At 51.7% G+C, this 461,373-nt stretch carries 408 protein-coding genes, 4 tRNA genes, 6 pseudogenes and 2 riboswitches (2 of these 420 running past the window's edge); of the genes and pseudogenes, 222 read left to right on the forward strand and 196 right to left on the reverse strand.

Translation table 11 applies throughout. The annotated features are described in order from the left end of the window. A protein-coding gene (locus HJG54_RS18310; protein ID WP_316430489.1) for an amylo-alpha-1,6-glucosidase crosses the window boundary here: on the reverse strand, positions 1 to 1,066 show its 5' portion. Its footprint begins 953 nt before the window's first position; the window shows 1,066 of its 2,019 coding nt (coding positions 1-1,066); it begins with the start codon at positions 1,064 to 1,066; the stop codon falls past the left edge of the window. A 118-nt stretch (positions 1,067 to 1,184) separates the two neighbouring features. On the opposite strand from HJG54_RS18310, the gene HJG54_RS18315 reads away from it, so the two are divergent. Next, complete coding sequence (locus tag HJG54_RS18315) at positions 1,185 to 1,991, forward strand: pantothenate kinase (RefSeq protein ID WP_316430491.1); 807 nt, start codon at positions 1,185 to 1,187, stop codon at positions 1,989 to 1,991. Positions 1,992 to 2,330: 339 nt separating this feature from the next. On the opposite strand, the gene HJG54_RS18320 is transcribed toward HJG54_RS18315, so the two are convergent. Beyond that, positions 2,331 to 2,528 (reverse strand): hypothetical protein, encoded by a 198-nt coding sequence (locus tag HJG54_RS18320; protein ID WP_316430492.1) that lies wholly within the window; start codon positions 2,526 to 2,528, stop codon positions 2,331 to 2,333. 422 nt (positions 2,529 to 2,950) lie between these two features. Here HJG54_RS18320 and HJG54_RS18325 point away from each other — a divergent pair, with 422 nt between their 5' ends. The 3 genes from HJG54_RS18325 to HJG54_RS18335 are packed head-to-tail and all read left to right on the forward strand — an operon-like array spanning position 2,951 to position 4,447. After that, positions 2,951 to 3,535, forward strand: a complete 585-nt coding sequence (locus HJG54_RS18325) for a hypothetical protein (protein WP_316430494.1) — start codon at positions 2,951 to 2,953, stop codon at positions 3,533 to 3,535. Between the two features lie 18 nt (positions 3,536 to 3,553). After that, on the forward strand, positions 3,554 to 3,961 hold the full coding sequence (locus HJG54_RS18330; RefSeq protein WP_316430496.1) for a hypothetical protein: 408 nt from the start codon (positions 3,554 to 3,556) through the stop codon (positions 3,959 to 3,961). A 36-nt stretch (positions 3,962 to 3,997) separates the two neighbouring features. Next, complete coding sequence (locus HJG54_RS18335; protein WP_316430498.1) at positions 3,998 to 4,447, forward strand: HNH endonuclease; 450 nt, start codon at positions 3,998 to 4,000, stop codon at positions 4,445 to 4,447. Between the two features lie 32 nt (positions 4,448 to 4,479). Here the strand turns inward: HJG54_RS18335 and HJG54_RS18340 are convergent, their stop codons facing one another. The 3 genes from HJG54_RS18340 to HJG54_RS18350 form a co-directional block, all read right to left on the reverse strand. Further along, positions 4,480 to 5,508: a long-chain acyl-[acyl-carrier-protein] reductase gene (locus HJG54_RS18340; RefSeq protein WP_316430499.1), complete on the reverse strand. Its 1,029-nt coding sequence runs from the start codon at positions 5,506 to 5,508 to the stop codon at positions 4,480 to 4,482. A gap of 225 nt (positions 5,509 to 5,733) precedes the next feature. After that, on the reverse strand, positions 5,734 to 7,521 hold the full coding sequence (locus HJG54_RS18345) for an ABC transporter ATP-binding protein (protein WP_316430500.1): 1,788 nt from the start codon (positions 7,519 to 7,521) through the stop codon (positions 5,734 to 5,736). Positions 7,522 to 7,548: 27 nt separating this feature from the next. Then, positions 7,549 to 7,938 carry a hypothetical protein gene (locus tag HJG54_RS18350; protein WP_316430502.1) on the reverse strand — a complete coding sequence of 130 codons (390 nt, stop codon included), beginning with the start codon at positions 7,936 to 7,938 and terminating at the stop codon, positions 7,549 to 7,551. A gap of 191 nt (positions 7,939 to 8,129) precedes the next feature. On the opposite strand from HJG54_RS18350, the gene radC reads away from it, so the two are divergent. The 5 genes from radC to HJG54_RS18375 all read left to right on the forward strand — a co-directional run bounded on the left by radC (position 8,130) and on the right by HJG54_RS18375 (position 11,828). Next, positions 8,130 to 8,861, forward strand: a complete 732-nt coding sequence (gene radC, locus HJG54_RS18355; RefSeq protein ID WP_316430504.1) for a RadC family protein — start codon at positions 8,130 to 8,132, stop codon at positions 8,859 to 8,861. A 166-nt stretch (positions 8,862 to 9,027) separates the two neighbouring features. Further along, positions 9,028 to 9,366: an STAS domain-containing protein gene (locus HJG54_RS18360; protein ID WP_316430506.1), complete on the forward strand. Its 339-nt coding sequence runs from the start codon at positions 9,028 to 9,030 to the stop codon at positions 9,364 to 9,366. 183 nt (positions 9,367 to 9,549) lie between these two features. Beyond that, entirely contained in the window at positions 9,550 to 10,053 is a 504-nt protein-coding gene (locus tag HJG54_RS18365) for a ribonuclease III domain-containing protein (protein WP_316430507.1), read from the forward strand. 214 nt (positions 10,054 to 10,267) lie between these two features. Further along, a complete protein-coding gene (rlmB, locus tag HJG54_RS18370; protein WP_316430508.1) occupies positions 10,268 to 11,428 on the forward strand; it encodes a 23S rRNA (guanosine(2251)-2'-O)-methyltransferase RlmB in 1,161 nt (386 codons plus the stop codon). A gap of 115 nt (positions 11,429 to 11,543) precedes the next feature. After that, the gene (locus tag HJG54_RS18375) at positions 11,544 to 11,828 is read left to right on the forward strand and encodes a DUF1816 domain-containing protein (protein ID WP_316430509.1); all 285 of its coding nucleotides are present in this window, start codon (positions 11,544 to 11,546) and stop codon (positions 11,826 to 11,828) included. On the opposite strand, the gene HJG54_RS18380 is transcribed toward HJG54_RS18375, so the two are convergent. Beyond that, a complete protein-coding gene (locus HJG54_RS18380; protein WP_316430510.1) occupies positions 11,812 to 12,660 on the reverse strand; it encodes an alpha/beta fold hydrolase in 849 nt (282 codons plus the stop codon). The genes HJG54_RS18375 and HJG54_RS18380 overlap by 17 nt on opposite strands. 233 nt (positions 12,661 to 12,893) lie before the next feature. On the opposite strand from HJG54_RS18380, the pseudogene HJG54_RS35495 reads away from it, so the two are divergent. Continuing rightward, a pseudogene (locus HJG54_RS35495) lies at positions 12,894 to 13,085 on the forward strand (IS3 family transposase); the annotation flags it as partial. Between the two features lie 330 nt (positions 13,086 to 13,415). On the opposite strand, the gene HJG54_RS18390 reads toward HJG54_RS35495, so the two are convergent. The 6 genes from HJG54_RS18390 to cobS all read right to left on the reverse strand — a co-directional run bounded on the left by HJG54_RS18390 (position 13,416) and on the right by cobS (position 19,165). Beyond that, positions 13,416 to 13,664, reverse strand: a complete 249-nt coding sequence (locus tag HJG54_RS18390; RefSeq protein ID WP_316430511.1) for a DUF433 domain-containing protein — start codon at positions 13,662 to 13,664, stop codon at positions 13,416 to 13,418. A 368-nt stretch (positions 13,665 to 14,032) separates the two neighbouring features. After that, positions 14,033 to 14,275 carry a hypothetical protein gene (locus HJG54_RS18395; protein ID WP_316430513.1) on the reverse strand — a complete coding sequence of 81 codons (243 nt, stop codon included), beginning with the start codon at positions 14,273 to 14,275 and terminating at the stop codon, positions 14,033 to 14,035. Between the two features lie 69 nt (positions 14,276 to 14,344). Continuing rightward, on the reverse strand, positions 14,345 to 16,372 hold the full coding sequence (locus HJG54_RS18400) for a pentapeptide repeat-containing protein (protein WP_316430514.1): 2,028 nt from the start codon (positions 16,370 to 16,372) through the stop codon (positions 14,345 to 14,347). A 10-nt stretch (positions 16,373 to 16,382) separates the two neighbouring features. Further along, positions 16,383 to 17,132, reverse strand: coding sequence for a CHAT domain-containing protein (locus HJG54_RS18405; protein WP_316430516.1), 750 nt, complete (start codon positions 17,130 to 17,132; stop codon positions 16,383 to 16,385). Positions 17,133 to 17,225: 93 nt separating this feature from the next. Further along, positions 17,226 to 18,098 (reverse strand): 6-carboxytetrahydropterin synthase, encoded by an 873-nt coding sequence (locus HJG54_RS18410; RefSeq protein ID WP_316430517.1) that lies wholly within the window; start codon positions 18,096 to 18,098, stop codon positions 17,226 to 17,228. A gap of 299 nt (positions 18,099 to 18,397) precedes the next feature. Next, the gene (gene cobS, locus HJG54_RS18415) at positions 18,398 to 19,165 is read right to left on the reverse strand and encodes an adenosylcobinamide-GDP ribazoletransferase (protein WP_316430518.1); all 768 of its coding nucleotides are present in this window, start codon (positions 19,163 to 19,165) and stop codon (positions 18,398 to 18,400) included. 467 nt (positions 19,166 to 19,632) lie between these two features. Between cobS and HJG54_RS18420 the strand changes: the two genes are divergently transcribed. The 8 genes from HJG54_RS18420 (at position 19,633) to HJG54_RS35500 (ending at position 26,024) form a co-directional block, all read left to right on the forward strand. Next, positions 19,633 to 20,091, forward strand: a complete 459-nt coding sequence (locus tag HJG54_RS18420; protein WP_035997326.1) for a hypothetical protein — start codon at positions 19,633 to 19,635, stop codon at positions 20,089 to 20,091. A gap of 103 nt (positions 20,092 to 20,194) precedes the next feature. After that, positions 20,195 to 21,331, forward strand: a complete 1,137-nt coding sequence (gene tgt / locus HJG54_RS18425) for a tRNA guanosine(34) transglycosylase Tgt (protein ID WP_316430521.1) — start codon at positions 20,195 to 20,197, stop codon at positions 21,329 to 21,331. A gap of 38 nt (positions 21,332 to 21,369) precedes the next feature. Next, positions 21,370 to 21,792, forward strand: coding sequence for a (2Fe-2S) ferredoxin domain-containing protein (locus tag HJG54_RS18430; RefSeq protein WP_316430522.1), 423 nt, complete (start codon positions 21,370 to 21,372; stop codon positions 21,790 to 21,792). A gap of 396 nt (positions 21,793 to 22,188) precedes the next feature. Next, positions 22,189 to 22,839: a response regulator transcription factor gene (locus HJG54_RS18435; protein WP_035997335.1), complete on the forward strand. Its 651-nt coding sequence runs from the start codon at positions 22,189 to 22,191 to the stop codon at positions 22,837 to 22,839. Between the two features lie 65 nt (positions 22,840 to 22,904). Beyond that, entirely contained in the window at positions 22,905 to 23,492 is a 588-nt protein-coding gene (locus HJG54_RS18440) for a DUF4129 domain-containing protein (RefSeq protein ID WP_316430524.1), read from the forward strand. Continuing rightward, positions 23,489 to 24,694, forward strand: coding sequence for a DUF4350 domain-containing protein (locus tag HJG54_RS18445; protein WP_316430525.1), 1,206 nt, complete (start codon positions 23,489 to 23,491; stop codon positions 24,692 to 24,694). The genes HJG54_RS18440 and HJG54_RS18445 overlap by 4 nt, the downstream gene beginning before the upstream one ends. Before the next feature lie 132 nt (positions 24,695 to 24,826). Then, on the forward strand, positions 24,827 to 25,777 hold the full coding sequence (locus HJG54_RS18450; protein WP_316430526.1) for an AAA family ATPase: 951 nt from the start codon (positions 24,827 to 24,829) through the stop codon (positions 25,775 to 25,777). 61 nt (positions 25,778 to 25,838) lie between these two features. Continuing rightward, the gene (locus tag HJG54_RS35500; protein WP_420717263.1) at positions 25,839 to 26,024 is read left to right on the forward strand and encodes a DUF29 family protein; all 186 of its coding nucleotides are present in this window, start codon (positions 25,839 to 25,841) and stop codon (positions 26,022 to 26,024) included. A 12-nt stretch (positions 26,025 to 26,036) separates the two neighbouring features. On the opposite strand, the gene pckA is transcribed toward HJG54_RS35500, so the two are convergent. The 5 genes from pckA to HJG54_RS18475 all read right to left on the reverse strand — a co-directional run bounded on the left by pckA (position 26,037) and on the right by HJG54_RS18475 (position 33,774). Beyond that, complete coding sequence (pckA, locus tag HJG54_RS18455) at positions 26,037 to 27,746, reverse strand: phosphoenolpyruvate carboxykinase (ATP) (protein ID WP_316430528.1); 1,710 nt, start codon at positions 27,744 to 27,746, stop codon at positions 26,037 to 26,039. Between the two features lie 684 nt (positions 27,747 to 28,430). Further along, positions 28,431 to 30,098, reverse strand: a complete 1,668-nt coding sequence (locus HJG54_RS18460) for an LCP family protein (RefSeq protein ID WP_316430529.1) — start codon at positions 30,096 to 30,098, stop codon at positions 28,431 to 28,433. A gap of 126 nt (positions 30,099 to 30,224) precedes the next feature. Further along, the gene (locus tag HJG54_RS18465; protein WP_316430530.1) at positions 30,225 to 30,596 is read right to left on the reverse strand and encodes a hypothetical protein; all 372 of its coding nucleotides are present in this window, start codon (positions 30,594 to 30,596) and stop codon (positions 30,225 to 30,227) included. Positions 30,597 to 30,650: 54 nt separating this feature from the next. Next, positions 30,651 to 31,937: a serpin family protein gene (locus tag HJG54_RS18470; protein ID WP_316430531.1), complete on the reverse strand. Its 1,287-nt coding sequence runs from the start codon at positions 31,935 to 31,937 to the stop codon at positions 30,651 to 30,653. A gap of 97 nt (positions 31,938 to 32,034) precedes the next feature. Beyond that, positions 32,035 to 33,774: a S8 family serine peptidase gene (locus HJG54_RS18475; protein WP_316430532.1), complete on the reverse strand. Its 1,740-nt coding sequence runs from the start codon at positions 33,772 to 33,774 to the stop codon at positions 32,035 to 32,037. A gap of 163 nt (positions 33,775 to 33,937) precedes the next feature. Between HJG54_RS18475 and rpe the strand changes: the two genes are divergently transcribed. After that, on the forward strand, positions 33,938 to 34,645 hold the full coding sequence (gene rpe / locus HJG54_RS18480; RefSeq protein ID WP_035997347.1) for a ribulose-phosphate 3-epimerase: 708 nt from the start codon (positions 33,938 to 33,940) through the stop codon (positions 34,643 to 34,645). A 190-nt stretch (positions 34,646 to 34,835) separates the two neighbouring features. On the opposite strand, the gene HJG54_RS18485 is transcribed toward rpe, so the two are convergent. Continuing rightward, on the reverse strand, positions 34,836 to 35,111 hold the full coding sequence (locus HJG54_RS18485; protein WP_316430534.1) for a helix-turn-helix domain-containing protein: 276 nt from the start codon (positions 35,109 to 35,111) through the stop codon (positions 34,836 to 34,838). 339 nt (positions 35,112 to 35,450) lie between these two features. On the opposite strand from HJG54_RS18485, the gene HJG54_RS18490 reads away from it, so the two are divergent. Together HJG54_RS18490 and HJG54_RS18495 are read left to right on the forward strand one after the other, a co-directional pair. Further along, complete coding sequence (locus HJG54_RS18490; protein ID WP_316430536.1) at positions 35,451 to 35,705, forward strand: hypothetical protein; 255 nt, start codon at positions 35,451 to 35,453, stop codon at positions 35,703 to 35,705. A gap of 163 nt (positions 35,706 to 35,868) precedes the next feature. After that, the gene (locus HJG54_RS18495; RefSeq protein WP_316430538.1) at positions 35,869 to 36,492 is read left to right on the forward strand and encodes a hypothetical protein; all 624 of its coding nucleotides are present in this window, start codon (positions 35,869 to 35,871) and stop codon (positions 36,490 to 36,492) included. Positions 36,493 to 36,586: 94 nt separating this feature from the next. Here HJG54_RS18495 and ppk1 read toward each other — a convergent pair whose 3' ends face one another. From ppk1 to HJG54_RS18510, 3 genes are all read right to left on the reverse strand, one after another. Next, complete coding sequence (gene ppk1, locus HJG54_RS18500; RefSeq protein ID WP_316430540.1) at positions 36,587 to 38,740, reverse strand: polyphosphate kinase 1; 2,154 nt, start codon at positions 38,738 to 38,740, stop codon at positions 36,587 to 36,589. Positions 38,741 to 38,933: 193 nt separating this feature from the next. Then, the gene (locus HJG54_RS18505) at positions 38,934 to 39,140 is read right to left on the reverse strand and encodes a hypothetical protein (protein ID WP_316430542.1); all 207 of its coding nucleotides are present in this window, start codon (positions 39,138 to 39,140) and stop codon (positions 38,934 to 38,936) included. Positions 39,141 to 39,482: 342 nt separating this feature from the next. Further along, complete coding sequence (locus HJG54_RS18510) at positions 39,483 to 40,082, reverse strand: superoxide dismutase (protein WP_035997358.1); 600 nt, start codon at positions 40,080 to 40,082, stop codon at positions 39,483 to 39,485. A 449-nt stretch (positions 40,083 to 40,531) separates the two neighbouring features. On the opposite strand from HJG54_RS18510, the gene secD reads away from it, so the two are divergent. From secD to HJG54_RS18525, 3 genes are all read left to right on the forward strand, one after another. Further along, the gene (secD, locus tag HJG54_RS18515; protein WP_316430544.1) at positions 40,532 to 41,938 is read left to right on the forward strand and encodes a protein translocase subunit SecD; all 1,407 of its coding nucleotides are present in this window, start codon (positions 40,532 to 40,534) and stop codon (positions 41,936 to 41,938) included. Next, the gene (gene secF / locus HJG54_RS18520) at positions 41,935 to 42,915 is read left to right on the forward strand and encodes a protein translocase subunit SecF (protein WP_316430545.1); all 981 of its coding nucleotides are present in this window, start codon (positions 41,935 to 41,937) and stop codon (positions 42,913 to 42,915) included. Before secD ends, secF begins: the two co-directional genes overlap by 4 nt. A 98-nt stretch (positions 42,916 to 43,013) precedes the next feature. Next, positions 43,014 to 43,658, forward strand: coding sequence for a Uma2 family endonuclease (locus tag HJG54_RS18525; RefSeq protein WP_316430546.1), 645 nt, complete (start codon positions 43,014 to 43,016; stop codon positions 43,656 to 43,658). A gap of 12 nt (positions 43,659 to 43,670) precedes the next feature. Here HJG54_RS18525 and HJG54_RS18530 read toward each other — a convergent pair whose 3' ends face one another. Together HJG54_RS18530 and HJG54_RS18535 are read right to left on the reverse strand one after the other, a co-directional pair. After that, on the reverse strand, positions 43,671 to 45,956 hold the full coding sequence (locus HJG54_RS18530) for a hypothetical protein (RefSeq protein WP_316430547.1): 2,286 nt from the start codon (positions 45,954 to 45,956) through the stop codon (positions 43,671 to 43,673). A gap of 29 nt (positions 45,957 to 45,985) precedes the next feature. After that, entirely contained in the window at positions 45,986 to 48,109 is a 2,124-nt protein-coding gene (locus HJG54_RS18535; protein WP_316430548.1) for a hypothetical protein, read from the reverse strand. Positions 48,110 to 48,418: 309 nt separating this feature from the next. Between HJG54_RS18535 and aroB the strand changes: the two genes are divergently transcribed. The 3 genes from aroB (at position 48,419) to HJG54_RS18550 (ending at position 51,640) form a co-directional block, all read left to right on the forward strand. Continuing rightward, positions 48,419 to 49,531: a 3-dehydroquinate synthase gene (gene aroB / locus HJG54_RS18540; protein ID WP_316430549.1), complete on the forward strand. Its 1,113-nt coding sequence runs from the start codon at positions 48,419 to 48,421 to the stop codon at positions 49,529 to 49,531. Positions 49,532 to 49,631: 100 nt separating this feature from the next. Beyond that, positions 49,632 to 50,687, forward strand: coding sequence for an AI-2E family transporter (locus HJG54_RS18545; RefSeq protein ID WP_035997374.1), 1,056 nt, complete (start codon positions 49,632 to 49,634; stop codon positions 50,685 to 50,687). Positions 50,688 to 50,914: 227 nt separating this feature from the next. After that, positions 50,915 to 51,640, forward strand: a complete 726-nt coding sequence (locus tag HJG54_RS18550) for a GDSL-type esterase/lipase family protein (protein WP_316430550.1) — start codon at positions 50,915 to 50,917, stop codon at positions 51,638 to 51,640. Here the strand turns inward: HJG54_RS18550 and HJG54_RS18555 are convergent. Then, positions 51,637 to 52,233: a pentapeptide repeat-containing protein gene (locus HJG54_RS18555; RefSeq protein ID WP_316430552.1), complete on the reverse strand. Its 597-nt coding sequence runs from the start codon at positions 52,231 to 52,233 to the stop codon at positions 51,637 to 51,639. The genes HJG54_RS18550 and HJG54_RS18555 overlap by 4 nt on opposite strands. Before the next feature lie 69 nt (positions 52,234 to 52,302). Beyond that, positions 52,303 to 53,736 carry an LCP family protein gene (locus HJG54_RS18560; protein WP_316430554.1) on the reverse strand — a complete coding sequence of 478 codons (1,434 nt, stop codon included), beginning with the start codon at positions 53,734 to 53,736 and terminating at the stop codon, positions 52,303 to 52,305. A 379-nt stretch (positions 53,737 to 54,115) separates the two neighbouring features. Here HJG54_RS18560 and HJG54_RS18565 point away from each other — a divergent pair, with 379 nt between their 5' ends. The 4 genes from HJG54_RS18565 (at position 54,116) to HJG54_RS18580 (ending at position 58,411) form a co-directional block, all read left to right on the forward strand. After that, complete coding sequence (locus HJG54_RS18565) at positions 54,116 to 55,165, forward strand: mannose-1-phosphate guanylyltransferase (protein WP_035997376.1); 1,050 nt, start codon at positions 54,116 to 54,118, stop codon at positions 55,163 to 55,165. 92 nt (positions 55,166 to 55,257) lie between these two features. After that, positions 55,258 to 56,892, forward strand: coding sequence for a glycosyltransferase family 39 protein (locus HJG54_RS18570; protein ID WP_316430556.1), 1,635 nt, complete (start codon positions 55,258 to 55,260; stop codon positions 56,890 to 56,892). A 247-nt stretch (positions 56,893 to 57,139) separates the two neighbouring features. Beyond that, entirely contained in the window at positions 57,140 to 57,535 is a 396-nt protein-coding gene (locus HJG54_RS18575) for a response regulator (RefSeq protein WP_316430558.1), read from the forward strand. 99 nt (positions 57,536 to 57,634) lie between these two features. Further along, complete coding sequence (locus HJG54_RS18580) at positions 57,635 to 58,411, forward strand: polysaccharide deacetylase family protein (protein WP_316430560.1); 777 nt, start codon at positions 57,635 to 57,637, stop codon at positions 58,409 to 58,411. Here the strand turns inward: HJG54_RS18580 and HJG54_RS18585 are convergent. From HJG54_RS18585 to HJG54_RS18605, 5 genes are all read right to left on the reverse strand, one after another. Then, positions 58,362 to 58,946, reverse strand: a complete 585-nt coding sequence (locus tag HJG54_RS18585; protein WP_316430561.1) for a CPBP family intramembrane glutamic endopeptidase — start codon at positions 58,944 to 58,946, stop codon at positions 58,362 to 58,364. The two genes, HJG54_RS18580 and HJG54_RS18585, sit on opposite strands and share 50 nt — an antisense overlap. Before the next feature lie 168 nt (positions 58,947 to 59,114). Further along, the gene (locus tag HJG54_RS18590) at positions 59,115 to 60,203 is read right to left on the reverse strand and encodes a DUF3326 domain-containing protein (RefSeq protein ID WP_316430562.1); all 1,089 of its coding nucleotides are present in this window, start codon (positions 60,201 to 60,203) and stop codon (positions 59,115 to 59,117) included. 34 nt (positions 60,204 to 60,237) lie between these two features. Continuing rightward, complete coding sequence (locus HJG54_RS18595) at positions 60,238 to 60,447, reverse strand: hypothetical protein (RefSeq protein WP_316430564.1); 210 nt, start codon at positions 60,445 to 60,447, stop codon at positions 60,238 to 60,240. Positions 60,448 to 60,493: 46 nt separating this feature from the next. Beyond that, complete coding sequence (locus HJG54_RS18600) at positions 60,494 to 60,826, reverse strand: 2Fe-2S iron-sulfur cluster-binding protein (protein WP_316430565.1); 333 nt, start codon at positions 60,824 to 60,826, stop codon at positions 60,494 to 60,496. 227 nt (positions 60,827 to 61,053) lie between these two features. Continuing rightward, on the reverse strand, positions 61,054 to 61,242 hold the full coding sequence (locus HJG54_RS18605) for a hypothetical protein (protein ID WP_035997393.1): 189 nt from the start codon (positions 61,240 to 61,242) through the stop codon (positions 61,054 to 61,056). Between the two features lie 137 nt (positions 61,243 to 61,379). Between HJG54_RS18605 and HJG54_RS18610 the strand changes: the two genes are divergently transcribed. Next, positions 61,380 to 61,943: a DUF2854 domain-containing protein gene (locus HJG54_RS18610; protein ID WP_316430567.1), complete on the forward strand. Its 564-nt coding sequence runs from the start codon at positions 61,380 to 61,382 to the stop codon at positions 61,941 to 61,943. Between the two features lie 8 nt (positions 61,944 to 61,951). Here HJG54_RS18610 and HJG54_RS18615 read toward each other — a convergent pair whose 3' ends face one another. The 3 genes from HJG54_RS18615 to HJG54_RS18625 form a co-directional block, all read right to left on the reverse strand. Beyond that, positions 61,952 to 62,542 carry a DUF924 family protein gene (locus tag HJG54_RS18615; RefSeq protein ID WP_316430569.1) on the reverse strand — a complete coding sequence of 197 codons (591 nt, stop codon included), beginning with the start codon at positions 62,540 to 62,542 and terminating at the stop codon, positions 61,952 to 61,954. A 37-nt stretch (positions 62,543 to 62,579) separates the two neighbouring features. Next, positions 62,580 to 62,957, reverse strand: coding sequence for a hypothetical protein (locus tag HJG54_RS18620; protein WP_316430571.1), 378 nt, complete (start codon positions 62,955 to 62,957; stop codon positions 62,580 to 62,582). 184 nt (positions 62,958 to 63,141) lie between these two features. Beyond that, on the reverse strand, positions 63,142 to 64,041 hold the full coding sequence (locus HJG54_RS18625; RefSeq protein WP_316430572.1) for an ABC transporter permease: 900 nt from the start codon (positions 64,039 to 64,041) through the stop codon (positions 63,142 to 63,144). A gap of 198 nt (positions 64,042 to 64,239) precedes the next feature. Between HJG54_RS18625 and cobJ the strand changes: the two genes are divergently transcribed. Both cobJ and HJG54_RS18635 read left to right on the forward strand, forming a co-directional pair. Further along, positions 64,240 to 66,201 carry a precorrin-3B C(17)-methyltransferase gene (gene cobJ, locus HJG54_RS18630; protein WP_316430573.1) on the forward strand — a complete coding sequence of 654 codons (1,962 nt, stop codon included), beginning with the start codon at positions 64,240 to 64,242 and terminating at the stop codon, positions 66,199 to 66,201. Positions 66,202 to 66,268: 67 nt separating this feature from the next. Next, positions 66,269 to 66,364, forward strand: coding sequence for a cytochrome b6-f complex subunit PetL (locus tag HJG54_RS18635; RefSeq protein ID WP_063834671.1), 96 nt, complete (start codon positions 66,269 to 66,271; stop codon positions 66,362 to 66,364). A gap of 138 nt (positions 66,365 to 66,502) precedes the next feature. Here HJG54_RS18635 and HJG54_RS18640 read toward each other — a convergent pair whose 3' ends face one another. Then, positions 66,503 to 68,089, reverse strand: a complete 1,587-nt coding sequence (locus tag HJG54_RS18640; RefSeq protein ID WP_316430576.1) for a B12-binding domain-containing radical SAM protein — start codon at positions 68,087 to 68,089, stop codon at positions 66,503 to 66,505. Positions 68,090 to 68,636: 547 nt separating this feature from the next. Then, a tRNA-Leu gene (locus HJG54_RS18645) sits at positions 68,637 to 68,721 on the reverse strand. Positions 68,722 to 69,075: 354 nt separating this feature from the next. Between HJG54_RS18645 and murA the strand changes: the two genes are divergently transcribed. The 3 genes from murA (at position 69,076) to mutY (ending at position 72,424) form a co-directional block, all read left to right on the forward strand. Further along, a complete protein-coding gene (gene murA / locus HJG54_RS18650) occupies positions 69,076 to 70,389 on the forward strand; it encodes a UDP-N-acetylglucosamine 1-carboxyvinyltransferase (protein ID WP_316430577.1) in 1,314 nt (437 codons plus the stop codon). Between the two features lie 318 nt (positions 70,390 to 70,707). Beyond that, complete coding sequence (locus HJG54_RS18655; protein ID WP_035997406.1) at positions 70,708 to 71,046, forward strand: DUF760 domain-containing protein; 339 nt, start codon at positions 70,708 to 70,710, stop codon at positions 71,044 to 71,046. A 142-nt stretch (positions 71,047 to 71,188) separates the two neighbouring features. Next, a complete protein-coding gene (mutY, locus tag HJG54_RS18660) occupies positions 71,189 to 72,424 on the forward strand; it encodes an A/G-specific adenine glycosylase (protein ID WP_316430580.1) in 1,236 nt (411 codons plus the stop codon). A gap of 128 nt (positions 72,425 to 72,552) precedes the next feature. Here the strand turns inward: mutY and lipB are convergent, their stop codons facing one another. Next, a complete protein-coding gene (gene lipB, locus HJG54_RS18665; protein WP_316430581.1) occupies positions 72,553 to 73,227 on the reverse strand; it encodes a lipoyl(octanoyl) transferase LipB in 675 nt (224 codons plus the stop codon). Positions 73,228 to 73,427: 200 nt separating this feature from the next. On the opposite strand from lipB, the gene hpf reads away from it, so the two are divergent. Both hpf and HJG54_RS18675 read left to right on the forward strand, forming a co-directional pair. Continuing rightward, positions 73,428 to 74,075, forward strand: a complete 648-nt coding sequence (hpf, locus tag HJG54_RS18670; RefSeq protein WP_035997412.1) for a ribosome hibernation-promoting factor, HPF/YfiA family — start codon at positions 73,428 to 73,430, stop codon at positions 74,073 to 74,075. Positions 74,076 to 74,310: 235 nt separating this feature from the next. Further along, positions 74,311 to 74,982: a GvpL/GvpF family gas vesicle protein gene (locus HJG54_RS18675; RefSeq protein ID WP_316430582.1), complete on the forward strand. Its 672-nt coding sequence runs from the start codon at positions 74,311 to 74,313 to the stop codon at positions 74,980 to 74,982. 41 nt (positions 74,983 to 75,023) lie between these two features. Here HJG54_RS18675 and HJG54_RS18680 read toward each other — a convergent pair whose 3' ends face one another. From HJG54_RS18680 to HJG54_RS18700, 5 genes are all read right to left on the reverse strand, one after another. Further along, complete coding sequence (locus HJG54_RS18680) at positions 75,024 to 75,890, reverse strand: tetratricopeptide repeat protein (protein ID WP_035997416.1); 867 nt, start codon at positions 75,888 to 75,890, stop codon at positions 75,024 to 75,026. Between the two features lie 142 nt (positions 75,891 to 76,032). Next, positions 76,033 to 76,818 carry an HAD family hydrolase gene (locus tag HJG54_RS18685; RefSeq protein WP_316430584.1) on the reverse strand — a complete coding sequence of 262 codons (786 nt, stop codon included), beginning with the start codon at positions 76,816 to 76,818 and terminating at the stop codon, positions 76,033 to 76,035. A gap of 339 nt (positions 76,819 to 77,157) precedes the next feature. Beyond that, positions 77,158 to 77,829, reverse strand: coding sequence for a peptidoglycan-binding protein (locus tag HJG54_RS18690; RefSeq protein WP_316430585.1), 672 nt, complete (start codon positions 77,827 to 77,829; stop codon positions 77,158 to 77,160). A gap of 633 nt (positions 77,830 to 78,462) precedes the next feature. Then, positions 78,463 to 79,215: a hypothetical protein gene (locus HJG54_RS18695; RefSeq protein WP_316430586.1), complete on the reverse strand. Its 753-nt coding sequence runs from the start codon at positions 79,213 to 79,215 to the stop codon at positions 78,463 to 78,465. A 675-nt stretch (positions 79,216 to 79,890) separates the two neighbouring features. After that, positions 79,891 to 80,637, reverse strand: coding sequence for a peptidoglycan-binding domain-containing protein (locus HJG54_RS18700; protein WP_316430587.1), 747 nt, complete (start codon positions 80,635 to 80,637; stop codon positions 79,891 to 79,893). Positions 80,638 to 82,190: 1,553 nt separating this feature from the next. Between HJG54_RS18700 and hisG the strand changes: the two genes are divergently transcribed. The 3 genes from hisG to HJG54_RS18715 all read left to right on the forward strand — a co-directional run bounded on the left by hisG (position 82,191) and on the right by HJG54_RS18715 (position 83,682). Then, positions 82,191 to 82,841: an ATP phosphoribosyltransferase gene (gene hisG / locus HJG54_RS18705; protein ID WP_316430589.1), complete on the forward strand. Its 651-nt coding sequence runs from the start codon at positions 82,191 to 82,193 to the stop codon at positions 82,839 to 82,841. Positions 82,842 to 83,198: 357 nt separating this feature from the next. Further along, complete coding sequence (locus HJG54_RS18710; RefSeq protein ID WP_316430590.1) at positions 83,199 to 83,438, forward strand: hypothetical protein; 240 nt, start codon at positions 83,199 to 83,201, stop codon at positions 83,436 to 83,438. Positions 83,439 to 83,472: 34 nt separating this feature from the next. After that, positions 83,473 to 83,682 carry a hypothetical protein gene (locus HJG54_RS18715; protein WP_316430592.1) on the forward strand — a complete coding sequence of 70 codons (210 nt, stop codon included), beginning with the start codon at positions 83,473 to 83,475 and terminating at the stop codon, positions 83,680 to 83,682. Between the two features lie 20 nt (positions 83,683 to 83,702). Here HJG54_RS18715 and HJG54_RS18720 read toward each other — a convergent pair whose 3' ends face one another. Together HJG54_RS18720 and HJG54_RS18725 are read right to left on the reverse strand one after the other, a co-directional pair. Next, entirely contained in the window at positions 83,703 to 84,605 is a 903-nt protein-coding gene (locus HJG54_RS18720; protein WP_316430594.1) for a succinate--CoA ligase subunit alpha, read from the reverse strand. Positions 84,606 to 84,627: 22 nt separating this feature from the next. Then, complete coding sequence (locus HJG54_RS18725; protein WP_316430596.1) at positions 84,628 to 85,809, reverse strand: succinate--CoA ligase subunit beta; 1,182 nt, start codon at positions 85,807 to 85,809, stop codon at positions 84,628 to 84,630. A gap of 1,048 nt (positions 85,810 to 86,857) precedes the next feature. On the opposite strand from HJG54_RS18725, the gene ald reads away from it, so the two are divergent. The 3 genes from ald (at position 86,858) to HJG54_RS18740 (ending at position 89,185) form a co-directional block, all read left to right on the forward strand. Then, positions 86,858 to 87,946 (forward strand): alanine dehydrogenase, encoded by a 1,089-nt coding sequence (gene ald / locus HJG54_RS18730; RefSeq protein ID WP_316430597.1) that lies wholly within the window; start codon positions 86,858 to 86,860, stop codon positions 87,944 to 87,946. Positions 87,947 to 88,088: 142 nt separating this feature from the next. Continuing rightward, a complete protein-coding gene (locus tag HJG54_RS18735) occupies positions 88,089 to 88,280 on the forward strand; it encodes a hypothetical protein (protein WP_316430599.1) in 192 nt (63 codons plus the stop codon). 188 nt (positions 88,281 to 88,468) lie between these two features. After that, a complete protein-coding gene (locus HJG54_RS18740; protein ID WP_316430600.1) occupies positions 88,469 to 89,185 on the forward strand; it encodes a PspA/IM30 family protein in 717 nt (238 codons plus the stop codon). 205 nt (positions 89,186 to 89,390) lie between these two features. Here HJG54_RS18740 and holA read toward each other — a convergent pair whose 3' ends face one another. Next, entirely contained in the window at positions 89,391 to 90,380 is a 990-nt protein-coding gene (holA, locus tag HJG54_RS18745) for a DNA polymerase III subunit delta (RefSeq protein WP_316430602.1), read from the reverse strand. Between the two features lie 304 nt (positions 90,381 to 90,684). Between holA and HJG54_RS18750 the strand changes: the two genes are divergently transcribed. Further along, positions 90,685 to 91,473 carry a DUF1868 domain-containing protein gene (locus HJG54_RS18750; protein WP_316430604.1) on the forward strand — a complete coding sequence of 263 codons (789 nt, stop codon included), beginning with the start codon at positions 90,685 to 90,687 and terminating at the stop codon, positions 91,471 to 91,473. Between the two features lie 12 nt (positions 91,474 to 91,485). After that, the gene (locus HJG54_RS18755) at positions 91,486 to 92,151 is read left to right on the forward strand and encodes a cobalt-precorrin-8X methylmutase (protein ID WP_316430605.1); all 666 of its coding nucleotides are present in this window, start codon (positions 91,486 to 91,488) and stop codon (positions 92,149 to 92,151) included. Positions 92,152 to 92,170: 19 nt separating this feature from the next. On the opposite strand, the gene HJG54_RS18760 is transcribed toward HJG54_RS18755, so the two are convergent. The 6 genes from HJG54_RS18760 to HJG54_RS18785 form a co-directional block, all read right to left on the reverse strand. Continuing rightward, positions 92,171 to 92,704, reverse strand: coding sequence for a tetratricopeptide repeat protein (locus tag HJG54_RS18760; protein WP_316430606.1), 534 nt, complete (start codon positions 92,702 to 92,704; stop codon positions 92,171 to 92,173). A 137-nt stretch (positions 92,705 to 92,841) separates the two neighbouring features. Then, complete coding sequence (locus HJG54_RS18765; protein ID WP_316430608.1) at positions 92,842 to 93,357, reverse strand: NAD(P)H-quinone oxidoreductase subunit J; 516 nt, start codon at positions 93,355 to 93,357, stop codon at positions 92,842 to 92,844. Beyond that, the gene (locus HJG54_RS18770) at positions 93,350 to 94,090 is read right to left on the reverse strand and encodes an NADH dehydrogenase subunit K (RefSeq protein WP_035997458.1); all 741 of its coding nucleotides are present in this window, start codon (positions 94,088 to 94,090) and stop codon (positions 93,350 to 93,352) included. Before HJG54_RS18770 ends, HJG54_RS18765 begins: the two co-directional genes overlap by 8 nt. After that, positions 94,081 to 94,443, reverse strand: coding sequence for an NAD(P)H-quinone oxidoreductase subunit 3 (locus HJG54_RS18775; RefSeq protein WP_316430609.1), 363 nt, complete (start codon positions 94,441 to 94,443; stop codon positions 94,081 to 94,083). Before HJG54_RS18775 ends, HJG54_RS18770 begins: the two co-directional genes overlap by 10 nt. A 318-nt stretch (positions 94,444 to 94,761) precedes the next feature. Next, positions 94,762 to 95,475: a tRNA (guanosine(37)-N1)-methyltransferase TrmD gene (trmD, locus tag HJG54_RS18780; RefSeq protein ID WP_316430611.1), complete on the reverse strand. Its 714-nt coding sequence runs from the start codon at positions 95,473 to 95,475 to the stop codon at positions 94,762 to 94,764. Between the two features lie 97 nt (positions 95,476 to 95,572). Continuing rightward, positions 95,573 to 96,520 (reverse strand): phosphoribulokinase, encoded by a 948-nt coding sequence (locus tag HJG54_RS18785; protein WP_316430613.1) that lies wholly within the window; start codon positions 96,518 to 96,520, stop codon positions 95,573 to 95,575. A 574-nt stretch (positions 96,521 to 97,094) separates the two neighbouring features. Here HJG54_RS18785 and HJG54_RS18790 point away from each other — a divergent pair. The 4 genes from HJG54_RS18790 to HJG54_RS18805 all read left to right on the forward strand — a co-directional run bounded on the left by HJG54_RS18790 (position 97,095) and on the right by HJG54_RS18805 (position 101,983). Next, positions 97,095 to 97,856 carry a peptidylprolyl isomerase gene (locus HJG54_RS18790; protein WP_035997465.1) on the forward strand — a complete coding sequence of 254 codons (762 nt, stop codon included), beginning with the start codon at positions 97,095 to 97,097 and terminating at the stop codon, positions 97,854 to 97,856. Positions 97,857 to 97,894: 38 nt separating this feature from the next. Continuing rightward, positions 97,895 to 100,423 carry a type I secretion system permease/ATPase gene (locus tag HJG54_RS18795; protein ID WP_316430615.1) on the forward strand — a complete coding sequence of 843 codons (2,529 nt, stop codon included), beginning with the start codon at positions 97,895 to 97,897 and terminating at the stop codon, positions 100,421 to 100,423. A gap of 171 nt (positions 100,424 to 100,594) precedes the next feature. Next, positions 100,595 to 101,242 (forward strand): DUF3386 domain-containing protein, encoded by a 648-nt coding sequence (locus HJG54_RS18800; protein WP_316430617.1) that lies wholly within the window; start codon positions 100,595 to 100,597, stop codon positions 101,240 to 101,242. Between the two features lie 159 nt (positions 101,243 to 101,401). Next, positions 101,402 to 101,983, forward strand: coding sequence for a Uma2 family endonuclease (locus tag HJG54_RS18805; RefSeq protein WP_316430618.1), 582 nt, complete (start codon positions 101,402 to 101,404; stop codon positions 101,981 to 101,983). A 9-nt stretch (positions 101,984 to 101,992) separates the two neighbouring features. On the opposite strand, the gene HJG54_RS18810 is transcribed toward HJG54_RS18805, so the two are convergent. Both HJG54_RS18810 and HJG54_RS18815 read right to left on the reverse strand, forming a co-directional pair. After that, positions 101,993 to 102,334 (reverse strand): hypothetical protein, encoded by a 342-nt coding sequence (locus HJG54_RS18810; protein WP_316430619.1) that lies wholly within the window; start codon positions 102,332 to 102,334, stop codon positions 101,993 to 101,995. A 15-nt stretch (positions 102,335 to 102,349) separates the two neighbouring features. Beyond that, on the reverse strand, positions 102,350 to 102,703 hold the full coding sequence (locus HJG54_RS18815) for a papain fold toxin domain-containing protein (protein ID WP_316430621.1): 354 nt from the start codon (positions 102,701 to 102,703) through the stop codon (positions 102,350 to 102,352). Between the two features lie 193 nt (positions 102,704 to 102,896). On the opposite strand from HJG54_RS18815, the gene HJG54_RS18820 reads away from it, so the two are divergent. Both HJG54_RS18820 and HJG54_RS18825 read left to right on the forward strand, forming a co-directional pair. Continuing rightward, complete coding sequence (locus HJG54_RS18820; RefSeq protein ID WP_035997475.1) at positions 102,897 to 103,127, forward strand: NifU family protein; 231 nt, start codon at positions 102,897 to 102,899, stop codon at positions 103,125 to 103,127. A gap of 230 nt (positions 103,128 to 103,357) precedes the next feature. Then, entirely contained in the window at positions 103,358 to 105,595 is a 2,238-nt protein-coding gene (locus HJG54_RS18825) for a glycoside hydrolase (RefSeq protein WP_316430622.1), read from the forward strand. Between the two features lie 429 nt (positions 105,596 to 106,024). Here the strand turns inward: HJG54_RS18825 and HJG54_RS18830 are convergent, their stop codons facing one another. Next, the gene (locus HJG54_RS18830; protein ID WP_316430625.1) at positions 106,025 to 106,822 is read right to left on the reverse strand and encodes an amino acid ABC transporter ATP-binding protein; all 798 of its coding nucleotides are present in this window, start codon (positions 106,820 to 106,822) and stop codon (positions 106,025 to 106,027) included. A 269-nt stretch (positions 106,823 to 107,091) separates the two neighbouring features. Between HJG54_RS18830 and HJG54_RS18835 the strand changes: the two genes are divergently transcribed. Together HJG54_RS18835 and HJG54_RS18840 are read left to right on the forward strand one after the other, a co-directional pair. Beyond that, entirely contained in the window at positions 107,092 to 108,633 is a 1,542-nt protein-coding gene (locus HJG54_RS18835; RefSeq protein ID WP_316430626.1) for an ABC transporter permease subunit, read from the forward strand. 156 nt (positions 108,634 to 108,789) lie between these two features. Beyond that, the gene (locus tag HJG54_RS18840) at positions 108,790 to 108,969 is read left to right on the forward strand and encodes a hypothetical protein (RefSeq protein WP_316430627.1); all 180 of its coding nucleotides are present in this window, start codon (positions 108,790 to 108,792) and stop codon (positions 108,967 to 108,969) included. 19 nt (positions 108,970 to 108,988) lie between these two features. On the opposite strand, the gene HJG54_RS18845 is transcribed toward HJG54_RS18840, so the two are convergent. After that, positions 108,989 to 109,201, reverse strand: coding sequence for a hypothetical protein (locus tag HJG54_RS18845; RefSeq protein WP_316430628.1), 213 nt, complete (start codon positions 109,199 to 109,201; stop codon positions 108,989 to 108,991). Positions 109,202 to 109,601: 400 nt separating this feature from the next. Next, positions 109,602 to 110,504: an integron integrase gene (locus HJG54_RS18850; protein WP_316430630.1), complete on the reverse strand. Its 903-nt coding sequence runs from the start codon at positions 110,502 to 110,504 to the stop codon at positions 109,602 to 109,604. 618 nt (positions 110,505 to 111,122) lie between these two features. Beyond that, positions 111,123 to 111,206: riboswitch (Fluoride riboswitch) on the forward strand. Between the two features lie 98 nt (positions 111,207 to 111,304). Between HJG54_RS18850 and HJG54_RS18855 the strand changes: the two genes are divergently transcribed. From HJG54_RS18855 to HJG54_RS18875, 5 genes and pseudogenes are all read left to right on the forward strand, one after another. Beyond that, positions 111,305 to 112,945: a cation:proton antiporter gene (locus HJG54_RS18855; RefSeq protein ID WP_316430632.1), complete on the forward strand. Its 1,641-nt coding sequence runs from the start codon at positions 111,305 to 111,307 to the stop codon at positions 112,943 to 112,945. Positions 112,946 to 112,978: 33 nt separating this feature from the next. After that, positions 112,979 to 113,293, forward strand: coding sequence for a fluoride efflux transporter FluC (locus HJG54_RS18860; RefSeq protein ID WP_316430633.1), 315 nt, complete (start codon positions 112,979 to 112,981; stop codon positions 113,291 to 113,293). Continuing rightward, positions 113,286 to 113,663, forward strand: a pseudogene (gene crcB, locus HJG54_RS35505) (fluoride efflux transporter CrcB). Before HJG54_RS18860 ends, crcB begins: the two are co-directional and overlap by 8 nt. An 18-nt stretch (positions 113,664 to 113,681) precedes the next feature. Continuing rightward, positions 113,682 to 114,410 (forward strand): DUF190 domain-containing protein, encoded by a 729-nt coding sequence (locus HJG54_RS18870; RefSeq protein ID WP_316430636.1) that lies wholly within the window; start codon positions 113,682 to 113,684, stop codon positions 114,408 to 114,410. A gap of 16 nt (positions 114,411 to 114,426) precedes the next feature. Then, positions 114,427 to 115,593, forward strand: coding sequence for an MFS transporter (locus tag HJG54_RS18875; protein ID WP_316430637.1), 1,167 nt, complete (start codon positions 114,427 to 114,429; stop codon positions 115,591 to 115,593). Positions 115,594 to 115,847: 254 nt separating this feature from the next. On the opposite strand, the gene ltrA is transcribed toward HJG54_RS18875, so the two are convergent. Further along, on the reverse strand, positions 115,848 to 117,071 hold the full coding sequence (gene ltrA, locus HJG54_RS18880) for a group II intron reverse transcriptase/maturase (RefSeq protein WP_316430638.1): 1,224 nt from the start codon (positions 117,069 to 117,071) through the stop codon (positions 115,848 to 115,850). A 622-nt stretch (positions 117,072 to 117,693) separates the two neighbouring features. Here ltrA and HJG54_RS18885 point away from each other — a divergent pair. From HJG54_RS18885 to HJG54_RS18905, 5 genes and pseudogenes are all read left to right on the forward strand, one after another. Beyond that, the gene (locus HJG54_RS18885; RefSeq protein ID WP_316430639.1) at positions 117,694 to 118,329 is read left to right on the forward strand and encodes a DUF2268 domain-containing putative Zn-dependent protease; all 636 of its coding nucleotides are present in this window, start codon (positions 117,694 to 117,696) and stop codon (positions 118,327 to 118,329) included. 76 nt (positions 118,330 to 118,405) lie between these two features. Then, complete coding sequence (locus tag HJG54_RS18890) at positions 118,406 to 118,744, forward strand: DUF433 domain-containing protein (protein ID WP_316430640.1); 339 nt, start codon at positions 118,406 to 118,408, stop codon at positions 118,742 to 118,744. Next, positions 118,738 to 118,899: pseudogene (locus tag HJG54_RS18895) on the forward strand (DUF5615 family PIN-like protein); the annotation flags it as partial. The gene HJG54_RS18890 and the pseudogene HJG54_RS18895, both read left to right, overlap by 7 nt. 14 nt (positions 118,900 to 118,913) lie before the next feature. Then, positions 118,914 to 119,026: pseudogene (locus tag HJG54_RS18900) on the forward strand (IS5/IS1182 family transposase); the annotation flags it as partial. Between the two features lie 203 nt (positions 119,027 to 119,229). Then, positions 119,230 to 119,388, forward strand: coding sequence for a hypothetical protein (locus HJG54_RS18905; RefSeq protein ID WP_316430641.1), 159 nt, complete (start codon positions 119,230 to 119,232; stop codon positions 119,386 to 119,388). Positions 119,389 to 119,512: 124 nt separating this feature from the next. Here HJG54_RS18905 and HJG54_RS18910 read toward each other — a convergent pair whose 3' ends face one another. The 5 genes from HJG54_RS18910 to HJG54_RS18930 all read right to left on the reverse strand — a co-directional run bounded on the left by HJG54_RS18910 (position 119,513) and on the right by HJG54_RS18930 (position 127,207). Further along, positions 119,513 to 120,910: an alkaline phosphatase family protein gene (locus tag HJG54_RS18910; RefSeq protein WP_316430642.1), complete on the reverse strand. Its 1,398-nt coding sequence runs from the start codon at positions 120,908 to 120,910 to the stop codon at positions 119,513 to 119,515. 14 nt (positions 120,911 to 120,924) lie between these two features. Continuing rightward, the gene (lgt, locus tag HJG54_RS18915; RefSeq protein ID WP_316430644.1) at positions 120,925 to 121,803 is read right to left on the reverse strand and encodes a prolipoprotein diacylglyceryl transferase; all 879 of its coding nucleotides are present in this window, start codon (positions 121,801 to 121,803) and stop codon (positions 120,925 to 120,927) included. Positions 121,804 to 121,829: 26 nt separating this feature from the next. Next, positions 121,830 to 123,392: a sulfatase gene (locus HJG54_RS18920; RefSeq protein ID WP_316430646.1), complete on the reverse strand. Its 1,563-nt coding sequence runs from the start codon at positions 123,390 to 123,392 to the stop codon at positions 121,830 to 121,832. 258 nt (positions 123,393 to 123,650) lie between these two features. Then, positions 123,651 to 126,452, reverse strand: coding sequence for a preprotein translocase subunit SecA (gene secA / locus HJG54_RS18925; RefSeq protein WP_316430647.1), 2,802 nt, complete (start codon positions 126,450 to 126,452; stop codon positions 123,651 to 123,653). A gap of 260 nt (positions 126,453 to 126,712) precedes the next feature. Continuing rightward, complete coding sequence (locus HJG54_RS18930) at positions 126,713 to 127,207, reverse strand: diheme cytochrome C (RefSeq protein WP_316430648.1); 495 nt, start codon at positions 127,205 to 127,207, stop codon at positions 126,713 to 126,715. Between the two features lie 512 nt (positions 127,208 to 127,719). On the opposite strand from HJG54_RS18930, the gene HJG54_RS18935 reads away from it, so the two are divergent. The 3 genes from HJG54_RS18935 to HJG54_RS18945 all read left to right on the forward strand — a co-directional run bounded on the left by HJG54_RS18935 (position 127,720) and on the right by HJG54_RS18945 (position 130,153). Next, the gene (locus HJG54_RS18935) at positions 127,720 to 128,202 is read left to right on the forward strand and encodes a GNAT family N-acetyltransferase (RefSeq protein ID WP_316430649.1); all 483 of its coding nucleotides are present in this window, start codon (positions 127,720 to 127,722) and stop codon (positions 128,200 to 128,202) included. Positions 128,203 to 128,303: 101 nt separating this feature from the next. Beyond that, complete coding sequence (locus HJG54_RS18940; RefSeq protein WP_316430650.1) at positions 128,304 to 128,948, forward strand: AAA family ATPase; 645 nt, start codon at positions 128,304 to 128,306, stop codon at positions 128,946 to 128,948. A gap of 56 nt (positions 128,949 to 129,004) precedes the next feature. Further along, a complete protein-coding gene (locus HJG54_RS18945; RefSeq protein WP_316430651.1) occupies positions 129,005 to 130,153 on the forward strand; it encodes a pentapeptide repeat-containing protein in 1,149 nt (382 codons plus the stop codon). A 618-nt stretch (positions 130,154 to 130,771) separates the two neighbouring features. On the opposite strand, the gene HJG54_RS18950 is transcribed toward HJG54_RS18945, so the two are convergent. From HJG54_RS18950 to HJG54_RS18965, 4 genes are all read right to left on the reverse strand, one after another. Then, positions 130,772 to 130,844: transfer RNA gene (locus HJG54_RS18950), tRNA-Phe, on the reverse strand. 150 nt (positions 130,845 to 130,994) lie between these two features. Next, positions 130,995 to 131,594, reverse strand: coding sequence for a hypothetical protein (locus HJG54_RS18955; protein WP_316430652.1), 600 nt, complete (start codon positions 131,592 to 131,594; stop codon positions 130,995 to 130,997). A gap of 149 nt (positions 131,595 to 131,743) precedes the next feature. Continuing rightward, a complete protein-coding gene (locus HJG54_RS18960) occupies positions 131,744 to 132,097 on the reverse strand; it encodes a hypothetical protein (RefSeq protein ID WP_316430654.1) in 354 nt (117 codons plus the stop codon). 161 nt (positions 132,098 to 132,258) lie between these two features. Then, entirely contained in the window at positions 132,259 to 132,573 is a 315-nt protein-coding gene (locus HJG54_RS18965) for a hypothetical protein (RefSeq protein ID WP_316430656.1), read from the reverse strand. A 312-nt stretch (positions 132,574 to 132,885) separates the two neighbouring features. Between HJG54_RS18965 and HJG54_RS18970 the strand changes: the two genes are divergently transcribed. Continuing rightward, entirely contained in the window at positions 132,886 to 133,101 is a 216-nt protein-coding gene (locus HJG54_RS18970) for a helix-turn-helix transcriptional regulator (protein ID WP_316430657.1), read from the forward strand. Between the two features lie 30 nt (positions 133,102 to 133,131). Next, positions 133,132 to 134,676 carry an alpha/beta hydrolase gene (locus HJG54_RS18975; protein WP_316430659.1) on the forward strand — a complete coding sequence of 515 codons (1,545 nt, stop codon included), beginning with the start codon at positions 133,132 to 133,134 and terminating at the stop codon, positions 134,674 to 134,676. Here HJG54_RS18975 and HJG54_RS18980 read toward each other — a convergent pair. Further along, entirely contained in the window at positions 134,654 to 135,013 is a 360-nt protein-coding gene (locus HJG54_RS18980; protein WP_316430661.1) for a zinc ribbon domain-containing protein, read from the reverse strand. The genes HJG54_RS18975 and HJG54_RS18980 overlap by 23 nt on opposite strands. A 67-nt stretch (positions 135,014 to 135,080) precedes the next feature. Beyond that, positions 135,081 to 135,473 carry a TIGR03792 family protein gene (locus tag HJG54_RS18985; protein ID WP_316430662.1) on the reverse strand — a complete coding sequence of 131 codons (393 nt, stop codon included), beginning with the start codon at positions 135,471 to 135,473 and terminating at the stop codon, positions 135,081 to 135,083. Positions 135,474 to 135,661: 188 nt separating this feature from the next. Here HJG54_RS18985 and HJG54_RS18990 point away from each other — a divergent pair, with 188 nt between their 5' ends. Then, positions 135,662 to 135,985 carry a phasin family protein gene (locus HJG54_RS18990; RefSeq protein WP_036003382.1) on the forward strand — a complete coding sequence of 108 codons (324 nt, stop codon included), beginning with the start codon at positions 135,662 to 135,664 and terminating at the stop codon, positions 135,983 to 135,985. Between the two features lie 133 nt (positions 135,986 to 136,118). Further along, positions 136,119 to 136,718 (forward strand): FKBP-type peptidyl-prolyl cis-trans isomerase, encoded by a 600-nt coding sequence (locus tag HJG54_RS18995; RefSeq protein ID WP_316430665.1) that lies wholly within the window; start codon positions 136,119 to 136,121, stop codon positions 136,716 to 136,718. 135 nt (positions 136,719 to 136,853) lie between these two features. On the opposite strand, the gene dnaB is transcribed toward HJG54_RS18995, so the two are convergent. The 3 genes from dnaB to HJG54_RS19010 all read right to left on the reverse strand — a co-directional run bounded on the left by dnaB (position 136,854) and on the right by HJG54_RS19010 (position 140,030). After that, the gene (gene dnaB, locus HJG54_RS19000; RefSeq protein ID WP_316430666.1) at positions 136,854 to 138,209 is read right to left on the reverse strand and encodes a replicative DNA helicase; all 1,356 of its coding nucleotides are present in this window, start codon (positions 138,207 to 138,209) and stop codon (positions 136,854 to 136,856) included. Between the two features lie 204 nt (positions 138,210 to 138,413). Then, on the reverse strand, positions 138,414 to 138,875 hold the full coding sequence (gene rplI / locus HJG54_RS19005) for a 50S ribosomal protein L9 (RefSeq protein WP_316430668.1): 462 nt from the start codon (positions 138,873 to 138,875) through the stop codon (positions 138,414 to 138,416). A 219-nt stretch (positions 138,876 to 139,094) separates the two neighbouring features. Beyond that, the gene (locus HJG54_RS19010; protein WP_316430669.1) at positions 139,095 to 140,030 is read right to left on the reverse strand and encodes an NAD-dependent epimerase/dehydratase family protein; all 936 of its coding nucleotides are present in this window, start codon (positions 140,028 to 140,030) and stop codon (positions 139,095 to 139,097) included. A 26-nt stretch (positions 140,031 to 140,056) separates the two neighbouring features. Here HJG54_RS19010 and HJG54_RS19015 point away from each other — a divergent pair, with 26 nt between their 5' ends. From HJG54_RS19015 to HJG54_RS19030, 4 genes are all read left to right on the forward strand, one after another. Beyond that, a complete protein-coding gene (locus tag HJG54_RS19015) occupies positions 140,057 to 140,215 on the forward strand; it encodes a hypothetical protein (protein ID WP_316430670.1) in 159 nt (52 codons plus the stop codon). Between the two features lie 96 nt (positions 140,216 to 140,311). Further along, positions 140,312 to 141,361: a hypothetical protein gene (locus HJG54_RS19020; protein WP_316430672.1), complete on the forward strand. Its 1,050-nt coding sequence runs from the start codon at positions 140,312 to 140,314 to the stop codon at positions 141,359 to 141,361. Between the two features lie 112 nt (positions 141,362 to 141,473). After that, entirely contained in the window at positions 141,474 to 142,628 is a 1,155-nt protein-coding gene (gene carA, locus HJG54_RS19025) for a glutamine-hydrolyzing carbamoyl-phosphate synthase small subunit (protein WP_316430674.1), read from the forward strand. Between the two features lie 156 nt (positions 142,629 to 142,784). Beyond that, positions 142,785 to 143,741 (forward strand): bestrophin family protein, encoded by a 957-nt coding sequence (locus HJG54_RS19030; RefSeq protein ID WP_316430676.1) that lies wholly within the window; start codon positions 142,785 to 142,787, stop codon positions 143,739 to 143,741. 13 nt (positions 143,742 to 143,754) lie between these two features. On the opposite strand, the gene HJG54_RS19035 is transcribed toward HJG54_RS19030, so the two are convergent. After that, the gene (locus HJG54_RS19035; protein ID WP_316430678.1) at positions 143,755 to 144,270 is read right to left on the reverse strand and encodes a GNAT family N-acetyltransferase; all 516 of its coding nucleotides are present in this window, start codon (positions 144,268 to 144,270) and stop codon (positions 143,755 to 143,757) included. Between the two features lie 268 nt (positions 144,271 to 144,538). Here HJG54_RS19035 and HJG54_RS19040 point away from each other — a divergent pair, with 268 nt between their 5' ends. Beyond that, a complete protein-coding gene (locus tag HJG54_RS19040) occupies positions 144,539 to 145,264 on the forward strand; it encodes a hypothetical protein (RefSeq protein ID WP_036003359.1) in 726 nt (241 codons plus the stop codon). A 54-nt stretch (positions 145,265 to 145,318) separates the two neighbouring features. Here the strand turns inward: HJG54_RS19040 and HJG54_RS19045 are convergent, their stop codons facing one another. Next, a complete protein-coding gene (locus tag HJG54_RS19045) occupies positions 145,319 to 145,996 on the reverse strand; it encodes a universal stress protein (RefSeq protein WP_316430681.1) in 678 nt (225 codons plus the stop codon). A 612-nt stretch (positions 145,997 to 146,608) separates the two neighbouring features. Beyond that, positions 146,609 to 146,763: riboswitch (cyclic di-AMP (ydaO/yuaA leader) on the reverse strand. A 456-nt stretch (positions 146,764 to 147,219) separates the two neighbouring features. Here HJG54_RS19045 and HJG54_RS19050 point away from each other — a divergent pair. Next, on the forward strand, positions 147,220 to 147,597 hold the full coding sequence (locus HJG54_RS19050) for a hypothetical protein (RefSeq protein ID WP_316430683.1): 378 nt from the start codon (positions 147,220 to 147,222) through the stop codon (positions 147,595 to 147,597). A 46-nt stretch (positions 147,598 to 147,643) separates the two neighbouring features. Here the strand turns inward: HJG54_RS19050 and HJG54_RS19055 are convergent, their stop codons facing one another. Together HJG54_RS19055 and HJG54_RS19060 are read right to left on the reverse strand one after the other, a co-directional pair. Further along, positions 147,644 to 148,252 (reverse strand): DUF3318 domain-containing protein, encoded by a 609-nt coding sequence (locus tag HJG54_RS19055; protein ID WP_316430685.1) that lies wholly within the window; start codon positions 148,250 to 148,252, stop codon positions 147,644 to 147,646. Between the two features lie 9 nt (positions 148,253 to 148,261). Beyond that, entirely contained in the window at positions 148,262 to 149,491 is a 1,230-nt protein-coding gene (locus HJG54_RS19060) for a M20 metallopeptidase family protein (RefSeq protein WP_316430686.1), read from the reverse strand. A 159-nt stretch (positions 149,492 to 149,650) separates the two neighbouring features. Here HJG54_RS19060 and HJG54_RS19065 point away from each other — a divergent pair, with 159 nt between their 5' ends. Continuing rightward, positions 149,651 to 150,319, forward strand: coding sequence for a GNAT family N-acetyltransferase (locus HJG54_RS19065; protein WP_316430688.1), 669 nt, complete (start codon positions 149,651 to 149,653; stop codon positions 150,317 to 150,319). A 570-nt stretch (positions 150,320 to 150,889) separates the two neighbouring features. Here the strand turns inward: HJG54_RS19065 and bioD are convergent. Beyond that, positions 150,890 to 151,642 (reverse strand): dethiobiotin synthase, encoded by a 753-nt coding sequence (bioD, locus tag HJG54_RS19070; RefSeq protein ID WP_316430691.1) that lies wholly within the window; start codon positions 151,640 to 151,642, stop codon positions 150,890 to 150,892. Between the two features lie 88 nt (positions 151,643 to 151,730). Between bioD and HJG54_RS19075 the strand changes: the two genes are divergently transcribed. Next, positions 151,731 to 151,804, forward strand: a tRNA-Pro gene (locus HJG54_RS19075). Between the two features lie 27 nt (positions 151,805 to 151,831). Here HJG54_RS19075 and HJG54_RS19080 read toward each other — a convergent pair. Beyond that, the gene (locus tag HJG54_RS19080) at positions 151,832 to 153,196 is read right to left on the reverse strand and encodes an ABC transporter substrate-binding protein (protein ID WP_316430692.1); all 1,365 of its coding nucleotides are present in this window, start codon (positions 153,194 to 153,196) and stop codon (positions 151,832 to 151,834) included. An 848-nt stretch (positions 153,197 to 154,044) separates the two neighbouring features. On the opposite strand from HJG54_RS19080, the gene HJG54_RS19085 reads away from it, so the two are divergent. After that, complete coding sequence (locus tag HJG54_RS19085) at positions 154,045 to 154,836, forward strand: Tic22 family protein (RefSeq protein WP_316430693.1); 792 nt, start codon at positions 154,045 to 154,047, stop codon at positions 154,834 to 154,836. A 135-nt stretch (positions 154,837 to 154,971) separates the two neighbouring features. On the opposite strand, the gene HJG54_RS19090 is transcribed toward HJG54_RS19085, so the two are convergent. Both HJG54_RS19090 and HJG54_RS19095 read right to left on the reverse strand, forming a co-directional pair. Beyond that, positions 154,972 to 156,714: an ABC transporter ATP-binding protein gene (locus HJG54_RS19090; protein WP_316430694.1), complete on the reverse strand. Its 1,743-nt coding sequence runs from the start codon at positions 156,712 to 156,714 to the stop codon at positions 154,972 to 154,974. 3 nt (positions 156,715 to 156,717) lie between these two features. Then, the gene (locus HJG54_RS19095) at positions 156,718 to 161,784 is read right to left on the reverse strand and encodes a translocation/assembly module TamB domain-containing protein (RefSeq protein WP_316430696.1); all 5,067 of its coding nucleotides are present in this window, start codon (positions 161,782 to 161,784) and stop codon (positions 156,718 to 156,720) included. Positions 161,785 to 162,727: 943 nt separating this feature from the next. Between HJG54_RS19095 and HJG54_RS19100 the strand changes: the two genes are divergently transcribed. From HJG54_RS19100 to HJG54_RS19115, 4 genes are all read left to right on the forward strand, one after another. Next, positions 162,728 to 163,114 carry a DUF3110 domain-containing protein gene (locus HJG54_RS19100; protein ID WP_316430698.1) on the forward strand — a complete coding sequence of 129 codons (387 nt, stop codon included), beginning with the start codon at positions 162,728 to 162,730 and terminating at the stop codon, positions 163,112 to 163,114. 25 nt (positions 163,115 to 163,139) lie between these two features. Beyond that, a complete protein-coding gene (locus HJG54_RS19105) occupies positions 163,140 to 164,654 on the forward strand; it encodes a site-2 protease family protein (protein WP_316430700.1) in 1,515 nt (504 codons plus the stop codon). A 25-nt stretch (positions 164,655 to 164,679) separates the two neighbouring features. Beyond that, entirely contained in the window at positions 164,680 to 165,525 is an 846-nt protein-coding gene (locus tag HJG54_RS19110; protein ID WP_316430702.1) for a PIN domain-containing protein, read from the forward strand. A 27-nt stretch (positions 165,526 to 165,552) separates the two neighbouring features. After that, a tRNA-Glu gene (locus HJG54_RS19115) sits at positions 165,553 to 165,625 on the forward strand. A 119-nt stretch (positions 165,626 to 165,744) separates the two neighbouring features. Here HJG54_RS19115 and HJG54_RS19120 read toward each other — a convergent pair. Both HJG54_RS19120 and HJG54_RS19125 read right to left on the reverse strand, forming a co-directional pair. Then, positions 165,745 to 166,041: a hypothetical protein gene (locus tag HJG54_RS19120; protein ID WP_316430704.1), complete on the reverse strand. Its 297-nt coding sequence runs from the start codon at positions 166,039 to 166,041 to the stop codon at positions 165,745 to 165,747. Positions 166,042 to 166,070: 29 nt separating this feature from the next. Beyond that, complete coding sequence (locus tag HJG54_RS19125; RefSeq protein WP_316430706.1) at positions 166,071 to 166,226, reverse strand: KOW motif-containing protein; 156 nt, start codon at positions 166,224 to 166,226, stop codon at positions 166,071 to 166,073. Positions 166,227 to 166,707: 481 nt separating this feature from the next. Here HJG54_RS19125 and HJG54_RS19130 point away from each other — a divergent pair, with 481 nt between their 5' ends. From HJG54_RS19130 to HJG54_RS19180, 11 genes are all read left to right on the forward strand, one after another. Continuing rightward, a complete protein-coding gene (locus HJG54_RS19130; RefSeq protein WP_316430707.1) occupies positions 166,708 to 166,989 on the forward strand; it encodes a helix-turn-helix transcriptional regulator in 282 nt (93 codons plus the stop codon). A 72-nt stretch (positions 166,990 to 167,061) separates the two neighbouring features. Then, the gene (locus HJG54_RS19135) at positions 167,062 to 167,292 is read left to right on the forward strand and encodes a hypothetical protein (RefSeq protein ID WP_316430709.1); all 231 of its coding nucleotides are present in this window, start codon (positions 167,062 to 167,064) and stop codon (positions 167,290 to 167,292) included. Beyond that, positions 167,283 to 167,474: a hypothetical protein gene (locus tag HJG54_RS19140; RefSeq protein ID WP_316430711.1), complete on the forward strand. Its 192-nt coding sequence runs from the start codon at positions 167,283 to 167,285 to the stop codon at positions 167,472 to 167,474. Before HJG54_RS19135 ends, HJG54_RS19140 begins: the two co-directional genes overlap by 10 nt. A 10-nt stretch (positions 167,475 to 167,484) precedes the next feature. Continuing rightward, positions 167,485 to 167,643, forward strand: coding sequence for a hypothetical protein (locus tag HJG54_RS19145; RefSeq protein WP_316430712.1), 159 nt, complete (start codon positions 167,485 to 167,487; stop codon positions 167,641 to 167,643). A 73-nt stretch (positions 167,644 to 167,716) separates the two neighbouring features. After that, entirely contained in the window at positions 167,717 to 167,980 is a 264-nt protein-coding gene (locus HJG54_RS19150) for a hypothetical protein (RefSeq protein ID WP_316430714.1), read from the forward strand. A gap of 86 nt (positions 167,981 to 168,066) precedes the next feature. Continuing rightward, on the forward strand, positions 168,067 to 168,525 hold the full coding sequence (locus HJG54_RS19155) for a hypothetical protein (RefSeq protein ID WP_316430715.1): 459 nt from the start codon (positions 168,067 to 168,069) through the stop codon (positions 168,523 to 168,525). A gap of 701 nt (positions 168,526 to 169,226) precedes the next feature. Continuing rightward, on the forward strand, positions 169,227 to 170,057 hold the full coding sequence (locus tag HJG54_RS19160; protein ID WP_316430717.1) for an enoyl-CoA hydratase/isomerase family protein: 831 nt from the start codon (positions 169,227 to 169,229) through the stop codon (positions 170,055 to 170,057). A 151-nt stretch (positions 170,058 to 170,208) separates the two neighbouring features. Continuing rightward, the gene (locus HJG54_RS19165) at positions 170,209 to 171,795 is read left to right on the forward strand and encodes a hypothetical protein (RefSeq protein ID WP_316430718.1); all 1,587 of its coding nucleotides are present in this window, start codon (positions 170,209 to 170,211) and stop codon (positions 171,793 to 171,795) included. Between the two features lie 67 nt (positions 171,796 to 171,862). Then, a complete protein-coding gene (locus HJG54_RS19170) occupies positions 171,863 to 173,260 on the forward strand; it encodes a DUF1822 family protein (protein ID WP_316430720.1) in 1,398 nt (465 codons plus the stop codon). A 2-nt stretch (positions 173,261 to 173,262) separates the two neighbouring features. Continuing rightward, complete coding sequence (locus HJG54_RS19175; protein WP_316430722.1) at positions 173,263 to 175,827, forward strand: CHASE2 domain-containing protein; 2,565 nt, start codon at positions 173,263 to 173,265, stop codon at positions 175,825 to 175,827. 1 nt (position 175,828) lies between these two features. Continuing rightward, positions 175,829 to 176,494, forward strand: a complete 666-nt coding sequence (locus HJG54_RS19180; protein ID WP_316430723.1) for a hypothetical protein — start codon at positions 175,829 to 175,831, stop codon at positions 176,492 to 176,494. On the opposite strand, the gene HJG54_RS19185 is transcribed toward HJG54_RS19180, so the two are convergent. From HJG54_RS19185 to HJG54_RS19195, 3 genes are all read right to left on the reverse strand, one after another. Further along, the gene (locus HJG54_RS19185) at positions 176,478 to 177,041 is read right to left on the reverse strand and encodes a Uma2 family endonuclease (protein WP_316435648.1); all 564 of its coding nucleotides are present in this window, start codon (positions 177,039 to 177,041) and stop codon (positions 176,478 to 176,480) included. The two genes, HJG54_RS19180 and HJG54_RS19185, sit on opposite strands and share 17 nt — an antisense overlap. Positions 177,042 to 177,125: 84 nt before the next feature. After that, entirely contained in the window at positions 177,126 to 180,422 is a 3,297-nt protein-coding gene (locus tag HJG54_RS19190; protein WP_316430725.1) for an AAA-like domain-containing protein, read from the reverse strand. 78 nt (positions 180,423 to 180,500) lie between these two features. Beyond that, positions 180,501 to 181,769: an AAA-like domain-containing protein gene (locus tag HJG54_RS19195; protein ID WP_316430726.1), complete on the reverse strand. Its 1,269-nt coding sequence runs from the start codon at positions 181,767 to 181,769 to the stop codon at positions 180,501 to 180,503. A gap of 425 nt (positions 181,770 to 182,194) precedes the next feature. Here HJG54_RS19195 and HJG54_RS19200 point away from each other — a divergent pair, with 425 nt between their 5' ends. The 10 genes from HJG54_RS19200 (at position 182,195) to HJG54_RS19245 (ending at position 198,047) form a co-directional block, all read left to right on the forward strand. Continuing rightward, positions 182,195 to 182,362 carry a hypothetical protein gene (locus HJG54_RS19200; RefSeq protein ID WP_316430728.1) on the forward strand — a complete coding sequence of 56 codons (168 nt, stop codon included), beginning with the start codon at positions 182,195 to 182,197 and terminating at the stop codon, positions 182,360 to 182,362. 196 nt (positions 182,363 to 182,558) lie between these two features. Then, entirely contained in the window at positions 182,559 to 182,807 is a 249-nt protein-coding gene (locus HJG54_RS19205; RefSeq protein ID WP_316430729.1) for a hypothetical protein, read from the forward strand. Between the two features lie 80 nt (positions 182,808 to 182,887). Continuing rightward, entirely contained in the window at positions 182,888 to 183,727 is an 840-nt protein-coding gene (locus HJG54_RS19210) for a peptidylprolyl isomerase (RefSeq protein WP_316430730.1), read from the forward strand. Next, entirely contained in the window at positions 183,697 to 186,234 is a 2,538-nt protein-coding gene (locus HJG54_RS19215) for a type I secretion system permease/ATPase (protein ID WP_316430731.1), read from the forward strand. Before HJG54_RS19210 ends, HJG54_RS19215 begins: the two co-directional genes overlap by 31 nt. A 471-nt stretch (positions 186,235 to 186,705) precedes the next feature. Then, positions 186,706 to 188,577 (forward strand): S8 family serine peptidase, encoded by a 1,872-nt coding sequence (locus tag HJG54_RS19220; RefSeq protein WP_316430733.1) that lies wholly within the window; start codon positions 186,706 to 186,708, stop codon positions 188,575 to 188,577. Between the two features lie 518 nt (positions 188,578 to 189,095). Then, positions 189,096 to 190,487, forward strand: a complete 1,392-nt coding sequence (locus HJG54_RS19225; RefSeq protein WP_316430734.1) for a S8 family peptidase — start codon at positions 189,096 to 189,098, stop codon at positions 190,485 to 190,487. Between the two features lie 351 nt (positions 190,488 to 190,838). After that, positions 190,839 to 193,157, forward strand: coding sequence for a hypothetical protein (locus HJG54_RS19230; RefSeq protein WP_316430735.1), 2,319 nt, complete (start codon positions 190,839 to 190,841; stop codon positions 193,155 to 193,157). Between the two features lie 108 nt (positions 193,158 to 193,265). Then, on the forward strand, positions 193,266 to 195,416 hold the full coding sequence (locus HJG54_RS19235; RefSeq protein ID WP_316430736.1) for an alpha/beta fold hydrolase: 2,151 nt from the start codon (positions 193,266 to 193,268) through the stop codon (positions 195,414 to 195,416). Between the two features lie 47 nt (positions 195,417 to 195,463). Beyond that, positions 195,464 to 197,374, forward strand: a complete 1,911-nt coding sequence (locus HJG54_RS19240) for a hypothetical protein (protein ID WP_316430737.1) — start codon at positions 195,464 to 195,466, stop codon at positions 197,372 to 197,374. 223 nt (positions 197,375 to 197,597) lie between these two features. Then, entirely contained in the window at positions 197,598 to 198,047 is a 450-nt protein-coding gene (locus tag HJG54_RS19245) for a hypothetical protein (protein ID WP_316430738.1), read from the forward strand. A 203-nt stretch (positions 198,048 to 198,250) separates the two neighbouring features. Here the strand turns inward: HJG54_RS19245 and HJG54_RS19250 are convergent, their stop codons facing one another. Next, positions 198,251 to 198,892 (reverse strand): Uma2 family endonuclease, encoded by a 642-nt coding sequence (locus tag HJG54_RS19250; RefSeq protein ID WP_316430739.1) that lies wholly within the window; start codon positions 198,890 to 198,892, stop codon positions 198,251 to 198,253. A 232-nt stretch (positions 198,893 to 199,124) separates the two neighbouring features. Between HJG54_RS19250 and HJG54_RS19255 the strand changes: the two genes are divergently transcribed. The 6 genes from HJG54_RS19255 (at position 199,125) to HJG54_RS19280 (ending at position 208,571) form a co-directional block, all read left to right on the forward strand. Beyond that, positions 199,125 to 200,411: an HlyD family type I secretion periplasmic adaptor subunit gene (locus HJG54_RS19255; protein WP_316430740.1), complete on the forward strand. Its 1,287-nt coding sequence runs from the start codon at positions 199,125 to 199,127 to the stop codon at positions 200,409 to 200,411. A gap of 171 nt (positions 200,412 to 200,582) precedes the next feature. Further along, on the forward strand, positions 200,583 to 201,896 hold the full coding sequence (locus HJG54_RS19260) for a tetratricopeptide repeat protein (protein ID WP_316430741.1): 1,314 nt from the start codon (positions 200,583 to 200,585) through the stop codon (positions 201,894 to 201,896). A 156-nt stretch (positions 201,897 to 202,052) separates the two neighbouring features. Continuing rightward, positions 202,053 to 204,230 (forward strand): caspase family protein, encoded by a 2,178-nt coding sequence (locus HJG54_RS19265; protein ID WP_316430742.1) that lies wholly within the window; start codon positions 202,053 to 202,055, stop codon positions 204,228 to 204,230. A gap of 140 nt (positions 204,231 to 204,370) precedes the next feature. Beyond that, positions 204,371 to 206,449, forward strand: coding sequence for a serine/threonine-protein kinase (locus HJG54_RS19270; protein ID WP_316430743.1), 2,079 nt, complete (start codon positions 204,371 to 204,373; stop codon positions 206,447 to 206,449). A gap of 114 nt (positions 206,450 to 206,563) precedes the next feature. Further along, entirely contained in the window at positions 206,564 to 207,619 is a 1,056-nt protein-coding gene (locus HJG54_RS19275) for a WD40 repeat domain-containing protein (RefSeq protein ID WP_316430744.1), read from the forward strand. Between the two features lie 271 nt (positions 207,620 to 207,890). Further along, on the forward strand, positions 207,891 to 208,571 hold the full coding sequence (locus HJG54_RS19280) for a cysteine hydrolase family protein (RefSeq protein ID WP_316430745.1): 681 nt from the start codon (positions 207,891 to 207,893) through the stop codon (positions 208,569 to 208,571). 128 nt (positions 208,572 to 208,699) lie between these two features. Here HJG54_RS19280 and HJG54_RS19285 read toward each other — a convergent pair whose 3' ends face one another. Next, on the reverse strand, positions 208,700 to 209,560 hold the full coding sequence (locus tag HJG54_RS19285) for an alpha/beta hydrolase (RefSeq protein WP_316430746.1): 861 nt from the start codon (positions 209,558 to 209,560) through the stop codon (positions 208,700 to 208,702). 433 nt (positions 209,561 to 209,993) lie between these two features. Between HJG54_RS19285 and HJG54_RS19290 the strand changes: the two genes are divergently transcribed. Both HJG54_RS19290 and cobO read left to right on the forward strand, forming a co-directional pair. Next, positions 209,994 to 210,521 carry an HNH endonuclease gene (locus HJG54_RS19290; protein ID WP_316430747.1) on the forward strand — a complete coding sequence of 176 codons (528 nt, stop codon included), beginning with the start codon at positions 209,994 to 209,996 and terminating at the stop codon, positions 210,519 to 210,521. Between the two features lie 29 nt (positions 210,522 to 210,550). Next, the gene (gene cobO, locus HJG54_RS19295) at positions 210,551 to 211,246 is read left to right on the forward strand and encodes a cob(I)yrinic acid a,c-diamide adenosyltransferase (protein ID WP_316430748.1); all 696 of its coding nucleotides are present in this window, start codon (positions 210,551 to 210,553) and stop codon (positions 211,244 to 211,246) included. A 38-nt stretch (positions 211,247 to 211,284) separates the two neighbouring features. On the opposite strand, the gene HJG54_RS19300 is transcribed toward cobO, so the two are convergent. Then, the gene (locus HJG54_RS19300; RefSeq protein ID WP_316430749.1) at positions 211,285 to 212,076 is read right to left on the reverse strand and encodes a DUF3891 family protein; all 792 of its coding nucleotides are present in this window, start codon (positions 212,074 to 212,076) and stop codon (positions 211,285 to 211,287) included. 216 nt (positions 212,077 to 212,292) lie between these two features. Here HJG54_RS19300 and HJG54_RS19305 point away from each other — a divergent pair, with 216 nt between their 5' ends. The 3 genes and pseudogenes from HJG54_RS19305 to HJG54_RS19315 all read left to right on the forward strand — a co-directional run. Next, complete coding sequence (locus tag HJG54_RS19305; protein ID WP_316430750.1) at positions 212,293 to 212,571, forward strand: Precorrin-3B methylase; 279 nt, start codon at positions 212,293 to 212,295, stop codon at positions 212,569 to 212,571. A 387-nt stretch (positions 212,572 to 212,958) separates the two neighbouring features. Beyond that, a complete protein-coding gene (locus HJG54_RS19310) occupies positions 212,959 to 213,207 on the forward strand; it encodes a hypothetical protein (protein WP_316430751.1) in 249 nt (82 codons plus the stop codon). A 243-nt stretch (positions 213,208 to 213,450) separates the two neighbouring features. After that, positions 213,451 to 213,610: pseudogene (locus HJG54_RS19315) on the forward strand (Uma2 family endonuclease); the annotation flags it as partial. 21 nt (positions 213,611 to 213,631) lie between these two features. Here the strand turns inward: HJG54_RS19315 and HJG54_RS19320 are convergent. Further along, on the reverse strand, positions 213,632 to 214,603 hold the full coding sequence (locus HJG54_RS19320; protein ID WP_316430752.1) for an AraC family transcriptional regulator: 972 nt from the start codon (positions 214,601 to 214,603) through the stop codon (positions 213,632 to 213,634). Positions 214,604 to 214,999: 396 nt separating this feature from the next. Here HJG54_RS19320 and HJG54_RS19325 point away from each other — a divergent pair, with 396 nt between their 5' ends. The 3 genes from HJG54_RS19325 (at position 215,000) to HJG54_RS19335 (ending at position 216,997) form a co-directional block, all read left to right on the forward strand. Further along, positions 215,000 to 215,416: a DsrE family protein gene (locus tag HJG54_RS19325; RefSeq protein WP_316430753.1), complete on the forward strand. Its 417-nt coding sequence runs from the start codon at positions 215,000 to 215,002 to the stop codon at positions 215,414 to 215,416. A 251-nt stretch (positions 215,417 to 215,667) separates the two neighbouring features. Continuing rightward, the gene (locus HJG54_RS19330; protein ID WP_036003224.1) at positions 215,668 to 216,036 is read left to right on the forward strand and encodes a DsrE family protein; all 369 of its coding nucleotides are present in this window, start codon (positions 215,668 to 215,670) and stop codon (positions 216,034 to 216,036) included. Between the two features lie 385 nt (positions 216,037 to 216,421). Next, positions 216,422 to 216,997, forward strand: a complete 576-nt coding sequence (locus tag HJG54_RS19335) for a hypothetical protein (RefSeq protein WP_316430754.1) — start codon at positions 216,422 to 216,424, stop codon at positions 216,995 to 216,997. A 30-nt stretch (positions 216,998 to 217,027) separates the two neighbouring features. On the opposite strand, the gene HJG54_RS19340 is transcribed toward HJG54_RS19335, so the two are convergent. The 3 genes from HJG54_RS19340 to HJG54_RS19350 form a co-directional block, all read right to left on the reverse strand. Next, on the reverse strand, positions 217,028 to 217,903 hold the full coding sequence (locus tag HJG54_RS19340) for a DMT family transporter (protein ID WP_316430755.1): 876 nt from the start codon (positions 217,901 to 217,903) through the stop codon (positions 217,028 to 217,030). Between the two features lie 445 nt (positions 217,904 to 218,348). After that, the gene (locus HJG54_RS19345; protein WP_316430756.1) at positions 218,349 to 218,882 is read right to left on the reverse strand and encodes a methylated-DNA--[protein]-cysteine S-methyltransferase; all 534 of its coding nucleotides are present in this window, start codon (positions 218,880 to 218,882) and stop codon (positions 218,349 to 218,351) included. Further along, positions 218,821 to 220,470: a DNA-3-methyladenine glycosylase 2 family protein gene (locus tag HJG54_RS19350; RefSeq protein ID WP_316430757.1), complete on the reverse strand. Its 1,650-nt coding sequence runs from the start codon at positions 220,468 to 220,470 to the stop codon at positions 218,821 to 218,823. Before HJG54_RS19350 ends, HJG54_RS19345 begins: the two co-directional genes overlap by 62 nt. A gap of 124 nt (positions 220,471 to 220,594) precedes the next feature. Here HJG54_RS19350 and HJG54_RS19355 point away from each other — a divergent pair, with 124 nt between their 5' ends. The 3 genes from HJG54_RS19355 (at position 220,595) to HJG54_RS19365 (ending at position 222,520) form a co-directional block, all read left to right on the forward strand. Then, on the forward strand, positions 220,595 to 221,365 hold the full coding sequence (locus HJG54_RS19355) for an SDR family NAD(P)-dependent oxidoreductase (protein ID WP_316430758.1): 771 nt from the start codon (positions 220,595 to 220,597) through the stop codon (positions 221,363 to 221,365). Between the two features lie 114 nt (positions 221,366 to 221,479). Next, positions 221,480 to 222,004: a hypothetical protein gene (locus HJG54_RS19360; protein ID WP_316430759.1), complete on the forward strand. Its 525-nt coding sequence runs from the start codon at positions 221,480 to 221,482 to the stop codon at positions 222,002 to 222,004. A gap of 153 nt (positions 222,005 to 222,157) precedes the next feature. Then, on the forward strand, positions 222,158 to 222,520 hold the full coding sequence (locus HJG54_RS19365) for a phage holin family protein (RefSeq protein WP_316430760.1): 363 nt from the start codon (positions 222,158 to 222,160) through the stop codon (positions 222,518 to 222,520). Positions 222,521 to 222,668: 148 nt separating this feature from the next. Here HJG54_RS19365 and HJG54_RS19370 read toward each other — a convergent pair whose 3' ends face one another. After that, positions 222,669 to 222,809 carry a hypothetical protein gene (locus tag HJG54_RS19370; RefSeq protein WP_316430761.1) on the reverse strand — a complete coding sequence of 47 codons (141 nt, stop codon included), beginning with the start codon at positions 222,807 to 222,809 and terminating at the stop codon, positions 222,669 to 222,671. 27 nt (positions 222,810 to 222,836) lie between these two features. Here HJG54_RS19370 and HJG54_RS19375 point away from each other — a divergent pair, with 27 nt between their 5' ends. Next, entirely contained in the window at positions 222,837 to 223,421 is a 585-nt protein-coding gene (locus tag HJG54_RS19375; RefSeq protein WP_316430762.1) for a hypothetical protein, read from the forward strand. Between the two features lie 52 nt (positions 223,422 to 223,473). Here HJG54_RS19375 and HJG54_RS19380 read toward each other — a convergent pair whose 3' ends face one another. After that, positions 223,474 to 224,373: a polyphosphate kinase 2 family protein gene (locus tag HJG54_RS19380; RefSeq protein ID WP_316430763.1), complete on the reverse strand. Its 900-nt coding sequence runs from the start codon at positions 224,371 to 224,373 to the stop codon at positions 223,474 to 223,476. A gap of 1,490 nt (positions 224,374 to 225,863) precedes the next feature. Between HJG54_RS19380 and HJG54_RS19385 the strand changes: the two genes are divergently transcribed. Then, entirely contained in the window at positions 225,864 to 229,091 is a 3,228-nt protein-coding gene (locus HJG54_RS19385; protein ID WP_316430764.1) for a peptidase domain-containing ABC transporter, read from the forward strand. Positions 229,092 to 229,668: 577 nt separating this feature from the next. Here HJG54_RS19385 and istB read toward each other — a convergent pair. Together istB and istA are read right to left on the reverse strand one after the other, a co-directional pair. Continuing rightward, the gene (gene istB / locus HJG54_RS19390; protein ID WP_316430765.1) at positions 229,669 to 230,433 is read right to left on the reverse strand and encodes an IS21-like element helper ATPase IstB; all 765 of its coding nucleotides are present in this window, start codon (positions 230,431 to 230,433) and stop codon (positions 229,669 to 229,671) included. A 439-nt stretch (positions 230,434 to 230,872) separates the two neighbouring features. Then, a pseudogene (gene istA, locus HJG54_RS19395) lies at positions 230,873 to 231,958 on the reverse strand (IS21 family transposase); the annotation flags it as partial. 601 nt (positions 231,959 to 232,559) lie between these two features. On the opposite strand from istA, the gene HJG54_RS19400 reads away from it, so the two are divergent. The 6 genes from HJG54_RS19400 to HJG54_RS19425 all read left to right on the forward strand — a co-directional run bounded on the left by HJG54_RS19400 (position 232,560) and on the right by HJG54_RS19425 (position 238,976). After that, positions 232,560 to 234,053: an HlyD family type I secretion periplasmic adaptor subunit gene (locus HJG54_RS19400; protein ID WP_316430766.1), complete on the forward strand. Its 1,494-nt coding sequence runs from the start codon at positions 232,560 to 232,562 to the stop codon at positions 234,051 to 234,053. Between the two features lie 87 nt (positions 234,054 to 234,140). After that, the gene (locus tag HJG54_RS19405) at positions 234,141 to 234,527 is read left to right on the forward strand and encodes a HetP family heterocyst commitment protein (RefSeq protein ID WP_316430767.1); all 387 of its coding nucleotides are present in this window, start codon (positions 234,141 to 234,143) and stop codon (positions 234,525 to 234,527) included. A 132-nt stretch (positions 234,528 to 234,659) separates the two neighbouring features. Continuing rightward, positions 234,660 to 234,992, forward strand: coding sequence for a hypothetical protein (locus HJG54_RS19410; RefSeq protein WP_316430768.1), 333 nt, complete (start codon positions 234,660 to 234,662; stop codon positions 234,990 to 234,992). Positions 234,993 to 235,720: 728 nt separating this feature from the next. Then, the gene (locus HJG54_RS19415; protein WP_316430769.1) at positions 235,721 to 236,026 is read left to right on the forward strand and encodes a hypothetical protein; all 306 of its coding nucleotides are present in this window, start codon (positions 235,721 to 235,723) and stop codon (positions 236,024 to 236,026) included. A 151-nt stretch (positions 236,027 to 236,177) separates the two neighbouring features. Next, positions 236,178 to 236,498: a hypothetical protein gene (locus HJG54_RS19420; protein WP_316430770.1), complete on the forward strand. Its 321-nt coding sequence runs from the start codon at positions 236,178 to 236,180 to the stop codon at positions 236,496 to 236,498. Between the two features lie 117 nt (positions 236,499 to 236,615). Then, positions 236,616 to 238,976, forward strand: coding sequence for a GNAT family N-acetyltransferase (locus HJG54_RS19425; RefSeq protein ID WP_316430771.1), 2,361 nt, complete (start codon positions 236,616 to 236,618; stop codon positions 238,974 to 238,976). Positions 238,977 to 239,012: 36 nt separating this feature from the next. Here the strand turns inward: HJG54_RS19425 and HJG54_RS19430 are convergent, their stop codons facing one another. Further along, positions 239,013 to 240,290 carry a hypothetical protein gene (locus tag HJG54_RS19430; protein ID WP_316430772.1) on the reverse strand — a complete coding sequence of 426 codons (1,278 nt, stop codon included), beginning with the start codon at positions 240,288 to 240,290 and terminating at the stop codon, positions 239,013 to 239,015. Positions 240,291 to 240,371: 81 nt separating this feature from the next. Further along, positions 240,372 to 241,628, reverse strand: coding sequence for an efflux RND transporter periplasmic adaptor subunit (locus tag HJG54_RS19435; RefSeq protein ID WP_316430773.1), 1,257 nt, complete (start codon positions 241,626 to 241,628; stop codon positions 240,372 to 240,374). Positions 241,629 to 242,856: 1,228 nt separating this feature from the next. Between HJG54_RS19435 and HJG54_RS19440 the strand changes: the two genes are divergently transcribed. Next, positions 242,857 to 243,402, forward strand: a complete 546-nt coding sequence (locus HJG54_RS19440) for a universal stress protein (RefSeq protein ID WP_316430775.1) — start codon at positions 242,857 to 242,859, stop codon at positions 243,400 to 243,402. A gap of 54 nt (positions 243,403 to 243,456) precedes the next feature. On the opposite strand, the gene HJG54_RS19445 is transcribed toward HJG54_RS19440, so the two are convergent. Next, complete coding sequence (locus HJG54_RS19445; RefSeq protein ID WP_316430777.1) at positions 243,457 to 244,176, reverse strand: lecithin retinol acyltransferase family protein; 720 nt, start codon at positions 244,174 to 244,176, stop codon at positions 243,457 to 243,459. A 269-nt stretch (positions 244,177 to 244,445) separates the two neighbouring features. Beyond that, positions 244,446 to 246,863 (reverse strand): GH116 family glycosyl hydrolase, encoded by a 2,418-nt coding sequence (locus tag HJG54_RS19450; protein WP_316430778.1) that lies wholly within the window; start codon positions 246,861 to 246,863, stop codon positions 244,446 to 244,448. Between the two features lie 336 nt (positions 246,864 to 247,199). Here HJG54_RS19450 and HJG54_RS19455 point away from each other — a divergent pair, with 336 nt between their 5' ends. The 4 genes from HJG54_RS19455 (at position 247,200) to HJG54_RS19470 (ending at position 248,927) form a co-directional block, all read left to right on the forward strand. Beyond that, complete coding sequence (locus HJG54_RS19455; RefSeq protein WP_316430779.1) at positions 247,200 to 247,778, forward strand: gamma-glutamylcyclotransferase; 579 nt, start codon at positions 247,200 to 247,202, stop codon at positions 247,776 to 247,778. A gap of 418 nt (positions 247,779 to 248,196) precedes the next feature. Then, entirely contained in the window at positions 248,197 to 248,448 is a 252-nt protein-coding gene (locus HJG54_RS19460; protein WP_316430782.1) for a hypothetical protein, read from the forward strand. 15 nt (positions 248,449 to 248,463) lie between these two features. Beyond that, on the forward strand, positions 248,464 to 248,724 hold the full coding sequence (locus tag HJG54_RS19465) for a hypothetical protein (RefSeq protein ID WP_316430784.1): 261 nt from the start codon (positions 248,464 to 248,466) through the stop codon (positions 248,722 to 248,724). Then, positions 248,721 to 248,927, forward strand: a complete 207-nt coding sequence (locus tag HJG54_RS19470; protein WP_316430786.1) for a DUF2283 domain-containing protein — start codon at positions 248,721 to 248,723, stop codon at positions 248,925 to 248,927. The genes HJG54_RS19465 and HJG54_RS19470 overlap by 4 nt, the downstream gene beginning before the upstream one ends. 360 nt (positions 248,928 to 249,287) lie before the next feature. Here HJG54_RS19470 and HJG54_RS19475 read toward each other — a convergent pair whose 3' ends face one another. After that, positions 249,288 to 250,853: a tetratricopeptide repeat protein gene (locus HJG54_RS19475; protein ID WP_316430788.1), complete on the reverse strand. Its 1,566-nt coding sequence runs from the start codon at positions 250,851 to 250,853 to the stop codon at positions 249,288 to 249,290. Further along, entirely contained in the window at positions 250,835 to 251,110 is a 276-nt protein-coding gene (locus tag HJG54_RS19480; protein WP_316430789.1) for a hypothetical protein, read from the reverse strand. The genes HJG54_RS19475 and HJG54_RS19480 overlap by 19 nt, the downstream gene beginning before the upstream one ends. A 557-nt stretch (positions 251,111 to 251,667) precedes the next feature. On the opposite strand from HJG54_RS19480, the gene HJG54_RS19485 reads away from it, so the two are divergent. The 4 genes from HJG54_RS19485 (at position 251,668) to HJG54_RS19500 (ending at position 255,716) form a co-directional block, all read left to right on the forward strand. After that, complete coding sequence (locus HJG54_RS19485) at positions 251,668 to 252,987, forward strand: GAF domain-containing sensor histidine kinase (RefSeq protein WP_316430790.1); 1,320 nt, start codon at positions 251,668 to 251,670, stop codon at positions 252,985 to 252,987. 258 nt (positions 252,988 to 253,245) lie between these two features. Then, the gene (locus tag HJG54_RS19490; RefSeq protein ID WP_316430791.1) at positions 253,246 to 253,767 is read left to right on the forward strand and encodes a photosystem I assembly protein Ycf3; all 522 of its coding nucleotides are present in this window, start codon (positions 253,246 to 253,248) and stop codon (positions 253,765 to 253,767) included. Between the two features lie 235 nt (positions 253,768 to 254,002). After that, positions 254,003 to 254,308 (forward strand): Asp-tRNA(Asn)/Glu-tRNA(Gln) amidotransferase subunit GatC, encoded by a 306-nt coding sequence (gene gatC, locus HJG54_RS19495; protein WP_316430793.1) that lies wholly within the window; start codon positions 254,003 to 254,005, stop codon positions 254,306 to 254,308. A gap of 790 nt (positions 254,309 to 255,098) precedes the next feature. Further along, positions 255,099 to 255,716, forward strand: coding sequence for a hypothetical protein (locus HJG54_RS19500; RefSeq protein WP_316430794.1), 618 nt, complete (start codon positions 255,099 to 255,101; stop codon positions 255,714 to 255,716). A 93-nt stretch (positions 255,717 to 255,809) separates the two neighbouring features. Here HJG54_RS19500 and HJG54_RS19505 read toward each other — a convergent pair whose 3' ends face one another. From HJG54_RS19505 to HJG54_RS19515, 3 genes are all read right to left on the reverse strand, one after another. Then, complete coding sequence (locus tag HJG54_RS19505; protein WP_316430795.1) at positions 255,810 to 256,163, reverse strand: DUF1257 domain-containing protein; 354 nt, start codon at positions 256,161 to 256,163, stop codon at positions 255,810 to 255,812. Between the two features lie 205 nt (positions 256,164 to 256,368). Then, positions 256,369 to 256,584 (reverse strand): chlorophyll a/b-binding protein, encoded by a 216-nt coding sequence (locus HJG54_RS19510; RefSeq protein ID WP_036000192.1) that lies wholly within the window; start codon positions 256,582 to 256,584, stop codon positions 256,369 to 256,371. A 472-nt stretch (positions 256,585 to 257,056) separates the two neighbouring features. Next, the gene (locus tag HJG54_RS19515) at positions 257,057 to 258,967 is read right to left on the reverse strand and encodes a GTPase family protein (RefSeq protein ID WP_316430797.1); all 1,911 of its coding nucleotides are present in this window, start codon (positions 258,965 to 258,967) and stop codon (positions 257,057 to 257,059) included. A 540-nt stretch (positions 258,968 to 259,507) separates the two neighbouring features. On the opposite strand from HJG54_RS19515, the gene HJG54_RS19520 reads away from it, so the two are divergent. After that, positions 259,508 to 260,725: a 1-acyl-sn-glycerol-3-phosphate acyltransferase gene (locus HJG54_RS19520; protein ID WP_316430798.1), complete on the forward strand. Its 1,218-nt coding sequence runs from the start codon at positions 259,508 to 259,510 to the stop codon at positions 260,723 to 260,725. Here HJG54_RS19520 and HJG54_RS19525 read toward each other — a convergent pair. The 4 genes from HJG54_RS19525 to HJG54_RS19540 all read right to left on the reverse strand — a co-directional run bounded on the left by HJG54_RS19525 (position 260,700) and on the right by HJG54_RS19540 (position 264,650). Then, positions 260,700 to 261,125 (reverse strand): DUF2141 domain-containing protein, encoded by a 426-nt coding sequence (locus HJG54_RS19525; RefSeq protein ID WP_316430799.1) that lies wholly within the window; start codon positions 261,123 to 261,125, stop codon positions 260,700 to 260,702. The genes HJG54_RS19520 and HJG54_RS19525 overlap by 26 nt on opposite strands. Before the next feature lie 30 nt (positions 261,126 to 261,155). After that, entirely contained in the window at positions 261,156 to 262,511 is a 1,356-nt protein-coding gene (locus HJG54_RS19530) for an NAD(P)/FAD-dependent oxidoreductase (protein WP_316430801.1), read from the reverse strand. A 150-nt stretch (positions 262,512 to 262,661) separates the two neighbouring features. Next, the gene (locus HJG54_RS19535; RefSeq protein ID WP_316430802.1) at positions 262,662 to 263,855 is read right to left on the reverse strand and encodes an aminotransferase class V-fold PLP-dependent enzyme; all 1,194 of its coding nucleotides are present in this window, start codon (positions 263,853 to 263,855) and stop codon (positions 262,662 to 262,664) included. Positions 263,856 to 263,954: 99 nt separating this feature from the next. Beyond that, positions 263,955 to 264,650 carry a DJ-1/PfpI family protein gene (locus HJG54_RS19540; protein ID WP_316430804.1) on the reverse strand — a complete coding sequence of 232 codons (696 nt, stop codon included), beginning with the start codon at positions 264,648 to 264,650 and terminating at the stop codon, positions 263,955 to 263,957. Between the two features lie 114 nt (positions 264,651 to 264,764). Here HJG54_RS19540 and HJG54_RS19545 point away from each other — a divergent pair, with 114 nt between their 5' ends. Then, the gene (locus HJG54_RS19545; protein WP_316430806.1) at positions 264,765 to 265,541 is read left to right on the forward strand and encodes a helix-turn-helix transcriptional regulator; all 777 of its coding nucleotides are present in this window, start codon (positions 264,765 to 264,767) and stop codon (positions 265,539 to 265,541) included. A gap of 75 nt (positions 265,542 to 265,616) precedes the next feature. Here the strand turns inward: HJG54_RS19545 and HJG54_RS19550 are convergent, their stop codons facing one another. The 4 genes from HJG54_RS19550 to HJG54_RS19565 form a co-directional block, all read right to left on the reverse strand. Further along, positions 265,617 to 266,207: a TetR/AcrR family transcriptional regulator gene (locus tag HJG54_RS19550; RefSeq protein WP_316430808.1), complete on the reverse strand. Its 591-nt coding sequence runs from the start codon at positions 266,205 to 266,207 to the stop codon at positions 265,617 to 265,619. Positions 266,208 to 266,512: 305 nt separating this feature from the next. Continuing rightward, complete coding sequence (locus HJG54_RS19555; RefSeq protein ID WP_316430810.1) at positions 266,513 to 266,701, reverse strand: hypothetical protein; 189 nt, start codon at positions 266,699 to 266,701, stop codon at positions 266,513 to 266,515. Between the two features lie 412 nt (positions 266,702 to 267,113). Then, positions 267,114 to 267,563, reverse strand: coding sequence for a DUF29 domain-containing protein (locus HJG54_RS19560; protein ID WP_316430811.1), 450 nt, complete (start codon positions 267,561 to 267,563; stop codon positions 267,114 to 267,116). Between the two features lie 157 nt (positions 267,564 to 267,720). Further along, complete coding sequence (locus tag HJG54_RS19565; protein ID WP_316430812.1) at positions 267,721 to 268,551, reverse strand: class I SAM-dependent methyltransferase; 831 nt, start codon at positions 268,549 to 268,551, stop codon at positions 267,721 to 267,723. Between the two features lie 195 nt (positions 268,552 to 268,746). On the opposite strand from HJG54_RS19565, the gene HJG54_RS19570 reads away from it, so the two are divergent. Together HJG54_RS19570 and HJG54_RS19575 are read left to right on the forward strand one after the other, a co-directional pair. Continuing rightward, positions 268,747 to 270,225: an amidase gene (locus HJG54_RS19570; RefSeq protein ID WP_316430814.1), complete on the forward strand. Its 1,479-nt coding sequence runs from the start codon at positions 268,747 to 268,749 to the stop codon at positions 270,223 to 270,225. Positions 270,226 to 270,487: 262 nt separating this feature from the next. Continuing rightward, complete coding sequence (locus tag HJG54_RS19575) at positions 270,488 to 271,360, forward strand: Uma2 family endonuclease (RefSeq protein ID WP_316430816.1); 873 nt, start codon at positions 270,488 to 270,490, stop codon at positions 271,358 to 271,360. A 152-nt stretch (positions 271,361 to 271,512) separates the two neighbouring features. On the opposite strand, the gene HJG54_RS19580 is transcribed toward HJG54_RS19575, so the two are convergent. The 6 genes from HJG54_RS19580 to HJG54_RS19605 form a co-directional block, all read right to left on the reverse strand. Further along, the gene (locus HJG54_RS19580; protein WP_316430818.1) at positions 271,513 to 272,889 is read right to left on the reverse strand and encodes a hypothetical protein; all 1,377 of its coding nucleotides are present in this window, start codon (positions 272,887 to 272,889) and stop codon (positions 271,513 to 271,515) included. A gap of 304 nt (positions 272,890 to 273,193) precedes the next feature. Next, a complete protein-coding gene (locus tag HJG54_RS19585) occupies positions 273,194 to 273,430 on the reverse strand; it encodes a hypothetical protein (RefSeq protein ID WP_316430820.1) in 237 nt (78 codons plus the stop codon). After that, positions 273,420 to 273,587 (reverse strand): hypothetical protein, encoded by a 168-nt coding sequence (locus tag HJG54_RS19590; RefSeq protein WP_316430821.1) that lies wholly within the window; start codon positions 273,585 to 273,587, stop codon positions 273,420 to 273,422. The genes HJG54_RS19585 and HJG54_RS19590 overlap by 11 nt, the downstream gene beginning before the upstream one ends. Before the next feature lie 98 nt (positions 273,588 to 273,685). Next, positions 273,686 to 273,823, reverse strand: coding sequence for a hypothetical protein (locus tag HJG54_RS19595; protein ID WP_316430823.1), 138 nt, complete (start codon positions 273,821 to 273,823; stop codon positions 273,686 to 273,688). A 112-nt stretch (positions 273,824 to 273,935) separates the two neighbouring features. Continuing rightward, the gene (locus HJG54_RS19600; protein ID WP_316430824.1) at positions 273,936 to 275,519 is read right to left on the reverse strand and encodes a hypothetical protein; all 1,584 of its coding nucleotides are present in this window, start codon (positions 275,517 to 275,519) and stop codon (positions 273,936 to 273,938) included. 100 nt (positions 275,520 to 275,619) lie between these two features. Next, positions 275,620 to 275,808 carry a hypothetical protein gene (locus HJG54_RS19605; protein ID WP_316430825.1) on the reverse strand — a complete coding sequence of 63 codons (189 nt, stop codon included), beginning with the start codon at positions 275,806 to 275,808 and terminating at the stop codon, positions 275,620 to 275,622. A gap of 197 nt (positions 275,809 to 276,005) precedes the next feature. On the opposite strand from HJG54_RS19605, the gene HJG54_RS19610 reads away from it, so the two are divergent. Then, positions 276,006 to 276,371, forward strand: a complete 366-nt coding sequence (locus HJG54_RS19610; protein WP_316430826.1) for a hypothetical protein — start codon at positions 276,006 to 276,008, stop codon at positions 276,369 to 276,371. Between the two features lie 84 nt (positions 276,372 to 276,455). Continuing rightward, positions 276,456 to 276,989: a hypothetical protein gene (locus tag HJG54_RS19615; RefSeq protein ID WP_316430828.1), complete on the forward strand. Its 534-nt coding sequence runs from the start codon at positions 276,456 to 276,458 to the stop codon at positions 276,987 to 276,989. A gap of 154 nt (positions 276,990 to 277,143) precedes the next feature. Here the strand turns inward: HJG54_RS19615 and HJG54_RS19620 are convergent, their stop codons facing one another. The 6 genes from HJG54_RS19620 to HJG54_RS19645 form a co-directional block, all read right to left on the reverse strand. Then, on the reverse strand, positions 277,144 to 277,326 hold the full coding sequence (locus HJG54_RS19620) for a hypothetical protein (RefSeq protein WP_316430830.1): 183 nt from the start codon (positions 277,324 to 277,326) through the stop codon (positions 277,144 to 277,146). Between the two features lie 25 nt (positions 277,327 to 277,351). Then, positions 277,352 to 277,900, reverse strand: a complete 549-nt coding sequence (locus tag HJG54_RS19625) for a phage tail protein (RefSeq protein WP_316430831.1) — start codon at positions 277,898 to 277,900, stop codon at positions 277,352 to 277,354. A gap of 101 nt (positions 277,901 to 278,001) precedes the next feature. Then, entirely contained in the window at positions 278,002 to 279,483 is a 1,482-nt protein-coding gene (locus HJG54_RS19630) for a hypothetical protein (RefSeq protein ID WP_316430834.1), read from the reverse strand. Between the two features lie 12 nt (positions 279,484 to 279,495). Next, positions 279,496 to 280,677 (reverse strand): hypothetical protein, encoded by a 1,182-nt coding sequence (locus HJG54_RS19635; protein WP_316430836.1) that lies wholly within the window; start codon positions 280,675 to 280,677, stop codon positions 279,496 to 279,498. Positions 280,678 to 281,204: 527 nt separating this feature from the next. After that, positions 281,205 to 281,402, reverse strand: coding sequence for a hypothetical protein (locus tag HJG54_RS19640; RefSeq protein ID WP_316430837.1), 198 nt, complete (start codon positions 281,400 to 281,402; stop codon positions 281,205 to 281,207). Then, the gene (locus HJG54_RS19645; RefSeq protein ID WP_316430839.1) at positions 281,402 to 282,208 is read right to left on the reverse strand and encodes a hypothetical protein; all 807 of its coding nucleotides are present in this window, start codon (positions 282,206 to 282,208) and stop codon (positions 281,402 to 281,404) included. The genes HJG54_RS19640 and HJG54_RS19645 overlap by 1 nt, the downstream gene beginning before the upstream one ends. Before the next feature lie 61 nt (positions 282,209 to 282,269). On the opposite strand from HJG54_RS19645, the gene HJG54_RS19650 reads away from it, so the two are divergent. The 14 genes from HJG54_RS19650 (at position 282,270) to HJG54_RS19715 (ending at position 291,443) form a co-directional block, all read left to right on the forward strand. Further along, positions 282,270 to 282,632: a hypothetical protein gene (locus HJG54_RS19650; RefSeq protein ID WP_316430840.1), complete on the forward strand. Its 363-nt coding sequence runs from the start codon at positions 282,270 to 282,272 to the stop codon at positions 282,630 to 282,632. A gap of 53 nt (positions 282,633 to 282,685) precedes the next feature. Further along, on the forward strand, positions 282,686 to 282,898 hold the full coding sequence (locus HJG54_RS19655; RefSeq protein WP_316430842.1) for a hypothetical protein: 213 nt from the start codon (positions 282,686 to 282,688) through the stop codon (positions 282,896 to 282,898). 150 nt (positions 282,899 to 283,048) lie between these two features. Beyond that, a complete protein-coding gene (locus HJG54_RS19660) occupies positions 283,049 to 283,651 on the forward strand; it encodes a hypothetical protein (RefSeq protein ID WP_316430843.1) in 603 nt (200 codons plus the stop codon). Next, on the forward strand, positions 283,651 to 283,896 hold the full coding sequence (locus HJG54_RS19665) for a hypothetical protein (protein ID WP_316430844.1): 246 nt from the start codon (positions 283,651 to 283,653) through the stop codon (positions 283,894 to 283,896). Before HJG54_RS19660 ends, HJG54_RS19665 begins: the two co-directional genes overlap by 1 nt. Beyond that, the gene (locus HJG54_RS19670) at positions 283,874 to 284,800 is read left to right on the forward strand and encodes a phage tail protein (RefSeq protein WP_316430846.1); all 927 of its coding nucleotides are present in this window, start codon (positions 283,874 to 283,876) and stop codon (positions 284,798 to 284,800) included. Before HJG54_RS19665 ends, HJG54_RS19670 begins: the two co-directional genes overlap by 23 nt. Further along, the gene (locus tag HJG54_RS19675) at positions 284,797 to 285,114 is read left to right on the forward strand and encodes a hypothetical protein (protein WP_316430847.1); all 318 of its coding nucleotides are present in this window, start codon (positions 284,797 to 284,799) and stop codon (positions 285,112 to 285,114) included. Before HJG54_RS19670 ends, HJG54_RS19675 begins: the two co-directional genes overlap by 4 nt. A gap of 146 nt (positions 285,115 to 285,260) precedes the next feature. After that, entirely contained in the window at positions 285,261 to 285,722 is a 462-nt protein-coding gene (locus HJG54_RS19680; protein WP_316430849.1) for an ATP synthase subunit I, read from the forward strand. Between the two features lie 75 nt (positions 285,723 to 285,797). After that, entirely contained in the window at positions 285,798 to 286,553 is a 756-nt protein-coding gene (atpB, locus tag HJG54_RS19685; protein WP_211628780.1) for a F0F1 ATP synthase subunit A, read from the forward strand. A 150-nt stretch (positions 286,554 to 286,703) separates the two neighbouring features. After that, positions 286,704 to 286,949, forward strand: coding sequence for an ATP synthase F0 subunit C (atpE, locus tag HJG54_RS19690; RefSeq protein WP_035997495.1), 246 nt, complete (start codon positions 286,704 to 286,706; stop codon positions 286,947 to 286,949). A gap of 205 nt (positions 286,950 to 287,154) precedes the next feature. After that, on the forward strand, positions 287,155 to 287,583 hold the full coding sequence (locus tag HJG54_RS19695) for a F0F1 ATP synthase subunit B' (protein WP_211623847.1): 429 nt from the start codon (positions 287,155 to 287,157) through the stop codon (positions 287,581 to 287,583). Between the two features lie 118 nt (positions 287,584 to 287,701). Then, positions 287,702 to 288,232: a F0F1 ATP synthase subunit B gene (locus HJG54_RS19700; RefSeq protein WP_316430851.1), complete on the forward strand. Its 531-nt coding sequence runs from the start codon at positions 287,702 to 287,704 to the stop codon at positions 288,230 to 288,232. Beyond that, a complete protein-coding gene (gene atpH, locus HJG54_RS19705) occupies positions 288,232 to 288,789 on the forward strand; it encodes an ATP synthase F1 subunit delta (protein ID WP_316430852.1) in 558 nt (185 codons plus the stop codon). The genes HJG54_RS19700 and atpH overlap by 1 nt, the downstream gene beginning before the upstream one ends. Before the next feature lie 61 nt (positions 288,790 to 288,850). Next, complete coding sequence (gene atpA / locus HJG54_RS19710; RefSeq protein ID WP_316430854.1) at positions 288,851 to 290,356, forward strand: F0F1 ATP synthase subunit alpha; 1,506 nt, start codon at positions 288,851 to 288,853, stop codon at positions 290,354 to 290,356. A 136-nt stretch (positions 290,357 to 290,492) separates the two neighbouring features. Next, positions 290,493 to 291,443, forward strand: coding sequence for a F0F1 ATP synthase subunit gamma (locus tag HJG54_RS19715; RefSeq protein WP_316430856.1), 951 nt, complete (start codon positions 290,493 to 290,495; stop codon positions 291,441 to 291,443). Between the two features lie 419 nt (positions 291,444 to 291,862). Here the strand turns inward: HJG54_RS19715 and HJG54_RS19720 are convergent, their stop codons facing one another. Next, on the reverse strand, positions 291,863 to 292,351 hold the full coding sequence (locus tag HJG54_RS19720; RefSeq protein WP_316430857.1) for a hypothetical protein: 489 nt from the start codon (positions 292,349 to 292,351) through the stop codon (positions 291,863 to 291,865). Positions 292,352 to 292,421: 70 nt separating this feature from the next. Between HJG54_RS19720 and aroA the strand changes: the two genes are divergently transcribed. Together aroA and HJG54_RS19730 are read left to right on the forward strand one after the other, a co-directional pair. Further along, a complete protein-coding gene (gene aroA, locus HJG54_RS19725) occupies positions 292,422 to 293,765 on the forward strand; it encodes a 3-phosphoshikimate 1-carboxyvinyltransferase (RefSeq protein ID WP_316430858.1) in 1,344 nt (447 codons plus the stop codon). A gap of 133 nt (positions 293,766 to 293,898) precedes the next feature. Further along, on the forward strand, positions 293,899 to 294,333 hold the full coding sequence (locus HJG54_RS19730; RefSeq protein ID WP_316430860.1) for a hypothetical protein: 435 nt from the start codon (positions 293,899 to 293,901) through the stop codon (positions 294,331 to 294,333). A gap of 187 nt (positions 294,334 to 294,520) precedes the next feature. Here HJG54_RS19730 and HJG54_RS19735 read toward each other — a convergent pair whose 3' ends face one another. Then, complete coding sequence (locus HJG54_RS19735) at positions 294,521 to 294,823, reverse strand: RNA recognition motif domain-containing protein (RefSeq protein ID WP_316430861.1); 303 nt, start codon at positions 294,821 to 294,823, stop codon at positions 294,521 to 294,523. Between the two features lie 534 nt (positions 294,824 to 295,357). Here HJG54_RS19735 and HJG54_RS19740 point away from each other — a divergent pair. Further along, positions 295,358 to 296,884, forward strand: a complete 1,527-nt coding sequence (locus tag HJG54_RS19740; protein WP_316430862.1) for a YifB family Mg chelatase-like AAA ATPase — start codon at positions 295,358 to 295,360, stop codon at positions 296,882 to 296,884. Positions 296,885 to 296,968: 84 nt separating this feature from the next. On the opposite strand, the gene HJG54_RS19745 is transcribed toward HJG54_RS19740, so the two are convergent. Beyond that, positions 296,969 to 297,463, reverse strand: a complete 495-nt coding sequence (locus HJG54_RS19745) for a hypothetical protein (RefSeq protein ID WP_316430863.1) — start codon at positions 297,461 to 297,463, stop codon at positions 296,969 to 296,971. A gap of 95 nt (positions 297,464 to 297,558) precedes the next feature. Continuing rightward, entirely contained in the window at positions 297,559 to 298,554 is a 996-nt protein-coding gene (locus tag HJG54_RS19750) for a TonB family protein (RefSeq protein WP_316430864.1), read from the reverse strand. A 246-nt stretch (positions 298,555 to 298,800) separates the two neighbouring features. Between HJG54_RS19750 and petN the strand changes: the two genes are divergently transcribed. Together petN and HJG54_RS19760 are read left to right on the forward strand one after the other, a co-directional pair. Then, positions 298,801 to 298,890: a cytochrome b6-f complex subunit PetN gene (gene petN / locus HJG54_RS19755; RefSeq protein ID WP_072009703.1), complete on the forward strand. Its 90-nt coding sequence runs from the start codon at positions 298,801 to 298,803 to the stop codon at positions 298,888 to 298,890. Between the two features lie 13 nt (positions 298,891 to 298,903). Then, positions 298,904 to 299,056 (forward strand): hypothetical protein, encoded by a 153-nt coding sequence (locus HJG54_RS19760; protein WP_316430865.1) that lies wholly within the window; start codon positions 298,904 to 298,906, stop codon positions 299,054 to 299,056. A gap of 114 nt (positions 299,057 to 299,170) precedes the next feature. On the opposite strand, the gene HJG54_RS19765 is transcribed toward HJG54_RS19760, so the two are convergent. The 5 genes from HJG54_RS19765 to HJG54_RS19785 form a co-directional block, all read right to left on the reverse strand. Further along, entirely contained in the window at positions 299,171 to 299,770 is a 600-nt protein-coding gene (locus HJG54_RS19765) for a thylakoid membrane photosystem I accumulation factor (RefSeq protein WP_316430866.1), read from the reverse strand. A 185-nt stretch (positions 299,771 to 299,955) separates the two neighbouring features. Then, positions 299,956 to 301,851 carry a DUF3685 domain-containing protein gene (locus HJG54_RS19770; protein WP_316430867.1) on the reverse strand — a complete coding sequence of 632 codons (1,896 nt, stop codon included), beginning with the start codon at positions 301,849 to 301,851 and terminating at the stop codon, positions 299,956 to 299,958. A gap of 101 nt (positions 301,852 to 301,952) precedes the next feature. Continuing rightward, positions 301,953 to 304,265 carry a hypothetical protein gene (locus tag HJG54_RS19775; protein ID WP_316430868.1) on the reverse strand — a complete coding sequence of 771 codons (2,313 nt, stop codon included), beginning with the start codon at positions 304,263 to 304,265 and terminating at the stop codon, positions 301,953 to 301,955. Positions 304,266 to 304,797: 532 nt separating this feature from the next. Further along, entirely contained in the window at positions 304,798 to 306,969 is a 2,172-nt protein-coding gene (locus HJG54_RS19780; RefSeq protein ID WP_316430869.1) for a hypothetical protein, read from the reverse strand. A gap of 299 nt (positions 306,970 to 307,268) precedes the next feature. Then, a complete protein-coding gene (locus HJG54_RS19785) occupies positions 307,269 to 307,718 on the reverse strand; it encodes a Fur family transcriptional regulator (RefSeq protein WP_316430870.1) in 450 nt (149 codons plus the stop codon). A gap of 1,056 nt (positions 307,719 to 308,774) precedes the next feature. On the opposite strand from HJG54_RS19785, the gene bchL reads away from it, so the two are divergent. The 6 genes from bchL to HJG54_RS19815 all read left to right on the forward strand — a co-directional run bounded on the left by bchL (position 308,775) and on the right by HJG54_RS19815 (position 315,041). Next, entirely contained in the window at positions 308,775 to 309,638 is an 864-nt protein-coding gene (gene bchL / locus HJG54_RS19790) for a ferredoxin:protochlorophyllide reductase (ATP-dependent) iron-sulfur ATP-binding protein (protein ID WP_035997547.1), read from the forward strand. 164 nt (positions 309,639 to 309,802) lie between these two features. Then, positions 309,803 to 310,606, forward strand: coding sequence for a DUF5331 domain-containing protein (locus HJG54_RS19795; RefSeq protein ID WP_316430871.1), 804 nt, complete (start codon positions 309,803 to 309,805; stop codon positions 310,604 to 310,606). 71 nt (positions 310,607 to 310,677) lie between these two features. Further along, positions 310,678 to 312,084: a ferredoxin:protochlorophyllide reductase (ATP-dependent) subunit N gene (locus tag HJG54_RS19800; protein WP_316430872.1), complete on the forward strand. Its 1,407-nt coding sequence runs from the start codon at positions 310,678 to 310,680 to the stop codon at positions 312,082 to 312,084. A 460-nt stretch (positions 312,085 to 312,544) separates the two neighbouring features. Beyond that, complete coding sequence (locus HJG54_RS19805; RefSeq protein WP_316430873.1) at positions 312,545 to 313,123, forward strand: DedA family protein; 579 nt, start codon at positions 312,545 to 312,547, stop codon at positions 313,121 to 313,123. 290 nt (positions 313,124 to 313,413) lie between these two features. Beyond that, on the forward strand, positions 313,414 to 313,611 hold the full coding sequence (locus HJG54_RS19810; RefSeq protein WP_316430875.1) for a hypothetical protein: 198 nt from the start codon (positions 313,414 to 313,416) through the stop codon (positions 313,609 to 313,611). Between the two features lie 188 nt (positions 313,612 to 313,799). Then, complete coding sequence (locus HJG54_RS19815) at positions 313,800 to 315,041, forward strand: esterase-like activity of phytase family protein (protein WP_316430877.1); 1,242 nt, start codon at positions 313,800 to 313,802, stop codon at positions 315,039 to 315,041. A 35-nt stretch (positions 315,042 to 315,076) separates the two neighbouring features. Here the strand turns inward: HJG54_RS19815 and HJG54_RS19820 are convergent, their stop codons facing one another. After that, positions 315,077 to 315,922, reverse strand: a complete 846-nt coding sequence (locus HJG54_RS19820) for a calcium-binding protein (RefSeq protein WP_316430878.1) — start codon at positions 315,920 to 315,922, stop codon at positions 315,077 to 315,079. 761 nt (positions 315,923 to 316,683) lie between these two features. Between HJG54_RS19820 and HJG54_RS19825 the strand changes: the two genes are divergently transcribed. Further along, the gene (locus HJG54_RS19825; protein WP_316430879.1) at positions 316,684 to 318,690 is read left to right on the forward strand and encodes a protein kinase domain-containing protein; all 2,007 of its coding nucleotides are present in this window, start codon (positions 316,684 to 316,686) and stop codon (positions 318,688 to 318,690) included. Between the two features lie 71 nt (positions 318,691 to 318,761). Here HJG54_RS19825 and HJG54_RS19830 read toward each other — a convergent pair whose 3' ends face one another. From HJG54_RS19830 to HJG54_RS19840, 3 genes are read right to left on the reverse strand one after another with little or no spacing between them, the layout of a single operon-like run. Then, a complete protein-coding gene (locus tag HJG54_RS19830) occupies positions 318,762 to 320,168 on the reverse strand; it encodes an amidohydrolase (protein WP_316430880.1) in 1,407 nt (468 codons plus the stop codon). Between the two features lie 57 nt (positions 320,169 to 320,225). Beyond that, complete coding sequence (locus HJG54_RS19835) at positions 320,226 to 321,248, reverse strand: Rieske 2Fe-2S domain-containing protein (protein ID WP_316430881.1); 1,023 nt, start codon at positions 321,246 to 321,248, stop codon at positions 320,226 to 320,228. Between the two features lie 2 nt (positions 321,249 to 321,250). Further along, a complete protein-coding gene (locus HJG54_RS19840) occupies positions 321,251 to 322,306 on the reverse strand; it encodes an aromatic ring-hydroxylating dioxygenase subunit alpha (RefSeq protein ID WP_316430882.1) in 1,056 nt (351 codons plus the stop codon). 497 nt (positions 322,307 to 322,803) lie between these two features. On the opposite strand from HJG54_RS19840, the gene HJG54_RS19845 reads away from it, so the two are divergent. Continuing rightward, positions 322,804 to 323,484, forward strand: coding sequence for a GntR family transcriptional regulator (locus tag HJG54_RS19845; protein WP_316430883.1), 681 nt, complete (start codon positions 322,804 to 322,806; stop codon positions 323,482 to 323,484). A gap of 10 nt (positions 323,485 to 323,494) precedes the next feature. Here HJG54_RS19845 and ubiE read toward each other — a convergent pair whose 3' ends face one another. Next, positions 323,495 to 324,217: a bifunctional demethylmenaquinone methyltransferase/2-methoxy-6-polyprenyl-1,4-benzoquinol methylase UbiE gene (gene ubiE, locus HJG54_RS19850; protein WP_316430884.1), complete on the reverse strand. Its 723-nt coding sequence runs from the start codon at positions 324,215 to 324,217 to the stop codon at positions 323,495 to 323,497. A 282-nt stretch (positions 324,218 to 324,499) separates the two neighbouring features. Next, the gene (locus tag HJG54_RS19855; protein WP_316430885.1) at positions 324,500 to 325,441 is read right to left on the reverse strand and encodes a response regulator; all 942 of its coding nucleotides are present in this window, start codon (positions 325,439 to 325,441) and stop codon (positions 324,500 to 324,502) included. Positions 325,442 to 325,609: 168 nt separating this feature from the next. On the opposite strand from HJG54_RS19855, the gene HJG54_RS19860 reads away from it, so the two are divergent. After that, positions 325,610 to 326,368, forward strand: coding sequence for a M15 family metallopeptidase (locus tag HJG54_RS19860; protein ID WP_316430886.1), 759 nt, complete (start codon positions 325,610 to 325,612; stop codon positions 326,366 to 326,368). Between the two features lie 9 nt (positions 326,369 to 326,377). Here HJG54_RS19860 and HJG54_RS19865 read toward each other — a convergent pair whose 3' ends face one another. Next, on the reverse strand, positions 326,378 to 326,896 hold the full coding sequence (locus HJG54_RS19865) for a hypothetical protein (RefSeq protein ID WP_316430887.1): 519 nt from the start codon (positions 326,894 to 326,896) through the stop codon (positions 326,378 to 326,380). Positions 326,897 to 327,097: 201 nt separating this feature from the next. Then, the gene (locus HJG54_RS19870) at positions 327,098 to 327,574 is read right to left on the reverse strand and encodes a TspO/MBR family protein (protein WP_316430888.1); all 477 of its coding nucleotides are present in this window, start codon (positions 327,572 to 327,574) and stop codon (positions 327,098 to 327,100) included. 152 nt (positions 327,575 to 327,726) lie between these two features. On the opposite strand from HJG54_RS19870, the gene HJG54_RS19875 reads away from it, so the two are divergent. Further along, positions 327,727 to 328,773: a glutathione S-transferase family protein gene (locus HJG54_RS19875; protein WP_316430889.1), complete on the forward strand. Its 1,047-nt coding sequence runs from the start codon at positions 327,727 to 327,729 to the stop codon at positions 328,771 to 328,773. 115 nt (positions 328,774 to 328,888) lie between these two features. Next, the gene (locus tag HJG54_RS19880) at positions 328,889 to 329,344 is read left to right on the forward strand and encodes a hypothetical protein (RefSeq protein ID WP_316430890.1); all 456 of its coding nucleotides are present in this window, start codon (positions 328,889 to 328,891) and stop codon (positions 329,342 to 329,344) included. Between the two features lie 14 nt (positions 329,345 to 329,358). Here HJG54_RS19880 and HJG54_RS19885 read toward each other — a convergent pair whose 3' ends face one another. From HJG54_RS19885 to HJG54_RS19895, 3 genes are all read right to left on the reverse strand, one after another. Further along, positions 329,359 to 330,573 carry an aspartate aminotransferase gene (locus tag HJG54_RS19885; protein ID WP_316430891.1) on the reverse strand — a complete coding sequence of 405 codons (1,215 nt, stop codon included), beginning with the start codon at positions 330,571 to 330,573 and terminating at the stop codon, positions 329,359 to 329,361. A gap of 42 nt (positions 330,574 to 330,615) precedes the next feature. After that, positions 330,616 to 331,806, reverse strand: a complete 1,191-nt coding sequence (locus HJG54_RS19890; protein ID WP_316430892.1) for an iron-containing alcohol dehydrogenase family protein — start codon at positions 331,804 to 331,806, stop codon at positions 330,616 to 330,618. Between the two features lie 69 nt (positions 331,807 to 331,875). Then, positions 331,876 to 332,421 carry a Ycf51 family protein gene (locus HJG54_RS19895; protein ID WP_316430893.1) on the reverse strand — a complete coding sequence of 182 codons (546 nt, stop codon included), beginning with the start codon at positions 332,419 to 332,421 and terminating at the stop codon, positions 331,876 to 331,878. A gap of 260 nt (positions 332,422 to 332,681) precedes the next feature. On the opposite strand from HJG54_RS19895, the gene upp reads away from it, so the two are divergent. The 3 genes from upp (at position 332,682) to HJG54_RS19910 (ending at position 334,764) form a co-directional block, all read left to right on the forward strand. After that, the gene (gene upp / locus HJG54_RS19900) at positions 332,682 to 333,332 is read left to right on the forward strand and encodes a uracil phosphoribosyltransferase (RefSeq protein WP_035997598.1); all 651 of its coding nucleotides are present in this window, start codon (positions 332,682 to 332,684) and stop codon (positions 333,330 to 333,332) included. A gap of 39 nt (positions 333,333 to 333,371) precedes the next feature. Then, positions 333,372 to 334,208, forward strand: coding sequence for a PhzF family phenazine biosynthesis protein (locus HJG54_RS19905; protein ID WP_316430894.1), 837 nt, complete (start codon positions 333,372 to 333,374; stop codon positions 334,206 to 334,208). Between the two features lie 238 nt (positions 334,209 to 334,446). Further along, positions 334,447 to 334,764, forward strand: coding sequence for a hypothetical protein (locus tag HJG54_RS19910; protein WP_316430895.1), 318 nt, complete (start codon positions 334,447 to 334,449; stop codon positions 334,762 to 334,764). Positions 334,765 to 334,846: 82 nt separating this feature from the next. Here the strand turns inward: HJG54_RS19910 and HJG54_RS19915 are convergent, their stop codons facing one another. Next, positions 334,847 to 335,476 carry a DUF6962 family protein gene (locus tag HJG54_RS19915; protein ID WP_316430896.1) on the reverse strand — a complete coding sequence of 210 codons (630 nt, stop codon included), beginning with the start codon at positions 335,474 to 335,476 and terminating at the stop codon, positions 334,847 to 334,849. On the opposite strand from HJG54_RS19915, the gene HJG54_RS19920 reads away from it, so the two are divergent. After that, complete coding sequence (locus HJG54_RS19920; protein WP_316430898.1) at positions 335,475 to 335,990, forward strand: CYTH domain-containing protein; 516 nt, start codon at positions 335,475 to 335,477, stop codon at positions 335,988 to 335,990. The genes HJG54_RS19915 and HJG54_RS19920 overlap by 2 nt on opposite strands. Before the next feature lie 51 nt (positions 335,991 to 336,041). On the opposite strand, the gene HJG54_RS19925 is transcribed toward HJG54_RS19920, so the two are convergent. The 3 genes from HJG54_RS19925 to tmk form a co-directional block, all read right to left on the reverse strand. Continuing rightward, on the reverse strand, positions 336,042 to 336,221 hold the full coding sequence (locus HJG54_RS19925) for a hypothetical protein (protein WP_316430899.1): 180 nt from the start codon (positions 336,219 to 336,221) through the stop codon (positions 336,042 to 336,044). Between the two features lie 397 nt (positions 336,222 to 336,618). Beyond that, positions 336,619 to 337,575 carry a DNA polymerase III subunit delta' gene (gene holB / locus HJG54_RS19930; protein WP_316430901.1) on the reverse strand — a complete coding sequence of 319 codons (957 nt, stop codon included), beginning with the start codon at positions 337,573 to 337,575 and terminating at the stop codon, positions 336,619 to 336,621. 36 nt (positions 337,576 to 337,611) lie between these two features. Further along, on the reverse strand, positions 337,612 to 338,289 hold the full coding sequence (gene tmk, locus HJG54_RS19935; protein WP_316430903.1) for a dTMP kinase: 678 nt from the start codon (positions 338,287 to 338,289) through the stop codon (positions 337,612 to 337,614). 226 nt (positions 338,290 to 338,515) lie between these two features. Between tmk and HJG54_RS19940 the strand changes: the two genes are divergently transcribed. From HJG54_RS19940 to HJG54_RS19955, 4 genes are all read left to right on the forward strand, one after another. After that, a complete protein-coding gene (locus HJG54_RS19940) occupies positions 338,516 to 338,863 on the forward strand; it encodes a hypothetical protein (RefSeq protein ID WP_035997616.1) in 348 nt (115 codons plus the stop codon). Beyond that, positions 338,833 to 341,043: a GAF domain-containing sensor histidine kinase gene (locus tag HJG54_RS19945; RefSeq protein ID WP_316430904.1), complete on the forward strand. Its 2,211-nt coding sequence runs from the start codon at positions 338,833 to 338,835 to the stop codon at positions 341,041 to 341,043. The genes HJG54_RS19940 and HJG54_RS19945 overlap by 31 nt, the downstream gene beginning before the upstream one ends. Before the next feature lie 4 nt (positions 341,044 to 341,047). Continuing rightward, positions 341,048 to 342,073 carry a YihY/virulence factor BrkB family protein gene (locus HJG54_RS19950; RefSeq protein ID WP_316430905.1) on the forward strand — a complete coding sequence of 342 codons (1,026 nt, stop codon included), beginning with the start codon at positions 341,048 to 341,050 and terminating at the stop codon, positions 342,071 to 342,073. 215 nt (positions 342,074 to 342,288) lie between these two features. Further along, the gene (locus HJG54_RS19955) at positions 342,289 to 344,256 is read left to right on the forward strand and encodes an AMIN domain-containing protein (protein WP_316430907.1); all 1,968 of its coding nucleotides are present in this window, start codon (positions 342,289 to 342,291) and stop codon (positions 344,254 to 344,256) included. A 111-nt stretch (positions 344,257 to 344,367) separates the two neighbouring features. Here the strand turns inward: HJG54_RS19955 and HJG54_RS19960 are convergent, their stop codons facing one another. Further along, positions 344,368 to 344,595, reverse strand: coding sequence for an indolepyruvate ferredoxin oxidoreductase subunit alpha (locus tag HJG54_RS19960; protein ID WP_035997622.1), 228 nt, complete (start codon positions 344,593 to 344,595; stop codon positions 344,368 to 344,370). Between the two features lie 223 nt (positions 344,596 to 344,818). Between HJG54_RS19960 and HJG54_RS19965 the strand changes: the two genes are divergently transcribed. The 3 genes from HJG54_RS19965 to HJG54_RS19975 all read left to right on the forward strand — a co-directional run bounded on the left by HJG54_RS19965 (position 344,819) and on the right by HJG54_RS19975 (position 346,963). Beyond that, positions 344,819 to 345,745, forward strand: coding sequence for an alpha/beta fold hydrolase (locus HJG54_RS19965; RefSeq protein ID WP_316430910.1), 927 nt, complete (start codon positions 344,819 to 344,821; stop codon positions 345,743 to 345,745). Further along, positions 345,742 to 346,443, forward strand: a complete 702-nt coding sequence (locus HJG54_RS19970; protein WP_316430912.1) for an esterase/lipase family protein — start codon at positions 345,742 to 345,744, stop codon at positions 346,441 to 346,443. The genes HJG54_RS19965 and HJG54_RS19970 overlap by 4 nt, the downstream gene beginning before the upstream one ends. A gap of 133 nt (positions 346,444 to 346,576) precedes the next feature. Further along, positions 346,577 to 346,963 (forward strand): hypothetical protein, encoded by a 387-nt coding sequence (locus tag HJG54_RS19975; protein ID WP_316430914.1) that lies wholly within the window; start codon positions 346,577 to 346,579, stop codon positions 346,961 to 346,963. 25 nt (positions 346,964 to 346,988) lie between these two features. Here the strand turns inward: HJG54_RS19975 and HJG54_RS19980 are convergent, their stop codons facing one another. Together HJG54_RS19980 and HJG54_RS19985 are read right to left on the reverse strand one after the other, a co-directional pair. Then, entirely contained in the window at positions 346,989 to 348,578 is a 1,590-nt protein-coding gene (locus tag HJG54_RS19980; protein ID WP_316430916.1) for a hypothetical protein, read from the reverse strand. A gap of 77 nt (positions 348,579 to 348,655) precedes the next feature. Then, positions 348,656 to 349,456 (reverse strand): Uma2 family endonuclease, encoded by an 801-nt coding sequence (locus HJG54_RS19985; protein ID WP_316430919.1) that lies wholly within the window; start codon positions 349,454 to 349,456, stop codon positions 348,656 to 348,658. Between the two features lie 205 nt (positions 349,457 to 349,661). Here HJG54_RS19985 and hemF point away from each other — a divergent pair, with 205 nt between their 5' ends. Both hemF and HJG54_RS19995 read left to right on the forward strand, forming a co-directional pair. Beyond that, on the forward strand, positions 349,662 to 350,696 hold the full coding sequence (gene hemF, locus HJG54_RS19990) for an oxygen-dependent coproporphyrinogen oxidase (protein WP_316430920.1): 1,035 nt from the start codon (positions 349,662 to 349,664) through the stop codon (positions 350,694 to 350,696). A gap of 189 nt (positions 350,697 to 350,885) precedes the next feature. Next, positions 350,886 to 351,245, forward strand: a complete 360-nt coding sequence (locus HJG54_RS19995) for an STAS domain-containing protein (protein ID WP_316430921.1) — start codon at positions 350,886 to 350,888, stop codon at positions 351,243 to 351,245. 165 nt (positions 351,246 to 351,410) lie between these two features. Here the strand turns inward: HJG54_RS19995 and psbN are convergent, their stop codons facing one another. Next, positions 351,411 to 351,575, reverse strand: a complete 165-nt coding sequence (psbN, locus tag HJG54_RS20000) for a photosystem II reaction center protein PsbN (RefSeq protein WP_420717268.1) — start codon at positions 351,573 to 351,575, stop codon at positions 351,411 to 351,413. 80 nt (positions 351,576 to 351,655) lie between these two features. Between psbN and psbH the strand changes: the two genes are divergently transcribed. The 3 genes from psbH to pth all read left to right on the forward strand — a co-directional run bounded on the left by psbH (position 351,656) and on the right by pth (position 353,129). After that, on the forward strand, positions 351,656 to 351,859 hold the full coding sequence (gene psbH / locus HJG54_RS20005) for a photosystem II reaction center phosphoprotein PsbH (protein WP_035997639.1): 204 nt from the start codon (positions 351,656 to 351,658) through the stop codon (positions 351,857 to 351,859). A gap of 276 nt (positions 351,860 to 352,135) precedes the next feature. Then, entirely contained in the window at positions 352,136 to 352,450 is a 315-nt protein-coding gene (locus tag HJG54_RS20010; protein ID WP_316430922.1) for a TatA/E family twin arginine-targeting protein translocase, read from the forward strand. A 40-nt stretch (positions 352,451 to 352,490) separates the two neighbouring features. After that, entirely contained in the window at positions 352,491 to 353,129 is a 639-nt protein-coding gene (gene pth, locus HJG54_RS20015; protein WP_035997642.1) for an aminoacyl-tRNA hydrolase, read from the forward strand. 59 nt (positions 353,130 to 353,188) lie between these two features. On the opposite strand, the gene HJG54_RS20020 is transcribed toward pth, so the two are convergent. Together HJG54_RS20020 and HJG54_RS20025 are read right to left on the reverse strand one after the other, a co-directional pair. Beyond that, positions 353,189 to 354,541, reverse strand: coding sequence for an SGNH/GDSL hydrolase family protein (locus HJG54_RS20020; RefSeq protein WP_316430924.1), 1,353 nt, complete (start codon positions 354,539 to 354,541; stop codon positions 353,189 to 353,191). Between the two features lie 174 nt (positions 354,542 to 354,715). Further along, entirely contained in the window at positions 354,716 to 356,521 is a 1,806-nt protein-coding gene (locus HJG54_RS20025) for a DUF4912 domain-containing protein (RefSeq protein WP_316430926.1), read from the reverse strand. 584 nt (positions 356,522 to 357,105) lie between these two features. Here HJG54_RS20025 and HJG54_RS20030 point away from each other — a divergent pair. Then, positions 357,106 to 357,909, forward strand: a complete 804-nt coding sequence (locus HJG54_RS20030; RefSeq protein ID WP_316430928.1) for a DUF2993 domain-containing protein — start codon at positions 357,106 to 357,108, stop codon at positions 357,907 to 357,909. A 185-nt stretch (positions 357,910 to 358,094) separates the two neighbouring features. On the opposite strand, the gene HJG54_RS20035 is transcribed toward HJG54_RS20030, so the two are convergent. Beyond that, on the reverse strand, positions 358,095 to 358,442 hold the full coding sequence (locus tag HJG54_RS20035) for a hypothetical protein (RefSeq protein WP_316430930.1): 348 nt from the start codon (positions 358,440 to 358,442) through the stop codon (positions 358,095 to 358,097). A 286-nt stretch (positions 358,443 to 358,728) separates the two neighbouring features. Here HJG54_RS20035 and HJG54_RS20040 point away from each other — a divergent pair, with 286 nt between their 5' ends. Then, a complete protein-coding gene (locus HJG54_RS20040) occupies positions 358,729 to 359,994 on the forward strand; it encodes a PrsW family intramembrane metalloprotease (protein ID WP_316430931.1) in 1,266 nt (421 codons plus the stop codon). Between the two features lie 42 nt (positions 359,995 to 360,036). Here HJG54_RS20040 and HJG54_RS20045 read toward each other — a convergent pair whose 3' ends face one another. Beyond that, positions 360,037 to 360,858 (reverse strand): undecaprenyl-diphosphate phosphatase, encoded by an 822-nt coding sequence (locus HJG54_RS20045; RefSeq protein WP_316430933.1) that lies wholly within the window; start codon positions 360,856 to 360,858, stop codon positions 360,037 to 360,039. 485 nt (positions 360,859 to 361,343) lie between these two features. Here HJG54_RS20045 and HJG54_RS20050 point away from each other — a divergent pair, with 485 nt between their 5' ends. Then, positions 361,344 to 362,108 carry a DUF3120 domain-containing protein gene (locus HJG54_RS20050; protein WP_316430934.1) on the forward strand — a complete coding sequence of 255 codons (765 nt, stop codon included), beginning with the start codon at positions 361,344 to 361,346 and terminating at the stop codon, positions 362,106 to 362,108. Positions 362,109 to 362,373: 265 nt separating this feature from the next. Further along, a complete protein-coding gene (locus HJG54_RS20055) occupies positions 362,374 to 363,390 on the forward strand; it encodes an adenylate/guanylate cyclase domain-containing protein (RefSeq protein WP_316430936.1) in 1,017 nt (338 codons plus the stop codon). 527 nt (positions 363,391 to 363,917) lie between these two features. On the opposite strand, the gene rpmA is transcribed toward HJG54_RS20055, so the two are convergent. The 3 genes from rpmA to HJG54_RS20070 all read right to left on the reverse strand — a co-directional run bounded on the left by rpmA (position 363,918) and on the right by HJG54_RS20070 (position 365,318). Next, positions 363,918 to 364,184 carry a 50S ribosomal protein L27 gene (gene rpmA, locus HJG54_RS20060; protein WP_316430938.1) on the reverse strand — a complete coding sequence of 89 codons (267 nt, stop codon included), beginning with the start codon at positions 364,182 to 364,184 and terminating at the stop codon, positions 363,918 to 363,920. A gap of 100 nt (positions 364,185 to 364,284) precedes the next feature. Then, positions 364,285 to 364,692, reverse strand: a complete 408-nt coding sequence (rplU, locus tag HJG54_RS20065; protein ID WP_035997660.1) for a 50S ribosomal protein L21 — start codon at positions 364,690 to 364,692, stop codon at positions 364,285 to 364,287. Between the two features lie 185 nt (positions 364,693 to 364,877). Further along, on the reverse strand, positions 364,878 to 365,318 hold the full coding sequence (locus tag HJG54_RS20070; RefSeq protein ID WP_035997662.1) for an Rrf2 family transcriptional regulator: 441 nt from the start codon (positions 365,316 to 365,318) through the stop codon (positions 364,878 to 364,880). A gap of 453 nt (positions 365,319 to 365,771) precedes the next feature. Between HJG54_RS20070 and HJG54_RS20075 the strand changes: the two genes are divergently transcribed. From HJG54_RS20075 to HJG54_RS20085, 3 genes are all read left to right on the forward strand, one after another. Beyond that, entirely contained in the window at positions 365,772 to 366,161 is a 390-nt protein-coding gene (locus HJG54_RS20075; protein WP_035997664.1) for an AbrB family transcriptional regulator, read from the forward strand. Between the two features lie 999 nt (positions 366,162 to 367,160). Continuing rightward, on the forward strand, positions 367,161 to 368,564 hold the full coding sequence (gene mgtE / locus HJG54_RS20080; protein WP_316430942.1) for a magnesium transporter: 1,404 nt from the start codon (positions 367,161 to 367,163) through the stop codon (positions 368,562 to 368,564). Between the two features lie 667 nt (positions 368,565 to 369,231). Beyond that, complete coding sequence (locus HJG54_RS20085) at positions 369,232 to 372,576, forward strand: DUF4347 domain-containing protein (protein WP_316430944.1); 3,345 nt, start codon at positions 369,232 to 369,234, stop codon at positions 372,574 to 372,576. Positions 372,577 to 372,722: 146 nt separating this feature from the next. Here HJG54_RS20085 and HJG54_RS20090 read toward each other — a convergent pair whose 3' ends face one another. Together HJG54_RS20090 and HJG54_RS20095 are read right to left on the reverse strand one after the other, a co-directional pair. After that, a complete protein-coding gene (locus HJG54_RS20090) occupies positions 372,723 to 373,229 on the reverse strand; it encodes a TrmH family RNA methyltransferase (RefSeq protein ID WP_316430946.1) in 507 nt (168 codons plus the stop codon). 233 nt (positions 373,230 to 373,462) lie between these two features. After that, entirely contained in the window at positions 373,463 to 374,899 is a 1,437-nt protein-coding gene (locus tag HJG54_RS20095; RefSeq protein WP_316430948.1) for a uracil-xanthine permease family protein, read from the reverse strand. 1,226 nt (positions 374,900 to 376,125) lie between these two features. Here HJG54_RS20095 and HJG54_RS20100 point away from each other — a divergent pair. The 3 genes from HJG54_RS20100 to HJG54_RS20110 all read left to right on the forward strand — a co-directional run bounded on the left by HJG54_RS20100 (position 376,126) and on the right by HJG54_RS20110 (position 378,693). Beyond that, positions 376,126 to 376,977 carry an antibiotic biosynthesis monooxygenase gene (locus HJG54_RS20100; protein ID WP_316430950.1) on the forward strand — a complete coding sequence of 284 codons (852 nt, stop codon included), beginning with the start codon at positions 376,126 to 376,128 and terminating at the stop codon, positions 376,975 to 376,977. A gap of 150 nt (positions 376,978 to 377,127) precedes the next feature. Further along, on the forward strand, positions 377,128 to 378,009 hold the full coding sequence (locus HJG54_RS20105) for a YoaK family protein (RefSeq protein ID WP_316430951.1): 882 nt from the start codon (positions 377,128 to 377,130) through the stop codon (positions 378,007 to 378,009). Positions 378,010 to 378,087: 78 nt separating this feature from the next. Further along, positions 378,088 to 378,693, forward strand: coding sequence for a hypothetical protein (locus tag HJG54_RS20110; protein ID WP_316430952.1), 606 nt, complete (start codon positions 378,088 to 378,090; stop codon positions 378,691 to 378,693). Between the two features lie 147 nt (positions 378,694 to 378,840). Here the strand turns inward: HJG54_RS20110 and HJG54_RS20115 are convergent, their stop codons facing one another. After that, positions 378,841 to 379,515, reverse strand: coding sequence for a hypothetical protein (locus HJG54_RS20115; protein WP_316430953.1), 675 nt, complete (start codon positions 379,513 to 379,515; stop codon positions 378,841 to 378,843). A 457-nt stretch (positions 379,516 to 379,972) separates the two neighbouring features. Between HJG54_RS20115 and HJG54_RS20120 the strand changes: the two genes are divergently transcribed. From HJG54_RS20120 to HJG54_RS20135, 4 genes are all read left to right on the forward strand, one after another. Continuing rightward, positions 379,973 to 380,350 carry a hypothetical protein gene (locus HJG54_RS20120; RefSeq protein ID WP_316430954.1) on the forward strand — a complete coding sequence of 126 codons (378 nt, stop codon included), beginning with the start codon at positions 379,973 to 379,975 and terminating at the stop codon, positions 380,348 to 380,350. A gap of 249 nt (positions 380,351 to 380,599) precedes the next feature. Next, entirely contained in the window at positions 380,600 to 380,872 is a 273-nt protein-coding gene (locus HJG54_RS20125; RefSeq protein WP_316430955.1) for a hypothetical protein, read from the forward strand. Between the two features lie 105 nt (positions 380,873 to 380,977). After that, on the forward strand, positions 380,978 to 381,475 hold the full coding sequence (locus HJG54_RS20130; RefSeq protein WP_316430956.1) for a hypothetical protein: 498 nt from the start codon (positions 380,978 to 380,980) through the stop codon (positions 381,473 to 381,475). Positions 381,476 to 381,574: 99 nt separating this feature from the next. Then, positions 381,575 to 384,058 (forward strand): M48 family metalloprotease, encoded by a 2,484-nt coding sequence (locus HJG54_RS20135; RefSeq protein WP_316430957.1) that lies wholly within the window; start codon positions 381,575 to 381,577, stop codon positions 384,056 to 384,058. A gap of 18 nt (positions 384,059 to 384,076) precedes the next feature. Here HJG54_RS20135 and HJG54_RS20140 read toward each other — a convergent pair whose 3' ends face one another. The 4 genes from HJG54_RS20140 to malQ all read right to left on the reverse strand — a co-directional run bounded on the left by HJG54_RS20140 (position 384,077) and on the right by malQ (position 390,119). Then, entirely contained in the window at positions 384,077 to 384,517 is a 441-nt protein-coding gene (locus tag HJG54_RS20140) for a DUF29 domain-containing protein (protein WP_316430958.1), read from the reverse strand. A 309-nt stretch (positions 384,518 to 384,826) separates the two neighbouring features. Then, positions 384,827 to 387,325 carry an ATP-dependent Clp protease ATP-binding subunit gene (locus HJG54_RS20145; protein WP_316435650.1) on the reverse strand — a complete coding sequence of 833 codons (2,499 nt, stop codon included), beginning with the start codon at positions 387,323 to 387,325 and terminating at the stop codon, positions 384,827 to 384,829. A gap of 207 nt (positions 387,326 to 387,532) precedes the next feature. After that, positions 387,533 to 387,670 carry a hypothetical protein gene (locus tag HJG54_RS20150; protein WP_316430960.1) on the reverse strand — a complete coding sequence of 46 codons (138 nt, stop codon included), beginning with the start codon at positions 387,668 to 387,670 and terminating at the stop codon, positions 387,533 to 387,535. 949 nt (positions 387,671 to 388,619) lie between these two features. Then, positions 388,620 to 390,119: a 4-alpha-glucanotransferase gene (malQ, locus tag HJG54_RS20155; protein ID WP_316430963.1), complete on the reverse strand. Its 1,500-nt coding sequence runs from the start codon at positions 390,117 to 390,119 to the stop codon at positions 388,620 to 388,622. Between the two features lie 882 nt (positions 390,120 to 391,001). On the opposite strand from malQ, the gene treS reads away from it, so the two are divergent. Further along, complete coding sequence (gene treS, locus HJG54_RS20160; protein WP_316430966.1) at positions 391,002 to 394,454, forward strand: maltose alpha-D-glucosyltransferase; 3,453 nt, start codon at positions 391,002 to 391,004, stop codon at positions 394,452 to 394,454. On the opposite strand, the gene HJG54_RS20165 is transcribed toward treS, so the two are convergent. From HJG54_RS20165 to HJG54_RS20175, 3 genes are read right to left on the reverse strand one after another with little or no spacing between them, the layout of a single operon-like run. Beyond that, positions 394,407 to 394,667, reverse strand: a complete 261-nt coding sequence (locus tag HJG54_RS20165) for a hypothetical protein (RefSeq protein WP_316430969.1) — start codon at positions 394,665 to 394,667, stop codon at positions 394,407 to 394,409. The two genes, treS and HJG54_RS20165, sit on opposite strands and share 48 nt — an antisense overlap. Positions 394,668 to 394,715: 48 nt before the next feature. Next, complete coding sequence (locus HJG54_RS20170; protein ID WP_316430971.1) at positions 394,716 to 399,536, reverse strand: PAS domain S-box protein; 4,821 nt, start codon at positions 399,534 to 399,536, stop codon at positions 394,716 to 394,718. A gap of 48 nt (positions 399,537 to 399,584) precedes the next feature. Continuing rightward, a complete protein-coding gene (locus tag HJG54_RS20175; protein WP_316430972.1) occupies positions 399,585 to 401,375 on the reverse strand; it encodes an ATP-dependent DNA ligase in 1,791 nt (596 codons plus the stop codon). Between the two features lie 701 nt (positions 401,376 to 402,076). Here HJG54_RS20175 and HJG54_RS20180 point away from each other — a divergent pair. After that, on the forward strand, positions 402,077 to 402,577 hold the full coding sequence (locus tag HJG54_RS20180; RefSeq protein ID WP_316430973.1) for a pentapeptide repeat-containing protein: 501 nt from the start codon (positions 402,077 to 402,079) through the stop codon (positions 402,575 to 402,577). Between the two features lie 93 nt (positions 402,578 to 402,670). Here the strand turns inward: HJG54_RS20180 and HJG54_RS20185 are convergent, their stop codons facing one another. Both HJG54_RS20185 and HJG54_RS20190 read right to left on the reverse strand, forming a co-directional pair. Further along, entirely contained in the window at positions 402,671 to 403,075 is a 405-nt protein-coding gene (locus HJG54_RS20185; protein WP_316430976.1) for a TIGR02588 family protein, read from the reverse strand. Positions 403,076 to 403,119: 44 nt separating this feature from the next. Further along, positions 403,120 to 404,049, reverse strand: a complete 930-nt coding sequence (locus tag HJG54_RS20190; RefSeq protein WP_316430979.1) for a TIGR02587 family membrane protein — start codon at positions 404,047 to 404,049, stop codon at positions 403,120 to 403,122. A gap of 361 nt (positions 404,050 to 404,410) precedes the next feature. On the opposite strand from HJG54_RS20190, the gene HJG54_RS20195 reads away from it, so the two are divergent. Then, positions 404,411 to 407,179, forward strand: coding sequence for a CHAT domain-containing protein (locus HJG54_RS20195; RefSeq protein ID WP_316430981.1), 2,769 nt, complete (start codon positions 404,411 to 404,413; stop codon positions 407,177 to 407,179). 124 nt (positions 407,180 to 407,303) lie between these two features. Here the strand turns inward: HJG54_RS20195 and HJG54_RS20200 are convergent, their stop codons facing one another. Both HJG54_RS20200 and HJG54_RS20205 read right to left on the reverse strand, forming a co-directional pair. Beyond that, the gene (locus HJG54_RS20200) at positions 407,304 to 407,675 is read right to left on the reverse strand and encodes a hypothetical protein (protein ID WP_316430982.1); all 372 of its coding nucleotides are present in this window, start codon (positions 407,673 to 407,675) and stop codon (positions 407,304 to 407,306) included. A gap of 33 nt (positions 407,676 to 407,708) precedes the next feature. Continuing rightward, complete coding sequence (locus tag HJG54_RS20205; RefSeq protein ID WP_316430983.1) at positions 407,709 to 408,905, reverse strand: MFS transporter; 1,197 nt, start codon at positions 408,903 to 408,905, stop codon at positions 407,709 to 407,711. A gap of 332 nt (positions 408,906 to 409,237) precedes the next feature. On the opposite strand from HJG54_RS20205, the gene cysH reads away from it, so the two are divergent. Beyond that, positions 409,238 to 409,996, forward strand: coding sequence for a phosphoadenosine phosphosulfate reductase (cysH, locus tag HJG54_RS20210; protein ID WP_316430984.1), 759 nt, complete (start codon positions 409,238 to 409,240; stop codon positions 409,994 to 409,996). Between the two features lie 73 nt (positions 409,997 to 410,069). On the opposite strand, the gene HJG54_RS20215 is transcribed toward cysH, so the two are convergent. After that, on the reverse strand, positions 410,070 to 410,435 hold the full coding sequence (locus HJG54_RS20215; protein ID WP_316430985.1) for an ArsR/SmtB family transcription factor: 366 nt from the start codon (positions 410,433 to 410,435) through the stop codon (positions 410,070 to 410,072). Positions 410,436 to 410,627: 192 nt separating this feature from the next. On the opposite strand from HJG54_RS20215, the gene trxA reads away from it, so the two are divergent. Together trxA and HJG54_RS20225 are read left to right on the forward strand one after the other, a co-directional pair. Then, a complete protein-coding gene (trxA, locus tag HJG54_RS20220; protein ID WP_035997709.1) occupies positions 410,628 to 410,951 on the forward strand; it encodes a thioredoxin in 324 nt (107 codons plus the stop codon). Between the two features lie 263 nt (positions 410,952 to 411,214). Next, entirely contained in the window at positions 411,215 to 411,892 is a 678-nt protein-coding gene (locus HJG54_RS20225) for a nitroreductase family protein (protein WP_035997715.1), read from the forward strand. Positions 411,893 to 412,229: 337 nt separating this feature from the next. Here the strand turns inward: HJG54_RS20225 and HJG54_RS20230 are convergent, their stop codons facing one another. The 4 genes from HJG54_RS20230 to HJG54_RS20245 all read right to left on the reverse strand — a co-directional run bounded on the left by HJG54_RS20230 (position 412,230) and on the right by HJG54_RS20245 (position 419,754). After that, positions 412,230 to 414,089, reverse strand: a complete 1,860-nt coding sequence (locus HJG54_RS20230) for a DUF4347 domain-containing protein (protein ID WP_316430986.1) — start codon at positions 414,087 to 414,089, stop codon at positions 412,230 to 412,232. Positions 414,090 to 414,180: 91 nt separating this feature from the next. Further along, complete coding sequence (locus HJG54_RS20235) at positions 414,181 to 415,722, reverse strand: DUF4347 domain-containing protein (protein WP_316430987.1); 1,542 nt, start codon at positions 415,720 to 415,722, stop codon at positions 414,181 to 414,183. Between the two features lie 132 nt (positions 415,723 to 415,854). Next, entirely contained in the window at positions 415,855 to 419,358 is a 3,504-nt protein-coding gene (locus HJG54_RS20240; RefSeq protein ID WP_316430988.1) for a DUF4347 domain-containing protein, read from the reverse strand. 105 nt (positions 419,359 to 419,463) lie between these two features. Continuing rightward, on the reverse strand, positions 419,464 to 419,754 hold the full coding sequence (locus HJG54_RS20245) for a hypothetical protein (protein WP_316430990.1): 291 nt from the start codon (positions 419,752 to 419,754) through the stop codon (positions 419,464 to 419,466). 660 nt (positions 419,755 to 420,414) lie between these two features. On the opposite strand from HJG54_RS20245, the gene HJG54_RS20250 reads away from it, so the two are divergent. Continuing rightward, positions 420,415 to 420,687 (forward strand): hypothetical protein, encoded by a 273-nt coding sequence (locus HJG54_RS20250; protein ID WP_316430991.1) that lies wholly within the window; start codon positions 420,415 to 420,417, stop codon positions 420,685 to 420,687. A gap of 210 nt (positions 420,688 to 420,897) precedes the next feature. Further along, positions 420,898 to 421,785, forward strand: coding sequence for an Rpn family recombination-promoting nuclease/putative transposase (locus HJG54_RS20255; RefSeq protein ID WP_316430993.1), 888 nt, complete (start codon positions 420,898 to 420,900; stop codon positions 421,783 to 421,785). 140 nt (positions 421,786 to 421,925) lie between these two features. Here HJG54_RS20255 and HJG54_RS20260 read toward each other — a convergent pair whose 3' ends face one another. The 8 genes from HJG54_RS20260 to HJG54_RS20295 form a co-directional block, all read right to left on the reverse strand. Next, on the reverse strand, positions 421,926 to 422,732 hold the full coding sequence (locus HJG54_RS20260) for a calcium-binding protein (RefSeq protein WP_316430995.1): 807 nt from the start codon (positions 422,730 to 422,732) through the stop codon (positions 421,926 to 421,928). A gap of 145 nt (positions 422,733 to 422,877) precedes the next feature. Next, on the reverse strand, positions 422,878 to 424,773 hold the full coding sequence (locus HJG54_RS20265) for a DUF4347 domain-containing protein (protein ID WP_316430996.1): 1,896 nt from the start codon (positions 424,771 to 424,773) through the stop codon (positions 422,878 to 422,880). Between the two features lie 777 nt (positions 424,774 to 425,550). Then, on the reverse strand, positions 425,551 to 429,153 hold the full coding sequence (locus HJG54_RS20270; protein ID WP_316430998.1) for an AAA-like domain-containing protein: 3,603 nt from the start codon (positions 429,151 to 429,153) through the stop codon (positions 425,551 to 425,553). A gap of 126 nt (positions 429,154 to 429,279) precedes the next feature. After that, positions 429,280 to 430,629: an AAA-like domain-containing protein gene (locus HJG54_RS20275; protein WP_316430999.1), complete on the reverse strand. Its 1,350-nt coding sequence runs from the start codon at positions 430,627 to 430,629 to the stop codon at positions 429,280 to 429,282. 330 nt (positions 430,630 to 430,959) lie between these two features. Continuing rightward, positions 430,960 to 431,157: a hypothetical protein gene (locus tag HJG54_RS20280; protein ID WP_316431000.1), complete on the reverse strand. Its 198-nt coding sequence runs from the start codon at positions 431,155 to 431,157 to the stop codon at positions 430,960 to 430,962. A 77-nt stretch (positions 431,158 to 431,234) separates the two neighbouring features. Next, entirely contained in the window at positions 431,235 to 431,834 is a 600-nt protein-coding gene (locus HJG54_RS20285) for a calcium-binding protein (protein WP_316431001.1), read from the reverse strand. Positions 431,835 to 431,978: 144 nt separating this feature from the next. After that, a complete protein-coding gene (locus HJG54_RS20290; RefSeq protein ID WP_316431004.1) occupies positions 431,979 to 433,511 on the reverse strand; it encodes a DUF4347 domain-containing protein in 1,533 nt (510 codons plus the stop codon). A gap of 103 nt (positions 433,512 to 433,614) precedes the next feature. Further along, a complete protein-coding gene (locus HJG54_RS20295) occupies positions 433,615 to 433,866 on the reverse strand; it encodes a hypothetical protein (RefSeq protein WP_316431006.1) in 252 nt (83 codons plus the stop codon). 828 nt (positions 433,867 to 434,694) lie between these two features. Here HJG54_RS20295 and HJG54_RS20300 point away from each other — a divergent pair. The 4 genes from HJG54_RS20300 to HJG54_RS20315 all read left to right on the forward strand — a co-directional run bounded on the left by HJG54_RS20300 (position 434,695) and on the right by HJG54_RS20315 (position 440,932). After that, positions 434,695 to 435,351: a potassium channel family protein gene (locus tag HJG54_RS20300; protein ID WP_316431007.1), complete on the forward strand. Its 657-nt coding sequence runs from the start codon at positions 434,695 to 434,697 to the stop codon at positions 435,349 to 435,351. 668 nt (positions 435,352 to 436,019) lie between these two features. Continuing rightward, positions 436,020 to 437,267 carry an efflux RND transporter periplasmic adaptor subunit gene (locus HJG54_RS20305; protein WP_316431010.1) on the forward strand — a complete coding sequence of 416 codons (1,248 nt, stop codon included), beginning with the start codon at positions 436,020 to 436,022 and terminating at the stop codon, positions 437,265 to 437,267. 12 nt (positions 437,268 to 437,279) lie between these two features. Then, complete coding sequence (locus HJG54_RS20310; RefSeq protein ID WP_316431013.1) at positions 437,280 to 440,534, forward strand: efflux RND transporter permease subunit; 3,255 nt, start codon at positions 437,280 to 437,282, stop codon at positions 440,532 to 440,534. A gap of 173 nt (positions 440,535 to 440,707) precedes the next feature. After that, positions 440,708 to 440,932 (forward strand): hypothetical protein, encoded by a 225-nt coding sequence (locus tag HJG54_RS20315; protein WP_316431015.1) that lies wholly within the window; start codon positions 440,708 to 440,710, stop codon positions 440,930 to 440,932. Between the two features lie 86 nt (positions 440,933 to 441,018). Here the strand turns inward: HJG54_RS20315 and HJG54_RS20320 are convergent, their stop codons facing one another. The 4 genes from HJG54_RS20320 to HJG54_RS20335 form a co-directional block, all read right to left on the reverse strand. Next, the gene (locus HJG54_RS20320) at positions 441,019 to 441,354 is read right to left on the reverse strand and encodes a calcium-binding protein (protein ID WP_316431017.1); all 336 of its coding nucleotides are present in this window, start codon (positions 441,352 to 441,354) and stop codon (positions 441,019 to 441,021) included. A 146-nt stretch (positions 441,355 to 441,500) separates the two neighbouring features. Beyond that, entirely contained in the window at positions 441,501 to 443,042 is a 1,542-nt protein-coding gene (locus HJG54_RS20325; RefSeq protein WP_316431019.1) for a DUF4347 domain-containing protein, read from the reverse strand. A gap of 186 nt (positions 443,043 to 443,228) precedes the next feature. Further along, positions 443,229 to 444,113: a calcium-binding protein gene (locus HJG54_RS20330; protein WP_316431020.1), complete on the reverse strand. Its 885-nt coding sequence runs from the start codon at positions 444,111 to 444,113 to the stop codon at positions 443,229 to 443,231. Positions 444,114 to 444,259: 146 nt separating this feature from the next. Further along, entirely contained in the window at positions 444,260 to 445,834 is a 1,575-nt protein-coding gene (locus tag HJG54_RS20335) for a DUF4347 domain-containing protein (protein WP_316431021.1), read from the reverse strand. A gap of 99 nt (positions 445,835 to 445,933) precedes the next feature. Here HJG54_RS20335 and HJG54_RS20340 point away from each other — a divergent pair, with 99 nt between their 5' ends. After that, positions 445,934 to 446,869 carry an Rpn family recombination-promoting nuclease/putative transposase gene (locus HJG54_RS20340; RefSeq protein WP_316431022.1) on the forward strand — a complete coding sequence of 312 codons (936 nt, stop codon included), beginning with the start codon at positions 445,934 to 445,936 and terminating at the stop codon, positions 446,867 to 446,869. A gap of 86 nt (positions 446,870 to 446,955) precedes the next feature. On the opposite strand, the gene HJG54_RS20345 is transcribed toward HJG54_RS20340, so the two are convergent. The 3 genes from HJG54_RS20345 to HJG54_RS20355 all read right to left on the reverse strand — a co-directional run bounded on the left by HJG54_RS20345 (position 446,956) and on the right by HJG54_RS20355 (position 452,404). Next, entirely contained in the window at positions 446,956 to 448,710 is a 1,755-nt protein-coding gene (locus tag HJG54_RS20345; protein WP_316431025.1) for a DUF4347 domain-containing protein, read from the reverse strand. 132 nt (positions 448,711 to 448,842) lie between these two features. Beyond that, positions 448,843 to 452,037, reverse strand: coding sequence for a DUF4347 domain-containing protein (locus HJG54_RS20350; RefSeq protein ID WP_316431026.1), 3,195 nt, complete (start codon positions 452,035 to 452,037; stop codon positions 448,843 to 448,845). 112 nt (positions 452,038 to 452,149) lie between these two features. Next, positions 452,150 to 452,404 (reverse strand): hypothetical protein, encoded by a 255-nt coding sequence (locus HJG54_RS20355; protein ID WP_316431028.1) that lies wholly within the window; start codon positions 452,402 to 452,404, stop codon positions 452,150 to 452,152. Between the two features lie 708 nt (positions 452,405 to 453,112). On the opposite strand from HJG54_RS20355, the gene HJG54_RS20360 reads away from it, so the two are divergent. Together HJG54_RS20360 and HJG54_RS20365 are read left to right on the forward strand one after the other, a co-directional pair. Further along, a complete protein-coding gene (locus HJG54_RS20360) occupies positions 453,113 to 453,361 on the forward strand; it encodes a hypothetical protein (RefSeq protein ID WP_316431030.1) in 249 nt (82 codons plus the stop codon). A 193-nt stretch (positions 453,362 to 453,554) separates the two neighbouring features. After that, complete coding sequence (locus HJG54_RS20365; RefSeq protein WP_316435652.1) at positions 453,555 to 453,803, forward strand: DUF4351 domain-containing protein; 249 nt, start codon at positions 453,555 to 453,557, stop codon at positions 453,801 to 453,803. Here the strand turns inward: HJG54_RS20365 and HJG54_RS20370 are convergent. The 4 genes from HJG54_RS20370 to HJG54_RS20385 form a co-directional block, all read right to left on the reverse strand. Beyond that, positions 453,800 to 455,563 carry an FG-GAP-like repeat-containing protein gene (locus tag HJG54_RS20370; RefSeq protein ID WP_316431031.1) on the reverse strand — a complete coding sequence of 588 codons (1,764 nt, stop codon included), beginning with the start codon at positions 455,561 to 455,563 and terminating at the stop codon, positions 453,800 to 453,802. The genes HJG54_RS20365 and HJG54_RS20370 overlap by 4 nt on opposite strands. Positions 455,564 to 455,872: 309 nt before the next feature. After that, the gene (locus HJG54_RS20375; protein WP_316431033.1) at positions 455,873 to 457,630 is read right to left on the reverse strand and encodes an ABC transporter ATP-binding protein; all 1,758 of its coding nucleotides are present in this window, start codon (positions 457,628 to 457,630) and stop codon (positions 455,873 to 455,875) included. Positions 457,631 to 457,838: 208 nt separating this feature from the next. After that, the gene (locus HJG54_RS20380) at positions 457,839 to 458,936 is read right to left on the reverse strand and encodes a YdcF family protein (protein ID WP_316431034.1); all 1,098 of its coding nucleotides are present in this window, start codon (positions 458,934 to 458,936) and stop codon (positions 457,839 to 457,841) included. Between the two features lie 226 nt (positions 458,937 to 459,162). Further along, entirely contained in the window at positions 459,163 to 459,849 is a 687-nt protein-coding gene (locus HJG54_RS20385) for a sugar transferase (protein WP_316431036.1), read from the reverse strand. Between the two features lie 669 nt (positions 459,850 to 460,518). Between HJG54_RS20385 and cobN the strand changes: the two genes are divergently transcribed. Beyond that, positions 460,519 to 461,373, forward strand: partial view of a cobaltochelatase subunit CobN gene (cobN, locus tag HJG54_RS20390; protein ID WP_316431037.1) — the beginning only. Its footprint extends 2,901 nt past the window's final position; 855 of the gene's 3,756 nt are visible here — the first part of the coding sequence; the start codon lies at positions 460,519 to 460,521; the stop codon falls past the right edge of the window.

The raw sequence follows: 461,373 nt of genomic DNA on the forward strand, positions 1-461,373 counted from the left end.
AAATCAGGCGAGCAATTTCCGAGCGTCCGGTGGTCAAGGTTAAACCAGGCAGACTGATCATCGTGTCGCGTCCCCAGTCGCTAAACCAGGGATAGCCGGCCAGGATAGTTTTACCGTTTAATCCTTCGGTTTCTGACTCACTTACCGCTCCACTCACCGATGCGGGCACCGTGCGGTCTACAATGAACTGATCCGCCGCCAACACCAACTGATGCAGCCAGCTAGACGGCTCTTTGGCCCCAATTGGACGGCTGGTGCGCCACAGGTTGAGCAATTTCTGTTCTCGGCTTTGCTGCTGCTTCAGGGCTTGGATGCCGTTGAGTTCTGGCTCAGGTGCGGTGCTGGCAACAATGGTGAGCGATTCGCCCGGATTCAGCGCCAGGTGAAAGGTAGCGGCATGCAGGTGGTCTTCGCGGTCGTTTAACCCCCGGTAGCGTTCGGTGGCCAAATCAAAGTTGTAGTACCAATCGTGCAGAGTCAAAACTTCCGCCTGACTACTAAGCAAATACAGCGGCACGGCTTCCGCAAAGGCCGTGACCTGCACTCCCTGACTGACGCGCTCGACGGCCATCTGCCAACCCCAACTGCGAATGCACCCATGATGATCGCGGTAGTTAACCAGGGATTTGACAAACAGCGCCATTGGCTGACTGGCCCGCAGCAACTCGTACTGTATATAAGTGGTGTTGGCTCCCGGCTGCATCCAGATTCGTTTTTGCAGCAGCGCATCGGCACAGGCATACCGCCAGGTAGGGACAGTTCCTTCGAGGGCAAAATGCTCGATATAGCGATAGCCTTGGGGGTCTACGCTGCCATCAGCCCAGCGATCCGTACTAAGGCTATAAACCTGCTGGTCATAGTGGACAATTTCTTCTAGCTTGGTCAGCATCAGGGTTCGCCCCAGAGGAGGCTGGAGGGCCGCAACCAGCAGTCCGTGATACCGCCGGGTTAAAACGCCCGCTACAGTACCGCAAGCATAGCCACCCATTCCATTTGTCACCAGCCATTCTCGCGATGCCGCAATGTCGAGATTGCCGCAAATTTCCCGTCCAAATCCAATGCCCATGAAAAAAGGAGACGCCTTTATGAATAAGCAGCGACTTGCTATTTATAGAGTATGGAGGGTGAACTGGCTAGAAATTCTGAGACTATGCTTAAGAATTTGATCGCAATACCTGAGCGTCATGGCTAATTCTGGCTGGCTGGCGCTGATGATTGGCAACTCAAGGTTGCACTGGGCTTGGTTCAGGGGCATAACGTTGCAGCAAGCCTGGGATACGCCTCATTTTTCATCTGAGCTAATCGCTGATTTAACCCAGCATCAGTTTGATTTTGCCGCCTGTGCGGAACGCCTAACGGCAGAATTGCCGACTGTACCGAACGTCTTGCCCTACATCCCAGCCTCACAACCGCTCTGGCTAGCTTCGGCGATTCCAGCTCAAGTGCCCCTCTGGCAGGCGTATCCTCAGACTCAAGTCATCACGCTAGCTGCAATTCCCATCACAGGACTATATGCCACATTGGGGATTGACCGTGCTCTAGCGCTACTGGGAGCGGCAACGGTTCATGGTCTGCCCAGTTTGGTGATCGATGCGGGAACAGGACTGACGTTTACAGGAGCCAATGCAGAAGCACGGCTAGTCGGCGGCGCGATCTTGCCCGGACTGCGGCTACAATTGCGTTCCTTGGCTGAACATACTGCCGCGTTGCCCCATCTCTCGAATCGTCAAGTTTCCTTACCTCAGCGTTGGTCTACCAATACTGATGATGCCATCTGGAGTGGGGTGCTCTATTCGCTGCTAGCAGGGATTCGCGATTTTGTCACCGCATGGCAACAGCAGTTTTCTAGGGGAGCAATTCTGCTCACAGGTGGCGATGCTTCGTTGCTAATCGATCTGCTGCGGCAGCAGGCTCCTGATTTGGCGGCTCAAATTAAGGTTGATCCGAATTTAATTTTTTGGGGCATCAGACAGGTAGCGACTCAGCTTTAGGAGATTGCAAATCAAGATCATTCATTGCATCATTAGCCCACTCGCACGTGAACGGTGGGCTAACGGCGGAAGTCCGCTAACAACACAGCCCAGGGATGAATTTCTAATCTATTGAGCTTTAATCTGAGATTTGTGCCAAACAGATATGATCAGCGCAGAGGCTCTGCAACTGAAGGCTATGACAAACTCGCCATGAAGCTGAATTCAGCGCTGCTGCACGCTGGGCCATTCGTACAAATTTTGAGTTTGTGATTGGGTGAGTATATGCAATCGAATTGCAACTCGATGCAACAGCTATGTAAGCCAGTGCAACCGAATTGCAATCCAACCCAGGCAACGCTAGCAGACCAGCACCGTCATCACCTTACCCGGAACCGGAGCCGGAATCAGCGGCGTAAAGCGAGCGCGATCGGGCACCAACCGCCTGACATGAAATTCGTTCATTTTGTGAATCACCTGGTCGCGGCTGCCAATAATCCAAATCTGAACTGCATCCTCAGGCGAAGAAGGCAGCAGTTCGTTGAACTCTGTCGTCATAGAATTTGCCTCGTGATAGAAGAAAAGCCCAAGGCGAGGTGGTCCCTAACCACTTGTTTTGCATCAGCGAGGCGATTGATAATCAATACAGCCTGGCCTCCTGCCTATTTCAGGAAGTTAGGTTAGCTGGTTAGGCAGTGTGGCTGCACTCCTAATCAGCGCTCCGTGCCTTGAGCCTGTTTGGAACTACCGGAAATCTCCGGCAAAAATCAGCATAAAGGAAACATCCAGCTAGCACAAGCGTAGGCGGGGATTTGTCAATAATTGTTGATTTGGCGGTGTTTGTTCAGGAGCCAGGAGTCAGGAGTCAGAAGAATGTTACTGGCCGCATCGCTGGGCTTGAAGCAATTTTGTTAGTTTGCAGTGGGAAACATAGCAACTGAAAGGCAACTTTCTACAGATGAATTGTTGGAGATGACTGAATGGTGTCCAAGAATGAATTGCAAGATATTCTGAGGAAAAGATATGGCATCAATAAAAATGTTAGCCGACCATTAAGTGAGGCAGAATGCGAACGATTATTAGATTTGCTTGAGCGTGAGCCAAGCGCACTTAAGTTAGTCGAATCTTTTTCTCGCAAAAATGCTGAATTAGGGCGCAATAATGCTGCTCTGGGTAGAAGACGCAGCCAGGCAGAAAGGAAATTGGAAACTCTTAGTTCTGAATATGCAGAATTAGAAGCATCAATCCAGGCTTTAGAAGCCTCGAAAGTCAGTTTGGAAAAGCACAAGAAACAGTTAGAACAAGAAAAGCAGCAATTAGAAACTGAAGTCAAAGTTTTATCTTCTCAAACCATCGAATTGAGCGATAAGGTGGAATCTCTAACCACGGAGAATACAACTCTTGTGGAAGCGAATGACCAGCTTAAGCGAGATAACAAGGCGCTCAAGAATATAGTAGACGCCATCAAGCTGAAGCTGGCTAGAGACACAAATGAATTGCTGAAGTACGAAGATAGCGAAATTCGGAAAGCCCTGATTCGTCTATTTAAATGGACACTCGGTTGAAAATAGGAAGAGAGTTGCATGGGCAGCAAGCAAAGAACTTATAACGGCATGAGTTACCGTGATGTACAGCGGGCAAACTCAGAAAATCGGCTTCAGCTTAAACTAGCCGATCAGCAGTGGTTGAAACAGAACAACTACCGCAATGTAGGTTGGGACAATGTGATTCGGCTATATGAAACAATTAATGATTTTCTAGAAAAATATCGATTTGAAGAGTTACCTCTAGAAGAACTATTCTTAGAAGCGGATCGGATTGGCAATAAATATCTGTCGCCTGAAGAAATAGAAGATTCCCACCAGAAACTCGCCAAGGAAGTCAATCAGATCTGCGAGCAAATCGATCAACAGTTTCCTGATACAGAAGTTGAAATCATTGACTTCAGTAAACCGGCTAAACCTTCATCTCGAAAGCCACGCAAACGATGAAGATTAAATCCTTTAGATTATATTCCCCAGTCACGTATGAACTTAGATGATAAGAGCCTGCAAGAGTTATTTCACCTTGCCAATCGATTTGGCAATAGACATTACCATCGCCTCACGCCTCAAGATTTTGAAGACTACCGCAAGTTTGATTACTGGCGCTATGTCAATGGCGATAGCGAATGTGAAACGACTCAAGAGAGCAAGAATTGGGTCAGGGACCATTCAGATTGGCATTGCCCGATTTGTGGCGAACGCTTCTCTAACCAGGGCGGTCGCACTATCGATCACAAATTGCCTCGTGCCCAGTATCCTTGGTTGTCACTGGACTTCAGAAACCTGTGGGTGATTTGCCGACCCTGTAACCAAGAAAAGGCCGACATGCACTGGTATGAGTACGAGCACTACATGCTGACCCACCATCCAGACCGCTATCCAGCTGTGAAAAACGCTCGCCCCGCGCAACTTTTGAAGATGCTGCGACAGTAGATTTAGCTGGCGTCAGATTTTTTCCGCGCCGCTCAACTGCTTGGGATCAGCAGTGGCCGAAACCCATGCTTCACCGACACCTGACCGATCAAATCCATTTTCTCTAGGGTGATCTGGTTGCGGCCCCAGGAGAAGTTGGTGTAGAGCTTCTCAAACTCTAGCAGCATCGATTCGGCAAAGCAGGCAAACAACTGACGCGCCGGGACATCCATATTAACGATGCTCATAATCCGCCAGTCGATGTCGAGCGAATGCTCCACGATGCCACCGTTCAGCACATGCACACCCGGATGCTTGATCGTGTTGCCCAGGTTTTTGGGATAGCCGCCGTCGATTAGCAAGCAGGGCTGCTTCAGGGTAGTGGGATCGATCTCGACGCCCTTGGGCATACTGGCAACCCAAACAATAATGTCAGCTTGGGGCAGCGCTTCTTCCAGACTCATAATTTTGCCACGGCCCAATTCCTCTTGCAGAGCCTGGAGGCGCTCTTGGTTACGGGCGATCAGCAGCAGCTCGGCTACATCGGTGCGGGCATCCAGCCAGCGGCAGACGGCACTACCAATATCTCCAGTTGCGCCACAGACGGCTACCGTTGCCTGCGACAGATCAATCCCAACCTGCTTCGATGCCTGCTCGACCTGACGGCAAATAATGTAGGCGGTATGGGTGTTCCCGGTTGTAAACCGCTCAAACTCCAGTTTGACGTTGCGCACCTGCCGGATTTGCTGGAGGTTAAAATTCTCGAAAATAATCGAAGAAAAACCGCCGAGGGCGGTGATGTTAATGCCGTGCTTCTGGGCATGGGCCATGGCGTTGATGATTTTGCGGGTTGCGGCCTTGATGCGTCGCGTCGCCAACATTTCTGGCAAAAAGCAAGACTCGACATAGCGCCCTTCGATTTTCTGCCCCGTTACGCTTGTAACCGTGATGGTGTCCACAATTTGGGGCGGGGCACTACACCAAAAATCTAATCCTTGATCGGCGTATTCGGGATAACCCAGCTCTCGCGCCACCGATTGGGCATGTTCCAAACTCGTAAGATGACCGATTAAACCAAACATGGAACGCTCTGTACCAGCCTGCTAATTCAAGTGAAAACTATGCAATTGATTCTGAGCCTGTGCAACCGTCCAGATGTATAGCCTCCAATAGGTATACCGATGGACAGAACGCACCCTCACCCACAGCATCCGACTGCTGTATGGCTGAAATCGGGCCGAGGCAGGGCAAGCATCAAATCCTCTTAAGAATACTACACATAGTTCATGGTTCAAAATCAAACCGGATCAATTTGAAATCGGGGTTTTTAACCGGGATAGCAGCGGAGCCGCCTCCAGCAGCGTTTTTGTATAAGGATGCTGCGGATTACTAAACACGCTTGCCATGGTGCCCAGCTCCACAATTTTGCCGGCATTCATTACCGCAATCCGGTCGCACAAAAAGCGGGCCACCCAGAGGTCATGGGTAATAAACAGGTAGGTGAGGTCAAACTCGCGCTTCAGCTCTAGCATTAACTCCAGTACCTGGGCCTGCACGCTGGCATCGAGCATACTCACCGGCTCATCACAGATTAGCAGTTTGGGGCGCGTAATCAGGGCGCGGGCAATCGCCACTCGCTGCTGCTGGCCACCGGATAGATCCTTGGGATAGCGGTCGTAGTAGTCGGAGGCGGGAGTGAGGCCGACCCGTTCTAGCATTTGGATCACCTGTTGTCTGGCGGTTGGAGCATCCGCGAGGCGATGGATCAACAGCGGATCGGCGATGCTTTCACCTACGGTCATCAGGGGATTCAAACAGGCGTGGGGATCTTGAAACACCATCTGCATTTGGCGACGCTGTTGTCGCAATTCCTGACCAGAGGCTTGGGTGAGATTCTGACCCAGAAATTCAACCCTGCCTGCGGTCGGACGAATCAGATGCAGGATCGTCCGCGACAGGGTGCTTTTGCCACAGCCGGACTCGCCCACTAGCCCCAAGATTTCACCCGGATATAGCTCCAGCGTCACGCCATCCACAGCCCGAATCGTGCGGTCTTCCGAGGCGGACAGCAGACGAGCCACAAAGTTTTGTTCGAGGGTATAGTGCTGCTGGAGGTTTTCTAGGCGGAGGAGGGGGGAAGAGTTTTGAGTGCTGAGTTTTGAGTGCTGAGTTTTGAGTGCTGAGTTTGGGTCGCGTCGCGTCTCCGAAGGAGAAATTTCGTAGTTTGCTTCTTCGAAGCGGGGTTCTGAGTCTTCTGTTCGTTCAGCTTGGAGACTGGTTAAGCCTTGGCTGCCGGATTGAATGTGGAGGGCGGCTTTGAGCAGGGATTGGGTGTAGGGGTGCTGGGGGTGGGTGAGGACTGAGAGGGCGGGGCCGGTTTCGACGACTTTGCCTTGATACATGACGGCAATGCGGTCGCAGTATTCGCCGACCATGGCTAGGTCGTGGGAGATCAGCATCAGGGCCATTTGGCGTTCTTCGCAGAGGCGGGTCAGTTCGCGCAGGATTTGGGCCGAGACGGTGACATCTAAGCTGGTGGTGGGTTCGTCGGCCACGATTAGTTTGGGATTAAGCATTAGGGCCAGCGCAATTGCCACCCGTTGCCGCATACCGCCGCTAAATTCATGGGGGTACTGGTTCCAGCGATTGGCTGGGATTTTGACCGCCTCCAGGGTGGCCAGCGCCTTTTCTTTGGCCGCCTGCTTTGAGAGGTTGGACTGGTGATATCGCAGGGTTTCCACACAATGCTCACCAATCGTCATCAGCGGATTTAGGCGGGTCATCGGGTCTTGGAAGATCAGGGCAATCGCCTCGCCGCGAAACTGGCGTAATCGCTCTGGCGCAAAGTCAAACACCGACTCACCGTTGAATCGCACCTGTCCTTCGATCCGCGTCTCCGACGGCAATAACCGCATCGCTGCTCGCCCTAGGGTAGACTTGCCACAGCCCGACTCGCCCACTAACCCCAACCGCTCTCCCGGCTGAAGCATCAACGAAACATCATCAACAGCCCAAGCAACTTCAGTTCCGTTGGCTTGACGGGCATTGGGATAGGCGACTCGCAGGTTTTCGATTTGAAACAAGGCTGGGGTCATAGAGGGAGCAGGAAGGAGCGGCAGGGATCAGTTCAGAGGCAGATCTAACCAATCAGAGAGGTGGGCACGCAGGGCTTGGCTGAATTCGCCCCGCTGTTCAAACCGTTCGGTGCGGACGGGCTTGCGTTCGGCGTCGAGGGTCCAGCCGTAGTCGCTGCTGAGGCGGAGTTTGTCTTGCCAATCGGCCACTGAAACCACCAACTGGGGCGCAGGGCTGTTGTCATAATCCTGCACCAGAAAGACATAGTTGAATGTATTTTGCTTAGCGGCGGCCACCGTGGACGGCTGACCAAATTTTTCTTGCAGCCGGGAGCGCACCTGCTCGACTAGTTCTGGGCTGCCGAATTCTTCAAGCGTCCTGACAGCCAAGGTGAGGGCAAAATAAAACTCTTCAACTGGGACAAACTCTAATTGCATAAATACGGCATCAACTCTGTGGCCTGTACCGGAACAGATTTGGTTGTAATGATTGGTCTAGATGAGTGTATCACTGACCGAGAGCTGAGAGATGAACCGAGAGCTGTTCAGCCGTTTTTGATGTTGTTATTTGCCAGCCCTTCTGGGATTACTGAAAACAGTTGACTGCGCCTGATCTAGGCAGCCCTGCTATGACCTACAGCCTGCGAATTGCCGATCTACCCAGTACCGAACGACCGCGTGAACGCCTAATGGCGCATGGAGCCAAAAGTTTAACCACCGCAGAACTGCTGGCGATTCTGTTGGGGACAGGACAGGGCGCGGGCAAACTGTCTGCCGTGGGGCTGGGGCAGTACATTCTGCAAAAGCTGGGCGAACATAAGCGAGACCCATTAGCAGCACTGCGGGAAGTCAGTGTGCATGAGTTGACCCAGATTCCCGGCGTTGGTCCGGCTAAGGCGACGACGATTTTAGCAGCGATTGAGTTGGGCAAGCGGGTGTTGGCCGCAGCTCCGACTGAGAAGACGGTGATTGATGACCCCGCAGTGGCCGCAGCCGTATTGAGTGCCGATCTAATGTGGCAGGCGCAGGAACGATTCGCCATCCTGCTGCTAGATGTGAAGCATCGCCTGTTGGGCACCCGAATTATCAGCATTGGCACCGCCACCGAAACATTGGCCCATCCACGCGAGATTTTTCGGGAGATTATTCGCCAAGGCGGCGTGCGGGCGGTGGTAGCTCACAATCATCCCTCTGGCAATGTAGACCCCAGTCCCGAAGATATTGCTTTGACACGCCAACTGCTTCAGGGCGGGCAGCTATTGGGCATTCCGCTGCTGGATCACCTGATTTTGGGCAATGGCAACTATACCAGCCTGCGGCAGACGACAACCCTCTGGCAGGACTACCCGCAAGGAGATTGATTCTCGCTATACTGAATTGAATTATCAACCTTGAGGTAAAGTTGAGGGTTAGCTTGCATATGGCAAGATCCTGACTTATACTTAAACCTCGAATTATTTGTTTTCCTGTGACTGCTTTGGTAGCGAGGAGGGTCCTATTCCAGACACACTTACCCTGACCGTCAGTTTGAGAGGCACTCGCGAAGTTAGGGACAATTGCCAACTGTTTCGCCTTGCTGGGTTGCTAGACGCATTTTCTGAGCCAACCTTCCGCAAGGTGCTAGATAAGTTTGTCGAAGAAGGTCCCAAGAATTTTGTTCTAGACCTCTCTCAGATCGATTTTGTTGACAGCTCTGGTCTCGGTGCCCTCGTTCAGCTTGCCAAAAAAGTGCAGAATGCGGGTGGCACGCTGCAAATCGTAACCAATCCTAGAGTCACACAAACTGTGAAGCTAGTCAGGCTAGAGCAGTTTTTGTCTCTTCAGCCCTCTGTAGAGATTGCCCTAGAGAATATCAAGGCAAAGTAGAGACGTTTTGCGAAACGTCTGTACGATAGAGGTTTAAATTAGGCAGCAGTAGAGACGTTTTGCGAAACGTCTGTACAGTCGCAAAACGTCTGTACGATATCGGAGGTTTAAGGCAGGCGTATTTAGTCGAATTTTTGATGAATTTGAAACAGCCCTATTTCGTCGGGATCAGCCAGAGGCAAGGTGACTTCAAATGAACATTCTGGCTCGAAAACACTGGCAGACAGGCAGTTGATCGGCCTGTCTGCTGCTTTGTTGTCTAGCGAGGCTTCTCCCCTCAATCGGTTGGTCCAGATTCAGCAGCTCTCTCCAGCAGCCCTAGCCTATATTGGAGATGCGGTGTATGAACTATATGTACGCACCCATTACCTTCTGCCGCCGAAAAAGCTGCATACCTATCACGAACAGGTGGTGGCGCAGGTACGGGCCGAAAGCCAAGCCCGTCACTTGCAATCGCTTCAGCCTCACCTGACCGAAGCCGAGTCCGACCTGATTCGTCGCGGTAGAAACGCCGCCTCCAAGCGCCAAAAGCGAGTTGATGCCGAAATCTATCAGCAAGCCACTGGTCTAGAAACCCTGCTCGGCTATCTGTATCTTTGCGATCCCGAACGATTGGTAGAGCTTTTGGGTCAGCTCCAACTGATGAGCGAAGAGACGACCGAAGCAATGCCTGCCTCGCCTGTGTAACCTGTTGTAGGGTTGCCTGTAACCGGTGAGAGATCATCTGGTGCAGGCGAGATTACTCATCCAGTGATGCAGGAGGCCAGATTTTAGTTTGCCTGAGTGTGGCCGGAGGAGATAGCCGAGCATGGCTAAATTTCAAGCCTTGATTGCACCAAATCATCAATATCAAAACAGACTTTCAGAATAAACCTTCAGAACAGACAAGGAACTGAACCTCATGGAAAAACAGCGCCGCACCCCCAAGACCTCCAAGCCATTTCGCAAGTCAGGCAAAGCCGATAAGTCGGGAGCAAAACCCAACGCCAAACCCAGTGCAAAAACGAATGGCAAACCAGACGCACCTAAATTAGCCAAACCTGGCCCCAAAGGTCGCAGCACAGCTCGGCGATCCCGTCCGGCAGAATTCGAGGATCGGTTCGATAAACCCCGTCGTCCCCGCTCTCAATCCGGTGCTGCAGAGGCCAAACCGCAACGGCGGCATCAGCGATCCCACGAAACGAGATCGCCCGAATCAAGAGACCATACACCAAACCTCAATGATGCCAGGGAAACGTCATCTCCTTCCTCTGTGACTCTAGCCAGCGAAACCGACAATGATCTGATCTATGGTCGTCACAGCGTTCTGGCTGCCCTGGATGGCGAGCGCTCCCTGAACCGGATCTGGGTAACCTCAAAGCTGCGCTATGATCCCCGCTTTCATGGCTTGCTGACCCAGGCCAAAGCAGATGGTGCCGTGATCGACGAAGTAGATTACCGCCGCTTAGACCAAATCACCCACGGAGCCACCCATCAAGGTATTGCAGCTCAGGTGGCATCCTATGCCTATTTAGAATTGAGTGAGCTGATTCAGCAGGCAAAGGCAGTTACCGATCAGCCGATTCTAGTCGTCGCCGATGGCATTACCGATCCCCACAATCTGGGCGCTATTATTCGCACCGCAGAAGCATTGGGTGCCCAAGGCCTAGTGATCCCGCAACGTCGCGCCGCTGCTGTTACTTCTACTGTGGCCAAGGTGGCTGCCGGAGCTTTAGAAACTTTTCCAGTTGCAAGGGTTGTCAACTTAGGGCGAGCCTTGGAAGAATTAAAAAGTGCTGGTTTTTGGATTTACGGCACCGTTGCTGAAGCTGATCAGCCCGTTGATGCTGTAACGTTCAGCGGAGCGATCGCGCTGGTGATTGGTTCGGAAGGTGAAGGGCTGGGTCTGCTCACGCAAAAAGCTTGTGATGCGCTGGTTTCAATTCCATTACAGGGTCATGTTCCAAGCTTGAACGCCTCTGTTGCCGCTGGTATGGTGCTCTATGAAGTTTTTCGGCAGCGACGATCCCAGCGATTTCATCTCAAAACCGTATCAAAAGAGGCTTTGCAAAAGCATGTGTAACACAGTATAAACAGAGTGTAAAAAAGATTGATGGTGCGGGCGGCCCTATTAGGGTGGCGGCAGGTCTTCGGCATGTAGCTCTATGTCATCGCATCCGGCAAACTGGTGAGAGCATATGAATGAACTTTGGTTGAGCACGCTGGAATTTCTTGGTCTGGCTTGGTGGATTGAAATCACCACGGAATCGCCGAATTGTACATATTACTTTGGCCCCTATGCCAGTGCGAGTGAAGCAGAGTCTGACCAGTCAGGCTTTGTCGAAGATTTGGAGCAGGAAGGCGCAAAAGCCATCCGGGTGACAATCAAGCGCTGCAAACCCAACCAGCTCACCATTTTTGATGAAACCACCGATGCCCAAGCCACCCGTGGCGTTTCACCGGCCTTTAGCGGTCAAATGTGATCATCTCTGGATGCTGAGCTATCCAAGCGTCGATATCCCTCAACACCTGATCGGGAATCTCCCACGGAAACAGGTGGGCCACTCCCTCATAGCAGTGAGTTTGGCAGTCGGGCAGCGCTTTGGCGGTTTCTAGGCTCGCTGCAGCGGTGATGTGCCGATCTTCGGTACCCGCCAGCATCAGCACTGGGCAGGTAATTTGGTCAAGATGGGCAAGGCGATTGTAGCCATTACGAATGGCCCGATTCAGGGCGCGACTAGCGGCAGCAGAGGTTTGCAAATAGGCCGAGGTGCCTTCTGCGGCCAAATACTGATAGGCCGCTGCCGTGTGCTGCTGAATCAGATAGCGGTAGAGTGAGCGTTTGCCAAAGGTATCAATGTTCCACTGCCAGCCCGGTTTGACTAGGTTGATCAGCGAAGCGATCCCGGTCAGCAAATTGTCTTCCCACGAAACCGGCGGATGACTGCTCCAAGGACGCGCTGCCGTTGCCACCAGAATCAAGCCGCTGATCCGCTCGGGAAACTTCAAGGCCAGCTCGATCGCAAAAATTCCCCCCAGTGACCAGCCCAACAGCAAACAGCGATCAATCTGCTGCTGGTCTAACAAAGCTTCTAAATCAATGAGGTGATCTTCTAATTCAAAATCATCCGTCGGGCGGCTGCCGCCATAGCCCCGCAGATCGGGAGCCAGGGTTTTGAAGCGTTTTGATAAATGCCGGGTGAACACCGACATGCTTTTTCCCGTACCCGGATGACCATGCAGGCACAAAATGGGATAGCCGCTGCCTTGAATGTAGGTATTGAGCGGAAAAGCGGAATTGGGTCTTAACTGCATATCCTGGAAATTCACTAACCTGAGGCTGTAAGCTAGAGCTGAAGCGCTGCTCTCCTTAGGTTAGCGGATATCGTTCAACTACGCTGCTTGTCCTGATTCGACCCATCACTCTAAGCTGCGGGAATCTCCTGTAGTGGGAGCAGCAGAGGCAATTGCTAGGACAATGCAGTAGCTGAGAGCTTTTTTAGAACACTCAAGAAGAGTTTGTTTATGCTTAAAGCTTTGCGACTAAGGAACTTGCTAAAACTGCAATCGTGACATGGATTGAGGTTTTCTATAATCGTCAACGCATCCATTCAACGTTGAATTATCTTTCCCCTATTCAGTTCCACGGCGTAAGCCTCAATCCGGCAAATCTTCGGTTAATGCCAGCACAGCCAAATTTTGGCTGTATTCATTTTGACCTCCGCTCTTTGAGTACGTAGCAAATGACTTGAGCAGGAGCAAGGAAATCTGCTTCAGTTAGGCCCACAGAACCAAAGCTAAAAGCGGTAAGCGCATCCATCCATCGTCTGGCGTTGCTCGGTTCCATATTTTGCAGCTCTTAACTTATCAACTTTACTAGCTTAGCAGTCTTCAGTTATGGCTATTTACTGACTGCCTGTTTTGCTGCTAAAACTCTCTGTACGCAATCCATCCAATCTTGCCAAGCAGCCGGATCAGCCGTTGTGCCATTCTGCTTGCTTTAGAGCAGCAACAGTGATTGGAGAAATGTGTATATCAGCCAGTAATCGGATGCTAAACACCCAAAATCCTCAAGCAGTGGGAACCAGCTGATCTGAAACTGCCCAAGCTGCATATTGCAAAGCCTGCTGGATATCTTCCGCCTCTAGTTCTGGGTAAGACTCCAACACTGCCTCTACAGACTGCATAGTTGCCAGCAGTTTGAGAATGAAGCTGACGGTGATCCGCATGTTGCGAATGGTGGGTTGTCCCAGACAAACGTTGGGATTAGTTGTAATGCGATCGAGCTTTTCCATACTTTGCAGCTTTTGACTTCTCATCTTCACTTTACTGGTTGAGCAGATAGAACGATCAACCTCACCGCCTCATCTACTCCCCCGCCTGCTTCGTCTTGCTTGCCTCATTCCCTTAATAAACCTAATCATGAGAGCCTAAATTTAGCAGGAGAATTGCCTCTTCTTTAGTTTCTGAATTCTCCACGAACTCAAACAAAATACGAAGTTTTAATCTATTGAACAGGACCAAACATCGGACAAGTCCCCGGACAATTTGTGAGTCCGCAAGCTGGAATGAAACGGATCTTCAGCAAGTTGATTTAATGTCTGCTCAATAGCAGAACGCAGTTGGAGATTTTGACGAACCAAACGTTTGAAAGCCCGTAGCGATTTGGGTGTCCAACCGATCGTTCTCAATCGTCCAACTCCGCTAGAAAATCAGAGACAGAACCAAAGCGGACCTTTCCTTCCGCATATTCTTGCCGCACTTCTGCAATTTCTTGACTTAAGGCTTGGCGTTGCTGATCTGCCAGTCGTCGCTGTATCAGTTGGAGAAGGGCTCGCTGATCTTCGAGTGACAATGCCTCAACTGCTTCGATCGCTTGTTGAAACGCGGAACTGCTGTAAGTCGTAGTGAGTGAGTCAGGCTGGGACATAGAAAGGATCTTATTCTTGTGACTCTATCGTATCTGATTGGGTTTGACGAGCACTCCTCACTGCCTCATCTACTTCTCCACCACCTGCTTCGTCTTGCAGTCCTTCAACCCCACCTGCTGACAAAACGCTGAATCATAGACTGCCTGCTCCCAATTCTTGGCAGATTTCACTTGTTCAGGAGTTAAACCTTCAGCACCTCTGAAGTCAGTGCACTGTTGAATAAGGCAACTGAGGGTGGCACCGCTGAGGGTGGTACCGTAGAGGTCGGCACCGAGGAGGTCAGCGAATTTGAGGTCGGCACCGAGGAGATAGGCACCGCTGAGGTCGGCGAATTTGAGGTCGGCACGGCTGAGGTCGGTACTGTCGAAGTTGACATAGCTGAGGTCGGCATCGAAAAGGTCGGTACCGCTGAGGTCGGTACTGCTGAGATCGGCACAGTCACCGAACAAAACTGTTCCAAGGATTATCTCTTTCTCTTGGCATCCTTCTGTCAGTATTTCCAATGCTTCTCGTGTACCCGCATCTTTTGCTTTTACAGTTTCCCAAGCGCGGATGTATTTCTGTTGTCTCAATTGAGGTACTACAGCCGCGTATACAATCATGATCGGAATCAGCAAGAGACTCGCTAACTTAAGCTGGTTTGTTCGAGTATTGCGGCGGCTTTTCTGAATGAATTCTTGCGCTTGATTCGAGAGCTTTAGATGATCCGCCTGCTCTTTCTGAAAAACTCGTGCCTCCTGTAACCGTTTCCCCTGAAGCAGATAATCTTTCGATTTCTTTTCTGCCCAGCGTTTTGCCTGTGCTTCAATTTCGTTTTTCTGGAGCAGTTCTTTCCGGTCGGTATCAATCCACTGGCGTAAGGTTCGCCACTCACGAATCAGGGCTTCATGGACGACTTCAACGGTTTCTTCGTTTGTCTGATCATTTCGTCCTGTCACCACCAACCGACAGTCGGCTAAGCCACCTTTACCGGTGATCAGTTGCCAACAGTCATCGCTAATTTCGGCACGAGTTACTAACCGGCGCGTATCTGCGGTGCCTTCTCCAAGCTGGACGAGTTGAACGAAAATTTGCTGGGCTTGCTTCTGCTCAGGTTCGGTCAGTTTGCTGTAAATGGCTTCTGCGTGATCGGCTAGGGCTTGTTTGACGCCGCCAATTTCGCTGTAGGATTCATGGGTCAGTTCGCGGTTTTGCTGCTTGTCCCACAGGCGAGTCAGGGCAAACTCCAGCAGCGGCAGATTTCCTGGTTCCTTGCCGACATCTTCCAGAATCCGCTCGGTCAGTCCAGCCTCTAGTTTTACACCCATTTTCTCAGCTGGTTTTTCGATCGCCGCTTGCAGTTCCGCCTGATTCATCGAACCCAGTTTCAAGTCCGCATCCTGAAGCGCATCCACCAGCGGACGATAGGCATACGCCTGTCCACAAAAATCGGCTCGCAAAGTCAACACAACCTTACAAGGCGCATCTTTTACACCTGCCAGCAACAGATCCACGAAACGTTCTCGGTCGTCCTGGTTAGAAAGCGTGTACAGTTCCTCAAACTGATCGACTACCAGCAATACACGTTCTGTGCCTTTAGGAGCCTGTCGCAAAATTTCGGCAACCACATCTCGCAAGGACAGCGTTCCTTCTTGTAAATCCTTGGCGCGTTGGTTCAGCAAAATTAGCGGATCGAGATTGGGCACAGCCGATAGGGGCAACAATGCAGAAGTCAGGTTATGAAACGGGCGCGAATCTGGAAAACCGGGACGCAGCTTGAAAATGCACCAGCCGCCTTGCTCTAATAAATTCGGCAACAGTCCGGCAAACACCAGCGACGACTTACCGCTACCCGACGCTCCGACAACGGCAACCAGAGATTTCGTTTGTACCGCTTGCACTAAGCCTTGAGTGAAGACATCACGGCCAAAGAAAAACTCGACATGTTCTTCGTGGAAGGCAAACAAACCGCGATAGGGACAATCCGGCAGTTCTGCAGGTTTCGGTTCGGGTAATGGCGTCGCCTCAGCCTGACCCAGGTTCACGGTGTGGATCGTCACCTGACCACCCTGCACCACAATGCCAATCTTCTCAGCCAGCTTGTCTGATTCGTCCATAGAGCGCTGCCTACAGATTCAAGTTTTCGATCGAAACCATGCCGCCCTGAATCACGACTCCAACCGTGTCCGCCAGTTTTCCAGAATTTTGGGTCGGTGGTTGATCGCTCGACGGCATGGCTAGAGCCGGATTGTGTTTGAGGACTGGCGTATGTTGCTCTGGAATTCCGGCCAGTTGGATGGCAACTCGCGCTAACTCAAAGGCAAACTCGTAGCTCTCTCCGGCTGCCAATGCATCGTAAAAAGCCACCGCAAACGTAATCGCAGCCTTGTCGCCAATTGCTTGATTCATGCCGATTACATAGCGAATATGCTGCTGGATGGCCTCTGCCTGCACCTCTGAGTAGCAAGCGTTTAACAGTACACATTCCAAACCCTTACTGGCAAACAGCTTAAACAGACTCGCCAACGATGCTGAGTCAACTGACTTCGCCTGACCCGCTTCATTTTCAAAGACCAGTCCTGCCTCGGTTGAAGTTTGACCCACGGGTGCCAGTTTGCGCTCGCTTGCGCTTTCCGTCTGTACCACAGTTGATGGACCTTCTCCATGTCCCGAAAAATGCACGATCTGCGGCTGAAGATCCAGCATGGAGCGATAAAAATCTCGTACCCGAACAGCCCATCTCGCCTTCAGTTCAAACTGCTCTCGATACCGGGAACGGCGCAATCCTTCTTCGATTTCTCGGACTTCTTCACCCAAACGCAGTTCCGAAGAGTTTTCGGGATTGGCAGCAAGCACCAGAATTTTGCAAATAGACATAACAAAACCAGGAGTAGAAGCTGTGTCAACACTATAGCCTCAGACTCCTGGCTGCTAATTGCTACGCTTCACATTACTAAACCAATCCAGCCGTTAGGCTTGCGCTAAAACAGGTTCCCGCACTTCACTGGCGCTGGTCGATTCTGGCTCATAGGTGCAATACACCTCACAGGAATTGTTTGGGCTTTCGATCAGCTTGACTTTGTGGAGCTGTGCTCCAATTTCACGAATTGGCTGCTTCAGAATATCCCGAATATAAACCGCAATATTCTCAGCCGTTGGGACCACTTCCGCAAAATAGGGAATATCTTTGTTCAAAAAGGTGTGATCCAACGGCTCCACGATTAAATCATCTACAGCGTTCTGAAATGCTACCAAATCGGCAATCATACCTGTATGCGGATTGATTTCGCCCTTGATCGTGACTTCGAGATGGTAGTTGTGCCCATGTCCGTTAACACGAGCGCACTTGCCGTAGATTTCCGAGTTTTGCTCCAGCGTCAGAGATGGTAGCGCCAACCGGTGAGCAGCGCTAAAGTGCGTACTGATCGTCAAATAAGCTTCCATGCCGTTTCCCTCGTATTCTGCCCAAAGTTCAGGATGTTCAAATAGCTGAATGCGTACTAATGGCAGGTGGGGAGCCAAGCGCTGCCAGATCACCCGCGCCATATTTTCGGTCGTGGGCAAGGTTTGCCGGAACTCCTCCCAGGTATCGTTCAGGTAAGCAAAATCGAGCTGGCTCGTGACTTCTTTTTTGATCACCTGCTTCACATCCGACAGGTTCAGCACCATGCCATACTCGTCCAACTCACCCTCCATCGACACATACAGCACATAGTTGTGTCCATGTCCAGGAGCACGGGTGCACAGGCCAAACCGTTCCACATTTTCTGCTTCTGTCAGTTCAGGTAGCCAGTAGCGGTGACTTGCTGAAAACTGCGCCCGCCGATTAATGATGCACTTCATAGAGGAGCAAATTTGTTAAGTTCCGTAAACCTTTCTTTTAGAATAGCAGGTGACGAAAGGAGTTTTGAGTTTTGAGTTTTGAGTTTTGAGTTTTGAGTTTTGAGTTTTGAGTTTTGAGTTTTGAGTTTTGAGTTTTGAGTTTTGAGTTTTGAGTTTTGAGTTTTGAATTGGGTTGGCGGGTTGTGCAAAGTCATTCAATCCAACCAATGGGAGCTGAAGCAGTGAGGATATCTGGCTTCTCGCAAGCGAGTTATTTGCGCCGTGCATAGACTACAAACTCAACACCTAACACTCAACACTCAAAACTGCCCTCCCTCTGCCTGCACTATCACAAGAAGCACGAGTATGAAGGCTTCGGTCCACTCCACCACTGCTCCATAGGTATCGCCCGTGTGGCCGCCAAACTGACGAGCAAACCAAGCTGCAATCAGAAAGGCAATGCTGCTACCGAGACATAAACCCAGGCTCAACGGCCATAGCTGCACCGACATCGTTAGAGGTAAGGCACTCAGCCCCAGCAACAGCAGCAACGAGGGCACCGTATCCCAGAACGAGCGGATAGCTAGCTTGTGAAAGACTCCTTTTCCAGTTGGTTTGAGATAGGGATAGCGAAAAATGGCGACTTGCTGGCTCCAACGGCCCCAGCCTGCTGCAACGGGTAGAATCAGCCAGCGATAGCTCTGTAAATCAGATAAAGCCGCTGTTTTCAGTAACAGCAAGATGCCTGCCGCCATCACCCCAAAGGCTCCAGTCGTGCTCTCTGTCATTACTTCTAGGCGTCGCTTAGCATCGGGAACCGCCAAGCCATCAGCCGCGTCAATAGCTCCATCGAGATGCAGGCCACCGGTCACCCCAATCCAGACGACAACAATTACAGCACTGCGAGAGACAGGCGGCAGATGCAGCCAAGCCAAACCCCAATCAAGTAGCGCCAACAACCCACCAATCAGCACACCCACCGTTGGTGCGAAGCAAGCTACCCGTTCGAATTGAAGCGCCCAGGAAACCGGGACGGGCAGGCGGGTATAGAAAGCAATTGCTGCAAGGAAGGAAGGCAAGCCCAGCATAGTTGGATAATCCTAGCGGATGGATTCCAGGCAGTGAGTAGAACCGCTCAGCAAACCACCGCCAGCATTCAGATAATCCATCCCAGATTTACCCAAGGGCGACAGAGCGAGGCGTAAGACCCAAATAGGTGACCTGACTGGCTGAAAAGCATACCACCTGGACGCTCTAAAAGGTTCAGCACTCTGGCTGAATTTACAGAATCAAGTTGCGGCAATAATTGGAGATAAGCCAATGAATTGCCTATCCTTGAAGAACCGCTGGGATAGCTATTCAGGCCAACCCCTTACAGCAGGCTACTTACAGCAAGCAACCTAAATAGCCAACTAGAGCATAAATAAAGTTCCGTGAATTCTATCAAGAGGTTCAGGGGATTTCTAGGATAAGCTGGTTTTGTGAGTTTAAGTTATGAACCTCTCGTTGGCTGATAGGTCAACCTAGTGTCTGCGTTTCGACCAAGGCATTTTCTATGAGCTACGATCACCTTTCTGGAAATACGAAGCTGCCAGCCCCCTGCATTGTTGACACGGGCATCATTGTGAACAAGCAGGATATGCAGCGGCTTTTAGTCGATCTCAATCGGGTTCGCTACTGCTACAGCCAAGATGGACAGCTTTTGGTCGAAGACGAGGGCTATGTGCTGGAAGTGTTCTCAGACCCGCAGCGCTCTACCCTAGTGGCCAACCACACGCTCTACATCAATGTGTGCAGTTTCGACTATTTAGAGCTAAAGCGGTCGCCTGACCAGCAGCCCTGGTTTGACCTGATTCAAGAAAATCAGCACTTGCGGTTGATGCCGCTGTCTAACCCACTGCAAGAACAGAAAAACCGTAGCCTCAACGCGGCTGCTCTAGAAGCTGTCGTAGCTGAGGTGCTATCTGCTAGTTGGGATGTCCGCATTGATGATGACGATAGCTTTTCGTTTTGAGCGAGGGCTGAAGACTTTACAGGTTGTATCGCCTAACCTAGTCCAAGACGGGCCGTAGCTTGCTACGCTAGGTCAGTACTGTACTCGGATGCGATAGTCCAGCGTGAATTTTTCGTTTCAATCTCAGGCAAACTGCCAGCAAACTCAAGCCCGTGCCGGAATATTTTCAACGCCTCACGGTGTGGTCGAAACCCCCCGCTTCATGCCGGTGGGCACCTTAGCTAATGTAAAAACCCTGACGCCCGATCAGTTGCAAGCTACTGGGGCACAGATGATTTTGGCAAATACCTATCACCTGCATCTGCAGCCAGGAGAAAGCATTGTGCAGCAGGCGGGTGGATTGCATCGGTTCATGCATTGGCAGGGGCCAATTTTGACCGATTCGGGCGGTTTCCAAGTCTTTAGCCTGAGCGAGTTGCGTTCGATTACTGATGAGGGCGTCACCTTCCGTTCCCCCAAGGACGGTCAGTTTATTCATCTGACGCCAGAGAAATCGATTCAGATCCAAAATGCACTGGGAGCGGATGTGATTATGGCATTTGACGAATGCCCGCCCTATCCGGCTAGTCGGGATGCAGTCATAGAAGCGACCCATCGGACCTATCGCTGGCTAGAGCGTTGCATCGCGGCTCACCAACGGTCCGATCAGGCCCTGTTTGGGATTGTGCAGGGGGGCGTTTACCTGGATCTACGCCAGCAGGCCGCTAAGGATCTGATTGGCTTTGACTTACCTGGCTATGCCATCGGAGGCGTGAGCGTGGGCGAACCGGCAGAATTGATCGAGCAGATTGTCCGGGTGACAACGCCACTCCTACCGGCTAACAAACCGCGCTACCTGATGGGAGTCGGAACATATCGAGAGATGGTGCAGGCCATTGCCGCCGGAATTGATTTATTTGATTGCGTAATTCCGACTCGTTTGGCCCGCCACGGCAGTGCGTTAGTACGAGGAGAGCGCTGGAATCTCAAAAACGCTCGCTTCAAGGAAGATTTTACGCCCCTCGATGCAGATTGCCCCTGCTACACCTGCCGCCACTTCAGTCGGGCTTACCTCAGCCATTTGCTCAGATCTCAGGAAATTCTGGGCTACACCCTACTTTCAATTCACAATATCACCGAGCTGGTGCGGTTCACGGAACGAATTCGAGCCGCGATTCTAGCTAATCAGTTTGTAGAAGAGTTTGGCGATTGGCTCCAACCGAGTGAATCTCCAGCGGTTGCTCATTTCCGTTCGATATAATTGCTTCACTAATCCACTAGAGTTCTACAGGATCGTCCATGCCTCCCGACTGCGATCTGCTCGCGTCTGACTCTCTTCATACCTGTGTGAAAGCGCTGGGATTGCCCCAGATTCAGCGCCATGTTTTTATTTGTGCCGATCAAACCAATCCCAAATGCTGTAGCAAAACAGATAGTCTAGTCGCCTGGGACTACCTGAAGCAGCGGCTCAAGCAGCTCAAACTGGATCAGCCCACGGCAGAGCGGCCTTCTTGTGTGTTTCGCACCAAAGCCAACTGTTTACGAGTTTGCCAGCAGGGGCCGATTTTGGTCGTCTACCCGGATGGAGTTTGGTACCATAGCGCCACTCCGAAAGTGATCGAACGGATCATTCAAGAACATTTGCTAAGCAATCAGATCGTGCAGGACTATGCGTTTTTGGTTCACCCCTTGCCCCAACCCGCCGAGGTAGAGCCGAGCTGAAGCAGCAGGAAAGCGCCAATCGAGCCATGCCCGAACGCTGATTTTGTATGACTGAGGAAAAATTTTGCTGAGTCACGCTAACAACACTACCCGATTGGAGGAAAAGCAATATACAATATCGCGGTAGATAGACTCGTAGTTTCTACCTCTGACTTCGGAGCGTCGAGTGGTTCTCTGAGTTCAGTGAATTCACGGTTTGTCTTGACCGCCTCGGCTTGTGATTGAGTAGTTTCTCTCTTCAGATTTGTGAAATCTAGCTTCCAAAATTGAAATAGTGTGCCATCCACCCGTGCAATCAACCAAAGTCGTTTCAGCGATTTCGGCGTTGTGTAGAATTACTGGATATCATAATTGGCAGGTTTTGCTATTGACTCTGAACATAGCGAGTAGTTAAGCATGAGCAAGGAAACTAGCGTAGGAGAGCACAAGCGGCTGTTGCTGATTGATGACGATCCGAACTTAATTCTATTAGTCAAAGATTATTTGGAGTTTCGAGGGTACGAAGTCATTACCGCAGAAAATGGTCAAGATGCACTGGAGTTGCTGGATAACGAGACTCCAGACATGATCATTTGCGATGTGATGATGCCGCAAATGGATGGCTACTCACTGGTTGAGAATGTCCGCAAAAATCCTCGCACAAGCTGGATTCCAGTTCTATTCCTATCCGCTAAAGGGCAGAGTCAAGATCGGGTGAAGGGATTAAATACAGGGGCTGATGTCTACATGGTGAAGCCCTTTGAACCCGAAGAATTGGTAGCTCAGGTCGAGTCCTCACTCAAGCAGGCATCGCGCCTGATTCAGCGGCAAGACAAATCTACAGAAACCACACCCAAGATTCAGGTGCCCTTTGATGTAGAGCTGACTCCCACCGAGCTGCGGGTCGTTCAGTTTGTCGCACGAGGCATGGCAAATCGGGAAATTGCTGAGGAGCTGAACGTGAGCCAACGGACAATTGAAAGCCACGTCAGCAACATGTTGGGCAAAACTGGGCTGCATAACCGCACTGAACTAGCGCGTTGGGCGATCGAAAACAGCATGGCTTAAGATGATGGCTTAAGATGATGGCTTAGGTCATGATCTAGGCGCATCGCGTAGAGGACTTGTTCAACTTGGCTTCTGGCACTTTTGAAAAAACCAGCCTCAGCTGGCAGCTTCAGCAGCTCTCTCAACAAGTGGGCGAGTGGTTAGAGGGTCTGCTGCCGCGTAACGCCAGTGCCCCTACTGCCGGCATCCCTCAACTGCCAGAATGGTTGCTCGAGGGGCTATTTTGGCTGATGGTGATTGCCGCAATTGTGTGGGCCGGCTGGCAGCTCTACAGGCTGCTGGGTCCCTATTTAGCTGAGTTTTGGCAAGTTGAGCAGGTGGATGATCGAACGGGTGTGACTCCATCTCCGCAGCACACAGTTGCCGAATGGTTGCAGCAGGCCCGCCTAGCCCAGCAGCAGGGCGATTATCAAACTGCCTGTCGGGCACTCTATATGGCCAGCCTCCAGCAATTGAACGACCGCGGCATTTTGGCTCAACAGCTTAGTCGCACCGATGGGGAGTATCTCGATTTTCTGCAACTGCAAAACCTACCTCGGCCCTACCAGGTGTTAATCCAGACCCACGAGCGCCTCTGGTTTGATCAGGTCACTGCCTCCGCCGACACCTACGAACGCTGTTGGCAAGCCTATCAGGAGATTGAGCGGTCATGAACTGGAAAAACCGCTGGCTCTGGGTTGGCCTTCTGGTGCTACTGGCGATGATCTTGCTGAGCATCTTGGCCGCACCCCGTTCCTCATCGCTGCAGCAAGGTTCTACCTATAGTCGTGCTCCCAGTGGCTATGGAGCCTGGTATGCCTACATGGAACAGCAAAACCTGCCTGTTCAGCGCTGGCAGCGTCCGCTGGAGGAGTTGCTTCAAGCTCAACCTCCATCTGTAAAGCAAATCAGCACTTGGCATTTATCTGAGGGTAAAGCGGAGAGTGGCTTAATGGCCCAAGCTCCACTCTCACCCATCACCTTGGTTCGCATTAGCAGTGACCACAGGATGCTGGGAGGGTTTGACGAAGATTGGATTCGCCAGGGCAATCAGCTGGTTTTGCTTGGGGTGAGAACGGGTGTCACAAAGGCTCCTTTTCGTTCGGCTATCGCCAGTCCGGTCGGTGCAGTCAAAGTTGAAACTACCCGCCGATACAATCAGGCGGACAATGGCCGGGAGCGTCCAACCATTCGACCCCAATCAGTTCAACCTCGATTAAGCGATGCCTACGGCGCAGTTGTTTGGGAGCGGCAAATTGGTGAGGGGCGTGTGCTCTACAGCTCTACTCCCTATCTAGCCGCCAACGCCTATCAAGACGAACCCGGCAACTTTAAATTTCTAGCCGAGCTGGTTTCTAACCCCAGCTATCCGATCTATATCGATGAATATCTCCACGGCTATAAAGATCAAGAAGTAATTGCCGAAGCAGGGACAGAGAGTTTGGCTAGCTACCTCGCCAAAACCCCACTAGCGCTGCTGGCAATCCAGGCGGCGGTCTTGCTTCTGGTGCTGATTTGGGGCCATCGACGTCTGGGACCAGCGAAGCGGCTTGTAGAGCCAACGCTCGATAACAGCGAGGCTTATGTTCAAGCCCTGAGCCGTGTTCTACAAAAGGCAAATTGCAGCGATTTTGTAGTTCAAACCATCGGTAAGGCCGAACAATTCAGGCTACAGCGGGCACTTGGACTCGGCAGCGAACCAGTTGAGCCACAAACTTTAGTTGAGGCTTGGGTGCAGCAGACCGGACAGCCCGCAACTGAACTAGAGGCTGTTTTGGCTCCCCTAAACCAATCGCGCCGCTTAAGCAATCGAGAGCTGCTGCTATGGCTGGAGAACTTGCAAACTCTCCATCGTCAGTTAAACAGCATCAGTTAAACAGCGTCAGTTAAAGTAGTGCTGATATCACATGCTGATCTGGGACCTCTTCTGACTCCTGACTCCTGACTCCTGACTCCTGACTCCTGACTCCTAATTCAGCAGTACCAACTCATCGTATTCCATACCACCGTGAGCGAAATCCAACCCGTTTTTACCCAACTTGCTAAAGCATTGAGCCAAGTCGTCGTGGGTCAACCTGCCCTTGTGCAAAACTTAATCGTGGCCTTGCTTTCTGGCGGGCATGTGATTTTAGAAGGAGTGCCGGGTACTGGAAAAACCCTGACAGTCAAGGCGCTATCGCGGCTGGTGCAGGCCGAGTTTCGCCGGATTCAGCTAACGCCAGATGTGTTGCCATCAGACATCTTGGGCACCAATATTTTCGATTTCAATACCCGCACATTCATGCTCAAAAAAGGGCCCGTGTTTACGCAAATTCTGCTGGCCGATGAGATCAACCGCACGCCGCCCAAAACCCAGGCTGCTCTCCTCGAAGCCATGGAAGAACAGCAGGTGACGCTGGACGGAGAAAGCCTGCTGCTGCCCGATTTATTCTGGGTAATCGCCACACAAAATTCTCTGGAGTTTGAAGGCACCTACCCACTGCCGGAAGCCCAGCTCGATCGGTTCCTCTTCAAGCTGATTGTGGACTACCCAGACACCCAATCCGAACGGCAGATGCTGCTGAATGCCCAGGCCGGTTTGCAAACCAAACGCCTCGATCTAGAGAAACTGCAGCCCATTGCTACGGTAGAGCAGGTACTGCTAGCGCGTCAGGCAGTGCGGTCGGTGCGAGTGACAGAGGCATTGCTGGATTATTTGCTGGCTCTGGTGCAGCGGACTCGTCAACATCCAGATTTGGCATTGGGAGCTTCACCTCGCTCAGCTGTGGCTTGGCTCCAGGCGAGTAAGGCCAACGCTTGGCTATCAGAGCGGGACTATGTCACCCCCGATGATATTAAAGCCACTGCCTTTCCTCTATTGCGGCATCGTTTGATTTTGCGTCCAGAAGCCCAATTGGATGGGCTAAAAATGGATGGCGTGATCAGCGCTTTGTTAGGACAGGTTGCAGTACCGCGATAGGCCGGCCCTAGTTATAGCTTTTTCCACTCTGGTTTTTCCACCCTGGTAAGGTACGAGGGGTGTGGGGGCTTCGCCCCCACACAGGGGCACGGCCCCTCTTAAAAACTATCTCGCTGCCAATTTTGCGTCTGAATATCAGAATGGCAGACAGCTTTTTCTAAAGCAGACTGGGTTAGATGACAAACGGATTCCCGAAGCACCTTGGTTCACTCTAGAACAGGCTTTAGATGAAGACTGGCTCCCTTAAAATCTCGAACTGTTAAGCATCACTGTTGGGTGCAGCCGCAGCAATTTCAGGGCTAACGGTGGTGAATTGGGCAAAGTTTTTGGTAAAACTGCGGGCTAGGGCAATCGCCTGCTGGTCATAGGCAGCTGGATCGCTCCAGGTTTGTTTAGGATCTAGGACATGGGAGGGGACACCTGGCACAGATGTAGGTACCAGCACTTTGAAAATCGGATGGGGCTGATAGCTGACCTGCTCCAGTTCACCATTGAGCGCCGCTGCCACCATCGCTCGCGTATAGTCAATCGCAATTCGGTTTCCCACGCCGTAGCCGCCGCCCGACCAGCCGGTATTGATCAGAAACACCCGTGTTTGAGGATGCTGTTGCAGCCGTTGCCCCAACATTTCGGCATACACTACCGGCGACAAGGGGAAAAAGCACTGGCCGAAGCAGGCCGAAAATGTTGCTTGCGGGGTAGTGATGCCGCGTTCGGTTCCGGCTAGTTTGCTGGTGTAGCCCGATAAAAAGTGGTACATGGCTTGGGCTGTGGTGAGGCGGGCAATTGGAGGCAACACGCCAAAAGCATCAGCAGTCAGGAAAATAATCGTTTGGGGATGGGCACCCACTCCAGATCGCTCACAGTTGGGAATATGTTCTAGCGGATAGGCGGCTCTGGTATTCTCGGTGAGTTGCCCATTGTCATAATCGGGTACGCGCGTCACCGGATCGAGAATGACGTTCTCCAGCAAGGCCCCAAACGTAAGGGCCGACCAGATTTGCGGCTCGTGCTGCTGGGAAAGGTGAATTGTTTTGGCATAGCAGCCGCCCTCGAAATTAAAAATACCGTCATCAGACCAACCATGTTCGTCATCCCCGATCAGCCGTCGCTCTCCATCAACTGACAAGCTGGTTTTGCCAGTGCCTGACAGCCCAAAGAAGAGAGCCGTATCGCCCTTGTCACCTACATTGGCTGCACTGTGCATCGGCAGGACACCCCGCTTGGTCATGTGGTAGTTGAGCAACGAGAACACCGATTTTTTGATTTCTCCAGCATAGCGAGAGCCGCCAATCAGCACGATTCTTTTTGAGAGATGCAGAATGATAAACGCTTCGCTGTGTAAACCATCGAGTTCAGGATTTCCCTGTAAGCCGGGTAGGGCAATTACCGTAAAGTCAGGTCGGTGCTGCTGCAATTCTGGAGCAGAAGGGCGCAGAAAGAGTTGATGAGCAAACAGATTTTGGAACGCAAATTCATTGATCACCCGCACACCAAAGCGGTAGTTGGGATCGGCTCCGGCGTAACCATCGAAGACATAGAGATCCCGTCCTGCCACATAGGTTAGTGCTCGCTGGTAGAGCCGCTCAAACGTAGCTTCTGAGATGGGCACGTTGTGTTGATTCCAATCCACTTCGGCGCTGACAGTGGGATCATTGACAATAAACCGATCCTTAGGTGAACGTCCTGTATATTTACCAGTTTCTACACAGAGGGCACCGCTATTGCTGAGTTGGCCTTCGCCGCGTCGCAACGCATGCTCTACCAAGGCAGGCACCGCCAGATTACGATACACCTGCCCCAGATTTTTCATCCCCAGCGCTAGCAAACTGGCAGAGACGGACGGAGCTACCCCCAAGTTGGTAGGATTGCTAACGGAATCGCTACCAGCCAGTTCATCCTTCAGCCGAGATGACACCGATGCGGCACGAGACTGGGAATGATTCACTCGCGGATTGAGAGCTGTCATGCTTAAAACCTCCAATGGCTACAATCTCCCACGGTTGGGCAATAGACCTCTTGCAGGTGTCCTCTGGGGCAATAGGACGTTCAGATCAGTTCAGATCAAATGATGCGCATTTCAGAAAAGCAGAAGTCTGGTGGAGGGAGTTAAATTGAATGACACAAGCAGAAGCGCAAATTGAGGTAATTGCGAGTGATAGGCTAAACAACAGCTTGATTACAATCTATGTGTATAATCTAGAGAACCTTCTAGGAATTCTCGATAACTCTCAAGTAAAGAAACGAAACAAACCAATCGAATCACCTAAGATCATCGATAGACTATCGAGAATAATCAAGTTGAGAATAATCAAGCAGCAACTATAGAGACAATCACGCAAGCTACCTAGACGCCAATGCTGGCTATGTTGCTGGCCTAGCTAAGCCGAACAGCCTGTAAAAAACCATTCCAATTAACCATTCCAATTAACCAGTCGAATCAAATTGTTTGAGTAAAACAATCCGAATTCAAGCCAGCCTAAGCTAATTCAACTGCGCTAATCACCTCAGCCCATCAATCTAAAAACACCTCTCCGTACATTCTAGAGCGTTCAAATTTGCGCTAGGGCAATTGACATAAAATGCAATCTATGTTCTAGGGTGCCCTGGGCGATGCAATAGGAATGCTTCATTCTTCTTCACGTTCACCACTTCACTGAGCCATCGGTAATGGTTCAGATTCAGCAGATTGAAGTTCGGGGGATGCAGTCGGAATGGGTGCTGGACTATCCGCAGCGGGGGATTCTGGCACAGCAGGCTGAGGCGGGGGAAGAGTTGATTCTACGGCGTCAATGGGCACTGGACCGGCAGACGCGGGCGATGGAGCAATAGTAGCCTCATCGAATGCGGCCGGAGTTTCAGGAGAACTTGCAGGCAGCCGTGTGGGTTCAGGCTCAGGTATCCCTAATTCATTGGCAGGGGCGGGCATGGGTGCAGTCGGTGGTTCAGTGGCAGCAAGGGCATCGTTCCCCAAGCGAATCGTAATATCTGAATCAAGGCTGCCGGTGCTTTCAACTAGCACCTCACCGTATCCCAGGGATTGTTGAATCGCATGTGCCTTGTCAGCATCCCCTTGTTGGGCAATGATGCGAGTCACGGCTAACGGTTCAGCCCAGGGTTGATCTACAAAAATATCGCCATATCCCTGACTGCCCAGAGAGTTGATCAGCTTCTCAACAACTCCAGCCTCGTTAGTGCTGTCCTGAATCGCAATTGTCAGGTGATCGGAAGCCTCGGGGGGAGCAAAATTAGCTACTGCCACACCAAAGTATTGCCGCACCATAGACTCAATTTGGGCCTGATTGGGCAACCAGTAGCTCGCAGCAAATTCACTGCCAGAAAAACTGCCAGGTAGCATCAGCATTTGCATGTTAGAGCGATCGATCTGGGAGGCAAAGCCGGCCAACGCAATTAGCTCTTCCACACTCAGGTTGGTATCTAAATTGGACTGCACCACTGAGAGAATCTGGGGCAGACGAGCTAGGGTAGATGGTTTCAGGGCCTGTTCTCGCATGGCTCGCAGAAACATTTGCTGCCGCTGCACCCGGCCAATATCGCCATAGGCGTCATAGCGAAACCGCAAAAACTGAACTGCCTGAGCGCCATTCAGATGCTGTTCTCCCTGCTTCAGGTTGATATAGAGGTGCTGACTGTCATCCTGGTATTTCATGTCCTGCGGCACATAGACCGTGATGCCACCCAGCGCGTCGATCAGTTTTTCCACACCTAACACATTGATGCGTACATAGCGATCGATGCCCACACCGCCCAGCAAATCACTCGTAGAGCGAGCGGCCAACGCCGGACCGCCCAGCACATTTGCTTCATTGATTTTCGTCACACCAGCGCCGTCGATGTAGGTCCGGGTATCTCGCGGTACCGACAGAACTACAAGCTGTTGATTGGCTGGATTAAACCGCAGCAGCAGCATACTGTCGGTCAAGCCTTTAAGGGAGTTGATCGTCGCGTGATAGCCCAAGCCCTGGGCTTCCGGTGGCGGATCATCCACATCTGTAGCCAACACCTTGACGCCCAAAACCAGGATGTTTACCGGACGGGTTAGCTGCGGCAAGCGGAAATTCATGCCGGTCGAAATGTCCTTCTTGTTGAACACCTCGGATTCTTCTGCCGTTAGCTCGGTCTGCATCAGAGGGGTACCGGCAATAGCAACGGCTAGAAGTGCGCCTGCTGAAGCAGATAGGGCGGCCACACCGCAGAGTCCCAGTCCTAACCCCAACCAGCGCCACGTTCTAGAGCGACTAGAACGTGGCGGCGAAGCTGAAGGACTGGAGAAGGAGCTACGACTATTAGTAGTGGACACTAACTTCCTCACACGCTAGATATAGAGGTGGAACCTGAGTCAATTTAATATAGTCGCTTTAACAGCAAAATTCACTAGTTTTCCCACCTTGACAGAAAATTATTTAGTAGCACCCTCAATCAAACTTCAGGGCAGCCGATCACCCAACTGGCTCACCCCCGGTAATCTAAGGGATTTTCGCTGCCACAGACGCACCATCAGCCAGAGATTAACAAGAAAATAGCCAGAAGTCAGTAGGCTCGACAGAATTAGTAACGAAACAGTCGAAGCCATCGATGTACCCTCAGCCAACTGTGCCCCGGCCCCCAACAGCAAATAGCCCAGCACCCAAGCCGTCGTTAAGCTGACCACCAAGCGGCTGGCATTGCGCTGCTCTAAACTGCCTTGCTGACGATACAGCGTCCAGAGGGCAGGCAAAAAGCCAATCACCGGGATCAGGTAGACAAAAATTTGCAGCCGTTCCAGGTCGCGTTCTTTGTAGGGGTCGGGTGTGGGCATGGCCGAGGACAGAAAAGTAGACAGAAAAGCAGATGGACAAACAAGATTGTTACCCTATTCTGGCTCTACTACGGCTCCCATGAACAGCATCGTTCCAGTTTGGTTGTCGCGAATCGCATAGAAGAAGGGCCGATCCACCACCATCTGGAAGGGTTCATCCAGGCCAATTGAAGTCACTCGCACGCCAACGGAGGTCACAGCCGCTGCTTCGGTGCCTTCTTCGTTCACTTCGATAAAGGTTTTGTGCTTCACCTCGTCTACGGCAGTCGGTTCGCTGCTGAGCTGAGAGAAATCGGCCTGATCTGTAAAGATCACCCCCATGCCCAAGGCTGTTAGCGCCTCATTCAGCGTCTCTTCGTACTCGGATTTGAACTTGGGCAGTTGCAGCAGACCTTCCCGGCGGCGGAATTGCGGCATCCAGGTGTCCCAGTTTTCAGGTGTAAGGCCGCTATAGAACGCAGTCAGGCTAGAATTCGGGCGCGGCAGAAACACATACATGCTGAGGCGACGGTTGCCGTAGGGCAAACTCACGGCTTGAAACTGGTCGGTTTCGTAGTAAGCAAAATTGCCCTGTTGCGACATCATGGGATGCTGCTTTTGGTTGCCGTCGAGTAACTGAAAAGGCTGCTCGCTGGTGTTGCTGGGGTCGAATTGGGTGGTCCAGTTGCCCTTGAAGTAAACCGCATTGATCAGAAACAGCACCTGCTGGGGATCGATCTGGTCAATGATTTTAGTAATTTTGCCTTCGGTATTTTGGGCAACCCAGGCATTGATCCGATCAGGCGCGGCAGGGTCATTGAAATCTAGCTCGGTGATTTCGGCTCCGTAGAAGGTCTGATTCTGCTGCAAAAAATCTGGCTGGAACGAGAATCCAGACCGGCCCCAGAGGGAATTGGCTAGCTTTAGTTGCACTTGCGGATCGGCATTTTCTAACGTGGCTTCCAGCGCAGCACTGGCTTGGTTGAGATCCTGGACCGTCAGCCCCTTTAGTTCTAGGGCATTTGCCATCGCCTGCTGGGTATTGCCCGCAGCCCCGTTGTAGAGCATCGAGAGGGCGATCGCCACACTAGTGGGAGAGATCATGATATTGTCCGGCTGCTGCTGGACGAGCTGCGAAAACAGCTTGAAGCCAAAGCGGGTATGGGCCGCCGTCAGTTGGGGGTTAATATTCGCGTCAACATTCGGAGCAGGCATAGCATCTGGAGCAGGGGAGGGAGTAGGAGTGACAGTCGGGGTGGGCACTTGGGCAATCCCTTTGGGCATTAGCGGAACGCTGGCATGGGTGCAGCCCAGCACAGCCAATCCCAACAGTAAGGCCAGCCATCGGATTCGCGGTTTCATAGTCATCCTCACACGGTACTTCTTTTACTTCTCCAGGATGACAGTGCTGGCTCCAAAGTTCGCTGCGGTTACGGTTTTAGCAACTGGTTTACCGGATTCAGCGGGCAGGGACTGTCCACCAAGCTAGGGCATAGGGCTGCACGGATTGATTCACCTGTTTACGAAACACCACCCGAATTTTGTAGCGTCCGGTTGTCGGAATCGGATGGAAAATATGCTCGACGCTATCAACCTGGCTCACCGATGACCAGACGCTGTCTGACGTATCAGTCGCCTCGGCCGGCATGAGATAGATATCCAGGTTGTTCAAGCCCTGGTCCTGAAACGATTCTCCTTCATCAAAGGCGTCGTTTTGGTTGCTGTCTTGCAATTCCACCAGGCGGTTCCAGGCTAGGGTAACTGCAACATGGCTCCCCTCCTGCAAGGGTTGCTCCAATTCGTAGTCTCGATAGCTAGGAGCCTCTGCTTCTGAAACATCTACCGTTTGGTAATCCCAGCCAATCGGGGGCACCGGCGCTGTCGGACTCCATTGTCCTGATTTGAACTGCTCAAAGGCACGGTAGGCATTCAGATGCCCCGTACCCATCTCGGCATCCAGCGGTAGTTTGGGGTCGCGGTAGGCATCCGATTCTAGCCAGGTGCGGTTGGCAATGTTGCGTAAGGTGCGGCTCATTCTCAGTAACAGCCCGTCACCGGTGTCTTTGAGTTTATCTGCCGAATTCATCAGCACTACCTTCATCACTTCCTGCTGCCGCGCCATCAGGGTCCACTGGGGGGAAGGGCTGTTAGCGTCCATGCCTTGACGGATCATCCGGTCGCCGTATTCTTGCAGCAGTGCCACCGTAGCCGTGACATGGGGAGAGGCAAAGCTGGTGCCGCCTGTATCGGGAGGAGCGACAGACCCATCGGGCTTGAAGGTGGCGATGGCTCGTCCGGGAGCAACGAGAGTCACCGAGCGTCTGGGTCCCACATTCCGTTCGGTAGCGGGATCGCGGCCAATCACGAAGGTCGGCTCACTGCCCAAACTGAAAAAATCGACTTTATCGAAAACGCCCGTATTCGGAATCAGCGTCATCGAGTTGGCAATCGTCATGCCATTGAAGGTGTCCGTGGGAATCGGAAAGCCGCCCCGGCCCTGGTTGCCGGAAATCACGTAAAGGGCATTGTGTACGCGCGAAGACCAGTCTACGCATTGGGTCAGCAGAGCGTTGCCGTCGAGTACAGGTTTGGGACGCGGATCGCGCCTGAGCGATTCACCAAAGCTGAAGTTAATTGCCCGCACATCGCCACCGTTTTGGTTGGCCACGGTTTGCGTCGCCACACATTCCTGCGGCTGCCCGCCATTTGGATCGTTACCAATCGCCGAGGAGTAGAGCATCGCACCCGGCGCAACACCCCGCAGCCGCTTGTCTTGGCTGACCATGATGCTGGCAACTCGGGCCGCGTGATTGTCCACATAATCATTGGGCTGGGCCGAATTGTTGCGAACAAACAAGCGCTGCACCCGCACCACCGAGTTGGTATTGGCGGCCTTGTCCAACCCTAGCTGAGCCGGACGCCCCACTTCCACCTGCCCGATGGCAATTTTGCGCCCCGTCAAATTGTAGGGAGCTTCGTGCAAGCGATAGGCATCGATGCCCGTTTCTCCCACCGAATTACTTAAGGCCAACACCGGAGCACTCAGAAAACCCAGAACCGCACTCCCCAGCAGCACTAGGTGGGTCCGATGTCGGGGTGCAGCGCAGCGCCAAAGCAGTCGCAGATACAATCGCTGGTTTGAGGTTTGAGAGGAACGGGGGCTGGCTGGGACTGAAGACTGCCGCTGCATTTGGGTCATGGGTAATCCTGGTATCCGAAAAAGCAAGACGATTATGGTAAACTTCTGATGAAATTTGCCAGCCATCCGCACATCCAAATAAGGGGCTGGGGTTGCGCTTTGTTACACTGATTACAAAAGCAGGACGCTTACAAAACAGGACGCAGGAGATCTGAGGAGAGCTATGACCCAAACTTTATCGCCGAAACCAATCGTCGTTGCCCCATCGATTCTATCAGCAGACTTTAGCCGCTTGGGAGAGGAAATTAAGGCCATCGACGAGGCTGGAGCTGACTGGGTGCATGTAGATGTGATGGATGGTCGCTTCGTTCCCAATATTACGATCGGTCCGCTGATTGTGGATGCCATCCGCCCCTACACCCAAAAGCCACTGGACGTGCATCTGATGATCGTCGAGCCAGAGAGATATGTGGCCGATTTTGCCAAAGCCGGAGCCGATCACATTCTGGTGCATGCCGAATCCAGCTCTACGATTCATGTACATCGGGTTTTAGGACAGATCAAAGAATTGGGTAAAAAAGCAGGCGTGGTGCTGAATCCGGGCAGCCCGCTCGATTTGATCGACTATGTGCTGGATCTGTGCGACATCGTCCTGATCATGAGCGTCAACCCTGGTTTTGGCGGCCAGAGCTTCATTCCATCTGCGGTTGGCAAAATTCGTAAACTGCGCCAAATCTGCGACGAGCGCGGCCTCGATCCCTGGATTGAAGTGGATGGCGGCCTAAAAGCGAACAACACCTGGCAAGTGCTGGAAGTGGGCGCTAACGCGATTGTGTCGGGTTCAGGCGTGTTTGGTCAAAAGGATTACGCGACAGCGATCGAAGGTATCCGCACCAGCAAGCGTCCAGCACCGGAGTTGGTTACGGCCTAGTCGCTGGTTCTAGATTTTGAATCATCTGGGGGGTAGAGGAGTCTACCCCTTTTTGCTTGCCTCTACTTCTCCTGCCACCACAGCATCAGCACTCTCGGAAAATTGGATTTCAACCGCCGTCTGCTGCCCAAAATGCAATTGAGCGTGCATCGCAGCGATGCAACAGGAAACACGTTACCGACTTCAATAATTAATCTGTCCTGCCCTCCTGCTTGTCGTTGTCTGGGTCTAGTTTCCCCCTCGCCACATCGCCTAGATAGAGTTGCACAAACGCTTCAGCGGCAGATGGATTGATATCTCTAAGAGCTGTGACGATTTCAACCACCGTTTCGGCATTGGGGTCACGAACTTCATGCACCCAGCGGTAGACACTGCCTCGTTCAACACCTAAAGCAACTGCCAAGCTGTTTTGGCTAATGCCATATTTCTCCAAAATTCGCTTGAGGGCTTGTCCTGCTCTTCCCATGCTCGGCATTGCTGAATAGAGATATGAATCGTGGAGTTGCTGTAACGTGGGTAGCCCCCTAAATCCCCCAATATTGGGGGACTTTGAAAGTCCGATTCCCCTCAGACTTGGGGAGCTAGGGCTTCGACGTAAGCCCTTCGGCTTGAGCTCAGGTCGAAAGCTCAGCCGAACGGGGCAATTCATACGCCAATTCAGCAACACCCTGTTCACGAAGGTGTCGCCAATAATCGTGTCAGAGGTTGATGACCAGGTAAATGTAGACCAGATGGATCACGTTCTGTATGATGTAAATGTGATCCAGTTGGATTACGTTCACTTATTCAGGCTCAGCAAAATCCTATGCAGAACTATTTTTTAGAGGATTCAACCCATACTCCTGCGGTGCGTTTTTCTTTTGACACTACAGTCACCTCGGACCCAACCCGCGAGTCTGTTCGACTATTGGCGATTGGTTCTCGCAGAGGCGTGCTGCATGTGATTCATCGACTGCATCGCCTGAACTTTGCCGAGGCTGAAGCTTGGAGTCCGCTGTTGCCCGGTCCCAATCCTGGGGAAGTGATGAGTATTTTGACGCTGAGCTTTTGGATCGATTGAGCTGAACGCCTTACCTGCACCCACAACCCTCTGGCATCCTCAAACATGCTCTGCCAAACTAGAGACACCACAAACAGAGGCAGGGCATGACTCGCGAGCAGCAATCTGAACCAAAGAGTAAAATCAGAGTACTTCTGTTGAGTAGAATCCGTGGGAAAAGATAATGTCTTACAGAGACTTTACCCTGGAGCAAATTGAGCAAGCCTTTGGTCTAGTGATTCACGGAAATGTGAATTTATTTGGTGAACGGCATCCTGCTTTTGTGCTTAATCCAGCGTTCGTATCCTATTTAGATTACAGTACAAAGCTGGCGCTTTCGATCAATACGGAAAAAGCGCGATCAGAAATGATCATTGCTCCGATTTTGATTGAACTGAAACGTTTAACACAGGACCAAATTAGTCTATTTTCTGGAGTTGAGTTTAATGTTGATCCAACCCAAGGTTTAAATGGATATTGCGATTTTATTATCAGCCGCTCCACTCAACAGTTCTACATCCAAGCTCCTGTTGCCATTCTAGTTGAAGCCAAAAATGAGAATATCAAAGGTGGTTTGGCTCAATGTTTTGCAGCAATGATTGCCGCCAATATATTCAACCAAGCAAAAGGGAACCTGATTGACACAGTCTATGGTGCAGTAACGACAGGCAATCAATGGAAGTTTTTGAAAATTACAAACAATGCTGCTTATATCGATACAGAAGATTACTACATTGATAAGCTAGAAAAAATTGTTGATATTCTACTGAGTATGGTCAACGTACAGCCTCTAGCTTTAAGTGTTTAGTCAAAAGAGTATTTAGTGAAAACGGTAGAATCTCTCAATTGCAAAATTGAGCTAGTGAACGGAGGATCAAGCATGCGGTTGACCTATTCAATCGTCACTGCTCTGCCAGCTCCATAAACACCTTTTGGGCATTGATCTCCGCAGCAAGCGAGCGTGGGCGACGTTGCACATAGCGTCCGGTAGATTTTAGCTCCCAAGCATAGCGGTTATCGGCTAGTAATGTACCCAGAATTTCCTGCAAATCTTTAGCCAGCGAGGGATCGTCAACCGGAGCAATCACCTCGATACGACGGTCAAGGTTGCGCGTCATCCAGTCGGCACTGCCAATGTAGGTTTCGCCTGCGCCTCGATTGTGAAAATAGAAGATGCGAGAATGTTCCAGATAGCGGCCCACAATACTAATCACGTTAATATTTTCACTCACACCAGCGATACCCGGAGATAAACAGCAGGTTCCCTGGACAATTAAGTCAATTTTCACGCCCGCTTGCGAGGCTTCGTAGAGAGTTTTGATCATCTGAGGATCCACCAGGGCGCAAAGTTTGGCAACAATCCGCGCCGGGTATCCCTGCTGGCAGTGCTCGCTTTCCCGATGAATCAACCGAATCAACTGATCGCGTAAGTTCACTGGGGCGACAAGCAGCTTGCGATAGCGCCGTTGACGAGAATAACCAGTCAGATAGTTAAACAGTTCAGACAAATCCGTGCCCAAATCCTCACGGCAGGTCAGTAAGCCCACGTCCGTATACAGGCGAGCCGTGCGGGGGTTGTAATCACCGGTGCTGATATGGGCATAGCGCTGAATTTCGCTGCCTTCCTGCCGCACGACCAGAGCAACTTTAGCGTGGGTTTTGAGGCCCATCAGACCATACACCACATGTACACCTGCTTGTTCCAGTCGTCGTGCCCATTGAATATTCACCGCTTCATCAAAGCGGGCTTTGAGTTCCACTAACACCGTCACCTGTTTGCCGTTCTCAGCCGCCGCAATTAGCGTTTCTAGTAGTGCAGAATCGGTTGAGGTGCGGTAGAGAGTCATCTTGATCGCCAACACCGCCGGATCATGAGCTGCCTGATCAATAAACACCTGCACCGACGCTGCAAACGAATGATAGGGATGATGCAGCAGAATATCACTGCGGCGAATTGCTGCAAAAATATCTTCAAGCGTTTCTCGATTAAACCGCTGATTCGTCTGCCGTAATTGGAGTGGAATTGCCGCCGTCCAAGCCGGATACTTCAGTTCAGGTAGCGGTAGATCGGAAAGGAGTTGCAGATCGCGCAGACAGATTAACCCGTCTGATTCATAAATATCCTGCTCGGTCAATTCCAACTCTCGTATCAGAGTGGAGCGGATCGGGGCTGGCATCGAGGATTGAATTTCTAACCGGATGGCGGTTGCCCCAACCCGTCGCTTGCGCAGTTCCTGCTCCACCGCTTGCAGCAAGTCTTCCGCGTCTTCTTCTAGCGTCAGATCGGCATTGCGGGTGAGACGGAAAAAGTAAAACTCGGTAACCGTCATGCCTGGAAACAAAAAATGCAGATGCTGGGCGATAATTTGCTCGATCGGCACCCCAGCCCAAACCGTTTTCCGGCTCCGATGCACCGGCCACAGCGTGTCTGGCAGTGCGATAAATCGAGGCAACAGGTTGGGTACCTTGACTCGAGCAAACCGTTTGACGCCAGTTGCACTATCCTGCACCACCACTGCTAGATTCAGGCTCAGGTTAGAAATGTAGGGAAACGGATGGCTGGGATCGAGCGCGAGCGGTGTCAGTACCGGAAAAATCTGCTCTTCAAAATAGTGCTGAAGATACTGCTGCTGCTGTGGTTTCAAATCAGCATAGTCAAGCAGATAAATACCTTTGGCTGCGAGTTGGGGACGCAGGGCTTGCTCAAAGTGACGGTGATGCTGAGCCACCATTGGCCGCAATCGCTCTGCAATCGCAAGCAACTGTTCTGCTGGCGTGCGATTGTCTGGTGTAGGTTTGCTGATTCCTGCCTCTAGGCGCTGTTTCAGCGTCGCCACCCGCACCATAAAGAATTCATCCAAATTAGAACAAAAGATAGCCAGAAATCTGAGGCGCTCTAGTAACGGGTTGCGGGGATCAAACGCCTCGTGCAACACCCGATTGTTAAATTCCAGCCAGCTCAGTTCTCGGTTGAAGTAATACCGTGAGTCGTTAAGGTCCGGGCGGGGAGGCACTTTAGTGGCCTTTGGTTTAGTGGCCTTTTTAGATCTGGGCATATCCAGACAAGCAACAGGAGAACGAAACCTACCTTCTTAGTTTCGCAGTAAAGCCGTGCAATTGCGGGGGAGATAGGAGACAGGAGGCAGGAGGCAGAATTATTAAAATTAGGGAGGCTACGCCCACACGAACTACCCTGACCGAAATAATGGCTCATCCCTGAATTGAACGGCTCCTGCTGTCCCCTCTCCCCTAAAACACCTCATCTTCACGCCCAACCCACCACTCACCTAAATTCATCAAATCCTGGTGAATATCCCTCAGTTCGGCCTCGTATTCTTCAGGGGTGAGGTTGGTGCGTCGTTCTTGCAGTTTTTTTAGGCGCAGCTGGGTCAACAACCAGGGCTTAGAGATGCCGTCTGTGGCTTCGATGTACTGGGCGAGTTCTTCACTGTCCATAGGTTCGGTAATGCTTCGATAGGGCTTTGATAGGCTGCAATGCCTTTAGTTACCTTAATCTATTCTGTTTCACTGCGCCCAAATCCTGAGCCTGGAATCAGGTTAAACCGATCTTTAGGAATAGAAGATACAGCCTTTTTCGGGCTAGTGAAGTACGAAAAACGGGGTGCAGGGGCACTGCCCCTGTGGGGAGGCGAAGTCCGCACACCCCCATACCTCACATGAGTGAAAAATGCTGTAGGAATAGAAGATAGAAATAGAAGAATCGAAAGAAAAGCAGCCACGATTGCTCATGACTGCCCCGATCCTGTCGTCAGTTGCAAGGATTAGCCAAGGCCAACACTAGGCTGCGGCCAGATTTTGATTGGCGAAGTTCCAGTTCACCAAACTATCTAGGTAATTCTGGATAAAGTCTGGGCGCTTGTTTTGGAAGTCAAGGTAGTAAGCGTGCTCCCATACATCCAGCGTCAGCAGCGGCACCTGGCCGTGCACTAGCGGGTTCTCGGCATTCGGGGTTTTGGTGACTTTGAGAGTGCCGTTTTCCAGCACAAGCCAAGCCCAACCGCTGCCAAATTGCGTGGCTGCCGCATTTTTGAACTCCTCTTTGAACTTGTCATAGCCGCCCAAGTCGCTATCAATTTTGGCTGCAATCGCCCCAGAAGGAGCACCGCCGCCGCTTGGCGACAGGCTATTCCAGAAGAAAGTATGGTTCCAGGCTTGAGCTGCGTTATTAAAAATCCCAGTTTTGCCATCCTTGAAGCTGCTAGTAATCACTTCGGTAAGGGGCTTATCAGCAAGCTCAGTTCCATCCACCAATTTGTTGAGATTATCCACATAGGCTTTGTGATGCTTGCCATAGTGGAACTCAAAGGTTTTAGCCGACATCCCATGCGACTCTAGAGCACCAAAATCATAAGGTAAAGGATCTTGTGTGAATGCCATGTGTTCTGTCCTCTCCAATAGATGGATACATCAATAGATGGATACGTCCAATCGTGCACCTGCAATCCAGGGGTAAACCCAACCCCTCAGAATCTAAACGGATTGCTCAAGGCAAGACTATCGATAGAATTTTATATCAAAAATTGACTTGGTAAGCGTTAGGCAGCCAACAACGGCAAAACTTGGGAATTTGCGATTTGAGCTATCCGGTTCAATCATTCAACTCAATCATTCAGCCCAACGGGTGCAGCGAGCCTGCTGTCAGTGAGCCAGTGGCACTACAAAATCTGGCAATCTCACCGACGGTGCAATCTGCCCAATCAGGCAATGGCCTGGGCCTCAAACGATTGTCCAACTCAAAACCCAGAACTTAGATCTCAAAACTTCTAACCTTCCCCCCTCCGTCCCAAAATCCAGCTATCATAGCGGTTGTTGTGGCGGCTACATTTATGGGCAGACAACGTTCTCTTTTAGCTTTAATTTTGATTCTGGCGATTGCCGCTGTAGTGGTGTTGACCCAAGTACCGCTGCGGCTTGGTCTCGATTTGCGGGGTGGTTCCCAACTGACGCTTCAAGTGAAAACCACCGAGGCCGTTCCTCAAATTACACCAGAAAAACTGGAAGCCGTTCAGCAGGTGGTGGAAAACCGGATCAACCCCAATGGCGTGCAGGAAATTGTGGTGCAGGCAGTTGGTGAAGACCAATTGCTGGTACAGCTTCCGGGGGTAAGCGATCCGAGTGAAGCGGAACGGATCTTGCAAGATGTGGCCAAGCTCGATTTTCGGCAGCAGCGGGCAGGTAGCGAAGCCCAGTTCGGGATTGAATTGCAGGTACGCGAGCAGAAGCGGTTAGAGCTAGAAGCCCTGAAGCAGGCCAACGATGCTGAAGCTATCGCCAAAAAGCAGGAAGAACTCAACGGCAGCGAGCAGGCAATCGCCGCCCTGTTCGACAAAACGGAATTGACGGGCGAGAAACTGAGAAATGCCTACGCCCAACCGCTGCAAGGTACGAGCTGGGAAGTGGTGCTCGTCTTTAACGACCAGGGAGCCAATGAATTTGCTGAATTAACCAAGGCCGTAGCCGGAACCGGACGCAGTTTAGGAATTTTTCTGGATGATCGCCTCCTTAGTGCCCCTCGCGTAGATGCCCGATATGCCGAAGCGGGAATCACGGGCGGCACGGCTAGCATTACCGGTGGCTTTGATGCCCAAGGCGCAGCCCGGTTAGCTCAACAGTTGCAGGGCGGTGCCTTGCCAGTGCCGGTCGAAGTGGTGGAAAACCGGACGGTCGGAGCCACCCTCGGTCAGGACAGTATTCAACGCAGTATCTATGCTGGCCTTTTTGGTTTAGCGCTGGTGCTGATCTTTATGGTGGTTTATTACCGTCTGCCGGGACTAATCGCCGATATTGCGCTGTTGCTGTACGCTCTGTTCACCTTGGCGATTTTTGACATTGTGCCCGTGACGCTGACCCTGCCGGGCATTGCCGGATTTATCCTCAGTATCGGCATGGCGGTAGACGCGAATGTGCTGATCTTTGAGCGGACGCGCGAAGAGCTACAGGCAGGCAACACGCTCTACAAATCCGTCACCGCTGGGTTCTACCGCGCCTTTTCCAGCATTCTCGACAGTAACGTCACGACGCTGATTGCCTGCGCTGCCCTCTGGTTCCTGGGAGCGGGGTTGGTCAAAGGTTTTGCCCTCACACTGGCAATTGGCATTGTCGTGAGTATGTTCACGGCCCTTACCTGTAGCCGTACCCTGCTGCTGTTCAGCCTCACGTTCCCCGGCTTGCGCAAACCCCAGCTGTTTTGCCCCAATCCTCCCGCAACGAAACTACAGGCAGAGAAATCATGAAATTGCAGGTTATTCGCCAACGTACCCTTTGGTGGGCCATCTCTTCGCTGATCATCCTCAGCGGTATCGTGGCAATGGCGCTTTTGTGGAATCAGGAGAATGTGCGAGCGCCGCTCCGCCCCGGCCTTGACTTTGTGGGCGGTACCCGGCTGCAACTAGAGCTGGACTGCACTAAACCGGGCAACTGTGACCAGCCGATCGACCCCGCTGCGGTTCGGTCTGTTCTAACCGATCAGGGTCTAGGCAGTAGCAGTATCCAGGTGCTGGGCGACGAGAAGCATGCCCTCTCGATCCGGACTTCGACCCTGAATGTGGAGCAGCGCAGCAATTTGGTGGCGGCTCTAAGCGAGAAAATTGGCACCTTTGATCCCAATAGCACCCAGATCGATACGGTCGGTCCCACAATTGGGCGGCAGCTTTTCACATCGGGGATGCTGGCCCTGCTGGTATCGTTTGCGGGCATCATGATCTACCTCAGCCTGCGGTTTCAGTTAGATTACGCTGTGTTTGCGATTATTGCTCTATTGCATGATGTGCTGGTGACTGCCGGAATCTTCGCGATCTTGGGTCTGGTTCTGGGAGTCGAAGTAGACAGTCTGTTCATTGTGGCGCTGTTAACAATTGTGGGCTTCTCGGTCAACGATACCGTGGTGATCTACGACCGGATTCGCGAAACGATTCAAATTGACGGCAATCGCTCAATCAACGAGATCGTGGATGACGCGGTGAACCAAACCCTAGGCCGCTCGATCAACACCACTTTCACCACCCTGCTGCCGCTAATTGCCATCTTCTTTTTAGGCGGCGAAACCCTCAAGTACTTTGCCCTTGCTTTGATTATCGGGTTTGTGGCCGGAGCCTATTCCAGTATTTTTATTGCCAGCACTCTGTTGGCTTGGTGGCGGGTTCGCACAGGACGAGAAATTCCAGGCACCTCTCCAAGCAAATCACTGGACATAGCATCCGAAGAAGGATAGCAGAACGGCATCACCGATCAGAGGGCCAGGAATGAAGTATGGGGTACAGCCGCAAGGTATGATGATGGTCTCTTCGCTCCTGCAGTCTCTGCGTCTCTATGGCTAGAAAACCGCTTCCAACCGAACAGCGTATTGTTCTATCTGACGTTAGCTGGCAGCAGTTTGAAAAATTGCTGGTGGAGCTAGGCCCAGAACGCCAGGCGCGGCTGACCTATCTACGCGGCAAGCTGGAGATGATGACGCCAATTGATGTGCATGAGCGCTGCAGCAAACTGATCGATTCGTTGATTCTGGTGCTAGTTGATGAGATGGCCGTTCCGCTTACCTCTCTGATGCCGGTCACGCTCAAACAGGTTGAAATTGGCTGCGCCACTGAACCGGATGCCTGCTATTACCTGGAAGAACGCCCGCGTCGAACCGAGCTGGATTTGACCCAGGACCTGCCGCCCGATCTACTGGTAGAAGTCGCCCTCACCCGCAGCCAGATCGAAAAGTTGCCCATCTATGCCAGTATGGGCATCCCAGAAGTTTGGCGCTACGTCACCACCGCCGGAGATGACATGCTGAAGGGCAAACTCTCGATCTACCAGCTCCAGGATGACGATTATGTAGAACAAAGTCGCAGTATGGCGTTCCCATTTCTCCCCGCTGCCCGGATTCTAGAATTTATGGAACAAAGCGACTCAATGAGTCTGGCCGCCGCCTTGCGGTTATTACGAGCCTGGGTGCAGGAACGACAGTAAACTCAGCACAATCTACTCAGACCTCGCGCTTTCCAGCAAGATAGATGCCAATGGTTGGCGCAGAGTTTGCTCACTGTCGGCTAGAAGGGTGGCTAGATACTGCTGAAGATAGTCCCATTGGTGCCGGTTAGGTTCGTAGGTCCGGTCGGCAGATTTGTGGAAGAGGGGGGCTAAACGGATAGCCTGATAGTCTGGATTAGCAGCTGAGGCAGGTGTGAGGAGAGCAGCATCTGCCTCAGCAGGGATGAGGCCGAGCGGTAAGTGGCCGTCCAACAGGGCCAGGATGCGGAAACGACAGGCTTGGGTATCAATGCCGCGCTCATCCAGAATCTGCATGATAGCCTCGATTCGCATTGCTTGCTGAGGTAAGGACCGCAATAGCTCTAGCAGTAAAAAGTAGTCGCTATAGCGATGCCGCGCTAAGTCGAGCACTTGAGGATGCAGCGGCAGGGTCGCCAATCCATAGGCAACGCGGCTACAGCTAGGAATGCAGTTGTCTACTCCCGTGCGGGGATAGCTGTCTTGGATAATCGTGGCGTTAGGCAGCTTTTGGCGCAACCAGCGGGCGATAGCGGTGAGCGAAGCCGTGCCTCCGGTACAAATCACCTGATTGATGGCGGCAGCGGTGGTGTTGGTTTGGGTGAGCAGGCTGTTCAGTTCCCGGTTTAACCGTTGGATGTAGGGCAAGAGAATTTGGCTGGTGAAGTCTTGCCGCTCTACAGTGAGCCGCTGGGTGCCATACTTGAGCGTGAAGCGGGTCTGGTGTTGCAGGGTCACTTTCAGGGAGCGGGCGGCGGCCAAAAGCTGGTGGCCCTCAGGAAAACTGGTCAAGTGCTGCTGTAGCTGATGCCGTTTGGCTAGATCCAGGTCAGCGGCAGGCAAGGCTAGGTCGGCGAGTTGGAGGTGGCTGAAGTCAAACGGTTCTAGAGCAAAGTCGTAGCTGGTTCCACCTCCGCTCGGTTCAGGTTGGTGCTGAGCTTGCTGCAGGGCCGGATAGAGTAGCTGGAGGAGAATATCTTGATCGAGACTCTGTCCGGCATGGGGCAGACTGCGCACATAAAAGTCGGTGTGGCTCAGGTTCTGCAACTGTTGGGGCAAATTCACCAACACCAATTCGGTGAGGCTAGCTCCAGCAGTCAAAATCAGGGACATGCCGTTCCAGTTGGCGTTATGGAGATGGCCCTGCGTCGAGGTTGGCTGCTTGTTCTGTCCGTGAGACAGTTGAGCCAGCCGTAGGGAACGGCCATCAGTAGCCGGTAGCGCCGATAGCAGGGTAGCAATGGCCTCTTCCACAAAGATGATTTGCTCGGGTTGAGACACCAGATCGGCTTGAAGAATGGCTTCCCGCAGATTGAAACTATAGGTGTCGGACCAGTTGCTGGGGTAGCCCACAATGATGCCCGCTAAGTTTCGCAAAACCGTCTGAAATTCTGGTGTTTCTAGACCCAGCGCCCCGCTGACTAAAGCTGGCATGAACGCAGCTCGCTCTGGGTTCAGAGTGGCGAGGAGCTGCTGAAGCGCTTCTTGCAACGTCCGGAGAGCAACAGTCTGCTGCTCAGTCCACTGCAAAACGGGTTCCCACTGCGAGGTTTGGGGCGAGTAATGGGGCACTGCAACGCGTAGGTAAGGCTTCCACTCACTCAGGCTCAGTCTGGATGCTGGCGCGGCTGCCTCTAACCGAATCGTAGGCAGCGGCGAGGCCGAGGCGTCACTGGTACTCAAGCTGACGGCAGTGGGCAAGCGGAATTTCTTCTTAACGGCGAAACTACTTTCTGAGTCGATGGGCTGCCAGTAGAGGGGATAAAGTTGACACTCTGACCGGTTGAGCAGCACCGCTGAAATTCCCGTCGTGCCAATATCAATGCCCAGAAACCAATCAGAACGTCCTGATAGAGCACTGACAGTTGGAGGCTCGGCCAAAAGCTGATCGAGTTGCTCCAAGACACCTGGGTCAATGGTCAGTTCAGCCGCAGAGTCGGGACGAATCTCTGGCCCCCGCTCTAGGCTAGCTGCGGCTAGTGGTTCGATTGAGCTGACAGGCAGAGTTTCAGGCGGAGTTTCAACCAAAGTTTCGCTCAGGGTTGCGCTTGTGGTTTCGTTGGGAATTTCAACTGAAGGTTCAATTGGGGTTTCAGCAGAGGTCTCGACTGAAGCCACATCTATGGTTGGCTGCGGTGGTAGTGGCGGAGCACTCAGGCCCTCGGTGAGATCCTGAATCAGTTCAGCTAGTGTGCCTGCTTCTGGGGCCGGGGCAGTCCAGCTTGTGTCGGGCGTCCATTCACCATTGGGTGTGGGCAAGTGACCAATCGGCGCCAGCCGTATCGGCGTCAGGTCTTTTTTTTTTCAGATGAGTCAGTATCTTCTGGCGGAACAGGTGGGCGAGTGGCCTGCATGTCGCCAAAACGGAACGTCGCATCCCCTACCGATGAAGTTGGCTCAGCAGCAGCCGTATTGGGTAAATCTTCGAATAGCTCTTCTAACCCTTCAATCGTCAGCGAGGTTGACTCGGCTGGCGGCTGCGGCGTTTCTACAGGTGGGATATTGGCAAACAAATCCCCATCTTGGCTGGGTTCAGTCGATTGAGTCGTAGATTGAACCAGATCTTCCCCCAAGTGCTCTAGCGTATCCACACCCAAGTTAACGTTGAGTGTTTCCGTGGCCGCTTCTGTGATCGGCAACATTGCTTCCTGAGTTGGCTGCTGCGGTTCTGAGGAGGCTGGACTGCTGGAAGCAGAGGTTTCACTGGCCGGGTCAGGCACCAGTTCGGTGAGGCTAACAATCGTCTCTACCGGTTCCGACACGGCATCCTGAGCTGACGCAGAGGAGAAGTTAGCAAACAGGTCTGCCGATTTTTCTGGTAGGCCAGAGGCTGCCGTTGGGTTAGTCAACAAAAAGGTCTCCAGCGACTGACTGACCGGACTCGTCGGAGCTTCGGGTTGGGTTGGCTGAATCTCAGCCTGGACCGCCGGATCGGCTAACCCGCCAAACCACTCTCGCTCTAACGTTAGTGCGTTGATGCTGGTTTCTCCTGCAGTGGGGGCAGGCTTGGCCTCTGGCTCTTCAAACAGGTTGTTGTAGAAATCGTCGTTGTAGAGCGAGTCGGGTGTGGTAATCAGCTCAGGTTCGTGGGAAAGTTCGACTTCGCTGGCAGATGGCTGCACCGGCGCATCGTCAAGCAGACCAGCCTGCATCTCGGCACTCAACTGGTTCAGCAGGTCCAGAGCCGAATCTAGATCGGATGTAACAGATGGATTGGCCCCACTGTCTACAGGAGCTGGGTTTGCAGCATCTGACGTGGATAAGGGCTGGTCACCAGCAAACAGGTCAAACGGCTCGGTGGCTTCGGTTTCACTGGGCACAGCGCTCAAATCAAGCTGGTTCAGCTCCAAATCCAAGCCGTCTAAGCTGCTAGATTCAACCATCTCATCGGTTTGATCCAGCTCGGCCACATCTAGCACTTCTTCAGACAAATTAAACGGAACAGCAGGGGCAAAGGATGGGGAAGCCTGAGGCGGTTCAGAAACTTGGCTCAAGAAATCAGCTACTGTGAAGCTGGCATCGCTAGATTGGTCTTGCCCCGGCAAAGCGGTCTGCGAGGATGGCCAGTCAGGGGTGGAGGACTGCAAAAAGGACGAGGCTTCTCGGCCAAGCTGCTGAGCAAGGCGATTCACCAGAAAGGCAAACATGGCTTCTCCCTGCTGACCCAGGTTGTGCATTCGGTTCAAGCCCTGCTCTAGCGATTCCTGATAGGTTTGAACATTACGGTTGAGCGACTCAAAAATGACCTGCAAGGTGGAATCTAGCTTGAGCATCAGCTGATCGGATTGAGCCTGCATCTGCTGCATTTGGGCCAACCGCTCTGCTGGACTCAAGCCAGCCGTCGAGGAGTTGGCGTCCGTTTGGGCCGGAAGCTGGGCCGGAGATTGGGCTGACAGGCCAGCCACCATTTGCGTCACCTGACCCGATAAGTTAGCCTGCATTTGCGCCATCGCCGACTGGAGAAACTCCATCAGCACTTGTTGATTCTGAGCCTGGGCTTGCTGAGATAGACCGTATTGATAGCGCTGGGCTTCGAGCTGACGGATCTCCTGAGTTAGCATCTCGCGCTGTCGCTGCAGTGAGTCAACCTCAGTCCGCAGGGGTTGCAGCATGTTGACCCGCCAATAGTTCATCTCTTGCAGCACTGCTTGGAGCACCTGCTGGGCCGACTCAGAAGGAGACTGCGTCCCGGACGCCATTCCTGGAGCCATCGCCGCTTCGGATAGCATAGAGGGTGGTTCGGCATCAAGCTGCTGCTGAAGCGAAACTAAATACTGACGAGTTTGCTCCAAAATCTGCCGCTGCTGCATCGCATCACTCGACATCACCCACGGCAGGCGGGGGCTGGTTTTGCTCAATGCCTCGTCGATACCGTTCAGGAGTGCTTGAATTTGCGCTTTTTGAGAAGTCACCGTTGGATCCCTGACTAGAATGTGGCGGGTAGACAGCATGGCCCAAACCAATGCTGCTTATTGCTAGATACTAAGGTTACCTGCTCCAATCCGAGAAGGAACGCAATTTTGTCAAGATTGTCAAGTCTGTCAAGATTGATTGCACCCAAATTACACCCGAATTGAATTGGCCTCGGCATTATTATGACCAGCTTTTGCCATCTGCGGCACAAAACCTAAAAATTGATCAAAAGCCAGAAGGGACATAAGGTAGAGCGCGCAAGATAAAATCAGCCAATAGCCATCAAGAGTCAGCTAAACAATCAGCCCATGAAATCCAAGATTACGGTTGCATTACCCGAACAGTCCTACGATATTCTGATCGCCTCAGGCGGACTGGCCCAATTAGGCCATTGGATGCAGCCGCTCAACCTGGGCCAGAAAGTATTGTTGATCTCCAACCCGATGATTTTCCGTCGCTATGGAGAGCAAGCCCTGACCGCGCTAACATCAGCCGGATTCGAGGTCGCCCACTGTCTGTTGCCAGCCGGAGAGCGCTACAAAACCCTGGCCTCGGTACAAAAAATCTACGACGCGGCCATCGCCCATCGCCTGGAGCGGTCGTCAACTATCGTGGCCTTGGGAGGTGGCGTGATTGGAGATATGGCTGGTTTCGCGGCTGCTACTTGGCTGCGAGGGATTCGCTTTGTGCAGGTTCCTACGTCCCTTTTAGCAATGGTGGATGCGGCGATTGGAGGCAAAACTGGCGTTAACCATCCTCAGGGTAAAAACCTGATCGGTGCCTTTCACCAGCCCAAGTTGGTCTTGATCGATCCGCAGGCATTGGCAACGCTGCCGCCGCGTGAGTTCCGAGCTGGCATGGCCGAGGTGATTAAATACGGCGTGATTATAGATGCGGAACTGTTCAGTCAACTCGAAGCTGCCAAGCGGCTTGATCAGCAGCGTTATATTCCAGAACCTCTGCTGCAAGAGATTCTCACCCGTTCCTGTCAGGCAAAAGCCGATGTGGTGGGCAACGACGAAAAAGAAGCGGGACGGCGGGCAATCCTGAACTATGGGCACACAATTGGACATGCAATTGAAAGTTTGACCGGCTATCGCGTAGTGAATCACGGTGAGGCGGTTGCGATCGGTATGGTGGCGGCTGGGCAAATTGCAGTGGAACTGGGCTTGTGGGAGCAAGATGCTGCCAATCGTCAAAAGCAGCTGATTCAAACAGCCGGATTGCCAACCAAATTACCTGCCACTAACCCCGCAATTGACATCGACGAAATCGTGGCCGCTCTGCAGACTGATAAAAAGGTGACGGCTGGCAAAGTGCGGTTTATCCTGCCTACCCGCATCGGCGATGTGACCATCCGGGATGATGTCGAGAACGACTTGATTCGCAGTGTTTTGCAGACGATGCAGGCGCGTGAGTGATGGTTGACAAAACTGCAACCGCTGACGGCTGAAGTACTGTTTCAGGCTCTAGGATTGAGGCAGGGGATGGGTGTCATGTTCACTTTCTTAGCTTTTGCGGATGCAGCTTTCTGAACTGATTCGACGCTATCTGCTGTACGGACTCAGCGGACCAATTATTGTCTTAAACCTGTGGGTACTGAGTCAGGTTTTTCAGTACTTTGAAGGTTTAATTACCTTCCTGATTCTCAGCATCATCCTGGCGCTAATTTTGGATTACTTGGTACGGCTGTTCGAGCGCTTTCGCCTCAACCGGACCCAGGCTGTCCTGCTGGTTCTGTTCTTGTTTCTGGTGACGCTGGTCATCTTGGGATTTACCCTGCTCCCGATTGTGATTGGGCAGGCCACCCAGCTTTTGCAAGGGCTGCCAGCTCTACTCGAAGCCGGAAACCGCAACATCAACTGGCTGCAAAGCTTTATCAACCAACACAAACTGCCGTTCGACCTCGACCAGATCACGAATCAGGTCAACAATCAGGTTCAGGCTGGCATTGCCGAGCTGCCCGAATTGGCCATTAATACGGTCGGTCAGATCTTCGCGACGATTCTGCTGATCGTACTGGCGTTTTATATGCTGCTCTATGGCGAACGCTGTTGGAAAGGCTTAACCAATCTGCTGCCGAGCAAACTGGGCAATGCCCTCAGCACCTCTCTGAAACAGCAGTTTCACCAGTTTTTTTTGAGCCAACTATTGCTGGCGCTGGTGATGGTGCTGTTTCTGATTCCGACGTTTTTGATTTTGCAGATCAAGTTTGCGCTGCTATTTGTGCTGATCATTGGCCTGCTGGAAGTGGTACCGCTGTTTGGAGCCACGGTTGGCATCGGCTTGGTGACGCTGCTGGTGTTTGGCCTACAGGGATTTCTGCCTGCTGTGCAGGTGGTGGTTGCTAGCGTAGTTTTTCAGCAAATTACCGACAACATTATTGCGCCTCGCTTGCGGGGAGATTTTACCGGCCTCAATCCGATTTGGATTATCATTGCGCTGCTGATTGGCGGACGGGTAGCTGGCTTTATCGGTGTAGTTTTAGCCATGCCGATCGCGGCCACCATCAAAAGCACGATCGAAACAATGCGAATGTCTGAAGATTACCCCAGGGTTTCCAACAGCGACGCTTAACCTGACTTGACCAGAATTTTATTTAGCGGTCGGGTAGTTGACACAATTTTCATCAGCTCAATGTTAAGCTGGCGGCGTCTAGCATGAACCTGAGCTGAAGCCAAGCGCATTTCCTGGGCACTTATACTAAGAATTGCTAAGTTGACGCCAGGAATGGTAAAGTCCCATACAAAGCGCAATTAAATCAAACTTAACTTTACTCGTCATTTTGTTCTGATTGCTGTAGCATGCAAACTCTTGCCCATACCTCCGATCAGCGAACGCAAGCTCAGTCTTCTCATTCCCTATCTACCCTGCCTTCCCAGCCCACATCGTTACGAATTGTGGCACTAGGAGATAGCCTGATTTACGGATTTGGCGATCCAGAGGGTGGCGGTTGGGTCGAGCGACTGCGGCGGCAGTGGATGACCCCTGAAAGTCCTGGTCACGCCCTGTATAGCCTGGGGGTGCGGGGAGACCGGATGCGGCAGGTAGCACGGCGGCTAGAGAGCGAGTTTCGCCATCGCGGCGAATTGCGACACCGGGTGCCCGATATGATTATTCTCTCAGTTGGGCTGAACGATTCAGCGCGTCTGGGTCGTTTGGATGGCAAGAATTTCACCGACTTTGCCGACTTTGAGATCGATGTGGCTGACCTGCTGGATCAGGCGCAACAGCTCTGTCCGGTAGTGTTTGTGGGTATGACGCCGGTAAATGAGCGCAAAATGCCCTTCTCAAAGTGTCTGTACTATAACCACGCCGACCAGTATCGCTACAAACAAGCAACTCGGCTGGCCTGCGAAGCTCGACAAATTCCTTATCTTGATATTTTCGATTGCTGGCTATCGCGGGGTGAAGCCTGGTGGATGAGTCGTCTCACTCAAGATGGCCTGCATCCCAACAGTGCGGGCTACCAATCCATTTTGCAGGAATTTCTGGATTGGGACGCCGTTAAACCCTGGATTGAGAGCTAGCGGCAGCCTAAACTATCGCGCGTGGTCACGCCCGTGACCGGATTGACACCATCAGCTCGTTCGCAAAGTTGAATCAGCTCGTAGCGGTCAATGATGGCATCGGTAAAATCGGCTCCTGTGATTGTCACATCCTGAAAGCTGGTGCGGGCCAGAGTAGCCCCTTCTAGAATCGCGTTTGTCATATCTGAGCCAACCAGAAACACCCGATCCACCAAAGCGCCAGTCAAGTTGGCATTGCGCAAATTGGCGTTGAGCATGACGCCCTTGGTCAGCATGGCATTGCTCAGATCGGCCCCTTCTAAATTGATGTTGCGCATCTCAGCCGCCACAAAGTTTTTGCCATGCAGATCGGCGTGAGAGAAGTCCTGGTTGTTTAGGTTAGCGTTGTTGTAGTTGACCGTATCGGGCTGGGCTGCCACCGGCAGAGCCAACATCAGCACCCAGAAACCGGCCAGCACCAGGACAAGAATTCCATACAGGATGCCCTTCCACCAGCGCTGCAATCGGGAATGCAACGCCCCCCTGCCAACCTCTGGCTGAGCTGCTGGCCTATTACCTGACCTATCGCCTTGTAGGGACGGAATCTGATTCACGGTTTCGCCTCCTGTCCATCATGCTCGATAACCTCAGCCCAACTCGCTCAAGCTAGTAACTATCTCAAGCTAGTAACTATTCTGAATCCGCGGCTGCTGCGTCCAGTCATTGCCGACACGAATTGTTAGATCAGACTGCAAATCTCCAGTGGAGGCGGGCACAATTTCACCCACACCCAACACTGCCTCCATGAGTTCAGCGCTATGCAAGTCGCCCCGTTGGGCAATGATCTGGGTCTGGCTTTGGGCCTCAGGCCAATCTTCGATCACATAGACATTTCCATAGCCTTGAGCTTCTAAATAAGCAGCCATCTGGGTGCCAATCTGGGGATTGCTAGAGGCATTCTGTACCGCAATCTGCAATTCCTTGCGGTCATGCTGCTGCGTCACAGCGGCAATCGAGCTGACGTCAAAATGCTCTTGCATCACCTGATCTTTGGCGACCGGATCCAGAATCCAGTAGCTGGCCACCGATTCGTCGGGAGTGCTAAAGCGACCGGGCAACATCACCATCTGGAAGTTGTCTCGCTCCAGATCTAGGCCAAAGTTCGCCAAGGCCAGCATCTCTTCCATCGACAAATTGGTGTCGATGTACTTTTGAAACAGCTCAATTGCGGCAGGCAGCTTCGTGAGCATGGCCGGACTGCTCAATTTTTCCCGCAGTGCCCGAATTACCTGCTGCTGGCGCTGCACTCGCCCAATATCGCCATCGGCATCGTTGCGGTAGCGAGCAAATTGTTCTGCCTGTTCGCCGCTTAGGGTTTGGTGGCCGGGCTGAAGATCGATTTTGAGCTTCTGGGTGTTGTCGGTGTATTCCATGCGTTCGGGCACATAGACCTCAATGCCGCCCATCAAGTCCACCAACTCCCGAAAGGCACCAGTGCTGACGCGGACATAGCGATCAATCGTGACGCCATTCAACGTGCTGCTAACAACCTTGGCTGCTAGTTCCGGCCCTCCTGCCGCATTAGCGTAGTTGATTTTTTCGATTCCTAGCTCTGGAATATCAACTCTGGTATCGCGGGGAATCGACAGAACACTGACTGTCTGGGTAGCCGGGTCCAGATGCACCAACAGCATTGTGTCACTGCGGCCCGCAAACATATCGTTAGGGTCACTGCCCTCAGGCAGGTTCAGCGGTAAATCAACTCCCATCACCAAAATATTCACCGGACGGGTAATTTGATAGCGAAAGCCTTGACGCCACAGATCGTTTAGCGAAAACGGCTCACGGGCGCCAGTAGGCGCTATGGCTGTCGGCAGTGGCATCATCAACACCAGAGCAGCCCCTACCACGGCAGAAACCGTCGCGCTTAAGCCTAAGACAAACCCTCGAAACAGCCATTTGCCCATGCCAGGGCGAGCAATAGCAGGATTTACAGAAGCAGGACTTACAGAACGGTCAGGCTCTAATGCAGGCGGGGATGTCATCCCATTGGTTACCTCATTCGGAGGTTCCTGGGTCGGACGCTGCAATTGAGAGTCATATCCCTTCTGTTTCACGCTTTCACCTCTTGATGGCTTATGTAACCCGCATCCAGCTATAGGTCGATGGCCTTGGCAAAACGCCGCCGCAATAGAATACCTAGGGGAGCTATCGAATGGAATCGCTTAGCTGCATGACTTCTTAAGTAGAAGAATTTCGCTAAATGTTTAGTTTTGTTTAATTGCCCCCGAATTATAACCTGAACCGTGGATAGACTGTCTTCCCTCCTCTGGTTCAACTTGAACGAGTGAGCAGAGAGATTTTGCTTCCGTGAAAATCGGGGGGAATTGACCTATTGCTGATGAAATTGCGATAAAGCGAGTATTTCAGCGGATCTGAGACGCGCGCAAGACTTGTTAGGATAAGGCGAAATTGTAGAACAATCACCCAAATGTCATGATCCCCGTAATTTTAGCTGGTGGTAAAGGAGAGCGGTTTTGGCCTCTAAGTCGGAAACATCGTCCCAAACAGTTTCTCAGCTTAGATGGCAGCGGTAGGAGTTTGCTGCAAGCAACAGCAGACCGTTTATTGAACCTGGCTGGTGGCTGGTCAGGATTGTGGGTGATTACAGCGGCCCATCTCGAAGAAGGGGTGAGGCAGCAGCTCCCGAATCTGCCGCTGGAAAACCTGCTGGTAGAAATGGAAGGACGGGATACTGCCCCCGCCGTTGCCTGGGCCACGCTGGAAATTGCCCAGCGCTATGGAGAAGACGCCATTATCGGCTTTTTCCCTGCTGACCATTGGATCGGGGAGCAAGATGTCTTTGAGCAAACCCTGAAGGCCGCTGAAGAGCTGGCCCAGCAAAATGCTGCTATTGCCACGCTTGGCATTAAACCCACCTATGCCTCTACCGGCTATGGCTATATCGAACAGGGGGAAGCCATCGGTACATTTAACCAACTGCCGGGTTATAAGGTGAGCCGCTTTACCGAAAAGCCCGATCTCGCGACAGCAGAACAATTTTTGGCGACGGGTCGGTTTAGCTGGAATGGCGGCATGTTTGTGTTTCCAGCGGGCATCGTGCTCAAGGAGCTGCAAATTCACGCGCCAGAGATTCTGCAACCTTTGCAGCAGCAGGGACCCTCGGCCTATCTGAATCTGCCCAAACTCAGCATCGACTATGCGCTGATGGAAAAAACCGACCGAGCCTATGTGCTGCCGGTTAGCTTTAGCTGGGATGACTTGGGGGATTGGAACGCCATCGAACGTCTGCTCAAGGATGAGAACCCCAATGTGGAGCTGGCCAAACATGTCGGACTCGATACCCAGGGCACGCTGCTCTACGCCACCGATGATGATGACCTGATCGTCACGATTGGCTTAGACGATACGGTGATTGTGCGGGATGGCAAGGTGACGCTAATCGTCAAAAAAGACCGGACACAGGACATTAAGAAGATATTGAAGCAGCTCCAGGAAAACCCCCAATGGGCAAACTTGCTTTAAGCAGGATTGGCTACCCAGGTGCGGTCATTGCCTAGAACGGGAACTCTACAGCAGAAGGCTTAACCTTTCTTTGATTTTCTTTATATCAAGTCATGCGGTTTCTGCTGGTAGTTTTGCTGAGCCTAGGGCTGCTGTTTCGCTTTGCCCATCTCGACCGGAAAGTTTATTGGTACGACGAAGCCTTTACGTCCCTGCGGGCCGCTGGCTATACCGAAGCGGACGTGGTACAACACTTTGCTGCCTCAGAGGTGGTCAGTGTGCAGGAACTCCAGCAGTTTCAGCAGCCTACTTCTGACCGAGGTTTAAGTGCGACTATCCAGAGTTTGGCGGTCGAAGATACGCAGCACCCACCGCTGTACTACGCGATTGCCCATGTTTGGATCCACTGGGTTGGCAGTTCGGTGGCGGCCTATCGCTTGCTGCCTGCCCTCTTTAGCCTGTTGAGTCTACCCGCCGTATATTGGCTCAGTCAGGAGCTATTCGTCAAAACTGGTGCGTTTGCCTCGGCCTTGCCGGGTTGGGTTGCGGTTGGGCTGTGGGCCATTTCGCCGTTTCAGGTGATCTACGCCCAAGAATCGCGGCAGTACAGCCTTTGGGGAACCGTTACCTTAGTGATGACAGCGGTCTTTCTGCGAGCACTGCGGACCCAGACTTACCTGAGTTGGCTGCTCTATGCCTTCAGCGTTACCCTCAGCCTCTACACCTTCTTGCTCAGCGGTTTGGTTGTAATGGCCCACGGAATTTATCTGCTGTTGGAATCAGGATTTCCTCTGCTCAAATCTCGCATAACTCGACGCTGGATGGCCTATCTAATTGCCAGCTGCACCGGCCTGATGCTGTTTTTGCCCTGGCTGTGGCTGTTGGTGACAAACCTGTCGCAGGCGCAGTCAGTGACGGATTGGACCAACAATCAGCAATCCTGGCCGCGGTTGGTGCTGACCTGGGCCAGTATCGTAGGGCGCGTGTTTTATGACCGGGGTGAGCTACTGATCGATCGCCTGGTTCAGATAGGAGTACTGCTGCTGGTGGCCTATGCTTTCTATTCTCTGTGGCGCTCAACCGCGCGGCAGGTTTGGCTAATGGTTTTGGTCCTGACTCTGACGCCGATTTTGCCCTTGATGCTGGCGGATTTGGCCTTGGGCGGGTTGCGCTCAACCTTTCCCCGCTACTTTATTCCTTCGCTATTAGGAATCCAGCTTGCCGTAGTTTACCTTGTCAGCCAAATGATTCAAGCTCGACGAGGCTGGGGCAATGGCCGATTGCTAATGGCGGCGGTATGCTGCGCTGGTTTGGTTTCCTGCCTTGCCAGTTTCTCGGCTCCGACTTGGTGGCAAAAAACGCTGAATCAAGAAAATTGGGCTGTAGCTCAGGTGATCAACTCAGCCGCTCGTCCGTTGCTGATCAGCGATGCCGAAACGGGCGATTTGCTAGCCCTCAGCCATGCACTCAAACCAGGGGTACAGCTACTGCTGCGCCCGACCTGCTACACCTGCTCCACTCAAACTGTCGATGATCCTGGTACTCTGCTGGCAGAAGTAAACCAGCTTAGTCAAGGCTTAGACAGCGATTTCTTCAGCGATATGTATTTCTTCCATCCCAGAAGCAGCAAACAATGGCGGCAGGCGTTTAAACAGTTTCTAAAGAATAATCCTGATCTTAAATTGGCATCTATACCTGTGAAAGATCAGAAAAACAATGAACTTCTCTGGAGAATTGTTAACAAATAGAGCGACAAATTAAGTTGTTGTCTTGTTTCGAGAAAGTAAAACTTTTAACTTCAAAAATTTACATACTTTCCCAATAATTCAATAAAAAGGTTTGTTTTGTACCTGACAGGAAAAGCTAAGAAAAATGGAAAGTTTCAAATTAGAAATGATCGCTGGAAGCTATTAAATTCAAAGTTTCTACCGTTTATACCACGAACTAGCAATAAATCTAGAGAGCTATATTAGCCCATAGCGTGCTAATGCTCTCATGGAACAGTTGCAGAACTATATTTTGATATTAGATCAAGGCTCTGATGACCTTCAGTTGATTGAATCGCTGCTGGGTCATCTGCGTTGTCCATTGGTCGTTGCGAGTTCTCCGGAGCAGGCGATGGCGAGAGCCAGTCAGGCTCCTCCCTATCTGTTGATTCTGACGGGGAATCAAAACCAATGGCCCAAATCTTTGGTGCATCAGTTCCGCATTCTGGCGGATACCTCTGGCATTACGATTGTGGCGTTGACCGATGTCCATGCACCAAGCTGGCTGCGGCAAGAAGATAATCCTGGCTTGGATGGTTTCTTGGTGAAGCCGTTGAATCGGGACATTCTCTCGTCTCTCGTCCAGTCGGCTTGGGTGCGGCAAACCTATTGCTCCAGCCATTGACCATTCATCCATCATTAACCAATCATTGACCAGCCATTCATGCCAATTTTTCAGTAGGGTAGGATAGTCCCTGTCAGCGCTTTTGCCTTTAATTGATTCATGCAATTTGCTCCCCTCTATCCGCTAATTCACAAATTACTCAAACCGGCGTTTCCCCAATGCCTCTGGGCCGGTGCTGCCGCCACGAAAACGATTGCTCTGACGTTTGATGACGGTCCGCATCCGCTGCATACGCCCTATCTGCTAGAGGTATTGGATCACTATCAGATTCAAGCCAGCTTTTTTTGGTTGGGAGTTTGCGTGGATCGATCGCCCGAAGTGGCGCAAGCAATTTGGCAGCGCGGTCACTGGATTGGCCTGCATGGCTATCACCATCGTTCGTTTACGTTGCTATCGCCTCAAGAACTACAGCAAAGTCTACTTCAGACCCAAACCGCCATTGCCAATGCTTGCCAGCTCGACTTGGCCGCAGTGCAGCAGCAGATTCGCGATGTCCGCCCGCCTAACGGCTTTTTTACACCGCAAATTCTGCGTTGGTTAGAGCAGTGGCAATACCGTCCAGTCATGTGGAGCGTGGTGCCGGAAGACTGGGTCAGGCCAGGAGTAGCCGTGGCAGCGGAGCGGGTTCTAAATCAGACTCAAGCCGGCTCAATTATCGTCCTGCATGATGGCTACTGCGGCGGTGAAGACGTGGCCCAGATTGCGGCTGAAATCATTCCACGCCTCTTAGACGAGGGCTATCAGTTTGTCACGGTTGATGAGCTTTGGCAATGTCGCTGTACTGCACCTACTGTTGGACCTACTGCTGGACCACCTACTGAGGCAACTATTCATTCCGCAGCTTCCACACGCAGCTCGAAATCAGATTGGTCGTGATGTGGGCCACAATTGGCACGAGCAAATTGCCCGACAGCAGGGCACTCAACCCCAGCACAACTCCGATCACCGTTGCCCACACCACATAGGGCCACTGTTGGCTGCCGCTAAAGTGCAGAATGCCAAAACACAGGCTGGAGAGAATTAAGCCAAACCAGGTCAAGCCTAACGCCGGCAACATCACACCGCGAAACAGCAGCTCTTCGCTCATACCAGGCAGCAACCCCAGCCAAATCAAATCCGGCAATGCTAAAGGTCGAATGACCAGCTCCAGATAATAGTCGGCGCTTTTGCGGTAAGCCTCCCAAATCCGGTACATCAAGGCGCTAGCTGCCGTAATTCCCAGGCCGGTACCAATGCCCACCAGCAAAGCTAAGCCAGACCATTGGAGGGGCAATAGCACCGCAGACGTATCAAAAAATAGCCACAGACGCGCAAACAGCAGCAGCACCACTGCCGTTACCCCCATTGCAATCAAGACTTGAACGCGGCTCAGGGGTTCTACATTCGGTTTCGGAGAACTGGGGTCAGACACAGCGCAGGAAATAAAGTTAAGACGCTTGAACTGGCAATCGAATTCGCCCTAAATTCCAGGCAATTTCGTGTCAAGCTGGATTGGTTTAAGGCTAGCATTTGCCGAGATCCGAATCAAACCAACCAACCCTGCCAAAAGTTAGTGACCATTCCGCAACTCGACCAGAATTTAACTCGATTGCTGCCTCGATTGCCCCAATGGTTGAATTGCAGGCAAATTGGCTGACAAAGCGGCAGGATGCACACCAGCTCGATGGGCCGCCACAACTCCAACCGCTTCTAGATAGGACTGGACCGTCAGTGACTGAATCCCTAGTGCCTCGGCAGTCACCTTGAGGCGAGTCGAATTGTCTTTTACCGTGATAATTTTCGTAGCCGATTGACTGAAACTGAGCACAGCACTACCGCCACAGGCCGTTTCCGGCACGATCAAGGCATCTACCTGATCAGCCCAGATATCCTGCGCCTGCGGTGACGTTCGCTGGTCGATCAACTGCGGTGCCCGACTCAATCCCACCAACACACAGGGGAGAAAGGTGTAGCCCAATTCTTCCGCCGCTGATCGAGGCGACAAGGACGGATCAAGGGGCAGGGGCGACAGGGCAGGCGCGTGGGCACAGGGTAATTGGAAGGTGCGGACCACCAAATGGCTAATCACAGCTTCGGCTCCAGCGAGTGGATCAACGCCCTTGCCATGTCGGTAGAGTTGCAGCGCTTCGGTACCTGAATCATCAGGAAAGCGAGCCACCACCGCAATTGCTTCCGCTCTGGCATCTTTCAGCTTTTCCACTGCTCGCAGTAGACTGGCTGGCTGGTGAATCGTTCCCCAGGTGGCTCCAGAGGCGGCTGTTCTCAATTCCACCCCCAGCGGAGCATCCGTCACCACGTAGTCGGTTAAGCTGAGGCCCAGCGTAGCCTGTGCCGCATCCGCGACCTGCAGATGACGCACCCGCAGTTCCGGTTCAATTGCCTGATCGAGCACTAATCCGATCCGGTTTTGATGCACCGGACGCAGCCCCCATTCCCCTGCCGCAAACTGATCGAGGCCGTAGCCTTCCACATAAAGGGCGTTGGGTAACGGCCAGTAGAGCTGTGCTCCGTTTAGGACATTGGGATGGGTAATCAGCCGATCCACCACCTGAGCCAGTGCCCGCGCCACCGGCAACGCATCCCCCGCATAGCCACCAATGGCGGCTCCAACGCCAGTAGGGACAAGCAGCACCGCTGTGTAGGGACGATGATTCAAGGAAGCAGGCACATTCAACCTCGGCAGATTTAACAGCAGAAATCCCTTAAACCAGGGTTACGGCATCGGTTGGTAGTAAAAACGTGGATTCACACGTCACCACGGCTTCGATGTGAGCTTTGGCTCGCTCGCCATCCACGGCCACGATCGCCCACCGCAGCGGTTCTCCATAGCGACGCAACTCGGCCAGAATCGACCGCTGCAGTTCAGCCGGTGCAATCAAATCCAGCTCCAGCGATAGAAAACGAGTCACCATAGTTGCGTCCTAATCGCCCACTGTTAGCTCATTTACCAGTTGCCACCTATTTGCCGCTTTTCTGAAACTGACCAAATTGCAGCTGATAGACCGTATCTTCTTTCTCGGTTTCAATTTTCAGATCGGAGCGGGGATAGGCCACACACAGCAGCACATAGCCTTGGGCTTGTAGTTCGGGGCTGACTCCCATACCATCGCTTTGGTCCACGCTGCCGGATAGAATTTGGGCGGCGCAAGTGGTACAGACTCCGGCACTGCAAGAAAAGGGCAAGTCCAAGCCAACAGCCTGAGCCGCAGACAGAATGGTTTCATTTTCAGGAACAGTCAGAGTGTGAACATCACCTCGATGGTGAATTTCAACGGTATAGGTGTTTGCCATAAATCGGTTTTGTCAACTAGTGTTCTGCCAAAAATAGACGGGGCTGGGGTCCCCGACAGTCAAACGATGAAGGTCAAAGAATCGACAGCCTACTTCTCTACCAATAGCAGATTGCTGCCGGTCTAATACAGCCTCACAGATTACTTTACCGACTGATTGTCATTCGTCTTGTCATTCGTTACAGGTCCTTGGTAGCCCCACAAATCCTGGCTCCTGGCTCCTGACTTCTAACCATCCGGAAAGGTGCGTTTAAACTCTTCGATTAACTCATCAATTTCTTCCAATGCTTGATTGACATCAATCCGGAGGGTACCGAGGTTGGGCTGTTCCAGTAGGCGAATCAAGGACTCGCGTTTGCTTTCAATCAACTGGAACCGGGTACGCAAAGACTCAATATCGGGCTGAGTATCTGTCATAACAACTCCTGAACAGGTGGATTATCTACCAATCCTGACGACTACAATCGCTGTTCTGGCTGTTCTGTCAAAGCAGGCCAACCAGAGCAGACCAAGATGGTTAATAATTGTTAACTAGACGATTCAATCCATGAACCATGTTACGTCAAATTTCCTTAGGATCGGTGGGCTTAGTGATCGGAGCCATTCTGTCGGTGATTGGGGTAGCAGCCTATGTGGCTGATAACGCAACCCTGAACCTAGTGGGTTTCTTCTATGGAATTCCGCTGTTGCTGGGTGGCTTGGCCCTCAAGTCGGCTGAGCTAAAGCCCGTACCCTATTCCCAACCCCCTACCGCTGAAGTCATCGCCCTACGCGAACAACAGGCCACGCCCATCCAAACTCAGATTCGCAAAGACGTAACCCGCTATCGCTACGGACAGGCAGCCCATCTCGACAGCTCTTTAGAATATCTCGGTCTCAGCCCTACAGACGAGGAGCGGCCTGTGCTGGTTGGTATCCGGGAAGAAGCCATCGATGGGGCCTATGCCCTGATCCTGGAGTTTGACTCGCCGCTGATTCTGCTGGAAACCTGGCAGAAAAAGCAAGAAAAACTGAATCAGTTCTTTGGAGCCGGTTTGCAGGTGAAGCTATCCCAGCCTGCGGAAGAGCAGATCGAACTAGCGCTGATTACCCAACCCGAAGCCAACAGCAACCTCTAGCTCGGCCTCTAGAACGAAGAACCGGGCTGCTTGAGAAATTCGATTTCTTCTGGAGTGCTCTCCCGGCCCAAAATCCGATTGCGATGGGGAAACCGCCCAAACCGTTCAATCACATCCTGATGCCGCACGGCGTAATCAAACACATCGGCCAGTTCAGGAACCTCGGCACTGAGTTGGCGGGTCAGCTCAACCGACTGATGCTGATCGGCTAGATTTTCGCTGTGCTCAAACGGCAAATACAGAAAAATCCGCTGAATCGGAGCAAGCTGCTGATCGAACCCCTGAGCGACTGCCTGCTGGGCAATTTGCAGCGCTTTGGCATCAGTAGCAAAGGCTTGGGGGGTATCGCGAAACATATTGCGGGAGAACTGATCCAGCACAATTACCAAAGCCAGACAGCCAGCCGGAAGCTGTTGCCAAGCATCCAATGCTCCAGCGGCTGCCTGCTCATAGATCGCCGCAAACTTCTGCCGAATCTCGGCATCCAACTCCGGCTGTTTGCCAAACCAAAACTTACGGCGCTGCGCGTAGGAAGCGGCCTCTGGCGGATCCCCAAACCAAAAGCTTAAGACGGCTTGAATTTGCGAGTCATGGTCCATAAAGCAGTGTCCATAGAGCAGCCCGAATCAGATTAAGCTACGGGTTCACGACGGGCGGTTCAGTGGGTACAGCACTGGGTTCCACAGGGGTCGGTGATTGCTGGTTCTGCTGCATCAACTCGCGCTGCCGAGTACGGAAATCATCCGCCTCAGTACCAAGATTTTCCTGCTGGTCTTTACTAAACTCGGAAATGCTGCGGACATTGCCAAGCTGGATGCGGTGCATCATGTTGAAGAAGGGAGAATAGCCATTGTCCCGGTTCGAGAAGGGGTCAGAATCTCGGGCTTGATTAGCATCGAGCGGATCCACACCCTGAGCCGAAGCAACGCCAATCCCGGCGCTCAACCCTGCTCCTGCCACAACCAGTCCAATTGTGAATTGAGAAATTTGTTTAAGTAGAAAATTCTTGCTCATTAGCCTGAAACTCCTCACAGAGCGATTTTCAACAACTCAATGCTGTTCAGCTAGGACGCAACTCAAGTGGGAATTGCTCCCAATTTCTCTCAAAGTTTAACGACAAATTCGGTTTTTGAACGCGGCCTGTTCGGTTTTTCTTTGAGTAAACCAAATTCCTGCAACCTGTTGCCTCTAGCTAGAATCAGGCAAACGACCGCCGCAGCAATGGTCGAATACTCAGCAAAGCAACGAGGCTGAATCCCGCCAAAACCAGTAGCGCCGTTCCCAAACTAATCGTGGCAAACGGAGCCTGCATCACCACACTGTGCCAATCCCAGCTGCTATGGGTGTAGATATAGCGAATCGGCTCGATCGCGTAGCTGAGGGGGTTCAAGCTAGCTACCACCTGCAACCACTTGGGCATAAAGGACAACGGTGCCAGAGCTGTGCTGGCAAACAACAACGGCAAGTTGGTGACAAAAATCACAGCAATTAGCTCGATATGCCCCGGCAGGGCAAAGGCCAATCCTAAGCTAAGGGCCGTCACACCCAGTACCAGCATCAGCACAATCAGCACCACCAAGCCCAAACCGCCTAATCCTGGTAACCCAGCGCCCAGAAACGCGCTCATGCCCAAAATCACTGCCGTCTGCACCAGGCTCATGGTGGCGATAAAAATGGCCGAGGCCAGCACGATCGAAAAGCGCGAGGCCAGTGGTGCTACCAGCAACCGATTCAGGAAGCCAAACTCGCGATCAAACATCACCGGCAGCCCAGCATTCAGGGCACCTCCAAAGGCGGTGAAGACAATCACGCCCGCCGCCAAAAACTGACCGTAGTTCTGACTGCCGCCAAATAAACCTTGCGGCACATTCTGAAACAGCGCTCCAAACAGCACCAGCCACATTACCGGCTGAATAATTCCGGCAATCAACGTAGAGGGACGGCGCTGCAGCTGAATGAATAGGCGACGAGTTAGGGCCAGCGTTTCTTGGACAAAGTCGTTAAAACTAGTAGTCTCGGCTGAAATCGCGGCTGGCTGGGTTGCTGGAGGCCGACTAGCGGCAGGGGGATTGGTAGGAGGGGTAACAGTCTGACTCATCTTACGTCCTCGTGTTCACACATCGTGATTCAGCACATCAGGATTCAGCCTTGATTCTGCACAGGTTTACCTGTTCAAAATGCATGTCGAAAGTACAGAATTCCGTGCATTGGGCTTGTCTTTAGCCTAGCGTATGTCGGACCGATACGGAAAAGGCGGCACCCAGCCAAAATGCTATAAGCTCAATAAGTCGCTTGAATGGATCGTTTCACCTTGCTATTCCACGATTTTCAGCCGCTGCTAGCCCTTACCACCACCTTCACCGGCGTGCAGCGCCTCCAGCCGCTCTGGGAAACTGCTGCCGTTTCGCTCTGGGTCCCAGCCCCGATTGGTGAGCAAATTCAGCAGGCGAAACTGCCCATTCCTTCGCTTCAGGTAGGTTCAGATTTGTTGCGAGAACATCTGACCCAGCAGTGGCCAGCTCATCGAGGTTTGATTTTTTGTCTGGCAACCGGCGCGGTAGTGCGGTTAATTTCGCCGTTGTTGCAGCATAAGGCCACCGATCCAGCCGTGGTGGTTGTAGATACCAACGGTCAGTTTGTGATCAGCCTCTGTGGGGGACACCAAGCTGGAGCCGATGCCCTAGCACAAGCGGTAGCCCGCCAGCTCCACGCCACGCCGGTTTTGACCGGAGCCGCTAACGGGCTGGCTCTACCCGCTATCGATCGTTTGGGTAAACCGTTTGGTTGGCAGCCGGGTTCCGGCGATTGGACAGCCGTGAGCAGCGCCATTGCTCGCCAAGAACCGGTACAGGTAATCCAAGAAGCTGGCTCCACGCTCTGGCAAAACCATTTACCCGCTGAGCATTCCTTTCAGTTCGGCTTTCCAGAAGTGCCTGCTCCAGCCGGCTCACCACCTACTCCCTCTCCCAGAGCACGCATCTGGATCAGCCCGATGCAGCGCAGCTTTTCGCTTGAGGCCGATTTTCCTAAAGTGCAGTGGCATCCCAGAGTGCTGTGGGTTGGGATTGGCTGCGAACGAGGCACCTCCAGAGCCTTGATCGAAACGGCGGTTCAATCGGTGTGTCGCGCTCATCATTTGGCCGAGGCGGCGATTGCTGGCGTTGCCACCATTGACCTGAAAGCAAATGAAATTGGGTTAGTGGAACTCTGTCAGGGCCGCCAGTGGCCGCTCCGCTGTTTCTCGGCTGAGCAACTGCGGCAAGTTTCTGTACCGACGCCCTCTGCTGTCGTGGAAGCCGAAGTTGGCACACCCAGCGTAGCCGAAGCTGCCGCAATCTTAGCGGCCAGTCCCTCCTCGGATGCTTCCTTACTCCGTGTCCGCAAACAAATTATTCGCCAGCCCGATCAGCCGGGAGCCGTGACAATTGCGATCGCCCAAGCCGACCAGGAATATACCGGACGCCGAGGCCAGCTCTGGTTAGTCGGAATAGGCCCTGGCCAGCTCAATCAGATCACGCCCGCGGCTCAAACCGCCATTACTCATGCCGATGCCGTGATTGGGTACAGGCTGTATGTGGATTTGATTCAGGCTTTGCTGCGACCCGGCCAGATCGTCGAAGCCCTGCCTATTACTCAAGAACGCCAGCGGGCCGAACGCGCCATCGAACTGGCGAACTGGGGACTGACGGTCGCGGTGATTTCCTCTGGTGACTGCGGCATTTACGGCATGGCTGGACTGGTGATGGAGCAGCTTCAGCATTCCGGCTGGGATGGCAAAACGCCAGCAGTAGAGGTATTTCCCGGCATCACCGCTCTGCAGGCCGCCGCGGCCCAAGTTGGTGCACCCCTGATGCATGATTTTTGCGCCATCAGCCTCAGCGATTTACTTACGCCTTGGACTGTGATCGAAACACGACTCTCCGCCGCGGCCCAAGCTGATTTTGTTACGGCGCTCTACAATCCCAAATCCCAAACCCGGACGCAGCAGATTGAAACCGCACAGCAGATTTTTCTTGCCCACCGCGCTGCCCAGACGCCGGTGGCGATTGTCCGCTCAGTCTATCGTCCCGATCAGCAGGTGACGCTCACGACCTTAGACCAGATGCTAGCGCACCCGATTGACATGCTGACGGTTGTGTTAATTGGCAACCAAAGCACGCGCACCTTTGCCGATTGGATGATCACGCCGCGGGGCTACCTGGCCTCTTTAGTGAACTGTGAGACGGATCGAGAGTCAAATCGAGAGTCCAACAGTTGAGCAGTGCGCCACCTGAATGGTTCAATGATCGGTGTAGACAACTTGGAGCAAACGGAGAGCAACCGGAATGGGTGGAGTGATTACTTACTTTATTCTGCTGGGTACCGCATTTGGTCTGGCAATGGGCCTATACTTCGGCCTACGAACCGCCAAAATCATCTAGTCCACATCAGTGAGATTTTAGTGAGATTGATGTAATTCGATCGGCGGGTATTGAGACTGAAATCAAACCCGCCTTTTTGCTTTTTTGGTACAAGAGCAGTTCTGGAACTGCCTCTACCAACCGATGCCGAACCGACCTCTAACTGGCGACAACTTCCACCGACTTCACCTGGGCTGCTTCTCGTTGTGCCTGTTCAGCCTGATACTCGGCAAGCTGCGCTTCGATCTGGTCGCGGACGATCTGGCGATACTCGATAAAGTGCTCCGCATGGGCACAGACAATCAGATAGTGGTCCGCGATGCCGGGATTCTGCCGCAGAATGCTAAAAAGTTGCCACCAAAACTGCCAGCGGGTGTTGCGCTTGATGCCCTGCCGCCAAATAATCGTGAGCAGCGCTCTTACCTCGACTAAACTTGGCATCCGGAATGGCGCCTTACAGGGCGACGGCTTCATGTGCAAAAAGTGCCGATAGACCCGATCTAGAAACTTGGATGGTTCGTACAGGGTGCAGAAAGCATGGACATACTCGCGGGCAATTTCTTCCACTGGACGAGTCGGGACAAAGTTCATCAGCGCGAACTGGTTGCCGTCACTCTTGTGGTTATAGAGCCGTCCTTCTTTTTCTAACCGATGCCACAAGGCTGTATTCGGCAAGGCTTGTAGTAGGCCAAACACCGCTGTCGGAATCGCCGTTTGCTCAACAAACTCAATAATTCGATCGCCCGCGCCTTTTTTCTCACCATCGAAGCCGATAATGAAGCCCGCCATGATGCGTAGGCCCGCTCGGTTGATAGTTTGGACTGCCTCGACTAACGAACTGCGTGTGTTTTGAAATTTCTTGGTCAGCTCCAGGCTGTCGGCATCAGGGGTTTCAATTCCCAAGAAAACGGCGTTGAAGTTGCACTCTACCATCAGTTGGATCAGCTCTGGATCTTGAGCTAAATCTACTGAGGCTTCGGTATTAAAGGCAAACGGATACTGATGCTCGGCCATCCAACCTTTTAGCTGTTTCAGCAGCAGCTTCACATTGCGTTTATTGCCGATAAAGTTGTCGTCCACCATAAACACGGCCCGTCGCCAGCCCAGTTCATAGAGAAAATCAAGTTCGGCCAGAAGCTGTTCGGGTGTTTTGGTGCGAGGTTTGCGGCCATAGAGCACAATAATGTCGCAGAATTCACACTGAAATGGGCAGCCGCGCGAAAACTGGACCGACATCGAATCGTAGGCATCCAGTTCTAGCAGGTCATAGCGCGGAATCGGCGTTGTGGTCACATCCGGCCTTTCGCCATTCGGAGCGCGGAAAACTCCCTGCGTCTCACCTCGTTGCACTGCCTCCACAAACAGCGGAATCGTAATTTCGCCTTCATCTAGAATCAAATAATCTGCTCCGGCGGCGAGGGCATCTTCTGGCACAGAGGTGGGATAGGGTCCACCCACAGCCACTCGCTTACCTCGTCGTTTCGCGATCTGGATCTGCTCTAGAAAATCTTGCTTCTGCACGATCATGGCCGACAAAACTACCAGATCGGCCCATTCCCACTCGGCTTCCGTGACTTCGCGCACATTGTGATCGACGAGCTTGTATTCCCATTCCGCCGGGAAAATGGCCGCCGCCGTAATCAACCCCAGGGGAGGCAGCAGTACTTTGCGATCAATTAGCTCCAGAATCTTCTCAAACGACCAAAAAGTCTTAGGAAATAAGGGATAGAGCAGCAGAACTCGCATGAAACGCTCAACCTCACACTAAAGGACACCCATTATCTGAACCAGTCCGCTTGCGTCAATCTTTTGCGGCAGCCAACTGAAGTGTCAGCCAAGGTCAGGACAGCAAACGTCAGAACAGCAAATATCAAGACAATAGGTTTCTAGTTCAGCCTACCTTACTCTGGTTGTTTCTGCCCTGGAGCAACTCAGTTACCATTTGCCCTGAACTGCTCATTTGGCCGCAGCTTGAGTTGATTCTGTTGAGAGTTATTGATTGGTTTCATAACGAATTCCAATCCTCATGCCGCAAATCGTTTGAGCAAATGATTAAATCTTTGTTACAGAAAATCATCGACCTATAAGAAATTTTAAGCTGGCTTTACATGTTGGCTAGAGCAATTAGGTTTCAATTAGGTTTAACCAACTATGACAACCTATAACCAACAGATAGCCCGGCCTAGGAGCGATTCACTCAGGAACGCCCGCAAAACCGAAAATTTCGATACACCATACACTGTGCCTATCTTGTCTGGCTAAATCTCTGGCTAAACCTGTTTCGTCTGGCTAATGCGGAACCCGGGACTTGAACCCGGAAGTCTTTAACAGACACTAGAACCTGAATCTAGCGCGTCTACCAATTCCGCCAGTTCCGCTCATAAATTCAATCTTGGCAACCTTAAAGCACTCGGCGCGCATTTCAGACTGCGATTTACCATCATGCCGTAAACAAAGGATTTCGTCAACTGTTCCAGCGGCAAAAATTTCTTCGCCTGTTTGAATTTTTTGACAGCAAAATCGCCAGAAGGCGATACACTCCACTGAGGAGACTTCTGGACATTCTTGACGTTTCCGGTAGAATCAGTACCAAATTTGTTTGCTTTGCAGCTTTGAGGCCATAGTTTGCAGGAAAGGTTGCAAACAAAATTGATTAAGTTCTGGAGGACAGAGCCATTACTTCTCATCTCAGCATTTCAAGTTCCTACGCTCCGACCGAGGAAGACAAAACAGTGCTTCGTATCTGGGGTAGGCAGCCACTACGAGGACAGGTCAAAATTAGCGGAGCCAAGAATTCTGCTCTGGTGATTATGGCTGGGGCGCTACTCTGTGCGGATGATTGCCACATCCGTAATGTGCCTTCTTTGGTGGATGTCTCCCGCATGGGCGAGATTTTGTCGGCCCTAGGCGTCAAGCTTCAGCGGCAGGGAGACACGCTTGAGATCAATGCTAGCCACATCGGGCAGTCGAAAGCACCTTATGAGTTGGTCAGTCAGCTCCGGGCCAGCTTTTTTATCATCGGTCCGCTGCTGGCTCGGTTGGGAATGGCTCGCGTTCCTCTACCCGGCGGTTGTGCGATTGGGGCGAGGCCAGTGGATCTGCATGTGCGGGGCCTACAGGCAATGGGAGCCGATGTGCAGATCGAGCATGGCACGGTGCATGCCTACCTGAAGGGTGGTAAGAAACGCTTGCAGGGAGCCAGGATTTACCTAGACTGCCCCAGCGTTGGCGCTACCGAAACCCTGATGATGGCTGCCACTCTAGCCGAAGGGGAAACAATTATCGAAAATGCCGCTCAGGAACCGGAAGTGGTGGATCTGGCTAACTTCTGTCGGGCGATGGGTGCTCGGATTCGTGGGGCCGGCACCAACACCATTGTGATTTCTGGCGTACCGCGGCTGCACTCTACCGACTACAGCATTATCCCCGATCGGATCGAGGCTGGTACTTTCTTAGTGGCAGGAGCGATTACTCGCTCCGAGATTAGCTTGGCTCCTGTAGTTCCCGATCACCTCACAGCCGTGATTGCCAAGCTGCGCAGTATTGGAGCTGATGTAGTGGCCGATGCGCCCAACCGCCTGCGGCTAATTCCCGGCCAGCGACATGTTGCTACAGATATCAAAACCATGCCCTTCCCAGGGTTTCCCACTGATATGCAGGCCCAGTTTATGGCGCTATTGACCCTGAGCGAAGGCAATAGCGTAATTAGCGAAACCGTATTCGAGAACCGCCTGCGTCATGTGGCCGAACTGAACCGCATGGGAGCCGATATCACCGTCAAAAACAACATTGCGATTGTGCGGGGTGTACCGATGCTATCCGGTGCCCCAGTAGTTGCCACAGACCTACGAGCCTCAGCAGCGCTAGTTTTGGCCGGATTAGCCGCCGATGGTGTCACAACCATTCAAAGCTTGCAGCATCTCGATCGCGGCTATGAAAACCTGGAAGGTAAACTGCAAGGACTGGGCGCAAAACTCTGCCGAGTCGAAGCAGACACCGAACCCAACCCGGTTGATGCACCGAATTTACCGACGGTTCTCTCCTGAAGTCAATCGTTCAGATCAGGTCCACTCAATATCAGCTACTAGAATGGGAAGTTCAATGCTTCCCATTTCTGTTTTAAATCTTTGAACTCAATCAAACCCACAAACAGAGTGCAACCTGCCCATCACCAACTCTCTTCTGACTTCTAACTCCTGACTCCCGTCGGCTGACGCTCTGGGAAGCCTGATTCCTCTCCCCTACCTCCTCCCATTACGTAGATCCGTCTTTCTAGGTTCGGTTCTGCCCATCTGTACTCGGTTTTGTCCTTTGTTACATTAAGTTCATAAACCAAAGGCCACAGTCCGAGTGAGGTTCCTACCGTGAACAACGCAACGAATAAAATTTCTGAATACTTTGGTGGTGAGTCAAGCAACTTACTCTGGCAGTATATTCAGTCCATGAGTCCAGAAACCGTGGCTCAACTGTCGAAACCCGGATCGGGCGAAGTAATGCAAGTGATGGAACGCAATATTATTGGACTTCTGGGTGGGCTACCCTCTGAGCATTTTGACATCACGATTACCACGAGCCGCGAGCATATGGGACGACTGCTGGCTTCGGCAATGATGAGCGGCTACTTCCTGCGCAACGCAGAGCAACGCATGCAGTTCGAGCGTGCCCTCCAAACCACCGAGGCAAGCGCCCCAGAAGCTGAATAGAGCCGCTAGCGGATTCCGAAGAACAGGCATTTAAAAATGGATTCACAAAATGGATTCACAAAATAGGTTCTGAGTAGCATTTGTATTGCTAGCAACTTGAGGACTTGGCAGATTTTCGCGATAATGGCCAGGTCCTTTTTTAATGACTGCAAATCCAATTCACAGCAACTCCAGAGCATTGAGTCCCAAGAGTCCCAAGAGTACAAAAGTAAGTACCAGAGCAAAGGACAGTTCTGGTGTTTGGTTGCTTCATCCTGACCAAGCTGGAGTGCAGGCAGCCCGCTACCAGGTGCTGCTGAATTCACCAGTCGTGGTGGAATTGCGCCAGTTGTTGCTGTGCTGGTATGCCGTTCATGGCCGCAGCTTGCCCTGGCGTCAAACCAGAGACCCCTACGCCATCTGGGTTTCGGAAATTATGCTCCAGCAGACCCAGGTAAAAACCGTGATTCCCTACTACGAACGCTGGTTGGCTCAGTTTCCTACGATTGCAGCTCTGGCCGCAGCGAACCAGCAGCAGGTCTTGAAGGCATGGCAGGGCTTGGGCTACTATGCTCGTGCTCGCAATTTGCATCAGGCAGCACAGCAGCTAATGCAGCAGGGTGGCCAGTTTCCCACCAGTCTAGAGGCCGTCCTCACCTTGCCCGGAATCGGGCGAACCACCGCAGGCGGCATTCTTAGCGCTGCGTTTAACCAACCTACGCCGATCCTAGACGGCAACGTAAAGCGAGTATTAGCGCGACTGCTGGCCCTGGAAATACCCCCCAACCGAGCCACTTCCCTGCTTTGGCAAGCCTCGGAGCTACTGCTCGATCTGGACAATCCCCGCGACTTTAACCAAGCGCTGATGGACTTGGGAGCCACCCTCTGTACACCCAAACAGCCTGCCTGCTTACTTTGTCCTTGGAATCAATACTGTCACGCCTATCGCACCAATATGCAAAACGAACTGCCTGTAAACGAAACCCGGACTGCCATTCCCCACAAGCAGATTGGCGTAGCCGTAATCTGGAACGACCAGGGACAAATCTTGATCGACCGCCGCCGTCAGGATGGGTTGCTAGGCGGTCTGTGGGAATTTCCAGGTGGTAAGCTTGAAGCAAATGAGACTATACAAGCATGTATTCGTCGAGAAATTCTAGAGGAACTTGGGATTGAAATTGAAGTTGGCGATCATTTGATTACCATTGACCACGCTTACAGTCACTTCCATGTAACGCTGAATGTATACCACTGTCGGCATATATCCGGTGAGCCGCAACCACTTGAATGCGACGAAGCACGCTGGGTTGATCTTGATGAGTTGGACCAATTTCCCTTTCCTAAGGCAAATGTGACAATCATCGAAGCGTTGCAGCAGTTTAAGCAGGTTGGCAGTTAGAAACCGCGTCTACCCAGACAAAACTCACCTTCGCGGGTTACTCAACCAAATTCCCGATCACCTTATATCAACAATAAGGCCAGTCGCAGGCTGACCTTATGGGTAATTCAACCAAATTAAACAATAAATTAGAGTGCGAGCGTTCCGCTCGCGAAAGATTCTTCAACCAACTCCACCTGAAACACTTCAGCAAAACAGCTTGCCACCTGCTGGCGTACTTGATCGATGTCAACATCCGGCACAAACTGCGCTAGGCTACCCACTGGTTTATCGGCAATGCCACAGGGCACAATTTGCTCGAAGCCGCTCAGATCAGGGCAAACGTTGAGCGCAAAGCCATGCATCGTGATCCAACGGCTGACCTTGATGCCAATCGCCGCCACCTTGCATCCTTTCACCCAAACGCCAGTCAGACCCGGAATTCGCTCACCGGTTAGCCCATAGAGGGCCAAAACCCGAATTAGCACTTCTTCGAGCTGCCGCAAGTACCAGTGCAAATCTTGCCGGTAGTGACGCAAATTCAGAATTGGATAGCCGACTAGCTGCCCCGGACAATGGTAGGTGACTTCTCCGCCGCGCTCGGTGCGGTAGAGCAAATGTAACGTTTTGTCTAGATCAAATTTTAAGAAATCTAAACTCGCACCCTGCCCTAGCGTGTAAACAGGTGGATGTTCTAATAGCAGCAGTACATCATCCAAGTCAGCAGTCTGGCGACGTTCGGCTACAAAGGATTGCTGCCAGTTCCAGGCCGTTTCATAGGGCACTAATCCGCAGTGATAAAACAAACAGCGACGAGTAGACATAGCAAACTGTACCTAACCTAGAAGACAGGACTGACGCTGGATTGCCGGGATCAAGCGTGGGATAACCTAACTTTTTCATCGACATTAGAGTTCTAATCAAGAAATATCAACGGATGCAAAAGATCTTTAACGAGTCTGTTGTCCAGAATACAAGGTGCTAGGGTGTAGATATGACCCAACTCTACAAGGGAGGAAGCTTTATGAAGCTTGTTATCCAGGGCAAAAACATTGAGATCACCGATGCGATTCATGAGTATGTACATCAAAAGATTGAAAAGGCGGTCAGTCACTATCAAACCCTAACCACGGAAGTTGATGTACACCTGTCGGTTGCTCGTAATCCCCGGATTAATCCCAAACAAACGGCTGAGGTCACGATTTATGCCAACGGTACCGTTGTGCGAGCTGAAGAAAGCAGTGAAAACCTCTATGCCAGCATTGATTTAGTTGCCAATAAAATTGCCCGTCAACTGCGCAAATACAAGGAGAAACGCCACGAGAAGAAACATGCTCCGGTAAAAACCGTCGAAGCCCTGAGTCAACAGCCCGTTGCACCATCCCTGATCAACGATCAACGCTCGCCTAGCCTGCCCGAACAAGTGGTGCGGATGAAGTATTTTGCTATGCCTCCCATGACGGTTGAGCAAGCGCTAGAGCAGCTAGAACTGGTTGATCACGATTTCTATATGTTCCGCAATGCGGAAACCGGCGAAATTAACGTGATTTACGAGCGCAATCATGGCGGCTATGGGGTAATTCAGCCCCGCAATGGCAATGGCCACACCAACGGCAAGTTCGCTGAAATTGCCCATGCGGCTAAAGCCACTGAAGCAGCCCGCCAGCGCTAGGTTGCCAGTCCGAGCCAACTGAAACTCATATTAAGCCAAAATTCGGTGCTTAATGTTTGGTGCTCCTGAATACTCGCCTTGCTCAGCCTTTTGCCAGTCAAGCTCAGGCTGGGCTTTTTATTCTTTTTGTTCTTTTTGACTGTGATTTTGTCTCCAGCTTGCTAGTTGTACTAGCGAAGTATGTAACAATTTCTAACGAGGGTCACAGGTCTTCCTATACGGACTTTAGCGGTCGATGTATACCTATGCCTTTCTGTTGAATGGGGATCGCCCCTTAGAGCTGCCCGAAGGAATTTGGGGGCCGCTGGAGCTTGTTAGCCTTGCCGAATTGGCCGCTCTAGTAGAACCGGATCTAGCGTTTGAGACATTACAACAGAGCGACCGGCAGTTGATGCAGGCAGTGTTATCTCATGACCGGGTAATTCAAGAAGTGTTTCAGCAAACGGCGGTTTTGCCGCTCCGCTTCGGCACTTGCTTCATCTCTCGCCAAGGGTTGCTCGACCATTTACGTGCCCACCAGCAAACCTATCTCGACAAACTGCGCCAGCTTCAAGACAAAGCCGAATACACCCTCAAGGCTGTACCCTTGTCATTGCCAGAACAACCCATCGCCAGTTCTATTAGCGGCAAAGATTACTTTTTGGCCAAACGGCAACTCTATCAAGATCAAGCCCAATGGCAGCAGCAGCAGCAGCAAGAATTAGAATCGCTCAACCGCTTGATTCGCGATCGCTATCCTGGCGCAGTGCGGGGCAACCAGACTAATGACGGCATCGAACGGTTCTACGTGCTGCGTTCCCGTCAGGCAGAATCCGATTTGCAAGCTGACCTAAGCCTCTGGCAAACCCAACTGCTCCACTGGGAACTAAGTCTGGGAGAGCCTTTGCCGCCCTACCATTTTGTCTAGATCTTGTCTAGATCTTGTTTAGAGCCTCGATCCAGCGTGCTTCATTGCGTCACCGACTCATGATTAATCTGCACCAGCGTTTCACGAATTCTGGGCAGGGCAAAAAACTGCTTGGCGTCGGTTAGCAGCCGTTCTCCCCAGAGGTTTTCCTCTAAGAACTCAATTTCAGCGTAGCGGCTATCAAGCCGGAGAGCGGCCTCACCCATTTCCAGAGCTTCAGATTCCATGCCTTCTGCGTAAAGAGCAATTGCTAGGGCCAGTTTGGGTTCTGGCTGATTGCCATCGATGGCAATCGCCTGCCGCCACTGTTCTACCGCATCGTCCGTATTGCCCTGCTCGTAGCGAATCAAGCCAATGTTGTTGACAGCAGGCCAGAACTTTTCGTCGATTTTAACCGCCTTTCTGTACTGCTCGATCGCATCATCAAACCGATTCAGCTTATAGTAAGCATTGCCCAGATCAAATAGAGCACCTGGTGTATCTGGCTTAATTTTCAACCCAGACTTGAGATACTGCACCGCTGCGTTGTAGTCTTCTTCACGGAAGTAGGCCGAACCTAAGGCAAACAGCACCGCCGCATTTTCCTGATCTAGTGAGCGGGCCTTCAGCAAGGCTTGAATCGCCGGACGAAACTGCTCGGTCTGCAAATACAAACTGCCAAGCAACCCCCAAACCTGAGGATTGTCGGGAATGAGTTGGGAAGCCAACTGCGCCCGTGTCAAAGCAAGCTGATATTGCTGAAACTGCGCAAGCTGACTGGCCTCTTGAGCCAGAATTAGCCCCTGCTGCTCCAGTTGTTCGCTGTCTAACTGCAAAACATGGGGAATCAACGCCTGCCCCTGCACAGGCAGCGCAGCACTCCACAATCCCAAAACGGCAAGTGAAATCAGGGAAAAATGCTTTAGCACGGTTTAATCGCTTGAATAATTTAAGGCTGTCAGATAGCTTAGACGATTTACACCCGAAGATGGCAAAAATCTTTTTTAATCCTGTTTTATTTCAGCACAGTCATATTTCAGCCCAGATCTCTAGCAACAGCAGTTATTCTACCTAAACTCGATGAGACGCTTTCAGCAAAGCATCCGCTAACGAAACCTGGAAATAGGTTGCGCCTTCAGCATCACCTTGCAGCACCTGAAAAGGCATATCCGGTTCACCCAAATGATCTAGCACAATAGCAGCCCCGGAGAAATCTTGAGAACGGGTATAGTCGTTGACGGTGACAACCGTTGTTAGGCCCGCCTGACGCGCCGACTCTAACCCCGCCTGGGAATCTTCAAAAGCCAAGCAGTAGGCTGGATCGAGCTGCATTTCGTTCAGGGCATAGTGGTAGATATCGGGAGCAGGCTTTTTGGCAGGCACAATATCACCCGCTGCAATCAGTTCAAACCAACTTAGACTCTCTGGTCCCAGGGCTGCTTCCAGTAAAGCCGTGACATTATCGGGGGTAGTGGTTGTCGCAATTGCTAGCCGCAGACCTGCTGCTCGAGCTTCCGTTAACAAGCGCCGCACACCTGGACGTAGAGAAATACCGCCGGTCTGTAGCAGCTGCACATAATAGTTGGTTTTAGCCTTGTGTAGCCCCGCGATCCACTCCTGCTCACTCATGCCAGCAGACAAAGGAGGCACAAATTCTGGCAAATACTGCTGCCAAAAATGTCGAATCCGCTCTTTGCCACCTGTAACAGCTAACAGCTCGCCATAGCGTTCCGGCGTCCAGTTCCAATCGAGGCCAGCAGCGGCAAATGCCTGGTTAAAGGCAACTCGATGACCATCTCGCTCGGTCTCTGCCAAGGTGCCATCCACATCAAAAATCAGAGCTTGCAGTTGAAACATAAAATTGCTTATGGTACAATTGTACTGGTTAACAACTCCTCAACTCCTCCAGGGTACCCTGATTTATTCACCTGACAGATCGATCGTTTTCTTAAGGCTTTGATTAGATTTGTTAATAACGAAAAATAGTTGCCGTTTCCGCTGTCGTTTTCAGCGAATTGGTTTATAAAATAAGGCGGCGTTGCATTAAAGCGACGGATGAGATCGGGATGGCCGTCCCTCTCTCCAGCGCTAGTCTTTTGATTTGACTACCGCTGATACCGTAACTTAACAACGCCGCCCTTCACCAAGAGCCTTTAGTTGTCTCCGCTATTGGCTCATTGCACAAGCCTGGGATGATTAGGCACCTGCGCCAGCCAGTCCCAGGCTATCTAATGTTTGACCACCCGCAATTCCATCAACCAATAGACCGTTCGCCTCTTGATAGGCCTTCACGGCTGATTTGGTTTGATAGCCAAACAGACCATCCACCGGCCCCGGATCAAAGCCGTTATCTAGGAGCGCCTGTTGCAGCAGAGCCACAATTTCACCCGAAGAGCCTAGCTTCAACAGGTTAGGGTCAGTCACTGGATGAAATGCAATCTCGTGGTAATCATTGTCTTTGTGGTAGCCATTGTCAGCGTGCTTGTCGTAATGCTTGTCGTAATGCTTGTCGTAGGAATAGTCGTGGGAATAGTCCTGGCTGTAGTAGTGGGGGTAATGGTGGCTAGGCTTGGAATGATACTGCGGATAGTAACAGCAGCTTGGACGATAGTAGACCGGACGATAAACGACCGGCTGATAATAAACCGGACGACAGCAGCCGTGATAGCCATAGGAGCCATAGGAGCCATAGGCAGAAGCTGGAGAAGTCGCCAGCACACCACCGGCTAGAACCGTACCTGTAATTCCAAGCACACTAGCCGCTGTTTTCCCAGATAACTTCAGGTTTTCACTAGGGTTCAGTTCCAAGTCTGATAATTCAGAAGTTTCGTAATTTTGAGCCAGTTGAAAATAAGCAACTGTTTCCATAAAATTCTGCTCCTCAAACTGTGAGAGAGGTTGATTTAATCGACTGAATCGATTGAGTTAGAGCCAACTCTTGAAATCAAAAATTGACCCTTAGCCCTCATTTTTACATCGATACAGAGAAAATAATAACCCCCTCACATCAAGCGCGAGGTGTTTTTCAGCTCTTCAACACTGATCTGAAGCTGTTTGATAAGTTACAGGATCACTAAAAGTAGAGTTTTTAGAATATTCTCTCACTAGAGAACTCTAGATATGGAATTTCAAAAATTAATAATTTAGCAACAATTGAATTTTGTATATCAACGTTCTTACATAACTATTTTGAGTAATCTATGCAAGAAAACTTCAAGTATTGAAAATTACTTAAGGCTCGAAGATTTCCACAGCAAAAGGAGAGAACACTCTCTATACAGAGCGTTCTCACCACTACGCATTTCCCAATTCGAAGCTTCAATCCAACTTACATAGGGAGGCTGTTCTTGCTTGCTAACTCCTCGAACAATCTCTGATCATGTTTGCTGTTTTTTTCACGTCAACCTGCAATAGTTAGCTGCTTAGTCAGCAAATCTCAGGTTATTTAACTGAATTCCATTACTGCTTCATCAGTGAACTATTGGGGTTTTAACTGATGTTTCAATAAGCCATTGCAGCTGCTTCAGCTTGGTAGCTGTAGAGGCCACTGCCCGCACTGGGTGCAATACCTGCATTAAAGTGCGCCTGTTGCGGCAACACTACTTCACCCATAGTCCCTAAATGGTTTGCGTTGTTAGTCGGATAGTAGGAAACTTGACCAACACCAGCATGATCAGAGCCAGCAGAGCAGTTGCACGGATTCTGAGAATAGTCTTGCCCATAGCTGTAGCTGTAGTAGTTGGAGTAATCGTTGCCGTAGTGGTTCGAGTAACCCTGACTGTAGTGATCGGAGTAGTCTTGGCTGTAGTAGTCGGAATCGGAGCTGCCGGCAGAATCGGATTGCGAACCAGAACAGGATGGGTGGCAGTTTGAAGGAGGATGAATCGGGCGGGAGATCGGGCGACAGCAGATTGAGGACGACACTACTGGTTTCACGACGACCGGACGCACCACAATCGGCCGCACTACGACTGGACGCACCACAATCGGGCGAGAAACAGCCGGTTGACAGCAAACGGAGGACACAGGGCGCACTACAACTGGAATACAGCAGTTAGAGGAAACTGAGGAAGAGCCAGTAGCGGAGGCCGGGTCGGCAGCTAATACTCCACCCACTAAAACCGCGCCTGTAATTCCAACGACGCTAGCCGCTGCTTTTCCAGAGAGTTTTACATCCTTCACCTCAAAGTTTGAGCTTGATGACTCGAAATCTTCGTAATTCTGAGCTAACTGAAGATAGGCCAACGTCTCCATATCGGTTTCTCTCCTCAAAATGCGAGCAAGGGTAAGTTGAATTGATGCAATCTATTCCAATAATTGAGCTAGAGAGTCAAAGTTTTTGTTTAAAAAACAGTTCTCAGATTCATTATTGCACCGTTACAGAAAAAATAGTAACCCTCCAGGTCAGACAAAGAGAGCTTTCCAACTCCTCAACTGTGTTTCTAGGAATTACAGCCTGGAACGAACCCCACAGGTAGAGCCTTACTGAAGTTTATTTTTCGGGAAGCTGCTAGATATAGAATTTTCAAATCGTGATTCTGATCAATTAAATTTAGTAAATTGCAGTTTTTATCCAGATGATTCTGAATAGTTGATGCCAGAAAACTTTGAAATAGCAGAAATTGCTTAAACCTCAGAAATTGAGTTCAGAAAATAAGTACAGGAAAGTGAGGTAAAGCCATCAACTCACCTCTAACCAAAACTAATTGATTAGAGCTAAACTTTACCTCACTATTGAACCAGGTAGATGCGAAGATCAAAGCTTCAATCAAAGCAATTGAAATAACTAGTCCAATAAACTCGCTCTATTTCCTGGATCGGATAAAGCTGTGAGAGCAATGCCACCCTCACAGCCAGTTTTTCAGTTTAGACTTGACAAATTGAGAACAATCTGTTGAAATACCAGCCTAGATGACTCGATTACTACCCCTAGTAGAGTCCTAAAGCGCTGGCAGTGGCTGGGCCTACAATGCCATCAGGTACCAGCCCTACGGCGTGTTGGAAGGCAACAACGGCACCTTGAGTTTCCGGACCGAAGACACCATCAACCGCCACGTGGAAACCAGCGTAGTTCAGCGCAACCTGAATGTCGTAGGTGCTGTAGCCGTAGGAAACGCCGCAGTAGTCATGGCAGCCGCCGCCATAGCCACCACCATAGCCATAGTCATAGCCGTAGCCACCGCCATAGCCGTAACTAACTGGATAACCGCCGCCGCAGTAGTCGCCACAACCGCCGCCATAGCCATAGTCGTAGCTAACTGGATAATAGTCATCCTTGCAGTAGTCGTAGCAAGAGTCGTGCTTGGGATAGCTAACGCCGCAGTAGTCGTAGCAGCCGTGGCTGACAGGATAGCCGCCGCCGCAGTAGTGGTCGTAGCAATCGTCCTTGTAGGACTTGAAGGAGACGTTGTAGGTCTGGTAGGACGTCACTAGGTAGCCGCCACCGACGAAGGTAGGTCCACAGTAGTCACCGCAGCCATAGTCATGGCTATAGCCATAAGCCTGAGCTGGAGCATCGGTTGCCACGCCTACAGCAATGGCAGCCCCTGCAACTCCCAAAAGCGTCCCTGTCACCTTGCCCGACATTCTAATTGCATTCAAAGCCTCAAGCGTTAGCTCCTTATCCTCAAGATTTTCGTGCTCTTGAGTCACTTGGAGATAAGCAAGTGATTCCATAGGTTTCTTCTCCTCAAATAGTGGGTAACGTTTCCATACTGAAACTGCTCATCGATCGCCGATCAAACTATGCAGTTTAGATAGTTCACACTCCGCTCTTGAAAATCCAAGTGTTTTATACCCGACAGACCAATTCAGTTAGAAAATCAGAGCAGTTGTGAGTAGTTTTATGGAAAAACAGAGAATAGAAGATTGATTTTTCTCTGCTGCTTCAAATTTAGCATGATTAAATCTGAAGTAGATCAAAAAATTCAACATTTGTGGTCTAGTTCGCTTCAAATTTTGCTAATTACGCTAAATCTAGGAGCTAAAAATCTAGCGAGAGAAATAGTTTCAATCATTGAAGCGACACAATTGCTGTGAAGTAAAACTAGCGATCACGCCCTGGGCAATTCTTCAGAGAATTAGCTAGTAGCTAACAGGAAATTCTCAATCCCTAAACTCAGCTAACTCTACTTTAGATTGCCGTATAGATACCTGAATGCGAACAAAACTGCTGCGCTAATTCACTGCGCCTTATCAGTTCGTTTATTCAAAGTAAATCAATAGAGCAACTTAGCTAAAGCCAGTAATTGAGGTAGGCAAAATGCAACTTCAGTGCCAGCTAGCCATTCAAGAATTTTTCGTAGCTTTACCACAGCCCGACCATTCTGAAACCTTAAGCAGTGAATCAATAGCAGCGTCAGCAATTTCACACAATGCTTGAATATGCGCAATGGCATAGCCCTTTTGACAAACCCAGAAGAAGCTTTGGACAAGCACTCAGCCAATCCTAGATTGGCATCACTGAGGCTCAACCGAATTTTCTATCTCAGGCGGGATTTCTGACTTAACGCATAATCTTGCATTTGGGCAGCTAACGGTCTATTTGCTTGAGCATTTAGATTCTTGATGCTAGAACCTAAACTCACTGACATACCTGAGAAGCAGTCGGCAATCCCAAAAACCTAGATTGAATAAGAAACGGCTTCCAAATGACTTTCCAACACGTCCTGAAAGAGCAATTCGTTATTGATCTAGGTTTATTCTACGAATATCACAATTTAATTTAAGGCGCAACTTTTTGACGGTAGAAAAATCATTTCTAGTGTGGACAACGGCCTTAGCCCCTCCCTAGCTCTGCAATTAGGTAAGCTTTGGAAGCCGCTCTACATGCAGCGTTTTGTTTAAGTCTGCCATGATTAAAACTCACGATATGGTGTTACTCTTAATCCACACCAAGCAGCAGAAAATAAGGCTGTTAAGTAATAGAAATTCCTATATATAGAGGTAGATATTTTTATATCAGCAAGCAAACGCTATATGTAGCGTAGGTAAATAGAATTTTTGTCAGAGCAATCTAAAATAATCCGCAAAACGCTAAATCTGTGGTGGTGGGTCATACGACCCAATTAAACAATCAGCTAAACGAACACCTTTCCAGGATGGGTGCGGCGCACAAGCATCTTGTCCACCTCTAGCCAGAATTGACGACCAGAATTGACGCCGAACACCCTCTACAGGGATGGTTATTTTAGTGCTGTTACGCTGCTATGTAGGAACTGACTAAAACTATGATTACCGTTGCCTTGCCCAAGGGCGGATTATTAGCCGACAGTATTCGTTTGCTCAAATCAATCGGTCTAGACTTTAGCGCCTTTTTAGATTCGTCTAACCGCCAGTTGGAAATCTGGGACACTGATCATCAAGCCAAAGCATTACTCGTGCGCAATACCGATGTACCGGTATATGTTGAGTATGGGCAGGCCCAGCTCGGCATTGTCGGCTATGACATTTTGCGAGAGAAACGGTCTCAGGTGGCTCATTTAATCGATCTAGGGTATGGCCATTGCCGTATGTCCGTGGCAGTCAAGGCTAGTAGTCCTTATCGGTCTGCAGTGGAACTGCCGCCCCACAGTCGCGTCGCTAGCAAATTTGTTCAGTGCGCCCATGAATACTTTCAAAGTTTGGAGCTGCCTGTGGAAATTGTGCCTCTCTATGGCTCAGTCGAGCTGGGGCCAATTACCGGCATGTCAGAAGCAATTGTGGATTTAGTTGCCACAGGTCGCACTTTGAAGGAAAACAATCTAATTGAAATTGAGCAAATTTTTGACAGCACGGCTCGCCTGATTGCCCATCCCCTCAGCTATCGGCTCAACCGCGATGGCCTTCAGGAACAGATTCAGCGGATTCAAGCCGCCGTTGAAGCATCGATTGCAGGCTGAAGCATTGCAAGGGCGTTGCCCAGTAATTGTGTTTTTGTTCGTTTGAGTCATATCAAATCCGGTTGATCAGCCAGAGTTCGCGTAGAGGCGTTTCGGCGAAACGCCCGTACAACGCGGCATTTAAATTTAGGGCGTTTAGTCGGATTTGGTATAATACCATTTCCCTTTAATCGGGCTACAGATTACAGCATTCGATGGGTTGCGGTATGCAGCTTCCGTAATTCAAAACTCGGTTCGGCTGACTCACCGGAAGCCAAAACTTAAAACTAAGAATTGGTATAAGTCCGTCCGGAAGCGGGCTACTTCTTGCTGTGGAATCTTCCATAGGCTCATTGCAGGAAGCAGCAGGAAATTCCTATGGACTCTTCAACGACCGAACGGATTTTGGTGATCTTGCTAGGGCTAGTGTTTATCAGCTCGATTGCGGCTTTGGTCTATCAGCTGCTCACTATTTCCGCTAGAGACAATACCGTGCCGTACAGTTTTGCCATTGAGCCAATTGTTGCGGCGACCGATAGTTTGGAGTCAACTGATTTTGCCCTTCCATCCCACCTTCCATCCCAATCACTGCATAATTTTGCAGCGTCGGGCCTATAAGTCTTCAGAAGATGAGCTGATTGAGGCAACGGTCATGCAAGTCAAGTGGGGCAAGATGGTGATCAAGCTAACGGTCTGGCTAACGGCTGAAATTTTGCTCGGTTTAGTCGGATTAGATAATTTGGCCGACTATGGTGAATTTACTGCAGGCGACTACACCGTCTCGTCTCACTATCGCCCCGCTCAAACTCTGCTGCATACCCCACTGCCCAATCCGCTGTTCGCAGCGCCTGTGTTCTCCTGAACTGCGAAGCTGAAGCTGAATCATTCGGTGCGGCTCTTAGCCAACGCTTGCTCAACTAATTTAGGAATTTTGGAGGGGCGATCGGCGACAGGAACTTTTGCTTGCTTAAAGGCGGCTAGCTTGCTGGTAGCAGTACCAATTTCTGCCCCCAACCCAGCAATTTGAGATGCAATAATGGCCCCGGCATGGCTGCTGATCTGTTCCTTCGGAGCAGTTGTACCAGCAATGTAAGCAACCACAGGTTTATCGATAGTTTCAGCGATGTAAAGGGCGGCCTGCTCTTCGCTATCGCCACCAATTTCACCGATTAGCACAATCGCTTCAGTGCAGTCATCTTCTTCTAGGATTTGTAGCCATTGCTGAAACGAAGAGCCATGAATCCGATCGCCGCCGATTCCAACCGCAATCGATTGACCTAGCCCAGCCCGTGTCAGCTCTAATGCCACTTCGTAGGTAAGGGTACCACTGCGGCTAATCAGACCTACAGGGCCAGACATGTAGCAGTAGGGAGGATGGGTGCCTAGCAAAATTTGGTCGGGCACGATCACCCCAGGGCTGCTAGAGCCAACCACCAGCGTTTCTGTGGCTTCCGCCTCCCGCAAAAGCCGCACCATGTCCAAGGGCGGCACTCCTTCTGTAATCAGAATTAGCTGTCGAATTCCAGCGGCCATCGCTTCTAACGCCGCATCTAACACTTCATAGGGAGGGGCGAAAATTACAGTTGTATCAATGTGGTCAGTGATATCCAAAGCCTGTTCCACCAAATCGAAGACGGGGATGTCTTCAACCGTTGTACCGCCATAGCCCGCGCTGACGCCTGCCACAATTGACGTTCCATAGGCCCGCATAATCGGCACATGTAAAGAGCCAAGTGCTTCAGCAATTCCTTGAACCAGCACTTTACTATCGGCAGTGAAATTCATGGTAAACAGACAACTTTACACCTCAGGCAGATGCGAGCAGCAAGGAAGGCGGCTTCCCCGGCTTGGCAGCAGTGGCAGCAGTGAGGCCAACCGTTTCAGCAATAGCATCATCCATTGACTCGTACACTGGTATATCCATTGCTGCCAATAGCCCACGACCCGCAGGAAACTGATCTCCCACCAGCCGCACGACCAAAGTCGGCAATTGCCGATTAGCTGGCTGCCATTTTAACCAAGAGGCAATCGTTTCAGCAATTTGCAGGCAGGAAACTACCCCACCCACCAGGTTTATACAAATGACCTTAACGCCCTTCTCCTGAATCAACAGGTCGAGTCCCTGCTTCAGCCGGTCTTGTAGATCGCTGGTAGAGGCACACTGGCGATAATCTGCGCCCAGATCAACGAAACTGGCTGGTTTGCCTTTGGCTTTGTGCAGCAGGTCGAGGGTTGCCATTGTTAGCCCCGCTCCGTTGCACAGCACACCAATATTGCCTTCACGGGCCACCCAATTCAGATCAGAAACTGGTAGACCGGCTTGGGTGGGGATGGTCGCTAACAAGGCTGCCAAGTCAGGCTGGCGTCCTAGGGCGGCATCGTTGACAGTGATTTTGCCATCAAGCGCCATTAACTCACCGCTGCTGCTGACAGCTAATGGATTGATTTCAACTAGATCCAGGTCTCGCTCAGCAAACAGATGATACATTTTTTCAACTAGAGCACTGACCGAGCGCATCAGATTTCCTTGTAGGCCCATTTTCAGCGCTAGACGACGGGCATAGAAGGGCGAGAATTCTTGATCAACCACTACCTGCCGCATATGCTTGAGGGACGATTCGACATCAATCCCACCAAATTGAGACCCCAACAGCAGAGGCCGACGGCTAGAAGGATCCAGAGTAACAGCTAAATAAAATTCTCGTTCGGGATTGTACTTTGCCTCTGCCAGCAACACCTTTGGATACTTGCCCATAATCGGCAGATGGAAAATTGCTTGAGCTGCCGCAATCGCGTCGATTGTATTTTCAACGAAGCGAATTCCGCCCAGTTTGCCCCGCGCTCCCGTATACACCTGCGACTTGAGAACAACCGGGAAAGGAATTCTCAATCCCTTCAAGTCGGTGGGATGATCAATGCGCTGGGAGGGCAAAACTGGAATGCCCATCTGACGGAATAATTCCTTGGCTTGATACTCTAGCAAATCCATTTTTCTAATCCAAACTGATGCTAACTAAATCCCTGGAAAGCTATCAGCGTAAGTAATTTGGGTTAAGGGAAAGTAAAGATAGCTTTCTTGAGCGTACCCACTAACTGAAATTGCGTATGCAACAAAAGCTGCACTTTTGAAAAAATGTTTTGCGGACTTTGATTACAGACTTTTCCAGATGGGTTAGCAATGAGGCTGAACAAAGACAATATTGTTGACTAGCTTCAGCGTAATCAGCCCGTGCATCTACGCATCCTATCTACGGATAGAGTGTCTAGACAGAGGCTAGAAGAGGTGAAATCAAATTACGCAAATTGTGCTTGCTGAGTACTACCATCGCTGCTCCCCCATCTACTTGCTCTAGCGTTTACTAACCTAAAATACGCACAGCTGTATTGAACCCAAAGGATGGCCAAAGGAACCAGACCAAAACTGCTGCTACTGCTGGTCCAATGTCTTTAGGTTCTGCTAGAAGCAATCAAAGGTCAGAAGGGCTGCAACTGCCGTCACTGCACACTTAGGTACATTTGGGGTCAATTTGAGAGGGGCACTCAACAAGGATCAGCAACAGTGTAACGAATATCAGCCCCCAACTCCCCCTCACACCTTGTACCGGATAGCATGACGCTACACTACCTTACTACCTACCCAGACCTTATTACCTACCCAGACCCCCAAAGGATTTTGCAATTAAAAACTCGGATGATTCAGATAGGTTCTGACTGTACAGCTATACCTCCCACCAAACCCACCTGACTGGGCCGGTCAACCAAATTTGGTAAACCAAAGCCTGGCCAAAGCTGGCGTGCGTTTTCTCAATAAGATGCAGCCTACCACTGCTGCTAGGGTTCGTCAACACCAAGGTATCTTAACGACGCAGCTCTGAATCTGACTACAGTTGGAGGCTATCCCCCTCGGTGGGAATTGTTGCTCTTTACGAACCGAATTGATCGGGCGATTTAAGCTAGAGATGGAGGGGAAGCAGCTAAAGTGCTTTAACTTGCATAGCTTAACCCCATTGGTAACAGAAGAGTGATGAGGTATCGGTATGGAAATTGGTGTGCCCAAAGAAACTAAAGATCAAGAGTTTCGGGTTGGGTTGAGTCCTAGCAGCGTCAGGAGTTTGTCGGATCACGGCCATACGGTTTTTGTTGAAACAAAAGCAGGGCTGGGGGCAGGGTTCACCGATGCCGACTACATTCAAGCAGGTGCCAAAATTGTCACAACGGCTGAAGCAGCCTGGAATCGAGACCTAGTAATTAAGGTGAAAGAACCGCTCGCGCCGGAGTATGAGTTTTTGCAAAAGGGCAAGCTTTTATTCACCTATTTGCACCTGGCAGCAGATCGACCTTTGACCGAGCATTTGATTGATTCTGGCGTCACGGCTATTGCCTACGAAACGGTAGAGCTGGAAAACCGCAGCTTGCCACTTTTAACTCCAATGAGCATTATTGCCGGACGGCTTTCGGTGCAATTTGGGGCACGGTTTTTGGAACGGCAGCAGGGAGGGCGCGGCGTTTTGCTGGGCGGTGTACCAGGTGTGCGGCCAGGAAAGGTGGTGATTTTGGGCGGCGGCGTAGTTGGCACCGAGGCAGCAAAAATGGCTGTGGGTTTAGGGGCACAGGTGCAGATTTTAGATATCAATCTGGAGCGGCTGGCCTATTTGGAGACCCTGTTCGGCTCACGGGTGGAGTTACTCTACAGCAATGCCTCACAAATAGAAACCGTGGTGCCAGAAGCCGATTTGCTGATTGGAGCGGTGCTGGTTCCGGGACGGCGAGCGCCGATCTTAGTGTCGCGTCAGCTAGTAGAACAAATGCGTCCAGGTTCAGTGATTGTAGATGTGGCAGTTGATCAGGGTGGATGCATCGAGACGCTGCATCCAACTTCTCATACTCATCCCACTTATGTAGAAGCGGGCGTCGTCCACTATGGTGTGCCCAATATGCCCGGTTCTGTTCCCTGGACCGCTACCCAAGCGCTCAACAACAGCACCTTTCCTTATGTTTTGAAACTGGCCAATGAAGGAATTCAGGCATTAGAACGCGATCTGGCCTTAGCCAAAGGCGTAAATGTCCAGGATCACCGGCTGGTTCATCCGGCTGTCAAGGAGGTATTTGCGGACCTAGCTGCCTGAACTTCAGATAAACTTCAACATAAAAAACTGTATCTTTAACTACATTTACTCTTGATCGGGACGAGAATAGGAGATATTCGGATGGCGAAGAGGCGCTGAGGCGTCCACCGTCAGTCCAGTTACCTAGTGAGGGTCAATCGTGATGCAACACATTGGTACCGTTCCCGTTCCCAAAACCCCACAAGAGTTAGAGCGAGCGATTCAGCGCTATCGCACGAGTGACCTGCGCGGACGAGAACTCTTCTGTCATTGGCAAGCAATTCGTCTCGCTGCTCTAGCCCAAGCTGCCACCGACATCAGTGGCGACCAAGTTCCGGGTGAGGACAGTTATTAACAGTTATTAACAGTTATTAAACTTGGCTGGTCATCGACCGATTCGGCTTGGTTCTCTGCTGCTGACTCCACTTGGCTCTAGTAAGTGCGATACCATAGGCTTGAGGGTGCTTAAATTAGGGCATCCTGTTTCCTGTGTTGCGGCACTGAACGTTTTGCACCTAACGTAATTGCTGAGCGGAGTCTGCTATGGGATTGTTCGATCGACTTGGGCGAGTGGTTCGTGCGAACCTCAACAGTCTGATCAGCCAAGCCGAAGATCCAGAGAAAATTCTGGAGCAGACGGTGCTGGATATGCAGGACGATTTGATTAAACTGCGGCAAGCCGTCGCCCAAGCAATTGCGACCCAAAAACGCACTGAGCGGCAGTGTGCTCAAGCTCAAACCAACGCAGAAGAATGGTATCGCCGTGCTCAATTAGCGCTGCAAAAAGGCGATGAACTGCTGGCGCGGGATGCCCTTAGCCGTCGCAAAGCTTTACAAGAAACGGCCCAAGCCCTGCAAGCTCAAGTCACACAGCAGACGGGCATTGTTACTCAACTCAAGCAAAACATGCGGACGCTAGAGAGCAAGCTAGCCGAAGCCAAAACTAAAAAAGATATGTATATCGCTCGCGCCCGTTCGGCTCAAGCTTCGCAGCGACTCAACGAAATGATGGGCCGGGTAGGCACACGAGACGCGATGGCCGCCTTTGACCGGATGGAGCAAAAAGTACTGCAACTAGAAGCCCAAGCCGAAGTAGCAGCAGAGCTGAATTCCGGCGGCGAGCTAGAGAAAAAATTTCGAGCGATCGAAAGCGGCAGCGTTGATGCAGAATTGGCCGCGATGAAAGCCCAGCTTAACGGTGGTTCAGTAGGAAGGAATCAGGAGTCAGAAGTTAGGAGTCAGGAGTCGGAATTTTTCTGAATTCTGAAGCAAGCTTTGCGGTAATCAGTAGACCAGAGTCTAAGTAGGTGGGCGCAATGATTGAGAAGACGCATTTCGACTCCGCTCAATGCGCAACGTTTCGGGAAGCAGAGGGTTGAGCGGAGTCGAGACCCGGCATTGTGGAGCGAAGATTAATTTAGCCTACCTACTTATATAGGATTCATAGGATTCTGTGTCAGTCCGATTATCTAGCTTTGTCATAGAGCTGACAAAGCTCAATCACCTTAACTTGCAATGTTTCTAACGTATCGGCTCCCGATTTGAGGCGAAACTCCAACTCCAATAGCATCGGCAGTGCTTGCAGCAGGGCAGCAAGGGGAATCGGTTTTACTTCCTGTTGCAGAAAATAGATTTGTTTGGGGTTATTCACCTCAGCCAGACGAGCAATTTCTCGGTCGTTGCGTTCGCCGGCTTCGAGCATCAGCTTTACCCAGAGGCGGGTGCGGAAATAGCCGACTAGAGTTTGGACAATGCGCAGCGCTGGTTCGTTGCGGTTGAGTAAGTCCCTGACTAGGCTAAGGGCTTTTGCTGTATCGCCTAAGCGAATTGCCGTCGCTAACTGAAGGCTGCTCTGGGTCGAAGTTGTGATCAGATCTGCAACGGCTGTCTCATCGAGGGGGCGCTGACTATTTCCAGCATAGAGCCGCAGTTTTTCCAGCTCGCTGTAGAGCTGGCGGGAATGGTTGCCGACTGATTCGGTTAAGAGAGAAACAGCTCCAGGGGTCAGCTTCACGTTTAGATCAGCAGCAGCTTGACGAACCTGACGGGCAATCTGATCGGTACTCCAGGGCGGAATCGTGCTAAATTCGCGGATTTCGGCATGATTTTGCAGCAGCTTGGTAGATTTCAGCCGTCCATCGGGCTTACTGCTGGTGGTGAATAGTAGCACCGTTTCCTCTGGCAAGACCGGGATGGTGCGCTCTAGCTCGATCAGCAAACTTTCTGGACAGCGCTGGCACAGGGTCGTCTCGGCTAACCAGACAAATCGACAGCCTGCTCCAAATGGAGGGGTCACCGCTAGGTTTAGCCCCTGAATCACTGCATCGATTTGATCGGCAGTGATTTTGCTGTAGTTAAAGTCGGCCCAAGCCGGGTCGAGATATTGCTGACGCAGGGTGGCTACCGCTCGCTCCATCGCAAAATCATCATCACCCCAGTAGAGATAAATGGACATAGCAGGATCCTGACAGGATTGGAAAAATTAGCGAAATTGGTGCAGAGCTGACCCCAAGGCTCAAGTATAGAAGCTGTAGGCTGAAACCCAACCGTCTTTATCTTTGCGTCCCCTCTTCACTCATCTCGATCCTGCCTGAAATTCTCCGTTGGGGACCGATTGCCGCTACATTAAGGGATGGTTGCTCAATAGACTTTTGCAGTTGCCTATATCTGGATTCAACGGTGCCTAGCTATCCATTTGCCCACGGCATTTCTGCAAAAATCTAGTGAGGTTCATTGATTGGAACACGAGGCGAACAAGGTTGGACGACACATATCAGGCTTACATTAATCGAGTGGCAAGGATGACGCTGCCTGACGCTTTTCAGACGCAGGTGCAGTACATTCAGCCGTCTCCCAAATACTACCGAAGTGAAACTGGAGAGATTCGGCCCTCGGCCTTTCCAGGCTATACCATCATTTCGCCGCCTTGGGTAGATGATGATAAAAATGCCAGATTTTATGAACACCTGGAAGCGTATCAGCAGCAGGTTCTACAGCGGCTTGAACCGGGTCTAGTAATTTCTGTACCGGCCAAAAGCTTTCACTTCACGCTGGCAGATCTGATTTGGGCCGGTGCCTATCGCCATGCGGTTGAAAATCCAGACTTTGAGCCACAGCTCTATGCCCAAGTCGCCGAGAGTTTTCGCCAGAGTCAGCCGCTGGTGCGGGCCGAAAAACCAATCTACTGGCAGGTGCTTGGCTTGTTTCTGCGAACACGAGCGATCGGAGTTTGCTTAGTTCCGAAAGACGAAGACTCCTACAATCGCATCGTCGAGCTACGGCGGATGATCTATCAAAATTCGCAGCTAATCGGTCTGGGCATCGAGCAGCAATACAACTTTACCGCTCACATTACCTTAGGCTATTTTGGCGAGGTAGCTGCAACGGTGGACCGGGAGCAGCTCACTCAGCAGTTGATTCAGCTAAACGAATGGTGGTTAGAATCCGGATCGCAAGATCTCTGGGTGCATCGAGCTGACCTACGCAAATTTGATGATATGACCTGCTACTACCGTGAACCCAACTGGCCAACGATGGAGTTTCAGTAAGTTGAATTTATAGTGTCTTCTTTACATCATCCGATTCTGGAGCAAAGCTTTGCGGTGATTGACCGCGAAATTGGCGACCATACTTTTACGTCTCAAGAGTACGCAATTGTGCGGCGGGTAATTCACAGTACAGCAGATTTTGAGTTTAGGGAACTGCTGCGGTTTAGTCCGGATGCAATTGAGCGGGCGATTACTGCATTGGCGAAAGGGGTACCGATTGTCACCGATGTGACAATGGTGAAACAGGGGATTCTAACGCTAGTAGGCAAAACCTTTCAGAACCCCGTGATTGCTGCCGTCGAGCAGGCTAGCGTAGTCGAACCGGGGCGAACCCGGACGGAAACTGGATTACTCACCTGTTGGCAGCAGTTTCCGGAGGCAATCTATGTGATTGGTAATGCGCCGACGGCTCTGTTAGCCTTGTGTGAGCAAATTAATCAGTGTCAGCCAATTCATCAGCCAATTCATCAACCCATCCGTCAGCAATCCCCAGATAACGCAAAAACACCGACGATTGTGATCGGTGCTCCAGTTGGGTTTATTGCGGTGGTGGAATCGAAACAAGCACTGGCCCAGACGGCAGTTCCGCAAATTCGTGTCGAAGGACGGAAAGGCGGCTCTCCGGTAGCGGCAGCCATTCTCAACGCCCTGCTGGTTCTAGCCTGGGAACAGTCCTAGGGACAGTTAGGCATATCGCCTAGGATGACGGCACTAGGCGTTTGCGCAAGGAGTCGGCTCGGCGCTTGGCGGTGGAGTTTTTCGGGTCAATCCGTAGGGCTGCTTCGTAGGCTTCCAAGGCTTGGGTCGTGAGTTGCTTTTTTTCGTAGGCAAAGCCCAAATTGTTCAATGCCGTCGGATAGTCGGGAAAAAGCTGTAGAGCTTCTTTGTATTGCCGAATTGCCAGGTCAAACTGCTCCTGAGCAGCATAGGAAAACCCCAGGGCATTGTAGACCAGCGCCTGATTTTCTTCCCCTTCTAGATCTTTGGCTTTTAGTGCCTTCTGAAACTGCGCGATGGCTTGACTGTAGAGGCGCTTATCTAGCAAAATGCTGCCCAGTTGATAGTATTCCTTTGCAGTGCCTTTTTCCTGATTCAGCTTATTTTGTAATCGGGATAAGGTGGATTCCGTGCGGCGGGTTTTGAGAATTTGGCGGAACAGAAACCAGGCCGCGAACGCCAATAAACCCACGAAAATACTTAGGTATATGATTGGCAACAAACTGTCGTCCATACGATCTAAATCAACGTTTCAATAAAAAAGCCTCTCTCTTCAGCCTACACCAGAAGCAGCCTTGCTAACGGCAGAGGGAAGGAGAGGAGAAAAAATAAGCAGCAGGGCAAATTGGGTTGAACGTCTACCCGGGCTGCTTAATAGGCATCCTGCAATTCGTAGAAGTCGGGCGAGATGTAGTCCTTGCGGAGCGGATAGCCGACCCAATCTTCAGGCATCAAAATCCGCTTCAGGTTGGGATGGCCTTCGTAGACAATGCCGTACATGTCGTAGCTTTCCCGTTCCTGCCAGTCAGCAGTTTTCCAGATCCAGTAGACCGACGGCACTTTGGCATCGTCACGCGGCACGAACACCTTGACTCGCAGTTCCTCGGGCCGATCGGCACTGTCGGAAACCTTGATCAGGTGGTAGACGCTGACCAAATCACCACCCGGACCCGTATCGTAAGCACACTGGCACTGCAAGTAGTTGAAGCCATAGCCGTACAGCGCGGTGCAAAAGGGCAGCAGAAACTCCCGATCCACCCGCACCACTTCAACGCCGAGGTGGTCGGGTTGCATCGCCTCATGCTCAAAGCCATTTTCGGTCAGCCAACGAGAGACTGGCCCAGCTTCGACAATCTGACTCTCACTTGCCTGAATCTCATCAGCCACGGTCTACTTCCTCCTTCTGCGTTTGTTGCTCTAGAGCCGCAGGAATTGGCATACCCATTGCTTCCATCAGTTCCTTCGGCGGAGCCTGACGCTCGCTGCGCTGTAAATACTTACCATCGTGGATCAGCGGTACGGAAAGCATATTGTGGCTGGTGGTGTAGTAGCGGTGGGTTTGGGCCACTTCACCCCGTTCAGCCAGTGACTCATTCGAGATCTTCTTGCGCAGCTTGATGATGGCATCAATGATGGCTTCTGGGCGGGGAGGGCAGCCAGGAATGTAAACATCCACCGGAATCAGCTTATCGACGCCGCGTACTGCCGAAGGCGAATCCATGCTGAACATGCCGCCGGTGATCGTGCAGGCACCCATAGCAATGACGTATTTCGGCTCAGGCATTTGCTCATAGAGTCGCACTAAGGCCGGAGCCATTTTCATCGTGATCGTGCCAGCAGTGATGATCAGATCTGCCTGACGAGGACTGCATCGCGGCAACAAGCCAAAGCGGTCAAAGTCGAAGCGGGAGCCGATCAGCGCCGCAAATTCAATAAAACAGCAGGCCGTACCATAGAGCAACGGCCAGAGGCTGGACAGGCGTGCCCAGTTGTAGAGGTCGTCAACCGTGGTCAAAATAACGTTTTCCGACAGGTCTGTGGTGACTTCCGGTCGCCCAATCGGGTTCAGCAACTGCTGCAACGTATTATCTGAAGTGGAAGGGGAAGGATTCATGACCATTCAAGTGCTCCTTTTCGCCAGGCATAAACGAGGGCAACCACCAGGATCGCAATGAAGATTAACGCTTCTACAAAGGCCAACAGCCCCAGTTGGTGGAAGGCAACGGCCCAAGGGTAAAGGAAGACGGTTTCAACATCAAAGACTACAAACACCAAGGCAAACATGTAGTAGCGGATGTTGAACTGAATCCAGGCTCCACCAATCGGCTCCATTCCGGATTCATAGGTGAGGCGACGCTCCACCCCTTTTCGTTTTGGAGCCAAAATCGAAGATAGAATAATGGCTGCCGCAGCCACTAGACTGCAAACAATGATAAAGACCAGAAAATAGTCGTACCCGGTAAGAACAAACACAATAGCCGCCGCTTAGTAGGGTTATCTCAGACAATGTTACCTGTTTTTTACATTATAGAAAATTGCCTAATCCTACCGTTTTGATAGAAAGGCGTTATAAACCAAATCAAAATCGCTAAAGGCAATGGCAATTCAACTAGCAGTTTTGAGGTTTGAGTTTTAAGTTTTGAGTTTTAGGGGCACAGCCTGGGCGTGGCAGTAGTTGTTGTCTGTGATAGGGCAGTCTGCCGAGAGTGCGTAGTTTTGTAACTTTGTCGGCACAAGTCCTGGACTTTAGTTTTTTGAGCCGCTGCACCAACCCAACTCAAAACTTAAAACTCAAAACTCAAAACTCTCAGAGTTTTCTTTCCAGGTTTGCCACAGATCCGGTCGGCGTTCGCGGGTGCGTTGGATTTGCTGTTGTTTTCGCCACTCGGCGATCGCTTGATGATTCCCTGACAGCAGCACATCGGGTACTTTCCAGCCGCGAAACTCGGCGGGGCGGGTGTATTGGGGATAGTCCAGCAGCCCGGCTTCAAAGCTTTCCAGCTTGAGGGATTCTTCCTTTCCGACCGTGCCGGGTAGGAGGCGAATCACGCCATTCAGCAGCGCCAGAGCCGGAATTTCGCCGCAGGTGAGGACAAAATCGCCCAGGGACACTTCCTGCGTCACTAAATGCAGCACCCGCTCATCGACACCTTCGTAGTGGCCACAAATGATCACCACCTGCTGGACATCTGTTGCTAGGGATTGGAACATGCGCTGATTCATGGGTTGCCCCTGGGGCGACATCAGCAGCACCTCGCGAGGAGCTAGCACTGGCAATGATTCGACTGCGGCAAAGATTGGTTCGGGTTTTAGCAGCATTCCCACCCCACCGCCGTAGGGTTCATCGTCTACTTTGTGGTGTTTGTCGGTGGTAAAATCGCGCGGGTTGACCAGATTAACCGTGGCAATCTGCTTCGCCAAGGCTTTGCCGAGCAAGCCAGAATTGAGCGGAGACGTAAAGAAATCGGGAAATAGGGTAACAATGTCAAAACGCAAAGTCGTCACAAATGTCGTCACAGAGCTAGAGTGACCAGCCAAAAGTTCTTATGCCATTATGGCGCTTATCATGGCGCGACCCGTGCCTCTAATTCTGCTGCTGCCCTTAGCTAGTCTCACCTACATTCATCGCCTTCAAGATGTGATAAGTAATCAGAAGCTGGGTCAGCGCTAGCGGATAACTTTGCAAAGTTTCGCCCGTAGTACCCACCACCTTACCAACATCTTGATTTCCTTCTAAGCTGCAAAACCTGCCGAGGTAGGGCACTTCGTTACAGAGAACACGCTCTAGTTCTCTCACCTGCTCAGCGGTAGCATGGCCGTCGATTTGTAATACATCAACTGGCTTACCCATATCCCGATCCAGTTCTAACCGAATTGCATTGCCCAGATGGTTGCCGTTTGCGCCCAAAATGTGGGTCAAATCCGGATGTGGAATCGTAGGACGCAGCACCAGACTTGCATTCAGCAGCAGGTCATCCTTGCCACCGCCGCCGTTAGGTGGGTAGAAGGTGACCACGACATCCGCCCATTGCCGTTGCGGACGAATGTAGGCTTCCGAGTCGGGTTCCCGTTTGCGGATTTGCTCGATCACTTCGGCTTCGGTGTAGCCACGTTTGCGGGTATCGCGTTTGATTTTCCAGGTGGCCCGCAGATCTTCTGGAGGTGCCAAATAAACTTTGATATCATAACTGTCCCGCATACCGCGAGTTGAATAGCCGAGTAGCCCCTCCACGATCACAAACCGATTGGGCTTGATATACTCTGGCGGATCAAAGCTGCCGGTACTGTGGTTGTAAATCGGCTTCAGGATAGGTTGGCCGGTGCGCAACAAACCCAGATGCTGCTGGATGATGTCGAGGTAGTTGCAGTCTGGATGCAGGGCTGAAATTCCCATCTCTGCCCGTTGCTTGCGGTCGTAGCGATGATAATCGTCAGTACAGATCACCGTTACATCGTCTTCGCCCAATACCTGAGCAATGCCCCTGGTCAAGGTGGTTTTACCAGCCGCGCTATCGCCAACGATGCCGAGGATAATTGGGCGCTGAGTCATAATTCCTCCGGGGCAGATGGTGGGGAGCAGTGAAAATTAGTTTCATCATTTTAAGGGGAATTGGGATCGCACAAGGTCAAGTTTTTTGAGGATTTGCTGAGAATGGGGATCGGCTGATTGACTAACAAACTCTGGATGCTGGCGGCTGAAGCCGCGCCTACACAGACCAAACCCGCCTCCGCGGATGACTCAACCAATCAGAATCAGCGTAGGCCAGCTTAATGGACCAACTTAATAGGCCAACTTAATTTGTATAGCAGCGGTTACTCTGCAAGAAGCCACTGGGCCTGATAGCAGGCAATCGCCAATGCGTCTAGAACCGCCATGGCTATAAAGATTTATCAATCAGGGAGATTGGACCAGGCTCTGCACCGCGTAACTTTATCGTAATAGTTTGAGAAAGTTCAAAATTTTCACGCTCATCCGTTTGAAGGGTCACTGCCCTAAGACTGCCCTAACTGTTTCATCCGTTGCCATACTTAACCCATTCGTAAAGTTTGGATGAAGCCTCGGTAAGTTTGGGCATAATGAGGTTGCTGAACTCGATGCATAGTCCATCAATCCTAGTGAACTCGTGACCTCTGAACCCTTTCTGTTTATTGATGACCAGCCCATTTCCACTGGGCAAATTCTCAACTACCTTCAGGCGACCCGCAAGCTCGATGCCTTCATCGGTGATATTGTGCGACAGTTTGTGATTGAGCGAGAGTTGCAAGCCCAGGAAAATGCTGGTGTGAATCCGGCAGTTGTGGAACAGGCCGTGGTTGATTTTCGCTTGAATAATCAGCTCACTGATCCGAATCAGTTTCAGCAATGGCTGGCCGAAAATGGTCTTACCTACGAGGCGTTCCACAATCAAATTGCCGGCAGCTTTCGGCTGAAAAAGCTCAAAGAAGACGTGACGGCGGCCAAATTACCGGAATACTTTATCGAGCGCAAGGTGTTTCTCGACCGGGTGGTGCTGTCGCGGATCATTGTGGACGACAAAGAGTTAGCCGAAGAGCTAAAAACCCAGCTTCAAGAAGGCGCAGCGTTTGAGCAGCTTGCCAGAGAGTACTCCTTGACCGACGATCGGATCATGAATGGCATGGTGGGTCCGGTCAGTCGTGGGACCATGCCCGATCTGCTGCGGGCCGAAATGGACCTGGCCAAACCCGGCGATGTGGTGGGTCCAATTGGGATGGAAGGCCGTTGGGGGCTGTTTCGTGTGGAAGCGATTTTGTCCGCGTCGCTGGATGATCCGCAGATCAAACAAAGCCTAGAAGATGAAATCTTCGAGCAGTGGTTGGCTGACAGGATGCAAACCATCCCGATTCGACTACAGGTGCCCGATTAGACTGCCGATTAGACGATAGGTGCATATAGGTTGCATACATGATTACCAACGATCTCCTCGCCAGCATTGATTGGGATAGCCCGCCCTTAAGCTGGTTGAGTGCGGCTCAGCAAATTCAGCTCAAAGACCAGGCCAAGCCTCACAACCATCGATTAGGCGAGGTGATCTGGTCCACCGAAACCGGCGGCAGTCAGTTTTTGATTGTTTCCGGCAATGTGCGGCTCGTGCCTGCCGAAGGTAAGCCAATTGTGCTGAAGCCGGGAGATTGGTTTGGCGATTTATTGGGATTGACCGATCTGTGGAAAGCCCGCACCGCCAGTAAGGAAGCCGTAGTGTTGGAGTGGGATGCCGCCGTTTGGGACGCCTTCGCCACGCCGGAAATTACCCAGTTCTGGGCCTCGCTGCGCGCGCGCTATCAGCCAGATTTTTCTGATGCACCGCTGCCGGTGACTGGCTATCCGTTTGTGTCGGGGCTGAACACGGCAGCCGCCTGTCTGACGATGCTGGCCCAATATCTGGAAACGCCCGTTCAGCAAGAGTGGGTGCAGCGACAGTTGCGCGGTCAGCGGCCCAAAAACGTGATCGATGCCGGCGAGAAGGTGGGCTTGCAGATGCGGCGGTTGCTAGTGAGCAACTGGCCTGATTTGCGGCAAATTACCTTTCCGGCCTTGCTGCAATGGCAACAGCCTGGACATTGGGTGGTGGCTTACGGCGTGCGGGGCGACCGGCTGATCATCGCCGATCCGATGCACCCCAACCAAACCTGTGAAAGCGTACCCCGGCCCCTAGTCGAGGAATCCTGGGATGGGCAGCTTTGGCAAGCCGAACTGATCCACAAACAAGAGCAGTTCAACCTGAGCTGGTTTTTGCCCGCCGTCTGGAAATTCCGCAATCTGCTCGGAGAGGTGCTGCTAGCCTCGCTCACCTTGCAGATTCTCGGTTTAGCCAGTCCGATTATCACTCAGGTGATCATCGATAAGGTGATGGTGCAGGAGAGCCTACCTACCCTGGATGTAATGGCGATTGCCTTGATTGCCGTTGCCGTCTTCGAGGCGTTCCTAGGCATCCTGCGCATGTTCATCTTCACCCACACCACTAATCGGTTGGATATGGCGCTATCGGCCCAGTTGTTTCGCCATTTGCTGCGGCTGCCGCTGTCCTACTTCGAGGCACGGCGGGTGGGAGACACGGTGGCACGGGTACAGGAGCTAGAGGAAATCCGTCAGTTTCTCACGGGTACAGCCCTGACCGTAGTGCTGGATAGCATCTTCTCGGTGGTCTATCTGGCGATGATGTTCTACTACAGTCCCAAACTCACGGCAGTAGCCCTAGCGGTGATTCCGTTGTTTGCCGTGCTGACGCTGCTGGCCACGCCAATTTTGCGCTACTGGCTGAACGAAACCTTTAACCGCAGTGCCGATAGTCAATCTTTTTTGGTGGAAACCGTCACCGGCATTCATTCGGTCAAAGCTCATGCCGCCGAAAAAGCTTCACGTGACCGTTGGGAAGGACTCTATGCCCGCTTTGTCCGCACCGGCTTCAAGGCCAGCACCACCGCCAATGTCAGCAACCATCTAGGGGATTTTCTCACCAGTTTGTCGGCCCTGCTGATTTTGTGGTTTGGGGCACAGTTGGTAATCAAGCAGCAAATGACGATCGGTCAGTTAGTCGCGTTTCAGATGCTGTCCGGGCATGTAACCGGGCCGCTGCTGCGCCTGATCCAGCTTTGGCAAACCCTCCAGGAAGTACTGCTAGCCGTTGACCGAATTGGCGACATCCTCAACGTGGCTCCCGAAGCCGAACCCGGTACCGGCCTCACCCTGCCTAATCTACGCGGCCAGGTTCAGTTTGATCAGGTATTCTTTCGCTACAAGGAAAGCCAGGAGCCAATTTTGCGCGGGGTTTCCTTCGATGCCGAACCGGGCATGTTTGTTGGGATTGTCGGACGCAGCGGTTCCGGTAAAAGCACGCTGTCGAAATTAATTCAGCGCCTCTACTCAGCCGAGTCGGGCCGGATCTTGATCGATGGCTTCGATATCAAAAGCGCCGATCTCGCCTCACTGCGGCCTCAGATCGCCGTGGTTCTGCAAGAAGACTTTCTGTTTAACGGCAGCATTCTGGAAAATATTACCCTGGGTAATCCAGACGTGTCCGCAGAACAAGTCGTAGAAGCCGCCCGCTTAGCCGTCGCCCATGACTTTATCTGTGACCTGCCCGATGGCTACGAAACCAACGTTGGTGAACGCGGCACAGCCCTTTCTGGCGGTCAGCGACAGCGGATTACCTTGGCGCGGCTGTTTCTCTCAGAAGCGCCAATTCTGATTCTGGACGAAGCCACCAGCCACCTCGATGCCGAAACCGAACAGCAGGTGCTAGAAAACCTGAAGCGGATTTCTAAAGGCCGCACAATGTTTTTGATCGCCCATCGCTTTGCCCCCCTGAAGCAGGCCGATTTGATTCTAACCATGGAAAAAGGCGTAATCGTCGAACGCGGGACTCATGAGCAGTTGATTAATCAAAAGGGACTGTATTGGTCGCTGTATCAACGGCAGCAGGCGTCGGTCTAGGAGAATAGTTAGGTGAACCACAGAGGCACAGAGGACACAAAGGAGGAGAGAGGGTCTGGCTTTTTGGATAGTTTCTGAATAAGAGGCTGTAGGTGGCTTCTGGCTCTCTATGCTTGCCCGCTCTTTCCTTCTCGCCGCTAAACTAGAAAAGGCGTTTGGGAGAAAATTTGCATGATGGAACAAGACGCACGGCAATTGATGCAGTCTGCTTACGAAAATCGCTATACCTGGGACAAGAATTTTCCTGGCTATACCGCCGATGTGCAGCTCAAGGTAGGCGATCAGGTGTATAGGGGCAAAGTCAAGGTCAACTCAAACTTGAGTGCCGAAGTCATCGATGTGGCAGACGAGCAAGCTAAGCAAGCGATTCAGGGGCAGCTTCAGGAAGTGGCAATTCACCGGATTCGGCGCAGCTTTGAAGACACCCATGGCAAAAATACCTTTGCTTTTGGCGAAACCGATGCCACAGGTGCGGCAGAAATTCTGGTTGGCGGTAAGTCCGAGGGCGACCGCTACAAGGTGCGCAACAATGAAGTTTGTATGGTGCATCGCCATATTCACGGCATTGTCGTGACGATTGACACCCACAGCAGCCACCAAACCGGCGAAGGTTATCTATCTCATCGATATCATTCGGTCTATCGTGATCCCAAAACCGGCGAACTAAAAGGCGAACAAGATTACGAAGATAATTACGAAAAAGTTGGCGATTACCAAATTCTGTCGAGCCGCACGATTCGTTCGATTGAAGACGGCCAGCCAGTCGTTTCAGAGTTTAGCTTCTCGAATATTAAACTGTTGCAGCCTGCCTTGGTGTAGGGTCTGCTTCTGGCCATAGCACCCTAGGGAGCCGAAGCGAGCCAATATTGTTCTCCAGCTTGCCGACAGCTCCCTGCATTACAGCACTCGGTCAAATGCTGAGTACGTTAAGCTGAAGCCATCTGCATCGACTCGTCAAGGTAAGGATAATGCTGCGCCATGACCCAAGCGCTTAAGCTCACATTTGAAGAGTATCTCCGCTTAGAACCAGGCAGCCTGCCAGACGGACAGTTTGAATATGTGGATGGAGCGTTAAAAGAGTTGCCGCCTGAAGCCCAACCCAATATTGCAATTGCCAACTATTTGTTTTTGCTGTTGGTCAATGCTGGCATTCCCTTTAATCTAATTTATCCCCATAGTGGCGAGGTCGAAGTGCCTGTGTTGCAGGAGGGAGATCCACGCACCCGCTTCCCCGATTTGGTGATTTTGCGTCAGGAACACTTAGCGCTCACCCAAAAGCGTCTCACCATTACCTGCGAAATGCCACCGCCTGTTTTAATTGCTGAAGTGGTGAGTCCGGGTAACGCGAACGAGCGGCGTGACTACAAGCGCAAACGCGAACAGTATCAGGAACTGGGCGTGCCGGAATATTGGTTGATCAATCCGGTTCAGCAAACGATTATGGTTCTGGCCGCGCAAACTGGCGTTTCTAGATTTGGTACGTTTCGAGGGAGTGAGCAGATTGTTTCGCTGCAATTTCCTGACCTGACGGCTGAGCAGGTATTGAATGCCGGAGCATAGCTGAAATACCTATGCAATCGGGGTTGATGATTTAGGGCGAGGGGGGGCGGAGTGCTGCCAGAACTCATCAAAGAGTTGGAAAAAGTACTCAAATCCTGTTTTCTCATCTGGGCAAGACAGCATGATCAGCTTAGCCCACGATGCCATTGAGCGAATGCCTAGTTTCTGCTGTAGCCAAGGCTGAAACTCATCATAAAAGCGTTGTTCTTGTTCGGTCAGTTCTAGCCCCATTTCGCTGCGGGCAAACTCATAGCCAACTAAAAACATGAATAAATCGCTAACGGCTGCTCTGCCCAGATATATGGCAGGCTTCGCTCGAATTTTCTCTAACGTGTTCAGCAATCCGCCCATAGTCAATGCTTAGCTTTACAGAGAATCTAACTCAGTCAAAATGAATTGCTGGCTAGGACAGTGAAAATCCTGTAACCACTCTTCTCTAGTCAGCCCTTCTGCTGATAGGTTATCAAATACTCGCCCGAACACTTCGACTCCATAATGAGTTCCATTCTCTGTAATTGACTCACTGGGGCTATAGCGGTCGCTAGCGATAAACAATTCACTTCGTCGCTTGGTTTTGAGTTGCAGAATTTTGAACTCGATTCCTTGACTAGCGAGCCATTGTGTAGCTGCAAGCACACATTTGTCGCATTCAAGCACTGAAAAGCCTGCCATAATTGCGCCAAGCTCATGCCAAACTTCTGCTTCGGATCGCTGGCTCACACTGGCAACATCCTACACCGCTGATGAATCTTGCCCTACTCTACTATGGCAACCGACACTTACAGCAAACCCAGTACTGCTGCGCTTCCTAACTGCGGTTCTGTTGCCTGAATAAGAGGAATGCTGCTAGAGAAGAAACTTCATCTTTTAGAATAGAAATACGCGATTTTCCGCAAGGTGAACTATGCAAACAATGGAATTGACGACCGATAACGTCGAAAAAGTGCTGGACGAACTGCGTCCTTATCTGATGTCAGATGGCGGCAATGTCGAGCTTGTGGAAATTGATGGCCCCATCGTCAAGCTGCGGCTGCAAGGGGCTTGCGGTTCCTGCCCCAGTTCCACCATGACTCTGAAGATGGGCATCGAGCGCCGCCTGCGGGAATTCATTCCCGAAATCGTAGAAGTAGAGCAAGTCGCCTAATCTAGCATCCAGGTCTAGCATCCAGGCTCGATTAATTGCGGGCCTACTTTTGTTTTGGATAAACCATAATTAATTTGCTCGAAACAGTCTAGGGAAAGCCACTTGGTTTTCCCTGTTTGCTTTTATAGCTGACTAAATATCCAGATACAACCACCCTCCCCAACCAGATCTACCCCAATTTCTCCCTACCCCCTACCCCCTACCCCCCACCCCCTACCCCTCACCCCCCTATGCCCTACCCGCTCTACGTCGCGTTCATCTGGCACCAGCATCAGCCACTCTACAAAAGCCGTCTGGACAATCAATACCACCTACCCTGGGTGCGGCTACATGGCACCAAAGATTACCTCGACTTGGTGCTGCTGCTCGAACGCTACCCGAAGCTGCATCAAACCGTGAATTTGGTACCTTCGCTGATTTTGCAGTTGGAAGACTATGTAGCCGGGACAGCCTTTGACCCCTACTTGTCTGTCGCACTGCTGCCTACCGAGAGCCTGAGTTGGGAACAGCGGCAGTTTGTGCTAGAGCATTTTTTTGACGCCCACCACCGCACCTTGATTGATCCCCATCCCCGCTATGCCGAACTGTATAGCCAACGTCAGGAAAAAGGAGAAGCCTGGTGTCTGAACCATTGGCAACCGCAAGATTACAGCGACCTGATGGCGTGGCACAACTTGGCCTGGATCGATCCGCTGTTCTGGGACGAGGCTGAGATTGCGGAGTGGTTAGAGCGGGGACGCGGCTTTACCCTCAGCGATCGGCAGCGCATCTACTCGAAACAGCGGGAAATTATCAGCCGAATCATCCCCCAACACCGGCAGATGCAGGAGACTGGGCAAATCGAAGTCACTACCACGCCCTACACCCATCCAATTTTGCCGCTGCTGGCGGATACCAATACTGGGCGCATTGCCGTACCGCAGATGAAACTGCCCGAACTGCGCTTTCAATGGCCTGAAGATATTCCTCGCCACCTCAGTAAAGCCAAGCAGGTGTATCGCGAACGGTTTGGCTGCGAACCGCGAGGACTGTGGCCCTCGGAACAGTCAGTCAGTCCGGCGATTTTACCGGATGTAGCGGCTGCCGGATTTGAGTGGCTCTGTTCGGACGAAGCGGTGCTGGGCTGGACAATCGATCAGTTTTTCCACCGCGATGCCACCGGAACCGTGCAGGAACCAGAGTTGCTCTATCGGCCCTATCGTTTAGAGACTGCCCAGGGTAATCTGTCGATCGTGTTTCGCGATCACCGCCTCTCAGATCTGATTGGCTTTAGCTACAGCGCCATGGAGCCACGCCGCGCCGCCACCGATCTAGTCGGCCAGCTAGAAGCGATTGCCCGCACGCTCAAATCTCGTCAGTCAGTACCAAGCGGTACGGCTCTGGAGCATCCCTGGCTGGTGACGATTGCCCTGGATGGCGAAAACTGCTGGGAGTTCTACGAGCAAGACGGCAAACCGTTTCTGGAGAACTTGTACCAGATTTTAAGCGAGCATCCGATGCTCCAACTAGTCACCGTCAGCGAGTTTCTGGATCGTTTTCCACCCACCGAAACGTTACGAGCAAACGATCTGCACAGCGGCTCGTGGGTGGATGGCAGCTTTACCACCTGGATCGGCGATCCGGCCAAAAATCGCGCCTGGGATTTGCTGACTCAGGCCCGTCAGGTTCTAGCCCGCCATCCGGAAGCCACCGAAGAAACCAACCCAGACGCCTGGGAAGCCCTCTACGCTGCCGAAGGCTCCGACTGGTTCTGGTGGTTTGGCGAAGGCCATTCCTCGAATCAGGATGCCATGTTTGATCAGCTGTTTCGAGAGCATCTCGCCAGTTTGTATCAGGCCCTGAACGAACCGATTCCGCCGGAACTGCGGCAAGCCGTAGAACCCCATTTCGGCGATGGCGATCGTTCGCCCCAGAACTTTATCCATCCGGTAATAGACGGGCAGGGCGACGAGCAAGACTGGAACCAAGCCGGACGCATCGAAATAGGAGGAGCCAAAGGCACGATGCATCGCAGCAGCCCGATTCAGCGACTCTGGTATGGCGTAGACCATCTGAATTTCTATCTGCGGCTCGACTTCAAAACCGGAGCCAAACCGGGCGTCGATTTTCCCTCAGAACTGCACCTGCTCTGGTTCTATCCAGACCACCCGATGCCGCTCAGCCCTGCCCCAATTGCCGAACTACCCGAAGAATCGCCGCTTGATTACCTGTTTCACCATCATTTAGGAATTAATTTGCTTACCCAGTCTCACTGGTTTCAGGAGGCAACCGAAATGTACCAGTGGCATTCTCGCCTCAGTCGGGCGCAGGTGGCGCTGGATTCCTGCCTGGAGTTGGCCGTTCCGTGGGCAGATTTGCAGCTCGTTGAGCCAGACTGGTCGCTACGGCTGGTGCTCATTTTGGCCGACGAGGGTCGTTATATTGATTACCTGCCCGAAAAAGCACTGATTCCGGTGAATGTACCGTAGATATATTCGTAGATGTATTGTCCAGGTCAAGAAATCTCTATCAGGGCAACCACCAACTTGATAATGGTGCAGTATCACTTAAAGTCACTTCAGAAACGCTGCAAGCATTTGTAGTTGGATTCGGGTTTTGTCTTGCCGACAAACGCCGTGGCTAGTTCAACCAAATTCACGGTTTTGACCCGAAACAGGTGGTAATTCTCATAAAACCCTCTTCCTGCACTATTTCTCAAGCTTTTGTCCTGTACTTAGACTTAGTAGATCGCAAATCCTGTTGAGATCCCCCCTAGCCCCCCTTACAAAAGGGGGAACCGTAGGCGAAGCCTGGGCGCAGCACCTACCAACCAGGATTGAAGTCCCCCTTGATAAGGGGGATTTAGGGGGATCAAACCCTTACATTGAGTCGCGATCGAGATCGGTGTACACGGTAGCTTATGGGTTGCTGTTGAAAGACACTGACAATTGCGGTTGGTTGGCTTGGCCTTGTCTGATTCGATTGAGAAATAGCCCCAGTCGCTCACTTTGAGGATTCGCCAGCACCTCCCGAGCTGGTCCTGCCTCCACCACATAACCCTGATCCAGAAACATGACGCGATTGGCAACTTCGCGAGCAAACTGAATTTCATGGGTAACGACAACCATTGTCATCCCATTTTCAGCTAGCTGCTGCATCACTTCAAGCACTTCACCGACCAGTTCTGGGTCAAGGGCGCTCGTTGGCTCGTCAAACAACATGACTTTGGGCTGCATACAGAGGGCACGAGCAATGGCAACCCGTTGTTTTTGGCCGCCCGAAAGCTGATCGGGATAAGCTTTGGCCTTTTCAATTAATCCGACTTGTTCCAAATAGTAGTATGCTCGATCCCTGCTTTCGGTTGGTGAGAGTGCTAATACTTTCTTAGGCGCTAGCATTAAGTTGTCCAATACAGTCAGGTGTGGAAACAGATTGAACTGTTGGAATACCATACCCACATTAGAGCGAAGCTGGCGTAACTGGCGCTGGCTCAAATCTAGACGAGATAGATCCATACCGTCAATCACAATTTGGCCGCGATCAATCGCTTCTAAGCGATTCAGGCATCGTAGCAATGTGCTTTTGCCACAGCCCGACGAGCCAATTACCGCTAATACCTCTCCCTGATTGACTTGACCTGTGATACCTTTGAGCACTTTTAGCGGACCAAAGCGTTTCTCGACCTGCTCAAAGCGGACGATAGGTTGACTCGCCATAATTTACTAGCCATTTCAGCAGATTATTTGCTTATTTATACAAAACATTATGCCTTATGTATCTCTACTTCTGTATAGAGAACTAGACCAGCCTGGAGGTAGATTTCTTTCACTGATAGATCAATCAAATTAGATCAATCAAAATCAAATCAGTGTCTGGTAGTGACTGGCAGTATCTAGCAATCTGACAATGATTGCGGCCTAAAGTGTAGTCCCAATGCGGACTAGAACTTTGCATCAAGTTTATTTTTAAAGTCCATATGAATAATATGAGTAAACTGCTGAGAAAAGCCGGTTTTTTGCGAGCGTTCCTGCTGAGCGTTAGCTGCCTATTGCTGATTTTTTGCAGTGTAGCGAGAGCGCAGCCAAGAACATTGACGGTAGCGGTTGAGCCAGTTTACGCTCCGTTTGAATTCAAAGCCCCGAATGGGGATCTCCAGGGATTTGATATTGATATTATTCGGGCGATTGGCGAAGCCGCAGATTTTCAGGTCGAATTTCAGAGCATTGCGTTCGACGGCATGATTCCGGCTCTGCAAGCGGGCACAGTTGATGCAGCAGTGGGGGCAATGACGATTACGCCAGAGCGGGCTAAAGCCGTTTCGTTCTCAAGGCCCTATTTCAAGGCAGGTTTGGCAATTGCAACGCCTGAAAATGCTTCGGATATAGATTCGCTAGACGACCTGCGAGGCAAACGAGTTGCAGTCCAAATTGGCACGACTGGCGCTAAAGCTGTTGCAGCAATTCCGGATGCCGAAGTGCGCACCTTTAATGCCGCGGTTTTAACTTTGCAGGAGCTACAGAATGGTAACGTCGATGCTGCTGTGAACGATGCGCCCGTGATGCTATACGCCATCAAAACCGGCAATTTAGCAGGAATTCGAGTGAATAGTCAATTGCTGACCGAGGAGTTTTACGGGATTCCTACACCGCTAAATTCACCGAACCTAGAGCTAATTAATCGCGGATTCACGACCATCCTGGAGAACGGTACCTACAGGCAGCTATACCAGAAATGGTTTAATGCGGAACCACCCGAGCTTCCGGCTACTGCACCGGGAATTGAGCAGACTACGGCCAATCGAGTTGAGTCACTGAGCGTCATTCAAAGTGCGCTACCGCTATTAATGTGGGGTGCGTTGATTACATTGCAATTAACAGCATTGTCGGCAGTTTTGGGGCTGATTGGCGGTTCGCTATTGGGCATTGCTCGGTTGTCAAAAGTACCTCTGCTGCGCTGGGCGGCGAGGGCTTATATTGAGTTCTTTCGCGGCACGCCGTTACTGGTGCAGATCTTTATGGTTTACTTCGGCATTCCTGCCATCATGCAGCAGCTTGGGGTCGAATTTTCGCTGAATCGCTTTGTGGCAGCTGTCGCCGCCTTAAGTCTCAACTGTGCCGCCTATGTAGCTGAGATCGTTCGCGGTGGAATTCAATCTATTGATATTGGACAAACCGAAGCCGCACATTCGTTGGGATTGGGTGAAACTCAAACAATGCGCTATGTCATTTTTCCGCAAGCAATTCGTCGCATGCTGCCACCGCTTGGAAATGTGTTTATCTCGCTTCTGAAAGACACAAGTCTCGTAGCTGTAATTGGGTTTGAAGAATTGTTCCGACAAGGACAGCTCATCGTGGCGGCCAACTATCGTCCGTTTGAACTCTATGCCTTAGTCGCTTTGATTTACCTGGCTCTGACACTACTTTCTTCGCAGGTTTTCAGCTATTTAGAACGACAGATGAATCCAACCAAGCGGCGTCAATCTGTGGCCCCAACAGAACCAGGTGGAGTCTATTCGGGGGCAGCTTAGGGGATGGATCGATTCAGTACTCAATCTGAGTATGCATTAGAGAACACCGCAAGCAGCCCGTTTATTCAGTTCGCAACTGTCGCTGAACCAGTCGGCAGGACAACGAGGTGATTGGAAAAGGCTGCCATTCCAGGGAATTATTTTGCGAATCTTAGAGTGAATAACACCGATCCAGCGTTGCTCAAAACCGAATTGGTGAAGCTGGGTAATCTGGGTGATGTGGCTGTTGAAGTGCTATCTATTCAGGCATCGCACCAAGCTACACCTGTGCTGATCTTAGCTGATTTGGCTGCCGCCCTCGATAGAGTAGGAGCAGAGACGGCTCCCCGCTCCTAATTTCTATCACCCGCAGCGATTAGCGTTCCAGCACGGTCATGTATTTGCCCTTGGCAAAGGGAGCCGGAATAATCGGGGTGAACCTGGCTCGGTCCGGCACCAGGTTGCGGACATAGAACTCGTTCATCTGATGAATCACCTGGTCGCGAGTACCGATAATCCAGATCTGTGCTCTATCGTCTCCGTAAGTGTGATCGATCACGGTCAACGATTCGTTGCATTCAGTATTCATTGGGTTTAGCCTCGTTTGTTTGATTTCGCTCAAGAAATCGCTCAAGGCCCATGCCTGACTACAGGACGCATCAAACGAGGCTGCCTAGACGGTACCGCTGCACAGTACAATCAACACAGCCTTGCTTCCTGCGGACTCAGGAAGTCAGGTGAGCTGATCCTTGCGTGTTGGTAGCACCTTGGATCAGCGCCCGAATCGCCTGCCTTGAGCGGCCCACTAGCCCTCTTCGGGTCCGAGAAAAACTAGTATCGCAAAGCATAAACTAAAGCGTAGTAAAACACAAGTGTGTGGCCGTAATTGTTCACAATGCGTGAACGTTGCTTGCAGTAAAACCACTCGCTCAGCTCAACCCACCGCTGCACAGATGCCATCTACCAACTCAACACTCAACACTCAAAACTCAAAACTCAAAATTACATGCTCTGTGCCCCAGCAATTCCTGCACCGTGCGGATATCGTAGCCATCTTCCAGCAAATGGGTCGCAAAACTGTGACGGAAGGTGTGGCAACTAACTCGCTTTTCAACTTGTGCAGCAGGAACAGCCCGTTTGAACGCCTTTTGCAGTCCGCTCTCGTCCAGATGATGCCGACGCACCGCGCCGCGCCGAGGATCAATTGAGCGCCGCTCTGCTGGAAAGACAGACTGCCAGATCCATTGCCGATCGGCGTGAGGATATTTACGCTCCAGCGCAAAGGGAAGATAAACTGAGCCATAGCCTGCCTCCAGGTCTTGCGGATGCAATCTTCTGGCGTGCTCTAGCTGATGGCGCAAGGGTTCGACCAGGCAAAGCGGCAGCATGGTGACTCGGCTTTCCTGCCCCTTGGTGTCCCGAATCCCAATCTGCCGTTGAGCAAAGTCCAAGTCTTTAACCCGCAGCGTCAGTCCCTCGCGCAGCCGCAAACCGCTGCCATAGAGCAATTGCAATACCAGTCGATGCACTCCCGTCATCTGCTCCAAGATAGCCATCACTTCTGCAACCGTCAGCACTGTGGGCAGGTAGCGCGAAGGCTTAGCTCGGATTGCGTCCACCGCAGCCAATGCTTGGTGCAAGACATGGCGGTAGAGGAAGAGCAACGCACTAAGTGCCTGGTTTTGGGTGGAGGCAGCAACCTGCTCATGGACGGCCAGATGGGTCAGGAAGGCTTCGATTTCAGGGACTGCCATGTCCCGAGGATGACGTTTATTGTGAAACAATAGGAAACGGCGAATCCAGTGAACGTAGGTTTGCTCAGTGCGGTAAGAGTAGTGTTTGAGCCGAATGGCACCCCGGACTTGGTCGAGGAGTTTTCGAGGCGGCTGCATGGTAGAGGTGGGATTGTTAGTATCTTTTAATACAGCCACTAAGGGGAAAAGGGAGGCATCTGAAGCATTGCTGAAGTTTATCGACCCAAATAGATACTAGGGTTAATATGCGGACAAGCATCCGCCCAAATACTGAATTGAGGTGGATAGGTGGATAGCTGTCCGCCTATATTGCTCCAGGGGAAATATGGTTGGACGAAGTCCGTCTATTTCGCTTCCACAGGATAATAGGTGGATGTTGTCCGCCTACATAATAGTTAGCTGGCCCCGCAAACAGTCATTCCACTCGTTCACAAAGTCACATCGTCAAGAAGCAAAGCGCCGTGCAGTGGGCAGGTTGAGACCGTAGTATGAGGGAGTCTGTGGTGTCGCAAAGCACCCAGAGTCCGGTAGGTGAGGACGGTAGTTTTGGGATAGGTTGGGAGTGGCAAAGTCAGAGTTAGCCAAGCCCGTTGGTGCGTGCTCCAGCTAACAACGCTGTTGCAACGGATTGCTGGTTCTGGTTCGTGGAGTGGCAAAGTCAGTTTGCAACCGCTGAACAGCACCGTTAGACCTCTCCATACCCAGCAGAATAGATATTAGCTTCTTCCCTTCATTGGCACAGGGATGGTATAAGAAATAAAAGATGGCGATGGGGCTCGCCGAAACCGCCTAGCGTTTGAGCATAATCGCAACGTATTGGCTGATGGCTCCTACTGTTCCGACTTGTAGCGGAAAGGTAGGGCCGTATCTGTATGGACTGAAGCAAATCTTGCGCTACAAGTCACGTTGATTAACCGACTCAACTACAACGTGACGCTATGTTAGAGAGCATTATCTGGATTTTATTGATGGGCTTTTTCATGGGGCAAATTGCTCGACGAACGCGAGTTCCTGCGTTGGTAGGGATGGTGTTGGTCGGCATTGTGCTTGGCCCCTATATGGGCAGTATGATTGCGCCAGAGGTTTTGGAAGCGGCAGATTCGCTACGAGTCATCGCCGTCATGGTCATCTTAATGAAGGCTGGGTTAGGGCTTGATCGGGAGAAACTGGCTCAGCAAGGGACTGTAGCATTGCGATTGGGCTTTTTGCCGGCAGCCTGTGAAGCGATCGCCATTGCATTTGCCTCAATGTGGCTGCTTCAGTTTGACTTTGCTACGGGGCTTTTATTGGGCTGCATCATTGGTGCGGAATCTCCCGCTGTCATTGTGCCTGGGATGTTGCGCCTAAAAAGTCTAGGATGGGGGGTGAAGAAGGGGATTCCCGATGCCATCTTAACCGGCAGTGCGCTGTCGGATGTGTTGCTGCTGCTGGTCTTTAGTTTGCTGCTGGCGTTTTTGTCCCAAAGTGCGGCAGCGGGAATAACCCTACCCGGAGGGTTAACGCTAAGTCCGGTGCAGTTATTGCCGTTTCAAATCATTCTGCAAATTGGGTTAGGAGTTGTGCTGGGCTGGTTTGCGGCTCGTCTTTTGGTCTCATTGCTGGCAAAGCAAAACTGGACGCAGAATGCCATTCAGGATGCTCTGGTTGCCGCTGGCTTTGCTCTTTTGCTGGTGGTTCTGGCGGAAGATTTTCCCGTGTTCTCGGGCTATCTGGCTGTGATGACGACGGGCTTTTTTTTGATTGAGATGGATGCTCCGTTAGCGCGACGGCTGCGGGGTGGCTTTGATAGTTTGTGGGTGATTGCTGAAATTATCCTCTTTGTGCTCCTGGGTGCGAGTATTCAGCTTAATGTGCTGGGGAATACATTGCTGATTGGTTTAGTCGTATTGGCCATTGGCACGTTGATTGGGCGATCGCTCGGCTGGTATCTTTCAACCCTGGGTAGTAACTGGACCTGGCAAGAGCGGTTATTCCTGCTACCAGGAAATTCGGCCAAGGCAACGGTGCAGGCGGCGATCGGCGCCATTCCTTTAGCCCAAGGTATAGCAGGGGGCGAAACTATTCTTGCCTTAGCAGCCCTCTCAATTCTGGTAACAGCACCCTTGGGAGCGTGGGCAATTCCTACCTTTGCGCCAAAGCTGCTACAGCGGGGCGAGGTTGACCCGACGAAGGTTTCGGTGTCTCGACGGATTGTCTTGCTGGCGGCTGTTGATACCTCTCCTCTGGCGGCTCAAGTGTTGACCAAAGCGGCGGAGTTAGCCCGTCGTAGCGATGCCGAGGTGGTTGTGCTTCATGTGATTCGGATGGATGACCCGGTGGGGGTTGAGCGGCTGCGCCACCAGGCTAGACGCATTCTGGCAGATATTCGGTATCGGTTTGTCACCGCCAGTGGCCCAGTGCCAGAAGAGATTGTTCGCACGGCTCAGGATTATGGCGTGGCGGAAATTGTGATCGGCAAACGCGGTCATCGTCCCCTGGATGAGGTATTGGTGGGTTCAGTGTCTCAAGCCGTGCTGGAAAGCAGTGCCATGCCCGTTGTGGTTGTGGAAGCGGAGTTAGCATCGTCCCCAATTCATTAGCCAACCATTTGCAAAAAACTGGAGTTTTTCATCGTGCTTAAACAACCTGTCGTGCGAACGGTGGTGGCAATTTCATTAGGTGCGATCGCAGGTGCTCTCTGGCGTTACTACCTGGGACTGGGGATCGGACATCTGCTGGGTACCGCCATGCCCTACGGCACTTTAGTTATAAACTTTTCAAGTTATGAACTCGATAGCGCCAAACTTTTATCTCAAAGGGATTTACAAGCAGACCTGATTTACTGGACAGGCAGTGTCTTGCCGGGGATCATCAGTCTGCAACTGGGCATTACTCTTGCAGAGTGGGTGCTCAAGAGACTTGATCAGGATTGGTCAAGCGATGGATAGTTTTCTCCCGGTATGGATTGCATTAGGTGCAATTCCTGGAGCATTGAACCGTTATTATCTGACCCTTATCTGTGCTCAAAAGTTGGATGGGGATTTTCCCTTTGGCACGTTATTGATTAATCTTTCTGGTGCTTTTGGCATAGGGTTCTTGGCAACGGTCTTGCAAGAAATGACTGCTGATCAATAGCTAAACGGATTTGCCACAGTCGGTTTTTTGGGTGCTTACACCACCTTTTCAACCTATGCGCTGGATTTCTCAAACCTTGTGAAGCTTGGTAACTATAAACGGGCGCTGCTATATGGGTTGGGCAGCCCGATCGGGGGTTTTTTAGCCGTTGAAATCGGTATTGCCCTGGCCCAGCACCTCTAGCGTTTGTAGGAGAACCAAATGAGCAATACAGAACAGTTGACAATTTACGTGACTGAGGGCGATCGCGCCAACGGCAAACTGTTATATCGTGCCCTGATGGAGGCGGCACAGCAGTCCAATATCGTTGGTATGACCGTCGCTCGGGCGGCAGTGGGCTATAGTCAGCGCCATCGCTATATCGGCGTGGACTGGATGCCAGAACTGGCGAAGCAAATGATTGTGGTGCTGACAGCAATTGACCGACCAGAGGCGATCACCCGGTATATTCCCCACATTCAAAACCTGGTGCAGGATGGGCTGGCCTTTACGGAGCGAGTAACGGTGGTACACCACACCCCAGTCGTTAATGACCAGCCTGATTTTCCGCTGCATGATGCTGACCCTTTATCCGATTTGGAGGACCCCATGACGGACTACGAACGGTTAACCATTTATGTTGGCGAGTCAGACCAATGGCGAGGTAAACCTGTGCATCTGGCCCTGGTCGAAGAAGCACGTCGCCAGGGAATGATTGGCGCAACGGTGCTACGGGGTATGACCGGATACGGCAAACACAACCAGGAGCGGATTAAGTTTCTCGGCATTATCGAGCTGTCTTCAGACTTGCCGATGATGGTGAGCATGATCGATCGCACCGAAAAAATTGAGCAGTTTCTTCCCCTGGTTCAAGAGATGGTGGTGGGTGGCATTGTAGTGCGCGACCCGGTGCGAGTGGTTCACCATGCGCCTGTGAATTCGTCCAATTAATCTAGTAAAAAATACGATGAGTAATAAAAAATCGGCGCTATGGTTTGTTATTTTTCTTGGAGTTGTCAGCCTTTGCGCGGATGCCACCTATGAGGGAGCCCGCAGCATCACCGGAGCCTATCTCGGCAGCTTGGGCGCAAGTGGCGCGGTTGTTGGTCTGGTGGCCGGATTTGGGGAATTGATCGGTTATGGGTTGCGGATTGCGATTGGTTTTTTGAGCGATCGCACCCGCCAATATTGGCGCATCACTACATTGGGCTATGCTATCAACACCGCTGTCGTGCCTTTACTGGCACTTACGGGCACCTGGCAGGCGGCAGCAGGGCTGATGATTGCTGAGCGCACAGGTAAAGCCATTCGCACCCCACCCCGCGATGTTTTGCTGTCTCACGGGGCGATGCAAGTGGGTCGCGGTTTTGGCTTTGGTCTGCATGAAGCGATGGATCAAATTGGGGCGGTAGCGGGACCATTGATGGTCGCAACGATGCTGTCGTGGCAGTTAGGCTACCGAGGGGGCTTTGCCATCCTGGTCATCCCTGCCATTCTTGGATTGGTAGTACTTTTAGTCGTTCAGCGTATCTACCCAAATCCCAGAGACTTTGAACCTGTGACCGCTGACCTGGATACAACAGGGCTACCTCGCCTATTCTGGTTCTATTTAGGGGCGATCGCTCTGATTGCGGCTGGATTTGCCGACTTTCCGCTGATTGCCTTTCACCTCCAGCAAACGGGAGTTGAGTCTACTAGTCAGATTGCACTGCTTTATGCGCTGGCAATGGGCGTGGATGCGATCGCGGCCCTAGTCTTCGGCCGCTGGTTTGACCGAGTTGGCCTCTGGAGCCTGATAGTTGCTGTAGCGCTGTCCCTGGGTTTTGCTCCCCTGGTCTTTAGCGGCAGTTTTTCGTGGGCGATTGTTGGGATGGTACTGTGGGGCATCGGTATGGGTGCCCAGGAGTCCATCATGAAAGCCGTTGTGGCTGGCATTGTCCCGGCTCAGCGGCGGGGCTCTGCCTTCGGGATTTTCAACACGGGCTATGGTCTGGCCTGGTTTATCGGTAGTGCCTTGATGGGTATGCTGTACGACTACTCTAGGGGCGCACTAATTCTTGTTTCTATGGCGCTCCAGTTAGCTGCCATTCCTGCGCTCATTTGGGTGAGTCGTCAGGTGCGCAGAGAACCATAGTTCCCGTCTCAAAGGCTAATCGGGTCGAGAAGGGCGTTTAACCCTTCCCTCCCACACCACCTGCCATGCGGGTCCGCAACAGGCGGTTCATGAAGATGCGCAGACAACACTGAAGGTCTTAACCATATCCTTGAACGTTCATCCAAAGAGTCCGAATTGATAGCAATCCCTGTTGCTAAACCACTCATTTTTCATTCCCGTATGCGTTACTAACGTCTTTGACAAGCGCCAATAGCCTTTACGACTGATACCTGTCAAAATCGCCTGACGCTTTGTTGTCCCCAGTTTGAGCAAGTTGGTGATGCGGGTTCTGGGTCTACGCCACGGCTCGACTGAGCGCTCGCCGAAGTCTGCTTCCAGTAACACATCTGAGTCCGCCGTCTCAACCAACCGTCTAACTCCTCAATGGGGCTGTAATGTCGGGAAATGCCAAAGTAGTTCATCCAGCCTCGCAAGTATCGGTTCAACCGTTCGATTCGTTCTGCCATCGAGACTCCCCAACTGCGGGAAGTTAACCCCTTGAGCCGGTGTTTGAAGTCTTGCAGGGCTTGGTGGGATGCAAAAATCCGAATGCCCCGGAAGGTAAACCCCAGGTATTCGAGGTCTTCGATCTTGCCCCCCCGACTCTTCTCACGATTGACCTTGAGCTTCAGCTTTTGGGTCAGGTAATGGCTAATCTTCGCCATCACCCGTCGTCCTGCCCGCCGACTTTTGACCAGGATCACCAGGTCATCCATGTAGCGGACAAAGCGATGCCCTCTTGCTTCAAGCTCTTTGTCGAGGTCATCCAACAGGAGATTGGACAATAACGGAGATAAGGGTGACCCTTGCGGGGTCCCCCATTCGGTCGGTTCTACTGTGCTTGCGACCAAAACCCCGGCTCGCAGGTAACGACCGATTAACCGCAACAGCACTCTATCAGTCACTTTGCGGGCAATGCGAGACATCAAGACATCCTGGTTGACCGTATCAAAGAATTTCTCCAGATCCAGATCCACCGCATACCGATACCCCGCCTTCACAAAGGTTTTCACCTGCCGGATCGCTCCATGAGCAGACCGTTTGGGTCGGCACCCATAGCTTGACTCGGAAAATCCAGGGTCAAAGAGGGGCGTCAGCACTTGCAGAATGGCTTGCTGGATCACCCGGTCTACGACACAAGGCACACCCAACTTGCGCTCTCCCTTGCCTTTCGGCTTGGGGATCACCACTCGCCGCACCGGACAAGGTTGATAGCTGCCCTCCATCAGGGATTGGCGAATCTCATGCCCATGTTCGCGCCCATAGGATGGGAATTCCTCTAGGCTCATCCCGTCACTGCCAGGAGCACCCTGGTTGGACTTCACCCTTACCCATGCCCGTTGCCCATTGTCGCGCTCTAAGATTCGCGCCATCAGGTTGTCTAAGGCTGGCGCTCTGTCAGCACGCCAAACCCCATCTCCCCCCTCCGGGTTCATCCATGGGCTTGAGTTGTTCATGGCTCCTCCTTAGTTCGTTCATGTTTGTCCCTTCATCCCAGAGGGACTACTATGGCGTCTGCTGACTTCTGCCTAACTTGCCATCAAGCATTGCTACTCGCTGTGCCGTTTGAGTTGCCGTAGGGTTCGGTGGGTGCTCTATCCGTTTCCGGATAGCCCTCAGTCCGACTCCCCTAGCTTCTCAAACTGCTGTTAGGCAGACCTCCCCAGATAAGAACGTGATCTGTCCCGCCGCTGCCGCGTCATTTACTATGCCCCTTGAACCGAGGGTTTCGTTGTATTGTGCCAACTCACCCAGGGGTCTTAGCCTTCTATGACGTTTCTGTAGGTCGGCTCGTCGGTTTGCCGCTGGCTTCCTCCAGACACTTCTTCCCGGGAATGCCCTTGCCTTAAGCTAGTGGGTATCGTCACTCGGAACTTTGGGGTTCATTTGGACGCTGGTTCCACCACAGGGGACTTTCACCCCGTTAGATCACGCCCATGCTGGGCGTACACAAAACGATGAAGCAGCGAGTAAAGCTTTTGTACTTCGTCTCTAGCTTTCTTGTCGCCGCTTATCTTTGCCGTTAGACCGCATCAAATTCAGCTGATTCACGTTGGTGCAATTCAAATATCACTAGCTATGATTGAGTTACATATTCTCAACGCTCACGGAAAGTTCACGCCTTATCAAAAGCAAATTAAATCTGCCTTTGCTTCGTCAGCGCAACGTATCTTTGAAGTCTTGCCTGTTTCAGAGGTCGATGTTGTTTTTCAGCTCAGTCCTGAGGCTGTTATTTCAGAATTCGGTATAGGTGGTTATTCGCCTTCTGGACATCTGATTGTGATAAGTGCTGACCCAGATAACCCCAACTTTGCTAATAGTTTAGAAAATGAGTTCTTTACCACTTTAGGGCATGAGTTGCACCACAGTAAGCGGTGGCAGACTGTTGGATATGGCAGTACTCTGCTTGAAGCACTGGTTACTGAAGGATTGGCTTGTCACTTTGAGGCCGAACTGCGACCCGGCACCATTCCTTTCTATGCCTCTGCGCTTGAAGAGACAGCAATCTCTGATTTACTTGCCAAAGCAATTCCAAGTTTTTCGGATGTGAACTACGGTCATGCTGAGTGGTTTTTGGGTCAGAGTGATGAGATACCCCTTTATGCAGGTTACACATTGGGTTTTGAGCTAGTGAGCAGATATATCAGTAAGCAGGGTAGAAAAGCATCGAGACTATATGATGAACCTGCTGAACATTTCCGAAGTCTGGCTTAATTGCAGCGTGCAATCAAGCTCGCTCAGATTTTGAGGTAAACCTGCTACCATCGAAGCAATGAGCTTACTGGTGCTTATGACTTTAGAAGTTGTGGCTGAACCCGCTCCTCTTAAGGCAAATGCGGATGGGGTAATTCTCGTCGGACAAACCCGTGTGACTCTGGATACGGTGGTTGCCGCTTTTCACCAAGGGGCAACGGCTGAAGAAATTGTCTACCGCTATCCATCGCTGAAGTTAGCTGACGTTTATGCCACAATTGCCTTTTATCTCAAACACCAGACGGAAGTAGAAACTTACTTGCAACAACGACGGCAGCAATCGCAAGAGATTCGAGAAATGAATCAAGCGCGATTTGACCCGCAGGGGTTGCGTGATCGCCTCCTTGCGCGCAAAGCTGAGCAGGGAGAATGTTGAAGTTTCTTGCTGACGAGAACTTTGATAATACAATCGTTCGGGGCTTGTTCCGCCGTAACCCGACACGTGACATAGTTCGAGTGCAGGATGTTGGACTAATAGGTAAAGATGATCCAACCATCCTAAAGTGGGCAGCACAAGAAGGGCGTATTCTCCTTACCCATGATGTGGTGATTTCCCAGCCTGGCAGACGGTGTACACCTACTTCCGCAACTGGCGATTGGACGGAACCTGGATTCCATTCATAACCAGTTGCACGAGTGGGTCCGCATCGAAGCTGACTGCCATTTGAGCGAATGGCACGCCTAGAAGTATCTGGATTCGTAAAGGCAATCGAGGTCAAATTAATGCCAGAATCAAGCAGAAAACCGAACAAATTCGTGCATCCGATGCACAGGGCTTGCCAGTGTATATCATTGTAGTAGAGTTCAGCCGACCGATCTCCATTATCAGTGCAAAGCAAAATCCTGAAGAAGCGTATTCCAATGAGCCAGATTCAATCGCTCCATCAACAAGCAATGGATTTAGTCGAAGCAGCGGTTGCAAGGTTAAGAGGTGCGTTGGAACAGGCTACACAACTCACGCGCCAAGCTTTTGAGCAGGAAACTCAAGCCGCATCCTTAATTGCTAGCGCCTTTGACTAGGATACACCTGCCATCATTGATTCATACCCCTAACGTTGTTAAACAGCGCAACAAGCCTGCTGTACCGGGGAAAAGTCAAGCGAATGGTGCTTCTAAGCGATGCGTTTGCTTTTCGGATTTGAAGTCAGATTGGCAATACCTTCCCGCGTAGGTGGGCTGGTGGCACGAGTTGATAGCGATGCAGCAACGTTGGCAGAATGTCGTAAATTTGCGCATTTTCGATCCACTTGCCCTGACTGGGATGGCAAGGGTCATAGAAAATCATCAGCCCATATTGGGCATGATTTGCATCGTCGGGACCGGTGTCATTCTCAGTCGTATACAAAGCATTGCTGCCGACCGTTCCCACCGATCGCCAAGCCAGTTCGCCAAAGTAGACAATCAGGTCAGGGGCAATTCCCCGCACTTTTTGATAGATCTGTTGAGGCTTAAACACGCGAGTATCGAGAGGCTGCCCGTCAGGTGCAGAAATAGCAGCCAGGTTTTCAGCTAAACGCGAACGCTCCTGCTCATACTCCCTTAAAGGAATCACACCCTGGGGTTCTCGTCCCTGCACATTCAGGAAGACACGACCGTAGTATCCCCCAGCTCCCCAGGCTTTGGTCCGGCTCCAATCGATTTCGACCTCATCTAAGGGAGTGGCGGCATCGGGTGTTGCTTTCAAGACGAGATAGCCTTCGGCTATTAGCCATTCGTTCAGACAAATGCCTCCCATCAATGGACGTGCTCCGTGATCCGAGACAACTAGAACTGCCGTTTCGTCCCCACAGTAGCTCAACAGTTCGCCCACCCGTTGATCAACATAAACATAATAATCGCGAATGGCGTTTTTGTAAGGCGAATCAGGCTCATATTGAGGATGGCGTGGGTCCATTGGCTTCCAAAAGGCATGGTGAATGCGATCAACACCCATATCCACCAGCATCAGAAAATCTGGAGCTGCCTGTTCTAACAATTTGATTGCCAGAGTGAATCGCTGATCGCACAGAGCGTAGATATTTTTTAGAATAGAATCTTTATCATTGGAGCGAAAGTGAGGAACATCCAGCATAAAATCGGGCAGCCACTGACTGATCTGATCGGCCAATTCCGGGGGGTGAGTGTGGGGCAGATCACGATTGGGTGTGAGAAAGCAGGATACGAGTTGCCCCGGTACAGGATAGGGCGGTGAAGTTCCCGGCACGCTAATCACTGCGACCTGCCAACCGGCATCACCCAGCAAATCCCACAATCGAGGAAACTTGACGGCACGGCCATCGGCAACCGCCATCTTCTGATAGCCCCGATTTGAACGGTTGCGAAAGCCATAGATACCCAACTCGCCGGGGTCGCGTCCACTCATCATGCAACTCCAAGCGGGCACTGTAATCGCAGGGATACTGCTCTCTAAGCGTCCGTAGCTGCCCTGAGCCATCAGACGAGATAGATTGGGCAGCTGGTCCCGCCATTGCTCGAAGACCAGCGATGGCTCCATGCAATCCAGGCCAATAATCAGCAGACGAGGAGAAGTGAGGAATGGCATGATTTGGAGACTAATTATGATGCATCTGATGTGTCAGATGACGTATCAGAGGATGGGGCAGAGTAGGAATTTTGTCCAGAGCGATGACGGCGATAGAGAATGATTACAGAACCAATCACAGCGATCAAACAGAGAACATGCACCAGATTGAATGGTGTACCGGCAAAGAACCAGGAGTCAGTTCGTAAGAACTCGATAAAGAATCGCCCACTGGGATACCAGATCAGATATAGCAATGTGAGATCCCCATCGCGCAACTGCCGGTTAAAGCGACGAGAAATCCAAAAAAGTAGGCCAAACCCAATCAAATTCCACAGCGACTCGTAGAGAAATAGGGGGTGAAAGCGAGTTGTTTCGGAATATGCGGTTAGGTCTCGGTAAGGACCAATCCGATGCTCAGGATCGATGCGTAACCCCCAGGGTAAGGTCGTGGGTGGTCCGTATAATTCTTGATTGATGAAATTGCCCCACCGTCCAATTGCTTGCGCTAGGGGCAGCCCTAAGGCAATCGCATCCATAAAGATGAGCATGGGCAATCCTTTGATGCGGCTGTATAGCCAGAGGGCAATGGTTCCCACAATGAATGCCCCAAAAATGTGAATACCACCGCGCCAAATTTGCAGGATCGTCAGGGGATTCTCTAAAAAGCTGCCCAACCCATCTTCTCCCCGTGGCGACTGGATGAAGACGTAATACAACCGCGCACCAATAAAGGCAGGAATCAACACCCAGACCAGCATGTCCCAAAAGTCGTCGCTCTTTTGTCCACGCCGCTCGACTTCACGGTTGGCGATGGTTGCACCTGCGACGATTGCACCCGCCATTAGCAGGCCATACCAGCGGAGGGCGAAGGGTCCGATTTGGAAAATTATGGGATCAACGGGAGGATACATAGGAAGGAACTAGGAAAGCTAGGGGATCAATCTTCTAGGTAGCCTAGATCGCGTAAACGTCGCTGCAAGTCTGGATCATCGTAGCCGGGAGCACGTTCACAGGCAGTAATCACGGCTCGGTCAGCCGCAAAGAGTTGCAAACATTCCTGCAAGAATTCAGCGTTTTCAGGAAAGATGTCGGTGAGGTTCAAACTCTCCTGGGGGTCGTTGTGAACATCATAAAGCTCCAGGCGATCGCGGCCTGTTTCGATCAACTTGTGATTGCCGATCCATATTGCCCGTCTGGGCTGATCGCAAGCATGGGATAGCACTAACTCAGGTTGACGTTTGAAGAGTAGATTCACCACATTCTGCGGCGGAATGGCTTCGGCAAAAACTTGGCGATTCGTGCTCTGCCCAACTTCAAAGCCGTTAGGCGCAGCCGAGTAGGCCAGCGATAGAGTTTCTTCAACTTCACTCGCCAAACCGGCGGCGGACAATACTGTATGGAACAAGCAGCGAGTCGAAACCACATCTTCTCGTATTTCTCCAGCAGCAAAAGTTCCAGTCGGATCGTGGATGATCAGGGGTACCTGCACCAGTTCGTTATAAAGCGAGATGGAATGCCCAATCAGATGTTTCTCGCCCAAGTGTTCGCCATGATCGGAGCAAATGATTACTAGCGTATTTTCCAGTGCCCCATTCTCTCGCAAATTCTGCAAAAACAGACCAAGTTGGTCATCTTGATGGGCAACTTCGGCGTCATACATGCCATCCAGGGTCATTTTTTGCCGCTCATCCAATCCGCTTGCTAGGGGGGCCAGCCAACCGTAGATATCTCCATTAAACTGCTGCAAGTAATGTTGAGCAGCTTTGTCTCGCAGCACATGGGGGGCAAACCGCTCTACATATGGACGAGGGGGACGGTAGGGCATGTGCGTGCCCATGAGGTTGATAAAGCTAAAGATCGGCTGATTGTCACTCAAGCCTCGACGCTGAATCAGCAACCGGGCTGCATCATCCAGCGACTTGCAGGTGTTGCCTTTGAAGCTAAGGGCTGTTTGCCAGAGAGGCACCATCAGAGGTGTAAACGAGAAAGCAAGCAGCAGTTCAGATCGAGCAAACGAATCTTGGACCCGTTCTAGTGCTCCAGCCAGCAGCCGCTTAAAGGACTGGCGATAGCGGTCCAGCAATTGGGGAGACCTGCCCGCTTGATTGGGGTGCGAGGTGAGCAAACCACTATAGTTCAAAAAGCTGTGGAATCCTCGTCGCAGGCCGTTATTGATCACACCAACTAGCGGATTATTGCAAAACCCGGCTGTGTAATAGCCATTGGCACTCAACCTTTCTGCCAGAGTCGGGATGTGATTGGGTAACACCGAATAGGATTGCAGCACCTGATGGTCCGAGGGATACAACCCGGTAAACATAGACGCATGAGAGGGCACCGTCCACTGGGCTGCCGAAACGGCATGTTTGAACAGGGTTGCATTGGCGGCAAATGCATCTAGGTGTGGAGAGGTTTCTCTGGCATACCCATAGCAAGAAAGGCGATCGCTGCGTTGGGTATCGAGCACCAGAAAAACGATATCGGGTTGTCGAATAGACATGAGCTCACTCTTGTGTCTTCCTTCTGCCTTATCTCTAACACTCCTGGCTGCGCTTGAGATTAACAGACGGACAAGAATAGCTTATGGACAAGCAAAGATTGCTGCGATTGACTGCGAAGAATCGCGATCATATCCCTGCTACAGCCTACACGTAGTAAAGCATAGCCCCGTCCTTGAATAGGGCAGGGACTGGGGATGCATGGGCAGTGACGCCAAGGCATTTATCACTGCCCGCTGCAATGACTCTTGACAGCGTTTTTAGACCTCAGTAGATTGAGCTACCGGCTGAGGCTGGGGCTGAAACTGGAACAGCGAGTAGACCACATTCCGACGAATATTGGTCATCATCTCTAGAAACAGTTCGTAGCCTTCACTCTTGTACTCGATTAACGGATCTTTCTGCCCGTAGCCGCGCAGACCCACTGATTCTCGCAGGGCATCCATCTGCTGCAGGTGCTCCCGCCAGAGCGTGTCGATCTGTTGCAGCGTGAAGAACCGCTCAGCTTGACGCATCAAACCCGGTTTAACCTGATCCACTTGTGCTTCTTTGATGTCATAGGCAATTCGAGCCTGCTCGTGCAGGAAGGTTTTGATTTCGCCAGTAGAGAGGTCCGCGAGCTGTTCGGGTTCTAGGTCTTGCAGCAGGTAGATAAATTCCTTCACCTTGCCGACAACCTTATCCAGCTCCCACTCTTCCGGCGGCAGTTCTGGGTTGATGTAGGCGTCCACGATATCGTTCATCGTGCGTTCGATGTATTCGATCACCTTTTCCTTCAGGTCTACCCCTTCCAGCACCCGGCGTCGCTCGGCATAGATGGCTCGCCGCTGGTTGTTCATTACCTCGTCATACTCGAACACCTGTTTGCGGATGTCGTAGTAGTAGGTTTCGACTTTCTTCTGGGCACCTTCGAGCGAGCGTGTCAGCATCCCCGATTCGATCGGCATGTCTTCTTCGACATGGAACATTTCCATCAACCGCGCCACTCGGTCGCCGCCAAAAATTCGCAGCAGGTTGTCTTCGAGGCTGAGGAAGAAGCGAGTCGAACCAGGGTCGCCCTGCCGTCCGGCTCGGCCCCGCAATTGGTTGTCAATCCGGCGCGATTCGTGGCGTTCTGTACCGATTACATGCAGTCCGCCCAGGGCCACCACTTCCTCATGCTCGGCTTTGGTATACTGCTCGTACTCCTGACGAATCAGGTTGTACACTTCCCGCAGCTTCAGGATCACTGGATCATTGGTGGGTGCTTTCTCTGACGCCGTGGCAATCCGATCTTCTGCTTCCAGTTCGGCCAACGACTGCATACCATACTGCTGCACCGCAAAGTCTACCGCTTCCCGCAGCTTCTGCTGAGTCGATTTGCTTAGCTCTACCGGGAAGATCTGGGGCGAAGCTTTCCAGGTTTTCACCTTTTGACCGGGGGCAAACCCCTGAGCACGGCTACCGCCATCTCCTCGCATCACATTGGTGACAGCAAAGCTGTCGTCCTCTGGCTGCACAATGCGCGGCATAAAGTATTCCCGCAGCTTCAGGCGGGCCATGTAGTCGGCGTTACCCCCCAAGATAATGTCGGTGCCGCGTCCCGCCATGTTGGTGGCGATCGTGACCGCTCCCTTGCGGCCAGCCTGGGCGATGATTTCCGACTCCCGCTCCACGTTTTCTGGCTTCGCGTTCAGCAGGTTATGGGGAATTTTGCGTTCTGCCAACAGCCGCGACAGCAACTCCGACTTCTCAACGCTGGTGGTTCCGACCAACACCGGACGCCCAGAGCCGTGCATCTCCGCACATTCTTCCGCTACCGACTTCCACTTGCCTGCCTCAGTTTTGTAGACCACATCCGACAGGTCCTTGCGTCCGGTCGGACGGTTGGTGGGAACGATCGTGACTTCCAGGTTATAGATCTTCTCGAATTCGGCTTCTTCGGTTTTGGCCGTACCCGTCATACCCGACAGCTTGGGATAGATCAGGAAGAAGTTCTGGTAGGTGATTGTGGCGAGGGTTTGGGTTTCCGGCTGAATCTCGACATGCTCTTTGGCTTCGATCGCCTGGTGCAGCCCATCACTCCAGCGCCGTCCCGGCATCACCCGTCCGGTAAACTCATCCACGATCACCACTTCGCCATTGCGAACGATGTAGTTCACATCTTTGATGAACAGTTCCTTGGCCTTGATAGCGTTGAACACATAGTGCGCCCAGGGATCTTTGGGATCAAACAAATCCTGCACTTCCAGCAGCTTCTCTGCCTCAATAAAGCCCTCATCCGACAGCAGCACGTTGCGCTGTTTCTCGTCTACCTCGTAGTGGCCTTCTGGATCGTCCTCATCTTGCTTGCGTCGCAGGGCCGTCGCTACAGCTGCCGCTTTGGTGTACTTCTCGCTGGGACGCTCCACCTGACCGGAGATGATTAGCGGCGTGCGGGCTTCGTCGATCAGCACCGAATCGACTTCGTCAATGATGCAGTAGTTGAAAGGACGCTGCACCACCTCTTCGATTGAAGTGGCCATGTTGTCGCGCAGGTAGTCGAAGCCTAGCTCGCTGTTGGTGCCATAGGTGATGTCACAGGCGTAGTTTTTGCGGCGCTCTACCGGGTTCATGCCCTGCTGGATCAGCCCCACACTCAAGCCCAAAAAGCGATGAATTTGCCCCATCCATTCAGCGTCACGGCGCGCCAAATAGTCGTTTACCGTAACGATATGCACACCTTTGCCGGTGAGGGCGTTCAGGTAGGCGGGTAGGGTTGCCACCAGGGTTTTGCCTTCACCCGTCTTCATCTCAGCAATTTGCCCATTGTGCAGCACCATGCCACCAATTAACTGCACATCAAAATGGCGCATGCCTAGCACCCGCTTGCCCGCTTCTCGCACCACCGCAAAGGCTTCCGGCAGTAAGTCATCGAGCGTTTCGCCCTTTTCTAGGCGCTGCTTAAACTCCGCCGTTTTTCGGGTCAAATCTTCATCCGACAATGCCTGGATCTCTTCTTCCAGCAAGTTAATTTCGACAATGTCGTTCTTATACTTCCTTAGCTTCCGTGCGTTGGGGTCACCCAGCAGAGTTTTTAACATGGTAAACGAGAGACAGATATAAATCGGAGACGTTAGATCAGATCGGGCTACAAGCTGATTCCTACAGCTTATTCAGTTTAAGCGGCAACTCCCCAGAATATTCAACTAAAAAATCGAACTACTTATTAGAGCCGCAAGATTCGGATGAAAAGTGAAACAACTTTTAATCTGAATCATTCAAACTGTTAACTTCTGTACCTAATATCCTATCATTTGGGCTGGGAGGCAGAAGGGAGGGGAGGTTGTGAGTTTTGTCGCCTTTATGGTGCGTTTTCCCACTCTGGCGTTAGGCGGCGATAGTCGAACTGGGCGGCAGCGGGATGACAGGTGATGCAGGAGTTGACGGTGGCAGGTTCGGTAAATTCGACCTTGGGATGGAGCGCTTTGAAGTAGCGCGACTGCTGCAGCCGATAGGGGGTACGTTCCCTGGGCAAAACAGGGCGGGAGTAGTTAGAGACATAGCCCCAGACAATTTGGAGTGGCGGCTGAACTAGGGGTGTGATTTCGACCCCATAGTGCTGGGAGTCTTGCAGCAAGTCGGCCCAGGTTTGGGATGGCATGACGGCAGGCGGTAGCCCCACATGACAGCTGGCACAGTTCTCTAGATAAAGCTGTTGTCCAAGCTGGTAGCGCTCTGGAACTGGATCTACAGTACCGCTAGGGGCTGCCGCCTGCGCCAAGCCCCAGCCCAAAATGGCGCTCCACACCAACAGCAGGCAGAATCTCAGCCAGTGGAATCTCTGCTTAGTACGCATGGGCCTGGAATTGGCGGAATGGTCGTTTCTCTGAGGCCGCTGCCCAGAAGACCAAATCAAAGCGCGGAGCAACCGTGGCATAGCTCTTTCAAGAATTAATTGACGCTTCCAATACAGAACATTTGGTCCGATCAAGAGTAAGAAAATAGTTGGGCTGTGGAAGTCAGGTATCTCGCCTGGGGCAGAACGCCTGCACCACAACATCCCAATTAATCAGTCCAATTAATCAGTTTGCAACCTGGATTGGCTGAACCGGAGTCATCCACCTGGAGGAAGCTGGTCAGACCAATGCCGCTTAACGTATGTACATGGATCATTACTTAACTTCACAGTATTCTGGTTTGGGTGATGCTGTTCTGGTTTGGTTGGGCCAACTCATTTAACTTACGGGTTGACTGCGTGCCCTGACAACCTATTGGTGAACTGAGATGAACGACCTAGCATAACGAACTGGCATTGACCCAGCATTTCACAGGTTAGCGTCTTACAACGAGGGAAGGAGATCGCTTGGCATGGACTATCGGCATATTCAATTTTGTGTGCAGGATGGAATAGCCCCAAATGGGTGTCCACACGAAATTGACCTCTACCAACTCCAGGACTTGTTTCAGGTTACTGCCTTTTGGGCACAGAATCGCCGTCCCGAAGATTGGCAGATTGCCCTAGCCAACAGTAAACCAATTGTCACCGCCTGGGATGGGGATCGGCTGATTGGTTTTGCCCGCGCCACCTCCGACGGCATCTACCGCGCCACGATCTGGGATGTGGTGATCCATCCCAACTATCAGGGAATCGGTTTGGGACGCAAATTGGTCGAAACGGTGCTGATGCATCCCCATGTCAACCGGGTGGAACGAGTGTATCTAATGACAACCAACCAACAGCAGTTCTACGAGCGCATCGGCTTTGAAGTCAACTCCACTACCACGATGGTGCTGTTTAACCAACCCGTTTGCCAGACTGGATTGCCAACCACCATCGAAGTTTCCCAGTAGATTTCTGCCAATCTAAATTTTTCAAATTCTGCAAAAAACTACTGAATTGCGTCCCTCTGGCGTTAAAGTTCTGATATTAAGTTCTTTAACGCGATGCCCCTATGTCAGTGATTGCCTTGGTGAACCAGAAAGGAGGTTGTGCCAAATCTACAACAGCCGTGCATTTGGCATATTGGCTTTTGCATAAGCAACGGAATGTATTGCTAGTAGATGCAGACGCGCAGCGGTCGAGTTCAATCTGGCTAGAGTCGCTAGAGGACACTATTGCCTGTGAGGTGATCCAATCACCAGACCTTTTGCTAGAACGAATTCCGCAGCTAGCCCAGCAGTATGATGAGCTAATTGTGGATGGACCGGCGGGTCTTTCCGATGCCACGCAGTCGATTGTGCTGTGTGCCGATCTGGCCGTGATCCCCTGTCAGCCGAGCGGGGTGGATTTGCGGTCTGCCGCAGATGCGGTCCAATTGATTCGCCAAGCGCAAGCTAACCGCAACGGTGCCCCTCTAGCTGCTGTCTTCCTCTCCCGAGCGGTGAAAGGCACACGCTTGAAGGAGGAGGCCATGGGGCATTTAGAAAGTCTGGGCGTTCCGATTCTCAAAACCGTGATTCACCAGCGGCAGGCGATTGCCGATACGTTTGGCCAAACCGCTACCGTTTGGGAACTGTTGGGCAAAGCCTCGGTAGAAGCCGCAGAAGAGTTTGAGCAATTATTTCAAGAAATTATGGCGCTGCTGGAGCCAGCCTGAGGTATCCTGACAGCGATTGCATTCGCCCCGCCCGACCCCTCGTTTCCTCTATTGCTATGGCAGACTTCGAGCAGAAAGCGTTATTTCTTACGCTGATCAGTGTCCACAAAAATGCCAATCTAGCCGGGAGAGATCTATCTGGACTAGATCTGCATGACATGGAATTACCGCTAGCTCGATTAATGAAAGCAAATTGCTCTCAGACGAATCTGCAGGGAGCCAATTTGGAGCAAGCTATGCTGTCTGCCTCAAAGTTAGAGGAAGCCAACTTACGAGAAGCAAATTTGAAACAGGCCGACCTAGAAAAGGCCAATTTGACTGCTGCTAAGCTGAACCGAGCGCAACTAGCCTACGCCATCCTGGATGATGCGATTTTAAAAGACGCCGATCTAACAGGGGCTGATTTGTCTGAAGCCAGCTGCCAGCGGACCAATTTCAGTGGTGCAAATTTGGAGCAAACCAACCTGAACCAAGCAGACCTCACTGGAGCCATCTTTAAAGACGTAAAGTTAACCGGGGCCGATTTGAGCGGCGTTGAACTGCAGCGAGCTGACTTTAGCAACACCGATCTCAGTAACGTCAACTTGAACGAGGCGAAGTTACAGAACGCTAACTTTGTAGGGGCGAATTTAACCAAGGCCACCCTCACCAAGGCTGATTTAACCGGGGCCGATTTGAGCAATGCCACGCTAATTGGAGCTGATCTCACCAATGCCATCCTCATCGACGCCAAGCTGGATGGAGTGAATCTCACTAAAGCCACCTTCAAGGATGCTAAGTTCGGCAACAATGTGATTGAAACGATTACGCTAGGTGGAGTCACCATCAGAAGCAAAAGTCCCGGCAAAATTGACCTCAACCAGATTCACCTCATCGTCGCCAATCTCAACATCCAGGAAGAAGCACCCAGCGGCTCATCTCCAGCCTCGCCAACTTCCGCAACTACAGCATCAACTGAGGTGCAAAGCAAAACTGCTCAAGATCCAGCTGCCCCTTCCCCATCTCCCTCGTTCGGCGAGGCTCACGAGCCGCCATCTCCCCCACCTGCCGATGCTTCACCCACGGTGATGCCCGACTCAAAGCAGCCTCCTCCAGACGCAAGCAGCCCAACTTCTACAGATTCGCCCGACTCGAATGGACAAAAAACGCCACCCAAAACCGAGCAGTCGGATGAGGAAGAACCAGGCTCTCCTTCACCGCCATAATCAATCCTCAAAAATGCTCAAGAAGGCGAGCAGCTTCACGGACCAGTTCAGTCAGAGCATCGTTAAAGGGTGTGGATAATTCTGGAGGCTGGAATGCAATAAGATTGTCGTTACTCATGATGTATCCTCGCCTGATCTTTTCAGCTTATTCAGCAGGATATACCTCTTCTTCTCCTTCTCATACACCACAATTAAACATAGCCCTATCGGTGAAGCTTCTCCTAAATATTTCACTTAAGGCTCTGCTCCACCAATAGCATTATGCGCTTGCAAGCGCTCCTTATATTGCCTATCTGCCTTTTGAGTCATTCACCGCAAGCGATTCACTATCGATGATAGTAAGTGGACAACTTCTTGTGGATGGAACAACTCAGGTTCAACGAACAGGGGCTGATTCCAGCAATCATCCAGGACTACCGAGATAATGCTGTCCTGATGATGGCATGGATGAATTATGAATCAATCCAGCAAACCCTAGAGACTGGAGAAGCTCATTACCCCCAAACCTGCTTCAAATTCCCCCAAGTTCCCCCAACAATAGAACAGGGGTATAGATTCCCAAAATTAAAAAAGCTCCAAGCCACTTGCGTTTAGAGCCTTTCACTTGATCTACTTAAATGCCAGGAGGCGGACTTGAACCGCCGACACGAGGATTTTCAGTCCTCTGCTCTACCAACTGAGCTATCCCGGCAAGGTGCTTGCGAGCGCTTAACTAAGTTAGCAAATTTTTTGAAATCTTGGCAAGCATTTGTGACAAATTTGCTCAAAGAATGGACATCCACCCCTAGCCTGAACCGACAAAGGACAAATGACCATTCTGAGTGACTTGCCTAGTTGAGGCCTAGTTGAGGCTACCAACCAGTTTCGATGCGGGTGACTCCTGAGGCGAATCGGTTTTCATCAAACGAGCTGTGTTAGCCGCTTCCACATTGGTGATGGCTCGTTTGGCAACTACCTTCCAGCTCGTACTGTCATCCCAGGGGGCGAAAACCAGTTCCCCGTTCACATAGACTCGGCAAAACAGCACTTCATCCGACTCTGCTGCCTGGACTTCAATCGTAATCGGCTGCTGAAGTTGGGCGGGCGTCAGAACCGAAAGTGCCGACAGCAGCGACTTGGAGAAATTAGAGTCGTAGCCGGCTTCCAGAATATAGCGTCGGTCGGCCTTAACATGCAGGTGGATCTTCCAGGTATCCCTGCCGCGTCGTTCCACTTGTTTGAATTCCAACTTCTCTACCATGCAGGTCAGGGCCGTTTGTGAAATCGGCACCACTTCTCTAGCGTCGTTGAGCCAATACCAAAGACAATTCTGGCTGCGGTTGCAGTAGATATAGCGAGGGCGCGGTGCTTCACTGAACCCAAGAGGCTGTTTTTGTTGCAGCAAATCAATCAATTGTTGCAAAAGGGCATTTTGTTGGGCGAGCAGAGATTCAGTCGTCATGGCAGTCATGGCAGGGTAGAGGGAAAGGGGTTAGGGGTTGAGTCTTATGGTGTCAACTGGATAGCAGCTCAAGACACTGCTACAGCCTGCGGCAACGCCTGTCGCAAGACATTCAGCAGAAGCAAGCCATAAGACTCAAAACAATTGGTTTAGGCCGCGTCTACCATTTGTAGTTCGCGGGTGGCAATTGATTCGCGTAGCTCTAGCTTCAGGACAGAAAACTGGTTACGCAGTAGGTTCAGGTCGATCTCGATCTCAGCTCGCTGGTCTTGGACCATTTGCAAATTGGTCGCAGCCCGGCGGTAATCTGGAGCTTTCATCAGCTCTAGCCGCTTAGCTTTGCGCTGGGCGTCGTTGCGCAGGTCAGTATCAAAGGCAATGGTGGTGTCGATTTCAGCCGTGAGGCGATTCACGACATCCTGAAGCCGACGAATATGCTGCTCGGATTGGAGAAGCTCGCGCTGCTTTTGGGCAATGGCAATCGGGTAATCAATCAATCGCATAGGAGATACCTCAGAAGAAGAAAGGAGAGGTTGCGTCGTTGGTAGGGTGTAGTAATAGCTGTTAATCAAGGTAGGTAGAGATTAAAGTCACTACAGGACAAATGATCGGTGCATCTAATGCAGAGCTAGTTAGATCTAGTAGATCTAGTTCAGAACAAGCTCTACGCTGCTTTGATGGCGCACTTAGAGCTAGTGGATTGTAGTTTGCGCATCTGCATTTCAAAGGCGCGGCGGTTAAACGCATAGGCCCGATCGCCTTCAACCGTGTGGAACAAAACATCATCTAAAAGGGCTTCAACTGACAGCTCCAACCACCGATTCAAAGCCGCTTGCAGGTCTTCCACGCGATAGGATTCACCGCACTCCTGCATAAACCGGGCCTGTAGCTCCGCAGCTGCAGCCTTCAAAACCACTTGAGTTGCCTCTGAATCAATCGAGATTGTTGCTGGCGTAGGGGCAAGGGAAGTTGCAATCATGGGCTTAACGGGGGTAGGGAGGGTGCTTATAGAACATCTGTACTATACTTCTATTGTAGTGGCTGCTCTGAATTACGTCAGCTAGTTTGGTGAAAAAATTCAAGGTTTTTAATTTGCTAAGCGTAGGAAAATCAACCATTTCGGGCGATATGGAGTTGCTCGTCTGGAGTCAAAACAGAGTCAAAACAGAGCCAGAGCAAATCCAGACCAGAAACCGAAAGTAGTACAAAAATTGGGACCACAGTAGTACAACAGAAGTAGTACAAATGAATAGTACACAGACAAATCTGCTGAAGTGAGGAAAAAGAAGCCGTGGGGATCGAGTGGCGCTTAGCCCAACTAATGGCACAACAAGGGCTGAACTATAAAACCCTGGGAACTGCAACTGCCATGCATCCCAATACGATTAGCAAACTGAAACACAATCCACCTGCTCGCCTAGAAATGGACACCTTGATCCGGCTGTGCCAAGCGCTCAATTGCCAACCGGGTGACTTGCTAGTCTATACTCCAGAAGAACAGCCCTAAGGATAGCAAGTCACTCAGTCTCGAGTTAGCATGGCAGCGATTCAACCCTTGCCTAATCCAGTTCAGTTGTTCCAAAAGCTTCTGCAAAAGCAGCGGAGAAGGCCATACCTGCTGTTAAGTGGGCTGTGCGCTATGAGCGCCTATGTCTACTGTAGCAAGCCTGCCAACGCGGCGCAGACCGTCATTGTGCAATATGCCGACCGACGGGCTACGGTTTCCCTCACTGAGCTGCAAACTTTTGTTGAGGGTGGAGAAGCAACGCCTGAGCTGCAAGCGCTAATTCAGCAAATCCCAAGCCGTGAGTCATTTGGCCGTCAGATCTTTGCCAGGGTGTTACCCTTACGATTTGCCCCTAGCGGCGATCAAGAAATTTCCCGCAATGCCCAGTTCATCCTGTACCAAATCAACAAGCTGGTCGGAGAACCATCCGGCGAAGCCAACTATCCGGTTCTGCGTCAAGCGTTAATCGAGGCCAGCATCAACAGACCCGGTCTCACGATCATGCGGCTGCTAGAAGTTTACCCAGAGGCAACCGTGCGGGTTGATCTGCTCAACCTGGAGCAAATTTTTAACGACATTAGTCTTTATCTAGAGCGACTCCAGCCCTTATTGCAATCACGCCAACTGATCCACGATTGGTTCTGCGAATGTCCCGCTCCAGCAGCGTCAATCCTAACCGCCGCCTCATCACCCTCATCTCCCCAATCGTCCAATTGCAGCCCCAATACCCAGCTTCTACACGCCCAAGCTGACCTTCAAGACTGGGGTGAAAATGGACAGGCGCTGCTTTCTGTCTTACTAGCTTTGGAATGGTTGACTCAGTCATCTGGTGCAAGTAATGGTGAAGCGAATGGACTGGATTCAGAGCATTCAATTTCGGGTTATTCAATACTGTTGCAGAACAGGTGGTTGAATTATGGCAATAGCGTTGCTGAGTACAGATTAAGGAATACTCCTGGAGATATATATAATCACAAAACTGCCCATGACAAACGCTTAGTGTTTCGGTTCGGTCCGTTTGGGCGTTCCATTTCTGTAGCCGAGCTGTCTCAGTTTGCCGAAACAGGTGAAGCCTCCAAAACACTCCAGGGGTATTTAGATCTTGCCGACCTCGATCCAGTGAATGTGCGGTCGATCTTGAATCAGCAGGTGACGGTCGATTTTCGTTTGGTCGATCGGGCCTTGAGCAGTTTGTTAGGAGAATATGTTCTGTTTCGGATCAGCGATGTGCTGCATACGTCTTCTCAGCAAGCCGATATTCCAGCTCTGCGTTCGGCCCTGCTGCTCTCGGCGGCGGATGACAATCGTATTTCTCCGATCGAATTTTTGCAACGATTTCCAACGCAGCAGATCCATGTGGATGGGGTGGTGCTCCTGCGGGCCGTACAGTTTACGCGCCGAACGCTACAGCAGGATCTGGGTCAAGTCACCGATCGGATTGCGGATTGGTTAGAGAACGTGCAGCGGACGATTGCGGCTGCAATTTGCGACTGTCAACCTCCAGACAATGAAGGGCCGAATCAGCCAGACCCCAGCGAAATTTCAAGAGTTCTCAAGAGTTTGATAAGGCAATAAGCAAACTAACAGCTACTAGACCCAGCAGCATCCACCAGCCTTCGTTTCCTCGCCAGGATGGGGGGAACTTGTGAGTCCGATAGGAACCTCGATGCGGTGCAGTTACCGTGGGCTGAAGCCGGTTGTGGTAAAGCATACACTCTTTGGCATAAGGGCGCTGCGGATAGTTGCAGGTATCGTCTTCGTGGTAGGTGCAGGTGTCGCAGAGATAGGTTTCGCCCTCCGCTCGGTATAGGGGAATCCCGGGATGCCCATAGGCTTTTAAGGCAGTGCGACAATAGGGGCAGGTGACGGCCTGCGAGTCAATCGATTGGTGGCAGCGCGGGCAGGTGGGCATGGTCGGGAATTCTGGTCATGGAGTTGTAATTGCTTCGATCCTAGCCTAAGCCCTGATCAGGCGTGGTTCAATCCTGGGCTTGGAACTGTTTGCGCACCTGATAGCGAGCCGATTCCACAATCGTATAGGTATTGCCCATCGCCTGCTTAAACTGGGCTTCTACCCGCTCTAGCTCAACAGCCGGAATCGTTTTCCACGCGTCTAAGCTGGCCCAGTGAATCACTAAAATCACCTCGGCCAAATTGTCAGGACTGATCCAAACTTCTTTATTCAGAAATCCCGGATACTTAGAGAGAAAGGTCGTCCAAATTTCGGCATCTTTCTGCACGTATTGTTCTCGCAACTCTGGAGCGACTCGCACTTTCAGCCATTCAATTTCCATACGCTGCCCTCGCAAATTACCATCTTGTAAACTACAGCCCTGTAAAGGCGGCCTATCTTGATTAAACCGAATTTGCACCAGAAATCAGGCGGAGATTACGCTGGGTAGAGTGCGGCAGTCCGAATCAAAATCACGCTGCAATAGTAAGCAAATTTGCCAGAATAAAGCTGTAGGTTGGAGACAGCCGGACTTTATCCCAGCATCGATCATGGATAGGGTGGGTTGGGCTTGGCTACTCTCCTCAGGCAGATGATTAGGAATTAAACATGGATAGCAACAATCTGCTCAAGCAATTGCTGATGATTGGAATTGGGACAACCTCACTGGTGGCAGACCGATTGCGCGAAGTGAGTGACCAGTGGGTGAGGGAAGGGAAACTCGATCCAGAGCAGGCCAGTTCCTTCATCAACGACTTGATGCAGCAGCTTAAATCGGAACAAAGCAACTGGGAAATCCAGTTTCAGCGGCAGTTGCGCAATGTTTTGCAGGATCTGGGTGTGCCGCGGCAAAACGAAATGGATGAACTGCGCGGGCGGCTGGATCGGCTAGAGCGCCAGGTGCGCGATCTGGAAAATAAGCTGTGGCGCTAACGTTTTTTCATCTTGCTGAGACCACGCAGGCAGTACACTGGGGATTGGGTTAAGACCCGCCATTTAGCAAACTGTTTGGCAAAATTTGGCAAAAAATCTAGCAGGAAAAACAGAAGGCAACAGGAGGATTGTTTTGCGGGAAATTCTTATCAGCTTTGGCGTCATGCTGGTCTGCGTTGTGGTGCTTGTCGTGGCTCAGTTCACGGGACGGGGGCAAGAAGCCGTTGCAGCACCGCAGGCAACCATTCAGCCGATGGCCGATCAAACCTCGGCAGTTGCACCGTCAGCAAACGACCCATCCCAACTGCTGGCTCAAGCCACCAATCCCTCTAGTACAGATGCAACCGATCTAATGACTGAAGAAAATCAAAACGCCGATCAAGCCGATCAATCTATTGTCACCACGCCATCCGGCCTCCAGTACATTGATGTGGTGGAAGGAACGGGACCGATGCCGGAAACGGGACAGACCGTGCAGGTGCATTACACTGGCACGCTAGAAGATGGACGCAAGTTTGACAGCTCACGGGATAGAGGCCAGCCGTTTGAATTTCCGATTGGCCGAGGTCGAGTGATCAAGGGCTGGGATGAAGGTCTCAGCAGCATGAAGGTAGGCGGTCAACGGCGGCTGATCATTCCGCCTGAACTGGGCTACGGTGCTCGCGGAGCCGGTGGCGTGATTCCGCCCAATGCGACGCTCATTTTTGATGTAGAGCTGCTCGGTGTTCGTTAAGGGCGGCCAGCGAGACGCCTTATTCAACAAGTCCAATCAAACAAATCTGATCAAATCTGTGAAATTGTCAGGTCTTGCACTTCCTCAGGGGGTGCATTTTTTTCGATCCAGTTTTTCGATCCAGGTTGTTGCGGTTTAGCTTCGATTAGGCGCAGCCAGATTGCGAAAGCGGGTAAACTGCGGTTCAAATAACAGCTTGACGGTGCCGACCGGACCGTTGCGATGCTTAGTAATAATCACTTCGGCAATGCCGCGATCGGGGGTGTCGGGGTTATAGTACTCGTCTCGATAAAGCATCATGATCAGGTCAGCATCCTGCTCGATACTGCCACTTTCACGTAAATCTGACATCATTGGGCGCTTATTCGTCCGCGACTCCACCCCCCGGCTCAACTGAGATAGGGCAATAATCGGCACCTGCAATTCCCGCGCCAATCCTTTCAAGGAACGAGTGACCTTCGACAATTCCTGCACCCGGTTATCGCTGCCGCTGCCTTCCATCAGCTGGAGGTAATCGACCAAAATTAACCCCAAAGCTCCGGCCTGTTCGGCTTGCAGGCGGCGTGACTTGGAGCGCATCTCGGCCACGGAAATATTGGGTGTATCGTCAATGAAAATTGGCAACTGCGACAAAACGCTAATCGCATGTCCCAGCGGCTCCCATTCGGTTTGGCTGATCCGCCCTGAGCGCAACCGTCCGCTTTCTACCTGCGCCTCGCTCGACAATAGCCGGTAGACGAGCTGCTCTTTCGACATTTCTAAGCTAAAGACAGCAATCGGCAGCTTGTGATAGGCGGCAATGTTGCGAGCAATGTTGAGCACAAAGCTGGTTTTGCCCATCGAGGGACGGCCTGCCGCAATAATCAAGTCCGAGCGCTGAAACCCCTGGGTCATCGCATCCAGATCGTAAAAGCCACAGGAAATACCCGGTAGGACCAGACCCAGCGAGCGGCTTTCGATATCCGAGAAAGTGGTGGTCAAAATATCGGCGGTGGCCATCAGGCTTTGCTGCGGGCGGGCTTGCGTGACGTTAAAAATTTTCTGCTCCGACTGGTCGAGCACCTGCTCCAAGGGTAGATTGGTTTCGTATCCCAATTGGGCCACCTCGGTTCCCACCTGGATCAGTTTGCGGCGCAGGTATTTCTCCATCACCAACTGGGCGTACTGGTCGATATTCACCGCGCTAATCGTGCGATCGACCAATTCAGCTAATCGGACCTGACCGCCAATTTTTTCCAGTACGTTATGGTCCCGCAGCCAGCTCGTCAGGCTCATCAAATCGGTGGGTCGGCCCTGGGCATGCAGAGCGATGGCAGCTCGGTAGATCTCCTGGTGAGCGCTGATGTAGAAAGCTTCGGGTCGCAGAGTTTCCAGCACGCGGCTGAGCGCCTCTGGATCGAGCAAAATCCCGCCCAAAATGGCTTCCTCAGCATCGATGTTTTGCGGGGGAAGCCGATCGCTATAACCGTGAAAGCTAAGTTCTTGAACCATAAAACCCAGTGCCCAGGCAGGCCAATAGAATGAATTCCGGCGCAGTAATGCCAGATCAAAGCCTGAACGATGCCATTCCACCAGTACCTATCTGGTACTAATGTACCGGGTGTCGCTCAGTGCTGTGTATTGTAACCTGCCTTTTGGCTAAGTCAGCCGGGGAGCAAAGATTTTTTGCCTTCAGTGGTTCAAGGGAAGGCAGGCTTACTTCAGCGGCACCACCTGGATATCAACCGTGGCTGTCACTTCTGGATGCAGCTTGATTTCAACTTTGTAGGCTCCCAGCTTGTGGATCTCAGGTACGGCAATGGTGCGGCGATCGAGTTCGATTCCCACCGCAGACTGGATAGCGTCGGCCACATCCTGGTTGGTTACGGTACCAAAAATTGCTTCGTTTTCGCCCACCTGTTTAGAAATTGCCAAACGGCTGGCCTTTTCCAGTGCGGCTTTCTGGGCTTCTGCTTCTTTCTTCAGTTCCAACAAGCGCTGACGCTCGGCTTCCCGACGGCGCTCTACCTGTTTAAGGATGCCTGGTGTAGTGTGAACCGCCAACCCACGCGGCAGCAAATAATTGCGTGCGTAGCCCGGTGCGACTTCTACTAAGTCACCAGCCCGACCGAGCTTGCTGATATCTTGATTTAAAACTAACTGAACCCGCTTAGCCATGTTTCCCTAATCCTAGAACTTAAACTGCACAGTTCAAAGCCGGTCTCACCGGGTGGATCTCCTGTTGCAGGCCAATCCAAACCCAGATCAGGCTTTAACCCATCCGGCTGCTCAACTTTACTCCTGCAATATTCCCTGAATAAAGTTAAATTGGCAGCGATAGCCAGACACACTATCCTAGCGAACTGGGATATCTGAGCGCAAGCGCCCAACCGTTTGTCAAACCGTTTGCAAAATCTCGTCGTCCGTCGAAAAATCCACCTCGGCCTGAGCGCGGCCAGACGTTAGATAGTCGTTCTGAAACGAATCTTGCAGCCCAGTCACCAAATCATATTCGGGTCGCCAGTACAGGTCTTTTTGCGCCTTGTGAACATCGGCAAAGAAATGCTGTACCCGCAGCGGAAAAGCTTTGCGCTTACCGAAGTCGAACTGCTTGGGGTCGTAATGCACGATCTGGATCTGGTCGGGGGATTTCCCGGCTGCAACCGCACAGGCCCGCGCCAATCCGTCAAACGTGATATAGCGCGTATCCGACACGTTGTAGATTTGGCCCACGGCTCTAGGATTACCCAACACCGCCACCATTGCTGCTGCTAGATCCTTGACATGGCCGAGCTGGGTCAGGTGCAGGCCGTTACCGGGAATGGGAAGCGGACGGTCGCGCACAATTCGGTCAAAGAACCAGGCTTCTAGATCGTTGTAGTTTTGCGGGCCATAGATGTAGACCGGCCGAATCGCGGTGAAGGGGATGCCCTGTTCGGCCAAATACTGCTCGGTGGCAAACTTGCCCTTATGCCGACTGTTGGGATCGACTGGGTCGCTTTCGACATGAGGCATCTGGTCAGATTTTTGGTAAACGCCCGCTGAGCTGACATAGACAAAGTGTTTCACCCGATCTTTGAAGATTTCGACCAGGGGCTGGGTATCGCTGAGTTCGCGGCCATTGTTGTCGAAGATGGCGTCAAACTCTTCGTCGGCTAGGTTGGTTTTCAAAGCCTCTGGATCGGTGCGGTCTCCCTGGATCTGTTTTTCAATTCCTAGAGAAGCAGGCCGATTACCCCGATTAAACAGCACCACATCATGCTCTTGAGCGGTCAACAGGCGAGTCAGATAGACGCCAATGAAGCGGGTGCCGCCCATGATCAAAATTCGCATTAACTTCTGTCCCCCTACAGTTAGCAATGGAAGCGCTGTTCTCATCCTATGCTGGATTGTCGCCTTTTCTTGCGGCGGAAGGGGTGGGTGGGGGAGATGGGGGAGATGGGGGAGATGGGGGAGATGGGGGAGATGCGGCTCGTGAGCCTCGCCGAACGAGGGGAGAGTTGGTGAAGTTTGTCTGAAGTTGGTTGCATTCGTTGGAACAACTGGGGTTGGGGAGTTATCACAAGAGGCAGTTCAATCAAATCTCTGTCCCCGATCACCTCAGCAGCTAAACCATGCGTGGAACTGTACTCTTCCTGCTGCGGACGGCAATTGGCATCTTAATCGCCTTGCTAGCTGCGGTTTTCTTTCTGCTTGCCGATAATGCGCCAAGTCTGCCGAATGTCCCGTTCGCGGGTATTGCAATTAGGGCTGGGTCGCAGACGGTTCATTTGCCCAACCGCATCTTTCGCTGCGATCAGGTGGCTCAGCAGGTTCAATGCAACACGACGCTCCAGAATCAGACGTTGAGTTTGATTTGGCAGCAGAGTAGCAATGCCCCACCCACCCTCAGCCGCTGTCAGGCCCTGTTTGCGGGTAAACCGCTGCAATGTAGTGATGCGGGCATGGACTACATCGGACGGAAAGGGCTGCTGTCGTATTATCAGCTTGAGGGGCTGGGGTTGAGCCAGTCCCAACTGCGAGATCTGCGACGCCAATATCGTTGGAGCAATGCGCTCAGCCAAATCGGTGAAGCTCGCTTGCTGCAACTTTCAACCGCCGTGGCGTTGCTGACTGGCGTGCTGGTGGCTATCATCAACTGGTTTTATCCCGGTCGGCTGGCAGAGGTGTTTATTAGTTTTGCGGCCGCAGCAGGAACCTTCGTGCTGGTTTGGCAGTGGTTTGGCTCAGTGCCTTACGATCGGCTGACAGGCTTCGGAATTTCGCCCGAAATTTGGACTGGGTTGGCTCCTAGTTTGGCCCTGCTAGCCGCCCTGCTGACTGGAATCGTAACGGCTAGACTGCTTGAGGGACGGTTTCGGCGTCGCGATCGAATTGGACCTATCCTAATCACAGGTGCAGGCATGTTTAGCTTGACCTTCGTCTCGCTGCCAGGGTTGTTTCAAACTTTTGCACCGCTCAACTCCCCAAGTCTGATGAATTTTGCACCACTCTTGGCCGCAGGCATCTCTACTGGGGTAGGAGTAGCAACGATCGGCTTACTCTGGGTTTACAGCGATCGTTCGATCCGCACATTTCTGAGTATGGGCAGTGGGCTGGGCGCGTTTGGTCTGCTGTCGCTGCTGTTTTTAATCAGTCTGCTAGAGTTGGGCTATGCCGACTAGGATGGGTCAGTAGGTTACAAAGTAGATGGCAAATCGTCTTTCTAGAGACTATTCTTCTGGCCAATCCAGTCGTAGGATAGTAGACGCTTAAAATCGATCCGTGAGGGATTCTATGCTGTTTTCAGGAGCGAAACCGGCCTTGTTAGTGCTGGCAGACGGAACTGCCTATCGTGGTTGGTCCTTTGGGGCAGCGGGTACGACAATCGGGGAAGTGGTGTTCAATACGGGCATGACTGGGTATCAAGAAGTGTTGACCGATCCCAGCTATCGCGGCCAAATTATCACGTTCACCTATCCGGAGTTGGGGAACACGGGCGTCAATCCAGAGGATGAGGAATCGGATCGGCCCCATGTTCGCGGTGTGGTGGCCCGCAATATCTGCGCTCGCCCCAGCAACTGGCGGTCTACTGAGTCGCTGCCGGATTACCTGAAACGCCACGGAATTCCCGGCATCTATGGCATCGACACCCGCGCCCTGACGCGCAAAATTCGTTCGGTTGGGGCCATGAACGGGGCCATCTCCACCGAAATTCTCGACCCAGGCGACCTGCTGCTGAAGGTGCAGGAAGCTCCCAGCATGGCTGGCTTGAATCTGGTCAGGGAAGTCACCACCCAGTCAATTTACGAATGGACCGTCCCCACCGACTCGGTTTGGGAGTTTAGCGGTAAACCCAGGGAAGGCGAACCGCTCTTTACCGTAGTGGCGATTGACTTTGGCATTAAACGCAACATTCTGCGACGGTTGGCGAGCTACAGTTGCCGCGTGATTGTGGTTCCGGCTAACACCCCAGCGGAGGAGATTCTCAAGTACAACCCAGACGGCATTTTTCTCTCCAACGGTCCGGGCGACCCGGCAGTGGTAACCGAAGGCATCGAAACCACTAAAGCCTTATTGAAGGCATACCAGAAGCCAATGTTTGGTATCTGTATGGGCCACCAGATTTTGGGCCTGTCGCTGGGAGCAGAAACCTTTAAGCTCAAATTTGGGCACCGCGGCTTGAACCAGCCCTGCGGCTTGAGTCAGCAGGTGGAAATTACCAGCCAAAATCACGGCTTTGCCATCGCGGCTGAAACCCTGCCCAATACTGATGTGGAGATCACTCACCTCAACTTGAACGACAAAACCGTTGCCGGTCTGCGGCACAAGTCCCTACCGCTGTTCTCGGTGCAATATCACCCAGAGGCCAGCCCCGGTCCCCACGATGCCGACTACCTGTTTGAGCAGTTTGTCGAGGCGATGCAGCAGCATCGGCAGCAGAGGGTATAGGCAGTCAATAACCTGAAGCCCAGTGAAGAGCCTGTGATCCAAATCCTGACTTCCTTCTATGGTTTGTATAGAATTGTAACGGAGGGAATGGAAAAATCTGGATACAGGCTTTTCATGCTCCAGAGGGCGTTCTGAATTTCGCATAGTTGAGGTGGCATGGTTCAGCGGACATTATTGGGTCAGGGAACCTGGTTTCGGTTTGCTTTGCAAATTCGCGGCTCGGTCATCCCGGCGATTTTGGGGCGGACTGTCTTCTGTGGTGCGCTTGGAGGTGTGGTTTCCGGTTTGCACTTTCTCGGTGTGCCTGTGTCGCTGCCGGTTTTGGCGGGTGTGATTCCCAACATCGTGCTGGGTTTAATGCTGGTGTTCCGAACCAACACGGCCTACGAGCGCTTTTGGGAAGGACGAAAGCTTTGGGGCAACCTGATTAACACTACCCGCAATCTAGCGCGACAGATCTGGGTGGTGGTGCTGGAGAAGGAACCTCAGGATCGGCAGGATAAAATTACAGCCCTCTACTCACTGGTGGCGTTTGCCGTGGCTACGAAGCTACATCTGCGGCAGGAGCCGGTCAATCATGAGCTAGAAGCGTTGCTGCCCGCACCGCGGTACAATCGGCTCAAGGGCATGAATAACCCGCCCCTCGAAATTGCCTTCTGGATCCAGGACTATTTGCAGCAACAGCATTATCGCCATTGTGTAGGCGACTACCAGCTCCTCACCCTCCAGCAACTCTTGAATAGCCTGGTGGATACCTTGGGCGGCTGTGAGCGCATCTTAAAAACGCCGATTCCGCTGGCCTATGCGATTCATTTAAAGCAGCTGCTGTTGATCTACTGCCTGACGCTGCCGTTTCAGTTTGTTAGCCAGCTCGGCTGGTGGACAGCTCCGATGGTGGCCCTGATGAGTTTTACACTATTCGGCATCGAAGAAATCGGCGTCGAGATCGAGAACCCGTTTGGACGCGACCCCAACGATCTGCCGCTGGATCAAATCTGTGAGACAATGCAGCGAAATATCGAGGATTTGATATCACTCACCCCGGCCAGTTCTGAGGTGATGGTGCAGCAAGAGTCTTACGCTGATCCAGATAAACAGCTTCTAGGCAAATGAGTTTCCCAGCGGTCTAGTCGGGATACCAGAACATGCCTTTGATGCCTTCTGGGTCGGGCATGAAGCCCAAGCCACGGTAGAAATCGATCACATGGGGGTCAGCAAATAGGGTGATGTTGCTAATATCTTCGCTGCGTAGACGCTTGATCATTTGACGCATCAGGGCTTTGCCGAGGCCCTTGCCCTGAAAATCGGGATGCACCACCACATCCCAAATCGTGGCATTAAAGGCATGGTCCGACGTGGCTCGAGAGAAGCCAACTAACCGACGCTGGGTGCCTCGCTGCTCCCACATTGAAACCACCAGAAAACTGTGCTGAATGGCCTTCTTGACTTTGCGCAACGGACGACGAGACCAACCAACCGCATCGCAGAGTTCCTCTAGTTCGTAGAGGTCGATGTCTCGATCGGTGCTGAATAAGATGCGTGAATTCCCGACCGTCACTGTGGGCACGGTCTGGCGATCGGTTTCTGCTGACTTCGGGGCGGCAGCATCAGTAGTACTAAATAAGCTCTTCCAAAAACCCATGCAGGCGCGGTTCAGGTAATACAGAGGTTAGTAGACAGTGTTAGCAGACAGTAATAGTTAGTATAGAGCGGATCTCTCGTATGATTCTTACATCGCTAATTTACTCTGAGTAAGGCGACTGTGAACCAACAAGAAATCTTCATTTTTGTGAGGAGGTGCGTCAAGTTATGAAAGATTCTTCATAAGACAGGGTTCTATAGATCATACTGAACCACCCAAGCGTCCCTGAATTCTCTTTCTGTCCGTTGACCGGGTTATCTACCAGCTTATGGCTCCAGGGCTGAAATCGTCTACGCTAGATTTGCTCAAGCGCTTCAACCGAGCGTTTCCTCAGTTCTATGAGCAATTTGTCAGCAGCGAGATCCAGTTACAGAATCTAAGACTTGCCTACCAACTCTATAAGTCTCGCCAAGCGGTGATTGAGCTCAGCCCAGAGGGCAACAAAAGCGCGCTGCATTTCGCCTATCGCAACCAATCGTTTCTATTAAGCGACATTTTTGGGGTGCTGGCCGCCTACGGCCTGACGATTCATAGCCTCAGCCTATACGGACAGATTTATCCTCCGATGCTGGTGTTTATTAAGCTAGTGGTTTCTCGCGGTGGTAAGGCCCTAGCGGACAAAACTGCTGAGAACGTTTGCCGTGCGATTCGAGAAGCCCTGGCCGGTCGGTTTGAGGTCGAAGAAATGCTGGCGGTTGAGTTTAACCTGGATGCGGGGCTGGAACAGGTAGAAACTGAGTTTTATGTAGATCCGGTATTCCATCTGCCTGCCCTTTTGATCGAGGCCGACAACCAGCCGGGACTATTCTACAAAGTCATGTACGCGATTTGGCAGGAGGATTTGCTGATTGTGAATGCCAACTTGCTGGTTTGGCGCGGCAGGACCCGGCTGATTCTCTATCTGCTAGGTCCCAACGAAAATTTGATTCCGGAATACCTGGGGCAGAAAATTGCGGAAGGCGTGCGCCAACGCTTGTTAGGACGACAGCTTTAGAAAAATGGCTCCAGGTTGAGTTAAAGCATCGCCGTCGTCCAGAATTGAACTAACCTAAACGGCTTCTAGCTCCGTTGGGATGCCTAAGATAGGGCAGGGCGAGCAGGGGACTAGCTGTTGCACCAAGGGATGGGTAATATCACTACAGCCGACAAACAACAGATCGGCAGCTTGGGCTTCGACCACTTGCTGTAGCTCGGTGGCAACTGCACCAAACCGGAGATGGGCTTCGAGAGAGCCGCGCCATTCATCCGATAAGCAGCGGGCCTGCCAAAGAATCCGATCTACCTGCTCTAGCGTATTGGCCAAAGATACGGTGGAGGACTGCCGTTCTGCAACTTGCGTTCCACTTGGCCGCGAGAGGGTGCCTGTATCGCACTGAAAACCAAACCGTTCAGCACTAGGCAGGTGACAATTGGCCGCTTCTTGTAAATCCAAGCGATCTAGGGGTGCCTTTGGAATAGTGCTCTCTAGCGAGTTATAGCAATCAATCACGTAAACGACATGGACAGTAACCTGCTTTTGCGTAGCGAGCCGAGTCTGGTATGCCATCCATAAAATGAAATCCAGCGCCGTCTGGCTATTGGGAGAACCGTTGTAGCCAATCACAAAATTGCCGTTAATTTCGGACGACTTGTCTAAGTTTAAGCCAGGATAGAGCAGCATTTGCTCACTCAGATTATCCTGACCGAGCGCGTTTTGCAGACGCAACAGCATGGGTTTGATGTTCATAACACTTACGAAGGTGAGGAATCAAGCAAAGGTAGATTGCAGATGGTTCGCGAACGGAATTGTTCAGCCACAGACTCGCATAACACGGCTTGGAAGATAGGCTACTGCAAATTGAAAAGACGGAGGAGGTCACTTGTTTAGGAAGATTTAGGGGTAAAACAGCGGGTTGAATGTTTCTGCTAAAACCACTCAAATTCCTGAAGCCAGCATTGTTTAGAGCTAGCTGCTTTACCAGCGCCATCCTAACTGACCATCCTTGACCATTAGCGGAATCCTAGAGGGATCCTGTTTACAGGTGTTGCTGAAACGATTTGGCATGAGCAAATGGCGGTTCATCTCTAGTATGGCTCAGAATCCCAAATTGAACCTGCTGCCCCAGCAACCATAAATTAAGGTTATCCAGCCGCTTCTTTAAGTCTTATTCGGCTATCTAATTCTGATCTGACCGAGACATGAACGATATCTTAAGCATTTTGAGCGGCGTTCCCGACGATGCCACCGGCCCAACAATCTCATGACAAAATCTCCCCAAAGTTAACAACAAGTGCAATAAACACTACACTCAACCAATTGGAGATACTGACGAGAGCAGGCAATTAAAATTCTGTCTCTTCAGTCTCCCCTCACCGCCGACGGAGTTAGCTGACGGGCTAGGGCTGAGAGGTACCCCTTTAACAAAGTGAGTCAAAACGGACTCACAATTGCAAAATGCGCCCCTTATAAAGTGGTTCCTCCGCTCTGGTCACTGCATTAGATGACACCACTAAACTCTTGTGACCAGATTAGGCTGACTCTACAAACTAGCACTGCAAACCAACTTAATGAACAAATCTGGAAGTAAAAGGTTGGCTTGTCACGCTGGCATCCTCATGCTTTTGCAATGTAACACTGTCATCGGTTAGCGTCAATCTGCCATTGGGGCGATTAAAATTGACCCAGTTTAGCGCCTTGGCTCGGTTTATCAACCTTTTTCTATCCATGGATAGCTGAAAAGGCTGCTACAAAAGTTAAGACTTGTAGACATAAACCCAACGTCCCCCTGCTGACTCCGTAAAATCTCGGTATGATTCTATGCATGTCCTCGCATGTTTTCACTAATTGTTGGATCACCATGTTGAGTCACTGTTAGTCACGATTAGTCACTGTTAGTCACTACAGCCCAAGTCACAAGCATGGCTGTAGTAATACCTGTTGTAACCATTTCGTTTTGAGAGCTTAGGGCAATGGTCGATCTGGTCATACTGCTAATTATTTCAGTTGCGGTTATGGCAGCGTTTGGGTTGGTGGTGGCTGGTTTCGTCTGGGCACCTTGGTTGATTGGACTAGTGCTTGTCGTATTGCTGGTGGCCCTGATGCGGATAGCTGGCTCTAGCGAACAACAGCTGCTAGCAGAATTAGACCAAACGGGTGAAGTCGTTTCTCCAGAAGTGCCCACTACTTCACAAGAGGCTCAGGAGGAAGCTACCGAGCCAGTCATGTACTACCGGGGAGTCAAGTATAAGCGCAGCGAACCCCAGCCCACTCAGCAATCCGCTCCGTCTGAACAGGCTATTGATGTTGAGTGTAAGTATCGCGGTCACCCCTGGAAGCCTTCAGCCTGATTCTTCGGGCAGGCAGTCGCACGTCAAATTTAGTCGCACTGCAATTCTATTCAGCCTGCCCTAGATTAGTCACACCCACAGGTGCAGGAGCTGCCATCGCCTGTAGGCTTTGGCAACGAATTAATTCAGTCACAGTCGGATTGGGTCGTCCTTCTAGGCGAGTCACGGCAGTAATGGCTTCGGCGAGGGCTTGAGCCGCTTCAGTCTTGCTATAGCCGCGTCGTTGGGCAATTTGTATCGCCTTCTCATCGGCAGCAATTTCCAAGTCGTCGCTACAGTTTTGTCGCCAAATTTGCGCCACCGCCAGGGCTGTTAAGGTACCAAACGTTACCGCACCAGCCGCATTGACTTGTAGCAGTTCCAGCAGCGTTAAACCCGCCCCCGCAGCAGCTAAGCCTTGAAAGAGCGTGGGCTTAAACCACTGAACCGAAAGCAGCCAGCTCACCGTGTGAAGCAAGAGCAAATCCTGCTGCGCCTGAGGTAGCTGATTCCACAGGTCAAAATTGATTTGGATCGGGCGAGTCTCCTGACCAGGGCGAGGCAATTTGGCCGCAATCACCTGTGGCTGCTGATTATTCTCCACAATTTTGCAGTACATGCGCCCAGAGGCTGGCATCAAATCAAGGAGACGGCTAATTTCTGATCTGGCAACCATCGCTTTACCCTAACTGGCAGTTGTTTGAGGGGCACAAAACTTTTCTACGCAGCGCACAAACAGTTCAACCCCAATCCCTAAAGCAGTTTCGTCAAAATCAAACCGGGGATGGTGATGCGGATAGCTCAAGCCTTTGTTTAGATTGGCTGACCCCAGAAAGAAGTAGCATCCCGGCACGGCTTGCAGAAAATAGGACATATCTTCACCGCCCATGGTTTGGCAGTCGGGCACAATTCCTGCTGGGGTTTCAATCACGGTTTCAGCCACCGATTGGACCAAGTTCACAATAGCCCGATTGTTGATCACCGGTGGATAAAACTCTTGGTAGTCGAGCTGGTAGCTAGCGCCATGACTCTGGCAGATGCCTGCTACAATTTGCTCGATCCGCTGCTGAAAAAATCCCTTCAGGGCTGGGTCAAAGTAGCGCACAGTGCCGCTAAGGCGAGCCGCATCGGCAATCACATTATTGGCATGACCGGCATGGAACTCACCTATGGTAACAACACCGGCCTGTAGGGGATTCACATTGCGGGCCACAATTGTTTGCAGGGCGTTAACCACCTGTGCACCGATGACAATCGCATCCATGGTCTGGTGCGGCATCGCTCCGTGGCCGCCTCTGCCCTGTATTACCAGATCAAAAACTTCGACTGCCGCCATCAGCGCCCCGTCTCGGATACCAACCGTACCCAACGGCAAGTTGTTCCACAGATGCAGGCCAATAATCGCGTCTACCTCTGGATGGTGCAGCACCCCCGCCTCGATCATTGGTTTAGCGCCGCCCGGCCCTTCCTCTGCGGGTTGAAAGATAATTTTCACCGTGCCGCTAAAACAGTCGGGATGGTGAGCCAGGTAGCAAGCGGTCCCCAGCGCAATCGTGGTGTGTCCATCGTGACCACAGGCATGCATCCGCCCCTCGTGCAGGGAACGGTAAGGAACGGGGTTCGCTTCCTGGATCGGCAGCGCATCCATATCGGCTCGAATAGCCAAAACCGGACCGGGTTGCTTACCTGCAATTACAGCAACAACGCCTGTGCCGGCAATGCCGGTTTGATGTTTGATGCCCCACGCTTGCAGTTTGTGCGTTACGAATTCAGCCGTCAGATGCTCCTGAAATCCCAATTCTGGACGTTGATGCAGATAGCGCCGCCACTCCACTAACTGCGATTGCAGCGCCTGGATCTCTGCTCGAATGCGGGAATGGTCAATTGAGAACGGAGCTAGAGACGTTGAAACCATGATGATCAGTCGCTATAGAAAGGGTAAGGACCGGTGTTTGAAACATCGAACTCAGTCGAGTCAAACAGTCCTATAACTTAAAGTGCTTCTTTACCTAAGGTAGCGGATTGTCTGCCCGAATCGCTCCTGATCGAATGATGTGATACACGATTCAACTCCATGCCCAATCACCCTGTCCCACGGTTAGAAGAATCAGAGGCGTTTTGGCAGCACCATTTTCGTCCGGCATTCCCCCAAGATCGACGACAAATCCGCGTGTTGCTGCGTAGCTACGACGACCAAGCGGCCAACTTAGCTCGCGGCTGGCGATTGGGGCACTATTTGGGTTTGGGTTTGGTACTGGCCTTGATACTGCACGGGCTAATAGCGGTGGGCGGGATCCAGCTTCTGCTGTATGGGACGCTGGGTTTGGGCACGGTGCTGCTGGTCGGCTGGCTGAATTCCTGGCTGTTTGCAGATTGGCAAAATTATTGGGTGATCGAACAGAACCAGCAGTTGATTGCCTGCGCTAGACGGACTGGCTACAACTCCTACGCGGTGCTGTGTGATGTGGTTGTAGCACCAAAATATCGCCATCACGGTGTGGGAACCCTGCTGATTGCCGCAATGACGCGCATGGAAACTCAACCACTCTACTTAGCTTGCTGCCCCAAGCTGATTCCGTTCTACCGGCGCTTTCAGTTTGTGGTGATCAATCCGCATTCGCTGACGGCTTACCTAAGACGAGAACTAGGGCTAGAGCAAAATCCAGCCTTGGTGGTACTGTGCTACAGCCCCTCCAATGTGAAGGATCAACCGATTGGGTGCCACCCACCAGACAACACTTAAAACCTTGTAGAAAACAAATCGTTTGCTTCTATTGGCTGTTAGTGATTGAACTAGAAATAATATTTTTAACCAAATTATTTTTAACCAAATGGAGATTTTTAGAATATGTTGCTTTTAATTTTGATTGATAAATAAGCTAAATATTTTCAGAACAGCTGAGAAATAATCAAAAACGGCTGACCGCAAGAAATACCAATTCTTTGGGATAAAAAACCAGGCATAACTATTCTGGGGAGAAACCCAAATCAGCGAAAAGAAAATGAAGGATCTTTTCAGTTGCAGCCAGCGAAGCTTAATCCATCACCAACCTGAACTAACAAGCTGAACGAATAGAAACCAGGCACCCCAACAACCAGTCAGCAAAATCAAAAAACGAAAAAGCTCTCGGGCGTCTTTCCATGTTTCGACTCCAAGAGCTTCTTCTTGCTTTACTCCTCACACTGCGTCAAGCATATCATGCTTTTTTGGGAATGGCACCCCCTCTTGAAAAAATTGTTTTACTGGGTTGTTTTACTGGGGCTGGAGTTCTATCAGAGCGGCCTGTTGCACAGGTTGTCTCTAGCTGGGTCTCTAGCTGGGCTGCAAAAGCAGTTCCTCTAGGCCGGGCAGCAACCGTTCTAGCTCCCATTCAGCGGCTACCTGAGCGAGTTTGTTGAGATCCGCCAGATCGGCCAAGTGCGGCATACAGCCCAAAACCGGCTTTCGAGTCAAAGATTGGATGAGGTCAATCGGTGCCCAGTTCTCCCAATCTTGAGCACAGCAAGGCTGGACGGCATTCAGAATGATTCCTTTGAGGTGGATTTTGGATTGATTAGCTAGAGCCACATTGGCTACGGCATGAGCTACAGCTCCGGGCTGGACAGGCACAACGAGCACAGTGGGCAAATGCCAGTCCCAAGCAAGATCGGCCATTGTAGTTTCGTAGGTGAGTGGGGACCCCAGACCACCCCAGGCTTCTAGTAAAACAAAATCGCGCTGCTGAAGCTGCTGGATCTGCTGCCAAACTAGCTCTAGTTCGATTTGCCTGCCGTCTTTAGCGGTAGCAATTGCTGGCAAAGTGCTCAACATTAGCGGCGTAATCTCTGTGGCAGACTGGTCAAGCTTAAACTGGCGTACCAGTAACTCCCTGTCTCGCCCAATAGAAGCCCCGTCAGTAGAAGGACTATCACCAGAAGCGCTGTAGCCGTCCCTAGGGCAGTCGATTGGCTTCATAACACCCAAGCGGCGAGAAGAGCAATACCGCTGCCAATAGGCGATTAGCGCCATGATCACGACAGTTTTCCCAACCTTGGTATCTGTTCCAGCAATGAGTAGCGTGTTCAAGCATCCTCCTAATTTCAACAAGTGGTTTCAGGTGGCGAAGCAACCCCGCTTCCAGTTAGTATGAGAAAGCGGCTATAATTTAGCCTAACGGGATGTAGCGCAGCTTGGTAGCGCGCCTGCTTTGGGAGCAGGATGTCGCAGGTTCAAATCCTGTCATCCCGACTTTTAGACGGTTTGAACTTGTTTGAACTATTTACCGGCAGGATCTTTGCCAGCCTGAATGGTGGAATCGATTTTGATTTTGCCCGTATAGTCAATAGTCCAGACCTCATAGCTACCGATGACATCGCCACTTTTGGTGAAATCAACTGGGCCACTCACGCCCTGATAGTTGATCTCTTTGCCTTCACGCACTAGCGCCAATGCTCGGCAGATATCGCTAACCTCCAAACCGGGCGGGTTAGCAACTTCCAGAATTTTGCCCTTAATAGCGGTGCCGCTGGTGGCCTTAGCTGCTTCAGCAGCGAGGATAGTGACGGCGGCAGCATCCCACGTATTGGGATCATAGAGATTGGGAGCGCGGTTAAAGCGTTTTTTGTAGTTATCGCGAAATGCCTCCATCACAGGACTAGATGTAGCAGGAGCAATGCCCACAACCCCGGAAGCAATATAGCGGCCATCAATAGATTGCCCGACCCGACTCGCCAGGTTTTCGGTTTTCATGCTGGCGGTGAGCAAAACCTTGGTGTTGCCACTCCATAGCCCTGACTCAAACGCGGTTTTGAGAATTTCGCTGCCCAGGTAAGGTTCAGCCACAATCAATACCGCATCAGGTTGTCCACTAAACGCGGTATAAAAATCGACGCCATAGAGAGCAGCGTAGGGACTGTAGCGATTGGAACTGCCGCTGACGGTACCTCCCAATTGCTTGAAAGTGGCTTCAAAGGAGCGGGCAATGCTGTTGCCGTAGTCGTTGTCGATTGCCAGGACGGATACAGTTTTGAAGCCGCGTTTTTGGGCTAACCTCGCCAGCGCTTCACCCTGCACCGGATCCGGTGGCATGGTCCGAAACCAAAACCCCTGCAATGCGCCTTTTTGGGCACGCTCGGTCAGAACTGAACTAGCGCTCGCTGGAGAAATTTGCACGACCTGATTTTTAACAGCAATATCAACTGCGGCATTGGATACCTCGCTGCCGATTGCTCCAATCACAGCCCCAACTCGTTCAACCTCGGCCAGCCGCCTCATAGCGGTTCTTCCAACCGTCGCACTGCTTTGATCATCTTCAGATAAAAGCTGCACTGCCTGCCCTAAAACACCATTGCAACCGTTGACGGTTTCGACCAGCATTTGGGTGGTGTCTTGCATCGTGCTGCCGTACCTGGCCAAACTGCCCGATAGAGAAAACAGCAGCCCTAACTTGAGTGGTTCGGCGTTTGCAGGGGTTAGGGTGGACGTGGACCGCCGATTCGCCGGTTGAGTGAAGGAAATGGGAACGGTTGTGCAGCCTGTTAGTGCGACTAAAAGCAGCACGATGCTTCGGTGCATCTTGAAGCCTGACCCAATGCGTCGGCAGGAGGCTGCTTTGTCATGCCATTTGGTTGATCGAACCATCGATCGTTTACCTCATCGGAAATCCAAATTCTTTCGCTGATCCAGATGAATCTAGATGAATCTAACTGTGTAAGCTTGTCGCTTTGGCAGATTTGTTTGACTTGTTTTGACTTGTTTTGCTTTGCTTGGCTTAATTCGAACATGGTCTACAACCTGTTCTTACAGCCAGGGGAACCCCCAACCCGGATTGGCTGTCATGCACAACTACTTCAGGTAGAAAGCAATCTCCGTATGTTCCTTGCTATTCAGCCAGTTTCATCGCTCAGTCTCCCAGCCCAAGCTATAAACTTTGGTTTTATCCGGTGCGCCATCAGATTCTGCCCACAAGATAGGACGTATAAAACAGGACAGGCTGATCCAACTACTGTAGGGCTGAGGCTGTCAAGACGGCTGAAACACCTCTTTAGAATAGCTTCAAGCTATCTTTGGGTTAGAGTTGGTCGAATTGACCAGAATTTACTAGAAGTTTGCTTCAGTATTTGCTCCAGTCAGGTTGATGGCGCTGAGGATGTGTCATGGGAAACTCTGTCCCAACGGTTGCCGATGGCGTGAAAGTATGTAACTCTATTCAGCGAGTTCTTGCCGTTCTCCGACTAGTCTGCACTAACTTTTGGCCGTAGGGAAATCAACCGCAGACTGGTCCGAAAACTGAGAGGAAACGTAAATGCAGCTACGTAATTGCAGCTATGGTGGCAAATCAAGATGGGTCATGATGCTCTGAGAAATTTCGATAGTCTGAGTTCAGAGATTTGATGATTGGCTACCGCTCAAATACGTTCAAATCAGCGATGATCAGGCGATGATATGCCTTTTTGTTAAACATGCTAGTGACGCGACTAGGAGCAGTTATGAAATCATTCATTCGTTGGAGTAAAAAGCTTGGTTTGGTGAGCGGCCTTGTCTTAGGCTCGCTGCTTGCCAACAGCCTACAGGTGCTGGCATTGACCACTGAACAAGTGGTAGAGCGTCTACGTTCGGTGCCGGTATTTGCGCTGGCAAATAATGAAGGCAAGCCATTGGTTGCAGTGCCCACGGAAGGTGCTGATCCAAGCCAGACCCCCAATATCTTTGTGTTTATGAATCAACAGGATGCCCAAACTTCGCTCAACAACTTGAGAACGCGGGATCCCCAAACTGCTGAAGGCATCCAGGTAATGCCAATCTCGCTGGCCAAGATTTATGAATACGAAGTGAATCAGCAAGAGGAGGATGACCGGGTCCGGTTCACATTTATTCCAGATCGGCAGCAGGTAGAAGCTGCCCGAACAGTTTTACAACAAGCAGGCGAAAATGCCCAACAGTTTGAAGGTGTACCTCTGTTTGTGGCGCGATCTGGCGGTGAAGATGGTGGCTATCTGGTAATTGAACAGGGCGACCAGCAGGTGGTACCCATGTATTTTGACCGGGCCGGCTTGCAGTCCCTACTCGATCGGTTGCAGCAGGTGCAGCCTGACCTTGCTTCGAGCGTGACGGTGCAGGTGGTGAACCTGGAAAGCGTGCTGCAAACGCTGCATACCAGCGACAACGAAGAGCTGACTCGGATCGTTTTGGTGCCCTCTCAGTCCAGCATTGACTTTATTCGTTCGCAGCAAGGACAGGGGCAGGGGCAGCCGCAACAGCCGCAACAGCCGCAACAATAGGTGGTGAGTGAAAATCGCCTGGTTTAGATGAGTGGATGGGTGGATGAGGGATGAACCACCCATTCGCTGCCTAGCACTTGTCCAATGCGCACCTTCAAATTGAACTGGACTATTGAACTGGACTATTGAACTGGACTATTGAAACTGTTGGGCGTAGAACCGGGCATAGCGATTACCTTGTGCCAAGAGGTCGGTGTGGGTTCCCGATTCAACGATTTGCCCTTGCTCGATGACTAGAATCCGGTCGGCCCGGCGGACGGTAGCGAGGCGATGGGCAATCATGAACACCGTGCGGTTTTGCATCAGGCGTTCCAAAGCTTCCTGCACCAAGGCTTCTGACTCAGCATCCAGGGCGGAAGTGGCTTCGTCCAAAATTAAAATGCGGGGGTCGAGCAGCACCGCTCGGGCAATCGCAAGCCGCTGGCGCTGACCGCCCGATAGGTTGACGCCCCGCTCACCCACCCAGGTGTGATAGCCCTGAGAGAACTGGCTGATGAACTGGTGGGCATTGGCGACTTTGGCAGCGGCCTGCACTGCATCTAGATCAAAGTCTTTTTGACCAAAGGCAATATTTTGGGCAATGGTGCCGGAAAATAGCACGGTTTCCTGGGGGACAATGCCAATCTGACGGCGCAGGCTGCGGAGACTGACCGCTCGAATGTCGATGCCGTCGATCAAAATAGTGCCATCTTGAGGGTCATAGAAGCGGGGCAGCAGGTTGACCAGGGTGGTTTTTCCAGCGCCGGAGCTGCCCACCAGCGCCACGGCTTCGCCTGGATCCACCCGTAAATTCAACTGCCGCAGCACGGGCTGGTCAGGCTGGTAGCTAAAGCTGACATTGCGGTATTCCACCTTGCCTGTCACGGGAGGCAGCAGGACAGCGTTGGGTTTTTCGATCACGGCAGGCTGAATTTCAAACAGCTCGAAGACGCGGTCGATCGAGGCTTGGCCCTGCTTGAATTCGTTGTAATTATCAGTGAGGTGGGCAATCGGGTCGATCAGCATCAGGGCGGCAATGACATAGCTGCCAAACTGCTCGCCAGTGAGGTTGCCGGAGGCGATTTGCCAGCCTCCTAGCAGCAGCAGCAGCAGCACGCTCAGAAGCTGCAGGAACCCAACTACGGGAAACTGGACAGCCTTTAACCAGGCTGCCGCGTATTTGGCTTGACGGTTGCGCTCGGCCTCTTGCTGGAAGCGCTCAATTTCGTAATCTTCTGCGGCAAAGGCTTGCACCAACCGAATGCCGCTAAACACTTCGGTTAACAGGGCCGACAGGTCCGATACTAGATTTTGGCTGCGGCGAGAAAATACCAGCATGCGGTCGCCAAACCAGCTAATCAGAACGCCCATTAGCGGCGCTACGACCAGACTGGCTAGGGTCAACTGCCAGTTGAGATAAACCATGTAGCCGAATACGACGATTAGCTGCAAAACACAGGGAGTGGCGTCGTGGAACAGTTTATTGATCACCTCGCCAATCCGGTCGATGTCTTCGGTGAGGCGATAGGTGAGGTCGCCGGTTTTGGCGGTTTCAAAATAGCTGAGGCTGAGGCTTTGCAAATGGGCATAAACACGATTCCGCAGGTCTAGGGCAATAGCAAAAGCGGCTTTGGCCATCTGGGAATCTTGCCCGTACTGAGCCGCTTTGTGCACCAAGAATACAGCAGCTAACACGGCCGACCCACGCACCAGTGCGCCTAAATCTCCCTGTACCAGCAACGCCAGCAGCCGTCCTGCCAGATGGGCCATCAGCGGCCAAGCGGCGGTAAACACCAGCGTACAGGACAGAGCTGTTGCAATCGAGCGCCAGTGGGGTTGCCAATAGGGCAGGAGCTGCCAATAGTGCGACCGCTGGGTTGGGTCTTCCTTTGCTTTCATTGGCTAAAACCTGGTTTCGAACTCAAGCACGGCCCGATTCTCATCTTTAAAGTTGGTGGAACCCCGCAGCAGCAATTCGTCCGTGAGGCGATAGCGGAGGCTGAATAGAGGCGGTGCGGGTACGGTCAAAAGCTGAAGTAGCGAAACCGACAAATCATTGGTGATGTCAACCCCAAGTTCGGCAGCCAGGGCCAGACTGGTGGTCCGGTTATCTTCAGAAATGATTGTGGTGGGGAAGAGTCGGAAGTCGCTCAGACCCAAGGTGTCATTAATCAAGTTTTGCAATCCAGTTAACAACGGCGAACCGGCGATGCTAGCCAGTGCGGTGGTGGGGTCTCCCTGCACATTGCCAAGAAAGCCGCCGCCCAAAAGTGCCAGGATTTCAGTTTCTGATCGGCTGGGGCTACTCGTCAACTCCAGGTTATTGAACAGCTGACTGGCGGGTCCGGTAGCGGTGGCCTGAACCCGCACGGTTTGGATGGCGCCAAAGTCCCCAGCCGACGGGGTGTCAACAATTTCCGAGACTGGAAAGGGCGAGTCGGTGCGGGTGGGATAGCGCGTCACTTCCGGGATCGAGGTGGCTAATCGCACATCCAGGATTGGATCTAGCCCAAACCGGGAATCAAACACCGCCGTATTGCGATAGCCGCGCACTAGGTTGAATTGGGTCGTAAACAGGTTCACCTGCCCACTGCGCAGCCGCACGGTGCCATCCAGCAGCGGATCGGCTTGGGTACCATTGACCAAGAGCGTACCCTGTACCAAGAAATTCAGAACCGGATTGTAAACCACGCGCAGCCGGTCGCCCAGCGTCACTTGCAGATTGTCAAATTGGGGCGGACTAAAGGTATTGCCGTTGCCGTTTCTGGCAAACGCTGGAGCCGTGTCGTCAGCAACCGGCGTCACGGCTGTAGGTTGCTCGCCAGGAATGATAATGCGTCCATCACTGAGCAGAATCTCTCCCCCGATTTGGGGCGCAAGGGCGGCTCCGGTAATCAACACCCGGCCTTGGACATCGCCCCGGTACAGGTCTTCCAGATCAATCGTGATCCGATCCAAACTCACCAGTAGGGGATTGACGATGTCTTGATCATTGGTGCTGAGGGGAAACAGCAGCGGCAGCACTCCGTTTGCAGCCACTAAGCCGTTGCCAAATTCACCCGTGACATTGTTGACCCGAATCCGGTCCTGGTCAAACAAAATCGTGCCGTTGACGTTAGTAATATCTTGGGGCAGGGCGCTGGAGCCGATCTGGGCATTGGTCAAGGTGGCGGTTCCACTGGCAGTTAGATCTCGGAAGTTAGTGGCTCCTGGTAGCAGTTCGCCCGACACTTGCAGTGCCACATTGCCTTCACCGCCTCGCCAGATCACCTGATCGGTGAATAGATTGATCAAGCTGAGGCTATCGTTGGCAACGAGCAGGCTGAGATTGAGCTGGTCGTTATCTGGTTCAACTTCGGCAAAAGGCAGCTGATAGGGAATACTGCCATCGAACTTAAACTCAGCATCTGGGTCAGGTGCGGCGGTAGCAGTTTCCGGCGTTTCTGCATCTGGCTCGGCCACCCGGCGGGTGAAGAAGGTGAGGCGGGCATCGTTGTAGCCAAAGATCGTGCGCAGCGGCGGAATTGTTTTGGTTTGGTCAATCCGGCCTTCGGTCAGGTTAATCGCACCCTCAAACTGGGGGTTCTCGATACTGCCACCCAGGGTCGCTGAAGCTTGCAGCTTGCCTTCGATGTCAATGGGCACATCAAACAGATCCCGCACCGCCGCTACCGGCAAGTTTTCGATCTCCAACTGGCCGGACTGATTGGGGCCACCGATCCGGCCCCGGAAGGAAAACAGCGAATCGTTGGTTTGGAAACTCAAGGGCAGCAGCTCTAGTACGCCATCTCGGAAGCTGCCTTCAGCAACGACCTGGTTGATTTCGTACTGCTGGCAGCGATCGGTCAGCACGGTTTGGGTGAGGTGATTCACCTGGGTCGAACATTCGCCCCACTGCCAGTCTGCACCCGCCAGATTGAAGTCAACCGCTGGGCCGGTTTGGTTAGAATAGGCCAGATCCACCGTGCCGGTAAAGCTACCTTCTAAAGTAGATAGCTCTGGGAATAGGGTCCCCTCTTCTCGAGCCAGCACTTGCTGACGATAAAGCGCCTCGATTTCGGAATAGCGCCGCAGTTGGTTTTCGAGGGTGGCGTTGGGCATCCCCACGGCCACGGTTCTCACATCCGCTTCGCTGCCCAAGTCAGGAGGCCCAACTCGACCCAGATCGGCTAGCTCAAACCAGCGCAGTAGGGTGAGCAAATCCTCGACTCGACCTTCATCTGCAACCAGCCTGCCCACTAACACTTGCTCCGCCGTAGGGTTGTAGCTACCGCTCAGGAAGTAGCGACTGTTGCCAAACCGGAACTGAGCGCCTTCCTCCAGCACTGCCACCCCATTGATGTAGCGAAAGCGTCCGGTAAACAAACTCTGGGGACAGGTAGGCGCTTGACTCGGATCTTCCGGCAGACCCAGGATCGGACATCCGGCTTCTCCAGGTGCAACTGCTGGAAACAGATCGGCATTGATGTAGCCCAGGGCTGGATTGACAATCGCTACTTCACCAATAACGGCGGGATTGCTGAGATCTGCCAAATTTAGATCAAAATTACCGCTGAGTTGCCCGCTGACCTGACCCAAATTGCCTGCTGCCACATTCAGAGCGGTAAGGGGAAAGTTTCTCAGGGTTGCCAACAGCCGGTCGCCGTTGCCTCGACCTTGGGCGATGGTTTCTCCTTGCTGCACATAGAACGACCGCGGTCGATTACGGTCATCCAGCACTAAAGCAATCCGGTCTTGCTGACCAGCCACATCTAGGTTCAACCCCTGATCGAGGGCATAGCGCAAATCTCCTGAAAGGCGCGATTCAAACACCAGGGTATTGACCGCCAAATCGTTTAAACCCAAGCGACCGGCCACTACAACGGCATCGAGGGGACCCGTAATCCGACCGCTAAAATCCGCCGTGCCTGCGACCTGGAATTGCTCTGGGATGGGAACCGGAAAATCGGTGAGCCGATAGTCCTGCAAATTGACATTAAAGTCGAGATTTTCGATTGCTGGTGCCCCTTCGCCGCTCAGCCGCACTAGCACCACACCATCGCCTTGAAAGCCGGGAGCCGAGGCGTCTAACACCTGGAGCCGGTCCCCCAGCCAGCGCACCGATGCCGTCAATGGCTCGTTGATAATCGCCAACCCTTCTGAGAGGCGCACTTCTCCCTCAGCCTGGATCGCTGCCAAGTCGAAATTATCCAAACGGCCTGCTAGTCGAAAATTGCCGCTGAATAAGCCCCGCAACTCTGGGCTGAACTGACTCAACTCAATGCCAGAGGTGTCGAGCAACGCCTGCCAGCGCCCCTGCCGAATCAAGCCACTGCCGCGCACAATGCCGCCTGCCACCAGCAGGGCTGTATCCTCAAACTGGACATCGCCACCCCCGATCACCACTCGCCCCCGGCCTGGATAGGTGGCCTGAGGAGCCTGCCACTGCACCACGGTTTGGATATTATCCAGCGGACCAATCACCTGAGCGGTGGCATCGACTCGTCCGAGCGTGAAGTTGGGGCTAGCGGCCCCATAGGCTTGGGCGATCGCATCACCAGCTAGATTATTGGCCCGCACATCCACCACCACGCCGCCCCGCTCACCCAGTTTGACCGTGCCATTAGCGGTAATCACCCCCCCGCCCACTGGCACAGCCCGCAAGTCCTCGAGCACAATCGCCTGGGGAGTGGCTGCAAACGCCAGTTGGGTCTCCCGGAACTGCAGTTGGTCGATCTGCACCGGCTGGAGATTTTCCACGGTGCCAGCAACCAAGGGCTGGTCGATCGCACCGCTCACTCTGGCTTCAGCCTTAAAAGTACCGCTTGCAGAGACAGGTAGGTCAGAAGCTTGGAGGTCTAGCGTTTCCAGAATTTCGGCTACCGTGGCTTGCGGAATCTGGATGCGCAGGTCGTAGCCTTTTTGAGTGTCTAGGCTGCCCCCCACCTTGGCTAAAATCTCGCCATAGCGCCCCTGGAAGTTTTGCAAAGCCACGCGCTGGCCCTCAAATGCCAAGGTTCCACTCACCTGCTCAAACGGTTTGGGCGCACCCTCCAGCACACCCGCCACATTTTGCAGCTGCACGGTGCCGTCGAATTGTAGCGGCTGATTATTGGGGGGAAATAACACCTCTAAATTGGTGCCAACCCGTCCGGTGCGGAGCTGCAGCGGCAGCGGTACCAGCAAACTGACATCGGGGGCAAGAATATCTCGACTGTCTACGGCGAGCCTGGTTTCTCCGACTTCTAAATTGGTGGTGCCCCGCAGCCGCAAATTGCCACCCGTTTCTGGTCGTGTGGTGAAATCGTAGCCAATCAACTGGTTGTTGTTGCGAAAGGTGACGCTGCCGTTGATCTCCTGTAGTCCGACAACCGTATTCACCGCTTGCCGGGGCGACAAGGTTTCGGGAGCGTCTTCCGAGGGGTCAGGAGGCTGCGATTCATCTAGCTCGACCGGCTGGGAGGCTTCCACTCCTCCATAGGCAGCCAACTGAGCTGTACCATCCTGAATCCGCAGCGTATCCAGCTCGATCTTGATCGGGCTTTCTTCCTCGTCACCTTCCTGGATTTTGGTGGTAATCCAGGCTCCGTCTGCATCTTGAGCAATGTAGGCATCCGGGCGCACCAAGGTGACATCCAAGCTGAGGGTCCGGTCCCACAGCAGCTCCAACAAATTGAACTGGACCTCGACCCTTTCTACCGTCAAACGGTCAGGATCAGTCGCGGTGGGCGGCACGCTCGATTCGCCAAATGTGAGCTGGTTCAGCGAAATTCCTGCAACTGGCCCGACCTCCACCGGGCGATCAAAGGTTTTGCTCAGGTTCTCTGCCACCAGAGGCGCTAACTGCTCGTTAATGAAGCGCCAAGCCAACCAGCCCGCGGCAGCCGCTCCGACTAAAACAACTCCACTCCCCAACAGGATCAGGCGCAATCTCCGTCGAGGTCTGGGATTTTGCTCAGGTTCTGGACTCGAATTTGAAGCTTGGGTCATCTCTGTCTCACCGCTGCACCCAACCCTGGCCTGGGAGGATCGTTACCATTGCTGAACCGATGCTTAATCAACCAAAGGATCGAACCAATTGATCAATTCATTCATTAACTAATAAGTCGTGACCTGATGACATCAATCTATGAGCCGATGGCAATTGGCATAGCAACTGCACCTCCAACAGACCGCAACAGGGTTAGCTCCTAAGAAGAATAAACTTGGGCGGCAGGGGAATCAAGAGGAAAGCGACAGGAATCACAATATTTAGTTGGGGGGTGGGGAGTGGGGAGTGGGGGGTGGGGAGTGGGGAGTGGGGAGTGGGGAGTGGGGAGTGGGGAGTTTAAGCGACTCACACTCCTGATACCAATTCACGATTGGGTTGCTGCTCGTTTAATTCCTCCCATCTTTGCTCTAAGAGCTTGTTTGTAAACAAAGATTGAGATCCCCCTAAATCCCCCTTAAAAAGGGGGACTTCAGAGATTTAACTCGGTTCCCTCCTTATTTAAGGAGGGTTAGGGAGGATCAGATGTGAAGTCGATTCTAGCCTCTTAAAATTCATTTACAAACAGTCTCTAAGTAGATCAACACCAAGTAGATCAACATCATTAATTTTCCGTAGTGCAAGCGTCTCGCTGGCGCGGTCAAGATGCCTGCCCGCACTATATCTATCGTTTAATCAGGTTGACCTCCTTAATAGCCGTCGCCATGACAGTTAGGACAGAGATATGGTGAGAGCTTGATTCAGCAGCGTTCCTCCAGAGAATTGGCACAACTCCCCACTCCCCACTCCCCACTCCAACTGGCCAAACCTAACTAAATGGTGCAATCAAAATTGTCAAATCAATTTGTCAAATCAATTGGCGAAGCGATCGCTTACAATGCTGGAACAATCAGGCGATAGCCACTCGTTATAGTCAATGATGGCGATTTAGTGGGGAAGTTGGGAATGCGTGTGTTTGTGTTGCTATTCAATGCCCGGACCGAAAATGAAGGGATTCATACGCTAAAAGTCAACGGTGACAACGTGGTGCTGATGTTTGAATCCGAAGATGATGCCTTGCGCTATGGCCTCATGCTCGAAGCCCAGGACTTCGCTAGTCCGACGGCAGAGGCATTTGACCAGAAAGAAATCGAGGAATTTTGCCAAGGGGCAGGTTATGAATGCAAACTCGTCCCGGCGGGCACGCTGGCAATTCCGCCCGAAACAAACGTAGATCAAACCGATTGGCAACCAGAAGCCAAACCCGGCCAAGCAGCTCAGGCATCCCAACCTAAAGAACTATCGGAAGCAGAATTAGACCAAATCCGCCGCAAGCTGGAGGGGCTACTGTAAAGGGAGGAAGCAGGAGGAAGCAGGCATGATCACGGCTCTTATTTTGATAGTGGCTTTAGCGGTGCTGGGATGGGGTTTTTATCGAGCCAGACCGTTTGGCAAGCTGGGCATTTTGGCGTGGCTCCAGTCGGTGGTGCTGATGTTTCCTTGGCTAGCGTTTTTCGGTTTGTTTGCCTTTGGCATTTATCTGAATCTGGCTGGGGTGCTGTTTCTGCTGCTCACCTCGATTGCTTTGTATATCGTTTTGGGTCGGCAGGTACGGGCCGTGGCCGAACAGGAAGGCAAGAAGCTAGCTCCACTGACTCGTGCGGCAGTCGCTCCATCTGAACCAACAGAAGCGTCTGCGACAGAATCGCCTCAAATCAGTGAAACTCAATCTAAGGAAACGCCGGCAGAAACCAGCCCCAACCGCCTGACATTAGAGTTGCCCCAAATGCCAGCCGAAGACCTACAGGCGGTGAAGGGCATTTTTGGCATCGACACCTTTTTTGCCACTGAAACGATTCCTTATCAGAACGGTGTCATCTTTAAGGGCAATCTGCGTGGCGATCCAGAGCAGTCCCACGCCCAGCTGACAACCCTGCTGCAAGAGCGGCTTGGCGATCGCTATCGGCTATTTTTGGTGGAGGGGGTAGAGGACAAACCAGTAGTCGTGGTATTACCGACTGCCAATGACCCTAAACCCACGACGCTGGCCCAAAAGATCTTGGCGCTGATTCTGGCCTTGGCAACGGTTGCCACCTGTTTGGAAGTGGGTGGATTGATGCAGGGCTTCGATTTCTTTAGCGAACCCAACCGTTTCGCAGAAGTTTGGCCGATCGGGGTTGGAATCATCGCGGTGTTAGCAGCCCACGAAATGGGCCATCGCCTCTTGGCTCGTCGCTATGGCATTCAACTCAGCCCGCCTTTCTTTATTCCCACCTGGCAAATTGGCTCCTTTGGTAGCTTGATGCGGTTTGAGTCGGTTTTGCCGAATCGCTCAGTCTTGTTCGATATCGCCTTTGCTGGTCCTGCGGCGGGAGGCTTGATTGCCTTTGGCATGCTGATTGTCGGCTTGCTGCTGTCCAAACCTGGCAGTTTCTTTCAGGTGCCGACCGAGTTCTTTCAGGGGTCAATTCTGGTGGGAACGCTAGCGCGAGTCGTCCTGGGAGATGCGGTGCAGGCAGCAATTGTAGATGTCCATCCATTGGTAATTCTGGGCTGGCTGGGGCTAGTGATCACGGCAATTAACCTGATGCCGGCTGGCCAACTCGACGGCGGACGGATCGTGCAAGCTATCTACGGACGCAAAACCGCCGGACGGACTACGGTGGCGACGCTGATTGTTTTGGGCTTAGCAGCGCTAGTCAATCCCCTATCCCTATACTGGGCGATTGTAATTTTGTTTCTGCAGCGGGACTTGGAACGGCCTGCGCTCAACGAACTTTCAGAGCCGGATGATGCCCGTGCAGCGCTAGGAATCTTAATTTTGTTCCTGATGGCCGCAACTCTGCTACCCTTAACCCCAAGTCTAGCTGGACGATTAGGCATCGGTGGTTAACTCTTTGAGGCGAACGAGGTGAACAATGGTCGCTGTTCCTCCTGTGATGTTGGTGTTTGATATCAGTGCCTTATCTGCCGCTACCCCAAGCGAATGGCGCGAGTTCTCCAGGGTCGGAAGCTGCTACGTGCCGCAGGTAGTTTATGAGGAAATGAAGCTCAAGTTCGATCGTTCACCCGATCCAGACCTGGAACGAATTGCCAAAGCGTTTAATCGCTTCTATGCCACCAGCGGCTGGCGAATTACTGATGTCAGCGGCCACCATGCCGCCCTCAAGGTTGGTTCTGGGCAGGCCCTGACTCGCCGCAGTCGGGTTTCGCTAGCGGTGGGACGCTGTGCCTATGGCTTGGCCGAAAATACACCGGGTAGCCTAGTGGTTTTGGTGACGAAAGATCGGCCTCTGCTGCAACGCCTCTACGAGATTCCAGCCGTCAACCTCTGCGGCATCACGGTCGATAATCTGCTGCAATGGAGCCGTACCGGACAGCGCCCCATCGCCGTCAGCCAAAAGCTGCAGCAATTTAGAGCTGCGCATGGCATCCAACCTGTCGGTACCACTGGCACCAGCCAAACCTACCAACGCACCTCACCCACCCGCCTTACGGCTAAACCCACTAGCTCTAAAACGAAAACAAGCAACATCTCTACCCCAGACTGGCTGCCTGATGTGGTGTCCCTGCTGCTGGCTACTGCTGGCTTGGCAGTTGCTGGCTACTTGATCTGGTTAGTTTTCCGGAATGGCACCATCCAGCAGTTTTTCGAAAATCCCACGGGTCAATCCTCAAACCCGGCTCCCAATCAAGTGTCTGCCCAAGCTGCTAGTCAATCACCAACAAATATTGACAGAACTAAAAAGATTACGCTAACTTAAATAAGGCAAGCGAAGGCGAGCGTACTAGCCCCCATCGTCTAGAGGCCTAGGACACCTCCCTTTCACGGAGGCGACGGGGATTCGAATTCCCCTGGGGGTATGCTGAAAGTCTTACAGAGAGCGGGTTTGAGTACTCGCTCTCTCGCTTTCTTTACGTTTCTAAACTGGGTGGCTGCGGGCGATCGCTCTTTGAGCGGTGCGGGGCACCGTCGCTACGGCTCAGCAGACGTTCGTAGGCGCGTTGGTGAATATGGAGTTGCCCTGGTAGGGGGTGGGGTCATACTTGACCCGTGCGAACTTAGCGATTTGTTTTGTGACCATACAGGCTCGTCTGCGGGATTTGGTATTGGGTGAAGTGGATACAACAATTTGATGCAGCAGGGCTGCGGTGAGCGGTTCTTCTGGCGGCAGAAGCTTCAAAACTTTCCAATAGTCAGTYGTCCAAGKTGTTTGGGACCGACCACGCTGATAGAAATCCTCTTGAAACCGCTCAATCCAGTAGCGGCAGGTCCTCACCGTTAACTAGAACCTCCACGCTCGATGAATCAAAGCTGGTCAGGCTGGTATTTCTGCACTACCACCCAGCGAGGCACTTTGACAAACACGCCTTGAGGCGTCACCGTTTGCACAATAGCCCTGGAACCATAGAACCGCCCCTCGATAATTTCCACCCGATCACCGGGCTGCAAGTTGATCGTCAAAATCGTTGAAATTTAGATCTAGATGCGGTGATCAGAGCGCAGCCAGCAATCTTCAAAGACTTGAAAACTTGCACAGTTGAAGAGTTTATTCAGAGGCTCAAGCAATCGTTAGGAGAATTGCCCTTATTAGACCAAGGTGCTCCATGTTGGGTGCTTGAACTTGGAAAACCTTGCCCTGTTGCCAAGGTTCGGATAGTGATCGAGTTTCAGTTAGACGAACCTCAGACATAGTTGTCAGATTGCCTCTTTTAGATCTAGTAAGCAGCCTCGCGATCGGGGCTGCTTTTTGTTTTTCAGCCATTCAGTCACCTCAATAAGACATATGAACCTCGCACCTGTTGACAGGTAACGCGAAGATGTTGGAACAGAGCAGGGCTATCCCTAGCCCGGAGACGAACCCTGCCCTGTTAGTCCAACTGAACAGTAGTTCATGCAGAGAATTCTAACTGAACTACTGTTCATGAACAGTAGTTCAGTTAGAATGAGCAAAAAACGAGGTGAATCTGAGTTCATGAACCTCTTGAGAGCAAAAAACAAAACCCCTGAACAGGTAGCTGACACTCTTGGTATTTCTCCGAGAGCTGTCTACTACTGGTTTGCAGGCAAGCGGGAACCGCGCTTCACTGTGAGCCAGATTCAAGCGTTGTGTTCTCTATTGGAGTGTTCAGTACACGAGCTGCCTACCAATTTCAGCCGTGTAGAAATTGAGAGCGATGAAGACGGTATTGACTCCATCGCTCATCAAGATGATGACTTGAACTAGTTTCAGAGGCAGGAGCCACTAACTCCTGCCCCTTTTGCCCCCAAGTAACGTACCTACTCAGGAGCTATATCTATGGATAACTCAAATCTGTTCAATCTGATTAGCACTCGCTTAAATGCGATGGGCTATGTGGTGCGGCAATCTCCCAGCTCGCCTAATTGTTGGTATGCCAGTAAGTCTGAGTTTGAATATCTGTTTGCTTTAATTCGAGAGGGAGATCGGTGGCGCGTCAATGACATCTCAGGACGCGGCGCGCTGGAGCAACCCAGAATCGAACGGGAGTTGAACGACTCATGCAACTAGATAAGAACCCGTGGAAGATTTACCGCAACGGTAAGCTAACGGCTGAGGTAGCAGATTATGCAACAGCAAAACGAGTATTAAAGGCACTCTCGCGTGCATTTCCTAGAGACTCGTTTGTGACCAGATATCAAGGCAAGTCGATTAGCCATTGTACAGACGGTGGTAGAGCAATTGATGGGTAGGGGAGAGGCAATGACAAATCATGACGTGCATACCATCGTTGTCGATCAGGGCAAGCGGCAGATCGAGATTAAGATTCCTGTGCCCTTGCCCAAAGCAGACAAAGAGCGATTGAAAGCGTTGTTGATCACGCTGGTGGATCTTGCTCTAGAGCCACCAGAGGAGACTTAGGATAAAGGCAGAGGCCGTTCACCTCTGCCCAATTACCCCCAAGTAAACTGACTACTTAGGAGCTAATCAAATTATGAATTCAAACGAAAATAGACTCGATCGCATTGAGAGACTTGTTGAGCAAAATGCTGAACAGATTGCTAGAACCCAGAGACAAGTAGACGCCAACTCTCAAGCCATTGCCACCTTACTGCAAACCTCACAGCAAATGCTCACGCTGCAACAGCAAGAATCACAGCGGTTTAATCAATCTATCAACAGCATTAGTGCAGCACTGGAACGCATTGATCGCGTGATGGATTATCTGTTGCGACAACAGGGTGACAACCCACAATAATTAACCTGTAACGCTGGGAACGCTAAAGAAGCCCCTACTCACCTCTCAGAGCAGGGGCTTTTGTCTACCTAGAGCAGAGTATTCCCATGATTAAATTCATTACCATCGGCCTGCTAGGTCTGATCGTCTTGCTGTCAGTCCTGCTAATTGGCGAAGCGCATAAACAGAATCAGCAGCAGCGGAGAAAACGCTATCAGCGAATCCCCGTTATTGTCTCCAAACGTGAGAAGAACCATCAACCCCGCTATCAGCGAATTCCCGTTGTTCCCCCCAAGCGTCATGCCCCTCCGTCCCCGCCCCCAGTTGGTCCTTCACGCCCACTGCCGCCGCCATCATCCTCATCAGTAATGTCATTTTTGCTATCTCCTGTGTTTTCCAGGCAGAAAGCAATCAACCCACTTCAGCCTAAGTTATTAGCCCTCTTGAATGGAGATAGAGCCGCGGCAGAACGGCTATTGAAGCACGCCAAGCAAAACAATCCAGGGCGCGATGAAACCTGGTACTTTGACAAAGTGATTTATGACCTGACCCGCGATCGGCATTAGTCCGACGAGTGCCTGCCAAAAAGAGCAGACAGGCAACCCTGAAACCCTGATTCTTTCGTTGGCGTTGATGGGGTCGCTTCCTTCGCAAAACTTCCTAACTCTTAATTCTATGGGCTAGATAAGCGGGGCGGTCTGGGCGGCGCTGGATGGCACAGCAACGGGTGGGCGATTCCACAAACGAACACAAAAAATGGTGAAATGGTCGAAAATGTACCCGGAGTGATGGTCAATTCACCCGATTGGGTGATACAAACAATCGTAATTTTATTCTAGCTGCGCTTCCGTAGGTTCTATTTTTGGTTTCCGCGTCATTTCAAAGTTATTGTCCCAATATAGTTCCGACATTATCTAACCTTTTCTGACTGACAGCAGCATTACCGTCGTTTAGAGTAGTTCCAGAATCCATTCCAGAATCCATTCCAGAATTGATTGTAGGGACAGGTTTTGCTGAGAGCTGGACTGCAAGCGAATCGTTTGCCAGATCTGCTCTGATTGGAGAGTTATAGTGTTTGCCAGAAGAAATATTGTTGTGGCGACAGCTATATCAATCAGGAAACTAAGCCTTGACTGGCAAAATCTGGCATTAGGTCTACAAGTATTAAGTAAGGAGAACCTCTGTGCACTCTCTGTTTAGTTCTGCACCATCAACCACTCATTTTGCGAAACAAGATAACTCCCAAAATCAAACTATTACTCAAAAAATGTCCTACTCTACTCCGGCAACTGATGAAGTCTCTAGTTCAGATTCAGTTACCGCTGCGCTGCTATTTTATGTTCATAATCATATTCTCTATCTGACATTGAATCGGCCAAGCGTTCTGAATGCCATCGATTTAGCTATGGCGATAGCCCTACACCACCTGTTAGCCCAAGCTAGGGCAAATCAAACCATCCGAGCTATTGTAATTACCGGCAGCGGACGCGCTTTCTGTGCCGGAGGTGATCTAAAGTTTGCTATGGCTGCCAACCCAGACACTCCAGGCGATTCCTTTTTAGTTCTGACAGAGGTGTTGCATCGCTGTATTGAAGAAATTTGCACCATGCCCAAGCCAGTGATAGCCGCGATTAATGGCGCTGCAGCTGGAGCTGGGCTGTTTCTGGCCTTGGCCTGCGATCTGCGCGTTATGGCTAATACAGCCTATTTAAAACAATCAAATACCTCCTATGGTTTATCACTGCCCGCAGGCGGCACGTTTACCTTACCGCGATTAGTAGGCATGGGACGCGCCTTGGAAATCGTGATGCTAGATGACCCAATTCCGGCGGCAAGGGCTTACGAGTTAGGGTTGGTGAATCGTGTAGTAGAGGCCAGTTCTCTGATCGAACAGGCCCAGTCCCTAGCCGAAAGAGTGGCGCAAATGCCGGTTGGTGTCCTGGGACGAGTGAAGCAACTCATGAACCAATCCTGTTACAACACGCTGAATCAGCAGCTGCATCTTGAACAACAGGCGATTGCCATCAGCGCCAATTCTAGCGAAGGCCGAGAAGGAATCAGCGCATTTATCCAGAAGCGGCGTCCCGCATATATCTAAGCTGACTTTAAATTTTCTGGCTTTTGCCTCCTTAGGATTGCCATAATCAGGATTGCCATAAACAAGTGCATAAAGTTGACAGCCGGCAAAACTAAGTACGATCAGACGAGGATCGTATAGGTGATCAGCGGTTGAAACTGAGGAAGCCAGTATGTTCAGGGCATCACGATATTGGAAATTTGTCAGGATTGATGCGGCAAGCCGGTGCATCATTCAAGATCTCGATCCTGTCAAATCCTTCTATTGTCAACTGTTTGGTGAATTGCCCGATCAGATCACGATTCAACGGATGCAGGATATTGTGCTGCCACAGGTTCTGTGGTTGAAGTGGTATCGGGGGCTGAATCAGACGCAACACACTGAAGAACGAACAGTCAATTTATGGTTGATCACTTTGGCGTACCGAGTGACGTATCTGTTGATTGTCAGCAAGATCGATCAATGGATTCAACGGCACTTGCTCGCCTTACAACAGGACGAATCACTGGCTTTTGCCGATCGATTTAACGCTGAGCTGAGTTTGCGCTGCTACATTTCTGAGCAGATTCGCTCGGTTTGTATCGCGCTAGGCGCTCAGTTCGGCGAACGGCACGGCTTTGCCTGGTATGACCTGCTGCGGTTTGTTATGGATGACACGGACCCAACCCGCTCGATCTGTCTACCGCCGCAACCCAAAGCGCAGACTGGCGCAATTCGCAATCGTTCCGATCCGGCTGAACCATATGAGCATCTGGCCGCGAAGATTTTGCGCACCTTTGAGCCTGACCGCAGCAGTTTAGCCACCTGGACGAACATGCTGACGCGGCAGTGCGGACCACTAAAAGCCTTTTTGCTAGAGCATGGGGTGTATTTGATTAGCGATTGGGCCTTGCTGAACGACACGGAACCAGACGTGCTGCGGCGAATTTTAGCGCAAACCTATGGTTTTCCACCGGATCAGGTTGAGCAAGCCTGCAGGCAGCTATCTGGCTATCACGAGGTTTATCGGACGCAATATCGGCGCAGCAGAACGCGAGGAGGATGCCAGCCCCCGACCGCAGAGCAGCTGCATCAAATGATCCAGCAAGCGAACTTGGCCATGGCTCCAAAAGAGTTGATGCAGAACCTAATCGACTTAGCCAGTCGGCTAAGACAGTACCGGATTTCTCGTCGAGGGGGTCCACTGCCAGCAGACTCGATTGATGCGTTAGATGCAAGCGACAAACTACTCCCTAATTTGGCGGTACCCGCTGCAGACAGCGAGGACGATGACCAAACGACCTTCCTGGGCCGCTATCGGCAACAGCTGATCGTCGGTTTGGATCAGGCCATCACCGCCGAAATTCAGCAGCGCTATCAGCAGTTACAGCGCCGAACATCCACGGCAGGCAAAGCGAGCGTGTTTCTGCAAATCCTACAGCGCTACTACTGCGACCGAGTCCCCATGACGACCATTGCAACTGAAATGGGGCTGAAGGGACAGTATGAGGTGACGCGACTGTTGAAGATCGACGAATTTCGCAGTCATGTCCGCCAACGCACGCTCAACCACCTGCGAGATTGCATTCTAGAATTAGCGAAAGAGTACGCCCATCCAGACCGCTTACAGACTCTAGATCAACAGGTTGAAGCCGCGCTGAATGAATATCTGGATCAAGTTATTCTAGAATCCTCTGTCCGCGCAAATTCTGACCAGGGATGCTTGCGTCAAAACCTCTTTATACAACGACTCTGCTCCGTGATCCAACGATTTCCTTGAACCTATGTTGCCATTCTGACTGTTAAAAGGCAGAGAGAACTAATTTCATGATTTGGAGGAAAAAGCAATGACAGATGATTCAATCCACACAGCCGAGTTTGACCTGTTTCAAGCCTTGCCCATGCAAACCGTGCCGATTGAGCCGGAGCAAATTGAGCAGGCGATTGTGGCTAGCGACCGAGTTGTCACCGAATCGCGACAATGGAAAACCTACTTAAATGCATTAGCGCTGTACGGGTTTCAGCAGTGGCTAAATCAGCAAGCAAATGAACTATCTATTGATCATCAACAGAGTTCGATTTGGCAGCCTGTTTATGCCAATGTGATTGAAGCGGTTTGCAACGTTAGGGTAGGTCACTTCAAACTCTGTTTAGTTACCACCAGAGAACTGGAAGCAACGATTCAGTTACCGAGAGCTGTAATGGATCTGCCAGAATTTACTGCCCATTTTTATGTAGCAGTGAGAATTTTAGAAGAGCAAGAGCAGGCCCAGATCTGGGGATATCTACGATACGATCAGTGGATACAATACCAGCGAACTCAACCCCTGATGGCGTCACCCTCCTGGACTTATGCGATCCCTCTGGATTGGTTTGATCGTGACCTGACGCGCCTGCTGCTGCACCTGCGTTGCCTGGAACCAACCGCCGTACCCCTGTCAGAGCCGCCACCTCGGCTGGAGCAGATCACTGATGAAAAAGATACAATTATGCGCCAATTAGCTCAGCATCCCACAGAGACCCTGTGGCAGCGGTTAACCTGGGAGCAAGGGGTGGTGGTGTTGACGAATCCTGCCCTGCTGGAATGGTATTACCAGTTGCAAACTAATTCACTCGCTTCATCTGCTGATACGCTGGTCCATTCGCCTGCATCACAGCCCAACCTGCCGCAGTCGCTAATTCAATCCACCGTAGATATGGCTGTAAATACAGCAGTGAACGTTGGCTCCTGGTTACAAAACGAGCTAGATGACATAGCGCAACAGCTACATTGGGTGCTGCTACCGCCGTTTGCAGCCGTGCGTTCCAACGAATATGCGGCTGTTTTGTTTCCAATGGTGGATGCCTCAACCATGCAGGAAATTGATCTGATCTGCAAGCAGTTAGCCAGAGATGGCGTCAAGATTCCTGCGGGTGCGCGTTGCGCTTATAATAATTTCAATCTGGCAGAGATTCCGCTGCGGCTCTATGCGGTGACTTGGTCCGAGGCCGAGGAATGGACTTTGCTATTGATTCTCAAATTACAATCAGCCCATCAGCCCGAACGTGCGATCAAACTTTGCGTGAATGATCAAAATGAAGTATTGGTAGAGGCTATACTCGATCCCAAGTCAGGCAATAATTCACTCTATACTCGCGTAGTTGGCGAAAAAGACGAACAGTTTCAGGTGATACTGGCGCTAGAAAATGCCATGTTGACCCTACCGCCGTTTAGGTTTCATTTAAGTGAATCTGCCGGGAACTGACCATGACACTCCGCTTAGATATCCGCCAACATCAACAGCTTTGTGTCGTATTTAACCTCTCCTGGGGAAAGGGACAGTGGTGTTCGGCAGAATTGCCCTATCCAGAGCTGCTGATGCAGCAGTACAACACTTGGCAAACGAGCTATCTCAATTTCTATCGCCACCTTTCCATCCCGCCTGCACTGCCTGTTGTTAAACCAGTTGCAGAGTCAGATCTGAAGTTACGCGGACGAGTCGATGCCATTGGCAGTTTTGCTGCGACCGAAGATTGGCGTTCTAACCTAGTGCAAGCAGAGGCACAGCTATTAGCAGAATTTCACCGCTGGCTCAACAGCAGTCAACTCGCCGAAATCCGCAAGCAGATTGCTCAAATTGTGCAGCAGAGTAGTGAACAGGAATCTCACCATGTGGATGTTTTTTTAACCTGCAATGCTCCCGAACTAGAGCGCTTACCTTGGGAGACCTGGGAAATTATCACCGAATTTGCCTCCTCTGTGGCGACGCGGATTGTTCGTGCACCCAAAACGATTCGCAGTCCTGCCAATTCTCGACCACGGCAGGGGCGGCCCCGCATTTTAGCAATTTTAGGTGATGAGACGGGATTGAACTTTCAGGTGGATCGAGTCGCTGTCACATCCCTGTCCCGGATTGCCGAAATTCAGTTTGTTGGCTGGCAGCCCGGACGCGATCCGCAAACCCTGCTGACCGATATCGCCACGGCCATCACCGATCCCCGCGGGTGGGATGTCCTGTTTTTTGCCGGTCATAGCAACGAAGCCCCGATCACCGGCGGTAAATTAGCGATTGCCCCCGGGATCACCCTATCGATTAAGGAAATTGCGCCGCAGCTAGTCTTTGCCAGAGAGCATGGACTGCAATTTGCCTTGTTTAACTCCTGCAATGGTCTGAATTTGGCCGAATCGTTGATCGATTTGGGATTCAGTCAGGTGGCCGTGATGCGAGAGCCAATTCACAATCAGGTGGCACAAGCCTTTCTGTTGCAGTTTCTCCGCAGCCTGAGTGCCCATCAAGACGTGCATGAATCGTTGCTGTCTGCCTGTCAGTGCCTTAAGCTAGAACGCAATCTCACCTATCCGTCAGCCTATTTGATTCCCTCGCTGTTTCGCCATCCCGAAGCAGCGCTGTTTCGCATCCAGCCCGTGGGGTTCAAACAATGGCTGCGGCAGTGGTTGCCCTCTCGGCAACAGGCTATCGCGTTGACGACTCTCAGCCTCTTGAGTTTACTTCAGCCGATCCAAGGGCACTTACTCGAACAGCGTGTTTGGGTTCAGGCCCTTTACCGACGAGCCACCGGGCAAGTTGTATCCACCGTGGCTCCAGTCTGGCTGGTGCAGATTGATGATCAGTCGATTCGGCGAGCTGGGATTGCCGAGCCAAACCCGATGGACCGCAGTTATTTAGCTACTCTAGTGAATCGAGCCGCAGATCTCAATGCCAAAGTCATCGGAGTGGATTACCTGCTGGATCGGCCGGCCGCCCAACCCAAACAAGACCAACAGTTAGCAGCAGCTATACAATCTGCAATTCGCTCTCCCCAACCGCCCTGGTTTGTTTTTGCAACCATGCGGGATCTCAACGGGGAATGGCCTGAGCTGATTCCAGAAGTAGCAAGCCCCAATTGGAGTTTAGCTGGAGATATGACGCTGTTATCCCTGGGGCGATTACCGACCTATGTACCGTTAGCAGATCCTAGTCTTGTGGATTCTGCAGCTATTAATATTCAATCTTATACTCAGTCTCATGCACAAACCTATACTCAGACTAACGCTCAGCAGGAGCTTCAAAGTTTTCCATTTACCTATCTGCTAGCCCTTAGTTATCAGCTCAACCGCGATCGGCTTTACCCACTCCAGCCGAATTTGGAGAATCTCACTCCGTTTGCCGCGCAGCTTGCAAAAACGCTCAGGCAGTCAGGACAGGATACGCCTATCTTCTCGGCCCAATCGCAGGTGCAGCCGTTGACCGCTTTTTCCTACGGGTTCAAACAACTGTGGCTGCACCCCATTATTGATTTCTCAATCCCACCCGAACAGGTCTATCGCACCATTCCAGCTTGGCAATTTCTCCAGCAAGAATCGCTGAATCAGCCTCAGTCTGCGCAATCATTCACCCAGCCGCTGCCAATCGTGATGATTGTGCCCGGTGGTTATAGCGAGGCTGGAGTCGTATGGGGACAGGATAATCTAGAGCTACCCGCCGCCGTGCGACATTGGCGCTACTGGCAGCCCAACCGCACTGCATCGTTGGACTCGATTACTGGCGGTGAAGTACATGCCTACTTGCTGCAAGAATTCTTGGCTCAGCGTCTGGTCGTACCGATTCCCGATCTGTGGCTGATTGGCCTCGCTGCCGGTTTGAGTCAGGCATTGGTTCTAAGGTTATCCTCGCGCTCATCTCGTCGCCACAAGCTAATTTTATTGAGCATACCAATCGTCTATGGCTTGATCAGTCTACAGCTCTATCTTTCTGCAACTATCTTGTTACCCTGGCTTCTGCCCTTCAGCGTATTTGCAATTTACATGTTCCCTGTATTCAGGAAGAAGTAAGATGCGTAGACTCAACTGGGCTGCCTTGATTGGCACAATTTTAGCAGCTTTATCGCTAAATTCTTCACCATCACGTCCTCCGCTTGATTCTACTCCAGCGCCAGAAATCACCTGGACTGCCATATTTGGCAAAGCCCCGCCTCCTGCGTCCCGACCTCCAGGTGGCTCACGCGGCAATGACGAGCAGGTCTATGCAATTGCCCCAGGTCAAATAGGCCGCGCCGAAGTTTGGCATGATCAACCGTTGTTTGTTTGGCAGGGTAGCATTCGGCAGATTGAACTAGTTACCGCCACTGGAACTGTTTGGAGTCAGGTCGTCACTGCGACCACTCACTCAATCGCCTATCCGGGACCCACTTTGCAGCCAGGACGAACCTACGAATGGATTATTTACAACCTTGCCAAAGTCCCGATTGCCAGAGTGGCCTTCCGGATCATGGCCGCCCCAGAACGCGAACAAATTGCTGCCGATCTAGCAGAACTAACAGCCCAATTCACAGCCCAATTCAGCGACGCAACGCCTGAGCAAATTGCCCTTCAGCGAGCCAACTATTTTGCCGATCGCCAACTCTGGGCTGATGTAGTGCAGGAAGCGTTTGCGGTGACAAAGCCTTCTAGTGAGCTAGTCAGGATACAGAACGAGATCACGGCTACAGTTGCAGCGTGAAGCCGGGAAGTACATTTTCTCCAGAAAGCAGGGCAGGCAGCTCAACGATTTCAACCGCTTGCCCCGAACGATAAATTTCAACCTGATGATCTTGTGGATTAATCAACCAACCCAAGCGTAAACCACTTCTGAGATACTCCTGCATCTTTTCTTGTAGGGGAGGCAATTTGTCAGTTCGAGATCGCAGTTCAATCACAAAGTCAGGACAAAGGGGTGGAAAAACGGCTCGTTGCTCTGGAGTTAAGGCATTCCAGCGATCAAGCGCCACCCAGGCAACATCAGGCGAACGATCTCCGCCCTTGGGCAAATTGAAAATCGTGGAGGAGCTGAATACTACCCCTAGTCCGGTTTGCTCGTTCCAGTTTCCGACTTGCCGAATCAAGTCAGCTTCTTGCTGGCCACCTAACCCATCTACAGGCGACACAATAATCAGTTCTCCTTTAGGATTTCGTTCAAATTTTAGATCAGGGTTAGCCTGACAGAGCTGAACAAACTGCGCGTCCGTCAGATGCAGAATTGGATCAAGATTGAGGATAAAACTGGTCATCATGGTAGGCGCAGGATGATGAAGATTGTTCCATTGCTCCTCCCCATTTTATCTACTTTTATCTACTATTACTTGCTAAATCATTCAGCGACATAACCGTCTCCTCGCATCGAGTTCGGCCTGTTCAGCAATCGCTAACACCGGCTGTTGATTGCAGGTATATACCGGCAACATTGGAAAAATTACGTCGAAGTCGGCTGCCAAATCATCGCGGTTGAAGGAATCAGGCTGACAAGACTCTGGATTGGGGTTGCTGGTATTGGTTTGGGACACTGCTTTCTGAGTAAATTGTGACAAGTAATCTGCAATACGCGGATTTTTGAAGGAGATATTCAGGGCTGAATTGTTTTGTTTCAGCAATTCAGTAAACTGCCTGCAGGCAGTTTGTGCTTCAGATTCTCCGAGCAGCAGATAGACAAATCCCATACTTCGCAAGGCATGTGTGCGGTATTCCGGATGGCGTTGAATTACCCGCTCAAATACGTTGATTGCCTCTCGATAATTGCCAGCTCTAGCATAGAGAGAACCGTGATTATAGAGGCGGCTAGCAGAATTAGCGTCAATCTGTTGCGCTCGCTCGAACAGGGCATCAGCGTCATTGAAATCTGCCTGGGAATAGTCTGCTTTTTCAATCAGGAATGTCGCCAATTTCATCAAAATGACAAAATCTTCTGGGGATGCATTGGATTTAGCGTTAGACAAATAAGCTGTAATTGCATCTTGATAAGAAACAGCATAGTCTTCATCGCGTAAATACTGGACAAGACCCAAATAGAAATGCGATTGTGGATCATCCCGATCGAGTCTGATTGCCTCTGCCAAGGAATTCTTGGCGTTCACTAAGCTAGCAGTGGCATCATCTTGTTCGCCTTTCTCCTGATGATGTTGCCAGAGGATGAGCGAGGCGCGTCCTTGCTCCTTCAAGGCAGGTGGATTGTTGGGTCGAATAAACAGAATGCGATCGCAAGCAGCTTTGACCTGAATGGCTCGCTGCACCAGGTCATCGCCTGTTTCAAGCCGCTCTAAATTAGTCAGCGCATGACAGCGATTCACTTGGGTAAACCAGGAGGCGGTGAGGGCAGCACTGACACAGAAACCCAGGCAGCTTGCCAGCAGGAATCGTTTATCGGTGAGCCAGCGCCATTGCTGTTTATTGGTGAGCCGCTTCCAGCGAGTAGGAGACTGGGTTCGCCTCAGATCATATAAATCTTTCAGGATCTCGGAGGCAGAAGTATAGCGATCGGCATTATCATGGCGAACCATTTTGGTTAGGATTGCCGCTAACTGGTCACTCACCTGGGCCATTGGTTGGTCTGCCAGCGTGTAAAGCCAGATCACTTCTTTCGTGCGCGGATGCAGAGGAAAATCTTTGGGGTGGGTATCGGTCAGTGCCTGAATTCCAATCATGCCAACCGCATAGAGGTCGCGATAGAACTTGGTTTGGCTTTTTACATTTTGCGGTGGAACATAGCCTGGAGAGCCAACCTGAGCCGCTTCTGCTCCTGAATCCAGCACGCTGGGAATGATTTGCTTAAACATGCCAAAGTCGATCAGCACAAGCTTGCCATCTTGGCGGCGCATTAAGTTAGCAGGCTTGAGATTAAGGTGAGCCAAATTCTGCTGATGTACATACTTCAAGATTTCGAGAACCTCGATCAGCAGATCGATTACCTGATGTTCTGGCCAACACTGCCCTGGTATAAACTCCTCGTCTAAATTAGTGCCTTTGATATATTCTTGAACAACATAAAATTCTTCATCCTCTTCAAACGAAGCCAGCAGAGTAGGAATCTGATCGTGACCATTCAGTTTTTCTAGTTCCTTGAAGCTGCTGTTAATCAGATTGCGAATTTTACCAAAGCTATCAATATCGGTGGCGGGTGGTGTAATTTGCTTGAGAACACCCCATTTCTGACGCGGTTGATGGATATCTTTGACTAAGTAAGTTTGAGTAAATTTGTCATATCCTAATCGTTTGATTTCTTCATAGCGTTTGCAGATGACACGACGCTCAATTGCTTTAGCTAATTCCTGCTCTACCCATTCTTGATTAAATACACTGGCATAAATTCGATTCGCGACTCTGAGATGTCCTTGCTGTTCTTCGACTAGCCCCAACCAGAGCAAGTATCTTGCATCCGTATCATCATCGGCTGCAACTGACTCTTGTTGAAGGATGCGTTGGTAGAGTTGTAGTAAACTGACGCAATTCTCGTTGTTATACAAAATTGCATCTCGAATGGCTCCCAACCGTTCAGCAATCGCCTCTTCGTAAGGTCGCAGTTCGGTCAGCGCATCCTGGACCCATTGCTCGTTAAACACCTCTTTGTAGATGGGATTGTAGACCCGCAAAGCGCTCTCTTGCTTCACTACCAGACCCGATAGCCGCAGTTCTACCTGCTCTAAGCTGTCATCCGCCGGAATCTGCCCCTCCTTCAAAATTTGCTGATATAAATTCAGTAAACGTGTGGCTCCCTCGCGCTCCTTGATGCGATTACTAATCGTGCGCAAATGTTCAGGATTATCTTGTGATTCCCAGTTGGTAATAATCTTGGCCTGCACCAACTGTTCGACTTGTGCTTGTTCGGTTTGGGCCGGAATTGACAATTGAGTTTCGAGAATCAGGCGGCAGAGCTTTTGCGTCAAGAAGGGTTGCCCTCCCGTCCATTCCAGGATGGCTTGCAGCACCGCTTGGGGATTCGCTGCGCGTCCGTCTAACCCTTTGGCTAAAGGCTGCACTTCTTCGAGGCGAAATCCATTTAATTCAATCGCTAGACCCAAATTAAACGGAGTGCGGTTGCGATCAGCAATCAGATCCGAAGGAGTTGCCGTACCAATCAACACAAACGTTAACCGCTGATAGACCGATTTGACATTGCGCTGATTGTAGCAAGCGCGAATAAAGGCAAAGAAATCGTCGGTTGGAAATTCTAAACTGAGCACGGTGTCAATTTCATCGATCACCACGACCACGTTGCTGGAAATCTGAGCTAGCAGCACTTCTTCGATAAAGTCGCTCAGTCGATCCAACGGGGTGAACATTTGCCGCTGTTGCCACCAACCCGTCAGGTCAAACTTTAAACCAAAGCTGCCTGCCAAACTCTTGGCTAAGGTGGCATACCAGTTGTCGGCGGTTACTTCTTTCGTGCCAATTTTTGATAAATCCACCAAAGCGCAGGCAAACCCTTCGGCTTCTAGCTGTTTCCTTACCCGCACTTCTAAACTCGACTTTCCCATCTGTCGAGAATTCAGCACATAGCAAAATTTTCCGGCCTTTAAACCTTCATAAAGGTCTTTATCAGCTTGTCGCATCACATAGCTGGGAGCATCCGGCGGTAAGGTGACGCCGACTTGATATTCAAACGACTGCTGGGGGGTCATGGTGAGGGGTGGGGGGTAGGGGGTGGGGGGTAGGGGGTGGGGGTGATGTTTGTGTGAATGTTTTGGTTGGTGCGTATTTCAGGTGCGGAAGTAGTTGCGAAAATATTCGCGATAGAGATAACAGCGTGGTTTCACTTTATTGCCTTCAATTGTTACCAAACCCATGCCGTGAAGTTTGAATGCTGAAGCTGATTTTAGGTAAATATTGTGCTCGGCCATCACTACCTGTTTAAACATCTCCATCAATTCCGGTGATTGCTCTAGTATATTTGCCAGATAGCGCAAATGATTTCGGTAGATTCCAGCTTCTGTAGCGGCTTCATGGGTGACTTGAGTAACCGACAGATCCCGATAGCGAATTGCTTCAAAGGCTTGCTGAAGTAGAAAGCAATGTCCCCCAACGATGTCCATCAACTTGGCGATCTCAGCCGTAGTCCAATTCAATCCATGTTGGCGGGCTAGGGTCAGAGCTTGTCCAGAATCAAATTCTGGCAAATCGATCACCATCCCGACTCCAGCCAGCGGTGAAGCGTTGATATCAAGTGGCCCATATACCTCAGTCGCGTGAACAATGACTAAGCGGAGTTTCTGCCAGATGCGGCTATTCGGATCTCCCCGCCTCGCCTGATCATGCCAGGTTCGCAGCAGTCTGCAAAAATCGTTAGCAATTGCAGCATGCTCAAATACTAAATCGGTGTTGTCGAGTGCTAAGACGAGGGGAGTGGTAACTTTGCTGAGTAAATATTTTTGAAAGTAGTTGGTTGTATTGAAATTGCAAGCCAAAATATCTTCCCAATAATGCTCAAGTTGGTTATCCATCGCTAATACGGCGCTGACTGCGGCACAGAACCATCTGGAAAAGTTCTTTAGGTTGGTGAATGCGGCTTGGTCTGCCAGTTCAAAACTGAGAATAGCTGTTTGGTAGGGCTGAGGTTGCTTTCTCATCTGCGACAGAATTCTCACCATTAAGGAGGTTTTACCCATTTTCTGAGGCGCTCTGATCCGGAGTAGGGCACCGGGTTTGGTCAAGGCCACTCGACATTGGGCCTCCAGTGAAGCTCGCTCCACGTAAAACGGGTCCTCTAGACTTGCTCCTGCCTGTTCAACTACGGGAGTCTCATCATCGACAATATCCGCCAAAGAGAGATTCAAGGCTTTGGCAATGGCAATGGCTGAGGTGCGATCTACCGGATCTTGTTTGAGCAGTCGCCGGATTGTGGTGACTTCTAGCTCAGCCGCCATCGCGACATCTTTTTCGTGTAGGTTGGCTCGGTTCATCTGGTCTTCGATCACCCGAATTCCGGCAGAGGTCAGTTGAACACTGCGTCGTTTGCGATTTTGGCTCATGGTCTTATCCCGCTTCAACTCTAGATCATCAGGGGGAAATGGCTTCCCTTACATGTGGGTAGTTCTAAGCGAATTTAAACTATGCAGTTTCTGCCGCGATTTGTTGAATTACTGCTGCGAACCGTCGGCAAACCGTCGGCAAATAGTCAGCTTTCTGCCGCGAACTATTTCTGCAATTAAATGCAGCGACTAGCCTGCAAACTGCGGCGAACTCTATTTATATTGATTCGACTCCTGGTAAAAGCGTTGAGTATTCTGAGTCTAGAAAGCTGATCGACTGACAAAAGAACCGCCCGAAGGCAAAAGCAAAGTGTCAGCCAATTAGGTCATCCTTCCAGCAAATCAAGTTTTCTCTCATCTGATTCCTACCTGCGGGGACAAGTTGCCCCTAGTTTCGGCGCGATTTTTTCTAGGAGAAGCCCCCCATGCGTCAATCCATAAATGTACTTCTAGCAACGTTGACCACGGCAGTTCTGACTGCAACTATCCTGCCTATCGGCCAGACGACTCCCTTGCTGATGCAGCCAGCGTTTGATGAGCAAGTCTATGCTGATTGCCCGCCAGTCAATTGCAGCGGGGGTGGTTCCCGCTAATGCTCAAAATTCGTGCTCAAAAATCATCGCCAAACTGCATAGTGCAATTGGAGCCAGAACTACCTCAGGATAGAACGATGCAGAGCAGGAGTAAGGTAGTTCATCACCTGAGAGCAACGATGGATAGCGTTGTCCTACCCGCTAGTTACAGTTTCTATGCTGTGTAATTTATTCTGCCAATTCTGAGGAGAGGAAGATGCGAATAACTCTTCGATATCGCGGCGTCAAGTATGAGCGTGATTTCTACAGGCCAGAAACTGGTTCAGAAGCAATGCCTACTGTATTACAGCTTGTATCACAGCCAATACAAGCAGATTTGCTAACTCATACCTTTGTGATTCTTCGCTATCGCGGTGTTTTGTACATTCGTGGCATTTTTAAGTCAGAGCAGACCCCTGAAATTCGATTTATGCAGATTCCAGCTGTGATTTCAAAATCGGCCTGAGCTGAGTTTTTCTTCAATGTCACTCTGTTTAGCCTTCTCTGTTTAGCCTTCTCTGTTTAGCCTTCTCTATTCAGCCTTCTATGTCACCGAACTTTCTAGTGATCAACGATGAACCTGTTTCCCTCGAACAGGCGTTAAGCTATCTGCAAAGCGACGGCACCTTCCAAAATTTTCTCGCCTCTATCTTGCGGCAGCATGTGATTACCCAGATGCTAAAACAAGAGCCTGATTTACAGCCAACCGTTGCAGCAATTGAACAATATCTAGAACAGTGTTTCGAAAATAATCAGATTTATGAATCACAACCATTTCAGTATCTAGAGCAATTTCTCAAAGACAATCAGATTTACACAGTAGAACAGCTTCAGCAATGGCTAGAGGATAATCATTTGGCCTACGAACAGTTTTTAGAGCGAATTATCCGCACCCAGACCTGGCAAAACCTGGTTGATCACATCAGCCGGCCCAGGTTACACGAGTATTTTATTAAACATAAGCAAAAGCTGGATAAAGTGCTGCTCTCCTGCATTGTGGTGGATCAAGAAACACTAGCAGAAGAATTGCGGGATCAGATCAAAGCCGGTGAATCCTTTGAGCAGCTAGCTCAAGACTATTCGATTGCCGAGAACCGCATGCACGGCGGCCAGATGGAGCCGGTTAGTCCCAGCGACTTGCCCGACGAGATTCGGATTGCAATCGATAAAAATCCCCAGTCCGGCAGCTTAATTGGCCCTATTGATTTACAAAACCGCTGGTATTTGTTGCGCCTAGAAGCAATCTTGCCATCTGCACTCGAAGGGGAAATAGAAGCGCAACTCAAAGCCGAAATTTACCAGGAATGGTTGAGTCAAGAAATGGCAACAATGAACGTGAAAATGCAGGTGACACAATGGTTATCTCTCAAGACATCTACACCCTAAATCTGCCGTGGGACGAACCACCGCTGAGTCTGCTTAAGGAACAGCTCTACTTCCGGGAACGGGCGCAAGTCAGCCGTCATGCGCTGGGCGAAGTCCTTTGGTCTAGTTGCAATCCGGGCGGACATTTATTTATAGTGTCGGGTAAGGTGCGATTAGTCCAGAAGACGGGCAAAAACTCGGATGCCAAAAAAATCCTGTTGGAACCGGGAGCTTGGTTTGGCGATTTGCTGGAACTGGCCGGACATTGGCAGGCAAGAGCGGCTAGCAAAGAAGTGGTTGTGGTGCTCTGGCGCTCGGTTGATTGGTATGACGCGGCTTCTCCAGATCTTCGAGAACATTGGGATGCATTGCGCTGGCAATATCAGCCCTTTGATCCGAGATTGCCCCATGCAGTTTCCGAATATCCCTATCTGTTTCATCTGAATACAGCCGCCGCCTGTTTCTCTCTCGCCACACAGGTGCTGCAATCGCCTGTCCCCCTGAAGCAGGTGCAGCTTCAACTGCAAGGCCAGTCACCGCAAGACATAATGGATGCCGCCGAAAAACTGGGTCTGCGATTACAGCATATTCAAACCGAGTGGGACAATCTGCCGCAGCTCAGCTTTCCAGCCCTGATTCACTGGCGACAACAGGATTGGGTGTTAGCCTATGAATTTGCCGGCAATCGACTGATCGTTGCCGATCCCAGCAACCCGCGCAAAACCTGTGAGAGTCTGCCGCAAGAAATTGTAGAAGCCAACTGGAATGGCGAACTCTGGCCGATTGAACTGCTGCCCAAAACCGAGGAATTTAACCTAAAATGGTTCCTGCCCGCAGTTTGGCGCTATCGCGGGCTGCTGAGCGAGGTGTTGATTGCCTCTTTAACCTTGCAACTGTTAGGCTTAGCCAGTCCGATGATTACTCAGGTGATTATCGACAAGGTGATTGTTCACGCCAGTATGTCTACACTGCATGTGATGGCGATTGCCTTACTGTTTGTCTCGTTCTTTGAGGCCGGTTTGGGCATGTTGCGCCTGTTCACCTTCACCCACACAGCTCGCAGACTGGACTTAAGTTTGACGGCCCAGATGTTTCGCCATTTGCTGCAACTGCCGCTTGCCTACTTCGAGTCGCGCCGGGTGGGAGACACGATTGCCCGTGTGCAAGAATTGGAGAATATCCGTCAGTTTCTCACTGGTACAGCCTTAACGGTTGTACTAGACGGTATCTTTGTCGTTGTTTATATTGCGCTAATGGCGTTCTATAGCATCAAACTCACGGGTGTTAGTCTGGTTATCCTACCGTTCTTCATTGCCTTGATTTGGTTTGGCACGCCCATGTTGCGCGATTGGTTAAATGAATCGTTCAATCGTCGAGCTGATTCGCAGGCATTTCTAGTCGAAGCCATCAGCGGCATCCATGCCTTGAAAGCCCACACAGCCGAGTTGCCCGCCCGCGAACGCTGGGAAGGTTTATTTGCCCGCTATGTTAACAAAAACTTTCGTGCTTCTACTCTCTCTAACATCAACAGTCATTTAGGCGATCTGCTCACCAATCTTTCCGAACTGCTGGTGCTCTGGTTTGGGGCGACGCTAGTCATCCAGCAACATCTGACGGTGGGGCAGCTCGTTGCCTTTCAGATGCTGTCGGGACGAGCGATTGGGCCACTGCTGCGATTGGCGCAACTCTGGCAAAACTTCCAGCAGGTGTTGCTATCAGTGGATCGGATTGGCGATATTCTCAATACCGACCCGGAAGCCGAACCGGAAACCGGACTGGTGCTCCAGCCCTCTAAAGGCCAAATCACCTTTGATCAGGTCGTTTTCAGCTATCCCACCAATCCTGAACCTGCTCTGAAGGGGGTTTCCTTCACCATCGAACCCGGTATGTTTGTCGGCATTGTTGGCCGCAGCGGTTCTGGCAAAAGCACATTATCGAAACTGCTGCAACGGCTCTATCAGCCGGAAAAAGGGCGAATTCTGCTAGATAATTTCGACATCAAAGGTGCGAATCTCACCTCACTGCGTCAGCAAATGGGGATTGTGCTGCAAGATGACTTTTTGTTTGACGGGACTGTATTCGACAACATCACCTTCAGTAATTCCGAAATTACGCTAGAGCAAGTGATGCAAGCGGCTCGTCTAGCAGCAGCCCACGACTTCATCAGCGAGCTGCCCAAAGGCTATCAAACCCACATCGGCGAACGGGGCACGGGTTTATCCGGTGGACAACGACAGCGGCTGGCACTTTCGCGCTTGTTCCTCTCGGATGCGCCGATTTTGATTCTGGATGAGGCCACTTCTGCTCTTGATGCCGAGACCGAACAGAAAGTGCTGCACCATCTACGGCAATTTACGAATAATCGCACGGTGCTCATGATTGCGCATCGCTTTGCTCCGCTACGACAGGCGGATTTGATTCTGGTGTTGGAGAAGGGCGTGATTGTGGAGCAGGGACGCCATCAGGAATTGCTGGAACGCAAGGGTGTATATTGGGCGCTGTATCAGAAGCAGCAGGCTTCAGTGTAGTGAATGAGGGATTGAATATCAGCAGTGAAATGTAAAACAGATGGACATATAGACGAGTTCGCTGCTGTTCAAGGTTTTTGGCCCCCTAAATCCCCCAAAATTGGGGGACTTTGAAGAGCCAAATGTCTAGTCTTTTGCGTCTCTGAAGCCTGATAACCTATCCCTTTCTTTCTCAAATTAAAGAATTAATCAATCTAGAACTTTATCTCTCACACTTGCATACTCTCAAAAATCTCAGAACTATATGTCAACAGGATGCAAGTTTGTCTAAGAGAATGTTCTGCACGTTCTGAATGCTACTCGAACAGCCCCTCCTAGCCCTCACAATTCTGAGGGACCCGAACTTAAAAGTCCCCCAATTTTGGGGGATTTAGGGGGCCAATCCAGCCGATTTGATACTTCTCAAACATCCTCTCAGGTGTCAACACCAAGGCAAACAAAAGTACACTTATCTACCAAAGGAATACAATCATGTCAACGACTCCATCGGTTTCCCAAATCAACCTCGATAAGTTTCGTTCTAGCAGCTTGTTCTCTGGAATTGATGGGAAGAATTCGACAATTGTGATCATTGATGATGCAATTAAATTGAGCCATCCCCTCTTTGGTCCCGATACTAATGGAGATAAAGTTGCTGATCGGTTCAGATATCCCAATGACCCCAGCGCACCTAAAAACCCTAACGACCCCAAGTTTTCTGGTGATTTTTCTGGAGATGCGGATACTTATCCTGGAGTCGAACATCCTGATCCTGATCCTAATCCTGAAATTTATAAATTCATTAATCATGGAACTGCTGTTTCTAGCATTGCAGCTACCACCGCACCGGGAACTAATATCATCCACCTGAAAGTCTTTCCTGACGATGGTAGCGATGCCTCAGCACAAGATATTAAAGAAGCCTTGGATTGGGTTTTTGCTAATGCTGCTCAGTTCAATGTCACTGCTGTAAACATGTCATTTGGTAGCGGTGATTTCAGTCAAGAGGACAGAAGCTTTGATTATGTTCAACCGATTGAGCAACTCGCCGCTAAAGGAATTCCCGTAATTGCTGCAACTGGTAATAATTTTCAAGGTAAGCCAGGTGTGATTAATACCGCAGCAGCCCCCTACACGATTAGCGTTGGAGCAGTAGATAAAGGTGATAAACTTGCTGATTTTTCTCAGCGCCATCCACTCCTGACAGATATTCTTGCTCCTGGTGTTGACATTACAGGTGCTACATATAACGGAGGCACAAAAACTGATAATAATGGCACCAGCTTTGCCGCGCCTCAAATCACTGGTGTCGTTGCCCTGGCTCAAGAGTTGGCCGTGCGGGAGATGAACCGCAAGCTGACGGTGCCGGAGCTGACCAATTTGCTGAAGACAACGGGCGTAGAGGTAAAAGACGAGCAGATGAACGGTGTGTATCGCCGCGTTGATATGTACGGATTGGGTGAAGGGATTTTGACTACCAAAGCAACGGGTGGCATTTTGCCCACAACTCAGGGCGATCGATTGGCTGGTACCGTTGGAAACGATTATATGGCTGGTTTTGACGGCAATGATGAGCTGCTTGGTAATGGCGGCGATGATACGCTAATTGGGGGTAAGGGCAACGATACGATCAATGGCAGCCTTGGTAATGACGCGATGACAGGCGGCGATGGTGATGACTTGTATCTCGTAGATAGTAACGCTGATGTGATTGTTGAGGTAGTGAATGGTGGAAAAGATCAGGTAACGGCTACTTCTAGCTATGCTCTGAGTGAAAACCTGGAGAATCTAGATTTAGACGGTAACAAGGCGAGCAACGGAACCGGCAACAGTCTCGATAACCTGATTCAAGGCAATAATGCCAAAAACCAGCTATCCGGCAGTGATGGCAACGATGAGCTTCATGGCAGAACTGGCGACGATTTGTTGGTTGGCGATCTGGGTGACGATCGGCTGTTTGGAGATGCTGATAATGATAGTCTGATCGGGGGTTTGGGCAGCGATTGGCTCGCAGGTGGAGAAGGCAGAGACACGCTGCGCGGTGGTTTGGATGCAGATCGGTTTGTCTTCAATACGCTAGGCAAAGGAGCCGATCGCATCGCCGATTTCAAAGCCTCGCAAGATGACCAGATTCTGGTTTCGGCTCGCGGATTCGGCGGTAAGTTGAAGCTTGGCGATCTCTCTAAAAAGCGATTCACGCTTGGATCGCGGGCAACAGGTAAGCAAGCCCAGTTTATCTATGATGCTAAAGACGGCGAGTTGTTCTATGACTCAGATGGAATTGGCGGGCGTAAGCAAACATTATTTGCCGAACTAGCACCCAAATCGGCGCTATCTCGTGCAGATATAGCTGTGATTGCTTAGAGTTTGATTCGCAGTTGTTAATTATGTCTATTGGCAATGGTGTTTACCTAAGTAGGTGGGCGCAATTATTGAGAAGACGCATTTCGACTCCGCTCAATGCGCAACGTTTCGGGGAGCAGAGGGTTGAGCGGAGTCGAGACCCGGCATTGTGGAGCGAAAATTAGTTTAGCCTACCTACTTAGCTGTTAATTGGCGAATTGAACATTCATTGCCAATCTACTTCTGAAGCTATTTGCCGAGCACTAAGATAGTGCATCTTCCTAGATTCATCAGAAATACATAGCAGCAGAAGTAAACGATGGCGTTGCTGAATTGGAGTATAAATTGCCCCGTTCGTTGCCTAATTCTAGAGGAAACCGGATCGTTCAAAGTCCGCCAGCATGGGGGATTATAGCCCTACGGGCATCTAAGAAGAGGCTATCAAAGACACAGCAACTCCACGGTTCATACCTCATTCAGCAATGCCATCACCGATTTGTTCCACGTACATTGTTTAGTCATGCAAAGGAGATTGATTCATGGTTGCGACAAAACCTAGACAGCGGGATATGGCCCTCAACGGTCAATTTGATCAGCGAGACCTCAAATCTCTGTTTGATGTACCCAATGTGGACGTGCGCTTGAATACCAGCAGTCTCAGGGATGGTGGTTCCTTGCGAGACCAGCGTTGGAATCTAGAAGCAAATGCTGGACAGGATCGGACCCGGATTGCGTTATCCGCATCAGGTCGAAACAATCAGCCCGTTTTGGAAATCAACGGTCCCGGCACCAAGGATCGGGGTAACTTCAACAAAATGGTGCAAGCCGGTCAAGAATTGGTCTCTAGCCTGATGAATCTGGGCGACAATCGCAATCCTGGAGGCAGAGGCGGCAGAGGCGGCAGAGGTCGAAATCAGGGAGTCTTCACGAACGGAAATCGCCGCAATCAGCGGGACAATGATTTGAATCGGGGAGATACTCGCAATGGCAGCAATCCACCCAATCGCCAGCCGAATCAAGGAATCTTCTCTGGTATGCGGACTGATATGAATCTGCAACCAATTCAGAACAGCGCAGGAGGTACAAATCAGAATGCTAACAACAACAGACCTGCTAACGGCACCTCATCCAACAAACAGCCGCTGATCGGGATTATCGAACGAGATGGATTTGCGCCCGGTAGTCATGGCGGCGAAATGCTAGAAACCGTCACTAGCGTCAACGATCAGGCTCCGACTTGGCTGCGATCGGTGGGCGAGCGGGGCAATTGGGCCGAGGCGCTGAAGGAATTTGCCAATACGGTCAAAGCATCCGGGCAAAAGGGAATTGCTAATCTCAGCTTTGATTTGGTCAATCCGAACGGACAAACGCGATTTCAACCCACGGCCCAAGAGCAGGAAGCGCTCAAACTCACCCGCGATTTGGGCATTCCCGTTGTAGTATCCGCCGGAAATCAGGCGGCTGATCGTTCGTCCTGGGATGCCCTTACCAAACAATACGACAACATGATCGTGGTGGGTGCCTCAGAAGGATTGAACCGTGCGCCCTATTCCAGCTACGGCAGTGGTTTAGATTTGATGGCTCCGGGCAGCCGCCTGGGCATTTCTGAAATTGGTACTTCGCCAGCCGCGGCTCAAGTTACGGGAGTGGCCTCGAATGTTTGGGCCAGCAATCCGCAGCTCGATTACCGTCAGCTCGAACAAATCCTCAAAAATACAGCTACCAATCTCGGTCCAGCCGGACGCGACAATCAAACTGGCTTCGGGCTGGTGAATCCCAATGCCGCGATCGATCGGGCGGAGAGTATGCATGCCTTCAAGTCGTCTAATGTCACGCCTCAAGGCAACCCGAATCTGCGTCAAAACAATCTCAGCGGTAGAGAGGTGTTATCAGCCCTGAGGAATTTCTCCAATTCGATTCCGACAACCTAGGGCATATTTTAAAAGTCTTTGGTGCTGCTGCCCTTCGATCCCCCTAAACCCCTGCGGAATGCGCCTTCGGCGTAGATGGAGACTTCAAGCCAGTTTTAGTATGTGCTTCGCCCAGGCTTCGCCTACGGTTCCCCCCTTTTGTAAGGGGGGTTAGGGGGGATCTTCGACTTGTGTGGACACCATAGCCTTTTGTAAGGGGGGCTAGGGGGGATCTAAATCAGAGCTTTAAAACAGGACCTAGTTCAGCAAACTGTTTTCTGTGCTGTGGTTGTCTAACTTGAAGGCGTCAGGCACTCATCACAGATACAGCAAAGAAATTTCTTAGAGCATATAATCTTACAGGAGAAGATAATGTTTGAGCAAAAAACTTTTGCAAGACAACAGAGTTCTTTCTTGAATGGACAGCTTGATGCCAATCGTTATGCTTCTGTGTTTGATTCTGCTTCATTAGAATCCGCTTTAACATCGAGTCGCTCAACTGATCTGCCAACTGATCTGCGGTCGGAAAAATCAGCATCCTATCAAGGAATTCCCGTTGCAGAAAGCTTCAACCAAGCAAGCCTAATGGATGCCGGTATAGCAACAGCACCGCCGTCAAGCATGGATTTTACACAGGCGTTGAATACAACTTGGAATCCAGAGGCTTCTGTTTGGAATCAATCTGCAACCTGGGGCAGCGATACTATTTGGGGAACTGACAGCGATTTCTCTGGTATGCGTCCGGCTGGATTAAGTTTGAAAAATGCATGGAATAGTGTCAAGGATAAAGCGAAGAACGCGGATTGGAAAAAGATCGGCCACGGCGCGCTGGATGTAGTTGGTGCTCTGCCAATTCCTGTGGTCAGTACGGCAGCCGACTTGGTGAATGCAGGCTGGTATGCCGCTGAGGGAGATTACAAAAATGCGGCAATGTCTGCTATCGGTGCGGCTCCCGGTGTCGGAGATGGGGCTAAACTGGCGCTCAAAGCTGCCGATGCCGCCAAAACTGCTCGTTCCGCCAGAACCACCACCCGCTTAACGACAAGAACGGCCAACACTCCGCCTCGACCCGGCCTTGCACCTAGCCCCAGACGGGAAACACCTGGACTGGCCCCCACCCCCAAACCTGCTGCTCGCAGACCCGAAACACCTACAGCCGCACCGAGACGCGAACCATCCGGTAGACCAGACTCGAATCCGATCGGCGCACCCGCTAGACGTTCTGCGAGGCGACCCGATCCAACTCCAAGCGGAGCCGTGAATAAACCCGATCCGAGACGCTCCGATCCTAAACCTAGTCCAACCACACCCAAGAAGTCTGAACCTAGCCGTCCTGAAGGCAACCCCACCCCACCTGGAACGAGAGAACAACCGCCTCGTCCAAATCCCAAACCTGAAACCGTCGGAACTAGTCCCTCACAGCGTCCGGAAACCCCTGCCTCAGGACGAGATCCGCGTCTCCAGGAGTCGCCCAATAGCGTTCGACCAACCAGTTTAGAGCGCTTCACCCGCGCCAGCGATCGAGCCGAACACCTTTCTCAGCGATTGGACCAGATTAACAACCATGTCGATCTGTTCCAACAAATGCAGGGCGGCAATGCTGAAACTGGAGAACCTTCAGCCGTAGATTTTGCTTTTGCAGGTCTCGATGCCCTTGTCGGAATGCGCTCAGGTAGAGGCAGAACTAGCTTGAGTCGTCTGGTACATTCGGAAGGCAGCACTCAGCCTGCTACTCGCGTTGCTGGTGGAGGTGGGCCGCAATCTGTTATTCGCCATGCTGACCAATCTCAATCTCCGGATCAATTCACACCTGCTTTAGCTAGTGTTGGTGGTCGTTCGAATGTAGATTTACCGAGAGCAAGTGCTGGTAGTGGTGGAAGAGGCGATCGAACTAGCCGTCTGAATTCTCCTGGTTCAGCAGAGCCTCCCAGTCCATCTCCGGGTGGTTCTGGCGGATTAGGCAACGATAGATTACCGCCCCGGACAGGGGGAAGTGGCGGAAGTGGCAGTTCTAACAACGGAGATTCTAATGGTACGCCCTTGTCTGAAGGTAGAGATAGCAATATCCGCTATGACGCTAGAACAGGACGCTGGCACGGTCCTAAAGGTTTTGTAGCAGATCCAAACCGTCCCCCAGTCGATTTAGGGTCGATGAAAGATAGCAGTGATGAGCGAGTATTTATTACCTACTCTCTCAGAGATCCCAATAATGGAAGTGTAATTCCTGGAGATCGAGATGGATTGGTAACGTATTATGGATTCGCAAGTGGTGATGTGACTGAGTTGACACAAAGAGTCGCAAGACCTTCAACTCCATTTCTGCGGGCATCCCATCCAAGCTTTGACGCATTCGAAGCACGTTATGGAAAGGAGGCAGCTGAAGTATTGCCTGATCTGGTTATGAAGTACAGACTTAGCAGTCATGATCACTTTAGAGCGAATTCTGATCTTGTACCAAGAATCGAAGCAATTCATGGAAGTGAAGCTGCCGGTCTAGGGGCTGAAGACATATGGTTCACATACCACCAGAGAGCAATTGATAGTGAAAGAGCAAGGCGTGAGGTAGGAACAGATGTCCTCCCAGACTTGACAAACAAACAACCTCCAAGCAGCAATAAGCCTTATGAAGCTAGAAGAAAAGGAAAAGCATTAGGTGAAGCCTATAGTGATGATTTAAGAGAATCATTTTAGAAAACGCTTCCTAACAAGTTCGGCTCAAGCCTGTGAAACATCAATCCTCATTTCGTCTTTGTTCTAAAGGAACATTCTGTTTATCTCATTACTTAGGAAAACAGAACAATGGTTACACAAAGAAAGTTCGCTGATTATCAAAGTTCCTCGCTCAGTTCTCAACTAGATACAACCCGCCACAGTTCTCCACTGAATGCATCGCAACTAGAGCCAGTTCTAACTCCAAGTCGGTTAGAGAGTCCTGCTGCAATTCAGATTAACGAAACTGAATTTACTGAGCAACTATCACCGCATACCAAAAACTCAAATTGGCATAGTGCTGATGAGATGGAAGCAGGAATTCGCTCGACTGGTGTAGGGAGACAGGCTGGTAGACTGACCAAACCAACACAGGACAGCCGTTCACCCCATCTCAGCTCAGAATTTTTGCATAAAGTTGATGCGATTGGACAGCGGTTAAAGATACCCGGTGAGTATCTAATGGCGATAATGGGATTTGAAACGGGCGGCACCTACAGTCCCAAAATTCAAAACAAAACGAGTGGAGCAACCGGGCTGATTCAATTTCTGCCCAGCACAGCTCGCAGTTTAGGCACATCCACAGAGCAGTTATCTAAAATGTCTGCGGTGCAACAGCTTGATTATGTCGAGAAATATTTCCAGCCCTATGCCGGCAAATTGCGTTCGCTGCAAGACACCTACATGGCAGTTTTTCATCCGAAATCAATTGGTAAACCATCCGATAGCGTAATTGCACGGCAGGGAACAAAAGCTTTTAACTGGAACAAAGGACTAGACACCAATCAAGACGGCAAAATCACCGCCGCAGAAGCAACCGAGCGAGTCAGGAAATACCTATCTGAGCAGAGAGGTGAAAAACTTGATCAATCTAGTCAAACTTCACATCAACCCAAAGTTGGAGAAATACCAAAAACTGATCCAGACGGCACAATCAGTACAGCAAAAAATTGGGGTAATCTGAGTGATCAAACTCGCCGTGGCTCAGGCTCAATCGGTGGCGAGTATGATGCGAACGACTTAGTTCGATTTCGCGTCAACGACCGCACAAATGTCAATATTAACCTGAGAGGATTGAGTGCTGATGCAAATATCGAACTAATTCGAGATAAAAATCAGAATCAGCAGGTTGATCCAGGGGAGATTATTGAAAGTTCGCGCAAATCTGGTAGCTCCCCAGAGTCTTTGAGCCAAATTCTAGGTGAAAAACCACTGGATCGAGGCGACTATTTCGTGCGAGTTTCGTCTAATTCCGATGCCAAAACTCCCTATAATTTGGAAATTGCTAGTACCAAGTTAGATGGCCGCATTCGTGCTGATAAGGCACCTGCGGGTATCTATCGTTATGATGCTAGCGGTAAAACGGATGAAGGCATTGATCCCAACAAGGAAACTATTGTCGTCACTCATGGCTGGAATGGAGATGATGATAGTGCTAGTATTCGAGAGCTAGCCAAAGCAGCCAGTAAATCGGGTGCGCAAGTGCTGGCAATCGACTGGAGTAGTTTAGCAAAGTCGTTTGAGCTGCGCCCTGACATTGCAGCTGGACGCATTACACCTGTTGCAGAATGGGCACAGGAGCGCTTAGTTAAACTGGGCATTAAGCCTGAAAAAACAACCCTAATCGGTCATAGTTTTGGCTCTTATGTCAGTGCTGAGATTGGGCGAAAATTTGTTGAATCCGGTGCGGGCAAAGTCAAAAATCTGGTTGCGCTCGATCCAGCCGTTCGGTTTGATCTCGATGAAAGAACAGGCAGAAGAGATCTGCCTAAACCATTCCGAGATGTAGCGAATAATTCACTAGCATTCATTGCATCTAACGGTGCGCAAGGATTAGGCGGCATTCCGGGGAATAATGACCAAGCTGCCACTGCCCATAATTCTTTTGTTGTCAGGTTTCCTTTAGGAGCAAGTCTAACTGGACCCCATAGTCGTGTTGTCGATACTTTCACAGATGCATTGCATCAAGGATTCCTGAGACTCCCTAGTCTAACGTTACCGAACCATCAAGATAACTATTACAACGATCTGGGTAGAAGTTTGACACCCGTACCGGGCCACGCAATCCGAGTACCAGGTTTTGCGCATGAGGGCAGCATATCAGTCAACTGGACGGGCAAAAAAGATGATTGGAGCGAAAGGGATCGTCGGCATCCGCGTTCAACTGGAAATCCGGTTTACATCGAAGGTTTAACACGAGTTGTGGATAATTCCGGTAGAGAAGAAACAACCTGGACTTAACAGCATTCACTTCAAATTTTGATCTTTATGTTTGGAGAGTTAGAATAATGGTTGCACAAAGAAAGCTCCCTGATTTTCAAAATTCATCGCTAGGTTCTCAACTAGATACAACTCGCTACAGTTCTCCATTTAATGTGCGACTAGAACCCACTGCGACACCAAGCAGCCTGGAAACCAACTATGCTTCGGGAATTCGTCCGGCTGGAATCGACGTTGGTGCTGCTGGTTCTTCAGATGGCAAGAAGGGATTCTCAAAAAACACAGCAAACCCAAAACCTCGTAGCGAACCTACACCTGCTCCTCAACCCAGTCCTACGGCTGCTAGCATGGTGCGTCGAGACCAAGCAATTGCTAGAAACCATGCACCAACGCCTCCCCAGAATACACCACCTCCTGCACCCACTTCAACACCGCTCCCAACTCCTACCAAACCAGAAACAGCCAATCAGCTAGAACAGCGAGACGTGATTGCTGCTGTCAACCGTCGCTCGCTTCTACCTGACCCCAATCCGAGGGTTGAGATGAATCTGCGTCATGGATCTGCTGATGCTACCGAAGCGGGAACACCGAATCTGCGCGGCATGACTCCTAATGCGGTAGACGGTTGGAACCGTTCTGCTGATCGTCGGAGAGAGACGATCTCAGGCCTTCGCCGCCCTATCCGACCCTTAGAGCCACCTACTTCAAATTCGCAGCAAAGTAACAGTTGGCTCAGTCGTTCGTTTAATAGCGTCAGGAATGGTATTAGTAATGTCACTGATAATGTCACTAATACTATCAACGAAGCATGGCGAGACACCAGCGGTTTCTTAGATCGAAACTATCAAACAATTTCCAACGTGGGTCACACTGCCCTAGAAGTAGCAGGGGTCGTGCCAGTCTTTGGGGCTGTACCTGATTTGATCAATGCAGCTTGGTATGGAGCAGAGGGTAGAGAAACAGAAGCGGCTCTTTCATTGATTGGAGCAGTGCCTTTTGCAGGAGATGCAACAACCGTTGCTCGTCTGGGTGCAAGATATGGAGATGATGTTGTTCAAGGCGCAGCGAATCTTCTCAGAGGTGCTCAGCGAACCCAAGATATTGCCAGCCTTCCAGATGCAGTGAATGGAACGATTCAAGGTGCTACCGATGCAGTAACCCAGTTTGCTCAGGGCGATTATTTACAGGCAGGTCTTTCATTGGCGAATGGGGGGCTTTCAGCTACTGGGATTCGCTCTGGAGTGAGTTCAGCAACTAGCTCGGCCAGATTCCCAGCTACCTCAACCCGTAACCCTAATCGTTCCTCCCTGACTGAACGACCTCAACCCGTTAGCTCTGCTCCTTCGGAATCTGGTTTAGGAAACCGTAGACCTGCTTCTAGCAACCGTGAAGCGCCGCCAAGTTCATCGGGCAACACGAACACTCCCGAATCAGCAACTAGTGCACCACTTGCTACTGGTGGTTCTGGCGGATCGGGCAACGATAGAGTGCCTCCTCAGGTTGGTGGTAGCGGCAGAGGCAATTCTGACGATGAACCTCGCCTTACTGGTGCAAGAGATGTTGTGCAAGGCATCAACAATGGTACTATCACAAGCCATCGTGATTTGACACAAAGATTGGAAAGCGAAGGATGGGTTGTCGTGCGTGGACAATTACCGGGAGCTTCTTCGGTTAATTCTATTTGGACCAATCCAACCCGTACTGAAAGTGTACGCATCAGGCCAAGCGTCAGAGAAGGTGATGCTCCATATATTGTGCATGGATACGATGGGCCATCCGGGGGAGTGTTCAATGTCCTCAGAAATCAGCTTGATAATCAGCAGCAGTGGCGTGCTCCATCTCGCAGAAGACCTGGAGAATTAGGAGCATCCCTACCCGATGAGCACCTAATGGATGCGGATGGTAATACCACTCGTAGCGGTACAACCGAAACCTATGAGCGGAGCAATCCAGACGTGCATTTTCCCCTTGCTGATTGAGTTAGTGAGATGACTTGCTAAAAAACAAGCTTCAGGGCGATGGTGCTTAAAAAGTGGCTTGGAAGAACTGCATGATCCAAAAAACAGTAGAACTACTGCTAAATAGAGACAAAACTATGAAGAAGGTAACTGAGTCATGGCTGCTAAATCTAACAGACAAACGACTAACAAACCATCAATTTCTCTGAAGAGACGTTTCATTTTGATTATCGGAAGCACAGCAATGATATTCAGCGCAGTGCTCCAATCGGTTTCTGCCTTTGAATCTACGTTACCCACAGCACCGACGCATGACCCAACACTGATTGCCTCATCACAGGGACGGGGCACGCTGAGAGTAATCAATGGTACGGGACAGGATGCAGCGGTTAAGTTAGTCGATAGCCGCACTGGTAAAACCCGCCATTTTGTCCGGATTGGTTCCGGGGATGAAATTACGATTCGCGGTATCAGTCCCTGTAGCTGCATCCTCAAAGCCACCACTGGAACCAATTGGGATCAACGTGCGGGCAGATTCCTGCAAAACCGCGCCTTCTTTCAGTTTAACGATCGGTTGGAATTTAGAGAAACCAGAACCCACAATGGCGTGGAATGGTCGAACTATACGGCTACGCTGCATCCGGTAGCTGAAGGTAGAGCAATAACCACCCCAATCAGCGAAAGCAGTTTCTAAACAACTCACTCTAGACAAAAAGGGCATGAGCGCTAGAGGAAGGTAATTTATATTAACCTGGCAATCACTGTTCTGATTGGAATGCTGTGCTTCGACTGCGCTCAGCACTCAGATGTTAGGTGAGTTGAGCGCAGTCAAAGCTCACTCTCAAATGTCGAACCTTTGATTGCAGGATGTTCTTCACATTGGTTTGCAGTAAACACCTAAATCCGTTCCCTGATCCATTCACGAAATGCTCTCAAAGCTGGGCGAGTTCCGGCTGAGCGGCTCATTTCCAAAAATTGCGAAATACCTTCAATTACTGGAAAGTTAGGAAAGGTTGGACTGGTTGCACTCTCTATGTATTTACTCTCATGCAACACGCTAATTTGCAGTCTTCGATTTTGATACCGCCAGATTTCCGGAACTTGCAGCGCTTCATACGCACTGAGCTGAGTTTTAGAAGTGACATCAATCTCAATTGCTAAATCAGGAGGTGGATCAATACTTAAATCAATTCGATCTCTGCCAATCATCAAAGCATGATTTTGAATATAAAAGCAGTCATCTGGTTCAATTCCTGCCTGCATGTCTTCTCGCTTAAATGTGGTTGAACCCAAAGGCTCCCAGTTCATGTCTAACTCATCCAACAATACCTTCAATAAATCTGCAAGCACAACCTTCGTTTGCTCATGTTCAGGTAGGGGAGCCACAATCTCTAACGTTCCTTTACTATAGGCTAAACGAGTAATCCGACGTTCTCCAATCTCTTCCAGAATTGCCTCAAACTGCTGCCAGCTAATATCCCGCAAGATGATTCGTTGTCCAGGCAATACATCGATTTGGTTGAGCTGAAGAGTAACCATTTGCTTGTTCCTATTTGAGCAACGAGAAAAGGGGCTTGGGCAGTGCAGCTTTTATTATAAAACCAAAGTTGTTGGCGAGTCTGGTAGTGCAATTTACGGATCAACATCCTTATACCATTTCCCTTTGATTGAGCTACAGATCACCAAGCTCAACAGGCGACACTGTGCAGGTTCCATAACTTAAAACTTAAAACTCAAAACTAAGAACTGGTATTAAAACCTTGAGGTGTTTATGTCTTCCTCTGTCCAGCGTAAGCAAACCAAGTATCGCTTCGTCAGTCCCAATGGGTTCCTCTCCCGTGAATTGGGCAAAGCGGTTGAAAAACCATCGCCTTTGTATACTCGCCTGTTAGCAGGGGGAATCAGTCTTTTGTTCTTTGGCAGTTTGACTTGGGCGGCGGTGAGTAAGGTGGATGAGACGGCAACGGCATCAGCGGAGGTGATTCCGTCAACGCGAATTCAGCCGGTCAAAGCGCTGTCTGGTGGGTTGCTGCGCAATATTAAGGTCAAGGAAGGCGATTCAGTCAAGCGAGGCACACCGCTGGTGCAGCTTGATCCCACCCTCACCGATGCCGAATATCAGAGTGCTCAGCAGCTTTATCAGAAAATGCAGGATAACCTGACACGGCTCGAAGCAGAACTAGCTGGCAAAACCGGAACGCAGGAACTTCAGGATCAATCTCAAAATCAGCTCCTGGCGTCTCGCCGGAAGGAAACCCAAGCCGCAATTAACCGTCAGCAGGGAGTGATCAGAGCCGCGCAGGCCGAACTGAGTCGATTGCGGGCCACGCTCAATTTTGCCATCACAAAAGAACGCAGTTTATCGATGCTAGCCGTCGAGGGAGCGATTCCGCGATTGGATTATTTGGACACGCAAAGTCAGGTGGCGTCGCTGCGAGCAGAGATGAGTGCTAAAGAGCAGGAACTCTATCAGGCGCAGCAAGAGCTAGAACGGCTGCAATCTGAACGCAAAACTGAAATCTTGACGCAAATCAATCAGCTCAAGCAGGAAAAAATTTCGTTAGAAGGCCAACTCAAACAGGCTAGAGAACAGCGTAATCGAGAAACGATTAAAGCACCGGTAGATGGCACTGTATATAATGTTAAGGTCGTAGAAGCTGGCGCGACCATTCAGGGCGGAGAAGAATTATTGTCGATTGTTCCAGATGGAGCCGAGCTGGTGTTAGAAGCGAAGGTACTGAATCGAGATATTGCCTTTGTCCATCCGGGAATGCGCGTCAAAATTAAGCTGGAAACACTTCCATATCAAGAATTTGGCATTCTAGAAGGAACGGTGCTAGCAGTCAGCCCAAACGCGGTAAATGAGCCGGAAGTTGGATTAGTCTATCCGACTAGAGTGCAGCTCAAGCAGCGCACCATCAAGGTTCGCGGACAGCAAGTACCCCTGACTCCGGGCATGACCGCTTCGGCTGAGATTGTGACTCGCCAAAAAACTATTCTGTCCTTTTTGCTGGAGCCAATTACGGCCAGTTGGGATAAAGCCTTTTCGGTTCGTTAATTGGCATTTGCCTGGGTTACACCAACCCATTTTCTGTCAGCAAATCATCCAACAGTGCAAGCATCTTGCTTGTGTTTAACGAGTATCTTGCTTACGTTCAATAAATATTTAACTTGTGTTCTTGCTTGCGTTCAGTTTTATCCTCACATTCAATCAAGATGGAGTTTCCTCATGCTTAGATTTGCCTATCGGCTACGAGTGCCGCGCTTTCGCTACTGGAAGATCGGGGCCGCAATTGGTACGGTGGTTTTTACTGGGATTACCACTCAAGTTTGGCTGGATCAACAGATTTATCGTCAAGGCGAACAAGCCTATGTTGCATCTGATTGTGAGGGAGCTATGACCCAATTTGATCGGATTCTTCACGGACGGCGACTGATCGACCTGAATGAAATTGTTTCCCGTACAAAAGTCAAACGCTCGGAATGTGCCGCATTTTTAGTAACCATGAGTGAGCAGAAAGATGCGCTCGCAGCACTACTCGGCTATGAGGATTTTGTGAATCGCTATTCGGCTAGTCCTCTGACTAAACCTGTGCAGCAGCGAGCCGCTCAACTGTTTCAGCAAACTGATCCTGCTGCTTTAGCTAAACCAGAGCTGTGCAACGAACTAAAATTATTTGAAACCAAACAGTTTATTCCCCAACCGGAAGATCGGCTGCCGCGCCTGCACTATGCCTGCGGTCAAACCTTTGCTCACCAAGGAGATCCCACAACAGCAGTTCGGTTTTATCAGCAGGCAGAAGACTACTCGCATCATCCGCTGAGACTAAAAATCAACCTGGCTTTGGCGAATGCCAGACTAGCAGAAGCGGGAATCGATGCGAATCAGGGTAACTATGCCAGTGCTATCCGTCGCTATCGCCAATTTCTAGCAGATTATCCAAATCACCAGTTGACAGCAACAGCAGAAGCAGCTTTAGCAAGGGTATTGGTGGCAGAAGCAGGCAGTAACGCTAAACAGAAAAATTATGACACGGCGATTCGGCAATATAAAGAATTTCTGCAAGTATACCCAAATCACTCTTTAGTACCTGAGGTGAAAGCAGCATTGGCAAAAACGATGATTGCTAAAGCTGACACAACTGGAACAAATGCAATTGCCCCACCCAATCCCAGCGGTTCTACCCGTGGTGGTGTAACAGAGGTTGTGATTCAGAATGCTTCGCCAGAAAAAATCCAGATTGTCTTCAGTGGGCCTGAACCTCGCATCGAAGAATTACCGCCTTGTCCATCTTGCAAAACCTACATCGGGTCTGGGCCAACCACCTGTCCGGAGCAAGGCTCTGTCCGAACCTATACCTTGAAGCCTGGTCAATATAAAGTACTGGTGGAAACCAGTGACCCCAGCATCATGCCATTCAAGGGCAATTGGGCGTTGGGCAACGGCACGCTGTACGATAGCTGCTTCTTTATTGTTGCAACCCCCAGCCCGTTACGCGGTGGATCAGCTGTCCCTGTGCTGCCTGAGTTGGCACCAATTTGAGGAGATGGGTGATGGCGAGTTGCTGTACAGCAGTTGGAGCATGGCTAGTGTTTACTATAAAATGCTCTGATTACCGGAGTTCGTTAGAATGTAGGCGGCAAAAGCTTGGTGTCATGCGGTTGATCGCCACTTAGCGCTGTGCAGTACAAATAGCCTATGTCAAACCCCAACCCGCGAACCCGTGAATTGACTCATGCCCTCACCTCTGGGAGAGCCAAACTTTGGGTTCTGTTGGTTGGCGTCAATCAATATCAAGACCCGCAGTTTCCGGCATTGCACTACTCAGCCGCCGATTGTCAGGGGTTGGAAACAGCCTTGACAGCAGCGAGCTACGAGTTTCCCAAGAAGCATATTTTGACGCGCCATGATTTTGCTGCCAAGCCTCCTACCTTGGCCGTGGTGCGGGTTGATTTGACCCAGATCGTTGCCGAAGCTAAGCCCCAGGATACGGTTCTGTTTTATTTTTCTGGGCATGGGATGCTGGAGTCGCCCAGTCAGCAGGCGGTGTTATGTCTCCGCGATACTTCCCAGACCGCACTGCTGGAAACCGGGCTGAGAATTCATGAGTTAATGCACTCGCTATCGACCTGTGAAGCGCGGCAACAAATTGTTTGGCTGGATGCTTGCCATAGCGGTGAGCTGATTATGCCCGGAGCCAAAGGCAGCCGAGTGGCGCTATCGACCGAACCCACGGCGCAAATTGTTGATGCCTTGCGACTGCGGGCGGCTCAGAGTCGCGGATTCTATGCCATGCTCTCCTGCGATCAGGGACAGCGCTCTTGGGAGTTTCCAGAGTTGGGACATGGCTTGTTCACCTACTATCTAATTCGCGGATTGCAGGGCGAAGCTGCCGATGCCGAGGGCGTGATTGGCGTTGATGGGCTTTATCGCTATGTTTATCAGCAAACGATTGAGTTTATCGATCAAAAGAATCAGCAGGTGCGCACACTGAATGAACAAAAGCGGCAAAATGGTGAGTATTTGCTGCACGCCGAGTATTCACCTCAAACGCCAAAGCGAATCGTCGATGGAGTCGGGGAGCTGGTTCTAGGATTAAAACCAGACAAGGTGATGGCTCATTTTCGGCAATCGTCACCGTCAGCGAGTTCTGGTCCTGATTCAGTACCGTCAGGCCAAGTGCCAAATGCTGCTGCTCCACCCGCTGCCAATTCTGCCGCTGTCTCGCCTCCCACCCGCCGACAGCGCCCACTACTAGCCCTTGCCGGAGTCGCCATGCTAATGCTGGGCGTAGGGCTGTTGTTAGCACTGCGGTCTGTTCAGGATCAAGCACTTCCCGATCGGCTCACCGGTGCTGGCAATCAGACTGTACCTACGACACCTACGACAGATGCGGATGCTTGCAATATTCAAGTTAACCAAGGGCAGGTTCCACCAGAGACGACGCCCGCTCCCTTGGATGCGCAGGTGGTTCTGTCTCCCTGTCCGTCTGACAACCCTTGGCGACGGGTGCAGGCTCAATCTCTAGCCGCAGGGAAGCCCGCTTGGGAGGCAATTTTTGTGACAGATGGAGCGCTGGTGACGGCAGGTGGTCGAGTCAGCGAGATCTGGAATCTGGAGACGCAGCAACCTACCCACACTCTCGGCGGCCATACCGACTGGGTCTATGCGGTTGCGATCAGCCCCGATGGCAAAACATTGGCTAGCGCCAGTGCCGATCGCACAATTCGAGTTTGGGATGCCACTACCGGAACGCTACTACGCATCCTCAGCGGCCACGAAGCGGCGATCTGGTCTGTGGCATTCAGCCCCGATGGCAACACCCTTGCCAGCGCCAGTGCCGATCAGACGATTAAGCTCTGGAGTCTAAAAACTGGTGAACTGCAACGAACGCTAGAAGGCCATACGAACTGGGTGTTTGCAGTTGCTTTTAGCCCCACTCAGCCGCTCCTAGCCAGTGCCAGCCAAGACCGCACAATCAAGCTTTGGAACGCTGAAACCGGAGCCTTGCTGCAAACTTTAACCGGACATGACGATGCCGTTAGGGCGATTGCCTTCGCGCCAGAGGGTCAAACCCTCGCCAGCGCCAGTTGGGATAAAACAGTCAAACTCTGGCAGATTCCATCCGGTGAACTGCTGCAAACCTTTACCGGACATCGGGATCGCGTGCTTAGCGTAGCGTTTGATGTCGATGGACAAACCCTTGCCAGCGGCAGCCGCGATCAGTTGGTTAAACTCTGGGATGTCAACCGTCCGGACGCCATCGGCACCTTTTATGGTCATACCGATTGGGTGCTCTCGGTGGCCTTCAGCCCAGATGGCAAAACATTAGCCAGCGGCAGCCGCGATCAAACTATCATGCTTTGGCGTCAGTAATGGTTGCAACAATCGTCTAGCGATTTTGTCAATCCTGCTAAATGCGATATTCTTGGGAGTACATGATCCTTGAGGATACATGCGTTTGCTGCGGGCACGAAAGCTAGCTGTTGTCGCAACCGTGAACGGGAGAAACGAGCATGGATATTCAGACAGGCGATCAGGAATTGACAGGCGCACTGGATGAGCCAAACTTCACGGGTCGCTTGCTCGGTGAAAACCATCGCTATCGCTTGCAGCAGTATCTTGGCGGCGGCGGCATGGGCGATGTGTATGTAGCAATAGACACTTCCCTCAACCAAACGGTGGCCGTTAAATTACTCAAAGCATCTCTGTTGGCCGAACCAGAGCTACTCCAACGATTTGAGCGAGAGTGCGCTATTTGTGCTGCACTGAAGAGTCCCCACATCGTTCAAATTCGCGACTATGGTGTCACGGCTGATGGATATCCGTTTTATGTCATGGAGTATCTTCAGGGGCAACCATTAAGCCAGTTGCTGGAGTCCCAGATCCGATTGCCGGTTGAGCAAGCTTGCACCATTGCGATTCAAATTTGCGCTGGCTTACAGGTGGCCCATGCGGGCATCATGCTCTGGAATCCAGAGGCTGGCTCTGACCTGTGGACGAACGTGATCCACCGCGATTTGAAGCCAGACAATATTTTTTTAGTGCCAACTGCGTTAGGCGATCTGGTTAAAATCATTGACTTTGGCGTCGCTAAACTTCGCAGCATTCAGCAGATGGCGGCCTCCACAACCGATATGTTTCTCGGCACTCGTCACTATGCAGCCCCAGAGCAACTAGAGCTGAGTCAAGATTTAGATGCCCAAGCCGATATCTACAGCTTAGGCGTGATCCTGTACGAGATGCTGACGGGATCCGATCCGTTTGGCTTTGATTTTCGCCATCGTGAAGTGCCCGAACGACTCTGGCTAACGGCCCATCTCTCGCAGACACCCCTACCGTTTTGTGCCCATCCAAGCGGTGAGCAGATTCCTCCAGATCTGGAGGCAATTGTAATGCGCTGTTTGGCAAAAGTTCCCCAGGATCGGTATGCCTCGGTGAGCCAGCTCAGCCAAGCCCTACGCGAAATTATCGAGGCGGCTCCTCAGGTAGTTCCTCAGGCTCCTCAGGTAGCTCCTCAGGTAGCCCCAGTGCTTAGCTCCGCCTCGCGTCATTCCGAACATACTCCACCCTATAGTCGTTTGTATACGTTGCTGACGGCAGCCATGCTGCTTACTTGCCTGGGCGCAATTGGGGCCGCTATCGTCACTGGAATTTCTGTTTCTGAATTCCCCTCTCAGTCAGAGCAGCTTTCCCCTGCTCCCTCACCCGCTCTCAGCCAGTTGTCTCTAGCCCGAACCCTGGCAGGACATGCCGACTCGGTTTGGGCACTAGCCGTCAGCCAGGATGGGCAAACGTTAGTCAGCGGTAGCCAAGATCAAACCATCAAAGTTTGGAATTTACCAACCGGACGCCCAACCCAGATCCTAACAGGCCATCAGGATGCCGTTCGCGCCCTCAGCCTCAGCGCGGATGGTCAGATGCTTTTTAGCGGTGGGGCTGATCAAACCGTTAAACTCTGGAACATATCGACTGGGATGCTCCAGTCTACGCTCAGTCATACCGCTCCTGTTTGGTCAGTGGCTTTGAATCGTAGCGAAGATAAATTGGTGAGCGGCAGCGGAGATGGCAAGATCAATCTCTGGAATCCGAAAACAGAAGACTTAATTCAAACCATCGAAGGGCATGATGGAATTGTGTATGCAACAGCATTCAATCCATTAGACGAAACAGGTTTAGCCAGCAGTGGTGCCGATCGAACCGTCAAACTCTGGAACGTTAAAACAGGCAATTTGATTCGTGTGTTGTCAGACCATACCGATGCAGTCAGATGTCTAGCTTTTAGCTCTCAGGGGATGCTAGCTAGCGGCAGTTGGGACAAAACGATCAAACTCTGGGACACGCAAACCGGACAGTTGATCAGAACTCTCACGGGACATGATGATCGAGTCACGGCCATTGCTTTCAACGCAGACGGAACCCTACTAGTCAGCGCTAGCGTTGATCAAACGATTAAGCTTTGGCATGTGCAAACCGGAAAATTGCTGCAAAGCGTTTCTGGTCACTCGGACTGGGTACTGTCGGTTGCTATCGACGCTCAAACTCCAGCTTTAATCAGCGGCAGTAAGGATAAAACCATCAAAATCTGGCAGTGATACTAATGAGGGTGGGGGGTGAGGGGTAGAGGGTAGGGGGTGGGCGATGTTTTATAAAGCGCTTCGGTTAGTAGTTGATAACGATTACAAAATTCTGTGTAAAGGATGATAATCATGATTCATCACAATCCTGCCTCAATTTCAAATCGCCTACTGGTTCGTGCTTTGTTTAGCAGCTTAGTCCTGATCATGGTTATGGCCTGTCAAGCCAAACAGGCAGAACAGACAACTACCGGAACTGCTAATGTCACTAAATCTGCCACCGAATCCGGTGCTGCATCATCCTGGGGAGATGTCAAAGTGCAGTCGCTGCAAGGGCATACGGGTAAAGTCTGGTCGGTAGCGCTCAGTCCAGATCAGCAAACGTTGGCTAGTGCAGGTAATGACAAAACCATCAAAGTGTGGAATCTGCAAACCGAACAACCAAACCATGTGCTGCAAGCGCACCAGGATGCGGTGCTGTCGGTGGCGCTTAGTCCTGATGGACAAACGCTGGCGAGTACCAGTAAAGACAAGCTGATTAAACTCTGGAGTCCACAAACAGGTGAACTGAAACAGACATTACAAGGACACACAAAAATTGTGCGCTCGATCGTTTTTGCTCCCGATCAAAAGCGATTAGTCAGCAGCAGTTGGGACAAAACCGCCAAAGTTTGGGATCTAGAAACGGGAAAGGTGCTGCATACTTTGAGCGGACATCAGATGGGCATTTTTGCCGTGGCAATCAGTGCCGATGGTCAAACAATTGCCACCGTCAGTCGCGATAAAACGATCAAGCTCTGGAATGCTCAAACCGGTGAGTTGCTACGCACGTTGTCTGGACATACTGACTCAGTCCGCTGTGTGGCCTTTAGTCCCGCTGGTGGAACGCTCGCCACTGGCAGTAATGACAAAACCATCAAACTCTGGGATGTGAATACAGGACAACTACTGCATACATTTACAGGCCATACAGACCTAGTCAATTCGGTGGCCTTTGGCCCCGGTGGCACCATGCTTGTGAGTGGCAGCCAGGATCAAACCCTGAAGCTATGGGACATGAATGCAAAAACTTTAATTCGCACTCTGCAAGGCCAGTCTGGAGCAATCGAATCGGTGACGGTTGGCAGCAGTGGGCGGATGTTGGCAAGCGGCAATGAAGATGGCACGATCAAAGTCTGGCAACCGTAGGAGCGTAGGAGCGTAGGAGTAGATAGGTGGTTGAGTAGATAGGTGAATAGGTAACTGCTAGCACCGGCCAGTTAGAACACAAAATCACAGGCTGCTCTGGTTAATAGCTTTACATCTTTACATCTTTACATCTTTCAGGCACAAATGCATTTGATTTAACAGATACCGACTTAACCATCATGCTAAAATTCCAAACTCATTTCATCCACTTCCTCACCCCCCACTCCCCACTCCCCACCCCCTACCCCCTACCCCCCACCCCCCACCCCTTATGCCCTCCATCCCTGCCCTCCCCTACAGCTACGACCTCCCCGCCTCTCCGAGTCAAATCGCTTTGATTATTATCGATATGCAGCGCGACTTTATGGAGCCAGGTGGGTTTGGAGATGCCCTAGGCAACGATGTGATGCGGCTCCAGGCAATTGTGCCAACCCTAAAGCGATTGCTCGATACGGCACGGGCGATGAATTTGCTGATCGTTCACACGACCGAATCCCACCAGCCTGACCTATCCGATTGTCCGATCGCTAAACTCAAACGCGGTAATGCCAAGCTGAAAATTGGCGATCCTGGTCCAATGGGACGCATTCTCGTGCTGGGCGAACCAGGCAACGCCATTATTCCTGAACTGGCGGCCAAACCGAATGAAATCGTGCTTGCCAAACCAGGAAAGGGTGCCTTTTACCACACGCCTCTGGAGCAAATTTTGCAGGAGCATGGCATTACCCATCTGCTGATCACGGGCGTTACCACCGAAGTCTGTGTCCAAACTACAATGCGCGAAGCGAATGATCGAGGCTATGAGTGTCTGCTAGTCGAAGACTGTACCGAAAGTTATTTTCCTGAATTTAAGCAGGCTACCCTCGAAATGGTGCGTGCTCAAGGAGGTATTGTTGGCTGGACCGCGCCAGCAGAATCGATTATCGCAGCTCTCACGGATTGGAACGGTTGAGGAGTTAGGAGTCAGCATACATTTACCAGAGGACTTTGAACAGCGACAGTTTGGGAAAGTCCCCCAGAATGGGGGATGTAAGGGTCTTTTCAAACAGCTTCTACAGAAAGCAATTGTATATAGCGTCCTTATCCAGTAGGTAAATGCATACGTAACCACGCAATGATATCAGCCAGAACCTGCTCTTTCTCTGGTTCATTCAGTAGCTCGTGATAAAAGCCTTCATAGAGCTTTAGCTGAATGGTTTCGCCGTTGATACTCGAATAAATTTTTTGACTGCCTTCCATTGCCACCAATCGATCGGCAGTACCATGCAGAACTAGCAAAGGCATCTCGACCTCAGTAATTCGGGCTTGAATTTCGGCAATTGTTTTGAGAATTCCTACTAACGTTCGCATTGGCATGCGCTGACGATAAACCAGCGGGTCCGTTTCGTAGCTCGTCAGGATCATTGGATCGCGGCAAATCGCCCGACGGTCGAGTAATAGCGTTGGCAACCCAGGCAGCCAATTGCTTAGAAGGGCTGTAACCTGCGTTGTAATCCGCACCAAGCGAGGGGCCAGACGGCTACTCAGACCCAACACCGCACTGCTCAAAACAAGGCCCTGCAGCCTCGGTTGATACCGAATCGTGAAAAGCGCCGCAATCGCTCCGCCCATACTGTGACCCAATAGAAAAATAGGTTTGTCAGGTTCCTGCTGCTCAACCCGTTTGAGAAACAGCTCCAAATCCGCCAGATGGTCATCAAACGAACGCACAAACCCCCGCACCCCCGCTGATTTCCCATGTCCGCGCAAATCAAACATATACACCGCAAACCCCTGCTGCCCAAACTGCGAAGCCACCCACTGATAGCGCCCGCTATGTTCGGCATACCCATGCACAATCACCACCACCGCCACCGGGTCCAACGGTCGCCAGGACTGTTCGTATAGATCGAGATTGTCAGCGGTTTTGAAGAAATTTTCGCGGTGATCGGTCTTGTTCATTGGGAGGGGTGGGGGGGGGAGAGTTTAATTTAAGTGGCAATTGCTGTAAGTCGCAAAGCCAATGAACCGGTATTCATCATTACACCTAACTTTTGGAGGGTTGTACTACAGTAGATGTGTTCATTAATACATTGATTTTTAATCAGTGGGCAATGCAACGTCGGATCTGTAAATTTTTTTGTGGTGCTTCGGTGCCTGACTTGCCCGCAGAGAAATCGCGGCTGGGAGCAGTACGAAGTCAAACGCTGGATTGACCCAAAACTCTGAACAAACCCTGACCACACCCAGGGAATTTTTTCTAGCATGAAGCAGAATATAGAGAATATAGAAATAGCGGTCATCTCCCCCACTCCCCCATCCCCCCACCTCCCCCACCTCCCCCACCCCCTACCCCCTACCCCCCACCCCTCTCCCCCTCCCCCAGGAGCCATCCATGCAAGCTCGACCCCACCGGCAGCCGGCTGTACTGCAAAACTCTGTTGTTGTCTTTTCCAAAAACTACCTGCCTCTAGCTCGCATTAATATCAAACGTGCCATTGTGCTGCTGATTAGCGGACAGGCCGAGTCCTTAGAAATTGGTAACACCACCATGTGGGAAGTCCGGTCTCCCAGCGTTGTATTGCAAGTGCCCGAACATATTCGCCTCACGGTCAGCAATCCAGAGCGGCTGTGGAAAGTGCCTCCGGTCAACCGTCGCGAAGTATTGCGACGCGATGGTCACACCTGTCAATACTGCGGCAGCACCCGCAACCTCACGATCGATCACGTGATTCCCCGTTCCAAAGGCGGTCAGCATAGCTGGGACAACGTCGTAGCCGCCTGCGAACGCTGCAACTCCCTCAAGGGCGACCGTTTACCCCACGAAGCCAGCATGGTCCCCAAAACCAAACCCAAAGCCCCCGCCCATCCCGCCGTCGCCTTCGCCGAACAATTCTGGAAAGCCCAACACGGCGAAGACTAACCACCCCTCACCCCTCACCCCCCCCACCCATGGAACCAACCCCCATCACCCCCGCCGCCGATCGCGAAGCCATCCAACTCGATGCAGAAGCCACCGCTAGCGGCCTGACAACTGAGCAGTATCGCCGGAAAATGCAGCGTCGCAAGGAAGTGCAGGAACAGCGCTTGGCCGAACGCACCCAAGAGAAGGGCTTGATTATCGTCCATACCGGCAATGGCAAAGGCAAAACCACAGCAGCTCTGGGTATGGTGCTGCGCTCGCTGGGGCATGGCCATCGAGTGGCGATTGTGCAATTTATTAAAGGAGCCTGGGAGCCGGCAGAAAAGGCGGTTTTGGTGCAATGGACGGTAGCTACTCCAGATAAACCAGCACAGCTCGAATTTCATGCCATGGGTGAAGGCTTTACCTGGGAAACCCAAGACCGAGAGCGCGACCAGCAAAAGGCTCAGGAAGCATGGCAGCAGGCGCTCCTGTTTATCCGTAATCCTGAATTCAAGTTAGTGCTGCTGGATGAGGTGAATGTGGCGCTCAAGTTGGGCTACTTGGATGTGGCCGATGTCTTGGCTGGACTCGTCGAGAAACCCCACAACTCCCATGTAATTTTGACTGGCAGAGGTGCTCCACCGGCCCTAATCGAGCAGGCCGATCTAGTGACAGAAATGACCCTGGTAAAGCATCCGTTTCGGGAACAGGGCATTAAGGCCCAAGCAGGAATTGAATATTAACAGTATCTCTAAACACTATTGCTAATCAGTCAATCAGCCTATTCCCCTGCTGCCTGCAGGGTCGCTGTCAGCGTCACCCAATCTGCGTCTGCCAACTGTTCCCGCATGAATTGTTCGCTGCTGGCCTGCTGCTGAAGCACGCGCCCCTCAAACACTACTGTCACCTGCTTGGTTTGAAAACACCACGGTTCCAGCCACCACTGAGTCGGGTCATCAGGATTGGGCACTAGCGTTAGAGTGGTTTCTCCGCTGGTCGTGGGCACATGCTCCAACTGCTGGGGTGTGGTGGGTGCCATACAAAGCGCGAGCGATAGGGCGTCCATAGTGGCAACCAGACGCTGATTGCGGGCGATCACATCGGGTTCCACATAGGGTGCATAGGCCGAGTCTTGCGCTAACTGCTGGAGCAGCAGCTGTTGAAATTCTCGCTCCTGGTTGAGAAACGCTTCGACAATCCGGGTCGATTCAGGGGACTGCTTCCAGTGGGTAAAGCGCTCGTACAAGCCAGTGCCGTGGAGGGACACCAACAGGGCCACATAGCGCCCCATCGGCAGAGCCAGATGCTTTGCTTTAGACCAAAGCCGAGTGTGCACCTCTGAGCCAACTTCTGTGAAGCTATGGGGATAGCCAGTTTGGGGATTAAAAGTCGGAGCTGCCTCCCAGGGAATCCAGCCAATATCGTGCTGTTCGGCCCCCAGGCAAACTGCTGCGTAGGGCGCAATCGCACCAAACTCTGAATTTCCCCAACGCTGGGCCAATTGTCCAGAGACCCAGGCGTGGGTCGGTTGAGTGATACAAATCCGAGTTTGATTCAGCGTCCGGTACAACATGGCGGCCCCTACGTGATGTTAATTCCAGCCTAGCTTGAAACGTTAGCCACTGTTGTCTTGCTGGGGGTTAGGATTGAAATAGCTCAATTACAGCCTTTTTCAGGCTAGTGAAGTCCGAAAAACAGGTGCAATGCCCCCACCCCACCACCACACCACACGAGTGAAAAACGCTCTAACGTTCATAAAGATTCACAGATCGGCAAGTCCAGCAAAACAATGGCAAAACAAAACAAACCCCCGACCGGAGCAGCCCCGGTTAAAGAAGTAGTCAAAGAGGTCTGCCGGCGAATTCGGGTGGCCCGCAGCTACTGGGATGCCCACAATAACCGCGCCTGTCGGGGCGAACGAGAGCGCGCCCTAGCCCTCTACAACACGCTGACCAAAGAACAAAAAGACCAGATTCCGCAAGAGCTGCGCGTCTGGTTGCGCTACCGCAGCGAGAAATACTTTGGCCCTCACCGCACGCCACCCAAGGCCAAACGCAAGCCGAAATGATTTTTAGAATGCTTTGCAAACAGCCTCTTATACTAACCCGATCGCTTTATAGTCACCCCCCCACTCCTCACCCCCCACCCCCCACCATTCACACTATCAGCCCCAATAATTTTCTTCCTGATCCGGTTGCATTTGCGGCGCAATCTCGGTAATGTATCAGATTAAGATTGTTGCTTCTGTGGGCACAATCCGGCTACCCAAAAATTTAGCCGTCGCCCCTAGCTGTTGACGCAGCACCAGGGCGACTAACCCCTTCGACTGTATAGGGCAGTCTGGGAGGCTAGTGGAGTATTTTAACACTCCTCTTGGCCATCCTGCGCTGTGCTTGGCGGGGTGGCTAAATTTTTGGGGTTTCTTCCAACCCCAAACATTCCAAGGAGTATTCCCATGACAGACGAGTTTCTGTCCGATTTACCGTTCCCGCCCAATTCAGCCAATCCTGCCTCCGGTTCCACCTTTGATAACCGCGAGCGTTTACGTTTGATTCTAATTGGCTCTACCGAAGGTGTGCGCGAAATGATTCACCGTCAGCATCAGGCCGGCATTGCCGATGCCGGTGCCTGGAGTCGGATCCTGCCCGTACCCAACTCCGATGAAGTGATGAGTATTTTGCTGCTCCATCGCCGGCGGGAGTAAAGAGATAAACGAAGAAACAATCTCAGTAGATCGCAAATCCTGTTGAGATCCCCCCTACCCCCCCTTACAAAAGGGGGGAACCAAGCCAACAATGGTTTGAAGTCCCCCTTACTAAGGGGGATTTAGGGGGATCAAACCCAAACCGAGAGAGCTAAACAAATTCATCCCCCTTACTAAGGGGGACTTAGGGGGATCAAACCCAAACCGAGAGAGCTAAACAAATTCATTTTCGATCTACTGAATCTAGGTGAGATTTTTGATTCGTCCACCTGTTTCAAACTTCCCAATGGGGCCAAACGTTCACCCGATGTGGGTTGTGCAGTCTCGTTGGGATGCGCTCACACCCAAACAAAAAGAAAAATTTCCGCCGCTTACGCCCGATTTTGTGCCCGAACTGATGTCTCTCGGATGGCAACAGCGTCCATCACCCACAATGATGCCGCCATACTCCAGGAGGCATGCCTACATGACGCTTAAACGCGCGATTAAATGCCGCTTCTGACTCGTAACCAACTTGAATGGCAATTGTGGCAATGCTTTCGCCTGTATTTCTCAGGTGGTGAGTGGCCAACTGGAGCCGCCATTGAATCAGGTATTGCATCGGCGGTTGGCCTAATAGTTCAGTAAAGCGAGCTGCCAGGGCTGAGCGGGAAACATTGGCCTGTTTAGCGAGTTCTGAAACCGTCCAGGGATGAGCAGGATCGGTGTGTATCCAGTTCAGCACCGGACCAATGATGGGATCATTCAGGGCAAGTATGCCATTCATTTGTATGCCATCCATTTGTTGGTTCGGAAGATTCTGCATATAGTTCCGCAGAATTTCAATGAACATGAGTTCGACTAATCGGGTCAGTACACACACACTTCCAGGCTGATTGCAGTCAGCCTCTTGAATAATTTGCTGGACGCCCGTTTTCAGCAGCGGCGCAGTCGCCTCTGCAAACGCCTGAATGTACATAAACCCCGGCAGGCTTTTGAGAAAGGGATGCAGCAGCAGTTGCTCACATTGCAAAAATCCGCACACCAAACGGGTAATCTGGCCGCCACCGCCATAGATTAGGACTGGAGGCTCTTTCCAGGGGGGCGCAGGCAATAAATCGGCGATCGGTGCTGGAACTTGATCAAGGCGATCGCCCAAAATGTGAGCATCCCCATGCGGAAAAATAATGATATCCCCAGGGGAAAGCGCCTGACAGATATCGGTTGTTGTTTTTACCCAGCAGTTTCCCTCTGCCACAATATGAAACGGAACAATCCGGATGGTATCAGACTGAATGGTGTCTGCGAAGTTAGAGCAGGAGGGGGTCTCAATCATCCAGGGAGCAGAAAATTCTGGACGCAGATCGATTACTCCAGAAAACCGGATGACCCGTAGGATATCTGAAAGTACATCCATAGCCGCAGGAGCACTAGGGGAGGCAACCTAGCCGTATCAGCAGGCAATGCCTGGAGCTTTGGTCAAAAATCCCAGTGTTTCAGTCATTCTATATTAACGGCAAATAGTCAAGTATAGAACTAAAGCGATTAGCAATTCGGGTCGAAGTTCTACGACCCCTACCGATTCAGGATTACTAAGGAGAGCAGTAAATGGTGAATAGGGTTTCGGTGTGGGGGGTGGGGTGTAGGGTGTAGGGTGTGGGGGGTGGGGGGTGGGGCTTCGACGCGAGCGCACTGCCCCGATGGGGCCAGAAAAATCAGCCGAGCGGTGTGGGGGGTGGGGCACTGCACCGGTTTTTCGGACTTTACTAGCCTGAAAAAGGCTGTATCTCTTAACTGATCAGAGGAAAATCACATGCAAAAGATGGCGATTGTAATTCGAGATGACGGCTACGATCGGCTGTATACACCGTTGACCTTTGCGTATGTTGCAGCAAAGCAGGGAGTTGAAGTTGATATTTTGTTCGTGCTGTGGGCAGTGCGGGTTCTAACCGAGCAGGGTGCTGAGGCGGTCAAAATCGATTGCCAGCATGCCACAGAAGAAGAATGGTTCAAGGACAGAGTCCGGCGTGATGGTGACCCACTGGCAATCCATGATTTCATCAAGTTGGTGAAACGGACGGGTAAGGTGCGGTTCTACGGATGCCAGCTCGCAGCCGCCACGTTCGACGTGACGGAATCGCAGCTTATTCCAGAGGCAGAGGGCATTGTAAATTCGCTTTGGTTCCTGGAAGAGAAGGCGATCAAGGCCGATCATTGCCAGTATTTTTAATATACACAAGCCGATTCAACTGGAATGTCAACTGATTTAACAACCACGAAACAATCTACAGCCTTTTTCAGGCTAGTGAAGTCCGAAAAACCGGGTACAGTGCCCCTCACCCCTCACCCCTCACCCCTCACCCCTCACCCCTCACCCCTCACACCTCACCCCCTACACCTCACCCCTCACACCCCCCACACCTCACATGAGTGCAAAACGCTGTATTCGATTTGATTGAGTACTTAAACAGGAGAAATATCATGGCAGAAAATACTCGCGATTTAGTTGTTTTAGTCACACATGGAACAGATCATGAACTATCCTCAGTTGCTTTAACGATAGCCAATGGCGGATTGACCGCGGGGCTGCGCGTCTGCATTTTTTTAACCAGCTCCGGCGTTGATTTGGTCAGAAACCGTGCAATTAATACGACCCAGGTGAAACCACTTGAACCCCTGAGTAACTTGGTGCAAGACTTTCTGTCGCGTGGTGGCAACCTTTGGGCTTGTACGCCTTGCGTCGAGAGCCGGGGCTATAAACAGGAAGATCTGCTAGATGGGGTCGTGATCACGGGGGCTAGTAAGATGCATGAATTGATCAAAAACGGCGCAGCTACACTCAGTTTTTGATTCGGGGCCATAAAATGTAGGGGGGCATTCTGCTAGCGGATGTCCTACCCTTACCGGCTCAGATGAGAGTTGATATTCTTCCGGATCTATGGATGACTCGCTTTGCATGGACTCTGTTGCATCGGATTCGCGCCAAGCAAAATTGCAAAAGGGTGGCTAGGTTTAAAAATACATAGTGAACTATCCTGATCAGTGCTTCGTGAAGATATTGATTACAGAGCAGTGACTAGAACGGTTGCACAGAAATGCTGCTCGTTAGTTATTGCGTAGGCTAATTACATCGACCAGAAAGTAACAGCATGAAGTAAAAGGTGCCCTGAAGGGTACTGTTGGAATCAGATCCTCAAGTCATACTTTGATTGAGTACTGACTTGAGGATTTAATTATGCTTGAAAATGATATTTCTAGTGTTGCACTTGAAGATGTTGCGGTCAAAGAAGTACAGCGTATTATTAGCAGTGACGTAACTTACCGTGAAGCTGTGGTAAAAGCGATGCGCCAAGTTGCAGGCCAGCATGGGTTTACTGTTGATACCCATGAGTTGATCATGGCATCCCACGAGGCTATCACCGCAGCTCTGATGCCAATTACGAAGGTTACGGTCGATCGGGTGAACACATTGCTTTCCTTGATGTTTATTTCCCAACCGTCCTATGCCTGTGCTGAAACCCTGCCTACAGGCTTCTACACAGCTGAGTTTAGCGAAAACAACGATCCTAGCTGCTCAGACATAGCCGGAACCGTGATCTACCGCAACATGAAGGGAAAAGAAGTCTTGAGGTCAACTTTAAAGGCTGCTGACATTCCGCATCAAGTGCCGTCGGTTGGTGTCAAGCTCGTAGTGAGCAAAGGTCGGGCTACACAGGCTGTCGATATCCTGCAACTATGGCGTGTTAAACCGCCAGGAGCGCACCATACGCTGGATCTAACCAATAAGACCTGCTTGCCGCCAGGAGGTTAGGAATGCCTCAGATTACAATAAATTTGGGATTTAATGAACAAATGGTTTAACGAATAGATCATTGGCGATTGCGGTTCCTAACAGTACGAAACCACAGCCTATTAGCATTGATAGAGATACCGCCTCTTGCAAAATAATGGCTCCCCAGAGCATTGCGAATAGAGGAATCAGATAGGTGACCGTCAAGGCTTTAGTGGAACCAACATTCTGAATCAGACGAAAATAGAGGATATAGGCAAATGCAGTTGACAGTAGGGCCAGAGCAATCACTGCCATCACAACTGTGAACGACGGTATTTGTTGAGGAATGGTAAACGGCAGTGCCGGTAAAAGTAGTACCGCCGCACCGAGTTGGCTTCCGGTGGTGACAACAAGCGAGGGAACATCTGCCAGACTTCGTTTGATGTAAGGGGCCGCAATCGCATACATCAAAGCTGCCAACAATCCAGCTAGTACCGCCACGAGAAACGCCGATGTCGCGGCAATGGGTGGCACTCCAATCAAAATCACCACACCGGCAAATCCCAAACCAAAGCCAACCATGCGAGTCGGGGTTAATCTTTCCTTGAGCCAAACTGCGGCGACAATCGTACCAAACAAAGGGGCCGTAGCATTCAAAATCGAGGTGAATCCGGCAGGAAGCGATACTGACGCAAAGGCAAGCAGTAAAAATGGAATCGCCGAATTGATGCTGCCTACCACCGACAGTGGAACTAAATTTTGACGAAGTTGGTGCAAATAATTTAATCGCAGCAGCAGCGGCAATAATACAAGACCAGCTAATAAGACGCGGAACTCGATTAGCCAAACTGGACCCAACACAGGGGCAGCAATTCGCATAAATAGGAATGAACCACCCCACAGGGCTGCCAGCAACAAAAGTTCAGCAATATCTGAGATTTTCATAATCAATCCTGTTCTAGATTTTAGCTGCGGCGGTAATGCCTGCCAAACTCAGCCAATATTGGATCTGTTCAAAATTTTGGGTCAATCCAGCGTTTAACTCCGCACTTCCCCCAGTCGCGGCTCCATTGTGGGCTAATACCAGTTCTTAGTTTTGAGTTTTGAGTTTTGAGTTACGGACCCTGTCCAATCTAGCCGGTTGAGCTTGGTGATCTGTAGCCCAATCAAAGGGAAATGGTATAATTGGGGAAATCTGCTGTGGGCGCAGCCTGCTCGCAGAGTAGCAGACTAGACGAGGGGTTTAGTGGCAACGAAGCGACACAGAACCATTTCCAGATCGAATATTTCTAGGCTTCGTTGATCGCTGCCTATATGGATACTTGAATGAATACTGGAATAAATGCTGGAATGGATGTTGGAATTGCTTGAAGCCGCAGATCAACTGCACTCAAAACAACCTCAGAGAGATCTGAACGGGTTCAGGAGGATGAGCTGCAATCGCTACCTGCTCGTGTTGCAGTAACCATTGTTTGCGGTCTAATCCACCGGCATAACCGGTTAATTTGCCGTTGCTGGCAATCACCCGATGGCAAGGCACAATAATGGAAATGGGATTGCGGCCATTGGCGGCTCCGACTGCACGGGATGCGGTAGGTTGTCCTAATTGTTGTGCCAGCGTACCGTAGGAAATGGTTTGCCCGTAGGGAATTTGACGTAAATATTGCCAGACCTGTTTTTGAAACGCAGTGCCTTGAGGAGCAAGAGGCAGGTCAAACTGTTGGCACTGGTGGGCAAAATAATCGGCCAGCTGGTCTTCAGCTTGGGCAAAGGGAGCGACTCGTTCGGCTTCGTGCCAGTCGGCGGTGATTCGCGGAAAATACCGCTGCCCTTGTAAGTATAGTCCAGTCAGAGATTGGCCGTTAGACGTCAGCAGCAACAAGCCTACAGGACTCTCTAACCAGCGGTAGTACGTTAAGGTCATTTGCTTGCTCCTCTAAAGATTTCCAAAGGTACATGGCGGCATAGGCTCGCCAGGGTCGCCATGTTTCGGCGATTTGTAATACCTGCTCAGTCCGCTCAACGCCTAGGGCGCGTCGTAAGCCCAGATCGGTGTGGGGAAAGGCATCGGGATAGGCCAACACCCGCATCGCAATATACTGAGCGGTCCAGTCGCCAATCCCAGGAAAGGTTTTTAACTGGGTCACGGTGGCTTCAATATCTGCGTAGCTGTCTAGCCGCAGGATGCCATGATTGAGAGCTTGTGCCAGAGATTGAATAGCAGCAGCCCGGGCGGGCAAGATCCCCAAGTCTGTTAAGTCTGACAGGGACAGGGATGCAATTTGGGCTGGAGTAGGAGTGAGGTGGGTGAGTCCCGCTATCGGCGTGGAAATTGGTGTGCCGACAGTCTGGACGAGTCTTGCCATCAACGTAGTTGCGGCTTTGACACTGACCTGCTGACCGAGGATCGCCCGCACTGCCACTTCAAAACCGTCAAAGGCACCGGGAACGCGCAGGCCAGGAGATGCTAAGGCTAACTCACCGAGATGATTGGCAATCAAGATCGGATCGGCAGCCAAATCAAACAACGCTTTGACTCGACTCAGGATAGGCAAAATAGCAGCAATCAAAGAGGCCGACAGGACCACTTCCAGTTTGTCTTGCTTGGGAATCGGAGATACTTGAATCCAGCCTTGGTGTTGCCTGACACGAACAGTGCGTTGATAGCCATTGGCTTCAAAGTTTTCTACACCCGCAATCGCCCTCGGCTGCAGAAACTTGAGCAACGCCTGCCAGTTGAACGGACTACGATAAGCCAGCTCGCAGCGGAGGCTATCCTGGGGCAAATGGGTTGCCTTGCGGAGCGCGGTAGGGTTAAGACGATAGTGCTTCTGAAACAGGGCGTTCAGCCGCCTGACGCTAGAAAAACCGCTGGCAAAAGCGATATCGGCAATCGATAAACTGCTGTCGGTGAGAAGCCGTTTTGCTAACAGTAACCGCTGGGTTTGGGCCAGTTGGATCGGAGTGACGCCAAACTCCTGCTGCAAAATTCGCCGTAAATGACGGTCACTGATACCGAGAGATTGGGCTAGATCGCTCACTGAATGTTCTGTCAAAGCCCCATCTTCAATCCGACTGGCGGCAGCCGCTGCTAAGCGACCCACGGCATCGATTTTGGCCTGACCAGGAGCCAGTTCTGGACGACAGCGCAAGCAGGGACGGTAGCCAGCCTGTTCAGCCGCGGCAGCACTGGGATAGAAAGTACAGTGTTCGCGGCGTGGCGGTTTCACGGGGCAAACTGTTCGGCAGTAGATGCCTGTGCTAGAAACGCCAACGAAGAAAACACCGTCGAACCGTCGATCTCGACTGAGAACAGCAGAATAACATTGGTCATCGGTCAACATACAGCGTTTTTCACTCATGTGAGGTATAGGGGGGTGGGGACGAAGCCCCCACGCAGGGGCACTGACCCTGCACCCCGTTTTTCGTACTTTACTAGCCTGAAAAAGGCTGTAGGTGGGTGGGATAGGTAAATAGGATACGAGGTTAGTGTGGCAGGTGATTTCTAGCATAGAAGCAGTTGCATCATCTGTCTCGCCATTTTCGGACCTGGAATTGACTTAGAATTTGAACAATTTGAACAATATTTCAGGTGCCTCGAAAATAGGCACTCGATTCTCTATCAATCACCATCCTATGACCTTGATTCGCGACCAAATTGTTTTCATTACCGGCGCAAGTAGCGGCATTGGAGCCGCCTGTGCCCATAGTTGTGCGGCTGCCGGAGCGCGCTTAATTTTAGCAGCCCGCCGGTTGGAGCGGTTGGAGCAAATCGCTGCCGATCTCAAGTCCTTCAACACTCCGATTCACCTGCTGCAACTCGATGTCCGCGACCGCGCTCAGGTCGAGGCTAGCTTGCAGGCATTGCCGCCGGATTGGGCCAATGTCGATGTGCTGATCAACAATGCGGGCTTGAGCCGTGGCTTAGATAAGCTGCATGAGGCCAACATTCAGGATTGGGAAGAAATGATTGATACCAACGTGAAGGGACTGCTGTACGTAAGCCGCAGTTTAATTCCTGGTATGGTCTGTCGTGGTAGGGGGCATGTGGTGAACATTGGTTCGATCGCTGGGCACCAAACCTATCCGGGTGGTAGCGTCTATTGCGCTACGAAAGCAGCAGTACGGGCACTTTCTGAAGGGCTGAAGATGGATTTGCTAGGCACTCCGGTGCGCGTCACTTCAGTCGATCCGGGCATGGTGGAAACAGAATTTAGCCAGGTGCGGTTTCATGGCGATACGGAGCGCGCCAGCAATGTATATCGTGATATGTGTCCGCTTTTACCAGAAGATATCGCTGAAATCGTTCTGTTTTGCATTACGCGACCCAGCCATGTTAATATTAGTGACCTGATTGTTCTAGCGACCGATCAAGCTAGTGCCACAATGGTGCATCGGCGCAGTTAGCTTGTCCTGATTAGTTCATCCTGTTGGTCTGTCCTGATTGGTTCATCCTGATTAGTCTATCCTTAATTAGTTTGCTCTGATTAGCTTCAGTTTTTAATTTCTAAGAAAGCAGCCATGACGCAACTCAATTTCTCAGAACGCGAATGGTCAATTTTGATGCAAGCTCCTAAGCAAGCCATCATGGCCATGACGCTAGCCGATAAAACCGATCCGGTTTCGTTTCTTCAGGAAGTGCAGGCGGGGTTTCAGCTTCTGGCAGAAGAGCAGCAGCGTCAGGATATTACTAACGATCTGATCCAAGCCTTGCTGGCTGCAATGACTCAAGCCGATGCCCAGTCCACCCTGCAAGGAAGCGAACTACAATTAGCCAAAGGCTTTAGCCTACTGCGGGAAATGCTCAACTTCAAAAACGCGGCAGAAGGACGCCAAAATGCTCTAGCCCATTTTGAACAGGTCGGGCAAATTCTCGGCACCAAGACGACCGGGATGCAGGCGATTGAGTTTAAGGAGTGGGTCATGGCATTTGCCCGCAAAGTTGCAGAGTCGGTGCGGGAGGGGGGACTGTTTGGGATTGGCGTCAGCGAGGCGGAGTTAACGATGCTGAAGAAAATGGAGCAGGCACTAGCCTTCAAGAGGTAGAGCCAAATGATCAAGAGATAAAAGATAAAGAGAGGTGTATCACATCTATCATCAGGCTATCTGAACAGTATTTGATTTTTGTTCAGTAGCATATCAATATCAGATGAGTGTGGTATTAATGTGATATTTGAAGCCTATTTTGAGGAGTGAGGTATGACCGGTTTTTTAATTTCAATTGTTGTCCTGGCAATTAGTCTACTGATTATCTCAAAGCTGCCCCTTGGCGTTGAGGTTGATAATCCGCTGATTGCCTTGATTGCCGGAGCAATTATTGGTGCATTTAGCGGGCTGTGGAGTTTGTTTCCGACCTGGTTTAGAACAGCCAACTGGATCATTAGTTTGGGGTTAATTCCCTTGCTGGGCAGTATTATCGTGTTTGGTCTCACGGCTTGGCTGGTGCAGGGATTTCGCCTGCGGTGGGGAATCGTCAGCGCCATTTTAGGGGCGATTGCCCTCAGTTTAGTGAATTCATTTCTCTTCTTTATCCTGCAGCAAATTGGCTTGGTCGCAGCTTAATTGGCCTTTTCCTCTCTAATAAAGTACAGTTCTTGATGATTAGCCATTTAGCTATAGTCATTAATTCATTGTCTGCCTCAATAACCAACAGCTAATGACCAACAGCTAATGACCAACAGCCAATGACAGCCGTTTGGGGTGAATTAGCTCAGGAATGGGAAGCCGCCTTGTTTTGGAGCTTGGCACGACGGAATCGACGCACCAGCAGGTAGCCTCCTCCGCCTATCACCGCAACTCCTGCGGCGGCCCCACCTGCTAGAAGCCGATTGATTTCTGGCTGATTAGGCATTTTCTTCTGCGCAAGGACAATTGAGTTGTGAGTCGTATCGTGAAGCAGATTGGGCTGGCTGGCTCAATAGTAGGATTGAGTATAAGTTCGCTGAGTTGTTCCCTGCTGGGTTCATTGCAAAGTTCCAGCCCTATTGCCAGTACTCCTGCCACTACTCCTGCCACTACTCCCACTTCCATTCCTGCGGAAAGTTCCGCATCAGTCTCGCCCCAGCCTGCTGGTTCGCAACCCGCTTCCCAACCAGCCAAATCTACTGAACCCTTCACTGTCCTAGTTGCGCCGCCCCTACAGCCCACATCTACACCCTCGAACCGTGAAGATTATGCTTGTCTGACTGCTAATTACTTTATGAATATAACCTGGCAGCAGGATCAAGCAAAAATGACGTTTGGACGCAAGCCAACAGAACCAATTTTTCGAGATGTGATGGCCACTGTTCAGGCCAACCCGGATGGCAGTTTTACCTATGCTTTCACTCAAGCAGCTCTGTTTTATACGCGAGTTTATCAGGACCGCACCTGTCTCATACAAGTCATTGAGCCGGTTAGCAATTTAGTGACGCTAGAAGAAGGCGGTAGCCTAGGAATGGTTCTACCCATTAGAACACCTTAGAACGCCCAGTATTAGGCCCAGTATTAGACCCAGTATCACGAACTAGAAATGATTATTGCTCTTGCTCCAGCAGATCGCGGGCCTTCAGCAAATCCTGATAATGCTGCTCAGCCATAGTCGGATACTGCAAATCCAACCCTTTCAGTTTGTTGTAGATGAAATAGGAAACAATCAGGCGGGTAAACCACTTGTGATCGGCAGGAATAATGTGCCAAGGTGCCCATTCAGTGCTGGTATGGGTAAACATATCCTCATAGGCACGCATGTAATCATCCCAGAATTGACGCTCTTTGACATCGCTAGCTGAAAATTTCCAGTTCTTTTCCGGTTGATCGATGCGTTTTAGAAATCGATTCTTTTGCTCTTCTTTGGATACGTTTAGAAAAAACTTTAGTACTACGATACCGTTATTGATCAGATACTTTTCAAAGTTATTGATTTCTTCAAATCGCTGTTTCCAAAGATTTTCATTTTGTTTTAAACTCGGCGGTAACTTCTGCTTATCCAGAATTTCCGGATGAACCCGCACAATCAAAACTTCCTCGTAGTAGGAACGATTGAAAATACCAATCCGTCCTCGCTCCGGCAATGCTTTAAAGGAACGCCAGAGGTAATCGTGGTCCAATTCTTCATCGGAGGGCGACTTAAAACTGAAGACCTGACAGCCCTGAGGATTGATGCCGGACATCACATGCTTGATGGTACTATCTTTACCAGCCGCATCCATCGCTTGGAAGATAATTAGTAAAGCATAGAAGTCTTGTGCGTAGAGAATATCTTGATAGCGGGCCAGTTCCGCAACACCGGCCCTCAGAAATTCCTCAACGTTGATCTCTTTTCGTCTCAACCCTGCGGTGAAGCCGGCATCAAAGTTGGCAAGTTGGATTTTGGTATTGGGTTTAGCAATAAAGTCGGTGGGCTGAATATGAGCCAAAAATTCGCTAATTTCCATGATTGCACGCCCAGATGGAGTAGATTTGTAATTTTTTTGTAATTTTGATTCTGCGCCAGAGCGGACCTCTATGTTTATTCTCCTAGATCGGCTCGTGGATTTGAGTCAAACTACCTCGAAAAACCTAAATTATCATTAAATCCAGGTTAAACACTCTGTTGATTATTCAATTAATTACTCTTAGGACTTTGCTGATCACTGGAGCAGCCATTTTTCTCCCACATCAGGAAGCTGATGATATTTGGCTGTGGTGATGCTAGACACATTAATCTATGTAGTTTTGCCTGCGGAAAGTTACAATTTTATAACTTGCGTTGATAATATCTTGACAATAGTTATAAAAATCCACTAATAGTAAGTAGAAAATGTACAGAGGCAACTTTTGAAAGTCGCGATTTGTGCATTCAGTGTGTTCTGTAGCTGCTCTGTGATTGCTCTGTTCTGTAACTGCTCTGTTCTGTAACTGCTCTGCGACTGGGCATGTGCTGGTATCGAGTAGGGGTAGGCGTCTGGTAGGGGTAGGCGTCTGTTTTTGAGTTCAATCGCTGCATTCTCTCTGGTTCCCATATCAACATAGGGTCTACTAAGCTTTGCGTTTTGATTTTCCCTGCTGTTTGATCTTTCCGAGCTTAGGTTGCTGTAGGGCAGGTTTTGGAGGCTTTTAGCAAGGCTTCTGCTCTCAAATCGTGGATTGAATAATCTCGAATAATTTCTTGAATAATTATCTTGAATAATTGTATCAACGTGAGTAGTGCCTATGCTTCCACCTCACTGATAGGTCTTGCGGTGCAAGTTTCTGCACTCAGAGATCAATTGACATTAATCCAACTACAGCGTTTTTCACTCATGTGAGGTACAGGAGGTGTGGGGGCTTCGCCCCCACGCAGGGACAGTGCCCCTGCACCCCGTTTTTCGTACTTCACTAGCCTGAAAAAGGCTGTAAAGTTCAGTAAAAGTCAAGTATTTGATTGCTCCACTTGGCTGCTCCAGGCTCAGCGATGGGGTTATGGGGTAGGTCTTGCTTGCCGTTGCGATCTGATGAATATAGCTTTTTCCACTCTGATAAGGTACGAGGGGTGTGGGGGCGAAGTCCCCACGCAGGGGTTGTGCCCCTGTACCCCATTTTTTGTACTTCATTAGCCTGGAAAAGGCCGTATCAAAAAAAGAATATTGACAAATAAGATGCAAAAGGCGTTACTGAATCAGGCGTGAATTTCTAGAATCCTATCTAGAATCCCGGATCTCTGCGCTCTTTGGCAGGCCGGCAGAGCAATAGTCTTTCACTTGAGAAAACGTTGAGCGATTTTAGCTTCCCTGCCTAGACTCCGCAGGCTGATGAATCGAAGATTGGGGGTGAAATCGTCCTCAACTCAGCAACGCTAGAAATAGACTTGATTGATGCTGTCATCTAGGGATTGTGTCATTCCTAATCAAATTTCTCGTGCTTTAAACGCATGAGGTCGTATAGGCTTGCAAATTGGGGTGAATTAATGAATAGAGGATTGAGTGCTGGATTCCAGCCTGACTATGTGTACTCCTCCAATCAGCTGAATCGGGCAGCAGAGCTAGTGTCATTGTTGGTGGCAGCTCAAGTCGAGGAGGAGAGTATTGAGCAGCTAGAGCCAATTTCAGAGTTATGCAGTTTTCGATTAGGAGATGAAATTCCAGGCGGCAGTTTGGTGGCTCACAGGCTTGCTGTCAATTCCTCAGGTCAACCAGATCGGACAGACCGACAAAGGGCCGAAAGCACCTATCTTGATTTGTACTGGATCAGTCAAGGACGCATTCGGTTGCTTGCTGCCAGTTCGGGAGCGGATCGCGAAACAACAGCTGTACTCCTAAACGCCGCCGAAACCTTTGGCGCAGATGAATTATTTAATGCTCAAGTGTTTCCCTACCGAGCTGTAGCAGCCAGTCCAGTTCAGTTGATTCGGATTTCGGCAGCGGCACTGGCTCCTGTGTTGGAGCAGTATCCCCGCTTGCAGCGCTATTTAAGCAGCGCATCTCAACAGCAGCAGCGGCTGATTTTTTTTAAGGCCCAAACTAACCTCTGTTCCCTATCTAGTCATCACTTAGCCCAAATTTTGCCCCACATCAGCGACCGCACTATTCCCCGCGACACCCAGCTCGCGAACGATGCCGAGCAGCATCCGGGCCGATATTGGTTGCGCGGTGGCCAGATTGGTGGCCCTGGCGATGGCTCCACCAAAACATCGATCCCAATTGGTAGTGCTTGGGGGCATCCTGAACCCGTTCCGACTGACTGGGTGGCCCAAACCGACTTACAGGTCTATCAATTGCCCATGCAGGTCTGGCCGATTGTCAGTTCGATCTTGCCTCCCAGTACTGCAACCAACACCCAAACGAGTCCCCCATCTGGCGCTCAGTCCAATCCACAGGCGGCTGGCTCGGCGCTGTCTGATGCCCCCCGGCCCAAGCTGCCTGTTCCGCGCGGCCCCAAAGGAGTGAACTATCTGCCTGCAACCGCTACTCCAGCCACCGCAACAACCTTTGCCTCCTCAACTGAACCGGTTCAATTTCCTAAGCCCACCCAGCGACGGCTGCTGGATTTTCTCGACCGCTATCCCTGGATAGAACAGCAAAGCTCTTCAGACTGCGGTGCTGCTTGTTTGGCGATGATTTCTCAATACTGGGGCAAACGGGTGCCGCTGCATCTGCTGCGAGAGCAGGCCAATGTGGGGCGGGCCGGAGCTTCATTAAAGAGCTTGGCAAAAGCGGCTGAGCTGTTGGGATATCATGCCCTGCCGGTGCGGGCGAGCTTGGGGCGGATGGCGGAGCAGTCAAACCCGTGGATTGCCCACTGGGAAGGCACTCACTATGTGGTCGTGTATCGCGTCAATAGACGGCGAGTGATCATTGCTGACCCAGCTCTCGGACGCCGCTCCCTGTCCTATGAGGAGTTTCAGTCCCACTGGACTGGATACGCGCTGCTGCTGGAGCCGACCGAACGGTTGCGAGCAACAGAGTTTAAGCAAGCTTCGCTAGGCCGTTACCTGGGTGCCCTGCTGCCCTATCGCTCGATTGCCTTACAAATCGTTTTGTTCTCGGTGCTGATTCAAATATTCAGCATGGTGACTCCCCTATTTACCCAAATTATTCTCGATCAGGTGGTGGTACAGAAAAGTTTGACCACGCTGCATGTATTTGCAATTGGGCTATTACTGTTTAACCTGTGGGTGCTGTGCTTGGGATCGGTGCGGCAGTACTTGCTGAGTTATTTCTCCAATCGCCTCGATCTCACGCTGATTGGTGGGTTCATTCACCATACCTTGATGCTACCGCTGCGGTTTTTCGAGTCGCGTCGGGTTGGGGATATCATCACGCGTGTTCAAGAGAATCAAAAGATCCAGCGCTTTTTGATTCAGCAGGTCGTACTAGCCTGGCTCAACCTAGTGACCGGATTTCTCTATCTGGGTCTGATGCTGTACTACAACTGGAAGCTGACTCTGCTCGTACTGGGTTTGATTCCACCGATTGTGATTCTCACCCTGGCTGCAACGCCATTTTTGCGCAAAATTTCCCGCGAGATCTTTAAAGAAGTGGCGGACCAAAGCTCGGTTTTAGTGGAAATGATTACCGGCATCGCTACTGTGAAATCAGCCGCGGCTGAACAAGAACTGCGCTGGCGCTGGGAAGATCATTTAACCCGTCAGATCAATGCGCAGTTTCGCGGTCAAAAATTTGGCATCGGGTTGCAGTTTGCCAGCGGTCTGATCAACTCGATTGGGAGTACTGCATTGCTTTGGTTTGGGGCGTCACTGGTGATTCAGGATCAGTTGACGATTGGGCAATTTGTTGCCTTCAACATGATGATTGGCTACATTATTAGCCCCGTACTGGCGCTGGTTGGCCTCTGGGATGAGCTACAAGAAGTGCTGATTTCGGTTGAGCGCTTGAATGACGTATTTGAGACCAAACCTGAAGAATCAGCAGAAAGTCCGCTGCTTGTGTTACCCGACATTGCTGGAGAGGTGCAATTTGAGGATGTCACCTTCCGCTATAACGAAGATGAGGAACAGAATGTGTTGCAAAACCTCTGCTTCCGTGTCAATCCTGGCGAAACGATTGCGATTGTGGGCCGCAGTGGTTCGGGGAAGAGCACGTTGGTCAAGCTGCTAGAGGGGCTTTACTACCCGACTCGCGGCAAGGTGGTGATCGACGGACACGACATTCGCCATGTGTCGCCGCAGTCACTTCGGTCTCAAATGGGTGTGGTTCCCCAAGAGTGCTATTTATTCTCTGGCACGATTCTGGAAAATATTACGCTGTATCGCCCTGAATACACCTTGGAGCAGGCGATTGAGGTGGCTAAGTTGGCCGAAGCTCATGCTTTTATTCAGTCTCTGCCCTTGGGCTACAACACCAAAGTCGGCGAGCGTGGTTCTTCACTTTCGGGCGGCCAGCGGCAGCGGATTGCAATTGCTCGTGCCTTGCTGGGAGATCCCCGAATTTTGATCTTGGACGAAGCCACTAGCGCACTGGACACCGAATCAGAACGACGGTTTCAACGCAACTTAACCCAAATTCGCAGAGGCCGTACCACCTTTGTCATTGCCCATCGGCTGTCCACCGTCCGTAACGCTAACAGAATTCTCGTCCTTGATCGCGGTGTACTGGTCGAGCAAGGCACCCATGACGAACTGATGACAGCTCAAGGACTGTATTATCACTTGGCTCAGCAGCAGCTCAATCTTTAGCGGTTTTGCGTTTTAGATTTATCGTTCCGATGGGCCTAATGAATCCAAATTGAGCCAAAACCGCTATCTGTATTTAGAGAGATGACACAGCGCACACTTTGGAAGCATGAAGTTGCGTGCATTACTAAATGCAATAAACTCTATGAAGTTTACATGAAGTTTCTACAAAACCTGCCATTTTGGCAATTCTGAAACGCTGGCGAAATTAGCATAAATACTTGAGTAGAGACCTTTTTCAACCTGCAAAACCAGTCGAGCAGCTTTTTGCAGAATGCAGCGAATTCAATTAAGAATAATACTATTGCGATGATACAAACCCGTTGACTCGTTATTACCACGCATATCTAATGTCAACTACTTTTGCCGGTCGGTGACAACTATTTTTCCGGTTTATGGATAGAAAGTAGATGACGTTTTAGAGTGACAATTACAAGTATTGGATGATTAGAGAACATAAAAAATATCTGCTATTCTGATGTCCAATCAGACTGGATAAGATTGCATAGAATGATTACCCTGATGCAGGAGAGCGCACCAGGGTCAATGTAGGATTGGAACGTAGGTCAGAACAACAACATTACTTCTGCTTAGAACGCTCTACCGCTGACTGTTTGCGAAAACTTTCAGCCTGGATTTCAATGATCAAGGCATGGTGCACCAGTCGGTCTACCGCTGCTACCGTCATCATGGAGTCGGAGAAGATCGCATCCCACTGGCTAAAGGGTTGGTTGGCTGTAATCAGAAGGCTCCGTCGCTCATAGCGGTGAGCAATGAGTTCAAAGAGCACGGATGTTTCTGCCTCATCCTTCTTGACATATCCCAGATCGTCGAGGATAAGCAGGTCGAAGCGGTCAAGTTTAGAGAGGGTGGACGGGAGTTGCAGTTGGAGTTTAGCGTACTGTAACTGCTGAACCAGAGCGGTGGCGGAGAAGAATTTCACCCGTTTACCCAATTGGATCGCCATTTGACCCACGCCAGCGGCTAAATGAGTTTTCCCAACGCCACTGGGTCCCAGTAAAATCAGGTTCTCTGAGCGTTCTAACCAACTCGTTTGCTGAACCAATTGCATGAGAGCAGCCGCATTCAGCGTCGGGCAATGGTCAAACTCAAAGTTGGTAAAACTTTTTCCGAGCGGTAGTTGGGACTCGCGTAGGGCACGTTGCATCCGCACTTGGAAGCGGCGGTCGGACTCCAATTGACAAAGTGCAAGCAAAAATTGAGCGTAGCTCCACCCCTCCTGAGTCGCCCTCTGTTCGATGCTCTGCCACTGGTTGAGCATGTGAGAGAGACGCAGTTGCTTGAGGTGCAGGCTGAGACTGTGGTAAGGGCTGTTCTCGCCCATTGGATTGAGAGGTGGGAAGGGAGGAGGAGCTGGCGTTGTTGGAGAGGAGTTGGTCATAGGAGGCAAGCGGATGTTGTTGAACAGTGGAGGCGGGCAGTGTCCCTGCTGGCGGAGTGCCAAACTGTTGCTGTAACCCTGCCAGAGTCAGGCTACCCGCCTCTAGTTGTACTTGCAGGTAATCGGCAACAGCGGTTTCTTTATCTTGAGTGGCAGCAATGTAGAGGGCTTCGACGATTAGCTTGGCGGCACTATCCGGCTCCCAAGTATCGCCGATTTGCGTCCAAAGGGTTCGCCATTGTTCAGTGGGCAAAATCTCACTCTGCCAGGTGCAGTAGAGAAATGCTCTGGGCTTGCGCCTGAGCCCGGCAATAATGTGACGGTAGTTGATACAACGGGCTCGACGCTGAGTGCCACTGCTGGCTCCTCGGACCCGCGCTAACTCAAGCACCTGCTGTTTCCCCAGATACCCGACCAAGCGGTCGTGATACAAACGGATCGTTAACTGCTGCCCAATCAAGCGAGAAGGCACGGTGTAAAGGACGCAGCGAACTTCAATCGTGCTGTAGCGGCTCACCCGCACTAGCAATTCTTCGTAATCTGCCACACGATAGCGGGGTAACGGTTGCAAGTGAGCCTTTTCTTCCTCGTATTTGGTTGCACATTTGCCATTGAGAGTGGTGACCACCTGTTCAATGAACCGTTGATAAGCCGCTACTGACTCAAAATCAAAACTGCCACGTAGATAGAGGTGCTGAGTCAACCGACGCTTGAAATGCCCGTGGGGAGATTCTATCGACCCATTCTCATGGGCGATTCCCGTGTTGTTGCGGGTCGGTCGCATTCGATAGTGCTCACACAATTGGTCGTACAACTGGGTCAGCGGCTTGTAGCGCTTACCCGCCATATTCCGGTAAGCGGCACTGAGGCTATCGGTGCGATGGATCTGCGGTACTCCTCCACAGGCAAATAGGGCATTCTGCAAGCCCTCGGATAAGCCAATGAAGCTCTCGCCACCCTGGATCACTTGCACGTACTGCCAGCCGCTGTAGGCTAAGCGGTAATGGTAGAGAATATGCTCAAACGCTTGTCCGCCAATCGTAATCGTCACATCTTTGAGTTCGGTAAAGTCAGATAACCCCATCTCTCCAGGCACATGCCGGATCTCAAACATCACCTCTTTGGGGTCACCGTATAAGGCTTTCCACGCTTGCACTCGTCGCTGCACGGTTCTTAGGGTCTGCTCATACTGCCCCGGGTATTTCTCCACCAGGTATTCGTAGAGCGTCATTGCCTCCAGGCGCGGTTCCGCTTTGAGCATCGGCTCCAGTTCACTCTCCCACACCTGAGCTAACGGGTCGGGGCGCGTGCGCCAGGTCCGTTCCTCTCCTAAGTTTGGGGAACGCTCCCCGGACTCAATCCGACGACCGCTACGCTCAGAAAACCCAGCAATAACAGCAGATTGGGGCTGGGTACAGCCCTGCTCCCGTGCGCGCATATACACCTGAACTTGATAAGGTTGAAGCATCTGCACTAGCCCTCGTCCCGTTTTCTCTTTGGGATTGATCTAGTGCTTTTTCTATGGTCCTGGCTAGACCTAATCTAGTTGTCGCCAGCTCCCTTTGCGATCTCCAATCTGTTTATGATCTCAAAAACCAAAAGAGGCGATCTAGAACCGGTCAAGTAGTTGTCATCTTTGGCTAAAGGTATTGTCGCCTAACACACGCAGCACTATCCCCTATTAGTTCATATAGTTTGATCAATGCTGACCGATACGAGCTTAATAAAATATCGATACAAAGCTGCGCGGAAGGATTGAATTGAATTAATCAGAATCACCCAAAGCCCGGATAGAAGTGGCAAACCTGCTGTAGCCCTTACTTCCAATCGTTTAGCACTTTAGAACATACGGCTTGCTTCTCGCTTGGACTTGAAACTTAGATTTGAAACTTGGATTTGCAAGATTGGCTTGAGCTGCAATGCCCTGCTCAAACTCAAATCTGCTTAAACTCAAATCTGCTCAAACTGAAAATAGCTGCCCCTGCTTTGAGCTATCAGTTTGGATTATCTAGTTTGCAGTCACCTGGTTTGAAATTACCTGTTTTACAGTCACTTGTCAGGTTTAAACTATGCCAAATATCGCCCCCGACTTTTCTTCAAACGGCTTCCAATTGTCTGTTCTACCAGATTTTTTGTCTGATGGGATTGCTACGCTTCCCGCCGAATCTCTGGAGGTGCTATCAAACCAGCAGGCGGCTCAGATCTATGGTGGGATTGCGTCTCCCCAAGCACCACCGCCCAATCCCCAACCGGAGCGCCCGTCTGCTAGCCCAGCCGCTCGCAAGCCTGCATCATCTCAGTGGAGTGTAGCCCTCCAGACTTTACTGGATCAGCCTCCAGCAAACTTTCCGCGACTGCTGATGCTGGGTGGTCTTTCGTTTTGTGTGCTGTTTACCGTCTGGGCCTGGTTTAGCCGAGTCCAGGAGGTGAGCCACGCGCAAGGACGGCTTGTTCCGCAGGGAGAGGTGTACAAAGTACAGCCGGTGATGCAGGGAGAAATTGCTAGAGTTCTCGCCGCAGAAGGGCAACATGTGAAAGCGGGTGATGTTATTGCCCAGTTTGATTCGCGCTTGGCTAATGCTGAGGTAGATCGGCTTCAACAAAGTCTGTCGGCCTATCGGCTTCAGCTGCTGCAGACCCAAGGCATCATCAAACAAACTCAGTTTGGCTTAGATATTCAGCAGGCCATTACCACGGCTCAGGCGGAAGAACAGGAAGCTGCCATTGCCCAAGCAAAAGCGAGTACGCAAACCACACAGACTATCCTCGGCCAGCTACAGGTAGAAGCTGAGGCTTACGAAGAGCGTTTGGCTCGTCTTCAGCCGCTGATTGAAGCAGGAGCGTTTGCCAAAGATCGCTTGTTTGAGTTGGAGCAAACCCTGCGTCAGCACCACCGCACCGTGATTCAACATCAAGGCCAGCTCAAGCAGTCAACGACAGAAGCAGAACGTCTCCAAGCTCAGCTTGTTCAAACGCAGGCTAAAGGCAAACAGGATTTGTTGCAAATGCAGGAACGCATTCAGAAGCTAGAGCTAGAGGCAGCACAACTACAAGCTAAAATTACTGAGACTGAAACATTGCTGAAAGCTGCCCAAACCAAGCTGGAGCAAATGTATTTGTATGCTCCTGTGAATGGGACGATTTCTACCTTAAAGCTGAAAAATAGCGGAGAAGTGATCCAACCTGGGCAAACCGTGGCAGAAATTACGCCAGAGCGGGCACCGTTGATTTTGTCTGCCCTCGTGCCGAATCATGAAGCTGGCTTGGTGCAGGTGAATATGAAAGCTCAGGTCAAATTTGATGCTTTTCCCTATCAGGAGTACGGAATTGTTCCGGGTCGAGTGATTGCTATTTCGCCAGATGCAGAAACGGATGAGCGTGGAAATGCTGTGTATCGGCTAAAAATCGCCCTTGACCGTAAAGCAGTGGTTCATGAAGGTCGGACCGTTCAACTGAAACCAGGCCAAACGGCTCAGGCGGAAGTCGTGACTCGTCAGCGACGGCTGCTGGATATCTTCCTCGACCCAATCAAAAAACTACGCGAAGCTGGAATTAACCTGTAGCGATCAGGTGGGGTAGTTCGCGTCCTAGTTTTTGCTGAGCAGTTTCAATCTCACATTGAGATATTAGATTTGCTAGAGGTATTTGTGATGTTGGAAAATCACTCTAAGTTGCATAAAGCCATGACTGTGGATCAATTCACCCAAGTGGTAGAGGCCATTCTGGAAGGAAAATACTCGTGGGCTTGTGTTCTGATCCTACGGTTCGCAGGATACAATCCGCTGCACTACATTCCCTATCGCACCTATAACCGTTTGATGAAGGAAAACAGCCAAAATTGTAAACGGCAACAGCATGGGCCAAAAACCTACAAGCAGCACTCTGAAGAATCAAGATTATCGAATAGCAATTGCCAGATTGAAGATTTAGGTTATCTGGAAACCATCAAGCAAAAACAGGCGTTGATTAAAGGAGGAAGTTATACTTGGAGTGACGTAGAAATCTATAAAGCTTTGAGAGTTGTCACTCATTTGTGAGAATGAATTTGCGAAACTACTTTGCGTCAAACTGATTGCCCATCCTACAAAGACGCTAATTAGCTGGACATTGATGGATGATCTAAATCAACCTCGGGGTCCAGTTTATAGAAACTAATTGGTTATGAAGCTATGCAAATCAATGATCTGAATTACTTAGAAAGCATTGCCGTCCCTAACTCTGTCTGCGGTGGAGCGCTGGTAGCTGTGAATGCTTATGCAACCGCTAGCGGAGTTTTAACTCTCACTGACGCTAATACAAATACTAGAGCTGTACAGTTAGGGAATGGTGGTTCTATCGGATTCGGACGCGGTAGAGCGATTGCAGTTGGTGACAATCCGATGGCAGAAGTCACTGTTTATGGTGAGGGAGACAAAGTCATTAAAAGAACGCGGACTTACTATATACCCGGCAGGGATATAGCAGTTGCACGAGGCTTTGTGCTTGCTATCGATTTACCGTAAACCTGCATCTAAAATTCTTCAACTTCCCCCACCTCAAAAGCTATTTGGAATATGTTGATTGTTTCCCCAACCGCCGCTTAGCTTTTACACGCTGGGAAAACTTCAATCGTCTTGAGCTTATAAAGTTCTGTGCTGAGTCTAGAACTTTATAGGCTCAGTTTATAGGCTCAGTAGATCGAAAATGCGCCAGATTGCATCGTCATGCTGGGTCAGATCCCCCTAAATTCCCCTAAACCCCTACGGGGATGCGCCTTCGGCGTAGATCAAGGGGGACTTCAATCCCTGATTGGTAGGTGGCTGCGCCCAGGCTGCGCTTACGGTTCCCCCCTTTATTGAAGGGGGGTTAGGGGGGATCTTCGACTTGTGTGGACACCGTAGCTTGATTTAAGGGGGTTAGGGGGGATCAATCACAATTTGCGATCTATTGAAGCTAATTGTTGTTGACAGAATCACTTATATCCTATGGCAGGAGTGTCTGGAGATTTTGAACAGCAACAGGTCAGGAAAGTTTCCAAAAATGAGCGATGTAGAGGGCTTTGTAAACAGCTTCTAAGCCTCAAATATATTAATGCAGAACCAATTTAGGAATTTTGAATTCAAAATATCAAAGTATTCTAGTAAACCTGCCAAAATGGCAACCTCAAAAATTCAATTCCCTTACTCTATTAATTAACAACTCAACTAGAGTTGATTATCTAAGGAATCCAAAACTCTAAGGAGAAAGAGCAATGATTATTACCGATCTGAACTACCTGCAATCAGCTGATGACAACATTGAGGGTGGTTATTATTTTGGTCCTAGCAGCAAAACACTTGTGACTGCTAAAATTACCGAAGTTTTAGACATTAAGAAGAACTTTGTTGGTAAAACGCTTGTAATTGGCAACTTTGCTGGAGCTGAAGCTACCGCAAATGCAATGGGTAAAGATACCTCTACTCAAGCTATCTCTTCCACTACTGTTGTTCAAGGTAAAGGTTCTTCGTCTAACGCTACTTCCGTATCTGCCACCAATGGTTACTACTTCCGCTGGTAGAGCTGCTTGGAGCTGCAAGTGCTTTTCCTAGTCTAGGAAACTTTAATAGGGCTACTGATGGCTTAAGGTAATCAGTAGCTCTTATTAACTAGGTAAAGAATAGGAACAGAAGAATTGGTGACAGGAAAAATAGATATTGAGGTTCAACGCAATGACGCATGAAATTCAAGATCTGGATTTTTGGGAAGTTCAAGATAGCTCTAAGCCAGTTTCAGGAGGTCTTTATTCTCAAGTAAATGCTGTGGCTAATACTGATTTTAACTTTGCTTCAGCAGGTGTTGAAAGTATTGCCCTTGGTGAAAAAACGTCAACCTGGACTACAACACAAACCAATGTTATTAATACTTCTTTTTCTACTAATAGCTATGCCAAAGCCAGTGGATTTGCTCATGCCCAAACTGGAGGGAATTCATCTACGAACAAGGCAACTGTTATCTCGTATTCGGGATATGTTAACTACGTTCAAATATAGCTGCCAAGCAGCATTTCAAAAATTGAATTAGGCAAGAATGCGACAAATTGAGATGGCTTTTATATCTAATTTTTTATTTACTTACTGTTTTTAAACTATCTTGTTAGGGATCTAGAAATGTATATCGATACCATTGATACACTTGAGGCAATGCAACCTGTTCGGGAGCGGTGGAATTCAGTATATGAAGCTGACCCCCATTCTCAGTTTTTTGTCTCCTGGGTCTGGATATTCGGATACTTAAAGCGGCAGAGTGATGCCGGAGTACCCTGGTTCGTTTTGGCAGCAAGGGCAGGTTCCAGTGAGTCGGATTATGTTGCTTTCTTGCCTCTGAATGTTTGCGTTCAAAATGACGATGAGTTGGGCCTCTACAGTCAGCTGAAATTGGCCGGCATAACCGACTCCCATTCTCCAGGATTTATTTGTATACCCGAATATGAACACGATGCGACGGCAGCTTTTGTGGCATATCTACAGCATCAGGAAACCTGGTCGGTATTTGAGTTGCAGCACATGCAAAAAGATAGTCCACGACTGCTCCACGTTTTGAATAGCTTTCCAGCAAATCAAGTCAAAATCGTTGAGATGGGCGATCGGGTTTACAAAGACGAATTAGATGCTATTGACAACAGCATTTGTCCCTATATTCCCTTGCCGACTGGCTGGGAGGAGTACCTTCAGAGCCTGGGGGCTAGTACTCGAAAAAATATTCGAAAAAAGCTCAAGCGATTTTTGCAGCAGAGTGACGGTCCTGATGGATGCTATATTGCCTCTGCGAATGAAGCAAATATCGAACGCTATCTCGACATACTGCTTGGGTTCTGGCAAGCCAACTGGGAAAGCAGAAAAGGAGCAAAGCATTGCTCAATGGTAGCTGACAGCTGGCGATTTTTGCTGCGTCATTGTTTTAATCATCATTGTCTATATCTACCCATTCTATGGCATGGCGATCGACCGGTAGGCGCGATTGCACATTTTATTGATCGTTCCCATCAGTCGCTTCTCTCGTTTGTTTCCGCCCGAGATGAAACTTTTACCGATTTATCCCCAGGGCTGATTCTCCATTCTGAAGCAATTCGTTATGCCATTCAAAACGGCTTTAGAGTCTACGACTTCCTCATGGGAAATGAAGCCTACAAGTATTCCTTTGGTGCTCAGGAACATTACATTACAACCGTTGTCATTCATCGCAAAGATTGGATTCACCAAGATATCATCTTGAATCCAAGAAGTATTCCGGAAGCGATCACTATTGCTGAAATCTATCATCGAGAAAATCACCTCGATGAAGCTAAAAAGAGATATCAACAAATTCTAGCTTCTCAGCCAGAACAACCTGCGGTGCTTTATAGTTTGGCTGTCATTATGCAACGGGAAGGAGATTACCCAGCCGCAGAAGCTCTACTGAAACAACTGCTGGAAATTCAGCCAACTAACACAAGGGTCTGGTTTAGCTTGGGCACACTATATCAGCAGCAAGGCCAGCTCACAGCAGCGATATCTACTTACAAGCAGTCCCTTCGTACCGCGCCTGAAGCCGATGTAGTCACCTTAGCGATATATCATAACCTTGGTTATGCCCTACAGCAGCAAGGAAATTGGGATGAGGCGATTGAGTACTATCAAAGCGCTAGAGAATTTGCTCCTGATTGTGCTGAGGCCGAGGCGATGTGGGCAAATGCTTTGCATGCTCAGGGCAGGCTGTCTACAGAAGAAAAAGAACGCTATGCTGCTGTCAATTATGCTTTAGGTCATAAACGATGGCGAGCGGGTGATATCAAAGTGGCCATTGAGTACTACCGCCAAGCCGTAGCCATGCGACCAGACTGGGCAGAGGCTCACTACAACTTGGGTTTGGCACTGCAAGAATCTGAGGAGTGGTCTTGGGATGATGTAATTGCCTGTTATCGACAGGCCCAAGCACTGGCCCCTGACTCTACTGAAATCGACGTTAGCCTAGCAAACGCACTTTTTGCTCAAGGTAAGCTTTCGCTGGAGAAACAGTCGTTTTATGCTGTAGTCACCTATGACTTGGGTCACCAATACAGGCAACGCGGCAATTGGGAAGCTGCCGCCCAGTATTATCGAAAGGCAATTGCTCTTAAGCCAGACTGGGCAGAAGCTTACCATAGCTTAGGGCTAGCACTTCAGAAAGCAAGCAGTAGCAATTTAGATGAGGCAATTGCTTGTTACCAAAAAGCTCAGGCCCTTGAACCAGCCTTTTTAAAGGCTGATGTTAGCTTGGCGAATGCCTGCTTTGCTCGCGGCAAGCTACCTGCCGAAAAGCTAGCTGATTACGCTGCTCTGAATCATGATTTAGGCTACCAGTATCAGCAGCTTGGGGATCTGGAACTTGCAATCGACCATTACCGACAGGCTATTGCAATGGAACCGAACCTAATTGAGGCGCGGGATAATCTACGGCTGGCATTACAAAAGCAAGGCAATGTTCAGATTAAAGTCAGCGTTGCGAAATAACTATTACAGCATCAGGGTTCCTATTCCCAAAAACAGTTATGTATTCATCCGCTCATAGATTGCAGATGCAGAAGGCGAATAGCGAGTTAAATAACTAAAAATCCAGAACTTAATCACGGCGTCAATCATGACAGGAACCGTAGCGATAAAGCCGTTGATCAAAAACTTGCTCTCCGGCAGGCCAAAATGTCTGGCTGCGCCTTCCAGGATCACCTCCCAGCCTTCTGCCGAGTGGAACCCTACAAACAGATCAGTAACCAGGATAAACATAAATACCTTAATCGGATCGCTCAAGCCCAGAAATGTGCGGTTTGTAACGCTCCGCAAGGTTAGCAACTTATTGCGATTAAAGTAGACTAGACCACCAAAGACCACTAAAGCAACAAAATCTGCTATTACGTTCTTCAGCCCATTTAGGGCTTGGTTGCGAGATTCGCGCCAGAGTTCAACTGCCATCTCATGCAGTTTTTCTGCTTTCTCGGCTTCAGTCAGCGTTTTGCCAAGGACTTCTTGCACCTCCAGGCTTTCTTTGAATTCCACAAATTCCGATAAGAAATGCTGGCGGATCTCTTCGCTTAGCTCGATCTGAGTGGGATGGCGGTTACTGTAGTTACCCAGAACCGGATTCAAAATCGCCACTTTCGTTAGCAGATGGACCAGCAGCGGTACCAGCAGCAAAATTAGCAGCCAGCGTAGGGCGACTCGGTTTTGTGCCCGGCGCAAGCGCAGTTCTTGAATCACCTGCTGTTCATCTGGGTTAATTTCCTGCCCGATCTGGTTCAGGGTTTCGCGAATGGCTCCAGACCAGCGCTGATGGTTGGCCGTCAAAGTCGGGATATCGGTGGTATGCGGTCCAGAGATTTTTTTGGCTTCAGTCTCGCCCTTGGGTTTGGCAGAGGTAGACTCCTCCATCTCAGCCACGGCCATCGCCACATCCAGATCTCCATCAGGTTCGCGATATTTGCCAATCACGCTATCGATAAAGTCGAGTTTGGCAAATATCTCGGCTTCTAGGGAATTCGGAGTGACTTCCAGCGTGCCATCACCGACCTGCACCCCTTTGGGATTCAGCAAAAAATTTCCGACCCGGAACTGGGCCAAGCTGGTCCGAACTCGCAAAAGCTGTCGGTCGCGTGAGCTTCTAACATACTCGTATACGGATTTGCTCAAACCAGGCCGATAGGCAATTTTGTTTCCCTGAAAGTACTGGTTTTCCAACGCCTTAATTGCAGTTGCACCTTGATAGGCTTCCTCTAGAGCACGCTGTTGCTGTTGATGGAGCCAACGATTCAACCTACCATTAAGCCGTTGCATAACCCAACTCCAACCTCCCTGGTATTACAAAGCACTACCGCACCAACCAGCATAGACTGACAACGGCTCCTGCGATAGCTTTTAGGTTTCCGGTTGAATCGGAGCGCCGTCACTCAGTTTCAAGATATTTGTAGTGGCAATTTTATCGCCCGGTTTCAGCCCTTCTAGCACTACATAGTCATTGCCTTGCAGATTGCCCAACTTCACTGGACGCTGACTCACCACCGGCTGGGCTTCACCACCTGCCTCGGCAGGCTTCTCATCCACTACAAACACAAACGCCTGCCCACCGACACGAGTAATTGCCGTTGACGGCACCAGCATCCCAGCGGCTTTGCTCCAGACAATTCTGGCCTGCACATATTGCCCATCTCGCAGGTTGCCGCCGCCATTCGGGAAGCGAGCTTTAGTCAAAATCGATTGGGCATTGGCATCAATCTGAGGCGACACAAAGTAAATGCTGCCTGAACCAATTGGCTGCTTCGAGTTGGGGTCGATCAACTGCACAGGCAACCCGGTCCGCAGCCGATCTGAATAGTTGGAGGGCACCGAGATCCGCATGTCCAGCTCGTTGTTGCGGGTAATGGTCGTGATTGCGGTTTGGGGAGTTACATAATCGCCCACCTTGACCGGAAAGTCACCGACAATACCGTTAATTGGAGACGTGACCTGTTTAAATCCTAGATCAACTCTGGCGGACGCGACTCGCGCTTGAGCTTCTTTCACAGAAGCTTGTGCCTGTCCAACGGATGCTCTGGCGGCGCTCACCTGTTTATCAGCGGCAGCCAGGGTAGCTTTGGCGGTATCCAAGTTCCGGCGAGCAATGTCAAGCTGTTGCTGCGACTGGGCACCCTCGGTTACCAGCGTTTGGGTGCGGCTAAATTCACTCTGCTGAAGCTGCAGATCGGCGGCAGCTCTGGCACGTTCGGCTTCTGCAGTTTGCAACTGAGCCTGGGCCGTTCCCAAGGCAGCTTGGGCCGAGCTAACTCCAGCCTGAGCAGACGCCACATCGGCCTGGGTTTGATCAACGCTGAGCGCTACAATTGGCGTGCCCTGATTCACCCGATCACCATTCGTGACAAAGACCCGCTCAATCCGCCCTTGCGTCTGGGGCTGTAGGGTGACTTTCTCCGCTGCTTCCAAGGTGCCAACAAACTCCGAACTCTCTTCTACCTGGCCAGATTCCAGGGCCACCACCTTCACAGGCAGCGCTTGTTGGGGACCTCCAGCTCCAGGTGGGCCGCCTTGCTCGCTGCGGCTACAGGCGGTTGTCAGTAGCGAAACCATCAGGACAGAGCTGAGCAGTTGGCGCGTGATTGTTAGGTTGATCTTGGCCACGGTTCTAATTCTCGCAATGATTGCAAAATGGCAAATGGAAGGACTAACAGAAGGACTCGGAAGTAGCAATGAAGCTCAGTGTATCGAAACTTGATCGGTTAAGAAAGAGTCAGTGGGCACTCTTTAGGCAGTTTCCAGAGAGTTAAGCGCCTGCCAGCTGGCAAGCGTTTGGCCCAAGTTCTAGCCCAGGTTAGCTAGCACAACATCGGCAGCGACCAGGATTAATGGAACCCTATTATTTAGTTAGCATCAGGCAATTAGCCTAAAATTAGCCTAACTGGTACAGCCATAATCAATACCAACCCAATCATATATACAACTCTATAACCTCTGTAGCGCAACTGCTTTTAGATCGCATTCAGATCCACATTTTTGCGATTGCCACCTCTAGTTAGCTCACTACTCTGTAGCGGCTTTTTTAGGGCAAAACATCCCCCAACAGTATGAACTGCAGTGACACCGCCTAAGTAAACTTTAGCTACCACAATTTTAAGCAATCTTCCTCAACTTGCTCTTGATCAACTCAAGACCATCATTGAACAGTCGATTGCGGATGGTGTCCTGAGTTGGTGCGAGCATGACTAAATAATTGCGTTGATCGAAGCAGATTGCAAGGTTATGCCTGAAGAGTTGGCGTTTGTGCGGACTCTGATTCGGACAAGAGTAGCAAGTGATGAACTCAGCTTAGATTACTGCTTGGTGAATTTATCAGAAAAGCTAGAGTATATAAAATCGAAAAAATTAAGAACACACTATAAGCAACACGCTATGTACTAATCCGAGCGCTTTATAGTCAACCCCCTCACCCCTCACCGCTCGGCTGAGCGCTCGCGTCGAAGCCCCTCACCCCTCACCGAAACACTATTCACCATTTACTACTCTCTTTAGTAACTAAATGGTGTCTAGCGACTGTTAGCGCAGCGTTATCTTATAAACTTCCATCACTGCGAGCGACTAGAGAGCCTGCTCACATTGGCTGAGTTGAGTAAGGCAATCTAATTTTTGTGATCGATTGTTATAACGAACGGTCTGAGCCGATACAATGAAATAGGAAGGGTAAAGCTTATGGGTACTCAACCAACTTCGAATTGATTTCCAAAGATTGCCGCAAGATCACAACGCAAGATCACACCAGAACCAACTTGCCGCATCAAACTACATCAAACTACATGGAGAGTGCTTGGAATTCCATGCATCCAAATTGGACACCGCTCTGAAGGAGGGTTGTATGTTTCATCGAATTTTAGTCGCACTGGATCAGTCGGATGTCAGCCAGCAGGCCTTTGCAACCGCAATGGCAATGGCCAAGACACTAAACTCTCAACTGATGCTGGTGCATGTTCTATCCCCAGCAGAATCCAGCTTTCCGAGTCCGGTGTTTGCGATTCACGGCACCTATCCCATGTTTCGGGCTGAAGATGTCGAGCTGCATCTGAAACAATGGCAGGCCGTTCAGGATCAAATTCTAGAGTTTCTGCAGGCTCAAACTGCAATTGCCACATCTGCCGGTATTCCTACCGAATTTACCCAAGCCCTTGGTGACCCTGGCAGCACCATCTGCTCACTCGCCCGCAATTGGAATGCCAATTTGATTGTTATGGGCCGTCGTGGCTATAAGGGATTGAATGAGCTATTTATGGGCAGCGTCAGCAATTACGTGCTTCACCACGCCTCCTGTTCTGTGTTGACCGTTCAGGGCACGGTTGATCTAGAGGCCGATCTGGGGGCAGCCTCCCCTACAGCCGCTTCCACTAGCAATGCCGTTATGACATAGCAGCATGACACAGCAGCATGACATTGCGGTAAATTAGCAGCATCCGCTCTAGCGTTAGCCAAATGGATAGGGTGCATCGATTGCGATCTGCTGCTGCAGTTTCTGCGAATTACGAACCAGTGTTTCCTGCATTGCATCCAACTGCTGTAACTGAGATTGAACATCATTCCATTGGCGCTTGAATTTGACCTTGCGTTCCAAGGCGGCTCTTGCCAGATCCTCTCGGCCTCGCTGTAAGGCAGCTTGCGCCACCCGTTGCCAGGTATTCATCTCCGCTTGCAATCTGTTGGCCTGGGTTTGCAGCCGACTCCGTGCAGAAGCACTACTGCTCATCGCAGCAGCCAACAATTCAGCCGCCTTGACTGGATCACCATCCTGCACGGCTCCATCTAGCATCGAGCGGGCATCAAACGGGTTGACTGTTCCCAGTCCTACGCCATAATCCAGCAACTGCTGACTTTCACTGCGGCCCACCTTACACCAGGTCGCAAAATGCTCGCAGTTGTTGGTTAACAGATTGTACTGCTGCTCACCCAACCGACTCTCAGCTCGCTCCACTACTACATCCGGCACATAGGAAGCGACATAGGGCTTGACAAACACCGGATTACCTCGCGCAAACACTTCAAAACTTGTGCGGGCGACGGTTGGCACCTCTCCACCCTTGTAGTAGTGAATCACCGTTCCGTCTCCGCAATCGATGCCATGATGTTCATAGTCCCCTTCCCGATTGATTAAGGGGCGCATCACATAAATTTGATCGCCGCGTGCCATAGAAACCGAAGCCTATAAACAACTTTAGCTGCTTTGATTGTACTTACCCTTAAGTAGTTTTAAGTTTTGAGTTTTGAGTTTTGAGTTGAACGCTATTCAGTTGAACCAGTCACTTCAAACAATGGCATTACAGGATGCTCAAGAACTGCCCAACCCTTAAAACCTGGACCAAATCCTTCTAGACAATCGCGGGAAATAACGCCCGGACCAAAACAACGACCCATGAAACCCATTAATCGGACATGAACTCAAAACTCAAAACTCAAAACTCAAAACTCATTGCTCCCTACCCAATACACCAGCCAAATTGCCATAGGCCGCAGGTAGTGAGAGGCGCGGAAGGTGCCGGCGGCTGTGATCGCTTCGGGGGTGCGAAATTGCAGCCCGTTATCGTAGATTTGCTGCACCACGGCTTGGGTGAGGCGGAGCGCTTCGGAGCGCATTCCCATTTGCAGCAAGAAAGCAGCTAAGCCAAAGTTGATCCCAGTCCAGACTTCGAGCGGATGGGTATCGTTGGGGTTAACGGGAGAACCGTCGGGACGTAATCCGTTGGCTGCACCAAACCGACCATCATGAAATTTCAGGAAACAGGCTTCGTAGATAGTCCGCAAGGCCGACTCGGCGCATTCTGTTGGCACCACATCCGGCAGACCCAACAGCCGCGCATAAAACTGACCACAGAGCTGATCCGCCATCACCACGTCTGAGCCACTGTCACTATCGAGGCGGTAATAGGTGCCATTCCACAGCTTGGTTTGGTAAACGATCCGCGCCTGCTTTAGCCAGTGCCGATACTCCGCCAACACTTCAGGGGATACCCGGTCCGCCAGAATCTCTCCGATGGCAAGTGCCGCTTCCAGCGCGGCAATCCACAGTCCGCCGCAGTAGGCACTTACGCCCTGAAGTCGCCAGTCGTCGAAGGTTTGATCCGGTGCACCAGAGTTTTCGGGAATCCCGTCTTGGTCAAAGTCAAAGGACTTCAAATAGGCTAAAGCTGCCACAATCGCGTCCCAGCATTCCGCCAGAAAGGCTAGGTCTGTACAGCCTGTAAAGACAAAATCGCGGTAGACCTGAAGCACAAAATCGCTGCCCAAGTCTTTCCAGAGATTGCAATCCTGATAGCTGGTGTAGTTGGTCTTCTCCCAAACATGCTCGTTGGGCGCACCGAGATCGTGGGGCGTCGCGTTTTTGGCTTTGCGGAGAGCTTGGGGACTGGGTTTGCCAATCGTGTAGTAGTAGCCAATTGTACGGGTGCGGGTGTCGTCGGTGGGGATGGCGCGGGCAAAGGCTCGCAGCACTGCCTTGTCCAGATCAGGAAATAGAATCAATAGCGCAAATGAACCGTACAGGCGCACATCCAGGCTTTCGTACCAGCGGTAGTCCAAACATTCCAGAATCGCAAATTGACCGATCGGGTCTCGTTTGGTTGCTGCACTCCAGAGGCTGCCGCCGCTGCATAGGTCATAAAGTTCGTTAAACAGCGCCATCTTGAACCAATCCGGCCAGTCGTCGCGGTCCAGAATCGGCTGCTGCCACTGCTGAATTTGGGCCTGCCAACTAGGGTACTGTTCTAGCGCCGTTTGGGCGATTTGCCACGCATGGCGGCCATCGCGGCCAAAAAAGTCGGTGTAGCGGCGGTTGTACTGAATGCCCTCGGCAAACTCCGTCACCGGGAAATCCCAGCTCACGACAAACGGAATTCGGCGCGTTTCACCGGGTTGGAGCTGCAAGCGGACCGCGCAGGCACTCGCTATCTGGTCTCCGGCCACGGCGGCTAGCTCAGCGTTGTCGTTTGGAATCGAACCATCTGCCGCAAAGCTAGCCCAGATCTCGCTGCCGTCTCCAGTCGGCTGCCAACGGTTACAGCGAAACACCTGCTCTCTGGATCGTTCAGGCTCAGTCTTGACGGCCAAACACCACTGCCCATCTCCTTCTGCCGGTGTCGTAGGCCGATTTTGCCGATCCAGCACAATGCCCGCGACCGATCCCTCCGCGTACTGCCGAGCAAAATTCCCCGCACTCTCTCCCCAGGCAGGCTGATACTCGTACACCGGACTGCCATCATCGCGGACACGCACTTCCGGCAACTTCAGGGTATTGCGAAACCAGCCCACCGTGTTCTGCCAAGTCAGCATAATGCTCAGTGTTATCGGCTGATCGGTTGGGTTGTGCGCCTTCCACTCAAACACGGCTACCGGATAGCTGGTTTCTCGATAGTTGTGGGGCAAAATGGGCGAAAACTGCTCGCACACTAGCTCGGCCTGAAACACATTCCGGTAAACAAACCAGCTCCGCGGGTACAGGGCAAAATACTCGCCTGTCCCACCTGTCTCGCCTGTCTCAGAGGCTTGACTTTCGCTACTCGGATACCAACTCCAACCGCTAAGGCTGCCGTCTGGCGGTTCGGTACAGAGGGCGTAAGCTTGCGGCGGCTCGGCTCCCACCTGCTCAAACACGCTAAACTGACAGGCCGGAATTGGGCGAAACAGATGCTCGCCGCCGTCGATGTGCCAGAGGTTAAAGTCACCTCGATGCGAGCGCCCGATGCAGCCCGCCCCAAACCCACCCAGCGGCATCCCATGCCAAGGGCCATCGTCAATATTGCTGGCATAGCGCACCCGGTAGGGCCGTTCCCAACCCAAACCAAGCGCCCGCCGCCAAGCGCACTTCGGAATATCAGCAGTCATACCATTTCCCTTTGCTTGAGCTACCGATCACCAAGCTCAACAGGCTACATTGCGCAGGCTCCATAACTTAAAACTCAAAACTCAAAACTCAAAACTAAGAACTGGTATCAGATGTGTCATTTCCCGATTCTACAGGCAATGGGAACCAATTCTCGCGTAGCGCCATCCCGAATCTACGGTTATTCAATCGGAATACGTGACATGTCAAGCAGTCTTTGATACAATCACTGCATATCAGCAGGAATACGATGAAACGAGAGCGCTTTTCGTATTTCTTTTACGGATGCTTGTAGAAATCTCTTGTACTGCTAGCCATTCTTCTCCGACCATTCCACCATGCGAACCACCTCCAGCCAACCCGTTCCTGACAGCAGCTTCAACCCAGCCAGCCCTTCGTTTTACTACTTTGCCTATGGCTCCTGCATGTGCCCGGTGGACCTGAAACGCTCGCTGGGAGAAAGCACCCATCCATTTGTGATTGGTGCCGCCACGCTAGAAGGCTATCGGCTTGGCTTCTTTAGACGCTCGCAGCGGCGCAATTGTGGCGTGTTGGATATCGTCAAAGATTCGACGGCACGGGTCGAAGGTGTGCTCTACCGGTTGCCGTGGCGACTCAGCCACCGGCTCGACGAACGCGAAGAAGGTTACCGTCACGAAACCATCGAAGTGATTTGCCGAAGCCAGCGCTACAGCCAAGTTCGCACCTATACGGTGATTGAAAAACTCACCGAAGAACATGCCCCCAACGACTGGTACTTTAACGTTGTGCTGCGCGGAGCGGTCACTTGCGGCTTGCCGGAACAGTACTGCTGGAATTTGTTCCACCATATGCATCAGTTGCAGCAGACTGCTAACCAGCTTGTTATGCCGCAAGTCCTCGGTGGGGGCGTAACCGAGAGCCAGTTGATAAATTGATTCAGTTGCCTGCGTGGAATGACCTGTCTGTAGCAGGTATATTAATTCCCGGTTCGGTTTTTAGGTTTGATGATCCGGGCTAAAGACTTTTGAGCCAGAATTAAGATTTAAGTGGAAATCCTGAGCATTCTCCAGGATTTTACGCTCAACTCGTAGGACTGAAGCACGGGAACTCGATTATGACAGATGGGCAAAAGCCGAACAAGCCGCTGTTTTCACAACACTACCTGGAGCATCGCATTCAAGAATCACCAGAGTGGCAGGTAGATGTGAGTCATTTGTTGCCCCATTGATGCCTCACCAACAAATCTAAGATTCAAAACTACCTAGGCGATTATTACAAAGATTATTACAAAAAAGGACAGGTAGAGCCAATGCTGATAACGACGCAGGCAAACTCCACCTCAGTTTTGATGCCTTGATCGACCTGCTGAAGAAAAACAAAAAGAAAATCGAAATCGATCCGACAGCCCGCAAAGAGCAGCAAACGCTGGAAAAGAAATATCAAGCTAGTCTGGATACCCTGCTGCCCATCAAAATGCAACTGATGCGGTGCGACAACCTGATTGATCAAATTGTTTATAAGCTCTATGGATTGACAGAAGAAGAAATTGCCATTGTAGAAGGCCAACCCGTTGCAAAGGAGGAGGAAAAGCGTACAACATGCTGACGGACAAGATCACCCATGAAAATGACCGACTATTTCATTGAGTTTGCTTCTCAGAAGCATCCTGAAGTTCAACGAGAGTGGATCGAGCGTGTATTGGCAAACCCGATCAAGCGAGAAGTGCAACCAAATGGTCGGATTTCCTATTGGGGCAATATTTCAGAAGCAGAAGGTCGAGCTTTACGGGTGATCACACTAGAGGATGGAGAAACCATTCACAATGCTTTTGTTGACCGTAACTTTTACAAACGACAACAGCGAGGCGAGGAACCCTCATGAAGATTCAATATTTTTCTGAAACGGATACATTAGCGATCGAACTGACTAGTAAACCTGTTGCGTCTACCGATGCCATCACGGATGATTTGATACTAGATTACGACGACCAAGGCAAGATTGTTGCTATTACAATTGATAACTATTCTAAAAATGTGGATGTCGTTAATCTTCAAGCCCTCGATCTGCCATTGCTAAGTGTGTAACTAGACACATGCTAGAAAATGCTAGGAGAAACCATTATTTGGGAGACTCAGTAGATCGCAAATCCTGTTGAGATCCCCCCTACCCCCCTTACAAAAGGGGGGAACCAAGCCAACAATGGTTTGAAGTCCCCCTTAGTAAGGGGGATTTAGGGGGATCAAACCCAAACCTAGAGAGCTAAACAAATTCATTTTCGATCTACTGAGACTATGTAGCCAAATCCAGCAGCATAACAACCAACGGCATAACAAAAAGAGAGGTGGTTAGGATACAAAGGTTACTAGCCACTGAATTCAATCGATCTACTGCGATCCGCGTAGATCCTAAACTGGATTAACTCAGGTCTTTGCTTAACCGGCGATTCAACCAAACGCCCTGCGATCAAACAACCACTGCTCACCAACCAGCGCTTCGAGCTGCTGACTGAGGCGGGGCAAAAAGGACTCTGGATCGTTGAGCTGAGCTTCGGTTAGCCAAGCCCGTAAATCCGCTTCGGTTTCAAAGTTCACGTCTTGATTCTGAGCTGCGTATACGATCATCTCTAGCGCTTGTTGCTGCCACTGTTCTGAGTGGGGATGGTCTTTGCCTTGGCTTTGACAAAGCAGAAGGGCGGTTGTAGCCAGCAGCGGCTCTAAGGCGTCGGCTTGGGGAACGGCTTGGAAGAGGACATGGAGGAGACCCATTTTGCGATCGAATGGAAGCTGAATTCGCAAGCCTAGCCAGAGGGCTTGGGCGAGATAGGCGAGTCGATGAGCTGGGGCAGACGTGCCCAGATTGCTCAGAACTGTAACCAAATCGGGATAAGCCCAAATCCGAGCCAGTGCTTCCGCCGCTTGCAGATTGAGCTGAAGCTGCTGCACCAAATCCCCCTGTTGACCTGCTAGATAGGCCATGTTCGCCAACGTGGCCGCTTTGCCTTGCACATCCCCAATCGCTTCTTTCAACTGCAACGACTGCTGATAGAGCGAGAGTGCCTGCTCCACTTGCCCTTGTTGCGCATAGATGCCGGCGGAGTTGTGCAAAATCGCTGCTCTTTCCCGCACTTCTGCCTCCGGGCAGGTTTCCAGCGCCTGCTGATAGTGGGCTAGGGCAGCACTGACCTGACCCAGCGGTGTTTCAGAGCGAGCCAGACTGTGATAGATGCGGTAATCCGGCGCAATCGCTAGGGTGTTCTGGCAGAGTTCCACGGCTTCTCGAAACCGGCTCTGACTATACCAACGGTGAGCCAGCGCACTGCCAATCTCCGCGGCGATTTCGGCCTGTCCTGCGGCTAGCGCCAGTCGGTGCATTTCCTGCCGTTGTTCTTCGGTCAAGGTTTCTGATGCTTGCCACCAGAGGCGGTAGAGCGTGGTAGCAGCGGCAGGCAGCAGCGCCGGGTCGAGGTTGGGCAGCAGCGGGGCAAGCAGACGCGACACGCGGTAGACCGGAGTTTGGCTGAGCGGAAAGGCTTCCAGCAGGCCCAGATCGATTGCCCACTGGCGCTGGCGCTCTACTGCGGGGATGCCGTCCCACACGGCCATCATGGCGGCTTCTGGCACGGGTAGCTCATACACCAAACCTCTGGCTAAGAGCTGTTTCAACGCTTCGGACTGCTGGGCTAACAGGGCCTCTGCCAAAATCGCTTCCCGGAATTCTGCCGCCTTGGCTGCGATCTGGGGCAAAATCGCCCCGGTATCGACATCGCCTGCCAGCAGCAGCTTGTTTAGCCATTCCAGCAAGCGGGGGTTGCCATCGGCCGCCCGTTTGGCCTGCTCTTGCAGCGCTGGCTCTACTTGGGAGTCTGGGCTAAACGCTGACAGCCGCTCATACTTTTTTTGCAGCTCGGCTCCCCGCAGTGCTGGCACCATCTCTCGGTGCAGCGACCTCAACCGCCAGTCTGGCGGCAGCTTTACGTCGTAGCAGCTTGTGATCAGTACCCGATGGGCCACTTTACTATCGCCCGCTCAATCCGCTGCGTTGGATCCGGCTGCTGCCGCCGCTTTTGATACCAGTGGTAAATCTTCTCCGCCAGTTCCACCACCCCAACCGTAATCCCAACAATCGTAGCAATGGTGGCTAACACCCCGTCTCGCTGGGGTTCCTCGGTCGCAGGCTCCCAGCTCCCAGCAATGCCCGGTGTTTGTAACAGTTCCTCTGTGGCGGCAACCGCTCCTTCGCCTTCCACTTCTAGGACAATCTCTGACATGACTTCCCTGCATCAATAATGTTCTCAACAGCATAGCCAGAGACAGGTTGTGTTGCCAAAGAGCGACGTTGCTGAAACAAACCATCATCTCTCAAGCCTCTCTCAAAAATGAATGATCCTTACAGGCAGAAAAAAACAGAGGTCGATCAGACACCATTTCAGCCCTACCTCAGTCTTTCAAAAGCCTTCAAAAATCCTGTATAAACCTCTAGATTTTCTACGTGGTTACACGAAATTACCAGTAATATTAATTACATTTATTTTAAGCTTTTACTAAATTGGGACAAGCCGGCGGCTTGGTTCTGAGTATGCCCTTAGATAGATTTTGGCAGCATCTTATCTTTATTGTTTCCGATTCTAGAAGTGCGGGAACCTTAGGTATAGTGAATGACTTTCCGTTAACTTTTAACGTGATTGCTATAGGGAACCTAAGAAATGGGGTTATCAAAATGATCCCGGATGAAAACTTGTATTGTGGTCTGGGGCCAACATCAGCTCAAGCGGAGCTGCAGCGCACTCGAACGTTAGAAGAATTGGGGTTGCTGGAATCTAGCAATGTGCCCATTTTTGAAGAGGCAACGCAAACGGCTGCCCATTTTCTGAATTCACCCATTTGCGTTCTGGGTATTCTCACTCGCGATCGGGTATGGTTTAAGTCTGCTGTGGGGCTGTCTCGCATTGGCCTAATGAATAACTTAGCTACGTCGCGCCAGATTGCTCGAACAGAGGCATTCTGTCCCCGTGTGGTGGTGGAGCAGCGCGTTCTTGCCATTGCCGATGCCATTGCCGACCCTCTCTTTTCCAAAACCCTGCTGGTGCAGCGCTACGGCATTCGCTCCTATCTTGGTGTACCGCTGGTGACCGCCACTGGTCAATGCATCGGCACGCTGGCGGTAATGGGGCTGAACCCGCGCACCTTTTCCGACCAAGATATAGCGTTTTTGGAGTTGATCGCCCGTTGGAGTATGAGCGAGTTTGAACGCAACCATCTCCAACAGCTCCAGCAGCTTCCCCCACCTGCGCCCGCTCTGGATACAACGCTAGCTCCTAGCGCTGTCAAAGCGAGTCTACTGTCGCAAATGGCCCAGGAACTCTGTACTCCCTTAACCTCTATCCTGGGAATGGCAAAGGTTTTGAGTCAGGGCATCTACGGCCCTCTATCCGATAAGCAGCAGGAATACCTCCAGATCATTCATAACAGCGGTCAATATTTGCTCACGCTTGTGAATGAACTCGTAGAGCTAGGTTCACTGGATGAGCAGAGTCCAAACCTCAACCTCAATCCGATTGACATTGAGATGTTGTGCCAACAGGCTATTAGTACCCTGAACCAAACGGCTCAACGCCGCGAACAGCAAATTCAGTTGAGCGTCGAGCCAGGAAATCGCATCTGGGTATTGGATAAGGACAAAGTGCGGCAAATGCTTTATCACCTGGTTTTTAGTGTGATTCAAGCCTCTAGTTCCGACAGCGTCATCCGGATTCATGTCTCTCGCAAACAGAACGCTTTGCACCTCTCGGTTTGGGCTTCCCATCCTTGGCTGGGCGATGGTCTGCCTCAGGTCGCGCTAGCGTTACACCCGCCCGATCCGGAGACCGATATCGCCCTCGTCAGTACGGAACCCACAGGCTGGACAGCTCTGCCCGCTTGGGACCATCCAGAAACCTGGGACACTCCTACCCTCAGCACCGAATCCAAGCCTTCTCAGCCAGCCGATTCTCGTCAAAGTCTGGGGCTAATGCTGAGTCAGCAGTTGGCACAGCTGCATGCGGGGGATATCGTGATTCAAGGCTCGGCAGAAGAAGGCTACCGCTACGTGATTCGCCTCCCCCAGCTCAAACCGGGTACAGAGCCAATCTCCCATCAGCAGCTTTGAGGTCTGCATTCCTTTGGTTCCCCTTGACACCGCTCGCTCGCTTTGTCTACATCAGGCAGAGAGCGAGTTTTTGTTTGATTTAATCACTTGAAATACCTTGAGTAGACTGAAAATCAAGCAATCGAGCCAAACCGATCTGCGAAATAGACCATTCCTCTAAGGCAACACGCTATTCTTTTAAAGTGAAGCGCTAGGACAGAGCTTCTACTTGCTTCAATCTGGTCTGAGTCATTTAGCGCCAACTTTTAAGAGGCACCTATGCCAAGATCTCAACGCAACGATAACTTTATCGATAAATCTTTTACGGTAATGGCAGATCTGATCCTCAAACTGCTGCCGACCAGCTACACGGCTAAACAAGCCTTTGCCTATTATCGAGATGGTATGTCTGCCCAAGCCGATGGCGAATACGCTGAAGCTTTGGCCAACTACGAAGAGGCTCTGACGCTGGAAAACGATCCACGCGACCGCAGCTTTATTCTCTACAACATGGGCCTAATCTACGCCAGCAATGGCGACCACGACAAAGCATTGGAGCTGTATCACCAAGCCCTAGAGCTGAATCCCGGCATGCCCCAGTCGCTCAACAACATTGCGGTAATTTACCACTATTTGGGCGAACAGGCCCAAGAAGCTGGCAAGAGCGAAGAGGCTGACTCCTACTTTGACAAAGCCGCCGACTACTGGCAACGAGCCATTCGCTTAGCGCCCAATAACTACATCGAAGCCCAAAACTGGCTCAAAACGACTGGACGGGCCAAGCTAGATGCTTTCTTCTAAAGAGTTTTGAGTTTAAGCTTTGAGTTTTGAGTTGATTAAAGTGTAGTTTGATTGTAGTAGTTGGTCTGGGAGAAGGCAGCAATCAATTGGTTTAGAAGTGTTTAATTCCCTTACCACTTCAACACTTAAAACTCAAAGTCACTTTTTAACTCAAAACTCAAAGTTACCTTTCCGCTTAACTCAAAACTTAAAATTCAAAACTCAAAACTTTTACTTCTATGAAACTTTTACTTCTATGATCGATCGCGAACAAGTCCGTAAAGTTGCTCACCTTGCCCGTTTGGAACTAACTCCTGAAGAAGAGGAGCGGTTTACTACACAACTGGGCAGCATTCTAGATTACTTTGAGCTGCTAAGTGAACTCGATACTGAAACGGTGTCACCTACAGCCCGAGCGATTGATGTCAGTAATGTGACCCGTCCAGACCAATTGGACCCCTACGGCAATCGTGATCTGATCCTTGACAGCGCTCCAGAACAGGAAGAGACTTCCCAAGGCGAATTTTTTAAGGTGCCGCAAATTATGGGCGGTGGAGAGTAGTCCAGTATTGGCAATTTTGCTGGAACCGCTAGATTTACCTCTATTGCAGCATTAGTTGAATTAAGTCAACCCGCCTAGCGGGTTTTGTTTTATGGGCCGACTGCAAATTGACTTTAGTCTAAGCAATTGCTGGAAAAGCATCTAAGTAGGTGGGCGCAATGATTGAGAAGACGCATTTCGACTCCGCTCAATGCGCAACTTTTCGGGAAGCAGAGGGTTGAGCGGAGTCGAGACCTGGCATTGTGGAGCGAAGATCAATTTAGCCTACCTACTTACACCGAAAGTATAGTAAGTTTTCTACAGCGTTTTTCACTCATGTGAGGGGATTCGACGCGAGCGCACTGCCCCCCATGGGGCCAGAAAAATCAGCCGAGCGGTGGGGGCAGGGGCACTGCACTCCGTTTTTCGTATTTCACTAGCCTGAAAAAGGCTGTATGCTTGCAGATCAATTAGCAAAGTAACTAATAAATTCATTCGAAATTAATGATCTGATTCTCATAAAATCCTTTTCTGTTGTTTGTTTCAGATCACATTGCTACTGCCATTTTCTAACTGCTCTTTCTAAAAGTAGAGTGTTTATTTAAACTATTCAACCGCTTTTACAGTCTTAGTTATGGTTCGAGTACCTTATTCAAACAGTTCAATCCATCAATCGGTGGCTCTGGCGGTGGCTCTGGAAACGTCAGTCTCTGGTCGCTCTAAACTGAGCAATTCTCTGCTTGAAACTCGTTCCAGCACAAGCCGTTCAGCATCATCAGTTGTAGATCGAACAATCAAGTTGACCCGCAATATGAGCTTTCAAGCCGCCGCTGCCAGTGGGGCAGCTCGGATCACTGTAGGGCGAATGACGCTATTCATTGGCACCAATCAAGTAACCAAACTCAACCAGGATCCAATTGTGCTAGCGTATGAGGGCAGTAGGCTGAAGTGGGCCAACACCAAGTATGAAACGACCGGGGCTGATGGTCGAGGCTACGGCTTGTTCTACAACGGCAAGCAGCTGTATGCCGCCTTTAGCGTCGATGGGACTCAGGGACAGCCGAACCAGGACTTTCGCCGAGTGAGCGGAGGAGCTACTCAACCGTGGTTGCGCAGCTATGGAAACGGAGGCGGCCCCAAGGTTGCGGTAGTCGCCCGGTTAGATCCAGCTAACGGCAAGCTGCTATCAGCGGTTTACTTGTCAGCCATTAATAACGGCAAAAGCAACAGCTTTGTGGTGAAGGGCATGAACATGAGTGGTAACAACCTGTGGGTGAATGGCCTGTCCTACTTTGCCCCCCGCAAGCTAGACGGCGCTCCGATGCAGCAAATTGATCAAACAAAGAAGTCTCCCTTTAGCTACAACATCACGTTGACTCCAGACTTGAAGACAGCGCTGAGGGTGAGTGCAGTGGGTTGGCGAGTATAGAGATGGAGAATACTGAGGTAGGCTCAGTTATGCCTACTAGCTATACTCAGTTACGTTAACCATGCCTATAACTAGCTTTTAGCGATCCGTTAGTTAGCTTTGCATCATCACTTGCACTCTGGCATGCTGTAGTCCTGGTTGCTGTATCGCTGTTAATGTCTTGTTTAGCATGTATTTTTGATTAATCGAGGACATCAACTCGGCAATGTTGTGTTTGCTGGCCACACCCCAGAGATCAGCAACCAGATCGAGTGAGCCATTAGGATTGCGAGACCAACCTATATCGTAGCCACCCTCTAGCACAGCCACAACGTCAGCCTGAATGCGTTGACATCCAGCACCGCGAACTTCAGTGTTGGTTTGGACTGTGATGCCCAACTCTCGCAGGCATGTTTTCAATAGCTCAATATCGGTGAGTTTGCTACGTAGCGTTTGAAAATGAGACATGAGTTCCTCCAAGGATGATTCTGAAGAATTGAGAGTTGCATACTGAAGTTGGGCTAACTGTCCACTGGTTTAGAACAGCCAGTTTAGAACAGCCAGCCCAACTTGGCTGCATATGGTGCACGTACAGTAGTAGATACGGGAGAGATAATAGGCTGATTAATGATTTATCAGCACGTCAGGTCTGGATTGAAATTGGAATGGTGTTTTAGTAGGACACGAGATGCAGAATATCACGCACCACGCTAAAACCAGCGATGTCCCACAGCAAATAGGCCAAGAAGCCAATCATCGCTAGACGGCCATTCCACAGTTCAGCTTGAGGATTCCAACCGAACCGAAATGCATTGCGGTCGATGCCATTATATTCACGCGCGACAGGAGGCAGATCGGTGGTAGGACGGGTTTCAGGAGTAGTAGCCATCGTGCAATTTCCTTAACGAAACTTCATGCTTTTATGGTAGTGACCAGATCCCAGCTCATGGTCTATCGCGGGGCGCATGTTTTCAAGAATCGAAAGGAGGAGCCGCATTACTCGACATCCAAAACCAATGTAAGGATGAACACTTATACCAATTCTTAGTTTTAAGTTTTGGCTTCCGGTGAGTCAGCCGAACCGAGTTTTGAGTTTTGAATTACGGAAGCTGCATACCGCAACCCATCGAATGCTGTAATCTGTAGCCCGATTAAAGGGAAATGGTATTACAGCCTTTTTCAGGCTAGTGAAGTACGAAAAACGGGCGCAGTGCCCTCACCCCTCACCCCTCACCCCTCACCCCTCACCCCTCACCCCTCACATGAGTAAAAAACGCTGTAGTTCAATTCGCGGTTCGGACTTTGTAATTTGAAACACGGACGCCGCAACGATTTATGGCATCTAGTATGTGTTCTAAGCTTTATTGCAAATAGCCCTGATAGCGTGTTTGAAGCTGTTCTGTACTCAAGTTCTGTGTCCAATACTCGGTTAGGGACTGGCCTAAGGCAGTGGCACTGCGATCGGGTGGGGCAGAGGTGTCTAGTAACAACGGCCAGAGGGCATTTAGGTCAAAGGCTCGGTCTGGCTTCAGCAGTGAAAACAGGTCATAGGCCATTTGGAGCCGACCAATGACTAGCGGCAACTGCTCGACCGGAATTTTTTCAGCTAACACATAGGCGAGGGTAGGGGAACCAGTCGCCAAGGTGGAAATAAACGCCAGCACCGGACTTTTGAGTAGTGCGGTCAGCCCTTGGGTCGTGGTCATTTGAAAGCGGTAGTGGTCGATGATTTTGCTGGCTGCTACCGAGCGCGCATCCAAATCGCGCAGAAAGCGAGCTAACCGAATTTGCTTGGCCGGGGCAATTGCTTCTACGAGCGCTAGCGACAGCACATCAGCTCCCCATGCGGCTCGCCCTGATTGGGAATCGCTCGTCACCAGCGGCAATACCCGGTCACAGTACTCGCCTAGAGCTTGCGCTCGGTATTGGGTGGCTTCCCGGATTGCCACTTCTTTGGGACGGTTGCCCCACTGCCAGTCATAAGGCGGCTGCCATTCTCGCACCGGACGTAGCCGATCAACCTGGGTAACAATCGCAATTACCGGCAGGTCCGATAGGTCAGACAGATCAGACAGATTAGATAGGTCCGTTTTGATGTCTCGGAGAAAATCTGCGTCCATTTGTAGGGCCGGATCCAGCGCCGGAGTCACCAGTAGCAGCAAATCTGCAGTGGCAGCGTACTCCAATACCTGCTGGCGAAAGTTCTCGCGATCGACCTGTTCGTATCCAGGCGTATCCCACAGCGTCAACGATTCACCTGTTGCCGTTTGCCACTGATAGCTTTGGATCTGGTCCGTACTGGGCAACACATCTACCGCCGCCAGATCCGCCTCAAACAAGGTATTGATCACACTGCTTTTACCAGCTCCGGTGCGTCCTACCAATAAAATACTGACTGGCTGCTGCTCCACGGTTTCGACGGGTTCGGCTTGGGTCAAAATTTCCCGTAGGGTTTGAGTTTGAGGATTGGTTAACGTGGGAGGTGCTGAAGTTAGGCTGGGTAGGGTGCCGCTGTAGAGCAGAGTGGCTTGCCGACCGAGATTGCGCAGAGCGGCTTCCCGCAATGACTGCCCTAGATTCACCAGCAATTGCTGATTGGCTTGATCGCTGTAGCGCTGACTGGCCTGCCTCGCCGCCGCCGCGGCTGGATTAAACACCCATTGCGCCCAATTCCAGACCTGCCAAAGCTTGCGAGCTGAAGGTTCCAACTGGCGATACACTTCATAGGCTTGATAGCCTTGCCCCACCGTCACCTGATTCAGTACTGGCGATAGCTTCTGCATCCACAGATCCATGTCGTCTACCGTACCGCGAATCAGCCCATAGGCTTGAGGAATGTAGATATTCAGCAGGGGATACTTCACCTCCGGATGGTAAATATGGGCAACGGCAGTCACCACTTCCTTGCAGCGCCTCCAAAAGATGGACCAGTCTTCCCAAAGGGGCGGGTCGGCTTGAGCAGCCATCAAAATTGTTTCTAATGCTGTCTCGGTCCGACGAGCGGCATCTCCGGCTACCGGCTGATTGGCATCGGTTAACGCTTCTATTTCGGCATTGGCTTGGCTGATCGCCTCCTCAATCTGTTTGATGGCGGGCTGAGTCCAGCGCACTAGCAGCCAGCGCCAACCGACCAGCAGTAAGGTAAATACTGCCCAGATCCAGTTCAATCGCCACTCGTGAATTTGGGTACCTGCTGCTACTAACAAAAACCCGACGACTAGAACAATTGGCGTTGCTAGGACGATCCACTGCCACTGTTTTAACCGCACCATCGCTCTCCACCTCTCTGGCGAGTAACCCTGCTATATGGGTTGAGGTTGCTTAGATAATAGCAGTAACCTGAGTATGATTCGATGTTGCTTGCTTTTGGTTGGCTCAGCATGTGACTCAGCCTGGAGTCGAACTGCCTCATGTTTATGATTTTGAAACGTTTTCAGAAACGTTTTCAGAAACGCTTGTGAAGTGTGTGGAGGTACGTGAGGGAACGTCTTTGACGACGAAAGCGATTGCGCTAATGGCGCGAAACAATCTGCCAAACTATGTCTACATTAGATGTGGAAACCTGCAACGTTTCTGTGTATGGAATGTATGATTACAGATGAGTCAGAAATAAGCTTAACCTCACTACTGCCTATAAAAACTTCTTTGACAAAAGAGCCGGGTTTCCTAAGTTCAAGTCAAAGAAGTATCGGCAGTCGATTCAGTATCCGCAAAAGGTTCAGGTTGTCTCCGATTCACTATGACTCGATATTGACATCTCTAGAGCAGATTTTCAACGATTGAAAGGCTATCTGCTCAGCGCAACTTCCTTCATGACATCCCGCCCCTTCTACCCGCCCAAACTGAACCCACGGCTTGTCAAACTGCTGCAAACCGTAGCTCCTAAGCTGGTGCGCTGGTTCTATAAGCTGGAGCTAGTGATTAGCACCGAACCCAAGGTCCAGCTCTCTATGCTGCGGCAAAATCCCTGTTTGCTGCTGTGTAACCACCCCACCTTTGACGATCCGGTCGTGATGTTTTTGTTTTCCAGTGTGGTGCAGCAACCGTTCTACTATTTGGCTGCCTACGAGCGGTTCCAGGGGTTGGAAGGATGGCTTTTGCAGCGGATTGGGGCCTATTCGATCCGCCGCGGACAGGCTGACCGCGACAGTGTGGTGCAAACATTGAAGCTGCTGATGCAGCCCGACTGTAAGCTGGTGATTTTCCCAGAAGGCGGCTGCTCGTTTCAAAACGATACGGTGATGCCCTTTCGGCCCGGAGCAGTGCAAATGGCGCTGCAAGCCCTATCTAAACAGGCCAAGCAGGGCACAGTGCGAGACTTCTACATCGTGCCGATCAGCCTCAAATACCGCTACATTGGCCATGTCGCGCCTCTGATTGAGCAGAGCCTAAACCGATTGGAGCAGGCATTGGATTTGCCTAAAACAGGCGATTCCTACAGTCGCTTGCGGAGCATAGCGGCGGCAGTGCTACAACGGTTTGAGCAGGAATATGGGCTGGAACCCAGTGAAACCGATTGGAATCAGCGAATCACAGCGCTCAAGTCCCAAATTTTGCAGCGATGTGAGCAACGATTGCGGCTTACCCCAGCCCCCAACGAACCAAATCGGGAGCGAGTTTACCGGATTCAGCATATTCTGGAAACTCGGTATAGCAGCGATGATAGCGCCAACAGCCTCTTGAGCGACGGTGGCGACGAATGGGAAGTGATGCGCAAAGCGATTACCCGCATGCTCAACTTTGATGCGATCTACGACGGCTATGTCGCCGAACGTCCCACTCCGGAGCGGTTTTTGGACACCCTGACCCGTTTGGAACGCGAGGTGTTCAACATTGACCAGCCAGCCGCCAAAGGCCACCGTCAGGCGTTATTGCGAGTCGGGCAACCGCTTAATCTGCGTCCCTATCTGGCCGAGTATGGCCGGAATCGCACTGGCACAGTTACAACCTTAACGCAGCAACTGCAGCAGACGATGCAGAGGAATCTGGATATTCTTTCCGAGGCTACTTCAAGAGATATTTCATGGTGATGCGGACTAGCGGATTGTCGGGCGAAAACTCGAAGACGGCTTTCTGAAACGGCGGTGCCCCTTTCCAGATCGGCGGATTACCAGAGAAGCCAATTCCTTCTTTCGGAATCCCCAAGGCATTGCAGTTCAGCTTGCCGTCCATGTTTTCGTCGTGGTGGGCTGCGACTGCATACCAACCAAACGGCAAATCCTCAAACATCACCTCGCAGGGCAGTTGCGTAATCGCAAAACAGCCAGACCGCACGGCTCGATCGGGATTACTCGGGTAGCCCTCTGGACTGTTGAACAGCGCTACACAAACCACGCCCTGACGATTGCGGAAATCCGTCAGTTCAATGGTGAGGGTGGCCGATTGGACGAGGGTGGAAGAAGCGGCATTAGCGGCGTGGGGAGACTGCACGGCATAACTCCAGAGTGGTGATACACAACGTTATACCTCAACTGGGGACTGGCTGGACGATGCAACACTATAGTTTCCTTCTGAATCGATTTCGCTTTGCCCCAGCAGGCTTTCGCCGGTGATCAAGCGGGCACCCCGATTGCGCGTGAAGTAGTTCCACATCCACTGAATCATCACCACCAGCTTGTTATCAAACTCAATCAGGTAGTAGATATGGGCAAAGATCCAGATGAACCAGGCAATAAAGCCGCTGAACTTCATCGAGCGCAGCGTCACTACTGCTTCGTTCTGACCAATTACTGCCAGACTGCCCGCATCATCATACTGGAACGCCGACAGCGCCTCGCCCTTGAGCCGATGCCGAATCAGTTTGGCCACATACTTGCCTTGCTGCACGGCCACCGGAGCCACGCCGGGTAGGGGCTGGCCTCCCTGATGGGCAAAGTGGGCCAAATCCCCGACCACAAAAATATTCGGGTGGCCCGGAATGCTCAGATCCGGCTCCACCATCACCCGCCCCACCCGGTCTAGTTCGGCTCCGGTGCGTTGCTCCAGCACCTTGCCCATAGTCGATGCCTTCACACCTGCGGCCCAGAGAATTGTACGAGCCGGAATTTGCTGCACCTCATCACCCCGCTTCACGGTGACAATGTGTTTGTCGATGTTCGTCACCAGCGATTGGGTTTGTACCGTTACCCCTAAGCGAGCCAATGCCTGAGCCGCCTTCTCCGAGAGTTCCGGCGGGTAGGGGGGCAGCACCCGGTCTAAGCCTTCGATCAGCAGAATTTTGGTTTCGGTGGTGTCGATATTGCGGAAGTCGGATTTCAGCGTGTTAAAGGCGAGTTCGGCAATCGCGCCAGCTAGTTCCACCCCAGTCGGACCGCCGCCAACAATCACAAAGGTCAACCAGGCTTGGCGCTTGGCAGGATCGGTTTCTTTCTCCGCCGCTTCAAAGGCGACAAAAATCCGCCGTCGCATCTCTAAGGCATCTTCGACAGTTTTGAGTCCAGGAGCGGTGGGCTTCCAGTGGTCGTTTCCGAAGTAGTGATGGCTGACGCCGGTAGCTACGATCAGCGTATCGTAGTCAATTTGGCGATTGCGCAGCATTACTCTTTGCTGGGCTGGGTCAATATCGGTGACTTCGTCCATCAGCACCTTGACGTTGCGGTACCTGCTGAGGATGCCGCGCAAGGGCGAAGAAATGTCAGCTGGCGAGAGGGTCCCCGTTGCTACCTGATACAGCAGGGGTTGGAACAGGTGAAAATTGCGCTTGTCGATCAGGGTGACATGCGCTTCGGATTTTCCCAGTTCCTTGGCGGCATAAAGTCCCCCAAAGCCGCCGCCAACAATCACTATGCGGTGTGCGGGTTGAGTCTGATTCGCCATGCTCGAACGCTCCTTAGAAGGCAGTCACAGAAAAGCAGTTACAGAAAAGTGGTTACAGAAAAGTGGTTACAGAAAAGTAATCACAGAGACGGTATTCCCCTGTAGCTTAACTTAGGTTCCCCAAATTCCAGGTAGCTAGTGCTACGGGGATCAGAGATCCTCACCAAACTTTTGCATCGTCTGTATCAACTGTTCAATTTCGGCCTCGGTGGTGAAATAGTGCACACAGGCACGAACGCAAGTAGGGTCGAGAATGGTGCGCAGCAGGAAGCCCTGCCGTTCTAAAAACTGCACTAGCTGCTCGTGTTGCTTGGGGCTGTGGTCGCCGATTTGAAAGGAAACAAGTCCCGATTCGGGCGGGGCCATGCGCAAACAGGTGACAAACGTCAAGTCGTTTAGCCGTTTCCACAGATAACCGCTTAGCTTCAGGATCTGCTGGTAACGCTCTGTAGCGCTGCCCCATGCTTGATGGGTTGCCATCGCCGCTCTCAGGGCTGGATACAACGCATAGTCTGAAGTTGCCACTTCATAGCGACTGCCATCCGGCTGCCATCCGGTGGGTTGTCCGGTCGCGGTTTTGGTAATACTGCGCCACCCGATAAAGGTCGGATGCAACTGATCCCGCACCTGCGCCGCGACGTATAGCCCGCCCACTCCCGCCGGACCGCAGAGCCACTTATGTCCGGTAAAGGCATAGAAATCCACATCCCAGGCATCCAAATCTAGCGGCAACATGCCCACCGATTGGGCCGCATCGACCAAAACCCGCACCGGCTGGGGCTGAGCCGTATGACAAACCTGCATGATTTCTGGCAAGGGCAACACCTGACCTGTATTCCAAAGCACATGGCTAATTACCAGTAGCCGAGTAGTTGGACGCAAGTGTTCTGCAATCACCGCCACCGGATCGCCCTGATTCAGGGTTGCCATCAGCGGGCAGGTGCTCACCTCGACCCCAAACCGGCGGCTAATTTCGGCGGCGGTTGCCACCACACCCGGATGCTCGCAGTCGGACAGCAGTAAATGATCGCCGGCCTGCCACTCGATGCCCCAAAGGGCAATGTTGCAACCCACCGTCACATCTTCGGTCAGCGTGATCGTGCTGGCAGGCACTCCTAGCTCGCTGGCGATCGCCTGCCGCATCTGCTGGCTTTCCCGCGTCACCCATTGGTTTACTTCGCTGGAGAATGGTCCAGCCTGCTGCATATACTCATGCGCTTGCTGCATTGCGGTGATGGCGCTAGTTGGCATCGTGCCTTGGCCACCGTAGTTGAAGTAGGCTTTGTTGGCTAAGGCTGGAAACTGCTGGCGATGCTGGTCGATAGAGAGGGTGGAGAGGGTCATGAAGTCGAGATCCAAACAAGTCAAGATGCGCTTGAATTGTAACAATTGTTCGCAGATCTCACTGCTGTCTACCAAGCTGTGGAAGATACAGCACGAATTTCAGTTCTCCAATCGTAGTCGAGCAGCAGTGTTTTGGCTTTGTGTCAGGAATGCGTCGAGCAGCGGTTGACCAAAGCGCAACAGCGACTGTACCACGTCTTCGCTAGCGGTTTCGGGTGAACCGGCATCAAACGGAGGAGCAGGATTGTACTCCATCATCAGTTGAGTCATCTTCGCCATCTGTTCACCGCAAAGTAAGCTCAGCAGCGTTAAGCCAAAATCAATCCCTGAGGTGACACCTGCTCCTGTGACGCGATTGCGGTCAATCACAACCCGTTGAGGCACCACGTCTACTCCCAGCATGGCCAACTGTTCTCGAAAGGCCCAGTGACAGGTTGCTTGATAGCCTTGCAATAACCCAGCCGCCGCTAGGATCAGCGAACCAGTGCATACGCTAGTCACATATTGGGCAGTTGCACTCTGCTGTTGCAGGAAGCCCAACGTTTCTGCATCCTGCATGATTGCGGTTTGGCCCATCCCACCACCAGGAACACAAAGCACATCCAGCAATGGGCAATCTGCAAACGTTGTGGTTGGCATCAGAGATAACCCTTCGTTGCTGGTAATTTTAGACCGTGTCTTCCAAATCAAATGAATTTGAGTGTTGGGTGGAAAAGCTAGAACTTGATAAGCCCCCATTACATCGAGCTGAATCACGCCTGGATAAATCAAGAAGCCGATTTGCAGTTGAGTCATATTTTTCTAGTGCCTGTTGCTTCCGGTTCTGTATCGTGAAACGATTGTAGGGAAAGCTTTCAAGCTCAAATAGTCCTCAACTGGGTACACTTTTTAATAGCTTTTGGCACCGTGATGACTCATGCGTTTCATGGTTTATTGCAGGCGATAGCGACTGCCTCCACCGAACAGGCATTGCGATTGCGATTTATGGATCAGGTCAGCGAATGCTTTGGCGTGCAGCGCTGGGGAATTTACTTGTTTAATGATAAGAATCGCTTAGCAAGTTTTGATGTCATAGGAGTCTCTGAAGCGTTTGTAGAGCAGTATGAACGGATCGGTCGAGCGGTTGATCCAGTTTTGCAGTATGTAATGGCAAATCATGCTCCCGCCCACGAAGAGTTGGTGTTGCCAATGGGGGAATGGAAACGCAGTGCCCTCTATCAAACCTGTTGCGCAACGCACAACCACGAACATATTATGACAGGACCGATTGTGGGCCGGGGTCAATTGATTGGCACAGTCCAGTTTGCGCGCATAGGCGATACACCAGCATTCAACCCTAATGATGTGGTCCGCTTAAGTGCAGTCTGCCTGCATCTGTCTGCTAGTTTGGCTGAGTTGCGCAACCCATTCTTGGTGCCTCCCAATCCTCTCTTGCAACGTCTGACGCCGCGAGAAATGCAAATCGCCAATCTGGTGGCTAAAGGACTAACCAATGCAGAAATCGGCAAGGACTTATGGATCACCGAAAATTCGGTCAAACAAGCGTTGAAGCGAATGTTTCGAAAGGTAGAAGTTTCGAGCAGGACGGAGATGGTAGCCAAATTGCGAGACATGCCTCATGAGGTGACAGCAAAGCTGGAAAGCAAACCCAACCATAGAAACCCAATAATAGACAGAGGCAGCTGAATTGAACCGCAGGTGCGACAACCATCACCACAACTATCACCAAAGTGGTTGCATTGTCGGGCAAGGTCTCAGGGTTTAATCACGCTGCTGAATGTGGGCAATTGCTACTAGCAGAGCCTCCAGCATCACGTCGTAGCTAGCATCAGGGGAACGGTTGAGGGTCATGAGATCGGATTGTTCTCTGGTAATGAAGCCGTAGATGGCGGCGTTGACGAGTCGCATCACGTCAATCAGTGCGTCCTCGCCAAGATTGTAGAGACGCAGCGAGGCTTGGAACCAGCGCAATGAGGCTTGAATGATTTCGGCTTCTTCTGGGTCGGTGGGCCGCAGTTGGTAATGCATCATCACCGCATAGCGGGCTGGGTAGGTGTGGGCAAAGTTCCGAGTAGCCTTGGCTCCGGTTCGCAGTAGAGTTGCCGGATCGCTGATACCAGCCATTTGGTGCTGACAGTCGGCCAGATACTGTCGCCAAATTGCCAGGGCTACGGCTCGTTGCAGTCCGGCTTTGCCATTGAAGTGCTTGTAAATTGCCGGCGGTTGAATTCCCAAAGCTCGTGCGACTCGATTCACTCCCAACGCCGCTTCGCCTGCTTGGTCCAAACAAACTAAGGCGGCAGCAATTACGTCCTGCTGGGTGAGGGTATTCTCTTTGGTCGGACGACCCATAGACTTGAGGAGAACGGTTAAGCAGATTTTATATCAGTTCTTAGTTTTGAGTTTTGAGTTTTGGTGGCGGAGCCTGCGCGGAGCGCGTAGTTTTGTAGCTTGCTTCTGCAAAGCAGTATGATGGAAGCTGCATACCGCAACCCGTTGGACGGTGTAATCTGTAGCCCGATTAAAGGGAAATGGTATTACAGCACCAGAACAGGAGCAGAGATAGATCCCCGCTCCTATTAATTTTCTCCTGAATCTTCTCCGACTCGATTAGCCTTAGCGTACTGATTAAGAATCGAAGGATCGGGCAGGATTGGTTAGCGTTCCAGCACGGTCATGAATTTGCCCTTGGCAAAGGGAGCCGGAATAATTGGGGTGAACCTGGCTCGGTCCGGCACCATCTTGCGGACATAGAACTCGTTCATCTGATGAATCACCTGGTCGCGAGTACCGATAATCCAGATCTGCGCTCTATCGTCTCCATAGGTGTCATCAATGACGTTCAATGTTCATTAAATTCAGTGGTCATGTTGTGTAGCCTCGTTTGTTTGATTTCGGTAAAGAAATCGCTCAAGGCACATACCTGACTACAGGACGCATCAAACGAGGCTGCCTAGACGGTACCGCTGCACAGTACAATCAACACAGCCTTGCTCTCTGGCGCTAACAGAGAGTCAGGTGAGCTGATCCTTAAGTGTTGGTCGCACTTTTGGGTCAGCGCCCGAATCGCCTGCCTTGAGCGGCCTACTAGTCCTCTTCGGGTCCGAGAAAAACTAGTATCGCAAAGCATAAACCAAAGCATCGAGAAACACAAGCGTACAGCAGCAGTTGTTGCAGTTATTAACGTTGTTAACAAGTAGATGTTCAACTTCGATAAAACAATTCACAGACTCATCCCTTAACGAAACCACCAGCCTGCTACCAAAACTTTTCATTCAGCAGCGCATCGATCTCGTGGCTAAATTCCCACTGGTCAGGAAACTTAGCTTGCGGATAATCTTCTCGTACTATTGCTAACGCTTCTGACCACAATTTGGGAAACAGGGACGTTATGTCATTGCGTAAACTAGGCGATTGTTCAAGTAAATCACGTAACTGTTGCCGTTGTTCTCGAATCGTGATTTCCCAACCTCGATATCTGTTCGGCGATTCCACATAGATCCGCTTGAGCAGATGCGCTAGCAAGACTCTGAAGCGGCTTTTTAATTCTCGACGATCACGTCCTGCCAATCCTGCAATTTCCTCAATTAAACTATCGATATCAATTTCCTGAAAGCGGTCAGCTTTCAATTTCTGCACTGTATCATCGCACCAAGCTACTAAATCTTGCTCATATAGTAATCGTTGCGAGTTCGTTGTGTTTGCCACTTTGTTCTCCTAAATTGTTCTCCTAAATTGTGCTGCTAACATCAGCGCACCTGTAACGATCTCTGTTCCTTGGTTTAATCTTACTAGAATCGCTTTCCCTTTGCTGTAAGCATCTCCCGCCTGCTGCAGACCATTCAAACATTCACAAAACCCCAATTCATCCAACGGGTTGAGCAACATGAAAAGCAGAAACAAACGAGAGTTGGATGGTATCGCCCTGCTGTTCTAGCACCCGCCGCAGTCCGGCAAACAATCCCTGCTTTTGCTCTGGCTCTAATTGCAAATGAGGCGAATAGGTACTCAATAGCTGCAAATACTGATCCACCGAATAGATGACGTGGACCTCTATGTGTCCTCCAGCCAAATTCTGGAAGCAACCCGACTCGATGGCCATCTGTCCAAGCTGGTCCAGAATCGCGGCTTGGGTGGCGCTGTCCTCGTAGGTGCGATTCAGGGACGGTGCCCAGTCTTGGTAAACCGGCAAGAGCTGCTGATACACCTGGTAAGAAGGCTGGAGTTCCTTATTCCAGAGCAAAATCAGATGCCCATCTGGACGCAGAGCCGCTGCTGCTTTTGGATAGCCGACTTCTGGCGGAATCCAATGAAACGAACTAGCCGCCAGCACCGCATCAAAGGCGTGGCGCTCCAAGGTCCATTCTTCAAACGAGCAGTTTTGCAGCTCTACGTTGGGGTATGGCTCACAGGTCTGTTGGGCCAGCCGATAGAAATCGGGATTCGGTTCGACACAAACCATCCGGCTCCCAATTGCTGCAAACGCCGGCGTCGCAATCGCCGGACCACAGCCCACCTCCAATAGGGATGAGTCAGCCGAGAGTCGGGCAATTTGCGTCACCTGATCAATAACGGCTTGCGGATAGCGTGGTCTCACCTGGTAGTATGCCTCAGCCGCCGGCGAATACCAATGCCGCCGTTGTTCCAGGTCTTTGCCGTAGCACTGGTCAAGCAGGGTTTGTTTCAGGTCTTGCATGGATGGAGATTAGTTAATAGTATTAACTAAAAGTCGGTATGATTAATACTAGCTCTCCCCAGAGGCGGCAATCTTCACTCCTACCGTCCAATTCATCAGGAACGGCTCAGAAGTCCCAATTTTTGGGAATTTATTGGGAATTTAGGAGCTGGAGAAATCTGGGTATGCACAACCGATCATCCTAAAGGAAAACCCGTGAGTCAGCTTGTGTTTCAAACTGCGATCGAACTAGCCCAGATGATTCGTGCCCGCCAGGTTTCGGCGGTAGAAGTGGTGGAGGCTCATTTGGCTCAAATCGCCCAACACAACTCGCAGCTGAATGCGATCTGTACCCTGGATGCGGAAAATGCTCGTCTGAGAGCGCAGCAAGCCGATGAAGCTCTAGCCAGAGGAGAAATTTGGGGCGCGCTGCATGGAGTGCCGATCACAATCAAAGATATTTTTGAAACTACTGGACTGCGTACCACTGCCGGCTACATTCCCCTCAAAAATTACATCCCTCAACAGGACGCTACGGCGGCCGGCCGCCTGAAAGCGGCGGGAGCAGTGCTGTTGGGAAAAACCAACCTGGCCGAACTGGCCGCAGATTACCAGAGCACCAACTCCTTGTTTCCAAGAGTCAATAATCCCTGGAATCTCAACTACACGGCAGGTGGCAGTTCTGGCGGCAGTGCGGCGGCAGTTGCGGCAGGTTTCGCAGCGTTGGATCTGGGCAACGATATTGCCGGTTCGGTGCGGCAACCGGCTCATTTCTGCGGCGTGTATGGCCTCAAACCTACCGATCGCCGGATTTCGCTAGCTGGAACCATTCCGGAAGTCCCCGGTATGCCGATCTGTCTGCGGCAAATGATGACCGTGGGCTGCTTTGCGCGGTCGCTGGCCGATCTGCAACTTTGTTTTTCCCTAATTGCCGGTGCCGATCCGCGTCGTCCCGATGTGCCGCCGGTGCCGCTGGATACTCCTTCTGGCAAATCACTACAGCAACTCAAAATCGCCTGGAGTGAAGCATGGCAGGCGGTACCCGTCAGTCAGGAAACCCGCAAGGCGATGCAGACCGTGCGGCAACAGTTAGAGCAGGCCGGAGCCAGAATCGAGCCGTGGCAACCTGCGAATTTTGATCTGTCCGCCATTCTGAATCTCTACACCCGGATGGTGGCCTATATCAATAACTACGCCCAGCCGAAAGACCGCTACAACATCCGCCGCAGCTTAACGCTAATTCTCCGCACCGCCACCCAAGGCGACAAAGCACTCCGCCAACTGGGAAACTTCAGCAATTTCCTACCGGAGCTGCTCAACCCCAGCTTGAAGGGCTATTTCGAGGCGCTGACCGAACGCGACCAATGGATTGCCGCAATCGATACCGCCTTAGCCGCGTGGGATGTCTGGCTCTGTCCGGTGGCTGCTACTCCTGCCTTTCCCCATTGCCCCGCCTGGAGCGCGGTTGACATCGACGGCACCGCCTACCCGCACGGAATCGCCAACGGAGCCTACACAATGCCCTTCAACCTCAGCGGCCATCCAGCCGTCGTAATTCCAATCGCGCAAACATCAAACGGCTTACCAATCGGCATGCAAATCGTCGGGCAGCGCTGGCGCGAGATCGAGCTATTGGCGATTGCCCAGGAAATCGATCAGGTGCTTCAAGGATTCCGCCATCCACCCAGCTATTGACCTGCTCACTTCTCGACCTGCCAAATCCTCTAATTCGATAAACCAATTCGATAAACTGATCAGTGAATCTGATCAATTTATCTGACTCCAAATCTGACTCCAAATCTGCCAGATCTGCCAGAACTCACTGCAACTCCCTCACCCAACCGCTCCACCGTCAAATCACTCCCCATTCCACTCACCAACTACTCCCCATTCCACTCACCAACTACTCCCCCTCCACCCCCTACCCTCCACCCCCTACCCTTCTACCCCTCCACCCATGCCCTCCCCCCATCGCCTCCCCACAGATCCGCCTCGCTCGCCCCGGGAAACCCTGCCGACGATGTATGATTTGCCCAGCGAAGACCCTGAGGAGCCAGGATTGCCCGATATATTTCATGATCTGCAACCGCAACTGCTGAGTGCCACCCTGCAGTTGAAGGCTTATGCCCAAAGCGAAATCTTTACCGGTACCGACTTGAATCTTTACTACGATGTGCATCATCCGCTTTGGCATAAGCGACCGGATTGGTTTTTGGCCTTGGGCGTGCCCCGATTGTATGATGGCGTCGATTTGCGAGCTAGCTATGTGGTGTGGCAAGAGGGCGTGAATCCGTTTGTGGTGGTGGAGTTGCTTTCTCCCGGTACCGAAAAAGAGGACTTGGAGCCGTTTGCTGGTACCGAACCAAGCCTGGAAGACCTCACCGATGCGGATCAAAGCTCAGAGGCTGATTTCTCTGATCGTAGGACAGGAGCTACCGCTGAATCTGGCAATGGTCAGACCGGAAAAGCTTCTCCGCCTAGCAAATGGCAAGTCTACGAGCAAATTCTGCGAGTTCCCTACTATCTGGTGTTCAGTCGCTATACCAACCGGCTCCGCTGCTTCCAGTTAACGGGTGGCCATTATCAAGAACAGCTCTTAGCAGCAGACGATCCGCGAGTTTGGATCCCAGAATTGGAGCTGGGTTTGGGCCTCTGGCAGGGCGAGTACGACGGCATCAATCGCTTGTGGCTGCGCTGGTATGATGCTGCCGGCAACTGGGTGCCCACCGAAGCCGAACAAGCCCGCCTCGAAGTCGAGCAGCTTCGACTAGAAAATGCACGATTGGCAGAACGCCTGCGGCAGTTGGGTATCGATCCAGAGGAGATTTGATCCCCTAAAAGGCGACACGATTAGCCCTCTGCCTTGTTAGGATTGAGCCGTGATCATCCCATCAGCAATTAGCCTTTCATTGGTCTCGATCGACTGTCTGTATCTGCTCTGACAGCAAAAAAAGTGAGATTAATTTTTTGATCTCAACTTTACTAAGTACAGTTTTTGTCGGTGTACCAGCGAATCAAATCCTTGGCAAGCAGGCGGATCATGAAGGGTAGAGTTTTGAGGATTCGCTCGTGTTTGTTCAGCCCGTGGTGTGAAAATTCGTAGTAAAGCTGAAGTTGGGCAATTGGTCGAGGCACCTGATTAAAAGATTCCACTTTGCTGATGAGCTGTTCGTCATACCAGGGTAGATAGCCTTCCCGTTGTTTGGCTTTGGTGAGCTGGCGAACGGTTAGGACTTTTGAGTCCCACTGCTCACACAAACTTCTAAAGCTGTGGGATGCTAGCCACTTCTGTTGTTCTTTCTCCTTCCAGCTCTCCCATTCGGGGGGCTTGCCCAGTTGCTTGAACAGCCGGTTTCGATTGAGGCAGCGGCCCACGGCAACCCGCACATCAATCCATAGATAAAGGGCGCTCAATACCGATTGATCGCCAGTTCTAGCCCATTTCCAGCTATCACCGCTTTGGTATTTGACGCGGCCATAGCCTAGGCATCGCTGAATCCCCCGTAACGTGTGGTTGATCTTGATGCGCTTGCCGTCCTTGGTGATGGTGTGACTGATCAGTGCTCCTCGCTCTCCCATGAATTGCTCGATTGGATCGAGTGCTCCAACAATGGCGGCAATTTGGCGCTCATTAAATCGCCATTGCTCCCAGACTGAGCGAAACTCTTGAATTGGATCCAGGATTTCAGACAGAGCGCACTCTAGCTTAGATTCTCGCTCTTCTAGTTTGATGATGAACTCTAGGTCATCTCGTGAGAGCCAGGAAAGCCGCTCATCCTTCAACAGCTTTTGCCACTGGCGGGAGGGAGGTCGTCCCCAATCACGCTCATTCACCGTGAATTTGCAGCAGTCGGGGGCCTCTACTGCTAGCCGTGCCTTGAGCTGATTGATCAGTTTGGTGGTTTGATGTTGGCAGCTCAAGATTTGATGCCGTAGCTCTCGAATCCTGCTTCCACGGTCATTCAGCGACAGAAAGGCTTTGCTATTGCCGTTGTCTAGATGCATGGCTGCATAGCTGGCAATCGCGGCAGCATCCTCTTTGTCGCCTTTCGAGACCACTCCTCGATCGCGGGCATGATTGCGAACCCGCAGCCCAGATACAAGCAAAACCAACTTTCCAGCCGCATCTAAGTGCTCAACCCACCACCGATGATCGCGGCCAGTTGGCTCTAATGCGAACACTTCACCTAACTCCAGAATTTTCTTGAGTCCAGCTTCGGTAGCGAGCGCTTTGACAGGTTTGTATTTGCGGATGAATTCAGCGAGATCCGCGCTTGGAGAATAGGGGCAAGCAATCACATAACCACGCCCCACATCCAGCCCTATAATGAGGGCTGCTGGCTTCGATTCAGTTGTCATCTACGCTTCGTGTCCTGTTATCTTGTCAAGTCCCTCAACGAACGTTGGAGACTACTAGTTTTTTAAGTCAGCTAAATCGTAGTTATGGCGGGGCTTTTATACTTAGAAGTCCCTCTTTCCCGATGGCTTGAACCAAGGGAAATGAGACTTTTGTTACCTGAAACCCCGCAGACGGGAACGCTTCCCGCGATGGGTGGGGGTGGCGATTCTCGACCAGCCTAGTTGCGATCAATGCCCTCTCCCCTTACCGCTGGTTTGACCCATTTCGCCAGTGCGCTGCTGGCTCATCAGGCGGGTTAGTTAATCATTCAATTGGCCTCTTAGTCAACATTGAAATTACATCATTGAAGAGTTGAACCGCCTCATCCTCAACTCCGTTTCCCTCAAAATTAAACTCTAAGTATTCAATCACACTACTCAAGGCAGCAATCAGCTCGGCTGAGCTGCCGTAGGCATTGTTGGTGAGGGCATAGAGTATACCAGTTAATTCTCTTGCTGCGGCTCGTTCCCAAGTACGTTGAAGTGTCAGATCACTGTTCATGCTCATCGCTCCAAACAACACGGACCAGGGCCACTCTCAACAGCATCTGACGATACCGAATCGCGGCTTGCTCAGCATCAGCTCGATGGGAAAAGGTATCGAGGCAGCGGCTCTCTAAGGTGGGGTAGGTGGCGTAAACTTTCCAAGGTTTGTGCATAGGGTATTTCTCCGAGTAAAGGGCGATCAATCGGAGTGAGGGCCGCGATCGCCCATAGTTCGAGTTTGGTCAGGACGGGAATCTGCGGCTTTGCACCGCTAGCCATTGGTCCGTGCCTCACGGCTGCTCTGTAGCATGAGACCGTGACCTAGCCATTCCCCCAGGGGATACGAGCCGGTGGTACTCAGCGGTGCCTGCGGTGATTGACCGGCGGCAATCAGGGCAGTAGTGGGCATCGAGGCCGGGATAGGCCCGTGGATGACAGCAGCGAGCGGGTGGGAGATTCTCCAGCGGGTAGGGTATGACTTGGCCGAAGAGGGGGAGCTGCTCCCCTCGCAGCACCATCGCCTACTGGGAGTGAAGGCCCGCGATCACCGGCTGGAACCAGCGCTCATCGGGTGGCACCTCCTGCACCGTCATCCGATAGCGAGCTTTGCGCCGACGGTTGCGCGCCTCAAGGTCTTGTAGGATGCTGCGGAGCAGCTCGATGCCCTCTGGTTTAGGCCCGCGCGAGGGGCTGTGAATTTCCCCCTCGCGCTCCCCCTCGGACAGAGCAGTTGTCCCATCCGTACCCGGCCCTTGGGGGGCCGGGACGGAAGTGGGAGAAAGCTTATTTGTACCGGGTGGGTGGAACCCTCCTTGCTGCCTAGGTTCTAGCGATCGCAGATCTCCCCTATTTTCAGGATCAGGGTGGAACTCCTCACAGGGAGCGGCTTTGAGGCCATTTTCTACGTGCCATAAATCCTTATTCTTGTATAAGGTGTCACTTGAAACCTTGGCGAGGGATTTGAGGGCAGCGACGCGGGCCTTGACGGTGACGGGCAAGGTTCCAGCCTCCAGTAGTTGGGCTACTGCGAGCTGAATTCGCTCGCGGGCGTCCTGTGACTGCTGCTGATTCCAAGTCAGGTGCGCTGAAGTTGATTCCACAAGGGATTGACCTCCGTAAGGGTAGTAGTTGCTGAGTTCGATGCACCTGGCCCAATAGAGAGACAGGCGCACAATTTCGTGCTGATGGCGACACCACTGCTGATAGCCGGGTAGGGATTCAGCCACTTCTAAAATCCGTTCGGCCAACTGACCGCCGGTGAGTGGCTGGCCACCGTGAATCGCGTGGTAGAAGACATATTCCCGCAGGGCAATGCGGCCTAGGAGCCGGTTGGTTTGGCCATAGCCGGTCCAGCCCAGCTCAATTTCCGCGTTGAGGTCGTTGAGGAATTTCTGAGCTAGCCCTTTTAAGCGTCTGTAAGGCCGTCGTTCCGCCTGCTTGACGGTTTGCTCCAGCAATGGGGTTGAAGCCGAGTTGGCGGACTCAGCAAGCCGCCATTGATAGACAAATCGCTCTGGGGTTGTATGCATCGGCTGCCAGTCTGGATCGAGTAGGTACGATCCAGACTGTAGGGGCAACCGATGGCCGTTGTAGTCTGCGCCCCAAGATAAGCGGGCATTGGGAAACAGCTCGATCTGTCCACGGGCCAGGTTGAATCCCGCATTTTCCAACAGCACTTTGGCGGTCTGGGCAATCAGCCAGGAGGGTTGCCCCTGCACAAAGGGGAAATACAGATGGATGCCGCCAGAATAGGAGCTGCTGACCGCCACATAGCGGACCAGGCCAATCGGCTCTAGAGCGGCTAGAATCCGCCTCACCGCCAGTGAATCGCGGTAGGGGTGGTAGCAAGACTTTCGATCCAAATCAATCATCAGATAGTGCGTGTGAGAACCGAAGCGGACGCCATAGAGATAGGCCCCCTGTTTAATCAATCGGTCGCTGAGCAGGTGACGAGTTTCAGTGTTCCAGTGAGGCCGCTGACCAGGTTGGGGATGTTCAGCCCAGAGAAAGCTGCCTCGATGGGGGAATAACTCTAGAAACTCGTCTAGCTCTGGAACAAACTCAAACGTTTGGGGAACTGGACACGAAAGGGGTGTAGCTGACATAATGACCGTGCTTGAAAAATGGGAACAATATGACGGTCATGCCCAATAGACCAGGGTTGGCGGCAGTGTAGGGGTACGCAGCCGCCATTTTGATTGCTCGCTAGCCGCAGTATTCCTCTGACCTGCGAACGCCTAAGTTTTTGCCGTTGTAACGGGCTGTGAATTTATCGCGGGGGAAAATCCTCCTAGCATGACGAATGATTTGCTGAACTTGTTGATAGCTGACTGCTCTACTGTGTTCGGTATTGTTACGGTAGATAGCCCAGTTGAAAGTAGAGTTTTCGTTCATAAGTTGCTTCCATTTATGTCAACGACTTAATAAATAAGCAGAACAATTTCCCACCCTGGAGGGGTGGTTTTCTGTGACGATTTTCAGAGGCGTTTTTCAGGCTAGGTTAAATTGTAGCCATAATGTTGATTCAAATCAAGATTATGACTCTAAAATAATAGCCATAATCTTGCTATCTTTGAGGAGATGCTAGAGGTATGAGCAATGCCAAAGTCAGAGCACAACAAATATCCAAACCGAAAGGGAGTAAGGCTCTATCTATCAGATCTGAGCGTTCAAGGGCTGGAACAGATGGCGAAATCACTGAATATCAGCAAGTCGGAGCTGGTGGAGAGAATTGGGCGAGGCGAACTGAGTCCCTCATCCTCAGCATTGGTGGGGGAATCCTGACCCGTCTGATTCAGCAGGCGGAAAAACAGGTGGAAAATGCTGCGGCTTGTATTGAGTGGTATGAGCGCGAGCGGCAGGAAGCTGAAGACTCTCTAACTGAACTTATAGAGTTGCGTGATCAGCTTCTTGAACAAAGTGATGAGACCCACCAGGATCAGCAACAACAGGAATAACTCCGCACTGATTGGGAATTATGAATGAAGCCCCTTCTGAGACGATCAGAGGGGCTTTGTTGTGTCACAGTTAGGATTCTAGCAATGTGGTTTCCTTCTTTTCGAGCTTGGTGTAGTGCTGCAAGGTTATCAGTTCTTGCCTACCTAGGTATCATAGTTTTTCCTTTCTATGCTTGGATTAACGTCCTCTTAAATGTACTCTGGTTAATCGCAGTTAATTTTCAGATTGATACGTTATGGTTGATATTCTTAGGCGCTTCAATCATTTCGTTTATCATAGGATTTATATCCTATATTGCAATCAAAGCATTGTTCCGTCTGTTGCTTTGGATATTATGGAGTAAGCCGCCCAAGTGGTTGCTACCAGCCAAAAGCCTAAAGGTGAACTTACACAAATTTACTGTGTTGACAGTTGCCACACTTCCCTTAGCGATGATTTTTGTGTTGACGATTGCGGCTGAGACAGGTATCGAAATGATTGCCAATATCGAAATCATTAAGCACAAGGATTTCATCGCTAACTTAGTCATGCGATTTTTCTGGCTATGGTTCGTGTCAGCCGCTTACTTGCTACACTGGTTTCCGATTAGGCAAAGTGAAACGGCTGCCCGCTCGTAAGTAGAGAATTGGAGCTAGACATCCTGCGGAAAACAGCAGGCCAGCAACCCCACAACCCGGATTTTTCCGTTGCCGCTGCTGAGTTGTTTTGAAGAAATAATCAGGGTTCTAGACCATAACCTACGAGCGATGTAGGCCAAATTTAGGCCATTCTCTAAATCTCTGGCTGATCGAGGTAGACATTCACCAACACAACATAGGCACCGGCGAACAGCCCAGCAGACAGAGCTGCCACATTTGCAACCTGCCGATAGTGCTGGCACAACGCATATAGCTCAGAGAGGAACTGTTCTTGTTGTGGGGTGAGAACCACGGAATCGCAGCGATTGGAGAGCATCAGAGAATCACCTCAGTATACAGCCCTAACCTTTCTCACCTGTAGAAATGAACCAGCTCATCACAATTGAAGGTTGCATATTGTTGTGAGCCTGCCCTTGGCCTTGGCTATTGGTATTTAGCGTTGTATTGTGCATTGCTCCGGATTGTGTGGACACGGTGAACGCTCCGCCACTTCCTGGTGACACAAAGAAGGACCCCACAGAGGGCTGGTGGCTGTGCACGGGCATCTGAGCCAGGGTTAGGGTATGTGTCTCGGCCCCCACTAGTTGGCCTAGGTCGCGATTGGTCAAGCCTGATCCTTGCCCAAAGCCAATAATCGTTCGCCCTCTAGCGTCAGGCAGAGTCAGCCGTTTATTGGCATTCCAATCGGCAAGCGAACTGCTGCCACGTCCACCAGAAACAGGCAGAACGGTGAACGGCCAGAGGTACTGATAGAGCTTGAGGAAGTTAGTAGCTTGCAAATCAGCGGTTGAGCCAGGTTTTCCAAGTGTCGCACCACCTAAAGCGAGCCAGATATAGCTGTTCTCATCAGTCAACACACCGCTAGCCATATCAAAGAATCGAGCGACCACAACTCCTACTGCTGGCGCTATCAACTGAGTTATGTTATTCGTCACTTCATTCGTTATATTATTCGTTAAATATTGTACGCTTGGATTGCTTATCGGCATGTTTACCACCTTACCTCTTTGAAGTTATCAGGCTCTTTGTCAGTCCATAGGGCAAAACGTGTTTTTCTCTCTTCAAACATATCACCGCTAGCAGTTGCTCTGCCCGTTGCGTCGGTCGTTGGCCGTCGCACCAACACAGTTGCAAAAGCCGGATACATACGCCGAGGATCCTTCTTGATTTGCGGATTGCGATCCCGCTCCTCTGTAATTGACAGAGTGCTAATTCGAGCGGTACTCAGAGCGATAAGGTCCCTGAGTTTCTCTTCAGCCACTTCACGAGTCGCACCGTAAACCGCCATTTGTCTACCGTTTGACAGATTGGCTGTAGCTCTGAATCGGCCCCACATGTAACTTTTAGCCGCTCGCTTGATTTCCTCCCACTTCAGATTGGCCTTACAGTCTGGAATTGTGTAGGTAGCCGATCTCGCGATTTTGCCGTTAGGGTGACGCCAGGGCGGTTTCTCCCGATCGTAGAAGAGGATGACGAGCTGCCGGCGCTGCGTCTGTGCCCGGAACCAGTCCTGTGCAGGCTGTCCAACCAGCAGGCCGATATCACGGTTGTGGATCAGCCGGTGTTGCACCAGCGCCGTTTGCACCGTTGTTTTCAGTTCGGCTTCTGGTCCCACGAGCACAATTTTTTCTTCTTTCGCCTCTTTGTCTGGCGTCAGCACAACTGTACGCTCAACTCCACGTGACTGAGCCGCTCTAGCCGCTGCGATTTGAGCATCTAGCTCATAAGCGAATATATATCCAGATTCCACAAAGGAATCGAAAAACTCATCTGTCAGAGATTCAATAAAAGCTCTAAAGATATCACTTTTAATGTTATCGATACGTTCCTCGATCTTTCCTGCAATTGTCCAAGAAGGCGCATCATCCGGTGGATTGATGCCGAACCACTTGCGGACCTTCCGATAGCTAGCTAGCAGCAGGTTTGCGCCCAAATTGCGAGCCGAGGCCCGCAGTGCATTGATCGCCGTGGCCCCCACTTCCTGAGCTGCCTCTAGAGAAGTCTCGCCAGCTGCCAGCTTTGCTAGCTTCGCAGAGCCGATCACCGGGCACAGCACCGTCAGGCCGTAACCCACGGCAATACCAGCAATCCAACCCAATCCAGAGCCGATTGCCCCACCCCAGGTGCTAGCCAGCGAGATGTTGTTAGCGCGGATCATAGCGGCAATCTCTCGATCGCTGGCGTTCCAATCAAAATTAGCCAAGGTCGTAACAGTATCAACAACCAAGCCAAAAACAGAGGACACGGTAAGGGATATTCCTTTCAGAATCCCAGACAGAAAACCGCCCAACCGCTTTGCGAATGGAATCAAGAATCTAAGAAAACCTAGAATCCCTCCTGGTTGAGCTGACCCATCCTCTTGGTTCGATTGCAGCTTTGGGCTAAGATTGAGCACGCGAGTGATACCCGCATTATTGAGCCTCTGACGGATTTGGTTACTGAGCAGATTGGCGCGGGCAACGGTGATCGGCATAGGGCAACAGGATTAAGGCTTCTGATCGTCTGTCTCTTTTTTCAAAGTATCCAAGTCTGGCTTTGTTGGCTGGCCCTTGTTGTACAGACTCTCAGGGTCATTGATTTGGCGTTCAAACTCTTTCCACTCTTTATCATCTGTGCCGTTTCCACCTTGCATCAACTCTTTTAGTTCACTAACGACTCGTTCAATGTCGCTGCGTCTTCTAAAGAATACAGCCTTTATAATTCCCGCGCTGAACATCAATTTTTGCATATACTCGGCAACGGATTCATCATCTTCATTCCTCCAACCTAAGATGGTGTGCTGTGTACTCTGCAATATTCCCTCTAAACTGTTGGTTTCGGTCGGGTTGAAAGCAAAGTTCACTCGCACCTTGCGCTGGTTGCCTTTGTAGCCTAAATAGCTGGCGTTGGCGCTGGCATACTCCTGTGCAACCAAGGCGGCGATCTTGGTGGTCATCATCTCTGAAGCCAGCCGCATTAGGAAGCTAGTGTGCATATCGCTATCAATCGCGCTCTTGGCGGTAAGGCCGTAGATCTCCGCTAAGCTCTCGGCAATGTTCGGTAAAGTCACTTTCTTCTTCTGATTTCCCTCTTTTGTGGGGTCTGCATCCTCAATCTCAATCTCAATCGGGAACTGTCCAGCGAGGGCGTCAAGTTGCTGCATCAGCCAGACGTTGAACTGAGTCAGCGATTCGTGGTTTCGAGTGCCATCACCGGCATTCGTCACCAGCCACTGAGGAGTATTGATTGGATAATCAGCAGTACCAAGGCGATAAGCGATCAGCCTCAGCAACTCTTCTAAATCCGAATTATTGTTTGAACCACTATTGCAACACATACAGCACCTCGGTGGGGGTGGATCTGGGGGTGGGGGTCTATAGGAAGAGGGCGGCCTGCTGGGGACGCAATCAACAACAGAGGGCACGAAAGCGACTGGTTCCGGTGGAGGCGTCCTAATTACTGGACCTCCACCAATCACCGAAGACTCAACAGGCCCGCCGAAGGGCCGCCAGATATCGACTGAAACAAAATCATCAAGCCCTAGCATCCCTACTCTAGCGATCAGCCATCCATTGTTTTCTTCTCGAACGTAGATCCCTAACAACGGCCCGTTGCTGTGGTCGTAGGCAAAGGCATTTTCACGATACGAGATCTCACCCGTCCAGCGATTGACGGTGTAGTCTCTCATGCGTGTAGCTCCCCTACAGCCATCGCCAGGGAATCGCCCCGGAGTTGACGGCATCGGGATGAATTTCCCACCAGGGGGCGGCGGCGGGGGTGGGGATGGCTTTGGCGGCCTATAGGGTGGCTCGCATTCGGGCCTCTGCTGACGGTAACAGACTCGATATTCCGGCAGCGCAATCCAAAACAGCGAAGGATTGAGGATGATACACGCCTCGCAAGAATTGCGTTGAAATTCAGGATTGTAGGCGAAGGGTAGCTTTTCGACAACATCATCAGCTCTGATTCCCGGCCCCCCACACCAGGGAGAGGCGGGGTAGCGCTCGCAATCAGTAGGATCGGCCGGTTCCATCGGCGTGACGTAAAAGCCAGTGTCCCCAATCGGCACCAAGTAATCAGGAATCAGCCCATTTGGATCGGGCAAATCTTCCTCTATCAGCTCTTGCGGGTTGAATCGCGTGCGAGGGGTTCGAGGTCGCCAGTGCTCCAATACTTGCTCGATTGCGGTGCCATTGTTGGTTGGTCGAAGGGTCATTAGGCATCTAGCAAATTGAGTAGCGTGGGCTGGAACAAGATGATGGTCTGGGGACGGCGGGCGTCGGCTCTAGCTTCCCGCAGATAGCGCCGCTCGGTTTCGGTCATGTGCCACAAATCAGGCTCCAGAACGCCTGAAAACAGCTCGTTTGCGGTAAGGGGGACCGGTCTCTGCAACCAGGTGGAGATCCTAAACATCAAACACACTCCAATACGCTCAAAGTGGCACCAGACACGCTACTGATAGCAGAGACAACGCCCTGATAGGGATTGGTGCGGTTGATTTCATAGCTGCCTCCATTGGGCAACAGGCAAATTCCAGCGCCATTGGTGGCGGTGTTACCATAATTCAAAAACACCTGCGCCGAAGTGTGGCGGTTCACGATTGTGGCCTGTAGGCGGTTAGGATTGGCCGCCAACAGTTGAATCGACTGGGTGCCCACAGTGAAGTTGTAGGGCTGGCAGAACTCGATCCGCCGTTCGTCCTCAGGTAAAGTCGTCACCTCTTCTTTGACCGACCCAAAAATGACCACTTCATCCTGACCTTGCAGCAACCCAAACCCAGCATCTTCAATACAGGCGTGAATCCTAGCATCATTTGCCACGTTGATTACTGCATTATCCGTGAAATAAGGCATTAGATTCACGTGATAGTAAGGCACGCGATTCAACAAGGCAATTGAAGCAATTTTGGTGATGGGATGCCCAGAGGTTTCTAAAAACAAACCAATTTCTTTACGCTCGTTATTCCATTCCATGTCGCGCATCGCTGACAGGCGCTCAGTGCGGCTCTGAGTCACACTCAAATCAGGTAATGGCTTCTCAGGAATTGATTCGATGTCAACTCTGAGTCGCAGATCGGTGATAAACCCGTAAAATCTGACGGTTTGCAAATAGTCCCAGGGAGTAATTACCCCCGGCTCGTAGATGCAGAACATGGAATTTCCTTCATTTTCAGTAAACCGCTTCAGGATATTGACTGAGCGACTATAAATCTGCTGCATGGAATGGGAACGTTACTGATACAACTGGAAAAATTATCTCTGAAAACTGAGGAAATAACTCATGCCTGATTTGACTTTTAATAATGTGGCAGCCAAACTACCGGCCAACTCTCTGACGGCCTCTGGTGGAGATATCTTAATTTCGGTCAAAGCGGTGATGGGTGAAGCTAACGTGTCTCTCTCGGATCAAAAACTGGGTGAGTTCATCGCTAAATTCTTAGAAGCGTGCAGTAAAGCGCAAACAGATCATAATGCTATCAACAATCCAAAATTTCGCAGTTACAATCCACCTGCCGCAGGAGCACCCTTCTACGATACTGATACAGGCTCGTACCATTCAACATTTACTTACACAGTGAGTGTTGATATTCCGCTAGACCAAAATGTTGTTCGCGCCGTTGAATCCACCACAGCAGGATTCTAATCTCAACGCTTAATTGAAGCGCCTGGAAACCCTCAGAAAATCGCTAGTGTGCTATGGCTGACATGTCTTTGTGGCCTCAATTGGGCACTCGAACCAGACGCGCCATCATTCGCACAAAAACCCGCTTTGGCCGACCGTATGACTACCGACCTCGTGGCTCTCTGTTGGAGCGGCTGGCACGGGACAATAACCTCACAATAGATGAGGTCTATGAGCGACTGATGGCTATCCGTACCTACCTACTCAGCACAGGAACCAAGGGCTAAATTGTAAAGCTTTCATGTCTTTGAAGTGCCTGTGCTAAGCTCGCGCCCTTAGGGTGCCCTGCACCATTTAAGTAGTTTCCACGGGATGACGAGTGGCTGAAACCCTGACTAGGGTTGAATTACAAACACTCGCAACCCTAAGGAACACTTATGCCTGCAAATGTCTACGAAAGCCGCCGGGAAGTCTGGGTGACACCCTTCACCGGCGCTGGCATCAAATACGGCTTCCTCACCAACGTCTCTACTGCCGTGGGGACGGCCTGCGGTCACACTGCCGTAGATCGAGCTAATCCGCCCGTGGGCCTCGTCTTTGGCGCAAACGCCCCTAAACCCGGTCGGGCCAGCAAGCGCCGAGCGGACGGCATCGATAGCACTTTCTACGATATCAGCAAAGTTTCGACCCTCAGAAGTGGAGGCTACTCTCTGACGGCTCCCACGATCCGCCGTGGCCGAGCCACGGTAGCCTCCAAAGCAGTCTATGTGGATCTCAATGGTGTCAAGTACGCTTGGCGAATGCCCCTCGTGACCTACAACAAGATCGCGGATGACCGGGCTGTATTAGGAATTGAAGATGCCGATCAAAACGACCGTGATTTGGTGTGGGGTGCGCGGTTTCCAAAACCACCCAAAGCGGCGAAAACCATCATCACCGGCAGCAGTGTGGATGTGATTAGCACCTTTGTAGACCCGGCTTCCATTGACAACTTGCCTGCTGGCTGGTCAACTGCTGGACGAGAGAAGGTTCTCGGCTAATGCTGATTTTGCCAGGTGATCCAGAGTTTGAAACGACGCTGGCAACCGCCCTACCCCCGGATTGGATTGCGGTCGCTGAGCGAATGGGCCAGCAGTGCTGTTTCGTGGCGGATCGAGATTCAGGTCTGCTGCGACCAGCCACCGATGCCGAGCTGACCGAGTATCTCTATGGCGGGGAGTATGACGAGCGCCTAGAAGCGATTGAGGCCCTAGAGGAAACAGATGAGCTGGTCACAGTTTCTTGACCAAACCTACACACTGGCCCCCTCCCCGTTGGTGGACTCTCTGATTCAAGTTGATGGGCTGACCAGGCGGCAAGTTGCCATCCGAGCGTCTAGCCCATCAGCTCGACCCTCTTGGAGGCTGGCAGCTCGGCTCACCTTTGAGCAGGAGATTCCAGAGATTGAGTCTGAGCCATCCACCTTCACGGCTGAAACGCCCCCACTTCGGATTGAGCTAGAGCGCAACAGCTTGATTGAGGTACCCCTGACCCTGACGCCCCCCTATCGAGCCTTTTTTCGCGTGCCCTACTGGTTCACCGAGCTGCGGCTAGAGATTTGGCAAGCGCCACTACTGCTAGCTCCACTACCAGGTGAGTTTAAGGACCTGGCCTTCAACGTGGGCAGCAGCGGCTGGACTGATGACAACGGCTACTACTGGATTGTGGCGGCTGGGGGCACGATTGGAAATTCAGGCTCTAGCGCTACCTTTAAAGGGCTGCACTTAGAACGCCTCTACAAGGCCCTCTGGCCTCATTACCCAGTGGTCAGCAAAGGCAGCAGTGCTAGCAGCGATTGGAACGCGGGCAAAGCGTTGACCCTACCAGACCTTAGAGGCCGCACGCGCATCACCGCTGGTCAAGGCTCTGGCCTCACCAATCGCGCGATCGCCCAAACCTTAGGGGCAGAGACACACTCTCTTACTACCGCTGAGATGCCCAGCCACAACCACCCAGGAGCCAGCGGAGCGGGAGCATTTTTTATGAGTCCAGGCAGTGGCGGTAGCTTTACCGTGAGCACGCTTGCCGGTTCACAACACCGCACTGCAAGCAATACCGGCAACGCTGGCTCTGGGCAGCCTCACAACAATATGCAGCCATCCTTTGTGGCCTGCACTGTCATCGCAACAGGAGAAAGGTATAACCCATGATCGAACTTATCGCAGCCAGCATTGGCATTCTCACAGGAGTTACAACAGTTTTGACCACTCTCAGCAAGCTTCAATGTGTCCTTGCTCGGCTTGAGATTCGAGATTTGGAACTCAAAGAGGAAATCCGCAAGCTTCAGCTTCAGTTCGACCACGCCACTGACCAGATGGAACTGCTAACGAATGGCCTCAAAGAGCGAATCGAGCATGTAAACACACGCCTCTCTGGGCAAGTCAAGGAGACTGGCGCAACCATCTATGCAATTGAAGCTTTCCTTCAAAAAAACACCACCTATGAGCGGAGAGGCCCAGCTTGAGAGGAGTATAATCTCTCAAAAAAAGTTGAGTATTAATTCCTATTGATTTTTTTAACTTGTAACAAGATTGTTACCTGGTGGTGCTATGATCTTTGAGGGTCAAGCTTGACCCAGCCAACTACTCCGAACTAGGTTCTATAGGTTCCGTGAACTCGTCAGAACTACCGCTTGAGCCGACCACACCTGAGACAGAATTGCAGTCCGATATTTCGCCAGAGAATCAGCCTGGTAGCTTACTGCCAGAGCCGAATCCCTCCATGCAGGAATATTACAAACTGCAAACGTACCTGCTGAAAGTAACCCTGATATTAACAGGAATTATTTTCCTCTCGGTTTGGATTTTCTACTCTCTTAATATTGCGCTCAATTATCTAATTGGCGCGTGCACAGGTGTGGTTTACTTAAAAATGTTGGCTAGAAACGTGGAGCAGCTTGGTAGGCAGCGCAAGCAGGTAGGCAAGACGCAGCTGGCACTGTTTGTTGCTGTCATTGTATTGGCATCGCAACTGCAACAGCTAGAAATCTTACCTATTTTTTTGGGTTTCCTGACCTATAAAGCAGCGCTCATCGTTTTTATGTTTCGGACCCTATCTACTCCTTATTCTTAGATCTTTCTACGAAGCAGGAGTAGATGCTTTTAGAGTGTCTTATGTCCACTATTTTTGGACAGTTTTCTGATGCAAATGCTGAGTTTTCTGGACACCTTCACTGCGTTTCCGCTGGCTGAATTAGAAGTGGGCAAGCACTTCTATTGGGAAATCGGCAACCTCAAACTCCACGGGCAAGTTTTTATCACGAGCTGGATTGTGATTGCGATCTTGCTGACGGCTTCTGTGCTGGCCACTCGCAATATCCAGCGGGTGCCGCAGGGAATCCAAAACGTGATGGAGTATGCTCTGGAATTTGTGCGCGATATCGCCAAAAACCAGTTAGGCGAAAAGGAATATCGTCCTTGGTTACCCTTTATTGGTACGCTGTTCCTGTTTATTTTCGTTTCTAACTGGTCAGGGGCATTAATTCCTTGGCGGTTGATTGAGCTGCCGGAAGGCGAGTTGGCCGCTCCGACGAGCGATATCAACACCACGGTGGCACTAGCGCTGCTGACATCCCTAGCATACTTCTATGCCGGATTTAGCAAGCGAGGGCTGGGCTACTTCTCGAAGTATGTCGAGCCGACCCCGATTTTGCTGCCGATTGCCATCCTAGAAGATTTCACCAAACCCCTTTCCCTCAGCTTCCGACTTTTCGGCAACATTCTGGCGGATGAACTAGTCGTTGCCGTGCTGGTTCTGCTAGTGCCGCTGTTTGTGCCGATCCCGGTAATGCTATTGGGGTTGTTTACTAGTGCCATTCAGGCGCTTGTATTTGCCACTCTGGCAGGTGCCTACATTCATGAGGCCGTCGAGGGGCACGGTGGAGAGGAGCATGAAGCGCATTAGTGCTCTTGCTGACGTAAGGTTTTGGAGTTCTGAATTGTAGGTTTGGACTAGATTTATCCTGCCGACAATACTGACCTCTGGTCAGAGAAATCAGAAGCCAAAAAGTTGAACATGTCATTCATTTGTTTTGTTTACTGAAGGAAGAAAATCATGAATCCTACTATTGCTGCTGCTTCTGTTATTGCTGCTGCTCTCGCAATTGGTTTGGCTGCAATTGGCCCTGGTATCGGTCAAGGAAATGCGTCGGGTAGTGCGGTTGAAGGTATTGCTCGTCAACCCGAAGCAGAAGGCAAGATCCGCGGTACGCTGCTGCTCACCCTGGCGTTCATGGAATCTCTGACCATCTATGGACTGGTAATCGCGCTGGTGCTTCTGTTTGCTAACCCCTTCGCCTAAGCAAGTCCAGCTCGCTATCAGCAGTCGGCTCGATGGTTAAAGGTTAAATCGGCTCGTTCGTCTAGTCATTTCGTTTAGCCATCTAGAGACTGGCTGATAGCAACTGCTCGGCATGTCTGATTTGTGACGCACAGCGCTTACTGTCCTACGGCCAGACCGTAACCCTACAGCAACCTGCATAACGTTCCTTCTGCGGAGACCGAACATGTTTGATTTTGACGCCACCTTACCCTTGATGGCGATTCAGTTTCTCATCCTAATGGTGCTGCTGAACCGGCTATTCTTCAAGCCGTTGATGAAAACGTTGGATGAGCGCGATAGCTACATTCGCTCGAATCAAGTCGATGCCCAAGAGCGGCTGGCAAAAGCCCAGCGTTTGATCCAGCAATACGAAGAAGAACTCGCAGCCTCGCGCCGGGAAGCCCAAGCGTTGGTTGCTAGCGCTGAGGAAGAAGCGCAGAAGATTGCGGCCCAACGGTTAGCAGAAGCCCAGCAGGAAGCCCAAGCCCGACGGGAGCAAGCCCAGCAAGAACTGGATCAGCAGAAAGCAGAAGCGATGCAGGCGCTGGAACAGCAGGTGGATGCGCTCAGTCGGCAAATTCTCGACAAGGTTTTGGGAGCATCTGTGGGCTAAGCGGTTCAGGGGTTGAGTTCAACTAACTGCATTTAACCAACTGCTTTTGCCCTATGGCCGGACTCATTATCAACGAGCTGACGGTTTGCTCAACAACTATCTACAGTAGACGATACCTATGGGGACGCTGATATTACTAACCGCCGAAGCTGCCCATGAAGGGGGTTTTGGATTAAACTTCAATATTTTAGAAACCAACATCATCAACCTGGCGATTGTGATTGGCGTGTTGGTTTACTTTGGACGCAATATTCTAGGCAAAGTTCTGGCGGACCGTCGCTCGCAGATCGAGCAGGCGATTCAGGAAGCCGAAGGTCGGGTGAAGGAAGCCGCGGCAGCCTTGGCTGAACAGCAACAGAAGTTGGCCCAGGCTCAAACCGAAGCCCAGCGCATCAAGGCCAATGCGGAAGCGAGCGCCCAATCTCTGCGGGAATCGATTCTGAAGCAGGCCGATGAAGATATTGTCCGCATGCAGTCCAGCGCCGCCCAGGATCTAGCAACCCAGCAGGAGCGAGTGATTGCAGAACTGCGGCAGCGGGTGGCAGCCATGGCAGTGCAAAAGGCAGAGGCTCACCTGAGAGAGCAAATGGGTGAAGACTCGCAACGTCAATTGATCGACCGCAGTATTGCCATGATTGGAGGTTCGTGATGCAATCTACTCTGACCCTTAGCGAAATCGCTGAACCTTACGCCCAAGCGCTGATGTCGGTGGCGCAGTCCAACAACCTGACCGACGCATTTGGCGAAGACACCAAGGCTCTGCAAGCCCTGTTGGCGGAATCTGAGGATCTCAAGTTCCTAGTCACCAGTCCAATCATCGATTCCGAGAAGAAAAAAGCGGTGATTCGTCAGATCCTGGGCGAGCAGATTCATCCCTACATGCTGAATTTCCTGCTGCTGCTAGTAGATCGCGGGCGGATCATGCTGTTGCCTCAGGTGTGTGAGCAGTACCAGTCCCTGCTGCGGCAGTTGAAACAAACCGTGTTGGCGGAAGTGACTTCGGCGGTTGAACTAACGCCTGAGCAGCAAGAGGCGATTAAGCAAAAGGTGATGTCAACCGTGCAAGCCAGTCAGGTGGAGTTAGCAACTCGCGTCGATCCCGATTTGTTGGGCGGCGTCATCATCAAGGTTGGTTCTCAAGTGTTTGACGCCAGCCTACGCGGTCAGCTCCGGCGCATTGGTATCCGACTAGGAGCACCAGCCTAGCCAGCATGTTTGAGTTCTAAGTTGGTTCCAGCACTCATTAACCCATTTAGCGAGAGGACTTATGGCAATTAGTATTAGACCCGACGAGGTTAGCAGCATCATCCGGCAGCAAATCGAGCAGTACGACCAGGAAGTCAAGGTTTCCAATGTGGGTACCGTCCTGCAAGTAGGTGACGGGATTGCCCGCGTCTATGGCCTAGAGCAAGTGATGGCCGGTGAACTAGTCGAGTTTGAAGACGGTACGGTCGGCATTGCCCAAAACCTGGAAGAGGATAACGTCGGTGCCGTATTGATGGGCGATGGCATCAATATTCAGGAAGGCAGCTCGGTGACGGCGACGGGCCGGATTGCGGCGATTCCGGTGGGCGATGCCCTGATCGGTCGCGTAGTAGATGCCTTGGCGCGTCCGATTGACGGTAAGGGTGATATCCAAACCAGCGAAACTCGTTTGATTGAGTCTTCGGCACCGGGCATCATTGAGCGGAAGTCGGTGTATGAGCCAATGCAAACCGGCATTACCGCGATCGACGCTATGATCCCCATCGGTCGGGGTCAGCGCGAACTGATCATTGGCGACCGCCAAACCGGCAAGACCACGATTGCGGTGGACACAATTCTGAACCAGAAGGGCGGCGACGTGATCTGCGTCTATGTGGCCATTGGTCAGAAAGCCTCTACGGTGGCTCAGGTCGTGGAAGTCTTCCGGGAGCGCGGCGCATTAGATTACACGATTGTGGTGGCTGCCAACGCCAGTGACCCGGCTGCTTTGCAATTCTTGGCTCCCTATACCGGCGCAACGATTGCCGAGTACTTCATGTACAAAGGCAAGCACACGCTGGTGGTCTATGATGACCTGACCAAGCAAGCCCAAGCCTATCGTCAAATTTCGCTGCTGCTGCGTCGTCCGCCCGGTCGGGAAGCCTATCCCGGAGACGTGTTTTATCTGCACTCGCGCTTGCTAGAGCGGGCCGCTAAGCTCAGCCCTGAGTTGGGCGAAGGCAGCATGACCGCTCTGCCGATTGTAGAAACCCAAGCCGGTGACGTGTCGGCCTACATTCCCACCAACGTGATTTCGATTACGGACGGTCAGATCTTTTTGTCATCTGACCTGTTCTATTCCGGTCAGCGTCCGGCGGTGAACCCCGGTATCTCGGTATCGCGGGTGGGGTCGGCAGCCCAAACCAAGGCAATGAAGAAAGTGGCTGGTAAGGTGAAGCTGGAATTGGCCCAGTTTGACGAACTACAAGCCTTTGCTCAGTTTGCCTCGGATCTAGACCAGGCAACCCGAAACCAGTTGGCTCGTGGTCAGCGTTTACGGGAAATTCTCAAACAGCCCCAATACTCGCCGCTCACAGTGTCGGACCAGGTTGCGCTCATCTACACCGGCATCAACGGCTACCTCGATGACATCCCAGTAGAAAAGGTAACTGCCTTTGTCAAGGGCCTGCGCGACTACCTGAAGACCAGCAAGTATACGGAAATCGTCAGCAGCCAGAAGCAACTCACCGACGAAGCCGAAGCGGCCCTGAAGGAAGCCATCACCGAATTCAAGAAGGGGTTTCAATAAAAAGTTTTGAGTTATAAGTTTTGAGTTTTGAGTTGGGAGGTGTATGGTCTCACTCAAGACTCAAAACTAGGCAGCGTAGGAAGTTGTCTCCTGTAACTCAAAATTCAAAACTTAACACTCAACACTGCTTAAACGTATGCCTAGCCTGAAAGAAATTCGTGACCGGATTCAGTCGGTCAAAAATACGCGAAAAATTACTGAAGCGATGCGGCTAGTGGCGGCGGCTAAGGTGCGTCGTGCTCAGGAGCAGGTGATTGCTACTCGTCCATTTGCCGACCGCTTGGCCGGGGTTTTGTTTGGCTTGCAAACGCGGCTGCGGTTTGAAGAGGCCAACCTACCGCTGCTGCGGAAGCGGGAATTGAAATCGGTCGGTCTGCTGGTGGTGACAGGTGATCGCGGTCTGTGCGGCGGTTACAATGCCAACGTACTGCGGCGGGCCGAACGGCGGATCAAGGAACTGCAAGCCGAAGGACTGAACTATACGCTGGTGCTGGTGGGCCGCAAGGCGATTCAGTACTTCCAACGTCGCAATCAGCCGATTAGCGCTAGCTTCTCTGGCCTGGAGCAAATTCCTACCGCCTCCGAAGCCTCGAACATTGCCGATGAGCTACTGTCGCTGTTTTTGTCAGAGTCGGTGGACCGGGTTGAGTTGATCTACACCAAGTTCGTTTCGCTGGTCAGTTCGCGTCCGGTGATTCAAACCCTGCTGCCCCTAGACCCCGAAGAGTTTGTCGATCAGGAAGACGAGATTTTCCGCTTGACGACTCGCGGCGGGGAATTTGCGGTAGAACGTCAGCAGGTAACGATGCAAGCTCCGGCTCCCTTCGCCAAGGACATGATTTTCGAGCAAGACCCGGTACAGATCCTGGATGCGCTGCTGCCGCTGTATCTGAATAACCAGTTGCTGCGCGCTCTGCAAGAATCTGCCGCCAGTGAGCTAGCCGCCCGAATGACGGCCATGAGCAACGCCAGCGACAACGCGCAGGAATTAGCCAAGACGCTGACCCTGTCCTACAACAAGGCCCGTCAGGCTGCGATTACTCAGCAGTTGATGGAAGTGGTCGGCGGTGCAGAAGCTCTGAGCTAGTCGGGTAGGCCGGGTAGATCGGGTAGGTCAGCTTTCGCCTTGATTCGACTCAATAACTTTCAACATAACTTTCAACCAGAGGAGTGCTAGGTGTGGGGATTGACCCTGTTCTTGGCACTCGTTATTTTTTGCAGCTATTTGTGGAATTGTGCTGCAGCTTGCGCGTTCCAGTTTGTACTATCAGCCGGAAGCTCCGCCAGATGAAAAGTTAGACTTACTGCGCCTTGCTCAACCAGCAGTATTTAGAGACCCCCCTGCTAGGGCAGTCGCAAGATGACAGTCTTCCTGCAACACCAAGACTATCGCATCAACCGCAAACGAACGCAGCGATGGGGAAAAGGTGTTTTTGGCAAACGACAGGATATTCCTGGGAGTTCGCGTTTTCAAAAACAACCTGCTGCATTCGTGACACGAGCAACCTACTGCAACTGAATTTCCAAATTCAGCACATAGTGCCCAATTTGCACCTGCTCTGACCACAGCTCATACTCTACCCGCAAATGGCTGGGCAGTTTTTTCCCCTTCAAGAACAAACTGCGCGTGAAGTTGCGCAAGCGGATCTGGTTATTTTCCATTACGTCGGTGGTTTGTAGCCAATAACGGCTCAAGCCATAAACACCCTGCTCCCAAAAGTGGCGGTAGCTAAAATGGCCGTTTCCCTGCATCGTCATAATCACCCGGTAGGGTGTGATTTCTAGCCACAGCAGCCGAGGCGTAGACATACCACTGGGCTGGGGAACCGTACCTGCACCGATCTGAGCATCTTGAATCAGCGGCTCAGTTAAGAGCACATGAAAGCGCTCTGGCTCGCGCTGGTATAGCGTGGCATTGGTTTCCACAATCGACCAGAGGGGCAAGTCGAACGAAGCTAGGGATAGACAAACAGGAGTATGGTGTTGGGTCAGCATAAATGCACGAGAACGGGGTAGGATGACTAACGCTCCCCTTTGTCAGTCTATACTCATCAGTCTATACCCAATGGCAACCTCCACAATTACGCTCGACTCAACAAACGATCATGATTTGCTGACGATCACGCCCTCTGCAGGTTTGGCAGTTCAGGGTCAGATTCGTGTTCCGGGCGATAAATCGATTTCCCATCGAGCGCTGATGCTAGGTGCATTAGCTCAAGGTGAAACCCAGATTCAAGGCTTGCTGTTGGGAGAAGATCCGCGCAGTACGGCGGCTTGCTTTCGGGCGATGGGAGCCACAATTTCGGAGCTGAATTCGGAACTGGTCACAGTGCAGGGGGTTGGGTTGGGGCAGTTGCAGGAACCTGTTGATGTGCTGGATGCGGGCAATTCGGGCACCACCATGCGGCTGATGCTGGGCTTGTTGGCTTCCCAGCCCCGACGCTTCTTTACGGTTACGGGAGATGCCTCACTACGGTCACGTCCCATGAAGCGGGTGATTCATCCCTTGCAGCAGATGGGAGCAGAAATTTGGTGTCGGGCTGGGGGATATGCGCCGTTGGCCGTACAAGGACAGACGCTCAAACCAATTCACTTTCATTCGCCCATTGCCTCCGCTCAGGTGAAATCCTGTGTTTTGCTGGCCGGCTTGCTGACCGAAGGCCAAACAACGGTCACGGAACCAGCGCTGTCGCGGGACCACAGTGAACGGATGCTGCGGGCATTTGGAGCCAACATCACCGTTGATCCAGAAACATGCAGCGCTACGGTAACAGGTCCAGCCCAGCTCTATGGCCAAACCGTAATTGTGCCGGGTGACATTAGTTCGGCTGCCTTCTGGTTAGTGGCGGCGGCAATTGTCCCCGATTCGGAATTACTGATCGAAAATGTGGGCGTCAACCCAACCCGAACTGGAATTCTAGAAGCGCTAGCACGGATGTCTGCCGATGTAACCCTCGAAAATGAGCGAACGGTGGCTGGGGAGCCGGTAGCCGATTTACGGGTACGGTCCAGCCAACTACAAGCCTGTACCATCGAAGGCGATCTGATTCCTCGCCTGATTGACGAGATTCCGATTCTGGCTGTGGCTGCCACAATGGCCCAGGGCACAACCGTGATCCGCGATGCCGCCGAACTGCGAGTCAAGGAAAGTGACCGGTTAGCAGTGATGGCGGCCCAACTGACGCGCCTAGGGGCCAAAGTAACCGAACTCCCCGATGGTCTGGAAATTACCGGCGGTGCCCCCCTAACTGGTGCAGCTGTTGATAGCCACACCGATCACCGCATTGCTATGAGTCTGGCCATCGCTGCTCTTGCCGCCAGCGGTACAACCACCATTCAGCGAGCAGAAGCCGCCGCAATTTCCTACCCAGACTTCACGACGACGCTAGCGCAAGTGTGTCAGAGTTGAGAATGGGTGGATAAATAGATGAGCAGAGCCTAGCTGAGAATCTCAACTCCTCGCAGAAATCAAATTGAGTGGGAATACTGAAAGAAGATACAGTTCCGCGATTAGGCTCCGGCAACCCAATTCTCAAGCGGCTATGTGGCATAGGTTCAAAAATCTCGTTGTTAGCCTCAAAACTTATGATGCGCTCAGTCCGGATCTAAAGGTGCGGCGACAGGTCAACCGAATGCTGCAGCAACGCCCCCTGCTCTCTCTGAATCAGTGGTTTCAATCGTTTTACCAGCCGCTTGGCATTACCTACACGGTCACAGATTTTGCCTATGTGCATTTGGCTCGCTATTCAGGACTGGAGTTGGGGCGAGTATTGCCGACTGACCGACTCGATGAAGATTTGCACTGGACGCAAGTTTGCTGGTTTGACTGGCAGCTAAATCTCTACGACGACTTCTGGCAGCAGTTTGGCGTTGATATCAGCGATTGCTGGGACGAATCGGCTCTGCTGACTATCAAAGACCTGATGGCGTTCCTCAATGCTTGCAGTACTCAAGCCGATAGCGCTCTCAGTGAATGATGAAGTATATTGGACAACCCCAAACGGCATCGAGAAAGTAAAAAAGACTTAGGCTAAAGCGCCCAAGTCCTGATAAAGCTAAACTTCAACTAAACTTTGCCATTATTTGCCATGAGCGTTGACCACGCTAGCACAGCGTGTAACCAAAGGCAATCCCAAAGGCGAGCGAAGTTAGCACGCTACTAAATTAATAGCTGCGAGAAAAACTGCCCCGGTGCTGACCACCAAATGAAGAACTGGCTCTGTTCTCACGAGGCTTGGCCTTATTGACTTTCAGGTCACGACCCATCCATTCTGCGCCGTCCAGCGCATCAATAGCAGCCTGCTCTTCAGTGTCGCTACTCATTTCGACGAAACCAAAGCCACGAACGCGCCCAGTTTCCCGATCAACTGGAAGCTGAACACGCCTAACGGAACCGTATTCTGCAAAAACAGAATTCAGATCGGACTCTGTAACCTCATAGGACAGGTTACCAATATAAATTGACATTGTGGATACTCTCCAAAATCAAAGATCAAAGGGTGTAGAGAGATGAGATTTCGGAGAGGAGCCTGCCAATACAAAACGTGAAAAAAACGCTAATGCTAGAAACAAACGCTGCAACCGAATAACTTAACTTCTCATTCGTCATTCTAACACCTTTCATCAACAGCGGCAGAAAATTGTTGATAGTTCATCTTGAGATGCAGCGGGTTAGGCCATTTTCTGGCTATCGGTCTAGTCATTGGTCTCCACTCTCGAACTTGATTTTCGAGTTCAACTAAACGCAGGCAGAAAACCAGATCAGCTCATCGTTCGTTCAAGATTAGATAAAAGAACGAAGGAAGGAGCTAGATGATGAAATCAAGAATATACCTTCAAGTTAACGCTGAGTTAGACTCCTGAGGCTATCTACCGAGGCAGTACTTCAAGGATATCTGTGAGCTATCTGGCTTGCGATTGGGATTCTATCTCTGCACTTCCGGTGTTAACCACCAGATCAGGGCGGGCACTCTACCAACAGCAGAAATCGAGCGGAATCCTATGCTTGCCAGAATTTGGAGTGCATCGGTTGTTGGAATTGATGCTGTCAAAGTTGGGGTAGAAGTGGACATTGCGGGTGGACTACCAGGGATTGTGGTGGTGGGTTTGCCCGGAACCGAGGTGCAGGAATCGCGAGAGCGGGTCAAAGCAGCGTTGAAGAATGCGGGTTATGTCGTCCCGATGCGCAAGATTGTGATCAATCTGACGCCAGCAGATTTGCGCAAGGAAGGCCCTAGCTTCGATTTACCGATTAGTATCGGGATTCTAGCAGCTTCTGAACAGGTGAGTCCTACCCTGCTGGACGATACGCTGCTATTAGGAGAGGTTTCTCTGGATGGCAGTTTGCGCCCCGTACCCGGTGTGCTGGCAATTGCGGCGGCGGCTCAACTGTTAGGAATTCAGCGGTTGGTGGTTCCGGCAGATAATGCCCGCGAAGCCGCTGTTGTCAAAGGGCTAGCGGTCTACGGATTTCAGTCATTGCAGGAAGTCACGGATTTTTTGAATCAGCCTGACTCCTACTCGCCCCTCCAAATCGATGGCGCGGAAGAACTGGTCCGTTCCCGCTTTCAGGGCTTAGACCTAAAGGATGTTAAGGGCCAATCCCAGGCTCGTCGTGCCCTCGAAATTGCGGCGGCTGGAGGTCACAATCTAATTTTTGTCGGTCCACCAGGTAGCGGTAAAACCATGCTGGCTCGTCGGTTGCCGGGAATCTTGCCCCAGCTCACGTTTGAAGAGGCGCTGGAGGTAACGCAGATTCATTCGGTGGCAGGACTGCTAAAGCATCGCGGGTCTCTAGTAGGCGAGCGTCCGTTTCGCAGTCCCCATCATTCCGCGTCTGGTCCGTCGCTGGTAGGGGGCGGCAGCTTTCCGCGTCCGGGAGAAATTTCCTTGGCCCATAGGGGGGTACTTTTTTTGGACGAATTAACAGAATTCAAACGGGATGTGCTGGAATTTCTGCGGCAGCCGTTGGAGGACGGCCAGGTGACAATTTCTCGCACCCGTCAATCGGCTTCATTCCCGGCTAAGTTTATGCTGGTGGCAAGTACCAATCCCTGCCCTTGTGGCTATTTTGGTGACACGGTTCAACCTTGTACCTGTTCTCCGCGTCAGAGAGAGCAGTATTGGGCCAAATTATCGGGTCCACTGATGGACCGAATTGATCTGCAGGTGGCCGTTAACCGCCTCAAGCCAGAAGAAATTACCCAGCAGGGTAGCGGCGAAGATTCGGCCTCGGTGCGGCAACGGGTAGAAGCGGCTCGCCAACGAGCACACCAGCGTTTTCAGGGAACTTCGCTACACTGCAATGCCGAAATGCAGAGCCGCCATATTCATCGCTGGTGCCAGCTTGATATCCCAACCCGGACGCTGCTAGAGAACGCCATCCGCAAACTGGGGCTTTCTGCCAGAGCCACGGACCGCATTCTCAAAGTGGCGTGCACTATCGCCGATCTAGCTGGAGATGAGCATCTGCAAACTCAGCATGTAGCCGAAGCGGTGCAGTATCGCACCATTGACCGGATGCAGTAACTTCCGCTTTGGAACTTCCAAAGGGATTTGGAAATTCAAGAATTCTGCCGAATTTGCAGACAGGTTGAAGAATCTAGCTAGACCCTAGCTGGCGCGATAGACCTGTCCTAGCAGCAGCCCCATGCCTGCAAGTTTCATCAACTCCAGCAGCCAGTACTCCAGATGCATTTGGTTCATCAGGGCCGGTACGGTAGCGGGTTCAAACCAGTTCAGCTCTAGCCCTAACGCACTCATTGCGGGAGCCAATTGGTAGGTGCAGACTAAGACAATTCCCAACAGACCCACTGCCAACGGCAGCATCCATTGGCTCGCCAGCCCCAAGGCTCGATTCGTATTGCTCAGCACCAGCACACCCGTCAGAATCAGGGCGGCACAGATCAACTCAATCCGGTTAAACACACCAAAGATGACGTAGCCAGCAGTGGCAAACCCCGGTTCGACCATCATGCCGGTAGCATACAGGGTTGGCATAATCACCAAGTCCAACAGCAAGCTACCGCTCAGCCAGAAGGCTAGGGTTGCCAGCACAGCAGTGCGCCACATCGGGCGCAAAGAGACAGTATTTGTAATTGCAGCCATTGTTCTATGTATGGATGAAATATGAATGCTTTCCTCTATTTCGAGCTTAGCGGAAACATCCTCAATCAAACGTGAACTATCATTGCAGCTGAGCGTCAGGGGGATGCTGGCGTCAACCACTGGGTAAAGGTGAAGTTAACAATCAGCACCTCTTCGGCGGCATTCTGAGGCAAGGGCGCAAAGGGAGCGGCGGCGCGAATGGCTTCTAGGGCCGCCTGATCTGCCAGCGTGTCACCTGAAGATTGCACAATTTGGAGATCGCGCAACTGTCCCTGTCGATCGACGCGAAATTGAATTTTGGTACGCCGAGTGGCCTCCACCGCAACGCGCTGCCAATTCTGATCAATGGTGCGGTTCAGCGTATCCAAATAACGGCCCCAGATCACGTCTTGAGTCGCATCTACTCCTGAGTTAGCTGCAGCTCGGTTGGAATTGAATGGTTCCGATCCACCTTCGAGCGCGATGTCACGGCTAATGGGGGAGCCTAGCGAGGTAGCAGTGGGAGAGGTAGCAGTGGGAGAGGGGAAAGGCGAGGCAGAGGGGAGAGGCGAGGGAGTAGAAAGACGAGATGGGGATTGGGGGGAGGGAGAAGCTAGCACAGATGGAGGAGCTGAGCGGATGGGGGCTGGCTGGGGTGCACCGGATAGGGCAGCTGTTGGTGATATTGGTGGTACTGGCGGTATTGGTGGGGTAACTGGCTGAGGCTTGGGTTGAGGATTGGATTGGGCCTTGGGTTGGGCCTTGGGTTGAGGACTGGGTTGAGGATTGGATTGGGATTGGGCCTTGGGTTGAGAATTACCGGCTTGTACAGACAGATTGGGGTTGGGATTGCCGCCGGCAGTGGAATTGGTTTGAGCACGGCGTTTGGTTGAGGCCGGTGGCTGTGCAGGTTGGGGGTCTGGCTCAATGGCTACAAACTCGATGGGGATGGCATCCGACGTCGATCGGGAATTTAACCACTCTTGGGACTGCCAAATTGCTAGCCCCACGGCTCCAACTGCATGAACAGTGACTGCTAGGGCTAAATAGCCTAACAACCGACGGGTTTGGCGGGCAGCAGCTTGGGAGCGATAGGTTTGGAGCAGACTCATCGGGGGTGAACTAAGCACTTGCAACACATCATAGAAGCGGGTGAAGAACTAGTGAAGCACCAACAGGAAAACGATAGATGCGGCAATCCGAGTCTGGTAGTCTGGGCGAACGGGCTGCAATTCAACGCTTAGAATTTAACATTGAAACAAGTATAGGGAAACCAACCCAGCTCTCAAAAACCTTTACCGCTTTGGATTATGATTAAATTTGTAACAATCTAATCATGACTGTTTTAAACGAGCAATATGGATATTTTGACGCTGGGTTGGGTAGCGCTACTCACTGTGTTTACTTTCTCGATTGCCTTAGTAGTTTGGGGTCGCAATGGCCTCTAAAAAACGCTGAACTATGATTTCCGAAGCGACACTTTTGACGATTTTGGCGTCTCTTGCGTTAGGGCTACTGGTTGCAGTAACGGCTGGTGTAGCCTACCTCACGACGATAGAATGGCGAGATCGACGCCGCATCGATCGGGAAAAGCGGGAAAAGCGTGGGCGCTGAATCTAATTGCAATTTCAACTTTCACGTCAGATTGAAGATTTAGAGAACCGAAACTAAGCAGGGGCTTGATGCCGCTGCTTTTTGTTTGTTGAAGGTAAAGCAAGGGCGATGGCCTTACTTCTTGCTGGCCTTCGTGCCTTGCTCTACTAGTTCAGTCGTGACTTCGTTCACTGTGCGGCGACGTAGTTCAACAGATTCAGAGCGAGGCAGCAAGTCAAACACGTCCCGCAGAACATCGTCAATTTCCTCGTAGGCAACGTTTCCTTTAGCGTCGAGTACGACCTTGCCACTAGCATCGAGGATGACTGTTTGCGGAACAAAGCCTTTGTAGTAGTGGCCGGGTTCGGTGGGAGCGTAGCTGGCTTTAACCGGAATCATATCGACGCTGATAGGGATAAAATCCGCCGCCCAGCCATAGAAGGCATCTAAGCGCGAAATGACCGAGACAAATTGCTTACAATCGCTGCTGTCATCAACATAAAAGAACAGCAGGACTGGGCGATTGCGCTTGAGCGCCTCTGCCAAGGTGACTTTAGGCGGCACGAGCGAGCCGTTGCCAGCATAGAGCGGGAAAATGTTGCCGTCAAAGTGATCGTCATTTAGAGTGGCATAGGCCGGCGGCGCGCTCCATCCCAGCCACAGCACCAGCACTAACACCCAGCTCAGCAACCGGCCCACTCGCTGCCTCAAGGCCAATGCTCGTATCCACTGCATCCTGTGAGCCACAGAAGACCAGCCGAAAGACCAAACGGAAACCCAAGACGATCGCCAATTCATCCGCCAATTCATCGAACTTACTCTGCAAACTGCCATATGACATTGTGAAACACAACTTCACCAAAGTCCAATCGGCTGCTCAACAGTTTGCTAGATTTTCCTTGGACTTGGTGACTCAGAACTCAACGAAACGGACGGTCCCGCTTGGCAGGATCTTGCCAGACATTGCCTAATCCCTTGAGAACACCGCGCCCAATCAGACCAATGCCTCGGCCAATAATTTCTGTCAGAACATAGACAAAACCATTACCAACAAAGGAAACCGCCGTTCTGAGAGGAGGCGCAATCGCATCGTGGGCCTCTAGGGTTAGCGTTACTAAATAGGGCAGGCCGGTCAGGCTAGCTAGTTCTTCAGTACGAGGTTTGTAGATCGATGTCTGCTTGATGCCGCGTCCGGTCAGGGTTAGAAGCTGATACTGGCTTTCAAAAATCTGTTTTGGCTCACGAAAGACGCGATCAACGCGATACTTCCAGGAAAGACTGTTGCGAAACCGCTCGATTTCTCGACTCGAGAGCAGACGACGGTCATAGAAGTTTTGCTTGATCACTTCCACATTGGCGAAGCGATTCAGCAGCGGCTGCATCACCGCATTGGCGATTTGAATCAGCAGATTTTCCAGAAGCTGCTCGGCTCGCATCAAAGATTCGGGATTGCCCGTTGGATAGGGCACACTATTTACCTCTAGGGGGGCTTGAAATAGCAAATGCTGCAATAACTCGGTGACGCCAGGAATTTTGCTTAAAATAGCGGACTCTACCGCAACCGCATCTTGCAGCAGCACATCCACCACTTCGATCTCCCTGCCGTTCAGATACACGGTGTAATAGCGACCAAAAAAATCTAGCAGCGCCGCTTGCCACAGATCCAGCAAAATTGTTGGGCGCTTTGAAGGGAGCTGATCTGGCGTGACTTGGGAGTATCGCAGCTCACTCAAGATTTCTTCCAGCTTTCGCAGCACCAAGTAGAACAGATCGCGTTTTTTGTCTTCTTGCAAAATGTCAATCTCTAGCGGCTGCTCGGTTTGATTGATTAGCCCAGTTTGCAGCTTGGCTAGCACCGCATCGAAGACCAGCGACTGCACACTCTGAACATCAACAATTGCGGTTTCAGGGGCAGGAACGATGGCGTTGGGAGAAGGGGGGGTGGGAGAGGGTGATGAGGGTGATGGGGGTGATGAGGGAGATAAGGGAGATAGGGGAGAGCCGGAAGGAGCAGGGGCATTATTGCTTCTGGAGCGGTTGGCCGTTCGGTCTGGGCTTGATTGGGGAGTTGGCGGCAAGGCTTCCAGGCGGGGTGTGGCAAGTAGCCGATTTACTAACCAGCGGGCGGCTCGTAGCTCTCGCTGGCGTCCAGCTAAAATGGCCCGGTCTAACAATGACAAATCGTCACTGCGCAGTTCGGCATTCACGTCGGCTAGAGTGGCTTCAATTTGTTGAATTCCTTGCAACCGGAGCTGACGCCGCACCGTGGCTAGAGGGGCAGGGGCACGCTGTCCTGGAGGCTGGACCACTGGAGGTGGAACCAAGGAGCGATCTTGGCCAGGGGCTTGCAGCCAAACGGATTGGCCCGCAGCTACTCGACGAATGGCAGCAATTAGTTCAGTCGGGTCAGCCCCCTTAGAGCAGTAGCCATCGGCTCCCGATTGGTAGGCAGCGGCCAAAATGACCGGCTCTGAAGCGGTACCTAGACAGAGAATCGGCAAATTGGGATAGCGCGATTTGAGCAGGCGACACAGGGCCAAGCCTTGTATTTGCTGAGGATTTGAACGTCCAATCCCAATATCTAGCGCTACTAGGTTAGCCGGGGGTGGCGTTTCATCCGTCGGTGCTTCTGGATCGAGCGAGGGCGAAAACTGGTGATCCAGGATTTGCAGGGCCGTTTCTCCGTCCTCGGCCTCAGCGACTAGCACTAGATCCCCATACTGCTGTAACAGCACCCCCATTCCTAATCGAAAAACCGGATCTTCATCGACTAGCAGCAACCGGATCAGCGATGCGGGGGGACGGGAAAAGCTCATGGTGGTCTACAGGCAGATGAGAATGGCAATCAATGCCTCTTGACTCACCATAGTAGGATAACGGCTGCCCTTCCGCCGCAAATCTTACAAAAGCCTTGGAGTTAGGGAGCTGGAGGCAGCACATCGAGGGGTTCTGGCGGAAGGGGCTCGACGGGCGGTGGAGGCACCTGCTCAATCGGCGGTGAGGCTGGACCTCCCATCGGAGTTGGGGCACCATCAGTCGTACCATCAGTCGTACCATTGGTTGGGCCGTCGGTTGAACCATCGGCAGGTGTCGTTGGATTCGGCTGGAGGTACGGCTCGTAGGTGGCCGGTGGGGCAGGCGAATTAGTCGGCAACGGATTGGTTGGACTGGTCTGGAGGGTCGGGGTTGGGAAGGAGGTTGCACCTTGAGGCGCGGGAGGCGTGGGTTCCTGGAGCCAGGGTGCTTCTGTGGGGATTGCTTCTAATGGATCAAACCCATCGCTGCTGGGGATGGTCGGCTCACTGATAGGCGGAGGATTGAGCTGATCCTGCCACTGATCGATCGATGATTGAGCACGACCGTAGAGCGCCCGTCCCGGCTCGATCTGGGAAGCGACATCAATCGCAGCGGCCAGATTGCCGGTTTCGGCCAGGGAGGCAGCCCGATCCAGAATGGGCTGATCGCGAGCAATTTGAGCATCTACAACCTGCTGATAGCGCCAATCACTAATAGCAGACTGGGCCTGTCGATAGAGCGAACGTCCTGCTTGAATACCGCTAGCTGCCGCAATCGCTTCACCCAACTTGCCCTGACGTGCCAACTCCCAAGCTCGATCCAATTTAGGCTGGTCTTCCAGGGTTTGAATTTGCGAGCGCCACATGGCGATATAGGTCTGAGCTTTTACTCGGAGAGCACGTCCTAGTGCAATTTCACCGGCTTGGGCAATTGCGGCTTTGAGGTCACTAATAGAGCCGGCCTTAGCGAATTGAATTGCTTGATCCAGGATCGGTCGGTCTTCGAGGCGTTGGGCTTCCTGTTCCCAATAGGCAATCAGCGACTGGGCCTGTAGCCGGCGCGGCTGGTCGGCATCGATTTGTTTGGCTTGACCAATAGCCAGTTTCAGCGTTGATTGTTGCCCAAGGCCAGCAGTAGCGCTAGCATACTTGAGCTGAATCAGGTCTTTCATCTGAGCCTGCCAGTCTTTTTTGTGAGCCTGAGCCTGGGAGTAAAACGGGCTGGCGGGTTTCACCTGTGCTAGGGCCGCAATTGCTTCTGTCAAGTTAAGCAGGTGGCCCACTTTAGGGGTCCAGTCCTGTGACAGTGCAGAATTGGCCAGCTTATAGGCGTGGCTAAATTTGTACAAATCCTCAATTTCAGGCGTATTCACCACATTGGGGGCAAGTTTGAGGGTTGCTACCGCACCGGCCCGGTCCCCTTTTTGCCACTTTTGGGTACCCAGAGCAACCAGCTTTTGGCTCCACTGCTTCAAGTTGACCTTAGCGGCTTCAGCGGCGTAGGTCTTGGCGGGAACCTGCTGCGCCAGAGGAATAGCGGCTCCAATTTGCTGGGGTGTCCCACTAGCTGCCAGCTTCTGCGCTCGGCTCAAAACCTGCCAAGCTTGCTTCTCGGTACCGAGCTGGCGGGCTAGAAAATCGGCCCCTTTTTCGAGCTGCCAATGGTCTCGCTCAAATTCAGCTAGTTGCACAATCTGTTGAGAAACCCCAGACCAATCGCGCTTCTTCAAAGCAGTTTGCGCTTTGGCATAGATATCAGCAGCTTCGCGCGAATACTTCCGCCAGCGAGTCAATGCCTTTTGGGCATCCGCGTGGATCGGAGCAGTTTGTGGAATATGGCTGATGGCGGCTTCCGCGCCTTTCAAATCGCCCTGTTCAACTTTGCGAATGGCGTGCCTGAACACCTGCTCAGACCATTCCCCAATCAGGCGCTGGGCTTCTTTGTAAAGGGGATGATCGGGCTTCCACTGCCCGAGCTTTGTCATGCTGTCGATCAATTTCGATAAGTCACCTGATTGGGCTGCTTCCTGGGCACAGTAAAGCCGTTCCATGTCCAGCGTCAGACGGGCCGGATCGCGGCAGTCGATCTGGGGCGGTAGGCTGACCAACCAAATCAGAGCCGCCGTACCCATGCCTCCCAAAACACCCAAGGCCGCTAGCCAAATCAGCGACCAGCGCCACGGTTTTCCAGTTTGCTCTGGAGCAGGCTGGGGCTGTTGAGGAGGGCGATTAGGTGGCGACGAGGAGCGCTCCCGATCGGCAGTGGGGGTATTGGTTGATTCGTTTACTCCTTCAATCGGCATTTCAGCCGCATAGGCAGGACGCCGAGAGCGCTTGGTCTGCGATTTTTTCGCTGAGATGCTGACCCAAGCTTTTGCCGAGATTTTTTTCCAAGTCTTCGCCCAAAATTGTTTTCTAAAAACTGGTTTCACCATGACATGCCTACCTATCGCAACACGCTGGGGGTAGTTCGTTTTAGCAATTCACCACGGGAGCGATCAGTAGTTCCCGAACCTATTAGTTTTCAAAGCTGGTCTGCCAGCAGAGTTCTATGAACGAGTAAGCCTCCAGGCTATTCCTAAATAGGGTATTGAACAATACGATATTGAACCATGGCCTAAAGAATTGCCCTGGAGGCTAGAGGAGAAAAACGGTAGCCGCACCGCTTGATTTACCTAACCCATTTCACCGACTGACTTAACCGTCTGCTATCAGCACTGATCCCAACCAGAGCTGTTGAATATTATTTGCAATTTTATTTGCATGAATTTTAGCGCTAAGTCTACCAGCCAACAATCTTGTCTAGCTGGAGTAAATGGGCGGAAATAAAATTGGCTCTGGTATATGTGCTGTTTGCAGGGTGAGGAGAAACCGCCAAATCAGACCGTAAACCATGAACTGGAGTATCCCTTTAAATAACAGCAAATGCTCAGAATAGCAACGGTGGGTCATAGCAAACCCTACTCCCTACTCCCCTGCTGGAGCAGGCTCAGCCAGATCTTCTAGATGTGCCTCAGGAGAAACCTCAATTGCTTCGCTTCCAGATTCGGATGGCATCGAGTCAATGGTTGTGCCAGAATCGGCACCAGAATCGTCCAAACCAGTTCTCATTCCATCTCGTTCCCGTAACCAGGCTCCAATCGCGGCTTGGGCTTCCAGGTAAAGGGGGCGACCCGGCGAAAGCTGAGCGGCAGTGGCAATGGCGTCAGTCAGCTGGCTGCGTCCAGCAAAATCCCAGGCTCGATCTAGAATTGAGCGGTCAGCGGCAATTTCAGCGGCCCGAATTTTTTCCTTCCAGGTGGCAATTTCGGCTTGGGCTTGTTCATACAGCAGGCGATGAGGACGAATTTCCGCAGCCACGGTGATTGCTTCATCGAGTTTGTTCGCCTTGGCCAGGGTTTGGGCTTTGTTCAGGATCGGCTGATCCTCGATGCGTTCAATTTGCTGCTGCCAGGCCACGATCTGTGCCTGCGCCTCTACCCCTAGCGAACGAGCGCTCGGAATCACCTGGGCCTGAGCAATCGCCAACTGTAGATCAGGAATGGCATTGGAGGCAGCAAACTGCTGCGCCCGCCACAGGTACGGACGATCCTCAATCTGCTCGATCTGCTGTTGCCAGTTGGTAATCATGGCTTGGGCTTGACCATAGCGCTGGCGTTCCGGCGAGATCTGATTGGCCTTGGCAATGGCGTACTGGAGGGCTGGCTTTTGACCTAGATCTGCTATTACAGTAGCCACCTGAAGCTGTCGTAGGTCTTGGAACTGAGCCTGCCACTCTTGTAAGCGCATCTGGGCCGCCTCATACACCGGACTGCTAGGTTGAATTTGACTCATGCCGCTGGTGGCCTCGAGCAATCCCCAGAGCTGCCGCCACGACAGTTTTGATTCGATCTGGCTGTCCTGCACCAACTGATAGGCATGGCTGTATTTGACTAAATCCTGGGCCTCGCTAGGCAATGGCAGGTTGAGTGGCACCTGTTGAGCGAGCTGAACTGCACCTGACATATCGCCATCCTGCCAGCGTTGCAGAGCCACCTTGAGCAGATTTTGACTCCAGGTTGCCAGTAACTGCTGCGCTTCGGTCCAGGCTTCGCTCTCCGGTGCGACGGTTTGCAGTAGCCCAATTGCTTCTCCTAAATGCTCTGGTAGCAGCTTAGCCGCCAGCTTTTTTGCCTGCTTCAGCGCTTCGTAAGATTCCTTCTGCACAAAGATCCGCTTTGCCAAGACATCGGCCTGATGCAGCCGCCAGAAGTCATGCTCCAGATACCCCAATTCTGTAACCTGCTCAAAGGCCGTTTTCCAATCTTGCTGTTTCATAGCTTCGAGCGCTTTAGCCGAGATGGCTTCTCCTTCCTGCCATTGGGCTTGCCATTGAGCCAGAGTTTTCTGAGCTTCGTCGTAGGTAGGGCTGGTTTTTGGAATTTGGTTGACTGCGTCGATTGCCCCTTTCAGGTCATTCTGGTTGACTTTGTCTCGCGCTACTAACACCACCAGCCGGGACCACTTAGCCAAGGATTTTTGCGCGTCTCGGTAGAGCGAATGGTGAGGCGACCAATCTTTCACCAGATCAATTCCAGCCAACAAATCGTCAAGCTTGCCAGAACGCGCCTTTTCTTGCGCACAATACAGCCGATGAGCATCGGGAGAAAGCGGAGTGACATTCCGACAATCGGGTAAGGGAGGAAGACTGGCCAACCACAGGTAGGCCATCAACCCCATGCCGCCGAAAATTCCCAAGGCTCCCATACACGCCAATTGCCAGCGGAGCTTACGTTTGGGTAAGCGCGGCAGAGAGCTAGGCTGCACCGGAGAAGCTGGGGAAGCAGTAGCTGTGGGGGTATCGGAGGGGAATGGGGTAGGGTCCAATCCTGAAGTATCAGGAGTAGGCGACGACAGGGTTGGTTCCAGCCCGGATTCTGACGATTCCACAACAAATTCACCGGCGGCGGCTTGATTCAGTTGGGCAGCTGCTTGGGCCGAGGGAGAAATAGCAGCATTAGTGGGCTGGCTCCAGGAGAATAATTGATTGGCTTTAGTATCGGGTTTACTGCGGCAAACCGCTCGATGCACCGTTCGATACAGGGACTGCTCGTCAGGAGTGTCGAACGCATTAGAAGGATTGATTTGTCCTCTCACCATAGACTCCGCTTGGCTATATACATTGGCCGAAAGAAATCAGGAAACACCTTCTGACCGTTTGCTTTCTGACCGTCTGGATAGTCAAGCTTACTCGCAAATCCCAAATCTGCATCAAAAAATTCGTTGCCGGAAAAATAGGTTTAAAGTAGTCTTTTTTACCAAAACGTCGCCCAAAAAACGCAAAGACGCACTCGTGGCGCGTCTCTACTCACAGCTCAACATAAAGCTTAATATTTAAACTAAAAAAGCACAGCGTTTAACTAAGCTAACAGCTTAATGGCTCAATAATGGCTCAAAACCTAAGAAGCGGCTTCAGATAGCCGGTGACCATAGAAGTTAATCGAGTAGCTGGTGATTTTCACACCCGTCTGTTGCTCAATCTGCTGCAGCAAATCAATTGGCAACTCCACATGGATATCCATGATCTGATTAGTGTCCAAACAGTTGACGTGGCTGTGGGGATCACTGATGTTGCCGTAAAGCCGACCGTCAGCCCGCTCAATACATTCGATCACACCTTGGGCTGAGAGGGCTTCTAGATTCTGATAGACCGAGGTATGGCCAATTTCCTTGCCCTGCTGGTTGAGCCGGTCATAGATCTCACGTGCCGAGAGATGCTCTTTTTCTTGCCAGAGCAATTCCAGGATGAAGCGACGTTGCTTACTCAGACGCATCCCCAACGACTGACAGTACTCCAGCGCGTCCTCTAGAGAGCGAATTGGTTTTCTCGTAGCAGCTTCAGTTTGCATTGCTGCTGTCCTCATGGATTCAAACGTAGTCACAGATTTAACCTACTTCCTATTTTAGTAAGGACATCGAATAAAGTGTTTTGCTAATCACATGGTTTGTTAAAGCCAATGCTCTAGAGCCGGGGACCACTCGCCACTGAGTCTTCATATTTAGGGCTTGGTAGGTGGCTTTGCTACAAAATTCAGCGCCATTCAGGCACTACATATTCTAAACCCAGCCTAAAACAAACTCACTACAACTTTAACTTAGATGTTTTTCAGATGTCTACTTTCGGCAGATGTTCTGCCTCGTTCGGTTCAAGCACGCCGACTTAATCGAATGGCAATTGAATAGCAGCGTTTGCTGATAGAGAAGCTGCTTTGCTCTATAACCACCATCCTCAAGGGATGGCTGACCCATCAGTTTAAAACTTGATCATTTTTAACAAAATTGCCGTAACTCGCATTTGAGCTGACAGGTATGGCCTACTTCTCGGTATGTTGGCTGCCTAGTTGAAAGCTGCACCTTGCTTTGAGAACTAAATTCAGCCGTCCGAGACCAGACAACTAAGCCAAGGCAGCAATAAAACAGCATAAAAAGGCGTGAAACTACGAAATAGGGAGCTAAACGCTAGTAACCACTGCTTAAGCTCTACAAAACAGGCATTAGGCTGCTATTGAAAGTTGCATTTTTGCCAATGATTGCTTGAAAAGCAAAAAATGAAATTTGTCTTTTGTTCTGGATTAATATAAATCAGGTCTAAAAACCTTGGAATAAGTTTGAATCAAGATAGAAAGAGATTCTGATTGGATTAATCTAGCTTATTCATCTAAAACGTCTTTATATCTCTCTCTAACGCTATTTTTTATTCTGGAGGACCCTTTCCATTACCGCGAAATTTGACAATAATGCTTTCATACCAAGCGAGGCTTGAAGGTTAAGGCTAAGGGTCGTGCCTTGGTACGGCCCCATTAATTTGGCCCTGCATTAAATTCGACCCTATAAGTTAAGGCTTGATTACGGTCATTAAATACGGCCCCATTCACTTTGAGATGACGCCATAGGAGACACAGAACGTGAAACTAGCGGTTTATGGAAAAGGCGGAATTGGCAAATCGACCACGAGCTGTAATATCTCGGTAGCGCTAGCTCGGCGTGGCAAAAAAGTGCTGCAAATCGGCTGCGATCCTAAACACGACAGCACCTTTACCCTCACCGGCTTTTTGATTCCCACGATTATTGACACCCTGCAAGAGAAAAATTATCACTACGAAGATGTCTGGCCCGAAGATGTGATCTACAAAGGCTATGGCGGTGTCGATTGCGTGGAGGCGGGCGGTCCGCCGGCAGGTGCAGGCTGCGGTGGTTATGTAGTGGGCGAAACCGTGAAGCTGCTGAAGGAACTAAACGCCTTCGACGAATACGACGTAATTTTGTTTGATGTGCTGGGAGACGTGGTGTGCGGCGGCTTTGCTGCTCCCCTCAACTACGCCGACTATTGCATGATTGTCACCGACAACGGCTTTGACGCCCTGTTTGCTGCTAATCGGATTGCAGCCTCGGTGCGGGAAAAAGCGCGGACTCACCCCCTCCGCTTGGCCGGCCTGATTGGTAACCGCACCTCAAAGCGGGATCTAATCGACAAATATATAGAGTCGGTGCCCATGCCAGTGCTGGAGATTCTGCCGCTTATCGAGGATATTCGAGTGTCTCGCGTCAAAGGCAAGACTTTATTTGAAATGGCCGAATCCGATCCTTCCCTCAATTACGTCTGCGACTACTACCTCAACATCGCCGACCAGATTCTGTCGCGGCCAGAAGGTGTGGTGCCCAATGACGCCCCTGACCGTGAACTGTTTAGCCTGCTGTCGGACTTCTACCTCAACCCCACTAAGCCCCAACCTAAAGCAGAGGAAGAATTGGATCTAATGATGGTTTAGTGGATACCTCAGAGGTGATAGGAAATAAGGGTTAATTTTGAGTGTTGAGTGCTGAGTGTTGAATTAAAACCTAAAACTGTTGCGCCTAGGTGCCACGTGCAAACGTCACCCGTCTTAAACTCAGAACTTAAAACTCAAAACCTAAACCTAAGCCTTCCTGTCCCATGAACATTGACCATCTCCGCAAAACCCTGAAGTCCGCTTGGCTGAACTACTACCGTCAGAACCGACATTGGATTATGCGATTGGGGGTTTGGGTGAACTGCCAAGACCAGCGTCGCCCCTCCGCCAGCTTCATCTTGGGAGTGTTGTCTACCCTAGAACCGCAGCTGGTCCAATTGTTGCCTCTGGTCGTAGACCTGAATAGTAATCCCGACCGGATTGTGATCGCTCTGGGCCTGAATTTCAATCCAGAAGAGGAACTAGCAACGGCTGATACAGCAGAGGGTGAGGCAAAACTCCCGGTTGCGTCTGAACCAACCTTCAAAATGCTGCCAAGTCCCACCAGTAATGCTGTCTCGCCTGCGGTTGCTGTTAGGGGAAAACAGCCTCAGGAAAAACAACCTCAGGAAAAACAACCCCAGGAAAAACAACCTCAGGAAAAACAACCCATTGCAGTTCCAGCCGGTGGCTCAGTTGAGGGGTTATCTGTTCCGGTTCCACCTAATTCAAATTCAGTCACTTCAGTCCCACTCGAACCGGCTCCATCCAATGCAATTCTGTCCCGTATCGTTCCGCCGCCGCCGATTCCCGCCGCTATTCCCGCTAGTACGGAACCCGCTCAGCCTACTTCGGTCAGCGATGTTCAATCTCAGATTGCTCCAGCTAAACCGTCAGAATCAAACAATCATTCCGAGCAGCCGCTGCATTCTTCCCGTATTCCCCTCGACACAGCTCAACTCAGCGCTCACGAACTGCCCGATCGCGGCACAACCAAAACCGGGCGCAAACGAGTTCGGTGGGACTAGACCTTTAGACAGGATTAACTAGACAGGATTAACGTCTCTTCCAACCCCTATCCATGAGAGGAACCGATACCATGACGCTCGCTGATACCCAACCCCAGACTCTTAATTTTGACTGCGAAACCGGCAATTATCATACTTTTTGCCCAATTAGCTGCGTAGCGTGGCTCTACCAAAAGATCGAAGACAGTTTCTTTCTGGTGATCGGGACCAAGACCTGTGGCTACTTTCTGCAAAACGCGATGGGCGTGATGATTTTTGCGGAACCGCGCTATGCTATGGCCGAGCTAGAAGAAGGCGATATTTCGGCTCAACTCAACGATTACGAAGAGCTAAAGCGGCTGTGTGAGCAAATCAAACGCGACCGCAACCCGTCGGTTATTGTCTGGATCGGCACTTGCACCACCGAAATCATCAAGATGGATCTAGAGGGGCTAGCTCCCAAACTAGAGGCCGAAATCGGTATTCCCATCGTGGTGGCCCGCGCCAACGGTTTGGACTATGCCTTCACCCAGGGGGAAGACACCGTTTTAGCAGCAATGGCCCAACGCTGCCCTGATAAATCTCCAGAAACCGAAGACGCCCGCGAAGAGCGCAATGCCATCCAGAAACTGCTCAACTTTGGCCGCAAAAAAGAGGATGTGCAGCAGGAAGAGTCGGAGTATGCCGACCACTCACCCCTAGTTTTATTTGGCTCCTTGCCCGATCCAGTTGTCACCAACCTGACCCTGGAACTGAAAAAGCAAGGAATCAAAATCAACGGCTGGTTGCCAGCTAAGCGGTTTACCGAACTGCCAGTGCTCGAAGAGGGCTACTATGTGGCGGGTGTCAACCCGTTCCTATCGCGCACAGCCACCACCCTGATGCGGCGGCGGAAATGCAAGCTGATTGGCGCACCCTTCCCAATTGGACCCGATGGCACTCGCGCCTGGATCGAGAAAATTTGCTCGGTGTTTGGCATTGAGCCGAAGGGATTAGCAGAACGGGAAGCGCAAATTTGGGAAAGCTTGGAAGATTACGTCAAGCTGATTCGCGGCAAGTCGGTTTTCTTTATGGGCGACAACCTGCTAGAAATTTCGCTGGCCCGTTTCCTGATTCGCTGTGGTATGACTGTACCCGAAATTGGCATTCCCTATATGGATAAGCGCTATCAAGCTGCCGAATTAGCCCTGCTCGAAAAAACCTGTCAGGAAATGGCTGTGCCGCTGCCCAAAATTGTCGAGAAGCCAGATAACTACAATCAAATCCAGCGCATCTATGAGCTTCAGCCCGATCTGGTGATTACGGGTATGGCGCATGCCAATCCTCTGGAGGCACGCGGTATTAACACCAAGTGGTCGGTTGAGTTCACCTTCGCGCAAATTCACGGCTTCACTAACTCGCGGGACATTTTGGAACTGGTGACTCGTCCCCTGCGCCGCAACAATTCGCTCAAGGATCTGGGCTGGGATAAGCTGGTACGCGAAGAGGCTCAAGTTTAAGCAACGAGTCTAAGCAACGAGTTTTAGCTCAGCGTATTGGCGTTCATCAAATTTAATCTGTGAACATGCGGGTGGGTCTAGGCTCACCCTTTTCCTATGGAATATTGCTGATGTTATAGCTGTCGCCACAACAATGTCCTATCTGTGGTGGCAAACACTAGTTCTTAATCGTTATAAGTAGGTCAACCTGGTTAAACGGTAGATGTAGTGCGGGCATCTTACCGAGGCAGGGAGACGTGGGCACTACGGATCTTCAAATTTCTTCTTTCTTCCAATTAATGATGTTGATCGACTTAATTTTCTAATGTCAGTTCTCCGGTTTCAGCCCGTGAGATATAGTCACAAGTTGAGCTAGTTCCTTCCTAGGGTCAGCCGCCGAACTGCCCACCGGCGGACCTATTGCAGACCATTGTTCGTCACAATAGCATGGTTACCCCCTCTAGGAAGGATACGGCCCTACATGCAGCTTGGTTACCTTGGAATCATTGCCCTGATGGTGTTTTCGCCGTTTCCACCTGAGCTATTTATACCTCTGGCTGGCTTTTGGGTAGCCCAAGGGCACCTCAATCCCATTGGAGTAGTGGCAGCCGCCCTGTGCGGGTTCTTGCTGAGCATCCTGCCCTGGTACTGCGCAGGCCGATTCCTAGGGGAGAAGCGACTGCAAAAACTGCTGCAACGCCACCGCTGGTTAGCAGTTCCCAATCAGGATCTTCACAAAGGCAAACATTGGTTCCGTAGGCATGGTGGCAAGGCTGTGTTGATATGCCTTTTCGTTCCAGGTAGCCGTAATTTGATTGCGCTGCCGGCAGGGTTAAGCGGCATGTCCCCCGTTACCTTCTTGGCCTACACCACAGTAGGGGGGATTCTGTGGCTGAGTGGCTTGCTGACGCTGGGTTACTTCCTGGGCGATCGCTATCAGCTTGTTCAGCAGCACTACGATTCTCTATCCAGCCTGATCTTTATTGCTGTGGTTGTGGTGCTTGCGATTTGCGCGCTTGGATACTATTGGCAGCGTCGGGGTAGCTTCACCCGTCGATAGATTTTCCTGAATTTGAAGCCGTCATCCCCTTGCTGGATGACATACTTAAGTTAAAGATCAACAGTTAAAGATCAACAGCGTTCCACTCGTTGCCCCATCACGGTTTCTATCAATCGTCGCCCTCGTTTGAGTAACACTACCCAGGCAGGCTCACGAGTTTCGCGCATGTTGGCGCACAAGGCAGTCTCTAGCTCAGGACCATAAGCAATCAACTATAAGCAATCGCAATCAATACTGACAATTCTGGCTGCCCAGCAGCACACAACAAACTCTAGACCTGATTTCCTCCTATGCTGACTTCTAATAAACTGCCAATTGGAATTTTGCTCAGCCTCAGTACGGCTCCGCTGCTATTGGTGCTGATTGGGAGCCGCGCCCTAGCCAAGATGGTGCAAGACATGGGGCAAACCAGTGAAGAAGTATTTCGGGGTGAGCGGTTACCCGTGCTAAAAATCTCGCCGTCTCACTTCGATAATAAGAACGGATAACTAAAGCTCGACGGTCAAGGATCAACGATTAGGGACTAAGGACTAAGTCTAAGGTCTAAGGTCTTAGAGCCTATCCGAAACCCTCGTAGGGGTTTTGAAATTCAAAAACTCTGATGGGTTTACTGACTTGCAGTCCGAGAAATCGGATAGGTAGTTAAGACCGATCACTCAGAACGAAGGATAAACTCATGGGAATGGTTGCCCTTGCTGCGGCCTGGTCTATGGCTAAGTCGGTTGTTGCGGCTGTGTTGGCCTACTGGCAAAGTGGGTTATACCCAAAGCACCGCTTGCTGCTGCCTTTACTGGTGTTGCCCCTATTGGCGCTAAGTAGCTGTAGCTTGCCGCAGGTCAAGGCCGAAGATCGGCTGTTTCTACCCCTGACGCTGGAGTTTTTGGGCCGCTACCAACTGCCATCTCAGACCTTTGAAGATACCCAGATTGGCGGCTTATCAGGGCTGACCTATGACCGGCAGACCAATCGTATCTATGCCATTTCCGACGACCGCAGCAAGTTTGCCCCGGCCCGCTTTTATACCCTGAAGCTCGATCTAGCGCCGGATCCAGCCAGCGGCATTGGCAATATTACGGTTGAGCGGGTGACAATGCTCAAGAACGAAAATGGCGAACCGTTTGCGGTGGGCAGTCTCGATCCGGAAGGGATTGCTCTCTCCCCTCGGCGGTCATTGTTTATCGCCAGTGAAGGAGATCCAGATCAGAGCATTGCTCCCTTCATTGACGAATTTGAGCTAGCCACGGGCGACTGGCGAGGCCGCCTACCAATTCCCAACCGCTATTTACCCCAAACAGATGCTGGAACCGCCTTGGGAGTGCAAACCAACCAAGGGTTTGAAGCGCTGACCCTGAATGCCGGCAGCTACGGCAACACCCAAGTCGAGCCATTTCGCTTGTTTGCCGCCACCGAGGCCGCCCTGCATCAGGACTTATCGCCCAACCTACCCACCGCACCCCAGCCCACCTATCTGCGCTTTTTGCACTACCTGATCGATGCCGACCGTTCGCTGCTGTTGGCCGAGCATGTCTACCCAATCGATCCACTGCCCGCAACCGACGAAAATCTGGGGCTGTCGGAGCTGCTGGTGCTCGATCAAGGCGGTCATTTTCTCAGCTTAGAGCGAGCCTTTGGTTTGACTGGCTTTAGCGGCAAGATTTTTCAGCTCGCTACGGGTGGAGCCACCGATATTTCTAGCATTCCTGGTTTAGCAGGCGACATCACGGGGCTGACGCCCATCTATAAACGGCTAGTGCTTGACCTCTCGGATCTAGGCATTCCACTCGACAATTTTGAAGGAATGACTCTGGGTCCTCAGCTTCCGGACGGCAGCGCTAGCCTAATTCTGGTCAGTGATGATAACTTCAACCCGCTCCAGACAACAGAGTTTTTGCTGTTTCGGCTCCGGCAAGGCAAATGAACTGCCGGACTTTGCCAAACTCGAAAAAACCAGCTTTACAGAATAAAATTGCTGCGCTCAATATCGCTAAAGGCGGTATCCACCAGCCGCACCAGCGTCACAAACGGTCGGTCGCCCCGTTCGCCATCGGCATCGACTCGAATCAGCACATCGTCATCGTCGTTGACCACAACCACATAGTCACGAAAACGGTTTTCATTGTTGTAGATGTCGCTTTTGAAGATCTGGCTCAAATCGATGCGGTCTTCATCGTCGTTGAAGTCAAAAATCTGGTCGCGCCGCTCATCGAGTGAGTTATAGACAAACCGATCGGCTCCACCTCCCCCCGTTAAGCGGTCGTTACTGAAGCCGCCAACAATAATGTCATCTCCATTGCCGCCATTGATTTGATCCGAGCCAGCCTCGCCTCTGAGGGTATCTCTGCCGTTGCCGCCTACCAGCAGGTCTGCACCACTACCGCCAAACAGCACATCGCCCTTACTGCCGCCTCTGAGGGTGTCTCTACCGGCATTGCCTTCTAAAACATCTTCGCCGTCGTTGCCTCGGATCGTATCGTTCCCCTGGTTGCCGATCAGTCGATCCTCACCGGCGCCGCCATTGAGCTGATCATTCTCTCGTCCTCCCAAGAGGCGATCGTTCCCGGCGTCTCCAAAGAGCTGATCCCGGCAGCTTAGCCCTCTCAACACATCGTCACCATTTCTGCCCCGTAGGGTATCGCTGTTGTCGGTGCCCGAAAGGTCGTCGTTGAATTCTGTGCCTACTAGGGTGATACCGGGCTGGCAATTGCGCTGAGTGGCTCTCTGCCTGCGCTTGGGCGAGGCGACTGGCCCAGCATTGAGGGCCGATGGGGTAGAAGCGTCTGAAGAACGGTTTGAAATCATCGATTCAGGTATAGCGCGAATTAGGACAATCGAGCCTGACGTGAATTAATGGCTTTTGTTTCATTAATCCACCTCTAGAAATAAACCACCCTGTGAGCACTTTGGCAATTCCCCCAGCCGGCCAGTCTGGAAAGATAGAGGCTAAAGACAGAGGCTTTCGACTCGACAGATCCTTCGCTATGATGGGAGGCCAACCGACTCGCAGGGTGCAGTCGAGGGTCGGAAAGTACACCTAAACAAGTGGGACAGTCTAGCCAGTTGAGCTTAGCAAATGCTGGTAAAACCATGATGGAGAAGATCAGGCAGAATGGGCACGTTGATCTTAGAAGCGGTTTGAATAAGAAGGATGTTGTCGTCTGGATCCGCCCCCTTTTCGGGGATGCGTACAGGGCTATAATCCCTCAGCAGTGGGGGACTTTGAACAGCGATGGTTCGGAAAGTCCCTCACAATATGTAGGGGGATTTAGGGAGCTTTTCAAACGGATTCTTAAGTTCACGCCTACGGTTTAATCTCTCCATCGACGGCTTGGTTAAACTGGTGCTGGCACAGTCTGAAATGACTCACTGTTATGACTCAGTTATGACCCAGTTATGACCCACAGTCTGTGGCGAATCAGTTGATGGTGCATCGGTCTATGATGCGTTGATCTGCGGTGCACTGACCTGTGGTAATCGACCTGTGGTGGATTGACTTGTGGTGAACCTGTCTGTGGTAAACCTGTCTGTGGCGAATTGTTGTTGTCTGAAATTGAGTTGTCGCTATGCAACCCCCAATTCCTAGTGGGACTATCCTGCAAAATCGTTACCGTATCCTCAGTATTTTGGGACAGGGTGGTTTTGGTCGAACCTATTTAGCTGAGGACAGCAACCGCTACGACGAACGGTGTGCCATGAAGGAATTTATTCCACCCCAGGGCAGCCAGTACACCCTCAACAAAGCTCGCGAGCTATTTCAGCGAGAGGCTGCCATTCTCTACCAAATTTCCCATCCTCAGATTCCCCAGTTCCGCGCCACCTTTGAGGAGAATCAACGCCTGTTTCTGGTGCAGGACTATGTAGAAGGCAAAACCTATCGAGCGCTGCTCAACGAACGCAAAGTCTACGGCTCCACCTTTTCTGAAGCAGAGGCACTGCAATTGCTCTATCAGCTTTTGCCAGTGCTGGCCCACATTCACACGAAGAATATCATTCACCGGGATATTGCTCCGGACAACATTATTTTGCGCGAGCGCGATAACCTGCCGGTGCTGATTGACTTTGGCGTGGTAAAGGAAATTGTGACGCGGTTCCAGACGCCCGAAACCGATGTCCCCACTACCGTCGGCAAATTGGGCTACGCCCCCAGCGAGCAAATGCAGACCGGACGGGCCTATCCCAACAGCGATCTCTATTCGCTGGCCGTGACTGCCGTGGTGCTAATGACCGGACGCGAGCCGCACGAACTTTACGATGATCGCAATCTGGTCTGGAACTGGCAGCGGTGGGTGCCCCAGGTGCATCCCGGACTGGCCGAAGTCCTGCATCGGATGCTGAGCTATCGGCCGGGCGATCGGTATCAGTCAGTCAGTGAAGTGGCGCAAGCATTACAAGCCCTGGTTACTCCTACGGCCATCCGGCCAGAACAATCAGTGCTGCCCCAGTCACCTGCCCTCAATCCGGTTCCAACTCCTCTGCCCGCACCCCCAGCGAGGCCCACGCCGACGGCTGCCAATGCTAATCTGTCCCAGATGAAAACGATCCCTGTGGGGCGACCGGCTCCGGCCAACTACACCACCAACTACAGCACCCAGGCCAATCCCAAGACGACGCCAGTACGTCCCGCGCCAACGCCCGTGATTCCTACTCACGACACTTCAATCTGGGAGAATCCTTGGGCCATTCTGTCGGTTGGTCTAGGCATTGCAACGGTGACAGGAATTGCTGCTTGGGCAATTGTCAGCGCCATTCTCAACACCACACAGCCAGCCCCCACGGTGACTCCCTCTCCCACACCAATTGTCGAAACGCCGATTTCCACCCCCGCGCCCGACCCATCCCCCACCTTGACGCCCGACCCACAGCCGGTCGAGTATAGCCAACCCCTCAACCTGCAGCCCAATGGAGCCGCAACCACGGTAGAAGGCAATTTGCAGGCCCATGAATCAATTGTCTACACCTTTCCCGCCACTCAAGGGCAAACCCTGACCGCTACGTTAGAAGGCGAAGGGGTGCTGCTGAGTGTCCTAACACCCGATCGCCAACCGGCAGATGACCAAGCTGACCGTGTGCTGTCCTGGAAGGGTCCTCTGAATGCGTCTGGAGAGTTTGCAATTCGCCTCAGACCGGTTAAGGGCATTCCTGCCAGTAACTACCGTCTTAACGCCAGCCTGGAAGAGCCGCAGCAACCGCCACCGGAACCATCGCCAGAACCCAGTTCCAGCCCTAGCCCCTCTCCCGTCCAGCCCGACTTTGATGTTCAGTTTCTAAATCCCGACCCCAATGGGTCTCAAGTCTCAGCTCAAACCAGCGATGTGCGGATTAAGCGCTATCTGGTCAATGTCCAACCCGATCAAGTGCTGAAGGCGGAAATTTTGGCTGGAGCTGTAACGCTGACGATTCGTTATCCTGATGGGCGTCCGGTCGAGAATGCCAGCGGTGTAGTTACCTGGGATGCTCGCATTTTTGAGGGCGGCGATTATCAAATCGATGTAGTAGCTACTCAGCCGACGGATTTTACGATCAGTGTGGCGGTGCAGGGAGTCCCGTCTGCTGATAATTCGGCAAATTAGCCGAATTAATTGATTTAGCTCTACCGTCAGCTACAACAGGTACAGCATTAGTCAACCAGTCAATCAGTCAATCAGTCAAACCGGGGTAGCAGCTTGCGGTAGTGGGGTTCTACCTGCTTGATGGTTTGGAACTGCGGCGGCGCTTTTTGTTGCCAATGGAGTAAATTCTGGTTTAATTGCTGGGCGTCGATCGTGGCAACCTTGCCGTCGATCGCGATTAGCTTGCCGTTGATCCAAACTCGTTCAACCACCTGACTGGGGCGACCCAACACCAAGAGCTGGATCGGATCGGTACAGGGCTGCAACGAGGGGTGAGTCAAGTCATAGAGCACCAGATCGGCGGTTTTGCCGACGCTGAGGGAACCCACCTGATCGGCCAATCCGACACCCCTTGCACCTCCCAAAGCTGCCATTTCAATTGCCTCGTAGGGAGTCAGCCAATGCTGGTAATCTGGATCCGTGACCGCATGCAGAATTGTACCTAGCTTGATGGCCTCTAGGAGGTCTTGAGCGTCGTTGCTGGCGGCCCCGTCGCAACCAAAAGCAAGATTGATGCCAGCGGCTCGGTATTTCAGGACCGGGGCAATGCCGCTGCCTAAGCGTAGGTTGCTGACTGGATTGTGGACCACCGTTGCCCCAGTTGTAGCTAAGAGCTGAATGTCTGCATCGTCTAGCCAGACGGCATGAGCCAAGGACGTGCGATTGTTCAAAAAACCAATCTGCTTCAGATGGGTGACGGCGCTACCGCCATAGCGTTCTTGAGCCAGCAGTTTTTGCGCTCTGGTTTCCAACAGGTGAATATGGCGACAGAGGCCATAGCGCTGGCTTAGCTCGATGCAGCCCTCCAGCAGTTGGTCTGAGCAGCGATGAAATCCGGTGGGGCCAACCGCAATTGAAATGCCGGTTTCGGGCCGGTGGAACTGCTGAATAATCTGCTCCATCATCGCCAGAATTTCTGCCGTCGAGCGGGGGTAGGCAGACTGGGGCAGTGCGTTTCCGCCCGGTAAGCCTGCTACAAACGGCTGATCCTGGATCAGGGGCGCAATCAAGGCGCGGATGCCAACTTCGCGGTAGCCCTTCACCAAGGCCGCTACGGTTTCTAACTCCTGGTTGGGCAGCAGATAGGCGTGATCCATCAGGCAGGTGCCTCCCGACAGCAGAGTATCGACAGCAGTTCTGAGGGCGGCAAGATAAAACTGTTCCAGGTGGGTAGGCGACGAGTCGAACACGTCAGCGAGCCAGAGTTCTAACGGCAGTTGGGGAATTAAGCCCCGTTGCCAAATTTGGGAGGAGTGGGTGTGGGCATTGACAAATCCGGGCAGCAGCAGCTTGTCCTGTCCGTTGACAACAATCCGGTTCTCGGTGGGCTGGGAGTAGGCGGAGCTAATAGCACTGATGCAATCCTGGCTGATCTGCACATCCACAAATTGGTAGGTAGCATCCAACCATACCCGCACATTTTGGATCAAAAAATCCATCGTGTTCTCCTCGATATTCTCCCCGAGCTTCCGTCGAGCTTTTCTTCAAGCTTCTCTTCAGCGATCCCGTCGTCGTTCAACTTCCCCATGCTGCTTCAGTAAAGTCGCGAGTTTATGGCGCATCACAATTCCTGGTTGATCCGAAGCCATATGCTGCTCCGCGTTTATATCTAAGGGCGTATCGTAATCGGTTGATTCTAGCACTAGTTTGTCTTCTAAAGTAACCTGACGATCAAAGGCGATAATGTCGGCAGCTTTAGCATCGGCTTCGGTGTCATTACGAACGCAAAACTGAACGACTTGCGATACGGAATCACTAACCGGCGTTGCCGCTGTGAAAATCAGATGCACCAGACCATTGGGGTAGGTGATTTTCAATGTACGAGCAAACGGCATATACCAAGTCGATTCGATCTGACGCACGGTGGTTTTTTTAGCAATCTGGAGATTTTGCTGCTGTAGCGGCGGATTCACCACTTCCACCTGCGATTGCACCATTAACCCATATTCTAGCGGCGTCAGTTGAGAGGCGGCGGGAATCGGCTGCTGGGTATCGCCAAACGAAGCCGCATGGACAAAGCTAAAGTGAGCGTTATCAAACGAGTTTTCCATTAACCGCAAACCACCACAATGCCACGGCTCATAGAATTGGGGAATCAAGCGGTAATTGGGGGCTTCTGCTTCGGGAATGTAGGGAATCGGCAGTAGGGGCTGTGGATCGAGGCAAACCCAGACGTAGCCATAGCGCTCGCTACAGAGATAGGACTGGATACGATAGCTGGCCGGAATCGCTTGGTCAGGTTGGAGTTGGGGCACACTGACGCAGGTCCCTTGCCGATCAAACGACCAACCGTGATAGGGACACTGCACACAGCCATCGATCACTACCCCAGCAGAAAGCTGAGCCGAACGATGGCAGCACCGATCAGTCGTCGCCGCAGGATTGCCGGTCTCATCGATCCAGATCACGATCTTCTGACCGAGAAGCTGAAAGGAAAAGGGAACGTTGGCAGATAAATTAGCGATAGGCACAACAGGATACCAGAATCGCTTCAGCACAGGCTGTTGGGTAACGAGCATAATCAATCTCCGTGCGAATTCATGGACAAATCAGGCGAGACCAAGCAGCGCTGCTCTACTTCACCATGCGCTTTTAGCAAGGCCGCCAATCGATGCCGCATCAAAATTCCTGGCTTGTCAGCCGCCATATGTTCTTCTTCGCGTAGGCTGAGCGGCGCGTCATAGTCAGTCGTTTCCAGGATCAGTCGATCTTCCTGGGTGACTTGCCGGTCAAAGGCAATGATGTCAGCAGCTTTGGCGTCGGCTTCGGTGTCGTTGCGCAGGCAGAACTGGATAATTTGCGAGGTTTGATCGTTGACTGGAGTAGCAGCTGTAAAAATCAGGTGAATCAAACCGTTTGGATAATGGATCTTCAGCGTGCGGGCAAAGGGCATGTACCAGCGGCGCTCGTTGGTGCGGATCGTTTTTGCAGTTTGGATGCCTAGGTTGCGCTTTTGCAGATCCGGGTTCAGCACCTCAATCCAATGCTTCATCACAAAGCCATATTCGGTTTCCACAATCTCATCGATCGGCGGCGGCACCGGATTGGCCTGATTCCCCCAAGAGGCCGCATGGACAAAATGCCCGTGGGCGCTATCAAACGAGTTTTCCATAATCCGTAAACTGCTGGCCTGCCAAGTTTCATAGAATTGGTGAATTTGGCGAAACTGAGGATCGGTTGCTTCGGGAATTTCTGGAATTTGATTCAGCGGTTCTCCCAAACAAACCCAAACATAGCCGTAGCGTTGTTCACAGCGGTAGCCATCGACGCGGTAGGTTTTGGGAATCGGTTGCTCACTCGTCAGTTGGGGTACATTCACGCAGGTGCCATCACCGTCAAATGACCAGCCGTGATAGGGACAGCGAATGCAGCCATTCACCACTTGTCCCAGCGATAGGCGGGCAGAACGATGACAGCAGCGATCGGCCACCGCAGCCGGATTGCCATTTGTATCGAGCCAAAGTACAATGCGTTGGCCCAACAGTTCAAAAGATTGGGGTGTCCCGTCTGCCAAATGCGCCAGTGGCATGACCGGATACCAAAAGCGCTTGAGTATGGGTTGTTGAGTAACCAGCATAGGAATATTGCAGTAGATAGAGTTGATCAAACTGGGGCATGAAAGCGATTAGGCCAGTATATAGACCGCCGCACATATTTTGGTGAAATCGAACGTTAAGGCATTACCATAGTGGCGCTAGTTTTATAGATGTTGGTTTTTATGAGCAGATCATGTTTGCTGTAAAAGAAAATTACGAACCGGGCCATACCGTAGAGAACAAGCTGGAGAAATTCAGGTCATGCTATTATTGAAGTGCTCGGACTTTGTATACAATATTGCATTCAGTCTTGTATACAACAATAGAAGTGTTGTCAGTCCTGGATTGTAGTTTTGAATACATTTTTTGTCAGAGGTGCTTGACACGAGCAGAGCGGGTCGGTCGAAACAAATATCAAGTGATTAACAAGTGATTAACAAGTGATTAACAAGTGATTAACAAGTGATTAACAAGTGATTAAAAGCAGTAAAGCAAATAACGAATGAATACAGTACAGGATTGCAACTTTAGGTGAGTCATGCCCAACGCCAAGTCCAAATCATCGAGCAGCGTCGATCGGATTTATCACCAGCTTCGTGAAATGGCAATGAACTACAAATTTCGTCCGGGTGAGCCATTAAACGAAACCGAGTTGGCAGCCTCGCTGGGCGTCAGTCGGACTCCCTTACGTGAGGTGCTGAATCGTCTGGCGGCCGAAGGGCTGCTAGAGTTCATTCCGCGCCGTGGGTTTTCAGGCCGTCCCCTAGAGCAGAAAATGATTTTTGATCTCTATGAGATGCGCAGTGGTTTGGAGATGATCAGTGCTCGGCTAGCCACAGAGCGAGCCACCGACGCAGAAGTAGAGGATTTGATCGCCTGGTGGGAAAAAGTGGCCCTCAACTTTGATTGCTCCACTTCGGTTGAATGCGCCCAAGCCGACGAAGACTTTCACCAGCGCCTCGCCTCGCTCTCCCGCAACACCGAAATCCTGCACACTCTAGATAACCTGAATGCGCGGGTTCACTTTCTCCGCCTGATTTCGCTAGAGCAGGAATCGTTTCGCCACAGCACCTGCGAAGAACACCACCGGATTCTCTCGGCCATCAAACAGCGCGATGCCAATGCCGCCGCCAACCTGATGTATGCCCATGTGAAGCTACGCCAAGCTCAATTAGTGGAAGTGATCAAGGAAGCGGTTGCACGGCTATATATGGAATAACCTGCCAAGCTCAGCTCGGTTTTTGAGCCACTAAAACCCCCATCATCCCTCCGGCAATCGGATAGTGGGTTACATTCACAAAGCCGGCTTGACGCGCCAGGTCAACCTGTTCGGTTCCGCTGGGAAAGCGATCGAGGCTGGGGCTAATGTAGATATATTCTTCCTTCAGTCCTAGGGATTCCGCAGCAGGAACCACAATTGTATCCAGGTACCACTGCTGAAAGGCCCACATCGCTGGATTCACAGGACGATGAAAGTCTAAAATCGCTGCCTTGGCTCCTGGTTTTAGCACCCGATGCAGTTCGTTGAGGCTGCGGGGAATATCGAGCACATTCCGCAGACCGTAGCCCATTGTAGCGGCATCAAACTGGTTCGCCCCAAACGGTAAATTCAACGCATCCGCCTCAACCCAGGTGATGGCAAGGGGTTGCACCGACTGCTCGGCTCGCTGTTTGGCAATCGCTAACTGAGCTGCTGAAAAATCAACGCCGTACACCTGACCCGTTATCCCCACCTGCCGCGCCAACAGCCGAGATAGATCGCCACTACCGCAACAGAGATCTAGGCAAACGGCCCCCACCGCCGCACCGCTCCACTTCACGGCCATTTGCTTCCAGATGCGATGCTGCCCTAAACTCAGCCAATCGTTAAGCCGGTCGTAGGCTGGGGCAATCCGGTTAAATAGGGTTTGGATCTCTTGAGCCTGCGGGGTAGAAGGAAGAACTGAGGTCACAAATGCAACTCTGAGCAACGCTACATTCTCATCCTACCTGGCTAATATCAGTTCTAAGTTTTGAGTTTTGAGTTTTGAGTTTTGAGTTTTGAGTTTTGTTGGCGTAGTCTGCCGTCAGCAATAGTCTGCGCAGAGGGCGTAGTTTTGAGTTTTGTAGCCTGATCCAAGAGAAATGTATTACTCAAAACACTGCTTTTCTACAAAACGCTACGTGGGAATCGTTACCTGTCCACGGAACAAGAGGCAAACTCAAACTTAAAACTCAAAACTCAAAACTTCCATCTAAGCTATTGCGGCTAGCCGTCGATTGCAAGTAATCACCATCCCAACTTGCTGAGCCGCCAAATGCAGCAGCGACAGTTCGTCTTCCCATAAAATCTGCGGCTGCTTCCATTGCAGGGATAGCACAGCCAGCCCTTGATTTTGGTACTGCACGGGCACGACTAGATGGGACTGGATACCGGCTTCAGCGTAATAGGGCAAGGCAGACAACTGGGGGTCGGTAGGAATGTTGACGGCAACCTGCATAGTGCCAGAGGCAATAGTTGCTTGCACAAGGGGGTCTTGGCTCAAATCAACGCCAGGAGCACTGGTCGCTTGAGTTACTAAAGATTTGCCGTCCACAAGCTGTAGCACGCAGGTGTCGGCAGAAAAGGTTTGGGCAAAGGCATCGGCAATTGGAATCAAGCAGTCTTCGACGCTAGCCGCCTGTTGGACTGTTTGGGTGATAACGCTGAGCAACGCCATTTGAGCCTGAGCACGCCGTAGCTCATCGGTCCGCTGCTTCAACAACTCATAGGTTTCAGCCGCCCGCTGCACCACCAGCTTCAGTTCATTCGGGTCCCAGGGTTTGGTGATGTATTTGTAGACCTGTCCGGAATTGATCGCCTCGACCAGATCTTCCACGTCGGTAAAGCCAGTTAGGATGATCCGCATTGTGTCGGGATATTGGGGCACCGTTTTGCTTAGGAATTCGGTTCCTTTCATCTCGGGCATGCGTTGGTCGGAAATGATCACAGCGACTTCTCCTTCCGCTGCTAAAATTTCCAGGGCCACGATGCCGCTCTCCGCTCGTAGAACATTGAAATCGCGGCGAAAGGTGCGGTAAAGCAGATCCAGGTTGTCGGGTTCGTCATCTACAACCAGCATCTTGGGTTTTTTAGGTCGTTCTAAGCTCATAAATTGGCGGCTAATCCTATCAAATTCTGTATTGGCGTCACTCATGGAACCACTCTCCTTCAGCAAATCTAGATTCGGTGCAGACCTGCTTGCGTCTCAACCATGTTTTACCGGCACTGTTTTAGCGGCACAATGCTATTCAGCCCTTGATCTTCCCTTTTAGTCTTGACAGTTTTGCTCTAGTTCTAACGTTGCTGCTGAAAAACCGACTGTATGAAACTCTATCAATCTGTGCCAATTTGGGACTGCAATGAACCATTGGTTGAGATTCCCAGCGATTGGTTTGCGCTGGAGTTACCCCATCCCTATGTCAAATTGGGTGCTCCTTATGGAGACAAGTCTCCCTACTTCCTGCGGCAAGGGGTCTTAGAGCGGCTGTTCATGGCTCAAGCCTGGTTACAGCAGCAACGTCCGCAGTGGCGAATTCAAATTTTTGATGCCTACCGTCCGATTGCTGTTCAGCAATTTATGGTTGATTATACGTTTCAGCAGACCCTAGCTGAAGAGAGTCTAGCAGTCGAATCGCTCAGCGAGGAGCAACGGCAGGCGATTTGGCAGAAGGTATATCAGTTTTGGGCAGTTCCCAGCCGCGATCCCCTTACACCTCCTCCTCACAGCACTGGGGCTGCCATTGATGTGACGCTCGTGAACCAGCATGGGCAAGTTGTGGATATGGGATCGCCGATTGATGAGATGTCGCCCCGCTCGTACCCAGACTATTACCAACCCAATCGTCAATCGTCCACAGCGGTTGATCCAGCTCTAACTCAAATCGACCGAGTCCGCTTTCACCAAAACCGGCTGCTGTTGAGGCAGGCTATGATGGCCGGTGGATTTCTGCAACATCCTCAGGAATGGTGGCACTTTTCCTATGGCGATCAACTTTGGGCTTGGCTCACCAGCCAAAACGTGGACCATGCCAAGCCAGTCAGCGATTCAGCTCAGCCTATTGCCTATTACGGAGCGATCTAGCATAGGAACTCAGGGGGATGGGGATGGTGCCGCAGGGCTGACAGAGGGGCTAAGGGTCTCAGCGGCTGGAGAAGGTTGGGCTTCACAGTAGGCATTGACTTCATTTACCAGGGGGCCTTCTTGAGCAGTTGCAGTTTGCAGCGCGTTGAATGCCTGCTGGGCTGCTTGGGCATCTTTGGCTTCGGCAGCAGTCACTAGCTCGCGGGTCGCATTGGTGGTGGCCGTATACATGTCAATGAAGCGGGTTTGGAAGCCCTTAAGCTGCTCATCGGTCAACTGTAACCCTTCCATTTCGGCTTTAGCAGTATTCGCCACATCAGCAATTTTGTTCATCGACTCGATGCTGGTGTCGGGCTGAGAATTTTCAGAGACTGTCTTCACTCCCGATACGGCTTGGTTGGCGATGTCGATCAGCTTACTGCACTGAGCCACTTTATTTTCAGAACAGCTTGCCATTAACAGTCCCAGCAAAATTAAAATCGAACCTTGGTAAATGCGTTTAGCAACAGGCTTCTCAAAACTCGGCATGAATCCTCTCCTAGAACTGACAACCGGCAGGGTCAGGATGTCCATATTAGCAGGGGCACATGATTGGCAACTGCTCTATCGGTTAAAGATTTTAGATCCAAGTTTCGACTTTTCGGGCAGAAATACCAAGGGATTTCACAGTCTTTTCAAGACCGACTTTAATTAATACCGAATTAATCGGTGTTGATCGGTGTTAATCGGTCAAGCTTCGGTTGGGTTCAGCTTCAGCATGGCCCAGGTCGTGTAGGTGCCAATCGGACTCCAGATCAAGAACGGTAGCAGCAACCAAGCTGCCGTACTGGAAACACTGGCAACCCCAATTGTCAAAATCAGGCCAATCACAAAGCCGACTGCGCCAACGATTGTGCCCAACTTGAGACTCTGCCCGATCAGCATCGTGGGGTTATAGGCCAGAATCGCCAACTCTAGCAGCAGGTAGCCTGCCATTAGCGCCCAGGTTCTGGAACTGCCGGGGTCTTGCTCCCACACCAACACAGCAGACCAAACGCCGCAGGCGAAGACAAAAATCCAGATAAACGGAATTAGCGGCTCAAATGTTAACCATTGCGGTCGGCGTAAGCGCCTAAACCACTGCACGCCTTTGGGACGCACAATACTGCCACCGATAATTGCCAGCAGTAGAGCAATGCCGCCGATTACCATCCAGGATTTGATCATGCCAGCCCTCTTTAATTGGTGCTATCAAGTATTTTTGCTGCGATTTGCGGAATTTGATCCCCATCGTCATTTGAGCATTAGCGTCTCAGAATGCAACCGGTTTGTAATCACTCTTGAGAATCATCCCCCGATTTTTCTGGACGTAGGACAGTATGGTACTTTACCTGGCTGGTTTCAGCCGGTACGATGCTGGCATTGCTGTTGAATTGTATGAGGAAAAGCCAATGGGATTGGGTGTTTTAGCAGACGGCAAATGGGTGTCTGAGCGCCAGCAAGAAGATGAAAAGGGACGGTTCGTCCGGCCTTCAACCACCTTCCGAAATTGGATCACGGTGGATGGTTCGAGCGGCTTTCCTGCTGAGGCTAACCGTTACCATCTCTATGTGTCGTTGGCCTGTCCCTGGGCACACCGCACCTTGATTATGCGCCAGCTTAAAGGTCTAACAGACGCGATCTCAGTTTCTGTCGTGGATCCGGTGATGGGAGAGCATGGCTGGGAGTTTTCCGAGGGTCCGGGCTGCATTCCCGATTCTGTGAATCACGCCCAGTATCTCTGGCAGCTCTATGTCAAAGTCGATCGCCACTACAGCGGGCGGGTGACGGTGCCGATTCTCTGGGACAAGCAAACTCAAACAATCGTCAACAACGAGTCGCGTGAGATTATCCGCATGTTGGATACCGAGTTTGGCAATATTGCTCAGTCCGACCGCGATCTTTACCCAATGCCGCTCCAGGATACGATCGAGCAAACCATTGATGCCATCTACCAACCGATCAACAACGGGGTTTATCGAGCTGGGTTTGCCACGAAACAAGCGGCTTATGAGGAAGCCGTCACCGAATTATTTGACGCCCTCGACCACTGGGAACAGGTGCTAGGTCAGCAGCGCTATCTCTGTGGTAACCAGCTCACTGAAGCGGATATTTGTCTGTTTACTACGCTGTTGCGGTTCGACCCCGTCTACTACGTTCACTTCAAGTGCAATCTGCGCCGGATTGTGGACTACCCAAATCTCTGGGGCTATTTGCGTGACATCTACCAGCTTCCGGGCGTGAAGGCAACCTGCAATCTCGAGCACATCAAGCGCCACTATTACATCAGCCATCCCAAGGTGAATCCATCGCGGCTGGTGCCCAAGGGACCGATTCTCGATTTCGAGACTTCCCACGGGCGAGAGCGCTTTAGTTCAGGCATTTAAAGCAATCATTTGGAGTGCTTGAATCTTCGGTGAAGCACATTGCACGGTCCTCTGACTGAGTCCATGATCTAAGTAGGTTAGGTTGTCTTGCCTTTAGGGAACTATAGGGGATTCAGTGTTTCTAGTTCGAGATTCAAGTTCGTCTCGCGAGGAGCGAATCAGGCAATTTCTAGAAGAAGATCCGGCTCTGGCAGCCCTCCTTGCCGTTATTCACTTTGAATGGACTGTGCGGCGCGCCATCATTGCACTGGGTACTTCTCCCAATGTGGTGATACGAGGGACTATGGAGAAATGCCACGGACTCAGTAGATATAAACAAGTCTGGCAGGAAGAAGTTTTTCCGAATGTGCAACTTCGTCTCCCAGAAGTGGTGAGAAATTGGGATGGACTTAATCGAGCCTTCCGATTACGCCACAGGCTCGTTCACGGGGTTACTTCTTGCGATCCAGAATACGCCAAAGCGCGAGTTCACTGGGCAATCGATGCCACGAATGACCTGAGAGTGTTCTGTGACAATAACGGCATCGATCTAGATTCGCGTTTGCCGATCCGTAGAGCTGCCAAATCTTAGGGAAATTAGCCTTTTTACTTTTTACTTTTTACTTCCGAAAGCACGGGCTGATAGCGAATGTTCGCCTGCTGGAGTCGCTGTAGGGCCTGCTGAAGTCGGTCGCAGTCTGCGATTAAGCTAATCCGCACATAGCCTTCACCACCCTGACCAAAGGCATTGCCGGGAGTGACAACCACACCCGTCTGCTGAAGCACTGTTAGGGCAAAGTCGGTCGAACTCGTACCGGGTGGGCAGGGCATCCAGAGGTACATAGTCGCTTTGGTTTTGGGTACATCCCAACCCAGCTCGGCCAAACCTTGAATCAGAAAGTCTCGCCGAGTGCGGTAGCGAGCCTGAACTTCGTGCAGGTAGACATCCGGCAGGTTGAGGGCGGTTTCCGCCGCAGTCTGAAGGGCTGCAAAAATACCGTAATCGAGATTGGTTTTGAGGGTGCGCAACCCTTGAATGATATGGCGATTGCCGACCACAAAGCCAACCCGCCAGCCCGCCATGTTGTAGGTTTTAGACAGGGTGTGGAACTCGACTCCAATTTCCTTTGCGCCCGGAATTTCTAGCAGGCTTGTGGGCTGATAGCCATCAAAGGCCAGTTCGGCATAGCACAGGTCATGCACCAGCATAATTTCGTACTTGCGAGCAAAGGCCACCGCTTCTTCAAAGAACTCACGGGGAGCTGTAGCGGCGGTTGGATTGCTGGGGTAGTTGAAGTAGAGGATTTTGGCTTGCTGGGCTACGGCGTCAGGAATGGCGCTGAAGTCGATTAACCAATCATTTTCGGGTTTGAGGATGAGCTGATGAATTTTGCCGCCCGCAATCAAGGGGCCGCGAAAATGGGCCGGATAGGCTGGGCTGGGCACTAACACCAGATCGCCTGGATTGACATAGGCAATCGCTAAGTGGGCCAACCCTTCTTTGGAACCGAGCAGCGGCAGGGCTTCGCCGTCGGGGTCCAGATTGACGCTATAGCGCCGAAAGTACCAGTCCGTGATGGCTTTACGGAAACTAGCGGTGCCTTCAAAGGGCGGGTAGCCATGATTCGCCGGGTCTTGGAGAGCAGCCATCGCGGCTTCTACAACCGGCTGCGGCGTCGGACCATCTGGATTTCCCATGCCGAGATCGATCAGGTCTAATCCTTGTTCGCGGGCGCGGGCCTTCAGCTCATCGAGGCGGGCAAACACATAGGGAGGCAGAGCACTGAGGCGATCGGCAGGGGTAATCCAGGGTAGGTTCATGCTGGGTAAGGGGAGAGGTGAAAGAGTGAAAGGAAACAGAGGTTAGGTAAGCGACGGTGCGGTTTCTGGGTGTTCCGACTCCCAGGCTGGGCTTTTGGTATCGGCAACAGGTGCAGTTGTGGACACCATTGCAGCCATAAGCTGGGTCGGTGTTACCTCAAACGGCAGGTGGTGGATATCGGAACCGGGGCGACAAGCCACTTCAGCGGCTCGTTGTAGGTCAGCTAAGGTAACATCCATCAGGCCCAAATCGGCCAGGTTTTGCGGCAAACCAATCTCGCTATAGAACTTGAGCAATTGCTGACGGGCCGTAGCGGCTAACCGATTGCCCTGGATCAGTTCCTCCAAGCGGAGCTGCACTAGAATCCCATAGGCGACTTTTTCCCCATGCAGCGTATCGTGGCTTTGCAGCAGATGGGTCAAACCGTTGTGGACTGCATGGGCTGCGACAGTCCGGCATTGGGCACCTCCCAACCCACCAATTACGCCAGCTAGCAGCACCGAGGCATCCACCACTTCCCGCCAGACTGCACTACCTGGAGTCTGAAGCGCCGCAGCGGATTTTTGCAGCAGCAGATCCCGCAACACTCTAGCTTGCTGAACGGCGGCGATAATCAAAGTCTGGTCTGAATGACCGCTGCTCACCGAAGCCTCATACCATTTGGCAATCGCATCTCCAATTCCGGCTACCAAAGTGCGGTGGGGTGCAGTTTGCACCAGGTCATAGTCCAGAATCAAGAGCTGCGGACAGGTAGGCAGGGCAACATCGTAGAGAAATGCACCCTGATCTGAATAGACGTTGGATAATGCCGTCCAGGCGGCACAGGTCGCTGCCGATGTGGGGACCGTCACTACTGGCAAATGGCATTGATAGGCCAGGAGTTTGGCTGCGTCTAGGGCTTTACCGCCACCCACGCCAATCACCACATCCGCCTGATGGGCGCTAACCGTCGCCCGCAGGCTGCCCAGTTCTGCTTCGCTGCAATGCTCGCCGTAGTTGGCATAGGCCAAGCTAAGCTGGTGCTGATCGGCTGTCGTTTGCAATAGAGTCTGCGCCACGCCCAGGGTTCGATCGCCCACCACCGCCAACGGACGCTGACCCAAACGCGCTAGGGCCGCTCCAGACTGGGCCAACATTCCACTTCCCCGCACCACCTGAGCTGGCGCAATTGCCAGGGGCAAAATAGGCGCGGTTGACTCTGTTAAATTCACTCGCAACGTTAAATCTGTCATAGCCGAAATACCTCAACTCCATGAACAGTGAGGTAAAGATTACTTTACTATACTCAACCTGCTTTCATCCTAACTATTCTGCAGAGAGGCATCTGGAGCTTGGGGCTGGGGCGGCAGCTTGGCGATGTTTTCTGGAAATAGCTCAAGCACCATTTGGTCATCTTCCCGTACCGTCAGCGAGCGGCGAATTTGCCCCAAGTACAGCGGCTGCGTCACTCCTGGCTCTGGGTGTAGTACGGTGCGAGCGCGAATCGTCAGTTGGTCTTGGCCGCGACCTAACCGTCCAGGAGAAAACAGATCGTTGGCTGCTTGCCGTAGAGTGGCGTCGAGTTCAGATTCGGTAATCGTAGGAGGAACGGCAATCACCGCTTGGGTGGCACCTGTGTCGTAAACGGTGGAAAATTTAATTGCGCCTGGAACCACCGTGCGCGTAAAGGGTACCAGCCCCAAGGCAAACAGGCCGCCCGTCAAAACTGCCATGAAGCCGGTCACCCCGACTAACCGAAAGCGAATCCCCCACTTGAGCAAAAAGCTCAATGCAGTCAGTCCGGCAAACGCAAGCGTAGCGATGCCTGCCCATTGGGTATAGGTTAAGAAGTCGGCAGTTGTTGGCATGGATAATCTAAAACCGCAACGTGGCGATAGAGTGCAAAGTATTTCGATCCTAAGGCAATTGGGGTGCAAGTAGAGCGATCACAAGTGGAGCGATCACAAGTGGAGCGATCACAAGTGGAGCGTCAATCAAGTTAAAGGAGGTTAAAGCATCGAGCTGTTCGGTGGCCCGGCCCAGATGCGGCGAGGCCAATTCCTGATATGCTTAGTAGCCAGCACTTTCCCCTTTAGTTCACCCCCTTTCAACCCGATCTCACCCACCCATGACTCTGCAACTGCGCGTTTATGTTCCACCCCATCCGTTGATCAAACATTGGCTGGCCGTGGCCCGCGATCAAGCGACCCCCTCAGTGCTGTTTCGCAGCGCCATGACCGAACTGGGCCGGTGGCTGACCTATGAAGCGATTCGCGAATGGCTGCCCACCATTGACACCCAGGTGAATACACCCCTGGCACCTTGCGCAGCTAGCTTTATTAATCCAGAAGTGCCGCTTGCCGTCATCCCCATTTTGCGAGCTGGCTTGGCGCTGATGGAAGGAGCGCAGGCGTTGTTACCTCTGGCATCGGTTTATCACATTGGCGTGGTGCGCAATGAAGAAACGCTGGAGCCGAGTGTGTATCTGAATAAGTTCCCCTCGCAGTTTGATCCGCAGACGCGGGTGCTCATTACCGAGCCGATGTTAGCAACGGGTGGCACCATCACCACAGTCATGGGTGAACTGACCCAGCGAGGCATTGATCCGGCCTTTGTGCGGATTGTGTCGGTTGTGGCTTCACCGCCTGCATTACAGAAGCTGAATGTCACCTACCCTGGTTTAGTGGTCTACACGGCCACCATCGATGAAACCGTCAATGACAAGGGATATATTGTGCCTGGATTGGGAGATGCGGGCGACCGCACCTTTGGCACGTAACCCTGAGTAGACCTGAAAGGATAGGGAGATACAGAAATTATGACTTCAGGAGCGCTTTATCGCCTATCAGCCTTTACGACCGATCCCAGGGGCGGTAATCCTGCAGGCGTCTGGGTTGGAGATACGCTGCCAGAACCTGACGTGATGCAACGCATTGCTGCTGAGGTCGGCTTCTCAGAAACGGCCTTTGTTGCCCCCGCTAGCGGCCTGGATCGCATCGTTCGTTACTACAGCCCAGAAGCAGAAGTCTCCTTTTGCGGCCATGCCACGATTGCAACTGGAGCCGTGCTGGGTGAAAACCAGGGCGAGGGCACCTATCGCTTGGCCACAGCCGTGGGAACAGTACCCGTGAACGTCTGCCAACGAGACGGTTACTATGAGGCATCGCTGACTTCGGTGGAACCAACCTTTAGCTTCGCATCGGATGCGCTTGTGACTGAGGCGCTTGCCACTTTGAAGTGGCAACATCCCGATTTGGACCAATCAATTCCTCCCGCTAAAGCCTACGCCGGGGCATGGCATTTAGTGTTAGCGGTAGCTGATACCAACCGCTTAGCTAATCTAGACTATGATTTTGCTACCCTCAAGGCGCTGATGCTGCGTGAGGATCTCACCACCCTACAGCTGGTGTGGCGTGAGAGTCCCACGGTTTTCCATGCGCGCAATCCGTTTCCAGTTGGCGGAGTGGTGGAAGACCCAGCTACGGGTGCGGCAGCAGCGGCCCTTGGCGGCTATTTGCGAGAGGCTAAACTAATCAAAGAGCCAACCACAATCTTGATTCGCCAGGGAGAAGCGATGGGTCGCCCCAGCCGACTAATCGTCACGATTCCTGAGCAGGGGGGAATTGTGGTTACGGGACAGGCAGTTCGAATTTAATTCGGCATCAGCACAAGAATCGTTTCAACCCGCAAGCAGGAGCGACTATACAGATAGGTACAGATTAGGTACAGATACGTTTTGAACTAAAACAGCAAAAGCATCGAGAATAGCACCGAGAATAGAAGCAACGCTGGAATCTGAGGAATTGTTAGGAGTAGATTTAACCAATTCACAACTGTTTCACAACTGTAGAAATTGGCAAACACGCAATCGGTAAAAGCAATCGGTGAAACCTATGAGTCAACAAGGAAATTTTTTGGGCGGATTTTTGTTGGGCACCGTTGTGGGCGGTGTTGTCGGTGGGGTCATTGGCACCTTAGCCGCCTCCCGCCTCCAGGCTGAACCCAAGCTGGATTCGGAGCAGCGATCAGGCGCAAAACCCGTCAAGAAACGGCAGCTAAAAGCCTCATCCGAACAAAGCATCGAAGTGGCGCGACGCGGGTTAGAAGACAAAATTGCCCAGCTCAACGACGCCATCGACGATGTACGGCAGCAGCTCGGTACTGTCAACGGTACCGAAATTCACCGCGAAAGCATCACCCCAGAACCCTAGGGCAAAACCATAAATCGCAGACAAATTCGTGATTTACACTATCGGCACATTGCTAGTGTGTTGCTTGTGTGCCGTCAGTGCATTACTGGTCTTTGAGCCGCTTGGCTCCCTGAAAGAGTATCCCCAAGCCTACGAGCTGAATCAGGTGGTAGAGGTCGTTATGGTTCAAGACTTGGAATAACGTTGCCCCGCTAACAAGCACTGCCATTGCCAAGCCAGACACCAGAATACCCGCCGTCAGCCAGCTCGCAGATCGGGGTGAACTTGCTAGCCCGTAAACTTGCAATGCCAGCACCAGCAGCATGGATATCAGGTAATCCACAGCCACTATAGTGAAGTGAGGCTGGTGGAGCAGGTGGAGCCAGGTTATGGCTAGCTTGACAATGGCAGCTAACAAAAACCAGCGCTGTTTTCGCTGAGACACACGGCTCCAGACCGTACCTACCAACATGAAAAAGCTGGCCAAACTGACGGCATAGAGCATCAGTTGCCATAGAACCATGCTGAGGGACGCACCCAATTCAACTACCAACCCGTGGCAGGTGCCGCCCAAGGCCGCTGCGATCGCGACAAACAGAAAAGCCGCCGCCCAGAAGCAAACCGACCGTTGCTGGCTGTGCCACCCCACCCGAACTAGAAACCCTGCCAAAATAAAAGCAATCCCTGCAAGGACGTAGTCCGTGAGCATCGTGGTGGGTTCGGTGATGGTCATGGCTACGGTGCTAACAGGGGATAGAACCGGTAAATGGGGCAAACCAACAATGGCAACGGAAATCGAGCGCAAGTTTCTGGTCCAAGGACAGGAGTGGCGACAGTTAGCGACAGGAGTAGTGTATCGGCAAGGCTATCTGGCCGCAAGTCCAGAATGCACTGTACGAGTCCGAGTAGCGGGCGACCAGGGCTATTTAACCATTAAGGGAGCCACCCAGGGCATCAGTCGAGCCGAGTATGAGTATGCCATTCCCCTAAAGGATGCAACCGAATTGCTCAATACCCTTTGTCAACAGCCTCTGATTGAAAAAATTCGCTATCGCATCCCCTGGCAGGGCTTGCTTTGGGAAATTGACGAATTTGGTGGCGAAAATCAAGGGCTGATCATAGCTGAAGTCGAGTTGACTAACGCGGATCAACAGCCAGATTTACCAGCTTGGATTGGCGAGGAAGTGTCTCATGACCCGCGCTATTTCAATGCCAATCTGGCTAAGCACCCATTTAGCCGCTGGTAGTCTGGAGCCATGTACCCAAGCAGCGCTGTTGGTATGGAATAGGGTATGGAATTAGTGCCCCAGATTCATCTGCCATCCCCGAAAAGTGGTGGCGAATTGCGGACCAGCTCCGTAATATTGAGCAATCGCGCGATCTACTGACTGTTGAAATTGCACCACTTCAAATTGACTCGTCGTCGAGCTAGCTACCATTGAAGGCGGGACAGGTAAAGGCTTTAGAGAAGATTTCATAGTTGAGTGCTCCTTCCAATTACTGAGTGCTAACAATTAAAGGCTTATGTAAACACCAATGTATGCAACCAACCCCACTTCTAGTCTCTGCCTAGGGCTGTATTTGACAAAGAATTTAGTCAGTCAACGGAATTATTGTTCAGAGCTACCAGTGCTTACAGATAGTTAGTAACACAGGGTCTGCAACACAGGGTCTGCAACACAGGGTCTGCAACAAACGGTTTGCAACAAATAAGTGCAAATAAGTGCAACTAATAAGTAGGTCAACCAGAATAAACGGGAGATGTAGTGCGGGCATCTTGTCCACGCCAGGGGACGCTGGCACTACGAAGCTTCAAATTAACGATGCTGAAACGATAGTTGATTAGTTTGCAACAAACGGTTCGCAAATTGTGGATTAAGTGCTTCCCGCTTGGCTGATTTGCAGCAGTGACACCTCCCATACTAAGCGCGGCTGCACATATTGGCGCAGATAGCGACGGGCATTCTCCAGCAGCGGCAGGCGAGCGGATTGGCCTTGTTGCCAGTAGCAATGTTGCAAGTAGTCCAGTAACCAAAGCTGCGTGTCTGACTCTAAGGTTTGGTCTACTTGGCGGGCGAGGTCCAGGATGCCGCGGAGTGAAGTGGGCAGCTGGACGAGCTGATGCAGCAGTTCTGGCGGTACATTTTGCAGATAATGCCAGTGGGTAATCGCTTCACCCGGACTGCCTTGCGCCAAAGCCAAAATTTCTGGATGCTCTAGGAGTTCGGTCTGACCAGTCTGCCGCAAAATTTGCACCATTGCAAATTGATCCAGGCGCTGAAACGGAATCCGCTGGCAGCGGGACACCAGGGTAGGCAGCAGCGAGTCGGGGCTAGGAGCAATCAAAATCAGCGTTGCTGCTCCGGGTTCCTCTAGAGTTTTGAGCAAACTGTTGGCGGCTGCTTCGGTCATACTGTCGGCCTGTTCTAGTACCACGACTGAACGGGGAGCTTCTAAAGGTGGACGACTCAAAAAGCGGGAGACTTCCCGAATCTGGCCGATGCGAATTTCCGGCGGAGTGCGGCGTTTGATTCCTAATTCGGCTGCTTCTGCAGCTGAGATCAATTTGCCTTGATGCAAATAGGTTGGCTCCACCCAGAGCAAATCGGGATGATTACCCTGCTGGATTCGCTGCCGCAGTGTAGGAGAAATTTCCTCTCTGGGATCACGAGCCAGCAGCAGTTCCGCAAAACACCGGGCCGCTAATCCTCGTCCAGTCCCTGGTGTACCGGCAAACAGATAGGCTGGCGCAATCCGATCCAGCAGAACAGCGCGGCTGAGCAGTTCGACGGCTTGGGTTTGTCCGATCAAGGGCGCGAAGGAGGAAAGCATAGAGCAAGAGATCTATAGTCTGAGTTTAACTAGGGTTTAACTGGCTAGTTTGCCGTACCAGTCAATTAGGCGCTGAGCCAAAATACTTTGGATCTGCTGGGCCACGAGAATGGGGTCTGGGCTGGCATCGATGCGGACAATTCGGTTGGGATAGGCTTGGGCTAGTTGCTGAAACCCCTGCTGTACCCGCTGATGAAAGTCGAGGTCGGCCTGTTCGATCCGATCTTGGGCCGCCCGGTGGCGGGCACGCGCTAATCCGACTTCTACATTCACATCGAGCCAGAAGGTGAGGTCACTTTGCAGGCCATCGGTGGCAATTTGATTGAGCTGGTCGATCAGCAGTCGATTCAAGCCGCGACCATAGCCCTGATAGGCCACCGTGGAATCAGTGTAGCGGTCGCAGAGAATAACCGCTCCGGCGGCCAACAGCGGCTTAAGGAACGTTTCTACATGCTGGGCGCGGTCAGCCGCATAGAGCAGCAGTTCGGTCCGGTCTGGAATCACTTCGTCACTGGGCTGGAGCAGTAACTGCCGCAGGGTTTTACCGATGGGCGTTCCGCCCGGTTCGCGGGTTGTAATAACTTGAGAAACCTGGTTCTGCTGCTGGAGGCGAGCAATCACAGAACTGCTCAGCAACCAAGCTCGCGTTTGCTCAATTTGGGTGGTCTTGCCCGATCCTTCTACCCCTTCAAAAACAATGAACTTTCCTGGCATGGCACATAGAATAATTTGAACAAGAGCAGATTTGATATCAAACTTTCTGATCGACTCTACCGAACTGAGTATAGAAGCTAAGATAGGAAGAACGGTCGCACGACGACCGAGCCTGGGATGGTCTTACCGCAAATGCGGAATTTGTTACGCTTGCATCTTGACGTCAGGTAGAAATTCCGGTTGGGTAAGATCAGACGGTTGCACAGCTAGACATCCGGGGTTGCCTATGGCTCGTTACACTAGTCTATTCACTGTGTCGGTATCCTTTGACCGTTTGCGGCAGATGCTGACTGATATTCTCCGCTCCTGCCGGATGGATGTAATTTACTCAACAGAAGACTATTTGGTGGCTCGTGAAGTCCCCGGTGGTGTCTCGTTTGCCAAGTTAGTGACGGTAGAAGTGCTGATTGATCGATTTGCGTCGCCTGAGGCGGAAGTTCGCATGAGTTTCGTGGTTAAAAACGAGGAACTACCGCTGCAGAGTAATAATCATTGCCGTGATATGTTCAACTTGGTGAATCGAGCCGTTGTTGAGAATCGTCAGTGGCATTTAATCAACAGCGCGGCCAGTTGAACTATTTGGAGGACGGTGTGCATCTTCCTGGGAAGTCTCCAATCGACGTCGTGCAGCAACAGTTGGATGCCGTTCTCCACTCTCTTTCGAATCCAGAGCTATCTGCGGCTGAACGAGCGGCTGCCGTGGCAGAAGTGAGACGGTTATTTGAGCTGCTGACTGGCTCTCAAACAGCAGTTCATCCATCTGAACCACTGATGCAGCAGCACCAGCACCAGTATGAACAACTGCTGAACCAATATCAGCAGGAGCGCCAACTGATGCAGATCACTCAGAAACTGCGACAGTCGCTGAATCCGCAAGAGATTTTGGCTCAAACTGCTGTGGCGGCTCAGCAATTGCTCCAGGCTGATCATGCAGTGGTGTATCAGTTGGTTGATGATTGGATTCATGACCCGGCCAAAACCCAGACGAATCCCCAAGCCATTCCTGTAACAGACTCTGTGGCCGCGACCATTGTGACTGCAACTCCTAGCTCAGCTAAAACACGGCTAGGCACCACGCTAAACACCGCGCAAGTGAGCGAACTCGTTGCCTTTTGTCAGCAGGACATTCCGCTCGGATTTGATGGAAGTAGTGCTCCTATTCCTCCAGCGTTAGTGCCGCTGGTCCAGCCGGGAATGGCTCTGCTAACGGCTCTGATTCAGCGAGTAAACAAGATTTCGGGCCTGATTGTGGCCTATCAGCAGAGCCAACGGATTTGGCAGTGGTTTGAGATCGATATTCTTCAGCAAGTGGCCCAGGAGGCCGCAATTGCGCTACAGCATTCAGAACTGTATCAGCAGGCATACCGGCTGAACTTGGATCTGGAACGGGAGGTGCAGCAGCGCACAGAGCAGTTGAAAAAGGCACTGGACTATGAGTCAATGTTGAAACGCATCACTGAGCGCGTGCGAGACTCGCTCAACGAAGAGCACATCCTGCAAGCGGTTGTGCAAGAGCTAACGGTAATTCTGAAGCTGGCGGGCTGTAATGCGGCCTTGTATGACCTGAAGCAGGGCACATCTACGATTCACTACGACTACACCGAATCGATCCCAGCGTCTCAGGGCAGGGTGGCGCACATGCAGCACTTCCCAGAAATCTACCAGCAACTCCAGCGGGGTTGGTCGTTTCAGTTTTGCTCGCTGTTGCCCAATCCGGTGCGCGGTCAGGTAGCTATGTTGGCTTGCCCGATCTTGGTTGATCTGCCAGCGCGGGATGTAAATCAATCAGTGCTGGGCGATTTGTGGTTAATTCACCAGAAAGACCACCAGTTCGAGGAGCCGGAAATTCGCCTGGTGCAACAGGTGGCCAACCAGTGTGCGATTGCGATTCGGCAAGCCCGTCTCTACCAAGCGGCCCAGGGCCAAGTTCAAGAACTGGCGGAGCTGAACCGACTCAAGGATGAGTTCCTCAGCACGGTTTCCCATGAACTGCGTACCCCCATTACGAATGTGAAAATGGCGATTCACATGCTGCGGGCCGCCGCTCCCCAAGACAACTGGGCTGACGAAAAGTGGAGAGACTATTTCAGCATTTTGGAACAAGAGGCCAGCCGCGAAGCCGATTTGATCAACGATTTGCTCGACTTACAGCAGTTGCAGGCCATGCCGCGCCGCGTTGAACTAGAGACCATACCGCTACCCGAATGGCTGTCTCAAATTATTGCCCCGTTTCAACCTCGGTTTGTCGCTCGCCAACAATCATTTACTGTGCACTACCCAGCCGATTTGCCGCCGATTACCGCAGAGTCGGCTTCTCTGCGGCGAGTTTTGGTAGAACTGCTAAATAATGCTTGCAAATACACCGCTCCCGGTGGTCAGATTAGTCTGAAGGTTGACTGTATTGATTATGCTGATAGTGACTATGCTGACAGTGACTATGCTGACAGTGACTATGTTGCCAACAATGTCGGCACTGGAGAAGTTGCGCATGAATCTGATCCCATTTCCGGGGTTGCGTTTATGATTTGCAATCAAGCAACGATCCCGGCGACTGAGTTACCCAAAATCTTCGATAAGTTCTATCGTTGCCCGAACGCCGATCCGTGGAAACAGGGTGGCACCGGGTTGGGCTTAGCGTTAGTACAGAAGCTGGTTGAACGTTTGCAAGGCGAGTTGCAGGTCACTAGCACGGATGGATGGACAAAATTCACGCTTAGGCTTCCCTCTTCCCTGGCTGGGAAAACAAGGAGCTAAACCCATGCACCCGCAGAGGGATCGACCGAGTCAGAAAACCAGTTCTACTCGTTCTGCCCAACTGCCTCCTGGGGGTGCTATTGGATCCAGCCGCTTTCTTCGCTTTTTTCGCTATCTGAATTGGCACACTATTTGCAAAACCATCAGAGCCGCAGGTGAACAGCGGCTGCCCGGACTAGCAGCCGAGATGGCCTACAATGCGATGCTCTCACTATTCCCGGCAATTCTGGCAATCCTCACCGCTATTGGGTTGTTCCGTCCATTACAGGTCACATTTGCAGCTCTGGCTAGCCAGCTGAGTGAGGTGGTGCCTGCCGAAGCCTTGTGGCTGATTCAGGGCTTTGCCGATGCTGTCAGCGGTACTCGCGATCGTGGCCTGTTCTCGATTAGCTTCGTATTAGCGCTGTGGATCGCTTCGGGTGCCCTGAGTGCAGCGATGGCCGCGCTGGATCAAATTCACTGCATTCCTCGTCAACTGGTTCGTCCATTTTGGAAAGCGAGACTGATTGCCCTAGGGCTGACCATTGGCACAATTTTGCTGCTGCTACTGGCGGTCGGGCTGCTGTTTGTCAGCGACGTGGCAGTGCGAAACGTGGCTGAATACAGCGGCTCATTCCGGTTTGGGTTATTGCGGCTGTGGCAACTGCTCACCTTTCCCTTGGTGTTAGGAATCATGTCCCTTACCTTTGGTTTCATTTACCGCTATGGACCAAGTCGCTGGAGCCCAGGCCAGCCAATCATGCCAGGAGCTGTATTAGCTGCTGTGCTCTGGGCAATTATTTCCAACCTGTTTCGTCTCTATGTACAGCACTTCGGCAATTACAATCAGGTCTATGGCACGGTCGGAGCGGTGATTGTGCTGATGCTGTGGCTCTACCTCAGTTCGCTGGTGCTATTGATCGGAGATCAGTTGAATGTAACCGTGGGTCGGGCCATGCGACCGGGACAGGGTAGGCGCAGAAGGGATCGAGGAGATCGAGGAGATCGAGGAGTAGGGAAAAACCGTGAGGAGCGGATTGAACGTTTCTAGTTAATCAAATCCTCAAGCAAATTTCCAACTAAAGTCTTAATTGCTCAAATTAGGTAGCGCATTTCCAGACAAGTGATATAACATGCTTGCACTAATGGTCTTGCATTAATGGTCTTGCCCTAATTGGTTTTGCCCTAACTAATTGGTTTTGCACAAATCTGCATGAAGCATTGCATAGGGAAGGCCAGCATCGCAAAGCACTGGAGGTTGCAATCATGGGACGATTGGGAACAAAACAAGCAATGACGCTCCTGCCTTGGCTGGGAGGAATGGGGCTAGGAGTAGCTGTGGTAGTCACAGTTCCAGTTCAGGCTGCCACTCTGAATACCTGGCAGTTTGATCCGGGTACCCATCAGCTTGTGATTACCTTACCAAAGGGCGTCACGCCCCAATACCATTTGGCCGCAGAACCAGCACGGATTGTGATCGATTTACCGAATACGGATGTGGGAATGGTGCCGGTACAACAGTCCTATGATGGTGCAGTGCGGCAGATTCGGGTAGCCCAATTCCAGCCAGGAGTAGCTCGTATTGTTCTAGAGCTGTCACCAGAGGCAGTTTTAGCACCGGGTCAGGTGGAGTTACGACCCCTGGATAGTGCAGATGGCAATGCAGATGGGAACACGGGTAGCAACAGTCAACGCTGGGCTTTGCGTCCGCTACTGGTTACTGATGCACCCAACCCAACCATTGCGCAAGCAGATGAACCAGCTGGCAATCAAGCTAGCGCTGAGACTACAAGTGGGCCTTCTCAATCTATGGCTGAGTCTGCTCCTCAACCAGAAGCGCAACCAGAAGCGCAAAATGAGCCTCAGTCTGCTCCCCAACCGGCAGCACAAAATGAAGCTCAACCCGTGGCTGAATCTACACCCCAGCCCGTGGCACAAGATCAAACCCAGCCAACTTCCCGCCCTGTGGAGCAGCCTGCTCCATCGGTAGTGCCGTCCCAACCGTCGATCGCTCCGACCGAGAATACAGCCACCAATCCAGCCGAAATCCCAGCCGAAACCCCAGCCGAAACCCCAGCCGAAACCTCAGCCGAAACCACTACAGGGAATAGACCTGCAGCGACTGCATCGGTTACAGCGGCTCCAACCGTTCCAGCACCTGTTCCAGCACCTGTTCCAGCACCTGTAGACAATGCCCCTGCGTCTGAGGCGACAACTGATCCGGCAACGCCCAACCGCCCCAGTGATGCTCAAGCTGCGGTACCTGCCGACGCTGAAGTGGCTGCCAGCGAAAGTGCTAGCAATCCCTTACCCCCCTTAGAACCAGGTGCAGTCGAAATTCCGGTAGAACTAGAGGCAGCTCCCGCAACAACAGCAGCAGAACCCACCGCGCCTCCCGCACCCCCAGCTGCGGCTCCAGTTCCGGCTCCAACTTCGGCTCCGACAGTAGCTACAGCACCCCAACTGCCAGCTTCGACTGCCGCTGCCAATCCTGAAACCCCTGAAATGCGCTCAACTAGCCCAACCGCCCTCAGTGCTCCATTGCCAGTCGATTTCTCTACCCCTCCGGCAGAACTTCCTCCAGCAACCGGAACGGCTGCGGCTCTGGTCGTACCCAGTGTGGGGCAGGCTGCAATTACCGCACCCACTCCCGTTCCCACTTCAGGTACCCTCTCATTTCCCAGACCAACCGCAAGCGGTGTGAGTGTGCCTTCGATCAACACAGTAACGGCAGAAAACCCAGCTGCAAACCCGACCGAAAGCTCAAGCGAAACTTCAGCTGCAAACTCGTCGCCCCAGCCCACTGCCGAACGGCCTGCTGCCGAGCCAGCCCCCCAACCCGCTGCGACTTCATTTCCTCAGCCAGGTGTTTCTGCGCCCGTAGCGCCTGCACCATCATTTCCCTCGCCTGCTGCAACGGCTGTGGTGCCTCAACCCATTCCGGCCCAGCCCAGTCCCCCAGCGAGTCCAGCTCAGCCAGCTCCCACGCCTGTGATCTCGTTTGGGCAACCCTTCGCCACCAGTCCCATCAGTCAATCCGTTGCACCGACCAGTGCAGCTTCTCCCGCATTCGTTCCGACCAATGGAGCAATTCCGTTTGGTCAACCTCTACCCATTGGACAGGCAAATGCGCTCGCAGCACCCAACCCAGCAGCACCCGCGTCAGTCACCCCAACCCCGGCAACTAACGGCATCCCCGTGATCGAGTTCGGCCAACCGCTGCCAGTTCCCTAGTCAAGTCTTAACAGTCAAGTCTCAACAGTCAAGTCTCAACTTGCCCATAGATTCAATCACACAGCCAGCCGGTGTGCCTAGCTGAAGTAACTTGCAGGTCAGAAACATTGCCTAGCTCGGAGTATTCTGCAATTCCGGGCGCTCTTCCGGCACAATAGCGCCTTCTACCGGACAAACTTGCAAGCAGATCCCACAGTCAATGCAGGTAGTGAAATCGATCCAATACCAGTCAGTGCCCTTGGTATTTTTGCCTGGACCTTCGTGGATACAGGCAACCGGACAGGCGTCAACGCAATCGGCTACGCCTTCGCAAGTGTTTGTAACAATCGTGTGCGGCATAGTAGTCCAAAACTCTCAAAGCATCTCAACTGACCGCAACTGACTCTGGTTTGCCCAGAGAACTAGGCCCAGAATCAGTCAGGGTCGCTTTACAGTGTAGCGGTCAAATGTGGCGATCCGGGTCAATCTCCTAACAACGCGATCACTGCCCTAGCATTAGAATAGATTAAGAAACGTAAAATATTTCCAATCACCATCTCAATAACCTCTCTGAATAACCACTGTGACGACTCAGATTTCTTCGACTGCCGCAACTCCTTCTTCTACTCCGCTAGAAACTCGTTTTTGGACTTGGCAAGGGCATCGCATCGCCTATGCAGTTCAGGGCAGCGGAGTTCCCTTGATTCTCATTCACGGCTTTGGTGCATCGATTGGGCATTGGCGACAAAACATTCCCGTCTTAGCGGCGGCTGGCTATCGCGTTTTTGCCGTGGATTTATTAGGCTTTGGCAAGTCGGACAAGCCTCTGGTCGATTACCATCTGGAGCTATGGCAAGAGATGTTGGCGGACTTTTGGCAGACCCACGTTCAAGAACCCGCTGTGTTTATTGGTAATTCGATTGGCGCGTTGCTCGGTCTGATGATGCTAGCCAACCATCCCGATAAAGCTCGAGCAGGCGTACTGCTAAATGCGGCAGGAGGATTGAACCATCGTCCAGAAGAGCTAAATTGGCCGTTGCGGACGGTAATGGCAGGATTTACCAAGCTGGTCAGTTCCAATCTGGTCGGCCCCTTTCTGTTTAATCGAATTCGGCAAAAGCCTCGTCTGCGTCGCACCTTGCAGCAAGTCTACCGGGACCACACAGCCATCACTGATGAGCTGATTGATCTAATCTACGAACCTGCCTGCGATCCGGGTGCCCAAAAAGTATTCGCCACGATTCTGACCGCACCGCCCGGCCCCAAACCAGAAGATTTGCTGCCCCACATCAGTCAACCACTGCTCGTCCTCTGGGGGGAAGCCGATCCCTGGACGCCGATCACGGGGGCAACCCTATATCGAGAGTTGGCAGCCCAATCGGAGCAGGTGCAGTTTGTACCCATTCCGAATGCGGGCCACTGTCCCCATGATGAGTGCCCGGAGCGGGTCAACATTCAGATCATCGACTGGTTGAATTCGCAAATCCAACATCTATCAAGTCGTCCATGAGCCTACCGACTGTAATCCTGCCCGGTTATCTAGCGGGTGCTCCCCCCTACCGGGAAATGGAGCAAGCGCTGCAAAGCTTGGGTTGTCCGGCTGTGACGGTGCCCTTGCGCCGCCAAGATTGGTTCCCGACTTTGGGAGGACGGTCAGTTTTGCCAATCCTGCAACGGTTAGATCAAACCGTGAAACAGGTAATGCAGACAACCAATAGCGAGGGAATTAACCTAGTCGGCCATTCCGCCGGCGGATGGATTTGCCGTATTTATCTCGGTGAAGTTCCCTACAATGTCCATCCCAGCGACAGTACGAGAGTTTGTCTATGGAAGGCCCATCCTGTAGTCAAAACCCTAGTGACGCTAGGAACGCCCCACATCAGCCAGGAACGCTGGACCAAACGTAACCTGGATTTTGTCAAAACCCACTATCCGGGAGCATTTCATTCCACCGTCCGCTATGTTTGCGTCGCCGGAAAGTCTGCCTATGGCAAGCGTAGCTTCGGCAACTGGTTCACCTACAGCAGCTACGAACTCACCTGCGGCCAAGGAGAATGCTGGGGAGACGGCGTTACGCCCATTGCAGCTGCCCAGCTAGAAGGTGCCGAAAACCTAATCCTAGAAGACGTATGGCACTCTCCCCGTCCAGGTAGGCTGTGGTACGGCTCCGCGACAGTGGCATCCACCTGGGCCAAATACCTGGTTTAAGGATTGGCCCGATTCATCAATGCACACATTCCCCACTTTCCCACCTCCATCACCTCTTACTTCAAATAACGTTACAATCAGTTAGACTACTCAATTAAACTACGTTGATTAAATCTACAGAGGGCGGCTCTGCATGGTGATCGAGGTCTTACCATTTCAATTCAAGCTTGATACAGCGCTGCTGGCGGGCATTAGCTTGTGGTCGCTAGCCCTCTATCTGGGCTTTTTCCCCCTGAGTGAGTGGGTGATGGAACGGTTGGCAGCCTGGATGAATCAGGTAGAACAATCGCTCTACACTTCTAGAAAGGAATTCGAGCGGACTCGGCAAGTCCGGGAGTCGCAAAATGCGTTTTATGCGTCCCTGCTCAGTACGGTGCCATTTGTCGTGCTAGGGGTTTTGTGCAATTGGGGTATTGCCGCCAGCTTGGGCCACAGTTGGACTATCAGCATGGGCATTATTGCCTGCATTGGTTGCGGTGTGTACGAACTGGGGCGGCGAGACGGACAGTCGGTTAAGTGATTTGGTCAAATAGTCAATCTCACACTTACAGCGACCGTTCCAATTTCAGCGTTTCTCCAGCCTGAAGTCGCTTTACCTGCTCAGTCAAATCCAGCCATTCTTGCAACTGCCCGCTTTGAAATGTGCGGCTCATCACGACGTAGATTGACGTTTGATCGCCACCAATTCCAGCCGAAATCACGTTACTCCAATCATTCGTTCGCAGCTCATCTGTGATGTTCCAGTGATCGTCTTGCCAGTGTAACCGGCGCATAAACTGAAACGGTGCGTCGCTCTTGCCAACAATCAGAACTTTTTGTAGTAGGCTACGAACCAGATTGGGGTAAAAACGTCCGATCGTCAGCATCACCACCCGCAAAATCATCAAATTCAACGGCGTCATTTGCTTTTGCTTAGCCCAGCCCAGCTGACCACGAATCAGAATTTCGTCTTCGCCGACATCGACGGTGTACCCACTGACTAGATGCCCTACCGCATTCCTAACTTTCCTACCTTGCCGCACCTGTAACGAGAACTGCGTGTCTGAAGCAATCAGTTCACCACTACGAAACAGCTTGAACACACCTCCCTTATTCAACGCCAGATAAAGCTCTGTGCCCTGTCGCCGGTCGATCAAAACTCGCGCTTGCTTGAGCCAGATACGCTGCTCAGGACGCTCGGCTAAGGGAGGACGATGCTCCACAAAATCATGCCAAGCCAACAAGTAATTCCAGGTGTGATGACCAATGATGTGATCATCCGCGTAGCAGGGAGCTTTGCCATTCGCCAGTCCTTGCAGAAAGCGGTCGTTGATTGCCAATGCCTCTGGCAGCCAGTGACCTACTAGCTCAAAGCCATGAGGAAAAAAATTATAGGTGTTACGACTGGTGTATTCGCCACCAAAGGACCCATCGGAATGCACGAAATGAGCTGCCAATGCAACTGCCCCAATCAGCGATTCCTTCAACTGTGGCGTGGGATTGAGTTGGTGAAGGCGCGCTAAGCAGGAAATCGTCAGCGTCTGATAGCCCGGATCGCAGCCCTCGTATTCTTGAAACCAGCCTTCTTGATTCTGCCAGGCAAACACCTGCTCTAGGCGTTGAGCTTTGGCTCGGTCCCAACGGTTGGTTTGCAGCAGACGGGACAACAGTTCCAGACAAAGCACAATCAAAGCTTGATGGTTGGTCAGCCGCCCGCTTTCCTGATGATGCGCCAACCAGTCAGCTCGTTTGGCAAAAAACTCTAGCAGTGTTGGATTATTGAGGCCCAGCCGCAAATAGCTTTCCACACAGGCCAAAAGGGAAAAAGCTGCCGCTCCGCCAGCTCGCTCAAACGGAAAATAGTCATCACAGGAGCCATCGGGATGGGCGCTTTTGGCCGCATAGTGAATGCCCGCCTCTACCCATTGCTTCAGGACCGGCTGACGATAAAACGGATTGCTTGAAAGATCGGTGCTGTAGGCCAAGGCCAACGGCAGCACAAACTCCTGCGACATGCCACTAGGAAAATCAATGATCTTGTAGTGCCAAAAGTTGCGATCAAAACAGCCGTAGGTGGGGCTATGGGGATTGCGATCCAGTAGGGTGAGAATTTTGGGAATTTGCGCTAGCGCTTCGCGGGCAAACAGATCTTTCATGCGCGGTTCAGCAGATTCGGCAAAGATCTAAACAATAGCAGCAAAGGTAGCAGCAACTAGATGCCATGAGCGCCTGACTAACCTTGCTGCTGAGCAATTTGCCTCACGGCTTCTACGCTCAAGTTCAAAGCTGCTGCCACTTGCTCGAAGCTCAGTCCCATTGCTAGTAAGCGAGGAACGGCGGCCCGTCGTAATTGGGTTTCCTGTTGCAGAGCTTGTTCGGTTTGTTGTAGAGCCTGTTCAGTTTGCTGTAGGGCTTGTTCGGTTTCGCGTCGAGCTTGTTCGGCTTCAGAGGGACTTAAGAGCTTTTGCCCAGTTTGGGTGTAGAACCGCAGTTCTCCTTGAGTCAAGCGTAGTTCTAACCCCAGCACTTCACTGTAGACAGATAGGCTGCCGTCTGGTAGCAGGTTGGCTGGAATTGGGTGATAGTATCCTTCGACTAACCGTAACCCTTTGAGTTGGGGCTGCAAGTATTCTCCGGTTGGGTCGTACTGAAAGTACTCTAAGACACCTAGCCGCGCATATTTCTGGGGTTTGTCCTCTTCGTCTTGCTCTTGGGTGGTTTTCGAGGTGATTTCTAGAACAAATGCCGGCGTTTTGCCGCCTTCTTCCCACACCTTATAGCTTCTGCGCTTTTTCTTCTCTACCCCAAAGACAACAAACACATCCGGAGCGATTACCGCATCGGGAACTCCCTGTTTGTAGTAAATAAACAAATTGCCTGAAACATAGACATCCGGGCGATCTTGAAAATAGTTGCCCAGTGCCTCAACACCGTAAATCAAATAATCGCGAGTTGGATCACTCTCGGCCATTGGCTTGCCATCAGAGTCTGGATAGAGCAGGTCTGAATCGAGTTGGTCAATCGACAATGTCATACCAATCTCCCTCAACTCATGAATGCCCTCACCATAGCATTTGATAAACGTTACATTCAGTTAACGAAGAAGCTGGGGCAAACCCCATTTCGATATAGGCTAGATCCGGAGCAAACCACAATCGATTCTCCTAACCTACCGATTCGATTCAGCGTTGCTCGTTTAATCAACCGCTTAAGTTCAGACTTTCTTAGCATCCACGATTATGGTGAACACCGTTCCTAACAACCCATCCACTGCGGCCAACAGTCTACCTCCTGCCGATTCCCGTGAGCGTGTCAGTGCGTTTCTCAAGGGGCTGCAAGACAGCATTTGTCAAGGGTTAGAACAGCTTGATGGCGGCGGCAACTTTCAGGAAGATAGCTGGGAGCGGGAAGAAGGCGGCGGTGGTCGCTCTCGCGTCATGAAGGCTGGCCATCTATTCGAGCAGGGTGGCGTCAACTTTTCGGAAGTCTGGGGCAAGGATCTGCCTCCTTCGATTTTGGTTCAGCGGCCTGAAGCTGCCGGACACGGATTTTATGCCACCGGAACTTCTATGGTGCTGCATCCGCACAATCCCTATGTGCCCACGGTGCATCTCAACTATCGCTACTTTGAAGCTGGCCCAGTCTGGTGGTTTGGTGGTGGCATCGACCTGACGCCCTACTATCCCTTTGTTGAAGACGTGAAACACTTTCACCAAACCCTGAAGGATGCCTGCGACCGGCACCACAGCGAGTACTATCCGACCTTCAAACGCTGGTGCGACGAGTATTTCTATCTCAAGCATCGGGGCGAAACTCGCGGTGTTGGCGGCATCTTTTTTGACTATCAAGATAGTCGCGGTAAGCTTTACCACGGCCCCGACTCCAAGGGACCGGCAGCGACTTATAGCGATGCAATTGGCGAGGTAGACCCCCGCAGTTGGGAACAACTGTTTGCCTTTGTGCAAGACTGCGGCAATGCCTTTCTACCCGCCTATGTGCCGATTGCCGAAAAGCGCCAAACTACCGAGTGGGGCGAACGGGAGCGCAACTTCCAGCTCTACCGACGCGGGCGCTATGTTGAGTTCAATCTGGTCTATGACCGAGGCACAATCTTTGGCCTGCAAACCAATGGTCGTACTGAGTCCATTCTGATGTCGCTGCCGCCCTTGGTCCGCTGGGAGTATAGCTACCATCCGGAGCCGGAAACGCCGGAAGCCCAACTCTACGAGATTTTTCTCAAACCACAAGACTGGTTAGGCAGCACGGTTAGTTAAACCGGTAGTTAAACCGATCTAGATAAGACCGCAAAAATCCTGTGAGGATTAACCTTCCTTGGGGCAAGATAGATAGTGCTAAGTTAAACTACGTTAGGGTTCAATGGCCCTCAATGCAGTAGTTGATTCAGGCATTGCAGAAGGATTGGCCTAAGATACTCATAAGTCCCAAGGAAGGATACATCTCCAATGGAGCAGACAATCCGTACCACTCAAGATGGCAGAACTGTTGTTGTTCTCACACCGACCGGGCGGCTTGATATTACGACAGCATGGCAATTTCGGCTCAAGCTGCAAGAGTGTATTTCTAAGATTAGTCCTCACATTGTTGTAAACTTGGGCCAAGTCAACTTTATTGATAGTTCTGGATTGACATCCTTGGTGGCCGGAATGCGCGATGCCGATAAAATTAAAGGCAGTTTTCGCATCTGCAAGGTGCATCCCGAAGCCAAGCTCGTCTTTGAAGTGACAATGATGGACTCGGTGTTTGAGATTTTTGACACCGAAGAAGATGCCCTAGAAGGCGTTTCTCGTGGCATTACTACCTAGCCTGCGGCGTATTAGAGCAAAGGGCTGTGCCAACCTGTGGTTTCTCGACGATAAAAGATAAGGGGAACCAACTTCCCCCTTGCGCTTGAGCTGAATTTGTGCTGGACTCAATTCGAGTCTTAGCTGAGTTGAACCGACATCAAACGAAACTCATCTTTATGACTCTTAATCTTCGTGATCTTCAAACGGATCGTCCAGTTCCTTAGCAGGTGGCCCAAATGAGGTGTAGATCGAGAGCGCAGTGATTGCCAACAGAAAAGCTCCAATCGCTACAATCATTGCTGTGGCAGGCTCCAGGTTCTGAATGCTAAAAACTGTTGCAAGCTCCATATTTTGAAGAACCATAAATAGTATTATTCTTATGATATTACGGATCATTAAAAACGTTAGAGAACTATAGAAGGTCACTCATGGCACAGCGGACTCGCTTGGGAGATATCCTTAAACCCCTCAACTCTGAATACGGTAAGGTCGCCCCTGGCTGGGGAACCACGCCCCTGATGGCAGTTTTCATGGGGTTGTTCTTTGTTTTCCTGCTGATTATTCTGCAGATCTATAACTCCTCGCTGATCCTGAACGGCGTCGAGGTCGATTGGTCTAGCCTCGGTGGCTAAGGCTGGCTCTCGGCTTAGCTTGATGAGTTTTCATAACGATTGCCCTGGGTTGTCCGGGGCTTTTTGATAGTTTTGAGTTTTGAGTTTTGAGTTTTGAGTTAGGGAGTTGAGGTGATGGCTTGCTAGAAGGAGCTGCACTCACTCGAATCGCTCCCACTAAACCTACTTCTAACTAATCGACTTGAACTCAAAACTTAAAACTTAGAACTCAAAACTTAAAACTTAACCACGCCCCCTACACTAGAGGGAAGAGGTTAAACGTTCTCAGGAGGGCATATGAATATTTTTGGGATTGGTCTACCAGAGATGGCGCTGATTATGATTTTGGCCCTATTAATCTTTGGTCCCAAAAAGCTGCCGGAAATTGGCCGCAGTCTCGGTAAAGCGATTCGGGGCTTCCAGGAAGCTTCTAAGGAATTTGAAACCGAATTCAAGAAAGAAGCCGAACGCATAGAAAAGGTGGTGAATGAGCCGATGAAGGCTACGCTGGAACCGCCCACACAAAAAGCACTGGCCTCTACCCCGACCGAGGCTAATCCAAGCGACGAAGCTGTAACCAACGCTGAAATTGTTGAAGAGAAAACCAGCTAGTTCCGCTGATTATTTTTTTGATCACCATCCATTTGCGATCATGACAGACGCCTCTGCTCTCATTTCGCCCCAGCTCGTTGTCGGTTTGGGTAATCCGGGTGCCAAGTATGACCAGACGCGCCACAATATTGGCTTTGAAGCGATTGATGCCCTTTCACAAGCTTGGCAAATTCCTCTGACGGAAAACCGCAAATTTCAAGGCTACTTTGGTGAAGGCACAGCGGTCAAAGGGCAGAAAGTGCGCCTGCTGAAACCAACGACCTACATGAACCTGTCAGGCCAATCGATCCGAGCGGTAATCGATTGGTATAAACTGCCGCCCGAATCGGTGTTGGTGATCTATGACGACATGGATCTACCGGTCGGCAAGCTGCGCCTGCGCCAATCTGGATCGGCAGGTGGGCATAACGGCATGAAATCAACCATTGCCCACCTGAATAGCCAAAACTTTCCTAGACTGCGGATTGGCATCGGTAGTCCGAAGCAAAAAAGCGGCAATGGAGAGGTAGTGTCTCACGTGTTGGGTCGCTTTTCTGTAGCGGAACGGCAGGCTTTAGCTGAGGTGCTGAAGCTGGTGGTCGATGCGGTGGAAATGAGCATGAAGCAAGGCATTCCCAAGGCGATGAGCCTCTACAACAACCGCACCATTGAGCTGACCAATGCGTCCGAAGCCAGTTGAGCGGCTGATTGCTGCTGATTATGAATATTGAAGCTGACGCCCAGGTGTACCCTTCAGGCTCAGACCAGAAAACTGGATGCAGTCAGGTTATTGGCCTCAATGTTTAACAGCAACGCTAAAGGTTTGAAGCCGCCGCTGGCATCGCCGTTGCTATCGATGCGGACAACGGTACCCCTATTTGCTTGAACTAGCCGCACATAGGACTCAAACGGATTGGGGCGGCTGTAGTCGGCTCGCTTGAAAATACTGCTCAGATCAATCAGGTCTCTGCCAAGCTGAAAGTCGGTAATCGTGTCGCGACCGTGGTTGGGGTTGCTATAGATAAATTGGTCTCTGCCGGGGCCACCTTGCAGCACATCTGGCCCACCGCCGCCAGTCAGAGCATCGCGGTTACCGCCGCCAGTTAAAGTATCCGCCTGAGCACCACCAACTAGAGTGTCATTGCCGGGACTGCCTTCGAGCTGATCGGCACCCCCCAACCCCCTGAGGACATCATCGCCGCTGAAGCCAACCAGTTTATCGGGGCCTGCTGTACCGCTGCGAGTAATGTTGTCCGTGATGCCAGAAATAACGCTGTTGCGAAACACATCCGCAAAAAAACTGTGGGCACGGGTGGTGGGATGAAACTGATCCCAAAAGAAAAATTGATTCGGATCGGCGGCTGGATCTCCAGGTCGCAAGCCATTCAAATAAGGATCAGTGATGTTGGTAAAGCCAAAGGCTGCCGGATTTTGAGCGGCTTGCTCGGATAAGGGAAACAGATTAGACAGGATGATGTTGGAACCTGCTAACGAGTTCTCTAAGGCCGTTAGCGATGATTCCAGGGCAGCATTAAACCCGTTACTCAAGTTCGTTAGATCCTGCAACCGTCCCGATTGGAGGCTGGCAGGAACTCGGCCCAGGTTGGGGGTTTGTACCACCACGATGTTTTTCGCACCCGATTGCACCAGGCTAGTCACAGCAGTTGCAATGTTGCTGACGGCGGTATTGATCGTAGCGACCGGATCGCTCGTCCCAATTTGATTCAAATCATTAGCACCGGCCCAGATGAAATACAGATCTTCTGCTCCCGCTCCTAAACTGCTGGCCTGACTCTTGAAGCGATCGATCTGATCGAGCAAGCCGTCTAATCTCAAACCGGGAACCAGATTGTTATTGCCGTTTTCGCGTCCGGTGCGGGCACCACCAATCGCAAAGTTAGTAGCGAGCGATGAGGGCAGACCAAGTTGGGCCGCCAATGTTTCAACCGCAACTGGCCCATTTGAAAAACGTCCATCAAAGTAAGGCGGGCTAGGAGGAAGCAAACCCAAGGTTGCTTTAGACGAGTTGCCGATGTCCGATAGGCTGTCCCCAAACACAAACAGATCGTATTGCAGCTGAGGAGTGTTGGAAGCCTTGTTATCAGTAGTCATATGCCGGTTTACCTCGGTTGTCAGACGGCTTGCCATTGTAAACCATGACTTGGCTCTGAAGATTTTGTTGCGGAAGCAGCCATAAAAATCCCCCGCCGAACCGGCGAGGGAGGAGCAATCACGCTTGAAATGGCTTGAAATCAACTGAAATCAGTCAGACTCAAATCGATTGTCTTAGGCTTGGGGGAGCCATTCTGGAACAGCTTCTTCCTTGGTGTTGGTGTTTCGCTCTGGCGTTTCCCGGACGAACTTCATGTGGATGGAACGGATCTGTTCACCATCTGCCGCTACCGCCATAATTGGGAAATCAATCAACCCATCCTGGAACGACATTTGGAAGCGGAACGTGCCGTCTGGATTCAGTTTAACTGGGCGTCCTGCAATCGTTACCGTAGCATCAGGTTCGGTGGCACCGTAGACAATCAGTTCCGCATCGGCAATCAACCAGAACTGCCGCGGACGAATGGGCGGCATCGAAGCCGAGAAGCCCGCACCCGACATGCCCACGCCCGACATGCTATACATGCCAGCACCGGACATGGTATACATACCAACCCCTGAGGTAGTGTACATGCCAACCCCCGACATCATGCCGATCCCAGACTCAGTCCGAGCTGCCATGCCGACGCCCGACATGCTGTACATGCCAACCCCCGACATCATGCCGGCCCCTGAAGTGGTGTACATGCCGACACCGGACATCATGCCTATACCAGATTCAGTCAAAGCCGCCATGCCCACGCCCGACATCATCCCCATACCTGAGCTGGTGTACATACCAATGCCTGAAGTAGTGTACATGCCGACGCCCGACATCATGCCGATCCCAGACTCAGTCAAAGCCGCCATGCCCACGCCCGACATGCTATACATGCCAACCCCCGACATCATGCCGACACCCGACATCATGCCGATCCCAGACTCAGTCAAAGCCGCCATGCCCACACCCGACATCATCCCCATACCTGAGCTGGTGTACATGCCCACCCCGGACATCATGCCGACACCCGACATTATGCCGACGCCCGACTCAGTCCGAGCTGCCATCCCCACACCGGACATCATGCCCACGCCCGACACCATGCCGACACCGGACATCATGCCCACGCCTGATTCGGTTTTTTCGGCCCACTTGCCGACACCCGACGGAAACACATACGAGCTAACCGCCTCTTCGGGTACTTGATGCATTGAACCAAACACCGAACCAGCAACCCGATCAGTTTCAGCCGCTTGAGCCAGTTCAAACACTTGATTGTAGCTGGGCATGTCCACTTCGTACTTGCCTGAAGGGTGAGCCAGCTTCAGGAAAGTCTTGCCCTGGAGTTCTTCATCCCAATCGATGGTGACAAACTGATCGTCAATCCAATCAGACGGATAAACGGGCGGAATCCGCACCGCCGCCGAGCGAGCCAGCAGCAGCCAGCGACCGTCAGCAGCGATGTAGCCAATTTCAACCATATAGTCCCGATCGCTCACGGGTACAGGCAAATACCACTCGCGGGCCAACTCATCACATTCATACTGCTGCAAGCTGTGGGGGCGCTGGATATCGGTATTGATGTCGGTCACATCGTAGAACCGTAAAGCCAATCGAATCCCACCCTGACGGCGCAATTCTTCTTTGTGCTCGTTGGGAATATCCCAATAAGCATAGGCCCACTGGGGATCACGGGGCATGAGTACAATTCGACTATCGCCATAGCCGGCAGGTAAATCCGGCAAGCCCTCATCAACTACTACAAGGGGACCTCCCTGGCGATCAGTTTGTCCAACATCAAATTTTGCTGCTTCCACTTCTGCTTGTGCCTCCAAGGTACGGGACGGACTTGGTGAAAACCGAAGCTGTTGCGCTTCTACGATTGCGTTTAAAAGCTGGTCTTTCCGCATCCGGCTGTAGCGCGAGATGTTTAGCTCACTCGCAACTCGGCGGAGTTGTCGGAGTGTCATTTCTTCTAAAGGCGGACGTTCTGCTGACATACGGTTAGCCTCCGATAGAGTCTAAAAAAATTGGTCAATGCCAGTGCTTAATCGGATCAGTTTTGCTAAGAGCACCTGAAAACTTTCGGTATCAATCACTCCTGTGGTTACGTAGCCCGGAACTTGGCCTGAAACTTGGCCTGAAACTTGATTGAACTGTTGCACACTAATCAACTGCATTCGCCTCAGTTAAGTTAAACGACCATGGCAAACCCGACTTTCCACTCCAGCAACCCTTCTGCACCTGCCAAAGGATTACTCAGGATCGCGAACCAGACTAATTGCATTGAGCGTTTGCATTGAGCGTGTGAGAACGATCAGGGATCGTGGGGATCGGTTGTGACCCCATAGTGCAGAAAATCAGCCTGGGAATCAAGGGGCTACTCTGCCTATTCTGCCTGAAGTTACGCAATTATCAGTAAAACGGGGATCGAAATGTCATAATTTCCTGACATTAACTGAGTCAGGGATCACGATAAATGTCAGGAAATTATGACATTAGCTGAGCCAGTCAAAGTCAGATAGACATTTAGACGGAAGCTGAGTAAGATTACCCAGTAGTTTGAGGGTTGAATAGCTGCTTGATGACTGGGAAAAATCAATTGTTAAAAAGCGAATCGGATACCTACCTACATCTGGCTAGCGGCAGTCAGATGATTGGGAAAGTTCTATCGTCCGCGATTCGACTTTGGCTACGCTCGCAGGTTGAGGCAGTTGCCGTCCTGGACTTTCAGATCGAAGGGCGCGATCGGCAGATTTTGCAAGGCATCATCCCACATGTGGTCGTCCGAGCTGAGCAGGTCGTTTATCAAGGACTGCACCTAGATCGACTCCATCTAAGCGCCACCCAAATTCGAATTAATCTGGGTCAAGTCTTGCAGGGAAAGCCATTGCGGTTGCTTCAGGTCGTTCCAGTGCAGGGAGAAGTTAACCTAACCCAAGCAGATCTAGAGGCATCCCTGGCTGCCCCCCTTCTGAAGCAAGCATTAGCCGAAATTCTGCAACGGATTTTGCAGCAAGCCCCCAGCACCGAGTTTCCCGACTTGGCCCTTCTGCAAACGGCTCCAATCCAGTTACAGCAGCCCCAGCTTTGGCTCCAGTCCAATCGCCTATGCCTGATGACCGAAGTCAGCACAATCTCTGAGCAGCGATGGCAAATTAGCCTCAACACCATGCTTCAGCTAGTTCAACCCTCCTGTCTCCAGTTAACCGAGTTAGAGCTGCAGTATGCTGCGATTGATCCAACTGCCGGAATTCAGACATCCCCCACCCTACTTCAAGAACGGGATCTGGAAATCGACCTCGGCCCAGAGGTCAACCTACAACAGCTCCAAATCGAGACCACAGGCATCACCTGTCGGGGGCAAATTAATGTTGTGCCTGGATGAGGAGAGATAGAAGATAGAAGATAGAAGTCAGGAGATAGCAACCAGGATCTGAGGTGGGGAAAGTCCTGATGCTTCCCTGAATTCTGCTTTCAAATTAGGACACGACGAAACACCAGGCCGATCACCTACACTCGTCAAGCTCCTTCTAGCTTCTGACTCCTGCTGCTTATCTGACTCCTGACTGCTTAAAAGTTATTTTTCAAAAGCGACTCAAACTCTGCCCGGAGTGCATCTAGGTCTGCTACCCTAGCCACCAGTAGATTTTGGGTGCCAGCATCCCTGAGGCGCTGTTTCCAGTGACCGATTTGTTCAGCGTTGTTGAGCCAGAAGTTAATCACGGTATCAACGACTTGGTCTAGATGCCAACCGCGCCGCATTGGTAGCGCTTCAACCGATTCGATGAAGGCATCCAGCGTACATTGGTAGGTGCCCAAGTATTCGGCTCCAGGATGGGGATGGGCTTGAATTTCCTGCTGATGGCTAAAAAACGATAAAACTGGGGATACGCCTACAATTTCAAATGAGTACTTCATATCTAACTCCGATCACGAGCGGCTAAGTCGGTAGAACACAGCAACCGGAAGGAATTGAATTGCAGCAAGTAAAAAATATTTTGAGCAATGCTAACAAGAGTTTCTGTTATCTACGTGATCCTTAAGTCTTATTTTCAATTCTGCCGAAGGTACCTGTAGAGGGAGGAGGCAGTTATTCTAAGTACTATTTGAATCAAGCAGTCTTGAGTCAAACAGCCTTGAATCAAGCAGCCTTGAATCAAATAGGTTTGAGTCAAATGGCACGAGTGGACATGGTGCATGGTGCATGGTGCAGAGTGATCTATTGAAACTGGCTCAACAGGGTGATCCAGGCGCAATTGCTCGCTTGCTTAACCGGAATCTGCAGCCGCGAGGCGTCACGGCCAAAGTACTGCTGCGGGACGAATGCTTGAAAATCTTACTGTCTTCGGACCGTCCGCTAGAGCAAAAGGCTTTTTCCCAGTTCATTCAGCAATCTATCGACCGTCTGGGCACCAGCAACATTAGTTTAGTCAAGCTCTATAGCCAACAAACCAGCGAAGGAGTTCCGGCCTGGGCCTACGAGTTTGTACCTGCCAGCAGTAAATCCCAACTGATCGTTGCCAATCCTGCTGCTAAAAGTACGCTAGCCATTGTCAAACTGCGGACCGAAAGCCAGGAATTCTGGTCATCGCTGCGCACCTTTCAGTTAGATTCCATCTTTCCCTATCGAGATGTTTTGAGTGTAGACCTCTACCGCAGCAATACAGTGCGTCTGTTGCTTTTCCTGGGGCTGTTTCCGCTGATTATTAATTTGATTGCCGAACAGGCCAGCATAGAACAAATGGCTTGGTTGATTGGCATTTACTATGCGGCAATCTGGGGCGTTGTACTCTACAACCTGATCAAGCCTGTGCAGTTTTCCTGGGGGCGCACATTGAAGTGTGTGCTATTCACAACGGTGATTGGCATTCCGCTGCTGTTGTTTTTTCAGCAAGTGCCGCCGTTTCGTGCCCTGTACGGGGCAATTAACCAGGGGCTAGTGTTTCGCCTGCTTGGGTTCGTGCTGGGCGTGGGGCTGCTCGAAGAACTCTGCAAGGCACTGCCCGTGTATTTGCTGCTGTACCGATCTCAGAAACTGCAAGACCCGCTTTCGGCCGCCTTCTATGGTGCAATGTCTGGACTAGGGTTCGCGATTGCCGAAGGAGCGGCCTATTCATTTCGTTATGCGGTGGGTCTATCGAGAGGCCAACTAGGTCTGGGAGCCTATGTGGCTGCCAACACAATTCGGTTTGTGTCGCTGCCGTTGTTTCATGCGATTCTGGCCGGGATTGTCGGCTATTTTATTGGCCTAGCCGTGATTAACCCTTCTCGCCGCAGCGCGCTTTGCTTCATTGGTATTGCCATTGCCGCCACGTTGCACGGCCTCTACAACACCTTTGCTGGCGGCATTCCCGGCCTCCTGATCATCGGATTTACAATTTTGCTGTTTGTGACCTATCTACGCCGTTGCCAACAGCTCGTTAGCGAAATGCAGCAAGCAGAGCGAAACTCTCGCAAATCACCGGAATAGCAACTCCATCCCCTATCTATTTATTCACCCATCCACCCATAGCTACGCCCCTCGCCACAGCCCCATGGCCAAGCTGATCAACAGCAGCGTACCAAACCCCAATCGGTACCAGACAAAAATCCAGGTGTTGCGGCGCTGCAAATAGCGCAGCAGCCAGGCAATCGAAAGGTAGGAAAATACAAAGGTTGAGACAATCCCAGCTAGCAGGACGAGAATGCTATCGGTATTGCCAAACGCTTTGCCAGATTGATATAGGGTAGCAATCGTCAGGGTGGGAATACCCAGCAAAAATGAGAACCGGGCAGCGGTCTGCCGCTCTAAACCTAAGAACAAGGCGGCAGTTAGGGTTGAACCAGAGCGAGAGGCACCTGGAAATAGCGCCACCATTTGTCCCAGCCCTACCAGAATTCCGTCTTTAATTTGCAGACTGTCAAATCCCCGTTTACGGCTGCCAATATTTTCGGCCAATCCGAGCAGAATCGCCATGATGATCGACATCACCGCAATCACTCCAATGCTTTCCGGCAACATATCCTTGAGCACAAAGCCACCGAGCAGGGCTGGAATCGTGCCAATCATAATACCGACCAGCAGTTTCCACTCTTCCCGTTTCCAGTCCTGATGACGAAAGGCATCCCATGCCCCCAGCAGCATTTGCTGCAGGTCGGACCAAAAATAGAGCACAACCGCAATCACGCTGCCGAACTGAATCGCATCCACAAAGTATTTCTGCCCGACCGTGGACCAACCCAAGGCTTTGGTAAACACCAACAGATGGGCGGTGCTGCTAATGGGCAAAAACTCGGTGACACCTTGGACTAGCCCCAATACAATCGCTTGAAATAGATTTTGAATTAGATCCACAGTCTCACCTGAAATACCGTTTGCATCGGAGCCATCTTACCGGAGTTTTCTGAATCAACTACATCGATTTACAGCGTTTTTCACTCATGTAAGGTATGAGGTGTGGGGAACTTCGCTCCCACACAGGGGTTTACAGCGTTTTTCACTCATGTGAGGTATGGGGTGTGGGGATGAAGCCCCCACGCAGGGGCACTGCCCCTGCACCCCGTTTTTCGTACTTCACTAGCCTGAAAAAGGCTGTATCTAGCTGGTTTCATCATCACTAAACCAGACTGGGGATTTCCGAAAGCGTTGCTCTATCAGCTTAGAGGTTGGCTCCGGATTTGCCCAATCCCTGGAACCGATTCTTCAAGAAATTTTTATTCCTGCCCGTTAGGAATTCAGTGAACGATTAAATTCTTTCTAACGTTAATATTGAAAGAATCCCCCCCTGGGGGATATAACTGTGGTATGTTAAAAAAGGTGAACTGTTGTTAATAAATCCCTTGTCTTCCTATTCTCCTCCCAAGCCGCTTTATTCAACCTCCTTAGATTCCCGATTAGATCCGTTAGTTGATACGCCGTTAGAAGAGCCGTTAACAGGTCCGCTGATTGCCTCATTGGGCAAAGCTGAAGGGCAACAAATTTGGCTAATTTTCGCTGCTGCTGCCTTTCTAGTATCGGTGCCGGTTTTTGTGCAAGCTCCGCTAGTGAGGTTATTCCCCTGGATCAGTTTTATTAGTACGGCTGGCTGGCTGTGGTTGAGCGTGCGGTTGAGGCAGCAGCCTACCCTGGCTCTGTGGGGAGATCTGCTGCTGGGGTTCAGTTGGACTTGGCTGGCGGGTGCAGTTTACTGGGGTTGGTTTCGTTGGGAACCGCTGATTCATTTGCCGATTGAGGCAATGGGGTTACCGTTTGCCGTGGTGGGGTTGCTGCAAGGACGCAATCGAATCGGGCATTGGTTCTACTTGGGTTCTCTGTTTGGCACCATCATGACCGATGTTTACTTTTATTTGGTGAATTTAATCCCCTACTGGCGGCAGTTGATGCAGGTCGAGCCAAGTTTAGCGTCAACTGTGTTGCGAAATGCAGTCAGTCAGGTTCAGACTCCTTGGGGAATTGGCTGTGCTGTCGGATTGATTGGCGTGCTGCTGGTTGTTGGTTTGGTACCGCTGCGTTCACCTCAGCTCCATTGGTGGGCTTTTGGTGGTGCCGTACTCAGTACGCTGCTAGTCGATGGATTATTCTGGTTAGGTGCGGCAGTGGTTTGACTAAGGCTATGATTGGGAGTATTCCCACCCATTTAGGCACTCGGTTGGCGGTGGGTGTCGCGTGTTTGTACGGACGGATGAAAGGTCAGCGATTTAAAGCTGAGTTTAAGACTGCGAAACTTAATGATTAACCCGGAGTTCATTCAAGGCTGAGGCTTCTTATAATCTTTTAGGTGGATAACCTTTGAGTGAGGGGCGAGTGCTCACTGGCGTCTTCACGAGTCGGGATGCATTATTAGGGCAACGCAAGTGGTTTTAGCCTGTGGTGACTACACAACCTGTTCCCCACCTAATTTTGCGAACTGAGTCAGGTAGTCGTTATCTGTCTCTGATAGGCAGCAACTGTTGGACCTTTGGCCGCGGAGACGACAACAACTTTGTCCTACCCGATCGCTGGATTTCTCGTAACCATGCGATGCTGCAACGAGTAGAAACCGGTGAATTCTACTTAATCGATATGGGCAGCCGCAACGGTTCGTTTGTCAACGGACGACGAGTTAGCGTGCCTGTAACCCTGCAAAATGGTGACCGCCTTACTTTTGGTCAAACCGAACTGGAATTCTATGCACCTGAGATTGATCCCCTTTCAGATGCTTCGATGGGTGGCATTGACTCGCAGGAATTTACGGCAACGGCAACCCTGCATGTTCGTCGCTTGATCTCAGTGCTGGTCGTAGATATCCGCAATTTCACGGGGATGACTCGACAAATTGATGAAAATACGCTCTCAGAGGTGATTGGCACGTGGTTTCGCTGTGCCGGCGATATCATTCGGGAGTATGGCAGTTGGGTAGATAAGTACATTGGTGACGCGGTCATGGCCGTCTGGATCCACGGTGCCCAGCGGGTGACGCCAGAGGAAATGATCCGAATTGCCCATGCCCTCAGCGCTCTACAAAAAATGACAAGTCAACTACACGAGCGCTATCCTCTGCCATTTCCCCTTAAGGTTGGCGCAGGGCTGAATACCGGCTATGCAATGGTGGGCAACACGGGTACCGGTGACCGTCCTGACTACACGGCTCTCGGTGATACCGTCAATGCAGCCTTTCGGCTCGAATCAGCCACTAAACAAATTGGAGTTGATGTGGCGTTCGGCGAAACCACTTATCAGTATCTCAAGGAGGCTGGACTGCCTCCATCCCTGTTTCAGCAGCATGAAGTAGAACTGAAAGGATTTGATGGTCAAACGGTCACCTATGCAGGTTCATTTGACGAACTGGATGCCTTTCTTAATTCGATCAACACTAGCCCAGTAGAGAAATTGTTGGGCGGCAAGTGAGCTGAGCTGATGGACAGACAACTGGCTGCTGCTGCTAATCACGATTGCAAAATCAAGCTAATAAGGTTGAAAACCGGCGAAATCAACACAGATTAAGTTGATCAACTTAAGTCGATCAACATCATTAATTTGAAGATCCGTAGTGTCAGCGTCTCCCTGGCGCAGGCAAGATGTCCGCACTGCATCTACCGTTTAATCAGGTTGACCTACTTAAAAAAATAAAAAAGGAGAGATGAGTAAACTCTTCTCCCCTTCTTCTGAATTTTGAGTCTGCGAACTTTTCTGTGTCCGTTTGTGGCATTGTCTATTCGTTGGTCTATTCGTTGCTGAAGCATGGGCTAATCCAGCAAACCCACTCATACGCTTGCGTTCCCGCAGGGTAGGACTAAACTCCTTGTCTAGCCTGCTGCAGACTTCCCAACTTGGCCACCGTTAACGCGCCGCTGGACAATGACGTAGCCAGACAATCGGTTGACACAAAATTCTGGACAGACTGGAAATTGTCAGCCGTTGCCAAAAGTCTCAGCTTAAGCTGAAGCAGCGGCTGGGTAGACACTCACTTTCTTGCGATCTTTGCCTTTGCGCTCGAAAGTAACTACACCATCCACTAGAGCAAATAGCGTATCATCACTGCCACGACCAACGTTCACACCAGGATGAAACTTGGTTCCCCGTTGCCGTATCAAGATATTGCCAGCCTTGACTACTTCACCACCATACCGCTTGACGCCCAATCGCTGGGCATTTGAATCTCTACCGTTGCGAGTACTGCCTGTTCCTTTCTTGTGAGCCATATCAACCTCTACTGATCTGCCTTTACTAATTTTACTAATCTACATTGCCACGCCCGGTTGGGCTGCCTATGCTTGACAGTCGGGCTTGACAGTCGGGAAACTAGCTTTCAGCCTCTTCCACTTCCGCAGGTGCAGATGCAGTCTCAGCTGTAGCTGGTGCTGCCGATGCAGCTTCGCCTGCCACCACGGCTCCGTTTAGACTAATGGAGTTGATCATGAGGCGGGTCAGCTCTTGACGGTGTCCTTGCTTTTTACGGGTTTTCTTCTTTGGACGCATCTTGTAGACAATAATTTTGCGACCGCGAAGATGCCGCAGTACAGTTGCTTCGACGGTAGCTCCATCGACTAGCGGCTGACCCACAGAAATATCGCCATCGTTGTCTACAAATAAAACCCGATCAATCACAAGCGAGTCATCTTCGTCCGCTGCCAACCGCTCAACGTCATAAAAGCGGCCCGGCTCCACGCGCAACTGCTTTCCGCCGGTTTCAATAATTGCGTAAGTCATGATTTCCTCAAGGGTGCCGTACAGGTAGCTTAAGAGTCAAATGCTTTAACTGCAAAATTCCCTTAGCATTTTGCCAATTTCAAAACCTGATCCGAGCAATATAAATGGCCAGTAAATCATCGTAACGAACGAAGCCGCAAGGCGTCAACTCCGTTCAAGGCAGGAAACGAACCCAAGAGACCCGATCAAATAATGAAACTCGTTGATTCTCCTTGAGCCGCCTGCCAACTGCGGGCATCGTAATACAGCTCGGCTAAGGTGATGCTGTAGAGCGCTTCGCGCAATTTTTCATGAAGCTGTCGCCAGAGAGTGAGGGTGACCCAATCTTCAGCTTGGTCGGCTGGGGTATGGCGGGCTAGGGGTTCAATAGTTTCTCCGACCGCTTCGAGGATTTGCCCCAAAGAAATCTGCGCCGGTGAGCGCGCCAAACGGTATCCCCCTTGAGCACCCCGAATCGATTCCACAAGTCCAGCCCGTCGCAGTTCAATCAGCAGTTTTTCCAGATAGGGCGCAGGCAGGTCTTGCCGGAGTGCAATCGCTCTGACCGATGTGGGCTGAGAGTTGGGCTGAAGCGCCAAATCGAGCAATGCTTTGACACTGTAATGTCCTTTTGTCGTTAACTTCATGAATCGTCATTTTGGGGCCAATTGTCAGACTCGATGCTGAGACCAGCGCACTACCAAACTGCGCTATCAAATTGATTTTGGCATAGGTATTTGGGTCCTTACATCTATCAACTGCTTAGGTTCATCGCAACTCTTGTGGTTTCACAGGATCTTCCGACCTAAATGGTTGTAATTAGATTTTTAAGGGATTTAACGAATTCGATATGACTATTAATAGAAAATGATCGTCAACTAATCACGAATTGCTATTGCGTCACCTAAACGAATCGAAAATCAGAAAAACTACCAGTGATTTTCCTTACTATAAACTAGATGAAAAAGTTTCCTCCTCAAGGTAGGATAGTTTCAAAGCTGACTTCAATTCAGCTAATCAGATTGGTTAACGAGAACCATTCGGTTATCAGCAGACGAATCTACCGCAGCAATTTTTTGTAAATAGTTCGACTCAGGCTAATGACTAAAAAGAAAAAAAACGAGCCTCTAACCGGAGAAGCTCTATTGGCTAAAGTGAAGCAGCTAGAACACCTCAGTAAAGAAGAAAAGGCAAAAGAATGCGGCTACTACACCATTACAAAAAATGGAGTAGAACGTGTGAATATGATGAAGTTTTACAATGCGCTTTTAGAGGCGAAAGAAATTGAGCTAGATGGGAAGCCAAGCAGCAATGGTCGAGGAGGACGCAGCGCCAGTTATCGCATTACGGTGCAAGCAAATGGTAACTTGCTGATTGGGGCCGCCTACACCAAGCAGATGGATTTGAAACCCGGAGATGAGTTTGAGATCTCCCTGGGACGGAAGCACATTCGCTTAAAGCAAATCGATTCGGAATTGGATGAGGATTGATGTAGGTAACTCGAAACCAACTGGTTGAAAATTTCACTTACCGCCTATCACAGAAGTTTTTCACAGAGGATGCCTGGAGTCGTTTCGTAATCAGTTTTTCAGGCATTCTCTTTGCTTTAAGTGCTTGCAGTTGAATTCAAGTCAGCCAGCTCAAGCCATAGGTTCAACTGCAATCATTAGCTGGATTCGTTACACTCACTGCATTTTACAATCAAAACTTGAATACTTATCAAACACCCTTAAACGGCCCGCCAAATAATCAAGCAGAATGGGAAGTTTGAAGCAGCAATTCTAGACAAGCTGTGAAATTTATTTTATTGCTGGACTGAATTGAACAACTTCTTATCTAAGATTTATCTGAATTATCATTCAATTATGATTCAGAATACAGTTTTTACCTACCAATCCAGCCTACTAATCCGACCTCGGAAAGCAAGGTTTGAGATTTTATCAACGACTTGCCTGTAAATTTTACATGTAATCTAAGTAGGTAGGCTAAATTAATCTTTGCTCCACAATGCCGGGTCTCGACTCCGCTCAACCCTCTGCTTCCCAAAAAGTTGCGCATTGAGCGGAGTCGAAATGCGTCTTCTCAATCATTGCGCCCACCTACTTAAATAACTGAAAATAACTGAAATCAGTGAGCAGTGCCGCTGAATGGAGTTTGCTCCTAGTGGTCTGCAACCGAGTGAGCCTGCTCCCAGTCTTGACAGAACTATAGCAATCCTAGTTGTGAACATAGAGTGAGCAACTAAAAGCCGTAATTCTCCTCACCGCTCGGCTGATTTCTCTGGCCCCATGGGGGCAGTGCGCTCGCGTCGAAGCCCCTCACCGCTCGGCTGATTTCTCTGGCCCCATGAGGGCAGTGCGCTCGCGTCGAAGCCCCTCACCCCTCAATCAATTTCACAACTCCTCTAGAACGCCATAAATTAACGCTTAATCCAATTCATCTTTTAAGATTTTTAGAAGACAACCGCTCAGTTCGTCGGGTTCACTGCATTGGCATTTGAAGAAACAAACATCACCTATTCAGCTCAGACCATTTCCCGTCAAGAGCTACGAGAGCTGGTACAATCACAGCTCAAGCTTCTGTTGGAACAAAACAACCTAGAAGGAGCCAAAGCATTGCTGGTGCCGGTACAGCCAGCCGATATTGCTGACGCGATTGAAGGATTGCCCGAAACCTCGCAGGTGATCGCGTTTCGGCTATTGCCCAAGGCTGAAGCCATTGCCGTGTATGAGCATCTTGATAAGCCGGTTCAGCAATCCCTGATTCAAGAGTTCAAGCGACAAGATGTACTGGATATTGTCGATCAAATGTCGCCGGATGATCGGGTGCGGCTGTTTGATGAACTTCCGGCTAAAATCGTTGCCCGCCTACTGGAACAATTGAGTCTGGAAGAACGACAGGCTACTGCCTTGCTGTTGGGATACGAAGCAGGCACCGCAGGCCGGATTATGACGCCTGAATATATCTCTCTCAAGGAGGATTGGACGGTGAGTCAGGCACTGGAGCGGATTCGGCAACTGGCTAACAACAGCGAGACGATTTACTACCTATATGTGACTGACGCCGCCCGCCGGTTGACTGGCATTCTCTCCTTGCGGGGTTTGGTAGTAGCTCAGCCCGAACAAACTATTGGCGAGATTATGGTACGAGAGGTGGTGCATGTGCAGACAGATACACCACAAGAAGAAGTGGCACGGCTGATTCAGCGCTATGATTTTCTGGCCTTGCCCGTAGTTGACACCGAACAGCGATTAGTCGGCATTGTCACCGTCGATGATGTGCTCGACATTCTAGAGCAAGAAACCACTAAGGATATCTACACGCTGGGTGGTGTCCAATCTGGGGTAGACAGCTACTTTCAAACTAATTTGCTCACCGTGGCGCGGCGACGAGTTACCTGGTTGTTGGTGCTATTGATTACCAATACAGCGACATCGGCGGTGATTCGCAGTCAGGAAGATGTTCTCCAGCAGGTTGTGGCGTTGGCAGCCTTTATTCCCCTGCTGATTGGTACCGGCGGCAATGTGGGTGCCCAGTCGTCTACGGTTGTGATCCGGGGATTGAATACCGAAGAAATCAGTCAAACGAAGGCATTTCAGGTGATTCGACGCGAGGCAACTGCGGGCGTACTGCTGGGTCTAATGCTGGGAATCGTGGTCTTGGTTTGGGCCTATTTTCTGCAGGGTAATCTAGCCGTTGCAATTTCGGTGGGTATTAGCCTTGTATCAATTTCAATTCTCGCTTCCGTCGCTGGCTCAACGTTACCGCTGATTTTCCAAAATTTCCGCCTTGATCCGGCCCTCATGTCTGCTCCCTTCATCACGACCATCGTTGATGTACTTGGCGTATTGATCTATTTGAATGTTGCTCAATTTATTCTGAACCTAGGTTAACCCTAAAGAAATTGTGCCGGAACTAAGCTCCTAAAAATGTCTTGCTGGCAGCAAAATGCCTGCACTTGCAGCTCCTCAATCTGGTTAAATTGCTGACTATTACTGATAATTGTTTCAACGGAATGTGTTCATTATCACCTTGCCGCAAGATTCTCAATTCATTTCTCAATTATTTCTCGGTTTAAATTCCTTGTTTTTGCGCTAAGTCGCAGAAATCGCCTAGAATCTTATTAATTTGTGCGTGAAGAAATTCTTAATCGATCACTTTGGTGATTCATCCATAGTGGAGTTCCGATTTGATTTTGAGATTTGGTTCTGACTTTGCGCCTGCTCTGAGGAAACGTTCAGGCTGATGTCCGGTTTTAGAAGCTGTTTGAAGCGTGTTGATTGTGACCCGAACTGCCCCCCTGGTTCCCCATTCTAGGAGAACTGGATTGGAAGTCCCCCTCTTTGGCATGCCTACTAAAGCTATAAGTTGAGGCATTCAGAGAGGCGGTAGAAAATAGTTCGATCTTTGCAAACGGGTTCTTAGGGCTGTTGGGTATGCCCAATTCAAGAAACGAAGAACAGCTCAATGCTTTCTAGATCGGCACAGCGTGGGAGTCTATCTGGCTCCTTCAAATGTTCTGGTGGCAATCCTCTAGAAATTCTATTGGTAGCAACGACTATGACTTTTCATCAGGGTTTTTCTCTTATCTTGATTGATTCGGCAGTTCAGGATCATCAACATCTGATCAGTGGTGTGCATCCTGGGTACGAGGTTCATGTGCTCAACTCCGCTGAGGATGGAGTTGCCCAAATAACCCGAATCCTAACCCAACGCCATGACCTAGAAAGCATTCACATTGTTGCTCATGGTCAGCCTGGTACGCTTAAATTAGGCACAACCCAACTTAATCTGACGACCTTAAGCCACTATGCCAGCAGGATTCGCAGTTGGGCGCAGGCACTGAAACAGCAGGCTACCATCTTGCTCTATGGATGTGAAGTGGCAGCGCATCAACCGGGACAAGCCCTGATCCAGCAGATCCGCAAGCTGACTGGCGCTGAGATCGCAGCCTCAACCCATCGCATTGGTAATACCAGGCCAGGCGGTAACTGGATTCTGGACGTTGCAACTGGTTCAGTGAAACATGATTTACCATTTCAGCCTCAGGTGTTGGCCACCTATCCCCATGCGTTAGCGGTGTTAGTGAATGAAACCTTTCGTAACGGCACCGTTGCGGCTACACCCTGGCTATTTGGTACCGGCACCGCCACTTCTGCCAATCCATTCTTGACGGCAGGTTCTAATCCGACTCCGGCTCCGGGCGGTTTACCGGGTGGCACGACTGCTTTAGATGCGGAAGGTGGCGGAGCACTCCGGTTGACCAACAACAGCACGGATCAGGCAGCCTTTGTCATCTATAACAACGCCATTCCCTCAAATGCGGGGCTGACTATCACCTTTGACTTCTTTGCCTACAGCGGTCAAGGCACAAATGGCGCTAGAGCCGGAGGAGACGGCATCAGCTTTTTCTTGATTGACGGTGCCCAATCGCCTACAGTGGCCGGTGCTTTTGGCGGCTCGTTAGGCTATGCCCAAAAACAGGTCGATGGCATCGATGGGATTGCGGGTGGCTACCTGGGCATTGGGCTAGACGAATTTGGTAACTTCTCGAACCCCAGCGATTTTGCCGGAGGTCCGCAGCAGCGGGAAGGCGGTCCTGGAGAAGTGCCCGATTCGATTTCGATTCGCGGCAGGGGCAGTGGCCAGACTGGTTATGCCTTTATTGCCGGTTCCGGTAGCCTTTCGCCTGGCATTGATAATGTTGCAGCTACGACACGGGAGGCCGCCGCTCGCCGCGCCAGAGTTGATATTACGCCGACGGGTGTGCTCTCCGTTAAAGTAGACCTGAATTACGATGGCGACTTTCTCGACCCGGGTGAAACGCCGATTGAGACTAATAACCTAGATATCATTGCCGCTAATGGGGGCAGCATTCCCTCGACCTTTAAGTTTGGTTTTGCTAGCTCCACCGGAGATGCCACCAATATTCACGAAGTACGCAATCTGGTAATCTCCAGTTTCTCGACGCCGCCAATCGTTACAGATGCAGCCATTTCCGTTAGCCCCAACAGTACGGTTAATGTGACTGGACTATCCGGCACTGATGCCGAAACAACCATCGCCTCCTTCACCATCGTCTCCATTCCCGATTCAGCTCAAGGCACGTTGTTTTTGGGCAATCCTCTTACCGGCGGCACTCCCGTTACGGCGGGGCAAGTCCTGACGCCTGAGCAATTGCCGCTGCTGTTTTTCCAGGCTCAACCTGGCTTCACGGGCGGCAGCTTCACCTACCGCGCCACCGACACTGACGGAGATGCCACCCAAACGCCTGGTACCGTTACCCTCAGCCTCAGTACCAACCAGCCGCCTAGTTTGGCCAATGCCACAGTGGATGTGACGCCCGGTACTCCAGTCAATATTCCCACCTTGCCAGCAACTGATCCAGACGGCACGATTGCGTCGTTTACGATTGTCACCCTGCCAGCAGCGGATCAGGGCACGCTATTTTTGGGAAATCCAGCAGCGGGCGGTGTCCCAGTAACGCTGGGGCAAATTCTGACCCCAACTCAGTTGGGGCAACTGTTCTTCCAACCCACGCCAAACTTTACGGGTGGCAGCTTTACCTACACCGCGACCGACAATGCTGGTACAGTTGGAGCCACGCCAGCCACCGTCACCTTGAACCGGATCAGCAACCAGCCACCCACGTTACCAAACGACACGAGTACACCGCTGACGCCGACGGGTCCTACCAATCTCACTGGGCTAGGCGGCAGTGACCCCGATGGTTCAATTAGTGGCTATGTGATTTCGGTAATTCCGCCAGCCAATCAGGGGACGCTGTTTCTGGGTGATCCGGCCAGCGGCGGCACCCCCGTAACGGCAGGGCAGCGAATCACACCCGACCAGATCAATCAGATCTTCTTTCGTCCGGGGGCTGGCTTCACGAACACCAGCTTTACCTACGCGGCAATCGACGATCGGGGAGCGCTTTCCAACCCCCGCACAGTAACGCTGTCTAATTCTACAGGCGGCGGTGTTCCAGATACGGCCAACTGTAGGCCAGGCCGCAACCTGAGGGGTACCAATGGAAACGATACATTAGTAGGGGGTCCGGGGTCTGATCGACTACGGGGGCTAGACGGCAACGATGTCCTGCGGGGTAGGGGCTGTAACGATCGGCTGGATGGTGGACGCGGTCGCGATCAGCTTTTCGGTGGCAACGACAACGATATTCTGCGGGGACAGCAAGGCAACGACCGCCTCGATGGTGGTAGAGGCATTGATTTACTGAATGGCGGTTTGGGGCGCGACCGGATCAATGGGCGTCTGGGAAACGATACAATTTTTGGCCGGCGCGGCGACGATATCATCAACGGCAACGGCAATAGTGACACCATTTTGGGTGGGCGAGGTCGCGATCGCATCAAAGGCGGGAACGGACGCGATTTCATCGAAGGAAACCAGGGCAACGACCGTCTCGATGGCGGTAAGGGCGATGATGTGCTCAATGGTGGTTTGCAGAACGATCGGCTATCGGGGCGCTCTGGACAGGATCTGCTGATTGGTGGACGCGGCAATGATCGCCTCCGGGGTGGGAGTCAAAGCGATACGCTCTCTGGTGGGTTGGGACGCGACACGCTGGTGGGCGGCGGTGGCGATGATCTGCTAATTGGCGGCGGCGGTATCGATCGGTTTGTGTATCGCAATCCGCGTCATGGTTCTGATACCATCGCTGATTTTGAGCAGCAAGACTTGATTGTGGTCAGCCGCATCTTTGCTAGAGACAACTACAGCGAATCACGTCGGTTTGAGCGGTATATTCGCTTGGTACAGGCGGGGGCCGATACCCTGGTCCGCATCGACGCCAATGGCAACAGGCCCGGTGGATTTACCAATTTAGCGCTGCTGTCTAATGTGAATGCCTCGAGCTTAACCGCCGATAATTTTGTGGTTTCTTGAGGTGGTTTCCTGAGGGTGAACTGCTAGTCACATCAGGACGAATATTCTGAAGTGCGGGCCTCTTGTCTACAGTAGAACTGAGACGCTCGCACTTTCTCATCAATTCAGCCCCGTTGATTCAGCCCCGTTGATTCAGCCCTGTCGATTCAGCCAATCCGTTGCCTCACGTATTCATAAATTGCAATCGCTGCCGCAGTTTGAACGTTAAGGGACTCGACTAGACCAAACTGGGGAATCGTGACTGCGTAATCACACTGGTCGAGCAGAGCAGCAGGAATGCCAGTCAGTTCTTGCCCCAACAATAAAACCGCCTGCTGCGGAAAGACGAACTTCGGCAGGGGAATGGCGGTCGGTTCCGCCGTTAAGGCCACAATTGGGTAGTTGGCTTGCTGCTGCCCCAGCCATTGCGGTAAATCTGCTGGGGGACAAGCCTGGAGGGGCTGCCAATGATGGGAAGAGGCAGCCAAATTCTTGAACACCGGAGAGCGAATCGTCGCCAAGTCTGCCAACACCAGCGACTGTAACCGAAAGGCTTCAACCGTGCGGCATAGACCACCTAGATTCGCCGGATTCTGCACGAGTGTAGCGCAAACAATCAGGGGATAACGCGGCAAGGCACGATAGGACTCTCGGCTGTTGGGTCGTTGAAACAATTTCTACAATGTGCAGGGACACTAGACACAGAGCTTTGCAACTATAGTCCTGGCTAAAGCTGATATCTTTTAGAAAAATCGTATCTTCTTTTTAGCTTTTCCGAGCAGGCTCGATAACCGCAAAAAATCAAAAATTTCCCTCCTGATCACAGTTCACTTGATGCTCCAGCTGCTCCTAGTAGAGACTGACGTATCAATTGCTGAACTACTGATCAAGAGGGAAACTTGGCAAACTAGGCTTCTACTTCTTCCTCAGTGCGAGCCGAATTATGGGGCAAGAGCCAGCTCAGCAGAATCGCCGTTAGACCTCCGGTAGAAATGCTGGAGCCAAACAGATTCTTGATCATGGGCGGCTTGTCTGCGAAGATCTCTGGCGCGTACAGTACACCCAGACCCATTGCCAACGATACAGCTACGATAATCATGGCCCGTCGATCAAGATGGGCTGATGCCACAATATTCAGACCTGCAACAGCAATCGATCCAAACATCACTGTGGTTGCTCCTCCCAGAACAGGCTGAGGTAGAGCTTGGAATACACCGCCGACAATGGGTAACAGACCCAACACGGCAAAGATTCCAGCTACATAAAAGCCCACATAGCGGCTGCCAACCCCGGTCATTTGAATCACGCCATTATTCTGGCTAAAAGTGGTGTTAGGAAAGGTATTCAACACAGCTGCAATGGCGGAGTTGACGCCATCACCCAACACACCGCCCTTGATACGCCGCATGTAGACCGGACCTTGGACCGGCTCACCAGAAACCGCAGAGGTAGCCGTCAAGTCACCCACCGTTTCAATCGCGGTTAACACATAAAGCAGAATGAAAGGCAGAAAAGCGCCTATCTCGAACCGCATCCCAAAGCGGAACGGAATCGGCAAGGTAACAGGAGGCAGCTGGCTGAGAGCACTGAAATCTACAATACCGAGGATCAAGGAAATAACGTAGCCAACGGCTAACCCGATCACAATTGCACCCATGCGCAGGAAACGATTGCGTGACAGGGTAAGAAATACGACGAGCAGCAACACCAGACCACTCAGCGCCAGATTTTGCACACTGCCGAACGATCCATCGTTTCTTGCCAGAGCCGCTGGTCCGCCGGCCATACTAATCACACCCGTCTTGATCAGGCCCAGTCCAATAATCATCACGACCGTACCGGAAACGACTGGCGTAATGATCCGGCTCATCAAGTGCAGGAAGCGACTGAGAATAATTTCCACAAACGAGCCAAAGAAGCAGACTCCGAAAATGAGCGCTAGTGCCTGCTGGGGAGTACTACCACCCTGAATTGCAGTAGTTCCAACGCCCAAAATTGGACCGAGGAAGGCAAAGCTGGTTCCTTGCAAACTCAGCAACCCAGACCCAACTGGACCAAATTTTCGACACTGAATAAAGGTGCAAAGGCCAGAGGCGAACAGCGACATACTAATGATGTAGCTAGTATTAGTCGCATCGAGTCCCAGACCACTGCAGATGATCAAAGGTGGAGTAATAATGCCAACAAAAGCAGCCAGCACATGCTGCAAGGCTACAAAAAAGGACTCTGCTACGGGCGGCTTGTCCGTTAATCCATAAAGCAGCTCTGATCGGGGTCTCCGTTCCTCCCGAACATCACTGTCTTGGACAGCGTCCATCGCAAGTTCTCGATCTGATTGTGCCATTTGCCCTCCTATCGTAGTATTCAGCAATCCTCACACAGTCACAACGCATCCGCCTTTGTATCAAATAACCTGATTACAGCTACTCACAACCGCCCCATTGCAGCCAGGGCAAAACTCAAACCTAGCTTGTTTCAAATAGCTTGTTTCAAATCAGCAGCCAGCCAATAATGGACAAATTGCCAAGGACGCCTGAATACTGTATACAAACTGTAACGTCTGTTAATCGTATAGGAAGAGTCGCGACAAAAATGTACTAGACGACACAAAACTACAGCTTTATCTAGCAGGATGCAATCAGGCCAATGCCTGTGCTGGAAAGGGTTTGAGCAATTATACTTACCCCTATTTGGGGAGTGATTGCGTCCTTGCCAACCCATGCTAATGGTCCAAGGGGAACTTTCCGCCATTTGAGGAAACCAACGATTCAATTGACCGACATGCCAAACTTCCATTCCAGGATGACTGTAGGATTGAAAGCAAACCTAATTAAACGGAGTCAAGGGAGTTCAAAAAATTGCCTCAACACATTTCCAAACCATAATCTTGGTATTTCGAAATGAGCAAACAAAGACAATTTGGAAGATTAAAACTAACAAGGCAGCACTGTTGCCGCTTCTATCTAATCGAAACTAAGTTCTGAGGGGTATGGGAAGTTTTATTGCTAGCCTCTGAACGCTTAAAGGAATTTGCTTAGTAATACGGTAGAAGCTTGAGTTAATTTGTATCCAGTTTTACTTTTGTTCTCCCTTGATTTAGATAACAAGAGCTGACAGAACGGTTAAAGACAGAACGGTTAAAGATTGTAAACAGAAATACCAGACTGGAACCGCAGGCAATTCTTAAACTGAACTATAAAATAGCTAAAAAGTAACAAAAATCACAATATTGTCAAACTCATTGCAGTTAGGATGTTGAGCCGGAGCGATCTATCAGCCCTAAACCATGCCTGTGATAACGGTTTATCCCCAAGGGCCGGCTTGAGTCTGAATCAATTTTTTCCCTTAGTTTTTCCTCTTAATTGTTGATTGATAGTCATTGTTGATGGATTGAGTAGTTATTTTTCAACTACAGCCTTTTTTAGGCTAGTGAAGTACGAAAAACGGGGTGCAGGAGCACTGCCCCTGCGTGGGAGCTTCGCCCCCACACCCCCTATACCTCACATGAGTGAAAAACGCTGTAGGTTTTCAACTAGGCAAGTTATTCCAGATCGTGGAGATCGGCCCTCTATGCCCAGGTATTTTGTTGAAAAGCTGCACGCATTTTTGTTTGCTGTCTTTGTCTTTTTAGGTGTAATGTTTGGCTCTGCTGATGCAGTACAGGCTGGCAAAACCGTAAAGTCCATCGTATTCGATCCGGCAAGTCCCGCAGTGAATGTGGCTGCAATCTATGAAACAACACCCGAAACACAAAAGGATGTTGTCTCTAGTATTATGCAATCCAATAAGTTCTTTAAAGATACACCTGGCTTCGAAAGCTTTTCTGTACTTCAGAGTGAGGATGGAGCGCGGGTCATCACCCTGACCCAGTGGAAAGATGCAGACAGCTACGAAGCCTACGCAGCTCAGCCACTAGAACTATGTCCCAGTCCTCCTAGTGCGATAGCAAGTCCTCCCTCTTCCAAATCAGCCGCCAGAACATCAACTAAATCTAGTACCAAAAAAACAGTAGCCACGCCAGCCCGTACCGTAGTATTCGAAGTTGACAAAACGCAGACGCCTGAGGGGATGCTGCCTGCACTTCGAGGTAAATATGCTTTGGTACAATTCGATGAAATTACAGCCAAAAGTGCCGATGACGTCACAGAGCTGTTAGCAGCGGCTGAAGACTCTTTGGCTGACGTGACTAAGCTCTATCCCTCACCCCGCACAGCGGTTCTGTTTAAAGGTGTAGATAATGCCGATGTCGCAGTACTGACCAACTGGGGCTACGCCGAAGAGTTTACCGACTTAACTAAGCTACCCGCTCTTGAAGTCTTGCCAGAAGATGTTGATGCCTTAGCTAGTCACGACGATCACTTTTACGAAGTGGTGAAAATTATTTCGGCTAAACCGGACAGCAAAGCCAAGGAGAAGACTTAATGTGAAGACTTAATGTAGAGACAAAATTTGACGAGAAGGAATGACAGCCGCCCGATCAGCTGAACTAGTACAAACAACGAGAATGCAGCTGAATGCAATTTGCAAAGACAAATATGGATCGAAATTATGGATTGAAATTGAGGTTTGGAGATGGTTGCAAGTTCGCGTAATCAGCCTTTTCATCTCAGTCGGCTCCTGATCAGCGACGGTCCGGCTGGATTTCTGTTAAGTTGGGTGGCAGGCTTTGTAGATACCTCGGCGTTCATCATCTTGTTCGGTATCTTCACGGCCCATGTCACGGGTAATATCGCCCTAGCTGGGTCTTCCTTCGTCAGTTCAGACGAAAAAACCACCATTACTCGGCTGTTGATGTTGCCGACATTTGTTGTGGCGGTTGCTTTGACTTCTCTGTTAGCCCGTTATGCGCGGCACAAAAAATGGCCAGTGTTTGCGGTGCTGCTAACGGCAGAAGCGATCGCTTTAACTGGATTCTTAATCATTGGAACTAGCCTTTCACCTGCCCTGATGTTGGATGTGCAGGAAGAGTATATCCTCCCGATTGGGATGGCTGGTGTGGTAGCAATGGCGATCCAAAATGGATTGATGAAAGAAGCAAAAGGAGTATTTAAGAGCTACATTCCGACAACGGTGATGACTGGCAATACAACCCAGCTCACCATTGATATGGTGCAGTATTTGCTGGCTAAATTATCGCCAGCGTCTAACCCAACTGCCCAGCTAGAAGCTGAGGAAGCTCTAGAGCGCATGAGTCGCGTGTTTCCGGTAATCGCTGGGTTCGCCCTGGGTGGTTTAGGTGCAGCCTATTTTGTTTTGTTAGCGGAAACTTGGTGGAGCTTAGTTTTACCGCTAGCGATTATTTCAATGTTAGCGGTGGCTGCCTATGTGGAATTTAATCGTACCTCGACCCAAGCGGAAGCAGAGTCTTCTGTAGAGGCACAAATGGCAGCAGTAGAGGCAACCGCCGTCGAACGCCCTAGTGATGACAGTGCCCTATTTCGTTCTGAAGTTTGATCGTTGAGGCTGTAGTAATAGCTGATTGGTCATCTTACCCCTAGACTTAGATCATATTTGCCCTGGAGGAAATTCACAATGAAGCGTAAATTACTGTCGTTTTTTGCCTGCTTAGTAGTTTTATTGAATCTACTAATAGTCCAGCCAGCCCAGGCTCAGCCGTTCATTCAAATCTCGTTGCCAGGTCTGTCCAATCTAGGCTTCTCGAAAGCTGAACTGACCCCAGAGCAAAAGGCGATAATTGAACAGCTAGAGGATGAAATTGTGCCTCAGCTAGAAACTATCCTGACCTCAGAGCAGCGGGACCAGTTTATCTCGGCGATTGGTGAAGGCAAAAGCTTTCGCAAAGCCTTCAAGTCCATTACTCTAACTCCCACACAGAAAAGTCAGCTTGCCTCGGTGATGAAATCTATTCCCAAGGCTGATTTCTTCGCTACACTGACGCCAGAACAGAAGAAGGGCTTCTTTATGAAGAAGAAAGATATGTTCATGCCAACGGCAGAAGAGATTACTGAGAAGATCAATGCTGGTATGAAGAAGAAAGAGATGTTTGCACCAACCGCAGAAGAGCTGAGTGAAAAGATTGGGGCAGGACTCGATAAGAAGAAGATGTATATGCCTTCAGTTGAGGAAATTGGCGAAAAGATCAAAGCCAAGATGAACGCCATCATGCCAGAAGATTAAGTATCCAGCACCAAACAAACTCGTGAGAAGGCGAATTTCGGTTCGCCTTTTTTAGGATATAGCCGTCGCCACAACAGTTAGGACAGAAATATTGTTGTGAACGTGCGAAGCGTGCCCACAACAATGTTCTATCTCTTCTGGCAAACACTATATCTGCATAAAGAAAATCACCATCATGATCAGGGCCAGCGATACGATAGCGGCTCCTAATAAATCAGTTTTCACCAAAGAGCGACGAAAGGCAGGGCGCAACCAGAAACTCATCAGCCGCGTTACGAGTGGCATCACGACCCAAGTCAAGCAGGAAGAAGTAATTAGGTTATTGACCAGCATCGAGGCAGCAGGCGGCCAAAACTGCATGATCCCCAACGCTGCAAATAACTTCGCTTGGGTCATTACCGTCGGGTAAAGCCCCAGCACGACCGACAACACCTGCTTCCAGGCCGGCGGCCCCAGACCCGCTTGTTCTACTCCCGTTTGCCGAGAAAACCAGCCTTCTAACCCAGTTGTAAACGATTTGAACTTATAGTTCTCAAAGATGTGGCGTCCCGATTCAACTAAGTCTTCCCGCGTCTTGGAAGTCAGCCATTCATTCAAATGGTTAGGCGAATCAAAGTGAATCAGCGAATACCACTTGACTACTCCATCGGCACATTCCAGCGGAGGACAAAAGTCAGTCCGCAAATATCCTGCCGATTGTTCAGCCGTGTGAATTAGAGCCGTATGCCATGTTCTGAAAGCCGGGTCCTTTCCCAATGGCACAATATGTTCAAGTACAACGGTAGAGTAAAAAACCTGGTCATCCATTTGGGAATTTAGCATTGTTGATGATTAAGCGAGGCAGAAGGCAGTCAGACTATGGGAGACAGAAATCAGGAGTCAGACTATAGATTACAGATACTGGAACAGGAAAAATGCTGGCTTTTGAATTTTGGCTGATTATCCCAGTACCAGAAGTTAGAAGATGGTTGGAATGTTGGCTTTTGATTTCGTAATCGCAGCAACGCTCTGTGCTGTCACGACTTATGCTACCAAGTCCTTGAATAAAGTCAACGTGAAATAAAGTCAACGCAAAATCTGCTCAAGCCATAACTACATTGGAGCAGAGCATGCTATAGGATTTTAGTAGCGCAGCCAAGCAGATACTGAAACAGCAAGTAAGTTTACTTAAACAGCCCCTGTCTTGCAGCTAGCTCCCTGTGTCTCTGTGGCTGGAATTGAGCACAAAGATGCAATTGATTTACTAATCATCTCGTAATCGATTCAGTTCTTGACTCACATGCTTACAGATAATCAAAACAGACGCGATCTAGAACTAGACGAGCACCAGGTCAAAGACCTCAACCGTCGGCTCGGCATTCTCGATCACAAGTGCTCAGCCCTACTGGAACTGTCTTCGGTGGTTTTGGCTCTGAATATTATTCCAGCCGTGAGCGGTAATCTGAGTGATGTGGGCAGCCTCTTGAGCGCTATTATTTCGGTCACGTTTTTAGTGAGCAGTTTGCTGTCGCTATTTGTGCTGTGGATCGACTGGCAACCCACAGAACAGGTGGTTGAGTTTCGCACTTCAATTTATCGGTTTTGTATTTTTCTCACCGCGATTGGCCTAACGGCGATTGCAGCCCTGATGTTGAACTCGCTGCATATATTGGCCTAGCTTCTGAGGCGGCGGCGAAAATTCTACCTAAAGATAGGAAAAACTAATCCTAAACTCTTGCAGGGGAGAGATGATTTATAATAATAAAGGAAGCAAACTGTAGCATAGGGCACAGTAAAAGATTCGGACATGCTAGTCGCATTTTTCTGGCAGCTTGGCTGGTGGATAGCTTCATGCGGCAGCGTGGTGACAGGTTTGAACGTGCCTCCTTGCCATCTAGAAACAAAGAACTAGAAGAGGAGGTTCATCATGAATTCATTAGACCAAGGTTCGATCCTGGATTGTCAGTGGCAGCGGTACCGGCAACTGGAGCTGTTGCCAGAGTCGGTTCCTAATCCTTATTTAGAAAATACCTTTGGGCTGGGCTGGCTGTGGCGTGGATTTGTTAAAGCATTGGTCGATGAATTAATTGAAGAGCAGCAGGTGGACTACCTGAATCGCTGTTGGTCGTTGGATGAGTTTGGCGAGGCTGAAGCCTCTCCTCCCCACTCGCTGCAACGCCTCTGGAAACTGATGAACTGAGCATGGGTGACAGCAACAATTTGCAACAGGTGTCGTAACGGTTTTGACAAGCTCTTAACCGAACTCGGGAAGTATAATTCGGATGAATGAACTGTAAATCTTCCCATGACAAACATCGATGACCTGTTGCAAGAATTGTCCACGCTTCCCGAAGACGAACTAGAAGCTCAGTTGGGCCTGCGAGCACAAACCATTGGTGAAGAAGCAACACGAGGAGCAGCAGAAGCGGCTGCTATTACGTCGATTGATCCGAATACAGCCGTTCCTCGTGGCATTGTGGATGATGCCTTAGCAGCCGGTCAGCGCCTATTCGACTGGATTAATCCGGCGGCCTATAAGATGCTCTGTACGCCCTTGGGAAGCGACGGTTCGGATGAAACCATGCAGCAACTCGTAAAGCTGCTCGACGAAGATCTGGAGAAAAACATTGCCAAAGCAGCAGGAATGCTGGCTCCGTTCTTGACGGCCAATTTGGGTTTGGCTCCGGCCGTAGCAGCTCTAGTCTCAACCCTGATTATCAAACGAGTTGCCAAGGGTGCTTCTAAATTTGCCTGCGAGTCGTGGCAAAAAACTTTGCCGGCTGCTGATGCAGCGACTCCTTAATCACAGGGTGTTTAAACCTTTTTCCTGAGAATCACTGAGATCATTGCCAGAAGCTGATGGGTAGGCTAAGACAGTCTTTTGTCATTGCCATATTCACCTATGTCTCCGTCGTCTGGAGTCCCGATTGCCGCCGTTCAGGCCATGCAGGAGCAGCGCTATGCCGATGCCATTCCTACTCTGGAAGCGTTTTGCCGCACTGCGCCCAAGGGTAAAGCCTACTTTCAGGCTCAAGTTTGGTTAGTGAAAGCCTATAAAGCCACTGGAGCCAGGGATCAGGCAATCGCCTTATGTCAGCAAATGCGGCGCAGCCATCAGCCGCAAATTCAAGCCTGGGCAGAGCAGGCACTCGCCTTCCTAGCAGCAGATTCCTCAGAAGCATCAGAATCTGCTGCGACAACAGCCCCGTCACCCGCCTCAGCAATCGGTTCAAGCCCATCGATACCCGCTTACCCTAAGCTGATGCCATCAGAAGCGGCTGCCATACTAGCTGCGGGCAACAAAGCATTGAAGCAAGGTCAGTATGCCGAAGCCGTCGAAAAACTAGAAGCCTTTTGTTACGGCACCGACTCCAGCTTCAAGGATTACGAGCAAGCTCAAACCTGGCTAGCCAAAGCCTACCGCCACAATCACCAGATCGAGCAGTCGATAGCGCTGTGCCGAACGCTAGTCAGCAGCGAGAAGCCGTTCATCAAAATTTGGGCAGAGCAGTATTTGCAGGCGATGGCTCCATCTGTACCGGCAGCAGACGCAGCAGCAGCGGCAACAGCAGCAACAGAAACTCAATCCAATCATTCGCCTGAGTCTGGTAAACCTTCCTCGGCTCAGTCCGCCACAGCAGCGCCCAGCACCATTCCCAAAGCCAGACGGTCTAAGCAGCGAGGCGTCAAGCTCGCCATGAAGGGCGTTGCCAGCAATTTAACTTTGGCTTCTGGCGTCACTATCGTTTTGCTGTGTGGCATGGTGTTGGCGGCGACGCTGAATCTGCTGCTGATTCAGGGGGCAGACGATCCAACCTCCGGGCTAATCAGCGCGATATTGATCACAATCATTTTCAACTTAGCGATGTTTTTGCTCGGCCCGATCATCATGGATCTGGTGCAAAAGCTGATCTATGATACGCGCTGGGTCAGTTTATCAGAAATTGAACGCCGTAGCCCAGAGTCAGCAAAAGTGATTCGCCGCGTTTGTCAGCAGCATCACATTCAAACGCCGCGCCTTGGCATCATTGACGATGAAAATCCGACTGCATTTACCTATGGGTCTTTTCCCAACAGCGCTCGCTTGGTAGTGAGTCAGGGGCTATTTACCTATCTTGATGATGACGAAGCCGCTACAGTTTATGCCCATGAGCTAGGACATATTGTCCACTGGGATTTTGCCGTGATGACGCTGGCTTCAACCCTGGTGCAGGTTTGCTATCTGATCTATACCTACGCTCGTGCAATTGCAGATCAGCTGGGCGACAGTGACTCAGCCAAAAAGGTAAAAGGCGGCATTCAGTCGGCAGTGATTCTGGCCTATATCTTCTACATTGTAGGTGAATATTTACTGCTGTATCTCTCCCGTACTCGCGAATATTACGCCGATCATTTTGCGGCTGAGGTAACGGGTAATCCCAACGGTTTATCGCGAGCATTGGTCAAAATTGCCTATGGCATCCTCGAAGAAGGCAAACGTAGCGACAAACCCAGCAAAGTACTGCAAGGCACCAGAGCACTCGGCATCAGCGATCCGCGCTCTGCCAGCATGACAGGAACGGCGTATCGAGTCGCGGCGGAACCTGAAAAGGTGGGACGGGTGTTCCTGTGGGATATGTTTAACCCTTGGGCTTGGTGGATGGAGCTGAATTCGACTCATCCCCTGACGGGCAAACGGGTACGCGCCCTCACTACCTACGCTGAACAATTGGGGCTAGACAGCGAATTCGACATGGCACGCATGATCCGCGAAGGTCGCACGCTCAACAAACGCAAGCTCCATGGCAGCTTTATGCTGGATATTCTGCTGTTTTGGGCGGAGTGGTTGGGCGGCTTGGCAGGATTGGCGCTGGGCATCGCCTTATTGAAATCTGGCACCATCCAATTTTTCGTACTGCCGCCGATGTTGATGCTGCTAGGATTTGGCATCGGTCTGCTGCTCAAAACCTGGGTAATGTATCCCAGTCTGCACCGTGCCCCGGAAATGGATGTGCTGTTGTTAATGTCCGATCCCTACGCCAGCCCGCTGCGTGGCAAGCCGGTTCAGTTGGCGGGTCAGATAATCGGCAGAGGAGACAGTGGTTCTCGCTTTGGCTCTGACTTGAAGCTGCAAGATCCAACCGGGCTGATTTACTTGCACTATGCGTCGCGGTTCGGTCCGTTGGGTAACTTCCTGTTTGGCATGTCGCAGGCAGCCAGTTTTGTTAACCAAGAAGTGGCGGTTACAGGCTGGTTCCGACGCGGTGTCATGCCCTGGGTGGATATGACGCTGATGACCTGTCCCAACAAATGGAACGTTAGCAGCCACCATCGATTTTGGGCTTTGCTGCTAGCCATCGGTGCGATTATTTTAGCGTTCACCCTGCCAATCCTGATACCGACCTAGAAACCCACCCGATGTAAATTACGCCTGCCAATCCACCGGCTCCTCAAAGATTTCTGCCTCCGAGAAAGGGCAGGTTTGAGGAAGTTGCTTGGGGTCGAGGGGCGTTTCTTTACCCACAAGGTTGAGACCCTTTTCATAGCCAATCGCAATGGCTTCGCTGAGATAGGGCTTCAAGCTGGGGTTCTCCTTGAGGTGACGCTGAATTTCCTGTCGCTGCTCCTGAATGGTGTAAAACCAACTCTTGGATCGCGCCTCTGGTTGATAGCGCCACTTGAGCAGGTGCCCCAGCAACACTCCCAAGCGATTGCGCAACTCCTGCCGTTCCTGCCGACCCAACGATTCAATCTCCTCGATCAGGTTGTCAATATCGAGTTCTTCTAACCGTCTAGCGCGGAGCAGCTCAGCCTGACGCTGAGTCCAAGCATAAAAGTCTTGCTCATAGAGAGTGGTCGTTCGCATAGGAAACACCGCACTGTTTTCACCTAATTTTATCCAACATCCACTGAATTCCACCTCGCTACTGACTGTGACAAATGAACCAATGAATTAAATTTCTCTTTGCTAAGTAATTCAACTTAATTAAAACCAAGATCAGGGTGTGTCGCCGCCCTTCGGGCGGCGACAACACCCCCTTTGGGTTTCATGTTTAATTATGTTGTTCTACTTTCTGCAATTGGATACGAAATCGCGTCAAAACGCAAAAAGGGAAGGTGCTTCACCTTCCCCTGCTATAGCCTGACTGTAGCCTGTACTGGCGTGGAGTTCGAATTAGCCAACCGGGGCTAGGATATTCCCCTGCTGCGGCTGATTACTCTGGTCGCGGGATCGGATTTGCACTTGACCGTCTGCATCCACATCCACAATTGCCATCTCACCTGCATTCACCGCACCCGATAACATCGCTTCTGCTAGATTGTCCTCTAGCAGTCGCGCAATCGCTCGCCGCAGTGGACGGGCACCGTAGCTGGGGCTGAAGCCTTCGGCAACAACTAACTCCTTGAAAGCGTCGGTCACCTCCAGGCTAATGCCTTGCTCCATCAACCGAGTGGCGACTTCTTGGACCATCAGATCGGCAATCTGACGCACTTCCAGCCGCTGCAATTGCCGGAAGACAATGATTTCGTCGATACGGTTGAGCAATTCGGGCCGGAAGAACTGCTTCATCTCATCCATCACCCGTGAGCGAATTTGCTGGTATTGGCTACTGCCCAAATCGCCCAACTCGAACCCAAGGCTGCCACCGCCTTTTTCGATCACCCTGGAGCCAATATTTGAGGTCATGATCAGCAGCGTGTTCTTGAAGCTGACCGTGCGGCCTTTTGCATCGGTGAGGCGACCGTCTTCCATCACCTGCAAGAGTGTATTGAACACATCCGGATGAGCCTTCTCGATTTCATCCAGCAAAATCACGGTGTAGGGCTTACGCCGCACGGCTTCGGTGAGTTGGCCGCCTTCGTCATAGCCGACATATCCGGGCGGCGAACCGATCAGTTTAGCCACCGTATGCGCTTCCATAAACTCGGACATATCCAAACGAATCATCGCCTCTTCTGAGCCAAATACAGCCGTTGCTAAGGCTTTGGCTAATTCGGTTTTGCCGACTCCCGTGGGGCCAGAAAAGACCAGACTGGCAATCGGGCGGTTGGGAGAATGCAGCCCAACTCGCGAGCGGCGAATCGAGCGAGCTACCGCCGTTACCGCTTCTTCCTGACCAATCACCCGCTCGTGTAGAACATCTTCCAGGTGTAGCAGCATCACCGACTCGGATTCACTCAGCTTATTGACAGGCACACCTGACCAGGAAGCCGCAATTTGGGCAATGTCGTCTGCTGTCACTTGTATTGCAGAAGGAAGTTGGCTGGTCTGCTCGATCGCTAAATTAGCATCGCGAATCTGCGCTTCTAGCTCTAGCTCGTGGTCGCGTAGTTTGCCAGCCGCATCAAAGTCTTGAGCATTCACCGCTGCTTCTTTGGCTGCTGTGATCTGCCGCAATTCCTGCTTCAGAGCTTTGGTGGGTGACTGCTGGGCATAACGGAACCGCACCATCGAGCCAGCTTCGTCGATTAGGTCGATTGCTTTGTCCGGCAGATAGCGATCCGGGATATAGCGGTCGGATAGCTTGGCGGCAGCTTCAATCGCCTCGTTGGTAATTGTAAGCTGGTGGTGCTGCTCGTAACGGCTGCGTAATCCGCGCAGAATCTCGATTGTCTCTTCAACGCTGGGTTCACCCACCACTACCGGCTGAAAACGCCGTTCTAGGGCAGCATCCCGCTCGATATGCTGACGATATTCGTCGAGGGTGGTGGCTCCAATCACCTGAAACTCACCGCGCGCTAAGGCTGGCTTCAGCATATTCGCCGCATCGGTTCCGCCTTCTACGGCTCCGGCTCCAACCAGGGTGTGAATCTCATCGATCACCAGAATGATATTCTGCGACTGCCGCACTTCGTCAATAATTTGCGTCAACCGCTCCTCAAAGTCACCCCGGAAGCGAGTTCCTGACAACAGTGCCCCCATATCAAGGCTGAATACCTGCTTGTCGAGCAAAATATCCGGCACATTTTGATCCACGATCCGCTGGGCTAAGCCTTCTGCAATCGCAGTTTTACCAACACCCGGTTCGCCGACTAGCACCGGATTATTCTTGGTTCGGCGGCCTAAGATTTGTACGACTCGCTCTAATTCGCGCTCACGGCCCACCATTGGGTCCAAGGCTCCAGCCGCGGCCAACTGGGTTAAATCGCGGCTAAACTGAGCCAGCACACTAGCATTTCGTGAGGAGCGGTTAGTTTGGCGATTCGTCCGTCCTCGTCCTCCAGCCGCTACTGGATTTGCTTCGCCAGCCGTCTGGATTAAACGCCGACGCAATTCAGTTGCATCCACACCCAACCGCTCCAGCACCTTAGCGGCTACGTTATCCCGATCTTGAATCAGGCTGAGTAGCAAATGTTCGGGAGCAATGTAGGGTTGATCGAGCTGGCGAGCCTGCTCAAACGCCTGCTCTAAAATGCGCTTGGTTTTGGGCGTGAAGGGCAGATCGGCGGAACCAGAGGTTGAGCCATGGCCAATAATTTTTTCTACTTCAGTCCGGGCCGCATCCAGGGTGACGCCCAAATCGGCTAACACCGATGCGGCCAGACTGTCCTTGACGCGCACCAGCCCTAGCAAAATTTGTTCAGTCCCGACGAAGGCATGGCGCAGTCGTCGAGCTTCCTCCTGGGCCGCCATAATCACAGCAATTGCTTGTTCAGTGAAATACTCAAACATGGCAAGGGGTTCCATTAGAATCGTTCCGGGCTGGCTGATTTTGAACCATCTGAACCCATCAGCTCAGCCGGAGGAGTAACGAAAGATAGAGTGACAAAAATCTGAGCGCGGCGTATTTCTAACTATCTGCATCCACGCGCTCAGCCGTGAAGCGATTTGAAGAATAGATGTGTGTAGCTACTGGTTTGGATAATTTGATTGGACTAACTATACTGCTGGAGACTGATTGATATGGTTGATATGGGGATTGATCGGTTCGACCAGTTCCCCCAGGAAGTAATCTTGTGCAACCAGCGAGATTGCTACGGTGCTTCCCATAAACAGCAAGCCAACTAGAATGGTCATCGCAACCTCCTGACTCCTAAGCCAATTCGTAAACAAATGTTTACTTGTTTCCTACTGTAACGAATGGCAAACCGGCTAAGCAGGGAGGAAAACCGTCGTTGCGGGGTGGGGTTGTGCGGTTGCAAAATTTTTAGGAATTAGAATTCGCTGCGCACAAAAGCGGTGAACCATGACTCTCGATATGCCGCCGCCACGATTGATTGCAGCGGTTTTGACCCGGCCAACAAAATCGTAACCGCGATCTGATCCGCAAACGAGATCAATACGCAGCAGGGGGAATTCCAGAATACTGGTTGGTTGAACATCCAGAACCAAAAACTGTGACGGTCAGGACTTACGCAGCTCAGCAATTTCTACCCCCCTAACCCCCCAAATCTAGCTACGGTGTCCACACAAATCGAAGATCCCCCCTAACCCCCTTTTAAAAAAGCTACCGTGTACACACAAGTCCTCTCGGCCCCCTAAATCCCCCATGCATGGGGGACTTTGAGTCAACGTTAAACCAATTTTTTCCATGCTTTAGACCAAATCAGGTTCGGAAGTCTCCCATGCATGGGGGATTATGGGGCTAAGACGCCTCGAATCCTAACCAACTCGATTTGTGTGTATACCGTAGCTTAAATAAAGGGGAAGAGGCGAAGCCTGTGCGCAGCACCTACCAATCAGGGATTGAAGTCCCCCTTATCAAGGGGGATTTAGGGGGATCTCCCCTTGCATTGAGTCGCGATCGAGATCTGTGTACACGGTAGCCCAAATCTGGGCGGAACCAGATTGGAAATCCCCCAGAATTGGGGGATTTCAGGGGAAAATGCATAAGTTCTGACGGTATTGTAATGGCAGACTGGAGGCTACATGGAAGTTGGGGTATTTTGCCATGATGATCAAATCGTTTCACCTGCATTTCCAGCACTGCCACTAACCGCTGCTCAGATACTCAGACAGGCGCACTTCACCGACTGTACATTCGTGTTAGCCGTAATAACTGCTCGCTCAACTCGGGACTGAGTAGATCCAATTTCGTGAACCGCCAACGCCATTGGCCGTCGTTATAGCGTGGATCATTCATGCGGGCGCGTCCATCTAGGCCCAATACATCCTGCAGGGGAATGACTGCCAGATCAGCAACCGAGGCGAGCGCAGCGCGGATAAATTCCCAGTTGATATTCTGAATCTCGTTCGGACTCGCGTAGCCAAAATAATCTCCTACATGCTGTTTTTCAGCATCACCCGCCGTATTCCACCAGCCGATGGCCGTATCGTTGTCGTGAGTGCCAGGATAGACGACGCAGTTATGGATATAGTGATGCGGCAGATAGGGATTGGCCGGGTCGCCACCAAAGGCAAATTGAAGAATTCGCATGCCGGGAAAATCGAACCGATCGCGTAGAAGTTCTACCTCCGGGGTGATGATACCCAGATCCTCAGCCATGACGGGTAAACTGCCTGTCGCGGCCTGCAGCACTTCAAAGAATTTGGCATCCGGCCCTTTAATCCACTCTCCGTTCATGGCGGTCATTTCGCCGGCTGGCACCTGCCAATAGGCTTCAAAGCCTCGAAAATGATCGATGCGGACAATATCGACATATTGCAGCGTGGCCCGAAACCGATTCACCCACCAGGCAAAGTTGTCTTGCTCCATCTTCTCCCAGTCATACACTGGGTTGCCCCAGAGTTGTCCGGTAGCGCTAAAGTAATCGGGCGGCACCCCTGCCATAAAGGCGGGGTCGTAGGTGTCTAGATCGAGTTTGAACATATCGGGCGCAGCCCAGACATCAGCGCTATTGTGGCAAACATAGATGGAAATGTCGCCGACAATCTGAATCCCTTTGCCGTTGGCGTAGGCGCGCAGTTTAGCCCATTGCTCAAAAAACTTGAACTGGACAAACCGATGAAACCGAATCGGCTCCTGAAGCTGAGCAGCAGCTTGCTCTAGAGCCTCTGTTTCTCGCCGCACCAAAGCTCTATCCCACTGATTCCAAGGCTGGTTGCCGTTTGCCTCATAAAGAGCCATGAATAGCACATAATCATCTAGCCACCAAGCCTGCTCCTGGCAAAATTGCTCATATCTATCGTTGGGCTGAAAACGAGCGAAAGCCTGCTGCAAATATTGGGTTTTATGGGGAATGACTTGATCAAAATTTACTCTGGCATAGGCAGGGTCCGCGTCTTCTGGTAAAGGCGTTAAATCGGCTGCATCTAACAATCCCTCGGCAGCGAGCTGGTCCAGATCAATTAAGAGAGGATTGCCAGCAAAGCTGCTGAAGTTCATGATGTAGGGGGAATGTTCCAGCCCTGTTGGGCCTAAGGGCAACACCTGCCACAGTTTCTGACCACTCCGCTCTAGAAAATCGATAAAGCCATAGGCGGCTTGCCCCAAATCGCCAATGCCGAAGCGGCTCGGCAAACAGGTAGGGTGTAATAAAATACCACTCGCACGTTGAAAAGCCACAGTCTGTCCTTAATTACAAAATGAGAACTCAAGCGAATTGCAGGTAGTTATATGAGACAGTTATATGAGACAGAGGATGATCCAGTGAGTCAAACTTGCAGATCTGCCCATCCCGATCCAGTCTTCAATCAAAAAGTCTAATCCGGATTGATTCGAGTTGGTAATTCAAATCAGAATTAATTTGATTCCATCCCCAATTGAACATCTAGAGATGAAACCCTATCGACGTTGATTCGCCCGTCTGATGATCTGGCTACGGAACCGTCGATTCACCCAAATGCTTGCCAAATGGGTTAGCCAGAGGCATTGGATAGAGCATTTTCAGGGGCTAGATTTTTAGAGCGTACATATAACAAACTACAAAGGCTGTTCGAGTTCTGTAAACTCCTGTTTATAAGGTTTACACGAACTGGAAGCCACAACTTCAAAAAGAAAGCATAAAGGTATCGTGGTTATACATAGGATCTAGAATTTCTATCTTTAGAATGAGGACAATATAGCTGAGAATTTCGTAAAGCTTTGTCACAGTAGCGCTTGTCTAGGAAATGCGTCCCTGAGATTTCTGTAGACAGGTTCAGGGTGGTCAGCCCTGATGTGCAAGTCTGGAGACAATTAAGAAACTACTTATCACTTTCTGTTGGGTCTATTTACGCTAGAGTGAGCCAAACGCAGGTCAGCAGATGCTGTTTCCTGGTCTCTTGACCTTGGTGGAGGATGGCAGAACAGGAGGAGCAGCAATCTCCTGGATCTGCGTCAGCCTGCGCCAGATCTGCGTCAGATCTGCACTGGATCTGCACTGGATCTGCAAAAGTGATAGGTATGTTATTGGCAAATCAGGATGCGACCATTAACTTGATTCAAGGGAACTGGACTGTGGAGAACATGCAACGATCAACGCTGAACGACGACCCCCTTTGGTTTAAAGACGCCATTATCTACGAAGTCCCGGTGAAAGCCTTCGCGGACAGTGATGCAGATGGCATCGGTGATTTTCGCGGTTTGACTGAGAGACTTGATTACATTCAAGACCTTGGTGTAACCGCTATTTGGCTCTTGCCCTTCTTTCCCTCACCCCTGCGCGACGATGGCTACGATATCTCCGATTACTACACCGTCAACCCGATCTACGGCCATCTCGACGATGTCAAAACCTTTCTCGATGAAGCCCATCAGCGCGGCATTCGCGTGATTGTTGAGTTGATCGTCAACCATACCTCTGACCAGCACCCCTGGTTTCAACGGGCACGTCGCGCCGCACCGGGCAGCAGTGAGCGCGATTTCTATGTCTGGAGCGACTCGCCGGAGAAATACAAGGGCGTGCGGATCATCTTTAAGGATTTTGAAACTTCAAACTGGGCTTGGGATCCAGTTGCCAAAGCCTACTACTGGCACCGCTTTTATTCTCACCAGCCCGACCTCAACTACGAGCACCCGGAGCTGCAAAAAGCTGTGTTCGACGTGGTCGATTTTTGGTTGGGGCTGGGCGTGGATGGCCTGCGCATGGATGCCGTTCCCTACCTCTACGAAGAAGAAGGCACCATCTGCGAAAATCTGCCCAAAACCCACGTCTTCTTGAAAGCGCTGCGTGCCCATGTCGATACTCACTTCCCCAACCGGATGCTGCTAGCTGAGGCCAACCAGTGGCCCGAAGATGCAGCCGCCTACTACGGCGAAGGGGACGAGTGCCACATGAACTTCCACTTTCCGCTGATGCCCCGGCTGTTTATGTCGCTGAAGATGGAAGACAGTTTTCCGATTATCGACATTCTCCAACAAACGCCCCACATTCCCGACAACTGCCAGTGGGCGCTATTTCTGCGCAACCACGATGAGCTGACGCTGGAAATGGTGACCGACGAAGACCGAGACTACATGTATCGCGTCTATGCCGAAGATCCGCAGGCCCGCATCAACCTGGGAATTCGCCGTCGTTTGGCTCCGCTGCTCAGCAACAACCGCCGCCGGATTGAGCTGATGAACAGCCTGCTGCTGTCGTTGCCGGGTACTCCTGTGCTCTACTACGGCGACGAAATTGGCATGGGAGACAACATCTATCTGGGCGACCGCAATGGAGTCCGCACGCCGATGCAGTGGAGCGGTGATCGCAACGCTGGCTTTAGTCGCGCTAATCCTCAAAAGCTGTTTCTGCCGGTAATTGTCGATCCGGAATACCACTATGAAACGGTAAATGTGGAAGCACAGCGGGCCAATCCCAACTCGCTCTGGTGGTGGATGAAGCGATTAATTGCGATTCGCAGCCGCTACAAAGCATTTGGTCGCGGTACGTTTGAATTACTCTATCCCGAAAACCGCAAAGTGCTGGCTTTTACGCGCACCTACCAGGGCGAACATATTTTGGTGGTGGCAAACCTGTCGCGGTTTGTGCAGGCCGTGGAATTGGATCTGTCGCCGTTCCAAGACATGGTGCCGGTGGAAATCTTTGGCCGCACCGAATTTCCACGGATTGGCGAATCGCCTTATTTCCTTAGCTTAGGTCCCCACGCCTTTTTCTGGTTTACTTTGCAATACCAGGAAGCAACTCTGGCAGCCCGACCGCAATCAGAATTGCCGACGCTAACGGTGAATGGCAGTTGGCGTGATGTCTACACCCGGACCGAAGTTCGCAAAGCCCTAGAAGGCATCCTGCCCGATTATTTGCTGACCTGCAATTGGTTTAAGAAAGGCCGGATTCTCCAGACGGCTCAGTTAGTGGATGCGATTCCCATCTCCCTTCCTGAAGGTAGCCATAGCACCAAATCGCTTCCAGACGGTACGTCCAACTTTGATATTGTGCTGGTCCGAGCCGAATATACCGAGGGTATGCCCGATACCTTTGTGTTGCCGCTGGTGTTTGTGTCAGAGAAAGCGGCAGATACCAAAGCGGTGGATGGAGCCTTGGTTCGTTTAGTCGGCAAAACCGAAACCGGCATCCTCGTTGATGCCTCAGGAGACCGGGCGTTTCTGGAAATTCCTCTACAGGCGATTGTTCATAAAGCTCGCTACAGCGGCAGTAGTGGCGAAATCACAGCCAGCATCACCGATGCCCTGCCCCAGGTCCTGCCCTCCGGTCAGAAAAATGGGCCGGAGGGTCAAACCGAACCAATTGAACCGCATTTGCTGCGTGGCAACCATACCAACGCCTTGATTGTCTATGGTGCTTCCGCAGAAGGCGGCTCCACCCACAATCGCTATATTTTTAAGCTGTTCCGCCAGGTGGATGAGTGCATCAACTCAGATTGGGAAATTGGCCGTTTCCTCACCCGTATGTCCGAGCAACTCGGTCTGTCGGCTGAGAAACTGGTTGCTCCGGTGCTGGGGGCGCTGGAATATCGACGCAAAGGGGCTGAACCAATGACGATTGGTATGCTGCAACACTATGTCCCAGAAGCGCGAGATGCCTGGTCCTATGCCCTTGATGGCTTGCGGGACTGCTTCGAGCGCGTCATGGTTAGCCAAATCGAGCTAGATGACATCTCCATGCCGTCAACGGTCCTCTCCAAAGCGCTCGCCACCGAAATGCCCGAGATGGTGAATGAGCTGATGGGTGCTCAGGTAAGAGCTGCTGAGCTGCTTGGACAACGCACCGCTGAGCTACATCTGGCCCTGGCGTCCAATCCCGACGATCCAAACTTTGCGCCAGAGGAGTTTTCGTCCTTCTATCAGCGCTCGATTTACCAGTACATGCGCAACCACGCCGGACGAGTGTTGCTGCAATTGAAAAAACAAATCAGGCAATTACCCAACGAATCCCAATCCGCCGCTCGCACGATCCTGAGCCACTGGGAAGACCTGCTAGGACGATTCAAGAGCGTCTTAGATTTGCAAATTACCGGCATGCGTATCCGCTGCCACGGCAACTACCACCTAGAGGAAGTGCTCTACACCGGCAAGGATTTCGTTGTGATTGACTTTGAGGGCGAACCCAATCGGCTGCTGAGCGAACGCCGGATGAAACGCTCTCCGCTGCGCGACATTGCCAGCATGATGCAATCGTTCTACTATGCCTCTCAGGTTGCCTTGCGAAATGAGGTAGAAAGCGGCTTAATTCGTCCAGAAAACCGCGAGCTGATGCAATCTTGGGCACAGTTCTTCCACGCTTGGGCCAGTCTCACCTTTATCAAGAGCTACCTGGCCACCGCTGGCAATGCCTCGTTCCTACCCCAGACCCATCAGGAATTACAAGTGCTGCTCGATGCCTACCTGCTAGAAAAGGCCGTCTATGAATTGGGCTACGAGCTAACCTACCGCCCCGACTGGATCGACATCCCCCTACAGCGCGTCATCGAGCTACTCAAAGCTCCAGCGATTGCCGACTGGACAGGGTATCGGAGGTGAGGGGTGTGGGGGGTAGGGGGTAGGGAGTAGGGCGTGAGGGGTGGGGCGTGGGGGGTGGGGCGTGAGGCGTGAGATGTGGGGCGTGGGGGGTGGGGTGTGAGGGGCTTCGACGCGAGCGCACTGCCCCCATGGGGCCAGAAAAATCAGCCGAGCGGTGAGGGGTGAGGACGCTGCACTAAAGCGCAAGCCAAAGCTCTGGTAAAAAACTCTCATTGCCTATCTCCCCCTACCCCCTACTCCCCACCCCCTACCCCCTACCCCCTACTCCTGCATCAAATCGAGCAGCACATCAAAACGGAATTCGTTCACCAGATCCATGAGCTGGTCGGTTAACTGGGATTGGTCGGAGCCAAGTTGTTCGATTAGTTCAATGCAGTGTTCGGCATCGAGTTGGGCTGCTGCTTGATGTAGCGCTAGCTTCCAAGTCCGGGGTAAGGCATGCAGTTCTGCACGGGTGAGCAACGTGGATTCGGCACTTGGCTCGGTTGGGTCAGAGTGTTGAAGGGGGATTACTTCAGCATAGACATAGGTGAGCTGCAGGTAGTTGGCGATCCTATCGAGCAGCTCTTCAGATTTAAAGGGTTTGAGAATATAGCCATCGCAGCCTGCTGCTAGAATGCTGGAGCGTTCTTCTTCAAACGCACTGGCAGTCAGGGCAAGGATCACCGTAGGGGGTGAGGCGTCAGAGTCATGAGCTTGAGCCAGCCGCTTTGCTTCCTGAGTGCGAATTTTTTGAGTAGCCGCATATCCATCCAGCACCGGCATACGCATATCCATCAGGATTAGGTGGGGCGACCACTGTTGCCAGCGGATCACCGCTTCTTCGCCATGGATCGCTTCCTGTACCTCAAACCCCAATCTACTCAACAGGCGCACGACTAGCTTGCGATTCGTCACCTGATCCTCCACTACTAGAATGCGGTAGCGCGGTTGTTGAGGCGCTAAGCTAACGATCTGTTTGCTGTGAATCGTTAGGTCTTCGGGCTGAGTTGGGCAAGCCGGAATCTTAAACTCGAAGGTTGCTCCTTGACCCTTGGTACTTCTAACGTTGATTTTGCCACCCATTAGCTCCACAAATCGCCGACTGATGGCCAAACCTAATCCAGTTCCTTCTTGAGATTGGCGTCCTGCTTCGGTCTGAACAAACGGATCAAATAAACTATCCAGTTCTGCAATTGCGATCCCAGGCCCGGTGTCCTCCACAGCAAAGTAAAGCAGCATCACATCTGGAGCCGACAGCAGGGACTGAAGTGGATCAGAGAGACGATGGGGCAGTCCGCCTGCGCCATCCTCTCCTTTAGTCGATATGGACGGGAAAGATTTGTGAGTGGCTTCTAGGCGAACCCGGAGCGTTACACCGCCAGCTGGTGTAAATTTAATCGCGTTGCCGAGCAAGTTGAATAGTACTTGCCGCAGTTTATTTTCGTCAGTTTGAATATAGCGAGGAACATTTAGGGCACAATCAAAAATAAGTGACAACCCTTTAACAGTTGCTTTTAGTTGTAGCGCTTCCTGTAGGTTGTTGAGTAATTCATATAAGTCAAAGCTAGAAACATTAAAAGTAATTCTGCCAGCATCAATTTTAGACATTTCTAGGACATCATTGATTAGCTCCAGTAGATGTTCACCGCTACGTAGAATAATTTCTAGCTGTTCCTGCTGTTCTTGGGCTAAACTGATGTCGTGGCTGAGCAATTGGGCAAAGCCAAGGATGGAATTGAGGGGGGTGCGCAATTCGTGGCTCATGTTCGCTAAAAACTGACTTTTGGCTAAATTAGCGGCTTCTGCTGCTTCCTTAGCCTCGCGCAACGCCTCCTCTGCGTTTTTGAGATCGGTGATATCAGAACAGACACCAATTACGCCTTTGATCTGACCTTCTGCATTCACAAACGGGCTGATGGTCGTGCGGTACCAGCGATTTTCACCAAGCGCATTGCGGATAGCCTGACTGGAAAACACTTGCTTTCGCTGAGTTGCCATCACCTCTCGATTCGTAGCCCAAAATTCTTCCACTTGAGCAACATTCGGATTGAAATCCAAATCAGTCTTGCCCAGCAACTCGTCTACAGAAACGCCGTAGATCTCAGCTGTTGCTTGATTTGCCGTCAAGAAACGCCCCGCTGCATCCTTGACAAAAATTGCGCTATCTACCGCGTTAATGATGGTTCGCAAAAAGGCTTGCTGGGCCTCTAGATCGGCTTCGACCTGCTTCCGCTCCTGAATGTCCTGGATGACGCAAAGGAAATACTGCTGTTGCTGATCGCGCACCAGGGAACCTGTAATTTGCATCCAGCGGAATTGGCCGTTTTTGCAGATCAAGCGCTTTTCAAACGACACCGACGCAATTTCGGCGGCCAGCATCGCTCGAATCGACTCTTGATAAATGGTTTGGTCTTCAGGACAGGTGACAGCTTGAATCGTGCCGCAGAGCAGTTCGGTCTCGGTGTAGCCTAGCAACTGGCACAGTCGCTGATTCACCTGCAAAAATTGGCCCGACAGCGTCGCTTGGGCAATGCCTACTGCCGCCTGCTCAAAAATAGCCCTAAATCGAGCTTCACTGGTTTGGAGCGCAATTTCTACCTGCTTGCGTTCGCTGATATTGATTGACACTCCCACCATGCGGTTGAAGTGGCCTTGCGCATCCGCAAAAATTTTCCCCTTCGCTAACACCCAAGTCGTGGAGTGATCCGCGAAAATTAAACGATGCACATCTTCAAATTCGCCCGTTGTCGCTACAGCCATTTTCATCTTTTGTATCACCCGCTCCTGATCCTCGGGATGGATCATCAGGATTCCTTCCTGTCCGGTCATCTGCCAGTTTTCGGCCTGCCATTGATTGCCGGTTGTATGCCGTCCAATGCATGTGATGTAATGATTGACAAAATCATGTTCCCAACAGACGATTTTGCTGGCTTCCAACGCTAGTCGCAATTGGGTTTCGCGTTTTTGCAGCGCAATTTCTGCTTGCTTTCGCACGGTAATATCTGCTGCCATCACAATTGCGCTCTCAATTTCTTCCAACTTTTGAATCGGCGCAATACACACTTCGTAGTGAGCCATTGACTGGGTTTTGCCAATCCCCACAGCCCCAAAGTAAGCAGCTTCTCTCTGATCAAATACGGTTGTCAAAACAGTTTCTAGCTGATCAGGCTGGTCTGGGATGAGATAATCAGTAATGTTGCGGCCAATCAAGGTGCTGGCATCCCGCCCCGACAGAGAATGGTTAATAAACAGCGTCGTGCCCTGGCGATCCACCAGGCTGATGACGCTGGGAGTATTTTCCAGAATAGAACGCAATTTCGCTTCGGAGGCTTGCAAGGCTTCGGAAGCTTGTTTGTAGCCGGTAATGTCTCGTCCCGCGGCCTGAAATTCAACCAACTTTCCATCGCTGTCAAAAATGGCTCGATTCGTCCACTGCTGCCAGCCGATCGTGCCATTTGCTTTCAGAACGGTATGCTCCTGGGTGAAGATGCAGTGTTCTGGTGTGGCGCGATTCAGCTCGGCGATCTGTTGCTGCACGAAGTCACGTTCGGCTGGGGGCACTAAGTTGAGAAAAGGTTGCCCGATCAGCTGGTCAGGCGTAGAGCCAAAATAGCGGCTGTAGGCTTGATTGACAAACGTGAGTATACCTTGCGGCGAAAAGCGACAGATAGCCTCAGTTTGGTCTTCCACAATGGCGCGGTAGCGTTCTTCGCTCTGGCGCAGGGTGGCTTCGGTCTGTCGTTGCTCGGTGATATCACGCCCAATTGCCTGAAACTCGATAATTGCGCCCGCCTCGTCGCAGACGGCAAAGTCGGTCCACTGAATCCAGCGGGGTTGGCCCTTGGCATCGGGAAGTAGGTGCTCTGTTGTGATCGCTGTTTTGGTTTGAGCCACGCTGATCAGCTTCTCAGCAGCAATTGTGCGATTTGGCTCTGGTAGCAGCCGCAGAAAACTTTGGCCCAAAATTTCGTGCAGCGGTTTGCCGAAATATGCACAGTAGGCGTGATTGGCAAACGTAATCGTGCCATCAGCCTGAAAGCAACAGACTAGATCTGGCAGATTATTCAAAATACTGCAATAGCGGCTTTTGCTGGCCATGAGGGCTTGGGTCAACTGCTGCCGTTCTGCCGCTTCCTGCTGAAGCGCCTCGTTTTTTTGCTGAAGCATCTGCTGGAGCGTCTCAATCACTTGGTGTAGATCTGCTGGATTCAGCATCCGCAGCACATCAGTTTGGGTAATGATGCCCCGCAGTTCACCCAACGCGTTCGTAACCACCAACCGCCGCACCCGCAATTGCTGCATTCGCTGTTGGGCTGTCCAGAGCGTATCCTCTGCCTTCACTGTAGACAAGGGCGTACTCATAACTATGGCCGCCGTCACCTGCTTTAGATTCAGCCCTAACGCTTGAAACTGGACAATATCGCGCTCTGTCACAATTCCCACAGGCCGCAAACTCGTTCCTCCAAAGAGTGGGTGCACCTCGGACGCGGTTAACTCCTGCCGCAACTCTAGCCGCTGTTCAGTTACGAACTCAGCCGCCAACTCAGTTGAGTCTCTGGTGGATCTCCGGCCTGTTTCGATTACTTCAACTAGCACCACACAGCTGACTTGCCGGGCCGCCATCAGATGGGCTAGCTGCAGCAGCGATAGGGCCGGCGAAGCATGGACCACCGATGGAGTCATCACCTCACCGACTTGCTTAAAACTGAGCAAGTATTCTGGTTTGAGCGCGGCTCGCATGCTTTCAGGCGTAATGATGCCAATCAGTTGACCCTGAGTGCCTACTACCGGAAGGTGGCGAATTCGGTGCTGGCGCAACCGTTGTGAAACTGCAAAGATATCAGCCGCTTCTGCTTCGCTACAGGTCTGCACTTGGCGCGTCATTAACGCCGAGATCGGCATGGCCTCAATGTTCACTTCTGCTGCCGTAGCCCGCACAATATCTCGTTCGGTCAAAATTCCAACTAACTTTTCCCCTTCTGTTACTAAAACGCAGCTAATTCGACTGCGGCTCATGGCATCGATTGCAGTTTTAACAGAATCATCAGGAGCAAAAACCAGCGAACAGGGTTGAATTGCCTGGGCAAAAGATAGCTGCATAAGGGAGAGAACAGGGTTTCCGTGTCTATAGTAACCTTCCTCGCCCCATCACCCCTCGCTCGAATCCCACCAATTCTGAGTTTGTTCTACTAGATACAGCAAGCTATCTAACGTATCAATGTCGTTCACTGACTTGTCTCGCCGGATGCGGACGATACGAGCATCGTTCAAGTCATAGCCGCTTTTGTAGCGCTGGGAGGGTTGCAGTTGCTCAACGGTGATTTCTAAAACAATCTGTGGCTCGACTAACCGCACCATGCCTTCCGCAAATTCTTCAATTGTATAGCGGTGAATCCAATCCGATAGGGTTTCTAGCTCCGGCTGGGATAGACCCACAGCTACTTTACCAATTTGCAGTAGAGTGGGATCTCCATCACTGGTGCGGATTGCAACCGCGTAGTTAGAAAACCAGGGTGCTGTTTCTGGCGTTATTTCTGCTGCTGTCACTACCACATCGAGGGTAATAATCGCTCGTTTAATTTTCAGCCATTCGTGGCTGCGCCGTCCTGGACGGTAGCAGGAGTTGAGCGCTTTGACCATCAGTCCTTCTTGCCCCTGGGCACGAACCTGGAAAAACTGCTGTTCTAGTGACTCTAGATCAAACAGGATCTGTGCTGCGGCCAAGCGCACTTCTGGCGTTTCTAATACCAGCGATTCCAGCACTCGTCGGCGCTCGCTGTAGGGGTGATTGAGTAAAACGGCCCCATCTTTGTACAGCACATCATAGACAACAAAAGCAACAGGCACGCTAGCTATCCGATCTGCCGAAGGGGATTCCGGGTCGAGGCGGGGTTGCAGCGCCGCAACGGGCAAAATTTGGTCATTCTGGTACGGCACGATCTCGCCATCGAGAATTAACCCAGCGGTTTCGCCGGTTACAAGGGCATGGGGCGCTAACGAGGCTAAGGGCGCAATCAGGTCAGGAAAGCTGAGGCTAATGTCTGCCGCAGTGCGGGAAAACAGCGCCACTCGAATTCCGGCAAATACGGTTTCTGGGTGCCAATTGGTTGGCTTACCTGCCGGAGCAATGTGGGCCTGAGCGCGAATTCCGTCATATTTGGTTTCGACTGCAAACCCCTGCGGCAACTGTTGAATCACCTGAGCCGGGTCTTGCACTGTGCTAGCCAACATAAACTTAAGCGGCTGAAACAACTGCATCCGCGCTTGAGTCAACTGGTTATGTTGCGCCAGCAAAGCCGTTTTGCCCAAATCGCCCAGTAAGGTATAGACCCAGCGAATTTGTTCCAGGGGTTGTGCAGTCATCTGAGCCACTGCCGCCTCGATCATCGCCTCCTCCAGGCCAATCTGCAAATCGCCCAGCAGCAGCCTGGTCAAGTACTTCGCTTCCAAGGATGTAGCCGGTTCCAGTAGCCGAATCACCCACGAGAGTTTGCGTCTACCCTGGGTTTTGGCGAGTTGCTCTAGACCAATGGCCACATCTTCTAAGGTCAAGATTGGCTCACTCTGCCGCACCAGCACTAATGCCGCCACTTCGGCCAAATCTCCTAGCCGCTTCAGATGGGCATTCAGCTTGGCTGGCTCGATGCCAGACAACACCGAAAGGGCCGTTACCAACGTCAGTTCACCAATTGGCGCAAGTCGCCGCTCCCGCTGGGGAAACCCCTGTCCGGCGAAATAATGAACGGCATAATACAACGGATCGTCTTGCAGTTGAGCAAAGTACCGACTCAATAGAGCAATTTTAGCGGAGCGACTGGTGGCGGCATCGATCCACTCTGCAACAGCGGCAAATTCAATCAATGCTCCCTGACCGACCGTATCTGTGTCTCTATCCACCATGGCTGATTCTGCTCGCCGTTGATTGTGATTGGGGGGCATCGCCAAGTTCAACAGCAAAACCTACAGCGAAACCTTACGAGTGTAAACCTTTCAACGATAAATCTATCTCTATGTCTAGTATGCGGTCTGAAGATAGGAGCTAGAAGTCAGAAGCCAGGCTTCCCAGAGCGTCAGCCGACGGGAGCCAGGAGAATGGGTTTGATATGTGTTTGCCACGACAGTTAGGCACGACAGTTAGGACAGAGATATTGTTGTGGCGACGGCTATACAGCCGTTTTTAGGCTAGTGAAGTACAAAAAACAGGGTGCAGGGGCAGTGCCCCTGCGTGGAGGCTTCGCCCCCACACCTCCCATACCTCACAGGGGTGAAAAACGCTGTAATTGTTAAAGGAACAGGTCAAGCCAATAGGTGCTCTGCTAGACCGTTTACCGAACTGCAAAAGCCTCCTGCTCCTCTTACTTCTGCTCCTGACTCCCAATCCTGTCTCCTCAAAGAACCTCAACTCGCTTAGGTCTGCCACATACTAACCCGAGCACTTTATAGTCAACACCCCACACCCCACACCCCACACCCCACACCCCACACCCCACACCCCACACCGAAACACTACCCACTATTTACTGCTCTCCTTAGTAGTCCAAGCTATAAAAGTTTGCCCGCGGATCACGTTTGCACGCTCTAATCCGCTTAAAATTAAAAAGTGTAAAGTTTGTTCAGTTCACAGCCCAAGATTTTGTCAGATGATGCGCTTACTTCGGCATTGCTGCGGTTTTTTCCTGGCTTTGTTTCTCTTCTTTGCCATTGCTCAACCGGTTGAGGCGGCGAGTTCGGCAGCGATTCGGGCCTACGATGATGTCAGTGCAGATATAAAGGACTATTCCGGTCAAGATCTAGTCCGAGCTGAGTTTAGCAACGCCAGATTAACAAAGGCCAACTTCAGTGGCGCCGATCTGCGGGGAGCGGTATTCAACGGATCCCTCTTGTCTGGAGCCAATTTGCACGGTGTTGATTTTAGCAACGGGATTGCCTACCTCAGCGATCTATCAGAGACAGACCTGACGGATGCAATCCTCAACTCGGCCATGCTGTTGAAGTCCAACTTCCGCAACGCGAACGTCACCGGAGCTGACTTCAGCGATGCCATGCTAGACCGGGAGCAAATTATCCAGCTTTGCCGCTCTGCCAGCGGTGTCAACCCAGTTACCGGCGTCGATACTCGCGAATCCCTAGGGTGTCGCTGATTCTCTCATCCCGGCTTGCCCAATTAATGCGCATGTCAATTTGATGCGTGTCAATTTGATGCGCATAAAGCAGGCCAATCAGGTCAACCGAAATCAGGGCAGCTTATAGCTGGCAACACGCAGCGTCAGTTCGCCCTGACGAGGATCGCGACTGAAAATAAAGGCTCCCTCTTCCTGTTCACCGCTCGACAGGAAGTCGATTTGCTGTTCGCCGCTCTCGATCAGCTCGTTGCCGCGTCGCAGTTCACCGATTACCTGGACCGACTCTGCTGTGGTGCCGCCCGTGTTCTTTAGCGTAAAGGGTACATAAAACTCGCCGCCAGCTACCCGCACCTCCGACTCTTGCAGTACGGATAGGACTGGCGGCTCGTCGCTTTCTGTCACCCAGATCAGCACAATGAAGCCCACCAGTACCGCCACTATGAGCGAGGCAATGGTAAAAGTAATCCACTCTACGGGAATGGTGAACCGCTGCCGTGTTCTGTATGCTTTTCTCATACCGCTCTTCATACCGTTTCTCATACCGCTCTTCATACCGCTCCTCATATCGCTAACCGTCCTGCTGCTCCGCCGATGGTGGCGGGAAGTCCCAGGATTAAGGTCTGCTGTAGCCAAGATGTCCAGGGGTCGGCAGGGCTAAGGCGATGAAACAGCCATAACATCATAGCTGCCGCTACTAGCGACAGCAGATAGGATATGACTGTCTCGATAATGGGTTTTTGAAATAGCCCTTGTTGCTGCAACCGCCGATTCTGAGTTGTGAATCCGGCTGCAAACACAATGCAGTAAGAAATGACCAGCGACGCTGCTACGATTCCCAACAGCCAAGGTGGAGATGAGGCGGCAGTCAGCATAGGCACTTCATCGGTAGGGGCAACGTTGAAGGCGATAAAAATTGTGCCTACTAGGGTTGCGCCGATGTCGGCTAGCGTGGCGTTGAAACTCTGCTTAGGGGGCGATTGCGGCTGTGACGGCCCTGTTTCAGCTTGGTTAGCGTCAGTCTGGGACGAACCTGATGGCTGAGCGTCGCCATCTGCCGCATTTTCTTCACCGCCGGCCATGATCGAACGAGCTAGGGCCACTCCCAGGGCGAACGGCATTCCTTCCAAAACAATTTTGCCGAGAATCTCCTGGATCGAGGTTTCTAGCGTAATTTCCCGCAGCAGAATCAGCACCAACGTGACGCAGACAATGCCAATCGCTAAGGCTTCCACACTGTCCATTGCAGCTTGCAGAGGCCGATCGGGCCTGAGTTGGCGGAACCCATCGGTGCGGTTGAGCAGGAACACAATCACAAAGGTGACGGCCAGAACAATCAGCATCAGTGGCGGTTCAGTATAGGAGCCAATCCACCAAACTTCCATTGTGTAGAGCAAAGGAATCCCAAATAGAAAGCCGCCCGATGCACCCCGGATCAGATCTACAATTTCTTGACGCCATTCGCGGCGGGTGGGAAAACCAATTCGTCTCATTTCCGTTGATCCTACCCAGTAACCCTGTTCTCCTTGCTGTGACTTACAGCGTTTTTCACTCATGTGAGGTATGGGGTGTGGAGGCTTCGCCCGCATACAGGGGCACTGCCCCTGCACCCCGCTTTTTGTACTTCACTAGCCTGAAAACGGCTGTAGGTAGCTTGCAAACCAGCCTAAACACATAAAAAGCCAACTATAAAGAAGCTAAATAAACCTGCGAGCAGGAAGACTTCTCAGCTACTCCTGCCCGTAAAGCCTACTATCACTTTCTGACGCGGCGGTCACAACTTCCCTAAGTAGGATATTGTCTAGATCAAGCGGATTGGGGTCAGTTCATGAGAACGGTTCTGGGTTAGGAACAATGAAAATCAAACGCTGGCGCTACGGGTTGCTGGGATTGCTAATCGTGGGGCTTTGTTGGCTCTGGCATCCAGTCTTAGCCGGTGAGATTGGGCAACAGACATCAGCCCAGTTTACAGCTCAGATCCCGGCAGCCGCTTCCACCCTTTCAGATCTGGAGCAGCAAGCCCATGCCCACTACAGGGCAGGACGGTTCTCAGCAGCGATTGAACTGCTGCAACAGGCAGTGCAGCGTACTGAAAATGACCCCTTGCGGCAAGCAACGGCCCTGAGCAATTTGGCACTTCTGTATCAGCAAACCGGCCAGTGGGTGGCGGCCAATCAGGCCATCGAGCAGAGTTTAGCCCGCTTAGAGACAGCAGCTCACAGCCGCGAACGGCTTCAGGTTTTGGCTCAGGCTCTCAACATCCAGGGGCGATTGCAGTTGGCCCAGGGTAAACCAGAAGCAGCCCTCACTAGCTGGGAGCAGGCCACAGCTCTTTACCAACAGCTAAACGATTCTACCGGTGAGGTTCAGAGTCGTCTGAATCAGGCACAGGCATTACAAGCTTTGGGGCTTTATCGGCGTGCCATTCACCTCCTCACCGAACTCAGCCAGACTCAGGCATTGCCCGGTTTGCTGCAGGCCACGATTTTACGCAGTCTGGGTGACGCCCAGCAGGTTGCTGGCGACCTCAGCAAAGCTCGACAGGCGTTAGAGCAAGCAGTACAGGTGCTGTCAGGCCCAGAGACAGGCTCAGGATTAGCGCCAGAGGTCGCATCTACCGACCAGACTAGTCTTGCTGCGGCCTTGGCGGCCACCCGGCTCAGTTTAGCCAACCTGACTCGGATTGAAGCTACCACTCAACTGAGTCTGGCCAATCTCACTCCTGCTGTTGCTGTAGAAACCTTGACCTCAACCTCAACTCCCAGCAGCTTAGCCGAAGTGGCCTTAAACCAGCGCCGCACTGCCGCCGCACTGCAGTTTGTTCAGCAAACCGAGCAGGCAATTCAACTCTATCAGCAGGCGGCCCAGACCGAGGTGCTGCCAACCCGCGTGCAGGCTGAATTAGGTGAACTGGATAGCTGGATTCTGCTCCAGCGCTGGTCAGAAGCCACCGCGTTAATTTCCTCACTGCAACCTCAAATCGAGGCATTGCCGGTGGATCACTCCAGCATTTACCAACGCATTAACCTGGCATTGAGTTGGCTGAAGCTGCCCTTAGAGCCACCAGGCAACCAAATAACGCAGATCCGTCAGCTTTTGACCGACGCGACCGAACAGGCCACCGCGCTAGGAGACAGCCGTGCTCACTCGTTCGCCCTAGGCAGCTTAGCAAGCGTTTATGAACAGACTGGAGAATTAACTGTTGCAAAGCAAATTTCCCAACAGGCGCTGATGCTGGCTCAGTCGATCAACGCCCCCGATCTGAGCTATCGCTGGCAGTGGCAGTTGGGCCGATTGCTGAACCAACAGCAGGAACGCAATGGGGCAATTGCTGCCTATACCGAAGCGGTCAACAGCCTGCAAGCTTTGCGCAATGACCTGGTTGCCATTAACCGAGATGTACAGTTTTCCTTTCAGGCCCAGGTGGAGCCAGTCTATCGGGAGCTAGCCGATCTGCTACTGACGACCGATGCAATTACCGATGCAATTGCGCCAGTTTCGCTGACGCGGTTGGTGCAGGCTCGGCAGGTGATTGAAAGATTGCAGATTGCCGAACTCGATAATTTCTTTCGTGAAGCCTGTTTAGAAACCCAGTTCGAGATTGATCGCGTGGTGGATCGAGCGAATTTAGCAGCAGCGATTTTTTACACAATCGTGTTGCCGGGTCGGATTGAGGTGATTCTGAAACTACCACAACGCGATCTGCTACATTACACAACCGAAATAGCAAAAACCCAAGTAGAAGCTACAGTAGATGAACTGCTGACGGAATTGAAACGTCCCTATACGTCGCAACGGCTATATGCACTCTCACAGCAAGTTTACGATTGGTTGATTCGGCCAGCCAACGGTTGGCTTAACGAAACAGAGATAGAAACGCTGGTTTTTGTCCTTGATGGCTCCCTGCGAAATCTACCCGTTGCGGCCCTCTCAGACGGAGAGCAGTTTTTGATCGAACGCTACAGTCTTGCTTTGGCTCCAGGGTTGCGAATTGCCGATCCCAAACCGCTGCAAGACCGTCGCTTTAATGTGTTGGTAGCTGGCTTGAGCGAGGCGCGGGCTAACTTTTCGGCCCTCAACTATGTGACCCAGGAAGTTGAAGACATTCAAGCCGAACTGCCGAGCAAGGTGCTACTGAACCAAACCTTTACCCAAGCCAATTTGCAAAAGCAGCTCGATAGCTCAGCGTTTTCGATTGTTCACATTGCCACCCACGGTCAGTTTAGCTCCAATGCGGCTGATACATTCATTTTGGCCTGGGACCGACCGATCAATGTCAATGAACTCAGCAATTTGCTGCAAGCTGAAGAAATCAACAGCCCTGACCCAATTGAACTGCTGGTTTTGAGTGCCTGCCGTACTGCCGCTGGCGACCGACGGGCCGCCTTGGGAATGGCTGGCGTTGCCGTTCGAGCCGGAGCACGCAGCACGATTGCCTCTTTGTGGAACCTCGATGACGGTTCCGGTGCCGTTTTGATGGAGCAGTTTTACCAAACGTTAGTGCAGAATCGCCTCTCGAAGGCCGAAGCCCTGCGGCAAGCCCAACTCTCACTGCTGCGCGACCCCCAGTATGGCGCACCTCGGTTTTGGGCACCTTATGTGCTGTTGGGCAACTGGCTCTAACTTTTACGACGGAGGGCGATGGTAGCTTAGGCAGCAACGACGAGTTGATTGGAATTATCGAAAACCGGACTGGGCTGAGCCTCACAAACACGAATCAGTTTGTTTATGCCTGACTTAAAATCTACTAAGCCTCTGTGCGGTTGCTTCTGAGGTCGCCGCTGATGTCGGCATTGGGGCGTGGTTGTCGCTGCCATTCGAGCTGCCCCGCACTGGCAATAGCCTCTAGATCAATCACCCGTTCCTGCAACTGCTTCAGCTCATCTGCCGCTGAAATTTGAAATTGCAGGTCGCGATTTGCAGACTGCCAGACGGCTACTGTACTAACCGTGGCCCCAGCCAAAATTGCCAGCGAGATAATCGTGCCCCGGTTGCCCTGATGCGGCTCGTCGGTGAGCGGCAAACAAATGGCCAACATTGCCGTCGCGCAACCCCAAATGATGGCCGTGGCCGGTAAGCGGAAATCCGATCGTTTCGGTGTGCTAGACAAACGTGCCATGTTCGCGCCTCCTATCCACGCTGGTTTTTGGTATTACTTCCACCGCGCCATAATCCCCATAGTAATCACCAGCATCGCCAGCATCAATCCGGCAGCCAATCCATAAGTAGCGGCCAATCCCACCGACTGGCTAAGCGGTTGACTCACAAACGGCGAGAGAAACTGACCGAAAAAGAAACTAGTGGTGAGGCCGCCCAAGATCCGCCCCCGCAGAGCTGCCGGAGTCGCTGAGGTCAAACACACGTTCATGTTTGGCATCAGTAAGCCTACGCCCAAGCCAGCAATCGCTAACCCCAACAGCACCACCTCGTAACTGCGACCCACGCTGATGACCAGGTAGCCAACTCCCATCAGCAGGAAAGCAATGGCGTAAATGTTTAGGAACGTGAAACGAGCCTTGAGGCGTTGGTAGCTGAGGGCGCTCGTCGAGGTGGCGAGTGTAGCCAGGGCAATGGCTAGGCCGCTTTGGGTGGCGCTGGCGTTGCTGATTTGCTGCAAATAGAAGGGGATCTGCACCGGAATCATGTAGAACACGATTTGGGTCAGCAGGGCAATGCTGTAAGTGAGAATCAGCAGGAGCCAAGGAGTAATCTCCGTGGACGCCGCAGCGGTTGGTTGGGCACCGGTTCGATTGATTCTGGGTTCGGGCAAAACAAACACAATTAGCGGCAGAATCAGCCAAGCGACCAGATAAATCAAAAATGGTAGCCGCCAGTTGAGGTCAGCCAAATAGCCACCTAGAGTGAGGAAAATCACGCCGCCGAATCCCATAAAGGCAGCCTGTAGCCCAAGAAACTGAGCACGGGCGGCCCCGAGGTAATAGTCGGCAATCAGGGTGGTTGCTGTGGTCATGATTGCGGCTACACTCAGGCCCAGCAGCATTCGCCCCAGCAAAATTGGCCCAATCGAACTCAGCACAAAGCCGGAACTGCCGGCCAACCCGTAGAGAAACACCGCTAACCCCAGCAGCCCCTTGCGGCCAAAGCGATCAATAATCGTGCCTGCGATGGGGGCACCTAGTGCAATAAATAGAGCTGGAACCGTCAACACCAACCGCACCCAGTAGTCTGCGTTAGCCACCGCTGAAAAGTATTGCCGCATAGCGGGAAGAGAAGGGGCAATAGTCGCGCCAGCCATTACAGTTAAGGTGCTGACCAGGAGCAGAGTTGCCTTTACCGGAAGCGTATCGGGATTACGAGGTCTAGTCGTGCTCTCGTGGTTGGAGTTCATGGTTGCGGAAATAGTTGGGGGTCATGCTAGGAGTGATTGAACCATACCCCACTGGATTTTTAAACACAAGATAATAAAACCAGACTAAACGCCAATGCGGCCAAACCTACAATTGCTAGGCCGCGAGACTGGTAAGGTAGCTACCTGCTGCTGATATGAGTGCAGTTTCAGCGAGCTACTACTTTTCTTCGGGATCATCCTACCGCCAGATGGCAAAATTTATGGGAAGATTGCTAAATGATAAAGGATCAAATTCCTCTCTTCAAAATCAAAGGTCTCTTCAAAGGCTCGTCGCTGAGCCAGTTACCGAGCAAGTCACAATTGGGAGTGCAATGACCAGCGTAAGATTGAAGCACAACGAAGCCAGCCTTACTGAAATGAATCAGCGGCTTGCTAATGCAGATGCGGTCCAGATCGTGCAGTGGGCGGTTGATACTTTCAACGAAGGACTGGTGATGAGCACCAGTTTTGGCATCCACTCCGCGGTGATGCTGCATATGGTGACCCAAATCTTGCCTGATATTCCAGTGATCTGGGTCGATACCGGCTATCTCCCTAGCACCACCTACCTGTTTGCTGAAGAGCTGGCCGAAAAGCTAAAGCTCAACCTCAAGGTTTATCAGTCTCCTATTAGTCCGGCTCGCATGGAGGCTCTCTATGGGCGGCTGTGGGCACAAGATGATGTGGAATCGCTGAACCGCTATGACCAAATTCGTAAGGTGGAACCAATGCAGCGGGCACTGCGCGAACTGGGTGCAACTGCTTGGATCGCCGGACTCCGCAGCAACCAGACCGACTATCGTAAATCACTAGAAGTGGTGAACCTGCAAGGGGCCATCTACAAAATTCTGCCGATTCTCAACTGGTCATCTAAACAGGTATACGATTATCTCGTTACCCACGATCTGCCCTACCATCCCTTGTTTGACGAGGGCTATGTTACAGTGGGCGATTGGCATTCGAGCCGCCCGCTTACCGCTACTGATGAAAACGACCGTGATACCCGCTTCCAAGGGCTGAAACAGGAGTGCGGCATCCATCTACCTCTGACGGCGGGAGAATCGGAAAGCTTTGACTCCAGTTCGCTGTAGGTGAGTACAGGTAGGTGCGTACAGTCTGTATCTCCCAACTCCTGAGACCAATTTTGTGAGACCAATTTTGTCGCTAGGGGTTTGCGCCTATGGACAGCGATGTGGCTACCGCATCAGGTAATCCATCAAGAGCGGGAGGACGCATGGAACGCAGAACAACCTCCAGCAGCCCCGGAAACAAAGAGTCGAGATCGCTCTGGCGCAGCGAATTGATATGTTGCGTTCCTTCTTTGCGGCAACGCAGCACACCCGCCTCGCGTAGAACACGCAAATGGTGCGACATGGTAGATTTGGGCACGTCACAATCCAGCGCGGCACAGGGCAACTCGCCTTTTTCAGCCAAGCACCTGACGATCTCTAAACGCACCGGATCCCCAAGGGCATACAGCACGCCTGCTAACGATATGTCTTTTTGATTGGGGTGATACAGCAATCTCATATACAGATTTTGATTTAGCGTGTCGAGGAATACCGCTATTGATCAAGTCAAATAAGGAAAATTAGCTAAACAGTGGGCTAATAGTCGCTATAGATTAATTTTGCTTCTAAGTTGCATTATCGCACAAACTGCATTACTATTTTAATTGTTCGAGATTTTCGAAATACAGAAATAATCCTTTAGGAGGCAGTGATGTCATCCGTAGCATCCGTAACTGATCAAACCTTCGAGCAAGAAGTACTTCAGAGCAATGTTCCCGTGCTGGTTGATTTTTGGGCACCCTGGTGTGGTCCCTGTCGGATGGTAGCGCCCGTTGTGGAAGAAGTTGCTACCCAGTTTGATGGACAGGTAAAGGTAGTGAAGCTAGATACAGACCAAAATCCCAATGTCGCTAGCCAGTACGGAATTCGCAGTATTCCCACACTGATGATCTTCAAAGGTGGACAAAAGGTGGATATGGTGGTCGGTGCAGTACCCAAATCCACGATTGCTTCAACAATTGAAAGATATCTCTAAGCCTTCGCGTTATCCAATCCTGCTGCGAGCTTAGCAATTCCCTAGCCCATCTCTGATAGCGATTTGGTGCTTTTGCAGTGCAGGCATCCTGCCCGCCCCCAAGATGCCTGCACTCTGAGCATGATGAGCACTCTGAGCATGATGAGCATGATGAGTCATTCAGTCTTGCGATTCATGGATTGCGCTTTTACTGTTTGCCAATCTCAAACGACCATGATCACGTTCGTTGTACCGTTACTCACCGCATTCTCCTGGAGGAATTTATGACTGCTATCCAAACCGAACGGCAAATTCAACCACTTGATGTACCTACGGCTATTGTGCAGCGCCGCTCAATCAAACACTTCAAATCTGATCCGATTGCGCCGGATTTACTACAGCGTCTCGTGAAACTGACGGTGGCGGCTCCGAGCAGCTTTAACTTGCAAGATTGGCGAATTATTTTAGTGCAGGATCAGGATCAGAAGCAAGCGTTGTCGGAAGCCGCGTGGGGCCAACCGCAGATTGTTCAGGCTCCAGTAACCTTTGTGTTTGCTGCCGATACTGAAGGCTGGCGAGACCGCACCGCGATCTACGAAACGGCACTCGCAAAAGGAGCTTGGACGGAACAGACCGTGGCATATTTTGATCAAGCCATCCCTTCGTTTCAGGAAGCGTTGGGGGAAAAGCGGCGGGAATATGCGGTTAAGGATGCTACGATTGCGGCAACCCATTTGATGCTGGCAGCTCAGAGCTTCGGGTTGTCAACTTGTCCCATGAATGGCTGGATAGAAGACAAGGTGAAGGCAGTAATTGGTGCTGCCGATCAACCCAATCTTGCAATTGCGCTGCTGGTGCCAGTGGGTTATGCAGCTGAACCACGTCAAGATGCCGGTCGTTTGCCGTTGTCGGCGAATGTGTTTGTGGATCGGCTAGGCCAAACCTACACTGAATCACTTTAACGATTTTAAGTAATTCAACTAAATACAGCGTTTTTCACTCATATGAGGTGTAGGGGGTGTGGGGCTTCGCACCCACGCAGGGGCACTGCCTCTGCACCCCGTTTTTCGTACTTCACTAGCCTGAAACAGGCTGTAAAACGTATGCGATTGCGGAAAGGCTGGAAGAACAGAGGCAGGAATGGAAAATATACCGTGCCAAATCCGGCGCTACTGCCGTTGGAGTTGAAGATTAGTGGGAACGTTACGGTTACGGCTGCGTTCGATTAACAGCAACGCATTGGTTAATTTGGCTATCCCACAATTGCCAGCAACCAAATTTGTTTGATCAGGGCACCAGTCAGGGCACCAGAATCACATCGCCATTGACGCCATTGACGATGCCCGTGAAGCCGCCGCCCTTGCCAATCAGGTTGAAGCCGCCGCTGATGTACGCCCCAAACAGGTCAACCCCACTCGGAGCACTGTTCTGCCGCACCTGAGAACGCCGAAGCGTCACCTGATCGCCTGCTCCAGCAAAGATGCCGCCGCCGCTGGTCGTAGCGCTGTTGAAGCGCAGAACTGAATCGGTGACCAGCAGCGTACTCGTACCGCTGGACACACCCAGCCCGATTGCCCCGCCATTGCTAGCACTGTTACTGAGGAAGGTGGAGAGGCTGACCTTGGCATCGCTGCCGGTGAGGTAAAGTCCACCCCCTGCTACGCCAGCGCTATTGCCCTGGAAGTAGCTGCTGCCCAGGTTGAGCACACCTCTGGCGAAGATGCCGCCGCCCTCATCGTCGGCCTGGTTGTTGGTGAAGGTGCAGAAATCGACGACCGCTTCGTTCTCGTTGAAGAGGCCGCCGCCTTGGTCCGCCTGATTGCCCGTGAAAATGACGCTAGTGGCCGTGAGCGTCCCGCTGTTCAAAATGCCGCCGCCTTCACTACCACCTCCACCAGCTCGATTGTCACGCAAGGTGCTACCCGTGATCGTCAGCGTCGCTGCATTGAAGATGCCGCCACCAAAGTCAGCTCGATTGCCTGTAAAGGTGCTGCCGTTAATCGTCACGCTTCCTGCGGAGCTGATGATGCCACCACCTAAGAAAAGGGCTGTGTTGTTGCTGAAGCTGCTGCTGTTGATGGTCAAACTGCCGGTGTTCGAGAGGCCGCCGCCATTGCCGTTTAATCCACTGGCAGCATTGTCGCTGACCGTCACTCCTGTCATGGTGAGGCTGCCTGTATTGATGATGCCACCGCCATGCGCTAAGGCTGTGTTGTTGCGGATCGTGCCACCTGTGATTGTCAGCGTACCCTGATTGAGAATGCCGCCACCAAAGCCATTACCACTACCGTCGCTTGCCAGGTTGTCGCGCACGATGCAGTTGAGCAGGCTGAGGGTGCCTGCATTGTCGATGCCGCCGCCGCTGGCATTACTGCCGTTGGCCACCGTCAGTCCTGAGAGGGTCACGGTGCCGCTGCTGATACTGAACACCCGACTGGCGTTATTGCCGCTGATCGTGGTCAGACTTGCCCCGTTGCCGAAGATGTTGAGGTCGCTGCTGATCGTCAGCTCTGAACCGCCCAGGGTGATGGTGCCGTTGACGGCAAAGAAGATGTTGTCGGTACCGTCGAGGATGTTGGCAGTGTTGATCGCTTCACGCAGGGTAATCACGCCATCGCTGGGATTGACGGTATCGTCCAGACTGGTGACTGTGAAGTTGGCCAGCGTTGAGCTGTAGTCAGTTGCAGCAATTGCAGCCGTTTCGATGCTGCCCGTCTGGTATTCCAGATCCCAATCGCCGCCCTGTCCTGTCAGATCATCGGAGGCGGCCACATCTGCTCCAGTCAGTTGGCTCAGTTGATTCACAAACGCTTGTCCGACTTGATTCACCGCCACGTTGCAGCCATAGAGCAGAATGTCGGCATCAGAAGTCAGGAAATTTGACCACTGCTGTAGCTCAGCTTTATACCCGCTCAAGTCACTGATAGTTTCTCCGCCGAACTGCAACGCACCATCGCCGCCGTGCGAGATGATGTGGACAGCACTGACGTTGGAACGATTCGCTAGCACCTGCGTGATTTGCTCAACTGTATCCTCAAACGAATCGAGTAGATGCACTTCGGTGCCTGAGCTGAACTGAGCGGTCAGAGCATCAGAGTTGGCAACACCAGCATCAACAAAGGCAATTTGACCATTGAAGCAAACAGATTGTGTGTTCATCGAATAACTCCATAAAGATGAGAAGGAGATAGATAAGAGCAGAAAAAGGAGATAGCGATCGTGACAGCTACCTCCTCAAACTTGACTGCGACTAGGGCACCAGAATCACGTCACCATTGACGCCATTGACGATGCCACTGAAGCCGCCGCCTTTGCCAATGACGTTGAAGCCGAAGCTGCCCGGTGTCCCCAGCCCGCTGACAAAGGCACCGAACAGGTCTGGGCCAGTGGCGGTCGTGTTGCTGCTGATGTTGTTGAGCTGCAAGTTCACCGTGTTACCGTCGTTGAAGACGCCACCTCCAGTGTTTGCACTGTTTTGGCTGATCACATTGCCGATCAGCGTGGCGGTGCCGATGAATCTATTGGAAATGCCGCCGCCCTCAGTGTTGGCCCGGTTGTTCAGGAAATAGCTGCTCCTCACCGTCAGGGTGCGAAGGTTGTTGATGCCGCCGCCCTCGGATCTGCTTGCCGAGTTGCCACTGAAGGTGCTGCCACTCACCGTCACAGTGCCAAGGTTGTAAATGCCGCCGCCGCCCAAGCCGTCTGCCGAGTTGCCACTGAAGGTACTGCTGTTCACCGTCAGGGTGCCAAAGTTGCTAATGCCGCCACCGTCGCCTGCCGAGTTGCCACTGAAGGTGCTGCCACTCACCGTCACAGTGTCCCTGTTGAAAATGCCGCCGCCGCTGGGGGCCGAGTTGCCGCTGAAGGTACTGCCACTCACCGTCAGCGTGCCCCTGTTGTTAATGCCGCCGCCCAAGAGTGCCAAGTTGCCTTGCAGCGTACAGAACTGGACGGTGAGAATGCCACTGTTGAGAATGCCACCGCCATTGTCGCCACCCGCGAACCCGTTCGCCACCGTCAGTCCTGAAAGCAGCACTGTGCCGCTATTGATGTTGAACACCCGACTGGCGTTGTTGCCGCTGATGGTCACGAACGGTGCACCGTTGCCGTAGATATTCACGTCACTGCTGATGCCCAGCTCGCCGCCAGTCAGGGTGATGGTGCCGTTGACGCTGAAGAAGATGTTGTCGGTGCCAGCTTGGTTATTGGCAGCAGTGATGGCTTCGCGCAGGGTGAGGACGTTATCGGTGGCATCGACGGTATCAGCAGTGCTGGTGACAAAGAAGTTGACCAGTGTGCCTTGGTAGGTCGTATCGGCAATCGCCGCCGTTTCGATGCTGCCGGTCTGGTATTCCAGAGTCCAGTCCCCACCTAGTCCGGTCAGGTCATCTGAGGCGGCCACATCTGCATCTGTGAGCTGAGCCAAGCTATTGGCAAACGCCACGCCTGCTTCACCCGCCGCCACGTTGCAGCCATAGAGCAGAATATCGGCATCAGCCGTGAGGGCATTTGACCACTGTTGCAACTCAGCATCATACTCGCTCAGGTCGCTGATTGTTTCTGCACCGAGCTGCAACGCGCCACTGCTGCCATGTGAAACGAGGTGAACCGCACTGATACCAGAACGACTCGCTAGAACCTGCGTAATCTGCTCAATTGCATCCTGAGACGAAGCAAGCAAATGCACTTCTGTTCCAGGCTGGAACTGTGAGACTAGCGATGCTGAATCAGAGACGCCAGCATCAACGAAAGCAATCTGACCGTTGAAGGAAACACTAGATTGAGTAGTCATCGGTTATACCTTGTTGAATCAAAACTGAACGAATTAATCTACAGATAAACAAACACAACCAGCTCAGCCCAGTTGACTAGAAGCCATTGCATAATCAGCAACTCCCCAACTGGGCTGAGCTGGATACACCCCCTAATACTTGGCAATCACCAGGTTGTAGTTGGTCGAACCGGTGAAGCGTCGCACTCTGATTCGATAGGTTCCCGCTGGCACGGCTTGGGTAATCAGCTCGGCCTGCAAGCCCGGATTGTTCGATGAGGCAATCACGGTACCCACACTGTCGAGAATCGCCAGGTCCGCATCGCCCGTGAGCACATACAGACTGGGGAACAGGGTTGCTCCTGTCGTGAGCGTCACCTGATACAGGTCTTCGGGGTCAGAGGCGTTGACCGTACCGCTGACGACCTGACCAAACACACCCAGTGTCCCCAGGTCACGCACCACAGACAGAGCAACGGTCTTGCTGTCACTCAAAGCCCCACCACCCGTGTTGCCGTTGTCATTCACGATGACATTTAGACTGTCGTTGCCTGAGAAGCTGTTGGAGCTGGTATATCTGAGGTTTGACAAAGCCGTGTTGATGTCGCTGACAGTGCCGGTGAGGGTGACGTTGCCAGTGCTGTTGCTGCCGATGGTGACGCCCGGTGTCGTGGCCACATTGAGCGTGCCGCTGTTGACGCTCAGGGTGACAGAGACGGGACTGCTACCTGCATCAATGTCGCTGATGCTGACGCCGCTAATCAAGCTGTTGTTGGAGAGGATCGACTGGGAGGTCGAGGTCAGGTTGACCACAGGTGGATCATTCACCGGGTTGACGGTAATGGTGAAGGTCTGAGGGGCAGAGGTGTCCTGTCCTCCATTGGCCGTGCCGCCACTGTCTTGCAATTGGACTGTGACAGTTGCGGTGCCGTTAGCATTGGCAGCCGGGGTGTAGGTGAGTTTGCCCGTTGCATCAATGCTAGGCTGAGTTGAGAACAGGGCGTTGTTGTTGTTGCTGGTCAGGAACGTGAGAGTTTGCCCTGACTCGTTCGGTCCGGCTGAGATGCCAGTCGCCCAGTTGTTCACCGTCTGCGGACCGCTGTCTTCGTTCACAGTCTGGTCAGTGCCTTTGGTGAAGGAGGGAGGCTGGTTGACGGCGGTGATGGTGATGGTGAAGGTTTGAGCAGCAGAGGTATCGACTCCGCCGTTGGCGGTGCCGCCGTTGTCTTGGAGCTGGACTGTGACTGTTGCGGTGCCGCTGGCGTTGGCTGCCGGGGTGTAGGTGAGGTTGCCCGTGGCCGGGTCGATGCTGGGCTGAGTCGAAAATAGGGCGTTGTTGTTGTTCGAGACCAGGAAGCTGAGGGTTTGTCCTGACTCGTTGGCGGGTCCGGCTGAGCGGTTGGTGGCCCAGTTGTTGACGGTTTGGGGGCCACTATTTTGCGGTACGGTCTGGTCTGGGCCTTTGGTGAAGGAGGGGGCATCGTTGACCGAATTGACGGTGACGCTGAAGCTGGTGGGGACCGAGAGGCCGCCGGGGTCGGTGGCGGTGACAGTGAGGTTGGCCGTGCCAAAGGCGTTAGCGGCATAGGCGAGGGTGAGATTGCCGCCAGTGATGCTGGTGCCCACCAGTCCGGGGTTGCTGTTATTGGTGACGCTGTAGCTCAAGCCAGAGTCAGGGGTCTGGGCGTCGGCGAAGACATCGAACAGGTTGATGGTCGTGGCAGAAGCGTCTTCGTTCACCGTGACGTTGGCGATGCCGGTGGTGGTAGGAGGGGTGTTGGCTACTGTCGCTCCGGATTCAAACGCGCCGATATCGGCTGTGCCGCCCACAATGCGAGTAAAGCCGCGCTGGTCGGTGGTCAAACCATCGGGGTTGCTGCCTCGATTGATGGCAGGGCTGGTGGTGAGCAGGGCATGGGTTTGGGTGGGACCGCCGTTGTTGGCCAAAGCTGCCAGACCGGGGTTGGTGACACCCGTTTGGTCGCCGGTTTGGTTGAAGGCACCAGTGGCGTTGCCGCTGCCAATCAGATTGTTGCCCAGGCTGGCAAAGGAGTTGGTGGCGTTGTTGAAATCGACATCTCCGCTGCTGTTACCTGCAATGATGCTGGAGACCCCCTCGGTGCGGGTGGAGGTGCTCCCAACGCTGGCGACCCCACTGCCCTGCCCTGCGGTGTTGGCGGTGACGGTGGAGTTGCGCAGTTGCAGCAGACCCTCGCTATTGTAGATGCCACCGCCCACTCCTGCACTGTTGCCTGAGATCGTCGAGTTGCGAATGGTGGCAATCTGTCCCGATAGATCGGAACTGCTATAAATGCCGCCGCCAAAGGTGCCCTCTAAGGTGGTGGTGGTGACGGAGTTATTGCTGATGGTGCTGTTGCTCACGCTCAGGCTGCCCAAGCTATAAATGCCACCACCTTGTGCTGTTGTGAAGGTTGATGAGGCAGAGTTATTGCTGATGGTGCTGTTGCTCACGCTCAGGCTGCCTCTGCTAGCAATGCCGCCGCCACTGCCGCCTCTTCCTGAGACGGAGTTATTGCTGATGATGCTGTTGCTCACACTGACGCTGCTGCCACTGGTCGTATCAATGCCGCCGCCAGAGCCGCTAAACCCTGAGGCGGAGTTATTGCTGATGGTGCTGTTACTCACCGTCAGGCTACCAGTAACATAAATGCCTGCGCCAAAATTGATGCCTTCTGACATGGAGTTATTGCTGATGGTGCTGTTGCTCACCGTCAGGCTGCCAGAAGAGCTATAAATGCCTGCGCCAAAGCCACTGAAGGCGGCTGCGGTGGAGTTGCCGCTGATGGTGCTGTTGCTCAGGGTGAGGTTCTCAGTGCTGAAGATGCCGCCACCCAAGCTGATGCTGAGCGTGCGGCGTCCCCCGGTAATGGTCACTCTATCCAGGCTGACGGTCTTATCAGGGTTTTCATTGCTATCATCAATGTTGAACACCCGCGAGGCGTTGTTGCCGCTAATGGTGATGCCGTTGCCGTTGATGCTGACGCTGTCGGTGATGGTCAGTTCGCCAGTGGTCAGGGTGATCATGCCCGTGGTGGTGACGTTAATCGTGTCGGCTCCTGCCGCAGCATTGGCATCGAGAATCGCCTGTCGCAGTGAGCCTGCACCGCTGTCGTTGGTGTTGCTGACGGTGAAGCTGGCCAGAGTCGAGCTGTAGTTGAAAGCAGCCAAGCCGACCGTCTCGACTTGCCCCGTCTGGTATTCCAACTCCCAGTCGCCGCCCAGTCCGGTCAGGTCATCCGAGGCCGCCACATCCGCCCCCGTGAGCTGGGCCAGACTCTGTATAAACGCCACACCTGCTGCATCTGCTGCCACGTTGCAGCCATAGAGCAGAATGTCGGCATTGGCTATGAGCGAGTTGGACCATTGCTGTAGCTCAGCCTCATATTCACTCAAATCCCTGATTGTTTCTCCGCCCAACTGCAACGCACCATCGCTGCCGTGCGAAACGATGTGGACGGCGCTGACCTGAGAACGACTTGACAGAACTTGCGTGATCTGGTCAATCGCATCTTGAGAAGCATCGAGCAGATGCACTTCGGTGCCTGCTGTGAACTGAGCGATTAGTGAACTAGAGTCGGCAACGCCTGCATCGACAAAGGCTATCTCAGTTGGACTCAAACTCTGTAGATTCGACATAGAAACCTCTGGAGTGATTGAAAGGGTCATTCAGGAGCACACAAACAGCACAATTCCCCCAGCTTCCTCAAAAAGCCAGGGTAGGAATGTTATCAGTCACTGCCGCTACCACCTCACCCCCAATAGCCACCCCAAAGCTGGGCAACTCCTAGATGCTGAGGTCATTGCGATAAGTTGGACAATTGACACAATCGCCAGACCGATGCAGGCCCAGTCGATGCAGGCCCAGCCAGATACAGATGGGGTCAGAATTGCAACTAGAAGTGCAATCAGAATAAATAGCGTGGATGTTATGGCAAATTTTGTAGCAGACTTTATGACTAATTCTGGGTCTAGGATGCGAGCAATCGGATTACCCACAACCGACTCAAACCGACCGGGAGAACGATCAGACATAGAGGGATGACAAAGGGGGGGACTTTGGATAGATCTGAAGCGGCAACTTGGATAGCCAGGCTAAAGTAGCAAAGTTCTCCGAGCCATATCACTTCAAATAGGGACTAAATTCACTTGAAGCTGACGCCACCATTGGCTGCTGTTTGCACAAACCCTGAAGCAGAACCACGTTCCACCATCAAACTTATAAGGCAAGTTTACGAAACTCTCTAATTCCTTCCACTTAAATTTATACAAGCTTGACAGAATAATTACGGAAGTTAACAAACCGGCTATCCTCCACCGGCCCCACCCACCCATCACCTGCCAAATTCACAAAAAGTCACCCAACTACGCTTGCAGGATAGCTCCCGATGCTCTATGCTTTGCTCACGAGTTCAGTGATGCTGAACCGGTAGACAGCTTAAGGCGAGGTCGCTGACTAGAAGTGTAACCAGCACAACTAGCCAGCTAACCAAAGTCTCTGCTAACGACAGAGAACCTGGCTGTGTCAAGTGTAAACGATCGTTGCAGCCGATGGACCGCTTGCCGGTGCAACAGTTTCTGCTGCAACCAGATCGGGCGATTTGACACTCCTCGTTACCCCGTGGTTAGACCACCACGCCTTAAGTTTTCTTCTCACTTCACCAGAAAACAGCAAGAAAACAAAGGCGAATCAACATGACTACAGAGTTTAACCCACGGCTGGCAAAGCAGTTTAGCGAGCAATTGGGCGATCAGTTTGGCGATCAGTTTGGCAATCAGTTTGGCAATTCGGGCATCAATCTGGGCGGCGACCGGCTGCGCATCTGGCTAATTGGCACTCAGGAGCAGATTGAGTTTGCTATCCACGAGTTGGTGGTCAAGCAGGTAGCCAGCGACCGGGGCAAATTCACGCCGATTGTGCCCTTCCCCCTACTAGCGGGCAAATATATCAGCATTCTGGTGCGTTGACTCGATTATTAGCTCAGCCATTACCCCAGCTATTACTTCGGTAGTTAATGTTTTGCTGTAGAGCTACAGTCAAAATGATTGAACATTGATGCTTTATCGTTGCTGAGGTGATAGCAGAATGAATTGGCTAGATTAGCTATGGATATGCTAGGGATGAAATAGGGATGAAAACTGAAGAAAGTCTATTCCGGTCTATTGTGATCAACTATTGTGATTAAAAGAGCAGACATTGGCGGCAAACGCTTGATCAGCCTCGCTCCCACTGCTTGGGTGCAGTGGGTGACGCAACAGCCGGATCTGGTCGCTCAAGCGATCCTCGGCTCTGAGTTTCAGTGGCTCAGCCGCGACAACGATGTGCTGGTCAAAGTCAGCAGTCCTGAGCATGGCGAATTCCTGGTGATGAATGAGTTGCAGTTGCGCTACAACGCCAACCTACCGACGCGAATGCGAGCCTACGCCGCCCTAGCGGAGGAGAAGTATAACCTGCCGGTCTATCCAGTGCTGGTGAACATCCTGTCCCCTGCTGCTTCGGTAGTGATTGCTCAGCGCTATGAGTCCAGCTTTCTGGGGTTAGAAGCGAGACAAGACTATCGCGTCATCAACCTCTGGGAGGTAGAGGCAGAACTAGTATTTGAGCAGTCACTCACAGCCCTATTGCCCTTTGTGCCGATTTTGAAGCAGGGTGGAGCGGTGGCGGTTGTGCAGCGAGCGTTGAACCAGTTGCGGCAGGATCAGCAGATGGTCGAGTTGGAATCGTTACTGGGATTCTTTGCTAGTTTTGTATTGGACAGTGCAGTCGTGCAGCAAATCATGAGGTGGGATATGGCGATATTGCGAGAGTCACCCTGGTATCAGGAGATATTGCAAGAAGGCGAAAAGCGAGGGCGAGAAGCGGGACGGCAAGAAGGTCGGCAATCACTGATCCTTAAGCTCTTGACTCGCCGTGTCGGTGAGTTGCCATTAGAGATTGTGGCTCAGGTGCAAGCCCTTGACTTGGAACAGCTAGAGACCTTAGGCGAAGCCCTGCTCGATTTCGCTGCCCTGAGTGATTTGGAGAACTGGCTAGCCACCCTGCCTGGTGATCAGTCTAGGGAATGAAGGGACGGCAGAAGCAGCCTGTTGGAACAGCTAGAGGCGCAAGAAACTCTGCTCAATTTTGCTGCCCTTGGCGACCTAGAGAACTGGTTTGCTGTCCTGTTGGTCAGCCAAGGGCATGACGTGTGGGGCTACATCAAGCTCTACGGCGCAGGGACAATGAAATCGGCACTAGTCAGATTAGGTGCTCCCAGCACGGTGACAATCCTGCCGCCCGCAGAGCCATAGCCCAAGTCTTCAGTGCCAAATCCGGCGCTACTGCCGTTGGGGTTGAAGAACAGCGAACCACTGCCTCGGCTGTAAACAATCCGGGCACTGCTGGTTTCTGCGGCAGCGTCACTCGCCACAAAAGCCAAGTCAGTAGCCGGGTCGAAATTGAAATCAACTAACTCAATTTGGTCTTGACCCAACTGAAAGTCATAGATGATATCGGCACCGACAATTGGAAAGAAGATAAACGTATCGGCCCCGATACCGCCAAACAGCAGGTCGTCTCCCTCGAAGCCGTTCAAGCGATCATTTCCGGTCCCGCCCACTAGAGTGTCAATGCCGAGGTCATTGCCATCGCCGCCACCCAAGGTGTCATTACCATCGCCGCCATCGAGGTAGTCACTACCACTGCCACCGCTCAATCGGTCATCGCCCGCATTGCCGTAGAGGAAGTCAATGTCGTTGCCGCCAGAAGCACGATCATCGCCATTGCCACAGACAATGATGTCATTACCATTGTCGCCAACCAAGGTGTCACGATCATCGCCACCATCGAGGTAGTCGTTGCCCTCGTTGCCAAAAAGTCTGTCATTACCTGCATTGCCATAGAGAAAGTCGGCATCAAAAACGCCACCTGTGCCGCCATCGAGAGTATCGTTGCCGGCCTCGCCAGTGATGATATCTGAGAACTCGGTGCCGTTCAGATCATCGTCGTCGATGGTACCTGGAATAAATGCCATTGTTAGATCTCCTGGTTTGAGGATAAGTAATTGGATGTTAGTGGGAACGTTACGGTTACGGCTGCGTTCGATTAGCAGCAACGCATTGGTTAATTTGGCTATCCCACAATTGCCAGCAACCAAACTTGTTTGGTCAGGGCACCAGTCAGGGCACCAGAATCACATCGCCATTGACGCCGTTGACGATGCCCGTGAAGCCGCCGCCCTTGCCAATCAGGTTGAAGCCGCCGCTGATGTACGCCCCAAACAGGTCAACCCCACTCGGAGCACTGTTCTGCCGCACCTGAGAACGCCGAATCGTCACCTGATCGCCTGCTCCAGCAAAGATGCCGCCGCCGCTGGTCGTAGCGCTGTTGAACCGCAGAACTGAATCGGTGACCAGCAGCGTACTTGTGCCGCCTGACACGCCTAGCCCGATTGCTCCGCCTTCGCTAGCACTGTTGCTGAGGAAGGTGGAGAGGCTGACCTTGGCATCGCTGCCGGTGAGGTAGAGACCGCCGCCGCTGTTGGTAGCCCGATTGCCCTGGAAGTAGCTGTTGCCCAGGTTGAGAACACCCTCGGCGAAGATGCCGCCGCCCTCATCATCGGCCTGATTGTTGGTGAAGGTGCAGAAGTCAACTACGGCTTCGTCATTGGTGTAGAGTCCAGCCCCATTGACCGCTTGGTTGCCTGTAAACAAAACGCTAGTAGCCGTCAGCATTCCGACGTTCCAAATGCCGCCCCCGCTAAAGCCTGCCTGATTGTCCCGCAAGGTGCTGCTCGTGATGGTCAGCGTCACTGCGCTAGCAATCCCACCGCCAAATTCTGCCCGATTGCCTGTGAAAGTGCTACCATTCACCGTCACGGTTCCGGCTGAATTGACAATGCCACCCCCAAAAATAAATGCTGAGTTATTGCTGAAGCTGCTGCTGTTGACCGTCAAACTGCCGGTATTCGCGATGCCGCCGCCATCACCGCCAAGTCCATTGCCATCATTAGCAACATTGTCGCTGACCGTACAGCCCGTTAGCGTCAGCGTTCCCGTATTTGCAACGCCGCCGCCAGAGCTAAAGGCTCTGTTGTCGCGGATGGTGCCGCCTGTAATGGTCAGCGTACCGCTATTGAAGATGCCACCACCAAAGCCGAATGCACCGTCGCTGTCTAAGTTATTGCGGACTGTGCAGTTAAGCAAATTCAGGGTTCCAGCATTGTTGATACCACCGCCATTGCTGCCAGCACCGTTACCGTTAGCAATCGTCAGTCCTGAAAACGTGACCGTGCCACTGCTAATATCAAACACTCGACTAGCATTGTTGCCGCTCACCGTCAGGAGCGACGCACCGTTGCCAAAGATGTTAAGGTTGCTGCTGATCGTCAGTTCAGAACCACCCAGGGTGATGGTGCCGTTGACCGCAAAGAAGATGTTGTCGGTGCCATCCAGCGCGTTGGCTGCATTGATTGCTTCTCTAAGGCTAATCACGCCGTCGCTGGGATCGACCACATCGTTGAGGGTAGTAACGGTGAAGTTGGCTAGGGTTGAGCTGTAGTCAGTTGCAGCGATGCTAGCCGTCTCGATGCTGCCCGTCTGATATTCCAGTTGCCAATCGCCGCCCTGCCCGGTCAAATCGTCGGATGCTGTTACATCTGCCCCCGTGAGCTGAGCCAAACTATTTGTAAAAGCCACGCCTGCCTCACCCGCCGCCACGTTACAGCCATAGAGCAGAATATCAGCATCGGCATTCAGCGAGTTTGACCAGAGCTGTAGTTCAGCCCTGTAATCGCTCAAGTCATCCACAGTTTTGTCACCCAACTGCAATGCGCCACTGCTGCCGTGAGAGAGGATGTGAACGGCGCTGACGTGGGAACGACTAGACAGAATCTGGGTGATTTGCTCAATCGCGTCCCGGTCTGGACTGAGCAAATGAATTTCGGTGCCGGCCTGGAACTGGGAGATCAAGGACTCTGGATTAGCCACACTGGCATCCACAAACGCCAGCGCCGACGAACTCAAGCTGGATGAACTCAGGCTGGATAAACTACCTGAGGCTGAAGTATGAGCCATGGGAACCTCTATAGAAACGATACAGAACACGGATGACTAGTTTGCAAAGCTGCAAAAAGCAAACGTCGGATATTGGGGTTTACATATCAGGCACAGGAACAGTCCATAGCAAAGCAGGCCGCAGCAGCGACCGTTTAGCATCTGGGCTGAATGTATGGGTTTTCTCTAAAAATGCGGCGCGAGCTGAATCTATGCAGAAGTCTGAGTGCTTCAGTCACGCCTTTCTCAGCCTTAGCTTGCTTGATCTGCTTGATTTAGACAATCAAAACAAGAAAATTGTGTAATAAATTCAACAAGATCTACGGTTTTATCGATAGCATTGCCCTTACATTTCCTTTATCTCAAGCTATATGTATCTAAGCTGCATAAGTAGCGTTCTAAAAGCGTTTTTGAGAATCAAAAGTCATTCATAATTCAAAGGAGGCGAAAGAGAACTAGCCCCAAAGCTCCTATCACCCTGTCAATTACCGCTAACTTATGCAACACCAGTGATGGCGTGACGATTTTTGTGGTCTCCTGCTCTGCACCCTACATGCAGCCTACATGCACCCTACAGAGACCTGTTCAGACTGTGCTGCTTAACTAGCTGGCTTTCCTAGTTAGATCCTATTTAGATAGATCTAACCAAGCATACAAGGAAAATAGAGTCCCGATGGTTTGAGAAAGTATTGGCTTTTGGTCTTGCGGGTAGGGAGTTTTCTGTTTAACCACCCTACTTTTTTGCTGAGAGCCACCAAAAAGTAGGATTTAGTTAGGATTGGTTCGCCAAATTGTACATTAATCAAGATCTTTGCAGAGCTGTTCCTCCGGCTGGGGATGGGTTGTCAGATAGTCTTTGATCCATTCACAGCTAAATTCCAGCACCTGATTCAGATCGACTACCCGGTTTAAGTCCCACAGAATCACCGTCCTATCCCAGCTAGCTGAGGCCACAAGCCGACCATTTGGACTGAAAGCCACGCCCGGTATGGTGTTGGAATGGGCGTTGAGGGTGGCCAATAGCGTTCCGTCTGTCTGCCACAGTTTGACGCTGCGGTCTTGGCTAACAGAGACGAGTCTTTGCCCATCTGGACTGAAGGCTACCGCAATCACATGGGCCTGATGCCCGGTAAAAGTTTGGAGCAACCGTCCCGCTAGACTCCAAAACTTAATTGTACGATCTCCGTTTGCCGAAGCCAGCATTTGGCCAGTCGGGCTGAACGTCAGATCATTCACACCCCCAGCAACGTTGGCAATCGACCGAATCAGGCGACCGTCTGGCTGCCAGAGCAGAATCTCGCCATTCCAGCCTGCCGACGCCAGATATTGGCCATCTGGGCTAAACCGAACGGCAATCACATTTTGCTGATGGCCCTTCAGGGTTTTGATCCAGGTGACCTCCTGAGGCTGGATGGCTCCGCCGGGAGAGATTTTGTCAGCGATCCGCCAGAGCCGGATGGTTTTGTCCAGGCTACCCGAAGCCAGCGTTTTGCCATCGGGACTAAAGGCCAGCCCATATACACCGGCCTGATGGCCCCTTAAGGTGGTCAGCAGCTCACCCTCTAGAGTCCAAAGCTTGATGGTGCCGTCGGCTTCGCTGCCCGCAGCCAGCAGTCTGCCGTTGGGACTAAAGGCAACCGAAAACACGCCATCTTGATGTCTGAGCGTTCTGAATAACTGCCCCTGCCGCGTCCAGAGTTTAACCGTTTTATCGGCACTCGCCGAAGCTAGCAGGTTGCCATCGGGGCTAAAGGCAACTCTGGCGACCAAATCCTGATGTCCGGTGAGCTGGGTCAGGAAGCGATCGCGCAATCGCCAGAGCTTAATCGTGTTATCAGCGCCGCCTGAAGCAAACCATTTACCGTCTGGGCTAAAGGCGATGCCTCGCGGAATCCGCCCTCCATGCTCCAGCTTCAGAAGCAATGTCCCGTCAGGCTGCCAAAGTTGCGCCGTGCCATCGCTGCTAGAAGAAGCTACAGTGCCATCCCGGCTAAAGGCCACATTCAGAACCTCGCCCTGGTGTCCTTCGTAGGTCTGGAGCAATTGCCCCTGCACCGTCCAGAGTTTGACGCTCATATCCTTGCTGCCAGAGGCCAGGGTTCGACCATCGGGACTAAAGGCCAAGGACTGCACAACATTGCGATGCCCTGTCCAACTCCGCACCAACTTCCCTTCTAAAGTCCAAATTTTGATCGTTCTATCTTCTCCCCCAGAGACAATCTGCTGGCCGTCAGGGCTAAAGGCAACGCTCCAGACCCGTCCCTGGTGCCGTCCCTGGTGTTGCCCAAAGGTTCGGACTAAACGCCCCGTGCTGGTCGTCCACAGCTTGACGGTGCCATTCATACTGGCGGAGGCAATGAACTGCCCGTCTGGACTCAAGGCAATTTTGAACACAATGTCCCCATGTCCTGCCAGCGTGGCATCTCCCTGACCGATCAGCGTCCGTATCAGTGTTCCGTCGCGTCGCCATAGTTTAACCGTTTTGTCTTTGCTGGCTGAAATCACCGTTTGCCCATCGCCACTAAACGCCACATGCGTTACCCAGTCTGGATGGCCTCGCAGGGTGTGCAGCAATCGCCCGTCGGCAGACCAAAGTTTTGCCGTCCCATCTCGGCTCGCCGAAGCCAGCATCTGTCCATCCGGACTGATCGCCACTCGGTAGATAGAGTCTTGATGACCAGCAAGCTGGTTATACTCAACCACACCGTAGGCAGCCTGCCGTAAAACAGCTTCGACCTGGGCGGTTTGGGGGTTACTGCCAACCAGGGACAGGCGTTGCCAGGAGCGTAATCTCTGATGGGCACGCATTGCTTCCACCAGGGCTTCCAGGCGGCGTCCAGAGGTAAACAGCGTTTCCGACGCTTTGGCAATGGCTTTCACTTCATTAATGTGGGCTTTGCGATATTCACCAAACGCCAACAGCCCCAGCCCCGTGGTGATCAGAAGCGCTACCCCCACCGCCACCAGCAAATTTCGCTGGAGACTGGCGGTTTTCTGCTCCTGCTTCAGACGCGCCTGCAATTCCTGCGCCCGTTCGGCCTCCAGCACAAGCTGCCTTTCCTGCTGCACTAGCGTTTGACTGGCTGCCAAAAAGCGGTAATCTAGATCGCTCAGGCTTTTCCCTTCGGCCCAGGTTTGGGCATCGGCCAGGGCCTGTCCTTTCAGCAAGCGGGATTGATCGCGACAGTCTGACTGCCGCCATGCTGTTAGCGCTGCTGCATAGGGGCGCAACTGAGCTAGCTGCTGTTCCACCCACTCGGCGTTAAACACAGCTTGATAAATGCGGTTCCGCACCTGCAAACGGCCCTGCTCTTTCACCACCAGCCCCGACAGCAGCAGCTCAATTTGTTCTCGGCTATCGTTGGCTGGCACCGTTGCACCAGTCAATAGGGTCTGATACAGTCCCAACAGCCGCCCTGCCTGCTGCTCATCGTGCAGCAATCGGTGGGCAATGGTTCGCAGATGCTCTGGATCATCCCGCAATTCCCAGTAGTCAATCACCTTTGACCGCACCAGCATTTCTAGCCAAACTGCATAGGGTGCCGTATGGGGTGCTGTCATTGGTTGGCTGTTCGCCGGTTGGCTGTTCGCCGGTTGGCTGTTCGCCGGATAGCTACTCGTCTGGTAGGCTTCCAGAACCAACTGACAGAGCTTCTGGGTCAGAAAGGGTTGCCCTCCAGTCCAGTCCAGGATCGCCTGGAGTAGCAATTCCGGCTGGGGAACGACGCTTTGTAAACCGGGCAAAAGCGGGCGTGATTCCTGGAGCTGAAAGCCTTTCAATTCAATCGATTGGCCGATATTAAAGGGGGTGCGGGTTTTGTCGGCAATCAAATCGCTTGGGGTGGCTACGCCCAGCAGCACAAACGTGAGGCGACGATAGGCTGGCTGCTCGACCCGCAGATTGTAGCAGGCCCGGATCAGGGCGAAAAAATCATCGGTGGAAAAATCCAGCCCCAGAACGCTGTCAACTTCATCAATGAAAATCACGATGGGCTGCTCGATTTCAGCCAGCAGGACGGTTTCGAGAAATTCACTAAACCGTTTGACGGCAGAGAGGTGGGTACGCTCTCGCCACCAGGCCGCTAAACTCACAGGTAATTTGAAATTGCTGACCAGTCCTTGCAGGATCGAGGCATACCACTGTTCTAGGGTAATCTGACGGTTGCCAATCAGGGTCATGTCAATCACGCCGGATCGCACCCCAACCTGCTGGAGTCGATGCATGGTGCGCAGCCGCAGGCTAGATTTGCCCATTTGTCTGGCGCTTAAAACGTAGCAAAACTCGCTGCGCTTCAGCGCCTGGTAGAGATCTTCATCGGCTTGGCGCGTCACATAGCTGGCAGACTCCAAAGATAAACTGCCGCCCACTTGATAGCGATAAGCCGGATTTGCTGTTAACATGCCGCCACCTAGCCTTACAGCGTTTTTTACTCAACTTTTTTTACTCAACTAAGGTACGGGGGGTGGGGGCTGTGCCCCTGCACCGCATTTTCATGGACTTCATCGGTCTGAAAAAGCTGTAAGAGATCATAAGCGATCGCTAAAATACTGCCGATACAGTTCACAGCGCAGCCGCACCTGGCTCCCCTGAAGCTGGATCAATCCCATCCGATGTAGCTGAAAAATTTCCACAGCGGTCAGATTGGGCGGCGTTTCGGTCGCGGACTGCCGTGCTAATTGCCCAACCACAGAGGCGAGCTGGGGCTGTTGCTGGAGGACCAGCAGATGGCGGCGCAGATGGTTGCTATACAGACCGGCTTCCGTCAGAGCTAGCCGCAGAAACGCCTCTAAAGGCAACTGTTCGGAAGCCATGTGGTAGAGCGCAATGTGGGTCAAATAGGGATGCCCGCCCACGAGGTTCATCAGTTGCTCAACCTGCGCAGTTTGCCAAGCCAAGCCGTAGCAATGGGCGAGGGTGCTAATCTGGGCAGCGTTGAACTCAGGCAGCTCAATCGGCAGGCCCACGTTAAACGGCGATTGGTTGATGTTGAGTGGAATGTAGCCTTCAGTGGAATGGGCCAGAACTAGGCGCAGTTTTTGCCAAAGCTCATTGTTTTTGGCATCCTCATGCCAGCCGCGCAGCAGCGCAAAAAAGTTATCGGCGATTTCCGGATATTGAAACACCTCATCGACTTCATCCAGCGCCAACACCAGGGGTTGCTCTAGCTGCGGCAACAGGTAGCCTTCAAAATAATCCTTACAGCTCGTTTTACTGCCAAAGATGTCATGCCAATAGTCTGCTAACTGCAACGGCAGCTCCAGCCCGCGCGTCACCCGCGCACAAAACCACTGCAAAAACCGATCCAGGTCTTGAAATATTTTGCTATCAACAAATTGCAAATCCAGCATAATCGTCCGCATCCCCTGCTGTTGGGCATGGTGCAGCATCCGCGCCAGTAGAGAGGTTTTACCCATCTGGCGGGGGGCTTTGATGCGCAGCAGCGCGCCCGGCTGCAACAGCGTTTGATAGCAGCGGTCTTCAATCGGAGGGCGCTGGATATAAAACCGTGACCCAACTCGCACCTGCCCTTCCGGGAACTCCCAGTCACAGGTTACTGAAGCAGGATCAGCATCAGGTAGAAATGATGCGGCGTCCCAACGTTCTAAGGCTGAGCGAAGGTTTTTTTTGCTCACGGGTTCTCCTAATAGCTGCGAGAGGAGTTCCCAAAGTTCTGCCCCAACCGTTTTGATATGGGCATCGGAGCAGTGACAGGATGCAGCAATGTCTTGATATTTCTGGCCCAGCCAGGTTCCACAAAACACAGCAGATTGCAGCGTGTTTAACTGCTTGCCAGTTTTGGCAAAGATTAACCGATTAAGAGCATCAAGCGCTGCTGTTGCATCCATTCCTGATTGACATTGAACACGACTTAGCATGATCTAATCACACTTCTCAGCCAGTTCAAACAGTTCCTGTACCATTGCCGACGCCTACTCAGATCTACGGTTCCTGGCTCGACAAAGCAAATAATTTGATTAAATTACTCCAACAGATAACTTATGGACAGTAGTGTTAACCAATTGTTGATTAGATTTGTTACATGTGGCGAAAATCAGAAAAGAATAAAACTGAAATTGATAAATAACCATATTGCAACAGCAGATTAGAGGCCGGACAGAATTGCTACCAGATCTGCAAAAATCACGGTGAGTTCGCCTGCCTCTGATGGTCTGCCTATTGAACATTCTGCCTATTAAACATTCTGCCTAACGGAAGGGAACAAACCCTCCAATGACTTCTGCCTGAGTGACAAAATCGCTGGCACTGAGGTTGGGGGCACCAATCACAATGGCAACCTGCCCGCCTCTGTCGCCCAAGCCAGCCTCTGTACCATTGGGGTTGAAGAACAAGTTGCCCGTGCTGCGGCTGTAGACCACCCTGCCGCTGCTGGTGGCCGCCTCCACATCATTTGCTGCAAAGGTAATGTCAGCCCGTCCGTTGTTCAGTTGAAAAGCAGCGCTCAGGTAGATCTGGTCTTCGCCTACTGTGAAGTCGTAGAGGATATCGACTCCGTAGGTGCTAAGGGACTCGAAACGCTCAGACTCTTACCACTCCCTCCTCCGGTGCTGTTAAAAACATCAGCACTCTGCCCCAAGCCAAAGGCATCTTGACCTGCTCCACCAAACAAACTGTCGTTACCAAAGTCGCCCACCAAGCTGTCGTTACCCGCTCCACCGCTCAGCGTGTCGATGCCGTCACCGCCTGAGATGAAGTCTTCGTCGTTGCCGCCATCAATGTAGTCGTTGTCGTTGTCGCCATCTAAGCTGTCGTTGCCATCGCCACCATAGATGAAGTCGTTGCCGTCGCCACCTTGTGCCCCATCTTGGCCCGCACCACAGAAGAGGGTGTCAATCCCCGTGCCACCGATCAGCCCATCGAGGCCATCGCCGCCATCCAGGTAATCGCTGCCGTTGTTGCCGCGCAGCAGGTCATCGCCTTGCTCTCCGTAGAGGAAGTCATTGTCGAAGTCGCCGCCTGTGCCGCCATCGAGGGTGTCGTTGCCGTCGTTGCCTTGGATTAGATCAGTGAATTCGGTACCAATCAGGTTGTCATCGTTGGGAGTACCGGGAATAAATGCCATTGTTTGAATCTCCTAGTTTGAGGATAAGTTATTGAATAGTTGTGGAAACGTTACAGTTACGGTTGCGTTAGGTTGGCAGCACCGCATCGGTCAATCTGGCTATTCCACAGTCACCAGCGACCCAACTTGTTTGGCTCGACCTGATCAGGGCACCAGAATCACATCGCCATTCACGCCATTCACAATCCCCGTGAAGCCGCCGCCCTTGCCGATGACGTTGAAGCCAAAGCTACCCGGTGTACTCGTGCCGCTGACAAACGCCCCAAACAGGTCTGGCCCAGTTGGAGCCGTGTTGCTGCTGATGTTGTTGAGCTGGAGATAGACCGTGCCGCTATCGCTGAACACCCCACCACCTTGATTGGTCGCACTGTTCTGGCTGATCACGTTGCCGATCAGCGTGGACGTTCCAATACTCTGAGCAATGCCACCACCATTATCACTGGCCTGATTGTTGAGGAAATAGCTGCCATTCACCGTCAGGTTGCCAAAGTTGGCAATGCCACCACCACTGTTGCTTGCCGAGTTGCCACTGAAGGTGCTGCTGTTGACCGTCAGGGTACCACGGTTGTTGAGAATGCCGCCGCCGAAGCCTGCCGAGTTGCCACTGAAGGTGCTGCTGTTGACCGTTAGGCTGCCATCGTTGAGAATGCCGCCGCCTTGGCTGGCCGAGTTGCCGGAGAAGGTACTGCTATTGACTGTCAGGCTGCCAAAGTTGTCAATGCCACCGCCGAAGACTGCCGAGTTGTTGCTAAAGGTACTGCTGTTGACCGTCACGGTGCCAAAGTTGGCAATGCCGCTGCCGTTGCTGGCCGAGTTGCCGCTGAAGGTACAGAACTGCACAGTCAAGTTGCCATTGTTGCGGATGCCGCCGCCGCCACCACCAGTAACCCGACTACTGGCGATGGTCAGCCCCGACAACAGCACCGTGCCACTGCTGATGTTGAAGACGCGACTAGCATTGTTGCCACTGATGGTCAGGAAGGGGGCACCATTGCCGTAGATGTTCACATCACTGCTGATGCCTAATTCTCCTCCAGTCAGGGTGATGGTGCCGTTGACGCTGAAGAAAATGTTGTCGGTACCAGCTTGAGTATTGGCATTGGTAATGGCTTCGCGCAAGGTGAGGACGCCATCGGTGGCATTGACGACATCACTGGTGCTGGTGACAAAGAAGTTGGCCAGCGTGCCCTGATAAGCCGTATCGGTAATCGCCACCGTCTCGATGCTGCCGGTCTGATATTCCAGTATCCAGTCACCCCCCAAACCCGTCAGGTCATCGGACGCCGCCACATCTGCACCCGTGAGCTGGGCCAGACTGTTCACAAACGCCACACCTTTTGCATCTGCTGCCACTTGACAGCCATAGAGCAGAATATCCGCATCGGTAGTCAGCGAGTTGGACCAGAGCTTCAGCTCAGCAGTGTACTCACTCAAATCACTAATAGTATCTCCACCGAGTTGTAGTGCGCCATTCCTACCATGCGAGACCAGGTGAACCGCACTGACATCGGTACGGTTGGCCAAAACCTGCGTGATTTGCGCAATCGCATCTTGAGAAGCATCGAGCAGATGCACTTCGGTCCCGGCTTGGAACTGGGACATCAGCGAACTAGCGTTGCTAACGCCCGCATCAACAAACGCTATCTCAGTTGGACTCAAACTCTGTAGATTCGACATAGAAACCTCTGGAGTAATTGAAAGGGGCATTCAAAAGCACACAAACAGCACAAATCCCCAGCTTCCTGAAGAAGCCGGGGTATGAAGTTATCAATCACTGTCGCTACCACCTCAACCCGAATTGCCACCCCGACACTGGGCAGCTACTAGATGCTGAGATACAAGCCGCGATAAGTTGAACAATTGACGCAATTGCCGGAGCGATGCAGGTCCAGCCAGCTACAGATGCACTCAGCAGTTCGACCAAAGCAATCAGAAGAGATAGCATGAACTTTAGGGCCAACTTTGGGTCTATGCTGCGAGCTATCGGAGCACCCACAACCGACTCAAACCGACCGGGAGAACGATCAGACATAGAACACAAAGGGGAGGACTTTGAACTGAAGCAGCAACTTGGATAGCCAGACTAAAGCAGCAAAGTTCTCCAAGCCATATCACTTCAAACAGGGACTAAATTCACTGGAAGCTGACGCCAACGTTGGCGCTGTTGACACAAACCCTGAAGCAGAATCACGTTCCGCCATTCAACTTATAAAGCAAGTTTACGAAACTCTCTGATTCCTTCCACTTAAATTTATACAAGCTTGACAGAATAATCACGGAAGTTAACAAACCGGCTATCACCAACCACTCATGCTCCAGCGCAGTGCTGAAGTACAACCACAAGCATAGCCAAATTCTTGTTGATTGGGGCGCGAGATTTCCATGGCGGTTGCTCCCGATTTTTCTACATGAACGTCAATGTAGAGGCGGTCATACGGGTAGGAGAAGTGCGAAGTCAAACGCTGGATTGACACAAAATTCTAAACAGACCCAAAGATGCAACAGTTAAAAAATTCTAAACGTTCACCTTTATTTTCTTGTCCCCACTATCCCAATCCCTCTGTGCTGATATTATCTTCATTACTTGTCGTTTTTTGATAGTCTATGCCACATTTTATTAATTCTTAAGTATCGCCACAGCACTGATTCCGAGTTCTGTCAATCTGATTTTCTCAATGTATACCCATTATTGAGACCACTTATTGAGAGTGCTCTGTTGAGAGTACTTGATTGAAAGTACTCGGCTCTGCCACCGCTGATCACGCCCTACACTGAGGGCCGCGCCCTTTCTGCTCACTGGCTTCAAGGGCTTCAACTTTTTCTATTCTCAATTTGCGATCAGGCTTAACCCATTGATGCTATGCGATTTCATGACCTGATTCGAGCCGCGGAAAATAAGTATAATCGCCTCCTAACCCTCTTGATTCTGGTCTATCTTATGTCCCCATTTCTGGTAGAGCAGTCCATCGGAGCTGTGATTGTTCTTCTCGTATTTCTAGGAGGCGTGGTTATCGTTATCCACCAAATTCAGCACAGTCAATGGGCACTCAGGATGCACGTCAGTTTAGTGTTCCTGGCTCTGCTGCTGAGAATATGTAGCGATTTGTTTGCTCACTTGCCGAATGACCGTCGCTTATTGGTAACCTCTAGCACTGCTATTTTCTTGGCATTTCTCGCGTTATCTGTTTATTTAATTCTGCGAGAATTAGCGCTTGTTGAACAGGTAACGACTGACATTATTAAAGGAGGCATCTGCGTTTACTTTTTACTGGGTTTTTTGTGGGCTGGCCTGTATGAGATTGTTTACAGTTTCGACGCCAGTTCCTTCACTGCTGAATCTACACCCCTCACCAGAGCCGATCTGACCCACTTCAGCTTTACCACCCTAACCACCGTTGGCTACGGAGACATCTCTCCTGCTAGCAGGGTTGCCAGAGTCTTAGCCAATTTGGAAGGAATGGTAGGTGTGATCTATCCAGCGGTGTTTATTGCTCGATTAGTGGGCCTCTATAGATAAATAGATAAACTGAACATGTAGCGTTTTTCACTCATGTGAGGTGTAGGGGGTGTGAGGGCGTGGTTCTAGGGCATCCTGCCGCGAGCGAAACAGACTCCAAAGAAGTCGAACGCTTTGATCGATCTTGCCTTTTTTGATAGCGTTGGAATTTGTCAAGTTTTATGATTTTGTTCTGATTTAACAAATTTGAGCAAATTAAATTTTATGTTACTACCATTGGGACGATTGCCAGGATGCGAAAATGTAAATGAGTTATATTGAGGACTACTTAATTAATGATGCTCTTAGAGGGTTAGCGTAAAGGTTGAGCTGAATAGCATGGGCTTGTTCAGAGATCTGATAGTGATTTGGTTAATAATCTAAAGTGGCCTAATTAGCGATCTGTAATTAGTGATCTGATAGATTTAGGCTTTTCCATATAGAGTTTTCTATATTACGCGATGTGCAACTAAACCTACTGTGACATAAGCTGGTTAGCAGCTTTCGGTTCAGCCGACTGTTCAAATGCCACACATCCCGTACCTGTCTTAAAGTTTTATAAAAACTGTTCAGACAGTGGGATATACCTTATTCTATGGCTATCTTTATGGCTACCTTGGTTATCGTTTTAGTTTAGTCATCTTTGTTGTGAAGTGAGCTGCTACGGTCTTTGCCAGGATTGCGAAGCAATGATTACAAGATTGAGTGAACATTTTCCTAAGCATCTCTTGAGTACGGTGTTGCTGTCTGTGTCACTTGTAGGGGGATGTAGCCAACCGGATTCGTCTCAGCAGGCCAGCGCACCCACGGCTGTCCCTGTGCAGTGGCAGAAGATTGAACCAGGACGCGTGCAAGAGATGTCTGAATTCGTCGGTACACTGCAAGCGGCTGAGATTGTTGAAGTTCGGCCAGAAGTTCAGGGACAAATTCAGGACATTTTGGTACAACCGGGCGATCGAGTCGGGCGAGGTACCCCGATTATGACGCTGAGACCCGATCAAACTATGCCCCAATTGCAAGGTGCTACGGCGACCCTGCAAAGCGCCAGGGCATCCCGAGAAACGGCGGTTCGGCAACGAAAAGTGGCCTTAGCACAGGTGGCAACGGCGGAATCGGATGTGGCGCTAGCGCAAACCAACTATGAGCGGGCAACATATCTAGTCGGGCAGGGCGCGATTGGGGCGTATCAGTTTGATCAGGCCGAAAATAACCTAGAAGCTGCCCGGAATCGACTCACAACCGCCCGAGAGCAGCTGCGAGTTGCAGAGGTGCAAATTGCCCAATCGGAAAGCCGGGTTAAGGAGACCCAAGCTCAGGTAGATGCAGCCCGGGTCAGTGTCAACTTCCGGCAAATTCTGTCGCCGCTGTCCGGTATTGTGGGGGATATTGCTGTTAAGGCAGGGGATGTGGTGACGACCGGGCAAACCATCACCACCATTACCCAGAACGCTGCCCTCGATCTGCGGCTCTCAGTCCCTGCCAACCGCTTGCCAGATTTGCGAGCGGGCTTACCTGTAGAACTCCTTGATCCCAACAACAAACAGAAAATTGCCACCGGCACCATTAACTTCGTCTCGCCCAATGTCAATACCCAGGCGCAGTCTGTGCTGGTGAAAGCCCGCTTCTCGAACCAAGACGGACAGCTCAGAAATGGCCAGTTTGTGCGGGCGAGAGTGATTTGGGCGCAGAATCCCGGGATCTTGATACCGATGACGGCGGTGACGCGCACTGGGGCACAGGGCTTTGTCTATGTGATCACCACATCGGAGGACGGCACCGAGTCAGCTCAACCGATTGTGGAACAGCGTCCCGTGAAGTTGGGCACCCTGCAAGGCGATCAGTATGAAGTCCTCAACGGCATTGAAGCCGGCGAGCAAATCGCGACTTCGAATATTCTCCGGTTGAGAAACGGTGCCCCGGTTCAGCCCCAGTCGTAGGAGCAATCCCGCATGGCTATTTTTTCGATTTCTGATGCGTTTATTCGGCGTCCAGTGTTGACGACGGTGACGACGATCATCATCTTGTTGGCGGGTGGCATTGCAATTCCGCTGCTGCCGGTTGTGAACTTGCCGGATATTGCCCCAATTCAAATTCAGGTGACGAGTAACTTCACTGGGTCCGATGCCCGAACCGTAGAAGATACCGTCACCACGCCCGTAGAACGCCAGATCAACGGGGTAGAGAACATGGAATACATCACCTCTACCAGCGGCAATTCGGGCGATAGCCGCATCCAGGTTTACTTTAGAACCGGCACCAGCAAAGACATCAACCAGGTCAACGTGCAGAATCGAGTCGGGCTGGCCCAACCGGCACTTCCCGAGGCGGTTCGGCAAACCGGGGTGACGGTCAAGGCCGCCTCCACGAGTGTGCTGTTGGTCTATGGCTTTAATGCCGAGAACAACGAGTACGATGATATCTTTATCTCGAACTATCTCGATTTGTATGTCGTGGATGCGCTGAGGCGGGTTCCTGGGGTGGGGGATCTGGTGACGCTGGGCGATCGCACCTATGCCATGCGTCTGTGGCTCGATCCGAATGAGATGGCGGCTAGAGGACTAACGGCCAATGATGTGGTGCAGGCCCTGAGGTCGCACAATCTGCAAGTTGGCGGGGGAGCGATTGGCGGTGAACCGGCCATGGAGAATCAGCCGTTTAATCTGCCGATTCGCATCCAGGGGCAACTACGGGACGAAACTGAGTTTGCCGATCTGGTGCTGCGGACCCAGCCGGACGGTACCCTAACCAAAGTCAAGGATGTAGGCCGAGTGGAACTGGGTGCCCAGAACTATGCCACGAAGGGGCTGATCAACGGCAAGCCCGGCACCGGAATTGCCATCTATCAACTTCCCGGCAGCAACGCCCTGGCTGTCGGACAGCAGGTTAAGCAAACCCTGGCCGAACTCGCCAAAGACTTTCCGCCCGGACTGCAGTATCAGCTCGTCTATGACACGACGGAATTCGTGGAAGCGTCGCAACGAGAAGTCACGGTGACGCTGCTGCAAGCCATCGGCCTAGTGATTCTGATTCTGTTTATCTTTCTTCAGGACTGGCGTACTACGATTATTCCAGCCATTGCGATTCCGGTTGCCCTGATTGGGGCGATGGTATTCGCGCTGGCGTTCGGGTTTTCGCTCAACAACCTGACGATGTTCGGGATTATTCTGGGCACCGGGGTGGTGGTCGATGACGCCATTGTGGTGGTGGAGTCGATTGCCGCCAATATCGATCGCGGCATGAAGCCCCGCGAGGCGGCGATGGCATCGATGAGGACCCTGGTCGGGGCAACCATTTCTACGTCGCTGGTCCTGATTGCCATTTTTCTTCCAGTTGCCATGTTTCCGGGCGCAACCGGGATCATGTATCGGCAGTTCGCGCTGATCATGGCTTTCTCGATCGTCGTGTCCACGTTTAATGCGCTAACCTTTACCCCCAGTATGTCGGCGCTGCTGCTGCGTCCCAAACAGGGGGAAGGGCAAGGTCCGCTGGCCTGGTTTTTCCGGCAGTTTAATCGGGGCTTTGGCTGGCTGCTCGAGCGCTACCGCCGCCTGATCGAGTTTCTGATCCGGTTTAGATACATGGTGATGGCGCTGTTTGTCATGGGTTTGGCGGCCACGGTGTTTATGTTCCGAACGGTGCCGACCGGCTTTATTCCCGAAGAAGATCAGGGCGTATTCCTGGGCATTATCCAGGCTCCCGAAGGGGTGGCGCGCAACTACACAGACCGGATCGCGCAGCAGGTCTATCAAACCTTTGCCGAGACGCCAGAAATTGAATCGTCGCTGATTGTACCGGGATTTGGCTTGGAAGGCAGTGGACCGAATCAAGGCACGTTCTTTGCCAAGCTCAAGAACTGGTCGGAACGCCAAGAACCGGGACAGACCGTTCAGGAGATTATCGGCCGCTTGAATCGCCAATTTGCCGCCATCCAAGACGCGGTGGTGGTGGTCTTCAACACGCCTGCGGTTCCCGGTTTTAGCGCCACGGGTGGGTTTGAATTCATTCTGCAAGACAGCTCGGGTGGACGGTTGAGCTTCGAGGAGTTTTTAGGAGCAGCTCAAGAAATTATTGCCAAAGCCAACCAAAATCCAGTTTTGAATGGTGTGTTTACCCAATTCACGATCAATACGCCGCAGCTTCAAGTGGAACTGGATCGAGAACAGTTGAATGCCCAGAACGTGGATATTGGTGAAGCGCTGTCCACGGTCAGTACCTATATGGGCAGCCGCTATGTGAATGATTTTACCTTTGGGCAACGCAGCTATCGAGTGTTTGTGCAGGCAGATGCAGATTACCGCAGCCAACCCGAAGACTTGCAGCAAATCCAGGTCCGCTCTCGCGACGGCAACTTGGTGCGCCTCAGTAACGTCGCCACGGTAACTCCGATTACCGGACCCGCTTCGATTAACCGCTTCAACCTATTCCGTTCGATCAAAATTCAGGGACAGCCCGCTCGCGGATACAGCTCCGGACAGGCGATTCAGGCCATGCAGGAAACGTTCAATCAGGCGGCAATTCCCGGACTGCGCTATGAATGGGCGGGGCTGACGCGGGAAGAAATTCGCTCAGGCGGCCAGAGTTCCATCATCTTTGCCCTCGGCTTTGTGATGGTATTTCTGGTGCTGGCGGCGCAGTACGAAAACTACGTTGACCCGATTATTATTCTATTGACAGTACCGCTGGCGCTGTTGGGAGCCTTGATCTTTATCGCGCTGCGGGGGCTGGTGAACGACCTGTATACGCAGGTGGCGCTGGTGATGCTGATTGGACTGGCTGCCAAGAACGCGATTCTGATTGTGGAGTTTGCCAACCAGGCCCGGGCTGAAGGGCTGTCGATTCCCAAAGCCGCCATAAAGGCCGCTTCAGAACGCTTTCGTCCGATTATGATGACGGCTGTTTCTTCACTGGTGGGATTCTTTCCCCTAGTGGTTGCCTCCGGGGCCGGGGCGGCCAGCCGCTGGTCGCTAGGAACGGCGATCTTTGGCGGGCTGCTGGTAGCTACGGTGATGAACTATCTGGTGACTCCAGCCCTCTATGTGGTGATCAAGAGCTTGGTGGCCTCGCTGATGGGGAGCCAACCTCCGAGCGATCCCCCGACTTCTGGAGAACCCTATCCCGAACTGCCTGCCGCGGTCCCGGCTCATCCGGAAGCCAGCACTCCCTCTGTTTCTGCGCCTTACACTGAGGGAGAGGAACCTGCTTAGTTGAGGCAATGCCTGCTTATGGATAGAGTCTTGTGCAGCAATGCTGGTTCAAGGGCAAGGAAGCCTCCGTATCAGTGGTGAAGTGGTTCAAGTTCTCGTGGGAGGGCTGCACGGCTTTTGAAACCCATCCTAGAGGGACAAAATCACATCTAAGATGCTAAGGATCTACGGTTATGGATCTAAAACGCCTGTTGTTCTCTGCTCTCGTTTGTGCGGGTGTGGGCGCTGTAATTGGGTTGGCGGCAGCGCAAATCTCGCCCTCTCCCTACCAAAGCCAAAGCTACATCAATCTCACCCGCCGCTATCCCTGGATCGGAGCGGCGGCAGGCTTTTTCGGTGGTGGGGTTATCTCTGCGGTGCAGCAGCTCAACGAACAATCCGATCGCCAGAATCGTTAGAGGCGCTGTTTAGTTGTTTTACTTCGACGGGTTGGAAGCGATGGGTTGACAGCGAGCCTGAGCAGCAGCCTTAACGCAACAGCAGATCAGGGACCGGCCAGAATTGCCACCGCGCTGGAGCAACTTGTGATGAAGTCGTTGCCATCGTCGCCTTGTGCGCCATCATCGCCTGCCCCTGCGACCAGGATGTCGATGCCGTTGCCGCCGCGCAGCCCATCGTTGCCATTGCCGCCATCCAGGTAGTCATTGCCGTTGTTGCCCAGCAGCAGGTCGTTGCCTTGTTCGCCGTAGAGGAAATCATTATCGAAGTCGCCGCCCGTGCCGCCATCGAGCGTGTCATTGCCGTCGTTGCCCAGAATCAGGTCAGGATCAAGGGTGCCGAGGGGATTGTCATCGTTGGGGGAGCCTGGAATAAATGCCATGGTTTGATTCTCCTAATTTGAGATGAGAGGGTTGAATATGGTTGTGGAAACGTTACGGGTACGATTGCGTTGTTGGCAGCACCGCACTGGTCTTGGTCTGGCTATTCCACAGTCATCAGCGACCAAACTTGTTTGGTTCGAGCTGATTAGGGCACTAGAATCACGTCGCCATTGACGCCATTCGTGATGCCGGTGAAGCCACCGCCTTTGCCGATGACATTGAAGCCAACGCTGCCCGGTGTACTCGTGCCGCTGAGAACCGCCCCAAACAGGTCAGTCCCAGTTGAAGCCGTGTTAAAGCTGATGTTGTTGAGCTGGAGATAGACGGTACCACTGTCGGCGAATATGCCCCCACCTCGATTGGTCGCGCTGTTTTGGCTGATCACATTGGCAATCAGGGTGGAGGTTCCACCAAAGCGATTGGAAATGCCGCCACCGTCAGTGGCCTGATTGTTGCGGAAATAGCTGCCCGTCACCGTCAGGCTGCCGATCAAGTTATAAACACCACCGCCAGAGTCTGCCGAGTTGTTGCTGAAGGTGCTGCTGTTGACCGTCAGGGTGCCACGGTTGGCAATGCCGCCGCCGAAGTCTGCCGAGTTGCCGCTGAAGGTGGTGCTGTTGACCGTCACGGTGCCATCGCTGCGAATGCCGCCGCCAGAGTCTGCCGAGTTGTTGCTGAAGCTGCTGTGATTCACCGTCAGGGTGCTACGGTTTTCAATGCCGCCGCCACCAGCGGCGATTGCCGAGTTGTTGCTGAAGCTGCTGCCATTCACCGTCAGGGTGCCCAAGTTTTCAATGCCGCCACCGGGTCCACCGACTGCCGAGTTACCGCTAAGGGTGCAGAACTGCATGGTCAAGGTGCCGTTGTTGCGGATGCCACCGCCGCTATCACTAGTCACCCGACCATTGGCGATGGTCAGTCCCGATAGCAGCACCGTGCCACTGCCAACGTTGAACACCCGGCTGGCGTTGTTGCCGCTAATTGTCGTGAAACTGGCACCGTTGCCAAAGATGTTGAGGTCACTGCTGATTGTCAACTGCCCACCTGTAAGGGTAATGGTCCCGTTGACAGCAAAGAAGATGTTATCGGTACCGTCCAGGTTGTTGGCAACGTTGATCGCTTCGCGTAGACTAATCACGCCATCGTTGGCATCGACCACATCGTTGAGGGTGGTGACCGTGAAGTTAGCTAGGGTTGAAGTATAATCAACCGCAGCAAGGCTTATTGCTTCAATTGCGCCACTGCTGTATTCCAACTCCCAGTCGCCGCCCAAACCGGTCAGGTCATCGGATGCGGCCACATCGGCTCCAGTCAGTTGAGCCAAACTATTTGCAAAGACCATGCCTGCATTGCCTGCCGCCACGTTGCAGCCATAGAGCAGGATATCAGCATGCGCGGTGAGCGAGTTGGACCACAGTTGTAATTCAGCATCGTACTCACTCAGATCATCAACCGTTTCTCCTCCTAATTGCAACGCGCCATTACTGCCATGCGAAACCAGGTGAACCGCACTGAGGTTAGACCGACTTGCCAGCACTTGGGTAATTTGCGCAATCGCATCCTGACTGGAATCGAGCAGATGTACCTCGGTACCCGGTTTGAACTTGGCAACCAGCGAAGCGGCATCGGCCACACCCGCATCGACAAAAGCAATCTCGTTACTCAAAGTAGGTATTTGTGTACTCATAAGATGAATCCTTGCCAAACAAAAGAGAATAAAAACTGAAACTCTTGTAGATGCTCCTCAGAAGATTTGAGTAGAAGAAATAGGATGGGCAAATTGCGTAACAAAATTGGTAGCACTGGGGTTAGGTGCGCCTAGCACGATGACAAGCTTGCCGCCCCAGGCCAAAGTCAAGACCTTCGCGGAGACTTAAGCAGAGACAGGCAGGACAGGAACCAATCCGTTCACTGCTTCTGCCTGAGTGACAAAATCACTGGCAGTCAGGTTAGGAGCACCAAACACGATGGCAAACTGCCCGCCCCTGTCGCCCAAGCCCGACTCTGCACCGTTGGGATTGAAAAACAGGTTGCCGGTGCCTCGGCTGTAGACAACCTTGCCGCTGCTGGTGGCCACCTCGCCATCATTGGCGACAAAGGCAATGTCAGCCCGTCCGTTGCTTAGTTGAAAAGATCTGCCCAGGTAGATTTTGTCTTCGCCTATCGTGAAGTCGTAAATGGTATCGACCCCAAGTATTGTGAAGTCAATCCCAAGTCCCTGACGCACCTGAGAAGATCCGGCACTGGCCAGAACAATACCCAACTGCCCGAAGCCAAAGGCATCTTGTCCGGGTCCACCGAACAAACTGTCGTTGCCAAAGTCGCCGGTTAAGCTGTCATTGCCAAAGCTGCCGATTAGGGTGTCGTTGCCATCGCCACCTGTGAGGAAGTCGTCGTTGTTGCCGCCATCAATGTAGTCGTCGTTGTTGCGACCATCCAAGCGGTCATTGCCATTAAGTCCATAGATGAAGTCGTTGCCATCGTCACCTTGTGCGCCATCATCGCCTGCCCCTGCGACCAGGATGTCGATGCCGTTGCCGCCGCGCAGCCCATCGTTGCCATTGCCGCCATCCAGGTAGTCATTGCCGTTGTTGCCCAGCAGCAGGTCGTTGCCTTGTTCGCCGTAGAGGAAATCATTATCGAAGTCGCCGCCCGTGCCGCCATCGAGCGTATCATTGCCGTCGTTGCCCAGAATCAGGTCAGGATCAAGGGTGCCGAGGGGATTGTCATCGTTGGGGGAGCCTGGAATAAATGCCATGGTTTGATTCTCCTAATTTGAGATGAGAGGGTTGAATATGGTTGTGGAAACGTTACGGGTACGATTGCGTTGTTGGCAGCACCGCACTGGTCTTGGTCTGGCTATTCCACAGTCATCAGCGACCAAACTTGTTTGGTTCGAGCTGATTAGGGCACTAGAATCACGTCGCCATTGACGCCATTCGTGATGCCGGTGAAGCCACCGCCTTTGCCGATGACATTGAAGCCAACGCTGCCCGGTGTACTCGTGCCGCTGAGAACCGCCCCAAACAGGTCAGTCCCAGTTGAAGCCGTGTTAAAGCTGATGTTGTTGAGCTGGAGATAGACGGTACCAGCGTCGGTAAACACCCCGCCACCTTGATTCGTCGCACGGTTCTGGCTGATCACGTTAGCGACTAGCGTGGACGTTCCACCAAAGCCATTAAAACGATTGGCAATGCCGCCGCCGCTATTGCTGGCCTGATTGTTGAGGAAGTAGCTGCCCGTCACCGTCATCGTGCCGCCACTGTTGGCAATGCCGCCGCCGAAGGTTGCTGAGTTGTTGCTGAAGCCGCTGCTGTTGACCGTCAGAGTGCCAAAGTTGTCAATGCCGCCGCCGAAGCGGTCTGCCGAGTTGTCGCTGAAGCTGCTGCCATTCACCGTCAGGATGCCAAAGTTGGCAATGCCACCACCACTGTTGCTTGCCGAGTTGCCGCTGAAGCTGCTGCTGCTGACCGTCAGGATGCCACGGTTGCGAATGCCGCCGCCGAAGAAGTTTGCCGAGTTGTTGCTGAAGCTGCTGCGGTTGACTGTCAGATTGCCTTCGTTGTCAATACCGCCGCCGAAGCGATCTGCCGAGTTGCTGCTGAAGGTGCAGAACTGCACGGTCAAGTTGCTAGTGTTGCGGATGCCGCCGCCATCATCACCAGCACCAGCCACCCGACCATTGGCGATTGTCAGCCCCGACAACAGGACGTTGCTACTGCCGATGTTGAAGACGCGATTGGTATTGTTACCGCTGATGGTGAGGAAGGAGGCACCGTTGCCATAGATGTTCAGATTACTACCGCTGATTGCTAACTCTCCTCCAGTCAGGGTGATAGTACCATTGACACTGAAGAAGATGTTATCCGTATCGGGCTGAGTATTGGCCTCGATAATCGCTTCGCGCAAAGTGAGGACGCCATCGTTAACATCGACTACATCACTGGTGCTGGTGACAAAGAAGTTGGCCAGTGTACCTTTATAAGCATCATCGGCAATCGCAGCCGTCTCGATACTGCCCGTCTGGTATTCCAGTTGCCAGTCGCCGCCCAAACCCGTCAGGTCATCGGATGCGGCTACATCGGCTCCAGTCAGTTGACTGAGTTGATTCACCAAAGCTTGTCCCGTTCCATCTGCTGCTACATTACAGCCATAGAGCAGAATGTCGGCATCAGCAGTGAGCGAGTTGGACCAGAGCTTCAGCTCAGCAATGTACTCACTCAAATCACTAATAGTATCTCCACCGAGTTGTAGTGCGCCATTGCTGCCATGCGAAACCAGGTGAACCGCACTGATATTGGAACGAGTCGATAGAATCTGAGTAATTTGGTCGATGGCAGCTTGACTCGAATCGAGCAGATGTACCTCGGTACTGGCTTGGAACTGAGCAATGAGTGAGGCAGAATCAGCAATGCCTGCATCGACAAACGCAATCTCAGTCGAAAATGAAACGAAACTAGAACTTGAGGGGTGAGACATAGTAACCTCCAGAGAACTACAACAAAATCAACATCCAATCAATCGTCATCGTCCAAGCAGCGAGTATGCTGAGAGACAGTCAGCAGAACAATAGAAATCGTGGCGAAAAAAGCAGACATTGGTGGCAAACGCCTGATCAGTTTGGCTCCGACTGCCTGGGTGCAGTGGGTCACCCAGCAGCCCGACTTGGTGGCCCAGGAAATCCTCGGCTCTGAGTTTCAGTGGCTCAGTCGAGAAAACGATGTGCTGGTGAAAGTCAGCAGTCCTGAGCAGGGCGAGTTTCTCATCCTCAACGAGTTGCAGTTGCGCTATGACGCCAACCTACCGAAGCGAATGCGAGCTTATGCAGCTCTGGCACAAGAGAAGTATGACTTGCCCGTTTACCCAGTGCTGGTCAACATCCTGCCGCCACCTGCTGCCCAGGTAATCGCCGATCGCTTTGAGTCGCGGGTTTTGGGGTTGCGGACACTTCAGGAGTATCGAGTCATCAACCTGTGGGAGGTAGAGGTAGACATTGTGTTTGAGCAGTCGTTGACGGCGTTGCTGCCGTTTGTGCCAATTCTCAAGCAGGGCGGCGAGGTGGCGGTCGTGCAGCGAGCCTTGACCGAGCTGCGGCAAGATGAGCAGATGGTCGAGTTAGAGGCATTGTTGGGTTTCTTTGCTAGTTTTGTATTGGACAGTGAAGTCGTCAGGCAAATCATGAGGTGGGACATGGCGGTACTACGAGAGTCACCCTGGTATCAAGAGATCTTGCGAGAGGGCGAGCGGCGGGGAGAGCTGCGAGGGCGGCAAGAAGGACGGCAAGAAGGACGGCAAGAAGGACGGCAAGAAGAGCGGCTATCGTTAATCCTCAAGCTCCTGACCCGTCGGGTAGGCAACCTGCCGCCCGAACTCCTCACCCAGGTGCAAGCTCTCTCGTTGGAACAACTCGAGACCCTAGGCGAAGCCCTACTCGATTTCACGGCCCTAAGTGACCTAGAGCACTGGCTAGCCGCCCTGCCCACCCAGGAGGCGAGTGGAGGGGTGGATGAGTAGGGGGTAGGGGGTGGATGAGTGGATGAGTGGGTGAGTGGACAAAGCAGAAAGGACCCCTCACTCCTCACCCCCTACCCCTCCACCCCCTACGCCACCAAAATCACATCCCCATTCACGCCGTTGACGATGCCCGTAAAGCCGCCGCCCTTGCCAATCAGGTTGAAGCCGCCGCTGATGTACGCCCCAAACAGGTCAACCCCACTCGGAGCACTGTTCTGCCGTACCTGAGAACGCCGAATCGTCACCTGATCGCCCACCCCGGCAAAGATGCCGCCGCCGCTGGTCGTAGCGCTGTTGAAGCGCAGAACTGAATCGGTGACCAGCAGCGTACTCGTACCGCTGGACACACCCAGCCCGATTGCCCCGCCATTGCTAGCACTGTTGCTGAGGAAGGTGGAGAGGCTGACCTTGGCATCGCTGCCGGTGAGGTAGAGACCGCCGCCGCTGTTGGTAGCCCGATTGCCCTGGAAGTAGCTGTTGCCCAGGTTGAGAACACCCTCGGCGAAGATGCCGCCGCCCTCATCGTCGGCCTGATTGTTGGTGAAGGTGCAGAAGTCAACTACGGCTTCGTTGGTGGTATAGAGTCCGCCGCCAACAATAGTGGCCCCGTTGTTGTTGAAGAGCGTGCCGACGGCATTCAGGACGCCAAAGTTGTAAATACCGCCGCCGCCGGCTCCTGCCGAGTTGTTGCTAAAGGTGCTGCTATTGACTGTCAGGTTGCCAACGTTGGTAATGCCGCCGCCGAAGCCTGCCGAGTTGCCGCTAAGGGTACTGCTGTTGACTGTCAGGCTGCCACCGTTGAAAATGCCGCCGCCAAACTTGACTCCTGAGTTGCCGCTAAAGGTACTGCTGTTGACTGTCAGGTTGCCAACGTTGTCAATGCCGCCACCGCCGGTTGCCAAGTTGTTGCTAAAGGTACTGCTGTTGACTGTCAGGCTGCCACCGTTGAAAATGCCGCCGCCGCCACCTGCCGAGTTGCCGCTGATGGTGCAGAACTGCACGGTTAAGTTGCCGCTGTTACGGATGCCGCCGCCCTCACCACCACCCGCTCGACCATTAGCGATCGTCAGACCCGACAACAGCACATTGCTATTGCTGACGTTGAACACGCGGCTGGCGTTGTTGCCGCTGATGGTGGTGAAGCTGGCTCCGTTGCCAAAGATGCTGAGGTTGCTGCTGATGCCCAGCTCTCCGCCTGTGAGGGTGAAGGTGCCGTTGACGCCAAAGAAGATGTTGTTGCTGCCGCCCAGAGTGTTGGCCGCATTGACCGCTTCTCGGAGGCTAATCACGCCGTCGCTGGGGTTGACGACATCGCTGAGAGTGGTGACGGTGAAGTTGGCCAATGTACCTTGATAGGTCATATCGGCAATCGCTGCCGTCTCGATTGTGCCCGTGTTGTATTCCAGATCCCAGTCGCCGCCCATTCCGGTCAGGTCATCGGACGCGGCCACATCCGCTCCAGTCAGTTGAGACAGACTGTTCACAAACGCCACGCCTGCCTCACCCGCCGCCACGTTACAGCCATAGAGCAGAATGTCAGCATCGGCAGTCAGCGAGTTGGACCACTGTTGTAATTCAGCATCGTACTCACTCAGGTCACGAATGGTGTCTCCACCCAACTGCAACGCGCCATTACTGCCATGCGAGACCAGGTGAACCGCACTGAGGTTAGACCGATTCGCCAGAACTTGAGTGATTTGCGCAATCGCATCCTGACTCGAATCGAGCAGATGCACTTCAGTACCGGGCTGAAACTGAGACACGAGTGAAGCCGAATCAGCAATGCCCGCATCGACGAAAGCAATCTGTCCGTTGAAGGAAACACTAGATTGAGTAGTCATCGGTTATACCTTGTTGAATCAAAACTGAACGAATTAATCTACAGATAAACAAACACAACCAGCTCAGCCCAGTTGACTAGAAGCCATTGCATAATCAGCAACTCCCCAACTGGGCTGAGCTGGATACACCCCCTAATACTTGGCAATCACCAGGTTGTAGTTGGTCGAACCGGTGAAGCGTCGCACTCTGATTCGATAGGTTCCCGCTGGCACGGCTTGGGTAATCAGCTCGGCCTGCAAGCCCGGATTGTTCGATGAGGCAATCACGGTACCCACACTGTCGAGAATCGCCAGGTCCGCATCGCCCGTGAGCACATACAGACTGGGGAACAGGGTTGCTCCTGTCGTGAGCGTCACCTGATACAGGTCTTCGGGGTCAGAGGCGTTGACCGTACCGCTGACGACCTGACCAAACACACCCAGTGTCCCCAGGTCACGCACCACAGACAAAGCGACGGTTTTGGTATCGCTCAATGCCCCGCCGCCAGTATTGCCGTTGTCATTCACGGTGATGGTCAGCGCGTCGTTACCAGAGAAGTTATTGGAGCTGGAGTAGCGCAGGTTAGTCAGGGCGCTGTTGATGTCGCTGACGCTGCCGGTGAGCGTGACGTTACCTGTACTGTTGCTGCCGATGGTGACGCCATTGGTTGTGCCAACGTTGAGCGTGCCGCTGTTGACGCTCAGGGTGACGGTGACAGGATTAGTTCCTGCATCGATATCGCTGATGCTGACGCCGCTAATCAAGCTGTTGTTGGAGAGGATCGACTGGGAGGTCGAGGTCAGGTTGACTACAGGTGGATCATTCACCGGGTTGACGGTAATGGTGAAGGTCTGAGGGGCAGAGGTGTCCTGTCCGCCGTTGGCGGTGCCGCCACTGTCTTGCAATTGGACTGTGACGGTTGCGGTGCCGCTAGCGTTAGCAGCCGGAGTGTAGGTGAGTCTGCCGGTGCTGTCGATGCTGGGCTGAGCCGAGAACAGGGCGGTGTTGTTGTTTGACACCAGGAAGCTGAGCGTTTGCCCTGCTTCATTTGGTCCGGCTGAGATGCCAGTTGCCCAGTTGTTGACGGTTTGAGGGCCGCTGTCTTCGTTCACGGTTTGGTCTGGCCCTTTGGTGAAGGAAGGGGCTTGGTTGACGGCGGTGATGGTAATGGTGAAGGTCTGAGGGGCGGAGGTATCGACTCCTCCATTGGCCGTGCCGCCGCTGTCTTGGAGTTGGACTGTGACGGTTGCGGTGCCGCTAGCGTTAGCAGCCGGAGTGTAGGTGAGGGTGCCTGTAGTTGGATCAATGCTGGGCTGAACGGAGAACAGACTGTTGTTGGTGTTGCTGGTCAGGAAGGTCAGCGTTTGTCCTGCTTCGTTGGCGGGTCCGGCTGAGCGGTTGGTGGCCCAGTTGTTCACCGTTTGAGGGCCGCTGTTTTGCAGGCTGGTCTGGTCTGGTCCTCTGGTGAAGGAGGGGGCATCGTTGACCGGGTTGACGGTGAGGGTGAAGCTAGTCTCCACGAATAGCCCGCCGGGGTCAGTGGCGCGGACGGTGAGGTTGGCGGTGCCAAAGGCGTTGGCAGCATAGGCCAGGTTGAGATTGCCGCCGCTGATGCTGGTGCTCACCAGTCCAGAGTTGCTGTTGGCTGTGACGCTGTAGCTCAGGCCAGAGTCAGGGGTTTCGGCATCGGCAAAAGCATCGAACAGGTTGATCACCGTGGCCGGGGCGTCTTCGTTCACCGTGACGTTGGCGATGCCGGCGGTGGTGGGAGGGCTGTTGGATGGTACGAACTCAAAAGCCCCGATGTCATCTGCGGACCCTTGGGGGCGAGCAATGCCGCGTTGGTCAGTGGTCAGCGCAGTGTTGCCTGCATTAATGGCGGGGCTACCGGCAACAAGGGCAAGGGTTTGGGTGGGACCGCCGTTGTTCCGTAGGGTCGTGTCAAGAATAGCGCTGAGGTCAACGGTGGGAATAACGTCAGTGCTGACGGTCGTGATATTGACCAAGCCGCTGTCGCCGTTGAAGCCAAACAGGTTGTAGCCACCAGAGGTCACCGGGGTCAAGCTGCGAATCTCTCGACCATTTGGGGAGGCGTTGCCTGCAACAATGCTGTTGCTCACTGTCAGCGTGACTCCACCGTGGAAGATGCCGCCGCCAGCCTCGCTTGCCGAGTTGCCAGTGAAGGTGCTGTTGCTCACCGTCAGCCTCCCCTGGGGTTGGTTGAGGATACCGCCACCGCCTACTGCCGAGTTGCCAGTGAAGGTGCTGTTGCTCACCGTTAGCGTGCCATTGTTGTCGATCGCGCCGCCGCCGCTTGCCCGGTTGCCAGTGAAGGTGCTGTTGCTCACCGTCATTGTGCCACGGTTGTCGATGGCGCCGCCCGGATTGCCTGCCGAATTGCCACTGAAGGTGCTGTTGCTCACCGTTAGCGTGCCGTCGCTGTAGATGGCGCCGCCGAAGCCGCTTCCTGTCGAATTGCCAGTGAAGGTGCTGTTGCTCACCGTTAGCGTGCCATTGTTGAGGATGCCGCCACCGTCGTTGGCTATGGTTCTTCCTCCACTAATGATCAGTCCATTCAGCGCGGCAGCAGCCCCAGCGGCAACGTTGAAGACGCGGGCGACGTTGTTGCCGCTCACCGTGATAGACCCGGCTCCATTAACCGTGGTTTCGGCACTGTCGGTCAGAGACAATACGCTGGTCAGGGTAATCGTACCGGTAACACTGAAGTTGATCGTGTCTGCCACTCCAACACTGGCGTTCGCATCCGCGATTGCCTGCCGTAAGGAACCGGCTCCAGTGTCAGCCAGCGTATTGACCGTGTAGATTGCCAAAACGTTTTGATAGGCTGCTTCGGCCCAATCCGCCAACACTCCTGATGCTTCAATGCTGCCGGTGCTAAATTCCAGTTCCCAATCGCCGCCCAGAACACTGCTGCCCGTCAGGTCAGTTGATGCAGCGACATCCGCTCCGGTCAATGCGGCAAGCTGGCTGACGAAGCCCTGCCCCGTACTATCTGCCGCCACGTTACAGCCATAGAGCAGAATGTCGGCATCGGCGGTGAGGGATTGTGCCCAGAGTTGTAGCGCGTCATCGTAGCCGCTGAGATTTGAGAGAGATTCTCCACCCAACAGCAGAGCGCCATTGCTGCCATGCGAAAGGATATGAATTGCGCTGATGTTAGACCGACTCGCTAGAATCTGGGTGATTTGCGCAATCGCATCCTGACTCGCATCGAGCAGATGCACTTCGGTGCCTGCTGTGAACTGAGCGATTAGTGAACTAGAGTCGGCAACGCCTGCATCGACAAAGGCTATCTCAGTTGGACTCAAACTCTGTAGATTCGACATAGAAACCTCTGGAGTAATCGAAAGGGTCATTCAGGAGCACACAAACAGCACAATTCCCCAGCTTCCTCAAAAAGCCAGGGCACCACTGATATCAGCCACTGCCGCTACCACCTCAAACCAAGTCGCCACCCCAGAACTGGGCAGCTTCTAACCGCTGAGGTAACGGTGATAAGTTGGAAAATTGCGCACTTGTCGGACCGATGCAGGTCCAGCCAGATAGAGATGCAATCAGAATTGCAATTAGAACAGATAGCGTGGATGTTGTAGCAGAGTTTGTAGCAAATTTTATGACTAATTCTGGGTCTAGGATGCGAGCAATCGGATCACCCGCAACCGACTCAAACCGACCGGGAGAACGATCAGACATAGAGGGATGACAAAGGGGGGGACTTTGGATAGATCTGAAGCGGCAACTTGGATAGCCAGACTAAAGCAGCAAAGTTCTCCAAGCCATATCACTTCAAATAGGGACTAAATTCACTTGAAGCTGACGCCAACGTTGGCGCTGTTGACACAAACCCTGAAGCAGAATCACGGTCCACTATCAAACTTATAAAGCAAGTTTACGAAACTCTCTGATTCCTTCCACTTAAATTTATACAAGCTTGACAGAATAATTACGGAAGTTAACAAAACGGCTGTCACCGAGCATTAAGCGACAACCGCTCACGCTCCAGCGCAGTGCTGAAGCACAACCGCAAGCATAGCCAAGCCGTTACTTGCTAAATTCACAAAAAGTCACCCATCCCGACTTGCGTTATGTCGCCTAATGCTCTATGCTTTGCTCACGAGTTCAGTGATGCTGAACCGGTAGACAGCTTAAGGCGAGGTCGCTGACTAGAAGTGTTAGCCGCACATCTAGCCAGCTAACCAAAGTCTCTGTTAGCAGCAGAGAACCTGGCTGTGTCAAGTGTAAACGATCGTTGCAGCCGATGGACCGCTTGCCGGTGCAACAGTTTCTGCTGCAACCAGATCGGGCGATTTGACACTCCTCGTTACCCGTGGTTAGACCACCACGCCTTAAGTTTTCTTCTCACTTCACCAGAAAACAGCAAGAAAACAAAGGCGAATCAACATGACTACAGAGTTTAACCCACGGCTGGCAAAGCAGTTTAGCGAGCAATTGGGCAATCAATTGGGCAATTCGGGCATCAATCTGGGCGGTGACAAGCTCCGTATTTGGCTGATTGGCACTCAGGAGCAGATTGAGTTTGCGATCCACGAGTTGGTGGTCAAGCAGGTAGCCAGCGACCGGGGCAAATTCACGCCGATTGTGCCCTTTCCCCTACTAGCGGGCAAATATATCAGCATTCTGGTGCGTTGACTCGATTATTAGCTCAGTTATTGCCCCAATTATTATCCCAATTATTATCCTAGCTATCACCTCGGTAGTTGATGTTTTGCTGTAGAGCTACAGTCAAAATGATTGAACATTGATGCTTTGTCGTTGCTGAGGTGATAGCAGAATGAATTGGCTAGATTAGCTATGGATATACTAGGGATGAAAACTGAAGGAAATCTATTATGGCGAAAAGCGAGGGCGAGAAGCGGGACGGCAAGAAGGTCGGCAGGAAGGTCGGCAATCGCTGATCCTCAAGCTCTTGGCTCGCCGTGTCGGTGAGTTGCCATTAGAGATTGTGGCTCAGGTGCAAGCCCTTGACTTGGAACAGCTAGAGGCGCTAGGAGAAGCGTTGTTTGACTTCTCCACACTGACAGATTTGCTAGATTGGCTAGCTACCCACCGACCCAACCGTGAGGGGAATTAGACAAACGTGGCAAAGTCGCTTGCTCTTAGAGCAGGTTGGTCATTCAGAACAGCAAACTGGCCGCCACCCCCAAACCCAGAGCGAGAGCCATTCGGGTTATAGTAGAGCCGACCCAAATCGCGGACATAGGTAATCAGAGCGCGGCTGGTCTTTGCTGCTGCAATATCATCGACTGTAGCAAAGCGAATACGTTGGCCCGCTTCTAGCGCTGTGAAGGTGCCTGCATCGAGAATAATCTTGTCCCTACCGCGCTCAAAATCAACAATCCGGTCGATACCCAACGCTTGACGGCTAAACGGTGTTTCCAACCCCTCTGGGTAATTAGGGGTAGCGCTAAAGATAAAGCTATCTTTGCCTCTACCACCCGTGAGTCGGTCATTTCCGGCACCGCCGATCAGCCGGTCATCGCCATTCAAACCCAGCAGTTCGTCATTCCCAGACAAACCGTTCAGCAGATTGGCGCGTTTGTTGCCGCGAATCCGATCATCCCGCACTGTACCAATCGCATCATCGAAGCCTTTCACCGATTTGGTAATTCGGGTGGGGCCATTCAGCACGAAAGTACCTTTGTCGAGATCAATCCGCACCGCGCCGCTGAACTCACTAGAGGCATCGACGAACTTCTTATCGTCATCGGTCGTGCCAATCGCAATAGCATCGGTGGCAGTAGTGTTGTTGAGGAACACGGTGGCATCTTGATTGGCAGGACTGATACCCACCCAATCGAGTTTATTGTCTTGGTTAAAGTCGCCGGTTGCCAGTTTGGAGCTACCAAACGATCCAGAGGCCAGGAACGAAACCGGACGGCTGAAGCTGCCTCTGCCGTTGCCCAGAAAAATCGAAGTGCCGTCGCTGCCAGAGCCGAGGAATGTCGTTGCTAAATCAACCCGCCCATCTCCATTAAAATCCCCGGCTGTAATCGCACTAGCATTCTGCTCAGTTTGAAAAACCAACCGCAGCGAACCAGTCAGATCGCCTAGCAGCACAGAAACCGTGCGCCCCGACAGGGCAGCGACATCGAGTCTGCCATCGCCATTGAAGTCAGCCGTGACTAGATCGGATGTGCCAGAGGAGTTATTCTTGAGGTCTACTGCCGGACGTTCGGTGAAGCCACCTTTGCCATCGCCCAGCAGCAGCAACAGTTTGTTGGCATTGGTAGTACTGGATATTGTGAGTGCCGCAATATCCAACCGGCCATCGTTATTGAAATCTCTCAGCGTTAAGGCTTTGGGACTATCGCTGAGCGTCTGAGTTTTGATTGAACTAAAGTCACCCGCCCCATTGCCGAGTAAAATCGACAGACTTCTGCCGCCTGCCGTCACTGCATCTAGGCGTCGATCTCCATCGATATCTCCCACCGCCACGGCCTGCGGATTATCGGGCAGAATTTGGCTGGTGGTGCTAGCGCGAAAATTGCCGCGATTATTGCCTAGATTAACAAACACGTCGCTGATGGTGCTGCCAAATAGATCGCCAACGGTGATCACATCTAAAACGTTATCGTTATTGAAATCTCCAACCGCGAGGGCCGTGGCTGAACCAAATCCTGCCCCCGAAGACACGATCGGCGACGAGTTGAACCGGCCATTGCTGCTGCCCAACAGGACCGAAACAGCGCCCGTTTGCACAACTGACGATGACGCTACAGTTCCACCAGAAATCAAATCTAGGATGCCATCGCCATTCACGTCGGCTACAGCAACTGAGTAGGGCGTTACACCAACTCGGACGGTATTTCCAGCGTCGAAACTCACAGACATAAAACAGAATGCTCCTTAAGCAGGGAATTTTAGATGATATGCGGGTTCATCTTAGCTACGTCAATCAACACTAAGCAGGCAAGCAGAATTAAACACTAAACGTAGGGCAGGCATCCTGCCTGCTGGCGAACCAAATAGCGGATCAGTTATCCGCATTACGGGTCTGCTCAATCATTGGGTTGACCTACTTTAGTAGACTTAGCTATATCGCACCAGGTTCCTCTTTAAATTTTTAATTAATGGTAATTCGCGTTTAATGTAAATCACCTTAGACGCAGATCAACCATTAAACTGAATGACAAATTATTTTTACTCGCCTTCCTTAATTGCCGCTTCCATCGCATGGGTTTCCCAAAGCGACTGATACAGGCCATCTTGGGCCAATAATTCCGCATGGGTGCCCGCCTGCACGATGCGGCCATGATCCATCACCAGAATTCGATCTGCCGCCGCTGCTGCTGAAAGCTGGTGAGAAATAAACAGAACCGTTTTGCGCTCTGTCCCTTCTGAGAGCTGATTTAAAATTGCCGTTGCGGTTTGGTTGTCCACACTAGAGAGGGCATCATCCAAAATCAAAACGGGTGCATCCACCAACAAGGCGCGAGCGAGGGCGGTCCGCTGGCGCTGTCCACCGGAGAGGGTAATGCCTCGTTCGCCCACAATCGTTTTGTACTGCTGCGGAAAATTGAGAATTTCGGGATGGATCTGGGCCTGTTTGGCAGCCTGTTCCACTTCTGGCTGTTCGCTAGTGGGGCCCCCATAGCGGATATTGTTTTTGATCGTCGTGCTGAACAAAAAGCTTTCCTGGGGTACATAGGCAATCGCCGCCCGCAGATCGCGCAGCCGGATCTGAGTAATATCGTAGCCATCGAGGTAGAGTTGGCCGGGGGCAATGTCGAGTAGACGCGGCAACGCATTGGCAAGGGTAGACTTCCCGGAACCAATCGATCCAACGACGGCCACGGTTTCGCCTGGTTTAATCGTGAAGTTGACATCATTGAGGGCTGGGGTAGTAGCTCCCGGATAGGTATAGGTGAGGTGATGGGCACTCAGCCAGCCGCGCACATCCGACCGGGGTAAAGCTATGGCATTCGGGGCGTCCTGCACTTGAGGCTTGGTAGAGAGGATGGCTTCCAAGCGGTCGATACTCACTTCGCCCCGCTGATAGGCTGTAATCGTAAAGCCCAGCAGCGCTGTGGGAAATACCAGCCGTTCGGCAAACAACAGCAGCGCCACAAAATCCCCGACGCTGAGGGTGGCACTGGCGATTGCCCCAATCCCCAGGACTAAAATGACCAGTTGACTGAGGCTAGCCAACCCGCGCAGTAAGGGAAACAGCGTATTTTGCGTTTTCGACAGCCGCAGATTGGCGCTGAGCAATTGCTGATTCAACTGACGAAAGGCCCGCCGCTCATTTTCTTCTTGGGCATAGATCTTGATCAAGGCAATGCCGCTCATGTCTTCCTGGATCAGATCGCTCAGGTCCGCCGTTTCCTGCTGCACCGCTAGCTGTTGCGCCCGCAGCCGATGGCTAAACAACTGCACCAAAATCAGAATTGCTGGGTAAACCGCCAACGAGGCCAGCGTCAGCTTCACGTCAATCCCTAACATTGCAGGCAGCGTCAGCCCATAGGCAAACACCATATTCGCCAAACTGAGGACGGCAAAACCCAACAGGCGGCGAATATTATCCACATCGCTAGTAGCGCGGCTGATCAAATCTCCAGGCGTGTTGATCGTAAAGTAGGCTGGCTCTAGCGTCAGTAGATGCTTGAAGATGCGCTGCTTCAGGTCAAACTCTACCTGTCGCCCCACGCCAAACAGCAACACCCGCGATGACATCCGCACCACCCACATCACCGACGCCAGCAGCAAAACCAGCAGTGCGTAGTAGATAACGCGATTCAGATTAAAGGTCTGCTGTAGCTCATCCAGCCCATCCCGAATCAGCAGCGGAATGTAGACCCCTACCGCATTGACCACAAACAAAGAAAAAATACCGATGGCTGCTTTACGCCAGTGAGGCCGCAGGTAGGTTGCCAGGGTTTGCAGTCGGGAGTGAGCCATTGATCGATTAGTAGTAAATTCTCAAATAAACAAAAAACAAGCAAAAAACAAGCAAAGTTAGCTTTAGCCAGCAGAGTACACCCGCAGCTATTGCCTTTCTTATTCTGGCGCATTGACTCTCTTCACCGTTCAACGATTTACTGCTCACTTGAGCAGTGCTACAAACGGATACAAAAAACTACAGGCTTGCAAAGAGCTATGCAGCAGCTTACATGGTGAGGGGATCGGCTAGCCACCCTCGCAGGAAGTAGTAAACCGTGGTCAGATACTCGTTCACCACCCGTGAGGTGATCACCAGCGCCTCTGCACTCGGAATCAGATCGGTGAGAGCGGCCAACTCCCAGCCCCGCTGTAGCTGAAACACATAGAAGTCGGTAGGGCAGGGGATGACTTCAAAGTACAACCGCCGAAAGGTGGAACTGGCTCGCCGGGCCATGATCACTGGCGTCACGAGGACAATCGGAATTCGAGCGCTGATTGACCCAGAAGACGGCAGCTCGCGCACGCCATTGTCGCAAACGGCAAACAGCCGACACTCTATATTCTGGCTTTGCGGATCGAGGATGCGGCGGGCTTCGATCGCGCTAGTGCGAGGATCTACCCCGATGCGATCGAGTTTGATCTGGCTTTGGGGCACTCCATTGCGGGTTAATAGCGCAATCACCGCCTGGTCTTCGCTGGTTAAGGGGCGTCCGCGTGAATCAACCGGCTGCGGACCAATGCTGACAATGACGAGTGGGTTGTTACCTCGTTGGGCCCGGGTGGTATATAGCTCGGCGGCATAGAGCAAACGCGCCTGCAGCGTGATGCTAATCCCATCGCCAAGACGAGTCATCTGGGTGCGGATCCGCGCGGCTGGATCAATCGGGACAGAGCCATCCCCCAGAACGACAATCGCCTGCACGGCTCGTGGGTTAGAGACTTCCTGTCGCCGAATGGCTTCCATCACCGAGCGCTGTTCGGTTTGGGCCGTCAGTAAATAGGCTGTGACTGGCAAACTGAAGATCAGCAAAATCACAAAGGCGGCAATTACCTGGTTCGCTTTAATTTTTCCTGGTCCCTCAGCCAGTGCATAGGCCAGCAAAACCAAGACTAAACCTAAGGGCCGTAATGGAAAGGAAAGGATGGCCCACAGGATGCCAACAGTGCGATTGCCGGGCTGAATGAAGGCCATCACGATCAGGGCAATCAGAACGGCAACGCCAAACCAGGCAAAGTACTTTGTATTGTAAATTTTGGGCCAAAATGCCCGCAGCAGGTAGTAAAGCCCTACCAGAAGCAAAATCTGAGTAATCAGTTCAAACATCGCCGCTTTTCCTTCCACCTCCGGCGCGAGCCACAGTCGGCAGTAGACTCACACAAACCTGTTTAACTCTACTGAAACTAGAGCCAAATCAACCATGCGCTTGTGGGAATTTTAGGAAATTTATCGCGGCAGAGGTTAGAAGCAGGCTAGAGACAGGCTAGGCAAACGCAGCCTTGGATGTGGCATCAGGGGGTAGTCCCGACAGTTGGCCGACTTAGATAGGCGCTTAGTAGGCTCCCGACTTATTGATTAGAACCCAGATCGTTTGCCAGATCAGCGCCAGATCGTAAATCGGACTCCAGCGGTGCTGATACCGCAGATCCAAATCGACGATTTCCTCAAAATCTTTGATCGCAGAGCGACCGTTGACCTGCCACTCACCCGTCAGCCCCGGCTTGACATTCAGCCGCAGCCAGTGGCGAGCTTCATAGCGGCTAACCTCATCGCGAGTTGGGGGACGAGTGCCGACCAAGCTCATGTCGCCCTTCAGCACATTCCAAAACTGGGGCAGCTCATCCAGGCTAGTTTTGCGCAGGAAGCGGCCCACACGAGTAACGCGCGGATCGTGGCGATTTTTGAAAATCAGACCGTTGGCTTCATTCGGTACGTGCGATTTCAACGCATCGGCATTTTGCACCATCGAACGAAACTTGAGAATCGTGAACGGACGCCCTTGTAAGCCAAATCGCTCTTGCCGATAGAGAATAGGCCCTGGACTGTCAAGCTTGATCGCAGCGGCAACTGGGATAAACAGAATTGCTAACAGCAGCAACCCAACCAAGGCACCCACAATATCAATCGAACGCTTAATTAAACACAACGCTGAGCGATGAGGTGGGTCAGGACAAGGCGGTAATGCCGTTGTTGCGGTTTCTTCGGTAGTAGATTTTCCCTTGGTTGCTGCATCTGTCATCGGTCACACCTACGAGCAAAATTACCGTGAGAACACGTAAACATATTTACAAGCAATTCAGCCTGCCTCCGTGAATTTAGGCAGATAGAATCCAAACCTCGACAAATCTTCGCACTTTAGGGGTTGTTGCCCCTCTTGACGTTCAACTATTCAGAGTGTTTCCTGAACAGGAAAAATAAAACAATTATAAAGACGCTGTTATTTCTATTCCTAATCTAAGTCACTTCTATGCCTAATCTAGATTTTCAATATATGCTCGACGCCTTATTAGATAACGCTTTCAGAGATTTTGTCTAGTACTGAGTGATACAAAGACATACGAACTTTATGAATAGTCTGTTTTATGAATTTCGTGTGAAGCTGGTACCCTACCTAGCCAAGATCTCGCAGATTTCATGCAGAAGCTAGGGTCCAAAATTGCTGGAAAAGTAGTAAAAGTAAGTGGCAAAACCGCAGTTCCCCAGATAACACACGCGGGCTTTAATGTTGTCAATACTACCAAAGGTAGATTTATGGATCTGGAAGTATTCCCCATCTGGCGGCTGATATCTGAGCTGGCCAGATCAAGCCCTAAAGACATTGTCTAAGCCTGAATGAAGCTAAACTATAAGGCTCAACTGTAAGACTCAACGATTTCAATCTCTAATACTTTCAACGCTGCTCTAGTTTATGCATCGTCTTGCCGCTGTTCCCGGAGGGTGGACTCCCGATACCGAAGGAGTAATCTTTGTCGATCAAACCTCTGCACCGTTAGTGATCTTGACGGCAGCCGATACGGATATTCAGGTGGCTGCTGCGGCCCTGGCTCAGCTCACCGACTTTCCGGCCCTGCGCATGGTGAATCTGCTGCAGCTGCAGCAGAATCTCTCAATTGATACCTATGCCGAGACGGTATTGAGCCAAGCGCGTGGGATTGTGCTGCGCTTACTGGGGGGCCGTTCCTACTGGTCCTATGGCTTAGAAGTGGTGCGGCAAACGGTCCAGCAAACCGGAGCAACGCTGTTTGTCCTGCCAGGGGATGACCGACCTGACCCGGATTTGCTCAGCCACTCGACCGCGCCCCTGTCCACCGTAGACCGCCTCTGGCGCTACTTCACCGAGGGAGGGGTCGCCAATCTGGTGAATGCCCTCAAGTATTTGGCTGATCTCTGTCTGGAAACCGCTTACGCTCCGCCCATGCCGGTATCAGTGCCGCGAGTGGGGGTGTATGAATGGGGGGACAATGGGGCGGGAGAGGGGTTAACTTGGGCTAGGGCAGGGATTTTGTTTTATCGGGCGCATTATTTGGCGGGGAATACAGCAGCGATTGATGCGCTGTGTGGTGCTCTGAAGCAGCGCGGAATTGAGCCGGTGCCGGTGTTTGCGACTTCGTTGCGGGAGGCGGAGGTGCAGCCGGAGGTGCTGGACTATTTCCAGCCTCAGGGGAAGAGTCAAATTCAGGTATTGCTGAACACGACCAGTTTTTCGCTGGCCCAACTGGATGGAGACGCACCGCAGGTGGACCTCTGGCAGCAGTTGGATGTG

The sequence above is a fragment of the Leptolyngbya sp. NK1-12 genome, assembly GCF_032598965.1.
Taxonomy (GTDB): domain Bacteria; phylum Cyanobacteriota; class Cyanobacteriia; order Elainellales; family Elainellaceae; genus Elainella.

Excerpts from the sequence above, each read along its gene's own strand:
- HJG54_RS18315 (WP_316430491.1), top strand. The coding sequence starts at position 1,185 with ATGGCTAATTCTGGCTGGCTGGCGCTGATGATTGGCAACTCAAGGTTG.
- HJG54_RS18320 (WP_316430492.1), bottom strand. The coding sequence starts at position 2,528 with ATGACGACAGAGTTCAACGAACTGCTGCCTTCTTCGCCTGAGGATGCA.
- HJG54_RS18325 (WP_316430494.1), top strand. The coding sequence starts at position 2,951 with ATGGTGTCCAAGAATGAATTGCAAGATATTCTGAGGAAAAGATATGGC.
- HJG54_RS18330 (WP_316430496.1), top strand. The coding sequence starts at position 3,554 with ATGGGCAGCAAGCAAAGAACTTATAACGGCATGAGTTACCGTGATGTA.
- HJG54_RS18335 (WP_316430498.1), top strand. The coding sequence starts at position 3,998 with ATGAACTTAGATGATAAGAGCCTGCAAGAGTTATTTCACCTTGCCAAT.
- HJG54_RS18340 (WP_316430499.1), bottom strand. The coding sequence starts at position 5,508 with ATGTTTGGTTTAATCGGTCATCTTACGAGTTTGGAACATGCCCAATCG.
- HJG54_RS18345 (WP_316430500.1), bottom strand. The coding sequence starts at position 7,521 with ATGACCCCAGCCTTGTTTCAAATCGAAAACCTGCGAGTCGCCTATCCC.
- HJG54_RS18350 (WP_316430502.1), bottom strand. The coding sequence starts at position 7,938 with ATGCAATTAGAGTTTGTCCCAGTTGAAGAGTTTTATTTTGCCCTCACC.
- radC (WP_316430504.1), top strand. The coding sequence starts at position 8,130 with ATGACCTACAGCCTGCGAATTGCCGATCTACCCAGTACCGAACGACCG.
- rlmB (WP_316430508.1), top strand. The coding sequence starts at position 10,268 with ATGGAAAAACAGCGCCGCACCCCCAAGACCTCCAAGCCATTTCGCAAG.
- HJG54_RS18375 (WP_316430509.1), top strand. The coding sequence starts at position 11,544 with ATGAATGAACTTTGGTTGAGCACGCTGGAATTTCTTGGTCTGGCTTGG.
- HJG54_RS18380 (WP_316430510.1), bottom strand. The coding sequence starts at position 12,660 with ATGCAGTTAAGACCCAATTCCGCTTTTCCGCTCAATACCTACATTCAA.
- HJG54_RS18390 (WP_316430511.1), bottom strand. The coding sequence starts at position 13,664 with ATGAGAAGTCAAAAGCTGCAAAGTATGGAAAAGCTCGATCGCATTACA.
- HJG54_RS18395 (WP_316430513.1), bottom strand. The coding sequence starts at position 14,275 with ATGTCCCAGCCTGACTCACTCACTACGACTTACAGCAGTTCCGCGTTT.
- HJG54_RS18400 (WP_316430514.1), bottom strand. The coding sequence starts at position 16,372 with ATGGACGAATCAGACAAGCTGGCTGAGAAGATTGGCATTGTGGTGCAG.
- HJG54_RS18405 (WP_316430516.1), bottom strand. The coding sequence starts at position 17,132 with ATGTCTATTTGCAAAATTCTGGTGCTTGCTGCCAATCCCGAAAACTCT.
- HJG54_RS18410 (WP_316430517.1), bottom strand. The coding sequence starts at position 18,098 with ATGAAGTGCATCATTAATCGGCGGGCGCAGTTTTCAGCAAGTCACCGC.
- cobS (WP_316430518.1), bottom strand. The coding sequence starts at position 19,165 with ATGCTGGGCTTGCCTTCCTTCCTTGCAGCAATTGCTTTCTATACCCGC.
- HJG54_RS18420 (WP_035997326.1), top strand. The coding sequence starts at position 19,633 with ATGAGCTACGATCACCTTTCTGGAAATACGAAGCTGCCAGCCCCCTGC.
- HJG54_RS18430 (WP_316430522.1), top strand. The coding sequence starts at position 21,370 with ATGCCTCCCGACTGCGATCTGCTCGCGTCTGACTCTCTTCATACCTGT.
- HJG54_RS18435 (WP_035997335.1), top strand. The coding sequence starts at position 22,189 with ATGAGCAAGGAAACTAGCGTAGGAGAGCACAAGCGGCTGTTGCTGATT.
- HJG54_RS18445 (WP_316430525.1), top strand. The coding sequence starts at position 23,489 with ATGAACTGGAAAAACCGCTGGCTCTGGGTTGGCCTTCTGGTGCTACTG.
- pckA (WP_316430528.1), bottom strand. The coding sequence starts at position 27,746 with ATGACAGCTCTCAATCCGCGAGTGAATCATTCCCAGTCTCGTGCCGCA.
- HJG54_RS18465 (WP_316430530.1), bottom strand. The coding sequence starts at position 30,596 with ATGCCCACACCCGACCCCTACAAAGAACGCGACCTGGAACGGCTGCAA.
- HJG54_RS18470 (WP_316430531.1), bottom strand. The coding sequence starts at position 31,937 with ATGAAACCGCGAATCCGATGGCTGGCCTTACTGTTGGGATTGGCTGTG.
- HJG54_RS18475 (WP_316430532.1), bottom strand. The coding sequence starts at position 33,774 with ATGACCCAAATGCAGCGGCAGTCTTCAGTCCCAGCCAGCCCCCGTTCC.
- rpe (WP_035997347.1), top strand. The coding sequence starts at position 33,938 with ATGACCCAAACTTTATCGCCGAAACCAATCGTCGTTGCCCCATCGATT.
- HJG54_RS18485 (WP_316430534.1), bottom strand. The coding sequence starts at position 35,111 with ATGGGAAGAGCAGGACAAGCCCTCAAGCGAATTTTGGAGAAATATGGC.
- HJG54_RS18490 (WP_316430536.1), top strand. The coding sequence starts at position 35,451 with ATGCAGAACTATTTTTTAGAGGATTCAACCCATACTCCTGCGGTGCGT.
- HJG54_RS18495 (WP_316430538.1), top strand. The coding sequence starts at position 35,869 with ATGTCTTACAGAGACTTTACCCTGGAGCAAATTGAGCAAGCCTTTGGT.
- ppk1 (WP_316430540.1), bottom strand. The coding sequence starts at position 38,740 with ATGCCCAGATCTAAAAAGGCCACTAAACCAAAGGCCACTAAAGTGCCT.
- HJG54_RS18505 (WP_316430542.1), bottom strand. The coding sequence starts at position 39,140 with ATGGACAGTGAAGAACTCGCCCAGTACATCGAAGCCACAGACGGCATC.
- HJG54_RS18510 (WP_035997358.1), bottom strand. The coding sequence starts at position 40,082 with ATGGCATTCACACAAGATCCTTTACCTTATGATTTTGGTGCTCTAGAG.
- secD (WP_316430544.1), top strand. The coding sequence starts at position 40,532 with ATGGGCAGACAACGTTCTCTTTTAGCTTTAATTTTGATTCTGGCGATT.
- secF (WP_316430545.1), top strand. The coding sequence starts at position 41,935 with ATGAAATTGCAGGTTATTCGCCAACGTACCCTTTGGTGGGCCATCTCT.
- HJG54_RS18525 (WP_316430546.1), top strand. The coding sequence starts at position 43,014 with ATGGCTAGAAAACCGCTTCCAACCGAACAGCGTATTGTTCTATCTGAC.
- aroB (WP_316430549.1), top strand. The coding sequence starts at position 48,419 with ATGAAATCCAAGATTACGGTTGCATTACCCGAACAGTCCTACGATATT.
- HJG54_RS18545 (WP_035997374.1), top strand. The coding sequence starts at position 49,632 with ATGCAGCTTTCTGAACTGATTCGACGCTATCTGCTGTACGGACTCAGC.
- HJG54_RS18550 (WP_316430550.1), top strand. The coding sequence starts at position 50,915 with ATGCAAACTCTTGCCCATACCTCCGATCAGCGAACGCAAGCTCAGTCT.
- HJG54_RS18565 (WP_035997376.1), top strand. The coding sequence starts at position 54,116 with ATGATCCCCGTAATTTTAGCTGGTGGTAAAGGAGAGCGGTTTTGGCCT.
- HJG54_RS18570 (WP_316430556.1), top strand. The coding sequence starts at position 55,258 with ATGCGGTTTCTGCTGGTAGTTTTGCTGAGCCTAGGGCTGCTGTTTCGC.
- HJG54_RS18575 (WP_316430558.1), top strand. The coding sequence starts at position 57,140 with ATGGAACAGTTGCAGAACTATATTTTGATATTAGATCAAGGCTCTGAT.
- HJG54_RS18580 (WP_316430560.1), top strand. The coding sequence starts at position 57,635 with ATGCAATTTGCTCCCCTCTATCCGCTAATTCACAAATTACTCAAACCG.
- HJG54_RS18595 (WP_316430564.1), bottom strand. The coding sequence starts at position 60,447 with ATGGTGACTCGTTTTCTATCGCTGGAGCTGGATTTGATTGCACCGGCT.
- HJG54_RS18600 (WP_316430565.1), bottom strand. The coding sequence starts at position 60,826 with ATGGCAAACACCTATACCGTTGAAATTCACCATCGAGGTGATGTTCAC.
- HJG54_RS18605 (WP_035997393.1), bottom strand. The coding sequence starts at position 61,242 with ATGACAGATACTCAGCCCGATATTGAGTCTTTGCGTACCCGGTTCCAG.
- HJG54_RS18610 (WP_316430567.1), top strand. The coding sequence starts at position 61,380 with ATGTTACGTCAAATTTCCTTAGGATCGGTGGGCTTAGTGATCGGAGCC.
- HJG54_RS18615 (WP_316430569.1), bottom strand. The coding sequence starts at position 62,542 with ATGGACCATGACTCGCAAATTCAAGCCGTCTTAAGCTTTTGGTTTGGG.
- HJG54_RS18620 (WP_316430571.1), bottom strand. The coding sequence starts at position 62,957 with ATGAGCAAGAATTTTCTACTTAAACAAATTTCTCAATTCACAATTGGA.
- HJG54_RS18625 (WP_316430572.1), bottom strand. The coding sequence starts at position 64,041 with ATGAGTCAGACTGTTACCCCTCCTACCAATCCCCCTGCCGCTAGTCGG.
- cobJ (WP_316430573.1), top strand. The coding sequence starts at position 64,240 with ATGGATCGTTTCACCTTGCTATTCCACGATTTTCAGCCGCTGCTAGCC.
- HJG54_RS18635 (WP_063834671.1), top strand. The coding sequence starts at position 66,269 with ATGGGTGGAGTGATTACTTACTTTATTCTGCTGGGTACCGCATTTGGT.
- HJG54_RS18640 (WP_316430576.1), bottom strand. The coding sequence starts at position 68,089 with ATGCGAGTTCTGCTGCTCTATCCCTTATTTCCTAAGACTTTTTGGTCG.
- mutY (WP_316430580.1), top strand. The coding sequence starts at position 71,189 with ATGACTGCAAATCCAATTCACAGCAACTCCAGAGCATTGAGTCCCAAG.
- lipB (WP_316430581.1), bottom strand. The coding sequence starts at position 73,227 with ATGTCTACTCGTCGCTGTTTGTTTTATCACTGCGGATTAGTGCCCTAT.
- hpf (WP_035997412.1), top strand. The coding sequence starts at position 73,428 with ATGAAGCTTGTTATCCAGGGCAAAAACATTGAGATCACCGATGCGATT.
- HJG54_RS18675 (WP_316430582.1), top strand. The coding sequence starts at position 74,311 with ATGTATACCTATGCCTTTCTGTTGAATGGGGATCGCCCCTTAGAGCTG.
- HJG54_RS18685 (WP_316430584.1), bottom strand. The coding sequence starts at position 76,818 with ATGTTTCAACTGCAAGCTCTGATTTTTGATGTGGATGGCACCTTGGCA.
- HJG54_RS18690 (WP_316430585.1), bottom strand. The coding sequence starts at position 77,829 with ATGGAAACAGTTGCTTATTTTCAACTGGCTCAAAATTACGAAACTTCT.
- HJG54_RS18695 (WP_316430586.1), bottom strand. The coding sequence starts at position 79,215 with ATGGAGACGTTGGCCTATCTTCAGTTAGCTCAGAATTACGAAGATTTC.
- HJG54_RS18700 (WP_316430587.1), bottom strand. The coding sequence starts at position 80,637 with ATGGAATCACTTGCTTATCTCCAAGTGACTCAAGAGCACGAAAATCTT.
- hisG (WP_316430589.1), top strand. The coding sequence starts at position 82,191 with ATGATTACCGTTGCCTTGCCCAAGGGCGGATTATTAGCCGACAGTATT.
- HJG54_RS18710 (WP_316430590.1), top strand. The coding sequence starts at position 83,199 with ATGGACTCTTCAACGACCGAACGGATTTTGGTGATCTTGCTAGGGCTA.
- HJG54_RS18715 (WP_316430592.1), top strand. The coding sequence starts at position 83,473 with ATGCAAGTCAAGTGGGGCAAGATGGTGATCAAGCTAACGGTCTGGCTA.
- HJG54_RS18720 (WP_316430594.1), bottom strand. The coding sequence starts at position 84,605 with ATGAATTTCACTGCCGATAGTAAAGTGCTGGTTCAAGGAATTGCTGAA.
- HJG54_RS18725 (WP_316430596.1), bottom strand. The coding sequence starts at position 85,809 with ATGGATTTGCTAGAGTATCAAGCCAAGGAATTATTCCGTCAGATGGGC.
- ald (WP_316430597.1), top strand. The coding sequence starts at position 86,858 with ATGGAAATTGGTGTGCCCAAAGAAACTAAAGATCAAGAGTTTCGGGTT.
- HJG54_RS18735 (WP_316430599.1), top strand. The coding sequence starts at position 88,089 with ATGCAACACATTGGTACCGTTCCCGTTCCCAAAACCCCACAAGAGTTA.
- HJG54_RS18740 (WP_316430600.1), top strand. The coding sequence starts at position 88,469 with ATGGGATTGTTCGATCGACTTGGGCGAGTGGTTCGTGCGAACCTCAAC.
- holA (WP_316430602.1), bottom strand. The coding sequence starts at position 90,380 with ATGTCCATTTATCTCTACTGGGGTGATGATGATTTTGCGATGGAGCGA.
- HJG54_RS18760 (WP_316430606.1), bottom strand. The coding sequence starts at position 92,704 with ATGGACGACAGTTTGTTGCCAATCATATACCTAAGTATTTTCGTGGGT.
- HJG54_RS18770 (WP_035997458.1), bottom strand. The coding sequence starts at position 94,090 with ATGGTCATGAATCCTTCCCCTTCCACTTCAGATAATACGTTGCAGCAG.
- HJG54_RS18785 (WP_316430613.1), bottom strand. The coding sequence starts at position 96,520 with ATGACTCAGCGCCCAATTATCCTCGGCATCGTTGGCGATAGCGCGGCT.
- HJG54_RS18795 (WP_316430615.1), top strand. The coding sequence starts at position 97,895 with ATGATTACCAACGATCTCCTCGCCAGCATTGATTGGGATAGCCCGCCC.
- HJG54_RS18800 (WP_316430617.1), top strand. The coding sequence starts at position 100,595 with ATGATGGAACAAGACGCACGGCAATTGATGCAGTCTGCTTACGAAAAT.
- HJG54_RS18805 (WP_316430618.1), top strand. The coding sequence starts at position 101,402 with ATGACCCAAGCGCTTAAGCTCACATTTGAAGAGTATCTCCGCTTAGAA.
- HJG54_RS18810 (WP_316430619.1), bottom strand. The coding sequence starts at position 102,334 with ATGGGCGGATTGCTGAACACGTTAGAGAAAATTCGAGCGAAGCCTGCC.
- HJG54_RS18820 (WP_035997475.1), top strand. The coding sequence starts at position 102,897 with ATGGAATTGACGACCGATAACGTCGAAAAAGTGCTGGACGAACTGCGT.
- HJG54_RS18825 (WP_316430622.1), top strand. The coding sequence starts at position 103,358 with ATGCCCTACCCGCTCTACGTCGCGTTCATCTGGCACCAGCATCAGCCA.
- HJG54_RS18830 (WP_316430625.1), bottom strand. The coding sequence starts at position 106,822 with ATGGCGAGTCAACCTATCGTCCGCTTTGAGCAGGTCGAGAAACGCTTT.
- HJG54_RS18835 (WP_316430626.1), top strand. The coding sequence starts at position 107,092 with ATGAGTAAACTGCTGAGAAAAGCCGGTTTTTTGCGAGCGTTCCTGCTG.
- HJG54_RS18845 (WP_316430628.1), bottom strand. The coding sequence starts at position 109,201 with ATGAATACTGAATGCAACGAATCGTTGACCGTGATCGATCACACTTAC.
- HJG54_RS18850 (WP_316430630.1), bottom strand. The coding sequence starts at position 110,504 with ATGCAGCCGCCTCGAAAACTCCTCGACCAAGTCCGGGGTGCCATTCGG.
- HJG54_RS18855 (WP_316430632.1), top strand. The coding sequence starts at position 111,305 with ATGTTAGAGAGCATTATCTGGATTTTATTGATGGGCTTTTTCATGGGG.
- HJG54_RS18870 (WP_316430636.1), top strand. The coding sequence starts at position 113,682 with ATGAGCAATACAGAACAGTTGACAATTTACGTGACTGAGGGCGATCGC.
- HJG54_RS18875 (WP_316430637.1), top strand. The coding sequence starts at position 114,427 with ATGAGTAATAAAAAATCGGCGCTATGGTTTGTTATTTTTCTTGGAGTT.
- ltrA (WP_316430638.1), bottom strand. The coding sequence starts at position 117,071 with ATGAACAACTCAAGCCCATGGATGAACCCGGAGGGGGGAGATGGGGTT.
- HJG54_RS18885 (WP_316430639.1), top strand. The coding sequence starts at position 117,694 with ATGATTGAGTTACATATTCTCAACGCTCACGGAAAGTTCACGCCTTAT.
- HJG54_RS18890 (WP_316430640.1), top strand. The coding sequence starts at position 118,406 with ATGACTTTAGAAGTTGTGGCTGAACCCGCTCCTCTTAAGGCAAATGCG.
- HJG54_RS18905 (WP_316430641.1), top strand. The coding sequence starts at position 119,230 with ATGAGCCAGATTCAATCGCTCCATCAACAAGCAATGGATTTAGTCGAA.
- HJG54_RS18910 (WP_316430642.1), bottom strand. The coding sequence starts at position 120,910 with ATGCCATTCCTCACTTCTCCTCGTCTGCTGATTATTGGCCTGGATTGC.
- lgt (WP_316430644.1), bottom strand. The coding sequence starts at position 121,803 with ATGTATCCTCCCGTTGATCCCATAATTTTCCAAATCGGACCCTTCGCC.
- HJG54_RS18920 (WP_316430646.1), bottom strand. The coding sequence starts at position 123,392 with ATGTCTATTCGACAACCCGATATCGTTTTTCTGGTGCTCGATACCCAA.
- secA (WP_316430647.1), bottom strand. The coding sequence starts at position 126,452 with ATGTTAAAAACTCTGCTGGGTGACCCCAACGCACGGAAGCTAAGGAAG.
- HJG54_RS18930 (WP_316430648.1), bottom strand. The coding sequence starts at position 127,207 with ATGCGTACTAAGCAGAGATTCCACTGGCTGAGATTCTGCCTGCTGTTG.
- HJG54_RS18935 (WP_316430649.1), top strand. The coding sequence starts at position 127,720 with ATGGACTATCGGCATATTCAATTTTGTGTGCAGGATGGAATAGCCCCA.
- HJG54_RS18940 (WP_316430650.1), top strand. The coding sequence starts at position 128,304 with ATGTCAGTGATTGCCTTGGTGAACCAGAAAGGAGGTTGTGCCAAATCT.
- HJG54_RS18945 (WP_316430651.1), top strand. The coding sequence starts at position 129,005 with ATGGCAGACTTCGAGCAGAAAGCGTTATTTCTTACGCTGATCAGTGTC.
- HJG54_RS18955 (WP_316430652.1), bottom strand. The coding sequence starts at position 131,594 with ATGACGACTGAATCTCTGCTCGCCCAACAAAATGCCCTTTTGCAACAA.
- HJG54_RS18960 (WP_316430654.1), bottom strand. The coding sequence starts at position 132,097 with ATGCGATTGATTGATTACCCGATTGCCATTGCCCAAAAGCAGCGCGAG.
- HJG54_RS18965 (WP_316430656.1), bottom strand. The coding sequence starts at position 132,573 with ATGATTGCAACTTCCCTTGCCCCTACGCCAGCAACAATCTCGATTGAT.
- HJG54_RS18975 (WP_316430659.1), top strand. The coding sequence starts at position 133,132 with ATGGCAGCGATTCAACCCTTGCCTAATCCAGTTCAGTTGTTCCAAAAG.
- HJG54_RS18980 (WP_316430661.1), bottom strand. The coding sequence starts at position 135,013 with ATGCCCACCTGCCCGCGCTGCCACCAATCGATTGACTCGCAGGCCGTC.
- HJG54_RS18990 (WP_036003382.1), top strand. The coding sequence starts at position 135,662 with ATGGATAGCAACAATCTGCTCAAGCAATTGCTGATGATTGGAATTGGG.
- dnaB (WP_316430666.1), bottom strand. The coding sequence starts at position 138,209 with ATGGTTCAAGAACTTAGCTTTCACGGTTATAGCGATCGGCTTCCCCCG.
- rplI (WP_316430668.1), bottom strand. The coding sequence starts at position 138,875 with ATGGCTAAGCGGGTTCAGTTAGTTTTAAATCAAGATATCAGCAAGCTC.
- HJG54_RS19010 (WP_316430669.1), bottom strand. The coding sequence starts at position 140,030 with ATGCGAATTTTGATCATGGGCGGCACCCGCTTCATTGGCGTCTATCTG.
- HJG54_RS19015 (WP_316430670.1), top strand. The coding sequence starts at position 140,057 with ATGGAAGCGCTGTTCTCATCCTATGCTGGATTGTCGCCTTTTCTTGCG.
- HJG54_RS19020 (WP_316430672.1), top strand. The coding sequence starts at position 140,312 with ATGCGTGGAACTGTACTCTTCCTGCTGCGGACGGCAATTGGCATCTTA.
- carA (WP_316430674.1), top strand. The coding sequence starts at position 141,474 with ATGCTGTTTTCAGGAGCGAAACCGGCCTTGTTAGTGCTGGCAGACGGA.
- HJG54_RS19030 (WP_316430676.1), top strand. The coding sequence starts at position 142,785 with ATGGTTCAGCGGACATTATTGGGTCAGGGAACCTGGTTTCGGTTTGCT.
- HJG54_RS19035 (WP_316430678.1), bottom strand. The coding sequence starts at position 144,270 with ATGGGTTTTTGGAAGAGCTTATTTAGTACTACTGATGCTGCCGCCCCG.
- HJG54_RS19040 (WP_036003359.1), top strand. The coding sequence starts at position 144,539 with ATGGCTCCAGGGCTGAAATCGTCTACGCTAGATTTGCTCAAGCGCTTC.
- HJG54_RS19045 (WP_316430681.1), bottom strand. The coding sequence starts at position 145,996 with ATGAACATCAAACCCATGCTGTTGCGTCTGCAAAACGCGCTCGGTCAG.
- HJG54_RS19050 (WP_316430683.1), top strand. The coding sequence starts at position 147,220 with ATGGTCGATCTGGTCATACTGCTAATTATTTCAGTTGCGGTTATGGCA.
- HJG54_RS19055 (WP_316430685.1), bottom strand. The coding sequence starts at position 148,252 with ATGGTTGCCAGATCAGAAATTAGCCGTCTCCTTGATTTGATGCCAGCC.
- HJG54_RS19060 (WP_316430686.1), bottom strand. The coding sequence starts at position 149,491 with ATGGTTTCAACGTCTCTAGCTCCGTTCTCAATTGACCATTCCCGCATT.
- HJG54_RS19065 (WP_316430688.1), top strand. The coding sequence starts at position 149,651 with ATGCCCAATCACCCTGTCCCACGGTTAGAAGAATCAGAGGCGTTTTGG.
- HJG54_RS19080 (WP_316430692.1), bottom strand. The coding sequence starts at position 153,196 with ATGGTTCGATCAACCAAATGGCATGACAAAGCAGCCTCCTGCCGACGC.
- HJG54_RS19085 (WP_316430693.1), top strand. The coding sequence starts at position 154,045 with ATGAAATCATTCATTCGTTGGAGTAAAAAGCTTGGTTTGGTGAGCGGC.
- HJG54_RS19090 (WP_316430694.1), bottom strand. The coding sequence starts at position 156,714 with ATGAAAGCAAAGGAAGACCCAACCCAGCGGTCGCACTATTGGCAGCTC.
- HJG54_RS19095 (WP_316430696.1), bottom strand. The coding sequence starts at position 161,784 with ATGACCCAAGCTTCAAATTCGAGTCCAGAACCTGAGCAAAATCCCAGA.
- HJG54_RS19100 (WP_316430698.1), top strand. The coding sequence starts at position 162,728 with ATGCGTGTGTTTGTGTTGCTATTCAATGCCCGGACCGAAAATGAAGGG.
- HJG54_RS19105 (WP_316430700.1), top strand. The coding sequence starts at position 163,140 with ATGATCACGGCTCTTATTTTGATAGTGGCTTTAGCGGTGCTGGGATGG.
- HJG54_RS19110 (WP_316430702.1), top strand. The coding sequence starts at position 164,680 with ATGGTCGCTGTTCCTCCTGTGATGTTGGTGTTTGATATCAGTGCCTTA.
- HJG54_RS19130 (WP_316430707.1), top strand. The coding sequence starts at position 166,708 with ATGAGCAAAAAACGAGGTGAATCTGAGTTCATGAACCTCTTGAGAGCA.
- HJG54_RS19135 (WP_316430709.1), top strand. The coding sequence starts at position 167,062 with ATGGATAACTCAAATCTGTTCAATCTGATTAGCACTCGCTTAAATGCG.
- HJG54_RS19140 (WP_316430711.1), top strand. The coding sequence starts at position 167,283 with ATGCAACTAGATAAGAACCCGTGGAAGATTTACCGCAACGGTAAGCTA.
- HJG54_RS19145 (WP_316430712.1), top strand. The coding sequence starts at position 167,485 with ATGACAAATCATGACGTGCATACCATCGTTGTCGATCAGGGCAAGCGG.
- HJG54_RS19150 (WP_316430714.1), top strand. The coding sequence starts at position 167,717 with ATGAATTCAAACGAAAATAGACTCGATCGCATTGAGAGACTTGTTGAG.
- HJG54_RS19155 (WP_316430715.1), top strand. The coding sequence starts at position 168,067 with ATGATTAAATTCATTACCATCGGCCTGCTAGGTCTGATCGTCTTGCTG.
- HJG54_RS19160 (WP_316430717.1), top strand. The coding sequence starts at position 169,227 with ATGTCCTACTCTACTCCGGCAACTGATGAAGTCTCTAGTTCAGATTCA.
- HJG54_RS19165 (WP_316430718.1), top strand. The coding sequence starts at position 170,209 with ATGTTCAGGGCATCACGATATTGGAAATTTGTCAGGATTGATGCGGCA.
- HJG54_RS19170 (WP_316430720.1), top strand. The coding sequence starts at position 171,863 with ATGACAGATGATTCAATCCACACAGCCGAGTTTGACCTGTTTCAAGCC.
- HJG54_RS19175 (WP_316430722.1), top strand. The coding sequence starts at position 173,263 with ATGACACTCCGCTTAGATATCCGCCAACATCAACAGCTTTGTGTCGTA.
- HJG54_RS19180 (WP_316430723.1), top strand. The coding sequence starts at position 175,829 with ATGCGTAGACTCAACTGGGCTGCCTTGATTGGCACAATTTTAGCAGCT.
- HJG54_RS19185 (WP_316435648.1), bottom strand. The coding sequence starts at position 177,041 with ATGACCAGTTTTATCCTCAATCTTGATCCAATTCTGCATCTGACGGAC.
- HJG54_RS19190 (WP_316430725.1), bottom strand. The coding sequence starts at position 180,422 with ATGACCCCCCAGCAGTCGTTTGAATATCAAGTCGGCGTCACCTTACCG.
- HJG54_RS19195 (WP_316430726.1), bottom strand. The coding sequence starts at position 181,769 with ATGAGCCAAAATCGCAAACGACGCAGTGTTCAACTGACCTCTGCCGGA.
- HJG54_RS19200 (WP_316430728.1), top strand. The coding sequence starts at position 182,195 with ATGCGTCAATCCATAAATGTACTTCTAGCAACGTTGACCACGGCAGTT.
- HJG54_RS19205 (WP_316430729.1), top strand. The coding sequence starts at position 182,559 with ATGCGAATAACTCTTCGATATCGCGGCGTCAAGTATGAGCGTGATTTC.
- HJG54_RS19210 (WP_316430730.1), top strand. The coding sequence starts at position 182,888 with ATGTCACCGAACTTTCTAGTGATCAACGATGAACCTGTTTCCCTCGAA.
- HJG54_RS19215 (WP_316430731.1), top strand. The coding sequence starts at position 183,697 with ATGGTTATCTCTCAAGACATCTACACCCTAAATCTGCCGTGGGACGAA.
- HJG54_RS19220 (WP_316430733.1), top strand. The coding sequence starts at position 186,706 with ATGTCAACGACTCCATCGGTTTCCCAAATCAACCTCGATAAGTTTCGT.
- HJG54_RS19225 (WP_316430734.1), top strand. The coding sequence starts at position 189,096 with ATGGTTGCGACAAAACCTAGACAGCGGGATATGGCCCTCAACGGTCAA.
- HJG54_RS19230 (WP_316430735.1), top strand. The coding sequence starts at position 190,839 with ATGTTTGAGCAAAAAACTTTTGCAAGACAACAGAGTTCTTTCTTGAAT.
- HJG54_RS19235 (WP_316430736.1), top strand. The coding sequence starts at position 193,266 with ATGGTTACACAAAGAAAGTTCGCTGATTATCAAAGTTCCTCGCTCAGT.
- HJG54_RS19240 (WP_316430737.1), top strand. The coding sequence starts at position 195,464 with ATGGTTGCACAAAGAAAGCTCCCTGATTTTCAAAATTCATCGCTAGGT.
- HJG54_RS19245 (WP_316430738.1), top strand. The coding sequence starts at position 197,598 with ATGATATTCAGCGCAGTGCTCCAATCGGTTTCTGCCTTTGAATCTACG.
- HJG54_RS19250 (WP_316430739.1), bottom strand. The coding sequence starts at position 198,892 with ATGGTTACTCTTCAGCTCAACCAAATCGATGTATTGCCTGGACAACGA.
- HJG54_RS19255 (WP_316430740.1), top strand. The coding sequence starts at position 199,125 with ATGTCTTCCTCTGTCCAGCGTAAGCAAACCAAGTATCGCTTCGTCAGT.
- HJG54_RS19260 (WP_316430741.1), top strand. The coding sequence starts at position 200,583 with ATGCTTAGATTTGCCTATCGGCTACGAGTGCCGCGCTTTCGCTACTGG.
- HJG54_RS19265 (WP_316430742.1), top strand. The coding sequence starts at position 202,053 with ATGTCAAACCCCAACCCGCGAACCCGTGAATTGACTCATGCCCTCACC.
- HJG54_RS19270 (WP_316430743.1), top strand. The coding sequence starts at position 204,371 with ATGGATATTCAGACAGGCGATCAGGAATTGACAGGCGCACTGGATGAG.
- HJG54_RS19275 (WP_316430744.1), top strand. The coding sequence starts at position 206,564 with ATGATTCATCACAATCCTGCCTCAATTTCAAATCGCCTACTGGTTCGT.
- HJG54_RS19280 (WP_316430745.1), top strand. The coding sequence starts at position 207,891 with ATGCCCTCCATCCCTGCCCTCCCCTACAGCTACGACCTCCCCGCCTCT.
- HJG54_RS19285 (WP_316430746.1), bottom strand. The coding sequence starts at position 209,560 with ATGAACAAGACCGATCACCGCGAAAATTTCTTCAAAACCGCTGACAAT.
- HJG54_RS19290 (WP_316430747.1), top strand. The coding sequence starts at position 209,994 with ATGCAAGCTCGACCCCACCGGCAGCCGGCTGTACTGCAAAACTCTGTT.
- cobO (WP_316430748.1), top strand. The coding sequence starts at position 210,551 with ATGGAACCAACCCCCATCACCCCCGCCGCCGATCGCGAAGCCATCCAA.
- HJG54_RS19300 (WP_316430749.1), bottom strand. The coding sequence starts at position 212,076 with ATGTTGTACCGGACGCTGAATCAAACTCGGATTTGTATCACTCAACCG.
- HJG54_RS19305 (WP_316430750.1), top strand. The coding sequence starts at position 212,293 with ATGGCAAAACAAAACAAACCCCCGACCGGAGCAGCCCCGGTTAAAGAA.
- HJG54_RS19310 (WP_316430751.1), top strand. The coding sequence starts at position 212,959 with ATGACAGACGAGTTTCTGTCCGATTTACCGTTCCCGCCCAATTCAGCC.
- HJG54_RS19320 (WP_316430752.1), bottom strand. The coding sequence starts at position 214,603 with ATGGATGTACTTTCAGATATCCTACGGGTCATCCGGTTTTCTGGAGTA.
- HJG54_RS19325 (WP_316430753.1), top strand. The coding sequence starts at position 215,000 with ATGCAAAAGATGGCGATTGTAATTCGAGATGACGGCTACGATCGGCTG.
- HJG54_RS19330 (WP_036003224.1), top strand. The coding sequence starts at position 215,668 with ATGGCAGAAAATACTCGCGATTTAGTTGTTTTAGTCACACATGGAACA.
- HJG54_RS19335 (WP_316430754.1), top strand. The coding sequence starts at position 216,422 with ATGCTTGAAAATGATATTTCTAGTGTTGCACTTGAAGATGTTGCGGTC.
- HJG54_RS19340 (WP_316430755.1), bottom strand. The coding sequence starts at position 217,903 with ATGAAAATCTCAGATATTGCTGAACTTTTGTTGCTGGCAGCCCTGTGG.
- HJG54_RS19345 (WP_316430756.1), bottom strand. The coding sequence starts at position 218,882 with ATGACCTTAACGTACTACCGCTGGTTAGAGAGTCCTGTAGGCTTGTTG.
- HJG54_RS19350 (WP_316430757.1), bottom strand. The coding sequence starts at position 220,470 with ATGCTAGAAATCACCTGCCACACTAACCTCGTATCCTATTTACCTATC.
- HJG54_RS19355 (WP_316430758.1), top strand. The coding sequence starts at position 220,595 with ATGACCTTGATTCGCGACCAAATTGTTTTCATTACCGGCGCAAGTAGC.
- HJG54_RS19360 (WP_316430759.1), top strand. The coding sequence starts at position 221,480 with ATGACGCAACTCAATTTCTCAGAACGCGAATGGTCAATTTTGATGCAA.
- HJG54_RS19365 (WP_316430760.1), top strand. The coding sequence starts at position 222,158 with ATGACCGGTTTTTTAATTTCAATTGTTGTCCTGGCAATTAGTCTACTG.
- HJG54_RS19370 (WP_316430761.1), bottom strand. The coding sequence starts at position 222,809 with ATGCCTAATCAGCCAGAAATCAATCGGCTTCTAGCAGGTGGGGCCGCC.
- HJG54_RS19380 (WP_316430763.1), bottom strand. The coding sequence starts at position 224,373 with ATGGAAATTAGCGAATTTTTGGCTCATATTCAGCCCACCGACTTTATT.
- HJG54_RS19385 (WP_316430764.1), top strand. The coding sequence starts at position 225,864 with ATGAATAGAGGATTGAGTGCTGGATTCCAGCCTGACTATGTGTACTCC.
- istB (WP_316430765.1), bottom strand. The coding sequence starts at position 230,433 with ATGGGCGAGAACAGCCCTTACCACAGTCTCAGCCTGCACCTCAAGCAA.
- HJG54_RS19400 (WP_316430766.1), top strand. The coding sequence starts at position 232,560 with ATGCCAAATATCGCCCCCGACTTTTCTTCAAACGGCTTCCAATTGTCT.
- HJG54_RS19405 (WP_316430767.1), top strand. The coding sequence starts at position 234,141 with ATGTTGGAAAATCACTCTAAGTTGCATAAAGCCATGACTGTGGATCAA.
- HJG54_RS19410 (WP_316430768.1), top strand. The coding sequence starts at position 234,660 with ATGCAAATCAATGATCTGAATTACTTAGAAAGCATTGCCGTCCCTAAC.
- HJG54_RS19415 (WP_316430769.1), top strand. The coding sequence starts at position 235,721 with ATGATTATTACCGATCTGAACTACCTGCAATCAGCTGATGACAACATT.
- HJG54_RS19420 (WP_316430770.1), top strand. The coding sequence starts at position 236,178 with ATGACGCATGAAATTCAAGATCTGGATTTTTGGGAAGTTCAAGATAGC.
- HJG54_RS19425 (WP_316430771.1), top strand. The coding sequence starts at position 236,616 with ATGTATATCGATACCATTGATACACTTGAGGCAATGCAACCTGTTCGG.
- HJG54_RS19430 (WP_316430772.1), bottom strand. The coding sequence starts at position 240,290 with ATGCAACGGCTTAATGGTAGGTTGAATCGTTGGCTCCATCAACAGCAA.
- HJG54_RS19440 (WP_316430775.1), top strand. The coding sequence starts at position 242,857 with ATGTTTCATCGAATTTTAGTCGCACTGGATCAGTCGGATGTCAGCCAG.
- HJG54_RS19445 (WP_316430777.1), bottom strand. The coding sequence starts at position 244,176 with ATGGCACGCGGCGATCAAATTTATGTGATGCGCCCCTTAATCAATCGG.
- HJG54_RS19450 (WP_316430778.1), bottom strand. The coding sequence starts at position 246,863 with ATGACTGCTGATATTCCGAAGTGCGCTTGGCGGCGGGCGCTTGGTTTG.
- HJG54_RS19455 (WP_316430779.1), top strand. The coding sequence starts at position 247,200 with ATGCGAACCACCTCCAGCCAACCCGTTCCTGACAGCAGCTTCAACCCA.
- HJG54_RS19465 (WP_316430784.1), top strand. The coding sequence starts at position 248,464 with ATGAAAATGACCGACTATTTCATTGAGTTTGCTTCTCAGAAGCATCCT.
- HJG54_RS19470 (WP_316430786.1), top strand. The coding sequence starts at position 248,721 with ATGAAGATTCAATATTTTTCTGAAACGGATACATTAGCGATCGAACTG.
- HJG54_RS19480 (WP_316430789.1), bottom strand. The coding sequence starts at position 251,110 with ATGTCAGAGATTGTCCTAGAAGTGGAAGGCGAAGGAGCGGTTGCCGCC.
- HJG54_RS19490 (WP_316430791.1), top strand. The coding sequence starts at position 253,246 with ATGCCAAGATCTCAACGCAACGATAACTTTATCGATAAATCTTTTACG.
- gatC (WP_316430793.1), top strand. The coding sequence starts at position 254,003 with ATGATCGATCGCGAACAAGTCCGTAAAGTTGCTCACCTTGCCCGTTTG.
- HJG54_RS19500 (WP_316430794.1), top strand. The coding sequence starts at position 255,099 with ATGAGCTTTCAAGCCGCCGCTGCCAGTGGGGCAGCTCGGATCACTGTA.
- HJG54_RS19505 (WP_316430795.1), bottom strand. The coding sequence starts at position 256,163 with ATGTCTCATTTTCAAACGCTACGTAGCAAACTCACCGATATTGAGCTA.
- HJG54_RS19510 (WP_036000192.1), bottom strand. The coding sequence starts at position 256,584 with ATGGCTACTACTCCTGAAACCCGTCCTACCACCGATCTGCCTCCTGTC.
- HJG54_RS19515 (WP_316430797.1), bottom strand. The coding sequence starts at position 258,967 with ATGGTGCGGTTAAAACAGTGGCAGTGGATCGTCCTAGCAACGCCAATT.
- HJG54_RS19520 (WP_316430798.1), top strand. The coding sequence starts at position 259,508 with ATGACATCCCGCCCCTTCTACCCGCCCAAACTGAACCCACGGCTTGTC.
- HJG54_RS19530 (WP_316430801.1), bottom strand. The coding sequence starts at position 262,511 with ATGGCGAATCAGACTCAACCCGCACACCGCATAGTGATTGTTGGCGGC.
- HJG54_RS19535 (WP_316430802.1), bottom strand. The coding sequence starts at position 263,855 with ATGACCCTCTCCACCCTCTCTATCGACCAGCATCGCCAGCAGTTTCCA.
- HJG54_RS19540 (WP_316430804.1), bottom strand. The coding sequence starts at position 264,650 with ATGACTCAACTGCAAATCGGCTTCTTGATTTATCCAGGCGTGATTCAG.
- HJG54_RS19545 (WP_316430806.1), top strand. The coding sequence starts at position 264,765 with ATGACTCATGCGTTTCATGGTTTATTGCAGGCGATAGCGACTGCCTCC.
- HJG54_RS19550 (WP_316430808.1), bottom strand. The coding sequence starts at position 266,207 with ATGGGTCGTCCGACCAAAGAGAATACCCTCACCCAGCAGGACGTAATT.
- HJG54_RS19565 (WP_316430812.1), bottom strand. The coding sequence starts at position 268,551 with ATGCAAGACCTGAAACAAACCCTGCTTGACCAGTGCTACGGCAAAGAC.
- HJG54_RS19575 (WP_316430816.1), top strand. The coding sequence starts at position 270,488 with ATGCCCTCCCCCCATCGCCTCCCCACAGATCCGCCTCGCTCGCCCCGG.
- HJG54_RS19580 (WP_316430818.1), bottom strand. The coding sequence starts at position 272,889 with ATGACAACTGAATCGAAGCCAGCAGCCCTCATTATAGGGCTGGATGTG.
- HJG54_RS19585 (WP_316430820.1), bottom strand. The coding sequence starts at position 273,430 with ATGAACAGTGATCTGACACTTCAACGTACTTGGGAACGAGCCGCAGCA.
- HJG54_RS19590 (WP_316430821.1), bottom strand. The coding sequence starts at position 273,587 with ATGCACAAACCTTGGAAAGTTTACGCCACCTACCCCACCTTAGAGAGC.
- HJG54_RS19595 (WP_316430823.1), bottom strand. The coding sequence starts at position 273,823 with ATGCCCACTACTGCCCTGATTGCCGCCGGTCAATCACCGCAGGCACCG.
- HJG54_RS19600 (WP_316430824.1), bottom strand. The coding sequence starts at position 275,519 with ATGTCAGCTACACCCCTTTCGTGTCCAGTTCCCCAAACGTTTGAGTTT.
- HJG54_RS19605 (WP_316430825.1), bottom strand. The coding sequence starts at position 275,808 with ATGAACGAAAACTCTACTTTCAACTGGGCTATCTACCGTAACAATACC.
- HJG54_RS19610 (WP_316430826.1), top strand. The coding sequence starts at position 276,006 with ATGAGCAATGCCAAAGTCAGAGCACAACAAATATCCAAACCGAAAGGG.
- HJG54_RS19615 (WP_316430828.1), top strand. The coding sequence starts at position 276,456 with ATGTGGTTTCCTTCTTTTCGAGCTTGGTGTAGTGCTGCAAGGTTATCA.
- HJG54_RS19620 (WP_316430830.1), bottom strand. The coding sequence starts at position 277,326 with ATGCTCTCCAATCGCTGCGATTCCGTGGTTCTCACCCCACAACAAGAA.
- HJG54_RS19630 (WP_316430834.1), bottom strand. The coding sequence starts at position 279,483 with ATGCCGATCACCGTTGCCCGCGCCAATCTGCTCAGTAACCAAATCCGT.
- HJG54_RS19635 (WP_316430836.1), bottom strand. The coding sequence starts at position 280,677 with ATGAGAGACTACACCGTCAATCGCTGGACGGGTGAGATCTCGTATCGT.
- HJG54_RS19640 (WP_316430837.1), bottom strand. The coding sequence starts at position 281,402 with ATGTTTAGGATCTCCACCTGGTTGCAGAGACCGGTCCCCCTTACCGCA.
- HJG54_RS19645 (WP_316430839.1), bottom strand. The coding sequence starts at position 282,208 with ATGCAGCAGATTTATAGTCGCTCAGTCAATATCCTGAAGCGGTTTACT.
- HJG54_RS19650 (WP_316430840.1), top strand. The coding sequence starts at position 282,270 with ATGCCTGATTTGACTTTTAATAATGTGGCAGCCAAACTACCGGCCAAC.
- HJG54_RS19655 (WP_316430842.1), top strand. The coding sequence starts at position 282,686 with ATGGCTGACATGTCTTTGTGGCCTCAATTGGGCACTCGAACCAGACGC.
- HJG54_RS19660 (WP_316430843.1), top strand. The coding sequence starts at position 283,049 with ATGCCTGCAAATGTCTACGAAAGCCGCCGGGAAGTCTGGGTGACACCC.
- HJG54_RS19665 (WP_316430844.1), top strand. The coding sequence starts at position 283,651 with ATGCTGATTTTGCCAGGTGATCCAGAGTTTGAAACGACGCTGGCAACC.
- HJG54_RS19670 (WP_316430846.1), top strand. The coding sequence starts at position 283,874 with ATGAGCTGGTCACAGTTTCTTGACCAAACCTACACACTGGCCCCCTCC.
- HJG54_RS19675 (WP_316430847.1), top strand. The coding sequence starts at position 284,797 with ATGATCGAACTTATCGCAGCCAGCATTGGCATTCTCACAGGAGTTACA.
- atpB (WP_211628780.1), top strand. The coding sequence starts at position 285,798 with ATGCTGAGTTTTCTGGACACCTTCACTGCGTTTCCGCTGGCTGAATTA.
- atpE (WP_035997495.1), top strand. The coding sequence starts at position 286,704 with ATGAATCCTACTATTGCTGCTGCTTCTGTTATTGCTGCTGCTCTCGCA.
- HJG54_RS19695 (WP_211623847.1), top strand. The coding sequence starts at position 287,155 with ATGTTTGATTTTGACGCCACCTTACCCTTGATGGCGATTCAGTTTCTC.
- HJG54_RS19700 (WP_316430851.1), top strand. The coding sequence starts at position 287,702 with ATGGGGACGCTGATATTACTAACCGCCGAAGCTGCCCATGAAGGGGGT.
- atpH (WP_316430852.1), top strand. The coding sequence starts at position 288,232 with ATGCAATCTACTCTGACCCTTAGCGAAATCGCTGAACCTTACGCCCAA.
- atpA (WP_316430854.1), top strand. The coding sequence starts at position 288,851 with ATGGCAATTAGTATTAGACCCGACGAGGTTAGCAGCATCATCCGGCAG.
- HJG54_RS19715 (WP_316430856.1), top strand. The coding sequence starts at position 290,493 with ATGCCTAGCCTGAAAGAAATTCGTGACCGGATTCAGTCGGTCAAAAAT.
- HJG54_RS19720 (WP_316430857.1), bottom strand. The coding sequence starts at position 292,351 with ATGCTGACCCAACACCATACTCCTGTTTGTCTATCCCTAGCTTCGTTC.
- aroA (WP_316430858.1), top strand. The coding sequence starts at position 292,422 with ATGGCAACCTCCACAATTACGCTCGACTCAACAAACGATCATGATTTG.
- HJG54_RS19730 (WP_316430860.1), top strand. The coding sequence starts at position 293,899 with ATGTGGCATAGGTTCAAAAATCTCGTTGTTAGCCTCAAAACTTATGAT.
- HJG54_RS19735 (WP_316430861.1), bottom strand. The coding sequence starts at position 294,823 with ATGTCAATTTATATTGGTAACCTGTCCTATGAGGTTACAGAGTCCGAT.
- HJG54_RS19740 (WP_316430862.1), top strand. The coding sequence starts at position 295,358 with ATGCTTGCCAGAATTTGGAGTGCATCGGTTGTTGGAATTGATGCTGTC.
- HJG54_RS19745 (WP_316430863.1), bottom strand. The coding sequence starts at position 297,463 with ATGGCTGCAATTACAAATACTGTCTCTTTGCGCCCGATGTGGCGCACT.
- HJG54_RS19750 (WP_316430864.1), bottom strand. The coding sequence starts at position 298,554 with ATGAGTCTGCTCCAAACCTATCGCTCCCAAGCTGCTGCCCGCCAAACC.
- petN (WP_072009703.1), top strand. The coding sequence starts at position 298,801 with ATGGATATTTTGACGCTGGGTTGGGTAGCGCTACTCACTGTGTTTACT.
- HJG54_RS19760 (WP_316430865.1), top strand. The coding sequence starts at position 298,904 with ATGATTTCCGAAGCGACACTTTTGACGATTTTGGCGTCTCTTGCGTTA.
- HJG54_RS19765 (WP_316430866.1), bottom strand. The coding sequence starts at position 299,770 with ATGCAGTGGATACGAGCATTGGCCTTGAGGCAGCGAGTGGGCCGGTTG.
- HJG54_RS19770 (WP_316430867.1), bottom strand. The coding sequence starts at position 301,851 with ATGAGCTTTTCCCGTCCCCCCGCATCGCTGATCCGGTTGCTGCTAGTC.
- HJG54_RS19775 (WP_316430868.1), bottom strand. The coding sequence starts at position 304,265 with ATGGTGAAACCAGTTTTTAGAAAACAATTTTGGGCGAAGACTTGGAAA.
- HJG54_RS19780 (WP_316430869.1), bottom strand. The coding sequence starts at position 306,969 with ATGGTGAGAGGACAAATCAATCCTTCTAATGCGTTCGACACTCCTGAC.
- HJG54_RS19785 (WP_316430870.1), bottom strand. The coding sequence starts at position 307,718 with ATGCAAACTGAAGCTGCTACGAGAAAACCAATTCGCTCTCTAGAGGAC.
- HJG54_RS19795 (WP_316430871.1), top strand. The coding sequence starts at position 309,803 with ATGAACATTGACCATCTCCGCAAAACCCTGAAGTCCGCTTGGCTGAAC.
- HJG54_RS19800 (WP_316430872.1), top strand. The coding sequence starts at position 310,678 with ATGACGCTCGCTGATACCCAACCCCAGACTCTTAATTTTGACTGCGAA.
- HJG54_RS19805 (WP_316430873.1), top strand. The coding sequence starts at position 312,545 with ATGCAGCTTGGTTACCTTGGAATCATTGCCCTGATGGTGTTTTCGCCG.
- HJG54_RS19810 (WP_316430875.1), top strand. The coding sequence starts at position 313,414 with ATGCTGACTTCTAATAAACTGCCAATTGGAATTTTGCTCAGCCTCAGT.
- HJG54_RS19815 (WP_316430877.1), top strand. The coding sequence starts at position 313,800 with ATGGGAATGGTTGCCCTTGCTGCGGCCTGGTCTATGGCTAAGTCGGTT.
- HJG54_RS19820 (WP_316430878.1), bottom strand. The coding sequence starts at position 315,922 with ATGATTTCAAACCGTTCTTCAGACGCTTCTACCCCATCGGCCCTCAAT.
- HJG54_RS19825 (WP_316430879.1), top strand. The coding sequence starts at position 316,684 with ATGCAACCCCCAATTCCTAGTGGGACTATCCTGCAAAATCGTTACCGT.
- HJG54_RS19830 (WP_316430880.1), bottom strand. The coding sequence starts at position 320,168 with ATGGATTTTTTGATCCAAAATGTGCGGGTATGGTTGGATGCTACCTAC.
- HJG54_RS19835 (WP_316430881.1), bottom strand. The coding sequence starts at position 321,248 with ATGCTCGTTACCCAACAGCCTGTGCTGAAGCGATTCTGGTATCCTGTT.
- HJG54_RS19840 (WP_316430882.1), bottom strand. The coding sequence starts at position 322,306 with ATGCTGGTTACTCAACAACCCATACTCAAGCGCTTTTGGTATCCGGTC.
- HJG54_RS19845 (WP_316430883.1), top strand. The coding sequence starts at position 322,804 with ATGCCCAACGCCAAGTCCAAATCATCGAGCAGCGTCGATCGGATTTAT.
- HJG54_RS19855 (WP_316430885.1), bottom strand. The coding sequence starts at position 325,441 with ATGAGTGACGCCAATACAGAATTTGATAGGATTAGCCGCCAATTTATG.
- HJG54_RS19860 (WP_316430886.1), top strand. The coding sequence starts at position 325,610 with ATGAAACTCTATCAATCTGTGCCAATTTGGGACTGCAATGAACCATTG.
- HJG54_RS19865 (WP_316430887.1), bottom strand. The coding sequence starts at position 326,896 with ATGCCGAGTTTTGAGAAGCCTGTTGCTAAACGCATTTACCAAGGTTCG.
- HJG54_RS19870 (WP_316430888.1), bottom strand. The coding sequence starts at position 327,574 with ATGATCAAATCCTGGATGGTAATCGGCGGCATTGCTCTACTGCTGGCA.
- HJG54_RS19875 (WP_316430889.1), top strand. The coding sequence starts at position 327,727 with ATGGTACTTTACCTGGCTGGTTTCAGCCGGTACGATGCTGGCATTGCT.
- HJG54_RS19885 (WP_316430891.1), bottom strand. The coding sequence starts at position 330,573 with ATGAACCTACCCTGGATTACCCCTGCCGATCGCCTCAGTGCTCTGCCT.
- HJG54_RS19890 (WP_316430892.1), bottom strand. The coding sequence starts at position 331,806 with ATGACAGATTTAACGTTGCGAGTGAATTTAACAGAGTCAACCGCGCCT.
- HJG54_RS19895 (WP_316430893.1), bottom strand. The coding sequence starts at position 332,421 with ATGCCAACAACTGCCGACTTCTTAACCTATACCCAATGGGCAGGCATC.
- upp (WP_035997598.1), top strand. The coding sequence starts at position 332,682 with ATGACTCTGCAACTGCGCGTTTATGTTCCACCCCATCCGTTGATCAAA.
- HJG54_RS19905 (WP_316430894.1), top strand. The coding sequence starts at position 333,372 with ATGACTTCAGGAGCGCTTTATCGCCTATCAGCCTTTACGACCGATCCC.
- HJG54_RS19910 (WP_316430895.1), top strand. The coding sequence starts at position 334,447 with ATGAGTCAACAAGGAAATTTTTTGGGCGGATTTTTGTTGGGCACCGTT.
- HJG54_RS19920 (WP_316430898.1), top strand. The coding sequence starts at position 335,475 with ATGGCTACGGTGCTAACAGGGGATAGAACCGGTAAATGGGGCAAACCA.
- HJG54_RS19915 (WP_316430896.1), bottom strand. The coding sequence starts at position 335,476 with ATGACCATCACCGAACCCACCACGATGCTCACGGACTACGTCCTTGCA.
- HJG54_RS19925 (WP_316430899.1), bottom strand. The coding sequence starts at position 336,221 with ATGAAATCTTCTCTAAAGCCTTTACCTGTCCCGCCTTCAATGGTAGCT.
- holB (WP_316430901.1), bottom strand. The coding sequence starts at position 337,575 with ATGCTTTCCTCCTTCGCGCCCTTGATCGGACAAACCCAAGCCGTCGAA.
- tmk (WP_316430903.1), bottom strand. The coding sequence starts at position 338,289 with ATGCCAGGAAAGTTCATTGTTTTTGAAGGGGTAGAAGGATCGGGCAAG.
- HJG54_RS19940 (WP_035997616.1), top strand. The coding sequence starts at position 338,516 with ATGGCTCGTTACACTAGTCTATTCACTGTGTCGGTATCCTTTGACCGT.
- HJG54_RS19950 (WP_316430905.1), top strand. The coding sequence starts at position 341,048 with ATGCACCCGCAGAGGGATCGACCGAGTCAGAAAACCAGTTCTACTCGT.
- HJG54_RS19955 (WP_316430907.1), top strand. The coding sequence starts at position 342,289 with ATGGGACGATTGGGAACAAAACAAGCAATGACGCTCCTGCCTTGGCTG.
- HJG54_RS19960 (WP_035997622.1), bottom strand. The coding sequence starts at position 344,595 with ATGCCGCACACGATTGTTACAAACACTTGCGAAGGCGTAGCCGATTGC.
- HJG54_RS19970 (WP_316430912.1), top strand. The coding sequence starts at position 345,742 with ATGAGCCTACCGACTGTAATCCTGCCCGGTTATCTAGCGGGTGCTCCC.
- HJG54_RS19975 (WP_316430914.1), top strand. The coding sequence starts at position 346,577 with ATGGTGATCGAGGTCTTACCATTTCAATTCAAGCTTGATACAGCGCTG.
- HJG54_RS19980 (WP_316430916.1), bottom strand. The coding sequence starts at position 348,578 with ATGAAAGATCTGTTTGCCCGCGAAGCGCTAGCGCAAATTCCCAAAATT.
- HJG54_RS19985 (WP_316430919.1), bottom strand. The coding sequence starts at position 349,456 with ATGACATTGTCGATTGACCAACTCGATTCAGACCTGCTCTATCCAGAC.
- hemF (WP_316430920.1), top strand. The coding sequence starts at position 349,662 with ATGGTGAACACCGTTCCTAACAACCCATCCACTGCGGCCAACAGTCTA.
- HJG54_RS19995 (WP_316430921.1), top strand. The coding sequence starts at position 350,886 with ATGGAGCAGACAATCCGTACCACTCAAGATGGCAGAACTGTTGTTGTT.
- psbN (WP_420717268.1), bottom strand. The coding sequence starts at position 351,575 with ATGGAGCTTGCAACAGTTTTTAGCATTCAGAACCTGGAGCCTGCCACA.
- psbH (WP_035997639.1), top strand. The coding sequence starts at position 351,656 with ATGGCACAGCGGACTCGCTTGGGAGATATCCTTAAACCCCTCAACTCT.
- HJG54_RS20010 (WP_316430922.1), top strand. The coding sequence starts at position 352,136 with ATGAATATTTTTGGGATTGGTCTACCAGAGATGGCGCTGATTATGATT.
- pth (WP_035997642.1), top strand. The coding sequence starts at position 352,491 with ATGACAGACGCCTCTGCTCTCATTTCGCCCCAGCTCGTTGTCGGTTTG.
- HJG54_RS20020 (WP_316430924.1), bottom strand. The coding sequence starts at position 354,541 with ATGACTACTGATAACAAGGCTTCCAACACTCCTCAGCTGCAATACGAT.
- HJG54_RS20025 (WP_316430926.1), bottom strand. The coding sequence starts at position 356,521 with ATGTCAGCAGAACGTCCGCCTTTAGAAGAAATGACACTCCGACAACTC.
- HJG54_RS20030 (WP_316430928.1), top strand. The coding sequence starts at position 357,106 with ATGACTGGGAAAAATCAATTGTTAAAAAGCGAATCGGATACCTACCTA.
- HJG54_RS20035 (WP_316430930.1), bottom strand. The coding sequence starts at position 358,442 with ATGAAGTACTCATTTGAAATTGTAGGCGTATCCCCAGTTTTATCGTTT.
- HJG54_RS20040 (WP_316430931.1), top strand. The coding sequence starts at position 358,729 with ATGGTGCAGAGTGATCTATTGAAACTGGCTCAACAGGGTGATCCAGGC.
- rpmA (WP_316430938.1), bottom strand. The coding sequence starts at position 364,184 with ATGGCTCACAAGAAAGGAACAGGCAGTACTCGCAACGGTAGAGATTCA.
- rplU (WP_035997660.1), bottom strand. The coding sequence starts at position 364,692 with ATGACTTACGCAATTATTGAAACCGGCGGAAAGCAGTTGCGCGTGGAG.
- HJG54_RS20070 (WP_035997662.1), bottom strand. The coding sequence starts at position 365,318 with ATGAAGTTAACGACAAAAGGACATTACAGTGTCAAAGCATTGCTCGAT.
- HJG54_RS20075 (WP_035997664.1), top strand. The coding sequence starts at position 365,772 with ATGACTAAAAAGAAAAAAAACGAGCCTCTAACCGGAGAAGCTCTATTG.
- HJG54_RS20085 (WP_316430944.1), top strand. The coding sequence starts at position 369,232 with ATGACTTTTCATCAGGGTTTTTCTCTTATCTTGATTGATTCGGCAGTT.
- HJG54_RS20095 (WP_316430948.1), bottom strand. The coding sequence starts at position 374,899 with ATGGCACAATCAGATCGAGAACTTGCGATGGACGCTGTCCAAGACAGT.
- HJG54_RS20100 (WP_316430950.1), top strand. The coding sequence starts at position 376,126 with ATGCCCAGGTATTTTGTTGAAAAGCTGCACGCATTTTTGTTTGCTGTC.
- HJG54_RS20105 (WP_316430951.1), top strand. The coding sequence starts at position 377,128 with ATGGTTGCAAGTTCGCGTAATCAGCCTTTTCATCTCAGTCGGCTCCTG.
- HJG54_RS20110 (WP_316430952.1), top strand. The coding sequence starts at position 378,088 with ATGAAGCGTAAATTACTGTCGTTTTTTGCCTGCTTAGTAGTTTTATTG.
- HJG54_RS20115 (WP_316430953.1), bottom strand. The coding sequence starts at position 379,515 with ATGCTAAATTCCCAAATGGATGACCAGGTTTTTTACTCTACCGTTGTA.
- HJG54_RS20120 (WP_316430954.1), top strand. The coding sequence starts at position 379,973 with ATGCTTACAGATAATCAAAACAGACGCGATCTAGAACTAGACGAGCAC.
- HJG54_RS20125 (WP_316430955.1), top strand. The coding sequence starts at position 380,600 with ATGAATTCATTAGACCAAGGTTCGATCCTGGATTGTCAGTGGCAGCGG.
- HJG54_RS20130 (WP_316430956.1), top strand. The coding sequence starts at position 380,978 with ATGACAAACATCGATGACCTGTTGCAAGAATTGTCCACGCTTCCCGAA.
- HJG54_RS20135 (WP_316430957.1), top strand. The coding sequence starts at position 381,575 with ATGTCTCCGTCGTCTGGAGTCCCGATTGCCGCCGTTCAGGCCATGCAG.
- HJG54_RS20140 (WP_316430958.1), bottom strand. The coding sequence starts at position 384,517 with ATGCGAACGACCACTCTCTATGAGCAAGACTTTTATGCTTGGACTCAG.
- HJG54_RS20145 (WP_316435650.1), bottom strand. The coding sequence starts at position 387,325 with ATGTTTGAGTATTTCACTGAACAAGCAATTGCTGTGATTATGGCGGCC.
- HJG54_RS20150 (WP_316430960.1), bottom strand. The coding sequence starts at position 387,670 with ATGACCATTCTAGTTGGCTTGCTGTTTATGGGAAGCACCGTAGCAATC.
- treS (WP_316430966.1), top strand. The coding sequence starts at position 391,002 with ATGCAACGATCAACGCTGAACGACGACCCCCTTTGGTTTAAAGACGCC.
- HJG54_RS20165 (WP_316430969.1), bottom strand. The coding sequence starts at position 394,667 with ATGAGAGTTTTTTACCAGAGCTTTGGCTTGCGCTTTAGTGCAGCGTCC.
- HJG54_RS20170 (WP_316430971.1), bottom strand. The coding sequence starts at position 399,536 with ATGCAGCTATCTTTTGCCCAGGCAATTCAACCCTGTTCGCTGGTTTTT.
- HJG54_RS20175 (WP_316430972.1), bottom strand. The coding sequence starts at position 401,375 with ATGCCCCCCAATCACAATCAACGGCGAGCAGAATCAGCCATGGTGGAT.
- HJG54_RS20180 (WP_316430973.1), top strand. The coding sequence starts at position 402,077 with ATGATGCGCTTACTTCGGCATTGCTGCGGTTTTTTCCTGGCTTTGTTT.
- HJG54_RS20185 (WP_316430976.1), bottom strand. The coding sequence starts at position 403,075 with ATGAGAAAAGCATACAGAACACGGCAGCGGTTCACCATTCCCGTAGAG.
- HJG54_RS20190 (WP_316430979.1), bottom strand. The coding sequence starts at position 404,049 with ATGAGACGAATTGGTTTTCCCACCCGCCGCGAATGGCGTCAAGAAATT.
- HJG54_RS20195 (WP_316430981.1), top strand. The coding sequence starts at position 404,411 with ATGAAAATCAAACGCTGGCGCTACGGGTTGCTGGGATTGCTAATCGTG.
- HJG54_RS20200 (WP_316430982.1), bottom strand. The coding sequence starts at position 407,675 with ATGGCACGTTTGTCTAGCACACCGAAACGATCGGATTTCCGCTTACCG.
- HJG54_RS20205 (WP_316430983.1), bottom strand. The coding sequence starts at position 408,905 with ATGAACTCCAACCACGAGAGCACGACTAGACCTCGTAATCCCGATACG.
- cysH (WP_316430984.1), top strand. The coding sequence starts at position 409,238 with ATGACCAGCGTAAGATTGAAGCACAACGAAGCCAGCCTTACTGAAATG.
- HJG54_RS20215 (WP_316430985.1), bottom strand. The coding sequence starts at position 410,435 with ATGAGATTGCTGTATCACCCCAATCAAAAAGACATATCGTTAGCAGGC.
- trxA (WP_035997709.1), top strand. The coding sequence starts at position 410,628 with ATGTCATCCGTAGCATCCGTAACTGATCAAACCTTCGAGCAAGAAGTA.
- HJG54_RS20225 (WP_035997715.1), top strand. The coding sequence starts at position 411,215 with ATGACTGCTATCCAAACCGAACGGCAAATTCAACCACTTGATGTACCT.
- HJG54_RS20230 (WP_316430986.1), bottom strand. The coding sequence starts at position 414,089 with ATGAACACACAATCTGTTTGCTTCAATGGTCAAATTGCCTTTGTTGAT.
- HJG54_RS20235 (WP_316430987.1), bottom strand. The coding sequence starts at position 415,722 with ATGACTACTCAATCTAGTGTTTCCTTCAACGGTCAGATTGCTTTCGTT.
- HJG54_RS20240 (WP_316430988.1), bottom strand. The coding sequence starts at position 419,358 with ATGTCGAATCTACAGAGTTTGAGTCCAACTGAGATAGCCTTTGTCGAT.
- HJG54_RS20245 (WP_316430990.1), bottom strand. The coding sequence starts at position 419,754 with ATGTCTGATCGTTCTCCCGGTCGGTTTGAGTCGGTTGTGGGTAATCCG.
- HJG54_RS20250 (WP_316430991.1), top strand. The coding sequence starts at position 420,415 with ATGACTACAGAGTTTAACCCACGGCTGGCAAAGCAGTTTAGCGAGCAA.
- HJG54_RS20260 (WP_316430995.1), bottom strand. The coding sequence starts at position 422,732 with ATGGCATTTATTCCAGGTACCATCGACGACGATGATCTGAACGGCACC.
- HJG54_RS20265 (WP_316430996.1), bottom strand. The coding sequence starts at position 424,773 with ATGGCTCATACTTCAGCCTCAGGTAGTTTATCCAGCCTGAGTTCATCC.
- HJG54_RS20270 (WP_316430998.1), bottom strand. The coding sequence starts at position 429,153 with ATGTTAACAGCAAATCCGGCTTATCGCTATCAAGTGGGCGGCAGTTTA.
- HJG54_RS20275 (WP_316430999.1), bottom strand. The coding sequence starts at position 430,629 with ATGCTAAGTCGTGTTCAATGTCAATCAGGAATGGATGCAACAGCAGCG.
- HJG54_RS20285 (WP_316431001.1), bottom strand. The coding sequence starts at position 431,834 with ATGGCATTTATTCCCGGTACTCCCAACGATGACAACCTGATTGGTACC.
- HJG54_RS20290 (WP_316431004.1), bottom strand. The coding sequence starts at position 433,511 with ATGTCGAATCTACAGAGTTTGAGTCCAACTGAGATAGCGTTTGTTGAT.
- HJG54_RS20295 (WP_316431006.1), bottom strand. The coding sequence starts at position 433,866 with ATGTCTGATCGTTCTCCCGGTCGGTTTGAGTCGGTTGTGGGTGCTCCG.
- HJG54_RS20300 (WP_316431007.1), top strand. The coding sequence starts at position 434,695 with ATGCGATTTCATGACCTGATTCGAGCCGCGGAAAATAAGTATAATCGC.
- HJG54_RS20305 (WP_316431010.1), top strand. The coding sequence starts at position 436,020 with ATGATTACAAGATTGAGTGAACATTTTCCTAAGCATCTCTTGAGTACG.
- HJG54_RS20310 (WP_316431013.1), top strand. The coding sequence starts at position 437,280 with ATGGCTATTTTTTCGATTTCTGATGCGTTTATTCGGCGTCCAGTGTTG.
- HJG54_RS20315 (WP_316431015.1), top strand. The coding sequence starts at position 440,708 with ATGGATCTAAAACGCCTGTTGTTCTCTGCTCTCGTTTGTGCGGGTGTG.
- HJG54_RS20320 (WP_316431017.1), bottom strand. The coding sequence starts at position 441,354 with ATGGCATTTATTCCAGGCTCCCCCAACGATGACAATCCCCTCGGCACC.
- HJG54_RS20325 (WP_316431019.1), bottom strand. The coding sequence starts at position 443,042 with ATGAGTACACAAATACCTACTTTGAGTAACGAGATTGCTTTTGTCGAT.
- HJG54_RS20330 (WP_316431020.1), bottom strand. The coding sequence starts at position 444,113 with ATGGCATTTATTCCAGGCTCCCCCAACGATGACAATCCCCTCGGCACC.
- HJG54_RS20335 (WP_316431021.1), bottom strand. The coding sequence starts at position 445,834 with ATGTCTCACCCCTCAAGTTCTAGTTTCGTTTCATTTTCGACTGAGATT.
- HJG54_RS20345 (WP_316431025.1), bottom strand. The coding sequence starts at position 448,710 with ATGACTACTCAATCTAGTGTTTCCTTCAACGGACAGATTGCTTTCGTC.
- HJG54_RS20350 (WP_316431026.1), bottom strand. The coding sequence starts at position 452,037 with ATGTCGAATCTACAGAGTTTGAGTCCAACTGAGATAGCCTTTGTCGAT.
- HJG54_RS20355 (WP_316431028.1), bottom strand. The coding sequence starts at position 452,404 with ATGTCTGATCGTTCTCCCGGTCGGTTTGAGTCGGTTGCGGGTGATCCG.
- HJG54_RS20360 (WP_316431030.1), top strand. The coding sequence starts at position 453,113 with ATGACTACAGAGTTTAACCCACGGCTGGCAAAGCAGTTTAGCGAGCAA.
- HJG54_RS20370 (WP_316431031.1), bottom strand. The coding sequence starts at position 455,563 with ATGTCTGTGAGTTTCGACGCTGGAAATACCGTCCGAGTTGGTGTAACG.
- HJG54_RS20375 (WP_316431033.1), bottom strand. The coding sequence starts at position 457,630 with ATGGCTCACTCCCGACTGCAAACCCTGGCAACCTACCTGCGGCCTCAC.
- HJG54_RS20380 (WP_316431034.1), bottom strand. The coding sequence starts at position 458,936 with ATGTTTGAACTGATTACTCAGATTTTGCTTCTGGTAGGGCTTTACTAC.
- HJG54_RS20385 (WP_316431036.1), bottom strand. The coding sequence starts at position 459,849 with ATGACAGATGCAGCAACCAAGGGAAAATCTACTACCGAAGAAACCGCA.